Below are 420,847 nucleotides of genomic sequence, written 5' to 3'. Positions count from 1 at the left end.
CTGCCACACCAGGTGGGAGAGTAGGTCGCCGCCTTCCTCAAGGCCCTTCACAAAAGTGAAGGGCCTTTTTTTGTTTTGTTAAACCACACGAGTTACTACAGATTTAACCCTCCTATACTTTTTCAAATAGTTCTCCGAGTAAGATTTTGACTTTTAATGTCAATCGCGTATCGATTTTTATAAAGATACCTGATAACCAATTTGTTTTGAGGTTTGAATAAAGTCTCCCTTACTTTGATTTCCCCGTTCCATTATCATTTTTGTCATATTCTGATAGGCTTCTCTTGTTAAAATGGTCAAGTTTTAACTCAACAAATCTTCTGTAAAAATAGGATTGGACTCTATCTCGGTCAGGAAGGTAATTTTGGCAAGCTCTTCAAAATAGTTCAATGCTTTTGGAGAATTAGAAGCTTCTTTAACGGCCATTTCCACTAGTCCTATAGTTTCTTGGACCGCTTATTTAATCTCTTTTATTTTTTTTCCACATCAAAGAAAGGCCACGATTTTAAAAGGAAAAGTAGATATGATGTTCAAATTAGTTACAGTCAAAAAAGTTAAAATTACCTCCCATAGTAGAGATCAAACCTTCGATAGCACTTCCAGCTGTCCCAATTCTGCCCAAAGAGCTATATAGTATTTCTTTGTAAACGTTACATGCCAGTTTTTGTAAGGCAGCGGCAATATCTTCATCCATTCCGCTAGCATCCATAATAATCAAGGCCTGTGAGGCCAGAGCATATAATTTTACCAAGACCAGGCTGTAAGCAGCAACGATTCCGATGGGCATAGTACCTACTCCCGTAACTGTCAGCATCAGGTTCATTCGGTTGAGTACATCTTCATAGCCATCCATCACATCTTGTAGCGCCTTTAAACTAGCTTCTGTTTCTGCCGCCCCTCCTCCGCTCATGTCCGGCAAAACTCCATAAAGTTCCCCTGTGCGCGGGTCGATTTGCCAAAAGGATTTTTTCTTAGCCAAAGCATCAAAGAATTTTAGAATGGAACCTCCAAAAATACGTTGTCTAAAGTAGGTGTTCTCCTCTCCTAGCGCCTTGGTGTTATAACGCTCATCGTTGCTTGTTTCCCTGTTTAAAGACAGGTTTCTCCCCTTAAGTTGAGAATATGCACTGATGTTGAAAACACGAGCTTCAAGTATGGCCAAGGCCGCCGTTTTCCTTGTTGTTACCTCAAAGGCCGAATTACCATCCCTTGTGATGGTTGTGTAATTGGAGGTTGGTAAAAAATCAAAAGACTGCAAAGAGTTTTCTTGGTATAGGGCTGGTTTAATTTTGAAGAGCCCGATTCGGTGCCCCATGGGATATGTTACCGAAGTGGCCGTGACCAATTTGGGCAGGGGTTGCATCATGCTCAAAAGAATCGGGGGATAATTTAGGGTTCCCTGTTGCAGGGCATCCAATGCTGTGGGAATATCGTCCTCTTGAAGTGCTTCGAACCACTTTCGGTGACTCATCAAGGTCTTTAGGTACTCAGTGAGTTGTAAGGATAGTGTGGGCCCTTCGCGCTCTATGGCCATTATGGCTCCTCCCAAAAGCATTTCGTGAACTTCTTCCGCCATTTCCCTGTTAGGGGATTTATAGCGTTCAACCTCACTGTCCCATCCTGCCAGCACCCTTCTAACGGGAGATCTCGAACCAATTTTAACCTCAAGATAAAGACCGATCATCCTATTCCCCACCATATTCGTGTTCGGCTCAGGAAATCGATAGGTTGCCTTGGTATGAATGGAAGTATCCAGAACATCGACATTTACCTCGTGCTCAACGGCTTCATCAAAGGCGTTGTAGGTAAAGGTATAGGGGGCGAACTCGATGTCCTGAATGTATTTTTGGATCTCCATTATAATTTTGGACTGATCTTTGGCCGGAAGAATGGTTATATCTATATTTTCCTTGATTTTGTTCAGCATATAATCATCATCCTTGACACTTAAATAAATGGTACGCGGCCCAGTGTCGTACACCAATTTGTAGGCGGGATCATAAGTGTCAAAATTGTCGCCATCCGTTGCGTATAGTACAAGATCACTGTTAGATTGCGCCGCTTTTAAATGTGAGGTATAAATGTTGGACCCTGTTTCCTGTAGCTGTATCAGTGCAGTGGGATACTGTTTGTAAATGGCTTCTTTAAGATTTTCCAGAAAGATTTTGATTCCTTCTTTGCGATAGGCTTCTGGCATGCTCAGGGAAGTATCGTACATCAAAAGGATTCGTGGTGCGATTCTATTTTGCTGCAGCCACCCGGTAACCTCTTGGCCATTATCTGTTATCTTGAAGTTTCCTGCTTTGATTCCCTCCACAAGTTTTCCAGAGGCATCCCGTGGGGAAAGGGTCAGTCGAACCTTCGGAAAAGTCTTGGGTTCGGCTTTCATTTCTAAAAATGCTATTTCTTCAGTTTGAACAGGAAGGTCATTTTCAGGATTTTTAAGAAGCTCCAAATTAGTCAAGGGTCGCTCTGCTTCCAAGGTAATGGGCTCGCCCAAAAAGGAACGACTTTCCATATACTCCTTATCCTTAGAAATGGCCTGGAGTGCCAAACAAGGGGTGAAATTACTTATTTGATAAATGGGTTTGGTAGCCTGCTCCGTAAACCCCATATTGTTCAAAAATTGTATTTGAATTTGATTTCCGATGAGTTCCGAGGATTTCCAAGTGCCTTCTACCAGTACGGTACGGTCCCAATTGTTCAATGCGTTTGCGCAATTGACGGTTATTTTGACCTCCTCATCCTTGATGGGATTCAAAGCTTGGGCATCCCGAAATTTTTTTTCGGTATTTGTGGGATGTAAATTTCCGGGAGCAACAACGGGGTCAAAAATATGTGCATATTTCTCCGAACCATTTTCAACGTAGGCTACGGATGGAACTGCAGCTGGGTCAAACCTGAAGTTTACCGGATTGTTCTTTATGTATTTATCATCCAAGAGGCCTAGCAAATGATCGGCAAGCGCAATGGATTCCTCTTCGTTGCCCAGTATTTCCGAAAACGAACCACTTTCTGATGATATCCCCAATTTTTTCTGCCATTCCCTTAATTTTTCATCGGTGACTGGTGGAGCAAAAATCGGAGCCCTGGAATGAAAAACAATTTCCTTGGCTCGCTCCAATGTTATTTCGGTTCGTTCACTGATTACCCGGGCCTCAAACCCTGCCTCGGTGAGCATCTCTTTTAATATCTCGGCCTTTTCCCGTGGAGTGGCCAATCCGCAACGCAAGGCCACCTCTGTTCCGTACATGCTGTGTCTGCCAATGTCATGCAAAAAATCCTGTGTTCTTGGTAAGACTAAAAAACTGTCACGAACAAAAGTTGTCATGGCTGTGACGTCCTTGGAAGCTATCAACAGTTTACGTTGACCCACCAAATTATCGGGACTTTTTTCAAGGGCATCGATGACTTCTTCCCAAACACTGAAGGGAGGACTCCCAGTACCTTTTTTGAGTTTAGGATTGTTGTTTTTGCAGGATTGTAATGATGGCCAAAGGGCCATACCGGCGCTTCCCAACAATAATTGTTGAAAGAATAGTCTTCTTGAAGTTTCACTGCCCATCCTTTACTCGTATCTAGACTAGTTTTTTGATCCCAAGCCCATGAAACCGTTCATGAATTGAAAATCTTTTCGGTGTATGGACATCTCTTTGCTCTCCAAGGATTGTGCAGTAAGGGTAAAGCTGAACTTGTCTTTTTTCTTATTGGTGCAGATCATTTCCATGACCAGACCATCTTTTAACTGGTCAAGCATTCTGGGGTCAAACCCCTTTGGGACACTTTTTTTGTCATCTCCAAAAACCTTGAAAAAACTTACTGGGGCATCTGTTGCATAATACATTGTCATGGCGTAGTCTTCGTTTTCCATTTGGATGCCCTTACAGTTGTAGTTAAGTATCACTTTTGGCGGCAACTCATTAAAGGTATAGTCTCCACCATCAATTTTACCATCTCCTTGTAATACTTCTTCGGGCATGGAGATCATCTGGGCCATATTTTCACCGGTATTGCCGGCTCCCTTGATCATGAACATCGTGGAAATCTCTCGGCCACGGTCGGTTACCACAAACATTTGACCTTGATTCTTTAGCTGTTCATTGCTCATTTCCATTCCATAATATTCCACATCACCATCCATGAACATAAAATCCATATTACTTTCATTGCCCTTGCCGTCCTTAATTATGGTTTTGAACAGCCAGTTGAACTCATAGGATTCGGGAAGCATTTCTGGCTTTAGTTTGGCCGATTTTCCGATTAGCCCCCCTAGTTTGCTTCCAAGACTTTGTGCGTGCGTTGCGGAGAGTACCAGGCAACTGACGATGATCAGAATAGTTTTAGTGTGTCTCATATTCTTAACTTTAGTTTTTATTTGGGTCCAATCCCATTTCGATCAAATTTTGTCCCAGCATCTTTTTTTCAAAGGCAGCAGGAAGTTTTACCTCGCAATCTTTGTAAGTGTATTTAATATACCCTTCGCTGGACCCAAAATTGGGATTGTTCTTCATGTTGATGTTGATTTCTGCCAGACGGTCTTTTTCATCGAACAGAATATAGCTTCCTTCATAGCCTTCGGCAATCACATTGAATTTTGTGCAATTTGCACTTCCACGGCAAGGGGATTTGGACTCTTGGTAATCTCCGTTCCTAAAGTCGTCGGGAGAATACATGAAAGCGAATTCGACCATCATAAAGGCATTTGTCTTTAGGCCTTTATCACGAAACTCCTCGGTTATTTCCATAAAACGGTCCATTGGCAGTTTATAGGCACTTATCATCATGGTGGGAGCCATCATGGACATAGCGCCCAAAGAAAGTAAATTGGATTTTTCATACCGCCCTTCATGCTCATTGTAAGAAATGAAGTAGCCTTCACTGTCATTGAACGCCTGGGCCGGTTTGCCGGTATTTTGGTCTGTCCATGTCATTTTCATGGCCAGTTCATCCGCATCAAAATAGCTAGTTGTAGTCGATTGCTTCTCATCATCATAGGTGTCTACAATCACATCCTCCCTGTAAAAGGCCTGCTTGGCCTCTGAATTGATATTTTTTGATGGATTTTCATATTGTATTTGTTCGGGTTCGGTTCCATCTGGGTTGGTTCCGTTGTTGCCTTTTCCCGTGGCGGCATCAATACCTTTGTTGGTGCCTTTGGACACCTCCTCGTCCGTACGGTTCAAAATGGTGCGTTCCGCAGCCTGTTCCGCCTTCTTTTTCAGTTTTTTGAGAAATTGCGCCTGAGTTGGTGTTGCCAACGATAGCGAGAATAGGATAACCCATGTATACTTGATTTTCATATCCTCCATGTTAAGGGTTTATGGTGAAGGTGCGCATCATCTTTTTGGTGTCTGCTTCAGGAACCTCGGATATGAGGACATAGTTGCCCGGCACAAGATCAACTTCAAAAAAGCCATGTGATCCACCTGGAATGTTGTTCATTCCGCCCAAGAAAGTAAATCCTTTGGGAGCTGGCGTGCTCAACCCTTTTGGCTCCATCCAGTTCATCCATTGTACCAGTGAATCCAATGAAGCTGTGGTGTCATATTGCACAAGGTTAATATCGTGGCCCACAAAATGCTCCCATACCTTTTGGTCCAAAAAGTTGGTACGGATGATTTGTTTTCCTGCCATGAGGCTATCGCGCAGTATTATGCCCCCAGTACTCGATATTTCCACAGTGGCGGTAGGTGCAGGAGGTTGTAGGTCGGTGCGCTCTTCTTTTACGATAATCTCCTTCAACATTCCATGGGAGGTGTGCCATTCCCCATTGAACATTTTTACGTAGCATTCCATCATGTAGCGGCCCGGCACCAGATTAAAAGTGCTTTTTGCAGTATGTTTTGGAGAAACAAGGCCCGTGCCCCCTAAAAATTGTACATCTTGGTACCATTCGGGAATTTTTCCGAATGCTACCATTGCACTGTCCATTTTATTCTCCATGATGTATTTCATTCCGTCGTTAAAAGGTGGTAACAATTCAGCTTTGGTGTCCGCAATGGTTTTGCCCTCGGGGTACAGGTCCATCATAATAAAGTGGACTTCTGGGGATTGATTTTTATACATAAAGGTGTTCCAGCCCGAATAGAGGGTGTCGGCGGTAAAGAATTCCATGCTCTTGGTCAAGACATTTACCTGTCCCATTTTCAAAGAATCGATTTGGGTTGTTGAAGGGTCTTCCGCGGGGTTGGCTTTTTCCTTTTGTTTGCACGAGGTAAGTGCTAAAATCAACAGTGATAATAGAAGGATTGTTCTCATAAGAAAGCACTATTTGTTATATCGGTTTATAATTGATTCGAAAAATCTAGTGGGAGAACTGTATCAAAGCTAAAAATGCCCTTCGTTTTTCCGTGTACATTTTTATAATTGTGATAAATGCGTATGTATTTGAATAACAATATTTTATAATTGGTAAAAACCGGCACATCATACAAAGGGTTTCCAATTGTTGTACAAATACGGCCTACTATGTGTTCAAAGGGACCAGTTATGTGATTGCAGTAGGGGTTGAAGGGTAATTGATTATCTTTAAAAGACTTAACTGCACCAAAAATGATCAAGGCCATTATTGTTGATGATGAATCCAACGCCATCAAGAACCTTCAATGGGAAATAGAAAGGTTCTGCGCCGATGTGAAGGTACTGGATACATTTACCGATCCAGGGGAGGCTATTTCGGCCATCAATTATTTAAAACCGGACTGTGTGTTCCTCGATATTGAAATGCCGGAAATGGATGGTTTTGAAATGCTGAACATGCTCAAGTACCGAAGTTTTGACCTGATCATTACCTCTGCTTATGACAACTATGCCATTAAGGCCTTTCGGCAGCACGCGATTGATTATTTGCTCAAACCCGTAGATTCGGACGATCTTATCGAGGCGCTTGACCGAATTAGGGCCAACAAACAAAAAAATGTTTTGGGTTCGGAGCTCAAGGGTCTGTTCACGGAATGGCGGGAGGAAGGCAAAAAAAGATTGGCCTTGCCCATGGCAGGCAAAACATTATATGTGGATAGAAATGATATTCTCTATTGCAAGTCGGATGGAAATTACACCGAGGTTTTTTTTGAAAATGGGGAAAAAGAAGTGTTCAGCAAACGATTGAAAGATTTGGAGGATATGCTTGGACAAGGTTTCTTTAGGGTGCACAACTCGTATTTGGCTCGATTGAACGCCATTACCGAGTTTGTAAATCAAGATGGACAATACCTTGTTTTATGCGATGGCACCAATGTGCCCGTTTCCCGATCCAAAAAGGGCGAACTATTACAAATGTTAAATGGTTGAAAAGGCATTGGAACAAGGCTATCTCGAGTATTTTTATTTATACCCCTTCCAAAATGGGTTCTTTATTTTTACCCTCGGATTTCTTTTCAGCTTGACCGTTTATCATTTCCTATTGTATTTTCAGCAAAGGGATACGCTCTATCTCTATTACAGCGGTTATACTTTTTTTATCATCATGTCCCAACTGATCCATTTGGATGGTGGGTTTTTATATCATCTTTTATGGCCTGTGCGAGGAGTGGCAAGGTATCCAATGGTATTTGTGGAAATATATTATGCACTCTACACGGTTTTTGCACTAAAGTTTTTGAATATAAAAACAGCGTTGCCAAAATGGAACCGATTTATCATGCGCGCCCTCTACCTATTGATTTTATATTGTGTGGTTTTGATTGTTCTCTATCTCATCACGGGGGATTATGATATTTTGCTCAAAGGTTATTTTGTTTTTACCATTCTTATGATTCTGTTGGGGCTCATCATCTATATTCCTTTTTTTAAGGTCGACAGTCCGCTCAAATACTATATGATTTCCGGTTCATTTTTACTTTTGATATTTTCAGCCGCTTCATTGGCGATTTATACACATTTAAAGATTTTGGATGAACCCGTGGAACGGGCCTATAGTGTATTATATGTTGGCTATATTTTAGAGAACGTACTTTTTTCCCTGGGCTTGGGCTACAAACAAAAATTGATCTTGGACGAACGAAACCGTTCCCAAGAGCGATTGATTGCCCAATTTAAGGAGAACGAAGACCTGCGGCTGAAGGTGCAGGCACAGTTGGAAGAAAATGTAAAGGCCATGGAGGTCAAGGCAGAGGCGGAGCGATTGAAGGGCCTTAAAACACAATACGACAAAGAACTGGCCGAACTGAAGCTTTTGGCGCTCCGAAGTCAAATGAACCCACATTTCATCTTCAATTCGTTGAATTCCATCAAACGGTACATTATAGATAACGATAAGGAAAAGGCGGTTTACTATATGAACAAGTTCGCGAAGTTGATACGCCGTATCCTTGCATCTACCATGGAAAAGGAGTCCAGCTTAAAGGACGAACTCGAGACTATGGAATTATATGTGAACATTGAAAATTTAAGGTTCAACCATAAAATTCATTTTAAGATTCATTGTGATGATGATATCGCTTTGAACGGGTTGAAAATTCCATCTTTGCTGTTGCAGCCTTTTCTGGAAAATGCCATTTGGCACGGTCTTTCTCCCAAGAAAACAGACATGGAACTCCAAGTTTCCTTGTACAAACCAAATGATGCGGAAATCAGGATTGAAATTAGGGATAATGGGATAGGGTTGACAAAATCCCGTAAGATCAAAGAACGGAAAGTACATAAAAATGATTCTGTCGGTATTTCTTTGTCCCGGGAACGATTGGAACATTTTTCAAAAAAATACCAAGGTAATGGAAGTATCACCATAACGGACTTGCAAGAATTGAATCAAGGGGGAACAGGTACGCAAGTTATGATCTCATTGCCCACAAAGCTGAATGAACCTTAGGGATAAAAAAAAGACTCCCCAAACCGAAGCTTGGAGAGCCAGAAAGTTTAGTTGAGATTTATGTGCTAAACTATACTCTTGGAAGGTCACCTTCCCCTTTTAAGGGCAAATCGGATTTTCCCATAAGATATTTGTCCACGTAATGGGCAGCTTGTCTCCCCTCGGAAATGGCCCATACGATCAACGATTGGCCTCTCCTTTGGTCACCGGCAGCAAAAACACCAGGAACGTTGGTTTTGTAATTATCCACAGATGCCTTGATATTGGTCCTGGCATCCATCTCCAGATTTAATTGGTCGGCAACCGTGGTTTCCGAACCAGTGAAGCCAAGGGCCAAAAGCACCAAATCACATTCCCATTCCTTTTCCGTCCCTTCCACTTCCTTCAACATAGGGCGCTGTCCGGGCTGTGTGACCCATTCAACCTCTGTAGTTACCAAGCCGGTCAAATTACCATCTTTATCGGTATTGAACCTTTTGGTCGAAATACTGAACATGCGTTCGGCCCCTTCTTTATGGGAAGAACTGGTGCGCAGTCGCATGGGCCAAAAGGGCCATGGCTGCCCCTCAGGCCTATCTGGCGTTCCTTTGGGCATAATTTCAAAATTGGTGACCGAGATGGCCCCTTGTCTTATGGATGTTCCGATACAATCAGAGCCAGTATCGCCTCCCCCGATTACGATTACTTTTTTGCCTTTGGCCGAAATTTCATCTCCTTGGTACGGTAGGCCATCCACCTTTCTATTATTTTGGGGCAAAAAATCCATGGCCTGCACCACGCCTTTTGCATCGGCGCCTGGAACAGGCAAGTTTCTTCTAACGGTAGCACCTCCACAAAGTACGATGGAATCAAATTCCTTTTGGAGTTCTGCTGCCGTAATATCAACACCAACATGGACTCCTGTTCTAAATTCGATACCTTCTTTTTCCATTACTTCCAGTCTCCTGTCAATAATGTTTTTTTCCATTTTAAAATCAGGTATGCCATATCTTAGGAGGCCTCCGGGCTTTTCATCCCTTTCAAAAACGGTGACGTTGTGCCCGGCACGGTTAAGTTGCTGTGCTGCGGCCAAACCTGCCGGTCCGGAGCCAACGACCGCCACTTTTTTATCGGTTCTCATGGTGGGTATTTCCGGCTGGACCCATCCGTTTTTAAAGGCAGTTTCTACAATGTTTTTTTCAATGTTTTCAATGGAAACGGGATCTTCATTGATTCCAAGAACACATGCTTCCTCACAAGGTGCAGGGCATAACCTGCCCGTAAACTCCGGAAAATTATTGGTGGAATGCAATATCTCTGCGGCTTTCTGCCATTTTCCTTTATAAACGGCATCGTTAAAATCCGGAATCAAATTACCAAGTGGGCAGCCACTATGGCAAAAAGGGATTCCGCAGTCCATACAACGTGCACCTTGATTTTTTAATTCTCCCTCTTTCAGGGGTTTTGTAAACTCCTTATAGTTTTTGATGCGTTCTTTGACAGGGGCGTATGCTTCGTCCTTTCTGTCAAACTCCATAAATCCTGTAATCTTTCCCATGTCTCAAATTATAAGGTTTGCAATTTTTCTTCTTCTAGTCTAATAAGAGCTTGGCGGTATTCTTCCGGGAAGACTTTTATGAACTGAGGAAGACATTTTTCCCAATTTTCAAGAATGCTTTGCGCCAACGGACTCAAGGTCGCATTGTAATGGTTCTCGATCAAGTCTTTCAATTGTTGAATATCGCTGTCCTCATCCACGGGGAGAAGGTTCAGGTGATCTCCATTACATTTTCTCTTAAATGTATTGTCCTTGTCGTAGACATAAGCGATTCCACCGCTCATACCTGCACCAAAATTTCTACCGACATTGCCAAGAATTACGGCCACGCCACCAGTCATGTACTCGCACCCGTGGTCCCCGATTCCCTCGACCACCGCCTTGGCACCAGAATTCCGGACACAGAAACGTTCGCCTGCTTTACCGTTGATGTAAGCTTCGCCCGAGGTTGCACCGTAAAGGGTAACATTACCTGTGATAATGTTCTCCTCTGGTTTTATGGTTGATTTGAACGGCACTTTGATCACCAACTTGGCTCCTGATAATCCTTTTCCAAGATAATCATTGGTGTTTCCGTTGACAACCATGGTAAGTCCCTTCGTTGCAAAAGCTCCGAAACTTTGACCTGCTGAACCTGTGAAGTTTAGCCTAAGCGTGTTTTCCGGAAGCCCATCGGCTCCATAAATTTTGGAGATTTCGTTGCTTATGATGGCCCCCACGGCTCTATCCGTATTATGAATCGGGAAATCCAGAATGGTCTTTTCTTTTCGGAAAAGGGCGGGGTGGGCCTTGTTGATAATCTCAAATTCGATGGATTTACTTATTTCATGAACCTGCTTCTCGGTATTGTAGAATTTGGTTCCTTCGGGGACGTCAACTTGATATAAAATAGGTGTAAGGTCTATTCCTGCTGCCTTGTAATGCTCAATGGCTTTTTTACGATCTAACTTCTGGACCTGTCCCACCATCTCATTCAAAGTCCTAAATCCTAATTTGGCCATGATTTCACGAAGCTCTTGGGCCACAAAATACATGTAGTTGACCACGTGTTCCGGTTTGCCTTCGAACTTTTTACGAAGTTCCGGATTTTGGGTGGCGATTCCCACCGGACAGGTGTTCAGATGGCAGACACGCATCATGATACATCCCGACGCAACCAATGGAGCGGTCGCAAATCCAAATTCCTCAGCACCCAAGAGACATGCAATGGCAACATCCCTACCGGTTTTCAATTGACCGTCACATTCCAGTACCACACGGTTCCTTAAATCGTTGAGCACCAAAGTCTGTTGGGCTTCCGCGATCCCAAGTTCCCATGGGAGACCTGCGTGTTTTAAAGAGGTCAAAGGTGAAGCTCCGGTTCCACCATCAAATCCTGATATTAATATAACATCCGCTTTTGCCTTGGCAACACCAGCGGCCACGGTTCCTACACCAACTTCGGAAACCAATTTCACGTTCACTCTTGCTTCCCTGTTGGCGGATTTGAGGTCATATATCAATTGTGATAGATCCTCGATAGAGTAAATATCGTGATGGGGAGGAGGGGAAATCAGTCCTACATATGGAGTTGAGTTCCTTGTCTTGGCAATGGCAGGGTTCACTTTTGGCCCTGGTAATTGTCCGCCTTCACCGGGTTTTGCACCCTGTGCCATCTTAATCTGTATTTCTTGGGCGTTCGTAAGATAGTTGGATGTTACCCCGAACCTACCTGAAGCTACCTGTTTTATGGCACTGTTCTTCCAGTCCCCGGTCTGACTTCTATAAAAACGAGCCGAATCCTCTCCACCTTCACCCGAGTTGCTCTTTCCTCCAATTCGGTTCATGGCAATCGCAAGGTTCTCGTGGGCTTCCTTGCTGATACTTCCGTAGGACATGGCCCCTGTTTTGAACCTTTTTACAATTTCTGTCCAAGGTTCTACTTCTTCAATAGGAATGGGATCATAGTTCGAAAATTCGAACAGTCCGCGGATGGTCATTAGGTGCTTGGATTGCTCATTGACCAATTTGGAATACTCTTTATAGGTTTCCGGCTCGTTATTGCGCACCGATTTTTGAAGCATGGCTACACTTAATGGATTGAACATGTGCTTTTCGCCATTTCTTCTCCATCGGTACTCACCGCCTACCTCGATTTCGAGATTGGCTGCTATTTCCTTGGAAAGGAAAGCTTTTTTGTGACGTTTGGTCACTTCTTTTTCAATTTCGTACAGCCCGATTCCTTGAATACGGGTGGGTGTGTTGGGGAAGTATTTGTTTACAACTGTGGTGTTAATTCCGATACATTCGAAAAGTTGAGACCCCCGGTAGGAGTTAAGGGTGGATATCCCGATTTTGTTCATTACTTTGAGAATACCTTTTCCTATCGCTTTGTTATAGTTTTTAACGGCTTCCTCAAAGGTGTATTCGGTAATGTTGTTCTCTTCGATTTGTTCCCCGATTATCTCGTTTACCAAATAAGGGTTGATGGCACTTGCACCAAACCCGAACAACAGTGCAAAGTGGTGAACTTCCCTTGGTTCGGCAGATTCTATGATGATGCTCAATTTTGAACGCTTGCCGAGTTTTCTTAGGCCACTGTTTACGTAGGAACATGCCAACAATGCTGGAATCGGGGCCATTTCGGCACTCACCATCCTATCCGATAAAATAATGATGTTGGCTCCTTCGTCAATGGCGCTCGACGCTTTTTGAAGAATGGCATCCAAGCCTTCTTCCAGTCCGTTGTGCCCTTTGTTGATTTCGTACAACATGGATATGGATACAACTTTGTAATCTGGACTGGCGTCGTAGTTCTTTATCTTGTCCAGATCTTCTTTGGAAATCACCGGATTTTGAATTTTCAATTTGCGGCAGTGCAGTTCAGAAAAATCAAAAATATTATGGTCGCTTCCTAAAGTCAAGCTAATATCCGTAATCAATTCTTCGCGAATACCATCCAGTGGTGGATTGGTTACCTGTGCAAAAAGCTGCTTAAAGTAGTTGTATATTAATTGTGGACGCTCGGAAAGTACGGCAATTGGTGTATCGGACCCCATGGAACCGATAGGTTCTTTGCCATTTTCCGCCATCGGCATAATTATGGTATTAATGTCCTCTTGCGTGTATCCAAAGGCAGTTCTTCGCGTCTGTAACGGAAATTCGCCAAAGAAAACTGGGCAATCATTATAGGGAATGTCCCTAAGATGTACCAAATTTTTCTTTAACCATTCTTGGTACGGATGTTTTTTTGCAATACGTTCTTTGATTTCTTCATCGTTCACAATCCTGCCTTCTTCCATGTTCACCAAGAACATTTTGCCGGGTTCCAATCTTCCGTGGAATTCAATATCCTCCGGTTCCAGATCTACAACGCCTGTTTCCGAAGACATGATTACATATCCTTTTTTGGTCACGGAATATCTGGATGGACGCAGTCCGTTTCTATCCAGTACCGCCCCAATATAGTTTCCGTCGGTAAATGGAATGGAAGCGGGCCCGTCCCACGGTTCCATAAGACATGAATTGTATTCGTAAAATGCTCTTTTAGCTTCGGACATGTCAGGGTTTTTCTCCCATGCTTCCGGTACCAGCATCATCATTACTTCTGGCAATGAGCGGCCCGTCATCAACAATAACTCCACTACCATATCCATGCTGGCCGAATCCGATTTGGCTGGCAGCACGATTGGAAGTATTTTTTTAATATCCTCGCCGAACCAATCACTTTCCATAAGTTCCTCGCGCGAGCGCATGCGGGAAACATTCCCTCGGAGCGTATTTATTTCCCCGTTGTGGCACATATACCTAAAAGGTTGGGCCAAATCCCAGTTGGGGAATGTGTTTGTGGAAAATCTCTGGTGAACAAGGGCCAAACGGGTCACTACCCTAGGGTCCAAAAGATCTTCGTAATACCTGCTGATATCTTTTGGCACCAAAAGCCCCTTAAAGATGATGATCTTGGTGGAAAGGCTGGGAAGGTAGAAAAATTCACTTTCGGATAGTTTGCTCTCTATTACGGTATGCTCGGTTATTTTACGTGCTATAAATAGTTTGAGGTTGAACTGAAAATCATCCAATGATTCTCCTTTTGCTATAAAGACCTGCATTACATAGGGCTCCGTTTCCGCGGCAATTCGTCCTGGTACGGAACGGTTCACGGGAACATCTCTCCATCCCAATAGTTGCAGACCTTGTTTTGCTATATTTTCTTCAAGGACTTTGATGCAGAAATCCCGTTGGTTCTGTTTTTGGGGCAGAAATACATTTCCAACTGCATATTCCCCGGCTTCGGGCAGATCAAAAGGGCAGGCATCCACAAAAAAGTTGTGGGGGATATCAATCAATATACCGGCTCCATCACCTGTTTTCCCATCGGAACTTACAGCACCTCGGTGTTCCAATTTGTCAAGAATTTCGAGAGCTTTGTGAATAATGTCGTTGGACTTGATTCCCTTGAGGCTACAAATGAAGCCTGCACCACAGTTATCGTGCTCAAATTCTGGTAAGTATAAACCTTGTTTCTTCAATCCCATCATTAACGTATTTCCTCAAAAATATCAAAATTGATGAATAGATTATAAGGTTTTTGCTGATATTCAGATAAATAATCAACGTAATGTTTGAAGGGTTAAAAAAAATGCATTTTGGGAATATATGGAATGTTAAATTATCATTATCTCAAATCATGAGCTTAAAAACACCGTTTCCCTCGGTAGCAAAGAGTATTGGCTGTTCTTAAGTGCAGTTTTGTTGTGGATGCTTGGCTAAAAATAGGGAGTAAGGTCAATAAACACGGTTTTATAAAAAAGAACCCCTCTTTTTCGGAGGGGTAGTTTGTTATTTAGTCATTGAGGATGCTCCTCGAGATAACAATTTTCTGAATTTCTGAGGTGCCCTCATAAATCTGGGTAATCTTGGCATCCCTCATCAAGCGTTCAACATGGTAATCTTTTACGTACCCATTTCCACCATGGATCTGTACGGCCTCGACCGTGGTTTCCATCGCTACTTCGGACGCATATAATTTGGCCATGGCGCCAGAAAGGGTATAATCTTTACCAGTATCCTTGTCGCAGGCCGCTTGATAGACCAAGTGGCGGGCTGCCTGTATTTTGGTGTGCATGTCCGCCAATTTAAAGGCAATGGCCTGGTGGTTGGATATTTCGGTACCGAATGCCTTTCGTTGTTTGGAGTACGCTAGGGCCATTTCGTAGGCACCAGAGGCAATACCGAGAGCTTGGGCGGCGATTCCGATTCTTCCCCCGGCCAGGGTTTTCATGGCGAACTTGAACCCAAAACCATCTTCTCCAATACGATTTTCCTTCGGAACCTTGACGTCGTTGAACATTAAGGAATGGGTGTCGCTTCCACGAATGCCCAATTTATTTTCTTTGGGGCCTATATCGAAACCGTCCATACTTTTCTCCACGATCAATGCATTTATTCCTTTATGGCCTTTATCGGCATCGGTTTGGGCAATCACCAAATAAACTTCGGCCTTGTTTCCATTGGTAATCCAGTTTTTGGTCCCGTTCAGCAAATAATGGTCGCCCTTGTCGATGGCAGTGGTTTTTTGTGATGTGGCATCGCTGCCGGCCTCTGGCTCGGAAAGGCAGAAGGCGCCTATAATTTCGCCCGTGGACAGGCGGGTGAGGTATTTTTGTTTTTGCTCCTCTGTTCCATAGGTTTCCAGCCCCCAGCAGACCAAAGAGTTGTTTACCGACACCATCACGGAGGCCGATGCATCAATTTTGGAGAGTTCTTCCATAGCCAATACATAAGATAGTGTGCCAAGGCCGCTACCGCCATACTTTTCATTGACCATCATCCCCATAAATCCCAAGTCGCCCATTTTTTTAACGAGCTCATTAGGGAAATTTTGGGCTTCATCCCTCTCTATAACTCCGGGCAAAAGTTCGTTTTGGGCAAAATCTTTGGCCGCTTGTTGTATCATTAACTGCTCTTCGGAAAGTGTAAAATCCATAAAACTGAATAATATTTAAAAACTACCTGCAAATATAGCTTTAGAATGTTAAAATATCACTTATCGGACCAAATAAATGCGAATGATTGAATGAATTTAAAGAATATTGAATTTTATATTTTCCGTTTCAAACATTTTATACCGATAAGATTATGCGGAAAAATTCATTTTGAATATCTTTAGCCGCATAGTTAACTACTCAAAATAATATTATTCCTTAATTAAACCAAACTTAACATGGAGACCCTATTAGTTGTCATTTTTGTAATTGGATATTTGGCAATTACCCTTGAGCATAACCTAAAAATAGATAAGCTTATACCGGCCTTGGCCATGATGGCCATTATGTGGGCCATTATGTCTTTTGGAGTGGATGGCTTTACCAATTGGTTCGACTCGGGCGAGCACAATCTGTTGGAAAATTTTGGATCTTTCGGACATGAGGCAAAAATGGAGCTGCTGGAAGAGACCTTGTTGCATCATTTAGGAAAGACTGCTGAAATATTGGTTTTCCTTTTAGGTGCGATGACCATTGTGGAAATCATTGACTATTTTGACGGTTTTGCCACCATAAAGTCATTTGTAAAAACTAGGAGCAAGAAAAAAATCCTTTGGATATTTTCTTTTTTGGCATTTATACTTTCAGCTATTATAGACAACCTAACGGCAACGATCGTATTGATTTCCATACTACAAAAAATTGTAAAGGACAGGGACGTTCGGCTATGGTATGCAGGTCTTATTATTATTGCAGCCAATGCGGGTGGAGCTTGGTCGCCAATTGGTGATGTTACCACTACCATGTTGTGGATAGGTGATAAAGTGACCACGTCCAACCTTATTGAGCATTTGCTTTTACCTTCATTGTTCTGTATGGTCATTCCTTCTTTTATTGCTTCCTTTTTGCCTGCTTTCAAAGGGGAAATAGATCAGGAAGAAGAAGAACCGCCAAAATCTAAATTTGGCGCAAACATGCTTTACCTAGGTCTGGGTGCCATCATATTCGTGCCAATTTTTAAGACCATAACACACTTGCCACCTTATGTGGGGATGATGCTTTCGTTGGCCGTAGTGGCGACCTTTGCAGAAATATATAGCAACAAGAAAATCGCTATATCTTCCGTAAATCAAGAAAGCGATGAGCACTCCCACCACAGTCCAGTGCATAAGGCGCTCACAAAAATCGAATTGCCCAGTATTCTTTTCTTTTTGGGGATTTTGATGGCGGTTGCCGCTCTGGAATCTTTGGGAATGCTGTTCAATTTTGCAGAAGGCCTAAAACAGGGAATGCCATTGATGGGAACCGAAATGGCCGGCACTCAAGTTTCCGATTTGGTGATATTGTTGCTCGGCGTTGGATCGGCGGTAATCGATAACGTACCATTGGTAGCGGCCAGTTTGGGGATGTTCTCCGAACCAATTAACGATCAGCTTTGGCATTTTATAGCGTACTCTGCCGGTACTGGTGGAAGTATGCTGATCATTGGGTCAGCGGCTGGTGTAGTTGCCATGGGTATGGAGAAAATAGATTTCTTCTGGTATCTTAAAAAAATATCATGGTTGGCCCTTATTGGCTTTGTAGCTGGAGCCATTTGTTTCATGGTGATGCGAAATTTGTTCTAGAAAAATACTTTAGTTCAAAAATCTCCGTTATAATTGCAACTTAAATTGGGGATTTTATATGAATATTTTTCAAGAAGCAACGGAAGGTGCTGAAACAGCAGCCTCTATTTCCGAGGAAAAGACCTTGTCCGTAATCGACCTTATTGTAAATGGGGGAACAGGAAGCGTTATCATTATTTTAGTGCTTTTTATCCTTCTTTTTGTAGCCATGTACATTTATTTTGAACGCATTTTTGCCATTAAGGCAGCGTCCAAGATTGACAAGAACTTTATGAACCAGATTCGTGACCATGTCATGAACGGTAAACTGGAGGCGGCAAAACTACTATGTGCACAAACGGATTCTCCCGTGGCCAGACTTACGGAAAAAGGGGTGGCCAGAATAGGCAAACCTTTGGACGATATTAACACGGCCATTGAGAACGCCGGTACCTTGGAGGTTTACAAATTAGAAAAGAACGTTAGTGTTTTGGCCACAGTTGCCGGAGCAGCGCCCATGATCGGTTTCTTGGGAACGGTCATAGGGATGATTTTAGCTTTCCACGAAATGGCAAGTAGTGGAGGACAGGCCGAAATGGGGTCCTTGGCATCCGGTATATACACAGCTATGACCACAACGGTCGCAGGGCTGGTAGTAGGTATTATCGCTTACATCGGATATAATCACTTAGTGAACCGGACCGATAAGGTTGTACATCAAATGGAGGCCAATGCGGTAGAGTTTTTGGACCTATTGAACGAACCTATTTAATCCTTTGGCCATGAAACTAAAGGGAAGAAATAAGATAAGCCCAGAATTCAGCATGTCATCAATGACGGACATTGTGTTCTTGTTATTGGTGTTTTTTATGCTGACTTCCAACGCTCCGAACGCTCTGGATTTACTCTTGCCCAAGGCAAAAGGCAAATCTACCAATACTCAAAATGTTTCGGTAACCATTAACAAGGACCTACAATATTTTGTGAACAATGAGCAGATTAACAAAGAATACATTGAAATTGAATTAAAAAAGGCACTTGAAGGTCAAGAAAAGCCGACAATCATCCTCAGGGCAGAAGAAAACGTAGCCATTAAAGAAGCGGTCAACGTGATGGACATTGCCAATAGGAACAGTTACAAGGTTATCTTGGCAGTGCGGCCAAAATAATGTCCTTTTTAGATACGAGACACAAGAAAAAATCCTTTACGCTTACAACACTTTTGTTAAGCGCACTCCTCCTATTGCTTTTTTATATAGGGCTGACCTATCTCGACCCTCCGATTGAAAACGGAATTGCGGTCAATTTTGGTACCATGGAATATGGAAGCGGCGAAGTTCAACCCAGAGAACCTGTGCGTTCCGAACCTAGGGAGGTAGAAAGCCTGCCAGAACCGCAAGAGGTGGTCGAGCCTGCGGAACCCCAAGAAACCGTTGTTGAAGAAGCTCCGGTCGAAGAGGTTTTGACAAGCAACGATGAGGAGACCATAAAATTAAAACAACAACAAGAAGCCAAGCGCAAAGCTGAAGAAGAGGCCAAAAAGGCAAAGGCTGAGGCAGAGCGAATTGCCCAGGAAAAACGGGAGGCCGAAGAGCGGAAACGACAGGAACAGGAAGCCAAGAAAAAGAGTGTGGATGCTCTTATTGGCGGTATCGGTAAATCCGATGGTACTACTACGGGCAGTGAAGGTGACGATAACAGGGCCGGAGACAAAGGTCAGCCTGATGGCGACCCTTATGCAACATCGTACTACGGTGCCCCTGGAAGCGGTACTGGCGGTTATGGCCTTAGCGGCAGATCATTGGCCAACAAAGGAAAGGTACAGCAGGAATGTAATGAAGAGGGCAGAGTGGTGGTCAGGATTACTGTTGACAGGTCCGGCAAAGTTGTAAAGGCTGAGCCGGGTGTAAAAGGAACCACCAACAACGCGCCATGTCTTCTGGAACCTGCACGTAAAACCGCAATGCTTCATCAATGGAATTCGGATTCCAATGCTCCCGCCCAGCAAATAGGTTTTGTAGTGGTCAACTTTAAATTGGGCCAATAGTGACCTATAAAGAAACGTTGGACTGGATGTTCGGACAGCTTCCGATGTACCAGCAGAAAGGTGCCGCTGCGCTGAATGCGAAACTGGACAATATCATCCAATTTTGCAATGTGCTGGACAATCCTGAGAAAAAATTTAAAAGTATCCATGTGGCCGGAACCAACGGCAAAGGTTCCAGTAGCCACATGTTGGCCTCCATTCTTCAAGAAGCTGGATACAAGGTTGGGCTCTACACTTCTCCCCATTTGAAGGATTTTAGAGAGCGTATCAAAATCAACGGAAAGGTTGTCGGGAAGGATTTTGTGATAGATTTTATAGAAGGTCACAAGGCATTTTTGGATTACCATAAACTTTCTTTTTTTGAAATGACGGTAGGGATGGCCTTTAGTTATTTTGCAGAGGAAGAAGTTGATATAGCCGTTATTGAGGTGGGTTTGGGCGGACGTTTGGACTCTACCAACATCATCACCCCCGAAGTGTCCCTTATCACCAATATTGGAATGGACCATACCCAGTTTTTGGGAGATACCTTGGAAAAAATTGCTTTGGAAAAAGCGGGCATTATCAAGGCTAGGGTGCCCGTTGTAATCAGTGAGACCCAGGACGAGACTCAAATGATTTTCAAATTGATTGCCCACCAGCTTAAATCGAAAATTGTATTTGCTGATGAAAATCCAATATCGGGCTATCAAACGGATCTGTTGGGGGACTATCAAAAAAAGAATATCAATGGGGTATTGGCCACGATTCATCAACTGAAAAATTTTGATGTCCCCGAAGAAGCAATTTCCAATGGACTTAAAAATGTGGTGAAAAACACGGGACTTTTGGGCAGATGGCAAATTTTACAACATGAGCCATTGGTGGTATGCGATACGGCACATAACAAGGAGGGATTACAATTGGTCATCGAACAGGTGGAAAAACAATCTTTTGATACGCTGCATATGGTGCTTGGATTTGTCAAGGATAAGGATGTGAAGGCGGTATTGCCACTATTTCCGAAAGATGCCCATTATTACTTTGTAAGACCTTCCATTCCGAGGGGTATGGATGAGGTGCAATTACAGGAATTGGCCGTGGAGCAAGGGTTGACAGGAAAAGTATGTAAGTCCGTGCGAGCAGGTTTGAGTGAGGCGCTAAAACATGCCAAAAGCAATGATATGATTTATGTAGGTGGCAGCACATTTGTTGTTGCCGAAGTGGTGTAATTTTTTTTGCTTTTTTGTTTTTTAAATCAAAAACAGTATTATATTTGCACTCCCATTTAAGAAATTGAATGGGCGCTTAGCTCAGTTGGTTCAGAGCACCTCGTTTACACCGAGGGGGTCGGGGGTTCGAATCCCTCAGCGCCCACCAAAGGAAAGCCTTCGATTTCTCGAAGGCTTTTTTGTTTTATAAACTTTTCAAATTCCAGCTTAAGGCTAAACATTGACTTAAGCAACAATCGATTAATTGAAAATACTTACATTTAAGATATTCAACTAATTGATGTGCCACATCCTTTTTAAAACTCCAAATGACAAGCCAACAAGTCGATATAATCATTATTGGAGGTGGACTGGCGGGATTAACTAGCGCCATACATTTGGCAAACCATAATTTTAAGGTGCTGGTTATTGAAAAAAACGATTACCCCAAACACAAGGTCTGTGGCGAATATGTATCGAACGAAGTCTTGCCCTATCTAAAACAATTGGGATTCGACCCTTTTGAATATGGTGCCACGCGCATCACAAATTTTGAACTGACCACGCATAACAACAAAACCATTACAGCCGAACTACCGCTCGGCGGATTTGGAATGAGCCGATATGAAATGGACTTCCAGCTCTACCAATTGGCCTTGGGACAAGGGGCTTCCGTTGTTCAGGATAGTGTGGTCGATGTGGTATTTGCGGATGATTCTTTTCAGGTTCAAACCAAATCAAATCAAAGCTTTGCTTCAAAAATTGTCATCGGTGCCTTTGGGAAACGGTCCAATTTAGATCTGAAGCTCCAGCGACCGTTCATTGCGGAAAAATCACCCTACTTGGGTGTAAAGGTTCATGTGTCGGGCAGTTTTCCAGAAAACAAAGTGGCCCTTCACAATTTTAAAGGGGGGTATTGTGGTGTGTCCAAAGTGGAGAACGGTCATATCAACCTGTGCTACATCACCAACTATAAATCATTTAAGCGTTACAAGGACATTGATGCTTTTCAAAATGAGGTCATGTTCAAAAATCATGCTCTAAAGGGGATTTTTCAAAATGCTAAGATTGAATTTGACGATCCTTTGACCATCAGTCAGATTTCCTTTTCGACCAAAAACCCTGTTGAAAATCATATGGTCATGTGCGGTGATTCGGCAGGAATGATTCATCCGCTGTGCGGGAACGGAATGGCGATGGCCATAAAAAGTGCGCAATTGGCATCAGGGCTTATTGTCGACTATCTCCAAAAGAAAATAAATACAAGAACGGAATTGGAACAACGGTATTCCAAAGCGTGGAAGAAAGCCTTCGGTCTGAGGTTAAAAACAGGCCATGCCATTGCTTATTTATTCAGACAAGATTGGTTGGCACCAAAATTACTTGTAGTTTTAAGAAGTGCGCCCTTTTTGGTTCCATTGATAATTAGAATGACGCATGGGAAACCCATGAAAGTTGAATGAGTTTATTTGTAGATACTACATGCCGAAGCAGTTCCACCGAGCTCATGGATGATTTCTCCATGAAAGGGGAGTTGCTCCGTGACAGCTTGGAAAAACTGGGGACAATCAATAAGTGGTTAGGGGGAAATTCCATCACTTTGGATGGTCTACGTCATTTGTTGGAAGGGCGGCCCAAGGACCAAACCTATACCATTATCGATTTAGGCTGTGGTCATGGCGATATCTTGAGACTGGTTGCAGCTTACGGCAGAAAACACAAGTACACCTTCAACTTGATTGGTATCGATGCCAACCAGGATGCCATCGACTATGCGGTCGAACTTTCAAAAGATTATGAAGAACTATCATTTAAGAACCTGGATGTTTTTTCCGAGGAATTCCAAACCTTGAATTATGACATAGTGCTTTCGACCCTGTTTCTGCATCATCTAAACCAAGACGAGATTGATTCGCTATTGCAAACCTTGGTCTCAAAAGCAAGGTTGGGCATTGTTATCAATGATTTGCATCGAAATAGAACGGCTTACGGATTATTTAAATTATTGGGTCTGGTGATTTCCAACCGTATGATAGTACAAGATGGGTTGACCTCTATTTTAAGGGCATTTAAGCGAAAGGAACTGGAAAATATTTCAAAACAACTGAACCTTGAATCTCAAATTCGTTGGAAATGGGCATTCCGCTACCAATGGCTCATACGGAGTTGATTTAAAAGAGAATTGTCGCGCTGAGCTTGTCGAAGCGTCTCAAAATAGGAAACAAAAAAGATTCCTGCCCATGCAGGAAATTAATATGGCAGTAAGAATAATATCGGTTGCAAAGCAACTTCCAAAATATACCAGGGAAACCAAGGATATTTTACCTTTTGTGGAACTCTGGCTCCAAGGACAAGAGGAACGGTTTAAGCGAAAGGTCCTGAAGATTTTCGAGAATGCCGCTGTGGACAAACGGTATTCCATTATGGATGCCGACGAGGTTTTCTTGAAAACTTCGTTCGAAGAAAAAAATGAAATTTACACGAGGGAAGCCATCAAACTGGCCGAAAAAAGTTTGCTGAAAGCTTTGGATAAGGCACATTTGGTGCCCACCGACTTGGATTATATCATCACCGTGAGCTGCACGGGCATCATGATTCCGTCCTTGGATGCCTATTTGATCAATCGCTTAAAGTTGAAACAGGATATTGTTCGGTTGCCCGTGACCGAAATGGGATGCGCGGCAGGAATTTCTGGTATTTTGTATGCGAAGAACTTTTTAAAGGCCAATCCCAACAAGCGGGCCGCTGTGATTGCCGTTGAGTCGCCTACTGCAACCTTTCAACTGGACGATTATTCGATGGCCAACATCGTAAGTGCGGCCATTTTTGGGGATGGTTGCGCCAGTGTGATCTTATCGTCCCACGAAGATGAGGTTGGTCCTGAAATCAAGGATGAAGCCATGTACCATTTTTATGATGCCGAGCACATGATGGGATTCAAATTAAGGAATACGGGGTTGGAAATGGTGTTGGACCAATCGGTGCCGCAGACCATTGCGGATCACTTCCCAGATATTATCCATCCCTTTTTGGAGAAAAATGGCTTGACCATAGAGGATATTGACCATTTGATTTTTCATCCTGGAGGAAAGAAAATCCTCCAAACAGTGGATGAATTATTTGGGGATTTGGGAAAGAACATCAACGATACCAAGGAAGTTTTAAGGCTTTACGGCAATATGAGCAGCGCCACGGTATTGTATGTTATGGAACGCTTTATGGACAAAAAGTTGCCGAAGGGCGATAAGGGCGTTATGCTAAGTTTTGGACCTGGTTTTTCTGCACAGAGAATACTATTGGAGTGGTAACAAAGTAATTTTTTGTGATGCTGAGCCTGTCAGAGCATTTCAATTTTAATAACTATGAAGAAGGAATTTACAGCTACAAATTACTGGGCCTTGATACTTGGCGGTAGCAGTGGTCTAGGTTTGGCCACAGCTAAAAAATTGGCCAATCATGGCATGCATATTTGTATTGTACACCGTAACCCTCGAATGCAGGAAGAAGCCATTTCAAAAGAATTTAAGGCAATAGAACAAGAAGGTGTTCAATTTAGGGCCTTTAACAGTGATGCTTTTAAGGAGCAGAAGCGAGAAGCCATAGTTCAGGAATTGAAATCCATTTTAGGAGAGAATCAGAAAATCCGAACCATGGTCCATAGTGTGGCCAAAGGGAACCTAAAACCTATGGTTTCCGACCAAAAAACAGAACTGGGGCATGATGATTTCGCTTTGACGATAGAAGCCATGGGCATTAGTTTGTACGACTGGGCCAAATCCATTTTTGAAGCAAAATTGTTCGCAGAAGATGCCAGGATATTAAGTTTTACCAGTGAGGGAAACTCCAAAGCATGGCATGGGTATGCGGCAGTTTCGGCGGCCAAAGCAACGTTGGAAGCCATTACCAGAAATATGGCATTTGAGCTGGCACCCTATGGAATCAAGGCGAATTGTATTCAGGCAGGTGTTACGGATACATCATCATTACGAATGATTCCAGGCAGCGAAAAAATTATTGAACATACATTAAAACGTAACCCCAACAAACGTTTGACCACTCCAGAGGATGTCGCAAACGTAGTCTATTTGTTGTCCAAGGACGAGGCTTCTTGGATAACGGGAACGGTAATTCCCGTAGATGGAGGGGAACACTTGATATAAAATGAAAGCATCCGAAATCATAGCGTTGTTGCCTTACCAGAGGCCTTTTTTGTTTGTGGACGATATCACCACGGTGACTGAAAATGTCATCATAGGCCATTATACATTTGGGGAGGATGAATCCTTTTATGATGGACATTTTAAAAACAATCCAGTAACCCCAGGTGTTATCCTCACCGAATGTATGGCGCAGATCGGATTGGTGTGCTTGGGGATTTATCTAATGAAAGATGAGTTGAAGGATGGTCAAAAACCACAGATTGCCCTGACCTCACATCAGATGGATTTTTATTTGCCTGTCTTTCCAGGTCAAAAAGTCAATGTACATTCAGAAAAAGAGGTGTTCCGATTCAATAAATTAAAATGTAAGGTGAAAATGCTCAACGAAGAAGGTGAACTAGTGGCAAGAGGTTTAATTTCAGGAATGTTGAAAATATGCCATTAAAAATTCTGTTGTCACACTGAGCTTGTCGAAGTGCACAATATTGAGATGAAGTTTTATTACGTATACATATTGCTTTGTTCAGACGATTCTTATTACACGGGCATGACCAATGATTTGGAACGCAGACTGACTCAGCATAACTCAGGACATAAAAAGTTCAATTATACTAGTTCAAGATTGCCCGTGGAACTGAAATGGCGATTGCAATGTACAAATCCATCAGAAGCCATTCAGATTGAAAAACAAATCAAAGGTTGGTCTCGCAGAAAGAAGAAAGCATTGATTGAGGAAAATTGGACTGATTTGGTTGAGTTCTCAAAGAATTATAAAGAACACGGAAACAAAATTAAAGAAGATTAGCCTTCGTGTGATTATATGAATGAAAACAATAGGTCGCACTGAACTTGTCGAGGTGTTTCATAGAAAGAAGATTGGAATTAAAGCCAAAGTCTTCGACAGGCTCAGACTGACAGAAGGGATTTTAATTGTATTTGGAGTAAACACTTAAATTGTAGTTTGTTTATGCATAACAGATTTTCGATAAATGAACAATAGAGTAGTTATTACAGGGATGGGAGTGGTTGCACCGAACGGTGTTGGGGTTCCCCAGTTCACTAAGGCCCTTAAAAGCAGAATCTCGGGAATCTCATTTCATCAAAAATTAAAAGAACTCAACTTTTCGTGCCAAATTGGAGGCGTCCCACACATCACCGAGGAATTGAAATCTGAATATTTTACGGATTTGCAATTAAGAGGATTCAACAGTTCTGGGATAATGTACGGATGCATAGCCGGGATTGATGCTTGGAAAGACGCAGGATTCCAAATGAACTCAAATAGCGATTTGGATTACGATACAGGACTCATTTTTGGAACAGGGACATCAGGTGTTGAAAAATTCAGGGAAGCCATTTACAAACTTGATGATGGAGATGTAAGGCGTTTGGGAAGTACTGTTGTTCTCCAGACAATGGCCAGTGGCATCAGTGCTTATTTGGGCGGGATGCTCGGATTGGGAAATCAAGTCACCACCAATTCATCGGCCTGCACAACGGGCACCGAAGCGGTTTTAATGGGATATGACCGTATTAAGAGTGGAAAGGCCAAGCGCATGTTGGTGGGCAGTTGTAGCGACGATGGGCCGTATGTTTGGGGAGGTTTTGATGCTATGCGCGTTATGACCTACAAACACAATGATGATCCAGAAAAGGGGTCGCGGCCCATGAGTGCCACGGCATCTGGTTTTGTGCCAGGCAGTGGTGCAGGTGCCCTTGTTTTGGAATCTTTAGAATCTGCAAAGGAACGTGGAGCAACCATTTATGCAGAGGTTTTGGGGGGTGAAATCAATTCTGGTGGGCAACGTCAAGGAGGCTCCTTGACCGCGCCAAATCCTGACGCGGTCCAACGATGTATCAAAAACGCCTTGAAGAATTCAAAAATAAGTTCAAGTGAGATAGATGCCATTAATGGCCACCTTACGGCAACCTCCAAAGATGCGCTGGAAATTGAAAATTGGACCAAGGCTTTAGGGAGGGGACACAAGGATTTCCCTTTGATAAATTCCACAAAGTCATTGGTTGGCCATTGTCTGGCCGCTGCGGGATCAATTGAATGCGTTGCCAGCATCATTCAACTTAAGGAGCAATTTGTGGCACCCAATTTAAATTGTGAAGATTTACATGTTGATATAAAGGAACTGATCGATGTTTCAAGCGTACCACAACAGGCTATGGATTGTAATATTCAGGTTGTTGCCAAAGCCAGTTTTGGATTTGGTGATGTCAATGCCTGTGTTTTATTTAAGCGATTTATAGCGTAACTTACCCTAAAAAAACATGACAAAGGAAAAACTGATTACCAAATTGAAACCAATTATAGCACCTTATGTCCAAGATGAAGAGGCTTTCCAAAATTTATCCGAGGACACGGATTTTGTAAAGGACCTAAAGATAAATTCGGCAAATCTTGTGGATATCATACTGGATATTGAAGATGAGTTTGATATTCGATTGGAGAATGAGGATATGGAGCAAATGCTGGACGTAAAGTCTGCCATGGAGATTGTTACTTCAAAACTTGAAAAATAATGGTCGGCAATGACATCGTTGACCTGATGGAAGCTAAGAATGCTTCAAATTGGCAACGGCCAAGGTTTTTGGATAAGCTTTTCACGGAATTGGAGCAGAACTACATCAAAAAGGCCAAAGACCCGTTTCTGATGGTATGGCGGTTATGGAGCATAAAAGAGGCTTCCTACAAACTTTACGTTCAAATCTATCCTTCCCGTTTTTATGATCCCAGGGCATTTGAATGTTCTTTGGATGAAAATTCAGCCATTGTAAAATTTAAGCGTTTTCAATGTCATGTTGAAACCAGGTTGACTCCAGAATTTGTGATTTCTGAAGCAAGGCTCACTAAACAAGAGTTGAGCTCTAAAATCTTAAAATTCAATACTTCCGATCAGAAGGTTCAAAGTGAAGAGCTAAAAAAAAGATTGCTCGATGATGTAGGTGGAGTATATCAGCTGGAAAAGAACGAAATCAATATTCCTACACTGTACAATGGAAAAGAGCACCTGTCCATTAGCTTGACCCATCATGGTAGCTACGGTGCTTTTGCGATGGGTTGATAGTTAAATTAAGGGGTGTTGTTAATTAGAGAAGAGCAGTATTAAAGTGTTGTCCTGTTTTAAGTTCTCAAAAAAAAGCCCCCGAATTTTCGGGGGCTTTTTTGTTTCTATACGTTAATGGATTCTCCAATACCAGGCAGAATCAATTTCTTTCCTTTCTTCTCAAAATATTGAACGGCTTTGGTTTTGTCCAATTTTATAGGCGGAAAAGTATCGTAATGGCAACCGATTACAGTGTTGCATTCGATAAAATCGCTTGCGATGGTAGCATCTTCATAGCCCATAGTAAAATTGTCGCCAATGGGTAAAATAGCCATATCAAGTTTAGGGCAGGTCATGGGAATCAGTTCCATGTCCTTGGTCAGCGCGGTATCTCCTGCAATATAAATACATTTCGATTCATCCCATAGAACAAACCCTCCCGGATTTCCTCCATTGCTCCCATCGGGCAGCATACTGGAATGAATGGCAGTTACGTATTTGGCCGTTCCAAAATCAAAGGTATATTTTCCACCGTGGTTCATCCCGTGTCCGTCAATACCCTTGTTTCCAAACCAGCTTACCACTTCAAAATTAGAAACCAATAAAGCGTCTGGATTGTTCTTGGCTATGGCCTCTACATCCAGAACATGATCTTGATGACCATGGGTCAGAAAAATGTAATCAACATTAAGGTCGTCAATGTTAACATCGGATGCCATTTCGTTGCCGGTGATAAACGGGTCGAACAAAATGTGTTTTCCGTTCATCTCAATCAGGAAACAAGCATGTCCTAAAAAGGTAATTTTCATAGTGTAGTATTTTTTATTTTGTATGTTATTTTGAAGGCTTTTGACCTATTGCATAAAGTTAACAAGAACAAGTTTGAATTTCAATTTGAAATCGAAAGGTTCAAGACCCTTTTGCATATTTTTTTGAATCAATAAAATATGATTGCAGAAAAAGAACTTAACTTTGCAGCATGATTGCCACGATTTGTAGAAAAGCACATTTTAATGCCGCACACAGGCTTCATAACCCAAAATGGAGCAAGGAAAAGAACATTGAAGTGTTCGGAAAGTGCAACAGTCCTAGTTTTCACGGTCATAACTTTGACCTTGAGGTACGGATAAAGGGAGAGGTTGACCCGGATACCGGTTTTGTGATGGACCTTGCAGAACTTGGGGCATTGATAAAAGATGAGGTAGAGGAACGCTTTGATCATAAGAATCTGAACGAGGATTGTCCGGAGTTTAAAAATCTGCTCCCGACAACGGAGTACTTCGTAAAAGTTATTTATGATATCCTAAAACCGAGTCTTAAAAAGGGACAATTATTGCATATTACCTTGCACGAGACATCAAAGAACTCTGCAGAGTATGGAGATTGGGATTAATTTCCGATATTGCACCCCGTTTTCAAAGGGATATTAGCTCAGTTGGTTTAGAGCGCTGCCTTGACAGGGCAGAGGTCACTGGTTCGAATCCAGTATATCCCACTTTTTCTACTCATATTCAGAAATCCTTTTTCTTAGTTTTTGGTTACTGCGCTCCAAGCGATCGTTTTGGTTACGTAAACCGCCCAATACTTTTTGCATGGCCTCTAGGCTTTCTTGTTGTAGGCTGATGATTTGTTCTAGGTCTGATTTGGTGAACCTTTTACTCATAGTTATATTTTTATCTCTAAAAAAACTTTAAAAGTCTATTTATCTCCCAATAAAGCATTTCAAAGTTATGTAAAGATTTTTAAATCTCCTAATAAGGCATATTTTAATACGTATAACATTTATTTTTCTTAATTATTTTTATTGCTCAGTGACAGCAAATACTATGGATAAACCATTCTATAATAGAATCAAAGCGGTTTTGGCCGAAAATGGAAAAACCAATAATTGGTTGGCGGAGGAATTGGATATGAACACAAATACGGTTTCAAAATGGTGCCGGAATGATATGCAGCCAAGGGTTGAAACATTGTTTCAGATTGCCAATGCTTTGGATGTGGATGTACGGGAGCTTTTGGTCTCGACCAAATAACGATTCCAATAGAAGATGATCAAATACATCGATTTTATGCCATTTTTGGGGTATATAGATGTATTTTATATTTATATAAACAAGTTCTACACCATTTGAAAAAAACACTCTACATCTCATTAATCGGATTAGTTCTTGGACTACAATTTTTATTTGCCCAAGTGAAAACCGAATTTGATAGTGAAATTCACGAAAAAATTTATCGAATCAAAGTTTCTAATTATCAATTAGTTGAGTTAATAGAATATAAAAACGGAGAGTTTTTGGGTTCTTTGAATCATAAAGTATATCAAATCAACAGAAAGGAATGGGTTAAAGATAGTTTGATACAAAAAATTACTATTTCAGACCGAATGGCTAAATCAATTGTATATAAATTGAACAAAAACGGATTTGAAAATCTTAAAGATTGCGATGAAATAGAAAATTGCATAACAGGATTAGACGGAACAACCATAGCATTCCAAACCATAAAAAATGAATATGAAAACATAGCATATTTTTGGCAATTAACATCTGATTTCTATTACAAGCAGAATAAAATTGAACTGCCAAGTGAAGTTCTAAAAGCAAGAAAATTATTTGCAATTCTAAATGAATATTTTGATTTAAACGACCAATTTCAAAACTTTTTGAATCGACTTCCAAATGGAAGATATTCATATGGAATTATAATTTTGAAAAAAGGGCGCTGATAAAAACGGTGTAGAACACTGGCTATAATTCATTGTTTCCTCTTGACTTGAACTAAATTCCCTACTTTTAAGAAAATAATTAACCACGGGAATGCTTTCGTACCGCGACTCTGACTCGCTGGAAAATCGCACCGGCCCGCGCCGTCGCTCACCAGCCGCCAGCCACAACGAAATCATAGCCGAGAACCGTTGTATACAATTGAAAAAAAACAGAAATTGAATGTCAAGATTGATTTATCCAAAACAAAACAAGGTAAGCAGATTGCTCAATTGAGAAATCGATTGGAGAAATCAGGGTGGATAATTGTAGAGGAGGTTGAAAGAAAATTCAATGGAAAACCAAGATGGGAATTAAATGATGAAACTCCCAATCTGATTTATTCATGGTCAATTCAGAGAAATCCAATGTATGACCCAATTTGGTTGGACTTTATAGCATGGTGGGATTACATGACTTATGAGACTCATGTTAATGATTGCTCACATTGTCAAATTAGAGGACAAGAAATTCAATTAGACCTTATTAAGGACAAAGGATTAAGAGTTGAAAAGGAGTTACAAGACTGGATAGACAGACTGAATAAATTCCAAGACAATTTAAATAAAATTGAAAAAAACAAAAAAAGTATATAACACTGTATATGAAATCATAGCCGCCTATCGGCAGGCTCCGCTTCATATACTAAACGCTAGCCTACTCAATTAAACGATTAGTCTACAGTAAATCCAACACCCGCTCCAAGGCCATTCCCCGCGAACCTTTAATTAGGAGTGATGCTTTTTCCAAAGGATGCTTTGTCAGATGCTCTTTTAAGGCATCAAACGATTTGAATTTACTCAAAGAAGTCTTGGTTCCATAGAAATTCTCGCCTACCAAATAGATTTCGTCAAAATGAAGGTTTTCTGCAAGGTCGGCAATGGATTGATGCTCTTCTGCCGCGGTACTGCCAAGTTCGAACATATCCCCGATGATCAAAGTTTTTCTTTTGGCCTTCATCAGGCTGAAGTTTTCCAAGGCAGCCCTCATACTCGTAGGGTTTGCGTTGTAGGCATCGAGTATGATGTCGAAACCATTTTTTGAAAGCAACTGCGATCTGTTGTTTTCTGGTCGGTAGCTTTCAATGGCCGATTTTATAGCTGTAATGGGTACATTAAAGTATTTGCCGATTAAAATGGCCGCACAACAATTCGGAAAGTTGTACTTGCCGACCAATTGTGTATGTATTTGATTTCCTTCTACCTCTAAAGAAACGTAAGGGTCGACCCCAAGGAACTTTATTTGATAATATTGATGGTCGCTGGAGCTAAAGCCCATTTTTTTGGTATAGTTTGCCAATTTCTCCTTCTGAATGTCATCGTCGGCATTTAGGAAAACATACTTGTTGTGGCCGATTAAATAATCATAAAGTTCACTTTTCCCTTTGATAACGCCCTCCACACCTCCAAAACCTTCCAAATGTGCCTTTCCAAAATTGGTGATATAACCAAAATCGGGCTGGGCGATGCTGCATAGGAATTCAATTTCCTTTTGATGGTTGGCGCCCATTTCCACAATGGCGATTTCAGTATTCTCTTTTATGGACAATAGGGTCATGGGTACGCCAATATGGTTGTTGAGATTGCCTTGGGTGGCTATGGTCCTGTATTTTTTGGAGATGACAGCATTGATGAGCTCCTTGGTGGTGGTTTTACCATTACTTCCTGTAAGCGAAACAATTTTTGCGCTGGAATACTTTCTGTGGTGTGTTGCCAATTTTTGTAAGGTTCCCAAGACACTATCACACAGAACAAACCTATCCGAAGCTTTAAAGTCTTCTTCGTCAATAATGGCATAGGCAGCACCCTTTTCCAGAGCTTCCTGAGCAAACTCATTACCATTAAAATTGGGACCCTTAAGGGCAAAGAACAGACAGTTTTCGGTGATTTTCCGAGTGTCCGTGCATATTGTGGGATGCTCCAAGAACAGAGCGTGCAACTCTTCCATTGTCATAAATCGAAGATAAAAAAAAGCCCCGACCTTTTGGCCGGGGCTTTTAAAATACTCAAGAAGTTTTTTATCTCGCTTTTTTGTGACGTACCGTTTTCTTGGATTTGGATTTAGATCCAACTCGGGACATGGCACATCTAAAGCCTATATCGTCCGTTGCCATATATTGTGGCAAGTATCTACGTTGTGCAGGATCAAGCCAGTAAGCCCTGTCTCTCCACGAACCACCTTTGTACACACGAACTTCGTTGTTGATCAAAGATGTTCTGTAGTTGGATTCATCATACTGACGTACAAGTTCACCTTCATCATTACGCTCCACTTTATGTTTAGGGGAGTCGTACATTTTTTGATTGTCACCATCTTCTTCGCTAAAGCGGTCAAAGAATCTTGAAGAACCTGGGTCACCATCTCGATAACCCCTGTTGTCGCTCTTGTCAAAGTTTGTCCTCAGATAAGTTTCTTCCTCAGTAACCGCAACTTCTTTGATTTCTCCAGGAAGATTGATAGCTACGATTTTACCATTTGGCAAGGTATCGTATACAATTTCATCCCTCAATATTTCCACTTTTCCATCTTCGCCAATGGCTTTTTTCATGAAAACGTTTCCACGGTAGTAATTGAAATCACTGATTTCATCATCTACAATAGGACGATAAACATCGGCCACCCATTCGTTTACGTTTCCGGCCATATCGTAAAGACCAAAATCGTTGGGTTTGTATGATTTGACCTGACCTGTAATGTCGGCACCATCATCGGACCATCCGGCAATACCGCCATAATCACCTTTACCTTGTTTAAAGTTGGCCAATTGGTCACCTCTACCTACACGTTGGCCGTTACGGGTATAGTCACCTTCCCATGGATATTTTTTTCTACCCCTGTAGTTGTTGTATTCCCTTGTTCCAACAAGTGCTTGTGCGGCATATTCCCATTCTGTTTCAGTAGGAAGCCTGTACTCTGGCATGATGACACCGCTACTTCTTTTTGCAAATGTATTGATGGAATCTTTCTTTTGTTTTCCCTGAAGAGAATCAATTTCCCCTCCATAAACGGATTCTGGATTGTTCAAATAGGCCTCGGTACTAAAAGTACCTTCCAATTCTCCGTTAAGGACTTTGTATTTGGTGTCCTCGGCCAAGTAGCCTTCCCTTTCCAACATCACTTCGTTCACCCTGTCCGTTCTCCATTCGGCATATTGGGTCGCTTGCACCCAGTTTACACCTACAACGGGATATTCGGCATACGCAGGATGTCTCAAATAGTTGTTGGTCATGGTTTCGTTAAAGCCCAAACGGTTTCTCCAAACCAAGGTATCCGGTAGGGCACCTTTATAGATGTTGGCATAATTTGGGTTGTCCGGAGGATAGACTTCCTTCAGGTAATCCAAATACTCTAGGTACATTACGTTGGTCACCTCCGTTTCGTCCATATAAAAGGATTGCACGTGCTGTTGGGTGGGCGTATTGTTCCAATCGTGCATAATATCATCTTGGACCTTACCTTTTGTAAAAGTTCCACCCTCTACAAATACGGTTCCCGGAGGCGTTTCTTGCTCCTTGAAATCCGAGTTGTATTGGAATCCTCCTTCTTTGGCATTAATTTTCCAGCCAGTGGCTCTGGAGACGTTCTTAGACGAGGAAGAGTTCTTACAACTTGAAAAACTCCCCATCACTACGGCGCAAGAAAGTACAACTTTGATTAAGTGTTTTTTCATAATTTGGGCTTGAGTACTTTAAAACTCAGGGCTTTCTACCCTCAGTAACTTCGACTTGTTTTGATTTTTAAAATGCTTCAATGGCATTAAAACGGTGTTTTCACCATTATATTTTGTGCTCATCAAATATTTCTGGCAATGTGATATTTGGCACATGCTACACCTTTGTAACGGAGAACAGGACCAATTAGTATGGGGAGCTATGTTTTTAACGATAAAGAAGTTCAGGAAACCTTGACATTATCTTTGGGGCAACCCAATATCTCAAAAAATAAACCGATAATTACAAGAATTTACAGAAAAGAACGTTTACTTGTAGTAAGATCCAAAAATATTCCTTGGAACCTTAAACTTTACTAAACGCTAAATACTTAGAATGAAAAAGTTACTTGTATTGGTAGTGTTGCTTACCGTAGCCCCTTGGATAAACGCTCAGCAGGAAAGGGCAATAACAACAGCAGTTCCTTTTCTTACCATTGCCGCAGATGCTAGGGCGTCCGGTATGGGGGATATGGGCGTCGCAACATCTTTTGATGCATATTCCCAACAATGGAACCCCGCAAAATATGCCTTTGCGACCCAAAAATCCGGAGTTGGAATCAGTTATACCCCTTATTTGGAAACCATCGTGAACGATGTTTCCCTATTGAACGCCAATTATTACAACAAACTCAATGACCGTAGTGCCTTTGCGTTTGGACTTCGTTATTTTGGATTGGGTGAAATAGAATTGAGGCAGACCTTTGACCAGCAACCGACCTTGGTCAAGCCCAATGAATTTGCGCTGGATGCCTCTTACTCCTTAAAGTTGAGCCCAAGTTTTTCCATGGGAGTGGCCGGACGGTTCATCAGTTCCAATCTAAGGTTTCAGGACAGTTCGCAGGATTCCCAAGCGGCCAATGCCTTTGCGGTTGATGTTGCAGGTTTTTATAGGTCACCGGAAATTGCCTACAGTAATTATGATGGTCGTTGGAGGTTTGGTTTCAATATATCCAATATTGGTGGTTCCTTGCAATATGACGAAGGGGGACAGGAGAATTTCTTGCCGACCAATTTAAAACTGGGCGGAGGGTTCGATTTTATTTTTGACCAGGATAACGTTCTGGCCATCAGTACCGAGTTCAACAAATTATTGGTTCCAACGCCAAGGGATTTCAATGGAGATGGGGAAATTACCGCAGAGGACAATGATGAGTATCAAAATATCAGTTTCTTCAATGGAATTTTTGAATCCTTTGGTGATGCGCCCGATGGATTTAGTGAAGAGTTGAAGGAGGTGACGTGGGCCCTCGGGGCCGAATATAGATTTAGGGAGGCCTTTATGCTCCGCAGCGGTTATTTTAACGAAAGCGAAGAAAAAGGATCCAGGAAGTTCTTTACCTTGGGAGCAGGGTTCAAATTTAAATCCGCTCAGATAGACCTTTCCTATCTATTCTCAACATCACAAGTCAGAAATCCATTGGAAAACACCTTGCGATTCTCCCTTACCTTTAATTTTGGTGAAGAATTTTACAACGATTAGGAAGAATATAAATTAGATAACGTAAAACCTGTCCCTTGGGGCAGGTTTTCTTATTTTTGGGATAGACCCAAAAACATATATGGAAAAAAAGAAAATTGGTTTTGAGCTTCTCGTTTTTGAGGACAGAATGGAGTTGTCACAAAACGATCAAAAATTGTTACAGAAGGCTATAGTGGCTAGGGAAAATGCCTATGCTCCCTACTCCAATTTTAAAGTGGGGGCCGCCTTGTTGCTAGAGAACGGAGAAGTGATTATCGGCAACAACCAAGAGAACGCTTCATATCCGTCCGGCCTATGTGCCGAGCGGGTGGCAGTTTTTCAGGCAGGGGCCAGATATCCAGGGGTTGTGATAAGGTCCATAGCCATTAGCGCCGCTTCCACGGAAAATAAAATAGGTCTTCCGGCCGCCCCTTGTGGCAATTGTAGGCAATCCATTGTTGAATACGAACAGCGGCAAGACTCTCCAATATCCATACTGTTGGGGTCGGAAAAAGGACCAGTTTTCAAATGCGCTTCAGTAACCGATATTTTACCTCTGGCATTCAATAGCTCATTTTTGGGCGATTCTTAATTCAATTCTTTTTCCAAAAGAGATATATATGTATTTTTGCTCTTCCCTACCACTGGGGAAATTCATTTAATACTACTGTAGATGAAAAAAATTACCAAAGAAGTTTACCTCAAATGGTATGAGGATATGTCGTTCTGGAGAAAATTCGAGGACAAATTAGCCGCCGTATATATTCAACAAAAGGTTAGGGGGTTCCTGCACCTTTATAATGGTCAGGAAGCCGTTTTGGCAGGTGCCCTGCACGCTATGGACCTCGAAAAGGACCGTATGATCACCGCTTACCGTAACCACGTACAGCCGATTGGGATGGGTGTGGACCCAAAAAGGGTGATGGCCGAACTTTTTGGAAAGGTAACAGGTACTTCCAAAGGTATGGGAGGCTCCATGCACATCTTTTCCAAAGAACACCGTTTTTATGGTGGGCACGGAATCGTAGGTGGACAGATTCCTTTGGGTGCCGGATTGGCATTTGCCGATAAATATTTTAAAAGAGATTCAGTAACACTTTGTTACATGGGCGATGGTGCCGTAAGACAAGGTTCTCTTCACGAGGCCTTCAACTTGGCCATGTTGTGGCAGCTGCCCGTTGTTTTTGTTTGTGAGAACAATGGCTACGCCATGGGTACTTCCGTAGCACGTACATCACATTCCACCGATATCTGGAAACTTGGGCTTGGTTACGAAATGCCATGTAGCCCTGTGGATGGAATGGACCCTGCAATCGTTGCCAAAGAAATGGACAAGGCCATTGAGCGCGCAAGAACAGGAGGAGGTCCAACATTCTTGGAGATGAAGACGTACAGATACCGTGGACACTCCATGTCCGATGCACAACATTACCGAACAAAAGAAGAAGTAGAAGAATATAAAAAGATAGATCCGATCACACAGGTCAAAGATGTGATTCTAGAGAAAGGATATGCATCCGAGGAAGACCTTAAGAAAATCGATAAAAAGGTGAAGGACTTGGTAAAAGAGTGCGAGAAATTTGCCGAGGAATCGGATTTCCCACCAATAGAACAGTTGTACGACACCGTTTACGAACAAGAAGACTATCCATTTTTACAACATAAATTATAATTAGATGGCAGAAGTAATCAACATGCCTAGATTGAGCGATACCATGGAAGAAGGAACCGTGGCAAAATGGCTCAAGAAAGTAGGGGACAAAGTCGAAGAAGGAGATATATTGGCCGAAATCGAAACGGACAAAGCTACCATGGAATTTGAATCTTTCCATGAAGGGACTTTGCTCCACATTGGAATAGAGGAAGGTGATGGAGCCCCGGTTGATTCACTTTTGGCCATTATCGGTGAGGAAGGAGAGGATATTTCAGGTCTGTTGAATGGCGGATCAGAAAGTTCTTCCGATTCTGAAAAAGAAGAAGCTTCCGAACCTGAAGCAGAGGAAAGTTCCGATGATTCCGATAGCGAACCAGCGGATATTCCCGAGGGAGTGGAGATCATAACCATGCCTCGATTGAGCGATACCATGGAGGAAGGAACCGTTGCCAGTTGGTTGAAAAGTGTTGGCGACACCGTAGAGGAAGGTGATATCTTGGCAGAGATCGAGACGGACAAGGCCACGATGGAATTTGAATCTTTCTACTCAGGAACTTTGCTTCATATCGGTATTCAAGAAGGCGAAGGAGCTCCCGTGGATTCATTGTTGGCCATTATTGGCCCAGAAGGAACCGATGTTGATGCTGTATTGAAGTCACAAGCTTCAGGTGGTTCTTCCAAGAGCGCTTCCAAAAAAGAAGCGAGCAAGGAAACCGCTCCAAAAGAAGAAGCATCTACCAAGACAGAAGAAACGGCGCCTGTTACCCAAGACGGACAGCGCATATTCGCGTCGCCATTGGCCAAAAAGATTGCCGATGAAAAAGGAATCAACCTGGCGGATGTAAAAGGATCTGGGGATAACGGAAGAATCGTCAAAAAAGATATTGAGAACTTTACACCAACAGAAAAAGCAGCGCCCACAGCTGAAAAGACGGAAGCTTCCCCTGCGGTAGCACCGGTTGCACTGCCTGTTGGCGAAGAAAGCGTGGAAGAGGTGAAAAACTCCACCATGCGCAAGGTGATAGCCAAGCGTTTGGGAGAGTCCAAATTCACGGCACCGCATTACTATCTTACCATTGAGGTAGATATGGACAATGCCAAGGCTTCCCGTGTACAAATAAACAATTTGCCCGATACCAAGGTTTCTTTCAACGATATGGTGTTGAAAGCCTGTGCTATGGCACTTAAAAAGCATCCACAGGTAAATACGACTTGGAATGGAGATTCCATGCTGTACAAGCACCACATTCATATGGGAGTAGCCGTTGCGGTGGATGAGGGCCTTGTGGTTCCAGTAATCAAGTTTGCTGACCAAATGAGCTTGACCCAATTGGGAACTGCTGTGAAAGATTTGGCGGGAAGAGCAAGAAACAAGAAAATTAAGCCGGATGAAATGGAAGGAAGCACTTTTACCGTTTCGAATCTGGGAATGTTCGGTATCCAAGAATTTACTTCGATCATCAATCAGCCCAACTCGGCCATTTTATCCGTAGGGGCAATCGTTGATAAACCCGTTGTAAAAAATGGGGAGATAGTAGTTGGAAGCACCATGAAAGTTACTTTGGCCTGTGACCACAGAACGGTCGATGGTGCCACTGGTGCCCAGTTCCTTCAAACGTTGAGGGCTTACTTGGAGAACCCGGTGACCATGTTGGCATAAAATCGTCAATTTGAGCACGATCAAGAATACATAAATTAAAAAGCATCCTTTTCGGGATGCTTTTTTTTATCTTTAAAAAATTCAAAAAACAACAATAATGAGAATACTGTTCTATGTTTTAGCCATACTAATAGTAAGTTGTGGTTCCGCAAAGGTTGTTCAAACAACAAATGTATCGCCAGAAAGTAAAACATCAAGTGAAACATTTACGGATGCAGAGCGCATCGGTGAAATGATGAATTATCTGGCTTCCGATGATATGAAGGGTAGAGAGGCCGGAAGTGAAGGCATTGAAATGGCCGCAAAGTATATCGAAAATTATTTCAAGTCCTATGGGCTCAAACCTTATTTTGAGACATATCGTGATACGCTGTCCAATTTTAAAAAGCCGGCCTTCAATATTGTAGGTGTTGTGGAAGGCAACGACCCGGAACTTAAGGACGAGTTTATTTTAATAGGGGCACACTATGATCACATTGGGACAGTGAAGCCGGAGAACGGAGATTTTATTGCCAACGGAGCCAACGACAATGCATCGGGTACGACATCGGTTTTGGAAATGGCCCGTTATTTTGGGACAAGTAAGACAAACAAGCGCACTCTTATTTTTGCGTTGTTCAGTGCAGAGGAGAAAGGTTTGTTGGGTTCAAAACACTTGGCAAAGAAGTTAAAGGAACAGGATGTGAACCTTTACACCATGCTCAACTTTGAAATGACCGGGGTACCACTGAAAGGGAAGGACTATTTTATGTATATCACGGGATACGACATGTCCAATTTGGCCGAGGTAGGCAATAAGTATGCTAAGGAAAACTTGGTAGGATTCTTACCAACCGCCAAGGAGTTCAATCTGTATCAGAGGTCGGACAATTATCCATTCCATCAAGAATTTGGAGTGCCTTCCCATACCTTTTGTACGTTTGACTTCACCAATTTTAATTACTATCATAAGCCGGGCGATGAACCTGAACTTATGGACTTTGAACATATGGCCACTTTGGTGAACAAGACCATCCCGGTAATCGAAGGTGTCGCCAATGCTCCGGCCTCAGAGATTAAGTTGAACTAGGTTTTAAAAATATTACGTCGAGCGCAGTCGGGGGTAAAAGTTTTATGGATTCCCGATTTCTCGGGAATGACAAATCATTTGTAACATGGCAAAAATTATTATAACAGGTACAAGCAGGGGAATAGGTTTTGAACTGGTAAAACTTTTTGCAAGGGAAGGACATCAGGTTTTGGCCTTGTCCCGAAATGATGAGCCCGTAAAAGCACTCAACTTGTCCAACGTACATTCATTTCAGTTTGATTTGGGCAACTCTGCCGACTTTGAGAAGTTGCATGGTTTTTTGGAACAATGGCATGTGGTGGATGTGCTCATAAACAATGCTGGAAGGTTGTTGAACAAACCATTTGAGGAAACCACGGCTGAAGAATTTGAGAATGTTTACAAAGTAAACGTGTTCGGTGTGGCCGAAATGACCAAGGCCGTGTTGCCCTTGATGGGCCAAGGGGGACATGTAGTGACCGTGAGTTCTATGGGAGGGGTGCAGGGTAGTATGAAGTTTCCTGGACTCTCTGCCTACAGTTCCAGCAAGGGCGCTGTAATCACCTTGACAGAGTTATTGGCGGAAGAGTATAAGGAAACCGGACCAAGTTTTAACGTGTTGGCCTTGGGTGCCGTACAGACCGAAATGTTGGAAGAAGCCTTCCCTGATTATAAAGCTCCGGTTACAGCTTTTGAGATGGCTGGCTATATCAAGGAATTTGCTTTGACAGGACAAAAACTGTACAATGGAAAATTATTGCAGGTTAGCAATAGTACGCCGTAAGAGTAAGGATTGACCTTGTTTTTTCAGCAAATAGGTATCCAGAATTCATTATCCAGTATAAATTCTTTAAATGTCATGGTCTTGGGTCCATCACTTTTTGATTTTACTTCGAACTGGGCCTTTTCCCTGTTCCATTGCATCATAACGGACATAAACTCCAGTTGGGAATAAATATCGTAGGCATTTTTTAATATGTTCAATTTTTCCGAGAGTTCGTCAAAGGATTCGAAATAGTTCCATGAGTCTGGCCCTATCACTCTTTTTTCAATAAATTTTCTGTCGACCATATGAATGCTTTCATATTCTTTTTTTAATAAATATGTCAATGTGCTGTCATCAATGATTTCGTTGGCCATGTATTCTATTTCTTTTAAGTAATGGACCGACGAGTTTTCACTTTCTTGCAAGTAGCTATAGGAAATTACAGAGTCCTTTTGTTCTTGTAAAATCCCAAAGGGAATAAGTCGTAATGTGAATTTGGTGTCAGTTCCTACTCTTGGTATGTCGACATCCAAGAAAAATACCGCGTACTTGGAATTAATATTAAGCTCTTTCTCGGAAAAAGTATGTATACCGAAGTCCTTAGGTAGGATTTTATCCAGATCTTTATTGGATGAAATTGATTTTTCGTACTCGCACAGGAATTCTTCCTTTTGCAAGAGCGTATAATTGCCATTTATATCCTTGTATGCACCAACAGTTGAACTACAAGTGCATCCGCAGGTAGGGTAACTGCCCCAAACACTTAAATATCCATTATTGGAATCATCAATTTTATTGTACTCTAGAATACCATCCTCATCCGGTTCAAATAGTGAATGGCAATTTTGAACCCTTTCCCACAATATCTTTTCAAGATTATGGGGCTTTTGGGAAAAGGATACAAATGATACCGTAAAAATTAGGAAAGAGACAATTGACCTCATGTGTATTTTTTTTAAAATGTAAAAAACGTTTTTAGCATAAGATGTTATTAATTGACGAATGCCTATTTTCGTTTGACGAATAATGGAAACCACCCTTCAAAAATACCTTCCCGAGCTTGCTGTGGCTCCATGTTTTGAGCTTATCAAAACCCATGGGGTACATTTAAAAATTGTAAACCATCGGGTTACCAGACATGGTGATTATAGAAGGTTGCCCAACGGATTGCATCTTATTACAGTAAATGCTTCCCTCAACAAATACCGGTTCCTGATCACGCTCATCCATGAAATTGCGCATTTGGTAGCCTTTGAAACGTACGGTCGTCGAATAAAACCACATGGAGTGGAATGGAAACGTACCTTTCAGCACTTAATGGTTCCTTTTATTCGGCCAGAAGTTTTTCCGACACAGCTCTTACCGATAATTGCCAACCATTTTAAAAATCCAAAGGCAAGCAGCAGCACAGATGCCAGGTTATCCATTGCGCTAAAAGCTTTTGATAAAGAAGAAAGGACAAAAAGTTATGTATACGAATTACCGCAAGGCAGTGTTTTTAGGCTATACAATGGCAGGTTGTTCAAGAAAGGAAACAAAAAAGTAAAACGGTACGAATGTGTGGAGTTATCCACTGGCAGATTATATTTGTTCCAGCCCAATGCGGAGGTTGAGCTGGTTCAAGATGTGCCAAGGTAACTAGCATTTTAATTAGAAGAACAGTAAAATGAACAAGAATTATTACGCAGTTTTAATGGCAGGAGGAGTTGGTTCTCGATTTTGGCCTGTAAGTACATCCTCTAACCCCAAACAGTTCCACGATATGTTGGGAACAGGGAAGACTTTGATCCAGAAAACGTTTGACCGTTTAAATAGGTTCATTCCCACCGAAAATATTTTGATTCTGACCAATGAGCGCTACAACGATTTGGTTTTGGAGCAATTGCCCATGGTGAATCAAGATCAAGTGGTTTTGGAGCCTGCCATGCGCAATACAGCTCCCTGTATTCTATATGCCTCTTTGAAAATTCAGAAAATGAACCCTGATGCCGTAATGATCGTGGCGCCCAGTGATCATTGGATAGAGGACGAAGCAGCTTTTGAAAAGGATGTTAAAGCCTGTTTTGATAAATGCGAAAAAGAAAACGCCTTGTGCACTTTGGGAATAAAGCCAACTTTTCCTAACACAGGTTTTGGATATATCGAATTTGAAAAGGGAAGTAACGAAAGCCTGAAAAAAGTATCACAGTTTAGGGAAAAGCCAGATTATGAAACGGCAAAAGAGTTTTTGGCGCAGGGCAACTTTCTTTGGAATGCCGGCATATTCATGTGGAGTGTACAGACCATAGTCGAAGCATTTAAAGAATATCAGCCCGGTCAATACGAGTTGTTCGGAGAAGGAATTTCGTGCTACAATACGGGAGATGAGAAGGCCTTTATCCAAGAAAATTATGCAAAGGCAGAAAACATATCCATCGATTATGCAATCTTGGAACAATCCAAAGCAATCTATACCTTACCTGCGACCTTTGATTGGAACGACCTGGGCACTTGGGGTGCCCTGTACGATAAATTGGACAAGGACCATGCAAACAATGCGGTGGTCAACGCACAGGTACTATTGGAAGACGCCAAAGGGAATATGATCCGCTCCCCAAAAGGAAAAGTCGTTGTGGTAGATGGTCTGGAAGATTACATTATTGTAGATAAAGAAGACGTACTTTTGATTTATCCGAAGGACAAACAACAGGATATCAAAAACGTATTGAACCAGGTAAAGGAAAAATTTGGGGACAAGTTTGCATAATATATGAGTGAAGATCAAAATAAAGTGGAAACATCTGCCGGACAGGATAGCGGAGATGAGGTAAAAAAGGATTTCAAAGGACTTTTGGGCAGTGTGCGCAAGTTCCTTTCGGATTTATTGGAAATCCGCTCCAACACCGATGCTGCAGCTACAAAGGAATCCATAATCGCGGATATTCCCTTTAAGAACCATACCTCTTGGATTTTGGTCTGTTCCATTTTTATTGCTTCCATCGGATTGAATGCCAACTCTACCGCAGTGGTTATCGGTGCCATGCTTATTTCCCCGCTTATGGGTCCCATTTTGGGGATGGGGATGTCCTTGGCCATTAATGATATTGATACGCTTCGAAGATCACTAAAGAACTTTACCGTAATGGTGGTGTTGAGTGTGATAACCGCATTCCTGTTTTTCTATTTTTTTCCCCTGCGTGATGAGTCATCAGAACTTTTGGCACGTACCAAGCCCGATATCCGAGATGTACTGATTGCATTTTTTGGTGGACTTGCCTTGGTGATTGCCCGGGCAAAAAAGGGTACCATAGCCAGTGTTATTTTTGGTGTGGCCATTGCAACGGCACTTATGCCACCTTTGTGTACCGTAGGTTTTGGTTTGGCCATAGGCAAACCCCTATATGCAGCGGGAGCCATGTACCTATTTATCATTAATACCATTTTTATTGGCTTGGCCACCTTTTTGGTCATTAAGTTTTTGAGGTTTCCCATGGTACGTTACGCCAATTCACAACGGAGAAGACTGATTGCACGTTTGGCATCCATTACCGGAATTTTGGTGATGATTCCTGCTGGATTTACTTTTTACAATGTGTTTCAGGAATCACTTTTTATGAAGCAAGCACAGGAGTTTTTACAAGGTACCGTTGAAGTTTATCAGTTTGATGGTGCTGGACGCTATGTGGACAACCTTACGAAATTGGAATATGTTGATGATGGTACCTCTATGATCGAGGTGGTTTTTATGGGGGATGAACTGGTCCCCGATAACATTATCAACACGTGGAGAACGCAGAAGAACGAATACAACAGGCTTAAGGATGCCGAATTGCATATTATTCAAGGGGGCAGGGATGATTCCGAAGAGAAGTTCAATTATGTAAGCGAACTTTATGAGAAGAACAAGGCCGAATTGCTGAACAAAGATGAGCAGATCAGGTTGCTTGAAGAAGAACTGGCCACTTTGACAAAAAATGCAGGAAAACAAATTCCTTTTCAAAACATAAGCGCGGAAGCCAAGGCCAATTATGAGAATATAGATGCCTTAGGTTTTTCGTATCAAATAAGGACGGATTTCAAGAAACTGGACACAGTTCCCGTTTTTGAGGTGGATTGGAAAAGCGGGGTGAGCCCCAGTCAAAAGGAATCGGATACCAAGAAAATGTTGGCTTGGTTAAAAATTAGGCTACAGGATTCCACTTTGGTAATTAAAGAGGCAGAGTGATTTTTTTAGATGTCCGATTTCTGTATCAATTTCGTTCTTCGATATACATTTGGCGTACTTTTTTGAAAAGTTCAGAAGAGTAAACAAAATCAGTGACAGCCTCATTATCGGTCTTGAAAATTTCCTTGTTGGTTCCTTCCCATTCTTTAAGCCCATTTTTTAGGAAAATGATTTTTTCGCCAATTTCCATTACCGAGTTCATATCGTGGGTATTGATTATCGTGGTAATGTCATATTCTTGCGTAATCTCGTGGATGAGATTGTCTATAAGTATGGCCGTTTTGGGGTCAAGTCCCGAGTTGGGTTCGTCGCAGAACAGATATTTGGGGTTCATCACAATGGCACGTGCTATGGCTACCCTTTTTTGCATTCCCCCTGAAATCTCCGCAGGAAACCTTTTGTGCGCATCCACCAAGTTTACCCGTTTCAGTACAAAATCCACACGGTCCTGTTTCTCCGATTGGGATTGTTTGGTGAACATATCTAACGGGAACATTACATTTCCTTCTACGGTCATGGAGTCAAAAAGTGCGCTGCCCTGAAATACCATGCCCATTTCCTGCCTCAAATCCCTTCTTTCCTTAGCGGACAGTTTGGAATAGAATCTTCCGTTGTAGCAAATGTTGCCTTCGTCCGGTTCAAAAAGTCCTAGCAGGCATTTTAGGAATACGGTTTTTCCCGAGCCACTTTGTCCAATAATTAGGTTGGTCTTGCCTTTCTCAAACTCAGTGGAAATTCCTTTGAGCACATGGTTGTCCCCGAACGATTTGTGTATGTTGTCTACTTCTATCATTAGCCCAGCAGCAGTTGTGTTAAAACATAATTTACGATGATGATGACCACACTGGTCCAAACAAAGGATGTGGTACTGGCCTTACCCACTTCGAGTGCACCACCCGTCATATAAAATCCGTGGTAGGATGGAACCGTAGCGATGATAAAGGCAAACACAATGGATTTGATGAACGCATAGGTTACGTGGAACGAATCAAAATCCATTTGAAGTCCCTTGATGAACTCCCCACTTGGGGCAAACCCCCCGAAAACTGCGGCCACCCAACCTCCCAAAATTCCTACGAACATGGAAACCGCCACGGCAAAAGGATACAGCATAACAGCTGCTATTTTTGGAAAAACCAAGTAGTTCAATGAGTTGACACCCATTACCTCCAGTGCGTCAATCTGCTCTGTAACCCGCATTGTACCTATGCTAGAAGTAATGTAGGAACCCACTTTACCCGCCATGATTATGGAAGTGAACGTAGGTGCAAACTCCAAGATTACCGACTGCCGTGTAGCAAAACCAATAAGGCTCTTTGGCAGTAAGGGACTGGTTAAATTGAGTGCTGTTTGAATGGTGACCACCCCTCCTATGAAAAAGGAGATGAACACGATAATGCCCATTGCTCCGAAAATAAGCTCATCGATTTCCTTGAAGATCAAGATTTTCATGATGCGCCACTTGGTAGGTTTTTTGAATACTTCCCAAATCATGATGAAGTATTTTCCAATCGCTTCTAGGTATTTCATGCGTTTTATGGACTTGAGGTGATAAAAATAAGAATATTGTGCAGCATTTAACCTTCATTTAAATTTTTAAAATAAAGAAATCAATAGTTTTGCTTTTATTTTATTAAATCCTCACCATGAAAAGAACCAACTTATTGCTTTCGATTGTCATTCTGTGTATCATCAATATAACCTATGGGCAACGAAGAAAAAAAACTGAAGATATCATCCAGCCCCAGCAAATTGCACAATCTCCAAAGTTGGTCGTGGGTATAGTAGTGGACCAAATGCGGTACGATTATTTGACACGTTTTTGGAACCAGTATGGCGAAGATGGCTTTAAAAGATTGGTCAACGAAGGATTTAATTGCAAAAACAATCATTTTAACTATGCGCCTACAAGTACGGGGCCTGGGCACACTTCGGTGTATACCGGTACCACCCCTTCCATGCATGGAATTATTGGTAATGATTGGTTTGACAAGGAAACAGGAGAAGACGTCTATTGCGCTGGCGATGATAGCTATACCTCGGTAGGAACGACATCTTCCGCAGGGCAAATGTCGCCCCACAGAATGTTGACGACCACGATTACCGATCAATTGCGTTTGCATACACAACAACGCGGCAAGGTTATCGGGGTGGCCCTAAAGGATAGGGGGGCCATTTTACCTGCGGGACATACGGCCAATGCTGCCTATTGGTTTGAAGGGGGAACAACCGGAAATTGGATCACAAGTTCGTACTACATGGAATCGCTACCGCAATGGGTAGTGGACTTTAACAATTCAACCAAAGTTGAAGATTACAAAAAGGTTTGGAACACTCTAAAGCCAATTGAAACCTATGTGGAAAGTGGTTTGGACAATAACAATTATGAAGGGCTGCGAAAAGGAGAAACAGCAACTACGTTCCCACACGACCTGCCCGCCATTTGGGACCAAAACGGTCAGTTTGATTTGCTCAGGACAAGTCCCTACGGAAACAGCATTACCACGGATTTTGCGTTGGCAGCGTTGGAGGGCGAGGATTTGGGAGCTGATACCATCACCGATTTCTTGGCCATCAGTTTTTCCAGTACCGATTATGTGGGACACTTTTTTGGGGTGAATTCCAAAGAGGTTGAGGATACCTACATTAGGTTGGATCAGGATTTGGCCCGTATTTTCTCTACTTTGGATGAGAAGGTGGGGGAAGGCGAGTATACCGTGTTCCTTACAGCGGACCATGCAGCCATTGATGTTCCTGCTTATTTGATGGATTCCAAGATTCCCGCCGGTTATTTGGATATGAACGGTATAAAAGCAAAGTTTGGAGAGTTTCTTCAATACAAATATGGAACTACGGATGTGGTAAGAGACCTTTCCAACTACCAACTCTTTCTCGACCATAAGATTTTGGAGAATTTGGACATCGACCTAAAAGAAGCCCAAGAAGATATTGCTCTGGAATTATTATCGTACGAAGGCATCGGTCAAGTATATACGGCCCATCAAATGTGGCAAAACGAATATACCGAGGGCATTCCATACATTTTGCAGAACGGATACAGCCAAAAGCGCTCCGGGGACGTGCTCATTGTACCGAATACAGGCTACATCTCATATAGCAAAACAGGTTCTACACATGGTTCAGCACAGATTTATGACACCCATGTACCCTTGCTGCTCTATGGAAAGGGAATTAAACATGGTAGCACGGTAAACCGTACGGAGATTCCGGACATTGCACCTACCATAGCCGCTTTGCTCGGTATTGCGTTCCCTAGTGGAACCACAGGACAGCCCATTGATGAGGTTTTGGATTTTGAATAGATCAAAGTTTGGACAATATCCCCCTCCATCGATAGTTTCGGATGAATTTGCCCTCTTTTTTGGTAACGTATTTGGGTTGCTGTTGGAAGAAAGCTTTGAGGTAGCCCCATATGGTTTGAAGGTACAATCTTGGACTTTTGGCCTGCCAAGCCATTTTTAGCGAGGCAATTTTGGCGAGGAAAATACCATACCTCATTTTATAAAGTGCTTCCCCCTTTGCTTGGTAGTTTTTGGAGCTATACCCATGTCCAGTAGGGCGAAGATGTTTTACCTTGAGTTCTGGGATTGTCAATGCATCAAAATCGTGGTATTTGGCCAAAAGAGTGTCCACAGTGTCCCAGCCTACTCCCGGGCGCAGACCCCCAATTTTATCGAAGCAGGCTTTGTGATAAAGTTTAATGGGACCCCGGATGTGATTTTTGTCCGCAATGTTCTCATAGGTCCACCTATCATCTTTTTTGATATATAAGAGACCTGAACACATGCCCAGTTTCCAATTGGCCTGGAATTGATTTACGATGAGCTCAAAATAATTTTTGGGTAGAATGATGTCAGCATCAAACTTGCCTATAAGGTCATATTCGGAAGTCAACGCCAGTCCAAAATTAAAGGTGTCCACTACTTTTTTGCCAGGGATATGCTCGTTGGTAGAGCTTCGCTGAACAATTTGTATCCAATCGAATTTTTGCGCGTAGCTTTGTGCGATGGTAAAAGTATCGTCGGAAGAGTTGTCATCCACCACAATGACCTCACTGGGCAAATAGGTCTGGGCCACGAAGGAATCCAAACAATCCTTTAGGTACGAAGCCTCATTATGAGCTGGAATTACGATACTGATGCGCATGTGCTAAAATTCCAAAAAACAATCTACAAATCCCAAATTAGTTTGTTGTCATTTCGAACTAATGTGAGAAATCCAAAAAAAAACTAAGGAGAGATTTCTCAATCGCTTTGCTCATTTCGAAATGACGGTTAATGCTCTCTTTCGGCATAGACGATATAATACCTATTGGTAAAATATCTGAGAATGGGGCGTAGTCCAATTTTTTTGGTGGGATTTGTCCATTTGGCGGAGTCCTTAATGGTCCAACCGGCCTTTTCCAAAAGCCAATCAAACTGCCAATCCTCAAATTCATGGTAATGTCGGTCCCATGGATCGGTTTTACTGCGATAGGCAGGCGAAAACCACAATCGCATTGGAATGCTGGCCACTAATTTTTTGGCTTTTATCTCCTTCAAAACGTTGAAAGGGGCCACTAAATGTTCAAAAATCTCAAAAGCTGTCACCACATCCGCATCGGACTGGGCAGCCTTTTGAAAATCGACGTCCAAATCTTCACCAGTCGTGTTTTCCACTTGGTAGCCATTGGATTTCATGATTTCAGAAAAAGGGTTTTTCACTCCAAGGTCCAAAATGGTTTCAGAGGTATCAATGTGTTTCTGAAGGAACGCTAATGTATGTTTATAGCGTTTGTTGGGAAAGTTGTTTTCGTACATGTGCTAAAATTCCAAAAAACAATCCACAAATCCCAAATTAGTTTAAGGTTTTAAGTAGGCAGCAACTAGGGGTAGGTAAGTTGTGATGGGTGGGTTACAATGAAATTGAACTTCACGTTTGAATTTGCTTTTTTGTATCAGCATCTGTAAACGATTGCATTAATATTCATACCGGCACCTACACTTGCAAAAATGACCACATCATCTTTTTTTACTTTATGTTCGGGTAGTCCTCCCTTTAGCACCATATCATATAGGGTAGGGACCGTTGCCACTGAACTGTTGCCCAAATTTTGAATGCTCATGGGCATAATGTCCGCAGGCATGGACCTGCCGTATATTTTATAGAAGCGTTTTACGATGGCCTCGTCCATTTTTTCGTTGGCTTGGTGGATAAATATTTTTTTTACGTCATCAATGTCCACCCCGCTTTTTTCTAAACAAGAAGCCATGGCCTTGGGCACGTTGATACAGGCAAATTCATAAATCTTTCTGCCCTGCATTTTGATGTACCGGGTATCTTTGCAAGCGGCTGAATCATTTGATTTGTCGAAATACAGGTAATAGGCTTCCTCGTTTGCATAGGTCAGGGATGCATGGGACAATATTTCCCCATTAGGCGCATCGGCTTCGAGTACTGCGGCGCCTGCTCCGTCAGAAAAAATCATACTGTCACGGTCGTGCACATCTACGACCCGTGATAAGGTTTCCCCGCCAATGACCAAGCATTTTTTTGCCATTCCACTTTTGATGAACGCGTAGGCCTGGATTATCCCTTCAATCCATCCGGGACATCCAAAAATAAGGTCATAAGCCACGCAATTGGGATTTTGGATACGTAACAAGTGCTTTACGCGGGTTGCCAGACTGGGCAAAGTGTCCCCTTGAATCTTCCCAGGGGTCAAATCTCCAAAATTGTGCGCGAATATGATGTAATCGAGCTTTTCCTTATCCACTTTGGCATTGGAGATGGCCTCCTCGGCCGCCAAAAAACCAATGTCGGATGTTTTGAGGTCCGGTTTGGCATACCTTCGGTTGGCAATGCCCGTAATGGCCTCAAACTTTTCAATGATCACATTGTTTTGTTGTTCAAAGGCGGACCCATCGGTCTCCATAAACTCATGATTCAAAAAATCTTCGTTCTTGGTAATTATGGAAGGTATGTGGCTCCCTGTACCTGTAATGCCAATTTTCATGTCGCGCAGAGGTTTTAGTAGATACAATTTATGATATCGCACCTTTAATATTATGCATGCATAATAAATTATACAATGTTCAAAAGGTAACGTATATATTGGTGGATACGAAAAAAGCCTTGACCCAATTCTGGAATCAAGGCTTTTTATCAACGTTTATCCTGTTTTTTAGGCTTCTATATAATCTTCGATGGGTGCACAGGTGCACATCAAATTACGATCCCCAAACGCTTCATCCGTTCTTCTAATACTAGGCCAAAACTTATTTTCGGCCACATAGGGCAACGGATATGCCGCTTTTTCCCTACTATATGGAAAATCCCAAGAATCTGCGGTCAACATGCCCAAAGTATGTGGGGCATTCTTTAGCACGTTGTTCGGTTCATCAGAAGAAGCTTCGTCTATTTCGGTCCTGATGGACAACATGGCATCACAGAATCGGTCCAGTTCGGCCCGGCTTTCACTCTCTGTTGGCTCGATCATCAAAGTTCCCGCAACCGGAAACGAAACGGTAGGGGCGTGGAATCCATAATCGATAAGGCGCTTGGCAATATCGGTGACTTCAATACCATTGGTTTTGAAAGGTCTGCAGTCAATGATCATTTCGTGGGCTGCACGTCCGCGTTCGCCAGCGTACAATACATCGAACTTACCTTTTAATCGGTCCTTGATATAGTTGGCGTTCAGGATAGCGGCCTTGGTAGCGTTGGTAAGTCCTTCCGACCCCAACATTTTGATATAGCCGTAGGAAATCAAACAGACCAATGAACTTCCCCAAGGTGCAGCGGAAATGGCGGTAATCGCATTTTCTCCACCGGTCGGAATTACGGGGTTTGTGGGCAAGAACGGTTTTAATTGTTCCGCAACACAAATAGGACCTACTCCGGGACCACCGCCACCATGTGGTATGGCAAAGGTCTTGTGCAGGTTTAGGTGACAAACGTCGGCTCCAATGGTCGCAGGGTTGGTCAATCCTACCTGGGCGTTCATGTTGGCACCGTCCATGTAAACCTGTCCTCCATTATCGTGGATAAGTTTTGTAATCTGTTTGATGGATGATTCAAAAACTCCATGCGTGGAAGGGTAGGTGACCATCAGTGCGGCCAAGTTTTCAGCATGCTGTTTTGCCTTTTCTTCCAAGTCATCCATATCGATGTTACCTTTTTCATCGGTCTTGGTCACGACCACCTTCATACCGGCCATTACGGCAGATGCTGGATTGGTTCCGTGAGCCGAAGCCGGAATCAAGCAGATGTTTCGATGTCCTTCGTTCCTTGATTCATGATAGGCACGGATGACCATGAGTCCTGCATATTCGCCTTGTGCTCCAGAGTTGGGCTGAAGGGAAGTGGCAGAAAAACCGGTGATCACGTTCAATTGTTGCTCCAAGGACTTTAAAACTTCTTGATAACCTTCAGCTTGGTCCAATGGGGCAAATGGGTGAATATTCCCCCATTCCGGCCAGCTCAATGGTAGCATTTCCGATGCGGCATTCAATTTCATGGTGCAACTTCCCAAAGAAATCATGGATTGGTTCAGTGCCAAATCCTTGCGCTCCAATTTTTTGATGTAACGCATCAACTCGGTCTCTGAATGATAGGAGTTGAAGACTTCGTGTTCCATGAAAGGGGCTTTTCTTTTTAAAGTTGATGGTATTTTGGAATCGTCAATCTCGTTTTCGATGAACATGTCTTCTTCATGAGCTGTAAATAACGTAAACAATTTAATTAACTTGATCACGTCTTCTTCTGAAGTAGCTTCGTTCAACGAGATGGAAATGGTCTTATCGTCAACATAATTAAAGTTGATGCTGGACGATTCGGCCATATTTTTGATTTTTGCAGCATCTCCCACTTCAATTTTCAACGTATCGAAAAAGGAGGTGTTCAATTGCTTTAGACCCATTTTTTCAACTGCTTGGCCAATCATACAAGCCTGTCGGTGTACTTTATTTGCGATATACTTCAATCCTTCAGGGCCGTGGTACACCGCGTACATTCCGGCCATCACGGCCAATAATACTTGGGCGGTACAAATATTGGAGGTCGCTTTGTCCCTTTTAATGTGTTGCTCCCTTGTTTGAAGGGCCATACGTAGCGCCGGATTCCCATCAGTATCTTTGGTTATCCCGATAATACGACCGGGAATGTTTCGTTTGTAGGCTTCTTTAGTGGCAAAGAATGCGGCATGAGGTCCACCATAGCCCAATGGAATCCCAAAGCGCTGTGTGGTTCCCACTACGGCATCCACGCCCCATTCCCCGGGAGGGGTCAATAATACCAAGCTCAGAATATCTGCGGCAACGGCCACTTTGATTTCATTTTCCTTGGCTTTTTCCACAAAGGAGGCATAATCGTTTACTTGACCGTGCTTTCCGGGATATTGCAATAGGGCCCCATAATATTCTGCTGAAAAATCGAAGGTTTCATGATTGCCGATAACCAGCTCTATACCTAAAGGTATGGCCCGTGTTTCGAGCAAGCTCAATGTTTGTGGCAGTATCTCTTCGGATACAAAAAACTTGACGGCATCTTGCTTTTTCTGTTCACGCGTTCGCAGTTCGAACAGCATGTTCATGGCCTCGGCGGCCGCGGTACTCTCGTCCAAAAGGGATGCGTTGGCAATTTCCATTCCGGTAAGGTCGGCGACCATGGTCTGGAAGTTTAAAAGGGCCTCCAATCTTCCTTGGGCAATCTCCGCTTGGTAGGGTGTATAGGCGGTGTACCATCCCGGATTTTCCAAAATGTTCCTTTTGATTACCGAGGGTGTTAGCGACTCATGGTACCCTAGACCAATATAGGTTTTGAAAACCTTGTTTTTCTTGGCCAGCTCGTGCAAGTGGTTCAGAAAAGCGTGTTCACTGATACCTGCCGGCAGGTCCAACGGTTTTTTTAATTTAATATCATCTGGAATGGTCTCATAAATGAGCTGTTCCATACTTTCCACCCCAATGGTTTCGAGCATGTGGGGCAAGTCTCTTTCGGTGATGCCTATGTGTCTGGCAGCAAAAACCTCTGTGTTCATGTTCAATCCAATAAAGTGCACAAAATTAGGGATTAATTCGATGAAAATGGTCAATTTTGATGTTCTCTGGACCAAAGTTGTTAACCACAAGTTAACCTTTGGGCAAGGATAGAAGATTTAGGCCGATGCGAACCCTAAAAACCCTTTTCAATTTTTACCTTGATGCCAGTATCCATGTGGCCATTTCCGTGATTTCCATGGCGGGCGTTACCTTCCATTTGTTAGGAAGTTCGTCGGACATAGACCTATTGGGCTTTATCTTTTTTAGCGTGATTGTCTGCTATAATTTTATCAAATACGGAGTGGAGGCCTATAAATACCTGATCGTATCCAACGCATACCATAAAATTATTCAGGTTTTCAGTTTTGTTTCTTTTGCTTTTGCGATTTATTTTTTGTTGCGACTGGATGAAGAAATTTGGGTCGCAACGGCTGTTCTAGGCTTTTTGTCCGCCCTTTACGCGGTTCCCATGTTACCGCGGGCAAAAAATTTAAGAAATCTGGCCGGGCTCAAAATTTATATCGTTGCGTTTGTTTGGGCAGGATTTACCGTTTTGTTGCCCGTTTTGGATGCAAAAATGACCTTGGATTGGGATTTTGCGGTAACGTTCATTCAGCGGATGCTGTTGGTGCTGATACTGATTCTTCCTTTTGAAATCAGGGATTTGCAATGGGACGACAAAAGTCTACGGACTTTGCCACAAGTACTCGGGATTCAAAACACGAAAAGGCTGGGATTGGGTTTGATCTTGATTTTTTTCTTGATGACTTTTCTGAAGGATTCAATACATCAAAAGGAAACCGCTTTGCGACTAATTTTGTCGGCCGTACTTGTTTTTATACTGATTTCAAAGAAGCGAATGCAGTCCAAGTATTTTGTGATGTTTTGGGTGGAAGCTATCCCGATTTTCTGGTTTTCGTTGTTCTGGTTTGTCAAAGAGTTTTTTTAAAACTTCTCTCCAAGCTCCCGTTTCATGCGTTTTTTGTCGTCTTCAGACAACATAGTGAGTCCAGCGCGATCGCACAATGAGGTCAATTCGCTGTTCTTTTTGGAGTATCCTTTGCAGACTTTACAATATAGTAGGTGGAAGCGCAGTTTGACAATGTCCCAAAAGCTAGCTTCTTTATACTGGGATTTGTCACAAATACATGATGCCTCTTTACATGAAATCTTCATACCTAAAACCAATTTTCATTTAAACAACCCATCAGCGATGTTCTTGCCCTATGGATCATTACCCACAGATTGGACGGATTAATATCGAGTTCATTACAAATATCTTCGGTGCTCATGCCTTGAATGGTCTTTAGTTTAAATGCCAAGGCCTGTTTTTTGGGGAGTTTGGTGATGCAATCCTGAATCGCCGCGCCCAATTCCTCGTTTTCAAGCACATTGTCTCCATCCCTGCTGAAGGGGTCGGCCACTTGCTGTTCCAGCCAATCCCCCTCGGCCTCCGAATCCGAACTATAATTGATGCGTACTTCGGCCTTGCCTTTTTTGGAATTTATTTTTCGATAATGGTCGATGACCTTTCTTTTTAAAATGGATACCAACCAAGTACGCTCGGCTGCATCTCCCTTAAAGTTTTTGGCAGAGTTGAGTCCCGCAAAAAAGGTTTCCTGTACCAAATCCTTTGCTATTTCAGCATCGCTAACACGCGAGACCGCATAGTTGAAAAGATAGTCCGCATATTGGTCTACCCAGTTTTCCGGTTGAAGTTTGTGCTTGGTCATATTCTTATCGAATTACCAAATGTAAGGGTTTTTTGAACATCCAAAGATGTGACTGAAAACGCATTGGACGTTCAAAAGACGCCAAGCTAACACCGAAACAAGTATTTAATATAAATTTTTGAATTTTTGATCGAAAACACTCTCTAGCCTTCAGGTAATTCGGCCAATATTATGTACGAGTTGGTTGGGAATAAAAAAATGTAAAAAACAAATGTGTTATCGGTTACAGTTTTAAAATGATTTTCTCGATATCTTCGGGTTTTAAAGGTTTTACAAGATAATCCGATATAGCATGGATTCTTTTCGCCTTTTTGATATCCTTTGGATCCATTGAAGAGGACACCATGTACACTTTGATTTCTTTGTTCAATTTAGGAAGCATTTCCACAAACTCGGACATGAATTGGAAACCATCCATTACGGGCATATTGATATCCAAAAAGATGAGGTCGGGAAGTAGATGGTCGTCATTTTGATGGACAACAATATGTTCCAGTGCCTCTGCACCATCACAAAATGTATGTACAGTACCTATCTGAGGAATACTTTTAAGGGCAACTCCAATAGTGAATTGATAGATTTCGTCATCATCAACCACAAAGACATTGAGTGGTTCCATATTTTATCTTTGATTATAAGTTTATAAAAAATGAAGTTCCCTTTCCTACTTCACTGGAAGCCCAAATTTTACCGCCCATGGCATCCACTTGGGCCTTTGTTAAAAACAAACCAACGCCTTTGGCATCTTTATTTCTATGAAAAACCTTGCTGAAACCGAACAGTTTGTGGCCGTTCTTTTTCAGGTCGATTCCCAATCCGTTGTCCCGGAATTCCAATTGTACGATACCGTCATTAATTTTGGATTGCACAAAAATTTTCGGGGCTCTATCCTCGGCCCTGTACTTTAGAGAATTGCTTATCAAATTGAGAAAAATACTTTCAAGATAGATTTTGTTGTACATGGCGCTTGGTATCTCCGAAAAATCGTGCTCTATTGTTGCATTGGTTTTTGAAATCTCCGCAGCCAACATTTCTTTTGTTTTGGATAAAGTTTTCTCAAAATATGTCTTTTCCAAGGACTGTACGGAGCCCTTTTTAATAATCAACGATTCTACCAAAGTGTCCAAGGTCCATGTTAAATGGTTCGCGACGGAATCTATTTTGTCGATGATCATTTCTTTGGTTCCTTCATCGCTTTCCGTTTTATAAATATCCAGCAGTGCTTTTAGATTGCTCACCGGTGATCGTAAATTGTGCGATGTGATCTGATTGAATTCCTCCAATTGTCGATTTTGGGCTTTTAAGCGCGTTGCCGATTCTTTTAAGCTTTTGTTGGTTTCCAATATTCGGTGGGCTGCTTGTTTTTGGGTGGTAATATCCCTTATTGCAATGGAAACAAGTAATCCTTCGGAGGTTTTAAGCGGACTTAGGGTTACTTGAACAGGTATTTGGAATCCAGATTTGTTCTGTATAAAAAAGTCAAGATCAGCTGGGACTTCGGTATGTTTGGGGGATTTGAAAAAGTTGTCGGCATAATACTCCATGGTGTCCCAAAGTCTTCTGGGGACCAATTTGGTCAAATGTTTGTCTTTAAGTTCAGCGGGCATATAGCCAAACATTTTTTCCGCCTGCTTGTTTATTAATTGGATGATGCCCATTTGGTTGACGATTACCATGGTATCCGGAGCCGAATCCAATAGTCCCCTAAACTTTATCTCGGACATTCTATGCTCCGTAATATCCTGGGTGGTTCCGATCATTTTAATTACATCACCATTTTTGTCGGTAATTAATTCGCCAATCAGTTCAACGGTATGGACATTTCCATCTTTATGAATGATTCGGTGCATGAATTTTTGAAATCTTTTCTTCGCTATGATTTCTTCAGCGTTTTCACGAAACATTGCCCTGTCATCGGGATGTATGGATTCGATGACGCGCTCAAAATTGATAGGAGTGCCCAATTCCAAATCGAAAATCCGATATAGGTTATCGGACCACATGATTTCATCTTCAACAATATCCCATTCCCAATATCCAATTTTGGACAGTTGTTCTGCAAGGTTTAACTGTTGATTTTTTTTGGCAAGTTCAATTCCAGTATTTTTTCGTTCGGTAATGTCCTGAAGAAAGCCGACTATTTTAATGCATACGCCATTTACCATATGGGGATACCCCACATTACGGACATAACGAATATTGCCTTTTGCCGTTAAAATTTCGAGATCTAAATCATAAGGGTCGCCATTGTTCAAAGCACGGTACATGGCATCTCTGGCCTTGTCCTTATAATATCCTTCTTTAAAAAAGGACTTGATGTTTTCCATTGTCGGGACAAAGTCTGTTGACACTTGGACAATTTGTTTGGTGACATCGCTCCAATAGACTTCATTGGTGGAAACATCAAGCTCATAGATTCCAATTTTGGCAAGTTTGACGACCTCGTTGAATAAACTCATCGATGCCGAGTCCTCGTTGTCCCAATTCTTCATATGCTTTAGCGGTTAAGTATAAAAAATAAGAAGGTATTGACCATTAAAGGACAGGGTTAAGGTTGATATAAGCCGAAAAGGTACTAAAAATCAGCTTTTGTTTTAGAGATGCTTGAAATTTAATTTCTATTCAAATCGTTTTAAACGAGTCCTGCCCGTTCCAATAAGGCATCAATTTTGGGTTCTGCTCCCCTGAACTTCTTGTATAGGTCCATGGGGTTTTCCGTTCCGCCTTTTGAGAGCACGTGCTCTTTAAATTTGTCCGCAACCATTTTACTGAAAATCCCGTTTTCCTTGAAATAGGCAAAGGCATCGGCATCCAATACTTCCGCCCATTTATAACTGTAGTAACCCGAGGAATAACCTCCTTGGAAAATATGTGAAAAAGAGGTGCTCATGCAAGTCTCCGGAGTTTCCGGGAATAAATCGGTGCTTTCGAACGCTTCGGCCTCATATTCCTTTAAATTTTTTATGTTGGAAGGATCTTTACCGTGCCAAGCCATATCCAACAATCCAAAACTCAATTGGCGAACGGTGGCCATGCCTTCTTGAAAAGTGGCAGATTCCTTGATTTTCTCCACCAATTCCATCGGAATCAATTCACCTGTCTCATAATGATGGGCAAAAAGCTCCAAGGCCTCTTTTTCGTAGCACCAGTTTTCCATTACTTGACTGGGAAGCTCCACAAAATCCCAATACACCGAAGTGCCAGATAGACTAGGGTAGGTGGTATTGGCCAACATACCATGCAAAGCATGTCCAAATTCATGAAAAAGGGTAGTGACCTCGTTAAACGTAAGCAATGATGGTTTGGAACTTGTTGGTCTGGTAAAATTGCAAACATTGGAAATATGTGGTCTGCTATTTTCGCCATTTAAAATATACTGAGGTTTGTAGGATGTCATCCATGCACCGCCCCTTTTTCCAGGTCTCGGGTGGAAATCGGCGTAGAACAAAGAGATAAAATCACCATTTTCGTATACCTCAAAGGTTTTTACTTCTTTGTGGTATTTGTCTACGTTGTCCACCTCTTTAAATGTAAGTCCAAAGAGTTTTTCAGCAACCTTGAATACGCCATTAATTACATTTTCCAGTTTGAAGTACGGTTTCAGTTTTTCGTCATCCAAATTGAACAATTTTTGCTTCAACTTTTCGGAATAGTAAGCACTGTCCCATTTTTCCAAGCGATCAATATTATCCAACTCCTTGGCATAGGCTTCCAATTCGGCAAATTCCCTTTCGGCAGCAGGTTTTGCTTTCTCCAAAAGTTCGTTCAGAAATTCTTTTACTTTTTCGGGGGTCTCCGCCATTCGCTCCTCGAGCACAAAATCCGCATGGGTTTTATAGCCCAAAAGATTGGCTCTTTCGTGGCGAAGGTTTACGATGCGTTTTACGTTTTCTTGGTTGTCCAGTTCATCATTATGGAAACCCTTGCTGCCAAAAGCCATGGAAAGTTCCTTGCGCAACTCCCTGTTCTTGGCATATTTCATAAATGGGATATAGCTTGGGTAGTCCAAAGTGATCAACCAACCTTCCTTGCCTTTGGATTCTGCCAGTTGGGCCGCCGCTTCCTTAGTGCCTTCGGGAAGACCGTCCACATCTTTTTCATCCGTAAGATGCATTTCATATTTATTGGTCTCTGCCAATACGTTTTCACCAAAGGTCAATTTCAACTTGGAGAGTTCTGTGTCTATTTCTCGAAGACGTTTTTTGTTCTCTTCCTTTAAGTTGGCTCCGTTTCGGCTGAAATTCTTGTATTTTTTTTCAAGAAGCGTCTGTTGTTCGGTGCTCAAATCCAGGGAGTCACGTTGTTCATAAACGGTTTTGATTCGAGCAAAAAGCCCTTCGTTCAAAGTGATATCATTACTGAACTCTGACAAAAGCGGGGACACTTCTTGCGCTATTTTTTGAATTTCTTCGTTGGTCTCGGCAGAATTCAAATTGAAAAAGACACTGGAGATACGGTCTAATTGCTGACCAGAAAAATCCAAGGCTTCCAAGGTGTTTTCAAACGTGGGAGGTTCTGGATTGTCCACAATGGCATCGATTTCCTTTTTGGTATCCTCGATGGCCTGAAGAAAAGCAGGCTTAAAATGTTCGTTCTTTATTTTGGAAAACGGAGCTTGATCAAAAGGCTCCAATAATGGGTTGTTCATGTATTTTTAAGTTCTTTTTGGTTTTTAACCTTCAAAAAGGTAATAATTGAGTCAAAAAGTAAATATATAACCGACAATACAAAAGAAAATATTCCTACGGTTAAAAAAGCAAAATTCCTGGCACTATCGTTCGTCACTCTTCTTATTGCCGCTTGTGATTCATGATTAGTTTCTTTCCAATCTACGAATCCATTATGGTTAAGGTCAAAGCTCTCAGCATGCATCTCAATATTGTGCCGACGAATTTCTACATAGGTCAAAACCAAAAAATAAAGCACAAAAAATAGTAGGATGCTTCGCCAGATACTTTTTAAATAGGGTCGGTGATTTTTTTTTCTTGCCCTTAAGGTTATCAGTATACACCCGAGAGCAATCAATAACCCTATGTTGTTCGGACTTAAAATAGTGTTGTACTGTTAGATTCTTATAAAAAATGTTCAATTAAAAGGTTTTCTTTACTTCCTCGGCACCTTTGATTACTTTTTCCTTGAGTCCCTCTTTATAAGCAATAATGTTGTCCATGATTTCTTTGTTGGAACTTCCTATGATTTGCGCAGCCAAGATTCCAGCATTTTTGGCACCGTTCAAGGCCACCGTAGCTACGGGAACACCGCCGGGCATTTGCAAAATCGATAGGACGGAATCCCAACCATCAATGGAATTGCTGCTTTTTACGGGTACTCCGATAACAGGGAGAGGCGATAACGATGCCACCATTCCTGGCAAATGTGCCGCTCCGCCGGCTCCAGCAATAATTACGGAATAGCCATTGGTGTGTGCACTTTTGCTAAAACTGAACAATTTTTCGGGTGTTCTGTGGGCGGAAACAATATCCACGTCCACATCCACTCCCAATTCCTTTAATATATGGATGGCTTCTTGCATAACGGGAAGGTCGCTGGTACTTCCCATGATCACGGCTACTTTGCTCATATCTTATTTGCTTATCACTTTAATGGTTTCTTTTACCTGTTGGGCTACTTCTCGCGCTCTTGCCATATTTTCGTCCACAATGGTCACATGGCCCATTTTACGAAACGGGCGGGTTTGTTTCTTGCCATAGATGTGTGGGGTAACCCCGTCCATCTCCAATATTTTTTCAATGTTCTCATAAACCACCTCTCCGGTATGTCCTTCGGCACCTACCAAGTTAACCATAATTCCTGCTACTTTACTGTCCGTTTTTCCAAGGGGCAAGCCTAAAATGGCACGTATATGCTGCTCAAATTGGTTGGTGTATGCTGCTTCAATACTATAGTGTCCACTATTGTGTGGCCTTGGGGCCGATTCATTCACCAAAATTTGGTCATCCTTGGTCTGGAACATTTCCACCGCCAATAATCCAACGTGTTTCATATGTTCTGAAACCTTCAAGGCTACTTCTTGGGCCTTTTTGGCTACGGCGTCATCAATACGGGCTGGACAAATAACGTATTCCACTTGATTGGCCTCGGGATGGAACTCCATCTCCACCACGGGATATGTTTTTACTTCGCCTTTGGCGTTTCGAGCTACCACAACGGCCAGTTCATTTTTAAAGTTGATCATTTTCTCGGCAATGCACTCCACATTCGGCAGTTCTTTGAGGTCTTCCAACTTTCGTACAACTTTTACCCCTTGCCCGTCATATCCAAATTGCGCGCTTTTCCATACAAACGGCAATGAAAGCCCTCCGTTGCTTATACTGTCCTTTATCTCGGAAGTATATGCAAATCGTGTAAAAGGAGCCGTGGGAATACCATGGTCGGTGTAGAACAATTTTTGGACGGCCTTGTTCTGAATGGTCCTCAATGTTTTGGTAGGAGGATATACGGTTATTCCTTCATGTTCCAACTTTTCGAGGGCATCGACATTCACGTTTTCAATTTCGATGGTAAGCACGTCCACATCTTTCCCAAATGCATATACGGTATCAAAATCCATCAAACTGCCCTGTACAAATTCGTTGCAGGCTATCTTACAGGGAGCTTCATTGGAGGCATCCATCACTTTGGTGTATATATCCCATTTTCTGGTTTCGTAAAGCATCATTTTGCCCAGTTGTCCGCCACCCAGGATTCCTAATTTAAAGTCAGAAGAAAAAAATTGCATTGGTCTGTAAATTGAATGTCAGCAAAAATACATGAAATCCACGAGGCTTTAAAAGATGAAAGGGCTCAGGACCCTTAAAAATATTATCTTTGCCAACCTGACCATAACTTGAATACATTGATAAAGCTCCAAGACAAATTATTTAAGCCTTATATCAAGGAAGAACAAATTCTTGCTGCCATAGATAAAATGGCCAAGGAGATAGCCAACGATTATAAAGATCAGACGCCCTTGTTCGTAGGTGTGCTCAATGGGGCCTTTATGTTTGTGTCCGATTTTCTCAAGGCCTATCCATATCCCTGCGAGGTTTCTTTTGTAAGGTTGAGTTCCTACCAAGGCCTCACTTCCACCGGGATTGTGGAGACCTTGTTGGACGTGCCAGAGGAAGTTGAAGGTAAAAGTGTCATTATTTTGGAGGATGTTGTGGACACGGGACGTACTTTAAAGGAATTGGTGCACCTGTTTTCCAATACCAATGTGAAGGAGTTTAAGATCGGGACACTTTTTTACAAATCCGATGTGTACAATGGGGAATACGCCATCGATTATGTTGGCCTGGAAATCCCGGATAATTTTATTGTGGGCTACGGGCTCGATTATAATGAACTTGGCAGAAATCTCAGAGAAGTTTACCAATTAAATCAAACAGATATGATCAACCTAGTGCTTTTTGGAAAGCCAGGAGCAGGAAAAGGAACCCAAGCAAGTTTCCTAAAGGAAAAGTATAATTTGAAACACATTTCCACAGGGGATGTTTTCCGCTATAACATTAAAAATGGAACCGAGCTTGGTAATTTGGCCAAATCGTATATTGATAAAGGAGATCTGGTGCCGGATGAGGTGACCATTGACATGCTAAAGGCCGAAGTGGAAAAAAGTCCGGATGCGGCAGGTTTTATTTTTGACGGATTTCCCCGTACGGCTGCACAAGCAGAAGCTTTGGACAATTTTTTGGAATCCAAGGACATGAAGGTAAACGCTACCATTGCCCTTGAAGCAGAGGACGATATTTTGGTAGCTCGGTTGTTGGAAAGGGGCAAGAGCAGTGGTCGCTCAGATGATCAGGATGAAAGCAAGATCCGTAACCGTTTTGACGAGTACAATCAAAAAACCGCTCCGCTGAAAGCATACTACGAAGCGCAGGGCAAATTCCATTCTGTGAACGGAATAGGGGAGATCAATGAGATTACCGAGCGTTTGAGCAAGGTAATCGATTCGCTCTAATGGATTCGATTCCCTACAAGGATTTTTTATATAAAAGGATATGACCGAAGGAAATTTTGTTGATTATGTGAAGGTGCACATTTCGTCTGGAAACGGAGGGAAGGGTTCCGCACATTTACGTCGTGAAAAATATGTGGCCAAAGGTGGTCCGGACGGCGGCGATGGTGGTCGGGGAGGTCATGTCATAATCAAGGGGAACAAGAACTTGTGGACGCTGGTCCATTTTAAGTTCCAAAAACACTTTAAGGCCGGCCATGGTGAGCATGGTAGCAAAAGCAGAAGCACGGGTGCCGATGGCGAGGACGTTTATCTGGAAGTGCCCTTGGGTACTGTGGTGCGTGACAGCGAGACCAACGACATACTTTTTGAAATCACCGAGGATGGTGAGCAAAAAGTGGTGCTGGAAGGTGGAATGGGCGGATTGGGAAACTGGCATTTTAAAAGTGCCACCAACCAAACCCCCCGTTATGCGCAACCGGGAATAAAAGGTCAAGAAGGACACCTTACCCTGGAGCTTAAGGTGCTGGCGGATGTCGGCCTTGTTGGATTTCCGAATGCAGGAAAATCTACGCTACTGTCGGTTATGACTTCGGCCAAACCCAAAATCGCCAATTACGAGTTTACCACCCTTAAGCCCAATTTGGGCATAGTGGAATATCGGGATTTTCAAAGTTTTGTGATGGCCGACATCCCAGGAATTATTGAGGGGGCTGCCGAAGGCAAAGGGTTGGGGCACTATTTTTTGCGCCATATAGAACGCAACGCAACGCTTTTGTTTTTAATTCCGGCCGACAGTAAGGACATTAGCCAGGAGTACCAAATACTTTTGGATGAACTTAGGAGGTACAATCCGGAGTTGTTGGATAAAGAAAGATTGGTCGCCATATCCAAATGCGATATGTTGGACCAAGAGCTTATCGATGAAATGAACGAGGACATGAAAGACGATTTCAAGGATGTTCCTTATCTTTTTATATCGTCCGTGAGCGGTCTGGGTATCCAAAAACTGAAGGATAGGCTTTGGCAGTTGTTGAACGAATAATGGTACGTTAGCCACCCTACCAATCCATATATTCATTAATTTTAGGGGAACCCAAACTTCCTGTCATGCGTTATTTTCTTTCCATAATCCTTGTTTCTGCCCTGATGTCCTGTAGTAGCGTTAAAGTAAATTATGACTACGATAAGACGGTAGACTTTTCCAGCTATTCCACCTACAATTATTATGCGGACATGCAAACCGGACTGAGCCAATTGGACGAGAAAAGGTTGCTAAGGGCCTTGGATTCAACATTAAAAAGCAGGGGCTACCGCTTGGCGGAAGAACCTGAACTCTTTATCAATATCCTCAGCGATGAATATAGAAGTGCCCCAAGCAACAATGTAGGTGTTGGTATTGGAGGTGGGGGTAGGAATGTCGGTGGTGGTATATCGGTAGGCTTGCCCTTGGGAAGTCCTGCCCTTCGCAGAAACATTCAGATAGACCTTGTGGATGCCCAAAGGGACGCGCTCATTTGGCAGGCCATTGCGGAAAGTGGCTATAGGGAAAATGCTTCACCCAGCGTGCGCGAGGATAAGCTCCGGGCAGTGGTAAAAAAAGTATTCTCCAAATTTCCGCCCAAGGTCAAATAGGTTCAAATTTCGGTTTTAAAAGAATTTTAGGAGCATCGGTAGCGGTTTACCGTTCGGTCCATAAAAATTACCACTGGTCATAAACTACTTCATCGGGCAGGTTTGGTATGCTACTTTTACCTCGCAAACAAAAACCAAAATCGATTCGTTATGATAGCACTGGCAAAATTGATTATTTCACTTCTAGTTAGCATCATTCTATAAAATTGTTTTAGCGAATACAAAATCATTCACATGAGAAAACTGAGCACAACACAAAAGGTAGTTTTTGCCATGGGCATCCTTGGTGTCGCCATAGGAATATTCGGGAGATTCAATGATTGGGAATATATGGAGTATTTTCCATTTTTCTATTCTGGATCAACAATGATGTGGATTGCCTTTTTGCCCAAGCGCAAATCCTGCAACAATCCCTTTAAGCGCAAACAGGCCCAAGAGGCATAGTCATGGGCCAAATTTGGGAAAATCGTAAGAGTTTAACGTAAATTTGAGCTCCGTGCTCAAAATAATGGAGTTAAGTACTAAAAAAAGAAATATTGCATTTTGGGTTCTTCAATTTCTTGGTTGGGGCTTTATCAATGCCATAGCCGCTTTAATACCCCAAAAAATAAGTCTTGAGATGACCATATTCTCTGTGGTTGTCGGAATTTTTATAGGCGTATTTTCTACCTCCATCTTACGTTGGTACCTTAAGAGAAATGTTCATTTTGATTCCTTTGGTGGAAAAGAGGTCCTGAAAATTATTGTATCCATATTACTGGCTTCCACGATTTTCGGACTTTTAAATGTCTTTTTTGGGTACATCTATATAAAATTTGGCCCAGAAATTACCGAGGCAGAAATGCAGATGTTCGAGGGTTATGACAAAGTCATGGTCCAAGTATTGAATTCGCTCTTTTTGGTCGGGGCCTGGACGATTACGTATTTGGTCATCAAATTACTTTTGAAATTAAATCAGGATCGAATAGAAAGGCTTGAGCTGAATACCACCTTAAAGCAGGCCCAATTAAACACTTTAAAGGGGCAAATAAATCCCCATTTTATGTTCAATAGTTTAAACAATATTCGCGGATTGATGCTGGAAGATGTGGATAAATCGCGGGAAATGCTGACCAAACTCTCCGAAATCATACGATATTCGCTTACCAAAAACAACATCAACGATATTCCCGTTCGTGAAGAATTGGAAGTGGTCGACAACTACATAGACCTTTCAAAAATTCAATTTGAGGACCGATTGGAATTCGTAAAACAGGTGGAGACGAACACGCTGGATCTTCGAATTCCACCCATGATCATTCAATTGTTGATTGAGAATGCGGTAAAGCATGGCATATCCAATCTTAAAAACGGAGGGAGGATTGTGCTGTCTATAATGGAGAAAGACAATGACCTGTTGATCGAAGTGAGAAATACGGGAAAATTGAAAATCACCAAGGATTCCACCCAATTGGGATTGAAAAACATAGAACAACGGTTGAAATTGTTGTATGCTGATCGTGCTTCCTTTAAATTGGAAGAGGTGTCGGATGAGGTGGTGGCACAAATCAAAATTCCTTTAACATGAAGATCAGAGCGGTTATAGTAGAAGATTCCCGGTTGGCCCGAAACGAGCTGAAAGAGTTGATCAAACTGCACGATGACCTAGAAGTTGTTGGAGAGGCTGGGAATGTGGACGATGGCGTAAGTTTAATCGAGTCGGAATCACCCGATCTGCTTTTTTTGGATATCAATATGCCCGAAAAAGATGGTTTTGACCTATTGGAAATGTTGGACGAGGTGCCCATTACCATCTTTACTACAGCTTACGATGAATATGCCATCAAATCATTTGAGTACAATGCATTGGATTATCTATTGAAGCCCGTGAGCAATAAGCGTTTTGACATGGCCATGGACAAGGTGAGGAGTAAAATGGCTTCGAAGGAAGAGAGTCCAACAAACGCTCAAAAATTAACGGACAGTAGTCAAATATTCATAAAGGACGGGGAATCTTGCTGGTTGGTGAAAGTTGGCAACATTTCCATGTTCGAGATTGTGGGCAATTATACCCGGGTATTTTTTGAGGACAAGAAGCCAATGCTCTATAAGTCGCTGAACCAAGTGGAGGAAAAGTTGCCTTCGGATTCTTTTTTTAGGGCCAATCGGCAACAGATTGTCAACACCAATTATATTGAAGACGTGGTTCCTTGGTTCAATGGCAAATTAAAATTGACCATGAAAAATGGCGAAGAAGTAGAGGTTTCCCGAAGGCAATCCTACATTTTTAAGGATAAAATGAGTTTATAAAAAACCTCCAATTCAATTGGAGGTTTTTTTGTTAAGGTCTTAAAATGTCCTTGTACCGGTCTTTATAGCCGACAAGCACAACAATGTTGAGAATCAGTAGTGCTAGAGCAGGGGCAATGGATTCCATCGCCATGGTTAGGTGCAATAGGACGGCACATACCGATACGCTCATCAATATGATTGCCATTAAAGCTCCGTATTTGTTCAAAATGAAGGAAATGCCTGCCAATACCTCTACCAATCCCACTAATATTAGAGTTTTGGACATTGTCAACCCTGTAAAATAGGCCATCATACCTTCTGGCATTTCCTCAGGAGCAGGGAGAAAGGGGTAAAGTTTGTTGGCGCCAAATACAATGACGAACAATCCCAGAAGAATACGGGCTACCATAAAAACTTTTGAATTCATAGGTATAAATTTTATTGGTTATACACTAAAAGTATTCAAAAATTGAATATGTGATAATTTTTTAGGTGAATTTAATTTGTTGGAAGTCAGTTTTTTAAAGCGATTTCAACAAGCCCCCGTCAATAGGGATATTGGTGCCGGTAATAAAAGCCGCTCTGTCCGATGCCAAAAACGCGACCAAATATCCATACTCTTTGGGGTCGCCGATGCGTTTTACAGGGACCTGTTCCTCCATATTGGAGCGAACTTCGTCAGGCGAAATCCCAAGTTTTTCAGCTTTTTTGGAATTTAATTGGGCAATACGGTCCGTGTCAAAATAACCTGTAAGAGTACTGTTCACCGTAATGCCGTCTTTGGCAACATCGAAGGCCAAACTTTTGGCCCAGGTGACCACGGCCGCGCGAATGGTATTGGAGAGCGCCAAATAGTTCAAGGGTTCCTTAACCGAAATTGAGGCAATGTTGATGATACGGCCCCATTTGTTTTTTTGCATATGTTTTAGGGCGAGTTCCGTAGTGTAGACAACGGACTTGAACAGCAGGTCAAAAGCATTTTGGTAGTCAGGTACATTTTTCTCAAGTGCACCACCACCTTCCGGTCCTTGTGTATTATTGACCAATATATCCACGGTATTGGTCTCGAAGTACTCCGAAATTTTCGATTTATATTCATCGAAGTTGGTAAAATCCACGGCCAAATATTGATGTTTTTGTTCATGTGAACTGTCCATTTCGGCAATCAGTTCTTTCATGCGTCCCTCGCTTCGCGCCATAAGGGTCACACTGGCACCGCTTTCGGCCAATTGCCGGGCGATAGCTTCACCGATTCCTTTGCTGCTGCCCCCTACGAGCGCTTTTTTTCCTTTCAGAGATATGTTCATGATTATCGGTATTCTTCTCTTACGGGACTAAAAATGTCCATTAATTTGCAGGGTGTCAATGCTTTTCCACTATGTGGAACATTGGACGGAATCACTACAATATCTCCTGCCGAATATGTTTTGGTTTTGCCGTTCAAGCTAAATTCAAAGGTACCTTCGACCACATGCATGATCTGTTCATGGTCGTGTTGGTGTTCGGGCACTACGGCATTCTCCTCCACATCCCAAAACACCCAGCTCATGCGCTCGCCATGTACCAATTTGCCATGGTACCCTGGAATGATTTCCTTCGATTGGATTTCTGATAGGTTCATTGTTTTCAAATTTGGGAACAAGATAAAGATTAATATAGAGTTGCCGTATTTGTATTCGCAACCACATTGGCTATTTTTGAGCTCTAATTTGAAGCAATGCAGGTACACTTTATAGGTTTGGGCGAGGTCAATATGTTCAATTTGGCCATTGCCTTGCATAAAAAAGGGGAAATTGTTACGGGCAGTGATGAAAACTTTGATGCATCCCTCACGGCCATTATGCAGGAACAGGGATTGGTGTCCAATAAGGTCGGTTGGTTTTCCGATAAAATCAACGACCAGCTTGATGTTGTTGTATTGGGGGCCAACGTAAAAAATGACAATCCGGAACTTGTGAGGGCAAAAGAGCTGGGTTTGAGATTGGTTTCCTTCCCAGAATTCCTTTTTGAACTCACCAAGTATAAAACTCGCGTTGTGGTTGCAGGGAGTGAAAATAGAACCAAGATAATTTCAATGATCTTACATGTGTTGGAGTATAACGAGGTCGAAACAGACTATGTTTCAATGAAACCCAATGGAATCCAATTGACCGAAAAGAACGATTTTATCCTTATGGAAGGAGGCGATGGCCCTTCTTCTGCCATCGATGCCACTCCACAATTCCATATCTATCAGCCAAATATTGCTTTGTTGGGTGATATTACATTTGGAGAAGGCAGTTTTTATAACGACTTCGAAACCTACACGGAACAGTACGGGATTTTTGTTGACAGCATCGTAAAAGGAGGTAGCATTACCTATAATGTTGAGGATTCCGAGGTAAAAAAACGAGTGGAATCATCCGAAAATCCGATCAGGAAGTTTCCTTATACAACCCCGGAATATCAAGAAGAAGATGGTCAAATAGTATTGGACACGCCCGATGGCGAAATGCCATTGGAAATTACAGAGGCCAATGATTTAAGGAACATCGCAGGGGCCAAGTGGATATGTCAGCAAATGGGAGTGGACGAAGTGGAGTTTTATGAAGCGATGGCCACTTACCGGCAGTTATAGGTTGGGCGTCCAAATAAACAGGCAAATGTAGTTTTGTCAGTTCGTAGTTTGTGGAACGGTAATTGACTGATTTTGTGAATGAAACAGTGGGTTCGCAAAATCTTGTTTTACTTGAAACGATTTATATCGGTTTCATTTTTTGCTTTTATGTTGGGGATTTCCAACGTTTTTTTACAAGAAGACCGAATGATAAATGATTCAAGGAAAAAAGTAGAACAACACGAAGTTCAGGATGAAGACGATTCTCTCTGACCATTTTTCCCTATATCAAACATTGAATTGCCTTAAATGATGGTCCAAGTGCTTGTATTGCATTTGTCCCCACTGCTCAGGGGTAAAAGAACCAAATGCGGGGTGAGGTTCCCATTCTTGCTTATTTTTTTCTTGATGGAAATCGTTGATCAGGCCGATTAACACCTTCTTTTCTTCATCAAAATTTTTAGCATCCACCACTTTGAATCCTTTGGCGGTAGGAAGGCCTTGTCGCCATGGTTTATCATCATACAGGCTTTTCTTGAAAAATTTACCCATCAACTTTAGCATAGGGCTTGGCTTGTTGTTGGGATTGTGCTTTCCCAAAGCTATTTTTAAGGGAAACTGACAATGATGTAGCATTTGGCCCACCTCCATTTTGCCCCATTGCCTTTCCGAGGAATCTGAAAGTGTGTTGATTCTGGATAGGATTTCTTCGTGGGCTTCTGGATTGAAAAGCGATTTCATGCTGATGGATTTATATTGAAAATTACATAAAATTATTCTTCTATCTTTAGGCCATGCAAGAAAAATTAGCTTCCTTTTCCATTAAAAATTGGGCGGATGACGACAGGCCAAGGGAAAAATTGGTGCAAAAGGGCAGTTTTGTGCTGTCCGATGCCGAGCTCATAGCCATTTTAATTGGTTCGGGGAGCCGTAATGAAAGTGCCGTGGAACTTTCCAAGCGTATCTTGGCCTCGGTGAACCATAACTTGAACGAGCTTGGGAAACTGTCCGTGAACCAATTGATGAAGTTTAAAGGAATAGGGGAGGCCAAGGCAGTGAGCATTGCGGCCGCCTTGGAAGTGGGCAGGAGAAGACGTTTGGAAGATACTTCAAAAATCATCAAGATCAAAAGTAGCCACGATGCCTATGAACTGCTCTATCCGCTTATCGGGGAGTTGCCGCACGAGGAATTCTGGATTGTTTATTTGAACAATTCCAACAAAGTCATGCATAAATCACAGCTGAGCAAAGGTGGCATTACAGGAACCTTGGTCGATGTGAGATTGGTTTTGAAACAGGCATTGGAACTCGGGGCCGTAGGCATTATCTTGGCCCATAATCACCCATCCGGAACATTGGAGCCAAGCATGGCCGACAAGCAAATAACGCAAAAATTAAAAATGGCCTCGGAAGCATTGGATATCAAAATTCTGGACCATTTGATTTTGTCACAACAGCAGTATCTTAGTTTTGCCGATAAAGGAATACTATAGTCCATTTTAGCCTATGTTATTGATTTTTACCCATAAGGTAACCAACCGATTAACGTATACCGCCAAGCAGATTTTTGAAAAAATTCTTGGCGTGGAAATGGCTTTTACCACAAAAGTGGAGGATTTCATCAAACACAGTGGTCCTAAGATGACCTATTCCAAACAGCCATTGCAGAACGAGTTTTTTGTTCGCAGCAACGACCTTTTGTTTGAGCAGGGCATCAACGATATCGATATCAAGGTCTCGGATTGGGAAGGAGTTCCCTGCTTTTTTTCTTCGGGGGACAAGAGCGCTATCCCTTTCGATATTTTTTCGGCCAGTTTTTTTCTATTGAGTCGATATGAGGAATATTTGCCCCATGTGAAGGATAGTGTAGGCAGGTTTCCGGTAAAGGAAAGCATAGCCTATCAAAACGGGTTTTTGGAACTGCCCGTAGTAGACCTTTGGGCCTACAAGCTATATGATGCATTGAAGAACCGGTTCCCTGATCTGGAGATGGGAGAAAAAGAATATCGGTTCAGCTCTATAATCAACGTAACAACCTCACATGCCTATGCAATGCGGGGATTTGCGCGCACCATTGGGGGATTTTTACTGGACTTTGGAAATTTTAAGTTCCGCAATGTCTGGGAGCGGTTCTCCGTACTCACCAGATTTAAAAAAGACCCTTACGATAATTTTTTTGCCTTGGTGGACATCCATAAAAAGTTTCCCATTAAAACAATGTTCTTTTTCCAGTTCGCCAAACACTCCGCACACGACAAAAACGTATCCACGAACCACAATAGGTTTCGTTACCTGATCAAATCGGTGGCCGATTACAGTATCGTTTCCTTGAGTACCTCCTATGTGTCCTCCTTGGACAAGAATGTACTGCGGGAAGAGAAAAAACAATTGGGAAACCTGATCAACAGGCCCATTAATTATGCTAGGCTGCGATATAACAAGGTGAACGTTCCCGCGACTTACCGTAACTTGGTGGAAACCGAGTTTACCGACGATTTTTCCATGGGCTATACCCACGAAATAGGTTTTAGGGCCGGAACCTGTACCCCTTTTTATTTTTACGATATCAATACCGAGGTTAGGCAGCCCATAAAAATACACCCCTTTGCCATGCACGATTACGCCTTGATAAAATACAAAAACAAGGAAGAGGTCTTTGAGAAAATGGACAAGGTCTATCGGTTGGTGAAACAGGTCAGGGGCGATTTTATCCTTGTATTTTCCAACGAACTGCTGGGTGGTAAGCAGCAGTTGGATTGGATGGAACTCTATCAATCTATTTTAAAGCGCTATTATGTTTGAGGAAAAAATAACGGATATTTTTTTCGACCTTGATCATACCCTCTGGGATTTTGAAAAGAACTCCGCCCTCACTTTTGCAAAGATTTTGGTGGAGCATAAGATAGAAGTAGATCTGGACGGCTTTTTGGAAGTGTATGCCCCCATCAATTTTCAAATGTGGGCCTTGTACCGAGAAAACGGAATAAGCAAGGAAGAGCTCCGCTATCAACGATTAAAACAGACTTTTGACAGGCTGACGGTCGAGGTTCCCGATGAAGTAATCGACAAACTGGCCTATGACTATATCGCCCATTTGTCCTCCTTTACCCATTTGTTGCCCAATACGTTGGAAACTTTGGAGTATCTCTATCCAAAATACAGACTGCACATCATTACCAACGGATTTCAGGAAGTACAGACCAAAAAGTTGAGGGGAAGTGGAATCCATCACTATTTTCAAAAAATAATAGACTCCGAGATGGCAGGTGTCAAAAAACCACATCCGTACATTTTTGAAATGGCCTTGGAAATGGCCCAGGTGGACCCCAGAAACTCTTTGATGATAGGGGATAACATCGAAGCGGACATCTTAGGGGCAAAAGCCATGGGAATGCAAGTTCTGCACTATAATTTTCACAGGGATTCAGATCATGGGGAATGTATCATGATTAACGACCTAATTGAAATAAAAAGCATTTTATAGAGTTATATAAAATGTGGTTTACCCCATTTTTGACACTAGAAATTGCTTTCAGCTATGAAAAGATTGCACTACTGGATATTCTTGCTTACAGGAATTTTGTTTTTGGCCATTTCCTGTACCGAAGAACAGGATTTCAGTCAGTTTGATGACTTACAAGTCACTCCAACATTGGCCTCTGGGCTTTTCTACATGGAATCCGATGAGGCCACGATAAATGAAGCCGGGGCAATCAATTCTTTTTACTCCCAGGAAATCAATTTTGACGCTTTTAACGAACAATATGTGGCAGAACGTCTTCTGGAAGGCGTCATTACCTATGAAATCGACAACACCACGAGCAAAGAATTACGATTGATCATAGAATTTTTGGACGATGCAGGGCAACCGTTGGACAGGGAGGTTTTTACCATTGAGGCAGACCGATCTGAAATGGTGGTACGGGAAGTGCCCTACGGTCCCGGGGGCAAACCCATCGATATTCTAGCCAATACCTCAAGCCTCTGGATAACGGCCAACAATTTAGGGGATGCCACTAGCGTCTCTTCCGCCGAGGACCCAAAAATAATTTTACGCTCCGGGGCACAATTTGTATTTCAGTTGCAATGAGATTATCACAAAGACTTCTTCTGGTTTTCCTATGCGTTTGTTCGGGACTTGCTTCACAAAACAAGGAACTGCTGTATGACTTTTATGAAATTCCACAATCGTTGATGGTAAACCCGGGGGTGAAGACTTCCCAGCGATGGCATGCAGGTATTCCGGTAGTGTCGGGACTGTTTCTGCAGGGCGCAACAAGCGGTGTTACTGTAAACGACCTCTTCGCCAATGACGGCATTGATTTTACGACCAAGGTACAAGAAAGGCTTTTGGACGTTATGGGTAACAAGGACGATTTTAGCACCACCAGCCAGATTGAAGGTTTTACAGTCGGCTTTAGGGGCAAAAATAGGCCGGACGATTACTATTCCTTTGGAATGTATGGCGAAACTGATATTATCACATATTGGCCCAAGGATTTGGCCATTTTGGCTTTTGAAGGAAATGGCGGCGATAATATTGGAAGAAGCTTTGATCTTGGGGATTTGAACCTTCGTGGGGAAATGGTAAACGTATTTCACTTTGGGATCAACAGAAAAATGGGTGCCGACCTTACCTTGGGTGCCAGGGCGAAAATATATTCGAGTATCTTTCAGTTTCAGTCCATCAACAATTCAGGTTCATTTGTTACCACCCAGGGGCAGAACAATGTTTACGAGAGTACCATCAATGCCGATATGCAGTTGCAGACCGCCGGGGTCAAGGGATTCTATGATATCATCGAAGAGGACACGAACAGCACTCAGAAAGATTTGGCCAGCCTGTTCTCCCAACGGGTCTTGTTGGGTGGAAATCTCGGTTTTGGATTGGATTTTGGATTCAGTTACATGCTCAATCCCCAGACGACAATTACCGGAAGTATTCTCGATTTAGGTTTTATCAGTAACACCAAGGATGTTTGGAACTACACCTTTTCCGGAAGCACAACTACGGACGGTATTTCTGTTTTTCTTCCCGAAGACATAGACAATGTGAACAATGATCAATGGGACGAGCTTATTGATGAGATAGACGAAGCTTTGCCGCATGGCGAAAATGAATCGGGCTACATTTCGTGGAGACCCGTTAAAGTGTATGGTTCTATTAGATATGATTTTGGTCAGGGCGGAAATGGTGGAGTTTTCGACAATTGTGGATGTGCGGTCAACGGTGGTGGTGCATCAAGTTCGTCGGATTACTATAGGAACAGCGTTGGCGGACAATTATTTATGATGAAGCGACCAAGGGGTGTGCAGGCAGCCATCACAGGGTTTTATCAACGAAGACTTGGACGGGTCGTTGCCCTGAAAACAACATATACCGTTGACAAATATTCTTTCAGCAACATCGGTCTGGGGGCAAATCTTCAATTGGGACCGGTCAATTTTTATATCTTGGCCGATAATCTGTTGAGTTACGCCAATATTGCCGATAGCCACTATGCTTCTTTACAATTTGGATTTAATATTATATCTTGGAACGATAATTGATTTATCCTTCCATATGAGATTCAAAATACTTTACATATTGCTCTTTACATTAGGGTTTAACAGTGCCGCAAATGCCCAGTTGAACGATTATAAATATATCATTGTTCCCAAAAGGTTTGAGGACTTTAAATCTGTGAACCAGTACCAGACCAGTACGTTGACCAAATATTATTTTAAGGAAAATGGATTTGATGCTGTCTATGATGATGCACTTCCGGTAGATTTGGCCGGCAATAGATGTCTGGGGCTTGTTTCCAATATTATTGACGAATCTTCCATGTTCACCACAAAAGTGATAATCACCCTGAAAGATTGTAATGGAGTGGAGGTTTTTAGGTCCATTGAGGGAACCAGCAAAATAAAGGATTATGACGAATCTTATAGGGAAGCTTTGCAAAATGCCTTTGTTTCCTTTGCTGGAATGAATTATAAGTATGAGCCCAAGCAAGAAGAAATAATAAGAGAAGCCCCCGTTACATTGAGTTTCAAAGATGATGTCAAATCCGTGGAGGATAAATCCAAAGCGCATGTTTTGGAGCAAAAGGCCACAAAGGAAGAACAGGTGTACAAGGCCGTGGAGCCAAAACCAACATCTATTGTTAAGGCTTCCGATACCACAGCGATGGATACAACATCGTGGACAGGTCTGCTGTACGCCCAACCCATTGAAAATGGTTACCAACTAGTGGACAGCACCCCAAAAGTTGTGCTGAAGCTTGAGGAAACCTCAATGGAGAATGTTTTTATGACCAACTTTAATGGTAACAACGCAGTAGTCTTTAAAAAAGATGGACAATGGTGGCTGGAGTATTCCGAGAACGGTAATAAAGTACAGAAAGAGCTCGACATCAAGTTCTAGAAACTATACTTGTCTTTCCACCTTTTCTTTAAAAAATCCTTCATAGAATTTTCACGGGGATTATTACCGGGCCTATAAAACGTAGTTCCGGAAATTTCTTCGGGTAGAAACTCGAAATCCACAAAGTTGTTTTCACGGTCATGAGCGTATTCGTACCCTTTACCGTATCCTAGGTCTTTCATCAATTTGGTGGGTGCGTTCCTTAACGGAACCGGTACGGATAGGTCGCCTGTTTGCCGCACTTTTTGTTGGGCCTCGTTGATTGCCATATAACTGGCGTTGCTTTTTGGCGAGCTTGCCAAGTACGTAGCACATTGGCTCAAAATGATCCTAGCTTCTGGATATCCTATGGTAGTGACCGATTGGAAAGTGGTGTTGGCAAGGACAAGTGCCGTAGGGTTGGCGTTCCCTATGTCTTCCGATGCAAGTATGATCATTCTTCTGGCAATGAACTTTACATCCTCTCCGCCCTCGATCATTCTGGCGAGCCAGTATACCGCTGCATTGGGGTCGCTTCCACGAATACTTTTAATAAAGGCTGAAATGATATCATAATGCTGTTCACCCGTTTTGTCATAAAGCACGGTGTTCTTTTGGACTTTGTTCATTACCAGTTCGTTCGTAACGGTAATTTTGTCACTTCCTTCCGAATTGATGATCAACTCGAAAATGTTCAGCAATTTCCTGCCGTCTCCTCCTGATAATCGTAATAGAGCCTCCGTTTCCTTTAGGTCAATTCGTTTTTTGGAAAGTGCGGAATCGGTTTTGATGGCACGTTCCAAAAGCGCAATAAGGTCTTCTTTGCCAAAAGGGTTCAACGTGTACACTTGACATCTTGACAAAAGTGCGGGTATGACCTCAAAACTGGGGTTTTCGGTAGTGGCCCCGATGAGCGTCACCCAGCCTTTTTCAACGGCACCGAGCAATGAATCTTGCTGCGATTTGCTAAAGCGATGTATCTCATCAATAAAAAGAATGGGATTTTTGGAGGTGAACAGTCCCCCGCTTTGTTTTGCCTTTTCGATTACTTCACGAACATCTTTTACCCCACTGCTGATGGCGCTCAAAGTATAAAATGGCCTTTGGCTTTCCATGGCAATTATATTGGCCAACGTAGTTTTCCCAGTTCCAGGAGGTCCCCAAAAAATCAGCGAGGGAATAACACCCTTTCTAATTTGATTGGTCAAGGCACCTTCCTTGCCCACCAAATGTTGCTGACTGATGTAATCCTCTAAAGTTTTCGGGCGTATGCGTTCTGCCAAAGGTTCGTTCATGATGTAAAAATAAAATAAATTCGACGGTCTTTGGTCCTTGCTTCACAAAGGATTTTTATGGACAACCTGACAATTTGTATAAATTTATGGTTGTGGCGGGATGTTTGATTTTATCGTTTTATGAGTTTAGATGTACTGAAATTTTCAAATACTGTTCTAATAGCTCCTTTGATAGCGGTACTTTCCATTTGGACGGTGTTTTGGGTCGAGGTGCAGTTCAGCGTCAACTTGAACGAGTATGGTGTTTATCCGCGCACAGTGTCAGGATTAAAAGGTATTGTGTTCAGTCCCTTTATCCATGGTTCGGTGTCCCATTTATATAACAATACTATCCCATTGGCCGTTTTGATGGCCTTTCTGTTCTATTTTTATCAAGATGTTGCCTTACGGGTGCTGCTGTTCGGAACTCTGGTTTCGGGATTGCTTACATGGGCCATCGCAAGGCCATCGTACCATATCGGGGCCAGTGGTGTTATCTATTTGCTCGCAAGTTTTATATTTTTCAAGGGGATTTTTGCCAAGAACTACCGTTTGGTGGCGCTTTCGTTGATCGTTGTCTTTATTTATGGCAGTATGGTATGGTATATTTTTCCGGTAAAGGATGGTATCTCGTGGGAAGGTCACCTTTCAGGATTTGCAACGGGACTTGTATTTGCCTTTATTACCAAAGTCCGTGTTCCCGAAGTACGGAAATATGATTGGGAACGGGAGGATTACAGGGAAGAGGACGACCCATTTTTGCAACACTTTGATGAGGATGGCAATTTTATAGAGACTTCATCCGAGGAATCCGAGGAATCCGAGGACCAGATAGAAATTAAATACCATTACAGAAAATCTACTGAGGAGTAGCAATCAGCCTTTACGCTGCCGAACCACTTCATAAAGAAAAACGCCGCAGGCCACGGAAACGTTCAACGAGCCAATTTTTCCCATAAGCGGCAACTTGGCTTGATAATCGATAATTGCTAGGGTAGAGGGGGAGATGCCCTTTTCTTCCGACCCCATGATAATCGCGGTAGGCTTGTTAAAATCCACGCCATAAATTTCATCTTCGGCCTTTTCAGTGGCTCCCGTAACCACAATTCCAGAGGATTGCAGGTAAAAAATGGCATCCTTTAAATGGTCCACTTTGGTTATTGGGACATTAAATGCAGCCCCTGCCGATGTTTTAACGGTGTCGTCGGTGATAGGTGCTGCGCCATTTTTTGGTACGATGATGCCGTGGACACCACAACATTCCGCGGTTCGGATGATGGCCCCAAAATTTCGTACATCGGAAACCCCGTCCAGAAGTAGGAACAAAGGAAGTTCCTCTTTGGCCAGAACTTGCTCCACCAATGTTTCGAACTGTAGAAACTCGACCGGTGAAATCTGTGCTACAACGCCTTGGTGGTTGCTCCGGGAAAGGCGGTTCAGTTTTTCTATGGGAACATAGGATACGCTGATGCCGTTTTTGCGCACCGTGGATTCCAGTTCTTTAAAAAGGTCGCCCTGTAGTCCTTTTTGGATAAAAATTTTATTGATGGGCTGGTTGGCATGTATTGCCTCTATAACGGCTCTTATACCGTAGATTATGTTGTCAGATTTCAATAGGTGTTTTTTGATTAGAGAACAATATTATTGAAAAAAATCAAAACGTCTTGTTCGCTATCCAAATCTAGGTCATTTTTTGAAAGATTTTTTGAATCAAAACCTCCAATGTTTTCCTCGAGAAATTTAAATAGTTTTCTTTTTTTGGAAGGTAATTCCAAAATTCTTTCTGTGGAATTTGTCTTTAAATAATATCCGGTGAAAGGAGTGAACCTGCTTGGAATGGGGTTTACCATTGAGTTTTGTGCTTCTTTTCCTTCAAAGTATTTTACTGTGTACTGCTTGTAAAGGGTAGCGCTATCCGTTTCGGAAAGAATTTTTAGATACCCCCTTTCCAGGTCTCCATCCTCATTATAAAAATCCCTGTAGATATATTTCTCTCCTGTATTGGAGACAATGTAAATATCCTCGTTTTTAATAAGAGCCTGGTACGCTTCTTCCTCTAGTTGCGTTTTTTTTACTTCCAACTCATCGGAAAAGGCATTGTATCTAAAATATACATTATCCAAAAATTCCTCTTCCGTAAAAACTTTGCCCAGAACAAAGTCTTCTTCTTCGTAGGCCGAACCCTTTTCTGGACCAATATAAAATTTTTGGGTAGTACCATTGTTCCTTACCTCCCTCATCAACTGGTCCATTGCCGGATTCCTTCTTTGAAAATAGTTGGAAAGAGGACTTCCTTCAACCATACCACCGTTCCCCAGAGCAGCTTGTACATTGGAGTCACTAGTGTTCAATACCTGGCCAAATGAAAAGGAGACGCAGGTTAATGTTAAGAAAATTGTTGCTTGTAGTTTCATAAGTCATCGATTTTTTGAAATAATTGTTTTAACTCATTTTCACTGTTTAAATCAGTTTTTTCATCTTTTAAAAGTTCTTTTATGGTTTTTCTCTTGTCAGGGTTAAACTGTTTTAAAAATTTACTTTTTCTGTTTTCAATCTCATCTATGCGGTTAACCCCAGTTTTTTGAAAGTAATATTCGGAAAAGTGTGTAAATCTGCTTGGTGTTCCCCGCACCATGGAATTTACGGCGGCTCTTTCTTCGGTATACTTTACTGATAGTTTGTGGTAAAGTTTATAATTTTTGCCTTCCCAAATAGTGGCAAGATAACCGTTTTTTGTCTCACCTTTTTTGTTGACGAAGGTTGAGAATTTCATCATTTTATCACCATAGAGTATTTCAATTTTCTTATCTGGCAAAAAAGATTTGGAAGGTTTTTCATTTTCAAGGCTCTCCTTGATTTCAAATTCACTTCTAAACGCATTGTACCTAACAAAGAAATTGCCGACCAATTCATTATCGTAGTATACTTTACTTCTAACAAAATTATCGGTATAATAAGGGGACCCCAGGATATTCTCCGATTTGACGAAAGCGGAACTTCCTGCATTTCTAATTTCCATCATTACCAGATTAAGTTGGGGGTTGCCCCCTCGGGCATTGGAAAAAAGGCCTTGTTCCCCGGTAGGGGCAGTTGATAACTGTGCAACCGATGTAAAGAAAGATAGCAATAAAAGTGTGGTTATTGAATATTTCATTTGTTAGTGTTTTTTAAAATTCCATTAGATTTTAGTTCGTCTTCTGTGTAGCTGTAACTTCTCCAATAAAAGCCATTTCCAGAAAACTTCCAAACAATTTCCTTATCTCTGGTAACTTCCCAAAGCCCGAAGTCACCTTCTGTAATCAAAATGTTATCGTTTGGCAAAATAACAGCTCCGGAGACTCTTGCGGAGAATAGCTCGGGGTCGGTAAACTCCCATTGAACAATTGGAGGGTTGTACATCCCGTTTATGTCTGTAAACTCTTCTGGTAGTTTTATTTCAAATACTGTGGATTGAAATTTGTCTGTTCCATTGCCGAACACTAATAAGGTTTTGTCGTTTATTAGATTAGGATGATGATTATTATGGAACAATCTGGTTGTTTCTGTATCCTTATATGCTTCCGGATTTCCAAAGCGGTATACCAAATCGCCTCCTTTTCCATATGCACCGCCTTCCGATGAAGCAGCTTCTTGTTTAGTGGTGCTGTGGTCGATTACCCATATTTCGTGGTAAAAGTTTGCACTCAAATAAATTAAATCTTCCGTGGCACTATATGCGAGTCCATTTGCATGGCTTACATCACCACTGTCAAGTTGATTATAGTTAATGTCGATTAACTGATTATTTTCGGATATAATTCCATAATTGGGCAAAGAATCGTCATAGTCCTGAACAATGTGGTCCCACATATGCCATTCCCATACAATTTCGTTACTTGCTGGGTCGACTTCGATTATTGCATCCGGAAAGATATCAATGTCTTTTTTATAACCGTTGGAAACCGCAGTTTCAGCAGCTATTTTTTCCCAAACCATTAGGAGTACGTTTCCATTTGGAAGTCGTTCTGCATCGTGGTGGAGGATATAATCTTCGGAGGAATAAGTGAATTCCCATTCAATATTGCCTTCGGTGTCCAGCAATTCGATTTTGCCTCCATGACCTCCCAATTGAATCATGGGCTCTTCTGACTCCAACATTGCGAGCAATTTGCCGTTACTTTCGATAACACAATCATTGCCGAGGTTACCGTTGTTGATATTCCAATCGAATATAATTTCTCCCTTTTTATTTATAAGGTAGACCAGATTGTTTTCCGCATCGTTGATTAGAATAGGATTGTTGTCAACCAGATTTTCATTAAAAACCTCTACATCTCCAGCAAGATCAAATTGGGGCAATGGTTCTTCTTCATTTTCAGAATCTGATTCTTGGTCATCGTTGTCATCCGATTGTTCTTGGTTTTCTGGTATGATAGGGTTTTGCGGATCTTTTGAGCATGAAAGTGCTATGAAGAGCAAGGTTAAAAGTAAAACTTGGTTTAAAGAACATATTTTCATAGCGGTAGTGTTGGCGTAAAAATAAAGGCCACCTTTATAAAGGTGGCCTTTAAAACAATTAATAATTTATGTTAAAAAGCTTATTCACAAACTTTTAATTCAATACTATATTCGATAGGATCTTGACCATTTGTGTTTGGGAAAGGTCCTTCAGACGCTGCTCTTTGACCATTGGGGTCAATGATGTCAAAAGAGTTCTCATCATCCCAATCTCCACTTGTATAAACGATAGTCAACGATGTGGCTCCTTCCGGAACGGTGAACGAACCAGTGGCTTCCTCACCTGTTTCAACGCTAAAAGGAGAATCTGGAACTTCTACGCCATCCAAGGTTACAGTTATATATCCTCCGTTCCATCCATCACCATAACTATCGACCATGTTGATGGTGTATTCACCAGCATAGGGTCCGTCAGCATTCAACTGCACACACTCAGAGGTTGTAATACTATAGAAATACTCAGTATCGTTTTCATCTGTGGTAACAATTCTTCCATCCGCAGTAACGATTTCATATCTCAACTGAATGTCATCACCTACTGCCATATCTGAAAGTTCTATGTTGTCTCCCAATAACTCGTCCAAGGTGTAACTTAGCATAAGGGTCCTTGCTCCATCTTCAAGGGTCAAGTCAGCAATGGTGTAGCTTTCGAAAAGCGCTTCTTCCTCTGTAAGGTTGACCGCATCTTCACCAATTGTTAAATCTCTAAATGTTCTATAAATATTAAGAGTCTCCAATAAGCTGCCCTCGCTTCCATCGTCTATACTGATAGAGGCTTCATAATCCTCATTTATGCCTCCTTCTGACAAATCGATTTCATCTGATGTCGTTACTTCATAATCAAATGCTATTCCATCGTCTATAGGAAGGGAATATAGGAATGGCGAGCTAAAGAATGAACCACCAGTTACTGTAACAGCGGCGTCACTGGCTTTATAGGATGTACCATCCGTAAAGAAAAGCTCAAGGTTCATTACGATTCTGTCGCCTGGTAGAACTTCCGTAAGAGGAATGTTCAACGTAGACAAAGCCTCTTCCATGGTAAAGGAGAAACTTGTAGAAGGCAATCCCCTTGATCCGATACTAAAAGCGGAGGCAGGTATAGTACTGTATGCAACTCCTGATACGCTGACATCATCTGCTGCGCCATCATCTGTTTTATTGTTGTCAATATAGTCCACTGTTAAATCTACTCTATCAATGAGTGCTCCTTCGGCTTCGTCTTGCTCCTCTACAGTTACCGAGAAGGAATTTTCTGTACGGAACATATCAAATGCCTCGTCCAGTTCATCTGGAGTAGTTTCCAGTGTTCTCAAAACGGCTCCAGAAGTATATTCTTCCAAAACCTGATCCACTACCTTGTCCTCATAGTCGCAAGAATAATTGAGGGCGAGAAGGGATGTGCAAATAAGATATAAATTAATTTTTTTCATCGGTATTTTTTTTAGTTAGCAGGAGGGAATGCTGGTGATGCTGGGTTTGTATCCCAGAATACTTGCACAGTTACTCCTGATTTCTGTTCTATAAACTGATTGTTACTAGCTGCATTCGCAGGATAGAAAAAGGAACGAATAAAAGCTCCAGGATCGGGCTCTAAACTTGGTTCAAGATCATTAGGATAACCTGTCCTTCTATAGAAGTTGTAAGCATCATGACCATTACCTTTCAATGAAACAAATAGTTGGTCTGCCAAAACATTCCATTTATCAGTTCCCTCTGCGTCATCAAACTCAGTTCCTATAATGGCCACAAAGGTTGATTCATCGGTAGGAGTTGGTCCAACGGATAAATCTGCTTCAGTATCCAAGGATCCAAATTCGGTAACCTTATCAATGGATTTTTGAATACCGGAAAGAATAAAAGGTCTAGCAGCAACCGGGTTGCTGGCCATCAATAGTTCAGCTCTCCAGAAATCAACAGTTGATGCCAATAACATTGGAGTAATACCGGCACCGCCACCGCCAGCTCCTAGAGCTACTTCACCGAAGGAACTGTCGTCGTACTTTCCAGCAGCAGGATAAACGCCTGGTGCAGTTTTTAGGAAACCATCTGGGGGAATACCCTCGTCGTTACCATGGTTTCTTCCCCAATAACCATTGGGCAGGGAACAATATGCATAGCCTCCCGTAACGTAATGATCGGGTGGTGTAGTTAATGAACAAGCCAAGGTTTCCTCATTCGGCGCTACACCAGGTGCTCCCGGGGTAGTTTCACTTTGCCTATAGAAGTAATACCTAATTCTAGGATCATCGGTGGTTTGCATCAAGTCCATTAACCATATGGACATATATTGTTCGGTACCTTGATTTGTATACTTCGCATTGTACTCAGGGTGACGTGTATCAGGTTGTACTTCATTAACTCCCCAAGTGAACTGAAAATCTTCATCGTTGGTCTGGATATAATTACCGGAGGAAATGATGCTATTGAAAGCAGCAGTATTACCGGTATTGACATGCAAACGAAGTTTTAAGGTGTTTGCTGCTTTGATCCAAGCTTGTGCATTGCCATTATAATAGAAATCTATATCTGGCAGAGACGATGAGGTTTTCCCAAAATTTGCAATAGCCTCGTCCAAGAGACTAAGGGCAGCGGCATAAATATCCGCCCCACTATCAATATTTGGGTTCAAAATATCCGGAGCTTGAATAGCTTCGGAATAAGGTACGTCCCCAAAATAGTCTACCAACAGGGTAATGGTGTACGCCTCCATTACTTGACCCATACCAATATGATAGTATAATTCGGCTTCTTCAGCCAAAACGTTCATGTCACGTAAGTTCTTAATGGTTTCTTGATATGCACGTTCCCATGCCGTGTCAAAATTTGCTGGGGAATAGGCATTTTGATAGTTACGCGTTCCCATGTTCTCAATTCGAACAACTTCGGCACCGTCTTCACCCAATTCCTGAACGACCTCTGCAAAACGCTGTTGTGCAGCGTTTAGGTAAAAGTCAGGATTTGCTTGACTTGGTGTCAATGCATTTGGGTCGGAAGTGAGATCCAACTCTGTTGATTCACAAGAGTTAAATACTACTCCGGCTACAAGTGCAACAGTAATGTATTTTATTATTTTTTTCATCATCTATTTTTTTAGTTAAAATGTAGCTTTAACACTTAATCCGTATCTTTTGGAACTTGGTCCATTCAAATAATCAAATCCTCGACCGTTACCAACACCGACACCAGCTACGTTGGGGTCAAAATTGGTGCCATCGGGCATATTGATTGCGTCATACCATAAGTTGAACCCTGATAGTGTTAAGCTTAAGGAACCAAAAGGTGTTTTGTCCAAGAATTTGGATGGTAATGAATAGCCAAGGGAAATTTCCTGTAACCTAATTACTGAAGCATCAAAAATACCCAGTTCATCAGGACCAAACACTACATTGTTAAAGTAGAATGTAGAGTTGTTTATTTGTCTTGTGTTTGGAGTTCCATCTTCCAAAACTCCAGGCAAAATAAAAGTATTCAAACGATCTTCTGTATCTGTAGTAAGACCACGACCCAAAAGTGTTGAAACGGTTCTACTGTAAATATCACCTCCGTGCGTATAATTCAATAAGAAATTAAACGAAACGTTTTTGAATTTTAAACCGTTACTAATATTTAATGCCCAATCGGGATTTGGATTACCGATAACGAACGTTCCTTCTTCTTCTACATAATCACCGGCAGCGTTCACTAAAAGTTCACCATCATCATTTCTGGCAATTCTACTACCTACAATAACGCCCAGCTGCTCTCCTACAATCGCTGCGTTTCCGAGGTTGCTAAATCCGGCATAAACAACTATGTCTGTATCCACCCCAAGATCTATAACCTCAGATTTGTTTGTAGTCCAGTTTGCGTTTATGTTCCAATCAAAACCACCTTCTTCTGTTGAGCGAAACAAGGATAAATTAAGATCTGCTTCGATACCGTCAGAATTAATTTCACCAATGTTGGTCTGTGTTGTAGTATAACCTGTGGATGGATCCAATGGTCGATCAATTATCAAATCTGTAGTTGTTCTTGTATAGTAAGAAAAGTCAAGAGATAAACGATTGTTAAAGAATCTTGATTCCATACCTACCTCAATCTCTGATAAAAGCTCAGGTTTCAAGTTCGGATTTCCCAACCTATTGGCACTTGTGTTCGCTACGACATCAACACCAGATGCATCCTGGAAAAACTGAGTGTTCAGGTCCAAAGTGGATGCTATTGGATATTGTGTAGGGAAGTTGGCAGATGTTCCATAACCAGCTCTAAGTTTAAGGTAATTTACTCCGCCAGGACTTTGAAGCCCTTCGATTAATTTGGTTGGAATAATTGACAAACTTGCACTTGGGTAGAAAATTGAATTGTTTTCAGAGGACAAGTTGGACACATAATCGTTTCGGCCGGATAGGGTCAAATATAACATTCTGTCATAATCAAAATCCAATTGTCCGTAGAGACCTACAATGTTTCGCTCAGTAGTAAACTGAATTTCATCTTGCAGTGCAAAGTTAAAATGCCTTAACACGCCGAAAACTTGCTGTCCCGAACTGGAAACACCGGTTTGATTAAAAAATTCTCTACGAGTAGTGGCGCCTGCGTTGAAACTAAAGCCTATTTTCTCTGAAAGTTCATATTGCCCCGTTAAGATTAAGTTGTGGTCCTGAATGGTATTAGAGTTGTTCCAAGTTTCGTAAATACCACTTTGGGTAGCAACACTACCACCTACACCACCTTTGTTTTGGTAATTAACGTTGTTTTCAGAATAGAAATCCAAACCAAAACGATAGGTAAGGTTAAGGTTGTCGTTAATACCGTAAACAAGAGCGGCATTACCAAACACCCTATTTGTTACTTGTTGGGTTTGGGCATTTTTTACAGTCCACAATGGATGTTGAATATCGTTAGTTTGTCTGTAGTAAACGCTACTGCCATCGATAGGGTTTTCAAAAGGAAGTCCTTGAATGTCGATGTTTCTAGGTGTATAGAACAAATTCGCGAAAATCGAGGAACCTGTACCGAACACACTATTACCAGTACTCGCCGCAACAGGAGGAGATACAAAGTTTGTGTTGGAGAAGTTCATGGTACCTGAAACTGTAAATTTATTGGAAAGCTCAGCTCTACCGCCTAAACCTATCGTATACCGTTTCAAATTATTGCCTGGCGTAAATCCTTCGTCATCTAAATGACCAAAATTGGCATTGTATGTTACTGACCCGTCATCAGAGCCACCGTTGAAATTTACGGAATTGGACTTAACCACTCCAGTTCTAAAGAACTTTTCTACACTATTGTAAGGTTTCCACTCGTATCGGGCTCCCTGAAATTCTGGGAAGCCTGCTTGTACAGCGGAAATTGATGTTGAGTATGGATGAGCGACCGTTCCTTGATCATCGATTGCTGACTGGTTAGCCCAACCGGCAATGCCATCCCTTTCAAAGCTTGGCCCCCAGTTACTGAAGAACCATCCAAAAGCCTGGTCAAAACCACCTCCATAGGAGTCTTGATAGTCTGGCAAGGAAGCGATTTCATTGAAAAATACAGAGCTGCTTACTGTAATTTCATTTTTCTTGACACCTCCTGCGCCAGGAGCTCCATTCTTAGTGGTTATTAGGATAACCCCGTTTCGTCCGGCGGTACCATACAAAGTGGCAGCTGCCAAACCTTTAAGTACGTTGACACTCTCAATATTATTAGGGTCCAAATCAAGAAAACGGCTGGAACCATTGTTTCCATCAACAAAGCTTCCACCTTCACCATTTTGTGTTTGTCCATTTGTTCCACTGTCAAAAGGTACTCCGTCAACAATAAACAATGGTTGGTTACTTCCACTAAAGCTACTTAGACCACGAATTACAATGCTCGTACCAGAACCAGAAAGTCCACTTTGTGCGGTAATGTTAACACCAGAAGCTTTACCGGTAAGAATTCTACCGACGTCACCTTCTGCTCGTTGCTCCAATTGTTCGTTGTCTACCTCGGCAACCGCATAACCTAGCGCCTGCTTTTCCTTTTTAATACCTTGAGCGGTAACAACTACCTCCTCTAGGGCTTGGGTGTCTTCCACCATTTGTACATTGATTACACTACTAGCGCCGACAACCTTAGTACTAGGTTTTTGTCCGATATAGGTAAAAAGCAATGTTTGCCCCTCACTTGCGCTGATGGCGTAATTTCCATCAAAATCTGTTTGAGTACCTGTGGTGGTACCTTCAACGACAATGTTGACCCCAGGCAGCGGGAGGCCATCGGCATCCGTAACTGTACCTGTAATCGTCTTGTCTTGTGCATAGGATATATGCACAACAAACGCCAATAATAGCGTTAACAATCCATTAAGTTTTGTTCTCATTGTTAAATTATTTGAATTAGCTAGTCGCTAAAGTCATAATTTCATGTTAATAATCCAAACTAATTTTATAAAATCTTTAAGAGTTACTGTTTAAATGAAATAACCGCAAAATGAACAACATTCATTGTTAAGTATGCAATTTGATGGGGGTAGAATTGTCCTTAATGCAAATAATTGATGGAGGCACCCTATATGAGAAAGGGGTGTGTGGTTTTTACATTTGTTTTTTTAAAAATCGAGGCTGTATTGACGGTATGTCGACAATATGTTAGAGAAATGTTAAGACAAGGATAAAAGGATTTTTCAATCATACCTTAATATATAGCCGCGAAAGAGACTAGAGACTTTTATTGGATTCTCTGCAATATTGGCGGATATTTTGATGTCAAAGAGGAGCATTTTAGACAAGTGTTTATTTTTTTTGAAGTTAAGCTCAAATTTAATTGCACTGGATTTGAATTATTAAGAATAATCATTACATTTGCAGCCCTCAAAATGAGGGTTATTTAGTTTTTAAAAGAAATTTAATGCCAACAATTTCACAATTAGTACGAAAAGGAAGGGCCACAATTACCAAGAAGAGTAAATCGGCTGCTTTGGATTCGTGTCCTCAAAGAAGAGGGGTTTGTACGCGTGTTTATACTACTACACCTAAGAAACCGAACTCTGCAATGCGTAAAGTTGCAAGGGTTAGGTTGACCAATGGTAAAGAGGTGAACGCATACATCCCTGGTGAAGGACACAACCTCCAAGAGCACTCGATAGTATTGGTTAGGGGCGGGAGAGTAAAGGATTTGCCTGGTGTGCGATACCATATCGTTCGTGGTGCATTGGATACCGCAGGTGTTGCGGGTAGAACGCAGCGACGATCAAAGTATGGTGCAAAGCGTCCAAAGAAGTAAACAACTTTAAGAAGAAGCGATGAGAAAAAAGCAGGCAAAGAAAAGACCGTTATTGCCAGACCCAAGATTTAACGATCAACTTGTTACACGTTTTGTGAACATGATGATGTGGGATGGTAAAAAATCAATTGCGTTCAAGATTTTTTATGATGCAATTGATATTGTTGACGAGAAAAATACTGACGAAGAAAAAACTGGATTGGAGCTTTGGAAAGACGCTCTTTCCAACGTAATGCCACATGTGGAGGTTCGTAGTAGACGAGTCGGTGGTGCTACATTCCAAATCCCGATGCAGATTCGTCCGGATAGAAAAATTTCCACTGCCATGAAATGGTTGATCAGCTATTCAAGAAAGCGTAACGAGAAATCGATGGCGCAAAAATTGGCAGCTGAAATTTTGGCCGCGGCCAAAGAAGAAGGTGCGGCAGTGAAGAAAAGAGTAGATACACACAAAATGGCCGAGGCCAATAAAGCGTTCTCACACTTTAGATTCTAATCAATACAATGGGAAGAGATTTAAAATATACAAGAAATATTGGTATTGCTGCTCACATTGATGCAGGAAAGACAACTACTACAGAACGTATTCTTTTCTACACAGGTGTGAGTCACAAAATTGGAGAGGTGCACGATGGTGCAGCTACCATGGACTGGATGGAGCAAGAGCAAGAGCGTGGTATTACCATTACTTCTGCCGCTACCACCTGTACCTGGAAATTTCCAATGGAGAACGCGCAAGCATTACCGGATACAAAAGATTATCACTTTAATATTATCGATACTCCCGGACACGTTGACTTTACGGTTGAAGTAAACCGTTCACTTCGTGTGTTGGACGGATTGGTGTTCTTGTTCAGTGCCGTTGATGGTGTTGAGCCCCAGTCCGAAACCAACTGGAGATTGGCCGACAACTATAAAGTGCCAAGAATCGGGTTTGTGAACAAAATGGATCGTCAAGGATCTAACTTCTTGGCTGTTTGTAAGCAAGTTCGAGAAATGTTGGGTTCCAATGCGGTTCCAATCGTATTGCCAATTGGTGACGAGGCCGATTTTAAAGGTATCGTTGACTTAGCAAAGAACAGAGCTGTTGTATGGCACGAGGATAACTTCGGTTCCACCTTTGATGTCGTTGATATTCCAGCAGAAATGCAGGATGAGGTTAGGGAGCACCGTGCTGCCTTGATCGAAGCTGTGGCGGAATATGATGAGCAATTGATGGAGAAATTCTTTGAGGATGAAAATTCCATCACCGAAGAAGAGGTGCATGCTGCTTTGCGTGCTGCCGTTATGGATAGGGCCATTATCCCAATGATCTGTGGTTCTTCCTTTAAAAATAAAGGAGTTCAGTTCTTGTTGGATGCAGTATGTCGTTATTTGCCTTCTCCTTTGGATAAAGATGATATTATAGGAATCAATCCGGATACGGAGAAAGAAGAAAGAAGAAAGCCAGATCCAAAAGATCCTTTTGCGGCTCTAGCCTTTAAGATTGCTACGGATCCTTTCGTAGGGCGATTGGCATTCTTTAGAGCATATTCAGGAAGATTGGATGCAGGTTCTTATGTACTGAACAACCGTTCAGGAAACAAGGAGCGTATATCTCGAATCTATCAGATGCACTCCAATAAACAAAATGCCATCGATTTTATCGAGGCTGGAGATATTGGTGCTGCTGTTGGATTTAAGGATATCAAAACTGGGGATACGCTTTCAGATGAAAAACATCCGATAGTCCTGGAAAGCATGCAGTTCCCTGAGCCTGTAATCGGTATCGCTGTTGAGCCTAAAACTAAGGCCGATGTTGATAAATTGGGTATGGCTTTGGCTAAATTGGCCGAAGAGGATCCAACATTCCAAGTGAAAACAGATGAAGCATCCGGACAGACCATCATTTCTGGAATGGGAGAGCTTCACTTAGATATTATTTGTGACCGTTTAAAGCGTGAGTTCAAGGTAGATGTTAACCAAGGTCAACCTCAGGTTGAGTATAAGGAGGCAATTACCGGAACTGCCGATCATAGAGAGACTTACAAGAAGCAAACTGGTGGTCGTGGTAAATTTGCGGATATCGTATTTACTATGGAGCCTGCCGAAGAAGGCAAGTCTGGACTTGAGTTTGTAAACGTGATCAAAGGTGGTAACATTCCTAAGGAATTTGTTCCGTCTGTAGAGAAAGGTTTCAGAGAGGCTATGAAAAATGGTCCTTTGGCAGGTTTCGAAATGGATTCTATGAAGATTACCTTGAAAGATGGTTCTTTCCACCCTGTGGATTCCGATCAGTTATCTTTCGAATTGGCTGCAAAAATGGGTTACAAGGTTGCTGCCAAGAAAGCCAAGGCCATCATAATGGAACCGATAATGAAATTGGAGGTTCTTACCCCTGAGGAAAACATGGGTGATATTGTTGGAGATTTGAACCGAAGAAGGGGACAGGTCAACAACATGTCGGATAGGGCAGGTGCCAAGGTTGTAAAAGCTGAAGTGCCGTTATCGGAAATGTTTGGTTACGTTACCGCCTTGAGGACATTGTCTTCAGGTAGGGCGACGTCCACAATGGAATTTTCACACTATGCAGAGACTCCTTCCAACATTGCAGAGGAAGTAATCAAAGCAGCAAAAGGAGTAACCGCTTAATTTTTCAGCAAGATGAGTCAAAAAATTAGAATAAAATTGAAATCTTACGATCACAATTTGGTGGACAAATCTGCTGAAAAGATCGTGAAGACAGTAAAAACAACTGGAGCTGTGGTAACTGGACCAATTCCATTGCCAACACGCAAGAAGATATTTACAGTTTTGCGTTCACCCCACGTGAACAAAAAATCAAGGGAGCAATTCCAATTGAGCTCTTACAAGAGATTGTTGGATATTTACAGCTCTTCATCAAAAACTATCGATGCCCTTATGAAGTTGGAACTTCCAAGTGGTGTTGAAGTTGAGATCAAAGTTTGATAAGGTTCTTGCCGAAGGCAGGAGCGAACATGTCCCGAACGACGGTTCGGGAAAAACGGAGAAAGAAAAAAATCTGGGTCAGAACAGAATATTTTCTTGACCCAATTTTTTTGCCAAGAAATTGGCAGTAAAGTAAAGTTAGAAAAGTAAATAATTGTTAATTAAATAAATATGTCTGGGTTAATAGGTAAAAAAATCGGTATGACCAGCATTTTCGACGAGAATGGAAAGAACGTTCCATGTACCGTTTTGGAAGCTGGGCCATGCGTGGTTACCCAAGTCAGAACCGAAGAGGTAGACGGGTACAAAGCCCTTCAACTAGGTTTCGATGACAAGGCAGAAAAACGTGCTAACAAGGCCGAAACCGGCCACTACAAAAAAGCAGGTACTTCTCCTAAAAAGAAAGTCGTTGAGTTCCAAGGGTTTGAAGGTGAATACAAATTGGGAGACACTGTAGGTGTGGATCTTTTTGTGGAAGGAGAGTTTGTTGATGTAGTAGGTACATCAAAAGGTAAAGGATTCCAAGGTGTTGTAAAGCGTCATGGATTCGGTGGAGTTGGTCAAGCGACCCACGGTCAGCACAATAGATTGAGAGCTCCTGGTTCCATTGGTGCAGCATCTTATCCATCCAAAGTTGTAAAAGGCCTTCGTATGGCCGGAAGAATGGGTGGTGACAGAGTTACTGTGCAAAACTTAAGAGTGTTGAAAGTGGTTCCGGAGAAAAACCTTTTAGTTGTTAAAGGATGTGTGCCTGGCCATAAAAATTCATACGTAACTATTCAAAGGTGGCAATAATGAAGGTAGCAGTTTTAGATATCAAGGGAAAAGAAACAGGTAGGAAAGTAGAGCTTTCCGACGATGTTTTCGGGATAGAGCCTAACGAGCATGCCATTTATTTGGATGTTAAGCAGTACTTGGCCCACCAAAGGCAAGGTACCCACAAGGCCAAAGAAAGAGCTGAGATAGCTGGTAGTACCAGAAAGATCAAAAAGCAAAAAGGTACCGGTACTGCAAGAGCAGGTAGTATCAAATCCCCTGTTTTTAGGGGAGGTGGTAGAATCTTCGGTCCCAGACCAAAGGATTACACCCAAAAGTTGAACAAGAACATGAAGCGATTGGCAAGAAAATCTGCCTTGAGCTTGAAATCCAAAGAACAATCTTTAGTGGTTGTGGAAGACTTCAATTTTGAAGCTCCAAAGACCAAGGATTTCGTTAATTTCTTGTCTTCCTTAGGGATAGAAAAGAAAAAGTCCCTTATTGTGTTGGGCGATACAAATAATAACGTATATTTGTCGTCGCGTAATTTGGAACGCTCCGAAGTTGTAACAGGCTCAGAATTAAATACTTACAAAATTGTTAACGCAACAAGTTTAGTATTGACCGAAAGCGCTTTGGAAGGAATTGAATCGAACCTAAAGAAATAAGAGTATCATGAGTGTGTTGATAAGACCGATAATTACGGAAAAAATGACCGCCGACAGCGAGCTTTTCAATCGCTATGGATTCTTTGTAAACCCAGCTGCTAACAAGTTGGAGATCAAAGAAGCGGTAGAGTCCACTTATGGTGTGTCTGTTGAAAAGGTAAGAACCATGAACTATGGTCCAACCCGTAAGAGTCGTTATACAAAAACCGGTATTCAGCACGGTAAAACAAATGCCATGAAGAAGGCAATTGTGGATGTGGCTGAAGGTGATATTATTGATTTTTACAGTAATCTATAAAGACGAGAAATGTCAGTTAGAAAATTAAAACCGATAACCCCTGGTCAGCGTTTTAGAGTAGTAAACGGATTTGACGCGATTACTACTGATAAGCCGGAGAAAAGCTTGCTTGCTCCGATCAAAAAGACAGGTGGTAGGAACAGTCAAGGTAAAATGACCATGCGCCACAAAGGTGGTGGTCATAAAAGAAGATATCGAATCATCGATTTCAAAAGGGACAAGCAAGGTGTTGAGGCCACAGTGGTTTCAATACAGTATGATCCCAATAGAACTGCATTTATCGCCTTGGTCGAATACAAGGATGGAGAGAAAAGATATGTAGTTGCCCAAAATGGATTGCAGGTAGGACAGACAATACAGTCTGGAACCGGTTCTGCTCCAGAGATAGGAAATGCACTTCCTTTATCGGAGATTCCATTGGGAACCATTGTTTCCTGTATTGAGTTGAGACCCGGACAAGGAGCAATTATGGCACGAAGCGCCGGTACTTTCGCCCAGTTGATGGCAAAGGACGGTAAGTTTGTGACCTTGAAATTGCCTTCTGGGGAGACTAGGATGATCTTGGCCACGTGTTTGGCCACTATCGGGGCAGTATCCAACTCTGACCACCAATTGTTGGTATCCGGTAAAGCGGGTAGAAGCAGATGGTTGGGTAGAAGACCAAGAACTAGACCTGTAGCGATGAACCCTGTAGATCACCCAATGGGAGGTGGTGAAGGTAGAGCTTCAGGAGGTCATCCAAGATCTAGGAACGGTATTCCTGCAAAAGGATACAGAACTCGTTCCAAGACCAAGGACACCAATAGATATATCATAGAACGTAGAAAGAAATAAAAGAAAAGTAAATGGCACGTTCGTTAAAAAAGGGACCATTCGTTCATTATAGTCTGGAGAAAAAAGTCCAGGCCAATATAGAATCAGGTAAGAAATCAGTTATCAAAACGTGGTCTAGAGCCTCTATGATAACGCCAGACTTTGTGGGTCAGACCATCGCAGTGCACAACGGGAGACAATTTGTTCCTGTATTTGTAACTGAGAACATGGTGGGACACAAACTTGGGGAATTTTCACCTACAAGATCTTTTAGGGGTCATGCAGGAGCTAAAAACAAAGGTAAAAAGTAAGTAAGCTATGGGAGTTCGTAAAAGAGAAATGGCCGAGAGGTTAAAAGAAGAGAAAAAGCAACTTGCTATTGCAAAGCTTAACAATTGCCCGACTTCACCAAGAAAAATGCGTTTGGTCGCTGATTTGGTAAGAGGAAAGCAAATTGAAATGGCTTTGGCTACCCTAAGGTTCAACCCTAAAGAAGCATCCAGAAAGTTGGAAAAACTATTGCTTTCCGCAATAGCCAATTGGGAAGCTAAGAATGAGGGCGCGGATATCGAAGCTGCTGATCTTTACATCAAGGAAATCCGTGTAGATGGAGGAACTATGTTGAAGCGTTTAAGACCAGCTCCACAAGGTAGGGCACATAGAATCAGAAAGCGTTCCAATCATGTTACCATGATATTGGAAGCCAATAACAATGTTCAAAGCTAGAAGAATAATATGGGACAGAAGACCAATCCAATAGGAAATCGTTTAGGAATTATCAGGGGATGGGAATCCAACTGGTATGGAGGAAATGATTACGGCGATAAACTGGCTGAGGACGATAAGATCAGAAGATATATCAGTGCTCGTTTGGCCAAGGCCAGCGTGTCAAGGGTAATCATCGAAAGAACTCTTAAGTTGATAACCATTACCATTACCACGGCAAGACCGGGTATCATAATAGGTAAAGGTGGTCAAGAGGTGGATAAACTTAAGGAAGAGCTTAAGAAAATCACCAATAAAGAAGTTCAGATCAATATACATGAGATCAAGAGACCTGAACTTGATGCAAACTTGGTGGCTGCCAGTGTTGCAAGACAGATTGAAAGCAGGATTTCGTACAGAAGAGCCATTAAAATGGCAATTGCAGCAGCAATGCGTATGAATGCCGAAGGTATCAAGATTCAGATTTCCGGACGTTTGAACGGTGCCGAAATGGCACGTTCCGAATCTTACAAAGAAGGAAGGATTCCATTGTCCACTTTCCGTGCCGATGTTGACTATGCCTTGCACGAAGCCCACACTACCTATGGTAGACTAGGGGTAAAGGTATGGATTATGAAGGGCGAGGTTTATGGAAAAAGAGAACTTTCCCCATTGGTAGGATTGAGCAATAGTCAAGGAAAAGGCGGCAAGGATAATAAGAAATCACGCCGTAGAAAGTAATAAGATAAAGTAAGGTAAGATGTTACAGCCAAAAAGAACAAAATTTCGTAAGGCCCAGAAAGGGCGTATGAAGGGGATTTCCCAAAGAGGGCACCAACTTTCCAATGGAATGTTCGGTATCAAGTCCTTGGATTCTCACTTTATTACTTCCCGTCAGATAGAGGCTGCACGTATCGCTGCAACAAGATACATGAAGAGACAAGGTCAGTTGTGGATCAAAATATTCCCGGACAAGCCTATCACCAAAAAACCTCTTGAGGTACGTATGGGTAAAGGTAAAGGTGCTCCAGAATATTGGGTAGCCGTGGTGAAGCCAGGAAGAATCATGTTCGAGATTGCTGGTGTACCAATGGATGTTGCGAAAGAAGCCTTGAGGCTTGCAGCACAGAAACTGCCGGTCAAGACCAAGTTTGTTGTAGCCAGGGATTATTCCGCCTAATTTTTAATTGAGAAGAAAGATGAGACAATCAGAAATAAAAGAACTTTCAATTGAAGAGCTAAAGGAGAAGTTGGCCGAGTTGAAGAAACAACATGCCGACCTTAAAATGGCACACGCTGTTACTCCTTTGGAAAATCCTTTACAGATCAGAAAGACGAGAAGGACGGTAGCAAGACTTGCAACTGAATTAACTAAAAGGGAATTACAATAATCGGTTCTGCCTTATGGAAAACAGAAATTTAAGAAAAGAAAGAATAGGCGTTGTTACCAGCAACAAAATGGAGAAATCGATAGTGGTTTCTGAGGTAAAACGAGTAAAGCACCCTATGTACGGGAAGTTCGTTTTGAAAACCAAGAAGTATGTTGCCCACGACGAGAAGAACGATTGCAACGAAGGTGATACCGTCAAAATAATGGAAACAAGACCATTGAGCAAGACGAAATGCTGGAGGTTGGTAGAAATCCTAGAAAGAGCTAAATAATTATGGTACAGCAAGAATCAAGATTAAGGGTTGCGGACAATACTGGTGCAAAAGAAGTTTTGACCATCCGCGTACTTGGAGGAACAAAAAGAAGATATGCTTCCTTAGGTGACAAAATTGTTGTTACCGTTAAAGAAGCTACTCCAAACGGTACTGTAAAGAAAGGTTCTGTGTCCACCGCGGTCGTTGTCAGAACAAAAAAGGAAGTAAGAAGACCAGATGGTTCTTATATCCGTTTTGACGACAATGCATGTGTGCTTTTGAACCCAACCGGGGAAATGAGAGGTACCCGTGTGTTTGGACCTGTGGCCAGAGAGTTAAGGGACAGGCAATTCATGAAGATTGTTTCATTGGCGCCCGAAGTGCTATAAAAGAAATATCAGAAAGATGAAGTTGAAAATAAAAACAGGGGATACGGTAAAAGTCATTGCGGGAGACCACAAGGGCAGCGAAGGAAAAGTGCTTCGTGTAGACCGTGAAAAGAACAAAGCTATCGTTGAGGGCGTCAATACGGTGTCCAAACACGAAAAGCCAAGTGCTAACAATCCTCAAGGAGGCATAACAAAAAAGGAGGCCCCGATACATATTTCCAATCTTTCCTTGATCGATCCAAAATCCGGTGAAGCAACCAGAATTGGATACGAAGTAAGGGATGGGAAAAAAGTAAGGGTATCCAAAAAATCCAATGAAGTAATTTAGTCATGAGTTACATTCCAAGATTAAAACAAGAGTACAAGGAGCGCGTGATCAAGGCTCTTACTGAAGAATTTGGTTACAAGAACGTAATGCAGGTTCCCAAGTTGCAAAAGATAGTGGTAAGCCGTGGAGTCGGAGCTGCTGTTTCTGATAAGAAGTTGATCGATCATGCTGTGGACGAGTTGACCAATATTACAGGTCAAAAAGCTGTCGCTACCTTATCCAAAAAAGACGTTGCAACCTTTAAATTGAGAAAAGGAATGCCAATCGGTGCAAAAGTGACCCTAAGGGGGGAGCGTATGTACGAGTTTTTGGATAGATTGATCACAAGTGCCCTTCCAAGGGTTCGTGATTTCTCTGGAGTGAAAGCTACTGGTTTTGATGGTAGGGGTAACTACAATTTGGGAGTTGCCGAGCAGATCATCTTTCCAGAAATCAATATAGACAGAATCAACAGAATCAATGGAATGGATATCACATTTGTTACTTCTGCTGAGACTGATAAGGAAGCAAAATCATTGTTAACCGAACTGGGAGTACCCTTTAAAAAGAACTAGTATGGCCAAGGAATCAATGAAAGCCCGTGAAAGAAAAAGGGCTAAAATGGTAGAAAAATACGCCGAGAAAAGAAAGGCTCTAAAAGAAGCGGGAGATTATGAGGCTTTGCAAAAATTGCCAAAGAACGCTTCTCCTGTTCGCATGAGGAACCGTTGTAAACTAACTGGTAGACCTCGTGGTTACATGAGAACCTTTGGTTTATCCAGGGTTATGTTCAGGGAAATGGCCAATAAGGGTTTGATTCCGGGAGTTAAAAAGGCAAGTTGGTAATTTAGATAAAGAAAAGAAATGCTTACAGATCCAATTTCAGATTATTTGACCAGATTGAGAAATGCCAGCAAGGCAGGTCATAGGGTTGTAGATATCCCCGGTTCCAATCTAAAAAGACAGATTACCAAAATATTGTTCGATCAAGGATATATTTTGAGCTATAAGTTCGAGGAAGATAAAGTACAAGGGAACATTAAGATAGCCCTTAAGTACGATAAATTTACCAAGGAGCCTATCATTAAAAAATTGCAGAGGGTAAGTAAGCCCGGTCTGCGAAAGTATTCAAACTCTAATGATTTGCCTAGAGTATTGAACGGTTTGGGAATCGCTATCGTGTCAACTTCCCACGGAGTTATGACGAGCAAGCAGGCCCAACAAGAGAACGTAGGTGGCGAAGTATTGTGCTACGTATATTAATTGAGAAAAGAGAAGAAAAATGTCAAGAATAGGTAACAGTCCAGTTAAAATTCCTGATGGGGTCACTATAGAAGTGAAAGATTCCGTTGTTACTGTAAAAGGTAAATTGGGGGAACTTACCCAAGAGTTTTCAGAAATCGACATCAAGGTCGAGGACGGAAGTGTTGTTTTGGAAAGACCTTCCGATGACAAAGAACACAAAGCAAAACACGGGTTATACAGATCTCTTATCAATAATATGGTAGAAGGTGTATCCAATGGTTGGACCAAGCAACTGGAACTTGTAGGAGTTGGTTACAGAGCCAGCAACCAAGGACAGAAATTGGACCTCGCCCTAGGATTCTCACACAATATCGTTCTGGACATTGCTCCCGAAGTAAAGATCGAGACCATTTCCGAGAAAGGGAAAAACCCTATTGTGAAACTAACATCTCACGACAAACAATTGGTGGGTCAAGTAGCCGCCAAGATCAGATCTTTCCGTAAGCCAGAGCCTTACAAAGGAAAAGGTATCAAGTTTGTTGGTGAGCAATTAAGAAGAAAAGCAGGTAAATCAGCTTAATAATTAAGACTATGGGATTATCTAAGACTGAAAGAAAATTACGCATCCGAAGAAGAATACGCAAAGTATCCTTCGGAACTGAAGCAAGACCAAGGTTGTCTGTGTTCAGAAGCAATAAAGAAATATACGCACAGTTGATTGACGACGATAAAGGTGTAACTTTGGCCTCTGCTTCATCCAGAGATAAGGATGTAGATGCTAAAGGGACCAAATCCGAAGTTGCGACCAACGTGGGTAAGGCCATAGCCGAGAAAGCTCTTAAGCTTGGTGTTGAAGCCGTAGCTTTTGATAGGGGAGGAAACCTATATCACGGAAGAATAAAATCATTGGCTGAAGGAGCTAGGGAAGCAGGACTAAAATTTTAATAAGCTATGTACCAGAATTACAAAAACGTAGAGATAGTAAAGCCAGGTGGACTGGAGTTGAAAGACCGTTTGGTTGGAGTACAAAGGGTTACCAAGGTAACAAAGGGAGGTAGAGCCTTTGGTTTTTCGGCAATAGTTGTTGTTGGTGATGAAAACGGAGTAGTCGGACATGGTTTGGGTAAATCCAAAGAAGTTGCCACGGCAATTGCCAAGGCAATCGAGGATGCTAAAAAGAACTTGGTTCGTATACCTTTGAACAAAGCCACACTTCCACACGAGCAAAAAGGAAAGTTTGGTGGAGCTAGGGTATTCATCAAGCCAGCATCCCACGGTACCGGGGTTATTGCAGGTGGAGCCGTAAGAGCGGTATTGGAAGCTGTTGGGGTACACGATGTACTATCCAAGTCACAAGGTTCTTCCAACCCACACAACGTGGTAAAAGCTACTTTTGATGCATTGTTGCAGTTAAGAAGCGCTGATACCGTTGCAAAGCAGAGAGGTGTTTCTTTGGAAAAAGTCTTTAAAGGATAAATAAAGGATATTATGTCAAAGATTAAGGTTAAGCAAATAAAGAGCGGCATTAAAAAGCCACAGAACCAAAAAAGGACTTTGGAGGCTCTTGGACTGAAAAAAATCGGACAGGTAGTTGAGCATGAAGCAACTCCTAGTATCCTTGGAATGGTAAATAAGGTAAAACACTTGGTTTCCACTGAGGAAGCTTAAAATATAAAGGCACATGGATTTGAATAATCTTAAACCAGCGGACGGCGCTGTGCACAAAGAAGGAAAACGTGTAGGAAGAGGAGAAGGTTCCGGTAAAGGAGGAACATCTACCCGTGGACACAAAGGAGCCAAGTCTAGATCTGGATATTCCAAAAAGATTGGTTTCGAAGGTGGTCAGATGCCATTGCAAAGACGTGTACCCAAGTTCGGGTTCACCAACATCAATAGAAAAGAGTACACCGGGATCAACTTGGGGAGACTTCAGGAATTGGTGGACAAAGGCGCTGTTAAAAACGAGGTGACCTTGGATACGCTGATTCAAAATGGATTGGCCCACAAAAACGATTTGGTAAAGATATTGGGTGATGGCGAATTGAAAGCTTCCCTAAAAATATCTGTACATAAATTTACTGCTTCCGCTAAATCTGCTATCGAAGCAGCAGGAGGTGAGGCAATAAGTTTATAAGAAGCATAGCATGAAGAAATTTATTGAGACCATATCAAATATCTGGAAGATTGATGAACTGAGACAACGTATCATCCTAACCTTGGGAATGTTATTGGTGTACCGTTTTGGTGCCCAAGTTGTCCTTCCTGGTATTGATACCACCCAGTTGGCGGAATTATCCTCTCAAACTGAAAATGGTATCTTGGGTATTCTGAATGCTTTTACGGGTGGTGCTTTTGCGAATGCCTCCGTGTTCGCTTTGGGTATTATGCCCTATATCTCCGCCTCCATTGTAGTACAGTTGATGGGAATTGCGATTCCATATCTTCAAAAATTGCAAAAAGAAGGAGAAAGCGGAAGAAAAACGATCAACCAGATTACCCGTTGGCTAACAATAGGAATCTGTATCGTTCAGGCCCCTGCCTACCTTTATGGTCTTAGTGCATTGGGAGTACCGGACAGCGCATTCGTTCTTGGCAAAGGTTTGAATTTTATCGTACCAGCGGTTATCATATTGGTAACAGGGTGTGTATTTGCCATGTGGTTGGGCGAGAAAATTACCGACAAGGGAATCGGAAACGGTATCTCTTTGTTGATTATGGTTGGAATCATCGCAACAATGCCACAGGCATTTGCGCAAGAATTCGTTTCAAGGACTACCAACAACACGGGAGGAATCATGTTCATGTTGATCGAAGTGATCATTTGGTTCTTGGTAATCTTGGCCAGTGTTTATTTGACCATGGCCGTGAGACAGATTCCGGTGCAGTATGCAAGAAGAACAGCTTCTGGCGGATATGAAAAGAACGTAATGGGAGCACGTCAGTACATTCCTTTAAAATTGAATGCATCTGGAGTAATGCCCATTATCTTTGCACAGGCGATTATGTTCGCACCAAGTTTGATTGGTAGGACATTTAACGATACCGCGGCAGGACAATGGATGGAAGTACAGTTTGCTGATATATTCGGTTTGGCCTACAACATTCTATTTGCGGTATTGATCATCATATTCACTTATTTCTATACAGCGATCACCGTGCCCACGAACAAGATGGCCGATGATCTGAAAAGAAGTGGTGGTTTTATTCCGGGCATACGTCCAGGAAAGGAAACAGGAAATTATTTGGATAAGATAATGTCTTTGATCACACTACCAGGTTCCGTATTTTTGGCGCTATTGGCCGTTTTGCCGGCAGTTGTGGTAAAATTGATGGACGTTCAGGCAGGATGGGCATTGTTTTATGGAGGAACATCGCTATTGATTATGGTTGGCGTAGCGATAGATACGGTACAGCAAGTAAACTCGTATTTGTTGAACAGACATTACGACGGATTGATGAAAACCGGTAAAAACAGAAAAGTAGCATAATAATAGAAGTTAGAAGCTAGAGGTTGGAAGTTAGACTTGGAAGTTTAGTCAAGCTTTAACTGATAACTTAAAACTGAAAACTAATAACTGAATATGGCAAAGCAGCCAGCAATAGAACAAGACGGGACTATTATTGAAGCATTGTCCAATGCAATGTTCAGGGTAGAATTGGAAAATGGGCACGTGGTAACGGCGCACATATCAGGGAAGATGCGTATGCACTATATTAAGCTGCTTCCCGGAGATAAAGTAAAGTTGGAGATGAGTCCATACGATTTAACAAAAGCAAGAATTACTTATAGATACTAGTTACATGAAAGTAAGAGCATCAATAAAGAAGAGAAGTGCCGACTGCAAGATTGTTCGCAGAAAGGGCAGATTGTACGTAATCAACAAAAAGAATCCTAGATTTAAACAAAGACAAGGGTAATTATGGCAAGAATTGCAGGTGTAGACATACCTAAACAAAAGCGTGGCGTTATTTCCCTTACCTATATCTTCGGAGTGGGTAAGAGCAGGGCGCAAGAAATTTTGAAAGCGGCCCAAGTAAGCGAGGACACCAAAGTTTCTGATTGGACTGACGACGAAATCGGAAAGATCAGGGAAGCCGTTTCCGCTTACACGATTGAAGGTGAGCTTCGCTCAGAAACCTCAATGAACATCAAACGTTTGATGGACATCGGTTGTTACCGTGGAATTCGTCACAGAGCAGGATTGCCATTGAGAGGTCAACGTACCAAGAACAACTCTAGGACCAGAAAAGGAAAAAGAAAAACAGTTGCCAACAAGAAAAAAGCAACTAAATAATAGCAGTCATTAGTATTTAGACGTTAGAAGAATCTGTTTGAAATGTAAAAGTCTAGGATTCCAATAACTAAGAGCTAACACTAGAAACTAAAAAATATGGCAAAAACAAGTAAAACTACAACTAAGAAGCGCAAAGTAGTAGTAGATGCTACTGGAGAAGCGCACGTTGTAGCATCTTTCAACAACATCATTATTTCCCTTACCAATAAGAAAGGTGATGTAATTTCATGGTCTTCCGCTGGAAAAATGGGATTCCGAGGCTCAAAAAAGAATACTCCGTATGCAGCACAGGTTGCAGCAGAGGATTGTGCCAAAGTTGCTCATGAGGCAGGATTGAGAAAAGTGAAAGTTTATGTGAAAGGACCAGGTAACGGAAGGGAATCCGCTATCCGATCTATCCATAATGCCGGAATCGAGGTAACCGAGATCGTTGATGTTACCCCGCTACCACACAATGGTTGTAGACCACCAAAAAGAAGAAGAGTTTAATCATTTATAAATAATGGCCCCAAAAGGGTCTTCACCCGAAGGTGCAGTTAGATTATCGAAGGATAAGCCTTAATTCATAATCGCACTTTCAAATTAACAGAAGATGGCAAGATATACAGGACCAAAAACAAAAATCGCTAGAAAGTTTGGAGAAGCGATTTTCGGAGACGACAAGTCATTCGAAAAGAAAAATTACCCTCCAGGACAACACGGTAACAACAGACGTCGTGGAAAAAAGTCTGAATACGCAATCCAGTTGATGGAGAAGCAAAAAGCAAAATACACCTATGGTATTTTGGAGAAGCAATTCCGTAACCTTTTTGGCGAGGCCAAAAGAAAAGAAGGAGTTACCGGTGAGATTTTGCTTCAATTATGCGAATCCCGATTGGACAACGTAGTATTTAGAATGGGAATCTCCCCTTCAAGGCGAGGAGCCCGCCAATTGGTGTCGCACCGTCATATTACCGTAAATGGAGAAGTGGTAAACATACCATCCTATACACTTAAGGCAGGCGATGTTGTTGGTGTTAGGGAAAAATCAAAATCCGTACAATCCATCGTGGAGTCGTTGGCAAACAACAGCAGCGTTTACGAATGGATTACATGGAACTCTGAAAAGAAAGAAGGTACTTACGTTGCCGTTCCAGAAAGACTTCAGATCCCTGAGAATATCAAGGAGCAGCTGATCGTCGAATTATACTCTAAATAAGAATTCAACATTAATCCAATTATGGCATTACTTAATTTTCAGAAGCCCGATAAAGTTATAATGATAGATTCAACAGATTTCGAAGGGAAATTTGAATTTCGCCCTTTGGAACCTGGCTATGGATTAACGGTTGGGAACGCGCTGAGAAGGGTTTTGCTTTCCTCTTTGGAAGGTTTTGCCATCACTTCTGTGCGCATAGATGGAGTTGAACATGAGTTTTCTGTTATACCAGGCGTTGTTGAAGACGTAACAGAAATCATCCTGAACCTAAAACAAGTTAGGTTCAAAAGACAGATTGATGATGTTGAGAGCGAGACTGTATCTATTTCCGTAAGCGGAAAAGAGCAAATGACTGCTGGTGACTTCCAAAAGTTCATTTCGGGATATCAAGTGCTGAACCCAGACTTGGTGATCTGTAACATGGACCCCAAGGTGAGCATCAACATGGAAATCGTTATAGAAAAAGGTCGTGGTTACGTTCCTGCCGAAGAAAACAAGAAATCCAATGCCCCATTGGGAAGCATTGCGGTCGATTCTGTTTACACTCCGGTGAAGAACGTAAAATACAGTATCGAAAACTATAGGGTAGAGCAAAAGACCGATTATGAAAAATTGGTTTTCGAAATCATCACCGATGGTTCCATCCACCCAAAAGATGCCTTGACCGAGGCCGCTAAAGTTTTGATCCACCACTTTATGTTGTTCTCCGATGAGCGTATCACCCTTGAGGCTGATGAAATTGCACAGACCGAGACCTACGATGAGGAATCATTGCACATGCGTCAGTTGTTGAAGACCAAGTTGGTGGACATGGACTTGTCCGTAAGGGCATTGAACTGCCTTAAAGCCGCCGAAGTGGATACTTTGGGAGATTTGGTTTCCTTCAACAAAAATGATTTGATGAAGTTCAGGAACTTTGGTAAAAAATCATTGACCGAATTGGAAGAATTGGTCATCAATAAAGGCCTACAATTTGGTATGGACCTTTCCAAATACAAATTAGATAAAGATTAATAATCATATTTTGCTCTCCTGCACAACAGGATCTGGTAGCAAGATGATAACTTAGAACAATGAGACACGGAAAGAAGTTTAATCACTTAGGAAGAACAGCTGCCCACAGAAAGGCAATGTTGGCCAACATGGGAAGTTCCCTAATTGAGCATAAAAGAATCAACACCACGGTTGCAAAGGCCAAGGCGTTGAAAAAGTTTATCGAGCCCTTGATCACCAAAGCAAAGGTCGAGAACAACCAGACTACCGAAAAAGGTACGCACAACAGAAGGATTGTTTTCAGTAACTTAAGGAGCAAGGAAGCTGTAACAGAATTGTTCAGCACCGTTGCAGAAAAAGTTGGTGACAGACCGGGAGGTTACACAAGAATCATTAAATTGGGTAACCGTTTGGGAGATAACGCCGATATGGCAATGATCGAGTTGGTGGATTTCAACGAGCTTTACAACGCAGGTAAGCCCAAGAAAAAATCGACCAGAAGAAGCCGAAGAGGAAGCGGAGGCGCCAAGAAAGCTGAAACGCCAGCTCCAGCGGCCGAAACTAAAACTGACGATTCTGAAGAATAAGAAGAATGTTATTAATTACTATATTTTAGGAAAAAGGATAAGTGAGAACTTATCCTTTTTTTATGTTTTTTTGTCTTAACTGAAACTAGAGCACAAAATGAAGTACCACACAAAGAAAAAAGCATTGATTTTATTGGCGGATGGAACCATATTTTATGGCAAGGCCGTTGGAGGAAGAGAAGGAACCGCAGTAGGAGAAGTATGTTTCAATACCGGGATGACCGGTTATCAGGAAATTTTTACGGACCCATCGTACTACGGGCAGCTAATGGTGACCACTAATGCACACATTGGAAACTACGGAGCCAACTTGGAAGAAGTGGAGTCCGATTCCGTAAAGATTGCAGGCCTTATTTGTAAAAATTTCAGTTACGATTACTCCAGACCCGATGCTGACATGAGTTTGTTGGAGTTCTTGGACAAGAACAATTTATTGGCCATCTCCGATGTGGACACCCGTGCTTTGGTGAGCTACATTAGGGACAACGGAGCCATGAACGCATTGATCTCCACCAAAGTGGATGATATCGATGCATTGAAAGAAGAATTGAAACAAGTTCCTAGTATGGAAGGTCTGGAACTTTCATCCAAAGTATCCACAAAGGAGCCCTATTTCTATGGGGACCAGAATTCTGAAATTAAAATATCCGCTTTGGATATCGGAATCAAAAAGAACATTTTGAGGAATTTGGCAAAACGAGGAGCCTATATCAAAGTGTTTCCGTACAACACCTCGTACAACGAAATGAAAGAGTGGAACCCGGACGGATACTTTATATCCAATGGACCCGGGGATCCTGAACCATTGACGGACGCCGTTGCGGCCACCAAGGAAATGATAGCCTCCAACAAGCCCTTGTTCGGAATCTGTTTAGGGCACCAAGTACTGGCCTTGGCCAACGGAGTTTCCACCTATAAAATGCACAACGGGCACAGGGGAATCAACCACCCTATCCTAAACCTGATTACGGGAAAAGGAGAAATCACTTCCCAGAACCACGGATTTGCGGTGAACCGGGAAGAAACGGAAGCACATGCCGAGCTGGAAATTACCCATACCCATTTGAACGACCAGACCGTGGCCGGAATCAAAATGAAGAACAAGGATGTGTTTTCTGTACAGTATCACCCAGAAGCAAGTCCGGGCCCGCACGATGCAGATTATCTTTTCGACCAGTTCTTTGATATGATCAAGGCAAGGAAGAACTAAAACGATATAGTTCTGTTTTTAAGCATTTAAGTACGTTTTGTGAGTAATATCATGAAGTTAAAAACAGGACCTTTTGTATCTTTAGCCCAATAATCACAACTATAAAACATTGAATTAAAATGAGCATCATTATCAACATTCATGCAAGACAGATATTGGATTCCCGAGGGAACCCCACAGTAGAAGTAGATGTAACAACCGAAAATGGAATTATGGGAAGGGCAGCAGTACCTTCCGGAGCCTCTACTGGAGAGCATGAAGCCGTTGAGTTACGCGATGGTGGCGATTCCTTTATGGGTAAAGGTGTCGGTAAAGCCGTGAACAACGTAAATACCATTATTGCAGAGGAATTGATCGGGACTTCTGTTTTTGAGCAGAATTATATCGACCAGACGATGATTGAATTGGACGGTACCCCGAACAAATCAAAATTGGGAGCCAATGCCATCTTGGGAGTATCCTTGGCAGTGGCCAAAGCCGCGGCCAATGAGTTGGGCATGCCATTGTACCGCTACGTAGGTGGTGTAAGCGCCAATACCCTTCCAGTTCCAATGATGAACATTATAAACGGAGGTTCGCACTCCGATGCCCCTATTGCATTCCAAGAGTTTATGGTAATGCCCGTTAAGGCAAAAGATTTTAGCCACGCCATGCAAATGGGAACGGAAATCTTCCATAACCTTAAAAAAGTATTGCACGATCGCGGTCTAAGTACTGCTGTAGGTGACGAAGGTGGATTCGCCCCAACTTTGGAAGGTGGTACCGAAGATGCATTGGACACTATAGCAAAGGCCGTTGCGAAGGCAGGATACAAATTGGGTGATGATGTAATGATAGCTTTGGATTGTGCGTCCGCAGAATTTTATGTTGACGGAGCATACGACTATACCAAGTTTGAAGGTAGCAAGGGAGTGGTAAGAACTTCTGAAGAGCAGGCACAATATTTGGCAGACCTTTGTGGTAAATATCCGATTATCTCTATAGAAGACGGTATGGATGAGAACGATTGGGAAGGCTGGAAGCTACTTACTGAGAAAATTGGTGATAAGGTACAATTGGTAGGTGATGACTTGTTCGTGACCAACGTGGAGCGTTTGTCCCGTGGTATCGAAAACGGTATTGCCAATTCCATCTTGATCAAAGTAAATCAAATTGGAACATTGACAGAAACGATCGCAGCCGTAAACATGGCGAAGAACGCAGGTTACACATCCGTAATGTCCCACAGATCTGGTGAGACCGAGGACAACACCATCGCCGATTTGGCCGTTGCATTGAACACAGGTCAGATCAAGACAGGTTCCGCTTCCCGTAGCGACCGTATGGCCAAGTACAACCAATTGTTGAGAATTGAGGAAGAGTTGGGCGCAATTGCCTACTATCCGCAAGAAAAAGCATTTAAAGTTAAATAAGCATAATAATAATTTTGCATACAAAAAGCCTTTCTCTCATGGGAAAGGCTTTTTTTTGTTTCAATAATAAAGTTTGGTTATCTTAAAGGTTCACTAAACTACCTTCAATATTTTTCCCTCATGAATAACTTTCTTTTTGTAGCCGCTGAAAATGATGCCCTGGAAAACTGTAAGGCAGGCGGTATGGGCGATGTGGTCCGTGATGTGCCAAGGCAGATATCCGAACGGGGCGATAAAGTGCACGTCGTGGTGCCCGCATATTCCAGGCTTCACCATGGGGGACTGCCCAGGACCATATTGAACTACACATTGCGCGGTATGAGCTACACCGCCGAACTGTACGAGGTGAAACCTAAAAAGGAATTTCCGAATATCTTCCATTATGTGCTGCACCATCCGGAAATAGAAGCGGGGGATATTGCGCATATTTATCATAACGATCCCGAGGAACCCTTCTTTACCGACGCCATCAAGTATTTTATATTTTGTACCGCCGTGGCCGAGGCCATCAAACAAGGTGCATTTGGTGACGTGAATTTGGTCCACCTGCACGATTGGCATTCCAGTTTGTTGTTGTTCTTGAGAGAATACCATCCCGACTACACTAACCTGAAGGATATCAGGATCGTATATAGCATCCATAATTTGGCCATACAGGGCATAAGGCCGTTTGATGGAAACTATTCTTCCGTAAAACATTGGTTTCCCAACGTTCCTTTGAACTATCAGAAGTTGATGGATTACAGATATCAGGACTGTATCAACCTAATGGCAGTGGGAATACGTTTTGCCGACGCTGTGCATACCGTTTCCCCATCATATAAAGAGGATGTATTGCTGCCCAGTTCGCCACCGGAATTTATTGGAGGGGAAGGACTGGAAAAGGACTTACAGGAGGCCGACCAAGAAGGCCGGTTGTTCGGTATTTTGAACGGTTGCAATTACAAAAATGTCAATAAAGAAAAAAAGGGCAACATTTACAGGAACACCGTAAAGGCACTTTTTAGATGGCTACAGGAAGAGTCCAAGAAGTACAAGGCCGATTTTTTGGCCCATACCGGGGAGAAAATCATGGAATTTGTGGATGAAAGGCCCAAGTTCATCGCATCCAGTGTGGCACGGTTAACAGAACAAAAGTTTTACTTTTTTATGCGTTCGCCCGAGGCATTCGTAGAAATTCTGAAACGTTTGGAGAAAGTGGACGGGATTTTTATGCTATTGGGTACCGGAGCTCCCGAATACGAGGAGCTGTTCCGAAAGTTGAGCTATGAGCACAAGAACTTTATCTTCACCAATGGTCAATCCGAAAAACTTATCGATTCCATGTACCTGGAATCCGATCTTTACTTTATGCCAAGCCTATTTGAACCCTGCGGAATAAGCCAGATGTTGGCCATGAGAAATGGGAATCCCTGCTTGGTCCACCATACCGGGGGGCTAAAGGATACCGTTCACCACATGAAGACCGGATTTGCGTTCGACGGGGACAGTTATGACGAAAAAATAAAAAACATGTTGGAAGCCTTGGACATAGCCTTGGATGTGTTTGAAAATGACAAGCCAACATGGAAAAAAATACAGGCGGCAGCAAAGAAAAAAAGGTTTACTTGGGAGAAGTCCGTGGACGAATACTACCAGTTGCTCTACAAACTGGACTAAGCGCTGTTTACGATTAATATTTTATTGTTAATAACGACACAAATACTTGTTGGAAATTGTTAATGGCTGTGCTTTTTCGTAATTTTCGCATTCTATTTTTACTAATCTATTAAAACATAAAATGTCGGATAAAGCTATACTCGAATATGGGGGAGAAAGATATGAATTCCCTGTGATCAAAGGTACTGAAGATGAATTGGCCATAGATATTAAAACCTTGAGGGCCGAAACAGGAATGGTGACAATAGATCCCGGTTACAAGAATACGGGGTCCTGTGAAAGTGCCATTACATTCCTCGACGGAGAGAAAGGAATTTTGAGGTATCGTGGGTATTCCATTGAAGACTTAGCCGAAAAAGCCGACTTTTTGGAAGTAGCCTATCTTTTGATTTTTGGCGAACTGCCCAACAAGGAGCAGCTGGAAAAATTCCATAACGACATTAAGGAAGAGTCCCAAGTAGATGAGGAAATGAAGAAAATCCTTGATGGTTTTCCAAAGTCCGCACACCCGATGGGAGTACTTTCATCATTGACCAGCGCCTTGGTAGCGTTCAATCCATCCTGTGTGGATGTTTCTTCCGAATCGGCAATGTACAATTCCATCGTACGGATTTTGGCGAAGTTCCCCGTTTTGGTGGCTTGGACCATGCGCAAGAAAAAGGGACTGCCCTTGGATTATGGTGACGACACCCTTGGCTATGTAGAGAACATCCATAAAATGATGTTCAAGAGACCAAACCAAGAATACAAGAGAGATCGTATTGCCATAGATGCCCTTGATAAATTGTTGATTTTGCATGCGGACCACGAGCAAAACTGTTCTACCTCTACGGTGAGGATCGTAGGATCTTCACATGCTGGACTTTTTGCATCACTTTCCGCTGGAATCTCCGCACTTTGGGGTCCATTGCACGGAGGCGCCAACCAAGCCGTTTTGGAAATGTTGGAAGCCATAGAGGCAGATGGCGGCGATACCAAAAAATATATGGCCAAAGCTAAGGACAAGGACGATCCGTTCAGGTTGATGGGCTTTGGGCACAGAGTGTACAAAAACTTTGACCCAAGGGCAAAGATCATTAAAAAGTCTGCAGATGAAGTATTGGGCAACCTTGGAATAGATGATCCAATTTTGGACATCGCCAAAGGTTTGGAAAAAGAAGCTCTGGAAGACAGCTATTTTGTGGACAGAAAACTATACCCGAACGTGGATTTCTATTCAGGCATCATTTATCGGGCATTGGGAATACCCACAGAAATGTTCACTGTAATGTTCGCATTGGGAAGATTGCCCGGATGGATTGCACAGTGGAGGGAAATGAGACTTAGAAAAGAACCGATAGGAAGGCCAAGACAGGTATATATCGGCGAAAACCTTAGATCATTTGTACCTTTGGAAAAACGATAAGGTCGCGATTGACCATAAAAATAAAAGGGGGCAAAATGCCCCCTTTTATTTTTTGATAGCACAGAGGCTCAAAGCCTCGTGATGGTATTGTTTTGATTCAAATACCGGTCCCTATCGTAGCAAATTCGCATAATTTCGCCTTGGTAATGTTTTTGGATATCGGAAATGCTGTCCTCAGCCACAATGTTTTTGGCTTTTTGAAAAGCTTGATGGATAAAGTTGTGCGCATCCACGGTACTCAGATTTTTAACCGTAGAATCAAGCGAATGCCCATATTTTTTAACGGATTCATTCACCTTCAATATATCCCAGTGAGAATCTTGATTGGTAATCTCGTGCGTGTACAAAAGATAACCATCAGGAAAATCATTTTCGGTGATACAGTCATGATATTTGACCGGTTGAACGGAATTCCCCTGCACTGTAGGATTCGATTTGGAAATGAAGTTGAACTCTTCAATAGTATCGAAAGCTTTTATGCTTCCTAGAACAACACATACCGTTGCGAACAAAATCAATGTAAAGACAAATTTTTTCATATGTAGGAAAAATCTTAGGACAAATGTACTAATTAAAACAAAACGATCAACAAAAAAAATCAAGGATTTACTTCAAGTACTCTATTTCAATCGTTTGAAATGCAAAAGGTTATAAAAAATAGATAAATCACGATGATTCCATGGATATTCTTATTTTGAAAACATTTTTTCCCTGATTTATAGATGGGAAATAGGTGGTAAAATATTAGATTTGCCTCATAAATTCTAGGGATTTTCCCTATGGTTTTCATTGGTTATTTTTGACCTACAATAACCCCGAGTATGATTGAATTGAATATTGTTGATGAGACCAGTACGCTTAAGGCCGTGATTTTGGGAACTGCCCAAAGCAGTGGCCCTGTGCCCACGATTCAAGATGCTTATGATCCTAAGTCCATGGAGCACATAAAGGCCGGGACCTACCCCAAAGAGGCGGACATGATCAAGGAGATGGAGGCCTTTGCCAAGGTTTTCGACAAATATGGTGTAGAGGTTTACCGCCCGGAGGTCCTTCAAGATTGCAACCAGATATTCGCACGGGACATCGCCTTTGTAATTGAGGACAAATTGTTCCACGCCAATATTCTGCCCGACCGGGAACGGGAATTTTTGGCCATTCAGCATGTTTTGGACAAGATTGCCCCGGAAAAGATAATACGACCGCCCCACGAAGTCCATATTGAAGGGGGCGATGTAATGCCATGGAACGATCACATTTTTATCGGGACCTACACGGCACCTGATTATGCCAGTTACATTACCGCCAGGACCAATCGGCAGGCCGTGGAATATATTCGCGATATGTTCCCGAACAAAACCGTAAAGTCCTTCGAACTTAGAAAATCCAACACCGACGCCAAGGAAAATGCGCTGCATTTGGATTGCTGTTTCCAGCCTGTAGGGAGGGACAAGGCCATTTTGCACAAAAATGGATTCTTGGTGGAAGAGGAATACCGGTATTTAGTGGACTTTTTTGGGCCCGAAAATATTTTTGAGATAGACAAAGAGGAAATGTACCAAATGTTCAGCAACGTATTTTCCATATCGCCCAGCGTGGTGGTATCGGAAAAGCGCTTTACCCGCTTGAACAATTGGTTAAGGGACCATGGATTTACCGTAGAGGAGATCCCCTATTCCGAAATTGCCAAACAAGAGGGCCTGCTGCGGTGCAGCACCATGCCCTTGATAAGAGGATAAGTTTTTAACCCCGTCCCCTGCTGCCACAGGTGCAACAAACAATCAAAATATTGAAAGAACAGATTACCAACACCATATTAATGGTGCGTCCAGTAAATTTTAGGATGAACGAACAGACTGCGGTCAACAACTATTTTCAGGAAGACCCAGATCTAAAAAATGCCGAGATCAATAAAAAGGCACAACAGGAGTTCGATGAATTTGTAAAAGTGCTCCGCGAGCATGGTGTCCAAGTGATTACCATTAGCGACACCATGGAACGGGACACCCCCGATTCCATTTTTCCGAACAATTGGATATCCTTTCACGATAACGGCACTGTTGGCGTATACCCCATGTTCGCCGAAAACCGCAGAAAGGAACGCAGGGAAGATGTTTTGGAGCTCTTGGAGGATTACGGTTTTTCCATCAGTAACGTTATGGACTACACCTCTGCCGAAGATGAGGGCATGTTCCTGGAGGGAACGGGCAGTATTTTATTGGATAGGGTGAATCAAAAGGCGTATTGTGCCCTTTCCGAGCGGGCCCACGAAGACCTGTTTATTGAGTTTTGTGAGGATTTTGACTGCTTTCCGGTAATCTTCCACGCCAACCAAACTGTGGATGGCAAGCGTTTGCCCATATACCACACCAATGTGATGATGGCGATGGCGGAGACCTTTGTTGTTATCTGCTTGGATGCCATTGATGATAAAAAGGAACGGAAAAGTGTGGTGGAACACATCAAAATGGATGGCCGTGAGGTGATCAGGATCAGCGAGGAACAGATGTACCACTTTGCTGGGAACATGTTGCAGGTAATAGGGGCGAACGAACAGCGCTATATGGTGATGAGCACACAGGCCTATAACAGTCTCTCAAAAGAACAGGTTGCGGCCATAGAAAAGCATTGTGCCATTATTCACAGTCCTTTGGATACCATTGAGACCTGCGGAGGAGGCAGTGCCCGTTGTATGATGGCCGAAGTGTTTTTGCCGAAGGCGTAGGACTCCAATGTCATTTCGAACCGAATCCCGATGGCTATCGGGAGAGTGTGAGAAATCTAAGAATTGAGAGATTTCTCAATCGCTGCTCTGCATCTCATTTCGAAATGACTACTTGCTGGCCTTGTCATCTTAAGCTGCTATCCTGAGCGGAGTCGAAGGGGGGTAGGAACAGTCAAGAATTCTTTATTTTTTATTGGCTTGCCTGTCGCAGGCAGGAATTGCATGAATCTTTCCGAAGTAGCTTTTTTTTGTCATTTCGAACCGACGGCAGGGAGTGTGAGAAATCTAAGAATTGAGAGATTTCTCAATCGCTGCTCTGCATCTCATGTCGAAATGACGCCCCGCCATTCTGAGCGGAGTCGAAGGAGGGTAGGAACAGTCAAGAATTCTTTATTTAGCTTGCTTGTTGTAGGCTGGAACTCCATGAATTTTATCGAAGTAGCTTTTTTTGTCATTTCGAACCGAATCCCGATGGCTATAGGGAGAATGTGAGAAATCTAAGAATTGAGAGATTTCTCAATCGATGCTTTGCATCTCATGTCGAAATGACGCCCACGTCATGCTGTCCCGATAACTCCCGATAGCTATCGGGACGGGATTGTTTTTAGCATTCCATCAAACCATTGATATTCTGTACTTTAGTTCCACTTTGCTCAGCAAGTACACACCATACAACAGGTTTTTCTGCCTATTATGGAAAAGCGTAAGTAATTTCTAACAAAAAAAGTATATTAGTTTTCATAACACAATATTCTATTTTAATCATCAGATAAGCATGTCATACGAATCAATTGTATACAGGATATTGATTGCATCTCCATCAGATGTCCAAGAAGAAAGAGAAGTGGTGTCAAGAATTATTCAGGATTGGAATGATTTAAATTCATTTAATAAAAAAATAGTCTTACTTCCTGTAAGATGGGAAACACATTCTTCTCCTGCATATGGTGTGCGTCCTCAGGAGGCAATCAATAGTCAACTAGTGGATGATTGTGATTTACTAATTGGCTTTTTTTGGACTAAACTTGGAACGCCGACAGGAGTTGAACTTGGAGGAACTATTGAAGAAATAAAAAGAGTTTCTAAGGCAGGTAAACCAGTAATGTTATATTTCTCTAAAAGGGGAAAAGATCCTTCACAGATTAATCTTAAACAGTTAGAAGCATTAAATCAATTTAAAGATGAAGTGTATAGTACTGCTTTGGTTGAAAATTTTAACTCGATTGTTGATTTTAGGGATAAGCTATCCCGGCAATTAGAAATGAAAATAAGGGAGCTTCAAGAGAAGAAAGATATTGGAGAGGAATTAATTAAATTTTCATTTATTGATAAAAAGTCTGGGAAACTACTGAATGATAAACTTGAACTTGATATTGAGAGAATTAAAATCGATATAAAGAAGGAAACAGAGTTGTTAAAAAAGGCTCAGAATAAATCATTGCTTAGACGAAGTTTACATAAATTTCTTGACAGAAGGAATAATATGCCTATTGTCCTTGGTATTAAAAATAATGGTAAGAGAATATTTGGTAATGTAAATATTGTTTTGAAGATGAAGGCATCCAAAGCAGATGTCTTGAATCTAGAAAACCTTAATTCATATGAGAGTATGTCCATACCATATTATCAAATTGAATACTTAATGAGGGAGGAAAATCAAAATGAGATTAGAAAGCTTTTTGATAATAACTATGTTCAAACATCAGGTACGACTTGGGAGTTTAATATAAAACCATTTACATTGCTCCCAGATAAAATTAAAGTTTTGGATAACCTGATGTTTTTGTTCCCAAAAGATTCTATAACACTCGAATTTACTATTACGATGTTTTCAGATAATATTTTACAACCCATTGAGAGTTCATGTGAATTGAAATTTAACTTTAAAGAGCGGGACATCACTCAAAAAGAAATTGAAGAGGTCATCGAAAAATCAATTGAAGAAGAAGATGATGATTTACCATTTTAATAAAATTATTTAACCTATTAAAAGTTGCCTGACCTCAACCCCACCACAATCCCCCTAAGCGCAGCGACCACTTCGTGTATCTCTTTACGGTCAAATGTGTCTTCTTCCAAATAAAACAGCATTTCCAGCGCCAAATCCAACACTTTGGCCAATTCTTCAGGAGAACCGTACCAGTCTTCAATCCAATTTGTTAAAACCTCACTATGCTCCATATCAAACCAAAACTTGCCATATATGGCATTTATACCCGTAAATATAAGCCTTTTCTTGACTTGTCAAATATGGCAAGTATGGAAAGGACGGAAGTTTTAAAGAAAATCGGGGAAAATGTCAAAAAAGCAAGGCTGGAAAAAGGCTATACCCAAGTAGATTTAGTGGGCAAAATTGAAGCTCAAATTGATACAACGAATATTTCAAGAATAGAGAAGGGTAGAACAAATGCCACGATTCATACCTTGTACCGCATAAGCCAAGCTTTGGAAGTCCCTTTATCACAAATTTGTAGTTTGGAAACTCAGAACTCTTAACCCAAAACTCATAACTAATCTTCCTCCTCGGCCGTAAATCCGCGAATGGCCTGGTTGGGCTCCATAATGGTATAGCCTTTCCAGAATTCGGGGTCGTACCGTGGCATATAGGTGGCCCTAACGGTTTTGTCCTCTTTAAAGGACTTGAACTCGTTTTCGGCAATTTCGTTTTGGTTGAATACCACCAACTCCCATTTGGAGGTAATGTTCATCTGGAAGTCAATGTTTAGCTTCAATTCGTTCTGCTTGCGGCGGCCTTTTACGTGTTTGTTCTTTTCCACCACCTTTAACGGTCTGTCCACCCCAAAGAACTTGCCATCGGCCAATTCCATAAACTGGAGGTCGTACTTGCCATTGGGCAGTTTGGCAAACCGCATGGTGCCCTTGTACACGGTTTCGCGATAGGTAATGCCCAATAATCTGAAATTTCTGAGGCGTTGGGTGTTGGTAAAGTCCAATCGCATTACGGCAAAATCCTCAATGTTGATGTAGAGGCGTCCCTTAAAATCGGCGCTGCTTCGCTTGGGCCAAAAATCTACCACATATACCCCGGCATCGCCAATATCGGAATAGCCGGCCAGTTTAAACTCGTACTTCCGGTTTTTGTCCACGAGGTCCAGTTTGGTATCCTCCTTATAGTACAATTGGCCAAGCATTTCCTTGAACTGCCAGCGCTGGCTGTCCGTGAGGCCCGAAACGCTGTCTTTTTTTACCTGTGCCTTCAATTTTTTGGCCTGTTCCATGCGTTCATCGTCCATGGTGTCCAAAATGGAGTCCACTTGTATTTTTTCACTGAAAATCCCTGATTTTATTTTGAGATAGGAGCCGGGTTTTACATTTGCTTTGAAAATATCCTCCATGTGCTCCGCCAATTCTTCAAAGGAACTCACGTCCCGCTTGTCGTAAAGGTCCGCCGCCTTGATGATATTGAGCTTATAGTCCGTATTGTTTTTGTATAGGTCGCCAAAACTCTCGGTATAGTGGGATGCGTTTTTGGGAATGGAATTGGAAATGCTGTCCATGAGTTCCTTGTTCAGTTCCTTGATGGTGGATTCCTCAAATCCAAAATCCACTTTTTGCATATGGGCCAGTTCGGCCTTCCTTAGAAAAAAACGTTGTTTTACCGGAGCTTTGTTCACATTGTTGGGAATGTTTTCTATCATTTTATCGATGATGTCGTCCACATCCAGCTCTTTGTCGAACACATAGACCCCGCTCAGTTCAATGGCTTTCGCATTTAGGGTAACCAAACTGTCCTGCATCTGCTGCAGCGTGAAGCCTTTTTTCCCGTAGCCCATGGAAGTCACGTAGATGGAATCGGGCGGGGTGGTGCCTTCTTCCAGCACAAAACTGAACAATCCTTCCTCGTTGGATATCACTCCCTGGTACTCTCCATACTGTATGGTGGCGTAGGGAATCCCTTTTTTGGTCTCGGCATCCACCAATCGGGAGCTGATGGTCTGGGCGAACATGGAAAATCCCGTAATGCAAGCAAGGCAGGTAATAAAAAAGGTTCTTCTTTTTAACATGGGTTTCTATAAGGTTATATTAGCAAGACACCTTTTTTAGCGATGAGGTTGCCTGTTGTTTAGACGAATTTTTGGGAGTTTTGTGACAAAGTGCGAAGAAAAACGGAATACCCGCTACGGGTTAATAGTATTTTAACAGCTGAGGAGTTAGCGGGAATGTCATTTCGAGCGCAGTCGAGAAATCTTATGCCAAAAAATGATGACCAACAAATGAAAACATCTCGACTGCGCTCGATGTGACAGAGGTTTTTACTTTGAGTATTTACACTTTTGCAATATTCCGGATCATGTTCCCAAAAATAAAGAGGTGGAACGGCAGCACGGAGTACCAGTACAATCTTCCCAATAATCCTTTGGGACGAAAGGTTGCGGTCTGGTACAGCACCCCATCCTTGATCTTAAATTCCAACCAAGCTTCCCCGGGGGTTTTCATTTCGGCAAAGAGCAATAAACGTTTACTCTTCTTGTCGGCCAATAACACCCGCCAAAAGTCCAGTGCATCCCCGGGAAAAATTTTATAGGGATGGGTACGCCCGCGGCGCAGTCCCGGTCCGCCCACTACCTTGTCCATAAATCCGCGGAATTTCCATAGCCAATTCCCGTAGTACCATCCGGTTTCGCCCCCAATACGCCATACATTCTCCAAAACGGCGTCCTCATCTTTTATGGAAATGGATTTTTTGTCCTGTAAAACACCGTATTTGGGAACTTGGATATAATTTTCCAGATCTTCCTTGATCTGTCCACTGGCAATACTGTCCTTCCAACTGCTGATCACCAGATTTTGCTCAATTTTCTTGAATGCCATATCAATGGCTTCTTCGTAGGTGCGAGTTTCTATGCCCAACATTTCTTGCAGGCGATTGTCTTGGGCAATGACTTCCATCTTCATGCTATCCACAAGGTTCATGGCCAATTTATAAGATGTGGATGTTACAAAATAGAGCCAGTAGGAAGATAGTTTTGGGGTCATCACGGGAACGGTGAAAATCCAGTTTTTAAAGCCCCGCACCTTGGCATAGCCGTGGAGCATGTCCTTATAGGTAAGCACATCGGGCCCACCGATATCAAAAGATTGGTCGTAGGTTTCTTCGTTGCCGAGCACTTCGGTAAGGAACTGGATCACATCGCGTATGGCAATGGGCTGTGTTTTGGTGAGCACCCATTTTGGGGTAATCATTACAGGAAGCTTTTCGCAGAGGTCTCGAATAATCTCAAAGGAGGAGCTTCCCGAACCTACAATGATTCCCGCCCGAAGCACGGTAAGGTCAAAAGGTCCTTTGTACAGTATGTCCTCTACATTTTTTCGGGAACTGAGGTGTTTGGATAGTTCCTTGTCGTTTACAATGCCGCTGAGGTAGATGACCTGTTTGCATTGCGTGCCTTCCAAAATGGTATTGAAGTTTTTTGCGGCCTGCGCTTCTTTTTCATCAAAATCCGTCACCGACGAGGTCATGGAATGGATAAGGTAGTAGGCGGCATCGATGTCATTCGGGATTTTTTGGTTTTCAGGATTTTCCAAAAAGTCAATTTCCACAATATCTATTTGGGAACGGGTCTTTGAATCCACGGACAATCTTTTTTCGTCCCTGACCGCACAGACCACATTGTGGCCCATTTCCAAAAGTCTGGGCAACAAACGCATTCCAATGTATCCGTTGGCACCGGTAAGCAATATTTTCATAGGTCTTCAATGTTGGTGGGCAGGTTGTCCGCTCGGTGATCGAGCAATTTTTTAAAGAATTTTTGAATGGCCTTGGTATCCGCCCGTACCTTGATGAAATACTGGTCCATATAAATGGAATAAATGGCGATATCCCCTTTGTACACATTCAATTTATAATAGGGGATGATCAGGCCGTAGGTCTCCAAACGGGCCCTGAACCTAACAATGATCCCGTTGGGCCGTATTTCAATATTGCAGGCGTTGGTGCTATTGTCGAGAATCAACAGGTTGTATATGTCCACACTGGCCTCGGTGATGAGCAATTTTGGGGAGCCAATGCCTCCCATGGCCCATCGTTCTTTCAATGGCATGGGTTTGCCAACAGCTTCATCAATTTTTTTGGAAATATTTTTGTCAGAGTAGGATACGTTCAACAGCATGCTTAAAATTAATCAAATTACGGCGGACCAATCGGGATTAAGTGCGGGAAAAGGCCAAAAAATACGTAGTTTTGCGCCCTGAAAAGCCTTTTTAGATGAGTTTGCAGAACGATTTGACCCAGAATGTGATCGAAGCAGTAAAACAACTGTACCAAGTTGACCTGCCTACCGTGGAATTTCAACCGACCCGAAAGGATTTTGAAGGTGACATTACGGTTGTGGTCTTTCCCATGTTGCGCCATGTAAAGGGAAATCCTGTGCAGATCGGGACCAAGATAGGGGAGTATCTGGTGGAGCATATGGATGCGGTGTCCAAATGTAACGTGGTACAAGGCTTTTTGAACATTGTTATCGAGGACAGCTATTACCTGAACTTCTTCAACAACATTTTGGATGAAACGGATTTTGGCTACGTAAAATCCGCGTCCGATGATGCGGTAATGGTGGAATATTCTTCGCCCAATACTAACAAACCCTTGCACTTGGGCCATATCCGAAACAATCTTTTGGGCTATTCCGTGGCCGAGATTTTGAAAGCTTCGGGCAAAAAGGTGTACAAAACGCAGATCATCAACGATCGGGGCATCCATATTTGCAAAAGTATGTTGGCCTGGCAGAAGTTTGGCGAGGGTGAAACCCCAGAATCTTCTGGTTTAAAGGGAGATCATTTGGTGGGGAAATACTACGTGGCTTTTGATAAGGCATACAAAGAGCAGATTGCTGAATTGACCGAGGCGGGAACCCCGAAGGAAAAAGCAGAGAAAGAGGCGCCAATTTTATTGGAGGCCCAAGAAATGCTCCGTAAGTGGGAGGCCGGTGATGATGAGGTGGTGGCACTTTGGAAAAAAATGAACGGTTGGGTGTACGAGGGTTTTGATATCACCTATAAAAACTTGGGCGTTGACTTTGATACACTTTACTACGAGAGTGATACCTATTTGTTGGGTCGTGATGTGGTTAAGGATGGATTGGAGCGTGGTGTTTTCTTTAAAAAAGAGGATGGCAGTGTTTGGATAGACCTGACCGATGAAGGCTTGGATGAGAAAATCGTACTCCGTTCCGATGGAACAGCAGTGTATATGACCCAGGATATTGGTACGGCTATTCAAAGGGTGACCGACCATCCGGATATCAACGGAATGGTGTACACGGTAGGCAATGAGCAGGATTACCATTTTAAGGTCTTGTTCCTCATTTTAAAAAAATTGGGCTATTCGTGGGCGGAGCAATTATACCACCTAAGCTATGGCATGGTGGACCTGCCCAGCGGCAAAATGAAGAGTAGGGAAGGTACCGTTGTGGATGCGGACGACCTGATACAAAATATGGAAGATACCGCGGCTTCCATTTCCCAAGAATTGGGCAAGTTGGACGGGTACTCCGAGGAAGAGAAAAAACAATTGTACCGAACCATAGGTCTGGGGGCCCTTAAATATTACATTTTAAAAGTAGACCCTAAGAAGCGTATCCTGTTCAATCCTGAAGAATCGGTGGATTTTCAAGGTAACACAGGGCCGTTTGTTCAGTATACCTATGCTAGGATTCAATCTATTTTGCGCAAGGCGGACAATGTTGGGTCGAGTGCAGTCGAGACCTCTTTGGACTTGCACGAGAAGGAAAAGGAGTTATTGAAGCAAATTCAATTGTTCCCAGAAACGGTTCAGTTGGCCGCGGAAAACTTTAGTCCTGCATTGATTGCCAATTATACGTATGACCTGGTAAAGGAGTTCAATTCCTTTTACCAGCAGGTATCCATTTTAGGGGAAACCGATGGGCAGAAGAAAAACTTTAGGGTGCAGTTGTCCCAAAAAGTGGGTGAGGTGATACAATCAGCTTTTAAATTACTGGGTATTGATGTTCCGGAAAGGATGTAGGAACCCTCTCAGTCTCCCTTTTTAAAAGGGAGAAGCCTATGGGTTTTGTTTAAAATGTTCAGTAATTTCCGATAATACGGATTCTAGGTTTTCAAACACCATTTTATTCTCAAACCGTATTACAGTATAACCTAGTTCATTTATAACCTGAGTGCGCTTTGCGTCGTATTCTTGGGCATTGGATGTATTGTGAATGGCTCCATCCAATTCAATCACCAATTTTTCTGAAGCACAATAGAAATCAACAATGTAGTTTTTGATGCTATGCTGACGGTTGAAACGTCTACCTTGTAGTTTTTTGGCTTTGAGGTAACGCCATAAAAAAGCTTCGGCGGGGGTTAGGTTCTTTCGTAACTTTTTTCTGTAGTTTTCTAATTCTTTGCGGTTATGGGTTCTTTTTTTCATCAATCTCTATATAAAAGCTCCCCTCTTGGAAAAAGAGGGGTGATTCAGGCTACTGAATCGGGGAGATTGATTCTATAAATCTACAAAATTTAAAAACTCACCCTAAAACTTACATTGGGCGTGAGGCCCAGCGAAAAGTTCTCGACCGTTTCAATTTCGTCATCCTCGTTGACCCTGTAATATTTATTGAGCGTGTTTTTTCGATTTGTAAAATTAAGAATGGAAAGCCCGGCATTCGCTCGAACATTGTTTCCCAGCCAAAAATCGTAGATGGCCGAGGCATCTGCCCTAAAATATTCAGGCAACCTGCTATTGTTCGGGGATTGGTAATTGATTCTAGGAGGGTTGTAGTCTTCATCCAGGCCTTCCTCTCCTGCTATGGGCTCGGTAAAAGGTTTTCCGGTACGGTAGTTAAGTCCAACGCTCAACTTTAGCTTCTTGTAGGTATAGGTACTCGCAAATGTTATTGTGTGCCTAATGTCCAAATTGTTCGGGAAGGATTGTGGCACAATGGAATCAAAAGTGTAATCATTTTTATTGTAGGCGTAGCTCAACCATGTGCTGTAATTGTCACCTTTTTTGTTGATGAGAAATTCAATTCCCTTAACATCGTAACTTCCTATTTCGCCGGAGAACTGGTATGGGTTTTGGAATCCTTGGGTACTGGTACTTATGCCATCTACATTTTTGTAAAAAGCTTCAATGCCCACATAAAAACTTCGTTTCTCGTAATTAAGCCCAACGGAGCCCTGTTTGCTCGTAGTGACAGGAAGAGAACTGTCGTTGGAGAGAATCCATCGGCGTTTTTCAATGCCCAAAAAGTTTTGTTCCAGATCTATGATCTGGTTGGTAGTCTGGCTTTTGAATTCGCCCAGCACTTCGGCCCTGATATAATTGGCCAGCTTAACGTTAAGGTTGATCCTGGGTTCGATCAAAAGCTTTTTGAAGGTGTCCAGGTTTTCCACAAAGTTAAAGCGGGCACCAATTTTTCCAATGAATTTGTTCTCAAAAGAACTATACCCAAATTCTGTGTATGGGGCATGGATTCGAGCAACGTCTATTACTTTGCTGAAGAAGTCAGGTTGATTGATTTCGGTAAAGTTTTTTATTCCCGTTTCAATATATTGATACCCATTGTCCCAACTCAAATTATCGTTGAAAACGTAATTGGTGTTCAATTTTAGCGCGTTTTCGGTGACTTGGTTGTTTTGGAACAATTGCTGGACTTGGTTCGCAAAAACGTTTTGGGCATCCAGGTTGTATCTGGAGTAGTATATGTTAAGATGAGAAGAGAACTTATCCGTCCAACGGCTCTGTAATTGCCCGCCCACGGAAATATTGTCCTGCTTAAGCAAACTGATGTTGGTCTCGTCCGTTGAAAGATTGGTTTCCTCGAATCTCAAATTATTTTTGATGTGGATACCGCTCAATCGTATTTTGTGATTTTCGTTGAGGTCATAAAGAATCTTTCCTGAAAAATCATAAAAGAAAAAATCCTCGTCCCGGAAAAACTCGTCTTCTACCGTACTATTGTTTTGAAGGGTTATTTCGCTATCCTGAAATGCCCTATTGATAAATTGTTTATAGGTGGGTGTGCTCAAAAAATCCGTGGCTGAGCGTCTTGCGGAAAATTGAATGCCCAGATTGTTGGTTACCGGAATTTCGCCATAAACATCGCCGCTGATCAGGTTGAACCCACCGCCACCTTTGAAGGTTTCTGGAATGTAGTTGCCCGTTTCCATTTGAATGACACTGCTCACGCCGTCCCCAAAATTTGAAGGTGTGCCATTTTTGTAAATGGTCACTTTATCTGTTTGATAGGGGTTAAAAGCGGATATCAACCCAAAAAAATGCCCTGACTGGTACATTTTAATGCCGTTCCAAAGAATCAGGTTTTGGTCGTTGGTGCCCCCACGGACATTGATATCCGATACGGTTTCATCAATACTTTTGATTCCGGGTAGCGCCTGAACGGTCTGTAGTATGTCCGGCTCTATCAACCCGGGCAGGATTCCAAACTCTGCGGTATTCAGGGTGATGCTGGCGTCTTTTTCCTTTATGATTCCAGAGGTAAGGTATTTGTACACAAACACCTCTTCCAATTCTTCATAATGTTGGGCCAGAAGAATTCTTGCGCATCCCTTTTGCTGTAAAAGCGATTCGATTTTTACATATTTGGTGATAAAACCCAAGTATCGGATTTTAAGGGATGCTTCGCGCGGTACATTATCCATGGAAAATGTACCATCGGTGTCCGTAATAATGGCAGTATCAGTTCCCAATACCTCTACCGTTGCCCCAATTACGGTATTCTCGGCAAAATTATCCAGCACAACTCCGCAGATGGATACGTTGCTTTTTTTAGAGAGCGTATAGTACCGATCGTTCAATTTTTGGGTTTCTATACGCAAGACGGTCTCAATGTATCCTAAAATTTGCTCTAAGGTGGTCAGGTTTTGGGGTACATCAACAGTAATTCCTTTCAAATCTTCATCGATATATGAAAATTTGACATCAAACTGGTTTTCCAAAGATTTTATGTAGGGCACAAGGCCAATAGGGGATTCTTGTTTTTCTTGTGCATAGGCGTTACCGAGCACGAAAAATAAAAACCCAAGGACGATGCCTAAATGTTTATTGAGGTGTGTTCCCAGCATAAAAAAGTACATTGTCTCCGTCTATTCTATAACGTGTTTTGGAGGGGGTACTTATACTTTTTAACGCCATTTCTAAGTCAGTGTTGTTAAAAGAACCTGTAAATAACAGATTTGTATCTATATTTTTGGTGGCTACCTTAATATTGAACTGTCTTTCAAGTTCTGCAAAAACATATTTTAAAGGAATGCTTGCAAAGCTACTTTCGTTGTTCATCCAAGAGGGCAGGTTGCCATTTGGTGTTCCTGTTGGAACAATTTCACCATTGATGACCAAGAAAGTATTTCCCGCCGGTAGTTTTATGGAGTCGTTGTTATAGGTTACGCTCACCAGACCTTCGTAGCAGGTGACTTCAAAAAAGCCTTTCCTGTTTTCCACATTAAATTGTGTTCCCAAAACGGCCACAGTTCCTTGATCCGTGGAAACCGTGAATTTTTCTCCTTTGGCCACCTTAAAAAAGGCCTCACCTTTTAAATCGATGTTTCTTTTATTTTCCCAGTTCTTTTCGCTGTAGGATATTTTGGAATCTGCATTCAAAAAGATTTCTGAATTATCCGGGAGCACGACCTCGGAACGTTCTGCAAACTCCGTGGTCACTTTTTCGTTGAGCGTGTTTATATAAAAGTATGAACCGGCAAGAAGAACGGCGATTACGGCAGCCAACCTAAGGAATTTCTTGAAAGGATTCAAGGAAATCACCTTTGGTGCATTTTGGATATGCTCGTTTTTTAAACGCTGCAACGCTTGATCGGCATCAAATTCAGGAGCCACCAATTTACCGGAAGCCTCTTTGAGCTTTTGGTAGGAAGCATACTCTTCGGAACTTTTAAATTCCCGAAGTTCTTCCTCTGAAAGCTCGCCGCTCAGCCATTTTGCCAAATAATTTTCTTGCATGGGTTCTATGCTTTACGTTCTTTAAACAACTTCATTTTTAAATACCCTACCTAAAAATCAAAATAAATTTGAATTTTATATTCCTTCAATATGTTCCCGTAAACTTTTGAGGGCCAAATGCATCCGTTTTTCAATGGCTTTTACGCTTACCCCTTCCATTTCGGCAATTTCGGCGTATTTTTTTCCATCGATCCTGTTGAGCAAAAAAGTGGTCCTTTGATTGTCGGGAAGTGCATTGAGCGCATTGTCCAATTTTTCCTTGTATTCCTTTTCCTCCATCAAAAATTCGGGAGACTCGTTGGTCCTATCCTTTACAAGGCTGTCGGCATGCTTTAACCTTACCTTTTCGGCCTTTATCACATTCAAATAAAGGTTGTTGGCTACCGTGTATACGTAGGACTTTGCTTTATCGGGAGTTACTTTGGCACAGTTCTGCCAGAGTTTTACAAAAGCTTCCTGTACCGCATCATGAGCCTTTTCCTCGTTTCCGAATTTGTAATAAATATAATTAAAGACCGTTTTGGAATGGCTTTTAAAGACTTCGCTGAAAATATGGTCTTCGCATACGTTGCTCATGAATGGGAGTTTGTTTAATAGGTCAAATATATTTGAAAAATTTCAAGGTAAAGTAGGGTTTTTTTTGAGAAGGTTGTTTTAAGGTTGAATTATAACCCCAAAATTCAATTGTTATGAAAAAGTTGATTGACAACATGTTGCGCGCAGCAATCGTTGTGCTTGTTTTAGGTGTGTCATCCTGCCAAGAAGAATACGAAGAGATCGGTGGCGGTAATGAGGAACAGACCATATCTGCCAATTCCAACACCGCCGTATTAATCCAGAAAACATCTTCGAATGATGGCTCGTATGACAATATAGTCGATGGAGCCAGTTGTTTTGCGGTTCAGTTTCCTTATACCGTAAATGTCAACGGAGTGGAAGTAACCATTGATTCCAAAAGCGATTTGGAAGTGATAGAAGAAATTTTTGATGAGTTTGATGATGATGATAACGTCTTGGACATTGTTTTTCCAATTACTATTACCCTTTCCGATTTTAGCGAAATAACCATCGAAAACCAAGATGAACTTCAGTTGATGGCACGTGAATGTCTAGAAGGAGGGGGAGATGACGATATTGAATGTATCGATTTTGTATATCCGATTACACTGTTCACATTCGATCTTCAAAATCAATTGTCAGGAGAGGCGCAAGTTGAGAGCGACAAGGATATGCGGATATTTTTTGCTGAACTTGAAGAAAATCAACTTATAAGCGTTCAATTTCCGATTACCTTAAAAAAGTACGATGGTACCGAAGTCCTTATTGAAAGCAATGAAGCACTTGCAGCAGCATTGGAAATGGCCAAAAACGAATGCGACGAGGACGATGATAACAATTACAATGACGATGATTTTTCAAAAGAAGGCCTGGACGAACTTTTGACATCCTGCCCCTTGGAAGTGAGACAGGTGATTCGCGAAGAACTTGACAATACCACCCAATACTTTGAAAGATTGCTCACCTTCTCCGATGATGGCACCGTCGTAATGTCCAACTACACTACCGCAGATGTTACCGGTACATGGAGTACTGAAATGACAGATAGTGGTGTAATGTTGAGCTTGGAATTTGAAACCCTGATTGACTTTAATTTACAATGGCATGTATATCAATTGGAAGAAGGAGTAATCAAACTGTATGAAGATAACGGCAACAAGGTCGTCCTCAAAAAACGATGTGACATTGTACCAGAAGATGGACTTGACCCAGAAGGGCTTCTTGCCAGGTTGCAAGAATGTACTTGGGTGATTCAGAAAGTGAAGAACCAAGGCGAGGAAATCGATAGGCTTTTAGGATATGAACTCCAGTTTGGGGCCGAAGGCGCGGTTACCTTGAGCAACGGAGTAGATGTTATGGCCGGTACTTGGGAAATTGGTTACAACAGCATAATGATACTTTCCGTATCCATAAATATAGAGACAGAAGCGGGTATTACGTTTGAGTGGCCCATCAATGATCTAAAGGATTCACGCATCAAATTTTTATGGGAACCAGACGGTTACGAAATGGTGTTGAACAAAGTATGTCCCGATGTTACCGATGGCGATGTGACCGAAATAACAAATATAGCATTGTCCGGTCCGTGGAACGTGGCTTTGTACAAAGAAGGAGCAGCGGAAACCACCGCTTCCTATGCCGGAATGGATTTTGATTTTATGTCCATGCACCAAATTGAAGTCTCCACAAGTGTAGATTCCATTATCAATGGTCTCTGGAGGGTGCTTAGGGATTCCGAGGAAGGTCTTAAGTTCTACATCAACTTTGATACGATGGACGAGCTTGCGGAATTGACCGAAGACTGGAAGGTAGTATCCATTACCTCTACAAGAATCGAGCTCACCGATGAAAGTGGCGATGGTACCCTAAAAACATTGGTATTCGAGAAACCATAATAATTTTCCCCAATCTTTTTTTCCAAAAGAAGGACGGCTCACCCCAAAGCCGTCCTTTTTCTTTTATATTATTCTTAAATTTGTCCCTCCTTTAAAACAAAGAACATATGTTCGATAATTTAAGTGAAAAGTTAGATAAGGCACTTCACGTCCTCAAAGGACATGGTCAGATTACGGAAATCAATGTAGCGGAGACCCTGAAAGAAGTTCGACGAGCCTTGTTGGATGCCGATGTAAACTTTAAGATAGCCAAGGAATTTACCAATACCGTCAAAGAAAAGGCATTGGGCCAGAACGTGTTGACTACGCTTCAACCAGGCCAATTGATGGTGAAATTGGTAAAGGACGAACTCACCGAACTTATGGGTGGCGATGCCGAGGGTATCGACCTCTCCGGTAATCCCTCTGTGATTTTAATGTCCGGTCTGCAAGGTTCTGGTAAAACCACATTTTCAGGTAAACTTGCCAATTACCTCAAAAACAAAAAAACAAAAAAGCCACTTTTGGTAGCTTGTGACGTGTACCGTCCAGCGGCAATCGACCAGTTACATGTGGTTGGTGAGCAAATAGGGGTAGAGGTCTATTCCGATCGCGATAACAACGACCCTGTTGCCATCGCCAAGGCAGGTATTGCCCATGCCAAAAGCACAGGATGCAACGTGGTGATCATCGATACCGCAGGTCGTTTGGCCGTGGATCAACAGATGATGACGGAAATCTCCAACATCCACAAGGCAATAGAACCACAGGAAACATTGTTTGTCGTGGATTCCATGACAGGTCAGGATGCCGTAAATACGGCCAAAGCCTTCAACGATGTCCTTAATTTTGACGGGGTAATCCTTACCAAGCTCGATGGTGATACCCGTGGCGGTGCCGCCATTTCCATCAAATCCGTAGTGGATAAGCCCATCAAGTTTATTGGTACCGGTGAAAAAATGGAAGCAATCGATGTCTTCCACCCATCCCGTATGGCCGACCGTATCCTTGGAATGGGTGACGTGGTTTCCTTGGTGGAGCGCGCACAGGAACAATTTGATGAAGAAGAGGCGAGAAAAATCCAAAAGAAAATCGCCAAGAACAAATTTGGGTTTGACGATTTCTTGAGCCAAATACAGCAGATCAAGAAAATGGGGAACATGAAAGATCTAATGGGGATGATTCCCGGAGCTGGAAAAGCCCTCAAGGGATTGGATATTGATGACGATGCATTCAAACATATCGAGGCCATCATCCATTCCATGACACCCGATGAAAGATCTACACCGGCCAAATTGAACGCCAGTCGCAAAAAGCGTATAGCTGCAGGTAGCGGAACCTCCATTCAAGAAGTCAACCAATTATTGAAGCAGTTCGATCAAATGAGCAAAATGATGAAGATGATGCAGGGCGGAGGCGGCAAAAAGATGATGCAGATGATGCAGAACATGAGATAACTTTAGTCAGTATTCAGTAGTAAAACCCACACGATCCATATGGAAATCCTTGACGGAAAAAAAATATCCAATCAAATAAAAGAAGAAATCACCGTTGAGGTGGCACAAATGAAAGAAAGGGGCGAAAAAGTACCCCATTTGGCAGCTGTTTTGGTTGGTAACGATGGTGCCAGTCTCACCTACGTGGGGAGCAAGGTACGTTCCTGCAAAAAAATCGGTTTCGAATCTACATTGATTCATCTTCCCGAAGAAACCACTGAGGAAGAACTTCTGAAACAAGTGGAGGAACTGAACAAGGACACCAATATCGACGGATATATTGTGCAGCTTCCCTTGCCCAAACATATTGATGAAGAAAAAGTATTGATGGCCGTGGACCCGGACAAGGACGTAGATGGATTTCATCCCACCAACTTTGGCAAAATGGCCTTGCATATGGAAACCTTCATATCAGCTACTCCCTTTGGAATTATGGAGTTGTTGAAACGGTACAATGTGGACACTGATGGAAAACATACCGTAGTGATCGGGAGGAGCCATATTGTAGGGCGCCCCATAAGTATTTTGATGAGCCAGAAAGGAAAACCAGGGAATTCTACGGTAACTCTCGCCCATAGTAGAACCAAAAACCTGAAAGAATTGACGCTTCAGGCCGATATTGTGATATCCGCGTTGGGAGTTCCAAAATTTTTAAAGGCCGACATGGTCAAGGAAGGAGTCACTATCATCGATGTTGGAATTACCCGTGTACCCGATGAATCACTTGAAAAGGGGTATTACATTACAGGGGATGTGGATTTCGAAAATGTCAGCAAAAAGGCGGCCTACATTACACCCGTACCGGGAGGAGTAGGCCCTATGACCATAGCTATGCTACTAAAGAATACGCTTTTGGCCAGAGAGCGTCACAATGCTTAATTTACATTTTCCTGTTCCACCTGCAATCCCGTAGGTTGCTCCTCCTCAGGGTTAAGGAACTCCAATTCGGTATCGCTTTCATCATTTGTGCAGCTTGATACTGCCATGGCGGAAAAGATAAGGGTGACCAATAGTAAAATTGTTTTCATAACCGTTTGATTTGGGTTCGGATCAATCGTTAATCCTTGCATTTATAACGATTTACCATCAAGATTCTTGTTTTGATGGAGAAATAATCGATAACTTACCTCTTTCAAAATCAATCAAAATGGCTGGATCGGTCAGAAATAAGTTGGCTTGGATATTTTTTGTTTCTTCGGCAGTTGGAATAAGCTTGTACCCTTTGGCTTATCTTTTCGCTAGTGACGATTTTGGATTGTTGATGGGAAAACCTAGTGAAGTATTGTCCAATATGGTGTGGAAAATCGCTTTTTATGGGCATATCAGTTTTGGCGGTCTGGCCTTGCTGACAGGGTGGTCCCAGTTTATGAAAAAGTTGCGGGCCAAACGTCTTAAAATGCATAGAAACCTTGGGAAAATATATGTCGCGTCCGCATTGATAAGTAGTTTTTGTGGCATATACCTTGGTTTTTTTGCCACCGGAGGAATGATCTCGTCCTTGGGATTTATAAGTTTGGGACTAATTTGGGCGTACACCACATTTAGGGCATACACCGCTATCAGGAATAAGGACTTGTCCCTACATCAAGGGATGATGATATACAGTTATGCCGCTTGCTTCGCCGCAGTTACCCTTCGAGTTTGGTTGCCGTTTTTGACCATTGTTTTAGGAGAGTTCCTAGTGGCATACAAAATAGTGGCTTGGCTCTGCTGGGTGCCAAATATGATATTTGCGCACCTATGGATCCGCAGAAAAGGCCTTAATCTGGCCTGAGCTATTTGGCGAACAATTGTCCCATATCCTTAAACGCCTTAAACTCCAGGGCATTTCCGGCAGGGTCCAAAAAGAACATGGTGGCCTGTTCTCCGGGCTCGCCCTTAAATCGGATATAGGGCTCAATGACAAAATCAATACCCTTTTCGATAAGATCTTTCGAAAATGTTTGAAAAGTATCCCATGGCAAAACAACACCGTAATGTGGAACAGGGACATTTTTCCCGTCAACAGGGTTAGTGTGTGTTTCTTCCTCGGATTTAGGCTTGTAGTGTATCACAAATTGGTGTCCAAAGAAATCAAAATCTACCCATTGTTCAGCACTTCTACCTTCTTTGCATCCTAGTACATCACGATAAAAAGTTCTGCACTCATCTATATTGTGAACGGGGACGGCTACGTGAAAAGGGGTTATTTTTTGCATGGTCTATTTTTTCTGAAAATTAGGACAAGTTTATCAAGCCTCCAAAAATGAAATGATTTGATCGTTCACATCATCTTGGTGCATGGAATGTCCGAGCCCCTCGGTGCTTATCAAGGTGCTGTCCTTCCAGTTTTTGTTCACGGCAACCGAGGCATGGTATGGAGTGATGTTATCGTGCCGATCATGGAACAACAGACCTTTTTTATCAATGTGCCGGACAAATTTGGAGGTTGAAAATTCACGAATGTGGAACCCAAACCTATGATGCACATACGCATCCAAATGACCCATCATCCGGTCATTGAACTTTAATAGGTCCTGAAAGTGCTCCACGATTTCGTGAAACTCCGAAGGGGACCCAATGGTGACGATCTTATCAACATGGTCGCTGGGATTCTTATATTGGTTGTAAATAATGGTCATTCCTCCCACCGAATGGCCAATAAGATGTTTAGGGACATATTTGTTCACCATATGGTTCAATGCCTCCTCGTATAGGGGAACATAAAGGTATTTTCCCGTAGAATATCCATGGGATGGCGCATCAAAAGCAATGATGTTGAAATCTGCCTCACGCAGCTTTTTGATGAGATTGCGCCACCTGAACGTATTGCTTTCCCAGCCATGTACCAGCAAAACAGTGTCTCCCTGCCCCGACCATCGGTAGGATTGCACTTTGTGTCCGGCAACCTCCTCCACGGAAAGCTTTGCTTCTTCCAAATAAGGAGCTTGCTCCGGACGAACCCTTCCCTTTCTAACGGTACAGAAAACATGAAAGGCACTTTCTGCAGCTTTTTTAGGGTCAACTAGGCTGTAGGCGTTAAAATATTGGCCATAGGCCAAAGGCATCATTTTTTTGAGCGCTTTTTTCATTTAGGGGAATTGTTTGGGGATTATTCCCAACCTACCATCAAATATTTGATTTTGGCATCGTCCGGTATCTGTACAGCTTCAATTTCTGAATTCGAAAACCTTAAATTTTCAGGAAGTTCCTCCTTGTCTATGGTAAAATAAAGGTTGCTGGCTTTTGGGAAGATGACGATACTGTTCAGTGTGGTCACGATTTTTTTGATTTCGTAATTTTTCTGAATATCCTTGAACGTGCTTTGTAGTCCAACTCCTTTTTCTGAGAGATATCGTGGATCCATGATCCTTACATTTTCTATCGTAGGGATACTGTCGGCATTTGCTTTTAGCGTTAAGAGATGCTTGCCGCCTTTTTCATAGACTTCAAATTTTTCAGGGGAAACTCCCAAATTGATACGAACGGTGTCCGCTACAATGGAATCCTGGACAAAAGTTGACTCCAGTTCCTTCACGGTGGTGCTCTGTGTCAATGGGCCAACACTGGTTTCTGTAATCAAAAATGTAGTGTTGTTTTGGCAAGAATGCATAAATACGATCCCCGAGATCAGGGACATTACTTTGATTGTCTTTTTCATATAAATTATCGGATCACTTTTTTTAATACGCCCAAAACCCCTCTAATGAACGTGGCACTGGTCAAAACCTTGACTACGGGGTTCATTCGTGTGCTTCTTCTACTGGAGGACCTTCGAGATGTTGATTTTTCTTCTTTCTCGGCCTCTTTTTCTGCTATTTCAATTTTTTCCGTTAGGATTTCGTACGCGCTTTCCCGGTCTATTTCCTCATTGTATTTTTTGATCAATTTAGACCTGTCCAAAACATCTTTGATCTCGGAATCGCTTAAAATATCCATGCGGCTCATGGGGGCACGCATCATCGTAGCCGCCAACGGGGTAGGTCGTCCTTTTTCGTCCAAGGCGGAAATCAACGCTTCTCCGGTTCCCAACGAGGTCAATATTTCCGCGGTATCGTAAAAATCGGAAATAGGATAGTTCTGTGCTGTTAATTTTATGGCTTTTCTATCTTTTGCGGTAAAGGCACGTAGCGCATGTTGAATTTTCAATCCCAACTGCGCCAATACATCATCCGGTACATCCGTAGGGTTCTGGGTCACAAAATAAAGACCGATTCCTTTGGAACGGATCAATTTTACAATACTTTCAATTTGATCTAAAAGCGCTTTGCTAGCATTGTCAAAAATCAAGTGCGCCTCGTCAATGAACAGTACCAGTTCTGGCCTGTCACTATCACCCTGCTCCGGAAAAGTGGAATAAATTTCTGCCAATAGGCTCAACATAAAGGTCGAGAAAAGTTTTGGCCGGTCCTGTATATCCGTCAATCGGATAATGCTCACATAACCACGACCGTTGTCATCGATACGCACCAAATCCTCAACATCGAAGGATTTCTCCCCAAAGAAAAGATCGGCTCCCTGCTGCTCCAGTTCAATGACCTTTCTTAGAATGGTGCCTGTGGAACTCGTGGAAATGCGGCCGTATGCTTTTTGGAACTCGTCCTTGCCTTCCCCGGTGGCATATTGTAGCACCTTTTTAAAATCCTTGAGGTCCAAAAGGGGCAGTTTATTATCATCACAATATTTAAAAACCACGGCAACTATCCCCTCTTGGGTTACGCTGAGGTCCAAAATACGGGAAAGCAGGACTGGGCCAAATTCTGAAACGGTGGCCCGCAAACGCACCCCGGGCTGTTCTGAAAGTGATAGGATTTCCACTGGGAATCCTTTGGCTTCAAAGGGTAGGCCTATTTTTTCGTGTCGTTCATCAATTTTTGGATGCCCCGGACTGGGCTGGGCGATACCACTTAGGTCGCCCTTTAAATCCATGAGCAACACGGGAATGCCCTTGTCGGACAGGTTTTCGGCCAAAATCTGCAAAGTCTTGGTTTTCCCCGTGCCGGTTGCCCCGGCAATCAAACCGTGACGGTTCATGGTTTTTAGGGGGATTTTGATATACGCATTGGTCATTGTCTCACCATCCAGCATACCGGCCCCCATGGTAATGTAATCGCCCTTTGTGGTATACCCTTGCTCTATATGCTCAAAGAATTTTTCTTTGTTGCCCATCACATTCAATTTCCGATAAAAATAGGGTAATTTTAAGCAAAACTAAAAATAGGATTATGAAACCTTTTCACCATCTAATGACCTTCCTTTTGGTCATTGGGGCAATTATGTCCTCCCATGCCCAAAATGGTACGGAGCTTATTTTTCATGAATCGCACGAGGCCAAAAAGAAAAACGCCCCTTTCAGCGATGTGGTGCAGGCCGGTAATATGTTCTTTTTGGCCGGGCAAATTGGCATGGACCATACTACTAGAACGTTGGTGGCCGGTGGTGTCCAAGCGGAAACCGAGCAGGCCATTATGAATATCAAGGACGTTCTGGCCCAGCATGATATGACATTGGACAATGTGGTAAAGTGTACCGTGATTTTAGGAGATATCGGTGATTTTGCCTCTTTTAATGAAGTATATACCCAATACTTTACCAAAAAACCTGCTAGGACCACTTTTGCAGCCAGTGGTCTTGCTGCAAATGCTTCCATAGAAATAGATGTTATTGCCGTAAAGTAGGTGAAACCATAGAAGTGGATTATCTTTGCGCCATGGTAGAAGAAAACGTGATGGATTTGGTGGAAAAGGGATTGATGCTGCCCCTAATGGAAGAATTTTATACCATTCAAGGGGAGGGGTATCATAAAGGAACCGCTGCCTATTTTATTAGGGTAGGAGGTTGCGATGTTGGTTGTCATTGGTGCGATGTCAAGGAAAGCTGGAACGCAGAAACACATCCCCCTACTTCCATAGACAGCATCGTTGCCCATGCGGAGCAATACTCCGACACCATTGTAATTACCGGAGGGGAGCCACTTACTTGGGACATGGGGCCGCTCACCCAAGGCCTTAAGGCCAAGAATATGAAAATCCATATCGAAACCTCTGGTGCTTATCCGTTGACCGGTATTTGGGATTGGATTTGTCTATCACCCAAAAAGAACAAACTTCCTGAGGGAGAGATTTATAAAAAAGCCCATGAACTAAAGGTAATCGTGTACAATAAGCACGACTTTATCTTTGCTGAGGAACAGGCCGCTCAAGTTGGGAAGGATTGTATTCTTTACCTGCAGCCGGAATGGAGCGTCAGGGACAAAATGGTGCCACTGATCGTTGATTATGTGATGAAACATCCAAAATGGAAAATATCACTTCAGACCCATAAGTATCTGAACATTCCTTGATGAGGGACTAACGCCCACCATATTTTTGCAGGTCCAAAATACATTCAGCATCAAAATCTGGAATCGAAGCCAGTCCCTTGGCAGCATTTTTCTGCATTTGCTTTAGCAACGAGGCCCCAAACTGAAGTTCTGCGCGCATCAAACATCCTTCCACATTACAATGGTTATCTGCCTCTGCGTCCTCATGATCGTTTACGGATTCCGTGGCCAAGTTGACCAATCCGAACAAATGTCCAAATTCATGCAAAAGGGTTGCGGTCTCTACTTCGGCAACGGTAACGGCCGTGCTGTTGTTGCCCATTTGTTTTACAGTTGATTCATAAATGACCATGGAGGTGTTGCGGTAAACGGCTCCCAAAGTAACCAATCCTTCGCTTTGCTCGTCACCTTCGGAGGGCGCATCTGCAAAATAAATATGGATGGCCAAGGTGGAACCCGAATTGAATTCGTCCCGGTTTTCTTTTTCCAGTTCAACGACTTCGTCGAGCGTAAGGCTCTCTTCGTTTGGAGAGGATAAGGCGGTATACTTGAACTCAATATTTTCCTTGAAGGTCCTTGCCCTTAGAAATTCCTCAAAGTTGGTGATGGCTTCAGCGGTTGGGGCAAAGCCTGTCACGTAGTCGATCTCTATCAATAGTTTATCAAAATTATCGTTGGACAACAAATCTCTGGCGGATGCTCCGGTCGCTAAACGGTTTCCCGCCTTATTTAAGCTTGCGCTGGAATCTGAAGAGGTAAGGTCAGAATCTTTGGAACAGCTCAGGAACAAGCCAAAGCTGCATAAAACAATAAGGGCAATTTTTTTCATAACAATCTAATATGTAATAGAACGTCCTGGATGGGAATCTATTATTCTTTTAATGTTAGCTTGGCTAAATAGTCGTAATGCTCACCAGAAATTACAAGTTCGCAATTAAAACCATTGGATTCGCAAGCGTTTTGCAAGGTATTAAAATCCACATAGACCCAATCGAAAGGCTCGCTTTTATTTCCTTTGTATTCCATTTGGAAAGATACTTCGCCATAATAGCTTCCATCATTCGGAATCCAATAACCACCGTCATCATCTTGCTCGAACATATAAATTATATCGCTGGAATCCACCAGAACTTGACCATTGGGTCGCAATAATGAAGCCAAATGTTTTAAAAAGCGACTTAAATTGGCAAGTTTGCCTGCAAGGCCTATGCCGTTCATCAATAGCAGTAAAGTATCGTACTTATCTCCGGAGTAATCCAAAATATTGCTTTGTATCACATATTGCAGTCCTCGATCCTTGCCTACCTCAATACATCCTTCGGAGTTGTCCATTGCGGTGACATCCACACCTTTTTTTTGAAGATACAGTGCATGGCTTCCTGCACCGGCACCAATATCCAACACTTTGCCCTGAGCTAGTTGTAAGGCTTTCTGCTCAATTTTGGGCATTTCATTAAACGTTCGGAACAAATAGGGAATGGGAATCACGTCCTCCTCATCCAAAGATGAATAGGTTTTTATGTCTTCCGTGTAGTGGCCATTTTGATAATCTTTTAGGGCCAGTCCAAAAACATCTGCCATAGCTACAATTTGCTTGTGCAAAGATGGGACTTTAATTGCTTGGAAAAGTTTAAAATGGATAAGTTTGTTTTGCATGAAAGATTCCCGTCACCCTGAGCTTGTCTGAGGGTCTCAACGAAGAGTAGTTGGATGATGAGATGCTGAAACTAGTTCAGCATGACGTTTAAAATGGATAAGTTTGTGCTATGGATGAAATACTCAGGGATTTACCACAAAAGGCCAAGGAGAAACATTCCGAGAACAAAAAGTTCTTCGCCAAGCTGAAAAAGCGTCCGCCCAAGGACCTCGACTATACCATGCAAGAACTGCACGATGCCGAGTTTGAACGTACCGATTGCCTTACCTGTGCCAATTGCTGCAAGACTACGGGGCCTTTGTTCACCAATGTGGACATTGAGCGGATAGCCAAACATTTTCGGATGAAACCCTCCCAATTTATTGATGAATTTTTACGTGTTGATGAAGAGAACGATTATGTGCTGCAAAGTGTGCCCTGTACTTTTTTGGGAGCTGATAATTACTGTTCCATTTATGATGTTCGTCCCAAAGCATGCCGAGAGTTTCCACATACGGACCACAAAAAGTTCCAGCAGATTTCCAATCTTACTTTAAAAAACGTGGCGATTTGCCCTGCGGCTTTTAACATTGTGGAGGAGATGAAAAAAGCCATCAAATTTTAATGATTTGCTATATTTGAAGGAATGGAACAGTTGATTTCATATTTTGAGAGCATTCCTTCTTGGCACCGAAGCCTAATTTTGGTCGGAGGAATCACTTTTTTCTGGATTTTGGAAGGAATCGTGCCCCTCTTTAATGTGCCCTATAAAAAATGGAGGCACTCCGTTCCTAATTTCTTTTTTACGTTGACCACCATAATCGTAAATTTTCCGCTAGCGTTTTTGTTGCTGAAATCTTCGGATTGGGCGGTGGAAAACCAATTTGGAATCATTAACTGGCTGCCCGAAATGCCGTTGTGGCTCTACGTGCTTCTTGGTGTAATGTTCTTGGACCTTATCGGGGCCTATGCGGCACATTGGGTGGAGCACAAAGTAAAACCGCTGTGGATGGTTCATTTGGTGCACCATTCCGATCATAATGTGGATACCACTACGGCCAATCGCCACCACCCTTTGGAAAGTTTGATCAGGTATGCATTTACTTTGGCAGGAGTTGTCATTGTTGGGGCGCCCATCGGCATTATCATGCTGTACCAAAGTCTGTCCGTGGTGTTTTCTCAGTTCAACCACGCCAATATTCGTTTGCCCAGAAAAGTGGACAAAGCTATCAGTTGGTTCATTGTAAGTCCCGATATGCACAAAGTGCACCACCACTATCAATTGCCCTATACCGATTCCAACTACGGAAATATCTTCTCCATTTGGGACCGATTGTTCGGTACCTATATGTCCATGGACCCCGAGAATATCGTGTACGGCGTGGATACTTTTCCTGACGAGAAGGAGAACAGTAGTATCAAGGGATTGCTAAAGCAACCTTTCCATAAGTATCGAAGGCCTACGACGGAGGGATAGGGTGCCTTGAAAAAGTAGGGTGTTGGCAGTTCACAATGAACAATTACCAATTGCCAGTAGTTTAGAAATCAGATATAAGATTCAAGAACCAAGACATAAGACGTCGGCAAACAATCAGAAGTCAAAAGTATGAGGTGCGAAGTCGGATGTCAGAAGTCAATGGGCAGTTAACAATTAACATTGAACATACGTCGCTTGTCAGTTCGAGCGCCCGCCTGCGGCAGGCAGGCAGTCGAGAACGCTTTCCTGAAGACCAATAACCCTTTTTCTTCGACTCCACTCAGGGCACGGCGCTCCATTGGTGTAAATTAGTGGAATTCGTGTCAAGATGACTACTGACCATCGAACCATCCAACAATCGAATAATCCATATTCCCCTCCGGCTACCTGCCAGCCTCAGGCGGGCGTGACAAGATGACTACTGACCATTCAAAAATCGAACAATCCAACAACCCTTAACCTTTTACCCTTTATCCAAACCCCATCAACCATTAACCATCAACAAATAACGAATAACGAAATCACCCAATAAATCAATCATAAATCAAATACTTCGCCCTAATTTTTTTGAAGCCTTCCAAATCCTCTTGCCAAGTGGCCTTGATTTCTTCGTTGGAGAGTCCTTCCTCAATCTGTTTTTGCAGCAGGGGAGTGCCTGCATGTTTGGTAAATCCGTCGGTCAAAAAGAATTTGGACTTGTCCAAGGTGTTGTTGTAGGCATCAATGATCCATTGCATGGTCATCTCGTTCATTCTTGGCGTAGCGGACAGGTCACGACCATAACAGGTTTTGCCTTCTTCTTTGGGGTATTTGGACCCGAAATTGGGCTCGGGCACATAACTAAAATCGTAGGCAGTATTGTCCATAAACGATGCGCCGTAGCGCTGAAACTGGAATTCCGTCCCACGCCCCGCATTGACGTTGGTGCCCTCAAACAGTCCCAAACTCGGATACAGTGTAATGGACGTGTCGTTGGGTAAATTGGGAGAAGGCCGTATGGGCAAGTGGTATTCCGACTCGTGGGTGTAGTTCTCCAGTTCAATTACGGTCAAATCGGCTTTGCTGCCATTTTCCAGCCATCCTTCGCCATTCAGCATTTTTGCGTATTCACCCATCGTCATCCCATACACCAAAGGAATCGTGTTCAGACCCAAGTAGCTGGTGTGTTCCTCCATCATGGTGGGGCCATCAACATAATGTCCGTTGGGGTTGGGGCGGTCCAAAACAATGATGGGAACGTCATTTTCGGCACAGGCTTCCATCACCAATTGCAGGGAAGCAATAAACGTGTAGAACCGCACGCCCACATCTTGAATATCAAAAACAACCACATCCAAATCGCTCAGTTGTTCTTTTGATGGTTTCCTGTTTTTGCCATAAAGCGAGATAATGGGCAATCCCGTTTGGGTATCCACACCATCTTTTACGTGTTCCCCTGCATCTGCCGTACCCCGAAATCCGTGCTCAGGGGCAAAAACTTTTAGTACATCAATATTCGAAGAAAGCAAGGAATCCACCAAATGGGTGTATCCTTTATCATTAAAAACAACACTCGTGGGATTGGCGACCACACCTACTTTTTTTCCTTGTAAAAGCGGTAGATAGGCCTCAGTTCGGTTGGCAGCCACTTTTATGGGAGCTTGTACTTCCATTGCGGGCTCAGAGGGCGAAACCGCTTCTTTTTGTTGTCCCTTGCACGAGGAACCTATCAAAAACAACAATAAAACTGTACTTTTGAATCTATATAAAATGGGCATTCGTTGAATTTAGAATTATTTATTGCCAAACGCCTTGTTACAGGGAAGGAACATAAAATTAGTATTTCCGCCCCGATAATAAAAATCGCCATCGCCGCCATTGCGATCGGGGTGGTGATGATGCTCATTGCCATTGCTACGGGCATTGGTCTTAAAAACAAGATTCGTGAAAAGGTCGCCGCCTTTAACGGGCATATCCAGATTTCCAGTTTCGACAATAACAATTCCGAGGTTTCCCTCACACCTGTTTCCATTGATCAGGATTTTTATCCCGAATTCAAAAACGTAACAGGCGTAAGGCATGTGCAAGCGGTGGCCACCAAAGGTGGAATTATCCGAACTGCCGATACCTTCGAAGGAATGTTGGCCAAGGGCGTGGGCTCCGACTACGACTGGAACACATTTGAGGAATATCTGGTCGATGGTCGATTGCCAAATTATAGCGGAGACCTTAATGAAGAGGTGCTCATATCCAGTTTGATGGCAAATAGGTTGCAGTTGAAAGTTGGCGATAGCTTCTTTTCCTTCTTTCTTCGTGATGGCGATGCGTCCAAACCGCCGAACAATCGTAGGTTCGAAATCGTTGGTATTTATGATAGCGGTTTTGAAGAATTTGATGAAACCTACGTTTTTGTGGACATTCGTCATATTCAATTGATGAACCGTTGGGAAGAAGATGAAATCGGGAACTTTGAGGTGTTTTTGGACAATTTTGATCAGATCGATGAAAAGACGAACGAGATTTACAACAATACACTCTCCGTTTTAGATACCCAAAACATCAAAAGCAAATACTTTCGCATTTTTGAATGGATCGGTCTGTTTGATTTTAATATTGCCCTGATTATTGGCATTATGATCATTGTTGGCGGCATCAATATGATCACCGCCTTGCTGGTCCTTATTTTGGAACGCACCCAAATGATCGGGATTTTGAAAGCGTTGGGGTCTGCCAATTGGAGCATACGAAAAGTGTTTTTGTACAATGCGGCCTATTTGATCGCCATCGGACTATTTTGGGGCAACCTGATCGGTCTTGGGGTCATTTTCCTTCAGAACAAATTCCGAATGTTCAAGTTCCCGAATCCCGAGGAATATTATATTGATTATATCCCAGTGCATATGGATGCACCTACCGTTCTATTGCTGAATGTTGGGGTGATGCTGCTTTGTTTATTGATGCTTTTGATTCCATCGTACATCATCACAAGGATTACACCCGTAAAGGCCATCCAGTTCGAGTAGAAGATGTTGCCCGACTTGGTGTTTATCATTCTAAATTGATAACTTGTCCATCAAAATAACCCACCATGAAAATTCAATTTACCTCGACCCTTATTGCATTGCTTTTTGTTGCTTCTCTTTCCGCGCAAAAACTTTCCCGAACAGAAAAAAAGATTGTCTCTACCATAGAAAAGAACAATTCCGAAGCCATAGATTTTTTGGAAAAGGTAGTGAACATTAACAGTGGTACCCTCAATGCCGAAGGTGTGAAAAAAGTGGGCATGGTTTTTAAGGACGCCTTTGACAATATAGGGTTTGAGACCAAATGGATAGAAATGCCCACAGAAATGAACCGTGCAGGGCACCTTTTTGCCGAAACCACGGGAACCAAAGGGAAAAAGCTGTTGCTGATCGGGCATTTGGACACCGTTTTTGAAGAAGACAGCCCGTTTCAAACATTTGAAATGGTAAACGATAGTATTGCCCACGCCCCAGGCGGCAACGATATGAAAGGTGGCGATGTTATTGTACTGTACGCCTTAAAGGCACTGTCCGAGAACGGACTGTTGGAGAATGCACAGATTGTTGTGGCATTTACAGGGGATGAAGAAAGTACGGGCAAACCTTTGTCCATAAGTCGAAAAGACCTGATCGATGCAGCGAAACGAAGCGATATTGCTCTTGGTTTTGAAACCTCCACAGGTTTTAATTATGCTACGGTGGCCAGAAGAGGTGCTTCTGGTTGGGCGGTTGAGGTAGAGGGAAAACGAGCCCATTCCTCTGGTGTTTTTAGTGAAGGCACAGGTGCTGGCGCCATTTTTGAAATGTCACGAATCCTTCATCAATTTTATACCGATGTCAAGGGTGAAGACCTATTGACCTTTAACCCTGGTGTTTTGCTTGGAGGAACCTTTGTCAATTTTGATGAATTGACCAGCAAGGGAGATGCTTTCGGAAAAACCAATGTGGTCGCGCAAAAAGCCGTGGTAAAAGGAGGGCTTCGATTTATTTCCGAAGAGCAAAAGGAGCGTGCTAGGGAAAAAATGAAGGAAATCGTTGCCAATAACCTACCGCAAACCTCGGCCAGCATCAGTTTTACGGATAGTTATCCTGCCATGCAGCCCACGGAAGGCAATCTTGCCTTGCTCGAAACCCTGAACGAGGTGAGTTTAGATTTAAAACAGGGCGAAGTCTTGGCCTACGACCCAGGGAGAAGGGGAGCTGCCGATGTTTCGTTCGTTGCCGAATATGTGGATGGACTGGACGGACTGGGAACTATGGGCAGCAATGCGCATACGCCTCAAGAAACCGTTAACCTGAACACTATTGAAGCCTTGACCAAACGTACGGCTATTCTCATCTACAGATTGATAAACACCAAGTAATGGTTACACTTAGCACAAATAACACTTTCGTAAAGATTGATAAAGGAGAATTGGTGGGCTATGAAGTAAACGGGCACCAATTCATCCACCAAAAGGGGAGTCCTGGATGGGGTAGTGCGGATACCGAAATGTTTCCCATCATCGGTCCCGTTAACGAGGCCGATTTTCGGGTAAAAACCCCTAAAGGCGAAGCGATTCAAGATCAGCATGGGCTTTTACGCCAAATAGATTACGAATTGGAGCGCCAAACAGAAACATCTGCTGTTTTTGTCAAGGGATATGCATCGGGGACGGAGGTTTCCAATTCCAAATTTCCTGAAAAATCCACAGAGGAAGCCCTCTCCTGGCCCTACGATTTTAGGTTTGGGAAATCCTTTTTATTGACGGACGATGGCCTTGAAATTCATTTTAAAGTTACGGGAGAAGAAGGGATGCCGTTTATGTTGGGGTATCATCCTGCGTTTAAATTGCATTCAAAATCGCCAGTAATTTTGGCAAAAGGCAAAGAGATTTCGTTGGATGAGGTATTGGCCGTTGGCAGCCGAGCGTTACAAGTAGCCGACTGCACTTCCATCACACTAAAAGATGAGAAGGAAATCACCATAAAAACCGAAGGTTTTGGCAATTTTATGTGCTGGACGGAGGTACGGAACATGGTGTGTATTGAACCGATTACTTTTTATCCCTATGCCGTGGAACAGTCCAATTTGCATCAAGGCTTTCAAAAGTTGAAGGATTCAGCTGAATTTAAGGTGGTTCTTACACCTAAAGCATAGCTTTTACGAAGCAAGCACTTGACTCTTGCTGTGCTTCAAAAAATATTGGGTAAGAATACTTTCTGTTTCCAAAGTATGTTTCTGCGGGGTGATAAAGGCCTCAATATCGTCAACGGAGGATATTTGAATCTCCGTATCTATAAAACCAAAACCTTTGTAGATGCCGTCCGCAATTAAAACCACGGCACTTTCGTTTTCGGCCCTGCCTTTTTCCTTAATGATTTTGACTTCGGACGACAACATTTTCATGTGGGCTATGGCCTCGTCCACTTTTTGGTTATAATCCTCGGGAGACTCATCGCCCCTACAAATTCCTTCGCAGGTGTTGATTTCATGATGGGAGCAGGCGGAGGTTGTTTGCTGCAAATGGCAATACTTGGGACATAGCGAAAAACTTTTGCATACTTCTTCCAGATATGCTCGACATTCGGTTTGATTATGGAACACTTTTAATGGACTTGGAGCCCCTTTGCTCGTGTTGTAGGCCAAGTGTGTAATGCCATTTCGGTCCTCGTAGGCAAAAATGGCGTATTGCTTGCCTGGTCTTTTTTGTGCACGGTTGTAGGGCGGGAACAACCTTTTTATTTCTGCGGATTCCATCAACAGAGCGACCAGTTCGCTGCCTGCCAGTTTAAAATCGATATTGGCTGTCTCATTGCACATTTGAATCTCCTTGCGGCTCTTGTCATAAAAATGCCCCAACACCCGTTTTTTCAGGTTGATGGCCTTGCCCACATAAATAATTTCCCCTTTTTGGTTCATAAAATAATAGATGCCAGGCTTCTGCGGAATCTTATCAAAAACAGCTTTGGGCAAATGGGGAGGAAGGGTGGCTTCTTGACTTCGGGCATTCAAAAACTTTTTAAAGACCTCTTTCGATTCAGGATTTTCCAAAAGCTTTTCGAACAGTAGAACCGTGGCATGGGCATCTCCACGGGCGCGGTGTCTGTCCACCAAAGGAATGTTCACCGCAGAACACAGTTTGCCCAAACTATAGGAGCGCAGTCCAGGTATCAACTTTCGCGATAAACGTACGGTACAAAGTTTTTTACGGATGAAATCCACCCCGATCTGTCGGAACTCTTCTTTAATGACCCCATAATCAAAATTAACAGAGTGGGCCACAAAAATGCATCCCTCGGTAATGCGTAAAACGTTCTGGGCAATCTCCTTAAATGTTGGTGCATTTTTCACCATGTGATCATCGATTCCCGTAAGTCCTGTAATAAAATAGGGAATGGGACTTTCAGGGTTGACCAAGGACGTAAACTCGTCCACGATCTGTTCGCCATCATATTTAAAAATGGAAATCTCGGTAATCTTGTTGCCTTTGATTCCGTTTCCCGTAGTCTCTATGTCGATGATGGTGTACAAACTGCTAAATCAGAATAAGTATTGAAATTATGGATTATGTTTTCAGCATCCAAGGCCCAACTGCATTTGCTTTAAAATTTATTGCGGTACTGGGTCGGAGTGCAATTTTTAAACGCCCTGAACTTGCGGTTAAAATTGGCAATATTGTTGAACCCACACTGTTCCGCAATAGCGGCAACGGATAGCTCGGGGTTTTTTAAAAGGATTTTGCAAGCGTTCTCAATCCGTATCTCTATCAAAAACTGAAAGAAAGTCTTGTTGGTCCGTTTTTTAAAATACCTGCAGAAGGCATTTTTGCTCATGTTGGCCTTTTCCGCTATTTCATCCAAGGAGATGGGGTCTTGATACTTTTCCATGGCATAGTCGTATACCTGGCTCATTCGTTTGCCCTCATCATCCGTGAACGATTTTCGGTAAACAAAAGCCGAAAGCGCTGTTGTTTTGGACTTGTTGATTTGGTTGATGATCATTAACAACGACGCGATTTGTTCCACTTTATTTTGATGCGCCAGTGCCTTGAACAGTGGGATAATTTTGCTTTTTCGTGATAGGATGCGCATCCCGAATACCGATTTTTTAAAGAAATTTTGGGTTGATGATAGGTCGGTAAGCTGAAAAAAATCCTTTCCAAAGGAATCTTGATCAAAAAAAAGGGTATGCATCAAAGATTCTTCCTTGATCCGAGTGTCGCTACGGAACACGTGGGGAATAAAACTTCCAATGACCAAAATGTCGCCAGCTTTGTAATCGTTGATGCTGTCCCCAACAATAAGCGAACCCGCTCCCTTTTCCACATAGCTGATCTGAATTTCCCCATGCTGGTGCAACTGGTCATAAAACACCTGTTCCCTGTCAATTTGATAAACAAGTGCCTCGTTCTTGGGTTTGGGTATTTTAAAGGGAAGAACTTTCATGAATGAGCCTAAATTATTTCAAAAACCTATATTATGGCTAAATTAGGGTAATATAGTATAATAATAAGCTAATAATGATATAAAAGATAATGTGGTCAGCTTTGTAATTTTAGATAGAAATAATTTAAGAAGACTATGGTAAAATGGGAAGGCGTAATGCCTGCTGTAACTACGAAGTTTACAAGTGATGATACTTTGGACCTGGCCATGTTCGAAAAGAACATCAAGGCGCAGATCGATGCTGGGGTGCACGGAATAATTCTCGGGGGAACCTTGGGAGAAGCGAGCACCTTGGAGCAAGAGGAAAAGGAGATTTTGATAAAAAAGTCCCTAGAATTGGCCGATGGAAAAATTCCAATAATAATGAATGTGGCCGAGCAAAGCACCAAAGGTGCCATTGAGGCGGCCCAAAAAGCCGAAAAAGTGGGCGCACAGGGGTTAATGCTTTTACCGCCGATGCGCTATAAAGCCACAGATTACGAAACCGTTGCTTATTTTAAGGCCGTGGCGAACAGCACTTCGCTGCCCATTATGCTCTACAATAATCCTGTGGACTATAAAATTGAGATTACCTTGGAAATGTTGGAAGAATTGATCGAATGTGAAAACATAGAGGCCATCAAGGAATCCACCAGGGATATAACCAACGTCATCCGAATCCAAAATAAGTTTGGGGATAGGCTTAAAGTTTTCACGGGAGTAGATACCTTGGGCTTGGAAAGCTTGGTGATCGGAGCTGTAGGTTGGGTAGCAGGATTGGTTTGTGCTTATCCTGCCGAAACTGTGGCGATTTACGAATTGGTAAAAGCAGGAAAAATTCAGGAAGCGCTCAAGATATACCGATGGTTCATGCCATTGTTGGAACTGGACATTAGCCCACAATTGGTTCAAAATATAAAGTTGGCCGAGGTGGCAACGGGAATCGGAACCGAATATGTCCGAGCTCCAAGATTGCCCTTGCAAGGGGCGGAAAGAGAACGGGTTTTAAAAGTGATAGAGACCGCAATGAAGAATAGACCCGAACTTCCAGAATATAAAAATATAAATAGTGTAGTATGATTACAGGGAAAAACTGTATTGGAGGACAATTTAAGGCGGATGGATCTGTGGAGTTCAAAACAGTAGATCCAAAAGAGAATGTGGAAAACCCAACGGTTTTCATTGAAGCAACGAAAGATGAAATAGATAGTGCGGCCGAATTGGCCTGGGAGGCTTTTAAAACCTTCCGAAAGATTCCAGGAAAACAAAGGGCAGAATTTTTAAATACCATTGCCGATGAAATCTTGGCTCTGGATCAAGAATTGATCGACACCTTTATGTTGGAATCTGGCCTGCCCGAAGGTAGGGCCATCGGGGAACGTGGAAGAACCATTTTTCAGTTACGCTCCTTTGCAGAGCTGGTTGAGACCGACGATTGGCGCGAAAACACCTTTGATGCCGCGCAACCCGATAGAAAACCACAGCCCAAACCCGATTTAAGAAAAACAATGATACCCTTGGGCCCTGTGGCCGTTTTTGGGGCCAGTAATTTTCCGTTTGCGTATTCCACTGCAGGTGGCGATACCGCAAGTGCGTTTGCTGCGGGATGCCCCGTTGTGGTCAAGGCACACCCTATGCATGCAGGTACCAATGAACTGGTGGCTTCGGCCGTTGTTAGGGCTGCGGATAAAACAGGAATGCCCAAAGGTGTGTTTTCAAGTGTAAACGGAGGCACTCAAACAGGAATCGATCTGGTGAGCCATCCAAAAATAAAGGCAGTTGGTTTTACAGGCAGCATTGGCGGGGGAAGAGCACTTTTTGACTTGGCGGCCAAACGCGAAGAGCCAATACCTGTTTTTGCGGAAATGGGAAGCATCAATCCTGTTATCATGACGGCAGATGCCATTTCCAAAAGGGGAAGTGAACTGGCAAAGACTTATGCAGGTTCCATCACTTTGGGTACAGGACAGTTTTGTACCAATCCAGGACTTTTGTTAACCGTTAAGAGCAAGGATACCAATGCCTTTATTCAGGAATTGGCCAAAGAAACGATAGCCATCGATGCACAGACCATGCTGCATCCTAATATTAAAAAAGGATACGAGTCCAAAGGAGAGGGTGTTATTTCTCAGGATGGGGTCGAGGTCGTGGGCAAATATGACGGAAATCTAAGCGCAAATGAAGCTGCATCGATAATCGCTACAGTTGCAGGGAAGGAGTTTTTGAAAAATCCTAAAATGCATCAGGAAGTTTTTGGCCCGTTTTCCATGGTGGTCCAATGTGAGGATGAAGCAGAACTCCTTCAGATTATCGAAGGTTTGGAAGGACAATTGACAGGCACGTTGATTGCGGAGAAAGGTGACGGCGCCAACTTGGAGGAAATTGTGGAAGCATTGCAAAACAGGGTAGGAAGGATTATTTACAATGGAGTTCCCACGGGTGTGGAAGTATGTGCATCCATGCAGCATGGTGGACCTTATCCCGCATCCACCGATTCAAGATTTACCGCTGTGGGGATTCACTCCATAAAACGTTGGGTGAGGCCTATCAGCTATCAATCTTTTCCAGCAGAACTGTTACCAGACCATCTAAAAAAATAGCGAGTGGCCAGAAAAACATTTTTTTGTGTGGACGCACATACTTGCGGAAACCCTGTGAGGGTCGTAGCAGGAGGAGGCCCTAATTTGATGGGCAAGGATATGAGCGAGAAGCGTCAACATTTTTTAAAAGAGTATGATTGGATCCGAAGGGGATTGATGTTTGAACCCCGAGGGCACGATATGATGAGCGGTAGCATTTTGATGGCCCCGCACAGTCCAGAAAATGATTTTGCCATTCTATTTATAGAAACATCGGGTTGTTTGCCCATGTGTGGACATGGCACCATCGGAACCATTACCGTAGCGATTGAAGAAGGATTGATTGTGCCGAAAACTCCTGGCAAAATCAGAATGGAGGCACCCGCGGGACTGGTGGAAATAGAGTATCAGTTGACGGGAAAAAAGGTGGAATGGGTACAACTGGTGAACGTAAAATCCTATTTGGCGGCCGAAAACCTGACAGTGGAATGTCCAGGGTTGGGAGAAATAGTTTTTGATGTGGCCTACGGTGGAAATTACTATGCCATCGTAGATCCTCAGCAGAACTTTACGGGATTGCAGGATTATACGGCGAGTCAGATCATTCAATATTCACAAACCGTGCGTAGTTTGATCAATGAAAAATATCCGGATATGTTCGTGCATCCCGAGAATCCAACGATTAGGGATGTAAGCCACATGATGTGGACGGGCAATCCTTTGGATGCTTCCTCATCGGGCAGGAACGCCGTTTTTTATGGCGACAAGGCCATAGACCGTTCCCCTTGTGGCACAGGAACCTCGGCGCGTATGGCACAACTACATGCCAAAGGAAAATTAGGTGTTGGAGTTCCTTACGTGCACGAAAGCTTTATCGGCAGCAAATTTGTGGGTAAAGTTGAGAAGGAGACCACTTTGGATGGAAAGCAGGCCATAGTTCCCAGCATTCAAGGTTGGGCACAGGTAATTGGCTATAACAATATTATAATAGATGATGATGACCCCTACGCACATGGTTTTCAAGTGTTGTAGAAAAGTATCAGAAAAATAGGTTTTGGGTGAATTGATGCCTATACTCTTGAGATAATCCGTATGAAACCGATGAAAGCAATCATAGCGACACTGTTGTTGTTCTTTTTCTCCGCAAACTTGATGCAGGCGCAAAGTGGCGAGGAAGATGCGCTTCCCATATTTGATCCAGACACTCCTCAGCTATTCAACAAATACCTGATTAATGTTGCCGATATTGAAGTCGAAACGGAAGTAGGTTCTTTGCCCAGATTGCCCAGATATGTGAAGGCAACCTTTACCGATGGAATCAAAGCGGAAAAAGTAAGAGTGATTTGGCCAGCCCCGAAGGATAACAAAGAAGTTTTGCAAGAAGGCGAATATGTCATCACTGGAAAAGTGAAGGGAACCAAGTTCCAACCTAAGGCCAAAGTGATGGTAAAACCTAAAGCGGTACAAAATGCCCCCGAACGAACATTGGAAGTTTTTCATCTTGACGAGGTAACTTTGAACAGAAACACCAAAGGGGAACCAACAAAATTCATAGAGCATCGGGATAAATTCATCAAAACCCTTGCGACAACCAACCCAGACTCCTTCCTATATATGTTTCGAAATGCCTTTGGGCAAGAACAGCCCGATGGAGCTCAGCCTTTAGGGGTTTGGGACAGTCAAGAGACCAAATTAAGAGGACATGCTACGGGACATTACCTGAGCGCCATTGCCCAAGCCTATGCCAGTACAGGTCACGATGATACTTTGCAGGCAAACTTTGCCGAGAAAATGAATTATATGGTGGAAGTACTCTATGAACTTTCACAACTATCTGGTCGTCCTGCAAAAAACGGAAGTGAGTTTGTAGAAGACCCTACCCAAGTACCTCCTGGGCCTGGAAAATCAACTTACGATTCTGATTTGAGCGAAAATGGCATCCGAACGGATTATTGGAATTGGGGCAAGGGTTTTATCAGCGCTTATCCCCCCGATCAATTTATCATGCTGGAAAAAGGAGCGATCTACGGTACCAAACCTACCCAAGTTTGGGCGCCATACTATACGTTGCACAAAATACTTGCTGGTTTACTGGATGTTTACGAGGTAAGCGGGAATAAAAAAGCACTTCAAATTGCAAAAGGCATGGGCGATTGGGTATATGCAAGGCTGAGCCAATTGCCTACCGATACCCTAATTTCGATGTGGAACACCTATATCGCTGGCGAATTTGGCGGTATGAACGAAGTAATGGCCCGTTTGGACAGAGTTACCGATGAACCCCGCTATTTGGAAGTTGCCCAGCTGTTCGACAATATCAAAATGTTTTTTGGCGATGCCGAACACTCACATGGTTTGGCCAAAAATGTGGACACTTTTCGTGGACTACATGCCAATCAACATATTCCACAAGTTATGGGTGCCCTCGAAATATATCGGGATTCAAAAATACCTGAATACTATCAGGTCGCTGATAATTTTTGGTACAAGGTCAAGAATGATTATATGTACAGCATTGGTGGAGTGGCAGGTGCCAGAAACCCGACCAATCCCGAATGCTTCATAGGGGAGCCTGCCTCCTTGTACGAAAATGGATTTTCATCGGGCGGGCAGAATGAAACCTGTGCTTCCTACAATATGCTGAAGCTGACCAGAAATCTATTTCTCTTTGATCAGCGAACGGAATTTATGGACTATTACGAGCGCGGACTGTACAATCATATATTGGCTTCCGTGGCCAAGGATAGTCCCGCGAACACTTATCATGTACCGTTACGGCCAGCTTCTGTAAAACAGTTTGGCAATCCTGATATGACTGGTTTTACCTGTTGCAACGGCACAGCATTGGAAAGCAGCACAAAGCTTCAAAACTCCATTTATTTTAAAAGCAAGGATGATGGTGAGTTATATGTAAACCTCTTTGTTCCTTCAACTTTAAAATGGACCGATAAAGATATCATCCTACGTCAAGAAACCGATTTTCCCAACGCGGATCATACCCAATTAATTGTGGAAGGCAAGGGTACATTTGACTTGAACATACGGGTGCCACAATGGGCGACCCAAGGCGTTTCTGTAAGAATTAATGGGACAATAGAAAAAGTGGATGCGGTGCCAGGTACCTACATGACGATTGGTCGTCAATGGGAAAACGGAGATGTGGTAGAGTTGAAGCTGCCGTTCCAGTTTCATTTGGACCCTATAATGGATCAGCAAAATATAGCCAGTCTTTTTTACGGCCCCATTTTGTTGGCGGCACAAGAAGATGAAGAACGAAATGATTGGAGAAAAATCAATTTGAATGCGAAGGATTTGGCAAAGACCATTGAAGGTGACCCCGAAACATTGAATTTTACTATAGATGGCATAGCGTTTAAACCGTTTTATGAAACGTATGGGCGTCACTCCGTTTATCTGGATGTTACATTGGAATAATCAATCGCTGCCTTGAGGTAGTATCAAACTAAATAAAAACAACATGGGTTTTAAGCAAGTAACAATCATCATAGTGGCTTTGATGGGCTCGTTGGCGACAGCGCAGACCAGTAAGCTGGCCGATTTGGTAACGGAGTTTGAAGCGGATAACTGGGCTCTCGAGCGAACCTACATCATTGACGAATCCGAGGAGTACTATCAACGGTTCACCAAATTCTATTCGGATTGGGAGAAAAAAATGTCGGAGATTGATTTCTCCTCTTTATCCCAACAGGGCAAGGTGGATTATGTGCTTCTGAAAAGTTTGATGGCCAAAAGGGCCTATTTTTTGGACCAGGATTATGCGGAATTCAAGGAAGTTGCCGAGGTAAGCAACTTTGCTGAGGATATCTTTCCGTTTATAAAAGAGCGCCGAAGAGGTAAAAAGCCAGATGCCAAACAATTGGCACAGACACTTCAGGATGCTGCTACCACAATTGATTCGGAAATGGAGTCATGGAAAAGCAAACCTTTTAAGGATTGGCAGACTGCCGATAAAGCTTCCGAAACTGTTGTTTCGTTCCAAAAAGGATTGGAAGAAGCCTATAATTTTTACTATGGATACGACCCAGATTTTACTTGGTGGGTAGAACAACCGTATAAGAAACTAAATGAAAAACTGACGGCCTACGCCGAGTTCCTAAAGGAAAATTATTCGGAAGGCAGTGTTAAGGACGATGGCAGCGGAATTATTGGAAAGCCCATTGGAGAAGAAGCGCTTAAGGAAAGCTTGGCGCTGGAATTTATTCCCTACACCCCCGACGAACTCATCAAAACGGCAGAAGCACAATTTGAATGGTGCAAAAATGAAATGATCAAAGCTTCTCGGGAATTGGGCTATGGCGATGACTGGAAAAAAGCGTTGGAGCATGTAAAGAACACCTACGTTCCTGCAGGAGAACAGCCGCAGGCCATTATGGACCTCTATTCCCATTCCGTGGATTTTATCGAGGAAAGGGATTTGATCACCTTGCCCGAATTGGCCAAGGAGACCTGGGGCATGAAAATGATGAGCCCAGAACGACAGAAAGTAAGTCCGTTCTTTTTAGGAGGAAGGGATATCATCATCTCTTACCCGACCATGGAAATGGACCACGATGATAAATTGATGAGCATGAGGGGCAATAACCCGAATTTCTCCTTCCCAACGGTACAGCACGAATTGCTTCCTGGGCATAATCTTCAATATTTTATGACCAGTCGTCATAAAAGTTATAGAAGACCTTTTTACAATCCTTTTTGGACCGAGGGTTGGGCGCTATATTGGGAAATCATTCTTTGGAACAAGGATTTTCCGCAGACGCCCGAGCAAAAACTAGGCATGCTTTTCTGGAGGATCCATCGCTGTGCACGGATCATATTCTCGCTCAAGTTCCATTTAGGGGAAATGACTCCTCAAGAATGTATTGATCTTTTGGTGGACGAAGTAGGACACGAATATGCCAATGCAGAAGCAGAAGTTAGGAGGTCTTTTACCACCAGTTACCCGCCGCTGTACCAGCTGGCCTACATGATGGGCGGCTTGCAATTTTATGCACTTAGAAACGAAATGTTGGAAAAAGGCTGGACGGAGAAGCAGTTTCATGACCGTGTAATGTTGGAAGGAAGAATGCCGATAGAAATATTACGGGCCCTGTTGCAGGACTTTCCCTTGGATAAAAACTATAAGACAAAGTGGAAGTTTTCCACCGATTTTAAATAAGGTAGTCCCCCAAAACCAATCAAGAGGAAACAGACAGCGGGTTTATAATTTGAATATAAACCCGTCTTCCTCGACCTTTTTCGCATACTTCTCTTTATCAAAAATATAGAGATAGGCACCTTTTCGGGAAACACTCATGTCCTTTTCATCAGTCTTTACCAGAATGTCCAATGAGTTGACTTTATTGATAAAGTTTCGTTTGTCCAATTTTTTGTCCAAAATCGATTCATAAAGGTTCTGAAGCTGTCGCATCGTGAATTTTTCGGGTAAAAGTTCAAAACCGATGGGTTTGGTCAGGGCTCGTCTTCGTAATCGTGCTATGGCCTTGGTGACCATTTCGTTGTGGTCAAAAATTAAGGGAGGAGCTTTTTTTATGTCAAACCATTGGGCCGAATCTATTTGTATTCCATCAAAATGGTGGCTATCCACGTTGATCAGCGCATAGTACGCAACGGAAATGGTTCGTTGTCCAGGATCTCTATCCACTTTACTATATGTGAAAAGTTGTTCCAAATAAATATCGTTCAAGCCTGTGAGCGTTTCTAAGACGCGAACCGCAGCTTCATCAAGATCTTCATTTTTTTTAAGGAACCCTCCAATCAATGACCACTTTCCTTTCTCCGGCTCAAAGTTTCTTTTGACCAATAATATCTTAAGATTTTTTTTATCGAATCCAAAGATGATACAGTCCACCGCCAGTAAAACCTGATCTTCTTTCTGGTAAAAATTAAGATGCATATTAAGATCTTTCGATATGCTTACGTCTTCCTCCATCCTGTTAAGGGGTCATTGGTTTGGAACAAAAGTATGAACAATTCTTAATAATATCATTCTCGGAGGTTGTTCTCTGGCGATGATTTTTTTTGCTTTAACCAAAAAACTTTCGTTATTTTATAAATGTAAAAAAAACACTTGTAGAAAAGGCCCAATGGGTGTTAATCTATAACATAAAACGTTGGAATGTTGTTGGTTCTGGCGTCAAAATTAGAACAGTATCAAATCTCATGCACATGAAAATTTTTAAGTATGCCGCAATTGCAACCGTCCTTTTATGCACAAAGGCGAGCATTGCGCAAGAAAAAGTCAAAGTGAACGTGGCCGAAGAAGCCGACGCACCCATTGTCAGTAAACATATTTACGGCCATTTTGCAGAGCATCTTGGACGTTGTATTTATGAAGGACTCTACGTTGGGGAAGAAAATAAGATCATTCCCAATACCGAAGGTGTCCGAAACGACATTATCGAGGCCCTAAAGGAGCTGGACATACCCAACCTAAGATGGCCTGGCGGCTGTTTTGCTGATACTTACCATTGGAAGGACGGAGTAGGTCCACAAGAAGATCGGCCTACGATTGTAAACCGTTGGTGGGGCGGGACCACAGAGGATAACAGCTTTGGTACCCATAACTTTTTAAATCTTTGCGAAGTGCTCGAAGCAGAGCCCTATCTCTCGGCCAATGTGGGTAGTGGAACCGTGCAGGAGTTGATCGATTGGGTACAGTATACCAATCATGACGGAATTAGTCCAATGGCCGACTGGCGACGTGAAAATGGAAGGGAAGAACCTTGGAAGGTCAAATATTGGGGCGTGGGCAACGAAACATGGGGTTGTGGCGGAAACATGACCGCGGAGTATTACGCAGATATTTACCGTCAATATGCCACTTTTATGCCCGGTTGGTCCGGAGAGACCGAAGTGTATAGGATTGCATCCGGAGCGTCGGAAGACGATTATCATTGGACCGAAACCTTGATGAAAAATGTACCTCACGAATTGATGGAGGCCGTTGCGCTGCACGATTATGCTGTGTTCGATTGGAACGATAAAGGCCCGTCGGTCAATTTTGATGAAGAGATATATTTTAAAACAATGGAACAGGCGCTGAACATGGAAGAATATGTGACCAATCATATCGAAATCATGGATAAGTACGACCCTGATGGCAAGGTAGACCTTTTTGTCGACGAATGGGGAGGGTGGTACGATGCCGAACCAGAAGTAGCAAACGGGGTGCTTTTCCAACAGAATACCATCCGTGATGTTATGATTGCGGGCACGGTGCTCAATACATTCAATAATCATGCACGAAGGGTCAAAATGGCCAACTTGGCGCAAATGGTCAATGTGCTACAGGCAGTGATACTCACCGATGAAGAGAAAATGATCAAAACGCCTACCTACCATGTCATGCACATGTACAAAGTGCACCATGATGCAAAACTGTTGCCATCCAAAGTCGAAGATAATATGGAGTATAGAGGACTTCCCGTAGTATCCGTATCTGCCTCAAAGGATGACGCAGGGAAAGTTCATATTTCTTTGGTCAACATTGACCCAGAAAAGGATGTTGAGGTAGAGGTGGACATTTCCACATTGGACATCAAAAAGATTGAAGGAAATATTTTAACATCGGAAAAGCTTCAAGATCATAATTCCTTTGACAATCCCGAAAAGGTAACACCGAAAGAATTTAAATATGCCAAATTGAAAAAAGGGAAAATTTCTATCACCATCCCCGCACATTCACTTATAGTCTTGCAGGGAAGTTAAGAGAATATGAAAAAACTTTTATTTACATTAGCAGGTCTTCTTTTGTTGACCATATCCTGCAAGGAAGATTCCAAAAATCAGGCAAGCGATGAAAACATGGCTGGTGAATCACCGGACTATCCCATTGAGTCTGTGAACATACAGAATGTAAAGCTTAACGATGAGTTTTGGTTGCCGATCATACAGCGAGTTCAGGAAAAAACGATAGAATATGCTTTGGCCAAATGCCAGGAAGAAGGTCGTTTTGACAATTTTTTGATTGCAGGGGGAGAAATGGAAGGCGAGGTAAAAGGTGCCATGCCGTTTGATGATACCGATGTCTACAAAATAATTGAGGGAGCTTCCAACTCACTCATCAGTGCTCCCAATCCCAAATTGGAAAAATTGGTCGATTCGTTGGTCTCCATTATAAAGGTAGGGCAGGAAGCGGATGGTTATTTGACCACATGGCGAACCATTGACCCCGCCAAACCGCCCGCCAATTGGGTAAATGTTGACAAAGGGGAACGTTGGGAGTCCCTGGCTGCGAGCCACGAGCTGTATAACGCAGGACATTTGTATGAAGCCGCAGCTGTGCATTACGAAGCAACCGGAAAGCGAAACTTTTTGGACATCGCCATCAAAAATGCCGATTTAATGGTAAAGACCTTTGGCGATGGAGAAGGAAAAATCACTGCTGTCCCCGGACATCAGATTATAGAAACGGGGCTCATCAAACTGTATCAGATTACAGGAAAAGAGGATTATCTAAAACTTTCCAAATACTTTTTGGATAATAGGGGCAATCCAGAAAACCATGAGCTTTTTGGTCCTTATTCCCAAGATCACCTGCCCGTTGTGGCACAGGACGAAGTGGTAGGGCATGCCGTAAGAGCGGTTTATATGTACGCTGCCATGACGGATATTGCCGCTATTCAAAAAGATACCGCCTACTTGGATGCAGTAAATGCACTTTGGGAAAACATGGTCAACAAAAAAATGTACATCACGGGAGGTATTGGGGCCAAACATGATGGCGAGGCATTTGGTGAAAATTATGAGCTGCCCAACCTAACGGCCTACAACGAAACATGTGCATCTATCGGTGATGTATACTGGAACCATAGGTTGCACAACCTCACGGGGGATGTAAAATACTTTGATGTTATTGAAAGAACATTGTACAACGGGTTGATTTCTGGGTTGTCTTTGGATGGACAACAGTTCTTTTATCCCAACGCTCTGGAGTCCGACGGCGTTTACAAATTCAACCAAGGAGCATGCACCCGAAAGGATTGGTTCGATTGCTCTTGCTGTCCTACCAATGTAATCCGTTTTATTCCCGCCATGCCAGGGCTTATCTATTCCAAAACGGGCAATACCCTTTATACGAATCTATACGCGAGCAATGAGGCAAAGGTGGAATTGCAGGATCAAGATATAATGGTCACTCAAGACACGTCGTACCCATGGGACGGGAAAGTTAAATTCACTGTAGAACCAGAGGTGGAAGGAGAATTTACCATAAAGTTCAGGATACCTGGCTGGTCCAGGAATACCGTTTTGCCTGGAGATTTGTATCAATATGTTTCCAAAGATGAAGCAAGCAATAAGCTCAGTTTAAATGGGGAGGAGATTGATGTGGTCGCTGATAATGGCTACTTCACGCTGACCAGAACATGGAAATCTGGGGATCAGGTGGAACTGGAGTTCCCAATGTCCGTAAGAAAAGTGAAGGCCAATCCAGAAGTCGAAGAGGACCTGGGGAAAATGTCCCTTGAGTATGGTCCTATCGTTTATGCGGTAGAGGAAATTGACAATAAAAGCACTTTTGATGATATCCGACTCACTGCCAATGAAGAATTCAAGGTGGAAATGCAGCCCGAATTATTGGGAGGCGTCAAAACCATATCAAACGAAAGATTAACCGCCATACCCTATTACGCATGGTCCAATCGAGGTATTGGTAAAATGAAGGTGTGGTTGCCTGCAGAGGAAAATTAATAAATGTACAAACTGAACAACATAAAAATGCAGACAAGAACATCGCTTTTGGCATTCCTTGCGGTTACGGGTTTTTACAGCTGTAAGAACCAAGAGGAAACCAAAGTTGATGACATAGAAGCTGAAACGGACAGAGAATTGGTGGTGAACCTGGAAGATACGGGCATAAAAATTCAGCCTACCATGTACGGAATCTTTTTTGAAGACATCAATTTTGCAGCAGATGGAGGATTGTATGCCGAAATGATCAAGAACCGTTCATTTGAGTTCACTTTGCCCAAAACAGGTTGGATGGAACCCAATAGTGACAGACATTCCTATAATAATGAGTCGGGATTCCTTTCCGTCATCAAATATGCCGAAGAAGGGGCCAACCACAATTTTGCCCGTGTAGAGGTCAAGAATGACGAAGGCTATGTTTTGATCAATGAAGGCTTCCGAGGCATGGGGGTTAAAGAAGGAGCTCAATATGATTTCTCGATAGAAGCCGCTAAACGTTCTGGTAATATCCAAAAAATTAAACTTCAAGTGATTGATTCCCTTGATAATGTTTTGGGAGAGACTTCAATTAGTCCGGATAGCGATTCTTGGAAAACTTACGAGTCTACTTTTACCGCAAGTGCATCAGAAATGAAAGCCAAGGTCAAAATTACTTTCGAAGGAGAAGGTGAAATTGATTTGGACATGATTTCCCTTTTCCCACAAGATACCTGGAAAGGCCGAAAAAAGGGACTTCGCAAAGACTTAGTTCAACTGTTGGATGATCTCAATCCTGGATTCCTTCGTTTTCCTGGTGGATGCATTGTAGAAGGCAGAACCTTGGCCAGAAGATACCAATGGAAAAAAACCGTTGGCGATATAGCGGATAGGGAAATTTTGGTAAACCGTTGGAATACCGAGTTTGCCCACCGACCAACACCAGATTACTATCAAAGTTTTGGATTGGGATTCTTTGAATATTTTCAATTGTCCGAGGATATGGGAGCAGAGCCCCTTCCCATTTTGGGATGTGGTATCGCTTGCCAGTTTAATACAGGGGAATTGGTGCCCATGGACGAATTGGACCCTTATGTGCAAGATGCCTTGGATTTGATTGAATTTGCGAATGGAAATGCCGATACCGCTTGGGGTCGGGTACGTGTCGATATGGGTCACCCAGAGCCTTTCAATATGAAATATATCGGAATAGGAAATGAACAATGGGGACCAGCTTACATCGAAAGGTATAAAGTGTTCGAGGAAGCCATCAAGTCCAAATATCCGGAAATCATCATAGTTTCAGGTAGCGGACCTTTCCCAGAAGGTGATTATTTTGAATACGGTTGGGAGCAGCTTAAGCAAGTGAACGCCGAAATTGTTGACGAGCACTACTACAAGCCGCCAAAATGGTTCCGCGAAAATGCGGACCGTTATGACAGTTATGATAGAAACGGACCCAAAGTGTTCGCAGGGGAGTACGCAGCCCAAACCGTAGCCACAGCGAGCCCCGATAACAAGAACAACTGGAATGCAGCATTATCCGAAGCAGCATTTATGACGGGCTTGGAGAGAAATGCCGAAGTGGTTCATTTAACATCGTATGCCCCTTTGATGGCCCATGCAGATGGTTGGCAATGGACACCGGATATGATCTGGTTCAATAATTTGGAATCCTTCGGGACACCCAACTATCAAGTACAAAAAATGTATTCCACTAATCCCGGAACCGACCTTTTGAAGATTGCGGAGAATGGAGAAAAAATTATTGGAAAAGGTGGACTTTATGCCACAGCAGCAAAAGATGCGAATACAAACGAATTGATTATAAAGGTGGTCAATACATCAGAAGTGGGACAAAACCTTTCCATCATAATGGAAGGTGGTACTACTCAAGAAAGTGTTGAGGTGCTGACCATGGCCATGGACGATTTGGAGGCTGAAAATTCGTTTAAAGACCCCTTTAAAATCAGTCCAAAAACAGGTACGGCATCTGTTGAGGGCAATATGTTGAAAGCTTCCATACCTGCACAAGCCTTCAATATATATAAGGTAAAGCTTTAGTTAAACACAGTGTTTCGAATACGAAAAGAAAATAAAACGAAGATAGAGAAGGATTAATGAAAAAATATGTAATAGGATTCGATTATGGTTCCGACTCGGTAAGAGCGGTAATGATCGATTCCCAAAACGGAGCGGAACTGGCCTCCGAAGTATTCTGGTATCCTAGATGGAAAGCACAAAAATACTGTGACCCCGCCATCAACCAGTTTAGACAACACCCCTTAGATCATATAGAGGGATTGGAGCATACCATAACCTCCGTGATGAAGCAAAGCGAGGTGTCCCCAGAAACCGTAAAAGGAATCTGTATCGATACCACAGGTTCCTCGCCAATGCCAGTGACCCAAGACGGAACTGCATTGGCCTGCACGGAAGGTTTTGAGGAAAATCCGAACGCCATGATGGTGCTTTGGAAAGACCATACTGCAGTAAAGGAAGCAAACGAGATCAATGAATTGGCCAGAACCTGGGGCGGGGAAGATTTTACCAAATATGAAGGAGGAATCTATTCTTCCGAGTGGTTCTGGGCCAAAATTCTTCATGTGGCCAGAGAGGATAAAAGCGTAATTAATGCTACCCATACATGGATGGAACATTGCGATTTCATCACCTATCTGTTGGCAGATGAAAAAGATTTGAAAAAATTCAAAAGAAGTAGATGCGCGGCAGGACACAAAGCCATGTGGCACGAAAGCTGGGGCGGACTTCCCGATAAAGCATTTTTATCAAAATTGGATCCGTATTTGGCATCACTTCGTGATAACTTGTACGAAGAGACATTTACATCCAACGAAATTGCAGGCCATCTGAACAAAGAGTGGGCGGACAAATTAGGTCTTACTACAGATACTGTAATCGCTGTGGGTACTTTTGATGCCCATGCAGGTGCCGTTGGCGCCAAAGTAGACCACCACGCACTGGTCCGAGTCATGGGAACGTCCACTTGTGACATCATGGTCTCATCCAACGAAGCAGTTGGCGACAAAACGGTTAAAGGCATCTGTGGACAGGTCGATGGTTCCGTAATCCCTGGCATGGTCGGTCTGGAAGCAGGTCAATCCGCTTTTGGTGATGTATTGGCATGGTTCAAGGATGTATTGCAATGGCCGATAGATAACTTGGTTTTAAACTCCGAGGTATTGTCGGAGGAACAAAAAGCCGAGCTCAAAGCTGAGGTAGAATCAAAATTTATTCGGTCTTTGGCGGAACAGGCCGAGGCAATTGCTTTGTCCGAAGTCGTCCCAGTTGCATTGGACTGGGTAAATGGCAGGAGAACTCCAGATGCCAATCAAGAATTGAAAAGTGCCATTTCTGGAATATCGCTGGGTACGAAGGCCCCCCATATTTTTAAATCCTTGGTCAATGCCATTTGCTTTGGTGCCAAAATGATAGTGGATCGTTTTGAAGAAGAAGGTGTCAAAATCGAGACCGTCATAGGTATTGGTGGCGTGGCCAGAAAATCGCCTTTCATTATGCAGACTTTGGCCAATGTACTGAATATGCCCATTAAAATTGCGGAATCCGATCAGGCGCCCGCCTTGGGTGCGGCAATTTATGCTGCCGTTGCTGCTGGAATCTACGAAAATGTAATCGACGCCAGTAAGGTAATGGGAAGTGACTTTGAAGCAGAATATTTTCCGCAAGCGTCCCAAGTGGAGGTATATGCCCAGTTGTTGGAAGCGTATAAACAGCTTGGAAACTTTGTGGAAGAACAAACGAACAAAAACACATAAGATGAGCTCTAAATACAAATCGCTTAAAGAAGAATGCTACGAAGCGAACATGGAACTCAATGCCTTGGGTTTGGTCATATATACCTTTGGTAATGTGAGTGCTGTGGACAGGGAAAACGCTGTTTTTGCGATAAAACCCAGTGGTGTGCCCTATGAGACCTTGAAGCCTGAGGATATCGTCATCATGGATTACGACAACAATGTTGTCGAGGGCAGTTTAAGACCGTCATCGGATACCAAAACACATAGCTATCTCTATAAAAATTGGGAGAATATCGGAGGAGTGGCGCATACGCATGCCATGTATTCCGTTTCGTGGGCACAGGCACAAAGGGACATCCCGATTTTCGGTACCACTCATGCCGACCATCTTACGCAAGATATTCCCTGTGCACCGCCAATGGCCGACGAACTTATCGAAGGCAATTATGAGCATAATACGGGAATCCAGATTTTGGACTGCTTCAAGGAAAGAAATTTGGATTACAACGAGGTCGAGATGGTACTGATTGGAAACCATGGGCCGTTTGCCTGGGGCAAAAATGCGGCCAAAGCCGTTTACAATACAAAAGTATTGGAAACCGTGGCCCAAATGGCCTATTTGACTTTGCAGATCAATTCACAGGCACCAAGATTAAAAGACTCCCTAATAAAAAAACACTACGAACGTAAGCATGGCAAGAATGCCTATTACGGTCAATAAATAAACTACAGTAAATGAAAATATCTCAAAAGGAAATCTGGTTTGTAACAGGAAGCCAACATTTGTACGGACCGGAGACTTTAAAACAAGTGGCCAGCAATTCCAAAGCAATAGTAGATGGATTGAATGCAACTGGAAAATTACCGGTTAACTTGGTTTTTAAACCCATTGTAACCACACCGGACGAAATAACAGCGGTCTGCAGAGAAGCAAGCAATGAACCTTCCTGTATCGGAATAATTACATGGATGCACACTTTTTCACCTGCAAAAATGTGGATCGCAGGTCTCAAGATTTTGAGCAAACCGTTATGTCATTTGCATACACAGTTCAATGCTGAAATCCCTTGGGGCAGCATTGATATGGATTTTATGAACTTGAACCAATCGGCACATGGCGACCGTGAATTTGGTTTTATGATGTCACGGATGCGTAAAAACCGAAAAGTAGTTGTAGGGCATTGGAAAGATGACCGAGTGCAAAGCAAACTTTCCGTCTGGGCACGTGTTGCCCTTGGGGTGGATGAACTCAAGCATATGAAAGTGGCTCGTTTAGGTGACAATATGCGCGAGGTTGCCGTTACCGAAGGGGATAAAGTTGCGGCCCAATTGCGTTTTGGCGTAGCGGTCAACGGCTACGATTCATCGGAGATTACTGATATTATCGGCGGATTGGAACAGAACGCGGTGAATCAATTGATGGAGGAGTACGAAGCGAGTTACCGATTATCGGAATCTCTCCAAAAAAATGGGGCAAAACGTCAATCTTTGATAGAAGCGGCCAAAATTGAACTCGCACTCAGAACCTTTTTGGACAAAGGCGGGTTCAAGGCCTTTACCGATACTTTTGAGAATCTGGGGGTTCTAAAACAGTTGCCAGGTCTTGCCGTCCAGCGTTTAATGGCCGATGGTTATGGTTTTGGAGCGGAGGGCGATTGGAAAACCGCAGCCTTGACCCGAGCCATGAAAGTGATGGCCGAAGGCTTAGAAGGTGGAACATCCTTTATGGAGGATTATACCTATCACTTTACACCTCAAAAAGATTATGTTTTGGGGTCGCACATGTTGGAAATATGTCCTTCCATTGCCAGCGCAAAGCCATCCTGCGAGGTACATCCGTTGGGTATTGGCGGCAAGGAAGACCCCGTTAGGTTGGTTTTTGACTCTCCCGCGGGTGATGCATTGAATGCTTCATTGATAGATATGGGCAACAGGTTCCGTTTGATCGTGAACGAAGTGGAAGCAGTAGCTCCCATGGCCGATTTGCCAAAATTACCAGTGGCACGGGTACTTTGGGACCCAAAGCCCAACTTGGATATTGCCGCAACCGCTTGGATTCATGCGGGAGGAGCGCACCATACGGTATATACCCAAGCATTGACTACAGAATATATGGAAGATTTTGCCGATATTTTCGGAATAGAACTTTTGGTAATAGATTCGGATACGAAACTAAGAGCATTTAAAGATCAACTCCATGCAAACGAAGCATACTACCAGTTGTTTCAACATGGAATGTAGTAACTAATATAAATTTGTAATCATGAGGATAACCAAGCCTGTTATAGTTTACGGCATTTTACTTATGAGCCTTATCAATATGGGCTGTAAGCAAAACAAAAAAGAAAACCAATCAGAAATGGAGATTGAAACGACAGCAAACCAACCGAACCCAATCGAGGAAACCACCTTTGGTACAATGCCCGATGGTACGGAAATAAAGAAATTCACCTTGAAAAATGAAGCGGGAACAGAAGTGGATGTCATTACCTACGGGGGTATCATCACCCGTTGGACAGCTCCCGATAGAAATGGATTTTATGATGATGTTGTATTGGGTTTTGACAACCTAGATCAATATCTGGAAGGAAACCCATATTTTGGGGCGCTCATTGGTAGGTATGGTAACCGTATCGCTGAAGGGAAATTTTCTTTGGACGGGGAAACCTATACCTTGGCAACCAACGATGGGGACAACCATCTTCACGGTGGAGAAAAAGGTTTTGATAAAGTGGTATGGAACGCCGAGCCCAAAGCTACCGACGAAGGAGCAACCTTGGAGCTTACCTATACCAGTGAAGATGGAGAAGAAGGCTATCCTGGAAAATTGGATGTAAAAGTTACCTATACCCTTACGGATGACAACGCCCTTGACATTCAATATGAGGCCGTTACCGATAAGCCAACTGTGGTAAACTTAACGCAGCACAGTTATTTTAATCTTTCAGGACAACTTTCCAAACCAGTTTTGGACCATAAGATTTATTTGAATGCCGATACTTATCTGCCCGTCGATGGAGGTTTGATTCCGACAGGAGAATTAAGGGAAGTAGCGGGAACGCCTTTCGATTTCACAGAACCCAAACTCATTGGTAAGGAGATAGAGGCCGAAAACGAGCAATTGGAACTTGGTCTAGGTTATGATCACTGTTGGGTGCTTAATGAGGGTAAGGACAACTTTCGTTTGGCCGCCTCGGCATATCACGAAAAAACGGGACGTTTTATGGAAGTATTCACCAACGAGCCCGCGATTCAGTTTTACAGCGGAAACTTTTTGGATGGAACCTTGCCTGCAAAAGGAGGGGGTGCCTATGTCAAGCGTTCAGGCTTCTGTTTGGAAACACAACACTATCCAGATAGTCCCAACCAGTCAGATTTTCCATCGGTTAGGCTGAATCCTGGTGAAAAATATACTTCGAGGACCATGTATAAATTATCAACCAAATAAAATAACTGCCATGCAGACATTGGATACTTTTGATTGGGTAGCCATATCCATATACTTTTTGATTCTTCTGGGAATTGCACTATGGGTAATTCGGAAAAAGGAGAACAATACCGAAGACTATTTTTTGGCTGGTAGAAATGTAGGATGGTTCGTTGTGGGAGCGTCTATTTTTGCCTCGAACATAGGGTCGGAACACGTTGTGGGATTGGCAGGCGCTGGTGCTGGGGACCGTTTGCCCATGCTGATTTATGAAATACAAGCTTGGGTAGTTTTGATTTTGGGCTGGGTATTTCTGCCCTTTTATGCAAGAGCTGGAGTTTTCACCATGCCCGAGTTCCTTGAAAAACGTTTTGATGCCAGGTCAAGATGGATTCTTTCCGTATTCTCCATCGTGGCCTACGTGCTCACCAAAATTTCCGTTACCATTTATGCGGGCGGAATTGTGGTTTCCGCACTCTTGGGCATCGATTTTTGGACAGGTGCGATTGCAACAGTCGTACTGACTGGAATCTACACAGTGCTGGGAGGTATGAGAGCGGTCGTTTATACCGAGACCCTGCAAGCCGTTATTTTGGTGATCGGGGCCGCTGCACTTACCATTATTGGTCTTGATCATGTCGGAGGATGGGAAAGTATGAAGGAAACCGTAACCCCAGAATATTTGAATATGTGGAGAGCAGCCTCGGATCCAGATTTTCCATGGCCGCCACTTCTGATCGCCAGTACCATTACGGGTATCTGGTATTGGTGTACCGATCAATATATCGTACAACGGGCATTGACCGCAAAGAATATTAAAGAGGGTAGGAGAGGGACTATTTTTGGAGCCTTGCTAAAACTGTTGCCCGTATTTTTGTTTTTGATTCCAGGCGTTATCGCTTTAACGCTTAAAATGCGTGGAGAATTGCAATGGGACAGTCCCGATGAAGCTTTCCCCGTTTTAATGAGCAACTTATTGCCATCGGGGCTTCGCGGACTTGTGGCTGCTGGTCTTTTGGCTGCATTAATGAGTTCTTTGGCCTCCGTATTCAATTCATGTTCTACCTTATTTACGGTGGATATCTATAAAAAATTGAGACCCAACACACCTGAAAAGAAGTTGGTGAGGACAGGTCAGATAGCAACCGTGATCGTGGTGATCATCGGTATCATATGGATTCCCATCATGGCCAATATTTCTGGGGTGCTCTACGAATATTTGCAGAGTGTACAATCCTATATAGCTCCGCCTATTACCGCAGTATTCCTGTTAGGGATTTTCCATAAGAGGATCAATGCCCAAGGTGCATTTGTAACCATGGTAGTTGGGTTTATTGTGGGAGCTTTGAGAATTGTATTGGAGTTGGTCAAAGATTCCTTGAACCCGGATAGCTTTTGGTTCCTCTTGGGTGATATGAACTTTTTATCCTTTGCCTCTTGGTTCTTCCTTTTCTGTATCATTTTGATAGTGGTCGTGAGCTACGCTACAGCACCGCCTTCTGAGGAGAAACTTAAAAACCTCACCTATGCTACCATTTCGGAGGAAGAGAAAAAGCATAACAAGAACAGTTATAACTGGAAGGATATTCTTATTTCCTTGATCATCATTGCCATAGTGATCTATGTGATGATTTGGTTCAACGGAAAATAAAAACTTGATATGAATTCTTGAATAAAAAAGGGGGGCATTTACGGCGCCCCTTTTTAAATTTGAAGGTTTCCGGCCAATTGCTTCAAAATAATTTCTGAAACCTTGGCCTGATATTTTGCATTGCTGTTTCTTACCCTGGCATTGATATAGTTTAATTGGGCCGTGCGGAACTCAATAGTGGGGATGATTCCGATTCTATACTTTTCTACCGTAATATCAAGGTTTTCCTTGGCAATGGACTCGTTTCTTTCTTCCAGTTCCATCAAACTGATGTTGGTCAAGTAGGTTTGATACGTGGTGTTCACCATTGATGTCAATGCCTGCTCCTGCTCTGCTATGGCAATTTCAGCATTTTCCAGAGCTATCTTTCCAATTTTCTCGTTCCTGTTTTGATTAAAGCCATCAAATAAGTTGAGGGATGCCCCAAAACCATAATTGAAACCACTTGACCGCGAACTGGTGTTGAATCCCAGTTCAGATTCGGACCGTCCAATGTTATATCCTGTGGTCACATAAACTGAAGGGTATCGGGCCGCTTTGATTTGCCTAAGCTCAAGCTCGCTTATTCTTTTGTTGATTTTTTCCGCCTGTAACTGTGGATTTTCTTTGATCACCTCATTTTCAAGCTCTTCCAGATTCAAGCCTTGATCCACTAGAATTTCGGGGATGACCTTAAAATCGATTTTCAGGTCACGTGCCAGTTGTTCGTTCAAAAGAATTTTGGTGTTCTTGTGCAGTTCTTGTTGACGCTGCATTTCCGTTTTATCGGTATTCAGGTCTACTTGGGCGTTCAATACCTCCAGTTTTGAAGCCTTACCTATGGTAAAACGGTTCTGCGCCAGTTCTACCCGTTGCTCCGAAATCAGTAAAGTGCTGTCCAGAGCCGATAACTGCTGCTGTTGTTGTACCAAATCATAATAGGTGGTCATAACTTCGCCGACCTTGCCCAAAATGGCCTGTTTTAGTTCAGCTTCTCCAAGTTTTTGGGTCTCTTGAAGCTGTTCGTGATTGGCAAACATCCGCAATCCATCAAAAATGGTCCATTCCATGGCCACCCCATAGTTTAAACTATTGTTCTTGGCATTGTCCCGTTCTACCTCGGTGCCATCAACCCGTACCTGGGAGAGATTCTGTCTACTGTTGTTGTCCACGACACTGGCCGTTACCTGTGGCAGCATGCCCGCTTGCCCAGCACTAACACCCATTTCGTCCATTCGCAGATCGTTCTTGGCCGTTTTGATCTGATAATTGTTTTCCAGGGCTATTTTGACCGCTTCCTCCACAGTAAGCACCTCTTGCGCGTTACCGATTACCAAACTACCAATGAACAATAAAAATAAGCTGAGTTGTTTTTTTAGGAACATACTAGGAAAGCTCAAGGGTTTTGAATTCTGGTCGTTGTACTTTTTTTCTGGACCACATCAGGTAAAGCGCCGGGATTACGAACAGGGTAAGCACCAAGGAGAACATGGTGCCACCGATAATCACAATGCCCATACCGGTTCTGCTAGTGGATGCAGCCCCTAAGGAAAGGGCAATGGGGAGCGCCCCCAGTGCCACAGTGAGACTGGTCATAAGTATAGGACGCAACCTTGATACCGAGGCCTTCATTATGGCGTCCATTTTGCTCATATGCTCATCGTCTTCCTGCAATTGATTGGCAAACTCCACGATAAGAATACCGTTTTTTGTTACAAGCCCTATCAACATGATGGTTCCTATCTGACTGAAAATGTTCCAGGTTTCACCAAAAAGCCATAGCGAGAACATGGCGCCGGCCACGGCCAATGGAACCGTCAAAATGATGATGAAAGGATCTATGAAACTTTCAAACTGGGCCGCTAGGATCAAAAATATCAATACAAAAGCAAGACCGAACGCAAATGCGGTGTTGGAACTACTTTCCACAAAATCCCTGGACTCTCCGCCAAGGTCGGTGGTAAAAGTATCGTCCAGAACCTTTTCTTTTATGGCATTCATCGCTTCGATGCCATCTCCCATACTTTTGCCGGGGGCCAAACTAGCGGATACCGTTGCGGACATGTACCTGTTGTTGTGAAAAAGTTGGGGAGGGCTGCTGTGCTCTTCAGTGGTTACAAGGTTGTCCAGTTGTATGAGCTGGCCTTCATTATTTTTTACAAATATGGAGGTAAGGTCCATGGGTTCGTCGCGATCCTGTTTATCGAACTGGCCAATGACCTGATACTGTTTGCCGTTCATCAAAAAGTAGCCAAAACGCTGTCCGCTCAACGATAATTGCAAAGTTTGCGCTACGTCCCTTACCGATACCCCAAGACTTTCCGCCTTTTCACGATCAATGGAAACATAAAGTTCCGGTTTGTTGAATTTTAGGTTTACATCCACAAAGGAAAAAGTAGGGTCCTTTTCAGCTTCGGCCATAAATACCGGGATTCTTTCTTCGAGCTTTTCAAAATTCTTTGCCTGGATGATGAATTGCAAGGGCGCGCCACCGCGTTTGTTTACCGAGATGGTCGGTCGTTGGAAAACACTTGCCCTACCGCCCACGTAGCTTTTTGCCCACTGTCCAAAATCCTGGGCTATTTCTGCTTGGGTGCGTTCCCGTTCGCTTGGGTCGGATAAAATTATACTGGCCCTCCCGCTGTTCACCGAAGAAACCCCAAAACCGGGAGATGTTATGATAAGGCCAACCTTTGTCTCTGGAATGGAATCCAGTACCAGACCTGTGATTTCTTCCATGTACCGTTCCATGTATTCGTAGGACGAGCCTTCGGGCGCATTTACCACAAGGCGGACATAGCTTCGATCATCGTAGGGAGCGGTCTCCTTTTGGAGCAGAACATAGAACAGCACGATAACTCCGATACAACCAAACAAAATAGGAATGCTGAGCCATTTTCTAGCAACAAACCTTTGCAGTGTTTTTTCGTAGGCCCGATTCATGTTTACAAAGAACTTCTCCGTAACATGATAAAACTTGGATTGCTTTTGTTTTCCAGGTTTGATCAAATAAGCGTTCAACATGGGAGTGAGGGACAACGATACGAAGGCGGACACCAATACCGCAGCACTCAGGACCACACCAAATTCCCTAAACAACCGCCCAACAAATCCTTCTAAAAAGATAATGGGCAGAAATACCGCGGCCAAGGTCACGGAAATGGAGATTACGGCAAAAAAGATTTCTTTGGATCCCTTGATGGCCGCTTCGATTGGACTCATGCCTTCCTCTACTTTCTTATAAATATTTTCAGTGACCACAATACCATCGTCCACTACAAGACCTGTGGCAAGTACAATGGCCAAAAGGGTAAGTACGTTTATGGAAAATCCGAACAACCACATAATAAAGAATGTGGCGATCAAGGAGACCGGAATATCAATGAGAGGTCTCAGGGCCATGGACCAGTTTCTGAAAAAGAGATAAATGACCAGGATTACGAGGATAATCGATATCAAAAGTGTTTCTGCTACTTCGGTAATGGCTTTTCGAACAAATACCGTGTCGTCCACCACAATGTTGAGCCTGAACCCCCCTGGCAAGTCTTTTTTGAGCTGCTCGTACTCTTTGTAAAACGCGTCCGCGATTTCCAGATAGTTGGTGCCGGGTTGCGGAATTATTGCAGTGGCCACCATGGGCTGTCCAAGATTGGTCATCTTGGTCTCCATATTTTCCGCTTCCAAAGATGCCGTCCCGATATCGCTCAAATGCACCAACTTTTCACCATCGGCCATGATTACGATATTGTTGAATTCTTCTTCGGTGTTCAGGTTGCCAATGGTTTTGACGGTAAGTTCTGTGTTGTCCCCCGTCAATTTGCCGGAAGGCAATTCAATGTTTTGGGCCAACAAGGCACTGCGCACATCAGCAACGGTAAGTCCGTAGGATGCAAGTCGGATAGGGTCTATCCACAACCGCATGGCATACCTGCGCTGTCCCCAAATTTGGATGCTGCTTACACCAGGTATGGTTTCAAGGCGCTGCGCAATCACATTTTCGGCGTAGTCGGACAGCTCTAAGATGTTTTTGTTGTCACTTTCAATGGTCATGGACAAAATACGTTCCGCATTGGAATCCGACTTGGAAACAACGGGAGGAGCATCAAGGTCTTCGGGAAGACTTCTAACGGCTTGGGAAACCTTGTCCCTTACATCGTTTGCCGCTTCCTCAAGGTTTTTGTCCAAATTAAATTCAATGCTAATGGAACTTGACCCTTGGACACTGGAGGAACTAATATTTCGTATACCATCTATGGAGTTGATGGCTTTTTCCAATGGTTCTGTAATCTGGGACTCAATAATATCGGCATTGGCACCGGAGTAGTTGGTACGTACCGAAACTTGGGCAGGGTCTATGGAAGGATATTCACGTATTCCCAAAAAAGTGTACCCAATAGCCCCGAACAGAACTATGGCAATGTTCATTACGATTGCAAGTACGGGCCTTTTTATGCTTAAGGTAGATAGGTTCATTATTCTGCTGTAAGCGTTCTGTTGGTTTTGACTTCTTCCAGTTCTACCTTGATGGGATTGCCATTTTGAACGGCCATTACCCCATAGGTGATTATGGTATCCCCAGCTTTTAGGCCGGAGACCACCCTTACGGAGCTTCCGGTGCGCGCACCCGTTTCAACATCTACTTCCTTCGCCTTTCCATTTTCGGAAATAAACACTCTTTTTCCATTTTGAACGGGTATCAAGGATTCCGTGGGGACCAATAACGCATCGTTGACCGTTTCCAAGGGCAATATCACATTGGCAAATCCACCGGGATATAAATTTTCATCGCGATTGTCCATTACGGCACGTACCCTAAGTGTTCTGGTGGTGACCTCTATTTCTGGGTCTATGGCATAAATGGTGGCCTCGTACTCCTTTTTGGAATTTGACGCAGTAAAGTTCAATACCGTGCCCACATGTACCTGTGATGCATATTTTTCCGGGACCGAGAACGTAATCTTCAAATCATCCGTGTTCACGAGCTTCGCAATTACGGTGGATGGCGTCACGTAGGTTCCTTTGGAAATGGAACGCAGTCCAATAGTACCGGAAAACGGAGCTTTCAGAGTTGTCTTTGACAACTGGGAACTGATAAGCTCCGCTTCGGCACTTGCTGACTGGTAATCAGCACTTGCAATATCATATTCTTCTTGACTTATGGCTTGTTTTTCCAAAAGGAGCTTGGCCCTTCTTTCGTTTTCGGCGGCCAATTTTCGAGCGGTCAATGCTTTGGAAAGCTGGGCCTGGAGTTCTACATCGTTGACTTTGACCAGCACTTGTCCCTCGGAAACTTTTCGTCCTTCCTTAAAATTGATGCTTTCCACTATTCCGGATACTTCGCTCCTGATCTCTATCTGTTCATCGGGCTCCAATGTCCCTGAAATTGAAATATTGTCCTCAAAAACCTGGGGCCGTAGAACCATGCCCGATACCGTGGCAATTCTTGGTCCTGTTGGTCCTGAATTGCCGACCTGGGAGTTGGATTTGATTCTGTAGGCAATTAGGGCACCTGCTCCAACAACTAATAGGGTGTAGACTATATATTTTACTTTCATCTTGGCTTGGTGGTTGGTGGTGCTGTTTTTAATTAAAAACAGACTGCATTCAAAGATAGCGCTAGTGCAATATTCATTGAAAGTGAGTATCAAGAATTTAACATAGCAATCCCCTAAACACCCATATGCTTCGGGTTAACGACAAGAAATCGGGTGCAAAACTCTTGCTATAAAGGCTTAAGTTGTTAAATTTTTGAGGTATAGGGGATTGACGAATATCATTTTCTGCAAAAATCCAGACCTATATCTTTGGAAAAAGCCCGAGTGTCATGAAAACCATATTGATTCCGACCGATTTTTCACAAAACGCGCTGCATGCCCTGCAATATGCACAGCAGCTGTTCAAATGTGAGCGTGCTTGCTTTTTTGTACTACATGCTTATGGTGAAGAAGTTTATGGGGAATTTAGGACAGTGGCCAAAGAGGATATTGCGCATCTCAAAAAAGAAAAGGAACAGGAAACAAAGAAAAAATTGGATGAGTTGGTCAATGCAGTTATCGGTGAACCGCCCAACCCGTTGCATAATTTTGAGACCATTGCAAGTTTTGACAACCTGATTGATGGAATAAACGATTTTGTGGATGAGATGAACATAGATGTAGTGGTGATGGGAACCAAAGGGGAGACCAGCGACCACAAGACCACATTTGGCAGTTTTACGGTGGAAATATTTAAATATGTCAAGTGCCCTGTTTTGGCCATCCCGGAAGATTTTGAATACAGACAGCCCAAGGCAATTCTTTTTCCTACCGACTATTTGCTGCCCTACAAGCGCAGAGAGCTTAAACTTTTGGGAGATCTTGCGAGAAAGTTCAAGTCCAGGATCCATTGTTTGTACATAACCGATTTTGACGAACTGAGCCCAAGACAGGAAGATAACCGTTTGTTTTTGGAAGGGGCCCTGACCAAGTCTTATTTGCACTTTGAAACGACCCCCATAAAGAACAAAGCCGAGGTAATTCTGGAACACATCGATAAGATTGAGGCTGTAATGTTGGTAATGATGAATTCCCGTCATTCCTTTTTTGAGGATATGCTGTACAGGTCCACGGTAGATCTGCTCGGACTAAAAATCAAAATACCCTTTTTGGTAATGCAGAACATAAACCGGTGAAGCGTTGAGAAAAAAAAGAATCATATTGCCAACAGATTTCTCCAAAAATGCATGGAATGCGATTGCCTATACCTTGATTATGTTCAAGAATGTCCCCTGTGATTTTTTCGTCATCAATGCTTATCAAGTTGGGGCTTCAGGTCTTTCTACCAAAATGGCAGGGGCAAACGATACCCGTTTGTACAATTTGATGAAGGAGCAATCGGAACGTGATTTACATCGAGAGCTGGAAAAGATCAAGAGTTTTGACCTAAACCCGGATCATGGTTTCAAAGCCCTATCCATAGCGGATACTTTAGTGAACGCCATAGGAAAAACGGTTTATAAAGAGGGAATCGATTACATTATTTTGGGAACCAAAGGTGCATCCGGACTTAAGGAGGTGTTTATGGGCAGCAATGCTTACAAGGTGGTCAAGGAGATAGACTTTTGTCCCGTTTTGGTTGTCCCGGACGATTATAGAACGGTCGGAACGATACAGAATATTCTATTGGCGACGGGCTATGAGCATCTGTTTGAAAATTATGAGCTCAAACCATTGCTGAACATCATAGAGCAGTTCAATGCCAAATTATGGATTGCCCATGTGGGAAATTTAGATGGGCTCACTACAGAGCAGATACAATCTAAAAATACACTTAAGAAAAGGCTAAAAACAATCGATTTTGAGTTTGTTGAGGTCGAAAAGGACGTTTCTATCAACCATACCGTTCAAAAATTGGTCGATAGTGACAAGGCCATAGATATGGTCGCAATGATCAACCAAGATCATTCCTTTTTTGAAAAATTGACCAGAGAACCCGTCATCAAAAAGGTCACTTTTAATTCCAAAGTACCATTTTTGGTAATCCATCTCTTTGAATAGACCTACAAAAATGACTTCGCCAACTGCACTATTTCATTTTTTTGGAGCACGCCGGATTTTCTCCAAAGCTGTTTTCCGTTTTTAAAGAAAATCATCGTGGGCACGCCCTTTACTTGATAGGTGTTGGCAAGGCCCTGGTTTTTGTCCACGTCTATTTTTACTATTTTCAAAGAATCGCCCATCTCGTCCTTGACCTGTTTTAAAATGGGTGCCAACATCTTACAAGGGCCGCACCATTCTGCGGAAAAATCGATAAGGGTAAGTTGGTCGCTATTGATAAGAGCTGCAAAATTTCCTTTCATCGTTAGTGGTATTATGTGCGGCAAGTTATAAAATCCAATGCTTAGCCAAAGTGACCTTGGTCACATTATCCGGACTTTTTGATGTGTGCCAATAGTATTTAAACCATCTAAGGTCGGATACTTTTTCTATCTTTAAACACTGCACAAAAAAACAAATACAACTAAGCATGCACACAAGAATCACGACCCTACTTTTTGCACTAATGATTTTGGTTTCCTGCCAAGGCGAGAAAAAGAAAGAAGAAACGTCCAATGCTTGGCGCACCAAAAAGGCGGCCGAGGAAAATGCCAGTCACAATGAATTGTTGGAAGTGGAAAAAGAACAAGGTTGGGAACTGCTTTTTGATGGTAAGAGCCTGGAAGGATGGCACTTGTACAACGACTCAGGGGCCAAGTCCGTATGGGAGGTTGTTGATGGGGAGCTGCACAGCAATGCAAACGACGAGTCCTTGGCCGCGGGCGATTTGGTGACGGACAAATCCTATTCCAATTACGAACTGTCCTTGGAGTGGAAAATTGCAGGCAACGGAAATAGTGGGGTTTTCATCAATGTACAGGAACTGCCCAATGTTCCCACTGCATGGCAAAGCGGCCCTGAATATCAGATTTTGGGAGCGGACCACATGGATTATGATGTTACGGAGAAGAGCCCAGGTTGCCTGTATGCTTTTCTGCCCCAGCAGAACAAGGTAGAGATCAGGCAGGGTGATTGGAACAAGACCACGATCAGGCAGGAGGACGGTAAAATTGCATTCTATCTAAACGGTGTGTTGACCGCCGAGCAGGATTTGAATTCACCAGAGTGGGAGGAAATGATTGCCGAGTCCCATTTTTCCAAATATCCAGAGTTCGGAAAATATACAAATGGCAAGATTTCACTTCAATATTGGTATTTTGAAACATGGTTTCGGGATATAAAGATCAGGGAGCTCTAGGTCGAATCCACGGTATTCAAGTATGCAGCTTAATTTATGGTTTGAAGCAGACCGTTCAGGATTTCATCTTTTTCGTCCAATAAATGATCTTGGATTCTGATGTCGGGAACCACTCCTTCCTTTTTGGTGCTGCCGTTCACGCGTATGGTATACCCTTTGGAAACATTAACGGTGATTTTCGTGTTTGGAAGTGCATATTGAAATTGTGAAGCGTACAGCGTAGGATATTCACCCGTTTCTTCCCCAACAATGGTCCCAAAGTGGTAATCCTGAATTTGGGCCGCCGTTACCGCAGCTTGCGAATGGGATTGCCGGTTGACCAGAACATAAAGATTTCCCACAAATCTTTTGGATGGTGGTTGAGGTTCGCGGGGTTCAAAATCATAATCAAACGCCTCACCGTTTTTATGGTTGAGAATACTTTGCCAAAATGTACTCGTCGTATCATACTTTTTTCGCACATGCTCCTTTAAAAACTTACTGGTCTTTAGTTTAAAGCTGGAATGCCATTTGAACGGTCTGTTCGCAACATAGGAGACCAGATAATCGCTATAAGAATCGTCGCCACCGCCATTGTTCCTAAGGTCCACAATAAGATTTTTGCTCTTTCTCTCTATTATTTGACCAAATGCCGAATCGATAAATTGGCGATATTCTTCTTCATTTCCGCTAAAATTTCCAGGTTTGAGGTAGGCGGATTTTCCAATGAACTCCAATTTTCTGTCGGAATCGATCAATTCGTTCCTTTTCATTTCATAACCTTCAATCAAGGCTATGGCATCCACTAAATAGGTCTTTGTAACTCCGTTAGATCTGATGGTAACCTCAAAACGGTCCTGTTTTCCATAAGCCTGCCAGTACAACCTTGGAAACGAATACAATTCTATTTTGGCATTTTTAAAATAGGGGCGTTCAGCAGACAGCAATGGATTTATTTTGGATAAAATCTCGGACATGGCTGTTCCATTGATGCTTAGGATTTCAGCACCAATTTTGATATCGGTATTGCTGGACCAGTTTTTTCGGATGAGGGATTTGCCGTTCTCGAAGGCAATTTCCAGAGGAAACAGCGTACCGCCGGAATTGGCATATTGTCCGTAGGAAGTACCTGGGAAATTAATTTCAGTATGGCCATTGTTCGCTTTTGAAATTACCTTTTGAAAGATTGACGTAGCTTCCAACAGGCTAAAACTATCTTTTTGTATTCCTTGTTTGATGAGGTTGTAATTCTTGTCAAACTGCGATTTTGGCGTATAGGCATATAAATTATAGTGTGCTTCTGCCAAAGACTCCTTCAGAAATACCAAGTCTTCCAAAATTTCTTCTTTTGAAAAATGGTTTTGTGCAAAGATGTTTGTCCAACATAACACGTTCAATGTAAGGAAGATTTTATACAAAGAAGCGGTGGGTAAAAAAATGGCTTTCATCAATTTTAAATTTTCTGCAAAACTAGACGGGTAGGTAAAACGAAGCGACCGACTGCTTCCTTTCGGACTACTTTTTTTGTTGATTGATGTATTGGCTGGGCGTTTTACCCGTAATTTTTTTAAAGGCATCGTTAAAAGTGGATTTTGATTTAAATCCGCACTCGAAAGCAATACCAAGAAGGGTCATTTTTTGATATTCTGGATCGGTTGATAATTTTTTGAACGTCTCCACACGATAGCTGTTCACATATTCATAAAAGTTTTTGGAAAAGCTACGGTTTATGGTATGGGAAACCTGTTTGGGATTCAAGTTTACAAGTTCGGCCAACTTGGTCAGATCAAGTTCAGGGTCAAGGTAAGGTTTTTTGCTTTCCATGATATCCGTGATCTTATCTGCCCATGCCGGGTTATGTACACTTTCATCGGCTATTTTTTTTCGTGATAAATACCCCGAAGTATCCGTTTTGGCTTTTACATATCCCTTGAACCCAATCCAATAGGTTACAATGGCAAGACCAACAAACGTGGGCAGGAAATAGAATTTCCGCAAACCTCCATCAAACAGATAGCGGTCAATTTCGGTAAGAACCATCCAGCCTATCCAAAATACGGAGTAAACAATCACAGGTAATTTTAACCAATCCAGTGACCGGTTTTCCAGATTGGAATAGTTCTGTTTGAGCCAATTTTGATATTGGTACAAAACCCGAATAGAAACGATGGTATAAACCGTAATGGACAAAATGCCCAACCACTGTTCTGCCAGATAAATTTTGGTGTAGGGATGGGCAGGGGTCTCGTATATGCCGTCGGCTCCCAATCTGTAAAATGGGGTGCGGTAAAAAATAAATTCCAAGAGCACTGGAACAAAGTGCACAAGGTCTTTTTTGGTGAACCTAAACTGCTGGTCGGTAACACTTTTGGTGTAAAAATATAACGACGGGCCAATACCAAAGAGAAGCTCAAGCTGAACATACCTGAACACAGGAAACATGTTGTAGCTATGGAGTACGTTTACCAACGCAATGTTGAATGCCATGAGGGCAAAAAACACAATGAGCAGCGAAAGGAAGATGTTCGGTTCTCGTCTCGGCCTTTTAACGAAGAGCATAATGCCCAAGACCATCGCTTGTAGGGCAAACACAAAAATTATGGTTGTTAAGATGGGATTCGGCGAACTCATATTGGGGCTAATTTAGCCAATGTTGACTTCGGAAAAAATTGCCTAGGACTATTACTTTGCAATTATGTTCTGGCCGAAGATTTGTTCCGGGCATTAATGAAGGTGTTTTATGGATAGTTTCTTCATTAAAACGAGCCTGGAAAATCTTGTTTAAACTCCTCATCTGAACGGTTGGATAATTTTGAAGGGTTTCCTTCAAAATGTATTGAAATTGTTCCAAAAATCTTGAAGAAATCCAATCATATTTCCCAAGAATATAGTAGTTTGCTTGGTCTAGTAATCAATGTTTAACAAAACAGCTAAAATGAAAAAAATAGTAACATTTGGAGAGATTATGCTTCGATTGGCGCCCAAAGAAAACCTTCGGTTTTCGCAGGCATCGGAGTTTAATGTGATCTACGGCGGTGGCGAGTCCAATGTAGCGGTGTCCTTGGCCAATTACGGCCTGCCAGTGGAGTTCGTGACCCGTTTACCAAAGAATGACATTGGGGAATGTGCGCTCATGGAAATGCGAAAACGTAATGTTGGAACCAATCACATTGTTTTTGGTGGTGACAGGTTGGGGATTTACTTTTTGGAAACCGGTGCCGTAAGCAGGGGAAGCAAGGTGGTTTATGACAGGGCACATTCTGCAATGGCGGAGATTGAACCAGGCACCATTGATTGGAAATCGGTGTTCAAGGATGCCCATTGGTTCCATTGGACCGGAATAACTCCGGCCATTTCCCAAGGAGCTGCGGATACGTGTTTGGAAGCGGTGAAAGTGGCAAGTGAGATGGGACTTACCATTTCCACAGATTTGAATTATAGGGCAAAGTTGTGGAAATATGGTGTGGAGCCCGAGACCATCATGACGCCCTTGGTTTCCTACTGCGATGTGATTCTTGGAAATGAGGAAGATGCCCATAAACACTTTGGAATCCATCCTCAAGGACTCGATGTGCATAAAGATGGAAAGGATGTTACCGCGGAAGCGTTCCTATCCGTTTGCGAGCAAATGATGGAAAAATTTCCAAGGGCCAAAAAAGTAATCACCACTTTACGAGGTTCCATCAGCGCCTCGCACAATACGTGGGCAGGTGTAATGTACGATGGAGAAAAAATGTACAAATCCCCAACATATCAAATCACCCATATTGTGGATAGAGTGGGAGGGGGAGATAGTTTTATGGGAGGCCTTATTTATGGTCTGAACACTTACGAAGATGACCAAAAAGCATTGGATTTTGCCGTAGCAGCTTCCTGTTTGAAGCATACTATATATGGCGATGCGAATTTGGCAACCATTGCAGAAGTGGAGAAGTTAATGGAAGGCGATGCATCCGGACGGGTGGCCCGATAACTTTTTTATTTCTTTGGTTTTGCAATCGATTGTGATTCAAAAACCAACCTTATGGAAATCAAATGTCAATAAATATAAAAAGCCCCATTTTTATGGGGCTTTTTTCTGATTGATTTTTATTTGTTTCAACCCGTAAAATAGGATAGAATTCCAATGACGATGACGACCAAAAGTACGGACAGTACCACATCTATCTTACTGTAACTTCCCTTGGAAGCAATACGGTCCTCGGGGGACAAGGTACCAAAGGATAAACCTTTGATCCTCGCGTAGTCCGGAGGTGAAGTTGCTAAGGTTACCGCAATACAGAGGGCCACCGAAAACAAAAACATGAAAATCGCCATATGGGAAAAATTCACCGTGGCGAATTGGAAAAGGATACCGGAAACCTCGGTTCCTGCCGATATCTCCGGTTGATAGTAAATCTCGGAACCCAACCTTAAAACCAAAAGCACCAAGCCGGCCAATAATGTAGTAATGGCTGCTTTGGAGTTTACACGCTTCCAAATAATTCCCAGTAAAAAAACTGTGGTCACGGGTGGAGCTACGTAGGATTGCACATTTTGAAGGTATTGGTACATGACCCCACCTCCAATTTTGTCCATAATGGGAATCCATATAATACCAAGGACTACGATGATTCCTGTTGCGACCTTACCAATGGTCAACAGTTCACGCTCACTTTTTTGAGGGTGCAACTTTTTGTAGATATCAATGGTAAAAATGGTGGAACAGGAGTTGAACACGGATGCCAACGAGCTCATCAAGGCTGCCATCAGACCACCGGCGACCAAACCTTTCAATCCAACCGGGAGCAGGGTTTTCACCAGCATGGGGAAAGCCCTATCGGCACGATCTACTGCAAACACCTCCGGGTTTTGTATGGTCAAAGCAAATGCAATGATACCAGGAATCAAAAATATCAAAATAGGCATCAGTTTAAGGTATGCCCCAAAAATGGCACCCCGTCTTCCTATTTTAATATTATTGGCCGCAAGTGTCCGCTGAACAATATATTGATCGGTACACCAGTACCAAACCCCTACGATGGTTCCCCCGAACAAAAGTCCTGTCCAAGGAAAATCGGGGTCGCTCATCGGTCTCCACATATTAAAATGTTCTGGACTGACGGTTGTAACGGTTTCGTGCAACTGTCCCCAACCACCTACTTCTTTAAGTCCCAAGTACGTGATGATCAAGGAACCCAATATCAGGATTACCGTTTGTAAGGTTTCGGTATAGATTACGGCCTTCATTCCACCGATAACCGTGTATATTCCCGTGAATACCACTACTCCGATGGCCCCGTACCAAAAAGGAATCCCCAAAAGTTCGGAAACTACGATTCCACCGGCATAAATGGTTACCGAAACCTTGGTCAATACATAGGCAACCAAAGAAAAAATGGACAAAAACCAGCGTGACTTGCTATCGAAACGTTTTTCCAAAAACTCGGGCATGGTAAACGCCCCGCTTCGGATATAGAAGGGCAGGAACAACCATCCCAATAGCAGTACGATCCACGCATGCAGCTCGTAATGGGCCATCGGGGTACCCGATTCAAACCCGGTACCGGCAAGTCCCACCACGTGCTCGGAGCCAATGTTGGAGGCAAAAATGGAGGCGCCTATAACGAACCACCCCACATTTCTACCGGCCAAAAAGTAGTCTTCCGTGTTCTTGTTTTTTTGGGATACCACCCAAACGGCCACTCCTATCAAGGCCAAAAAATAGATGCCTAGTACGATCCAATCCGGCCTTTCTAAAACTGATTCCATTTTAACTATTGGTTTGCTTGATCAAAATCGGCAATTAAATATGTTGGTTGATGATGTTCTCAAACAATTCCTGTTTACCACTACGCTTTTTGATGTCCTGGTTAGCAGATGCATGTTTGTGAAGATCTTCCAAACTAAGTTTGCCATCTTCAAATGACTTTCCGGAACCGGAGTCAAAAGATGCGTAGCGCTCTTTGCGCATTTGGCTATATTTTGAATTTTCAAGAATATCGCTCGCTGCCATCAAAGCTCTGGCAAAAGCATCCATACCACCAATGTGCGCGTGGAAGATATCTTCCAGATCGGTAGAATTCCTTCTGATTTTCGCATCAAAGTTTACACCGCCCCCTTGGAATCCGCCAGCTTCCAAAATAATCAACATGGACTGGGTAAGTTCATAAACATCCACAGGAAACTGATCGGTATCCCATCCGTTTTGGTAATCGCCCCTATTGGCATCGATACTGCCCAGCATGTTGTTGTCGGCTGCAACTTGCAGTTCATGCTCAAAGGTATGTTGGGCCAATGTTGCATGGTTTACCTCAATGTTGAGTTTGAAATCATCTTGGAGACCGTATTTGTTCAAAAAGCCCAGTACGGTAGCTGAATCGAAATCATACTGATGTTTTGTAGGCTCCATAGGTTTTGGCTCAATAAAGAAGGTTCCTTTGAAACCTTGTGCACGAGCATAGTCCTTGGCCATGTGAAGGAACCTGGCCATATGATCTTGTTCACGGCCCATATCGGTGTTGAGCAGCGACATGTATCCTTCGCGTCCTCCCCAGAAAACGTAGTTTTCACCTCCTAATTTTATAGTGGCGTCAATGGCATTCTTCACTTGGGCACCGGCGTAGGCCACCACATCAAAATCTGGATTGGTCGCAGCACCGTTCATGTATCTTGGATTACTGAAGCAATTTGCCGTTCCCCATAACAGTTTTACTCCGGAGGCGGACATTTTCTCTTTGGCATAATCGGTAATGATTTCCAATCTTTTTTCGGATTCCGCCAATGTTTTTCCTTCATCTATCAAATCGAAATCATGGAAGCAGTAGTAGGGAGCCCCAATCTTTGTGATGAACTCGAATGCCGCATCCATTTTGTCCTTGGCCTGTTGTATAGGATCTGTGTTGGTCAACCAAGGGAAATTTTGGGTAGGTGCCCCGAAAGGGTCGCCACCGGTTCCGGTAAAGGTATGCCAGTAGGCAATGGCAAATTTAAAATGCTCTTTCATTGTTTTACCGGCGACTACTTTGTTTTCGTCGTAATATTTAAAGGATAGCGGATTGTCCGATTTCTTTCCTTCAAATGAAATTTTACCTATTCCCTTAAAAAATTCCTTATCTCCTGTCGTAATCATAATATTTAAAATTCAATTGTGTATGTATTCGTTTAGATTATTTTTCCATGCTTGATAGGCTTCTTTGTATCTGTCCGCGGAAGCATCAGGTTCGTATGTCTGCTGAACTTTATCGGTGGCCGTTGCTTCACCAATGCTGTTGAAGTCACCTGAAGCATAGGCAGCAGCCCTAGCGGCCCCAACTGCGCCAGTGGTTTCAACAATATCGATTTTGCTGTTGGAAAGGGTGGCTATTGTTTTTGAAAAAACACCTGCCCTAAAAAGATTGTCGTTCCCCGCTTTTATGGATGTGATGTCAACACCATCATTTTTTAAAATTTCCATTCCGTATACAAACGAAAAAGCAATCCCTTCCAATGCAGCCCTATATATGTGGGATGCCTTGTGAACGTTGAAATTGATGTTCAACATACGAGATCCTTTATTGATATTGTTCAGCATGCGTTCCGCCCCGTTTCCAAAAGGCAGGATATGAAGTCCGTCCGAACCTATCGGAACCGACTCGGCTTGCTGGTTCATGATATCATAACCGATGCCTTGGCTCAGTTCGGAGCGAACCCAACTGTATTGGATTCCGGTACCGTTGATGCATAAAAGTTTACCGATCCTTGTATCTTCTTTTGAATGGTTTACGTGGGCAAAACTGTTGATGCGGGTATGCTCCTGTGTTTTTTTCTGTCCCGATATGGCATACACCACGCCCGATGTTCCGCCGGTTGCAGCAATTTCGCCCGGTTCCATCACGTTGAGCGCCAACGCGTTGTTTGGTTGGTCACCGGCCCGGTACATTACAGGAATACCCTCGGGCAGCCCAGATTCTAATGCACCTTGTTTGTTTACAATGCCCTGCTCGGAAAAGGAGGGACGAATTTCGGGAACTGAAACTGGGTCTATTCCAGCATCCTCCAACAACCAGGAAGCCACTTTGTTTTCTTTGAAATCCCACATGATTCCCTCCGAAAGTCCAGAGGGGGTGGTGACACAGGTACCGGTAAGTTTCATCGCCAAGAAATCGCCGGGCAGCATAAACTTATCTATTTTGGCAAAGGTGTCAGGTTCGTTGTCTTTTACCCATTTGAGTTTGGAAAGGGTAAAATTGCCAGGGGAATTCAATAAATGCTCTACGCATTTGGATTTTCCTGAATTTTGGAACAATTGTTCACCTATGTCCACGGCCCTACTATCACACCAAATTATGGAGGGCCTAAGTACATTTTGGGACTTGTCCACCACGACCAATCCGTGCATTTGGTAAGATATTCCAATGCCTTTGATCGTATTTTTATCAATAGAGTTCTTTGAAATGATTTGCTGGGTCGCCAAGCAAGCATATTTCCACCACATCTCAGGGTTTTGTTCGCCCCAACCTATGTTTACGGAATCGATCGGCATTTCTTTTTTGGGTTCCTGCACAATGTCCTTTACCTTGCCATTCCCGGCTTCCACCAGTGCAACTTTTATCGAGGAACTACCAATATCATAACCTATCCAATACATTGATCAAAAATTACGTATTTTTTTATATATTTTTTCAAATATAGTTAACGGAACCGATTGCGTAAATTAAAATTCCATTTTCTTTTTGGGAAGTGCACTTTATAAAGGGTGCAGCGCCTTTTTACCATATTGTAAATGTCTCGGAAAGAGGCGATTTTAAAAAATCGATTTTAAAAAATTATTGTATAAGGAAACTAAAAGTTAAATTAGTCACCAATAGTTCAAGTCAAATAGCATTCCTCGACTTGAATAATCTAATTGCAATTTGAACAATGAAGATTAAAAAAGAGGTTACCATATACGATCTTGCTAAAGAGTTGAACTATTCTCCCTCAACCATTTCCAGGGCGCTGAACAACCATAAGAGCATCAGCAAAAAAACGGCAAAATTGATCAAGGAGGCCGCTGAAGAAATGGGATATCGACCCAATAACTTGGCAGCCGGATTAAGAAATAACAAGAGCAATACCATTGGAGTGCTCATTTCCAGGATAAACAGGCCATTTGTATCCTCATTGATCAGTGGAATCGAAAAAACGGCACGAAAGGCTGGATATAATGTTTTGATAAGCCAATCCAACGATAAATACCAAAGCGAGATCAACAATAGCAATGCGCTTTATGATAGTAGGATCAGCGGTCTGATTGTTTCCTTGTCCATGGAAACGAAAGATATGGAGCATTTCAAAAAATTCGTGGAAAATGGAATCCCGATCGTGTTCGTTGATCGTGTTCCAAGCAATTTCAATTCGTACAAAGTGGTTATCGATAACTATACCGCAGGGTATTCGGCCACAAAACATTTGATAGATCAGGGCTGTAAAAGAATTGCACATTTTGCTGGTGCAAAGCACCGAAACGTATACTTGGAAAGGAGAAAAGGCTATTTGGATGCACTTCGCGAACATGGATTGCCTATAGAGGACAAACTTGTTGTTAATTTTAAGACCTTGAGTTTTGATGAGGGAACCAAAGCCACCGAAAAGTTACTGAAGATGTCCAACCCTCCGGACGGTATCTTCGCCGCGAACGATACTACGGGTGTGAGCGCCATTATGTGCGCAAAAAAAATGGGGGTGAAGGTTCCGGATGAATTGGCCGTTATCGGTTTTAACGACGACCCAATTTCATCAATAGTACAACCATCTTTATCAACTGTGTCGCACCCTGCGAGCAAAATGGGAGCTATTTCGGCCAAAAGAATCCTTGAGCATTCGGCACAAAGTTATGATACCGATCTTTCTGAAATCACCGTATTGGGGACCGAAATCATTGCCCGTGGTTCTTCTTTAAAAAAGGTGCAATCCTAAAACCCGAAGAGGCTTGGAAGCCAAAGGCTCAACTCTGGAAAAACACTTACCAATATAAGCGCCAGGATCATGGCCAAAAACAATGGCAACAATGGGCGGATGACTTTTTGAATCGTTGTTTTACCAACCCCTACACCTATAAAAAGTACCGAACCTACTGGTGGTGTGCATAGGCCTATACAAAGATTCAATACCATGATGATCCCAAAATGTACCGGGTCTATACCGATTGCAGTGACCACTGGCAAAAATATGGGGGTAAAGATCAATACAGCAGGTGTCATGTCCATAAAAATGCCAACAACAAGTAAGATGATGTTGATCAAGATAATCACCATTATTTTGTTATCGCTCAACCCTAATAATACCTCGGTTACCGCTTGGGGAATGTTCTCGTAAGAAAGTACCCATGACATGGCAATGGACACGGCAATAAGCAGCATCACAATGGCAATGGTGGATGAGGATTCCACCAAAATAGGACGAATGTCCTTGAAGGATATTTCCTTATAGGCCATAGCCAAAACCAAGCAATAGATAACTGCTACCGATGATGCTTCCGTTGCTGTAAATATTCCCGCTACAATACCACCGATGACCACAATCAACAAAAACAAACTTGGAAGTGCATTCAAAAAAGTTTTGAAAATGGTCTTTAAAGAACTGCGGTCCGCCGTGGGATATCCTTTTCGTTTGGCCCAAATGTAGGCCACGATCATTAACAGGAGCCCGGTGATAAGTCCTGGTAGATAACCAGCCAAAAACAATGCTCCAATGCTAACGCCCCCACTTGCCACCGAATATATGATGAAAATATTGCTGGGAGGTATTACAAGTCCCGTAGTGGCCGAGGTTACGTTAACCGCAACCCCAAACCCTTTATCGTAACCAGATTCTTCCATTTTGTCGGACATAAAGCCGCCAATAGCTGCAGCAGCTGCACCAGCCGATCCTGCTATGGCCCCGAACAACATGGCCGCCACAATATTGACGTGTGCCAATCCACCGGGCAATGCGCCCACCAAACTTTTTGCAAAGGCTATCAAGCGTTCTGCAATACCCCCCTTGTTCATAATGTGACCTGCTAAAATAAAAAATGGAATGGCGAGGATAGAAAAGCTGTCCAAGCCTGTTACCAATCGTTGAGCAATGGTGGTAAGGGCGGGAAATGTGTCAACACTGACCAACAAGGTTAAAATGGATGAAACCCCCAGGCTCCAGGCAACAGGTACCCGAAGGGAAATCAATATAAGAAAGCTTAGGATAAGAATACTAATTTCCATTCTTCATGTTTTTTAGTAATGCAAAAAGTTCTGAAAGCTTGTAGTAAAGAATAAAAACCCCTGATATGGGCAAAACCATATTTACAAATCCGATAGGTAGCTGCAGCGCTGGCGAGGTTTGTCCCAACTCAAAGGAAATATAAACGTATCGCAACCCTCCAATCAAAAAAACCGATACGACGAAGAGCAACACCACAAGATGAACGATGAAGTTCAGGTAATTTTGTTTTTTTGGATCAAGGTTCTGTGGCCAAAGATCGATTGCGATATGAAGTTTTTTGCCCGACGCATAGGCAGCTCCCAAAATACTGAGCCAAACCAATAAAAAGCGGGCAAGTTCATCGGTCCAGGAACTTTGACTTTCCAACAAATACCTGGTGATCACTCCCCAAACAACATCGAGCACCATTGCAGCCAATAGTACGACCAACACCCACTCCAGAAATGTATCAATATGCTGTTTCACTTTCATTATTGTACTTTTTTAATTTCTTCCACCAGTTCATACAAATGGCTGTCTTTTTCTCTTAAGGACTGTAGCATTGGTTCAGCTTTTTCTTCAAAAAGCGATTTATCGGGATGTATCACTTGTACGCCTGCCTTTTTTATTTCATCCAAGGCTTCGCGTTCGGCTTTTTCCCAAAGTTCCCTTTGCAAAACCGTAGCTTCTTCAACCGCTTCCATAACCCATTCCTTTTCTTGTTGATTCAATTTGTTCCAAGTGATTGTTCCGATCACCAAAATATCCGGTATGGAGCTGTGTTCATTAAGGGAAAAATATTTGCAGACCTCGTAATGTTTGGATGAGTAAAAGCTTGGAAGATTGTTCTCTGCTCCGTCCACGACACCCTGCTGAAGGGAGGTATAAAGCTCGGCCCAGGAAATCGGGGTGGGGGAGCCGCCAAATTGTTTGACCATTTCAATGGCTGTAGGACTTTGCATGACACGAATTTTTAGCCCCTGAAGATCTTTTGGTTTTTCGATGGGAGTGTCCTTGGTATAAAAGGATCGGTTCCCGGCATCAAAATATGTCAGTCCTTTGAGCCAATATTGCTCGGAACCCGAAAGCAGTTTTTTTCCGATTTCACCATCATATATTTTAAATCGATGTGCATTGTCACGGAAAATATAAGGGTAGCCCAACACTTTAAGGTCGGGTGAAAAGTTTTCCATAACTGCGGCAGATACCTTCGTCATGCCCAAACTGCCAATTTGCAGTAGCTCCAAGCATTGTTTTTCGGAACCCAATTGACTACTCGGGTAAATTTCAATTTTAAGCTTGCCCTCCGATTTTTTTTCAACCAAGTCGGCCATGTACACCATTGCCTCGTGTACTGGATGGTTTACACTGAGACTGTGGGCCAATTTTATGGAATTGACATCCTTGTTCTCCGGTCGGCACGAAAGAAGAAAGACAAAAATTACGGGGAACCACCAGGATTTCATACTTTTTTGATCTCTTGTATGATGGCTAGTACTTCTTTTACCTGTTGAGTGATGAGGTTAAAATTCCCTGCTACCAATGCTTGTTTATCAATGAGTTTGGAGCCCATGCCAACACAGGTCGCGCCAGCTTCGAACCAACTGGTCAAATTTTCCTTGGTGGTATCTACGCCTCCAGTGGGCATAATGTTGGTCCAAGGTTGGGGTCCTTTGACCGCTTTGATGAACTGAGGGCCATAAACCTCGGCAGGGAAAAGCTTTACCACTTCGCATCCCAATTCCTCTGCTCTTGTAATTTCGGTAAGGGTGCCACAACCCGGGGACCAGAAAATCTTTTTTCTGTTACAGATAATGGCAATATCTTCCCGCAAAACAGGGGTTACTATAAATGAGGCTCCCATATTGATAAAATTGGACGCTGTGGCTGCGTCGGTAACGGAGCCTACCCCTAAGATCATATCCGGGCATTCCTTATTGCAGAAATCCACTAGTTGGGAAAATACCCGCTCTGCATTTTCACCGCGATGGGTAAATTCAAATAATCTCGCGCCACCATCATAACAGGCTTTCACCACCTGTTGCACCATTTCGGGGTCGGAATTGTAGTAAAGCGGAACGAATCCTGTTTCGCCCATCGTTGTAAATACCTCGTTTCGGGTGTATTTTTTCATGTATTATAGGTTTGTTTAGTCAAAAAAAATTATGTTGGATTTAGGGTTTTAAACTAAGTTTTTTACCATACTGGGGAACTGAAAAAAGGTTTTGGCATTGTTGTAGGTAATGTCCTCGACGATTTTTCCGATCCATTCGATATCATTGGGAAGAAGTCCCTCGTTAATATCGTTGCCCAGCATGTTACAGAGTACTCTTCTGTAATATTCATGTCTTGGAAAAGATAGAAAGCTTCGGCTATCGGTGAGCATTCCTACAGAGCAGCTGAGCAGTCCTATATTGGACAAGGTGTTCAACTGGTCTTCAATGCCTTGTTTTTGATCCAAAAACCACCAAGCGGCACCAAATTGAACCTTTGATTTGATTCCCTCTCCTGTAAAGTTTCCGGCCATGGTTGCAAAAACCGCATTATCCGATGGATTGGAATTGTACAAAATAGTCTTGGGAAGACAATCCTTCATGTTTAACTGGTCAAGCAAACTGGCCAATTGTTCGGCATGTTGATAATCGCCAATGCTGTCGACCCCTGCGTTGATACCTACTTTCTTCAGAATTGCTTTGTTGGTATCCCTGATAGGTCCAAGATGCAACTGCATCACCCAATTTTTCTCATGGTACAACTCACCAAGAATATTTAAAATGGCTGTTTTGTATATGGCCGCCTCCTTCTCGGTAATTGATTTTTCCCCTAACCGAAGGGACAAGATGTTATTTACTTGATGTTCGGTATATTCCACTCCATAGGCATGGGACAAACCGTGATCGGAGAGTCTGCACCCATTTTCATGAAAATAATCAACTCTTTTTCGAGCTGCCTCTTTCAAGGAGTCAAAATCGGTGATTTCGATCCCTGTAATTTTGGACATGGTGCTTAGATAGTCCTTGAAGTCAGCTTTTTCAATGTTGATCAATCCATCTGGCCTAAAGGTCGGTAGTACTTTTACAGGATAGTCCGATTCCGCCAGCTGGGAATGAAAACGTAAATCGTCCAGAGGGTCGTCCGTTGTACAGACCGCCTCAACGTTCATGTTTCTAATTAGATTTTGCGGTGAAAAATCAGCTTTTTCAAGTTGTTTGTTGCAGTCACGGTAAATATCGGAAGCACTTTTCGTATCCAACAGTTGGTCAATGCCAAAATACCTGCTCAATTCGAGATGTGTCCAGTGATACAACGGGTTTCTAAGCGAATAGGGTACCGTTTGGGCCCATTTGTGGAATTTTTCCTCGTCGGTTGCATTGCCCGTAATGTATTTTTCTTCGATACCCAAGGCGCGCATGGCTCTCCATTTATAATGATCACCCTCGATCCAAATCTTGGTCAAGTTTGCAAAGTTTTTGTTTTCTGCAATTTCATTGACCGGAAGATGGCAGTGGAAGTCTATTATGGGTTGATTTTTTGCGAAGTTGTGATATAACTCCTTTGCGTAATCCGTCCGGAGCAAAAAATCGTCCTGTATAAATTTTTTCATGCTTTGATCTCTAAATAGGTTTAGTTAAGGGTGATGGTTCCTGTGCTCATTTTTGGTGCTCCCAGTTCAAAGCTTCGTTGCATGGGACTGCTACCGCCAACATACACCTTAAAATCTCCAGGTTCAAAAACCCTCTCGCCTTCATTGTTCACCATCTGGAATACTGTGGGCTCCAAAGTGAAGGTAATATTTTTAGAGGTTTTAGGTTCTAGGGTGACCCTTTTCACCCCGAACAATTGAAAATTTGGAACGGCAACGGAAGCCTCAATATCGGAAATGTAAAGTTGTACTACTTCATCTGCTGCCACATCGCCCTCATTGGAAATATCAATGGATATGGATACTTTCTCATCGTTTTTTATGGATGTTTTTGAAATGCCAAGGTCGCCATAAGAGAATTCTCCGTAGCTGAGGCCATAACCGAAAGGATAGAGCGGTTCTTGATCCATATACTTATAGGTTCGTCCTTGCATGGAATAATCTTCGTAATCGGGAAGCTGGTCCAAGGATTTTGGAAAGGTTATGGGCAATCTTCCGGAAGGGGAAACTTCGCCAAAAATAATATCGGCTATGGCGTTACCGCCCTCTTCACCCGGATACCAAACTAATAGTACGGCATCGGCAAGTTCGTGTACCTCCGCCAGGTTCATGGGACTGCCCCCGGTAACAACGGCAATTATTGGTCGGTCTCCCGCAGCTTCCCGCAGCTTTTTTAAATAGGTAATCTGGTTCTGTGGAAGGTTGTAATCCAATCGATCCCCCGCAGTGGACGATGCCAGAGCAGCTCCTTCTTCACCTTCCAACAGATTGGAAATACCCAACACAGCAATGGTGGCATCGCTGGTCCCAGCATTTGGGGAAGCCCAATCCTGCGGATTTAGGGATTCTCTATCCAACAAGGCACCTTTTCTATACTGTAATTGGCTCCCTGGATCAATGGCCCCGGCCACTCCTTCCAAAACGGTTACCATTTTTGGGTTTACTCCATAATAGTTGCCCAAAAGTACCTCGGTATCGGTGGCATTCGGACCGGTCACAAAATATCTTGAAAGATCTTTTTTTAATGGAAGTACACCATTGTTTTTTAGCATGACTATACTTTTCTGTGCCACCTCCCGTGCCAGACCTCGGTGCTCGTCGCTGTCGATTACATCGGTCGGAATATCATCGTAGGGATTGCTTCCTTTTGGGTCAAACAGTCCCAACTTAAAACGGGTACGTAGCAAAATGGCAAGTTGTGCATCGATCTCTTGCTCGGTAATGAGTCCTTGTTTAACGGCTTCCGGTAGCCCTTCCAAATAAGTGCTACCACAATTAAGGCTCACACCGCTTTTTACGGCAAGGGCCGCCGCCTCGGCAGGGGTATTCACGACTCCGTGTCCACCATCCTCCGGAGAATTATAGAAATCTTCCAATGCCCAGCAATCGCTCAGCACATGACCTTCAAAATTCCAAGTGTCGCGGAGCACGTCCGTTATCAAATAAGTATTGGAACAGCAAGGCTCTCCGTTGGTGCTGTTATACGCGCACATTACTGCCTCTACATCGGCATCCACCAAGGATTTAAAGGCTGGCAGATAAGTTTCCCAAAGATCTTTTGGACTTGCCGTGGCGTTGAACTCGTGACGTAGTTTTTCAGGTCCACTGTGCACAGCATAATGTTTGGCACATGCAGCGGTCTTTAAATAATTGGGATTGTCTCCTTGAAGCCCTTTAACGAATGAGGTGCCCAAAATGGACGTAAGGAAAGGATCCTCGCCATAGGTTTCCTGCCCTCGGCCCCAACGTGGGTCTCTAAAGATATTGATGTTCGGAGTCCAAAACGTGAGTCCACCATACCTTAAATGATAGCCCTTGTCCTTTGCCGCATTGTGCATGGCTCGGGCCTCATCAGAAATGGCGGAGCTCACCCTAAATGCAAGGTCACTGTCAAAAGTAGCTCCTAATCCTATGGCCTGCGGAAAAACAGTGGCCGTACCTGAGCGCCCTACCCCGTGCAATGCCTCGTTCCACCAACCATATGGGGGAATTCCCAAGCGTTCAATTGCAGAGGTATTGTGCATCATCTGGTCTGCTTTTTCTTCCAACGATAGTCGCGAAATCAAATCGGACACACGATCATCAATAGATAATGCAGTGTCATAAAATGGGAATTCATAGGGTACATTTCCCTTATTGTCTTCCTCAGTATTGGTTGTCGAGGTATCGGTTTTTTGATTACATGATAAACATAATAGAGGGACAACGGCACAGAAGAGAAGTATCTTAAAATGTTTCATGGGGTTGGCCTTTTTAATATTTTTCTTCAAATAGATTTCAAATTTCGTAAAAAAATCGATTTTTGCAACCGATTGCACTTTACATTTTGTTAATCTATGAATTTTTTAGTTATTTTACTCAACGCAATTGATTGATTTAATAATAAATCAATTTTTTTTTGTGCATTTCTTAAATCATGAGACATACCCCTAAAATATCAAAGTTATTCCTTTTTTGTTCTTTTATTCTACTGAGTACCAAGGTATTTTCCATTTCCAATGGATATGATCTATGGCTCAAATACGATAAAATTTCTGATGTTGAACTACTCGAAAACTACCGAAAAAGCCTGGAAAGTGTTTATTTGGAAGATGGAAGCGAGACTTTGGGCATCATTCGTAAAGAGCTGGCAATGGGCCTTGGAGGTTTATTGGACGGGGAGGTCATGTTCAACACTTTTAGCCCCGTAAAAAATCAACTGATTGTTTCCAAGTCTGGAAACCTACCGGAAGCTTTCAGGAATGCCATTAAAACCGACCTTTTGAAAAAGGATGGATACATTGTCAAAACAGTGAAACAGGGTGGTCAATCTTATGTGTTGGTCACAGCGAATACCGATATTGGGCTGCTTTATGGAACTTTTCATTTTCTCCGTACCCTGCAAATGCATAAATCCTTGGATGGGATAAATATTGAAGAGTCTCCCAAGGTGGATGTACGAATGTTGAACCATTGGGACAATTTAGACAGGACCATCGAAAGGGGCTATGCTGGATTTTCCATTTGGAATTGGCAAACCCTGCCCGATTATATTGATCAACGATATATTGATTACGCCCGAGCAAACGCATCCATTGGAATCAATGGCACCGCCTTGACCAATGTGAATGCGAACGCCCTTATTTTAACACCTCAATATATTGAAAAGGTTAAGGCCTTGGCAGATGTGTTTAGGCCATATGGTATAAAAGTATACCTCACGGCCAGGTTTTCCGCTCCCATGGAAATAGGTGGGCTGGATACGGCAGATCCTCTTGATCCTGAGGTGATTCAATGGTGGAAGGACAAGGCAAAGGAGATATATAAGAGTATTCCCGATTTTGGAGGTTTCTTGGTAAAGGCCAACTCTGAAGGCCAGCCAGGACCACAAAACTATGGTCGGACCCATTTGGATGGAGCCAATCTTTTGGCCGACGCCGTAGCACCTTTCAATGGTTTGGTCATGTGGCGGGCTTTCGTTTATTCGGAGCACGATGCAACGGATAGGGCCAAGCAGGCTTACACTGAATTTGTTCCAGATGATGGAAAATATAGGGATAATGTATTGATTCAGGTCAAAAATGGCCCCATAGATTTTCAACCGAGGGAACCCTTTCATCCCTTATTCGGAGCCATGCCCAATACGCCGCTCATGATGGAGTTTCAAATAACAAAGGAATATTTGGGTTTTGCCACGCATTTGGTATATCTACCCAAAATGTTTGAGGAAGTCCTGCAAAGCGATACCTACCAAAAAGGCAAAGGTTCACTGGTGGCGAAGGTGGTAGATGGTTCCCTGAACAACAAGAAACTTACGGGAATGGCAGGCGTAGCCAATATTGGAACCGATATCAATTGGACGGGACATCCGTTCGCACAGGCAGATTGGTACGGATTCGGAAGGTTGGCATGGAACCCCTATATGGATTCCAAAGAGATAGCCGATGAATGGTTGCGCTGCACTTTTGGAAATGAAGACGAGTTTTTGGAACCCATCAAAAAAATGATGATGGAATCAAGGGAAGCGGTGGTCAATTATATGAACCCGCTCGGTTTGCACCATATTTTCGATACTGGTCACCATTATGGCCCCGGCCCATGGGTAGGCAATCTATCACGTCCGGAATGGAATCCCGTATATTACCATAAAGCAGATGAGGAGGGCATTGGTTTTGACAGAACCAAAACGGGTAGTGATGCCTTGTCGCAATACGCTCCAGAGCTGGAAAAAAAGTATTCCGATCTAGATACCTGCCCTGAAGAATATCTGCTGTGGTTTCACCATTTGCCATGGGACTACGAACTCAAAAGCGGAAGAACCTTGTGGGATGGTCTTGGAATAAAGTATCAACAGGGAGTGGACCAAGTTCGCGATATGATCAAAACATGGGATACTATGAAACCCTATGTGGACAGTGATACCCACCTTCAGGTAAGCATGCTGTTGGAGATACAACACAAGGAAGCGAAATGGTGGCGGGATGCCTGCATGTTATATTTTCAGACATTTTCGAAAATGGATTTTCCAGAGGAAATGGAAGCCCCGGAAAATACCTTGGAATATTATAAATCTTTAAAATTCCCCTACGCGCCGGGCATACGTCTGCGCTGGGATTAAATTTTAGCACTACATAATGGATAAAAAAACAGCGATAGTAACTGGGGGCAACTCTGGACTAGGATATGCAACGGCAAAGAAATTTTGTGACCAAGGTATTACAACCTATGTGATCGGCCGTACCAAGGAACGTACGGAAGAGGCCTGCTCAGAAATGGGCCCCAATGCAGTCCCATTGATCTTTGATTTGACAAAACTCGATGAGATTCCCGAAGTTATTCAAAAAATTTATGACAATGAGGGACATATTGATATACTCGTAAACAATGCGGGCATCAATATGAAAAAACCATTTACCGAGGTAACCGATGAAGAATTTGCGCAAATAGTGCACACCAATCTTTTTAGCGTTTTCGCCATCAGCAGGGAAGTGGTCAAAAAAATGAAGGAGACGGGTGGCGGATGCATCGTCAATATTAGTTCTATGGCCGCACAGTATGGTCTGCCCAAGGTTATCGCATACTCATCCAGCAAAACGGCCATTGAGGGCATGACGCGCGCCATGGCAGTGGAACTTGCCGAGTTCGGCATTAGGGTGAACTGCATAGCACCAGGTTTCATCAAAACAAAAATGACGGCCAAGGCCTTGGATGCCGATGCAGAACGTAAAAACAAGGTGTTCTCAAGGACGCCGATGGGTAAGATGGGACTTCCCGAAGATATTGCTGACGCCGTTTACTTTATGTGCTCGGATGAGTCCAAGTTCGTAACAGGAACCGTTTTGCCGATCGATGGTGGAAACAGTATTGGTTTTTAAGGTATGGGAGGGAAACAGATGATCACCATGCAACAGAATATGCGTTGGTATGGTCCCCATGATGGTGTCCGTCTTCGCGATATCAGACAAAGCGGAGTAACAGGAATAGTCACCGCATTGCACCAAATCCCTGTTGGGGAAGTTTGGAGTGTGGAAGATATTCAGGAAAGGCAACGTATCATCGCTGAAGAGGGCATGGAGTGGACCGTAGTGGAAAGCTTGCCTGTCCATGAGGACATCAAAAGAAAAGGAGGCGATTACCAGCAATATATTTCCAACTACAAAAAAAGCCTTGAAAATTTGGCCCAATGCGGCCTAAAGGTAGTAGCATACAATTTTATGCCCATTTTGGATTGGGTACGTACCGATCACGCCTATGTTAATCCCGATGGCACCAAAGCGCTACTTTTTGATGAGATAGCTTTTATCTTTTTTGATGTTTTTTTACTGAAAAGACCATATGCGGAAAACGATTATTCCCAAGAGAAAGTGGAAGAAGCGCTGGAGTACGGTAAGACTTTGAGCCAGCCTGAAAAGGATCGACTGTTTAAGAATGTGCTGTTGGGTTTGCCTGGAAGCGATGAAAGTTTTACCCCCGAAAAGATTTTGGAACTGCTTGATGCTTACAAGGGAATCGATGACCAAACGTTACGGAGCAATTTGATCCATTTTCTTTCGGAAGTTGCACCCGTTGCAGATAGCGTGGGCATAAAGTTGGCGATACACCCCGACGACCCTCCTTTTTCTGTTTTGGGCCTGCCACGGGTAGTATCCACAGAAAAGGATATAGCGGATATTTTATCGGGAGTTCCCGTAAACGCCAACGGACTTTGTTACTGCACAGGTTCTTTGGGTGCACATCCCAAGAACAACCTTTTACGGATTATAGATGCGCACGGTGACCGTATTCATTTTTTGCATTTAAGGAATGTCAAAAGGGAAGATGGGAGACGATTTAGGGAGTCCGAGCACCTTTATGGTGACAATCCCATGGAAGGAATTATTGAGAAGATACTCTTGTTAATGGACAGGAACGGAGCTGCTCTTCCCATGAGGCCCGACCATGGTTTCCTGCATTCCTTTGAAGGTAGTGAAAAGTACCCTGGATATTCTTTGATAGGAAGACTTAAAGGACTTGCGGAAATAAGAGGAGTTGAGCTGGGATTGGCCCATAAACTAAAAGGATAGGGCAGGTCTGTATCTCGGTTTATATGTAAAGCATTGGTTGCTTTAGGAATACATCAAGCTACGCGAAAACCTATTGTGTTCCGATAAGTAGGCATTTACGATGATTTCTTATTATTTTGAAAGCTCTTTTTGCCCAAAAAATAATTACAGGGTATGAAAATTCTTGGTATTTCGGCTTACTATCACGATTCCGCAGCGGCCATAATAGTCGACGGTAAGGTGTTGTTCGCCGCCCAAGAAGAGAGATTCACGAGAATAAAGAACGATGCCTCCTTCCCCGAAAATGCCATACAGTTCTGCCTTTCCGAATCTGGATTTACCTATGAGGATATTGATGCCATCGCGTTTTATGATAAACCGTTCCTGAAATTTGAACGACTACTGGAAACCTACTACGCCTTTGCGCCAAAAGGTTTCAAATCTTTTGCCAAGGCAATGCCCTTATGGTTAAAGGAAAAACTCTTTATCAAACAGTTCATCAGAAAAAAGCTAAGACAACTAGGAGCTCAAAATTCGGGAAATATCACTATCAATTTTCCAGAACACCACTTGTCACATATTGCCAGTGCATTTTACACCTCACCATACAGCCAATGTGCATTTTTAACGGTGGACGGGGTAGGGGAATGGACGACCACTTCGTATGGTGTTGCCAGTGGAAAGAATGGGATTCAGGTCTTGGGAGAACTTCATTTTCCCGATTCGTTGGGTTTGTTTTACTCCTCATTCACTTATTTTCTGGGGTTCGAGGTCAACTCGGGAGAATATAAAATGATGGGATTGGCTTCCTATGGCAATGCGGCTTCCCAACAGGTTGCGAATTTCAAGGGCCTTATCAAAAAACATCTTGTTGATATTAAACCTGATGGCTCCATAAAACTCGATATGGATTTTTTCGAATATCCGTACGGGCTAAGAATGGTCCATCCAAAAAAATGGGAACAGCTCTTCGGAATTAAAAAGCGTCAACCAGGAGAAAAACTGGAACAAAAACATGCCGATTTGGCCTTCGCTGCCCAAAAGGTTCTAGAGGAAGTTTTGTTGAGTTTAATAGGATTCATCAAAAAGGAGACAGGAGAAAAATTCCTGTGTTTTGCAGGCGGGGTGGCCTTGAACTGTGTTGCAAATTCGGTACTTTTTAACCAAAAGATTTTTGACGATATTTTTGTGCAGCCTGCAGCAGGAGATGCTGGAGGCAGTTTGGGAGCTGCTTTGGCCGTTGCGCATATTCAACAGAAACATAATTTTGAAGGATCCGAAAAACCTTTTGATGTGTACCTGGGCCCCCGATTTTCAAATCTGGAAGTTGAACGGGTATTGCGCAAGCACAAGTCCAGTTATCGGTATTTTGAAAACAAAAAGGGGCTGATTACCGCCGTAGCTGGATATTTGGCAGAAAATAAAGTAGTGGGGTGGTTTCAGGGAAGAACTGAATTTGGCCCTAGGGCTTTGGGGAACCGCAGTATATTGGCCAGTGCCTCGGACCCAGAAATGCAGCATACCCTCAATATGAAAATAAAGTTCAGGGAAGGTTTTAGACCTTTTGCACCTGCCGTATGCGTTGAGGATTATGACGATTATTTTGAAGAAGGAAAGCAATCCCCCTACATGTTGTTTACGAGCAAAGTGAAGAAAAAACTTAGAAAGGAGCTTCCCCCTGACTTTGAAAATTTGGATCTGGATGAAAAACGCAAGGTTCCGAAGTCGGACTTGCCCGCCATTACCCATATCGACCATTCTGCTAGAGTTCAGGTAGTGGACAAACAAATGAACCCGCTTTTTTGGGATTTGATACAGGAACATAAAAAAATATCGGGCGTCGGGGTAATTATCAATACGAGTTTTAATCTTAAGGATGAGCCCATCGTCAATAGCCCAGAGGATGCATATATTTGTTTTATGAAATCCGAAATGGATATTTTGGCCTTGGAGAATTATTTAATCGTGAAGTAAATGGAATTTATCAGTGAATTCTTTCTGTTTTTAAAAGAACGAAAAAAGTGGTGGTTGATACCCTTGATCATCATCTTCATTATTTTCGGGGTACTGATATTTTTGACCAGTAGTTCGGCTTTGGCCCCTTTCATTTATACAATATTTTAAAGATGACTAGGGAAAAAGGACTGGAAACCATATTGGTATTGGTATTGGTATCGCTAATTTTGTTCTTAAAATTTGATACAAAATGGCTGCTTTACCTGAGTATGGTCCTTTTGGTGGTATCGGTGATTTCTACGAAGGCAACAATCTTCGTCGGCAAAATATGGTTTTCGTTCTCCCATTATTTGGGAATGGTGATGAATGCGCTGATCATGTTCCTGATTTTTTATATCATCCTGACTCCATTGTCGTTTTTTCAGAAATTGGCCCGAAAGAATAAAATACTTCAAAAGCCCGATGGAGAAACGTATTTCCACCAGCGTAATCATATATATACCACGAAGGACATCGAAAAACCTTGGTAATTACTCCGATATCGTATCTTTTTCTTTTTGCAGCTCCTGCTGGATTTCATCAAAACTCCTTACATCGAGTCCATTTTTCTTGACACTGGAGAGCAAGTCTTGGGCAAGCTTGGTTTTGCCCAGCATCATGTAGGCCTTGGCCAGACCTTCGGTAGTTGTGCTGTTTTTGTCCAAATAATTTGATTTGGAAAAGTAGTATTCCGCTTTTTCAAACTCTTCCAATTCTAGGCACATATTTCCTGCCATTTGGTACACCCTACCTTGTTCTGGGTATTCAAAAATCAGGGTTTCGGCAACTGTCAGGGCGCTTTGGTAATTTTTGTCAGCCTTATAAGTATTGAAAGCTATGGCCATGGCATTGTCCCATGTTATCTTTTTATCATGAATATCTTGGGCCAAATTCTCTTCAAATGATGATCCTTGGCTATTGGTTGGAGCTGGCCGCTTGCCTGACATGTCCATATCGTATGGCCATGATTTCTTTAGTTCGTCTACAACCAGTTTACCTTGAATGGAGTCAATTTGGGTGGTTGGGATATTAACAAAAGCTTCTACATAATCAATGTAATTTTCCCAATTGTCCATAATACCCAGCTCTCTCATCTTGTTATAAAAGGCGTCTGCCATTAAAAACTGTCCTTTGATGTTCGGGTGCACATGTTCGGTCATTAACTCATCCCCAACTATGTTGTGGACAGATTGGGACATATAAACCTGGCTCATATCCACTAGTGCAGTATTGTATTTTTTGGAAAGATTCGTAATAATATCGTTGATTTCCTCAGGAGCCCTAAACCTCAGAAAGTCCAGTTCTTTGGCCAGTTTAAGGTATCTTTTGGCTGAATCTTGGTTTTTTCCTAGATAATGGCGTCCCAACATAAATGCGGCCATAGCATTTTTACTTGCTATGATACCCGCTTCTGGACTGTTTTTCTCCATGGCCGCTTGAAAGCTATCCTTATTTTCAATGGGGTCACTGATAAAAGGCTCAATATCTTTTTCATTGCTCACCACCGTGGATAATATTACTGGAATATCATGTTTCTGATAACTGGCCAAGATTTTGTCCAGATTGCCTTTAAATTGCTCCAGACCATCACGGTACACCTCCGAATCAAAAGGTATCCGTTGCTCTTTCACCATTACCTCCATTAGTGTAGTGCTTCGCTCCGAAGGCTTTTGGGAAGAAGGTTCTTTTGCGTCGGACGCAAAAAGCTTGTAATAGGTGTTCTCAAACAATTGGAATGAGCGCAGCTTTTTTAAGCTCAGGTAAGTCCTGATCAAAAAGGGATGGGATCCATAGGAAATGGATGATCCTGCCCCAAGGGCACCATAGTATTCGTTATGGCCCGCATAAATGATGACCAAATCAGGTTTTTGCTCAATAATATCGTCCGTCATGTCCCAAAGGGTATAGGAATTCACGGCCGTAATCCCTGTATTTATAACCTCTATATTTTTGTCGGGGAACGTTAGTGAAAGCCTGTGCTTGAGCATTCTGGGAAACGATCCGCCCCTGTAAAAAGGAAAACCCACAACGGTAGAGGCTCCCTGAACAACGACCCTGAAGGTGCTATCCGTCTTGGTTTTCAAAAATAAATCAGCTTGATTGTCGGACCGCAGGCCATTGTCCTTAAAATACTTGCCTGCGATACGTTTGTTCATCACAAGATAATCAGGCTTGTTTTCAATGGGCACTTTGTGGAAAAGTTGGTAATCCTCGCCATATCCCGCTACCCGTAAAACAATCTCCAAAAGCAATAAAAACAGCAATGGAAGGCAAACGGCAACTATCTTGAATACAATTTTCTTCATACTAAGCAAATAGGTTAATAGCCACTTTGGTCAGATATACTATGTGGCATTTAGGTGTTAAAACTTTATATGGATTACATAGAAAATAGTTTACGCAACCGATTTAGCATTTAAAATTAATAAATTCGAATATTAAATAAGCAATTGGCAACAAAGATGTGATTTTCGATGCGGGCAAATCTCATTTAATAGCCCTCTAAACGCACCGTCAAGTCATAACAAACCTGTGCAGAAACAAACTAAAAACAGAATTAAATTTTTAAAATGTCCCACTCTTTCAGAAAATCCGTTCAGGTAGTTATTGGCGCCCTCCTTGTTTTGCAGTTTTCGGCCTGTACAGATTTGAGGAAAAGTGAACCTAAACCTACCGTGGCCTTCAACATTCCGAGCAGGACAGCTGGTGAGGCCGATGCTCAAACCGTTGAGATGATAGGTCGTGTGCAAGAGGCGGTTGGCAAAATTGATATTACCAATGTTCCCTACGTGCTGAACAGCAAAAAAGTGGCTTTCTATGAGGAACAGTTAGAAAGTTTAACGGGCAAAAGTCGAATAAACGTGTTGTTCAATTATGCGTTGGAGCTGCTCAACACGGGCAGGACGGACGAATCCATTGATGCGATTCAAGAAGTCCTGACAGCAGCAACTTCCAATTCGGCCAACGTACGGCCCCAAATCATCTTTATGATCAAAAAACAACTGGCCATCGCTTACATGAGAAAAGCAGAGCAGGATAATTGCATCATAAACCATAATGCTGAATCGTGCATTATTCCATTGAGCCCCAAAGCACAACACATTTTGACGGAAGGCTCCGAGAAAGCCATTGCGATTCTCAACGAATTGCTTCAACAAAACCCCAACGATTTGGAATGCCAATATTTGCTGAATATCGCACATATGACCTTGGGCACCTACCCACAAGAAGTCCCTGAGCAGTTTCAACTGCCAGAGTCACATTTCACCAATTCTTCAGCGTTTCCGCATTTTACCGATATTGCTATGAATTTGGGGGTCGATGAAAAGGAAATGGCGGGCGGTACCTGTATCGATGATTTTAATGGGGATGGATATCTTGATATTTTGGCATCCTCATGGGGGTTCGATGATCAAATCAAATATTTTGAAAATGATAAGGACGGAGGGTTTATGGACAAGACTTTTGAAGCTGGATTAAAAGGAGTCACTGGGGGGCTAAACCTACGACATGCCGATTATAATAATGACGGGCATTTGGATTTTGTGATTTTGAGAGGCGCCTGGTTGTCCATAAACGGTGGCATTCCCAATTCCCTGATGCGTAATAATGGCGACGGTACCTTTACCGATGTTACTTTGGAAGCTGGCGTATATTCTCTGAACCCGACCCAAACTGCAGTTTGGATAGATGTTGATCTTGACGGATGGCTGGATCTATTTATCGCCAACGAATGGAATGAAAGAAACCAGAGCTATTGTGAGTTGTACCTGAACCAGCAAGATGGCACCTTTAAAAATATAGCCAAGGAAGCTGGTATTACCGCAAAAGGATTTTTTAAGGGGGTAGCCAGTGGAGACCTGAACAATGATCTATATCCAGATTTATATCTTTCCAATTATTTGGGGTTGAACACGTTGTACATGAACACCACCAAAGAGAAAGGCCTCCCTTCGTTTGAAAAAAAGGAGGAATATGCTGGAGTTTCCAATCCCGTGGAGAGTTTTCCAACCTGGATCTTTGATTATGACAATGATGGGTTCGAGGATATTTTTGTCTCTGGATACTCGTCCGCGGAAATTCTTCCTACGGAAATGATGCTTCGCAACTTAAGGAGCAACTCAACCGATTACAGACCCTTGCTCTATAAAAATAATGGTGATAATACCTTTACCGAGGTGTCCCTTGATGTCAATTTAAACGAACCAATCGCGACCATGGGATGCAATTTTGGAGACCTGGACAACGATGGCTTCCTTGATTTTTATCTGGCCACGGGAGATCCCAGTTACTTTTCCATCGTACCCAACAGGATGTTCCGTAATGTACGAGGGGAAAAATTTGAGGATGTGACCTACAGTGCGGGGTTTGGCCATATTCAAAAAGGACATGCCATTGGTTTTGGGGATTTGGACATGGATGGAGACCAGGATATTTACGCGGTAATGGGCGGAGCATTGGAGGGAGATACTTTTGGAAATCTACTGTTTGAAAATCCGATGGGTAACGAAAACAATTGGATCAACATTATGTTGGAAGGCACCCAAAGCAATCGCTCCGCTATCGGGGCCAAGATCATCATTACCATTGTTGAAAATGGCAAGGAACGGAAGATTTACCATTCGGTGGGTACCGACTCCAGTTTTGGGGGCAACAGTCTAATGGAAGAAATCGGACTTGGCGAGGCCAAGAAAATTCAGAAACTTGAGGTCAAGTGGCCTCATCGTTCGCAAAACACTGCTATTTTTACCGATATTTCCGTAAATCAGGTCATAAAGATTGTTGAAGGCGGAACCGTTGAACCTATCGACCTGCCCGAAATTACTTTTGATAAAAAGGAGGGAATGCACCACCATCACGATATGGAATAAGTGTGCTATTCCATTTTAAAAATGGTCAAAGGTCTATTGTTGTTCGCTATAAAAAGATGTGGCTTTTGGTTTAAGTTTACCAGTTTCATTTGTTTGGCATTCAGTCCATTGTAAAAACTGACATCCTTGTAGCTTTTCAATCCACCTTCCGAATCACCCAATAGAACGTACCCTATATTGGAGTCATATTTTACCGTCTCCACTTCGGATTCATGAATGGCCCCAGAGCCGATAACGTCCAAATGCCCATCTTTGTTGACATCAGCAAAAACAAATGACATGGTAGGCCCAAGTTGGGCGCTGGTTGGCAAATGTTTGATGGTAAACGATCCGTTGCCCATGTTCTCCAAATAGATGGATTCAAATTCAGTGACTTTTTTGTGAAAGGAGTTTTCGATTTCTTCCTCACCGTAGATATCGATAAGGCTGGAGTTCGCAAATTCTTCGTAGCTTTTTATTTTTTGACTTACAAAAGCGTTTTGGCTTGTGGAGCACTCTTTTCCACGAACAGGAACCAACTTTCCTTTGTAGATTTTGCTCAATATCATATCATAATGTCCATCACTATCAAAATTGTTCCCGTATACGTGCAAAGGCTTTTCTGGTGAAGGATGAAATTTGTTGTTGGCACCCAAATTGCCCACGAAATAGTCCATATCGCCATCATTGTCAAAGTCTATTTCGGAGATGGTGTTCCACCAACCTTCGGTTTCCGTCAATACTTCAATGTCCTGCTTTTGGAAAAGCCCATCCTGAATACCAAAAATGGTAATCGGCATCCATTCGCCCACGATGATCATATCTTTTTGATTGTCGCCGTCATAATCCGATAGCAAAATATCGTTCACAAGCCCTATTTCTCGAAAATCGGGCGCTACATCTTGCGTGACGTCAACAAAATTTCCCTTGGTGTTCCTAAGAACATAGGACCTGGGCGATAATGGATATTTGCCTGGTATAACGCGACCACCAACAATCAAATCCAAATCACCATCATTATCATAGTCGTGTGAGGCAACGGCCTTGGTGCTGGTCAGCATTTTTGGCAAATTATTGGATCGATAAAAATTAGCTTTTCCATCGTTCAGGTACAATCTATCCTGCAACAGCGGACTGTTCTCGTCCAGTTCGTAACCGCCACTGGCAACGTAGAGGTCCATATCCCCATCTTCGTCGGCATCAAAGAAATGTGCCCCGTTATCCTCAAAATCCTTATCCAAATTGAAGGTTTCCTGCACTGCCTCGGTATATTTTCCATCTTTTGTTTGAAGGTAGATGTGTCCTGCTTGACCAGGGCCGCCTCCCAAAAACATATCGGCAAGACCGTCATTGTTGATATCTGCAACGGCAAAAGCAGGGCCTTGCTGAGATTGTTTCTGGGGCAACAGTACTTGTTTTGAGAAATCATTAAAGGAATTTTCATCATGTGAGTACGTAATGCCCAGGACCTCTGGATTTATGGGGGTAAAGTTTTTGGGTCTTTTGTACAGGGTTTCGGAAGCAGCTTCCGCTTCGCCCTTGTCAAAAGTCAGGGTCTGGTTTGGTTTGATGTTTTCTTTCACTGAAATATTGCCATCGGCCCAGACCACCTCAACTTTTTTGATGGTTTCTTCGTTGCCCACACCAAAATTCAATAGCGGTGAAACGGATGATTGATAGCCTCTGGACAAAAAGAGTTCTTGAAATTGTTGGATGCTATCGGTATACACCTTCACTTTGGAACCGATTGCATTAATGTTTTTGCTATCCCCAACGAGTTTTACGTTCAAAAAATTGGCCGTGGAGTTGTTTTCATAAACAAAGGCTTCGTCCTCAAGATTGTTCACCACCAGGTCCAAATCGCCATCATTGTCCAGATCGCCATATGCTGCTCCATTGGAATTGACGGCTTTTTCGAGTCCCCAATCTTCGATAACTTTCTGAAAGGATAGGTCTTTTTTGTTCTTAAAAGCGTAGTTCTGGAGTTTATCGGAGGGCATTTGGCTCAATATGTCCTCAATGGGCATAGCCTGTAACGAATCCTGATGGGCATCCAGATAATTACCAAAATCCTGATTGGCTATTTCACGTTTAATACCATTGGTAATGAAGATATCCTTGAAACCGTCACCGTCAAAGTCGGCGATCAGGGGCGCCCAGCTCCAATCGGTCTTGGAAACGCCAGAGACCTGGGCAATATCGGTAAAATACCCATTGCCGTTGTTCAGGTTCAACACGTTGGACATGTAGGGGTAATGAAACCCAGACTCCACGATATACCAAAACCCTTCGGTGTTCATGCTGGCCATGTTTTGCTTGCCTCGGCTGTGATCTTCGGCGGACATGTCCAGCACCAGCAGGTCGGGCAGAAAATCGTTGTTGATATCCGCAAAATCGGAGCCCATACTGCTGTAGGATATATGCTTCATTTGGGTGTTCACATGATTGGTAAACGTTCCATTTTTATTGTTGAGGTATAACTTATCGGGAGTGATGAAGTCGTTGGCAACAAAGACATCGAGCCATCCGTCGTTATTAAAATCACCTATGGATGCACTCAAACTAAACTCTTTATTGACCAATCCACTTTGGCGGGTAACATCGGTAAATTTTGACCCATCATTTCGGTAGAGGTGATCGGAGGTCTGGGGATAGTACATTTGGTCCTCTAAAATTGCTTTTAGGTTTACCGAATTCAAAAAATCGTTCCTGTGGTTGATCAAATACATATCCAGATCGCCATCCTTATCGTAGTCGAAGAAGTAGGATTGTATGGAAAAGCCATCATCATCAATACCCCATTTACGGGCCTCCTCTTTAAAAGTACCGTCCTTTTGGTTGACGAACAATTTGTTTCTTCTTTGGGCATTATTCTCCAAAGAAGCTGATTTGCAGACGTAGATATCCATCCATCCGTCATTGTTGATGTCTATCATGGTGACTCCAGTGGTCCAACCTTCAGAGTCCTGAACCTTGGCTGTCTCCGTAATGTCTTCGAACACAAAATCACCTTTATTGAGGTAGAGCTTGTTCGATTGTTGATTGGAGGTGAAATAAATATCATCCAGCCCGTCGTTGTTGATATCAGCAAGGGCTACCCCGCCTCCATTGTACATGTCGTAGTAGTTGAGAATATTGAATTCCGCGGTTTCTGTAACGGAGTTTTTAAAATGAATATTGGTCTGATCATTGGGGACCAGCGAAAAAAGTGTATCGGCGGTAGTTTGTTTTTTTTCAATCTTTTTAGGTCCACAGGATATGGTCAGTATCAAAAGAAAAGCAATACCGGCAAATTTTGACAAATGCATGGATGTATGTTTCAAAATAAGGAATTTCATAATTTACGCAACCGTTTGTTTCAAATTTAGAAAAAGATAAAGTGTTTATTGCAATAAATTGAATTTTTAAAATAATTCTATGCTTTACAGCCGGTTATATTTCAATTCTTAAAGCAAAGTCTGGTGGTCTAAATGGCAAAAAACCTATATTTGATTTCCCAAAAAATCCAAAATGAAGGGCAAAAAGGAAGTTACCATCTACGATATTGCGAAAAAACTAAATTTAGCAACATCGACCATTTCAAGAGGCCTCAAGGAACATCCTACCATCAGTAAAAAAACAGTTGAAAAAATAAAGAAGACAGCGGCGGAAATGGGCTACCGACCCAATAATTTAGCCGCCAGTCTCCGGGGCAATAAGATGAAAACCATTGGAGTGCTGCTGCCCACAATAACGCAGCCTTTCCTTTCTTCATTGATCAGCGGTATAGAAGAAGTGGCCCAAAAGGCCGGCTACACGGTACTCATCATGCAGTCCCATGATTCCTATGAAGAAGAAGTTGAACTGACCCGGTCACTGTACGACAATAGGGTCAGCGGGGTTATCTGTTCCTTGGCGATGGAAACGAAGAATACCGATCACTTTAAAAGGTTCATCGAAAACGATACGGCTCTGGTTTTTGTGGATAGGGTCCCCAAGAGTTTTGATACGTATCATGTGGTGATAGATAATTTTAATGCGGGATACAAGGCCACCAAACACTTAATTTCACAAGGGTGCAAACGTATCGCCCATATCACCGCCGGGCTGGAGTTCAGTATTTATTATGAAAGAAAGCAGGGATACTTGGCAGCCTTGGAAGAGCATGGCCTGCCCATAGATGATGAGCTGATTGTGCGGGTGGACAAGATTACCTACGAAGAAGCGAAAAAGGCGACTTTAAAATTACTTCGACTGCAAAAACCGCCCGATGGTATTTTTGCACCGGGGGATATTTTAGGCGTAAGTGCCATACAGGTAGCAGAGAAACAAGGGGTCAAGGTACCCGAAGAATTGGCAATTATTGGATTTAACAACGACCCCATTTCCAGCATTGTGGACCCCAATCTATCTACCGTTTCACATCCAGCCTTTAAAATGGGGCAAACTTCTGCAGAAATCGTATTCAAGCGGTTACGGAATTCCAAGCACAAGAGCGATATCGTAAAGCAAATCGCGTTCTTGAATACGGAGGTCCTGGTTAGGGAATCTTCCAAAAAAGTATGACTTCTTTTCGGTCTTTATTTAATCTTCAATGGCAATCCTGAAAGGCGAAGCCGGCAAACCTTCTTTGTTGTATAAATTTGGATTGTCCGGATTGTCGGCCCATGCATAACGTAGGTATTTTGGGTCGGATATTTCATCGCTCCATACGATAACTTGATCACCTTCAATTTTGGCTTTTGCCCAAACAAACTTTTTATCTTCCCCGGCCACGGCAAATTCACTTAATGGCTCCCCATCATTGGTGGTAAGGCCACTGCCCACATGGTCAAAAGAGAGCATTATTTTATTGTCCTCGACCTTATGGTTTTTATAGAGTGGGCCGGAATATACAATATCTTGATCATAGGCCAATTTTAAGCCTGCCAATGCCATGCGCTCCCCAACATCTTTTTTATTATCGGGGTGAATATCGTTCCATTCCCCCAATTCTATATTCACCGTCATTGCTGTGTTTGGAATTGATAGTGATTCTAATTGCGCCTCTCTCAATTCGGCCCAATTGCTTTCGGTGGGCAGATAGGTTACATCCATAAAATTGGGAAGCTGGGCGTATATGAACGGAAGTTCCGGATCGTCAAAAACGTTTCGTAAACCGGCAACCAAAGCGTGCATGTACCCTTCATATTTTTGGGGCTCTCCGGCATTGCTTTCCCCTTGGTACCAGAGCACTCCCTTTACTGGATAATCTTTGTATGGAGCAACCATGGCGTTGTACAGGGAAGTGGGCTCGTTTTGTGGATTTATTCTCCGAGGTCTTGGGGAATCCGAATCGTTGTTTGCAAATGCAGAAAAATCAAAGGGTTTGTAGACTTCCCCAACTTTATATTCCCAATAACCTTTGAGGTCAACGGTATCTTTTTCGGTAAAAATGTAGTATGGTTTGTCCGGCACAAAACCGCCTTTGCCACGTGTATTGGTGACACGGACGACAAAAGTGTTTTTCCCTGCCTTTAAAAGGGTATCGGGCACGCTGTACCTTCGTTGAGGGTATTGGTAAGTTTTATTTCCGACCAATACACCGTTGATGTAGAGTTCGTCCGCATCCACGATTCTTCCTAAAAATACCCGGGCCTTTTTGCCCACCATGGATTTTGGAATATCAATTTCCCTGCGGTACCACACAACCCCGTTCAGGTCTCGTGCACCTTGGTCTTCCCAGTATCCAGGGATATTTATTCTTCTCCAGTTTTTTGGTTCAAAATCTACCTCGTACCATTTGACAGCCCCAATAAGCCCCTTGTCCTTGACTTTTTCGGGTTCCCGATTAAAATTGGGCTGGTTTCTTCGGAGGCTGTTCACATACGCGGTGTCCTTGTTTTCTTCGATGATCTTTAGGATTTCGGGAAAATCCGAATACCCTTCTTCGGGAATCCAAGCCTCAATTGGGGTTCCACCAACACTGGCATTGATCAGACCAATGGGAATACCGTATTTCTCATAGATTTTTTTGGCGAAAAAGTAGGCTACCGCTGAGAACGGACGCACTTCTTCCCCCACGGCTTTTTGCCAGGAACCACCTTCCAAATCTTCTTTTGGGCCTGAGATGCTTGTCGTTGTTGGTATTTTGAAGTGTCGGATTTTAGGGTTATTGGCCGTAGCAATTTCATCGGCATAAAGCACATCATGAATGTCCAGTTGGTGTACCATATTGGATTGGCCGGTACACAGCCACACATCCCCGATCAAAATATCGTTGATTGTAATCATGTTTTTTCCGGAAACCTTCATGGTAAAGGGGCCGCCAGCTTTCATTTTTGGTAGGGTAATTTGCCATTTACCAGCGGATGAAGTAATTGCAGTATATGTTTTCCCGTTGAAGGAAACCGTAACTTTTTCGTTGGCATCTGCCCACCCCCAAACAGGTATTTCTGCATTCCGTTGCATAACCAGACCGTCACTGATCAATTGGGGCAATTTGATATTGGCGTTTACCGCTACGCTGCAAGAAAAAAGGAATACGGAAAAAATAAGGACTTGAAGTTTGTTCATCTTTTATTGATACATTTTTACGCTATAAAGTTAAGCAATATCATTTTTACACAATCGGTTGTAATTAATCGTTTTTTATTATCTTCACAATTTTTAGAGGTATAAATTCATAGATTTTCATTTAAAGAGTCAAAGCATGCGTATTTCGGATTGTTACTGTGGGTGCTTAAGGCATCACAAGTGCGTGGGCTTCAGAACTTGTTGATTATTGGTTAATCGTATGGATTTTGAACATAAAACAAAGCATGTAATCACAATTTCTTCAAACTAAACACAATGCGTAAACGGTAGATTATAAGAAAACCATCAGTCAAAAAATCAATTACAAAGCCTATCTCAGTTATACACCTATGATCTTTTCAAAGAAAATTATAAACACGACCTTAATAATTATATCGCTTTTATGTATGGCCAATGGCCTCTACGCCCAAATTACTGATGGGTATGTTGTAACCGCCGCTACTCAGAAAACATTCCCGTTGGCCTCCCAAGGCAAAGTGGCCCCTATTTTGGTGAGCGGTAACGATTTTGCGGGTGTAAAGCGTGTGGTGGGTCACCTTCAAAAGGATATTCTGAATGTAACCGATATAAACCCGGAAGTTTTGATGGATTCCGCTTCTATGGAGGGCAATGTCATCATCATCGGCACCTTGGGCCAAAGTCCTATTGTGGATGAATTGGCTAAAAGCGGCAAGATAAACGCAAAGCAGCTTGAGGGCAAATGGGAAAAATTCACGACCCAAATTGTAGAAAACCCGATGCCCGGTGTTAAAAAGGCATTGGTGATTGCCGGTTCGGACAAAAGGGGGACTATTTATGGTATCTACGACCTTTCCAATGAAATAGGGGTGCATCCATGGCATTTTTGGGCCGATGTGCCTGCCGAGAAACAATCCGAATTGCATGTTTTGCCCGGAGTGCACACCAAAGGTGAGCCCAAAGTTAAATACCGGGGAATTTTTATTAATGACGAAGCTCCGGCCTTAACGGGATGGGTAGGCGAGAATTATGGAAAGTTCAATTCGGAATTTTATGATAAGGTCTTTGAACTCATATTAAGGATGAAGGGCAATTACATTTGGCCATCCATGTGGCAACCACGAATGTTCTATGAGGACGATCCCAAGAACGGTGAGCTTGCGGATGAATATGGAATTGTGATGGGGACATCCCACCATGAACCATTGACACGCTCCCATGCGGAATGGTCCCATTTTGGAGGTGAGGAATGGAATTTCGAAACCAATGCGGATCAATTAAAAGAATTCTGGAGGGGAGGCATTGAGCGAATGGGGGACAAGGAAACCCTTGTTACCATTGGAATGCGAGGAGACGGTGATGAATCCATGAGCGAGGGGACCGCTATTGAGCTCTTGGAAGATGTGGTGGAGACCCAACGGGAAATCATAGAAGACGTAACGGGTAAGCCTGCAGAAGAAACACCTCAAATTTGGGCACTTTACAAGGAAGTACAGGATTATTATGACAAGGGAATGGAAGTTCCCGAAGACGTGACCCTTTTACTGTGTGACGATAACTGGGGAAATATTCGAAAACTTCCAAGTTTGGACGCGGAACCGCGTAAGGGAGGATATGGCATTTACTATCATTTTGATTATGTGGGAGGTCCCAGGAATTATAAATGGTTGAATACCAATCAAATTGAACGCACTTGGGAACAAATGCATCTCGCTTACGAACATGGGGTTAACAAGGTTTGGATCGTAAATGTAGGGGATATCAAGCCTATGGAGTTTCCTGTGGAATTCTTTTTGGACTATGCGTGGGATCCAGATGCATGGAATGCCGATAATCTAGATGGCTATTATACCCATTGGGCAAATGAGGTATTTAATGGTATCGAGACCAAAGCCATTGCCGATATCATGAAAAAATATACAAAGTACAATGCCCGAAGAAAGCATGAACTGATAGATCCTTCCACTTTTAGCCTTATGAATTATCATGAAGCCGATGAGGTAGTGAACACGTATAATGCGCTTGCCGAAAAAGCACAAAGTATATATGATGGACTCCCAGAAATGTACAAGGATGCCTATTACCAGTTGGTGCTCTTCCCAGTTTTGGCCAGTGCCAATTTAAACGAGCTTTACGTTAGCGCTGCAAAAAACAATTTTTATGCAAAACAGGGCAGGGCCTCGGCAAATGCTTATGCAGACAAGGTAAGAGAGCTGTTTATGAAAGACAGGGAACTTACGGAGTATTACCATACCGAAATGGCCGATGGCAAATGGAACCATATGATGTCACAAAACCACATTGGTTATATGAGTTGGCAAGAGCCTAGGTTCAACCGAATGCCCGAAACATTTAAAATTGATATTGCGGATGACGCCGAAATTGGGGTTACGATCCAAAATTCGGAGGAATGGTGGTCCGGTGATAACAACGATGCGCTGCTTCCTACCTTTGATCCTGTAAATGACCAAAAATATACAATTGAAATCTTCAATCGGGGCAAGCAAAGTTTTGATTATTCCATTCAGAGCAAGGCGGACTGGATTCAACTTTCAGAAGCAGAAGGTACGGTCGACGAAGAAAAAACTGTGTCAGTTTCCATTGACTGGAGCAAAGCACCTTCGGGTAAAAATCAATCTGCCATCGTAATCTCGGGAGTAGGTAAAAACATTCCTGTTCAAATCAAGATAGAAAATTACAATACAGGTAAGGTGGAAGGTTTTGTTGAAAACAATGGCTTTATCGCTATTGATGCCGCCAATTTCTCTAAGTCATACGAACCTAAATCTTTTGAATGGAAGGTGGTGGACAATCTCGGCAAAACAGGGTCCTCTGTAATCTCGTTGCCCATACAACAAGGTCGGGTGGAGCTATCAAAAAAATCTCCAAGGCTTTCCTACAACGTGAATTTTCAAAATACGGGAGAGGTGAAAGTGCACATGTATTTTTCCCCGACCATCAATTATGCCACTAGAGAGGGAATGTACTATGGATTGTCTTTCGACAATCAAGCGCCTATTAAGGTAAATTACGACTCAGACCCAAACATTTTTAACTACAATGGCAAGGTTCCGGAAAATTGGCACAACAATGTGGGCGACAATATAAAAGTGATAACAACCTCATTTGAAATTAATCAACCCGGAAACCACACCTTGAATTATTATCGCGTGGATGAAGGTCTTGTTCTTCAAAGAATTATTATCGAAACGGAAAACAGTAAGTTGAAGGACACCTATTTAGGGCCACCAGAGAGTACAAAGGTAGCCCAATGATGGAGGTAAATAAACAAAGATTGATATTCAAAATATTAAACTGAAAATTCATTTTTTGAACGAGCAAACAGAATAAACCAATTATAAGACACATGAAAACACTAAAACTATTTTTATCCACCGTCGTTCTTGGAAGCTTGGCCGTAGGCTGTACACAAGTGGCGGAGAAGCCTTCGGATCCTAAAACACTGAGGCAGGCATATCAAGATGCTTTTTACATTGGAACGGCGCTGAACAGATTTCAAATTGAGGAATCGGATTCCGTAATGGCAGGTATCGTGGGCAAAGAATTTAGCAGCATTACTGCTGAAAACATGATGAAATCCATGCACATTCACCCGAAGCGGGACACTTTTAATTTTGACATGGCGGACAAATTTGTGGCCTTGGGTGAAAAATACGATATGTTCGTTCATGGGCATACACTGGTATGGCATAGTCAGTTGTCCCCATGGTTCAGCGAGATTGAAGACAGCCTGGAGTTTGCGGCCGCGACCGAAAAACACATAAAGGATATTGCGACTAGGTACAAGGGCAAGATTGATTCTTGGGATGTGGTCAACGAAGCGCTGAATGAAGATGGTACGTTGAGAAACTCCATCTTTCTTCAAAAAATGGGCGAGGACTATTTGGCCTCTGCATTCAAATGGACCGCCGAGGTGGACAACGGAGCCGATCTTTATTACAACGATTACAATATGACAAATCCTGAAAAACGGCAGGGAGCCATCACTATGGTAAAGAATATATTGGATCAAGGTATAAAAGTGGATGGAATAGGTATGCAGGGACATTGGCACTTGAATTCGCCATCGTTGGAGGAGATTGAACAAAGCATACTTGATTATTCCGCGCTTGGGGTCAAGGTGGCTATCACTGAATTGGATATCAGTGTTCTTCCAAACCCTTGGGACCTGGAAGGAGCAGAAATCAGTCAAAACTTTGAGAACAGTGAGGGCATGAACCCTTACAAAGATGGTCTCCCAGATTCAATTCAGGTGAAATTGGCAAACCGATACAAGGATATTTTCAATCTATTTTTAAAACACAAGGATAAGATCAGCAGAGTTACATTTTGGGGAGTAAGCGATGGACAATCGTGGCTGAACGGTTTCCCTATTCGGGGCAGGACCAACTACCCGCTATTGTTTGATAGGGATTTAAAGCCAAAAGCGGCTTATGATAGTATAATGGCCCTAAAAGAACGTTTTGATGAACAGCAACTTGCTAATTGATCTTAGATGAATCCGGATTCACAAAAATTATCCGTAAAGGAAAAAATTGGTTACAGTCTAGGAGATCTGGCTGCCAATTTGGTGTTTCAAACACTGGTTACCTACTTAGCATACTTTTACACCGATATTTATGGGCTCAAGGCCAATGATGCCTCTGCAGTAACGTTGGTAGTGGGGCTGATCGCAGCCTTTGCCTTTAACCCCTTGATGGGAGTGATCGCCGATAGGACGGTGAGTAGATGGGGAAAGTTTAGGCCCTGGATTTTATGGACCGCCGTTCCTTTAGGGGTAGCGGCCATGTTGGCCTTTAGTACACCGGACTTTTCATATAAAGGGAAGGTAATCTATGCAGCGGTCACCTATACGCTTCTTCTTTTGTTGTATGCGGCGAATAATTTGCCGTATTCAGCTCTGAGTGGCGTGATCACGGGTAATATGAAAGAGCGTAATAGTCTTTCGGCCTATCGTTTTATCGCCGTGATGGGAGCTCAGTTTTTTGTACAGGTGTTTATGTACGACCTGATCTTAAAGGCCGGTGATGGAAACAAAGCCGCTGGAATGGAAACGGTAATGACCTGGCTGGCCGTCATAGGTACCATTATGCTGCTTATCACATTTTTTACAACCAAAGAGCGCGTGGTTCCAAAACCGGAACAGAAGTCAAGCATCAAAGAGGATTTGGCGGATTTGTTTCAGAACAAGCCTTGGATAATCATGTTGTCCCTCACCACCTTGGTGTTCATTACTTTGGCCATGAAGGGCGGGTCTTATGTGTATTATTTTGAAAACTACGTGGACCAAAGCAGCTTGAATGCGTTTTTGAATCCATTGAAACCCTTTTTGCCAACCTTTGAGAACGATACTTCGTTGGGATTGGGCGTTTTTAATGGCGGGGGCATTCTTATTGGCCTGATCGGGATAGGTCTGTCCAAAACTCTGGCGGACAAATACGGTAAGCGAAATGTTTTTGGAGCCTCCCTGTTTATTTCTACCCTTTTCATTCTTTCGTTTTACTTTTTTCCACCAAAAGCAGTAGGAATCATTTTTGGGGCTCAGATATTACATATGTTCTTCTATGGTATCAGCACGCCCATTTTGTGGACCATGATCGCCGATGTTGCCGATTATTCGGAATGGAAAACGCACCGCAGGGCCACCGCTATTATTTTTTCTGCTATGATGGTGGGTCTAAAAGGGGGCTTGAGTATAGGCAGTGCATTGGTGGCCTGGATACTGGGCCTCTACGATTACATTACAAAAGAAGCTGCTGTGGCCGGTGTGGAAACGGTTCAGCCTGAGAGTGCCGTAGAAGGAACCAGGTTATTGGTAAGCGTTTATCCCGCAATACCATTTTTAATTGGCGTAGGACTATTGTTTTTCTATGAAATCAATAAAAAAATGGAGTTGCAGATTGAAAACGACTTAAAAGAAAGAAGATAATTTAAAGTACAGAAGATGCCAGAAGATAATATTGATCATATTGACTTTGACCTTTTAAACGAGAAAGCTATTTCCAAACCGATTGTATCCCATATTTACACGGCAGACCCGTCTGCCCATTATTTTAACGGGAAAATTTACATCTACCCTTCCCATGATATTGATGGGGGCGAAGCCTTTGATGATCTTGGAAGCCATTTTGCCATGGAAGATTATCACGTAATATCCATGGAAAGTGTTGATAGTGAAGGTGTAGATCATGGTGTTGCGTTGCATGTGGACGATGTGCCATGGGCGGCAAAACAAATGTGGGCACCGGACGCTGCGCACAAGAACGGAAAGTACTATTTATATTTTCCGGCAAAAGGCCATGATGATATTTTTAGGATAGGCGTGGCCGTGAGCGATTCCCCAGTGGGTCCTTTTACCCCCCGACCAGAAGCCATTAAAGGAAGTTTTTCCATTGACCCAGCTGTTTTTGAAGACGAGGATGGAAGCTATTACATGTATTTTGGAGGTCTATGGGGTGGTCAGTTACAACGTTGGAGAACCGGAACATATGACGCTTCACAACCCGAAAGCCCCACGGCTCATTTGCCAAAAGACGATGAAACGGCCCTGATGCCCAAAATCGCAAAAATGACGGATGATCTTTTGGAATTCGCCGAAGAACCCAAAGATGTTTTGCTCATCGATGAGAACGGTGACCCATTGTTGGCAGGGGACAATGATAGAAGGTTTTTTGAAGCGGCCTGGCTCCACAAACATAACGGCAAGTACTATTTTTCATATTCCACAGGGGACACGCATTTTATTTGTTATGGAATTGGGGATAGCCCATATGGACCATTTACGTACAAGGGAAAAATTTTGGAGCCCGTGGTAGGATGGACATCCCACCATTCTGTTTGCAAAGTGGAAGATAAATGGTATTTGTTCTATCATGATTCCAGTTTATCAAAAGGAGTAACCCATCTAAGGTCCGTTAAGGTAAGCGAGATTGTACATGATGAAAATGGACTAATAAAAACAATAAAGCCATATAAGCTATAAACAAGTAATTTTTTTTGGAAACTGCTGTTGTTCGAACACCGTTGGTGAACTTGTGCTAACCCCCTGACTTTAACACAATTTAGACATTATTAAGTTTTTTTTAAAAATATGCACAATCGGTTGTTTTTTATAAATGTATTTTCTACATTTGTTAATATAGAACATAATTATGGTAATATAACATATGTTGATTCCATATTTAATTGACCTTTTGAGTCCGGTATTGATAGCCGCCAGATAAGCTAAAAGTCTGATTTTAAAAAGGTTTGTTCAGCAGGAGATTAGATATATTTTTTCAAGCTTGGGATGTTCCAAGAACTTTATTAAACATTTGATATGATAACTCAATCTTTAAACTAAATTTTATGACAAACTTTTTATTAACTCAAGGAAGAAACTTAAGGTGGCTTGGATTCATTCTCCTTACAGTGCTGTTCTGCTCTGGAATGAATGCCCAGACTACCGTTTCGGGTACTGTTTCTGATGGAGGAGGTCCAATCCCAGGGGTAAATGTTATCCTAAAAGGAACTACAAACGGTACTGCAACCGATTTCGATGGAAATTACACCATCAATGTACCGTCCAATGGCACGTTAGTGTTCAGCTACATCGGTTTTAAAACCCAGGAAGTGCCGGTCAATGGAAGGTCACAAATCAATGTTACCATGGAAGACGACTTGCAGTCGTTAAGTGAAGTTGTAATTATTGGTTACGGTACACAGAACAAAGAGGCGGTAACCGGGTCCGTAGTTTCCATTAAAGGGGACGAACTGGCGGAGGTTCAGGCAGCGAACTTTCAGGAAGCGCTACAGGGACGAGCTCCTGGTGTAAACATTTCAACGACCAGTACAAGACCTGGGGCCAACAATACCGAAATTAGAATTCGGGGTGTGCGTTCGTTGACAGGGAGTAACAGCCCGTTGATTGTTTTGAACGGCATTCCCTTTTCAGGTGGGTTGAACGACATCAATTTGAATGATATAGAAAGCTTGGAGATATTGAAGGATGCCTCTGCAACCGCAATTTACGGTTCTAGAGGTGCCAACGGTGTTATTTTGATTACGACCAAAACTGGTAAAAAAGGTCAAAAGGCACAATTCACCTATAACACCTATTATGCTACCAAAGAGGTTTTTGCCAAGTTTCCCATGATGAATTCGGAACAGTTCAACGCTTTGAGAGAGGCGACCGGACTATTCAATGATGGTAATCCACTATACGCTACAGGGGTTGATGAAGACCCTTCGGTAAACACGGATTGGCAAGATTTGATTTATGGCTCAGGCCTTCAAACTTCTCATGATATCGGGGTTAGCGGTGGAAGTGAGACAGGAACCTATAGTATTGGTATCGGATATTTTAAAGAAACTTCGGTGCTACCAGTTGAATCTTTCCAAAGATACTCTTTGCGAGCTCAGGTGGATCAGCAGATAGGAGCCTTCCGATTCGGTTTGAATTCTGTAATGAACTACAGTTTGACCAATGCGGCTGGCCAAGGTCTATATGGAAGCCTTAGCGCCACGCCAATTCTGGATCCATACAACGAGGACGGTAGTTTAAAAAGAGTGGTGAGCATGCCCTTGGATGACTTTTGGGTGACCACAAGAAGTACCCTTGCCGATATCGGTTATGGGCGAGTAAATCTTCAAAAGGATTTTGGTACCTATAACAACCTTTACGGAGAAGTTGCGATTCCAGGAGTGGAGGGTCTAAAATATCGTTTGAACATTGGTCTTAACCTGAGAATGAGCAGAGATGGTAACTTCACCGGTGAAGGTGTTGCCAACGTAAACCCATTAGCTCCAAATGGTGCTGGTGTAAGCAGTAGCCTTACCACGGATTATGTTATTGAGAACTTGTTGACCTATGATAGAACTTTTGCGGACAAGCATCAGGTGAACGTGGTCGGGCTGTTCTCTTCCCAGAACACAAAGTATGATGATACCAATTTAAGTGTACAGAATCTTCCCAATGAGCAATTCTTGTTTTATAATTTAGGACCTGCTCTCGTCGAAGATATTACAGGCTACGGAGGTCAGTATCAAGAAAACAGTTTGTTGTCCTATATGGGTAGGGCCATGTACCAATATGACAATCGATATTTGATTACTGCCACGGTAAGGGCGGATGGCTCTTCAAGATTGGCACCCGGTAACAAATGGGTGACCTACCCTGCGGTTTCTGTAGGTTGGAATCTTGGTAACGAGCCATTTATGGACAGTGTCGAGTGGGTGAACCTTCTTAAATTCCGTGCGGGTTATGGTGAAACATCCAATCAGGCCGTAAACAATTATGCTACTTTAGGTAACTTGGGAGTAAGAAACTATAACTTCGGAGAAACCTTTGCAACGGGTTACTTTGTACAGGAACTTCCTAACAATACATTGGGTTGGGAGTTCTCCGAAACCTATAACTATGGTATCGATTTTGGACTTTTCAATAATAGATTGTCCGGTTCCGTGGAATATTACACCACCGATACCAACGATATCTTGTATCGTGTAGGGCTGCCATCATCCTCTGGTGTTGGTTCCTTTGTAGGAAACATTGGATCCACTACGAACAAAGGTGTGGAGGTTGCGTTGAATGCCACTATTTTGGACAATCCTGATGGACTAACTTGGGATTTTGGTGTCAACTTGTACACAAACCGAAACGAAATTACTTCCTTGGCCAGTGGCGAGGAACAGAATGTTGGTCAATTATGGTTTGTCGGGTCTCCGATCAACGTAATATTTGACTACAATAAAATTGGATTGTGGAATGAGACCGATCCGGACTACCAATACCTTCAGACCTTGGAGCCAGGAGGTAACGTAGGTATGATCAAGGTAGAGTACACAGGTGAATACAATCCAGATGGCTCTCCTGTGAGGCAGATCAATGCAGATGATAGACAAGTGATTGATCCAACCCCTGATTTTCAAGGTGGTTTCAATACACGATTGGCATATAAAAATTTCGATTTTAATGTTGTGGGTGTATTTAAGAGTGGAGGTATAGCGGTAAGTACATTGTACTCTTCCAATGGTTACCTTAACTTGTTGACCGGTAGGAGAAACAATATCAATGTAGATTACTGGACACCGGAAAATACGGATGCCAAATACCCTGCTCCAGGAGGAATTCAGGCAGGTGATGGGCCAAAGTATGGAACCACTATGGGATACTTCGATGGATCCTATCTAAAAATAAGGGCGATGACCTTGGGATATAATTTTGACCAAGACCTAGTAAGCGGATTTGGAATGTCAAATCTAAGGTTATACGCAACCGTTCAAAATCCATTTGTACTGTTTTCACCCTTCCACAGGGAATCCGGTATGGATCCTGAAACAAACTCGGGAGTGGATAACAATGGTAATGCACAGAACTCTGCCACCGGTACCAGCGGATTTATTTCAAGAGGTATCGCCACAATCGGAGCAAACGTTCCTACCACACGTAATTTCATGCTTGGATTAAACTTAACATTTTAAAAAAAAGGGATTATGAAAAAACTTAAATTAATAATGATGTTTGCGGCTACTCTGGCTGTAACGTTATTTATAGGTTCTTGTACTGATGACATCCTTGAAGAAGAGCCTAGGAGTGTCTTTACTCCTGATTTCTTCCAGACAGAAACAGGGGTGGAAGGTGGAATTACCTCCTTGTATGTGCATCTTAGATTTCTCTATGGGGCATGGAACTATTACAACTCAACCGAAACTGGTACGGACGAATATACTTGGGCCCAAAGTGCCGATGGGAACTTTAGGGACATGGATTTGTCCGGAGTGGGGTCCATCATATCCACAAGTGCACCTCCAGCAGGACCTTGGTTCAGCTGTTTTGAGGCGATAAACACAGCAAGTGGTATCATTGAAAATGCCGAAGCTGTTGGAATAGATGAATCACTAGTATCTGAAGCAAGGTTCTTCCGTGCATTCGATTACTTTCTATTGGTTCAGACCTACGGTGGGGTACCCCTGGATTTGGGAGCAGGAGAACTAAAGTTTAACACTTCCACAAACAGAGGTTCTGTACGTAATACAGTTCCCGAAGTGTATACCAAGGCAATTTTTCCAGATTTGTTGACAGCGATTGATAACCTTCCCGAATTTCCACGTTTAACAGGTACGGTTACTAAAAATGTGGCTCGTTTGTATTTGTCGAAGGCCTATTTGACCTATGCATGGTGGTTGGAAAATCCAAACAACATACCTACATATCCAGAGGCTCCTAGAACCGACCCAGATGGACGTGATGCTGCTTGGTATTATCAGCAAGCATATAACATTGCCGCTACGGCAATCGATAATCCTGGTCCATACAGATTATTGGATTATTTCTACGATGTACATTGGGCACCTAACGATCGCCACGATGAAATGATGCTCTACGCCGATCACACTCAAGAAAGTGCAATATATAATGGAGCTGACTTAAACTGGGGTATTTCCGGTGGACAGGACAACGCATCCGTTTGGATGGCCACTTGGAACTATACGGTAATCAGAAGTTCAGGTGCAAGTACCGTTCAGCGTGAAGCAGCCCAGAGCTATGGACGTCCATGGACTAGGATGGCACCACCAGTAGATGTTTTCGAGGAAACTTTCGAAGAAAAAGACTTGGATTCCAGGTATGATGGTACTTTCGTTACCAGCTACCGAGGTAACTGGGACAAAGGTGGGGATGCAACAGAGAGTTACCCTAATGCCAACGGTTTGCCAGTGGAACCAGGGGATGCTATTTTGACTTTCTTGGATGAAAACAATCCAAATGTAGTGTATCCAGACGGACAAGGAGAAAGTAACGTAGGTGCTGGAGTACTTCCGGGCCGTGCAGATTTTGTTATCGAACCTGGAGCCATTAGCAGGGTAGTATATCCTGGTCTATGGAAACTCGGAACATATAGAACAGATAACAACGGAGGTCTTGGTGCTCCAAACGCTGGATTAACACGTCCTTTCCCGATAGCTAAATTCTCAGAGTTTTACTTTATTGCTGCAGAAGCCGCCGTTCAAGGAGCAGTTCCACAAGGCGGTAAAACTGCAAGGGATCTGATAAACGTTATTCGTGCCAGAGCTGGTATGTGGCGTTTTGACAATGGCGAACAAATGGAAAGAATCGAGGACAACAGTGCGGCGCTGGTCGCTGAAACCCCTGCTGTAATCGATATTGATTACATATTGGCAGAACGTTCAAGAGAATATTTTGGAGAAGGTTATAGATGGTATGATTTGGTCCGTACCCAAAAATGGGAAGAAATTGCGGGCACCTATCGTATTGCCGGGGTCAATTATGGCGATCATACACCGGATACGTTTGAACGTACTATAGAAGATTATCATTACCTACGTCCAATACCACAGGGTCAGTTGGACGCAATGGAAGCCACTGAGGCTGAGAAAGATGCATATCAAAACCCTGGTTATTAAAAATAATAGATAGTTATTGAGTTAGTTAGTTTTACCAAACACTGCTTAAGTCTTCTAAAAAAGGCTTAAGCAGTGTTTTTTTTAAAATCAACAAGGTTTGTTTGTCGAGTCATAAACCTTAGTTGTAGTTTTTACAGCATAACACCAATAAGTTTAGCCCATATAAAATTCGAAGAACATGAAAAGACTACTATATTTCATTGGCTTCCTTTTACCTTACCTCACTTATGGGCAACAAACTGGTGATTTAAAACTTTGGTACGATGAACCTTCCGGGGATACATGGGAAAATGCATTGCCCTTGGGAAACGGTCGTATCGGTGCGATGGTTTACGGGAATGTAGAAAAGGACATTTTTCAACTCAACGAGCACACGGTTTGGAGCGGATGCCCTAACCGCAACGATAATCCCAGTGCGTTGGAAGCCCTTCCAAAAATTCGTGAACTTATATTCAATGGAAAATATAAAGAAGCAGAACAGCTAGCGAACGAAAAAATTATTACGAAAAAGTCCCATGGACAAATGTTTCAGCCCGTCGGGAACTTGGAATTATCCTTTCCTGATCACGGGGAATACAAAGACTATTATCGTGAGCTGGATATCAGCAATGCCATCAGTACAACTTCCTATAAATTAGGAGGAGTAACATTTACAAGGGAAGCTTTTGTTTCCTTGGCCGATAGGTTATTGGTTATTAAAATAACTTCGGACCGTCCTGGACAAGTTTCCTTTACTACGAATCTAACTTCCCCTCATACCAATGCCAAAATTGAAGCACAGGGTAACGACCGGATTTCACTCTGGGGGAAAACCAGTGACCACGAAGGCGTTGAGGGCAAAGTAGAATTCAACGCCTTGGCCCGCTTAAAGACGGTTAATGGAAAAATCACGCGAACGGGTACATCCATTAAAGTGGAAAATGCGGATCAAGCCATTATTATGGTGTCCATAGCTTCCAACTTCAACTCTTACAAAGATTTGTCCGGTGATGAAACGCAGCGTGCCACATCTTTTTTAAATAGTGGATTTGATAAGGAGTATGAGAACTTGAAGTACGCCCATATAAAAAAGTATCAAGAATTTTTTAATAGAGTTGTCCTGGACTTTGGTAGCACAGAAGCATCCAATTTACCTACCGACGAACGATTGGCAAATTTCCGAAATACCCAGGACCCTTCTTTTGTCGCATTATATTTTCAATTTGGAAGGTATTTGTTGATTTCTTCTTCCCAACCGGGAGGGCAGCCTGCAAATTTGCAGGGTATTTGGAACGGTAGCATGCAACCGGCATGGGACAGTAAGTATACCATCAATATCAATGCAGAGATGAATTATTGGCCTGCGGAACGAACCAATCTTTCCGAGCTCCATGAGCCTTTTCTTCAGATGGTCAAGGAACTGTCGGAGACGGGCAAAGAAACCGCTGAGGTCATGTACGGAGCCAAAGGATGGATGGCGCATCACAATACCGATATTTGGCGGATAACCGGTCCTATAGATGGGGCATTTTGGGGTATCTGGAACGGTGGTGGTGCCTGGACGAGCCAACATCTTTGGGAGCATTATCTCTATACTGGGGATATCAATTTTTTAAAATCGATTATGCCTGTTCTAAAAGGTGCCGCCCAGTTTTATGCGGACTTTCTGGTGAAGCATCCCAAATATCCGTATCTGGTAATTGCGCCGGGCAATTCCCCGGAAAACGCCCCACAAGAGCATCAAGGTTCTTCCATTACCGCAGGGTCCACTATGGACAACCAATTGGTCTTTGATGTCTTCACTACGTATATCCAAGCATCCAAAGTTTTGGGGAACAACAACGATTTTATCGATTCGCTCAAAACGCTCAGAAGTAAACTGCCTCCCATGCAAATTGGGAAACATAATCAATTGCAGGAATGGTTGGATGATGTTGATTCACCGGAAGATCGTCATCGTCACATATCCCATTTGTACGGACTGTTTCCGTCCAATCAGATTTCACCCTACCGTACACCTAAGCTTTTTGCAGCTTCCAAAAATACGCTGTTACAACGTGGCGATGTTTCCACGGGCTGGAGCATGGGCTGGAAAGTCAATTGGTGGGCCAAAATGCAAGATGGAGACCATGCTTATAAATTGATAAAAGATCAACTGACCCCCGTAGGTGTAAATCAAGGAGGTGGTGGCACCTACAACAATCTATTTGATGCGCACCCGCCATTCCAAATCGATGGAAATTTTGGATGTACCTCAGGAATCGCTGAAATGTTGTTACAAAGTTCGGATGGAGCGGTTCATTTGCTCCCTGCCGTTCCCGATGCCCTTGATTCTGGCTATGTTGGTGGTTTAAAAGCACGGGGCGGTTTTGAAATAATAGCCATGGATTGGAAAAATAAAAACCTTACGGTAGCCACCATAAAATCCAATTTGGGAGGTAACCTACGCCTCAGGGTTCCGAACGAAATCGAACTCTTGGGAGCGGGTGATTTGGTAAAAGCAGAAGGGAAAAACCCTAACAGCTTCTTTTTTACCGGGGAAACCATGACACCTATCATTTCAGAAAAGGCTACGATTGAAGAACTTACATTGCCCAAAACCTTTCTTTATGATATTGTGACGGAGAAAGGAAAGGCCTACACCTTTAAAATAAAGAATTGAAGATGAAAAAAGTCCACCTTTTTGTTCAAATAACGGTATTGCTATTTTTTGGTTTTGCAGGCCAGTCCCAACAGGAAGGGGCAACAAACCCCATTATTTTTGCCGATGTACCGGATGCTTCAATGGTACGCGTGGGCGACAATTACTACATGAGCAGTACAACGATGCACATGAGTCCGGGAGTACCTATTATGAAATCAACAGATCTTGTCAATTGGAACATTGTCAATTATGCCTATGATCGTTTGGGTGAAGTGGATGACCTTAACTTGGAAAATGGAAAAAATGCCTACGGCAGGGGTTCTTGGGCCAGTTGTATACGTTATCACGAGGGTACATTCTACGTATTTACATTTGCCGCGACCACGGGAAAAACATATGTATATTCCACAAAGGATATTGAAAATGGACCCTGGAAGGTACAGACCTTCGAGCCATCGTATCATGATTTGACCGTATTTTTTGATGACGACGGAAAGATTTACATAATCTGGGGCAATGGCAAACTGATGATGGCCGAACTAAAAGCAGATTTTTCAGGTATCAAGGAAGAAACAAAACGGGTGTTATTGGAAAATGCCAGTGCCCCGGCAGGAGACAACATCATGTTGGGGGCAGAAGGATCACAACTTTTTAAGGTCAACGGCAAATACTACCTTTTTAATATCACTTGGCCCCGAGGAGGAATGCGAACGGTACTTGTTTACCGCTCCGATAAGATCACTGGACCTTACGAGGGTAAAGTTGCCCTCCAGGATAGGGGCATTGCCCAAGGTGGACTCATTGACACGCCGGATGGAAGATGGTTCTCCTATTTGTTCAGGGATTATGGGTCTGTCGGAAGAATTCCCTATCTACTCCCCGTTACATGGGAAGATGGCTGGCCCGTTTTAGGAGTTGATGGTAAAGTGCCCGATACGTTGGATCTACCATCTGGTAAAGGTTGGATTCCTGGAATCGTAAACTCCGACGAATTCAAAAGAAAAAAGAAAGAAAGAGAGCTGCCATTGGTCTGGCAGTGGAACCACAATCCCGTGGACAGTCTCTGGTCACTCTCCGACCGTAAAGGATTTTTGAGGTTGACAACAGGACGAACGGACAAATCATTGGTAGAAACCAGAAATACCCTTACACAACGAACCATTGGCCCAGTATGCGAAGGAACTATCTCCATGGATATTTCCAATATGAAGGAGGGTGATAACGCTGGTTTGGCACTTTTGCAAAAGAATTATGGATGGGCAGGGGTAACCAATCAAAATGGGAACAAAAAAATTGTGATGGTTCTAGGAAATGATGAAGGTGAAACAATCATGGAGGAATTGCCCATAAATCAAAAAACAGTCTACGTTAAGGCCACTTGTGATTTTAAGGACCGAAAGGATGTGGCTTCATTCTATTATAGTCTGGACAATAAGACGTGGAAAAAAATAGGATCGGAATTGAAAATGTCCTACACCCTACCGCATTTTATGGGCTATCGTTTTGGTCTGTTCAATTATGCGACCAAAAACCCAGGGGGCTATGTAGATTTTGATTTTTTCAGAATAAAAGATGAACTAACAGTAGGTTTGGACTAGGTCAAGAATCTAATGAAACCAAGTGAAAACCACTACATAAAATAACATGAAAATGAAACAAATTATAATCACAATGATATTGGCATCGATAGTTTTTGCCTGTAGTGAGAAAAAGAAAGAGGACACCCCAGGGGTTGTTACTACCAAGTACGGGAAGGTACAGGGAACCGTTGAAGATGGATTGACAATTTTCAAGGGCATACCCTTTACCACACCTCCTGTTGGCGATTTAAGATGGAAGGCACCACAGCCACCAACCTCTTGGGAGGGTATAAAGGAAACCACAAAGTTTGCTCCCGCTCCCATTCAGGGGAATGATCAAGAGGGCAAGAGCGAAGACTGCCTTTACCTCAATATTTGGACGCCAGCTACCTCCTCAGAGGATAAGATCCCTGTTTTGGTCTGGATATATGGCGGAGGTTTCAGTTTTGGGGCTACGTCAGAACCTGTTTATGACGGCGCCGCCTTGGCCAAAAAAGGAGTTGTTTTGGTCAGTATTGCCTATCGTGTGGGGCAGCTTGGCTTTTTGGCACATCCCGAACTCAGTGAGGAGAGCCCAAACAATGTATCGGGAAACTATGGTATCCAGGACCAGATTGCGGGTTTGGAATGGGTCAAAGAAAATATTGCGGCCTTTGGTGGGGACCCCGATAAGGTCACCATTTTCGGAGAATCGGCAGGAGGTATCTCTGTAAGTATGCTCTGTGCTTCGCCCTTGGCCAAAGACCTCTTTCAGGGAGCGATTTCACAAAGTGGCGGTTCTTTTGGACCTTCACGACCCGTAACATTTCCCGGGGAGAACATGAAAACGCTTTCCGTGGCCGAAAAAGAAGGGGTTGCCTATACTCAAAATGCAGGAGCATCATCTTTGGAGGAACTTAGGAAGTTGCCTGTGGACAAGTTGCCCATAGGGATGGGCATGGGTGGGGCTTGGCCCATTATCGATGGCTATGTCATCCCCGATGACCAGTTCAAACTGTATGAAAAAGGGGACTATAACGACGTTCCCGTGCTAATAGGGTACAATTCTGATGAAGGAGCCAGTTTTACTTGGGAAAAAGACGTTCCAAGTTTCGTTTCAAATGTTGAGAAGCGTTATGGAAAATATGCAAAGGACTTATTGGAAGCCTATCCCGTTGGGGAAAACACCATTCCAAAAACCGCAAGGGATTTGGCTCGCGATGCCGCCTTTGGATGGCATACGTGGAGTTGGGCAAGGCTACAGTCAAGAACGGGGGAGTCAAAGGTATACTTATATTATTTTGACCAACATCCCGAGTACCCAGAGGATTCTCCCAAATATGGATACGGTTCCCCGCATGCACAAGAAGTACCTTATGTTTTTCAAAATCTGGACACCGATAACCCAGAGGTTTCCAAATCTGATGTTTCCATTTCTGAAGCTATGGGAACTTATTGGACAAATTTTGCAAAATATGGAAATCCGAATGGGGAAAATGTTCCCGAGTGGCCTGCATTTTCAGAAGAAACCCCACAAGTGATGTATTTTGAACAAATCCCGCATCTGGGGCCAGTCCCCAGTGAGGCATCATTAAACGTCCTTGATAATTATTTTGAATGGCGAAGAAGTCCCGAAGGTGAAGAGTGGGTAAATGAGATGGAGTGAGAAGTTTGATGGACAATGCAAAACAAAAGCAATGAGTAAAATGATGAAAATCCTTGTATTTCTGACTTGCCTGATTTTTGGATTACAATTTGGACAAGCCCAAGAAAAATTGTACCCCAATGAGTTTTCACTTGGCGACGTTGAACTGCTTGATGGTCCGTTCAAAGATGCCCGAGATTTGAACATTGAAGTACTCCTTAAATATGATCCAGACCGCTTGTTGGCGCCATACCGAAAAGAGGCGGGTCTAAAGCCAAAGGCACCTGCCTATCCGAACTGGGAAGGACTTGATGGTCACGTTGGGGGGCATTATTTGTCCGCAATGGCCATGAACTACGCGGCAACAGGGAACTTGGAGTGTAAACAGCGCATGGATTATATGGTGTCCCAATTGAAAGAATGTCAAGATGCCAATGCCAAGAACAATCCAGAATGGGGAAAAGGCTATGCAGGAGGATTCCCGAACAGTGCAAAGCTTTGGTCATCCTTTAAAAATGGGGATTTCAAAGTGTATTTTTCTTCTTGGGCACCTTGGTATAACCTACATAAAATGTATGCGGGCCTACGGGACGCCTATATATATGGGGACAATGAAATGGCCAGGGATATTTTCCTAAAATTTTGTGATTGGGGAATAGAACTGACCGCTGGACTCACGGACGAACAGATGCAACGCATGTTGGATATGGAGCATGGCGGCATTAATGAGAGTTATGCGGATGCCTATCAAATCTCTGGAGATGAGAAATATTTGTTGGCGGCCAAACGGTTTTCCCACAGGCAGGTGTTGGACCCTCTTTCGAAAGGAATAGACAACCTCAACAACAAGCATGCAAATACCCAAATTCCCAAATTCATTGGTTTTGACCGAATCGCAGAATTGGACGATGCCGATAAGTACAGTTCCGCCAGCTCCTATTTTTGGGAAACCGTGGTGAACAATAGGAGTTTGGCCTTTGGGGGCAACAGCAGAAAGGAACACTTCCCGAGCGTGGCATCCAGCATAGACTATGTGACCGAGGATGATGGACCTGAATCCTGCAACTCTTACAACATGCTCAAGTTGACCGAAGGATTGTTCCGTAAGTTTCCCAACGCAAAATATGCGGATTATTACGAAAAAACGCTGTACAACCATATTTTATCAACGCAACATCCAGAGCATGGGGGTTACGTGTATTTCACCTCCGCCCGACCAAGACATTACCGAGTTTATTCAGCTCCTAACGAAGCCATGTGGTGCTGTGTGGGCACAGGTATGGAAAACCACGGCAAATACAACCAGTTTATTTATTCCCGCAATCAAGATGCGCTATACATCAATTTGTTTATTGCATCTGAATTGGATTGGAAGGAAAAAGGAATCAAGCTAAAGCAGGAAACGGATTTTCCAAACGGTGAGACCACGAGATTGACTTTTACCGAAGGTGATGGAAACTTCCAACTGTTGATTCGCTATCCAGGCTGGGTAGAGAAACAAGCTTTCAAAATAAAAATCAATGGAGAGGTTTATGAGCATGCCGCCATACCATCTTCCTATATTCCGATAGAAAGAGAATGGAAAAAGGGCGATGTGGTCGAAATTTCGCTTCCGATGAAAAACCATATCGAACGCTTGCCCAATATTCCGCAATATGTGGCATTTTTTCATGGACCCATTTTATTGGGTGCCAAAACAGGAACCGAAGATTTAAAGGGTCTTATTGCAGATGATAGCCGTTTTGGACAGTATGCGGGAGGAAAACGCCTGCCTTTGGACCAAGCTCCCATATTGATTGCCGAAGATGTTGAATCCGTAGGAAAAAAACTTGAGCCCATTTCGGGCAAGCCCCTGCAATTTAAATTGAATGTGAAAATGATCAACCCTGCAAAATTGGAACTGGAGCCCTTCTATAAAATCCACGACTCCCGCTATATGATGTACTGGTTGACACTTTCCGAAGATGGGTACAAATCTTATTTGGATTCATTGTCCAATATCGAGAAGAAAAAACTTGAATTGGAACGAAGGACGGTAGATCATGTGGCCACAGGGGAACAGCAGCCCGAATCTGACCATTACATGGAAGAAGCCAAATCGAATTCAGGGAATTCCCATGATGATTTTTGGCGCGAGGCAAGGGACGAAGGATACTTTAGTTATAAAATGGCCACGGGTTCACAGTCCAACCTGAATCTGTTGGTACGATACTGGGGGTTTGAATGGGGCCAACGCAAGTTTGATATCTATGTAGAGGATGAAAAGTTGGTCACGGTGGACAATACCAAAAAATACAATATCAGTCAATTCAAGCAAGAGACGTATCCCATCCCGGAACCACTCTTAAAAGGAAAGGAATTCGTCCGAGTAAAGTTTGTGGCTCACCCCAACAGTGCGGTCAGCGCAGTGTACGACGTACGATTGGTAAGTCCAGATTAAATAGAAACAACATGAAATTAAATCAACATCTTCTAAACCAAAGAACCAGTTTTGTACTGTTATTCATTCTTATTTGTATTTGGGGTACCGGGTTGGAAGCTCAAATTCCGAGCGGTGGTAAAAAAATAAGTGATGAATTGTTGGGTCTCTTTTTTGAGGATATCAACTATGCCGCAGATGGCGGAATATATGCCGAAATGGTTCAAAATAGGTCCTTTGAATATGATCCCACCGAACAACAAGGATGGAATCCGTTTTCATTTTGGGAATATATGGAACCGGGGTATTCCTACGGGAGAATCAGTGTGGAGACCTCAAACCCCGTCCATAAAAACAACCCACATTATATAGTGGTTGATGCCGAATTTATCGGTAATTACGAAGAACACGAAGGAAAATCAGGAGTGGGACTCAAAAATTTGGGCTTCGATGGAATGGTGGTCGAGGCTGGTGATACCTATAATTTTTCTGTGTTTTTGAAACAATTGAGCAATGCCCCCGTAACCTTGGATATTAGTTTGCAAGGCACAGACGGCACCGTTTTGGCCGAAAATAAAATAAAGAGTACCGCCCAGAATTGGAAAAAATACACCACAACTTTGGTTCCTTCCCAAAGCAGGGACACCACCCACTTGGTCATCTTGGCCACGACCAAAGGCAAGTTTGCCATGGATGTAGTATCGCTTTTCCCTGAAAAAACCTTCAAAAATCGTCCCAACGGATTACGGGCAGATATGGCCCAGCTTTTAGCGGATATGGAACCCAAGTTTGTCAGGTTTCCGGGCGGGTGTCTGGTACATGGCGATGGGCTGCATAACATGTATCGATGGAAAAACACCATTGGACCCATTGAACAGCGTGTGGAACAGCGCAATATCTGGGGGTACCATCAAACCGCCGGTTTAGGATATTTTGAATATTTCCAGTTCTGTGAGGACATCGGTGCCAAACCTGTACCTGTGGTTCCTGCAGCTGTGAGTTGCCAAAATTCCGGAGGTACATGGAGAATTGGAGGAAAAGGGCAACGGGCTCTTCCTATGGATGAGATGGACGAATACATTCAGGAAGTATTGGATTTGATTGAATGGGCCAACGGGCCCGCCACATCCGAATGGGGCAGCAAACGGGCAGCTGCAGGCCACCCGGAACCTTTCAATCTGGAATATGTGGGCATTGGAAATGAAGACAAGATGACTCCTGAATTTGAGGAGCGTTTTACCATGCTCTATGAAGCTGTAAATGAGAAATATCCGGAAATTACTGTTATTGGGACCGTAGGGCCATTTTTGGAAGGTGAGGATTTTGAAAAGGGATGGGAAATAAGCAACAAATTGCAGCTTCCCATGGTGGATGAACACTATTATATTGAGCCGGATTGGTATTTGGGCAATCAAGAACGCTATGACACCTATGATAGGAAGAAAGCCCAAGTGTATTTAGGGGAATATGCCTCATGGGGCAACAAACTCTATAATGCCATAGCGGAAGCGGTCCATCTAACCGCCATTGAAAGAAATGGGGATGTGGTCAAAATGGCCTCTTATGCACCCTTGTTGGCCAAAAAAGGACATACCCAATGGTCAACCGATATGGTGTTTTTTGATAATACCGAGTTGTGCCCGACCCCCAATTTTTATGTGCAAAAGCTTTTCATGAAAAATAGTGGTGATTACTACTATGATAATGTCATCAACTTTTCAAATAAGGACACCACATTGGCCGCTTCTACCGTAATGGATAGCAAGACAGGAGATGTGATTCTAAAAATGGTCAATGCGGGAAAGGTGCCGAAAAACATGGAGGTGAACCTTTCCAAATTTAAAAATAGGGCTTCCAATGCAAAATTGACTGTAATTACAGGAAATCCTGAAGCTGAAAACACTTTCGACAATCCAGACAATGTTGTGCCGGTCACAGAGGAGTATCGTGTGGACAAAAAATTCATGTATTCTGCACCTGCAATGTCATTGAGCGTCATCAGAATAAAGACAAAAACATAAATTTAAGAAGCAAAAACTCAACAAAAGCAATACTAAATCAGCATGAAAAAAATCAAACAAATTCTTAAAAGATTCTCGGCCATTTTGGTATTGGTCGCAATAGCGGGATTGTACTCCTTTTCGGTAAGGGAAGAAATTAAAGGTTCAAAACCCATCAAAGCAAGCAATAAACCTTTGTTCACCAAGGTGGTATACGAAGGCAATGACCAAATTTACTTGGATAACCCTTTGCAGGACAACGAATTCTACACCCCAATTTTACAGGGGTGTTATCCAGACCCTGCCATTACCAGAAAAGGGGATGACTACTACCTGGTGTGTTCTTCCTTTGCTATGTTCCCAGGGGTACCGATTTTCCATTCCAATGATTTGGTTAATTGGACACAGTTGGGGCATGTTCTCGATAGAACCTCCCAATTGGACGTTCATGATACGGGTATAAGCCAGGGCGTTTATGCCCCAGGAATCACTTATAATCCCCATAACGATACGTTTTATATGATCGTTACCGCCTTTGCAGGTGGACTGGGCAATATCGTGGTGAAGTCGAAAGATCCAAAACAAGGGTGGAGCGACCCGATTAAACTGGATTTTGGTGGAATTGATCCATCCATATTTTTTGATGAAGACGGCAAAGGGTACATTGTGCACAATGATGCTCCCGATAAGGGCAAGGAACTCTACAACGGGCATAGGGTCATCAAAATTTGGGAGTATGATGTTGAAAATGACAAGGTGATCCCTGGAACCGACAAAATAATCGTGGATGGAGGCGTTGATATTACCGAAAAACCCATTTGGATAGAAGCCCCGCACATTTATAAAAAGAACGGTAGCTACTATCTTATGTGTGCCGAAGGCGGTACAGGGGGATGGCACAGCGAGGTGATATTTAAGAGCGATAGCCCAAAAGGCCCTTATATTCCTGCACCGAGCAATCCTATATTGACACAGCGTTATTTTCCCAGGGATAGAGAGAACAAAGTGGATTGGGCAGGCCATGCCGACCTTGTACAAGGACCCGATAATGAATATTACGGGGTGTTCTTGGCGGTACGACCCAACGAGGAAAATAGGGTGAATACGGGTCGTGAAACCTTTATTTTACCAGTGGATTGGTCTGGCGAGTATCCTGTTTTTGAAAACGGTCTGGTTCCGTTGGAACCAAAACTTGAAATGCCCGAGGGTGTGACCAACAAAACGGGAAAGGACGGATATCTGCCCAATGGAAATTTCACCTACACCGAAGATTTTAGCAGTGAAAATTTGGACTACCGATGGATTGGACTTCGTGGTCCTCGGGAAGCTTTTATGGAACGGACCAAAAAAGGTGTTCAAATTATCCCCTTCCCAACCAATATCAAGGAAGTAAAGCCCACATCGACTCTGTTCTACAGACAACAGCACAATAGTTTTTCTTTCACTACCGCGATGGAATACAAGCCCAAATCGGAAAAGGATTTGGCGGGTGTGGTTGCCCTCCAGAACGAAGGTTCCAATTATGTTTTTGGAATCACCAAAAAAGGCAAGGACCATTACGTGGTTTTGCAAAAGAACAAATGGCCCAACAGAAGAGGAGAAATCGTTTCCGAAGTATTGGCCAGTGAAAAACTAGATTATGATGGCGCCTTGGAACTTCAAATAAAGGCCAATGGTGATAAGTACGAATTTGCCTATTCCAAGGATGGTTCCAATTTTAAAACAGTGGGAGGAGTGGTCTCTGGCGATATCCTATCCACCGATGTGGCTGGTGGTTTTACAGGATGTCTTTTGGGACTATATGCTACCGCTGCCAACGATATCGTTCCAGAATAAAAAAACATCTTTATATACCATCTGCAAGAGATAAAAAGAAAGAAAAATGAGAAAAACAATTGGTCTTTTGGTATGGTCCATCATACTATTGATAAGTGGTAATACATTTGCTCAGGATGACAATTTCCATATCTATCTATGTTTTGGACAATCCAATATGCAAGGTGCGACCAGGGCGGAACCCATGGATACAGTTCCCGTAGCTGGATTTCAAATGATGAGCCCCATGGACTGTCCCGACTTAAATCGTAAAATGGGCGAGTGGTATCCTGCCACACCACCTTTGGCCAGTTGTAATGCAGGGCTGTCACCCGCCGATTATTTTGGACGCACCATGGCCAAAAATGCGGAAGAGGGTGTGAAGATCGGGGTGATCAATGTCGCCGTCGGGGGCTGTAAAATAGAACTGTATGACAAGGATAATTATCAAAGTTATGTGGAGACCGCCCCGGACTGGATGTTGAATTGGATCAACGAATACGGGGGCAATCCATATGGCAGACTTGTGGAATTGGGAAAAAAAGCCCAGAAAGATGGTGTTATTAAAGGAATTTTACTGCATCAAGGCGAGTCGAACACGGGAGATACCTTATGGCCCAAAAAAGTTAAGGAAGTCTACCATAATCTTTTGAAAGATTTGGATTTGGACCCGGCCCGTACACCTCTGCTTGCTGGAGAACTTTTGAGCGAGGATGAAAATGGGGCCTGTGCTAGTATGAATAGCATCATAAATACATTGCCGCAGGTTATTCCAAACGCATACGTGGTACCTTCCGATGGTTGTCAAGGAACTCCAGACAGACTTCATTTTTCTGCTGCTGGATATCGCAAATTGGGAAAACGCTACGCCGATTGCATGTTACAGGTTTTGGGGCAGGAAGGAAAGGATGTGGAATTGGTTGCCAAAGGGCCCGATAATATGCTCCAGGTTACGGTTGGTACCGAAAACGGCACGCCTTTTTATAGTGTGAGTTACGATGACAAGCCTGTGGTGGTCAACGCCCCTTTAGGGTTGGACACCAACTTGGGGGATTTCACCAAAAACCTTGTTCTTAAAGATAGTTTGATGGTCAACCCAGTGAGCGAAACCTATTCCATGGACAAAACAAAAAAGGGAAAGGTTGAGTATGAGGCCAATCAAGCGGTTTTTTCATTTTTAAAAGATGGGTTAAATGCCTTTGACCTTATTTTCAGTATAGGAAACAATGATATTGCTTTCAGATATAAGATGTATCCCCAGAACGAACGTCTAAGCGCTGTGGTCAAATCCGAGGCAACGGGTTTCAGATTTCCTGAAGAAACCAAGAGTTTTTTATCCCCAATGATGACCCCGATGACTGGATTTGCACGAACTGCACCCAGTTATGAAAGCGGTTATGAAGTGGAAAAGCCCATGGAGGAGAACAAGGCACGTGAAGGATATGTTTTCCCAGGACTCTTTCGCACAGAAAATGGATTTTGGATTTTGGTTTCAGAGACTGGCGTTCATGGTCAGTACCCCGCTTCCCATTTAAGAAATTTGAACAAGGGCGTTTATAAATTGGATTTCCCGAATCCTCGTCAAAATAACGGGTTCGGGAGCAGTGCTGCCCAAATAGGGTTGCCAGGTCTATCCCCTTGGAGAACCATTACGGTAGGGCAGACCCTTGAACCAATTGTGGAGACCACAGTTGCTTTTGATGTGGTGCACCCATTATATGAGCCGTCCAAGCAATATGAATATGGACGAGGTACATGGAGCTGGATCATTTGGCAGGATGGTAGCATGAACTACGATGATCAAGTGAAATATATTGACCTTGCTGCAGAACTGGGATATGAATTTATTTTGATTGATGCCTGGTGGGACGGCCGAATCGGATATGAACGCATGGAGGAGCTCATCAATTATGCAAAAGGTAAGGGAGTGGACGTGTTTTTGTGGTACAATTCCAATGGAAGTTGGAACGATGCCTTTCAGACCCCTATCAACAAAATGAGTACACCCATTTCCCGGAAAAAAGAAATGGAATGGTTGAAAGAAGTGGGCGTAAAAGGAATAAAGGTCGATTTTTTTGGTGGTGACAAGCAAACCACAATGCAATTATATGAGGATATACTATCAGATGCCAATGATTTTGGTTTAATGGTAGTTTTCCATGGAGCGACCCTGCCCCGGGGATGGGAACGCATGTTTCCCAACTTTGTGGGAAGCGAAGCGGTTTTGGCTTCGGAAATGTTGGTTTTCTCCCAAGATGTGCGTGAAAAAGAAGCCCTTTACGCTACCCTTCATCCATTTATCAGAAACACAGTGGCCAGCATGGAGTTCGGCGGTACGGTACTGAACAAGTTTTTTAACAAAGGCAATAAGGATGGACAAAAACGATTGACAAGTGATGTTTTTCAACTGGCAACATCGATACTTTATCAAAATCCCGTTCAGTTTTTTGCCCTTACCCCAAATAACTTAACGGATGCCCCAGAGTGGGCCTTGGATTTCATGAAAAGTGTGCCCACTACTTGGGATGAAACTGTTTTTCTGGACGGATATCCGGGTAAATATGTGGTTCTGGCAAGGAGACACAGTGATGATTGGTACATTGCAGGGGTAAATGCGCAGCAGGAAACCCTTAAAATTGAGTTGAAACTGTCCATGTTGGATGACGGAGAAAAATTGAAGGTTTACAAGGATGATAAGAAGCTTATGGGCAGTGTAGATAACATGAAATTGAAAAAAGGCAAACAAGTTTCCATTGAGATTCCAAGTAGAGGAGGAATTCTCATAAAAAATGAATGATTACTTTTCTACAAAATGAAAGCATCAGATAAAAATAGGATCTGGTCATGCAGCGACAAAACCAAGGTTTGCGTTGCTTTAATATACGACAGCAGGTGTCTATATCAAGAATTGTTAGGATAAATACTAATTGGCATAAAGAGAATTAAAAAATTTATTTAAAAATGAAAGTGACGAGTAAACTGAGTCTTTTAGGCCTTGTAATTTGCTCTTTTATCCTTTTTGGTTGTAAGGGAGATAAGGCGCAAAAAGAGGCAATGGAGATGAAACAATCAGAAGCCGAGCAACCTTTGGGTGCAGACAATATTGCCCATCAATGGAGCGAAATGGCCATTTTGGCAACCGCTCACGATACTGAAAAGTTCAAACCAAGGCCAACGATAACCTCGCGGTTTTTGGGATTGACTTTCGTGGCCATTTTTGATGCTTGGAGTCGCTATGACGATAAAGCGATACCGGTTTATTTGGATGGTGTTGACAGAAGACCACAAAATGAGCGTACACTGGAAAATAAGCAAATAGCCGTTAGTTATGCAGCTTATAGGGCCTTGAACGAATATTATTATACAGACAAGAAACTCTTCAGCGCATTTATGGAAGAACTCGGTCTGGATCCAAACAACGAATCCATGGATCCAAATACTCCTGAAGGAATCGGAAATTTGGCGGCAAAAGCGGTCATAGAGGCTAGAAAAGGGGATGGAGCCAATCAATATGGAGAAGAAGAAGGCTCTAACGGTGAACCATATTTCAATTACACAGGATACGAGCCGGTAAACTCTGCCGATACCAATGTTGACCCGAATCGCTGGCAGCCAAAATACTTTTCAGATGGCAAAGGAGGAAAATTCGCCCCTGCCTGCCTTACCCCTTTTTGGGATAGGGTAGAACCGGTTGCCCTTACGTCTGGAGACCAATTTCGTCCAGGGCCACCTCCAAAAATTGGTTCGGAGCAATTGGAAAAAGAGGTTCAGGAAGTTGTGGAGCTTCAGGCAAATCTTACGGATTACCAAAAAGCTCTGGTAGAGTTCATGAGGGATGGCCCTCAATCTGTCCAGCAGGCTGGTCACTGGTTGAATTTTGCCCAGGAAGTATCCAAACGGGACAATCACACTTTGGATCAAGATGTAAAAATGTTCTTCTACAATCAAGTTGTTGCCATGGATGCATTCATAGCGTCATGGGACAGTAAAATGTACTACGACTTTGCCAGGCCGTTCGCTTTGGTCCATGAATATTACTCTGGCAAAACCATAAAAGGTTGGGGCGGAGTAGGAAAAGGTATCATTGAAATGGATGGTGGACAATGGAGGCCCTATTCCCCGGATACTTTTTTGTGTCCTCCTTTTCCTAGCTATACTTCCGGCCACAGTACCATAAGTGGGGGATGCGCCGAAGCCCTAAAGCTTTGGACCGGTAGCGATGAGTTCGGTTACGAGACCCAACTGGTTGCCGGGGCAATGACGGAGCCCGATAATTTAGGAGACACCATAACCCTAAAGTTTCCCACATTTACGGAAACGGCCAATATGGCGGGTATTTCCCGTGTTTTGGGCGGCTACCATATCCAATCCGAGAACATTGCCGGATTGGAACTGGGCAGGGATGTAGCAAGGGAAGCATGGACCTTTTATAAAAAACATATCGGTGAGGAGTAACTCCGATATTTCAGAGGAGTTTAATGGTGATGGTTAAATGAAGGAATTTTCAGAACACGCGTTTTTATTAAGAGTAATGAAATTTGTCAATGAAATGTCCGTAATCACCAAAAATAGGGTTAACCCTAGTAATTAAATAAGTTCGATGCTTTAATAAATTAGTGGAAGGTGGGGTTGTGTAATCAATCAAGATTTGTGCTTTATCATCCTAATAATCATATAGTTAATTTTATTTTCGATGTATGCCAACCCAGCCAAATCCTAGAGTTCGCACTTTTCTATTTTTAGTTTTCTTAAGCTTATTGGAATGTACAAATCCACTTACACCAGAATATGAGTTCGTGGAGGGTATGATATACATTGATGGATTTGTGGGCACCACCGAGGGTTCTTCTTATGTCAATATCACAGAATCGGATGTGGCTCTTTACTACAGGAATATTTTTGTGAGCGGAGCCAATGTCTCTTTTGTGAATGAAGTCACAGGTGAGAGAGTAGCATTGTTTGAAGAGGATTATAAATATATCCCGGAGGATTTTAACTTCAAGGGAGCGGTTGGGGAAAGATGGTATTTGGAAGCGAGTCTACCCAATGGGAGAATCTACCTTTCCGAGGTTGAGACCATCAACCCTTCAGTGCCGATCAAAGATTTAGGTTTTTCATTTGATGATAAAATGGAGTTCAGTGAAGATTATGAGGACTATATTCCAGGCCATGAGATTTTGATAAGCTTTGATGATCCAGAAAATCAGGATAACTACTATTACTGGCGCCATAAAACCTACGACCAGCCAAGCATTTGTGAAGTCTGTGTGCAAGGTAGGTTAAGAGACGGAAGCTGCATCCCCTATGATGGAGTGGATTATTATACTTATTGGTGCGAATCTGACTGCTGGCAAATAGAATATGGGAACGACATTAATATCTTTTCAGATGATTTTTCCAATGGAACCACTACCTCTTCACTGCCAATAGCCCAGGTCCCATTGACCAGAAAAACCAAGGTTCTCGTTGAAATCCAACAATTTTCTTTAACACCGAAGGCTTATGAGTATTACAGGGCCATCAAGGATCTGGTGGATAACAACGGGGGGTTCAATGCACCATTGCCTGCGGCACTTATAGGGAACATTTATAATCCAGAAGACCCGGATGAGTACGTTTTAGGAAGGTTCACGGCATCTTCGGCCTTTACAAGATCCATTATGATCGATCGCACCACGGTTGAAGCGTCTCCCATAGAGAATCAGATAAAACCTAACCCAGAGCCACCACCTGTCGGACCAGGCCCCCATTATTTGTATGCTCCTTGTAATGAAAGCAGGTACAGAACATCAATACAACCTGAGGGATGGATAGACTAATAAAGGGACAGATGAAAAAAGGACGTGCTTTGTTGGTAACCCTTATCCTATGGGCCTGTGCCATAAACCTTACCTCGGCACAAGAACATACGCTATCCTTTCAAATACTGGACGATTTTACAAATAAACCCATAGAAAATGTTCAGATTAGTTTAAGACCGTGTTCCTGTGGAGGTGTTACCGATGTTAATGGAGAATTTGAGATAACATTGCCCCAAGATACCTATAGGGCCCTAGTGTCCTACATCGGTTTTAAAACTTTGGAAAGGGAAATTTTTCTGAATCAAAACCAAACCTTTGTATTGAGACTCAGCGAAGAGCAGCAACAACTTTCGGAAGTTGTACTCAGTGCCAAACGCGTTAGTGACCGATTGGAAACATCGCAGATGGGAGCGGTGAAATTGGCTCCTGCCGAACTAAAAAAAATGCCCGCCGTTCTGGGAGAGGTCGACGTTTTAAGGAGCATGACCCTATTGCCCGGTATCAACAATGCCGGAGAGGTAAGCAATGGACTTTCGGTTCGAGGTGGTTCCTTGGATCAAAACTTGTTGTTGTACGATTACGCCCCTGTTTTCAACCCTACGCATTTATTTGGTTTGTTCTCTGTGTTTACGCCCGAGGCCATTGCTTCCATAGATCTGTATCGTGCCAATATTCCTGCACGTTACGGAGGTAGAACAACTTCGGTACTGGACGTAAAAGTTAGAAATCCTTATGTGAACAAGTTGAAGCTGAGTGGGGGTATAGGATTGGTTTCCAGTCGACTTTCCTTGGAAACACCCATTATTAAGGACAAACTGTTTTTATATGCGGGCACCAGGGCAGGATTTACCGATTTTTTGCTGCCTATCTTTTCCAAACGTTTGGAAAAAACAAAAGCCAGGTTTTATGACCATACCATCAAATTACTCTATCTCCCTACCGATAGGGACCAAATTTCGTTCACGAATTTCTACAGTAAGGATTTTTACCAACTTGATCTAATTGCCCAAATTGAAAACGTGAACGCCGAAAGCAATCAGTATGATTTCAAAACCTTCAACAATACACTCAACTGGACGCATTCGTTTACTGACGAATCCAGTTTGAGAACTGTTTTTCTGCTCAGCAACTATACTCCAAAAACATTGTTTCCAGAAAGGGATAGCAACAATGTTATAGCATATGAATCTCAAATCAATTTTGCCAGTATCTTCTCGGAATATGAGAAAAAAGTAAACGAACGGCTCAGTTATTATGCTGGGATACAGGGAAATCTTTATAAAATAAAGCCTGGAAAGCTCGACCCGGGCACTTCCGAAGGCATTCTCTCCGTGTCTTTGGACGAGGAAACCAGTTATGAACTATCTGCCTACACGAATGTTAATTGGAAACCTATCGAGCCACTAACATTGTCCGGAGGCTTACGGTTTACCAACTTTATATTTGTAGGTCCCTATACCGCTGCCACGTTTGATGACAACACGGGTGGGATCACTAGCACTGTAGAATTTGACAAGGGAGAAACGGTGAAAAGTTACAACGCTTTGGAACCTCGCTTGGGCCTCAATTTGAAATTGGGAGAGAACACGTCGGTAAAAGCCAGTTATGCACGATTAAATCAGTATTTACAGAATATCTACAATTCCACCACCCCGCTACCCACCTCTAGATGGAAAACCTCGGATGCGAATATAGCACCTCAGACCAGTAACAGCTATAGCATTGGACTATATCAGGATTTTCTGAACAGCAGTTTAGAACTTGGTTTGGAGACCTATTATAGAAACAGTGAAAACAATTTGACCTATAAGCCGGGGGCCGATTTCTTTTTAGAGGAATTTATAGAACGCGATGTGGTACAGGCCAAAGGAGAAGCCTACGGAGTAGAATTCAGTTTAAGAAAGCCAGGGGGAAAAATCAATGGATGGGTCAATTATACATGGTCCAGAAGCTTTCTAAAAACAGAAAGCGAGAAGTTGGCGGATCGGGTCAATAATAACGAATGGTACCCCTCGGATTTTGACAGGCCACATGTTTTTAATGGCACCGTTAATTTAGAGGGGGACAAATACAATACCTTGAGCTTTAACTTCACGGCGCAAACCGGACGTCCCTATTCCACGGCCAACGGCTATTTTGATATTGAGGATATAGAGGTGCCCATATTTTTGGAACGCAATAATGTCCGTTTAAAAACCTACCATCGCCTTGATCTTTCATGGAAGGTTAAGTATAGCAAGAAATTGAACCGACGCTGGGTAGGGGATTGGACCTTTACCATTTACAATCTCTACGCCAGAAAAAACCAGTACAACGTATATTATACACAACGTAGCGGCGATGCCAATGACAATATATTTCGTGGAAGCCCATTGGGATCATACGAGCTTACAATTATGAACAGCCCTATATTCTCACTGACCTACAATTTTGTATTTGATTGATTTTTGATGCTGTAAAATCGAGGCTGCCCTGTGATGAAAACTATGTGTCGAGATTGGCCCGAAAAAGCTTGATTTTTTCTCAGTTCTTTATTAGCTGTTGGTTTTATTATTTTCTTTGATTGTTCTAGTTGTTTGAATTCCTTTTTCAATTTCCTTTTCAACTTGCTCTTTTGTGCGGTAATCTAAGGGTAAAGGCATGTATGTCGGCAATTGAAACATTCTTATTTCCAAGTTTCTTGTTTTATCAAGATTTTTAAATTCAGATATATTATTTAAATATGGATTTTGAATATTTGAATCCATTGTTAAAACGTAGCCATAGGGAGGAAAGGCAATTTCAGAACATTTGATAGTACTTCCGGTCAGAAAGTTTCCCTGAATAACATGATGCATATATCTCACATTTTCCGCACGTGTTAAGTAGCAAAAAATTTTGTAACGTTCAGGCAGTTCATTCGAGTCTTTAGAAGCAACGAAATTTGACAATTCAGGATAAGATTCCAAAAACCATTCTCCATTTATTGCCAAAAACATTGATACAATTTGTTTTAGTATTTTTTGAGGTTGAACATTTTTTATGGTATAAGTATGTAGTTCAAATTCTTTATTCTGCAGAATATGAAAACCACAGTCTACCCATAGTTTATATGCAGGAACGTATTCCGTACCTAAAAAGCTATTGCATTTTTCACAAAAGGAATTATATCCAATTCCTCCTTGTTTTATTTTCCCTTTTGGTGGAGTTTTTAAGGGATTTTCTGTTTTTATATAATCCTCAAATTCTATGGACGAATACTTAGTGTTTTTATTAAATGTAGTTCTAGGTGGGACATGTTCAAAAGACAGCAATGTATTTTGGCCACAAAGGCGACAAATTCCAGAAGTCATTTTGTGTCGTCCCATTTTTTAAATTTTTCAACTAACGTTGATATATAAGATTAGTCGCGTGATTAAGCACCTAAGTTAGAAAATACAAACCGAATTGAAAATCCGTGATGATTTTCGCGAGCAAGCTCGAACTAGCAATTAATTTTATACGGTGTAAGGCAACGTATTTATTCGTTATTGCCTAAGCGCTCTATCTTCATTTTGGCATGTTCATTATTAGGATTTAGCTCAAGTGACTTTTTATAATTTTCTATTGCTTTTTTATTATCTCCCAGAGATTCATAAGTTTCTCCTAAGCTATCAAAAGCATTGGATGAATTGGGAAAGTTTTCTGTATTTAAGGTGAAGAAGTCCAGGGCTTTAGATTTTTCACTTTCGTTTCTACTCCGTAACATGGTGTAACCTATTTGGTTAACAAGAGATTCCGGTGGACTAAAATTCCAAGATAGTCGCTGAGAAAGAGACTTGAAATGTTGAGTTAGCTGCTCTTTGCTTTCCACATCTCGATAGGAAATTCCATAACCTTCAAAAATGCTTGAAATTCCGTTATAAAAAGCTATTGGAGGAACAGAACCGTGGTTTTCATTTTCAAAGTATTCCAATTTTGCAGGAAACTTACCGTCACATTTACTGTTCAATGCCTCGTATAACCTAACATGACGGTCACGATTTCTGATATTTCTTTTGCCCCAATTTGCAGTGGCTATGTAGATGAATCTTTCGAATGATCGCTCGGTCACGGCATCTAATTTTTTATCCATGGTTTCTTCGTCCCATGTGCCAAAGCTTGGGTCGACCGCAATGAATGCGTTGAAAAGAGTCTCTTCTTTCATGTAGGCATGGGCAGCTAGTAATCCACCTAAAGAATGCCCAAAAAGAATTCGATAAGGCTCTGTTCTATACTTTTTATCCAATTCGGGAATAAGTTCATCTTCCAAAAAGCTTAGAAAAGCTTCTCCTCCGCCTGTATTATTCTCTCTTACCGTAACAATTTTGTCAGGTGTGTAGTCTCGTCTTCGATCAATATTTTGAATACCGACTATAATCATCTCTGGAATTTTCCAGCTTCTGTATGAATCGGAACTCATATAGCTCACCATGCCTGATATAGGCTTAAAATGCACATTTCCATCAAGTATGATAAGAATGGGATACTTTTTGTAGGATGCTTCTGCCTTGCTGTAAGATTCAGGGAGGTTCACCCAGTATTCTCTGTCTTCATCCAAAATATTGGAATGGAGTATATGTTTTGTGCCGATTGATATCTGTTCGACATCTTGTGATTTTACTTGATTAATTCCAATTAGTAAAAATAGTACTGCAATAATATTTTTAGTCATTCTAATGATATGTATGGTTGGTAACGGTCTCGGTTATGAGTGGTTGCGTGGTTTAGCACTTAACCTTCCTGCCGGCAGGCAGGCTTTGCAAGTACACACCAAACTGAAAATCTGCGAGTATTTTCAGAGGCCTGTCCTGAGTTTGTCGAAGGGTAGGCGAGAACAAGCAATTACTTATAGCCATTGTTGTGCTTAGTTTTTTATTTTAATGTTTTTTTAATATGTTCGACATCATTGTCGTTTAATTCAAACCATTCTCCTCTTAATCTTTTCTCAGAATAAGTACTGTGCAAAGCCTTTTCAATACTTTCAGCAATTTTTCTGATTGGGAATTTCTTTGAGGTAATCATTTCAATTGTCGGCTTTTCACTTTGTAAAGTTCTTTCTCTGTATTTTGGATTGTTTGAAATTCCAATTTTATAATAGCCGTTACTCGTATCGTGCATTAGATAAACAAAGCAAAAGTCCGTTATTGTTTCTTTTTCGGATTCAGTTTGTTTTAATTCAGTTGGTTCATAATTTGGGATTGTGTTTTTAACCAAATCAATATATTCTGATGCAAATTTTTTGATTACAATTTGAATATTGTTTTTTGTGGGATAAAAGTCATCTCCTCCAATTTCTCCTCCCAAAATTTCTCTTTTATCACTTACCAACGATATTTTCCACTTCTTGAAGTTAGAATTGGCGAATAATTCGAGTTCCGTTTTGGTAATTAAACCTTTGTATTCTAAAATTTTCTCGTTTAGACGGTTTTTTGATGAAACTGGATTTTCAGTTAGTTCAAATTGAATTTGTTCTCCGTTTTCAAATAAGAAAAATACTTTGTCGAATTGTTTTGGTTTTATTTGTTTTGGGTCAAAGTGAAAAACAATTTGGTCATTATTATCTATGTAGTTAAAACTGAAAAGGAAATCTGTGATGAAATTGTCTGATTTTGTTTTAATTCCTTCACTTATTTGAAATCTTGAACTTACTTTTTCCCACTGGATAATAGTTGAATTGGTAAACTCGTCTTTAATTACATTGGGCTTGTTTATGAAGCGTTCGTTTACCCTTTTTTCGTCATTATCTCTAATAATGTACATAAGTTCGTTGTCGTCTAAATGAACAACTTTTCGAGGGTCGATTTGATGAATAAAACCTGCCTTTTTCGAATGATTTATATGTTTTTGATATTTAGAATCGTTGAATTGAAAGATTGTGTCTCCAACTTTTACAAACGAACCATCTTCAATTAACCATTTGTCGAAAGAGTGTTTAAAGTCCGAACCTTTGAAGTATTCTTTAAATTCAAAGTTTTCTATTGAATTTTCGTTTTTATATTCTCCTTTTTGATGAAGTTTGTAAAAAATAGCACCATTTGAAATCAAATCTCCTTTTGTCAAAGTGTGTTCTAAAATTCCTGATTCGGAAGCCATAATACTTGCCGATTTAAAGGTAAACCCACTCATTTCTCCGATACGAATTTTACAAATTGGCTCATCAATTTCAATCCACTCGCCATCAGGTTTATGGTATTCTTGGAAGTAAAATGATTTATTCCTGTCTTGTTCAGGAAAATCATTTAAATCAAATTCGCCAAGTCCATATTCACTTGATTTCTCAGTTTCATTAGGCGGAATTTTTCCCTCATCCCTTTTGTTTGATTTGAATATGTTTTTTAAAAAAGTCATTCAGTTTTATGATAGTTCTGGCGTTTTTTCAAAATTAAGCACAACGGTTTGCATATGGCTTGTGGCGGTTTCGAAGCGAAAGCCTTGCTGTAAGCCGTTCACCCGCCATAAGCTATATGCTGTGTTGTGTGTAGTTTTTTATTTAATTCCGTTTTCATCGAGTAATTTTTTCAATTCCGTATTATTTTTCCAACCGCCACATTCATTCATTGAAATCAATAGGTGTTTTTTAGCGTCTTCTAAATTCTGAACTACTCCTTTTACAGTTGCATTTTCCCAAGGTTTTTTATCATCAGTCAATAGATATTCAAAGTAATATTCGTGTCCAAGTGCATTTATGATTACATACCATTCAGAATCCCATCTATCTTCAGTCTGCAATACAAGTCGAGAATGAGAAGTCAACCCCCAAATTTTCGTTTCTTTAAAAATTTCATTTATCATTTCGATAAACGTGAGCATATTTTTTCCAATTTCAGCCCAGACAGGATTGCTTTTATCTTCGGACAATTCCAAATAATAATCTTCTATTCTTTTCCCTTTATTTTGTTTTGAGTTCGCAAAAAGTGGCATTGTTCTTTTCGTTTTTCAAATTACACACAACTAGTTTATATGCGGAACTTTCTTGGGCATATTCCACCAATTCAGTTTGTTATGCACAAGTTTTTGAAAATTTTCATTCAAGTTATTTCTCGTTGCATAGTAATTGTACACGTACAAGATAAAGATTTATAGGGTATTGGCGTTTTTTTGTTTTAACGCTATTATTTGAGATCCAACGCAACTAAATAAAATAAAAAAAAACCTGTAAATCAGTAATTTACAGGTTTAATGCATTGTTTGGATGGTGTTTTGGTGGAGCCGGAAGCTCTAAACCCCCAAATAAGCAAAGGGTTTTGGTCTTTCGGGAATACTTGCCCATCGAATCGGTGCCTTTTTGTAAAGGAGGAGCTGTTTGCTTATGAACATGCTTAAATCTGGCTTGTTTGATTCCATTTGCCCTTTTCTCCCCTTATAGAATTTCTTTTTTCTTCCTTTTATAAATTTGCACCACCCGAAATTTGGATCTCTATCAATGTACCGGTCCGGACAAGCCCTATTTCCCAAGGTACAGATTGCTTCCCAAGGTTGATATAGGGAACCAGCAAGCTGTTTATCCTTTCATTCCATCTCGATGAGCTGAGGTATGCTAAGCCTTCTTTTTTTTCCGGTCAGATAGGATTTGAGGTGAACGTACCGTTCACTTTTCTCATGATACCCAACGGATTGTCGTTTTGTAATTCGGCTGGTAGCATGGATTGTGGCCAATTTTGGAAACAGACAGGGCGAACCCATCGAATTATGGCCGATGTCCCCACCGAAGTGAACCTACTATCCGTGGTCGCCGGAAAGGGGCCACCATGAAACATGGACGGACATACCTCGACACCAGTGGGAACACTGTTGAAAATTATTCGCCCCACCTTACTTTTTAAGGCATCTACTACCTTTTCATATTTTTTTATCTCCGGTTCATCACCCAATATGGTTCCGGTAAGTTGACCTTCCAAACTATGAAGGATATTGGTGAGCTCCTCCTCATCGGCACATTGTACAACCAGGGACAACGGTCCAAAGACCTCTTGGTGCATTACGGGGTTCTCCAAAAAATCCTTTCCGCTCACCGTAAGTAATTGCTGCCTGCCATAATTTGGTGGCAATTCTTTATCAAATTCCGCCACAACGGATACTTTTTCATGACTGGAGATTTCCTTTCGTCCCTTTTCATAGTTTTCATGGATGTTCGGATGCAACATGCTCGATGGATCCAAAAGCGACAGTTGTTCGCCCAATATGGAAACAAAATTGTCCAAAGCCTTTCCTTTAAGCCCGATCAACAGGCCGGGATTGGTGCAGAATTGGCCAGACCCCAATGTAATGGAGCCGGCATATTGGGAGGCCCAATGATCCTTTTTGTCTTCCAAGGCAGAGGGAAGCACAATAACAGGGTTCACACTCCCCATTTCTGTGAAAACGGGTATGGGTTCCTCCCGTTGTGTACCCAAATTATAAAGTGCCGTTCCTCCACGGATACTTCCCGTAAAACCTACGCCCTTTACTTTTGGGTGGGTGACCAATCTTTCTCCGACTTCGATCCCACTGCTGTTCAAGTTTGAAAAAACCCCATCGGGCATTCCTGTTCTTTTTGCGGCCTTTATAATGGCCGACGCAACAAGTTCGCCGGTTCCCGCATGCATGGGATGGCTCTTTACAATGACAGGGCACCCCGCTGCCAGGGCACTTGCCGTATCACCGCCGGCAGTGGAAAAGGCGAAAGGAAAATTACTGGACCCAAAAACCACTATAGGGCCGATCGGGACCAACATCTTTCGTATGTCTTCTTTGGGTATAGGTGTGCGTTCGGGAATTGCGGTATCTATGGTCGCATCGGTCCACGAACCTTCTTCCAGCAATGTGGCAAATGCATTGAGCTGTCCCATGGTACGGCCTCGTTCTCCCAAGGCACGACCTTCGGGAAGCCCGGATTCCTGCGTATAGGTCTTGATCAACTCATCGCCCAAATTCTCAATTTCTTTGGCTATGGCCCTTAGAAAACCTGCTTTTTTAACACCGGAAAATTGTTTGTACACCTGAAATGCCTGCTCGGCCAGATCAACTGCTTCGTCAATTTCTGTAGAGGAGGCTTCATAAAAGGTCCAAGCCGTATTTTGGTTGCTTTTTGGATCAAAGGTATGGAAGGTTCTTTCGCCATTCGCCGATACTTTTGAACCGATATAGTTTTTACCTGATATCATTTTTTTAATTTTTTTCTCTTATTGATTAGTAAAGGGTATTTCAACATACGTTGCATTAGTTCTTTTTTTGTAACCGTTTTAAGGAGTAGTCCACAAAAGCATTGATTCCGAAATTCCAATTGGGAATTTTATCTGCCGAGTTGACCCAATTCACCAGCATTCCCAGTTTAGGCGATTCAATAATCACCCTGTCCTGTGGTTTATGGGTGAATCCCATATCTTTTTCATTTCTATCCAACGTTGGAGCGAACATGGTTCCACAAAACAGAATGAACCCATCGGGATATTGATGGTTTTCATTGATCACTTGTTTTACCAATTCTTCAGGTGACCTGCTTATTTCTCCCATGTCACTTGCATCCTTTAACTCAAAACCATCGGTACCGGTAATCGTTAAGGATACCTTGGCACTTTTTACATCGTCCAACGAAAAAGAGTCATCGAACATTCTGAACAAGGGACCAACGGCACAAGATCCATTTTGATCCTTTGCTTCTCCCAATAATAAGGCACTTCTGCCCTCATAATCCCGTAAATTAACATCATTGCCTAAAGTGGCCCCTACGATTTTGCCAGAATTGGTGACCACTAACACTATTTCAGGTTCTGGGTTGTTCCATTTGGAATCGCTGAGTACCCCTACCTCCGCACCAAACCCCACCGATGAAAAAGGTTGGCTTTTAGTGAACACTTCTGCATTGGGCCCAATACCAACTTCCAAGTACTGGGACCAAATCCCCCTTTTCTTTAATTCCTCTTTTAAACTAACGGCCTGCGGCGATCCCGGTACTATATTGTTCAAGCTTTCGCCGATGATGGAGGTAATCTCGTCCCTTAGTTGTATGGCCAATTGAGGTTCTCCTTTTGCCCGCTCCTCAATTACTCTTTCCAATAAGCTTTTTATAAAAGTTACCCCGCATGCCTTTACGGCTTGGGTGTCGTTAGGGGAGAGGAAAAATGGCTTGGCATGATTTTTCTGATAATAAAATGAATTTTCCAAAATTTCTTCAAGAGTTCCCACTTTTGTAATATTTGGATCTTTTACATTCAATATTTCTTTGTAGTTGCCTGAATTGATGAGCTCTCCCGTAGATTTGAAATAATACGATAGATCATATACCAATTCTTTATGTACCCAAATTACATGGGGCCCTTCAATATTGTTATAGGCTCTTTCAGGTGGTATCTGGCATCTCCCTATCCAAATGCCTTCGTTTGTAATGGTACGGTTCATCAATAGGTCTTTCATGGTAAAATTTTGATTTTAATTACATCCACTTATAAGTTTTGTCTCTTCGGTTTGAGCAACTACAATAGTACTCGAGTGCGAAAATGGCAATATGGCCTTTTTTATTTGTAATTTTCATATTTTTTTGCACAAATAACAACAAATTGATAAATTGCTATTGTTTAAAGTGTAAAAAATACAATTAATTGTAAGGTATTCAAATTTCTTTTTTCTACCATGACCATTAGGCTTTTTTAAACAAGTTCAATATTAATTACAGAAATGATAAACACTAAAATTTTGGAAGAAATGTTTCTTGAGCATTACCAAGAATGGTGTTTGTTGGCTTATAGCTATGTGCAAGATTTGGATGATGCCAAAGATGTGGTACAAACAGTTTTTACTAAACTATTACAGAAAAAGGAATATAGAACCATTGAAAATTTTAAGCCCTACATCAATACGGCTGTACGGAATGAAAGTCTAAAAAAAATCAAAAGTAAGCAAAGGGCTTTTACCATATCCCATTCCACTACCCATGTTCCTTCTTATGAAAATGAGTTGATCCAAACAGAAATTTCCGAAACAATTTTTAGGCAGCTGGAATCTTTACCAGCACAAAACAGGAAGGTATTCGAGCTTTGTGTTATGGAAGGAATCAAGTATGAAGGTGCTGCAGAAATCATGGGAATTACAGTCAATACCGTAAAGTACCACTTGAAAAAATCCTTCAAAATCCTTCGCCTGAATTTAAGAAATATACATTTGTGGATATTCTAAAATGATATATTCATAAAAAAACACATAAAAATTTAGGATTTCCACTACCCGTTTTTATTTTTTTCTGGTCTTATAAATAGATGATACGTTATCATCGATATAAAAAGAGACTGAATTGATCCTAGAAATTATCCTTAAAAAGTTAAAAGGCCCCATAAGCAAGGAAGAAGAAATTCTATTTGAAAAATGGTTGTCTGAAGATGATGAAAATTTTTCCACCTTTCAAAGGCTCAAAAATTTAAAGGGCAAATCAAGGGAATTGAAGGATATACATCAGCTTGACCCCCAAAAAGCTTGGGAAAGAATCTACAACGAACACCACACCCATAAATCCAATAAGCGTTTAACCACTAAGTTTATGCGCTACGCGGCTGTTTTTATCGGTATTGTTGGACTGGGTGTATACTATACAGTATTCAATTCCAAAGAGACAGATGCAATGGTGGAGACAGATCCAACCGCTATCATCCTGGAACTGGGGAACGGTGAGACCCGGATTCTGTCCCAATCGGGTTCTACCGCGATTGTAACAAAGGATGGAAATGTGCTCGGCACTAAAGCCGAAAATGTGGTGGACTATTCACAAAGTGATATCGACGCAGTTGACAACGAGTTGGTATACAATACGCTACATATCCCAAATGGAAAGACATTCAAAATTGTTTTGTCTGATGGAACCACTGTTAATCTTAATGCAGGCTCCACCTTAACATATCCTATAAAATTTATTCCGGGACAGCAGAGAAAAGTAACATTGATCGGAGAAGCATTCTTCCATGTGAAGAAAAATGAAGAAAACCCTTTTATCGTTACCTCCCAATCACTGGACATACGAGTTTTAGGAACCCAATTCAATGTCACTTCCTACCCCGAAGATACCAACCAAAAGACGGTACTGGTTGAAGGATCCGTAAGACTTTATGAATCGGGTACGAGCTATAGTGAGGACGATTCAACATTGCTTACGCCAGGAGATATGGCTTCCTGGGAATCTGCTTATAAAAAAATGAGCGTGAAAAAGGTCGATACCGAATTGTACACCAGTTGGATGAACGGGAAATTGGTTCTTAAGGGGTTAAAATTCAAGGATATAATAAAAAAATTGGAAAGGCACTACGGGGTGTCCATACAGAACAAGAACATGGACTTGGAAGATCGGGTTTTCACTGCAACTTTTGACGTGGAAACCATTGAAGAAGTGCTGAACACTTTCGTGTCCGAAACATACTTTGATTACCTAATTGAAGATGATCAGATAACCATTTTAAAATAAACAACCAAAATCAACCACTCGCCTATGAAATAACATGAAAAAAAAAATCGGGAAATGCTGCAACATCTTCCCGATTGTGATTATTAACTCAAAAAATAAGTTAACTAATAAACTTTTACAAAGGTATGAAAAATTACATCAAGAGCACTCTGCCTTGTTTAACAAACAACTTGTGGCTAACAGTGAAACTAACGGCACTTTTTTTTATAGTTTCCTTTTTTTCGACACATGCCAATTCCTATTCACAAAACACCAAACTTAGTTTGGACATGGATAATGTAGAAATCGTGCAAGTGTTCGAACGGATTGAATCTGTCTCAGAGTTCAAGTTCTTTTACGACAACAAAAAAGTAAATGCTCACAGAAAGGTCTCTATCAATGTAGACCAAAAATTGATCACTGAAATACTGGATCAACTTTTCCAGGGGACCAATATTTCCTATGTTTTTAACAAAAAACAAATTGTTTTAAAGACCAAGAACGAAATCGATGTCGTTCCTGTCAACAGCGGTCTTTCCTCGAGTCCCAAAAAGGACTTTCAAACCTCAATTTCTGGTACGATCACGGATTCCAAAGGTATGCCCATACCCGGAGCTTCAGTAATAGAAAAAGGCACCACTAACGGCGTTGCTGCCAACTTCGATGGAATTTACCAAATAACGGTACAAGACCCCAATGCAATTTTGATAGTCAGTTCTATAGGATTTGCAAGAAAGGAAGTTCCGGTTGGAGGATCGACGACACTCGATATAGTATTGCAGGAAGATACCCAGAACCTGAACGAAGTAGTGGTCACGGCACTGGGTATTAAGCAAGAAACCAAGAAGTTGGGATATTCCATTGCGCAGGTAGATGCTGACGAGGTCAATGTGAACAGGTCTTCCAACTTTATGAACACCCTCCAGGGCAAGGTAGCTGGGGTAAATATTTCCTCATTGAGTTCAGGGCCTGGTGGATCATCAAAAGTTAGGATTAGAGGTCAATCCTCAATTTCGGGTACCAATAATCCCCTAATAGTGGTAAACGGTGTGCCGATAGACAATACTTCCTTTGGTACAAGTCCGGGGAGTACCAGTACAGAAGTGGGCACCAATAGTGATGGGGTCTATTCTGATGGTGGTGATGGTTTTTCCAGTATCAATCCAGACGATATAGAAAGTATGACCATATTAAAGGGAGCCACTGGTGCAGCGCTGTATGGATCTAGGGCAAAGGATGGTGTTATCATGATTACAACGAAGTCCCGTGGCCGTCAACAAGGAATAGGGGTTACCTACAATATTAATATTACTGACCATACTCCTTTGGATTTTACAGACTATCAGTATGAGTACGGACAAGGGGAGAACGGCGTGAGGCCTACATCGGCCAATCCAACCTCTGGACAATGGTCTTTTGGGGAACGTTTTGAACCGGGAATGACACAGATTCTTTTTGATGGTGTTGAAGTTCCTTATGTTCCAGTTTACGACAGAATTAAGAAGTTTTACAGAAATGGTCTCGACATCACCAATTCCGTATCCATTTCAAGCGGATCCGAAAAAGGAGGGTTCAACCTTTCACTTTCCAATCTGGGCAGTAAAGGTATCACTCCCAATAACGAGTTCAACAGGAAAACGGTAAACTTTGGGGCAAATTATGATCTATCCGACAGGCTTAGCGTTGAGGCACACGTCAACTATTCCTATGAGAAGAACATAAACCCGCCCAACGTTGGCCAGCAGGACAATACGATTCCCGTGGCCCTTTATAATATGGCCAATTCCATGCCTTTGGATCTATTGGAAGAGAAAAAAATCAATGAGAACGGGAACGAATTTGTATACAGCAGGTTCAGAAACCGTACCAATCCATATTTTACGCTTTCCGAACAGTTCAACGAAATACGGAGAGATAGAATATTCGGTAACGTTTCAGCACGCTATAAGATTCTTTCGTGGCTTACAGGACAGATAAGGGTAGGTCAGGACTATTGGTCGCGTTCCCAACAGTTCAATGGGTATCCGACCGGACAAGCCTCTAGGCCTGCAGCACCGGAACCCTTCTTCAATGGAACCTTTACCCAAACAGCAAGAAGCTACCGGGAAACCAACGTCGACTTCCTGTTTTCAGGAAATGTTGATGTAAGTGAAGATTTTGGGGTCTCGTACAATTTGGGAGGCAACCAGATGAGAAGAAGACAAGATTTAAATAGGGTTGATGTGACCGATTTTGTGATCCGTGATCTGTACACTGTACAAAACGGTAGGGTGAAGGATCCAACCTATTCCATGTCCGAGAGAGGCATCAACTCCTTGTATGGAGCAGTTGATCTCTCTTATCAAGACACCTATTTTTTAAGTGGTACTGCCCGTAACGATTGGTTTTCAACACTTTCTGAGGCAAATAGAAGTATCCTTTATCCATCTGTTTCCGGTAGTGTCCTCTTTTCAAACTGGGTCGGTGATGACGCAGAATGGTTGACGCTTGGTAAGTTCAGGGCCGCCTATGCCGAAGTGGGCAGCGATACGGACGTAAATCCTTATTCTGACGCACTATTTTATGATATCAACGCCAACTTCTTCCCAGGACCGGATGGATCACCCAAGCCAGTTGCTGGAGCCAATACATCCATATTGCCCAATCCCAATCTTCGCCCAATGAGGGTGAAGGAAACAGAACTAGGTGTCGATCTAAGAATGTTCGATAACCGGGTCGGATTGGATTTGGCCGTATACCGTAAGACCACAATAGATCAGATCATACCCGCTCAGATTTCCAATTCTTCAGGATTTATAAGTCAGTTGATCAACAGTGGTGAAAGTAGAAGTGACGGTATTGAAATGTTATTGAATTTGACACCCATTCGTAATGATGACCTAAGATGGGATTTTAATTTCAATGCGTCCTACAATAAAACCAAAGTAATCAGCCTGCTTAGCGATGAGGAGGGAGAGAGTATTTTGGTAGGTAACCACGTATTTAACGGTTATCTCTACCAAGTGGTAGGTAAGGAAATCGGTCAATTGGCCGGTTTTGGGTACAAGTTCGACGAGCAAGGAAGACAAGTATTTGCAAACGATGGAAGACCTTTAAGGTCGGATGACATCAAATTTTTTGGTAGTGCACTGCCCAGATGGGTCGGGGGTATTACAAATACCGTACGTTACAAGGATTTCAACCTCTCCTTTTTGATCGATTTCAAATTGGGCGGTAAGATGATTTCCGGTACCAACTTCAATGCCGTTAGACATGGTCTCCATAAAATGACTCTTCCTGGCAGGGATACCGGGGTTATCGGAGAAGGTGTAAACCAAGCGGGAGAACCCAATACTGTTGCAACAGAATCCCAAACTTATTGGGAAGTTGTGCGCTCACAGCAATTGATAGAGCCCATTGTGTACAATTCCGGATTCTGGAAATTGAGGCAGATTACCGTAGGGTATGATTTCCAAAAGCTCATTCCAGAGGACTCCTTTGTACAAGGGGTTACCCTGAGCTTGGTCGCAAACAATGTGGCGATACTTAAAAAATGGGTCCCCAATATTGATCCCGACTCCTTTGCGTATAGTTCGGACAACGTTTCTGGACTGGAATCCACAGGTGTACCGACCACGAGAAGTATCGGATTTAACCTAAACGTCAAATTCTAAATAAGACATCATGAAAAATATAGGGAATAGAATCATAATCTTTGTAATCCTCATAGGTCTATTGGGATGCGAAGAAAATTTTGATGAACTCAATACCAACACTGTAGACCCAACAAGTGAAAGCATAGACCCAGTATTCTTATTGAACAATGCAATAGTCGGGCTTTCCTTTCCCAGTGGTACCAATATCTACTACGATGAAGCGATCGTACAGCAAATTGTTACACCGAACTCGGGATTTGTGGCCGGGGCCAATTACAATCAGGATAACCGGAACAATACCGGTAACCAATGGGATGCATATTATCAAAATGTCATAAAACATACCAGTGACGTTATTTTTCAGCTCAACACCGAAGAATCGGATCGTTCCAATTTATTACAGATGGCCCGTATCTTGGAAGCCTATGCTTTCATGGTATTGACTGATGAATACGGGGAAATCCCCTATTTTGAAGCAGGTAAGGGCCTGTCCGAGCAGGTGGTACTGCCAAGTTATGATCCCCAGGAACAGATATATCCGGATTTGATCAATGAATTGACAGAGGCAAGGGACGCGTTGAGCGATTCAGCTCCTGCCGAAAGTGGAGAAGCCATGTATGCAGGAGATTTGGACCAGTGGAGAAAATTGGCCAATTCTCTCTTGGTCAGGATGGGTATGCGACTTTCAAATGTAGATCCCACCTTGGCAGAACAGACTGTTCAAAGTGGTTTTAACGGTGGGGTTATGGAGTCCAATGAAGACAACTTTGTGGTCAGGCACGATAACAATTTCACCAACCCATACAGTTTTACCTTTAATGGAACAGAAGCCAATAACTTCTATTTGACAGATGTATTCGTGGATTACTTGTATAATAACGATGATCCAAGGTTGGCCTCGTTGGCAATCAGATATGTGGGTGCTGCATCGGGACCGGACCAAGTAGTGGCAATTGCCTCAAAGGATCCTGATGATCAAATAGGTATGCCCATGGGGTATGACAACAGTACCATTGGCACTGTTGCGACCAATGAAGGACTTGCCAGTTTCTATGACTTTTCACAAGTAGATAGGTTTACTTACGGTGCCCAGTCGTCGCCAATGTTTCTCTGTACTTATGGACAGACTCAATTGTTGTTGGCAGAAGCGGCCATAAATGGTTGGGTAACGGGCGACCCGTCCGAGTATTACGAAAATGGAATACGCGGGCATATGGAGCAGGTAGCGGCCTATGGTGAAAGTGTGGCCATTGCTGGAACTGATATTGATTCTTATATAGCTGCCAACCCCTTGAATCTGGCCAATGCCGTTGAGGAGATCAATACACAATATTGGGTGGCTTCCTTTTTGAACGGACCTGAGTTGTTCGCCAATTTTAGAAGGTCAGGGTATCCAGATTTGACGCCCAACCCATATCCTGCCCAGGACATCACTGGTGATTTCATTAATAGGTTGACTTATCCTCCTGCCGAGATAGCGGTAAATCAGGCTAACCTTCAAGAAGCGGTTTCCAGAATGGGACCCGATAACTTGGATACGAAGGTTTGGTGGGATGTGGATTAATTAGAAACCGATATTATCAAAAAGACATAAAAGAATGAGATCAGTATTAAAACAAATCATTGCTAAGAACAAGCAAGAAGAAAGAGACCTTAGGTTGGCGAGGCAGGCAGAAATTGAGAACCCAAAAACCGCGGATGACAGAAGGAGCTTTCTGAAAAAAACCGCATTGGGGGGCATTGCAATGACCGGTATGATGGGACTGGGCATCGAAGATACCATAGCACAGACCACATCCAAGGTCAGCCGTATGTCCGCCCCTTCGGAACTCAAAATTACCGATATGCGGTATGCCCTCACAAATGTGATGGGCGGTACGGCCATAATCAAGATAGAGACCAATCAAGGAATCTATGGTCTTGGTGAGGTAAGGGACGCCGCAGACGTACGTTATGCACTATTCCTTAAAAGTAGGATTTTGGGTAAAAATCCCTGTAATGTCGAAAAGATATTCAAGAGTATAAAACAATTTGGGGGACCTGCCCGGCAAGCTGGTGGGGTCTGTGCGGTTGAAATGGCGCTCTGGGATATTTGCGGCAAAGCCTACAATGTACCCGCTTGGCAGTTGTTGGGGGGAAGATACAGGGACAAGGTAAGGCTCTATGCCGATACCCCTGAAGCTTCATCTCCCGAAGAGCAAAAGCGATTGATAGATTTCAGGGTAAATGAACAGGGATACACTTGGCTCAAAATGGATGTTTCCATTGGAGAACTCAGGGGCAAGCCTGGAACAGTGGTAAACGGAAAGTTCTGGGAAAACGATAAGGGCGTCTTGGCCCAATGGGGCGATCGCCGTAATATGATGTCCTACGGAAATACCATGCATCCTTTTACCCAAATACAGATTACGGAAAAAGGACTTGAAGTATTGCAGCAAGTAGTGGAAGATGTTCGGAACATGGTAGGTTATGAAATTCCCATTTCCACGGATCACTATGGACACTTTGACCTCAACAACGGAATACGTCTGGCAAAGGCCCTTGATAAATACAGGTTGGCCTGGTTCGAGGATATGGTGCCATGGCAGTACAATGAGCAATGGAAAATCATTACCGAGGCCATTGAGACACCCACGACCACGGGCGAGGATATTTATCTGCTAAAGGACTTTATGCCCCTTATTCAGAATAGGGCGGTAGATATTGTACATCCGGATTTGGCCTCTTCGGGAGGTCTGTTGGAGACAAAAAGGATCGGAGATTATGCCGAGGAATTTGGTATAGCCATGGCCATGCACCAAGCAGGCACCCCTGTTTCCTTTATGGCCAATGTGCATTGTGCGGCTGCGACCCAAAACTTTTTGGCTCTGGAGCATCACTCGGTGGATGTGCCATGGTGGGAAAGTCTGGTAAAAACGGTTGGAGGTTTTAAGATGATTGATAAAGGTTTTGCCACCGTTCCACTTACCGCACCAGGTTTGGGGATAGAGTTGGATGAAGAAGTGGTGAAGGCGCATTTGCATCCATCGGATAAAACATTCTTTAAATCTACCGAGGAATGGAACGAGCTTCGTTCCCACGATAGAACTTATAGTTAAAAGGTGGTAACATTCTGCTGAATAAGGATGTACCAATAGATTATCATTGACCCTGTACGTAGGGACAAGTTTTGAGTTAGTTTAAGTTAGTTTGAGTTTAATTTAGTTTGAGTTTGATGGGAGAACTCCCGTATTAACGGGGGTTTCCTGTCCAACTTAACACAGTGGGGACTTAGTGAAGAACAATCCCTTTTTAAAGGAAAATTAAAAAATATAGAAAATGAGAAATTTAAGGATGGTATTGGGGCTAAGTTGCTTTCTTACTTTTTTTTATGCCAAACCGCAAGGAGTTACAGCTTCACCAGAATACATTATAGAACTGACCTCCAACTGGACCGGAGAGCGTTTTGAGGACGGGAGGCCAAAAGTTTCCGATGCCTTACTGCAAAGAATGAAAAATATTCAAATAGAAGAGGCCTGGGGCTTTTTAAGAAGAAAGGGATATAACAACCAATATGAAGGTGAATGGGAAATAATCCATCCAGAGAGAGCCATGACCGGTAGGGTGGTAACGGCACAATATATGCCACTTAGACCGGACTATCAGCAATTGGTGAAACTTAAAGGTGCACAGGAGAAACGGGATACCATTGGAGGAAGCAATTCATGGCCCATTCAACAATTAGTACCTGGAGATGTCTACGTGGCAGATGGCTATGGAAGAATTATCGATGGCACCCTGATCGGGTCCAATTTAGGAAATGCCATTTATACCAATTCCAAAAACGGGGTAATTTTTGACGGTGGCGTAAGGGATGTCGCAGGCCTTTTGGATATTGAGGGATTCAATGGCTGGCACAAAGGCGCGGATCCTTCTTATCTGCAGGAGGAAATGTTGACCAGTATTAATATGCCCATCCGAATTGGTAGGGCAACCGTATTACCGGGCGATGTGGTTTTGGCGAACCAACATGGCACCGTTTTTATTCCTTCTCATTTGGCTTCGGAATTGGTACTGTCTTCTGAAATAGTAGGCCTGCGCGATCTTTTTGGATTCCAAAGATTACGGGAAAAAAAATACACCGCAGGACAAATAGACACAAGATGGACGGAAGAGATCAATGCAGATTTCGAAAACTGGCTAAAGGAATATCCAGATAGCAAATTGCCCATGACCAGAAAAGAACTTAATGATTATATGGCATCTAAAAAACAATAGATACCTCCCCGCATAAAACCAATAGAATGAAAAAACACCTTATTGAATTTTCAACCATAACAAAACACTGTTTTTTAGGAATACTTCTTTGTTTCTCCACCACTTTAGTGGCCCAAAAGAATACTGCTCAAATCAAAAAAATCGATGATGCCGTAAGTCAACTTTACGAAGCCATGGTGGATAGAAACAAAGATAAACTGGAAGAATTGGCCATGGAAAGTCTAACCTACGGCCACTCAAGCGGTAAGATAGAGAACAAAAAGGAATACGTGGACGGCGTTTTAAATGGTGGATTCCAATTTTCTTCGATAACGCCAGAAAATCAATCCATAACAACTTCCGGTAAAACAGGTATAGTGCGTCATATTTTTAAAGGAGAAGGAACCAATAATGGTGTGCCGGCAACAGTCAACATAGGTTGCCTGCTGGTTTTTCAAAAAGAAGGCAAGCAATGGAGATTGCTGGCAAGACAGGCATATAAACTTTAAAACCTTCTATTTTGAAAAATATAACCATATATTCTATAGCACTAGGATTGGCAGCTTTGCTGTTCCTGATCATAATTGGGATGGCCATAACAGGCCATATTGATCAAGCCGGACTCTTTATTCTTGGATTTTTTGCATTGTTGGCCTTCGGGTTTAACGGATACGAAAGAATGAAGGGGTTGATATTCACCACAATGATTTTTTCAGGTGTTGCGGCGGCACTATATTACCCGGGTTACTTTACCAATATTGGTGATTTTAAGTTCACTGTGCTAATTATTCCCTTGATACAGATTATCATGTTCGGTATGGGAACAACGATGAGCCTCAAAGATTTTGCTGCTGTATTTCAATCACCAAAAGGGGTAATGATCGGAGTTTCGGCACAATTGATGGTAATGCCCCTAATAGGCTATTTTTTGGCACAGATCAGTAATTTTCCACCAGAAATTGCAGCAGGAATAGTGCTCATAGGTTGTTCTCCCAGCGGCGTGGCCTCTAACGTAATGGCTTTTTTGGCCAATGCAAATGTCGCACTTTCGATAACCATTACTTCCATTGCTACACTTTTGGCACCATTCCTTACGCCTTTAATGATGAAATTGTTCGCCGGGGAGTTCATTGAAATTGATGTGTTCGCCATGATGTGGAGCATCGTAAAGATGATTATCATTCCTATCGGGGCGGGATTGCTCTTTAATAAAATATTTGGGAATCGTGTTCAATGGTTAAGCAGGGCATTGCCTTTAATATCCATGTTGGCCATAGGCCTGATAATTACCATCATTACCGCAGCAGGTAGGGACAGCCTTTTGGAAATTGGCGGAATGTTGATGTTGCTCGTGTTGGGACACAATGTTTTCGGGTATTTTCTAGGGTATTGGTACGCTAGGCTTCTTAAAATGTCCGAAAAGGATGCTAGAACCATTGCCATTGAAGTGGGAATGCAAAATGGTGGATTGGCCTCAGGGATCGCCAACAGTCTGGGGAAAATTGCAACCATGGGACTGGCACCGGCCGTATTTGGTCCATTGATGAATGTAACGGGATCAATTTTAGCTTCTTACTGGCATGGAAACCCTACCGATGAAAAGCCAGAAACTGTAATGACCGATTAAAAATTATAATAATTATCTCTTAAGTCAAAAGTAACCAAGTATGAAAAATTCAAGAAGATCTTTTATATCCAAATCAATCATGGCCAGTGCAGGATTGGGAATGGTGTCATCAGCAACATATGGTTCAGAATATCAAAAAGCAATAGATAAAAATCCAAAATTATCCGCACCATCGGATTTAAAAATCACGGATGTTAAATGCGGATACATTAGACGAGGAAGCGGGTTGTTTGTTAAAATACACACCAATCAGGGAATTTATGGTTGCGGAGAGGGCGTGGATGCCGTACCCGGCACCTACCATCTGGTCAAAAGGATGGGATTTTTTCTAAGAGACCAAAGTCCGTTCAATGTCCATAAAATATTTGAAGACATTCGTCGTGCAGGTCATTTCGGTGGCGGTCAGTCCGGTGCATATGTAGCCGTTCTTTCTGCCATAGAGACCGCTTTATGGGATTTGGCCGGTAAGGCACTTGATCTGCCCGTTTATCAATTGTTGGGAGGTAAGTTCCGTGATAAAGTAAGGGTATATTGTGATACCGCTTTGTATCGTGTTCGGTTCCCTTCTCCTGATGATTTTGCTACTGCTGCCAAGGACGCTATAAAAAATTGGGGGTTCAATGCATTAAAATTCGACTTGGATTATGCCAGTGACCCTGATAAATACGATCGCTATAACTGGACCGCCAGTCCAGGTGAAATCATAAGAATGTATGATCAACTTGCTGCAGTCAGGGAAGCGGTAGGACCAAAAATTGATCTATGTGTGGATATGCATGGACGATATGATCATGTGACCGCCCAGACCATTGCCAAAAAAGTAGAAGATTTGAATCTGACTTGGTTGGAAGAACCTATTCCAGCAGAAAATTTTGATGCTTTCAAAACGCTGGCAGAGGAAACCAGTACGCCCATTTCAGCAGGTGAAAATGTGTATCTGGGTCACGGATTTAAACAATTGTTGGATAACGGCGTGGACATTATTATGCCAGACCTGCAAAAGTGTGGAGGACTGGGAGAAGGACAAAGAATCGCCAATCTTGCGAATCTCTATTATGTGCCTTTTTCACCGCATATGGTAGCCTCTTTCCTAGGGGCCATGGCGTGTGCACATGTTTGCGCCTCTGTACCTAATTTCCATTTAATGGAGTGGCAATCCTATTTCCACACCGATCCTATGTTTAAGGAAATTGTGACTTATGACGAAGGGGATTGGGTTAAGGACAGTTTTGTAAAGGTTTCGGATAAACCAGGTATTGGAGTAGACATCAATGAAGAGGCCATGAGGAAATATGCGCCCGAGGGAATACCATTTTTTGAATAATCAATAACTCATTAAAAAGATACTATTATGTTGCGAAAAAAGTATATGATCCTAATGGTTCTTGTTGGTCTGGCAACCCAATTGATGGGTCAACAGATCAGTAAGGAAGAACTTATTTTTTTAACTCCGGAATGGAAAGGAGAACGCTTTGATGATGGAAGGCCAAAAGTTTCGGATGCTTTATTGGAAAGGATAAAATCCGTTAGTGTGGAAGAGGCTTGGGCCGTAATGAAGAATGAGGGCTATCGCTATCAAATCGCAGAGGACTGGAAAATGATCAATCCGGATAGTGTTTTGGTCGGGCGTGCGGTTACGGCAACCTTTATGCCTGGTCGCCCCGATGTTTGGAAAGCTATCGATGACCGCGGGAAAGCACAAGGCAAAAGGGGACAAAATACTTGGCCCGTGGATATTTTGGTAAAGGGTGATGTGTATGTGGCCGACCAATTTGGTGCAGATAAGGATGGCCCAACAATTGGCGACAATGTGGGCAATGCCATTTACGCCAAAACAGGCAATGGTATAGTTTATGATGGCGCTCTAAGAGATGTTGAGGGACTTATGGAAATTGGCGGTTTTACTTCCTATTATACAAGTTACGACGCTTCTCACCATAACCCTCCGGGAGATTTGAACACGATGCTCATCGGAATCAATCAACCTACTCGAATCAGGACCGTAACCGTAATGCCCGGTGATGTTGTTTTGGGCAAAATGGGCGTGGTCACTTTTATACCCGCACATTTGGCAGAAAAAGTGGCTACCGTTTCCGAAGTTGTCCGTTTACGTGATATGTTCGGGCATCAACGTATCAAAGAAGGAACCTATACTGCCGGACAGATTGATACGCGTTGGTCCGATGAAATCGAAAAGGATTTTAGCAAGTGGCTCAACGAACATATTGATGAGCTTCCTGTTTCCAGAGAGCAGATTCAAGAAATTTTGAAGAAAAGAACTTGGTAAATCCATCAAATTTTGACAAATGCCATTTGCCCTGCCGAGTGTATGAAAACTTGGTATAATGGGCTTTTTAACGATAACAATGTCAACAACTAAACTATCTTCTACGTCGTGGCCCATCTTGACCATGCTGATAATTTTGGCTACTATATTGGGATGTCAGACCCATACAAATGAAGTTGCCGAGCACACAACGTGGTCGCACTATGGAGGTAGTCCAGACCAATCCAAGTTTTTTGAGTCGCCCAGTATCACCAAGTCCAACGTTGCACAAATGCAACTGTTGTGGAGCTATCCATCAGGAGATGATCGTTTTTATTTTTTCAGCCCGATCATTGCCGACAGCACCATGTACGTTCTCGGGAAAAATAGTTCCCTAATAGCCATAAATGCCAAAACGGGTAAAGAACTCTGGATTCATACAGATTTGCCGGGAATTACCAGAAGAGGTATCAATTATTGGGAAAGTGAAGACAAAAAAAACAAGAGATTACTGTTCACGCTGAACAATTCCATTCAGGCGATTGATGCCGTTACTGGGAAATCTGTTATGGACTTTGGCAATAATGGCTATGTGGACCTTCGAGAAGGTTTAGATCGGGACCCAACTTCCATAACGAGGATACAGCCGATGATGCCGGGTGTTATCTATGATGATCTTTTGATACTCGGCTCTGCACCAGGGGAGGCCTATTTTTCCCCACCTGGTCACGTAAGAGCTTATAATGTGGTTACTGGTAAACTGGAATGGACCTTTCATACGATACCCCATCCCGGGGAATATGGTTATGAAACTTGGCCCAAGGATGCTTATAAATATGTAGGAGGTGTTAACGTATGGAGCGAAATATCGGTGGATACGGAACGTGGAATTGCCTATTTGCCCATCGGTTCGCCAACCTATGATTATTATGGCGCTGATCGGTTGGGCAGTAACCTTTTCGCCAACTCCCTGGTGGCCCTTGATGCCAAAACGGGCGAAAGACTCTGGCATTATCAGACAGTGCACCATGATCTCTGGGACTATGACCTGTCACCGGCCCCTCAACTGCTCACGGTTGAAAAGGACGGTAAAAAGATAGATGCAGTGGCCATTGCCACTAAGCACGGTTTTGTTTTTGTATTTGATAGGGTAACTGGGAAATCACTATTTCCCATTGAGGAAAAACCATTTCCCAAAAGCGAAATGCCAGGGGAGGAATCTTGGCCGACACAACCCATCACTTCGCTTCCGAGTTTTACGAGACATGAGGTGACAAAAGAAAATTTGAACCCCTACTTTTCGGATAGTCTTCGACAAGATTGGCTCAAAAGATTGGATTCTGCAAAAACTGGATTATACGTACCACCTTCCGATAAATATGAAACCATTATGATGCCCGGAGCTTTGGGCGGTTCCAATTATGGAAACACAGCCGCCGATCCCCGCAATGGAATGATGTACATAATGACCCAGGAATATGCATCCACTTACAGATTGAACAAGGTGGAACCACCAAAAAAAGAACTCACAAAAAACGATATTGATAGGGTACAATCACTTTATGGCTCTTCATGTATTGCCTGTCATGGCCCAAATATGGAGGGTGGGGCAGGACCTTCCTTGAAGAATCTTGGGCATCATATGTTCTATGAAGAGTTTAGAAATACAGTGATCAATGGAAAAGGTGTAATGCCCGGTCTGGTGCATGTGGATGAAGCTTCCTTGAAAGCCTTGTTCCAATATATTGGGGGTGATCCTGATCGCAGAAGTTTTAGACGGGGCAATCAACAGGCAGAACCAGTAGATGGCCCTGTGGTGGCTTCTGGTGGGGTAACTATACATCCAGATGCACAGCGAGGAGCCCCAATGCAGGATTACCCTGAAGGCGTGGAACATCCAGAAGACAGATATACTACCGATTACGGTCTGGATTGGCCTGGTTTGATAGACCCACCTTGGTCCTCTATTGTGGCCTATGACCTAAATGAAGGAACCATTAAGTGGCGCCGACCCATAGGTGTGGACTCGCTTTATGCGCAAGGAGACGAAACCAAAGGAGCTCCCAATGGCACCCAGCGAAAGGGCATGGTCATTACATCTACAGGTATTGTGTTTGCCACGGCAAAAGGGGGCAAGGTTTATGCGCTTGATGCCGAAAATGGCGATGTACTCTGGGAAACTACGCTAAGCCATGAGACCAATGCGCAACCCAGTATGTTTACCTTGGATGGTAAGCAATATTTGGTAATCAATGCCACTTCTGATTTTAGAAATGACAGTTACGACCACTCGAAAAAACCGGGAGCAATTGCAAAAGGCTATGTGGTGTATGGGATACCGGACAAAAAGTAGCCTATTGCATAGAGGCAGCTAACTCTATAAACCTAAAATTGAAACAATACAAATACAATGTTATGAAACCAATACTCAGTTTTTTGTTCTGTTTGATGGGCAGTATCTGCATCGCCCAAAACCTTAATGAAAGAGTGGTTCACAATGATCCTTCGACGTATAGGGAATTATCCAGTGTACATGCCGGTGCCGGTAAAATGGGTTTTACCCAATTGATTGGCCGAAATGATCTGGCCACCAATTTCCTGTACCTACATTCTGGGGTCATCCAACCTAAATCGGGTATTGGTCACCACTTTCACCATTCCATTGAAGAAATGTATGTCATTTTGGATGGAGAAGCTGAATTCACCATCAATGGTAGAACGTCCAAAATAAAAGGGCCAGCTTTGGTTCCTTGTAAGCTTGGGGATTCCCATGGAATTTATAATGCTTCAAGCAAACCTTTAAAATGGCTCAATTTTGCGGTCAGCGAGGTAAAGGCACAGGGAGGTGCGTTTGATTTGGGGGATAATCTTGCCGAAACAAAAAAAGATGATGTCCCTGTATTTGTGTCCTCCCAATTGGACACAGGTAAACTGAAACAGGACAATGAGGTTTATAAGGGAAAAGGAGTTTTATATAGACGGATTTTTAATCCAGAAATATTCCGAACAGATTGGAATCATGTTGACCATGTAGTGGTTCCCTCAGGGAGTACAACGGAAAAACGCCAATTGGAAGGGGTTGAGGAAGTATACTATATAATGAATGGGAGTGGATCGGTATCGGTCGGTTCCGCAACGGCCAAAATTCAAAAGGATGATTCGTTCCATGCTGGTTTGGGAGAAGAAATAGTTTGGTCAAGCAGTGGGGATGATGATCTTGAAATACTTGTAATTGGCATTGCACCTTCAAAAGATAGTGGACTGACGATTGCCAAACCTTTGGAAACACCCAAGGCCATGGTCCTACAAATGGATTTTGTGGTGGATAGGGAAAATGCCGAAGCCTTTGAAAAAATGTACTATTCCATCTACGTGCCTGCCATGGTTGTTCAAGACGGGTATCTCAGCTCGAAATTACTTCGACTTTTTCCAGATGATTTGGCCAAGGAAATACAGGCAGAGCCTACTACGTATAACTATCAGATTCAAATCTCCTTTGATACGGAGGAAAACAGGAGAAATTGGGTTGCCAGTGATCAACACCAAATCGCTTGGCCGGCAGCATCAGGACTTGCCAAGGAATTCAAATGGCGCGGATATGATGTTATGGGCGACGATGTACAGAATTAGATATTATCATTGACACTTTTAAAGATAATTGACATACCCTTTTCTATTGGTGTGAATCTTATACACCTTATCATAACTGACAATGTAGAGTGTTTTCATATCCTCATCCCCAAACCCTAAACTTACTGGAAATGAAGGTAGATTGATCATACCGACAAAGGAGCCTTTGGAATCAAAAATCTGGACCCCAAAATAAGTGGCCACATAAATATTTCCCATGGTGTCAATGGCCATCCCGTCCGCGCTGGAGGATTTTCCTTTACGGTCTAGCACATTTCCGGTCAAACGCAGTTCTGCAAATTTCCGACCGTTTGAAATGGTACCGTCCTTGTTCACATCATAGGCCCAGACAAAATTATCCTTTGAACTGTCTACGGGATACCAAGATTCGTCATCATAACAATTATTAATGTAGAGCGTTTTTCCGTCAGGAGTCAATAAAATTCCATTGGGCATGGCAAATTCATTGGGCTCCACCAAGCGGGTCATTTCTTTTTCAGGGGAAATATAGTAAACCGCTCTTCCGGGCTGAAATTTTTCTGCTTCCATCGTAAATTGGGGGTCCGTAAAATAGATGCCACCCTTGGTATCAGTGATAATATCGTTGGGTCCGTCTATGGGCTTGCCATTATAGGTATCCGCAATAACTTGGACCACTTGTCCGGATGTGGTCATTTCCACCACCCGGTGCCCAATCATGTCACAGACCAATAAATTGCCATTTTTATAGGGATACAATCCGTTCGCCTGCATTTTGCCTTCATTGATGTTTTGGTATGTCCCATCAGGGTCCAGTGCCACAATGGAACTCTTTTTTGGGTCGGCGTTCCAGTTTTGGTCGAAGTACATGTTGGAAAAATAGAGTTTCCCATCCATCCATTTGGGACCTTCGCTAAAAATCAGTTTAGGTTCAGTCTTAGAACCATCTATGATCAATTCTGGCTCTGCATTCTTTGGTATGATTTCATGATATCTTTCAAGTGATGCTTGTTGCTTGGCCAGATAATCTTCCCGAACGGGCCAAAAAATATCAAGTGCATCAAAACCTAATTCGCCAGCAGCGCCGGAATGGACCACATTTCCTGGAACAAGGACTATATCCTGAGGTTCCAACTCCATCTCATGATCCAAGACGGTTTCCTTGAGGGTTCCCCTTAATAGAACCGTAATCTGCTCTTCTGGATGAATGTGTGCCGGAGATTTGGAATTTGGGTCTGCCGAGACAAAACTTAGCTGCATGTCGCCTCCAGAAACCAATCTTGCATACACCCCTTCGGTAAGTTTGGTAAACTGAATATCGAAAAGGTCATAAACCTTATTGGGTACAATGGTCGGTTCATTGTTGGAAACCCTTCCCTGATTTTCCGAAGGAAGTTCATCAACCCCCATTTTTTCTAGATAATCAAACCTTATAGGGCTATAAACCTCCATCACTTTGGCCCCAGTATCTCCAGCGACAATTTCGCTTTCGCTTCCTTTTTCTTGATAAATAAAATCAATTCTCGGTGTACCGCTATGAGTACCATCCGGTTCTTCCCGTTCCCTTGTCATCATTTTATACGTAGTATTCCCATCTCCAATGAAATCGATGGAACCCTCTGTTACAATCAAAAATCTATCCGCAGGCAAGTTCTCTTTTGGTACGGTCGAGTTGGGTTCCAGTTCCAATGAACTGACCAAATTTCCATTTCCCCAGAAAATTTTGGCCGTTACCCCGGGATACAACTGCAAACTGTCCAAATCTTGGAAATTTATGGATGTTCCCACTTCCAAATTGGTAGCCACGGTAGTGGAAGGAAGGTCGGGCAGTTCCCTTACGGTGAGCCCATATTCCTCAATCAATTCCCTATTTCGCTTTTCCCATTTTGGTTTGACCGAAGAGTCACAGCTACAGTTTAAAATTAAAATAATGCTCAGTAAACTAGGAAGGGCTTTCATTAAATGGGAAGTACGTAACATATACAATAATTATCCTTGAAACTTTGGTTTCAATGTGATTTAATACATATTAAATATACGGTAAAAAGGCTTGTGTCTTCCCCTTATTTTCCTTTAAAAGAGGATGTTTATTTTGTCCATAGATTACTTTTTTACGGTTATACCTTGAACATGGAAAAAGTATGGACTACACATGGATTTACAATTAACCAATAAAAAAGTATTCATCCTGGAGGCACTAGAACCCACCTTTGGAAACCTCAATAAACAAATGCTTTTCAGCCTTTAGAAAATTTATGCTCACCGAATAGATGACTTTTATAAATGAAGGGAATGTTTACTTAGAAGAGTACTTAACTCTAAACCTATTTGATTCGATTTAGCCTTTCTTCAATTAGAGTATTGAATTTCTTTTTTTGTTCTTCCTTTAAAAAGCTTCCATCAATTAAAGAAGGCCATTTTTTTACTCCCGCTACCATTCTGCCCCAAAGGTTTTCCATTGCCTTTTGAGGAACGCGAGCTTTGGCCATTGCCATATCGAAATCTTCTTTTGAGATTTTCCTTTTTTTACCGTTCAAGGTCAAGGCCAACTCCTCAGGATCATCAGGTATCAATAATTGGGCTGAAATCATATCATAAGCAGGAGCCAAGGAGTAAGATTTTCCATTCTTTGCAATAAGAGAGAAGTTTTTAAGATGCATGTCATTATTTCCAATCAAGAATGATACAATGACCTGTTCATAAAATCGGACTACATCGAATAATGGGTTTTGTGAGTAGGCCATTATGGCTTTGGCAATCTGTTCGTAAGAACCTCTGTATTTATGTTCAGTGAGGCGTTCTGTTAACTGGCAAGCATCTTCCATGGCAAATTTGTTGCCTTTTGCATCCCGATCTATTCTTCTGGTCAGATAGGCCAAATGCCCATCTTTTAGTGGAATCAACAAAAAAGGTACCGTGTCAATGCCACATGCCTGTGCCAACAACATCGATAATGCTTCCGTCTCAGGCATTTGAGGATATTCGGAAAAGGGTGGTTTTAAAATGTATCTTCCGCTCAAAGCACCGACAATGGTCAGCCTGGAATTGTTTTCTTGGGTAAAGCCCAATGAAAGTTTGGGTTGAACCCCAGATACAATGACGCGTTGGGCCACATTTACTTTGGCCAGTTCCTCAATTTGTGAAAGTTCATAATCCAATGCAAGTACGGGCGTGTCTTTTTGCCAAAAGGACTTTAGGCAATCTGGGTGATATAGTTTCTCTTCAGAGGAAAGGTGTTTTTGACAGGCTAGACAGTTGCTCATTTTTCCAATACACTTATGTTGCCGATACAATCTTTACAGGTGGCCAATAATAGCCCCATACGGTCCCGTGGATTTAGTTTCCAATTCTTTTGTGCTATGTTCAATAGCCACCCTTCGGGAATCAATCCATCAAAAAAAGAAAACAAAAAATCTGAATGAAATGGTTTCTCTTGCAAGGGCAATGTCAGGGAAACAGCAAAGGGATTTTCTGATTTCAGATATTCATGGGAATAGGCAAAGTGATACCCTTCCTCATCTTCCATTAGGATTCCTGCCAAATTATTGTTCACCCAAATTTCTCCTTGTCGCATCACTTATAGGTGTAGGGGTTAATTCATGTCCAAAGAATAAAAGTACCTGATTGATCTTATCCGTCATCAAGTTGGGTTTTCCTTGCTCCAATTCACGGACAAATCGTAGCCCAACTCCAGTGGTATCTGAAAGCTCAACTTGGGTCAAGTTAAGTGCTTTACGTCTTTTCCTGATAAATTGAGCTATGGGATTATTTCTATTCCAATCATCCATAATTATACCTTAACGGGTGCAATATATATAAAATAATTCAAATTATACCTTTTAGGGTATAAAATATGTTTTTTTTATAATAGTTATACCTTAAAGGGTATAAAAATAAGAATGTGTCAAATGAAACCAAACGAAATAAAAAAAACTGCAAATCACTAATTTACAGGTTTAATGTGTTGTTTTGATGGTGTTCTAGTGGAGCCGGAGACGACCGAGCGTTAAGAAAAGGTCTTGCAGACCTTTTTAGTAAAGGGGCGTGCTGGTAGCGTTGGCCTTCGAATCCCGTAGGGAGAACGAAAAAAACCACCCTAAGGTGGCTTTTTGAAGTGGAGCCGGAGGGATTCGAACCCTCGTCCAAACAAGCAATAACCATGCTTTCTACATGCTTAGTATCTGTTTAGTTTTCGATGCACACCTGACCAAATACCGCCTAATGTACACTTATCTTCTTTAGGTTTTAGAGGTGTCGCCAAAGCGAGCGGACACCCTTGTGTTGACTTTTTTGGTGCTCCTAAACGAATCGCCGTCAACAAGGGCTATTCAGGAACATCTCGCTTCCCTACCTTGTAGGGACGAGGCAAATCCTACTATAATTCAGATTATGCGGCAAGAGCGTAATTATTATCGCCAATTAAAAGTGTGAAACATGAGATTAACGAGCTGTATCCCAGCGCTCGGCATGCTTACATCGCCATTGGTCTTGCTGTCAAAACCGGTCGGCCCCATAATGAGATGTCATTCCTGCGAAGGCAGGAATCTCTCACTTTTTTTTCAAAGAACTTGCCTGCACTGAGCGCAGTCGAAGTGTGGGCGTTACCAAAACGTCGCTTCGCAACATTTCGGTCGGGCTATCGGCTGTACATGCCTGCCTGCCGCAGGCAGGGTACCTGCCTCTATCCCTAACGCGGTCGGCAAAGGTAACGCATATCCATCAAACAATAAAAAGTTTGCTTACCCTGTCTTTTCCCCTTATTTTGGTCAACAATTATACCAAAATATCATATGAAGTTCGGAATCATCAGAGAACGTAAAAATCCGCCAGACCGCAGAGTAGTGCTATCACCAGCGGCGTGTCAAAATGTCCTTTCCAAATATCCAAAAGCCGAAATTTTGGTGGAATCGTCGCCCATTCGCGTATTTGCCGATAAGGAATATGCAGATAAGGGTTTGCCTGTGGTTGATAGCTTGGAAACCTGTGAGGTACTTCTCGGCGTCAAAGAGGTTCCCATCGATGCATTGATTCCCAACAAGAAGTACTTTTTCTTTTCCCATACCATAAAAAAACAGCCCTACAATCGGGAACTGCTCCGAGCAATTTTGGACAAAAACATCGAACTATACGATCACGAAGTTATTACCAACGCAAAAGGGGCCCGTTTGGTTGCCTTTGGCCGCTACGCAGGTATCGTTGGTGCCTACAATGGGTTCAGGGCGTATGGATTAAAGTTCAATTTGTACCAATTGCCAAAAGCCGAGTCCTTATTGGATCAACAGGCTCTCATTGCCGAACTCAAAAAAATACAACTGCCCAATATCAAAATATTGCTCACGGGAAAGGGAAGGGTGGGCAATGGAGCCAAGGAAATGTTGGACGCCATGGGGTTGACGCACGTTTCGCCCAGTGAATATATGTCCAAAACCTTCAACGAGCCGGTATATTGCCAAATAGACGTGTCACAGTACGTAAAAAGAAAGGACGGCAACAAAGGTAGTAAAGCTGACTTTTTCCAGAACCCAGAGGCCTACAAGTCCGATTTTTTCCGCTTTGCCAAAGTAACCGACTTTTATATCGCTGGACATTTTTATGGAGACGGGGCGCCTTACTTGTTCACCCGTGAGGATGCCAAACAACCGGAATTCAAGATTAAGGTCGTGGCCGATATCAGTTGCGATATCGATGGTCCTGTAGCTTCCACCATTCGGGCCTCGACCATTGCAGACCCCATTTATGGTTATAATCCCAAATCCGAAACAGAAACCGATTTTATGGCTGAAAATGCCATTGCCGTAATGGCCGTGGACAACCTACCGTGCGAGTTGCCCAGGGATGCAAGCGTTGGTTTTGGAGAAGCATTCTCCAAACATGTGATTCCGGCATTCTTCAACGACGATAAAGACGGTTTGCTCGAAAGGGCACGCATGACCCAAAATGGAAAGTTGACAACACGTTACGCCTATCTTCAGGACTACGTGGACGGCAAAGAATAACTGTTGAACCAAAAACCATGGTCAAACGTCGGTAATGGGTTGTTTTTTAGTATCTTGTTTGTCCTAATTCTCAAAAAAGTGAAGTTCAATTGGGTATTTTCTGGAGATGACAATCCAGCAATGCAACGCCTCTGTATAGATATGGAATACAGCCTCCGACCAAGGATTATGAGGTTCTTGCTATCAAAATTGGACATGGATGCAGATTTCTCCCTATTTCATTTTGATGTCAATGTCGATAAAAAATGGGTGTCCATCTCGGAAAAGACCCCAAAGGAATATATCCGCAAAATATTGCCGGACTTTGACCGGACCATCAACGGCACTCCATTTACTTCCGTGGCCTAAGCCTAATTTTCCAACCTTATGTTCCAAGTAACGACAGGGTGTTCCTTGGGTGCCACGTAGGCACCCAACGCCTTTAGCTTGATGGTTAGGTCCGATATTTTTTCAAGGGTTTTGATCTGTAGTGTTTTGGTGCCCCCTGCAGGTATGGTAAAAACCGGAGAGCTGGAATAAAAGGTATATGGCATTTGATTTTCAAAGATTAGATCGCTGCTGGTCACGTTTTTCAAGGTAACCTCCAATATTGTGGTATTGTCAATATACTTGGCTTTTTCAAATTTGATGGAGGCATTCAACAGTGGAACCAAATTTTCTTCTTTCCCCACCAATAATGAATTAAAAACAGCAACGGTCCTTCCTTCAAATAACGCTTCCTTCATCGATTCAATACTCCTTTCTTTGGCAAAAACAAGCGTTATGGGCCGGGTATGTCCCTTTTCCACATAATCCCAATCAATCAGTCCATGGATATCGCTGGTGCCCATAATGGTCAGATTGTTTTCAAGGGCAAGTGTTAAGGATTCTTCGGAGTAATCTCCTGTATTGATGACCTCGATACCGTGCAGCTCTCCTTTTTTGATCCGCTCTATTTGAAAATCGCTCAAAATAGGGTTTCCTTTTGGTGACTGCGCATACCATGCCGGATGGTTCCAAAACACAAATGCACCTTGTTTTTTGGCTTCACCGAACGATTGCTCGGCATCTTCCAAGAGCAGTTTATTGGCGTCTGTAATAAATATGGCATTGTTGTGCCCGATCGGGGCTTGTCTTGTAATTTCTGAACCATGGACCAGAATAAGTTCGTGGTCCTCGGCCTCTTTTAGGGCAATTTCGTAAGATCGGTTCCTGTTAGGGTGGGGAATATCCTCCTTGTGGGGCTGGTATTCGATATGTTCGGTCAATGAAATCACATCCAAGTTGTCCCGTAATGCCTCCATTACCCGGATATTGGGCCACACATTGCCATCGGAAAAAACAGTGTGTTGGTGAAGGTCGGTTTTCAAGGTGATGTATCCAGGGATATTTGGAAATTCCAGTGCTCTGGAACTTTGATGAGAATGTTCTTGGGCAAGAAGGGATGAAACAGCTAGGAAAGCAATAAAAATAGGTTGGATTTTCATATCATCGGTTTTATCAAAACTATGAAACCTTTGATGATGTATCAATCGCCGACAAAACATTTTACAAACTGTTAACCTGAGGGTAAAGTAGTTAAGTCCTATAGCTGTGAAATTGGATTTGGGAGAAATCACAATTAATAAATATTTAAGGAGGAACACAGTAGGTATGCGCAAATTCCTTGGTAGCTTTGCAAGCTTAAGCCTTGACACCTTGCACATCGATTTGATCATAGCGGCATTATGGAGCCTTTCACCTTTTGGAGAGGCCAAAGTGGGCATACCTTACGGCATGTACCAAGGTGTGAACGAGTACCTTGTTTTCGTTGTTTGCTTCGGTGCCAACGTGTTGGTGTTTCCCATGATGATGTTCTTTTTGGAGTATGTTAACCGTCATTTGATCAAATGGCGTTTCTATAAAAAGTCCGCAGTCTTTGTTGGACAAAGGGCCAAAAGAGGATCGGGAAAAAAAATTCAGCGCTTCGGTTTTTTGGGCATCGTACTTTTTGTGATGATTCCATTACCGGGAACAGGAGTGTATGCCGGTAGTATTGCCGCTTACCTCTTTAAAATGAAAAAACGTGAAGCTTTCGCGGCCAACACCATAGGTATTTTCTTTTCTTCAGTAATAATTTGGGTGGCCACTTTAATGTCCATGGAAGGTATTTGAGACAATAGTTTATTGGATTTTTACCTATCATACGTCCAGATTTATTTATTTTGGCAACTTCATTATAACCATTAAACTGATAGTATGGCATCTGGCTTTTTTGCTGTTTTGGATGATATTTCTGCGCTTATGGATGATGTAGCTACCATGAGCAAGGTGGCTACCAAAAAGACAGCAGGTATTTTGGGGGACGATCTGGCAGTAAATGCCGAAAAGGCTACGGGCTTTTTGTCCAGCCGGGAAATCCCTGTGCTTTGGGCGATAACTAAAGGTTCTTTTTTGAACAAGTTGATCATTCTGCCCATTGCATTTTTGTTGAGTGCCTATCTACCTGTTGCGATTACCGTTATTTTGATTTTGGGAGGCGTCTATTTGGCCTACGAGGGAGCCGAGAAAGTGTATGAGTATATTTTTCACCGTGGAGAGGAAGGCCATAAACCCGACCCTACCGAAATACCAAAGGAAGACTTACCGGAACTGGAAAAACAAAAGATAAAACAGGCCATCATCACGGATTTCATCCTTTCCATTGAGATTGTCATTATTGCATTGAGTACCGTGGTCAATGAACCATTGACCATTCGTATTGCCACTGTGTCGGTCGTAGCGCTACTGGCCACTGTTGGGGTGTATGGCATCGTCGCATTAATTGTGAGAATGGACGATTATGGTTATCGACTCATAAACCTGAATGAGGAAACAGATAGCTTTTCCGATAAGGTGGGCAAAGTTTTGGTAAAGGCGCTTCCAAAAATCATCAAAGGCTTGTCAATTGTCGGAACCTTGGCCTTGTTGCTGGTATCTGGGGGCATTTTCACCCATAATATTGAATTTTTCCATCATTTGTTACCCAACTTGCCATCCATGCTCAAGGATTTTATTTTTGGCTTGGTCATAGGTTTTGTTGCACTACTATTATTGAAGTTGGTGAAAAAGATATTCAAGCGTACATAACAAGTAAGCTGTTTATATGAACCCGGCAGAAGAGTATATCATCAACCAGGCAGAACCTTACAGAAGCATTTTATTGCATCTAAAAGCTGTGATCGAGTCTGTTGTTCCTGATGTGGACATGAAATATAAATGGAGCATCCCTTGTTTTTATGCGGGCAAACAGCCCATCTGCTATTTAAACGTGTCCCAAAAAAAGAAGTATGTGGACATTGCCTTTTGGAATTCGGCCCATTTGACATTGCATCTGGATAAAATGGTCAATGAAAACCGAAAGGTGGTCAAATCCCTTCGCTATTTTTCGTTGGAAGAGATTGATCAAGAGGTGTTGGTGGAAGTTTTACAGGAGTGCCACTCCCTTAAGCACAAGGGTTTTTATAAGAGATAGATTTTTTAAACTGCCTTACTTGCGACTTTCCCTGTTTCTTTCTTGCCTAATTTGAAGAAAGCGACCCAAAGGGACACAATCCCCAGAATCAGCCAAAGCAAATCCACCAATAGAATGTGCTGGTATCCGTTTTTATAGGCGACCCACATCCAATTGCCCGATGCAATTCCATTGGCAATCGGAACCAGCAAGCCCAAAATACCACCAGAAATCAACGTCCATTTGTTGGTAAAGGCAATATCCTTTTTAAGGATAAAGAACACGGTGGCCACCAACCAAATCGGAAAATACGTTTGGTACAAGAACCCCATGTTCACTGTTGGTGCAAACTTCACGATAATAAATTCCAAAGCGGTAACGGGAAGCAGGGTAAGGCAAATGGCCATATACCAGTTGGCCACGTTTTGGTTAAACTTTCGGCGTTTTTCTGGAATGTTCTTTTTATCACGTGCCACAAGCCAGATCATTATTCCCGATAGAATCACAAAACAGGAAACCAATCCAAGGATAAAAGAAACCACCCGTAGCCCATAGCCTGCGTAATCGCCAAAATGGAGTCGGAACATCATATTTTTTACACCATCCAAATAGGAAGTCGGGGCAATCGGTACTTTTTCTTGTGCTATAGAACCATCGGCTATTTTGTAAATGCGGTAGCCCAGTCCGTTCAATTTGGTGTCGTACCCAAGATATCCACTAATGGCGGCGTGCATGTTCTGGTCTCCGAAATTGAAAATGTGCGTCTCCGTGACCCGAAAATCGCCCCATTCTTCTTTCATCTCCACAATGTATTGATCCAGATTGATGGTCTTTTCCAATTTTTCATTCTGGAATTCATAAACAGGATGGTTGTATTCCAAATCTTCGTACAGTTTGTTTTGATCGCCATCATACAGTCCCATCACCATCGGAAGCACCAAAATTCCTTTGAGTAAAAAGAAGGCTCCCGTTACGGCATACACAAACTGAAATGGAAACCCTATCACACCCAGTGCCGTATGGGCATCCGTCCACATGGTTTTGAGTTTGGCCCATGGCCTGAAGGTGTAAAAGTTGGAAACGATCTTGTTCCAATGCACCAAGATTCCAGTTAGGATGGCAAACAGAAAAAAGAAAGCCACTAACCCCGCCAAGGTCCTGCCGTAAGGGTAGGGGATTTGATCCAAGAAGTGGAGGCGGTACAAGAACTCCCCCAAATGGTAATTACTTGCATAGCTATCGGTCTTGGTCTTGGACTCAGGGTCCAAATAGAAAAACACGGGTGTTTTGTCATTCTCCGAAGCCAAGGAATCTTTAGTAGCGCCCAAGTTGACGGAAATACTCCGTTCATTATAATAATGCCTCAATTCCACATCCCTTCCAAATAAGTTATAATCTTTGGAAAGGTGATCAAGATGTCCATCCACACTACCTGGCAAGGCATCTTCTTGACTAACGGAATGCCCACGCTGCCAATTGGCGATTTCATCCCTAAAAAAAGAAAAAGATCCCGTGAAAAAAATGACGTAGAGCGCGACGCTGATTACGATGCCGCTTACGGTATGGGTATGGAACAATATATTGTAGATGCGGTTTCCCATGGTTTTAAACAAGTGGGTTGGTTTGGTTTCCAAAATAGAATATGACAAAGAGTGCCAAGCTCGCCAAAAGGTAAATGCCCCACACTTTCCAGCCGTTCTTGCCCAAAAAGGCAACAACCATCAAAATGGCCCAAAGGATAAAGGCCGAAAAGGTACTGGTAATGATCACCGCTACGTGATTGAACCAACTTGCCAAGGCCATATGAAACATCACGGCCACGATAAGACCGCCCAAAATGGCTGCAGTTATTTTGGCAAATCGTTGTGAGGGCGATGGGGTCAAATATTTTTTGTTGGCTGGCATGCTTAAAACAATAAGGTTTCAAAAAGGATGGAGCACAAAAAAAGAGTGCCCAAAAAACGGTAATTCAACAATCGTAAGGGGGCCAATAGGATCACTAAACTGGCAACGGTCATCAAGAGAATCAAAAAAGTAAACGTGCCCGAACCAAGTCCCCAATAAAAGCAGCTAAGCCCCAATGATAAAATCATTAGGGCCAAACCAACATATGTTGATGCCTTTCTATGCTCAGCGATAGATGGCTCAAAACCAAGATTTCCCACTGCCGACATTTTTTTGGATGTACCGTACAGCAAATAAAAAGCTATAAACGTGAGAAGGGAAATTCCTGTGGCCATGCTTATGGTGTTATGCAATAGGTGGCGCAATGCCAAATAAATTCATAATCCTCACCATGGTAGGTACCAGGGATTTCTTCCTTATTGGTCGTCTCCACAATGTACTTGGTCTTCCAAGGAAGGGCAAAGGAAACCACTCCATTATCATCGGTGTAGAGGGTTTTGGACCATAGGTCGGAAACATAGACCTTAAGCTCGTTTTGGGCGATGGGTTCACCCTTGTACAATACTTGAAGTCTGATTTCGTCTCCATCCGTTTCCAATTGCTTTACCACAATTCCATCAGGATTTGCGGTTATCGTGTCGCCATCGGTTCCCACTTGAACTTTAGCAGTAGAATGATAGTGCGTCTTGAAAATCCCGAAATCGTATTGCGTATAATCGATCACATCGATTTCATTGTTGTTCAGAGCAATGGTGTACACGCCCTTCTGAGATGGGGTAAAGCTTGCCAAGTAATGGTCTTCCATAGCTTCAGTGCTCAACTCGGTCTTGGTGCCATCGGGAGCAATTACCCAAAGGGTGAACTTGGAAACCGATGGGAAGGCTTCTCCCTCCACTTTTTCGATTACTCCATAAGTGTACTCTCCATAGTGCACACGTACTTTCTGTGCTTGACCCAAGGCCCCTTTTCCGTTGGTCTCTATCCACAAATAGTGAGCGGAGGCCGATAGTACGGGCAAGGTAATGAGCAATAAGGTTGTAATGAGTTTTTTCATTTTTGTTTTCTTAGAATTTATAGGTGAAATTGGCAGAAAGACTTCTCAAGTTTTGAGGGCTGATGGTAGACCAACCTTTGTAGTAGTCTTTGTTCGCAATGTTGTCCAGCTTCAAAGTGATTCTGAAGTCTCTTGCATCATAAAAAGTAGATGCATTCAGAATGGTGTACTCATCAATAGTGAACGTACCGTTAGATCTATTGAAGATTTTGTTCTCGCTGGCGTAGTTACCTCCAAATCCAAGTCCAAAATTTTCCAAGGCACCTTGAGTGAATCGATAGCTTGCCCAAACATTGGCCAAGTTCATTGGACCTGCACTTTCAGGTCTGAACCCTGTAAAGCTGGCGTCACCTTCGACCAATTGGCTATCGTTGTAGCTGTATCCTGCAATAATGTTCAACCCGTCGATTGGAGAGGCGATCATGCTCGCTTCAAAACCTTTACTGGTCTGTTCGCCATCTTGGGTGTAGAAGTAATTGTCAGCATCCGTATCGATTCGTTGTGCCATATCGCTCACAGTAATGTCGTAGTAGCTCAAAGTGGCGGAAAGTTTATCGTTGAACAAGTTCAATTTGGTACCGACCTCAAACTGGTTGGCATGTTCTGGGTTCAATGCCCTTACCGATGTGTTTCCGTTCGTTACTTCCGTTACGGGTGCCACGTTGCTGAAACCGTTCATGTAGTTGGCGAATACGGACACTGTGTTCAAAATAGGTTGGTACACCACCCCAAATTTTGGCGAGAACGCAGTTTGATTGTACCCGTCGTTGGAGAAGCGATCCACGCGCACACTGGCCATTGCAGACAATTCTGGCAACAGGTTGATGACGTTCGAGGCGTAGGCACTGAAAATCTCTTGCTCGGCCTCACTGAATTGTGCTCCTGGATTGGCCAAGGTGGCGATTCCCGCATCGGCGCCTGCCTGTGTCAAAACACCCGAGTCGTATAAACCAGTTCCCATTGGGGTTCCAAAATAATCGTGTAGGGCAGGGGCAACCGCTTGGAATTCGTCAGGGTTTTCCCCAACATAAATAAATCCTTGGTTTCCGTAGCCTGTACTATTGTTTATGGTCCTGGTTTTAAGGTAATCCAAACCAACTACCATACGATTGCGCATGTTTCCAATATTGAAATCCCCGATAAAATTCTGTTGGATATCGGTCCCCAAGGTTTCGGAGTTTTGGTTGCTGGTGTAGCGGGCCAAGATGATACCGTCTTCGAGCGGAGTTCCCGAAAGCCCTTCTACCGTTGAGGTTATCTCATACAGATAAGAGTAGTATCCATCAGACTTGGCGTTGGATCTTGAAACAACGGTCTGTGATGTCCAAGAATCGTTCAAAATGTAGTTCATCTGACCTTGAAGACTGTATGTTGGTGTATCTATATACAAATCGTTGCTAGTGTAGGAACGTTTGTAATCGTAGCCCAATTCATCCAAATTGGTCACGCGAAGCGGAGAGCCACGGTCTACGAACAACATGGTCTGGTTTGTACTTCTACCATTGTAAAATTCTGTATTAATGTTGAACGAAAGCCTATCGCTTGCCTGGAATGCCAATGATGGAGCAAAGAAGAACGATTTTCTAAATCCTGCATCTTGGTAGCTATTCTGAGTTTGGTAAGCCGTATTTACACGAAGTGCAATATTGTTCTGGTCTCCCAAAGTGGTATTCACATCCGCGCTTACCCGGTTCAATCCGTAGCTGCCGGAAGTGTAGGAAATGTTCCCGCCAAAGCCATAATATGGTTTTTTGGTGTTGATATTGATCAAACCACCGTAAGAAATTAAACTGCTACCATACAAAGTTCCCGATGGGCCTTTGATGACTTCGATGGACTCAATATTGGCAGGGTCGGGACTTCCGTTGGTCAGACCGGGCAATCCGTTGATCATTGTAGGCTGTACTGGAAAACCGCGAAGGGAGAAATACCCTGCGCCGTCGTTTCCTCTTCCTGTGGATTCCCAGAGTTTATCGATTCCAGGGGCGTTTTTAAGGGCGTCATCAAAATTGGTGACCACTTGGTCCTGCAACAGCTCCGTGGAGATGGAGTTGTACACCTGAGGATTTTCAATATCCTTCAAGGGCATTTTTGAAACATAAACACTAGCCTTTCGGGTGAACTTGTTCACTTGGTTTCCTTCGACCACAACTTCGTTAAGCTGCTCTTGGCGCTCCACAAGTGTAATAGTTTGTACGTTCGTTGTTTGGTTGGCGTACACGGTCACGGTTTTGTTCTGGGTGCCAAAACCAACCATCGAAAAAGTCAAGGTGTAGGATCCAGGAGCAAGATTGGATATTTCATATTCCCCTGAATTGTTTGTGTTGGTTCCTAAACTGGTGTTGGAAACAGCTATGTTTACATTGCCGAGCGGGTTGTTGTTTTGATCAGTTACTTTCCCTTTTAGGTTTCCTGTTTGTGCTTGAGAAGTGAAAAAAGCGGCCAAACTAAGAATAAGTAATATATGCTTCATTTTATTTGTAATTGGTCTAAATAAGTTTCGTTTGCAAATGTATATTGCAATCAAATTTCTTGCAAAGAATATTTAGACTAATTATAAATAAATTTAAAAATAATATGTAATCATTTAAAAATCAATACATTGATTTTGTTAAAACCCAGATTGTGCTGGTTTTTCTATAGGGAATTGATAGTTCTTCGGATGGCGGTCAAATCCGTCAATAATTTTTCCAATAAACTTAAATCCAGCATGTTGGCGCCATCACTTTTGGCATTAGCAGGGTCAAAATGCGTTTCCATAAAAAGTCCGTCAACACCTGCGGCGATCCCTGCACGGGACATGGTTCCGATCAAGGCAGGTCTTCCCCCAGTGACACCGGAAGATTGGTTGGGCTGTTGCAGTGAGTGGGTAACATCCAGCACCACGGGTGCATATTGCTTCATGGTGGGAATACCACGAAAGTCCACGATCATATCTTGATAACCGAACATGGTGCCACGATCGGTTATAATTGCTTGTTCGTTACCTGTTTCCGTTACTTTGGTCACTGCATGTTTCATACTTTCCGGACTCATGAATTGACCCTTTTTTAGGTTGACCACCTTTCCCGTTTCGGCAGCGGCCACGACCAAGTCGGTCTGTCTAACCAAAAAGGCGGGAATCTGAAGTATGTCCACATATTCGGCGGCCATGGCAGCATCAGAAATTTCATGTATATCGGTAATCGTCGGAACTTTGAAAGTATCCGAGACCTTCTTCAAGATTTTAAGGGCCTTTTCATCACCAATACCGGTAAAGGAATCGATACGGCTACGGTTTGCTTTTTTAAAACTTCCCTTAAAAACATAAGGTATTTCAAGCTTCTCGGTAATGGCAACTACCTTCTCCGCAATGCGCATGGCCATATCTTCGCCCTCAATGGCGCAGGGGCCTGCCAACAAGAAAAAATTATTGCTGTCCGTGTGTTTTATCTGTGGGATTTTGGTGATGTCCATTTCTTAAAGTTTGCACAAATATAGTATTTAACGATGGTATCCTTTTTAGATTTATCAAACTAAACCATCAACCATGAAGTATAGGATTCTTTTGATCGCTCTTGGTCTGTTGCCCATAATTTCCAATGCCCAATGGCAGGAACGGGGCGGAACGTTTGATTTGGCTCATCTGGAGCGCCATCAGTTTAAGTTGAATTTGTTGAGCCCTGGGATTAGCTACGAATTGGGGCTATTTAAAAACGTGAGTGTCTCGGGTGGCTTAGGACTGGGGTATGCCACCTACGAAGAAGGTTATGCCATTGGCCTTACCTTACACACTCGGATGCGCTATTATCATAATTTCAATAGAAGAATCCGTATGGATAAAAATGTGTCCGGTAATTCCGGAAACTACATTGCGGCCGCACGTAGTATATTTTTTTCCCAATTGCGGTTGGATACGAACATCGAAGGACCAGATGATTTTAATTTAGGAGTATATGGGGTTACTTATGGGATACAGAGAACTTATAAAAACGGGTTCAATTTTAATGCGGAACTAGGTGCCGGGTATTATCGGGGAGATGGGGTTCCCAATGGATATGGGCCCATAGTTAACTTTACTTTTGGCTGGGTGGCCACCAAAAGAAAGAAGAAAGACCCTTATCTTGATTAAATAAGGTCATCCAAACATACTATTTTGATGAAGTTTGGGTTATACTAATACCAAATTAACCTACAATGCGCCGCTTACTACTTTTGGCATTCCTATCCGCAGGATTTTTTGTGCATGCCCAATACGGGACAAATTGCGAGATCCGTCAGTTTAAGCTTAATGCCATCAATCCAGGTGTTGAGTACGAAATGGCGTTGGGTGTAAACAGTACATTGGATATTCGGGTGGCGTATCAAGCGGCTTTGGAACCTGCTAGTTCCCAACCATTGGAGGATTTCGATTTTTTTCCGGCCATTACTGTTCAAAACAGATATTATCACAACCTGAATAGTCGGGAAAGACGCAGAAGGTCCATTTATGGAAATTCTGGCAACTACATTGCGCCTTCCGTAGCTATTTTTTCTCCAGGCAGTCGAGTGGTCGAAGGTCGTTTGGTCGATGGCGTTCACGGCTACGGCGGATTGGTCTACGGTATTCAGCGCAGCTTCGATTCAGGTTTTAGTTTCTCCATTGATGCGGGCGCTGGCTATTATGTGGGGCCGTTCAAGGGTACAATTCAGCCCGTGGTCAACCTAAGTATTGGTTGGATTATCAGCGAAAAGCGCTGGTGCGTTGGTCTGTGACCATTTTTCTGGTACAATATTTGAGCCTTCTTGAGGAAATTCAAACTAACCATTTATGAAAACTATTTCCTCATTACTTTTATTTTTATCCATTGGAGTTGTTGGAATTGCACAATCTGTGAAGAAGGTTGAAGACTATCAACTCACCTTAAATGTACTACTTCCCGGCATCATCTATGAAAAGGGACTTTCCCAAAATTCAACTATAACGGCAGAGGCTACCATGGGTTTCGGGTACAGGGAATCCGACTTTGTGGAAAGTGGATTTGGGATATACCCTATTGGAAGGCTACAGTATCGATACTACTACAACTTTGACCGACGGCTGGCAAAAGGAAAAAACATTACAGGCAATACGGGTAACTATATTGCTCCCACAATCGCCATTCAAGGAGGTAAGGCAATAATTGGGGATTTGGATTATGTTTCTGATTATTTTGGGGGTATCGGCGCCGTTTATGGTCTCCAACGGACGAGCCAAAAAGGATTGCAATTTCGATTCGAGGTTGGGCCCGGTTATTTCTTTGATGAATTTGAAAGTAACTTCGGTATTTTTATTGCCTTGAAGCTTGGGTGGGTGGTCGGTAGAAAGTGAAATAATGGAACTCCCACAAAATCAATAAGATAAAAATAACATTAAGGTGTGTTGCACAAGAAAAAATAGCAGTATCTTTGCGGGCTTAAAATTTAGGTTATGTCCAAAATTAAAAACATTGCAATTATTGCACACGTAGACCACGGTAAGACTACCTTGGTCGATAAAATTATGTATCACTGCCAGTTGTTCCGCGAAAACGAGAACAAGGGCGACCTTATTTTGGACAACAATGACCTGGAAAGGGAGCGTGGAATCACCATTGTTTCCAAAAACGTTTCCGTTGTTTACAAAGACACAAAAATCAATATTATAGATACCCCTGGTCACGCCGATTTCGGTGGTGAGGTAGAGCGTGTTCTAAACATGGCCGATGGGGTTTTGTTGTTGGTGGATGCTTTTGAAGGCCCAATGCCACAGACGCGTTTTGTGCTTCAAAAGGCGATAGACCTTGGTTTGAAGCCCTGCGTGGTCATCAACAAAGTGGATAAAGAAAACTGTACTCCGGAAGAAGTACACGAAAAAGTGTTCGACCTAATGTTTGAATTGGGTGCGGAAGAATGGCAGCTTGATTTTCCAACCGTTTACGGTTCTGCTAAGAACAACTGGATGGGAGAGGACTGGAAGACTCCGACCGATAACATTGAACCATTATTGGATATGGTCATTGAACACGTTCCAGAATTTAAACCTCAAGAAGGTACCATCCAAATGTTGATCACTTCCTTGGATTTCTCTTCGTTTACGGGAAGAATTGCCATTGGTAGATTGCAACGTGGTACGCTTCGCGAAGGACAACAAGTTTCTTTGGTAAAAAGAGATGGTTCCGTTGTCAAAACCAGAATCAAGGAGCTTTATACGTTTGAAGGTTTGGGGCGTTTACGGGTTGAGTCAGTAGCTGCAGGAGATATTTGTGCCATTGTTGGTATGGAAGGTTTTGAGATTGGGGATACTGTCGCCGACCTCGAAAATCCAGAAAAATTGAAGACCATCGCTATTGATGAGCCTACCATGAGTATGCTCTTCACCATTAACGATAGCCCGTTTTTTGGCAAGGATGGAAAGTTTGTTACTTCCCGTCACATCAAGGAACGTTTGGAAAAAGAATTGGAGAAAAACTTGGCGCTTCGTGTACAACAAACCGATAGTGCGGATAAATTCTTGGTGTACGGCCGTGGTGTATTGCACCTTTCCGTACTGATTGAAACCATGCGTAGAGAAGGGTACGAGCTCCAAATTGGACAGCCACAGGTAATCATCAAGGAGATTGATGGCGTAAAATGTGAGCCTGTTGAAAACTTGACCATTGACTTGCCAGAAGAAGTTTCTGGAAAAGCGGTTGAGATGGTATCCATCCGAAAAGGGGAGATGACCAGTATGGAGGCAAGAGGATCCCGAATGGTATGTGAATTCATCATTCCATCAAGGGGAATCATTGGTCTTAGAAACCAATTATTGACCGCTACCGCGGGTGAAGCCATTATGGCGCACAGATTTTTTGAATATCAGCCATTGAAAGGGGACATCGCGCAGCGATTGAACGGGTCTTTGGTGTCCATGGAAAATGGAACAGCTATTCCTTATTCCATTGATAAGCTTCAGGAAAGAGGCAAGTTTTTTATCGACCCGGGAGAGAGTATCTACGAAGGTCAGGTAATTGGGGAAAACTCACGTCAAGACGATATGACGGTGAATGTAACCAAGACCAAAAAGCTATCAAACGTTCGTTCCTCTGGAGCAGATGAAAAGGCCAAGATCGTGCCTGCAATCAAGTTTTCGTTGGAAGAAGCCTTGGAATACATCCAAAAGGATGAATATGTAGAGGTGACACCAAACCACTTGAGGATACGAAAAATCTATCTAAAAGAAGTGGACAGAAAAAGGAACAAAGTCGTTTAATCATACCGACATTTATCAAATAAAAAAAGCGAGTGGAGTGTAAAACTTCATTCGCTTTCCTTTTTTTTTTTAAGGGAATAATCTTGGCTCTTCATTCTGCCAAGTCCTGAACCCCAAAAATTAGTGCAGATGTCCGTGGTGCTGTTCCCGTAAACATGCTACGGCAGCTCCAATAATACCGGCGTGGTTCATAAGCTCCGCCTTGATCACATCGGTTTCAATATTAATACGGTGGCTAAATTCTTCCCAATCTTTTGAGGTGCCCCCTCCTACAATAATGAGGTCCGGGCATACAATCAATTCCACCAATTTGAGGAATTTATTAAAACGCTTGCCCCATTTTTTATAGCTTAGGTTCTCTCTTTCCTTGGCAGAGGCAGCCGCCCACTTTTCAATTTTCTTGTACTTTTTATAGGGAATCTGTCCCAATTCAAAATTTGGGATAAGCACACCGTTGTAGAAAGCTCCGCTCCCAAGTCCGGTTCCAATGGTGATCATGATGACCAGACCATTCTTACCTTTTCCTATACCGTAGTTCATTGCTGCATATCCGGCGGCATCCGCATCGTTGAGCACTGTGAATTCCTGTCCGGTATGTTCAGTGAATAATTCGTCGATATTTACGCCGACCCAGCTTGGGTCTAGGTTTCCAGGGGATTTGCAAACTCCGTTTTTGACGATGGAAGGGAATCCGCAGCCAACAGGGCCGGTATAGTTAAAATGTTCCACGATCTCGGCCACTACCTTGGCCATATCGTCGGGTTTTTTCGATTTCGGGGTTGGGATTCGGAAACGTTCTGTCAACATTTCTCCAGTTTCGGCGTTCACAAGAGCACCTTTGATGCCCGAACCACCTATATCAATACCAAGAATTTCCATATACAGGAATCAATATTAGTTTAAGCAAAGTAACAAAAACTTTTGCTGACCAAGGAATTGTTACGAAAATGAATGGGAGTATGGGGCAAAAGGGGGTAATCAGATCGCCTTCTGAATCACTTCGAAAACCTTACTGCCATCACATTTTAAGGTCTTATGGGGGTATTTTAAGATAAGGGCATAATCGTGGGTGGCCATAATAATGGTCCTGCCATTTTGATTAATGTCCTGTAGCACCTTCATTACTTCGACGCTGGTTTGGGGATCTAAATTTCCGGTAGGTTCATCGGCCAAGATAAGTTCAGGGTCGTTCAGCAGGGCACGCGCTATGGCAATTCGCTGTTGTTCGCCCCCGGAAAGTTCGTGCGGGAATTTAAAACCCTTCGTCTTCATACCGACTTTGTTCAATACCTCCTCGATTTTATCGTCCATTTTCTTGGGGTCGGTCCATCCGGTGGCTTTAAGGACGAACTTAAGGTTGTTGTTTACATTGCGATCGGGCAACAATTTAAAATCTTGAAAAACGATGCCCAATTTTCTGCGTAAGTAAGGAATGTCTTTTTCTCGGAGCGTTTTTAGGTTGAAATCCACAACTTCTCCCGAACCTTGTTTCAAGGGAAGGTCAGCGTACAAAGTCTTCATGAAGCTACTTTTTCCACTTCCTGTTTTGCCTATCACATAAACGAATTCCCCTTTTTTTACTTCGAGGTCCACGTGGTTGAGCACCAAGTTCTCGTCTTGGAATACGGCTACATCTTTTAAATTGACAATGGTTTCGGGCATAATTTTATTTCAACAGCTTACACAAAAGTATTTGAAAATATACTAAGCGGCATCAAAATAAAAGGTTAATCCCAAATTTATTTTGAAACTTTCATCGGTTCGTTCTTCCAGATTCTTGTATTCAGGTTTAAATCTTCCACAATGCCAATGGCGGCATGAATATCCTCATAAACTTTCTCAAAAACATCTGATTTTAATAAACTCTCTTTTTTGTTTAAGCAAAGGAAACCATATGGATGCTGTATCCCCAAATACAATTTGTTTTTGTTGAATGAGAGCATGATGGGTTTATCGATCTTTCTTTTTAAACGGGTTATTCTTTCCATTAGAGAAGTGGATAGGATATACCGTGCCTCGACCTGATCGGTACTGTATACCATAAAATCATTTTCAAACTCCGTATCTTCTAGCACTACAAGTTCACCTCTTGCAGCATTCAAATTTTGTAGGTTTTTAGCAAGATATCCCACTCTTTTTTCCATGGCATCGGGTAAAACAATGGTATGTCCATTGAACTTTTTATTAAAATCGACCACGGCAAACATTCCAACGAAACTACTTCCCATATTCTCGTTAGAATGGTGTTTGGAAAACCAAGGTCTGATATAGTTATAGGCGAAGTTGAGGTAGGGGAACAAAGGAATGTACATTAAAAAGGAACTGTAGAGCCCTTGGTTGATGATATTGACATCGCCCATGGCAATCTGGGTGTCGCCCACTTTTCCGGATAAAGTTCCAAAGTGAAGATTATAACTACTCTGTTTATTCTTTTTCACTTGTGCGTAGGAAGGGAGTAGTTTACTTTCTTCAATTAGTTTGGGAGAAATCTGTTTTTTGAAGTCAAATTTGAATTCGGGTACCATTTTATCCAAGGCCATCTTCAATATTTCTCTTTCGATTGTCCTGTACTTATTTTTGGTGGTATAGGAGGCAACCATAGTAATGAAAAAGAGCACCCAATATACTATCGCTATTAGTTGAAAAGGGTTCCATGAGCTTCCTTGGGTAACATTGGCAATCCATTTACTAAAACCGACATTGTTAAAGTAGGTGACCATAGGCAAAAGCAAAAAACCAAAAATCATTAGTGACATTAAAACTGAAAACATCTTTTGATAAAAAAGATGTTTCCTTCGGATGTGTTCTGCTTTAATTAGGAGCGGATATACCTCATCCCTGATTTTGTTTAAATCGACCATTTGTGGTTAGTTGAATGAAATTTTTGGGACACTTCTTTCCTCTTCCTTAATGGTGAACAAGGGTCTTTTGGAGTAGTGCATCATTTTTCCCATTAGGTTCGATGGGAACATTTCAATGGCATCGTTGAACGAATTTACGGCGGCGTTGTAGGCTCTTCGGGCTGCGGATAGTTGTTCTTCGACTTCATTGAGGCTGGATTGCAGCAAAAGAAAGTTTTGGTTCGCCTTTAGATCTGGGTAGGCTTCGGCACGAACTTGCAATTTCCCCAACATAATCCCCAATTGACTTTCCAATTGGAACCGTTCCTCGGGTCGGGTGTCCTTTGCCAATATTTTTTCCCTTAGCTGGGTAAGTTCCATCAAGGTTTCCCGTTCGTGCTGTATGGAGCCTTTAACGGTATTGATGAGTTGTGGAATTAGGTCGGTTCTCTTTTTTAGCATTACATCGATACTGCTATAAGATTCTTCTACCTTGTTTTTTTTGCTGATTAAGTTATTGTACAGGAAAACACAGAACAATAAGATCAGAATGGAAATAATAATTAAGTAAGACATCTCAACATTCAATTAATTAAACAATGGGACTAAGCCGCAGGGCAGTCCTTTCTTGAGTTCTAAAGCCAAAAAAGGCCTTTATGTTGAGGTTTTGGAATCAAAGCTGCCGATGAGGTTTTTCGGCACAGGGGTAAAATTAACATTTAGTACCTATAAATCAAGCATAGCTTCGTAAATTTCGGCAAATGACATTTTAAAATATACTTTGGCCCTAATTTTGACGTTATGGATAATGTCAATCGAGAACAGCGTAGAACACTATGAATCGAAAACTCTTCTTTTATATTCCCATGGTTTTGGGAACTTTTTTTGTGGCTTCAGCCCAAGAAACCAAAATTTATACCCACGAAAACAAGGCTTATCAAGATGCCCTGGCGCTCTATAACAATGAGCAATACCAGGCGGCCCAGAACATTTTTGAATCTGTAAAAGCAAGCACCAAGGACTACGAGACCGAGGCCAATAGTGCCTATTATGCTGCCAATGCTGCCATTCGTTTAAATCAGCGCGGAGCAGATAAAATGATGGAGGATTTTGTGGAACGTTACCCCACTTCCACCAAAAGGAACTCTGCTTTTTTGGACGTTGCCGACTACTATTTTGAAACAGGAAAATATCCATATGCCTTAAAATGGTACAAAAAAGTGGATGAAAATTCGATGCCCTACTCGGAGCGCGACCGTTTTAACTTTAATAACGGTTATGCTTTGTACGCGTCCAAGCGTCCGCAAGAGGCCGAACGCTATCTGAACAAGGTCACCACCTCCCAGAAATACGGCTCGCAGGCCAAATATTATTTGGGATATATTGCCTATGAGCAGGACGATTACAATTCTGCAAGTGCTCGGTTCGACCAAATCCGCGATCCAGAGCTGCTCGATGAAAAGTTGACGTATTATCAAGCTGACCTCAATTTTAAGCTGGGTAAGTTCCAAGAGGCCATTGAACTGGCCAAAAAACAATTGCCCAAGTCCAATCGAGAGGAAGTTTCCGAATTGAACAAGATCATTGGTGAGAGCTATTTCAATTTGGAACAATATGCAGAGGCCATTCCTTATTTGGAAGAATACAGGGGCAAACGTGGAAAATGGAACAACACCGATTATTATTTGTTGGGATATAGCTATTACAAATTGGGCGATTACCAAAAAGCCATTCAACAGTTCAATAAAATTATTGGGGGAAGTAATGCCGTTTCCCAAAATGCTTACTACCATTTGGCCGAATGCTATTTAAAGTTGGACAAAAAATCAGAAGCCCTGAATGCGTTCCGAAATGCTTCACAGATGGAGTTCAGTCCAGAGATTCAAAAAGATGCCTGGTTGAACTATGCCCGTTTGAGCTATGAAATCGGCAATGCCTACGAGCCCGTTCCTCAGGTGTTGACCACCTATTTGGAAAAGTATCCAAAGGATGAGCATCAAATGGAAATCCAAGAACTTTTGGTGGACTCTTACATTACCTCTCGAAATTTTGAAGGGGCGATGGAACTTTTGGAGGCAAATCAAAACTACGCCAGCAAGGAAACCTACCAAAAAGTAGCGTATTACCGTGGGGTGGAACTTTTTATTGATGGCGATTACGAAGGCGCGTGGGAACGATTCGATAAATCCTTAAAAAGTGCTGCGAATCCTACTTTTGAGGCCCGTGCACTGTATTGGAAAGCGGAATCGGCCTATAGGTTGAACCGTTTTGAAGAAGCCCTGGTCGATTTTGTGAGGTTCCAGAACGCTCCGGCGGCCAAGTCGCTTCCGGAATATGAACAACTGGATTATAATTTAGGGTACTCCTACTTTAAACTGAAAGACTACAACAATGCCATATCCTATTTTCAGAATGTGGTAAGCTCCAATGCCATTGATGACCAAAGAAATAATGATGGTTACTTGCGCTTGGGCGATAGCTATTTTGTAAACAGCAACTATCAATTGGCGAAGAAGGCCTATGAGACTTCATCAAAGATGAACGGTCCCGAGCGCGACTATGCGGCTTTCCAAAAAACGCTTTGTGATGGTTTTCTGGGAAACAATTCGGCAAAAATCGATGGATTAAACGAATTTTTGACCATGTTCCCAACATCATCATTACGGGACGATGCCCTTTTTGAACTTGGAAATTCCTATATCAACAATAACCAGGAAAGTTTGGGCCTTCAGACCTACGATCGTATAGTGGATGAGTACTCTGGTAGTAAATACGCCCCGCGTGGATTGCTGCGTTCAGGCTTGGTGTACTATAATTCCAGTCGAAACCAACAAGCTTTGGAGAAGTTAAAAGAGGTGGTTCAAAAATATCCGAACACCCAAGAGGCCAAACAAGCGGTTGCCACGGCCAAATTGGTCTACGTGGACGAAGGTCGGGTGAGCGAATACGCCGCTTGGGCCAGAAATTTGGATTTTGTAGAGGTGACCGACTCCGAATTGGACAATGCCAGTTTTGAATCCGCTGAGAGAAAACAAATCGAGGGCAAAACGCCAGCGGCCATACGCGGATATGAAGATTACTTGAAGCAATTCCCTAATGGATTGCACGCCCAGAATGCGAATTTCGCCCTGGCACAATTGTATTTTGCCAATGGGGAAAAAGATAAGGCCTTGCCAAAATACAAGGCGGTGGCCGATGGAGGAAACGGTGAATACACTGAACAGGCCCTGACCCGTGTTTGCGAGATTTATCTAGAAAAGCAAGACTATAAAAATGCCATTCCCTATTTGAAGCGATTGGAAAGTACGGCCGATATTTCTGAAAACAAAACCTTTGCCCAGTCCAACCTGATGAAAGGCTATTACGGACAAAAGGATTACTCGCAGACCATTGCCTATGCCGAAAAAGTGTTGAACGCTCCCAAAATCGATGACCGTATCAAAAGTGATGCGCAGATTATGATTGCACGTTCGGCCATCGCTACGAACAATGAGAACTTAGCTAAAACTGCTTACCAAGATGTAAAACAAATTGCCTCTGGAGAATTGGCGGCAGAAGCTTGGTACTACGATGCCTATTTTAAGAACAAGGAACAGGATTTTGAAGCCTCCAACGAGTCCGTTCAAAAATTGGCCAAGGACTATGCGGCCTACAAGGAATGGGCAGGAAAAGGCTTGGTGATCATGGCCAAAAACTTCTACAATCTGGGAGACGCCTTTCAGGCTACCTATATTTTGGAAAGTGTCATTTCCAATTTCGCCGAATTTGAGGAAATCGTTTCGGATGCCAAAAGTGAGCTGGCCACCATCAAGGCCAAGGAAGCTGAGAGCAATTCATCCGTAGACCCCAACGAAAACTAAACGAGACACAAAATGCAAAAGAGAACCTATATATTTTCATTACTTTTTTTGAGCCTTTGCGGAATGGTTATCGCCCAGGAAGAGGATAACATTGGTACGGAAACGGTAACGGTGGTAAAACCGTATTCCCCGACCGTTTCGGATGCCTTTAAGATAAAATCGTCTCCCAGTTTGAACGATTCCATTGTCCTTCAAAAAAAGAAAATCAATTACAGCATATTCTCGGTGCCCGTGGCATCCACCTTTACCCCGGCAAAGGGAAAAGCTTCGGGAGTGGAAAAAACTCCACCACCCACCTTGTACAATTCCTATGCATCAATCGGGTTGGGCAATTACAACAATGCTTTGGTTGATTTTTACACAAGCCGAGAATTCAATAGGGGAGAGGACCTGTTGGATTTTGGTCTGACCCATAACTCGTCCCGTGGGGATTTGGACTCTACACCTTTGGAAACCGATTTCTATGATACCAAGTTGAATGCTTCCTATGCCAAAAAGGACCGTTATATGGATTGGGGCGCGGCAATAGGCTTGCAGCACCAGCTTTATAATTGGTACGGCATCCAAAATGAGTTGTTCAGTGAGGATGAGATCAATGCCATGGATGAAACGCAAAACTATTTCAACGCGGAGGCCAAGGCCCATTTTAATACGGAAGATTCCCCTTTTAAAAGTGGAACCCTTTTGTTGAGGCGTTTTTGGGATGCGGTCGAATCTGCCGAGAACCGTGCGGTGATTAATCCAACTTTTGAACTGCCCATTACCGAGGAATTGATTACGATTTCCGCTAAGGTCGATTATGTGGGCGGTAGTTTTCAAAATGGATCTCTCACGGAAGGGGCCAATGAAGGAGAGAAAAATTACAGTAATCTACAGGCAGGGGTAACGCCAAGCCTGTTGATCTTACGCGATGATCTTACATTGAACTTGGGCGCCAATATCGTTTACGGATTGGATATGGAAAACAGCGAGAACAACTTTTATATCTATCCCGCTGTAACGGCGTCGTACCGTGTGATGGACGAAAATGTAATCGCCTACGGTGGAATAGAAGGGGAGTTGAAGCAAAATTCGTATCACGATTTTGTGGGTGACAACCCATACGTTTCGCCTACTTTGGACATTGTTCCGACCGACCAACAATACGAAGGATATCTGGGACTAAAAGGTCAGTTGACTTCCAATGTGGGATATAACATCAAAGGTTCGTATATGGCGGAAAACAGGAAGCCCTTGTTTTTCCATAATCCCATCAATACATCCAGAGATGACGAAAAGAGCTATTACTACGGCAATTCCTTTCAAGTATTTTATGATGACGTAAAGACATTGGGCGTTTTTGGAGAGATAAACGTAGATGTGAACCGTAATTTCTCGCTTGGTGTCAATGCGGAATTCTATGATTATGATACCGAAACCGACAATCCTGCATGGAACTTGCCATCTATCAAAGGTTCCTTGTTTATGGATTATCAGATTTCCGATCAATGGTACATGGGAGCTAATTTGTTCTACGTAGGAGAAAGGGATGATTTGTTGTCCCAAGTCGACCCGCTTGATTCCGAACTGCAATTCCAGCAGGTAACGTTGGATGGGTTTTTGGATGCGAATGCACATTTGGGATATCGATTTAACGAGCAACTCTCCATTTTCGTGAAAGCCTCCAATATTGCCAGCAACAATTACCAACGTTGGGCCAATTTTCGGGTACAAGGATTTCAGGCCTTGGCAGGGGTATCCTATAAGTTTGATTTTTAGGGGATAAGTGCTCTGGCAATAAATTGTTAAAAATACCGTTCATTATTTTCAGTCAACTCATTGATGTTCCAATAGTTGGCTGTTCCCGTTTTGATGGAAATAATGCGGTACAGAACAAAACATACCATATTTGTTCATCTTTTTTTGATGATTTTCTCCTTTGGGTTTGGGCAAAACTTGGTCCAGAACGGAGGCTTTGAAGAATTTGTTTCCTGTCCCGTCAAAATGAGTAACCTTAACAAGGATGCCAAATACTGGAGCGCTCCGACCTTGGGCACTACTGATTATTTTAACGAATGCAGCCGAACCAAGCTCGGTGTCCCCATGAACTTTAAGGGGAAGCAAGAACCTTATGAAGGTGCAGGCTATGCCGGTTTATATTTGTTTGCGCCCCGTGATTATCGAGAATATATCCAAGTTCCTTTAAAGGAGACCTTGCAAAAAGGCAGTCGATACCGGTTGACCTTGTTTTTGAGCCTTTCCGAAAAATCCGATGGAGCGGTAATGGACATGGCCGCACTTTTCTCCGAAAAGCCGCTTTCTGTTTACACCAAAAGGGAACTTTCGCACGGCGATCTCTCGACCATGGCGTCCCGGACTACCCATATCAAACAATTTCCCGTTTCCGGATATTATCAGGATAAGCAAAATTGGATGGAGCTCACTTTTGATATGGTTGCCAAGGGCTTTGAGAACCATTTGATTCTTGGCAACTTCAAAAGCAATTCAGGTTCAGCTTACCTGAGCTTCGACAAGACAACAAAAGGCGAGGAAGGCTATTCCTATTATTATGTTGATGATATTTCGCTGACTTACCTGGGACCCGAGTACAAAACCAACGAGGTTTATGTTCTGGACCATGTCAATTTTAACTTTGACCGATTCGATCTTCAGCCAAAAGCAGAGCAGAGCCTTCGTGATGTTTACGAGCATTTAAAACGAAATCCCAATTTAAAGGTTTCCATAAACGGACATACCGATGACCTTGGTTCTGAAGCCTACAACGATGTGCTTTCGCGAGAACGTGCCCGTACCGTGGCCCAATATCTTATAGGCTTGGGATTGGATAAAAGTAGGATCAGTTCAAAAGGTTTTGGCGACAGCAGGCCCTTAGATACCACACTTACCGAAGAAGCCCGAAGAAAAAACAGAAGGGTGGAATTTGTGATGACAGAGTTTGAGGACGAAAACCCCTAAACATTTCACTGCTTTTTCTATTTTTGATGGAAACCATCAGAAATGAAAAAGTTCCTATTGCTTACCATTGGCCTTCTAGCCCTTTCGTGCACCACTAAAGAAGAAGTTGACCTTATCGTAACCAATGCAAACATCTATACGGTAGACGATGATTTTTCCAAGGCTTCAAGTATAGCCATCAAAGATGGGAAATTTGTTGCCATTGGCGATTCCGATGAAATTTCAAAAAAATATAATGCACCGGAGCAGTTCGATGCCGAAGGCAAGACCATCGTTCCAGGTCTTATCGATGCCCATTGCCATTTTTATGGATTGGGACAGAACCAGCAAGTGGTGGATTTGGTAGGTACCCAAAGTTTTGATGAAGTTGTGGAAAGGGTAGTGGCTTTTCAAAAAGAACGACCATCAACCTTTATTTTGGGAAGGGGATGGGACCAGAACGATTGGGAAGTGAAAGAGTTCCCTACCAAGGACAAACTGGATGAATTGTTCCCCGATACCCCTGTGGCATTGGAGCGTATTGATGGTCATGCCTATCTGGTTAACCAAGCGGCACTTAATTTAGCTGGAATTACGGAGTATACATTTGTTGAAGGAGGTGAAATTGTATTAGATGAAGACACCAATATTACCGGAGTATTGGTAGATGGCCCAATGAGATTGATTGATGATGTGATTCCGAAACCAAGTCTTGCACAAAAAATACAATCATTAAAGGACGCGGAGCGCATTTCCCTCGATTATGGTTTGACCACAGTGAACGATGCTGGTTTGTCAAGGGATATCATAGAGTTGATAGATAGTCTGCAACAGGCTGGTGAAATGTCCATTCGGGTGTATGCTATGGTATCCAACTATCCAGAAAATCTGGACTACTTTTTGGAGAAGGGCATCATCAAAACAGATGGACTTAACGTGCGCTCGGTAAAGGTCTATGGTGATGGTGCCTTGGGTTCAAGGGGGGCTGCTTTACGAGAGCCATATTCTGATAAGCCTGGCCATTTTGGGGCCATGGTAACGCCAGTGGACCAGATTGAGGCCTTGGCACAACGTATTGCGGCCACCGATTACCAAATGAACACCCACGCTATTGGGGATTCCGCGAACATTGTAGTGCTTCGGGCCTATGAAAAAGCGTTGGAGGGCAAAACGGACCGTAGATGGAAAGTGGAGCACGCACAGGTAATTTCGCAATCCGATTTCGATTATTTTGAGAATGGCATTATCCCATCCGTTCAGCCCACCCATGCTACTAGCGATATGTACTGGGCAGGGGATAGATTGGGCACGGAACGAGTAAAAGGTGCGTATGCCTATAAAGATTTATTGGAGAAAGCAGGGTTGGTGGCGTTGGGCACCGACTTCCCCGTGGAGCAGGTAAATCCGTTTTTGACCTTCTACGCGGCCGTGGCACGCCAAGACCTTGAACAATATCCTGAAGGTGGTTTTCAAATGGAGAATGCCTTGAGCAGGGAAGAAACCTTGAAGGGAATGACTATCTGGGCCGCATATTCCAATTTTGAGGAAGATGAAAAAGGCAGTATTGAGCCCGGTAAATTCGCGGACTTTGTGATACTAAGCAATGACATTATGACGATACCTTCCGAAGAGCTTCCCAACGTAACCGCAGAGCACGTTTTCTTGGGCGGCGTCCAAAAGAAATAGTAATGTTCTTTCGTCATTCTGAAAAAGTGAGGAATCTCTCAAAAAACTTATGTGTTACCTTTTCTTTTATTGTAAACTTTCTTGTTATTGCTAGTTGTAATCAAGAACAGCAGCCAAAATATGAAGATTTTAATAAGAAGGATTTTGTTTTAGTGCCTGGAATAGTAACTAAAATTACTAGAACACCGATTTATGCACGTGGAAGATCGAACAAATACAACATTTATTATGCATACAATCTCGAATCAGATACCATTTTGTTGGGAAAGGAAATGGATGTCGATTTAGCACTAAAGGAAGGTGATGGATTTTACGTTTTAGTTCATAAGAAAGATAAGGACATTAATTTCATTTCTGGCCCCCGACTTCTACCAAAGGACCAAAGAATTCTTGAAAGCTATTTGAGAAAATCAAAAGAAAGTGGAGTAAAATATTTTGGAGTTGATGAAAAATAAAAAAAGCCCCAAAAAGGGGCTTTCCTATTTTAAAACTAAAATTTTCTAGTAACTGATAGGCAAAGTGGCCCTAGTGGTTCCCCACCCCATGACCAAGTTTCCATCATCGTCAAAAGCCATTCCAAAAGCTTCCAATTCATCGCTATCGGTAGAAGCTTTGGCGATAGCACGAACCACGTCAGCGTCGCTGTCGTAGGAATAGGCTCCCCATTGGTGAAGATTGTTGTTCAAGATTACAGTCCATTCATCTTCACCTGGAATAGTAAATAAAGAGTAAGAACCAGCTTTAATGGTTTTTCCACCAACTGTAGCATCCTTATAAAATGTAATTTCTGTAGCTTCGTTGGCACCTGTTCTCCAAACCTTACCTACAGGAGCCAATTCGGCCAAGCTACGTCCTTTTAATTGTGGACGGCTATAAATAACGCGGGCTGCTTTGGCGGTTTCCTTAGAACTGGCTGGATAATAAGCAATGTCCGCAGGGCTCTTGTCAAGCCCACTGAATTTTTGGGCCGTAGCTTCCGTGGTGAATGCCAAACTGGTACAAAGCACTAATAGTAATACTGTTAATTTCTTCATGATTGTGATTTAAGTTCTTTTCAAAACTAGTTAATTAATAATTGTCTAATATACAGACGGAAAAATTAAATAACCTTACAAAGCGTGCAAGGTATCGGTATAATTTTAAAATTGAATTACAGTTCAGTGTTTATTTTAAATTTAAAGTTACGTATTGTTATCTTTTAAACAAAAAGACTTTTATTTATAAATACTAAAATCCATTTTTGTTTCAAAATTGTTATTAAATATATTTTTATGTGTGGTATTGTATGCGCATTTGATGTGAAAGAAAGTACCGAGGTACTTAGGCCCCAATTGTTGGAGATGTCGAAAAAGGTAAGGCACCGCGGGCCGGATTGGAGTGGTATTTATTCCGATGAAAAGGCGATCATGGCTCATGAAAGATTGGCGATCGTGGATCCCGCTTCGGGAAAACAACCCTTGTTCAGTGCAGATGGTAAATTGGTATTGGCCGCCAACGGTGAAATTTATAATCATCAAAAACTAAGAAAACAGTTTGAAGGAAAATATACGTTCAAGACGCAGTCCGATTGTGAGGTTATATTGGCACTTTATCAGGAGAAGGGCGTCGACTTTATTGATGAAATGAACGGAATATTTGGTTTTGCCCTGTATGATTCCGAAAAGGACGAGTATTTCATCGCCCGTGACCATATGGGGATTATTCCCTTATATATTGGCTGGGACAAGAACGGAACCTTTTATGTTGCTTCGGAATTGAAAGCCTTGGAGGGAACCTGTTCCAAAATCCAACTGTTTCCTCCGGGACATTACATGCATAGTTCCGATGGTGAATTTGTAAGATGGTACAAGCGTGATTGGATGGAATATGATGCGGTAAAGGAAAATGAGACCAGTATTAAAAAAATAAAGGATGCCTTAGAGGCGGCGGTTCACCGTCAGTTGATGTCCGATGTGCCCTATGGCGTATTGCTGTCTGGTGGATTGGATTCTTCGGTAACTTCTGCCATAGCCAAAAAATATTCCCAAAAACGGATTGAATCCGGTGATACCGCCGATGCTTGGTGGCCACAGTTGCATTCGTTCTCCGTAGGATTGGAGGGTTCCCCCGATTTGGCAGCCGCCCAAAAAGTGGCAGATCATATCGGAACAGTACACCACGAAATAAAATTTACCATCCAAGAAGGTCTGGATGCCATAAAAGATGTTGTATATAATCTAGAAACTTACGATATTACAACCATAAGAGCCTCAACTCCTATGTATTTAATGGCAAGGGTAATCAAATCGATGGGAATCAAGATGGTCCTTTCGGGAGAGGGTGCCGATGAATTGTTCGGAGGATACCTGTATTTCCACAAAGCGCCGAGTCCAAAGGATTTTCATGAGGAGACCGTCAGAAAACTGGACAAACTACACATGTACGATTGTCTTAGGGCCAACAAATCATTGGCAGCTTGGGGTATCGAAGGAAGAGTACCTTTCCTGGACAAAGAGTTTATGGATGTGGCAATGAGCATCAACCCAAAAGATAAAATGATCAATGGAGAGCGTATGGAGAAGTGGGTGGTGCGCAAAGCGTTCGAAGATTATTTGCCGGAAAGCGTAGCCTGGAGACAGAAAGAACAATTTTCGGATGGCGTTGGATATAGTTGGATAGATACCTTGAAGGCCTTGGTTGCCGAGGAAATTACTGATGAGCAATTGAAAAATGCGCACTTCAAGTTTCCAATCCAGACACCGACCTCTAAAGAAGAATATTATTATCGTTCAATTTTTGAAAGTCATTTTCCATCAGATGCCGCAGCGCTAAGTGTTCCCCAAGAACCTTCCGTGGCATGCAGCACCAAGATTGCGCTGGAATGGGACGAGGCCTTCAAGAATATGAACGACCCATCGGGAAGGGCAGTGGCCAAGGTCCATACCGATGCATATGTGAAATAACCCCCAGTTTAAACCAACCAAACGTAATGAAGCAGTAAATTAAATGTTTCATTTTTTAATTAGTCCGAAAAGCCCCTTATCCAAGGGGCTTTTTAGTGCTACGTTCTGGAGGTGGAGCAATCTAGAAATGTAGGGCAAAACCAATGCGAAATTCCAATATCCCCTCGTCCGTATAATCTTCGTTAAGACTTAGATTATAGCGTAGGCCGGGTTCAATACTTATTTGCTCTCCCACGAATATTGCATATCCGCCCTGTAGCCCTAACCAAAGCGGGTTTACGGAAGAATCTTGGACGCTAGAACCTGTAATGTCGACCTGAAAAGGAATGGTGCTGTCCACATAGTACTTTCCGCCAATTTTATAGGTAAAAACAGAGGTTCCGTCAAAATCGGAATAGCCCAGTCCCAATTTGGCGGCAAAGTTGTCCGCAAAAAAATAGCCTCCTTCGCCGCCGATGCCCCAAATAGTGGTATCTCCAATAGAAGTAAGCCTTACACTGGTATTGGCCGTATGGGCCAAACCGGTTTCGCCACCACCAAAACCTGTGTTGGCTTCAACGAGCCAACTTCCTTTGTCCGTTTGTGTTCCGTCTTGAGCAATACCGGCAAAAACAAAGCCGATGATAGCTACGAGCATTAATGAGATTTTTTTCATGATATATAGTTTGTGTTTAAATTCTGACAAACATAAGATTAATTGAAAAAATCTGAAATATTTTATCCAAAAATCAGTAAATCAATATTTAATGAAACTTTAATTTGATAATCATATAAATATATTTTGATTGTAAAAATAGGATTTGATAAAAATCTTACTCAAAAACATCACGAATGGGATGCACACGGATTGCGTGCAAAGGGAGGTCATTTTTCCACAGTTTTTGTTGATAACTTAAGACCTTCAAGAGGTGCTTTACAGCTATTTGACAGGGGTATTCATTATATTTGTAGGATTTGAAAATTTGAGGCAAATACTGAAAATATATGAGCGAAGAAGCTAATAAGAAACAATACTCGGCGGATAGTATCCAGGCCCTTGAGGGAATGGAGCACGTACGTATGAGACCTTCCATGTATATTGGGGATGTAGGGGTCAGAGGATTGCACCATTTGGTGTACGAAGTTGTGGATAACTCGATTGACGAGGCGATGGCCGGTTATTGTGATACGATCGATGTCATCATCAACGAGGATAATTCCATAACCACCCAGGACAACGGTAGGGGGATTCCAGTAGATCTTCATAAAAAAGAAGGAGTTTCGGCCCTTCAGGTGGTAATGACCAAGATTGGTGCAGGTGGTAAGTTCGACAAGGATTCCTATAAGGTTTCCGGGGGTCTTCACGGTGTGGGGGTGTCCTGTGTCAACGCGCTGTCATCAAAATTAAAAGCGACCGTTTACCGAGATGGGAAAATTTGGGAGCAAGAATATGAAAGGGGAAAAGCACTTTATCCTGTAAAAAGTGTGGGCGAAAGTTCGGAAACAGGTACCATCGTAACCTTTATTCCGGATGATACCATTTTCACCCAAACCACCGAATTCAGTTATGAGACCCTTTCCAATAGAATGCGTGAGCTTTCTTATTTGAACAAGGGAATCACAATAACCCTTACTGATAAAAGGCACAAGGATAAAGATGGTGAGTTCATTTCCGAAGTTTTTCATTCGGAAGAAGGTCTGAAAGAATTTATCAAATTCTTGGATGGAAACAGAGAGCCTTTGATTCAGAATGTAGTTTCGATGGAAGGTGAGAAAAACGGCATTCCTGTGGAAGTGGCCATGGTCTACAACACAGGATATTCCGAAAACCTTCATTCCTACGTGAACAATATCAATACGCACGAAGGGGGTACGCATCTTTCTGGTTTTAGAAGAGGTTTGACCACTACTTTGAAAAAGTATGCCGACAATTCCGGAATGTTGGACAAATTGAAGTTCGAAATTTCCGGGGATGACTTCCGTGAAGGATTGACGGCTATTGTTTCCGTGAAAGTAGCTGAACCACAGTTCGAAGGGCAGACCAAGACCAAACTGGGTAACCGTGAGGTCACCAGTGCAGTAAGTCAGGCTGTTTCCGAAATGTTGACGGATTATTTGGAGGAAAATCCAGATGATGCCAAGCAAATTGTGGAAAAAGTGAAGCTGGCCGCTCAAGCTAGACACGCCGCTGCAAAGGCGCGTGAAATGGTTCAGCGTAAAAACCCGATGAGCGTTGGCGGATTGCCCGGAAAACTTTCCGATTGCTCCGAACAAGACCCTACCAAATGCGAAGTGTTCTTGGTCGAGGGAGATTCCGCAGGTGGAACGGCAAAACAGGGAAGAGATAGGAATTTCCAGGCAATTCTTCCACTACGGGGTAAAATTCTGAACGTGGAAAAAGCCATGCAGCATAAGGTTTTTGAAAATGAGGAAATCAAGAACATTTATACGGCACTTGGGGTTACCATTGGTACGGAAGAGGACAGTAAGGCACTGAACCTTGAAAAACTGCGATACCATAAAGTAGTGATCATGTGTGATGCGGATGTTGATGGTAGCCACATTGAAACGTTGATTTTGACCTTCTTTTTCCGATACATGAGGGAACTTATAGAAGGTGGGCACGTATATATAGCAACCCCGCCATTATATTTGGTGAAAAAAGGCGCCAAAAAACGCTATGCATGGAACGATAAGGAACGAGATGCCATCAATGCGGAAATGGGCGGTGGAGCAGGTATCCAACGTTATAAGGGTCTTGGTGAGATGAATGCCGAGCAGCTTTGGGACACCACTATGAATCCAGATTTTAGAAAATTGCGTCAGGTGCAGATTGACAATGCAACGGAATCCGACCGAATATTCTCTATGTTGATGGGGGATGAAGTGCCTCCAAGACGTGAATTTATAGAGAAAAATGCGGTCTATGCGAATATAGATGCATAGATAATGGACATTTCACAACAAAAACTCGCCCCTCAAAGGCGAGTTTTTTAGTTTTGGTAAAAACTTCAACATTATGAAAAAAGTAATTTTTGCCCTAGCCTTGGTTTTTGTTTCCGCGGCGAAGGCACAAGATTTGAACGACATATTTGTTTCGGGCGTGGCGGATGCCGAAAGATTTGCCAACGCCTATCTCGCTCCGGTATCGGAAGCATCTATTTATAGTATATCCAATGGTTGGTACAACAGTGCAGATGCAAAACCTTTGGGAGGCTTTGAGATCTCCATTATAGGGAACATGACGGGTTTTAAGAACAAGGACGATAAAAAGGCATTTTTGCTAGACCCGGCAGACTATGAAAATCTTGATTTCGTGAACAATCCTGGTCAAGCTAGGCCCGTGGCCACTGGTTTGGGTGATATTGAGGGCATCGAAGTATTTGTGGAGGATGAAAGTGGGGTGTTCCGAGAGGAATTTGAACTTCCTTCCGGTCTGGCTTCCGCGAACCTTAATTTTATTCCGTCCGGATACGTACAGGCAGCTGTGGGTCTGGTCAAGGGATTGGAGGTGAAGGCACGCTTTCTGCCAAAAATCAAGTTTGATGACGACGCTAAGATCGGACTTTTTGGGGCAGGTCTGCAGTATGACTTCACAAAAATGTTGCCAGCGGACAAAGTATTGCCCGTGGCTATTTCTGCGGTGATCGGGTACACTAATTTGAACGGTGAGTACGATTTTACAGATTCTGATTTTATTAGTGGTAGTGATCAACGAATCGATGCAAACTTCAAAACCTGGAATTTTAGCGCAGTCGTTTCAACTAAGAACATTCCAGTGATCAATTTCTATGGTGGTCTCGGCTATATTACCGGTAAATCGGATATAGACGTTTTGGGTACTTATCAGGCCAATGGTCCTTTCTTTTCTGAGACGGTTGTAGATCCATTCTCTGTTTCAAAAAAGGCCAACGGGGTTTCCGCAAATCTGGGTACCAAATTAAAACTTGGTTTCTTCAGGCTCAATGCCGAATACAATTTTTCCGAATTCAGCACCTTCACCTTTGGTGTGAACTTTGGCTTCAGGTAAAAAAGCAAATTTTTATAGCAATAAAGAAGGCCCCGTTTCCGGGGCCTACTATTTTCATATATGTAGTCTTCACGCTATTCCCTGGTGGCGAAGACCGAGCCATTCTCCAGGGCTAAAACTTCAGGTTCGTTGGCTTTTATCAAACTCACGGTAATATCCGTAACATTGGGGTCACCATAAGTAATGGAGTAGGCCCCACTATCTTTGGACCATCTAAAATCAGTGTAAAAAATCAATTCGGAGTCGGAATACCTTTGGTATCTGCCCAGGTAAACATCGTTGAAAATCCATTCTTCGCGAACGGTGCCATTGCTTTTTCCTTCAGTGGTGGAAGATTCCGTTTTTGCCCAGATTCCCAAAATAGGATCATGGTTCTCTGGTACTCGGGTACAGTTGCTTATGGCAATAATGCCTATAATGGACAACAATGAAAAGAGCTTTTTCATGGGTCAGTAGGTTAAATTGATTTTGGGACTATTATAACGTCGGTTTGTAGGAATCTATTGCACAAAAAATATAAAAAGTAGGTTTTCCATTGGCTTTTTTGATGGAGGCAAAGGTTCGCAACGGTTTCATAAAATCGGTCAGTTGGTAAAATCTGAACGCATTGGGCCTCTAAAACTGGTGAAAGTCAGCTTTATTCTGAGGCAAATGCCTTATTTTTGAAGACTAAAATTTAAATCTATACAAATGAAAGTTACCGTAGTTGGAGCAGGCGCAGTTGGAGCAAGCTGTGCTGAGTACATAGCAATGAAAAATTTTGCAGCCGAAGTAGTTTTATTGGACATCAAAGAAGGATATGCCGAAGGAAAGGCCATGGATCTGATGCAAACGGCCTCTTTGAACGGATTTGATACCAAAATCACCGGAAGCACCAACGATTATAGTAAAACCGCCGGTAGTGATATCGCCGTGATCACTTCGGGAATCCCGCGTAAACCTGGTATGACACGCGAAGAACTTATAGGAATCAATGCCGGAATCGTAAAAACAGTGGCATCCAGTTTATTGGAGCACTCTCCAAATGTGACCATAATCGTGGTGAGCAACCCAATGGATACCATGACCTATTTGGTGCACAAAACAACAGGTTTGCCAAAGAACAAGATCATAGGTATGGGCGGTGCATTGGACAGCGCACGATTCAAGTATAGATTGGCCGAAGCTTTGGGCGCACCGATTTCCGATGTCGACGGTATGGTGATCGGCGGACACAGTGATACAGGAATGGTTCCGTTGATCGGTCACGCCACAAGGAATAGTGTCAAGGTTTCCGAATTTTTGCCACAGGATAAAATGGACTGGGTCGTGGAAGAGACTAAAGTAGGAGGGGCCACATTGACCAAGTTGTTGGGGACAAGCGCATGGTACGCTCCAGGAGCTGCCGTATCCGGATTGGTACAGGCCATTGCATGCGACCAAAAGAAAATGTTCCCATGCTCCACGCTATTGGAAGGAGAATATGGATTGGACGATATCTGTATTGGAGTACCCGTGATTTTGGGTAAAAACGGAATCGAGGAAATCGTGGAAATAGAATTGTCCGATGCCGAAAAAGCAAAAATGCAGGAAAGTGCGGCCGGTGTTAAAAAGACCAACGGACTTTTGGAGTTTTAAAATAAAAGATACCAATCGACTGAATTGTCATTTTGGATGCGGCACAAGGAAACGACCCTGTATTTTCGGGAGGATTTTCGGGCTTATCTGGAATGACAATTTTGTTTTAATACCGCAACCGTCAACTGGAATTGCAATTACATCAATTTCTATTGTCAAATCTTAACGGAAATGATATATTTGCACGCTGTTTAAGAAAACTTCTAAAAAATTAACAATCAATGCAGAATAAAGGACTTATAAGGCTTTTCGCAATCCTTTTTGGCTTGGTGAGCATCTATCAGTTGTCTTTTACCTTCATCACAAATAAGTTGGAGAAAGATGCTGAAGCATACGCAGTTAGCCAAATTTCGGAAGCTGAGGAAGATTATGTTGCAAAGCGTGAAGCTTTAGAGGCATCGTATTTGGATTCCATCAGTGACAACACTGTTCTGGGTTTTACGAGCTATGAAGATGCCAAGACAAAGGAACTGAACAAAGGATTGGACCTTAAGGGAGGTATCAACGTTACCTTGCAGATTTCCGTAAAGGATATTTTAAAGGGATTGGCCAACAATACAAAGAACCCTGTGTTCAACAAGGCCTTGGCCGATGCCGATGAAGCATCAAAAAATAGTGACAATACCTATTTGGAACTATTTTTCGAAGCATTTGATAATATCAAAGGAGATACCAAATTGGCATCGCCCGATATTTTTGCCAATAAGGGCCTTAGCGATGAGATCAACTTTCAAATGACCGATGATCAGGTAAAACCTGTTATCCGAAGAAAGATTGATGAATCCATCGTCTCTGCATTTGAAGTACTTCGTGAGCGTATCGATGGTTTCGGGGTTACCCAACCAAACATCCAAAGGGAAGGAAACTCCGGTAGGATCTTGGTTGAGCTTCCAGGAGCAAGGGATATTGCCCGCGCCCAGGAATTGTTGTCCAGTACGGCACAATTGGAGTTCTGGGAAACCTATCCACAGAGCAACCAAAGTATTGGGAACTTCTTAGTGAACGCGAACGAACGTCTAAAAGAAATATTGAAGCCCGAGGCGAAGCAGGAGGACGAAGTGGCAAAACCGGAATCGGAGATAGACTCTTTGCTATCTGATGTCGCTCAGGATTCTTTGGATATGACCAATGATGTCAATCCGATTTTGGGAAAACTCATTCCCGCCAACCCAGGTTCCCATGCCATAGCCCGTGCCATGGTTTCCGATACTGCCGAAATAGGGGAGTATTTAAGGATGCCTGAAATTAGAAGATTATTGCCCAATGATATTCAGTTCACCAAATTTTTGTGGGAACGCCCATCCATGGATGCCGAGGTCGTTGACCTGTACGCATTAAAATCCAACAGAGAAGGTACCCCAAGAATCAGTGGTGATGTGGTTTCAGATGCACAGGATACTTTTGATCAGTTCAATAAGCCTGCGGTGAGCATGACGATGAACACCCGTGGTGCGAAGGAATGGGAAGAGTTGACAGGCGACGCCTATAACAATCAAACAGGAATTGCCATTGTGCTTGACAATAAAGTGTACACGGCACCTGGTGTTTCTTCTGGACCAATATCCGGTGGACGTTCAGAAATTACAGGTACCTTCACGGTAAACGAAACAAAGGATATCGCCAACGTATTGCGTGCAGGTAAACTTCCTGCTTCTGCAGATATCATCCAATCGGAAGTCGTTGGACCATCCTTGGGACAAGAAGCTATCGACAGTGGATTTATGTCCTTTGTCATCGCTATGATCTTTGTGCTGGTATGGATGATTTTCTACTATGGTAGAGCAGGAGTATTTGCAGATATCGCATTGGTATTCAACATTCTATTGATTTTTGGAGTATTGACCAGTCTTGGAGCTGTTTTGACATTGCCAGGTATCGCAGGTATTGTATTGACCATTGGTATGTCGGTGGATGCCAACGTACTTATCTTTGAAAGGGTAAAAGAGGAACTGGCCCGTGGTAAAGGAAAGGCACAAGCCATTGCCGATGGTTTTGGAAATGCCTTGTCTTCTATTTTGGATGCCAACATTACTACTGGATTAACGGCAATTATCCTTTTCATCTTTGGGTCAGGACCTATCAAAGGTTTTGCCACTACATTGATGATAGGTATTGTTACCTCCCTGTTCACGGCCATATTTGTGACTAGATTGATGATTGAGGCCTACACCAGTAAAAAAGGTAGACGATTAGATTTCAGTACAGGGATTACCAAGAACCTTTTTACCAAGATGAGCATCGATTTCTTGTCCAAGCGTAAGATTGCTTACATTGTTTCTGGAATCTTGGTGGCAGTAAGTGTATTCTCGTTATTTACTAAAGGGCTAAACCAAGGGGTTGATTTTATCGGTGGACGTTCTTATCAAATCCGTTTTGAAAAAGCGGTAAGTCCTTCGGAAATTGCTTCTGAACTAAATACGGTATTTGGTAGTGGAACCATGGTGAAGACTTTTGGTGATGCGAACCAAATAAAGGTGACAACTCCATATAAAGTGGACCAAGAAGGGGTTGAAGTGGATAACGAGATCCAGAATAAGCTATATACCACTTTACAAAAATACTTGCCGGATGGAACTTCTTTTGAAGATTTCACCATTGGTGCCTCCGAAAAATCGATAGGTATCCTACAATCTGTAAAAGTAGGACCCACGATTGCCGATGACATCAAGAAAAATGCCTTTTTGGCCATTATTGGTTCCTTGGCGGTAGTTTTCCTATACATTCTATTGCGATTTAGAAAATGGCAATTCTCATTGGGTGCCGTAGTTGCGGTATTCCACGATGTAATGATCGTGTTGGGTATTTTCTCGCTAACGGGAAGTATTATGCCCTTTAACATGGAAATAGACCAAGCTTTTATTGCTGCCATTCTTACCGTAATCGGTTATTCCCTGAACGATACGGTGGTAGTATTCGACCGTATCCGTGAGATTACGGTCCTAAAAGGATTCAATGATGGGGTAAACATCAATGATGCATTGAACAGCACTTTGAGTAGAACGTTGAACACCTCGCTTACCACGTTGATCGTGTTGTTGGCCATCTTTATTTTTGGAGGGGAAAGCCTAAGAGGATTTATGTTCGCGATGATCGTTGGTGTGATCGTTGGTACTTACTCTTCCGTATTTATCGCAACACCTGTGATGTTCGACTCATTAAAGAAGAAAATTGCTGCTGCTACAGGAGCATAGTTTTTCGTTTTTTTACATTACACTTTATAATAAAGGCCCTCAATTTGAGGGCCTTTGTTTATTTATTTATGCTTGTACCCTATTGTTCGATAAGACTTCCAGCCAAGACAATAATTGACTGAACAGTGTGAAGTTCTGGATGACCCGTAATTGACCATTAAAACCCCATTTGTCACGTTCTTTGGGATGGTTGAGCATATAGGCCAATGTTTTTGCCAGACTATCGATGTCCGTGGGGTCTGGATTTATTTGCCCAGTTTTGTTATGAATCACCTGATATTTTAAACCTGCGGCATTGGAGACCAAAACCGGTTTTCTTTTCCACATGGCCTCGGTGGCGGTTAGGCCAAAACCTTCCTGTATGGAATTCTGTACAATAATACTGGATGAACGTTGGAGGGCATTTACAATCAAGGCGTTTTCCTTGGGGTTGTCCAAGGGCAGCAATAGTATCGCAATATCGTTTTGCATGCTTTTGTCAATTTTCTTGTAGGTTTCCGTGAGTTCTTTCAGCACCTCTTTGCCTTCGGGATCATCCGATACAAATGCGGGGTCTGGACCGCCCATCACTAAAAGTGTCATTTCAATGCGTTTGTATTCCAAGCTTTTTGGGTCTCCATGTTTTCGGTTGTCCAGCTTCATTTTGATGAAGGCCTCCATCAATTCTTTAAAACCCTTCAACCTGTCCCAACGGGAGATTTCAGTAACTATGGGCCTATAAATTAAATCCAGATTTTGACCTGCCTCCAATTCATCAAAAGAACCATCGGGCATTACCTTTCGTACGAGATGCTTGTACCGATGGTACAAAATGGCCTTGTGGTCGTCCAAAATCCCGGACTGATATAGAATACCGATGCATTTGTGCAATTGTAGTTCCCTGTTTTTATGGCTCAGTGGATCAATGGCCGGGGGAATAATGGAAGCTTTCTTTTGTAAAGGCTTGGGCACATAGGCGGGAAGACTAAAAACAAAATGGTCGTAATCGTTTGTGTACGGTTCCAAAAATTTCCAAACGGCGTCCGTGACCTCCGTATCTTCCGCCAGACCGATATGACATCGCCAAAGTATGGAAACGTTCTTTTCTTTTTTGATCATTGCCGCCAAGGGCATAGGCTGCGGGTCATGTACCACAACAATGTCACCATCGTTTATAAGCTCTAGGGCCTTTGGGAGATTGTTCCGGTTCACGGTTTCATAAATGGTCCTGTCCTTTACTGTGAAAATACCGATTCCGCTCCCATGAATGGCATTATGGATGCGTTTGGTCAAATCGAAGAAAGCGTCTTCTTTGGCCTCGATTACCAGCCATTGGATGGAAACGCCCAGTTCGCGCAATATCCTCATCTGGCTCGGCAGCATTTCTGCGACGCCTCCGCCTATTGCTGTGGAATTGATCATCCAAATAGTTCGCCCTTTTAAGGATTCGATAGGGTCTTTGGATTGTTCCAGAAAATCTAGAACGGACGTATAAAGAGAACCGTACGCCTTGTAGTCCACAATCTTGGCGCCTGGCTTCACATTGATTTTTTGCATGTAATGGAAGAGTTTTAGAAACTGAATTCCCTATAAGATAGCAAAAAAAACCATGGATTGTATAACTGTTTGAATATGAAGGAACTATGCTTTTAGAGCTTTACCTATGGAACCTTTTTCTGATGGATGCAGCTCAAAAATCTGTTCAGGGTCCAAGTGGGGCTCTTTTCGATGGGACACAAAAATGATGGCAGAATCACTTTCCTTCGCGATTTTGTTCACCAAAGCGACAAATAGAGTGGCGCTGGAATCGTCCAAACCCGCTGTGGGCTCGTCCAGAATAAGTAAAGGAGGATGTTTTACCATGGCCCGGGCCATCATTACGAGCCGCTTATCTCCTGGGGAGAGTTCCCTAAAGTGATCACTTTTTCGATCGTTCAAATCTAGGAGGCGCAACCACTGTTTGGCCACTTGCCGTTCACTGTCCGTTGGTTGCACATACAGGCCAATGGAATCGTGGAGTCCGGATATGATCATATTTTCCAGGCTGTGATATCCCCGAAATTTATGTGTAATGGCTGGGGTGTAGTAACCAATTTTTTGTTTAAGGTCCCAAACACTTTCACCGCTTCCTTTTTTATGGCCAAAAATGGTCAAATCTTGACCGTATCCTTTATGGTTGTCGCCCGTAATCATGGAAAGTAGGGTGGATTTTCCACTTCCATTGGGTCCTATCAGTTGCCAAAACTCCCCTTTTTTGATGGTCCAATCAATTTGGTGCAATACTTTTCGACCATCAAAACTTACGGATACCTTCTTAAAGCGGACCAATTCATTTAGGTCAACATCAACAGGGGATAGGGGTGGGGGTATGGTCCCGTTAAAACCGATGGATTCGGTTTTGTTTTCTTTCCAAAAGGTATCTGGAGATCCGTAAGGATGCAAGTTATCTCCGTCCAGTTTAAAAAAGAGGGTCGTGTTGGGTAAAATATCATCTAACCTGCTTACCACCTGTACCAAAATTTTGTGGGAAGCAATATCAGAAAGCTGCTCTTTGAGTTTGGTCTGGGTGGCAACATCCAAATTGTCAAAAGGATTTACTAAGACCATAAAATCGGGATTCTGTTGCAGTATATGGCTGAGCAATGCTTTTTTTTGCTCTCCGCTGCTCATGGTTTTTAAAGCTTGATCGTTGCCCTTTGTCAAAACTTTGATATCATGGCGTTCTTCTTCGTCCATGTACCGATTGATCTCCGAACGTGAAAAAAGAAGGCCGTTCAAGGGCTGTAGCTCTTGCAGTCCCTCAACAATTTTGTTCCGAAGCAATTGTTGCACCAATCGGTCCGTATTGGAATTGTTCTGCGTGAGGATAGCGTAGCTTTTGGATAGCTTCATCAGGTGTTAAAGTATGGCTTTAAAATTACGATTATCCTCGGTTTACCCGAAAAATATGGACAGGATTGTTCTTGTAGGCAGTGGTTTTGTCCAAATGCATGCCATTTTTTTGAGCCACTTTTTGGGAAGGTACATTATCCACATGTATGATGGAGATCAAGGTATCTGCAAAGTTATTTTCAAATGCAAATTCCTTGCATTCTTGTGCTGCTTCAAACGCATAGCCCTGCAACCAAAATTTTGGAAGTATGGAATAGCCGATTTCCAGTTCCTGTATGTCATCAACTGTTTGAACCAAGAGTCCACAAATTCCGACCAATGCCCCGGTTTCTTTTGAAATAAGGGCGTTCATTCCGCCCAAGTCGTTTTCATATCGCTCAAAAACTCTATCAAATTGGGTTCGGCAAGCTTCAATGGGGTCTGTGGGAAGACCTTCCCAATATTGGGTGGATTTTGGATTGTGATAAAAGGGCAACCAATCCTCAAAGTCCGATGCTTCGAGTTTGCGAAAGATCAGTCGCTCTGTGGCCTGATTTTCTAGAAGATATTTGGACATTTAATTGCGGTAGAATGAGATGCTATCCCCTACTTGTAGCCCCAACTGGTCCGAAAGCCCTGCATTGATTTCCAGAACATATTTGGCCGGAGCGTTGGAAGGTAGGCTCGTTTCGTTGAACGGCTCTGCATTTTTTTGAAAGCTCACAATCTTCATTCCGGAATTTATGTAGATAATATCCAAAGGCATTTCCGTGTTCTTCATATAGAAGTATTGTAAGGACTCCGAGGGCTGAATGAACAGCATTCCTCGATTTTGCTTCATGGATTTTCGGTACATAAGCCCAGTTTGGGTCTCGTACTCCGTTTCTGCGATCTCTATATCGAAATTGGCCTTGATGGAATCTGTTTCCGTTGATAGTACGTCAAGTTCTCCTTCTTTGGTAAAGGAAACGGAATCGGTCTTGATAGCCTGCTTTGAGTCGGTCTTACAAGAAGCCAATACCAGTAAAAGTACAAATAGGACTATTTTTTTAAGGTAGGTCATGCTTTTATATTTCTACCGGTGCCGGTCTGATCATAAAATAAAACCCGATCAATATCATCGGAAGACTGAGCCATTGTCCTGTGGAAAGCATTCCCAAGGTATCTTCAAATCCGCCCTGACTCTTTTTATAGAACTCCGCAAAAAAGCGCACAACGAACAAAAGAATCATAAACAAACCGAAAAGAAAACCAGGTTTCTCCTTCCAATCTGTTTTCCAATACATAAGATAGAGCACTATGAAAACAAAAATATAGGAAACGGCTTCATACAGTTGCGCTGGATGACGGTGAGGGATGGCCCTTAAAACCTCGGAAAATTCCGGATTGTGCTGTATGGCTTTATAGGCTGCGTTCGGGGTTGACTCCTTGGTGATAGCCATGGCCTTGTAAGCGGGCATATCGTCCGAATCACGAATAAAACGTGTGGCCAAGAAATAGGATTCTTCCACTTTTTTACCATTGATCTCGGAGTTGAAAAAGTTGCCGAATCGTACAAATGCCGCTCCGATAGCCGATGGGATCACCAATCTATCCAGCAACCAAAGCATTTTAATGTCTTTCCATTTTAGCGTGTACAGCCAGATTCCGATAATGGCCGCGATAGTTGCACCGTGACTGGCCAGTCCTGTGAATCCTGTGAATTCATACCCGTTGATGATACCGAAAAGCGAACTGTTGGCATTTTCATGTATGGGCAACAGGATTTCTGCCAAATGGTCTTTGTAGTAGTCCCAATCATAAAAGAACACATGACCCAAACGCGCTCCCAACATGATGGAAACCACCGTGTAGATGAACAGGGAATCCAGCTTTTCCATGGATTTCTTTTCGCTCAGGAATATTTTTTTCATGATGAACCAACCTAGAACAAAGGCAGCGATCCACAACAAATTGTAGTATTTTATTTGTATGAAACCCAATTTAAAAAGGGTTCCTTCGGGGTTCCAGTCAAATCCGAGAAAATACATTTATCAAAATTTTGGACTAATATAACTACTTTGAACGGTTGTGCGGTGTTAATTAAAGTTCAATTTTCAAGGAACGGGATCATAACCGCTTCCGCCCCAGGGATTACAACTGGCGATACGCTTCATGGAAAGCCAGCCCCCTTTAAAAAGTCCGTGTTTTTTTAAAGCTTCCAAGGTATATTGTGAGCAAGTAGGGGAATAGCGACATGTGGAGGGGAGCATGGGCGAGATAAAAAGTTGGTAAAACCGTACCAACATTACAAATGGCGCTATTAAAATTTTTTTCATAGTAGAAAAACTTAGCTCGGACAACAAAAATGGTGGTAAACCTATTTAGTTTACGCTGAAAGTGGTCCCGTCCTTACCATCTTTTATTTGAATGCCCAATTCAACTAATTGGTCCCTGATTTTATCTGAAGTGGTAAAATCTTTTTTGGCACGCGCCTCGTTTCTAATGTCGATCAACAGTTCCATCACGCCATTGAGGGTATTGGAATCATCTTTGCCTATGGATTGATTTTCAATACCAAGTACATCGTAAACAAAGGCTTTGAACGAACTTGCCAGAAAATCTTTGTCCTCTTCGGAAATACTTTCCTTGTCTTCCTTGATTAAGTTGATGTGCTTTACGGCCTCGAACAACTGCGCGATTAAAATCGGGGTGTTGAAGTCGTCGTTCATGGCATCGTAGCATTTCTGCTTCCAAGCGGCCACATCAAAATCCGACTTTTCACCGGTTTTTAATTTATCGATGCTATCCAGGGCATCCATCAAACGGCCATATCCTTTTTCAGATGCTTGCAAAGCTTCGTCACTAAGGTCCAAAATACTGGTGTAGTGTGCCTGCATCATAAAAAAGCGAACTACAGCTGGCGAGTAGGGCTTGCTCAAAATATTGTTGTTCCCACTAAAAATCTCTGAGGGATAAATATTGTTGTCCGTGGATTTGGACATTTTTTTACCGTTCAGGGTCAACATATTGGCATGCATCCAGTAGTTTACGGGAGATTTTCCTGTACTGGCCTCTGCTTGTGCAATCTCGCACTCATGATGGGGGAATTTAAGGTCCATTCCTCCGCCGTGAATATCAAAGGTTTCGCCTAAATATTTGGTGCTCATCGCGGTACACTCCAAGTGCCATCCTGGGAAACCATCGCCCCAAGGAGATGGCCAGCGCATAATGTGCTGGGGTTCCGCTTTTTTCCAAAGGGCAAAATCCTGCGGATTTCTTTTTTCGTCCTGTGCGGTAAGCTCGCGGGTATTGGTGATCATATCCTCCAACTTTCTTCCGCTCAATTTACCGTAGTCATGGTCTTCATTGAATTTGACCACATCAAAATAAACGGAACCGTTAGCTTCGTAGGCCAATCCTTTTTCAAGGATTTCTTTGATGATCTCTATCTGCTCAATGATGTGACCTGTGGCCGTAGGTTCAATACTCGGGGGCAGTAAATTTAATTGTTGTATAGTGTTGTGGAAGTCCACCGTGTAGCGTTGCACTACCTCCATGGGTTCGATCTGCTCTAATTTGGCCTTCTTTGCAATTTTGTCCTCACCTTCATCCGCATCGTTTTCCAAGTGGCCAGCGTCCGTAATATTGCGGACATAGCGCACCTTGTACCCCAAGTGTTTGAAGTACCGAAAAATCATATCAAAAGACATGAATGTGCGGCAGTTGCCCAAATGCACATTACTGTAAACTGTTGGACCACAAACATACATGCCCACATGGCCTTCGTTTATAGGTTCGAATACGTCTTTCTTTCCAGTAAGTGAATTATGGATTCTTAAGGTTTGGTCTTTGTACAATTGCATTTAAATGGTCGGTGTTTAAAATTCGGTTTCCAGGTTGATGTAATCCAAAAACTCCCTTCTAGTGGCCTCTTCTTTAAACTTTCCACCGTATTCGGCGGTCACCGTACTACTATCAATATCCCGTATGCCCCTAGAGTTTACACAAAGGTGCTTGGCATCGATAACACAAGCTACATCTTCAGTACCCAAAACTTTTTGAAGTTCTTTTACAATTTGGATATTCATGCGTTCCTGGACTTGTGGGCGCTTCGCAAAATAATCCACAATGCGGTTCATTTTGGAAAGACCTACCACGGTTCCGCTCGAAATGTATGCGATGTGTGCCCGCCCAACAATGGGCAATAGGTGGTGCTCACATGTGGAGTAGACCACAATGTTTTTTTCCACCAACATTTCACCGTACTTGTACTTATTGTCAAAAGTTGAGGATTTGGGCTTTCTATCAGGATGCAGTCCACCAAAGATTTCCTGTACGTACATCTTTGCCACGCGTTTGGGTGTTCCCTTCAAACTGTCATCATCCAAATCAAGGCCGAGGGTAAGCATAATTTCCCTTACGCTTTTTTGTATTCTTTCGATTTTTTCTTCGTCACTCAATACAAAAGCATCATCCCTTAACGGGGTGTCCGATGAGGAGCCTACGTGGTCGTTTCCTCTTTCTTCATATTGTTCTTCCAATGCCTGCTCTAGTTTCATAGCTGCTGCTTAAAGACAGCAAAGATATACATTAATGACCGATTTAACATCCGGTAACCGACGTTTGACAACATAAATTATTGTTAAGCCATTTGCCGAGGTACTTTTATAATGCGCAAACCTACAGTCTTTTATGATCAAACCTCTTTCGTGCACCTTTCTTTTGTTGTTTTTTTGGCAGGCTGCAAATGCACAGGTTGCCCAAGATTGCGTGGACGCCATCCCCATTTGTAGCAATACGCCCATAAATGGCGGAACCAATGGTTTTGGTGCCGATGACTTCAATGGCGCTACCTCCAGCGGGTGCTTGGAACGGACGGCAACGGGTGCCATAGAATCCAATTCGGCCTGGTATCGTTTTAGGACGGCCGAGGCAGGTCAATTGGGATTTAATATTGGACACAACAGCAACGAAGATTGGGATTTTGCACTTTATCGGGCGACCGATTGCAGCAATTTGGGCGAACCTATCCGATGCAATTTTTTTGACAATAGTGAGAACACCAGTTTTATTGGAGTAGGGGAAGATCCTACCGGCAATACGGACTCCGTCCATTATGAGGATTGGATTCAAGTGGAAGCTGGGGAGGACTATTATCTTTTCATCAATAATTTTAGTAATATCAATTCTGGTTTTTCCATCCAGTTCACGGGAAATATTTGGGTGGATTATCCCAACAGCGCATTGGATTGTTCCATAGTGAGCAATTTGTTGGGGCCGCCAATCGCCGCTTGTGAAGGTGATGATGTGGTTTTGGATGCCACGACTTCGGGTGCTCTTAATTATGAATGGTATGTTGATACCGGGAACGGATATCAATTGATGGCCGGGGTCAATGGAGCCGCCTACAATGTTCAAAATTCCGGACAATATCGTGTGGTGGTCAATACATCCGCTGAAAGTATCATAAGCGACGTGCAAGTTGCTTTTAATCAAGTGCCCGTGACGGGTTCACTGACCGATGAAGTGTTTTGTTATCAAACGGATACCACTATTGATTTGAGCAGTAAGGATGCAGAGGCAATGGGTGCCATGGATCCCTCATTGTTTATGGTAAGTTACCACAGCTCTCAAAATGATGCAGAAATGGGTGCAAACCCTCTGGAAAAACAATATGTTGTCCTTGGAGGGACGGAAACTATTTATGTGCGGACCACTTCTTTGGCAAATTCCGAATGTTATGATGCTACCCAAAGTTTTACTTTGGAATCGATAGAGAATCCTATTCTGGATTTTGAAGAACAAGTTGTCATCTGCGAAACAATTGGAAATGTGGAAATCGGCGAAACACAACCGGACCCAAACTATTCTTATCAATGGAGCACGGGGGAGCAAACCTCTTCCATTTTAGTTTCGGAAGCCGGAGAGTATACTTTAACGGTCACCAACCAATCCAACGGAGCTATTTGTGAAGCAATCAGAAAGGTAACGGTTGCCATTTCCAGTATGCCACAGATTTCGAGCATTGATATTGAGGACATGAGCACGAACAATATCGTTACCATCAACACGGAAAGTACCGGTGCATATGAATTCAGTCTGGATGGTAGTGATTACCAAAGCAGTCATGTTTTTGAAGGGGTGGCACCCGGGGTGCACACAGTGAGTATGCGAGACCCGTATGGCTGTGGAGTAGTGGAAGAGGATATTGTTGTAGTTGGGTTCTTGCCCATATTTTCTCCAAACGGGGACGTTCTCAACGAAACTTGGCAAGTCGAGGGACTTTCGACATTAAATTCACCGATTGTTACCATTTACGACCGTTATGGCAAGCTCATCAAGCAAATGAGCGAGTTTGATGCGGGCTGGGACGGGAGTTTTAATGGAAAACCTTTGCCGTCCACGGATTATTGGTTCAAACTATCCTATGTGGACGATTCTGGTAACCGTACCTATGCCAAATATCTGCAAAGTCATTTTTCCCTGAGGAGATAGCAAACAGGCCATTCATCGATTAACGGCAAATTTCTTCGACAACAACATACTAAAAGCTTGGCTTATGGAGTTATACAGGTTATAAGTAGCATAACCATTAGCCCCAAAATTCTATGAGAGCCCTATTCAGCGCTATCTGTTGCTTGCTTTTAACTTTCGCGGCCCGCGCACAAAACTCCCCGGATTGTAGAACGGCAATACCTGTATGTGCGGATGCACCTATTATGGGCAGTACGGATGGCAGTGGCGATATAGACGATTTTGATCCTGAAGTTATCACCCAAACGGGATGCTTGGAAAAAGGAAGCGTAAGTTCTGCAAATATCGAAAACAACACCGCCTGGTTTGTGTTCAGGGCAGGAACTGATGGACAGATAGGTTTTGATATTGAAGCTTTGCCGGTAAACCTTGGCGGTCCGATTACAGCGGAGTGGGATTTTGCACTTTATGGCCCATTTGATGAGACTTCCAATGAGAATTTCTGCACGATTATTGGCGATGGCAGTGCGCAGCCTATCCGTTGCAACTATGAATACAACGATACCGGCTTTACCGGAATTGGGGTAAACCCTGGGGATCTAAGAGAAGGTGCCCCATTTGTAAAAGGAAGTCAAAACACCTATGATGAATGGTTGAATGTAAGGCAAGGGGAGGTATATTACCTCTACATCAATAACTACAACACCAATTTTGATGAAGAGCCAGAGTCTTTTATGTTGACTTTTACCGGTTCTTCCGTGGATGAAGATCAGGACAATGCCCTGGATTGTACTTTGCGGGATGAATTTTTAGGGTTTGATATTGTGGCCTGTGAGGGCGATCCGGATATTGTTCTCTCCGCTTTAAATTCCCCTGTTGGCCCGAGCATAGCAGATATTACTTGGGAATTGGATGCTGATGATGATGGTGTGTACGAAACAATTTTGGCAACCGGAGCGGGCGCTACCGAGTTAACGGTTTCAAGCCCCAATTCAGGCCGCTATCGCGTTACTATCGAATCTACTTTTGGAACAACGGTCACCGACGATATTTTGATCACATTTTATGGAACTCCAGCTTTGGAGGAAGTCCGTGTGATCGATGATTTTGTCAATAGTGACCAGACCGACCCTTACAATGTGGAGATAGTTCCGGTGGGGTACGGTAATTATGAATATGCCATCAACGGAGGTGAATTTCAGGACGATCCAGTTTTTCTGGATGTGCCCCCAGGGACCAATACCGTTGTGATCAATGATAAAAATGGATGTGGAACCACAGAGCCGATAGAGTTTTTGGTGGTGGGATATCCAAAATTCTTTACGCCTAACAGTGATGGCGTCCATGACAATTGGAATGTTTACGGCGTTGAAGAGCTAATAAATCCTGTGGTGTTCATTTTTGATAGGTACGGTAAGCTATTAAAACAGATAGATGTGAACATTGGCTGGGACGGTACCTTCAATGGCAGGGATATGCCTTCTTCCGATTACTGGTTCCGATTGGATTATGATCGTGATGACGAGGGAACAATAGTTGCAACATCGGTTCGTAGGCACTTCTCCCTGGTGAGATAACAACAGAAAAAAGGCCGGAATCTCTTCCAGCCTTCATAATATTTTTTTAATCTTTCTTGGTTAGAATTTCAAGGTGTACCCTAAGGATACATTCGTGTTGATTCTGTTTACCAATGCAGCGCTATCTATTCCACCGTCAAAGAAATAAGAATTGATATCCTGTTCGGTCCTGCTATAGGCCAAGTCCAGTCGGCTCGCGCCAAAGTTGTATCCGATTCCCGCAGAAAAACCATTTAAATCGCTCATTAGGTTGCTGTCTTCATAAGGGCTTCCCTCAAAACGATATCCGGCCCTAAGGCTCACTTGTTCTATACGGTATTCCCCACCCAATCGGTATGAGTTAACGGCGACCAGGGTGTTGCTGATAAAATCGTTCTCTGCTGCAAAACTGGGGTCCGAGGTAGGCCTTAATTCAGCTTTGGACATATCTTGGTAGGAATAATCCAAACTTATAAGCCCATCTTTCCCAAAGACCAATGCCGCACTTCCGGTAAATTTTTCCGGGGTTTTGATTCGGTACTCGTCATACAGGTTTACAATGCCAAAGTTGATAAAGTTGATGTCCGATACGGCCAGATCCGAATTGATACGTTGCGACGTATCGTCCGTTAGGGTGTACCACGTTGGTGATTGGTAGCTACCGCCCAATCGAATGGTTTCGTTCACTTTGGCAATGGCTCCCAAACTGAAGGAGAAACCATAGCCTTCGGTATGTAAAAGATTATCGAAGGTCGTAAACTGAATCGGTGATTCGGCATCATACCCATCTTCATCAAAATATGTGATCCTATCATAAACAACATTATGGAAATTTACGGATGCACCTAGGTAAAGGTCTTCTTTGTATTGACTTCCAAAGTTCAGGGTGAACTTACTGTTGTACCCGGATGTGTTCTGTATGTATTGCTGGTTAACGCTGCTATACTGCGCGTTGGGAAAATAGTTGGTGTTCTGGTCGTCGTCGTCCACAGGTTCTATAATCCCGGCCTGAAAACCAAGAAATGCCTGCTGTGCGGAATAACCTAGGTTTGCCCCGATATCCAAATAGGCATCCTCGATAAACTCGCCCTGTTGTGTTCTCCAGGGGCCCAATGGTTCTCCCTGTGCAAAATTCAGAAAATAATTATCGATACCCACGGGTGTGCTTCCGGAAGCGACAAACTCGTTATCGTAATTTTTGATCAAATCATAATTGAACGCCAATGCGATTTTTCTCCATGGACTGTCCGTGGAAGAATTAAAGACAAAAACACCGCCGACCTGATTAAAATCCAAGGAATTGGATGTGGTGTTCCTGAGTGTTCCTCCGTATAGCGCATCGTTGTTGGTGTGGTAGTTGGAGCCGGTGATGCCGATTTCACTGAAGTTAAATACGGCCGAACCTGCTGGGTTCACATTAAGAGCGGACAAATCGCCGCCCAAAGCTCCAAACGCTCCGCCCATAGCCTGAAACCTTGGGGTCCCCAGGATGTTTTCGGTGCTATATCGTACTACATCATCAATGGTCTGTGCGCTTGCAAAAGTGCATGCCAATACCATTATGAAAGTTGAGATTCTTTTCATTTATTCTGATTTAGATTATTCAATATAACTGTGTGAAATTATGGTCTACCACCACCTCGACCGCCTCTGCTGCCTCCTGAAGATCTAGATCCTCCACCCGAAGATCTACTAACCCCGGATGATCTGGAAGATCCTGAAGATCTACTTACGCCAGAACTTCTGGAGCTACTTCCTGAACTTCGGTAGCCGGAACTGGACCTGCTACTTGAAGAGCCGCTGCTGCGATAGCTTGAACCGGACCTGCTGGAACTTGAGGAGCGGCTAAAGTTGCTTCTGCTGGGCGTATAGCTTCTAGAGCTCCTGTTGCCGGAACTTCTATAACTGCTCGATGGCGAACTGCTCCTATTGTAACTTCCACTGCTTCTGGTCGAAGGTGATGTTCCGTAGGAACGGTAGGTTCTTGAGCTACCATTATAATTGGGCGAAGTTCTAGTGCTTCTGCTGGATCTATAGTTTTGGTTACGGGCGACCGCGTCGGCGCTGATTGTCCTTCTAACGTTGGACCTATTACTATATCCGTTGGAACTTCTGTTTGCCAAATTATTGCTTCTGGATACCGTGGCATTGGAACGCCCGCTGTTGTTTCTCAACCTGCTGGTATATCCATTTGACCTGGATGACAATGTTGTACCGGGAATTCGCGAGGAGTATCCTCTACGGCCTGACATGTATGCGTAGTTTCTACCGTAATATCCTCTGTTGTTGTATGGACGGTTCCAGTAACGGCCACCATAGTAGCCTCCCCAGCCATAATATCCGTTCCAGCCGTAGTAACCGGCCCAACCCCATCCGTTGTATGGGTAGCCCCATCCCCAGCCGAAGTTGCCTCCCCAGCCCCAACGGTTAAATCTCCATGGGTTGTTCCATCCCCAACCGTAGTAAGGATAGTTCCAGCCCCATCCGCCGTTCCATAACCATGGGTCGTTCCAGCCATAATAGCCGCCCCAGCCCCAACTGTTGTCGTAAACGTTTATGGATATGCTTGTAGGGTTGTCGCCCCAACCTGGGCTACCGTTATAATTGTTATTGTATGCGAAATAATCCGTTTGTTCGCCATATGGAATGGTATCGTTCCGCATTTGGCTGGAATAGCTGTCAATGTCGGTAAAAACTTCACTGTCCAAAATTTCACCGTATTCATTCGCCTTGTCGCCGAAATAGTCTCCGTAGATATTGTTCTCCTGATCTTCGATTCGCACCGCCTCCGCATTCCTTTTTTCAACACCTACAACGCGGTTGTTGCTGGAATAGATTCCATCATTATAATAAGAAGCTTGTTGATATGACCCACATGAAGCCATAAAGAGGGCACTGACCATCAATATGGAAGGGGTTTGTAATTTTTTATGGAGTAAAGACTTTAACATGGCGCAATTTTTATTGTTGAACATACTAAAAATAATTAGTTTTACCAATCATTTCATGATTAAAGACACAAGTTTTGTGCCAAACTACGATACATGGGTAAAAATTTAACGAGCAGAGCGGAAGATTATTCCAAATGGTATAACGAACTAGTAGTGAAGTCGGATTTGGCTGAAAACTCGGGCGTTAGGGGTTGCATGGTAATAAAACCCTATGGGTATGCCATCTGGGAAAAAATGCAAGCACAGTTGGATAAAATGTTCAAGGAGACAGGGCATGAGAATGCTTATTTTCCCTTGTTCATTCCAAAATCCTATTTGAGCAAGGAGGCCAGCCATGTGGAAGGTTTTGCGAAGGAATGTGCGGTGGTCACCCATTATCGTTTAAAGAATGCGGAGGATGGCAGCGGTATTGTTGTGGACGAGGATGCCAAATTGGAGGAGGAGCTTATCGTTCGGCCTACATCCGAGACGATTATTTGGGATACCTACCGACGATGGATTCAATCATACCGGGATTTACCCTTAAAAATCAACCAATGGGCCAATGTGGTGCGTTGGGAAATGAGAACCCGGCTCTTTCTAAGAACGGCCGAATTTTTATGGCAAGAGGGGCATACCGCCCATGCCACCCGTGAGGAGGCTTTGGAAGAAGCAGAGCTTATGATGAACGTGTACGCCGAATTTGTTGAAAGTTATATGGCCGTTCCCGTGATCAAAGGGACCAAAACAGAGAGTGAGCGTTTTGCCGGTGCGGAAGAAACGTATTGTATAGAGGCGTTGATGCAAGATGGCAAGGCCCTTCAAGCTGGGACATCCCACTTTTTGGGACAGAATTTTGCCAAGGCCTTTGATGTGAAGTTCGCGAACAAAGAAGGTACTCAGGACTATGTTTGGGCCACCTCCTGGGGTGTTTCCACTAGGCTGATGGGAGCCCTTGTGATGACGCACAGCGATGACAATGGTTTGGTATTGCCGCCAAAATTGGCACCGATACAAGTCGTTATTGTTCCTATTTATAAAGGATTGGATCAATTGGATGCGATTTCCGAAAAGGTTGATGCGCTGGTACAGGAATTACGGGACAGGGGCGTTACGGTAAAATATGATACCCGAGACACCCATAAACCGGGTTTTAAGTTCAATGAATATGAACTCAAGGGAGTTCCGGTGCGCATAGCTGTGGGTCAGCGCGATCTGGCCAATGGTACTTTTGAAGTGGCACGGAGGGACACCCTGACGAAGGAAATCGTGAAAGCCGAAGAGGTGGTGGAAAAGGTAGTTTCCTTGATGGACGATATCCAGGAAAACATCTTCAAAAAAGCATTGGATTATAGAAAGAACCATATTACCGAGGTGGATTCCTATGACGAGTTCAAAAAAATAATCGAGGAAAAAGGAGGTTTTGTCTCCGCTCATTGGGATGGAACCCCTGAAACAGAGGACAGGATAAAAGAGGAGACGAAGGCAACAATACGTTGTATCCCATTGCATTCCGAAAAAGAAGAAGGCAAATGTATGGTAACGGGAAAAACATCCGCTCAAAGGGTGTTGTTCGCAAAGGCCTACTAGACAGGGTGCAAAAAATAAAAAATACTGTTGCAAGACTTAAAAATAGTTGTATTTTTGCATCCGCAATTATGCAACCATACGGCCCGTTCGTCTAGGGGTTAGGACGCCAGGTTTTCATCCTGGTAACAGGGGTTCGATTCCCCTACGGGCTACGAAGAAGAGTTTTAAGCTAAAGAGCTGCTTATTTTTTAACTTTGTAGCTTAAAATTTTGAAATTGAAATAATGGCCCGTTCGTCTAGGGGTTAGGACGCCAGGTTTTCATCCTGGTAACAGGGGTTCGATTCCCCTACGGGCTACAACAATAGGATTTAGAAAGAATTAAATTTAAGCAATGGCAAACCATAAGTCAGCATTAAAAAGAATCAGAAGAAACGAAGCAGTACGTTTGCGTAACAGGTACCAGCACAAGACCGTGCGTAATGCCATCAAAAGATTGCGTAACGAAGAGGACAAGAAAACTGCTGAAGCCTTGTTGCCCACTGTAGTCGGTATGATCGATAAATTGGCCAAGAAAAACATCATTCACAACAATAAGGCAGCAAACCTTAAGAGCAAGTTGATGACCAAAGTTGCTGGATTGTAGTCTTTGACCATTTAAAATATTTTAGACGCCTCCAATTTGGGGGCGTTTTTTTGTTTGGAGAGATTTTATCTAAAGGCTTTTCTTTTGTGAACCATGACCCCGACCATAAAGGAGCCGTACATAAACAGGATAAAAATCCAAAGAATGCCCCTGAGGTTATAGTCCACCCAAATTTTGGGTGCCTCGTACCCAATTATGATCAGAAAAGGAAAAAATAAGTGGAAAACCGCCAAGCCCATACTGGTCCAAAACATCAAATTATGTTTCTGAGGATACGGACTGAACTCGATTTTCTTCTCTTTATAGTACAACCAAATAATGGATAACAGTACCATGGATGCAACAAGGTCCGCATAATAAAGATTGGAATAGAATGGGTCTTGGAAGAATAGGCTGATGATATAGCTCATAAGGCTTAAACCAGCACCGATAACAACCCATTTTTTATGTTTGGCTTGCTGTAATACCTGCGAGTAAATGTAGTAGAAAAACATGAAGGCAATCACGGAGTAAATGTTATATATGATAACATTGTACCAGTTGTACCGATTGTCATTGACTACTTGGAATTCTTCATGGAACTTTATAAAATACCCTAATAACTCTGTTAAAAAGGTGTACATAAGGTACATGGGGTAGTATTTTAATGGAGTATCAAAATAGGTGCGGTAGCAAGCCATGGACACCAACCAAACAATAAGATAGAAAGGGATAATGTAATGTTCGGTAATAAAGGTTAAAATGGCATCCATTATTCTATGTAACCGTCTTACAGACAGTATCGTGTTTTTGTGTGGTCGGTTCGCAAAAATAACAAAAAAGCCTCCTTCAAAGGAGGCTTTGTTTCCTTGATCTTAAATGATTATCTGAATGCTCTTCTTTTACCTATAAGGAGCCCTAGAATCATCAATCCGTACATTAAGGCTATCGATGTAAGCAATAATGGTCTAAAATAAATCTGTATGCCTATATTAAGATCGAGCAAGTAGATTATTGATATTATCGGGAACAACGTATAAAAAATCATCAGCCCTGAACTTATCCAAAACAATAGATTGTACACAAGCGACTGCCCGGATTCCTCCAAGTATTTCTCCCTGAAATACATGGCCACTATATAAATCATGATGATGGAACCTATAATGTGGGCATGCGTCATTTGGTTGTGTAAAGGGTTGTAAACTAAGGCATTGATAAGGTAGGCAATCATGCAAAAAATAATTAAATATTTAATTTGCTTTTTTAAGCCTTGCTTATTGGTAACCTTCTTATAGATTTCAAAAAAGAAAATAAAAAACACAATCTGGTACACATTATAAATAATCACATTATGCCAGGCATACCTTGAATCCGAAAAGAACTGGTAATCGTTGTTGTACTTAATGAAGTAACCCAAAACCTCTGTAAAAAAGGTGTAGATAATAAGCATGGGAAGGTACTTCAAAGGAGTGTCAAAAAAACTTTTGTACTTGACAACGGATACAATCCACGTAATTAAATACAAAGGAATGTAGAAATGGTCTTTAAGAATTTTGATAAGATCTTCTGGCATGGTACCCACAAATTAAAAATCGGTATATGGCGGTGGTCCGGAAGATCCATGGTTGAGGTTCAAACTTTTGTCCCCACTCTGAAAAAGATTGGGAAAAAAGCTCGCTTCAGAAGTGTTGGGTTCTGTTTTTTCTCCTGTTTCCGAACTGCCCACAACACCTTTTATCGGCATTGCTTTTCCATCACTGCCTATGTAAAAACCGAGTTCCTTTCCATCGATCATAGTAGTTGGCACTATAAAAATCGAATTCTGTCTGGGGTGAACCACTTTTTTCCCATCGGGAAAATCAGGTTTGTCCGGATAATTGGCAAAATAAAGGCGTAGTGAAGAGACCTTGACACCCGCCTCTTGGGCTTCCTGTTCTACGTAGGCCATATATTGTTTCATATCGGCGTAAGAAAAAGAGGTAAAGCGTGCTGGTACAAATCTTCTGGCAGAATCACGCTCCAATTCAAAAGCCTGTATCATATCCACTCTGTTTTTTGTGTAGTTATCGTACAGGGATTTGGATTCTTCAAGGGATATAATGCCTTCCGGGGGTGATACTTTTTCGGTAGGTTCTTCCTTTTTTGGTCCTTGCTGACATGCAACCATCAATAGTAGGGAGGCGCCAAAAAGCACGATCAAGTTTTTTCTGTTGTTTTTCATAGTTGAGTATTTAAAGTTCAGTTTTGGGGAAACCGAAATAAAGATATGCCTTTTCTGTAAAATGACTTAACAAAAAAGCCCTTCAAAAGAATTGAAGGGCTCCTAACCTTTATGGTGTTAAACCTTATAAGCTCTTACTCGTTCATAGTGAGCAAAAACTCCTCGTTGTTCTTGGTCTGTTTTATACGCTGTTCCATAAACTCCATGGCTTCAACGGGATTCATGTCCGCCAAATATTTGCGCATGATCCACATACGTTGAATGGTGTTTTCGTCCAACAATAGATCATCTCTTCGTGTAGATGAAGAAATAAGGTCGATGGCAGGGAAAATTCTTCTGTTGGAAATTCTTCTATCCAACTGAAGCTCCATGTTACCTGTACCCTTGAATTCCTCAAAGATAACCTCGTCCATTTTGGAACCTGTTTCTGTCAATGCCGTAGCAATGATGGAAAGCGACCCACCGTTTTCAATATTACGTGCAGCCCCAAAGAAACGTTTGGGCTTGTGCAATGCGTTGGCATCCACACCACCACTCAATACCTTACCGGAAGCTGGCTGTACCGTGTTGTAGGCTCTTGCCAAACGGGTGATGGAATCCAATAGGATTACCACGTCGTGTCCGCATTCCACCAATCTTTTAGCTTTGTCCAAAACAATGTTGGCCACTCTTACGTGTTCGGTAGCTTCTTTGTCAAAAGTAGAAGCGACCACTTCGCCACGTACATTACGTTGCATATCGGTAACCTCTTCCGGACGCTCATCGATCAACAGGATGATTTGATAAACCTCTGGATGGTTGGCAGCAATAGCGTTTGCAATATCCTTCAACAGCATGGTTTTACCCGTTTTGGGCTGGGATACGATCATACCCCTTTGCCCTTTTCCGATCGGGGAGAACAAATCCATGATTCTTGTGGAGATGGTACTTTGTTTTTCCGCTAGTTTGAACTTTTCCTTTGGAAATAATGGTGTAAGGTGCTCAAAAGCCACCCTGTCACGAACCACTTGTGGGTCCAATCCGTTGATTTTGTTTACTTTGATCAACGGGAAATATTTTTCACCTTCTTTTGGAGGCCTAATGTTGCCCAAAACAGTGTCACCGGATTTAAGCCCGAACAATCTAATTTGGGATTGGGACACGTAAATATCGTCGGGGGAAGAAAGATAGTTGTAATCCGAAGATCTTAGGAATCCGTAACCATCCTGCATAATGTCCAAAACCCCTTCACTTTCAATAATGCTGTCGAACTCAAACTCAGGTTCCTTGTACCTGTTTTTCAAGTCTTTGTCAAAATTGCTGTTCTTTTTATCGTGATGGGTTTTATTGCTTGGATTGTTTCTCCTGTTGTTATTTTGGTTCTTTTGGGAGTTGTTGTTATTGTTGTTTTGGGGCTTGTTGTCCTTTTTTGGGGGCTGTCCCTGTCCTTTGGAGTCTTTGGAGTCGTCTTTTTGGTTCCTTGGCTCTCTTTTTTGAGGTGCTTTTTCCGCAGTGTTGGCTTTCGCGTCTTTGGTTTCGGTAGCTTTAGGACGTGGAGTCCTGGCTTTTCTGGGTTTCGGAGCGGGCTTTTCCTCTGTGGTCGCGGAAACAGTTTCTGCAACAGCTTTTGGGTTTGAAGCCTGAACGTCCAATATTTGATAAACCAGGTCCAGTTTTTTCATTGATTTGAATTTGGGAACATTAAGATCCTTTGCAATCTCTTGCAACTCAGGAAGCTTTTTAGCTTTTAGATCTGAAATCTCGAACATTAAGTAAAGAAATAAGTTAAACTTGTGTGATTCTTATTATGAAGTAAGGTTATTTTGGATGCTACTGGAGAAAAGAATTCCGAGGTAGGTGCTTGATAATAACAAGACAATATTACAAATAATTTTTCAAGAATAAAGCCTAATTTCTCAAAAAGACGTCTATTTTTGCCTTTTGAAATCGATTTGCACAATGATTCAACGGATACAAACGTTTTTTTTACTGGTAGTGGCCCTAATTTCCGGGGTACTTCCTTTTTTTCTGAATCTGTGGGTAGAAGTGGGCGGCAAGGAAGTTTTTGCGCAAGATGAAGTATTGGTAAGCTTTGCTTTTTATGCAGTGTCCGTTTTGGCCGTAGTATCGATCGTGTTGTACAAGAAAAGACAAAATCAATTTGTGGTAAACAGATTGAATATGATATTGAACCTTTTTTTACTAGGATTTTTCGTTTATCGATCGCTAAGCTTATCCGGAGAAACTGTGGTTTCTGAGAAGGGTATTGGGATGCTGATTCCTGTATTTTCTATCGTTTTTCTGGTCCTGGCCAACAGGGCTATCAAAAAGGATGAAGATCTTGTAAAATCTGTTGATCGCTTACGTTGAACCTAACATCTTAGTAGTATTAGTGCGAAAAAACCCTGGCTTCGGCCGGGGTTTTTATGTTTGTACTATCTTTTTCCAAGTTCAATGACTTCCAAATCGGAGATTTTGTCTCCATCGATCATAAACCTAAGCATGGTGCGCACTTGATGAAAACCATGTTTTCCGCAAGCGCCTGGGTTCATGTGCAAGACCCCAAGTTTTTTGTCGTGCATAACTTTTAGAATATGGGAGTGCCCACAAATAAAAAGTTTTGGAGGGTTGTTTCGGATTTCGTCACGCACCCGGACATCGTATCTGTTTGGGTAGCCGCCAATGTGCGTAATCCAGACATCGACCCCTTCGCACATAAACCTGTTGTTTTCCGGGAATTCCTTTTGGATGATGTGGTCATCAATATTCCCGTGCACGCCGCGAACCGGTTTCAGGGCTTCAAGTTGGTCTGTAACCGTTAGGCTTCCAATATCGCCCGCGTGCCATATTTCATCAGCCTGGGCCGCGTACTTTAATATGGTATTGTCCATGTGGCCGTGGGTATCGGAAAGCAATAAAATTTTCGTCATTTCGCTAAAAATATACTAAAAATCGAGGGTCGAACTTATGTTGGAAAGGATTCAATTATCTTTATGGGCTTAAAAGTAAAGGATCCCATTGAGATATTTTATCCAATTTTCTTATTTCGGAAAGGCATACCACGGTTGGCAAAACCAGCCCAATGCCATCACGGTGCAGGAAGTTTTGGAAAACGCCCTGTCCACTCTTTTGCGGGAGAAGGTCGAAGTGGTGGGAGCGGGAAGAACGGATGCAGGCGTACACGCAAGGCAAATGTTCTGTCATTTGGATTTGGAGCCCATTGCCGATTTGGATGAGCTGGTCTATCGATTGAACGCTTTTTTGCCCGATGATATCGCGGTACAGGGAATTTTTCCGGTTACAGAAAATGCCCATGCCCGGTTTGACGCCGTGGAGCGTACCTACGAATATTGGTTGGTCAGGGAAAAAAGCCCTTTTCTTTTTGACCATGCGCATTTGGTAAGGCATCCTTTGGACTTGGAGGCTATGAACACGGCTGGCAAAGTTTTACTGGACTATACCGACTTTGAATGCTTTTCCAAATCAAATACTGATGTAAAAACGTTCAATTGTGATGTACGTGAGGCTTTTTGGGCAATGGATAAAGAAAAATGGGTATTTACCATTACGGCCGACCGATTTTTGCGGAATATGGTACGGGCCGTTGTAGGCACACTATTGGATGTAGGAATGGGTAAAATGTCCGCGGAAGAAATCCATGACATTATAGCAAGTAAAGATAGGGGAGCGGCAGGTGTCTCCGTCCCTGCAAAAGGATTATATTTGACCAAGGTTTTATACCCAAAAGAAATTTTTGATGAACAAAAAGGAGGAATTAGGAAAAGCGTTTGATTTTAGATTGTTCAAGCGTGTTTTTTCACGGACCAGGCCCTACCGGGGCATCTTTTGGTTGGTGGCCATTGTGGCGGTCTTGTCCGCAGCCTTTGCCATTGGTGTGCCACTGTTGGTAAAAACAATTATCAACCAATCCCTGGAAAGTAAAGATTCCGAACAATTGCTCTACAATGTCCTGCTCATGTTGGCCTTTTTGTTGGGGCAGGTAATTACGCAATTGCTGTTCAATTATTACGCAAACCTTTTGGGCGAGTCGGTGATCCGGGATATCCGGATCAATCTTTTTGAAAAGATGACCAGTTTTAAAATGACCTATTTTGATAATTCGTCCATTGGGGTGCTCGTTACAAGGGCGGTTGCGGATATGCAGCGTATCGGAGAAATTTTCAGCCAAGGATTTTTTATGATCGTGGCCGATGCCCTAAAAATGTTGTCCGCCGCAATCATTATGGTGGTGATCAATTGGAAACTGGCCTTGATCGTTTTTGCGATTCTACCTGTTATCCTGATCGCCACGCGACTTTTTCAACAGGCTATGAAGGTGGCTTTTATTGAGGTAAGGGCGCAGGTGTCCAATCTCAATTCCTTTGTGCAGGAGCGTATTGCCGGTATGAAAATCGTTCAGCTCTTTAACCGTGAGGAAATTGAAAAGGAGAAATTCCGTGTCATCAACGAAAAGCATCAAAATGCATGGTTAAAGACGGTTTGGTACAACTCCATATTTTTCCCGATTGCTGAAATTTCCAATTCCATAGGTGTTGGTCTCGTCGTTTATTTCGGCGTCATTCAAAATATAGAAAATGTGGGGATGGACAACAAAGGGGCCATTTTGGCTTTCTTTTTCTTGATGGATCTATTGTTCCGTCCACTACGTCAGATCGCAGATAAGTTCAATACCCTGCAAATGGGAATGGTGGCCGCCAACCGCGTATTCAAGATTTTGGATACCGATAGCCATATAGATGATAACGGGAGTGTTGAGAAAGATGTGGTGAAAGGCGATATCCGGTTTAAGGATGTGCACTTTGGGTATGTTCCCGACGAGGAAGTGCTGCATGGTATCTCTTTTGATGTAAAAGCAGGGGAGACGGTGGCCATTGTTGGTGCCACAGGCGCAGGAAAATCCACTATCATTAATTTGCTCAATCGATTCTACGAGATCAATTCAGGTAAAATTTTGGTGGACGATGTGAGTCTGGAGGACTATACATTAAAATCGCTCCGTTCCCATATCGCCATAGTATTGCAGGATGTTTTCTTGTTTGCCGATACCATTGCCAACAATATATCGCTACGTGATAAATCCATAACCACCAAACAGATTGAGGCAGCGGCCAAACAAATCGGTGTGCACGAGTTTATTTCAAGTCTGCCGGGAGGATACCAATATAATGTAAAGGAGCGTGGAACTATGCTGTCCAGTGGCCAGCGTCAATTGATAGCTTTCTTGCGTGCCTACGTGAGCAACCCAAGTATCCTGATTTTGGATGAGGCGACCTCTTCTGTGGACACGTATTCCGAACAATTGATCCAACAAGCAACGGACAAGATTACCGAGGGCAGGACTTCCATTATTATTGCGCACCGCTTGGCTACCATTAAAAAGGCCGACAAGATCATAGTGATGGATGCCGGTAAAATCATTGAGGTCGGAACCCACAAGGAACTTTTGGAAAAAGGTGGCTACTACAACGACCTTTATCAGGCACAGTTCTTGGCAGAGGAGGTGGCTTGATTATTTTGGAGGAGCTGGTATTAAATCTTGTGGGCTGATTTTTTATAAGCCTAAAATTTGTAAATAACCTTTATGATAGTGGCTAGTGAAAAAAAGGAATTCAATCATTGTTTACAAAAATTAATGCTCAAAAATTTGCTTTAATTGATAAAAAAGGCGCTCAATTAACCTTAAATCTTCGGTGATAATCTCGGCCGTTCCAGTCATCTCTTGCTTGAATTCAATTTTTTTATCAAAAGAAGTAACGAGAATGGGGGAAAGAGTTACATCTACTGTATAAAATCCGTTTTGATCAGGTGTTAAAGAAATATTATTGATCTTTCCATTTAACATCCCATATTCCGTATAGGGATAATTATCTAATTTAATATTCACTATTTGACCAATTTTTATTTTACCTGAGTTTTGAATAGGCGATTTTAATTTTGCCATATAAGAAGAACTCTTATCGGGTATAATTGTAAATATCAAATCCCCTTGATTAACAGATTGATTAGTATTCCATATATCTAAAAAAGAAACTTTTCCATTAATTTTAGACTGTAAAACATAGTTGTATTCCCACTCATTAATCGCCCTTTTTAACTGATTAAAAGACTGTATCACATTTTTGAGCAACATCATTTCTTCTTTGACTTGATTGATTTTAGTCCCTTTTGAAGTTTTTCGCGTGTTGCTTATGGCCTCACGTATTTGTGAGATTGATGCCTCGAAGTTCTTATAATTGCGTTCAGCTTGAGCATATTCGACTTGCTTATTCTCATAATCTTGTGCAGATATAACACCTTTGTCAAATAACGATTTATTTCTGTTTAAATCTCTTTGCCTAAATTCTAATTCTGTTTTGTTAATCTCCTTTTGAGATTGCAGACTTTGCAAACGTCGATGTAATTCAGTTATAGAATACTTGTTTGCAATGACTTCATTGGTGAAAGGTTTTAGCTCTTTGTTTAATTGATATTGGATATAATTGTTTTCAAATATTGCGTATTGTGGCTCAATATCCCCCAAAAAGAAAATTGGCAAATTATCAATGGGATAAAAAAAAGCATCATTGTTAACCGAAATAGTATCAACAATGGATTTTAATTTGAATACATCCTGATAACTAGCTGTGTTTTCAATTATGGCCAGAGGCTGATTTTCACTTACAAAATCATTATTTTTCACAAAAAGGGCACTTAATTCACCACTTGTTTTTGCATATTCCTTTTGAGGTGGAATTTGTGTAGTTATGATTACTTGGGATTGAACAATATCAGGATACTTAATAAACCATGTAGTTAAAAACATCAAAACAATAACACAACAAATTGCTGTTATCCCCCATCTTAAAAAAACATTTGGCTGTTTTTCAAGGATTTCCCTTATTTGTTCGCTGTTCACATCTATTTCATCAATCTTCATAGTTAACTGCCCAATTCCAATTGGTCTTTTACCAATTTATAATAGACCCCCCTATTTTTCACTAATTCTTGATGCTTGCCTTCTTCTATGATTTTGCCTTTTTCCAATACAATTATATTATTGGCCTTTTTCACAGTGCTCAATCTATGGGCTACTATTACAACTGTTTTATTTTCAAAAAACTCATGTAGCTTATTCATTATTTGACTTTCATTGGTTGAGTCCAAAGCACTTGTAGCCTCATCAAAAAATAAATAATCAGGATTCTTATATACAGCCCTGGCAATCAATATTCTTTGCTTTTGACCACCACTAATTCCCATTCCACTTGCTCCAATCCTCGTATTATACCCCATGGGCAATGACTCTATGAAAGATTCCATATTGGCTATCCTAACAGCTCTTAAAAGTTTTTCTTTATCAATTAAGCCTTCTGAGTCAGATTCAGTTATGTTGCGAGCAATTGTATCTGAAAAAATATACCCTTCTTGCATAACGGAGCCACATTTTGATCTCCAAAATGAAACGCTTAAGTTATTGAGCATGGTATTGCCAATTTTAATTAAACCTTTATTGGGATTTACAATTTTAAGTAGATGTTTTACAAGAGTTGTTTTACCACTTCCACTCGCACCTACTATTGCGGTTATCTTACCTTGTGGGATTTTAAAATTTAAATTTTCCAAAACCAAGGGTGAATGCTTGCTACCATATCTGAAACTCAGATTATGAACATAGATAGATTTATCTTTTGGTAATTGTCTTATACTTTCCTCTATCTTATTCTCCTCATCATCTTGTAGGTGTACATCAGATATTCTTGCTAAGCTCAATTGAGTATCTTGGGCAGATTGAATAAAAGTAATAAGGTTGTTGACAGGAATATTCAGTTGCCCAAGTATATATTGAATAGACAACATAGCTCCTAATGTAATTTGACCATCAATTACACTTTTAGCTGCTAAAAAAGTTATTATGATATTTTTTACTTGATCTATAAATGAACCTCCGATATTTTGTGTCTGTTGCAGTGCCAAACCCTTAATGGAAACTCTATAAAGTCTGGACTGAATGGTTTCCCACTCCCATCTTCTTTTTCTTTCTGACCCATTCAATTTGATTTCTTGCATTCCATTTAAAAGCTGGACAATACTGCTCTGATTTCCTGATGCTAAATCAAACCTTCTATAATCAAGCTCTTTTCTTTTCTTTAGGAAAAGAACTGTCCATCCTAAATATAATAATGTTCCCAATGTGAAAATTGAAAAAATGAACAGATTGTAATAAGCCAGCACCAAAGAAAAAATAACAATATGTACAAAAGAAAACAATGCGCCTAAAGTTGATGATGACAGAAAATTTTGAATTCTAGTATGGTCCTGAATACGCTGTAATAAATCCCCAATATTTTTTCTGTCAAAAAACAGAATAGGCAACTTCATCAACTTCATTAGAAAGTCAGACAATAGTCTTATGTTAATACGACTTGTCATGTGTAACATCAACCAATCCCTAATTATTTGAATCGATGTGCTACTTACAAAGAAAACTAATTGAGCTATTAGTATTAAGTAGACAAAGCTTAGATTTTGATAATTTATGCCATAATCTACAACAGCCTGGGTTAAAAATGGCATGGCCAACTGCAACAAGGTTATTATAAAAAGACCCAGAAATATTTGTATTAAAACTCTATTGTATTCTTTGAAGTAGGGAAGTAAAAACTTGAACCCAAATTTTTTCTTTAAAGAATCATCTTCAATTCTATAGAACTCTGGAGTTGGCTCCAATAATAGAACCGAACCCTCATGATAATACTTCTTTTGTTTATTGGGAATCCAACCATCTATAAATTCATCTTTAGAATATTTGATAAGGCCATGTGCAGGGTCGGAAACATAAACTTTTTCTTTTTTAATTTTATAAACAACAATGAAATGTCTTTGTCTCCAATGCACGATACAAGGTAATGGAGCTTGTTCCGAAAGTGTTTCGTAAGTTAAATTGGCCCCGAGGGAACGCATTCCAATAATTTCTGCAGCCTCTGCAACACCTCCATAAGAAGAACCTTGCTGTGTAATGTGTGATTTTTCCCTTAAATAATCAATACTGTATATTTTCCCATAAAACTTTGCGATTATCTTTAAACAAGTTGGCCCACAATCTTTCATGTCCAACTGTTTATAAAAAGGAAACTGCTTTGGCATTAATTCATACAGTTTTGGAGTATGTGTTGGTCCACCTGTTGTATATATATCTCATGGAACAATTCTACATATGGATCAGAAGATTTATACCCTTTACTGACCAAGGAATGTGCTTTGTCCAGATTTATGCAGCCTGATTCATTATTTCCCAACTTTAATTGAGACAGACCAATAAAATAATAAGCTTCGGAACATTTATCATTGTTGCTAATTGCTTGATTAAATGCAGTAATTGCATCAGCATATCTTTCTAAATAAAATAAACTTATTCCTTTGTTTAGAAAAACTTGGTAATTAACCCAATTATCATCATTTTCAGTCGATGTGTTTTCTATTGAAGTGATAAACTCATTTAAAGCCAATTCGTATTGCCCCATTTCCTTATGCGCAAGACCTTTGAGGTAGTGGATGCATTCACCCATAGGCCAATCGGAAAAGTCTGGAGTTGAATCATCAAATTCATTTAGCACTTGCAGTGCTTGCTCATAATCGTGGTAATGATAGAGCAGCACCCATCCGTAATAGGCACCAGCATCTCTAGGGTTTATCTCATATGACTTTTTTAATGCTTCTATCGCGATGTCATAATTCCCATTTTTTGTGTTTTGGACAGAAAGTGCATGATATATTTCAGCATCGGGTTTTTTCATTTTGGATATAGCATAGTTCATAATTTTATTGCCTGTTTTATTGTTGCCTGCATATACTTCTGAATATCCATATTGGAATAAAAGCATGAATAAAAATTGATTGAAAAATATTCCTAAAACAATGGTCAAAGCTATAATGGATGAAAAAAACAGCCATACACCTTTTAAACCTCTCTTCTTATGTATCATTTGGGCAAAATATCTTTAAGCTTCCCATCAACTAATTTGAATGCAAAAAACTTATGGCTATCTATATTTTCGCCCATATCATTCGTTGCAGGAATCCATTCTTTTAAACCTTTTGTTAGCAAAAGCAATTGCTTTGTAATTTTATCTGAAAGTCTTGTATTCGTATAATTTAGGTTGTAGGATTGAATTTTATAGTTGCCTGTTTCTCCATGGCAATTGACTTGAAATTGAATACGGATTATACCTGTATCCTTTTCTCCATATGTCGGTTTATAATTTTCATAGAAGTGTTTTTTTATTTCGTAAAAACCGCCTTTATATTCCAAGCTAGGGTAATAATATGGGTGTACACTTCCTGAACATAAATTAAATTCCTTATCATCTTGTTTACAACAAATTAAAAGAATTATAAAAAAAAGGTTAATTAGTAATTTCATTTAAAGGGTTTAGCTCTAAAAATTTGGAAAAAGTGAAATTATATGGTTGATTTGAGAAATCATAATCTTTAAAAGTATCTCGTTCCATGTCCAATAATCCAAGCAGGGATTTTTTCATTTCGAGATATATCTCAAGACCTTGTTTTGTAAATATATTCATGGCTCGCTCGTTGGACTCAACAGTTTTGTCAATAAGCAAAATATCATTAAAAAACTTTCTCAAATAGAAATGGATTCTTCCTATAAGCTCATGTTTATCTAATCTTTTAAAAAGATTTTCATTCAAACACTTGAACAAAGAAAGTAAAGTCACATGATAAGTATACAAAGCATGAAAAAGAATATTTAGGTCTCTGGTCTCTATAACATCGTCGATTAAAAAGGTTGATAAAGGGGTGGCTGGATCAACCTTAAAAAATAGTTTGGTATCCCATAAAACATTGTAGAAAATACAATGGCCTGACTGGTGCACTATATCATCAATAAAAAAAATTTCCTTATAATCGTCTTGATATGAGTTGAGAAAAATAGTTCCTAATGCTTTCATAGTTGCAAATGAGTTTCTTAATGTTGTGTCAACATTAAAAATTACTGCCTTTTTAACCGTTTGATCGATTATTTCGAACTGAAGGGGCATTAGTTCTTTAATGGTTTTGAATGCGTTTGTTAAATGAACCTTTTTTAATCGGGTTATTTCTTCAATCTCGACGGTAATTAATCTCCCATGTATATCGTAATAGCATTGGTTCAAAAGTGAAATCGGATACTTTAGTAGTTCAATATTGGTTCCATCGATAAACTCAATAGTTTCAAAAATGAAATCAATTTTTTTATTTCCTAAGAATAAATTGAAATCATTTCGACTATCTCTCTCCAATGTTATTATTACACTCGGGTGTTCTGTTATAAACCAACCAATATTGGAGATATAGAACCTACCACTCGAATCGGATGATATTTTTAACCGTTTTGGACGTAGGTCTTCTTTAATATATCCATAAATTAATGTTTGCAAATCTATAAAGGCTCTGTTTGGACTATTGAAATAGGCATAAAATAAAGGGTCTTGATAAATATTGTCATTCTCAAAATCAATTAAGTCAAAAATATTCTCGTCTTCTTTAAATAAGAGGACTTTAATATTATTGACTAATTCTTTCTTTCCAACAAGTGTCAAAGATTGTATTAATTCCTCCATGTTGTCTTTAACTGAACTAAAAAAAGGGAGGTTTTCTCCCTTAATACTTTTTAATAATTATAATAAAAGGCTATTCCCATATACTATCCCATGCCTCTTTGAGGGTTAAGTATACTTTGTGATTAGCAGATACTGCGCCATGACATTCAGAGGCATCACCTCCTTTGATTTTTTCAAGTACCTCATTAGTGTTTACATTTTTCGCTTTTTGTTTAAAAGCATCAAGACTTAATCTTGCATTAGTCATAATAATGTATTTAAAGTTTACCTACTCTATTAGCTTTTCGGCTTCCGCTATAAAAATTTCTAAAAAAGGACGATAATACAACTTAACCGAGGAATGGCTGGTTCCTAATTGATGAACGCCTCATCTGAGTTCACCAATGCCCATTTTCAATTGATAGATGACAATCTTGAGGGAATTGAAAGAAAAAGATTGCAATGAGCTATGAGATTTTGCTGCAATACAAGTATAATGGCTTGCTCAGTAGAGTGTAAAGGCGCGGTAACGTACCAAGAGACCCTAAAAGAATGAAGTAATTATACGGCCCAGTTCTTGGCAGAGGAGGTGGCTTGATCAGTTTTGCGGGGGCACAAAATCTTGTAGGGTGATCTCACCTGTCAATAACATAATTACGGGTATTAGTATTGAAGTGAACAAATAAAGAATTCCAAAAATCGTATAAAATAGGAACAACCGAGCTACAAGGGCTATACCTTTTGACCCTGAGATTCTGATAATAATATAGGAGGAATACACTATCATGCTCAAAGAAGCAATCAAAGAAAATGTTAAATAGTGCTCTGGAATAAGAAGAAGCAATAATAATGAAGGAATAAAGCTAAAAAGGCTAAAATGGGCAAGAGCGTACATAAATATTATCATCCGCTCTGCAAAATTGTATTTCTTTTCATCAAAACATAACCAGCCCGATATGGCCATCAAAGGGATGTAAATCAGGAAAATAAGGGCATTATAATCTAAGATAAAGCCCATAAGTTTTTCTTGATAGACAGTTGAAGCCCCTGTTTCAAAAGCATCGAATTGCATAAAATCAATGGATCTGGCCATCAGAAATACAATAATTCCAGAAAGTGTCAATGCTATTCCAATATAGCTGATGGGGTTCAGGTATTTTCTGCGAAGTCCCTGCAAGTATCCCTCAATGACGACTTCGGGCTTGGTGAACAAATGGACAAAGGTTCTAATGAAAGTGTTGTCAAGATTAAAATATCTTTCCAAGAAATCAACCCACAGATTCTTCACGGTAATCCTATTGCGAATTACCTTGCCACCGCAAGCTGGACAATAAAGGAAATCTGTTCGCAGTCTTGCGTCACAATTTTTACAGGTCATTGCTCCAAGTCCTTTTTAATACGCTTTACCAATTCTTCCTTATTTTTAAAAGGGATAAAATCTCCATTCTTGATGTAGGATATGGATCCGGTTTCTTCACTGACCACCAAGCAGAGCGAATCGGTTTTTTCCGTGATTCCCACTGCTGCCCTGTGTCGCAATCCAAAACGGAGCGGAATATTGCGATCGTTGGAAACGGGTAAAATCACCCTGGTGGCCGTAATATAGTTGTCTTGTATCACAATGGCGCCGTCGTGCAACGGGCTGTTTTTAAAGAAGATACTTTCCAAAATAGGTTGTGTCACCTTAATGTTCATGGAATCTCCGGTAGATTTTACAAAATCCAGGGAATTATTGCGCTCTATTACGATCAGGGCCCCTGTTTTTGAGGTTCCCATACGCTCGCACGCCCCAATGATGGACTCCACATCGGTACTGGTGGAAATGGCTTCCTGCCGTAAAAATTTGAAATGCCTGAGGACATTGCGTTTGGAGGCAAAGTTGGTAGACCCTATCATCAGTAAAAACTTTCGGATTTCCTGTTGGAACACGATGATCAGGGCAATCAGTCCAATATTCATGAAACCACCGACCATGCTGCTGATCATTTTCATTTGGAGCAGTTCGGTAAGTTTCCACAGGGCCCAAACGATTACTATCCCGATAAAAATGTTGATGGCCACCGTGCCTTTGACCAATTTATAAATGTAATAGAGGAGCGCGGCCACGAGGACTATGTCGATGATATCCGTAATCTTGAACTCGATAAAATTTAAAAAATCCAACCGCTGCGTTTTTGTAAAATTAGCAAAAATAGGAGAACCTCAAATTAGAGGGCGTTCTCTTTTAAGGCCGTTACAAGTTTAACACATTCCACGGCTTCTTTTACATCGTGGGCCCTAATAATATTGGCACCTTTTAAAAGTGCCACGGTATGCAGCGCCGTGGTTCCGTTTAGCGCTTCTTGCGGTGATGATTCCAACACTTTATAGATCATGGATTTTCTGCTCAGGCCTATCAAAATGGGCAAACCAAAGTTTTGGAACATGTCCAAATGGTTCAGTAGCGTGTAGTTCTGCCCTGTTGTCTTGGCAAAACCAAAGCCTGGGTCAATGATGATGTCGTTTATTTTTTTTGATGTAGTTTTTTTGATTTTCTCTGAAAAATAATACCTGAGATCGTTGATCAAGTTGTCGTAGGTTGCTTCCTTTTGCATGGATTGCGGAGTGCCTTTCATGTGCATCATAATGTACGGAACTTGATGGTTGGCGACCGTATCGAACATTGCTTCATCCAGATTTCCAGCCGAAATATCGTTGATCATGGCCGCACCGTGTTCTATACTTTCAGCTGCTACCTTGCTCCGAAAGGTATCCACCGAAATCAAAGTATCGGGAAATTTATTTAGGATAAGATAGATAACAGGAATCATCCGTTTTAGCTCCTCGTCTTCCGGAACGTGCTCTGCACCCGGTCTGGAACTGTAGGCGCCCATATCTATAAAAGTTGCACCATGGTTGAGCATGTATTCCACTTGGTTAAGGATGGATGCTTCGTCCTTGTACTTTCCGCCATCAAAAAAGGAATCTGGAGTAAGGTTGAGAATACCCATGACTTTGGGCGTTTTTAGGTCTACAAGCTCACCTTTACAGTTTATGGTCATAAAAAATATCTGCTTTGTCGGGTTTCATTATCTTTGGCAAAGTGCTCACGGGCACGGATAAGTTGGACGAAATTTACGCAAATTAGCAACAATACATGCAGCAGACTTCCCAACAATACGATGCGGTGATACAAACCTGTCGCGAATTGTTTTCAAAAAAGGCCAAGGACTATGGTACCGCTTGGCGAATCCTTAGGTTACCCTCATTGACAGACCAGATTTTTATTAAGGCACAACGTATTCGTGGTCTTCAACAGAACGATGTGCGCAAGGTGGACGAAGACGAGCGTTCCGAGTTTATCGGGATCATTAACTATTCCATTATGGCACTCATTCAGATTAAAAAGGGAGTGGTAGAGCAGCCAGATTTGACCGCCGAGGAGGCCATTGCACTTTATGATGAGCAAGTTGCTATTACCAAGAAGCTGATGGAAGACAAAAACCACGATTACGGGGAGGCTTGGCGCGATATGCGGGTAAGTTCCCTTACCGATTTGATCTTGCAAAAGTTGCTGCGTGTAAAACAGATTGAGAACAATCAAGGAGCCACCTTGGTCAGCGAAGGCGTGGATGCCAACTATCAGGATATGGTTAATTATGCAGTTTTTGCACTCATTCATTTGGGTGTAAATACCAAATGATAAAATCCAAATAACAAAAATTTGCTTTGAATAACAAGTATGATTTAGAAGATAGAACATTCAATTTTGCAAAGAATTGTAGAAAGTATGTCAAATCATTGAAAACCTCCGTCATAAACATTGAAGATGGAAAACAATTGATTCGTTCTTCTGGTTCTGTTGGAGCCAATTATATTGAGGCGAATGAAAAACTGGGGGATAAGGATTTTAAGTTTAGATTGAAAATAGCAAGAAAAGAAGCAAAGGAATCGGGGTATTGGTTACGTTTGCTGAAGGATTCGAATCCTGATAGTGATTTAGCGCAGAATTTGATTGAGGAATCTATCGAGTTAAGAAAGATATTATCATCAATTTTAAAAAAGGCTTAATCGAGAGGAAATTGGGTTTTGTTTTTTTAGGATTGGAAATTTATTTTAGAAAAATATGAAGTATTTGGTCTGGATATCAAGAATTATAGTAGGAGTGCTGTTCATTATCAGCGGGCTGATAAAGTTGAACGACCCCATGGGTTTTTCATTCAAACTGGAAGAGTATTTCAGTCCAGGGGTATTGGACCTGCCATTTTTGACGCCTTTGGCATTGGCCATCTCCATTTTTGTGGTTATTGTTGAGGTGATTTTGGGCATTTTACTATTGATTGGATTTAAACCCAAATTCACGGTTTGGAGCCTACTGCTCATGATCGTGTTCTTCACTTTCTTGACGTTTTATTCAGCATATTTCAATAAAGTGACGGATTGCGGATGCTTTGGCGATGCAATAAAACTCACCCCATGGGAATCCTTTACCAAAGATGTGATTCTTCTGGTCTTCATTTTAATATTGTTCTTCGGAAGAAAATATATTACACCATTGTTCAGTCCCAAAGTCAATTGGATAGTTGGGGGAGTGTCGTTGCTGGCTTGTGCCCTGTTTGCAAATCATGTATTGGCCCATTTGCCATCGGTAGATTTCAGACCTTATAAAATCGGGGTCAATATTCAAGAGGGAATGTCCGTTCCCGAAGATGCTCCCCAACCGATCTACGAATATGCATGGCGTTTTAAGGTAGATGGAGAAGAAAAAATTTATGTGACCGAAGGTGACTATCCCACGGTAGATGGAGAGTTCATTGACGTGGAAACTACTCAGATACAAGCAGGGTACGAACCGCCAATACACGATTTCACCATTGAGCAGGAAGGGCAGAACTACGCATCTGAACTGCTAGAAGAGGATAAACTGGTAATGGTGATTGCCTATGATATGACAAAAAGCAACCTTGAGGCCTTTGAGGATGTTGCCGACGTAACGGCAAAGGCAAAACAAAAGGGCTACAAAGTCATAGGAATGTCCGCTTCTAGTAGAGACATGGCCGAGAAGATTATAGAGACCTACGGACTGGGCTTTGAATTTTATTTTACGGATGAGACCACGTTGAAGACCATTGTGCGCTCCAATCCGGCAATTTTGGTGCTCAGCAAGGGAACCATTCAGCAAAAGGTACATTACAACGATTTTGATGAACTGGAGTTTTAATGTTTGTTGTTTTTCAGTTTAAATGTTTTGATGTAAGATGGGTAGGATAGATAGGTTCGAAGATTTGGAAGTCTGGAAAATTTCCAGGGAACTGTGTCAACTAGTAGAGCACCTTTTTCAAACAACTGAGTTGGGGAACAATTATGCGTTGCGCAACCAAATGGAGCGAAGTTCAGGTTCAATTATGGATAATATAGCAGAAGGCTTTGGAAGAGGTGGAAATAAAGAGTTCCATAATTTTTTGAGTTTTTCAAAAGGTTCGTGTACAGAGTTGAAATCTCAATTTTATCGTTCTTTCGACAAGAAGCTAATCACTGATGAGGATTGCATGAAAGCTCTGGAGATGACAGAACACTGTAACAACAAAATTGGGGCGTTCATGTATTACCTTCGAAACACTAAAATAAGAGGACAAAAATTCAACAATAGAGAAAAAGAATAATTTTTTACACCAAACACCAAACACCAAACACCAAAACAGTATAACATAACAACAAATAACATGAGAACAAAGATTGTGGCAGGAAATTGGAAAATGAACAAGAACCTTCAGGAAACGGAGGAACTTTTGGCCGAGCTTTCCGCCAAACTACCAGATACCGATGCCGATGTGATAGTGGCACCTACATTTGTAAACCTTCAAGCTGCCAAAGAAGCACTTCAGGATTCCAAGGTGCAGGTCGCTGCACAGAACATGCACTTTGCCGAAAGCGGGGCATATACAGGAGAAATCTCAGCGGATATGTTGCTTAGTCTGGAAGTGGACGTGGTAATTCTCGGACACTCCGAAAGACGTGCTTATTTTGGTGAGGATGATGAATTATTGGCGAAAAAAGTAAAAACCGCCATTGAAAAAGGCTTGAAAGTCATTTTCTGCTTTGGTGAAGAATTGGAGGACAGAAAATCCGATAATCACTTTGCCGTAGTGGAAAGCCAGTTGAAAAACGCCCTGTTTGACCTTGATGCCAGCGCTTGGAGCAAGATAGTACTTGCATACGAGCCTGTGTGGGCCATTGGTACAGGAGAAACCGCCAGTCCGGAACAAGCACAGGAAATGCACGCGTTCATCAGAAAAACCATAGCAGATGGATTCAATGCATCCATTGCCGAGGATGTCTCCATTTTGTATGGCGGGAGCGTTAAGCCTGCCAACGCGGCCGAGATTTTTTCCAAACCTGATGTGGACGGTGGTTTGATCGGGGGAGCTTCTTTGGTAGCCTCTGATTTTACAGACATCATCAAGGCGATTTAAAACATGTCCTTGGTATATATAGAATACGATTTTAAAATTAGCCCGCTCCAACCCGCAACCGATATTTTGATTGCGGAGTTGGGGGAATTGGGTTTTGAGAGTTTTGTGGAAAACGAAGAGGGGGTTCTCGCCTATATCCTAAAATCGGAATGGAAAGAAACCAATTTCACTGATTTGTTTGCATTCCAAAACCCGGACTTTGAAATAAGCTGGACAAGCAAGGAAATGGAACAGCAGAACTGGAACGCGGAGTGGGAGAAAAACTTTCATCCTATAAAAGTAGGCGATCGTTGTATGGTACGTGCCCCATTTCACGAAGCTGTGGAGGTGGAATACGATATTGTGATAGAACCTAAAATGAGTTTTGGCACAGGCCACCACGAAACCACCCATATGATGTTGCAACATATTCTGGATCATGATTTTGAGGGAAAGTCCGTTTTGGATATGGGCTGCGGAACAGGCGTCTTGGCAATTTTGGCCAAAAAACGGGGAGCTGCCGATACGGAAGCCATCGATATTGATGAATGGTGCTTTTTGAACAGCCAGGAAAGTGTGGAGAGAAATAACTGTGCGGACATCAAGGTGTTCCAAGGAGATAGTAGTTTGTTGAACGGTAGAACATACGATGTTATTTTGGCCAACATCAACAGAAATATACTACTGGATGATATTCCCATTTATGCGGATTGTCTCAAAAAAGGAGGGTGGTTATTTTTAAGTGGCTTTTATTTGGAGGATTTGGATGCAATTTCTTCAAAATGTAGTGCCCATGGTTTGGAATTTGAAAAAAATCTGGAGAAGAACAACTGGATTTCAGCAAAATATGTAAATTAGGAAGTAGTAAACTTCATAGGTTATGGGTACTAAAGAAAAAGAGTTGGAAGATGTCCTTCTGGAGGAAGAGACGATAAATGAACATGAAATAATTCTTTTTAATGATGACGTAAACACTTTTGATTATGTTATCGAAACCCTTATCAATGTATGTGAGCACACACCCGAACAGGCCGAACAGTGCTCTTTAATTGTCCATTACAAAGGCAAGTGCACCGTAAAAACCGGTGAGTATTCTTTTCTTAAGCCTAAATGCAGCAAGCTGTTACAGGCTGGCTTGAGCGCGGAAATAGTGTAAGGTTTTATCCATACTGTTTCACTGTATGAATACGAGTTCTCTAATGAATACTGCCGATTAAAATTCATGTTTTCTTTACTGTATCCAGATTGACCATTGCTCCCAATTCTTTACATTTAGCCTCGAGAACCAACGACCAACCCACTAACCACGCATTCTGAAAAATGAGTGAATTTTTTAAGGCCGAACTAAAGGACCGTTTTTTGGAATATGCATTGGAGCGCAGCGACTATTTTGAGATTCAGACGCTCTATGATGAATTTCTTAGACCCAACTACAGTCTGGAATATGTACAAAAACTGGTAAAAGAGATTCAGTCCTATGACTCCACTTTATTGGATGTAATGAGCGGGAATGGGATGGATATGTTTCTTTTGGCCTCAACTTCGACCACGCAGGACTTTTTGGATGAGGGAGGGTTTATGAATCTTTATGTGAAGGAAGAGGAGAAATGGGATACATTTCTGGGACAGCTCTCCGGTACTCCAAAATTGACCAAAGAGGAAAAAAGGCAATTAAAAAGGAACACACCAGATTTAAAGAGGGAGAAAATAATGCTCATAGGTTTGATAGTGGCCGTTGCGGTAAGCTTTTTGTTCACCCTGGTCAGTATTTTAAAAGAAACCCTGCTGGAGCCGGAATATGTGCCGGCGGATGAATTTGAGCGTAAAATGAACCAGTTGCAGGAAAAGTATATTTTGGAGAACGAAAAACTCGAAATGGAACTGAAAGAAGCCCAACGCGTATTGGATTCCCTTCAAAAATAGAAAAGGCGATAACACTTCGATCACCGCCTTTTATCCTTCTTTTCAATAATCTTTATTGTTTCATACCAGGTTGTACTATCTGGTAATTGGCTTCGGTCTTGGCTTGCTTCACGATGTTTTTCACATCCTCTAACAGTTTCTTGGCATCATAGATTATCCCGTCCTTAATGGTATATTTTACGCCTCCGACCCTCTTAATGGTGTTGTCCTCCTGCAATTGAATGGCGCCCGTACCATAAAGAGCCTTCAAATTTTCTAATGGGTTCTCTTCAACGATTACAAAATCGGCCAATTTGCCAACCTTGATGGTGCCTATTTCGTCTTCCAGTCCAAGTGCCTCGGCCCCGTTCAATGTGGCCGCTTTTATAACTTCCAGAGGATGAAAACCGGCTTCCCGCAGGAGCTCCATTTCCCTGGGATAAGCAAAACCGTACAACTGGTAGATAAATCCTGCATCCGTTCCCACGGTCACCCTACCGCCCCTGTTTTTATATTCATTCAAAAAGGTCATCCAGAGCTTGTAATTTTCTTTCCAATCAATTTCTTGTTCCGTGCCCCAATAGTGCCAGTAAGATCCATGCGATTGTCTGCTCGGTGCATAAAACTCCCATAGAGAGGGGAGGGTATATTGCTCATGCCATTCCGCACGTCTGGCTCTCTGCAGATCTCGGTTGGCCTCGTAAATGACCATCGTAGGCGAAAGTGAAAAATCCAATGAAATGAGCTCGTCCATCACCGCGTTCCATTTTTCGGAATAAGGCTTGGCTGCTTGTTTCCAAAGTTGTCCGGCTTCACCAAAACGATCTTGTTCGTTTTGGTAGTTATAATCGAGCGAGTAATCCTGTACGGTCCTATCCTCGAACATGGCTTCTGGCAATCCATACCAATGCTCCATGGAGGTTAGCCCGGCCCTTGCGCTGTTGAGTACGTTCCATCGGCCCACATACAATTGGGCATGGTGGGTTTTTGATCGTAGTCCCATCTTTTTGTTCTCGTCCAATGCGGCCGTCATTACTTCGGGAAGACCACCACCGAACTTTATGCCATCGGCACCTTTTTTGGCATTCGCCCTGACCCATTCCCTAGCAGCTTCAGGGGTAGTGATGTCCGCTCGTCCCCTTTCCCCGTTCAAATTGTTTCCAAACCAATTGTACGCTTGTATCCGTGGTGCCGTAATCTCGTTTTTAGCACTTTTTGCCTTCTGGTCCAAGACCCAATCAATCCCGTTCCCGGACCCAGGATCACAAATGGTGGTAATACCGTGTCCCAACCATAACTTAAACACATATTCGGCAGGAGTACCCTGTGATGAGCCCCCGATATGCGCATGGGTATCCACAAAGCCCGGTAGTAAATACATGCCCTCGGCATTGAGTTCTTTGCCACCTTCTTTAAGTTTGGGCCTTCTGTCGGGATTGATTTCCATTCCGGGAAACCCGACAATCTGGACCGACGCGATCCTATTGTTTTCCACAACAATGTCCACTGGACCAATAGGGGGTGAGAGGGTCCCGTCGATTACAGTTGCCCCCCGAATGATCAATTGCGACCAAGGTCCGTCACCTTCAGCCCTCGGCGGAGCTTTTTCTATTTGTGCGTTGCAGAAGATCCCTATAAAAAGGCAAACAAATAACAATGCTTTGTAATTCAGTGTTTTCATATAATTGGTTTAGTTGGTTTTTGAAATCAAACAAGTATTATTGGTAATCCATTATTTTATTTAATGAAAATCTAATGATTTTGGAATTTTAGTAAAAAAAATGAACATTAAGTCGTCTAATTTAAACAATCAATCGATTTTTTATTAAATTGTTGGAAGCTAATTCAACAAACCATTGACACTTTTTACTAAACCTCATCCTTTTTGCAAAAAGGTAAGTGTTGTCGCTATATTTTTATCAAAAAAACGATAGGTTATCGAACACGGTGATTTAGGAGGATTGTGGAAATATTCCTCTTCCTACATTTTATCTGGATGAGGTTTCGGCAACCGCAAAAAGCTTTTATTGGTTCGGGCGGAAAGCCAATTAGTATGTATAGGACGATTGTTGTGAGAGATGACGAACAATAATTGTACTTTTAGAGCACAATTTTTAGCTCACTAATACCAATCTCTATGAAACTTTTCCGAAATATTTTTCTTTTGGGACTTCTATCTATTTTGACCGTACCGACCGTATTTGGGCAGGATACGTTGAATGCGGAAATAGTATCAAATTTACAAGAGACCAAAAAATATGCCTTTGGAGTGAGTGAGGAACGTCATTTTAGGGGAGTTTTGAGCATGTATGACAAACTCGTGGCCAGCGGGGTAGAGGTTACGGAATATGAAATCGTTACCAAAGGAAAGTTGGTAACACAACTGGTAAAAGGGTCGGATCTGGAAACACTCTATCAAAAATATAAGAATAAAGTGCGAGTGAGTGTTTGTAGCGTGGCCATGGAAAAGTTGGGTGTTACAGCGGACCAATTGATTCCTGGTATGGAGCCTGTTGCCACGTGGTCCCTAAGGATACTGCATTTGCAGGCCAAAGGATATAACACCCTGATGTATTAGGTACATCATTTTGATCACACCATGTGAAAATAAAAAAACCTTGCAACCATGGTTGCAAGGTTTTTCTTTTCTTTGGCATTGCTGCCCAGTGAACTCGACAGGACAGAGTTCAAACTTTTTGAAGGAAGATATTGAAATCATTATCAATAAATCATTTCATATTAAAAATATTTGATTTTAATTCATTAAGAAGTTATATGATAAAATAAGTAGAAACGATTGTTTTGAAAGTATTTTTCCTATAAAGGTTTTCTGATTACAAGTTCTATCACACCCTTTATTTTATGATGGGTAGAGCCTATTTTACTAAAAAAATGTGAATGGTACCATGTACGGTTATTCTGTGATAAAAACACAGAATAAATGAGAGGGTAAGAATTTTTTAAAAATGGAACAATCACCAAAATCGATTTAATTGTATTTTTTGAGGCTCGATTTCCATGATAAAACCAAAGAAAAAACGGGTCTGCAAATTAAACTCTGTCTGAAAGTAATTAAGTATTAATTTTTAGAGGTCAGTAGTTAGTTACTTATCCAAGATTTCACTTGGTGTATCATTGTACATTATAATGATGAACATCGATTCAAATCTAACAAAAAGGTCGCCAAGGACCGCCATGGGATAGCATTTTAGATGTCGATAAAGCTCAACAACCGGAACACGGCCAGCATATCACAGCGTGTGGTCTGGGTTAAAGCCATCTACCAATTTTTTATGCTCGTAATCGGCCACCATAAGCTCCTCATAATCAGTTTTTGTTCCCTTGGTAAACTTATGTACCAATTTTTCCATTAAATTGTATATTACCGGTACTATTATCAAGGTCAAGAAAAGCGAACTTATCAATCCCCCGATGATAACCCAGGCAAGACCATTTTTCCATCCCGATCCCGGGCCTGAGGCCAACGCAATGGGAAGCATCCCGAAAACCATGGCAATGGTGGTCATTAGAATTGGGCGGAGACGTGCGTGGTTGGCCTGTATCAAGGCGTTCCTGACCGTTTCCCCTGACCGGACCCTTTCGTTGGCAAAGTCAACCAGGATAATGGCGTTTTTACACACTAGCCCGATCAACATAATTATACCAAGAATGGTAAAGATGTTCAGGGAATTGTTCGTTAACGCCAATGCCAGCAAAGCTCCGATGAACGATAAGGGAATGGAAAAAAGAACTACGAACGGGTGCACAAAACTGTCGTACAGGGAAACCATTACCAAATAGACCAATATAATAGCTGCCAACATAGCAATTCCCAGTGTTCCGAACCCTTCCGACTGCCTTTCTTTATCCCCACCCCATACGTAATCGACCCCCGTGGGCCGTTCGACATCCTGGAAGGCAGCTTCCCATTCATCCGCGACCGTACCAGCTGGTCTGCCAACGGACTGCCCTTTTACGGTAACCGACGCGGTCTTATCCCGGCGTTCCAATTGGCTCGGGCCCAACGTTTCGGTGATGTCGGCGAACTGTGAGAGTTTTACCTCTTGCCCTTGGTCATTAGTAAGGATCAAATCCCCTACATCGACAATGCTTTTTCTATCAAAACTATTGTAGCGAATGTTAATATCATATTCATATTCCCCTGCCCTGAATTTGCCATCGGTATTCCCGTTAAATGCTGTTTGCATTGTCAACCCCACCGTTTGTAACGATAATCCCAGGGAGGCCATTTTATCCCGATCTACTTGAACATTGATTTCAGGATTTCCCGTTTCTACGGACAATTCAATTTCCGTGGCCCCAGGAATCTTATGCAGTTCCGCCTCCGCCTTTCTGGCAAAGACCATGGCACTATCCAAACTAGGTCCGGTCACTACCAAGGCCAACGGGGCTTCCTCCGCCACTCCCAAAAGACTTATAGGGACGGTTTTCACCTTGGCTCCGACCAAAATTTTCTCTAAACGACGTTTTGTTTTGGCGGCAAATACATAAGAATCGTCCTGCCTTTCATTTTCATCAACCATTTGGACGTTTATTTCCGCCTTGTAAGCTGTAGCCTGTGAAGCTCCTAAGCCTTCGCTGGTCTGGCCTACAGTGGTGATAAGGCTCTTGACTTCTTCCTGTGTATTCAAAAAGGCCTCTGCTTTTTGGGCCATAAAATTACTTTCTTCCAATGAGGCATCTTTTGGTAGTTCTATCTGCACCAAAAACTCGCCCCTATCCGATGTGGCAAAGAATTCGCCTCCAATAAATCCTGCCGCTACCAAGGCGATCGAAGCAAAGAAGATAACCAAAACGATGGACAGCGTGGTTTTATAATGATCCAGGCACCAGGTCAATAAGCCGGAGATCCAATTCGTGAAACGTTTTAACTGTGTTTCGAATTTGATGATAAGCCTACCGAACAGGTTTTTACCTGTGATATGCTCCAATTTTCCGAAACGGGACGATAACCAAGGAATAATGGTAAACGATGCCAATAGGGACAACAAGGTCGAAATAATTATGGTCACACAAAATTGGGTAATGATTTTGGACACCAGACCGCTGCTCATGGCAATGGGAAAAAAGACGACCACGATTACCAGCGTTATGGATGTTACCGTGCCCCCGATTTCAGCGGTACCGTCATAGGCCGCACGGACACGGTTTTTGCCCATTTCCATATGCCGGTAAATGTTTTCGAGTACAACGATGGCATCGTCCACCAAGATGCCTACGACCAAAGACAATCCTAATAAACTCATTAAGTTCAAGGTATAATCCAACAACAAAAAGCCTATAAATGTCGCAACCAACGATGCGGGTATGGACACCATTACAATTAGCGAGTTTCTTACACTGTGCAAGAAGAACAGCATTACGATCGCCACCAATAACACGGCGATCAATAGGTCATGGATTACGGAATCGGCCGCCTCTAGGGTAAAAACACTACTGTCATTGGCGACATTGAGACTGAGGTCTATGGTTTTATAATCGGTCTCGAGCTGTGCTATCCGTTTTAATATATCTTCACTTACAGCTACGGCATTGGCATCGGACTGCTTGATCACCTGCAGTAGGATGGCACTTTTTTGCTTTACCCGTGCAATTTTTTCAGGTATTTTTTGACTGTCCTGAACATCCGCAATATCACTGAGCCTCACTTGGATGCCATCTTTATCAGCGACTACCAGATTGCGCAGCTCTTCAACATTTTTATATTTTCCGGCCAACCGGATCAATATTTTTTGCTGCCTGGTCTGAATATTTCCTGTGGGGAAATCCAAATTCGAGGCCAGGATGGTCTGTTGGACCTGGGGTATGGAAAGGTTATATCCATGAAGTCGGTCGGCGTCTAAATTTACCTGGATTTCCCTTTCTTGCCCCCCGATCAAATTTATCTGTGCCACACCATTGACCCGGGAAAGCAAAGGGGCAATTTTTTTATCAATCAGGTCATAAAACTTAATTTCATCCATAGTGCCATTAGCACCAATTGTCATAATCGGAAGGTCGCTCAATGAAAATTTGCTTAAGGAGGGTGTTTTGGCATCATCGGGCAGATCACTGATAATGGCATTGATTTTCCGTTGTGCATCGTTTAGGGAAATATCAACATTGGCATCATCCGTCAAGGTAATCGCAACCGTGGAAAGGCTTTCATAAGAACGGGATTCTATTTTTTTGATGTTCTCCAGAGAGGCAACCGCATCCTCTATTTTTTTTGTCACGGTATTTTCGATCTCGCTGGGCGAGGCACCGGGGTAGATAGTGGCGACGGTTATGACATTTCGGTCGAATTTGGGTATCAATTCATACCCCAGTTGGTTATAACTGAACAGGCCCCCAAGGGTAAGTATGGTGAATAGCACAATGACCAATGAAGGCCTTTTTATGGAAATTTCCGCTAATTTCATAGTATGGAATAAAATGTTTCAGGTTATTGTCCGGTTCTAGTCGATGATGTCTATCTTGGAACCGTTCTGTAGATTGATCTGCCCGGTAACTATTACGAGTTCATTGCTGTCCAGACCATCTAATATTTCGACCTTATCACCGAATATTCTTCCAGCCGTTACACCGGTCAGTTTTGCAACTCCATCCTCAGCGACAAAAACCTGGTTACTGCTTACACTTCCCAGGAACGCATTTCTAGGGGCCACCAGTATCTTTTCGCTTTCCCGGTCTGACGAGGTGAAGGATGCCGTCCCGTACATGCCCGCCTTCAAGGCGTTGTCCGGATTGTTCGATATCTCGATTTCCACAGGAAAATTCAAACTGCTATCCGATTTCGGTGCTATAAACGTGATTTTCCCTGCAAATGTCCTGTCTGGTAAGACACTGGCTTTTACATTTACCGGGGCACCCGTTTTTAAACTGGCCACTTGGGACTCGTTGACCGTAACCCTAAGTTTAAGTTTGGAGACATCGACAATTTCGAACATTGGTGTTGCTGTTGCCAGAACAGAACCTGGTTCGATAAAACGCTTATTTACAACTCCTTTTATCGTAGCTTTTATGCTGACATCACTCGCATTTACCCTCGCTTGTTCCAGTCTCGATTGTGCAGTAACCAAGGTCAACTTGGCCTGATCCATTTGTTGTTCGGTCACTCCACCGGTTTTTAAGGCATTTTCAAAACGGTTGAAATTTTTGGACGCATTCTGATAGGCCGCTTCGGCCGCGTGCAGTTCTGCCGATACCTGCTCACTTCTCACAACTGCCAAAGTCTTGCCCACTCTGACATGATCACCTTCTTCTACCAATACCCTAACGACTCTACCTGGCTTTTCCGCAGAAAAATCCAGTTCTTTAAAGGGCTCGAAGTTTCCATTGGCGGTAAAATTGAGGGGAATAGTTTCCATCTTTACCGTATCAACCTTTACAGTGACACTAGCATTTTTCTGTGCAACTATATCCGTTTTTGCTTGATTTTCTTGTTTGTTGTTCATTAAGATGAAGGCAATCAGGGCCAATACCACTAAAATTGTAAGTATGTATATTATGTTCTTTTTCATCGTGCTTATTAGTTTGTTAGTGACTTTAATTCCCCTTTAGACTTCAACAACAGGATTTCTGCCAGTTTGTATTGTAAAATTGCGGAGTTAAAGTTGTTCCTAGCCTCGGTCAAGGCGTTTTCCGCATCCAATAGATCCGTTAGCGGAGCCAAACCTTGGACGTAATTGTTTCTGGTATTGTCCAAAACTGCCTGTGCCAACCTGACATTTTCGTTTTGATTGTTGACGGTCGCAATACTATTGTTTATTTGGGTTCGGGCATTTTCGTAATCAAGATCTAAGGCCAATTCGGTATCCTTGATATCCTCTTGTAAGATCCGCAGATCTATATCGGCCTGCATTACTTTGGAACGTGTACCAAAACCTGCGAAAATGGGAATTTTCAAATTCAATCCTATCGATGAAAAATCGGACCAATATACCTTGTCCTCAGGCTTTTTGAACCAGGGAAGGTCCGGGCCTTGGCCAAGATAGTTGTACCCAACTGTTAGGGAAAGCGTTGGATAATATTCCGCCTTGACCGCCATTTTCTGGTAAGTCAACAATTGTTCCTGCTTTTTGAGAAGCAGATACTCCGATCGATTCTCGGTATCCGGGGATGAAACTACCTCGCTTGGTCTGAATTCGAACTCGATTTCCGGAATTTCGATTTGGGCGGTTATGGGCATTCCCATAAAAAATTTCAGGGTATTTTCTTGAAGTTGTAGCGCATTGTTTATCTGGAGCCGTTGGGTCTCTAGATTTGAAATTTTAACAATAATCCTGTCCAAATCGATTTTCTTCGCTAGCCCATTTTGAAACTGGCCCTCAATGATATTTTTCGCCTTGATCGTATTTGCCAACGTACTATCAAGTACCTGAAGGTTTAAACGCTGTAGATATACTTGATAGTAACTATTGGCTACCTTTTCTATTACCTGCTCTTGAGTTAATCGATTATTGATCTGATAAAACTCACGGGTAGTTTTTGCTGCTTTTAAACCTGTGTAAACCGATTGGTCAAATAAGTTCTGGTTCAACGAAACACCAAAGACCGAATTCCATTTTTGCCCCAAAGTTGCCTGTATAACGGTGCCCGGTTGCCCAAAGGAACTTCCATCGATCACATTGGTCTGTAGGATGGGATTATAGACCAAACTACCATTTCCTGTGATCTGTGGCAATGCTCGCGAACGAACTTCCTGGATTTGGTACTCACTATTTTCAATGGCCAGCTTCGATTTTTGTGCATCGGCCTTGTATTCAAGAGCATAGGAAACGGCATCCTTTAGGCTAAGCTGCTTTATTTCCTGGGCATTGGCTACGCAAACAAGGCATAAAAGGGAAATGCTTAAAATTTTTTTGATCATAAACGGATACGTATTTAATGGGGGAGAAATTTTAGGATGTCCTATAGGGTTTTTTAAGATCCTCTTGTTTTATGCATAATTCTTTATTACCTAAAGTTTAGGAGCCGTTTCTATGGATGCTATATATACATCTTGCCAAAGCCACTAAATCATTTTGTCCACTTTGGAAAAGTTCCACGTCCACCACGTTGATGGATTTACCACTTTTAACAATCTTTGCCTTGGCCAAAATATCCCCTTCAACGGTAGGATGGAGATAATCGATCCGCATATCCAAGGTATTTATCCTGTCCTGTAAGGAATCGAGGGTCGTCGCTCCGGCAGCTCCTCCAGCCGTATCGGCCATAGCGGCCAAAATTCCTCCATGCCATCGTTTTTGCAGATAGTCGCCTATGAATTCTTTCTTAAAAGGGACTTTGATGCACACGTACCCAAGTCTGATTTCCATAATTTCTAACCCGAATATTTTATTGGCCGGCATCATGTTTTCAATAGCATGCTTTAAAAACAAATAGTCGTCTTGCCCTATTTCCTGCATTGGTCAGATTTTAAAAATTAAAAGATTTTTTTTTTGCTAAAATAAATATTATTTTAGACTTTCTAACTAAAAAAGTCAAATGTTCAATATTGAAAGTACCGATAATTTTTCGTTAATACTTGATTCCGCCAAAAAAAGATTTTGCCGTTATGGCCTTAAAAAAACAACAATGACGGAGATTGCCGGGGATATAGGTCTATCAAAAGCATCCCTATACTACTACTTCTCCACTAAAGAAGAACTTTTCAAGGAAGTAGTAAAGCAAGAACATAAAACATTTTTAAACGAGATTGAAGGTCTTCTTTCTTCGGTTGTCCCTGCAGAAGAGTTATTCCATATTTACCTAGAAAGGCGACTGATCTACTTTCGCGATTTTGCACACCTCAGTTCTTTGAGCCTGGAATCTATAAACAGTTTAAAACCCGTTTACGCCCGCCTATTCGAAAACCTTCGCAAAGAAGAAATACGACTTGTGAGTAAAATATTGGAAAAAGGTATTGCCGCCCAAGATTTTGAAAATCTTGATATTGCTTATTATTCGCAATTGTTCATTGCCATTTTCCAAGGGTTGCGGCACAATGTACTTATTAAAAAAGACACAATAAATATCACGGAAATTGAGTATTCTCTATTGCAGAGACAATATGAAAGCGCATTAAAAATGTTCGTGAAAGGAATCAAAAAATAAATCGTAGGCCTTTAGAAAAAAGGAAACTAATTATTTGTTGCCTGCGCCATTATAATTTTTTTGTAATGAAAAACAAGATGCTGCCCAAGATTAGATATTTGCCTTTTTATGCCATCTCGACCCTGCCGATGCCTGTTCTGTACCTGTTATCGGACATATTGTTTGTAGTGGTCTATTACCTCATGAAGTATAGAAGGAACTTAGTCTCGGACAATATCAAAAAATCCTTTCCTCAAAAACCACAAATTACACTGAGAAAAATTGAAAAGAACTTCTATCGGCATTTCAGTGATATACTTGTCGAATCGATTAAGACATTGACCATCAGTAAAAGGTCGGCAATGAAACGTTTGCGTATAGAGAATCCGGATTTGGTAGAACATTATTTAAGCGAGAATAAAAATATTTTGCTTTACACTGCCCATCAGGGAAATTGGGAATGGTTGATATTCCTACCACTTTTTTTCCTTACCGATCAGACACTTTATACAAACCAATTAAAAACCACTATTTCAATAGCCTATTTAAAATTATAGAGAACGATTTGGTGTCCATTGCATTGAATCCACCAAGGGATATAGGACCATTATCGACCTTGAACGAAAGAATGTCATTATGTTGAACTGCATCATCGGCGATCAAAGCCCTGTCAGAATCAGTACCAAACATTGCTGCCATTTTTTGAACAGGGAAACAGCTTTTTTCTAGGGGCCGAAAAGCTTGCCAAAAAAACCAGTGAAGTTGTTTTGTTCCCTTCTTACAAAAAAATAAAAAGAGGGTACTATGGACTACATTTTTAGTTTGATAACGGAAAGTCCCGTTTCCGTGAGAATCAATGGGATTATAGAAGACTATGCAGAGGCATTGGAAAACGTGATCTTTAAATCGCCGGAACTTTGGCTATGGAGCCAAAGAAGATGGAAGTTAAGTGCCTCAATTTGGGATTTTAAAGTACCCGGCATTATTTGGTCTATCCAAAATGCTATTGAAATTTAAGACCAGTTATATTTGACTAGAAAGAACCGAAACAAAAGGTTTAACGACCTAATATTATTTATCATTTTGGTGATCTTTATCATATTTCGCTATCGTTATAAATACGTAACTTTATGTTGCCTTAATAATTTAACCCAATGATCTGTAAATCCGAACTTGTTGCATGCTCCGCCTTAAACTTCGCTCAATTTGGGAGTAAACGGTTCACACTCGATGAGTTGGCAAATCAGCTTGGCATATCAAAGAAGACCATCTACCATTATTTTAGGAAAAAAGAAGAATTGGTTCAAGAGAGTACGGTCTATCTACTGCAAAGATATTCAAGGGAGATCCAAGAATCGGAGATTGCTTTCTGTAAAGATCCTCTGGAAAAGATAATACTGATATACAAAAAGGGTTTCGAACATTTAAAATTTTTCAGTCCCACGTTCCTTTTCGGACTAAAGAAATATTACCCTAAGGCCTATGATCTCTATTATAGCTTTCGAAATGATTTGGTAAATAAAACTATTTACGAACTCTTTGTCGATGCACAAAAATTGGGCTTTATTCAAAATGAGGTGAACTTGAGATTGGTTTGTGAACTGTACTTTTTGAATTTGAACACTATCGCTTTTGGTAAAACCAGTCTGTTTGATAAATATACCCAGCACGAGATTCTACAACATCTCATAATCAACACCATAAAAGGTATTGTAACCGAAGATTACACCAACAGGTTTATCCAAAAATAGACTGACAACCGTCATGTATTATAATTGCCCCCATCCTTAGGACAGGGACAGGGACAATTACAAACAAAAACTTGACGAGCTAGCCCATAAACTCGCCTAGCGATCAGATAAAGTGCATTGGTCATTTTTGCGCCTCTTCCTTTCCTTACGCACCGCTCTTCAACTAGACTAGGATGGCATTGATAATTTCAGAAATCGGGGCTGTCGGTGGAAAACCACTTTGGGAAAGAAAAATCTGCGGAACTATCTCCATTTCAATAGTATCTTTATCGTGTACTTTGTGCATGGACTATGGAATTTAAGTATGGTAACACTGATCTCAGAAGTCTGTAAGGTTCCCTGAAAAACGAAGCGTTGGAAATTAGAGTTCAACGTTTAAATTTGAGGCAATGAAAAAAAGCAGATTCACCGAGACACAGATCATCAAGGTCCTAACGGCACAAGAAAAGGGAAAGACCGTTGCCGAGATATGCCGCGAGCACGGTATCAGCCAACCGACCTTTTACAACTGGAAGGCAAAATAAGGGGGGCATGGGAGTAGACCAACTCAAGAAGATGAAGGAGATGGAGTCGGAACTTGCCGAGTTCAAGCGCATGTAAGCCGATCTTGCCTTTGAGAACAACGCCCTGAAGAACCTTATCGAAAAAAGCTAAGCCCGCCGAGAAGCGAGAAGCTGTCGGATACCTGGCCAAAGAGGTAGGGTTGAGTATCAGGCGGCCTGTGTGGCGGTGAGCCTTAGGCTGTCGGTCTATTATTACCGTTTCAAGAGGAAGCCCGAAGACGAAGTGATTATGGATTCTTTGGAAAAGCTGGCCGAAGGTCACCCGACCTACGGGTTCAGAAAGATGTTCCATATGCTCAGGGCAATGGGCCACGGCTGGAACCATAAAAAAGTCTACAGGATCTATGTGTTGATGGGGCTGAACATTCGAAGAAAGCGAAAGAGAAGGTTGCCCGAAAGGGTAAAGAGCCCACATATACACCCCGTGGACTGTAACATCACATGGAGTGCCGATTTCATGCAGGATACCTTGACCAACGGAAAATCGTTCAGGGTCTTCAACGTAATCGACGACCTAAACAGGGAACCCCTGGTGTCCACCGTCGACACTTCGCTCAGTGCGAGGAGGATAACAAGAGAACTGGACAGGCTCATCGAATGGAGGGGTTCACCGGAGACCATCCGCGTGGACAATGGCCCTGAGTTCACTTCGGCCATTTTCAATACATGGGCCACAAAGAACGGTGTCGAGATCCGGTATTTCCAACCGGGAAAACCGACCCAGAACACTTTGGTCGAGAGGTTCAACGGCATCTACCGTAAAGAGGTTTTGGATGCTTATCTGTTCACGGAGCTTGATCTGGTCAGGGACCAGACCCAGAGATGGTTCCGGGAATACAACAATGTCCGACCACATGAATCATTGGGCAACAGGCCACCGAAAAAATTTTGGAAAGCCGAGGGAAATCCAGCTTTCCCTAATTGCTAATGGACAGCCATTTCACAAAAGAAAGTATATTTATGGACGCTTTGCTTTAGGGGAACCTTACACTATCTCTCGTCCAAAAAAAGTTTAAATCACTTCATATGCAAAATAACCTACTGAAGCAAGGTCGTGTTTATGACTTATATTGAAAAATGGTTATTCCAAAACTTATCAAATTTTCTCAATAAACCTCAAATGTAATATTTCATGTTTTAAAGTAACGCCAAAGACAACAGGCACTGCCAGTAATTACCTTCTTTAGAAAAGCAGAAACGAAACACAAAACACCATAAATTCGTTACATAATTAGGCATTAGAAGCAAATGCAAAACCATGTTTTGATAATATGTAGATTGTTGTTTAAAGGCTTTGGTCTATTTGTATTAAAAAATAATACTTAACGGTTTCGCCCGGTTTCAATGTGACGAGGTGTGACTTTTTTTCAATATCTTTTGGAGAATCCTCAAAATCATGATGTGAGGCCATAGGCTCAATGCACACAAACGGATATCCTGGAGGGCTCCAAATATTGACATTCGGAAAATTACCCAGAATCAAACTTATGTATGATTTTTGGCCAGATTTGGCCAGACCAATTTTAGTGATAACTGAATCTTTGATGAAAATCCCAGTATTAGGTATCCTGTCATCATCAAATCCAAGAGTTGTCTCATTTTGTAAAAAGGGGGCTACCGAATCTTTCAGAAGACTATTTTTAATTAGTTCTCTTTGGGCAGAAAGGGATTTATAAAAAAACAACTCATGCTTTTTTCTATCATTTGGTTGACCAAGTGACAGATTAAACCCAGGATGCCCCCCAAGTGCAAAATACATGCTATGGGTATCGTCATTTCTGATGACGTATTCGTTCAAGATGGTATTATCGGTCAATTTATATCGAACTGAAATTTTGAACAAAAAGGGATAGTTTTCATGCAATATTTCTTTGTTGGGAACAAAACTTAATGTAACCTCATCATTTGATTTATGTTTTACTGTCATAAAGCGCTCTTTTAAAATTCCCATTTTCGGCATATCGTATTTGACGTTCCGAAAATAAAATTCGTTGTCCCTGAATCTGACATTTACTGGAAACATTATGGGAGCCCTGTCCGCCCAATATTCACCATTGCCCTGCCATAGGTACTCAAACTCACTGATTTTGCCTTTTATGCTTTGAAGTTCAGCCCCTTTTTTGCTTATTGATACCCTAATGGAATCATTTTCGAGCCAAAGTAACTCAGAACCTTGGCCATGGACTGTAAAGAAAAATGTCAAAAAAATAAATAAAAAAGCCAATACTTTCAGGTGTGGCATTTTACAATCCCACTTAAAAGTCTTTTTCGAATCTGTTGGTTTCACGGTGTGAATGTATTAGTTCATAATAAGAAAATCAGCATAAGGACAGGAACTGGAAGCAAAAGTAAAAAAGCGCAGACAAGCTGCGCTCCCTTAAAAAAACTAACTCAAAATCAACCTATCATATTACTTTTCACCATGTAGGTAGGCGGACATAGTCGGAAATACCTCACCGATGAGTTGCTCACTGACCTTGTCACTATGTTTGCCGGTGTACCAGCAGGTGCTATGTGGTATTTTTTCCTCTTTCAACAATGTAGAGAAATAAACTGAACCTTCGAGCAATCCGGGAGTTTCGTCCTGATAGCCACAACTCAATGCAATTTTTTTGTACTGGGTTAAATTGTTCTTGTAATTTTTCACTTTTTCTTCCAAATTCCCAAAACCAGCTACCCATTTCTCTAGGACTTCTTCTTTCTTGGAAAAGGTGCCATCGGCATTCATCGTAAACGGGAATGCAATCTTTAAGGGTTGTGAAAGATCGGGAGAGAATGCAGATCCAAAGGCAAGAATACCAAATATGCTCGTTATCTTTAGGTCATACGATTTTAATTCTTGTTGCAAGGTTTCAGAAAAATCCTCATCCCTCACATTTACCATTTTTTCGGATAAATTCTGAACCTGCACCAAGGTCGAATCGTTCTTAAACATACCATTCAATAAATTATCATTTGCCAAAACGGCAGGACTCATGGCATAGGCCACAGAAAATACCTCGGGATGCCTTAAGCTGATATTGATTGTTCCACCTCCGCCCATTGAATGTCCACTTATTCCACGAGATTCCCGTTTCGCCAAAGTTTTGTAATGGCTGTCAACATAAGTAATGACATCTCTTACGATAAAATCTTCCCAATTTCCCGAAACAGGTGAATTGGCATACATCGACCCTTCAAACAGATTATGGCCGTTGAGTTCTATTAAGATGAACTCGTGTTCTTTATTATTCTTCATATAACTATCAAAAGCCTCCGTTTTGGGATATTCGCCAGCCTCAACAGTATACCCGTTCAGAAAATAGACCACCGGAAACAGTTCGTCCGAACCTGAATAAGAAGGCGGTAAATAGACACCAATCTTTTGAACATCGTTCGTCCCTATTAAATTATCCTTAAGTGACGGAGCGGGGATTTCCACAAGTGAATAACCACTTTCTTGGTTCTGGGCAACAATGCTAAAGCTTAATAGCAGTAACATAATAACCAAACTTTGAATTTGATATTGTTTTTTCATATATCTTGATAATGAACTCAGTTTAAATTTCAATGGCAATTCAAAGGTCAACCCCTGTCTTTCAACTGATCTTCCCCTTTGACCAAATTTGAATTATGTTCTTTTACCAAAGCTTTGATTTGCTCAATGATCTCTGGGTTATTTTCAGCAACATTATACTTTTCAGATGGGTCCACTTCGAGGTTGTAGAGAATTGGGGGGTCATGTTCTTCACGCATCGGTGGGCCATAGGCGCCTTCAGTAATGAAATGTGCTTTGAAGGCACCTAATCTAACCGCATAAAGCTCATCTCCCCTGTAATAAAACACTTCTTTTCTTTCGCTGGGCTTTTTCTCGAAGAGTGTTGGGCCTAGGTCTTTTCCATCCATTTGTCGATCATCGGGCAAAGGCACGTTTGCCAATTTGCTAAAGGTGGTAAACAAATCCATGGTAGTACCTATTTGCTTCACCAAACCAGGTTGTATTCGGCCAGGTCCCCAAAAAATACAGGGTTCACGCATACCCCCCTCCCATGTTGACCCTTTTCCTTCGCGCAAAAGTCCTGCACTTCCACCTTCTTGTTTCATGATGAGCCAAGGGCCATTGTCAGAGGTGAATACCACAATTGTATTTTCATCGAGACCGTTATTTTTCAGTTCGGCCAATATCTGCCCTACCCCGTGGTCAATCTCTTCAACGACATCCCCATAGACACCCCTGTCACTGGTGCCCAAAAAATCTTTAGAGGCAAAAAGGGGCACATGTGGAAGGTTATGGGCCAAATAGAGAAAAAATGGTTTTTCCTTGTTTTGTTGAATGAACTTAACAGCCTCTTCATTATAACGTTTTGTCAATGTATTCTGATCAGCTGGCCGTTCCACTATCTCCGTATTGCGCATTAGTGGAACATTGAAAGTATTTATATCTTTCCTCTCTTCCGATTTCCAAAAATCAATATACCCTTGAGTTGACCTGAATGGAATAATGTTGTCCATGTCATTGCTGTAAGGAATACCAAAATAATAGTCGAACCCTTGGCTCGTTGGCAAATACTCCTCTTTATGTCCCAAATGCCATTTGCCAATACAAGCCGTCACATAATCGACTTTTTTTAATTGTTCGGCCAAGGTTATCTCACTTTGCGGCAATCCTTTATGGGAATCGGGAAAAAGAACACGGTTCACCTTACTGGTCATTCCATTTCTGATGGGCAACCTCCCGGTCAGCAATGCTGCCCTACTGGGCGTGCATACACTTGACCCAACATAGAAGTTCGTCCATTTTTGGCCTTCGACCGCCATTTGGTCCAGGTTTTTGGTATGTATCGTGGGGTGCCCATATGAGCTTAAATCACCATACCCAAGGTCATCGGCAAAAATGACAACAAAGTTCGGAGGTACGTCTTCTCTCTGTGTAACTTGGTCGACATTGGCTTGTTGTCCCGTGCAGGTGCCAACCCATGACAAGAAGGCAAGTGTCAAAAACAGCTTTATGTTCATGAATCTAATTGTATTTACTTTCATCTAAATTTAATTTTTAATATCCAGGATTTTGTTCCAAATTTGAATTGGCATCCAGTTCTCTTTGGGGAATCGGATAGAGCACATGAAAATCCTGGGCATTTTTCCCCCTTGCTTGGGCCCTAGAAATCATGACCCCGTGTCTTATTTGGTCTTCCCTCGCATTTCCTTCAAAGTAAAATTCCCACTCCCTTTCACTCAATATGGCATCTCTTAAGGAATCTTTGCCAAAACTTCCCAGATTCAAGGGGGTGGCACCGGCCCGGTTCCTGACCTCGTTGATCAGGTCGATGGCCTCTTGGGTGGGACCATTGAGTTCATTGAGTGCTTCTGCCCTTGTCAACAATATGTCCGCATACCTGATGACAATAATATCATTGCCAGCTGACGCTCCCACGGCATTTGGGTCAAAAGGTAATTTATAGGGGTGTGATTGATCGTTGCCCAACCCCATTACCAGTTCACCGGTTGCCGTACTCTGCCATTCGGTTATTATACGGCTGGTTCTAGTATCTGTCGCCTCGAAGGAGTTTACAAAATCATCAAATAAGTAAGTGCGTGCAGCAAATACAGAATTGTTCGGGAAAGGTCTTGGATAATCCGGTGGGAAAATCAGCGCATTCATGAACTGGCCCGCCCCAGCAGCATCTTTGGGAAGTGCCCAAATGACCTCGGCATTGCCCTCGTTCGATATTTCAAACACGTCTGAGTAATTGGGCAAAAGACTGTACAGTCCCAAATCCATGACGCCCGAGGACATGTCGGCCGCTTTTTGCCATTGCTTGGTGTTCAGGTAAAACTTTGCCAAGACCGACATGGCCACGCCTTTGGATGCTTTTCCAAAGGCCGGAGGTTGGTTGGGTAAAGTGGCTATTGCCCCCAACAGTTCCTGCTCTATAAAGGCCTGAGTCTCTTCGTCAGTTGATCGGGGCAGCAAAGGATCATCAGTAGAAGACCGATAAATCGGCACCCTACCAAAAAGCTTGTAAAGCTCCGAATAGGCCCATCCCCTTATAAAATGGGCCTCGGCTTCCGTTCTCTGCTTAAAATCATTCGAAAAAGAATCATTGTCCAGGTTGTCCAGGACCAGATTCGCATCACGAATGGAACTAAAGTACACTATCCATACAGGAATCAATTGGCCATGGTTGCTGTCCCAATTGTAATCGATCAATGATTGCCATACACTTTCAATCGACCCACCAGCGCCCCATACCTCACCGGCTGGCATGGTTCCCAAATAATAAGGGGACCAGGATTCATCATCCCCAGCCCTATGCGAATAGGCATAAGCTGCATTCAATAAGGAGCTGAGACCTTGCTCAGAGGTAAAAAGTGTTGAGGGCGAGAGCTCAGAGAACACCTCTTCCTCCAAACGTTCTTCACAGCCCAGCAGGCCAGACAGCATTATAGTGAGAGCTATTCTATAATAATAAGTTTTCATAATTATGATTTTTTAATTGTTTGACCTAAAAATTGGCAGTAAGACCCAACATATAGGTTGTTGCCAGGGGATAACTACTATAATCGATCCTAACGTTACTTCTACCGAATGAATTAGCCTCAGGATCAAATCCCACATAATCAGTAATTGTAAACAGGTTCTGGCCGGTCACATAGACTTGAAGTGAGTTCAAAAAATCAATATTTTGAACTGGAACGTTGTACGATAGCCTGACATTTTTCAAACGCAGGTAAGATGCATCTTGAATGGTCAGGGTATTCACTTTTCCTGCACCATAGGCATTGGGGTTTACCCCTGATGGCCATTTAGCACCTGTATTTTGGGGCGTCCATCGATCTAATATTTGGTGCGCAAGTCGGTTTCTTCTGAAGTTTGCAGGATAGAGAGACTCTATCAGGTTGATATTCAATAGGTCGACACCTGCCTGACCTTGAAAAAAGAAGTCCAACGTCAAATTCTTGTAGGAAATTGAATTTTGTATACCATAGGTAAAATCAGGATATGGGGTGCCTATAATGGTCTGGTCGGTAGGCGTAATGGCCCCATCTCCATTTCTATCTTCAAAAATTGGAAAGCCTGGCTGGGCTGTGGGCTGTGGTGAATTGGCTATATCGTCACCTTCCTGAAAAATGCCGGTGACAACATATCCATAATAGGAGGCCAGGGGATCACCTTCTTGAATGATCGCCGTGTTGCCCACTGCTTGTACACTTCCCGTCACAATACTTTCAATTCGTCCCAAATCCACCACTTCATTCTTAATGGCGGAAAAATTCAATGAAGTATCCCATTTAAAATCATCGGTCACTATGTTGGTCGAGTTAAAAAGAAACTCAACCCCACTGTTCTTAACTTCGCCTACATTTGTCAATATTGATGAATAACCGGAAGCAAATGGCAATGGAAGGTCAAACAACAAATCCTTCGATTCTTTTGAAAAATAATCTAAACTACCACTGAATCTGCCCCCTGAAATACCGAAATCAAGACCGATGTTGAGTTGTTCGGTGGTTTCCCACTTAAGGTCTGAATTTGCAATACGCTGGGGGGTGACACTGCCTGAAATGGTGCCACCAAACACTACGTTGGGTCCTGTTCCAAAGGTCAGTTGCGATGCATAGTTGCCAATTTCCTGGTTACCTGTCTGACCCCAACTCGCCCGTAGCTTGAACTGGCTGAAACTATCGGGAATAAATTCTTCTTGGTCAAGTTTATAGCCCAAGGCAAAGGATGGAAAATAACCCCATTTGTTGTTCTCTCCAAACCTTGATGACCCATCCGCCCTTATTGAGGCGGTAAATAAAAATTTGTCAAAAAGGTTATAGTTCACCCTGCCTAGATATGACAACAAGGTATTTTCTTCCTTGCCACTAGAGAGTACATCCGTATTGGTGTCGCCCAGTGCCAAATTGTTAGTTTTGATATCATCTGTCGGAAAACCGCTGATATTACCGGAAAAGAACCGCGAACTGAACTTTTGAAAGGTGATACCGCCCAATACCGTAAGTGCATGGTCTTCGTTAAAAGCTTTGTTATAGGTCATCGTGTACTCGAACAGATAGTTGGAGCGTTCCAATACGTTGATGTTCGCGATACCGCCAGCGGCACCGCCACGAATGGTCTGGGTGGTATTGTAAATGTCACGTCTCGATGTTTGTCTGTCGGTCCCGAAATTGAACTTGCCTGAAAGATCTTCAGTGAAATCGTAGTTCAAAAAAGCACTTCCGAATGTTCTATTGGTCTCGCTCTCGCTAATGATGGCATTTATCAAGGTAACTGGATTGTTGACAGTCAGATTCGCCGACTGGCTAAAAGTACCATCGTCATTAAATATGGTCTCCGTAGGATCATATAACAATGAAGAATAAATAGGCCCTGCTTGCTCATTGGTATTGACGCCATCGACATTGTTGTTGTCCTTGACCAAACTTGTGTTGAAGTTTAGGCCTATCTGGGTCTTGTTCCCAATTTTTGTCTCAAGGTTTATTCTTCCGGTATATCTTTTTATCCCCGTATTTTTTACAACACCTTCTTGATCAAAATAGTTGAATGAGGCATAATAGTTTGTGTTTTCGCTGCCCCCGCTCACAGCCAGGTTGTGATTGGTCAAAGGAGCCGAGCGAAAGACTTCATCTTGCCAATCGGTCCCCCTGCCGATTCTTGAAATATCCTCATTGTTGAAAACCACTGCGTTTCCTTGTGCAATTGACAAGTCGTTTATGGCATCTATGTATTGTGAGGTGGAAAGCACATCGATTTTTTCAGCGACCGATTGGATACCTGCATATACATCATACGTGACATTTACCTTGCCTTTGCTTCCCTTCTTGGTAGTGATCAAAATTACCCCATTTGCCCCTCTTGAACCGTAAATTGCCGTTGCTGAGGCATCCTTTAAAATCTCTATCGATTCCACATCAGCTGGATTCAGGGAATTCAAGGGATTCCTAGGGCTCAGGTTTTGACCTACTTCGGCCACCCCGCCAGAACCAAGGTTGGGGCTGTTGTCAATCGGGAACCCATCTATTACATACAAAGGCTCGTTACTGGCATTCAAAGAGTTGGAGCCCCTGATCCTAATTGCCAACCCACCTCCAGGGGCTGAACTGGCTTGGTTTATCTGTACCCCAGCAGCCCTACCTAGCATCATTTGGTCCACGGATACGTTCGCCCCCGGGTTCATGTCGTCTTGACCCAATGACGCCACGGACCCAGTTAAGTCACTTTTCTTCTGCGTTCCATAGCCGACAACCACGATTTCATCAAGGACGGCAGTACTTTCCTGCAAGACAATGTTCAAAACCGATTGTCCGTTGACAGGGATTTCTTTCGTAGTGAACCCGATATAGGATACGGTCAATATGACATCACCGTCAGTTACCTTGATCGAAAAATTTCCATCAAAATCGGTTTGGGTGCCGTTCGTGGTTCCCTTTTCGATGATATTTGCTCCTGCCAAAGGAACTCCTGAATCATCCAAAACCGTTCCGCTGACCGTAAAATCTTGAAAAAAAACGGCGTCGGTGTTTGGTATATGATAGGTTTGATCTTTAAAGACTGTTACTTGTCTGCCAATAATATTGTAACCTAGACCGTACGATTCTAATAAAGAGTCAAGAACGTTAGGTAAGGTTATATTGTTTTTCTTGAGAGTAATTGAATTATCATTGGGCAAAATACCATCTTTGTAAAAAAAGATGTACTCGCTTTCATCCTGTAACTGGTTGAATAGTGTCTCTAAACTTACATTTTTAAGGTCAAGATTAAACTTGGTCTGTGAGTAAGAGTGGTTTGCATAGAGAGCGGTTAACCCCAATAATATGTAACAAAGAAAGGACCTCATTATTTTTATTGAAATGGATTGACCATTTAATTTGCCTAGAACATGGGCAATACTTAAGTAATTATTCATAATTTTAGAGTTCAGTTTAGTTATTACTTCGGTAATACATTTTACCGGCAGATGCGCCAACATCTGTCGGTTTTCATTTCATTCTGTATATTTTATTTCATAGGCACTGTATCTTTTAAATTTAACTTGGTGGAGGCCAGTATGATTTTGTCGGTTTGATATTCCGCAAAAAAGTTAGATGCTTCTCCTATAGTTTGTATGACTTGCCCCAGATTTTCCTTTAAGTCAAGTTTTCCAGAAAATGTTTCTGTTTTTAAATGATTTTCCTTTATGAAAATTTCCACACCATAATATCTCGACAATTTTGTGGTGATATATTCCAAATCACGGTTTTTCAGATTTAGGAAGCCTTCTCTCCACCCAAAATATTCATCAATGTTCACATCGTGCATTTCTATTTCTTTGGTTTTGGTATTATAGCCAGCCATTGTGCCCGGGGCCATCTTAAAAGACTTTTCGTCATCATGGTCATAGGTCACCAAAACACTGCCGCTCTTAAGAACTGTACTAGCCATTTCATCATCGGGATAAGTGCTGACATTGAAAACGGTTCCCAATACATTGATCTCCTGATTGGTCGAGATCACCCGAAAGGGTTTTGATGGGTTATGTGCAACTTCGAATATGGCCTCACCTTCGAGAAAGACCTCCCGCTCCTTATCCCTGAAAAACGCAGGGTAGATAAGCCTAGACCCTGAATTTATCCATATTTTCGTTCCATCAGAAAGGGTCACGTCGGTACGTTTTCCAAAGGGCACCAGTATCGTGTTGAATACAGGTTTTTTTTCATCTTCTATAGTTTGTCTATACTTTTCACCTGTTCCCACGTGCAGATCTTTTCCCGTTGACGAGTACCTTAATGTGTTGTTCTTTTCATTTAGTTGAATTTTTTCTCTCTCTCCGAGCACCACGATTACTTGGCTGCTACTGCCAAAGTCAACAATTGATTTATTTTCATCAATATAATCCTGCAATGACTGTTCGCTAGATTTGTCAAAAACGGTAAAAACAGCAAACAACAGCGCTATCGATGCCGCCGCACCGTACAACAACGTTGCCCTTCGTTGCCTTTTTGCATTTTTTCTTAGAAGTTTGGCCGATCTTATAATACGGCTCTTAAGCTTTGTCCGCTCTAAGTCGGAAAGTGGTTCGTTCTCGCTAAAGTTCATACTTTATTTGTAATTATGGGGTAAATGGAACTTACCGTCCATATATAAGAGGGCAGTTTTTGATATTTATAGACAAAAAAAAACGCTTTTTTAAAAGAACAATGTTAAGGCGGTGTCGCGGATCGTTTTTAACGTTCTGTAAACCAGTGTTCTGGCAGAAGCAACAGAAAGTCCCAAATCTCCGGCGATCTGTTGATATGTCTTTTCTTGGGCGAAACGAAGTCGAAGTATCTTTCGTTGATGATCCGTTAAATTGACCATTATTTTTTTTAGCCTCTTTGACAGTTCATTTTCTTTTTCATCTTCGATCATTTCTTCCTCATGTGAAATAACCGTCAGGCCTGCAGTAGAGTAACTATTGTTAAAGGTTTCCAATTCGCTCTCCAAACTCTTGATCTTATGGTCGCTTTGCTTAATGAGTTTTCTTTTAAGGGACATTATCAAATAGGCCTCTATGTTTTTGACATCCGATAATTTCTTGTGGTATCTATAAAGGTCTAGAAAAAGATTGTGGATTTCATCTTGAACTTTAGCTCTATCTCCACTGATTTTGTACCCATAGGCAAAAAGTTTGTCAACGTAAAGGTCATATAGAGACCCCAAAGATGCCAAACAGCCTTTCTTCAGATCTTTCCAGAGCAGTTTCTCTATAGAGTCTAGTACTTGGTCTATTTTTTTTTCTCTTCCCATTGATACCGTAATCCAAATGGTATGGCAAATTTGCCAATTGACAAAATCATAATTAGTAAATGGAATATTATCATGTCCCATTATTGAAATTATCGCAACTAATGTATAAAAAAAATAAAGAATTGATAACAATGATAAATTTTTTTACAAATTAACTTTTTAATGATATGAGAAGTTGGGTGCCCAGCTCAAAAGGGCTAAGAGTGTCAAGAAAACAAAAAATGATGTCTATAAAAAAGGGGTTTTCATCTCTTACTAAAAATGGGCGACCAACAAGTTAAAACTCTGCAGACATGAAAAGTCATCTTAAAAAAATAGGTCAAGGAACGACTAGGTTGTTGCTTATGGTTGCCATCTTATTGGTTTTTCTTATGTGTAAGGTGATGTTTTCTCAGCAAAGCCCGAATATAGTTTGGATAGTATGCGAGGATATTTCCCCTTTTTTGGAAGTATATGGCGATTCAATTGCGAAAACCCCTAACATAAATGCTCTGGCTCAAGATGCGGTTGTTTTTACAAAAGCATATACCACGTCCGGGGTATGCGCACCTAGTAGATCATCCATTATTACCGGCATGCATGCAATTTCTATAGGCACACAACACATGCGCACCCTTTCTAACTCAACAATTTTTATGCCGGAAGGCCTGCCAAGCTATTCAGCCGTTTTGCCGGACAATGTAAAGGCTTTTCCTGAATATCTAAGGGCACGGGGCTATTATACGACAAACAACTATAAAGAAGATTATCAGTTTGAAGTGCCGGTTACAGTTTGGGATGACAGTAGCCCAGCGGCTTCTTATGAATATAGGCCTAAAAACGTTCCGTTCTTCAGTGTGTTCAACTTGGCTGTCACACACGAATCAAAGTTGATGGCGTCGCCAGACAGCATTTTTTTCGACCCCAATGACATGAAGTTGCCTCCATATTACGTCGATACCGAAACTGTGCGCAAAGATATGGCAGTTCTCTATACCCGTATCGAACAAATGGATCAGGCTGTGGGCGAGATTGTTGACAAGTTAAAAAAAGATCAAGTCTATGATGACTCTTATGTGATATTTTTTAGCGATCATGGTGGATGCATGCCTTGGACCAAGCGGGAAATTCTTGAAAGGGGGACGCATATACCTTTAATCACTAAATTTCCCAAAAACCGTTTTTCCGGCACCAAAGACGATAGGTTGATCAGTGCAGTGGACTTGGCACCAACAATGCTTTCCATAGCGGGTATCAAGCCTCCCGACCATCTTCAGGGAACCGCTTTTCTGGGGGCATACAAATCTTCGGAAGGAAGAAAGTATGTCTTTGCGGCGAGAGACCGTATGGCAAATAAATATGATAGGGTACGGTCTGTGAGCGACGGTGACTTCAGGTATGTGTACAACTTTATGCCAGAACTCCCCAAATACCAAGACCTGCAATACAGAAAGGGCATACCCACGATGAAAGAAATATTGGAACTCTATAAAGAGGGAAATTTAGATAACCCCTATCTGTTGGACTGGTTTGCCGGAAATAAACCTTCCGAAGAACTCTATCACACGAAAATGGATCCCAATGAGTTGTTAAATATTGCGGAAGAGCCCCAATATGCGGCAAAAAAGAAAGAACTTAAAGAAACTCTTTTTGATTGGATAACAAAAGTGGGCGACCTATCCTCGGTCGGCGAAAAAGAGATGGTATTCAACAATTGGTGGAAAAACACAAAGGAACCTCCTAAAACATCTCCCCCGAAAATAATAGGTAACAAAAATGGGGTTACTATAGAATGTGCTACTAAAGGAGCTTCGATCGGTTATCGCATAGTTGACCAAGGTGACCTCCTTGACGCGAAATCAAGGCGTAGGGCCAAAAGTTGGGATTTTGGTTTTACAATCGACCAAGAAAAGACCATTGAACTTGTTGATGTGCACAAGCCATGGAAGATCTACCTAGGAGAAACCATTAGTTTGGAAAAGGGACAGACACTTATCATCAATGCTCATAGAATCGGGTATTTGCCCAATGAAGTGACCTTTACATATTAGAATTTTAACAAAAATTATATAAATCATTTTAACTATGAAGAAAACCAATCGCTTATTTTTTGGAACGGCATTTTTGTCATTGCTATTGTTCGCCTCCTGCTCGGACACATCTTTTGAGGAAGAAAATCTGAATGCTTCCATTAATCTAACCGAGTCGGATAAAGTATCGCTGTTCGGCAACATGTCCGAAGACATTCAATTTGATGGTTACTACGTAGGGGCGGACACCTTACTTTTTGATTATCGGACCACCAGTATTCTGGATGTGCCCCCAGTATACCCAGAAACAATCACAAACGACGAACCCATATGGTTTGTCAACGGTGCCGGCACTGATGTGGCCAAGCAATATAAAAATATGCTTGAAATTGCAGAATTTACAGGTCGACCCGTTGTAGGCATACATAATGGTACCAAAGAAGGAATTGCTGATGTGATTGAAATCATTTTGCCCACCAACGAGGTCGTGGAGGCCGCTATTGAAAAGAGTGTGCTCGAAATCATTGATACAGAGACCAGGGTACTTTTGTTGGGACACAGTCAGGGGGCCTTTCACTTGGCCAGATCACTACGTTCGCTGGAAAACCAGCTTTCGAACAGCCAATTGGCCCAACTCATGGTAGAAACCATTGGCGGTGCTGGCATGTGGTTCCCCCGAGGCCCTCAATATGTCCATTATGCCAATGAGGGTGACAATGTTCCGAAAGTTCACGGGGTGCTCACGCCAGGAGCATTGACGGGTAACCGGAGTGTTATTTTCACTTTTGATGACGAATGGTATGATATCCCACCTGAGATTGACACCCCTTTTATAAGGGTGCACGCCCAAATAGTTTATTTGCGGAATCGACTGACTTTTGCCGAGGCTCGGACCTATGCCCCTTTGTTCGGCAGCAAAAAGATCAACTTGGATAATCTATAAAAAACAAAAAATGAAAAAATCAAGAAGTTCTATGCTTCATACCGCTGTTGTTATAACCTTTTTAAGCTCTATGTTTTGTATAGGGCAAGGAAAAGTTTTGGAAGGACAGTCGGTAAAGAGCACCATTTTGGGCAAAGAGGTTGATTATACCGTTTATTTGCCAACCGGTTATGATGACTCTACAAGAAGCTACCCTGTAATCTATCTTTTGCACGGTTATGGGGGGGATGAAAATGTTTGGGTACAATATGGGCTTATAGACCATTTCATGGATTCTGCCATTGAGAAGGCACAAATCCCTCCTTCAATTGTAATAATGCCTGATGGAGGGCAGTATTTTTACATCAATGATTTCCAAGGCAATTTAAGGTTTGAAGATATGTTCTTTCAAGAATTTATACCAATGGTCGAAAAAACCTATAGAATTAAAAAGACAAAGGAACACCGGGCCGTTGTAGGCAATTCAATGGGTGGCTATGGCGCCTTTTTGTATGGGGTCAAACACCATGATATGTTCGGAACCTGTGTACCACTCAGTGCGGCCATTATTTCAATGGATGATCCAATGACTAAAAACCCCATGTGGAAAGGACTGGCTAAAAACCTTTATGGGATGGATGTAGATTCTCAAAATCCCGATAAAACTCATTGGGATGCCAACAACCCCATGAAATTGATTCAAGGGGTACCTAAAGATAAACTAAAAACCAGGTTTTACTTTGACATTGGCGATGATGATTTTCTCTATTCTGGCAATGCCAAAGCCCATGTCGAACTACGGAACATGAAAGTAGACCATGAGTTTCGCATCAAAGACGGTGGGCATGATTGGACATTTTGGCGATCCTCTATCCCGGGGTTTTTAAAATACATAGGACAGGGCTTTATGAGAAAATAAAGCTATAATAGATAGAGAATCAAGTCCCAATTGAGCAGGCAAGATTGCGTAATCTTCTTTTTTCCATCGTATTGGAAAAATAATGCGCTCCTTTGGGACTTGATTCTTTGTCTCTTTCATGGTGGTCGACCTGATTAAAAATAATTTAGGTTAAGGGTAATACCCTCAATCTTAGAAATACACCCGCTAAATTATTATATACATTCCTCCGAAGACCCTAAAAGGATTGGCTCATATACTATTTAATTAAGTCGCAGTAAAGTTCTCCAAGGTACTTTGCAATCAATTGCCAAAAACACACTGCTATTATTAGTTCATATGTGTATTTAAGTTAGTTGTTGTGCTTTCAAGTATGGGGTTGATTTGATGAAAATATGTCAATATGAAACGAGAAAAATATACCGAATCATTATATGACAAAGACCTTCTGTCTTTAATGAAGAAGGGGAATCGATTGGCATTCAAACAAGTATATGATAAGTATTGGGAAGGGTTATATTCAGCGACCATAAATATACTTAAGGATAAAGGGCTAACGGAAGATGTCATTCATGACGTTTTTGTGTACCTATGGGTAAAGAGAGAAACAACAAAAATCCAAAATTTAAAAAGTTATCTTTTTCAGGCGGTAAGAAATAATGCCCTATTAAAAATTCGAAATCAAAAATTTACCAAATTACATGAAGAAAAGATTCATGGTTTGGCGGATGTTCCCGTTGCTGAACAAAATTTGAATTTAAAAGATCTGGAGCTGAAAATAGAAAAAGCAGCTAACTCGCTTCCTGCTCGTTGCAAGACCATATTTTATATGAGCCGTTTTGAAAACTACACCATTACTGAAATAGCTAATCATTTTGGTATTTCGCACCGAACAGTTGAAAATCAATTGTATCTTGCTCTGAAGCACCTGCGCATCTTTTTAACAAAAAAGGCCAAATCATTCAATTGGCTGATTTTTTTGTCATTTTTCAATTAAACTTAAAGAGGGGTTCGCGTGTCCAGTCGGTTAAATTCTCTCTTTTACTTATCATTTCATTAACCCGCACTATTTCTGGTTTCCTTTTGCCACAATAATTTATACTGAAAATATTGCACTAGGACAATTTGAACATGAGGGAATATTTAGCGTTTGGTATAAAACAATTTTCTTGCTTTTTGGATATTTTCTGTGTGAGTTGGTCGCTCTTTTTGCATCATACTATTATAAAGTCAACTATGGACAAAAAAACTTTTTTTGATTTACTAATAAAATTTGAAAGAGGAGAATGTTCAAAAAAGGAAAAAAATCTGCTCTTTGCTTTTTACCAAGCTTTTCAAGCTGAAAATATTATGGAATCTTGGAACATAACTGAAAAAGAAAAGGTAAAGATTCAGCTGTTCGAGCAAATTAATCAAAGTATCGAATTTGAAGAAACTAATCAAAAACGAAAACTTAAAACAACCCAACTTTTACGTATCGCTGCGATTTTTATTGGAATTTTCAGTACGGGATACTTTTTCCTGCTGATTTCCAATCAATCTAATTATATCGGTACCTCAGCCAATGCGATTACTCTAGAACTTGAAGATGGGAGTATTGAAATCATACAAGAGGACCGAACTATGAGCATTTTTGACAAAAAGGGAAATAAGGTGGGGGAACAAAACAAAAATCAATTGCTTTATACGAAAAAGGATTCTCATAAAGAATTGGTATTCAATACGCTGACAGTTCCATACGGAAAAACCTTCGAACTACAATTATCAGATGGTACCATAGCTTATCTCAATGCCGGCTCATCTCTTAAATATCCTGTACAATTCGTAGAAGACATGGAGCGAAAGGTCTTCCTTTCCGGTGAAGTTTTTATGGATGTCAAAAAGGATTCCGCCCATCCTTTTATCGTCAATTTAAACAATTTAAGCGTCAGGGTATTGGGCACACGATTTAATATTAATGCCTACAAAGAAGACGAAGTTGCAGAGATTGTGCTAGTTGAAGGTTCGGTTGGGCTATATGCTGATACTGAAGAATTCGATGAAGAGACAAGTAAACGCCTGGCACCGGGGTATAAAGCCAGCTTCGATAAAAAAAATGGGACAATAGCCACGGAATCGGTAACAACGGATATCTACACCTCCTGGATCAAGGGAGAGTTGGTTTTCAGGAATATGTCTTTTGACAACATTTTAAAAAAGCTCGAAAGACATTATAATGTAAAAATTATCAATAAAAACAAAGATCTGTCGACAGAAAAATTCAATGCCAGTTTTGGCACTGCTCCCCTAATCAGAGAAATCCTGATGGAGCTGAGAACAATATACGATATATCCTACACTGTAAAGGATAACGTGATAACCATCTATTAGTGATTTGACTGACAAAGGCAGTTGACCAATAACTATGAAAAAAAACATATAGCTAACTGAAAAAAACAATCCAAAAAAAAAATAACCACAACATTCACTCTATAAACATGAAAAATTTGATTGAATCGACAAACAGGCACCACATTGTTAACCTTGACTTTAAACATACGCTGAGCTTTTTATTTGCATTTATAGCTTTGTCAGTTCTACACGCTAACGAAACCTATTCCCAACAAAAAATGGTCACACTTGATTTAACCAATGTTTCTGTTGGTCAATTCTTGGACGAAATTGAAAGTGCCACTGAATTTCGTTTCATTTATAAGGTAAGAGATGTAGATATAGATCGAAAGGTAACCGTAAACGTTAAAAAAGAACAGATAGACAAAGTCTTAAATCGGGTTTTTAGAAATACAAAAACCGGGTACAATATTATTAAGAATAGAATTTACCTTAAGGAACAGGCTATTGAACCTATTAACACAATCTTGGGGTATAAAAGTTTGCCGGCAACACCCCAGTTTATGATTACTGGGACGGTAGTCGATGGCACTGGGAAACCTTTACCGGGAGCGAGTATTGTTGAAAAAGGCACAAACAATGGAACTCAAACCGATTTTGATGGGAACTTCACTCTTGAAGTTTCCAGTGATAATGTGGTCCTGACAGTTTCCTACATTGGCTTTATAGCCCAAGAATTGCCTATTGATGGCCAAACAGCCTTTACAATTAAGCTAAAAGAAGATACCGCAAAACTGGACGAAGTTGTTGTGATAGGATACGGAACAGTAAGGAAGAGTGATTTGACCGGGGCGGTAAGCTCTATAAGAGGCGATGAATTAAACACGGACTCCCAGGCTTCTGTAGATCAAATCATTCAAGGAAGAATTCCCGGTGTACAGGTTACACAATCGAGTGCTCGGCCAGGCGGTGGTTTTTCAATTAGAATTCGTGGAACAAATTCCATAACGGCCGGAAACGAACCTCTGTATGTGATTGATGGGCTTCCGGGTGAAAATCCGGGAAACTCCTTAAACCCTTCCGACATTCAATCGATTGAGGTATTGAAAGATGCCTCTGCAACGGCAATTTATGGTGCCAGAGGCTCAAATGGTGTGGTTTTGATCACCACCAAGCAAGGACGTAAAGGTGCCCGGTTGGAAATTAATTACAATACATCAATAGGTTTCCAAGTGGCAGCAAAGAAACTCGATTTGATGAACGCACAAGAGTATACGTCCTTTTACAATGACCTACAAATAGACAGGGGAAATGCCCCCCTATTTGATCAAGAAACCATTAATGCCATAGGCCAAGGCACTAATTGGCAAGATGAAATATTGCGCTCAGCACTTATTCAGGAGCATCGCCTTTCATTTTCAGGAGGGTCTGAGGATACTCAATACTATTTATCACTTAATTATTTTGACCAAGATGGAATAGTCATTAATTCAGGCTTTGAGAGATTGTCCGGAAGGATAAACCTTACCCATTCGATTGGTGAAAAAACTACGGTAGGAATCAACTTCAACAATAGTGTTCAAAAAGAAAACAAAGTCCCTTTGGGGCTCGGGGTCAACAGAGAGGCTGGGGTAATCGCTGCAGCCCTACAGTTGCCCCCTACATTGCCAGTCTTTAACAGTGATGGAAGTTATTCAATAAGCCTTCAGGATTTAAGCAATCCTGTTGCCCAGGCAGAAACCATTGATGAATTTGCCAAGATTACCCGCATTTTCGGAAATGCTTTCTTGGAGTCCGAAATATCTGAAGGGCTGAAAGCCAAGATCAATCTAGGGTATAATCAAACAATTTTACGGGAGGATCTGTTCCTAGACACCCAAACCCAAAAAGGAATCTTGGATGAAGGCCGAGCTCAAAAAGTTCTCAGCGAATTCAATAATAATTTGTTAGAAATTACACTAGATTATAAAACAGAGTTTAGCTCCAAAAACAAATTTAATTTTCTTGCAGGATATTCCTATCAAAAATTCGAGAATTCATCATTTGGTGCATCGGCACAAAACTTTCCAACTACTTCGTTCGGAGCTGATAATTTGGGTGCAGGAGACCCTACAAAATTTGATGTCGAATCTTTTCGTGGAGAAAATACCATTATTTCCGGGTTTGGTAGAATAAACTATAATCTGAACGACAGATACTTATTGTCTGGCACATTCAGGGCAGATGGATCATCAAGGTTTGGTGAAAACAATAAATTCTCATACTTCCCATCTGGGGCTTTGGCTTGGAATATTTCAAATGAATCCTTTTACCCTGAAGAGGGAATTGTTTCCAATTTAAAATTGAGGACAAGTTATGGTTTAAGTGGAAATCAGGAAATAAGTAATGGAAGATCCTTAGTTCTCCTGGGGTCGGGACCAATTGCAGTCTTGGACGGTGTCGAGTTACAGTCCATAGCACCAATTCAATTGGCAAACCCCGACTTGAAGTGGGAAACAACAGAGTCATTCAACGCAGGCATAGATTTTGGTTTCCTCAATGGGCGTATTACAGGGTCAGTTGAGTATTTCTTAAACAACACAAGAGATCTGTTGTTACTATTGCCAATTCCATCAACAACAGGTTTTGATAGTTCATTGCAAAATGTTGGAGATACAAGAAACAGCGGCTTTGAATTTAATGTTTCATCTCGGAACTATCAAGGTGATGATTTTTTGTGGACAACGGATTTGAACCTTGCGACGGTCAAGAATGAAGTCACAAACCTTGGCGAATTGCCAAGGATACTTCAGGGTGATCAAAGGTTTGTGCAAGAATATACCTTGATTGAAGTTGGCAAACCCATCAATTCTTATTTTGGGTATCTATTTGATGGTGTGTTTCAGTCGCAACAAGAAGTTGACAATTCCCCAACTCAAGTGAATGCTGAGCCTGGTGGCAGAAAGTTTAAGGATGTAAACAATGATGGTGTAATTGATGATGAGGACCGGGTAGTTTTGGGCAACCCTTTTCCTGATTTTACATTAGGATTAAATAATTCTTTCAACTATAAAGGGTTTTCATTGGATGTTTTTTTTGAAGGCAAATTTGGCTTTGAGCTTGCTAATTTCACCAATTTGGATTCAGAAAACCCCATCGATGATTTAAGGAATAGGCAAACCTATGTTTTAGATCGTTGGACACCCACAAACCCTACGAACGAACATCCATCATTTGTAAACCCTTCCCGTACTTTTGATTTTAACAGTAGAGTTGTTGAAGATGCTACATTTTTAAGATTGAGGAGCGCAAGGTTGGCATATTCCTTCCCCAATTTAGAATTAAAGGGTATTTCATCACTATTGTTTTATATATCAGGTCAGAACCTATTCACTCTTACCGATTATAGAGGTTTTAACCCTGATGTCAACTCCTTGGGCAATTCGAATGTAAGGATTGATTATAGTGCATACCCACTTTCAAGGATTTATTCATTTGGAATTAATGTAAAATTTTGAGCATGAAAAATATAAAAACATCTTTTAAACTTTTGGTCATAATAAGCATTGCCTTTACATTTTTTGTGGCCTGTGAAAGCTCGCTTGATGAGAAAACCTTTACTACATTGAGCCCAAACGATTTTTTTCAAACCGCCGAAGATGTCGAGGTGGTGCTTAATTCGGTATACGGTGAATTGAGATATAGCGATATTAAACGTGATGCAGTAACCCTACAAGAGGTAAATACCGATATACATTTTGAGCGCAGCGGTGGTATTTTTGCCCTTAACCAGCCCATTGAAGAGTTTGCTTGGACATCTTCGCACGGTTGGCTAAAGAATTGGTGGGAACGTCGGTATCGTGGTATTTTCAAAGCCAATACGGTAATTGACAATATCTCCTTGGTGGATATCGAAGAAGGAAGGAGGCAAGAAATATTGGCAGAAGCGAGGTTCTTAAGAGCCTTCAATTATTATCTGCTATTTGATTTTTTTGGGCCTGTACCTCTGGTGACCACCAGCCAAACAGATGTGAAGGACCGACCATCCCGTGCAACCGAGGTAGAAATGGTTTCATTTATTGAGACCGAGTTCATTGAAGCAAGTGAAATTCTTCCCGTAAAACCTCCAAAAGACCAGTACGGCCGTCCTACAAAGGGAGCAGCACTAAGCGCATTGGCAAAATTTTATATGTTGAACAAGAAATGGCAAGAAGCTTCCACAACCACCCAAGAAGTCATGGATCTTGGAGTGTACGACTTGTTCACAGAAGGTAATAGGGCCGAATTGTTCAGTCCTGAAAATCAACGTGATAACGAGTTTATATTTGTTTCAGTGATGTCAGATACACCAGATGATGATACCGGCGATGGTTGGTTAAGCCACGTGGTGCCAAGAGGGTATCAATGGCAATACCCACCACGGCAAATATTTGCTGCTGAATATAAGATAAGGTCGGAATTTTTAGAGCTTTTTGACCCAGAAGATGAACGATTAGACGCGTTCTTGTTCGAATTTGTCAATGTAGATGGAGATACTATTGTATTGGGCGAGGACAATGTAAGAAGCTTAAAGTTTCCTGAGTATCCAAATCAAGAAATCAGTAGATCATCTGATGATTTTCCTTATATAAGGTATGCCGACATACTTTTATCACGTGCTGAAGCATTGAATGAAACGAATGGCCTTAACCAAGAATCCATTGACTTGCTCAATATGGTCAGGGAGGCTGCTGGCGTTAATACATTTGCGGTTGGCGAATTTAGCAATGCCGAAGAATTCAAGAATCTATTACTTGACGAAAGAGGAAGGGAATTCCATATTGAAGCATTAAGAAGGCAAGATTTGATAAGGCATGGTAAATTTGTGGAGATGGCGATAGAGCGCGGTAAGCCGGCAATGGACTACCATGTTAGGTACCCGATACCACAAACAGAGATTGAACGTAATAGGAACCTAACACAGAATGAGGGGTATTAACAAACAACATATCGTCAAAACAGAAATTTTCTTTGTCTAATAAAACCTGTGAGAATCCAACACTCAAATCATAATTTCTAAAGGTTCACTCTACTTTAGAAATTAAAATACTATCCATTCTACATCAGACATCAGTAATAAATATACTACTAACATAAACGGAAATATGATACCAAAAAAAAACAAAAGTATAAGGATTTATGTTTTCCTTTATTATTTCTTTTTTGTCTTCTCATTCTATGCAAAAGCACAGTTGCCAGAACCTCCAAAGGAAAAGGAAAATAGAAATGTGATTTTTATTTTAACAGATGACCATCGTTATGATTACATGGGTTTTACCGGTAAGGTACCGTGGCTAGAAACCCCTAGTATGGACAGATTGGCCGCTGAAGGTGCTTATCTGCCCAATACTTTTGTAACTACCTCGCTATGTTCTCCAAGTAGAGCCTCAATCTTAACTGGGCAATATTCACACTCCCATACCATTGTTGACAACCAAGCTCCTGATCCTGGCAATCTAACCTTTTTCACAACCTATCTTCAAAAAGCTGGGTATCAAACAGGCTTTTTTGGAAAATGGCATATGGGCAGCCATACTGATGAGCCCAGGCCCGGTTTTGACCATTGGGAAAGTTTTCACGGGCAAGGCGTGTATTTTAATCCCCAACTTAATATAAATGGGGAACGGAAACAGTATAATGATTCGACCTACATTACAGACTTATTGACTGAACATGCCATTGATTGGTTAAAGGCCCGAGATAAAGAGAAACCTTTCTTTATGTTTTTGTCACATAAAGCTGTACATTCAGAGTTTATGCCCGCAAAACGGCACAAAGGAAAATATAAGGGCAAAAAGATCGATTTGCCTTCAACCTATGACCAAACCAAAACAGGTGAATGGAGCGATTTGAAATGGCCAAAATGGGTTGCCGAGCAAAGAGTAAGTTGGCATGGCGTAGATTATATGTACCATAGTAATATAGATATCCATAAATTGGTACAGGCTTATTGTGAAACTCTATTGGGTGTGGATGAAAGTATTGATTCGGTCATGGAGTATTTGAAATTAGAGGAAATTGACGATTCAACGTTGATTATCTACATGGGTGATAATGGGTTCAGCTGGGGTGAACACGGGTTGATTGATAAGCGTCATTTTTATGAAGAATCGGTCAAGGTCCCCCTTTTGGTAAGATGCCCCGAACTTTTTCAGGGAGGAATTCAACCAAAGGCCATGGTCCAGAATATAGATATTGCTCCCACCATTTTAGACGTGGCCGGGATAAACAAACCCGAGTATATGCCGGGGGTCTCTTTTTTGCCCGTCCTTAAGGGTGAAAATGCGCATGGATATCGAAAAGAAATTTTTTACGAATACTATTGGGAAAAAGACTTTCCCATGACCCCGACCATGTTCGGTATGCGCACCGACAAGTATAAATACATACGCTATCAAGGAATTTGGGACAGAAATGAGTTTTATAATCTACAAAGCGATCCGCATGAAATGTATAACTTGATTGGCGATCCCTCCAAACAAGACATCATTAAAAAAATGCTTCAATCCCTTTATGGCTGGTTGGAAGAAACAGATGGAATGAAAATTCCACTGAAATCGATGAACAGACCTGCTTGGGGAGATTACAAGCATTCAGGAGAGTATTGAAAATCACGTTCTTAATTAACAATATATGATTCTGGAATTCAGACCTGATTTATATTTCTTACTTCTCTTCTTTATGCTTGGTTGTGAGTCCAAGCAAAAAAACATATGGGATGAATTAACCTTAGTTGAACCTGAAGAAGTTTCAGTTGTTAGTTTTAATAAAGTTCCGCCAATAACTGCTCCCGAAGGAATGGTATGGGTACCCAGCGGAAAATTCAATCAGGGTGCAATCGACAGTGACCAAATGGCGAGGAGTAATGAGCGCCCAGCACATGAAGTTTTTGTGGATGGATTTTTTATGGATGTTCATGAAGTGACCAATGCGCAATTTGCAAAATTTGTTGAAGATACAGGCTACGTAACTATGGCCGAAAGGGAAATAGACTGGGAGGAAATGAAAAAGCAGCTTCCGAAAGGAACTCTAAAACCCCACGATTCTATTTTAAAACCCGGATCGCTTGTCTTCAAAAAAACAAAAACCAGTATTCCGAATCTTTATGATTATTCCCAATGGTGGGAATGGAGAATTGGAGCCAACTGGAAACACCCCGATGGCCCTGATAGCGATATTGTCGGAAAAGAGGACCACCCAGTGGTGCATATTGCATTTGAAGATGCCATGTCGTATTGCTCTTGGGCTGGAAAAAGACTTCCAACAGAAGCGGAATGGGAATACGCGGCGCGTGGTGGGTGTGAACAAACCATCTTTTTTTGGGGCAACGATTTGGGCCAACTGAGCTCTTTTGTTAATTCATGGGAAGGTGAATTCCCACTTAATAACTCTAGAACAGATGGATATGAAAAAAGGGCGCCTGTGATGAGCTATCCCAAAAACGGGTTTGGATTGTACGATATGGCGGGAAATGTTTGGGAATGGACTCAGGATTGGTACGACACTGATTACTATAGCAAATTACAAGAAAAGCAAGAAATAATTAAAAATCCAAATGGGGCATCTCAACCTTTCAATGCCTCCAATCCCTTGGCAAAAGAAAAAGTAATCAAAGGAGGATCTTTTTTATGTAGTGATTCATACTGTGCGAGCTATCGAATATCAGCTCGGATGGCGAGCAGCCCTGATTCAAGTATGGAGCATTTAGGGTTTAGGACCGTTTTGTCCTCTGATAAAAAAAATAAAAGATAATACCGCATGAATTTATTGCAATCGTAAGTTTCTGGTTGCATATGAAGCACCCATTTAACAAAAATAATAATAATGTATCTTTTTAAGACAGAATTTGACATTCCGTAGAATTTACCATGGAGGTGGTACTTTGGTGGATAGGGTGATTAATATATACCATTTGCGATGGGTCAGAGAGAAAGGTAAACAAAGTGCCAAAAATCGATTCATTTTGTTATTCAAGCTAACGTTTAGTTTCAGTTTTTTCTCCGATGGTCTAGTACCAAGCCCCTATGGGCAATTGGGAAGCTATTATTGTTGACCACTTTCCTTCCAAGTCCTCTATAATCCCCATCAGTGAATACCTAAATTTATATTCCAGAATAGAGAGAGAGAATGCATAAATCTTGTTTTTCAAGCTTGGCTATACACTCTAGGGGTGGACCTTCGGCCTTCAATGTCTTGAACAGGGTAAAGAGATTGGAAGTATTGAAGTACATTATCTTATGGCCCAAGCAACAGATTTCGCTGAACTGCCATTTGCTATTGTGCTCCAAGCGGTTTCCACCCATTTTCTTTGCAAGGAGGGCCCCCTCAATGTTAAGTTTGCTCATTTATTTTGGTATACCTTTGTTAGGTAAACTCCTTGAAATTCTTAAAAATTGATATAGCATTGCAGGAAGCTCTAATCGAAGAATTCGGCTTACTTCTAGAGACGAATTTAGAATTGTCTCCCTTAACCGCCAGCATTTATGCACTTTTGGTGGTTTCTGGTAGTGATGGTGTCACTTTTGACAATATCAAACATTCGGTAAAGGCCAGTAAAAGTTCTGTCTCTACAAGCATTAAAATGTTGTTGCAATTAAACCATATTGAATTTCACACAAAAATTGGAGATAGAAAAAGGTATTTTAAGCCTTCTAGAAGTTATCTCCAAGAGAAGAAAAAAAGCAGATGAGACTGCTTGAGGCTGAGGTGTTAATTTTGAACAAGTTCAATTCTTTTAATAAAATCAATCACCCTTAAAAATTTAAAAAACAGAGAAGTATAGGTGAAGTCCATGTTTAACATCTTAAGGAACTTGAGGTGGCCAAAGCACAACAAGAACAATCTCTGCTTTTCTTTAAGGAAACCCTGTTGGTCGCAGGCAGGGAAGTATCCGATGCGCTAAGTGATTATAGGGCCGAGACACTAAAATTGGAAGCTTATTCGATTGCTGAAGCTTATTCTGAAGAATTATTGAACAATGGTCTTCCAACTATTTGGAAGTGCTGACAGCAAGGCAGAATGCCCTTAATTCAGAACTAAGCTATATAGATTCTCAATATGGTCAATTAAGCGCAATCGTGGAACTTTACAGGGCACTGGGAGGGGGTTGGAGATAATATTTGTAATATGGACAACCTAAAAACGAGACATATTAATTCAAGCCATTGAGAGCTTTACCAAGTTTGGGAGCAAAAGGTTCTCAATGGATGAATTGGCTCAAAGTATCGGAATCTCAAAAAAACCTCTATAAGCATTTTAGCAGTAAAGAAGATTTGGTAATCGAAAGTTGGAGGCACTACTTGGATAAAATACGAGTAAATGTTGACTATTATATTCAGGAAGAACACAATGAACAATAACCTTTGTTAACTGTAATTTACATTTATAAGCAAGGGTTAATAGCTTTTCAGGTAATTAACCCTACATTTCTTAACGGTTTGGCAAAATATTTTCCAAAAGCATATCAAGTATATACCGATTTCAAGAAGGACATTGTTTGGAACATTGTATGTCCCCTATTGATAAAATCGCAGAAGCTCGGACATGTACAGGCAAGTGTGAAAGTAGAACTTGTTTGCATGCTTTTTCTATCGAGAATAGAAGACTTGATCTATTCGAAGGCCAATTTATTTGACGACTATAGCATGCAAGAGTTATTGGAGTACATCATAATTAACAATTTAAGGGGAATTCTGACATTGGAGTAACTCCAAACCAGTTCTCTTTAATAAAATACCACATTGTAGGTTTTTTAAAGAAACCTCCAATTCCAAGGATTGTGTTTTAAATGGGTTCAATAAATTAGAGCTTGTTTTCCGGTGTTGAAAGAAGTTTGTGGATTTACCGTACTGACTACATTAACGAGAAATCAAAACAGGAAAGCACCAAGGAGCCCCCTAACGGGCGCACATATTCTTTAGGAAAGCTAAAATAAGCCTGTTGGGCCACAATTACCTGGTATAGGGAAAATAATACATTTCAGAAATGACCAGTTTGTATGCAAGATAAAACAGGAGGAACATCAGTGAGCGGCTTTTAGATAGGATAGTAGGTACGGTCACTACTTAATTTTGACGCTTAACGGAATTTTAAAAAGTTTATCATCGATTTGAGACAAGTGAGCCCATAAATATACATGATAATCTTTAGAGTGATACCCAAATCTATCAAATGCGAGATCGCTTTCCAACGGCAATAGATCATTTGGACGCTGGTCCGATAGCGTCTGGTTATATTCAATTTGATAGCCTATTTGAGTATTGCTTTCTCTTTGCTGGTGAATATTGTACAATCCATCAAACGCAATGAAATTGGCCGTGCCTCCTAATTGACAACCGGCATCAGGAGCAATGTAGTAGCGAATCGGTTGCGGTTGCCCATTATAGAATTGGGCATCTTGTATGAACGAATGATTTGATAAATCGATTGTTTTAAAAATTAGCCCATTTTCAGCCAAATGTTCGTTAAATGCCGGTAAAGCGGGATTAATTTCTAGAAACGGTTGCCCTTCTTTAAAGGTAGTCCAGTTTTGTATACAACCCGTTTCGCTGGAAAAAGTGCAAAGTAGTATATTTTCCACCATACACCTTTATATTAACCGATATTGGCATATACGAAATTCATTCCGCCCAGTGAAGCTGTTATCAAGCGCCCTCTCAATGTAGAATCGTTGTCAAAAACATCCCTGAGCAAAAGCCCCAACAAATATGAGCCATGGGAATGGCCTGCAAGAATAATTTTGTTCCCGTTGCTGTAATTTTCAGATAATATAAAAAAGCGGTTTTTACATCGGCATAAGAAACGCCTATTACATCTGTTTGCAATTCTTTTGTGGTTAAAGGATTGTAAGCAAGAGCTGTTGATTGTTGATAACGTGGTGCAAAAAACCCATCGTACTTCGCCAACAAACCTCCTTGGGCAATAATGGTTGCTGCAATTAGGGCTTTGTTTTGATTTTCTATTGGAACTGTAGTGGCCGAAAATAAGCACGGGAAAGAGGGAATTTTGTTAGCCTGTACCGAAATGATTTTTATCAACTTTCATGTTTCACTGAACCTACCACATTCGGACTATTAAGATGATAAAGTGTTTATATCGTTTGGGGTTGGGTTTGTTCAATCAAAATGGGGTTTGACAACAAGCAGTTCATTAAATACCGTCATACAGATACCGAACACCAGCATATTCATATCATAGCGAGCAAAGTCAGATATTCGGGAAAATTGACAAGTGATTGTAACATTAAAAGAAGAAATCAGAAAGCACTCAATGATTTTATAAAAAAATATGGACTGACCCAAATTTTGAGAAGAACCAAAACCAAGAGTCATTTACCTAAAAGAAAATTAACAAAACACTAAGGACAGGTACTGCCCTGATCAAGCTTATCCTACAGGATAATATCGGGTCTATTATCCATATAGCAAAGGAGGCGGCGAAATTTATCAAGCTTCTCAAAGCGTAAAATATACTTCCAAAATTCCATGTCAGCAAGTGTATTTCAATTGATTCTACTCAATAGTAAAGAGGAAAGAGGACCATAACAACTAGTAAGTCGTTAATCTATGGACCGCTTTAGTTTTCCTCTTTGCTTTATTCAAGGTTTAATTGAAAGTAAAGGAGACCATTGGGAACAATGTGAAAATATATAGTTTTTTTGTAACAAATAAACAGCATGGATCGTCTAAACAAATAAATCGAAGAAAATAATAAAGATGAAAACAAAAATATTATTGGCATTACTACTTGTTGCTTGTGGTAAAAATTCAGTTGCTCCACCTGAACGGTTACAGCCCAAACTACTTATGGGTATTTCTCTTCAACAACATAAAAATTCAAGTTCGGGGCTTGAAGGATATACTGAAGGATTGGATTTGGCATTAGAAAACGGAATTAACATTTTTGGCATGAGTCCTGAGTGGAGTATCTTGGAACCCAATCCAAATATTTACTCATTGCAAGACAATCTAACGAATCCATTGACTTTACTCGACCCTGATGAAACTAAGCTCAATAGTTACATTCTTGTCTTAAAAATGATTGACACTAACCTGAAGTTAGTTCCTGATGATCTAGCAAATCTTGATTTTGATAGTTCGGAAATTATAATGCGTTTTTCATCATTATTAGATAAGATATTTACTGAAGTTCCTTCTATTGGAAGAGTTTCCCATATTTTAATAGGAAATGAAATAGATGGTTATTTAAGTACTAATCCTGACCAACTACAACGATTCAAAGTATTTTATCTGGCGGCTCTTCAAAAAATACATTCATTAAATCCAAAAGTAAAAGTAGGCACAATTATTACCTTTAATGCAGCCAAAAATAATGCTGTTTTATTTGACATATTTAAGAGTGCAGGTGATTTTATATGCTATACCTATTATCCAACGAACGAACAAGATAGCATTCCCTGGCAAATGCGGCCACCGAATCAAATACAAAACGACGTTGAGTGGATGGTACAAAATGCAAACGATAAACCAATTGCATTTACAGAAATTGGATATGCGTCTTCAAGTGCTAATTCTTCATCAGAAATTCAACAGGCAGAATTTGTGCAGGCAATGTTTAATTCATTAAAACAATATATAGCCAACAGAAAAATAGAGTTTGTTTACTACCATGGAATGTATGATTATCCTAAAGGATTCTGTAAGCAATATGCTTCACAACAAGGTGTAGATTCAACTTATCTATGTGGCTTTATGAATAATTTAGGCCTAAGCAGCTGGGAAACGGGACAACCAAAGCCAGCTTGGAGTACTTTTGTGGGTAATTTAAAAGAAATAAATGAATAATACATTGCCCAACAACGAACTCCCATGAACTAAAAAGCAACTTTCAAGCCAGAGTATACCTTTATAATTTTAATCATACATAATGGGCCCTGACCTCGCCATAACTTAAGGGAACAATTTCCCAAAGAAATCCCAAAGTCCTGCTTTGGGCTTTTGTAGTAAGGGGAAAGAGAGAAACGATTGATAACTACCTCTGTTTGTTGCTTTCAATAAAATGAAATCGCCTTGACTTTAAATCAAAAAGTGAACGAATCCCTTTTGTTGACCTGTAGAGAACCAATTATTATTGTCGTATTCAAGATCCCGTTAGTCTTTATCAAAATTAATGTAGCCATATAATAGAACATGGGCCACAATTAGTTTGGACAAAACTGATACGCTACCCAATAATTATTTTTCTGGGTTAAGGATATAAAAAGAACAAAGAATACCAAATCAAAACCTACCTGCTCAAAATCTTTTTGGTGACAAACTCACTGAAAAAGAAATCCCTGAAAATATTTCCAATTGGGATTTCATTTTCGCCAAGATATACCGTAATGTTGTCCACAGATTCAATATGTTTAGCATTGACAACGTAGGATTTGCTCACGCTGACGAAACTATTCTTTGGCAGTTGGTCATGGATGGTCTTGATATTCATGGCGGTGATCAGCTTTTGGTTTTCGGTGTGTACCACCACGTAATCCTTTAGGCCTTCGATAAAAAGGATATCGTCAAAATATATCTTGAATATTCTACAATCGGCCTTGACAAAAAAATAATTTTCGGCAACACTTCCGATATTGTTCCCGGTGAAGTCTGCCTGTAGCAGTTTGGCATAGGTCCGTGCCTTGTCCACTCCCTTTTGGAACCGCTCCAGTTTTACCGGTTCTATCAGATAATCGATGGCGTCTACTTCATAGCTATCGGTGGCAAATTCAGAAAATGCCGTAGTAAATATAACAAACGTTTCCTTCGGAATGGTCCTGGCAAAATCTATTCCATTGGTCCCTGACATCTGTATGTCAAGAAATATGAGGTCAACCACTTACGCAGCTGAGGAATAATGACAAAAATAGGCTGACACTCCTCGGAATACCCCAGGTTTTACTTCTCCCCAATTTGGTTTATCCCTTACAGTTTCAAAACTCCTTAAACTCCAATAAAATTGTTGGTGCCCTGCAGGCAGAACTACATTCTTCTTATGAAAAGCGCACCCAGCAGGGTGCGCTTTTTGTGGAAAGGGAGAAAGAAGAAAAAGTATGATATTTGTAAGGATTCCGCTATGCTTTTTGAAATGCCATATAATTTCAATCACCCAATATTGAAGATTTATGTAGTCATCGTTCGGCACCATCTGTTCTGGAAAGAACCTCTTGGACCCATTCCTGCACGGAAGAAAGTGTTTTGATACCATACAGTTTTGCCGTTGCTGCCATGCTGAAATCATATCCCAGAAAGTGGGAGTCAACCTTTTATTTAAAATCTTCCGAATGGGAGTTTACACTTTTCATGATTAAATTATACTTCTATCATATTAACCTATTTTAAGAAAAGACGGACACATATAATTATACGATCATACATATGTACAGTCAAATGAATGATCACGTACAATGGTATGCTAAGGGAACGGCACTTTCCTCCATTAAGGCTTTGGTTCGTAACGTCATTAAAATCGATATTGCAAAACAAATTTTGGAGAGGCATAAAATTTTGGACCTAAGAGACTGGTTCAATTGATTGGAGAGCAAAACTTTTTAAGCCCTTCCGAATTGGTTCGGTCAACGTGCATAATCCAAATCAGGGTCTGCGCTTTCGATTATGGCCAATGTCCAAGGTATCTCTCCTTTGGTAGGCTTAAAGTGAATGTACGGTACAATGGACCAAATGTTTCAAGGACAAGGCGGGTGGGTGACCATCGGCCATTTTTTCTCCCTTTCCATAGAAACCCACCTCTGTGATTTCGTCCAATTCCTTATTTCCAACACTGGATAAATTTACCGTACATATAACCCATGTACGGCAAAACCCTGACAAACACTCCATACATTATAGGTTTGCCATATTGTTGATCAGAGGTCACGGAGCAAGTTGTGTTTTTGTAAACAAAAACTGCGCACTTCGTTTACAAGTGACCTTTTGAACAATACCAAAACCATAAAAAATGGCAAGACCTAAAAAGGACATATCAAAACAAAGGACGATTGTCATCGCCTTTAGGGTTTCACAAAATGAATACGTGATCATTACCAATAATGCAGAGACCATTGGGCTGTCCGTTGCCGAGTATATCCGAAGAAAATGTACGGGAAAATCCCTGCCAAAGAAAAGGGTGGATCCGTTGGACCGGAAACTGTTTATCGAACTGAGCAGGGTGGGAAACAACCTAAACCAACTTGTCAGGGTCTCGAACTCAGGTATCCGTGACCCGTTCAGTATTCATAAACAATTGGAGGAGGTAAAAATGTTGTTGCAACAGCTCAAATCAAATATCTCGAACGATGATAGGTAAGATAACCATAGGAAAGGATTTTTACGGAATTCTGGCCTATAATGAAAAAAAGGTGAGCGAAGGTGTAGGATATGTGATCGATTCCAATATCGGGCATTCCACAGCGGTAAACATGACACAGGAATTCAATTTGATCAGGCAATTGCGTCCGGGACTTGGCAAGGCCGTCTTCCATGTTTCCTTGAACCTGCCATACTCAGATCGATTGAACGATAAGGAGTTTGCGGCATTGGGATGTGACTATTTGATGAAAATGGGTTTCGATAACAACCAGTTCATTATGTACCGTCATACGGACACAAAGCACGAACATATCCATATAGTGGCCAACAGGGTCAGGTATTCGAGCAGATTGGTAAGTGACAGCAACATCAAAAGAAGGAGTCGAGAGGTGATCAATGATCTGGAAAAGAAATATGGGCTGACCCAAATTTCGGGAAAGAACAGTCTCAAAAAACCACTTACCCGGAAAGAGATCGAGAAAACCCTGAGAACGGGTAATCTGCCCATCAAACTGATACTTCAGGACAGGGTCGGTTCGGCAATTTCAAGGGCAACGGACACGACGGAATTTATCAAGTTGCTACAAGAGCAAAATATCTCGCCCAAATTCAATGTAAGCAAGACCACGGGCAGGGTCTCGGGCATATCGTTCAACCATCAGGGCATAGTGTACAAAGGCAGTACGCTCGGCAAAAAATATTCATGGAACAGTATCGTAAAACAAATCGATCATGGGCAAGACAGAGACCGTACAGTTATACTATCGACTAATGGAAAAGAACGGGGAACTGATAGAGCTGGCAAGGGAAACCTTGGAACGACAATCAAACCTGAGCCAAGAAGTGAGGGAGTTGCAAAAGGCACTGAAGATCCTACTCAACAATCAAAAGGTCATGTGGGAGAAATTGAGGGAAATGGAATGACCGGGCCTTTGGCAAATGAAACGGATTGGACTCCCTTTAAACTGGAACTCAATGACCATGGTGCGAGGAAAAAGTCCAAAAGAAAGAAGAAAAGGAAAGGGCTGGGCCTGTAGAACATGTACTTATGAAAGATAACAACAAGCAGGAACATTCAGGATTGTCCCCTTCCGAGATCCAGGTATTGGAGATGGTACGCAGCAAAAGGTTCCTGTCCATCAAAGTGATCATCAAGAACGGGGAGGTCGATGCCATTGAAGGTCTGGAACGATTGGACACAGGGGAGCGTATCATCGATATGTTGAAACAACATGATTTTCAAAATCTGGAGATCAAACAAAGCAATGGTAAGATCGTCTGTGTGAACAGGATCTTTAGAAAAAAGATCGACCCTGTCGCAAAAACCAAAAGTTGTTGACCGACAACTCAAAAGTATGGAATAAAACAATGATCATACAAGGGATCAGATCGATTAAAAAAGGTAAATTAAAGCCTGCTTTACAAATACGGTAGTGACCTTCAAGATTCAGGAGCTATTGCTATTTATAGGAAATGTCAAACCCAATAATCGAGCTAAAGCGGAAAAACAGAACATTCAACAGTACATGGCTCAAGACTTATAAAGGTTTTGAAGATTATACGGAGGAAGATGCGGAAAAGATTGTGGAACAACTCCGGGAACTCGCCGACATAGTTTGCCGCCATGTCCAAAAAGGGAACACATGAACTTAGAGGTATTCAGTCAATTTGCGAAAAAGGAAAAGGGAAGGATCATAGGAAAGAACAACACGGCGGTCATCTACACCCGTGTTTCCAGTAAGGAGCAATTTGACAACAATGCCAGCCTGACGACCCAACTCAAATATTGCCAAGAATATGCAATTCGAAAGGAATTGGAAGTATTGGAATATTTCGGGGGAACCTATGAATCCGCAAAGAGTGATGAGCGTAGGGAGTTCCAAAGAATGCTCAGCTATGTCAAAAGGAGAAAGAACATCGGCTATATCATCGTCTATTCCTATGATAGGTTTTCCAGAACGGGTGCGAACGGTGCCTACATCAGCGAACAGTTAAAAAAGCAGGGGGTGGCCGTTATATCGGCCACCCAAGAAATCGATGTGACCACAAGTGCGGGTACGTTCCAGGAAAACTTGTACCATATGTTTTCCCACTTTGACAATCAAGTTCGTAGGGACAAATCCATTACGGGAATGCGGGAAAAGTTACGAAGGGGCCATTGGACGGGTGCCTATCCATTTGGATATACCAATACGAATCCCGGGAAAGGGAAGATCCCGAATTTTGTGATCTCGGAGGAAGGAAGATTGCTCAAACAGGCTTTTTTGTGGAAGGCCAATTCCAATATGTCACATGTCGAGATTGCAGAACGACTTAAAGACAAGGGCCTGGACATACATGCAAAAAGATTGACGGACCTTTTCAGGAACCCGTTCTATTGTGGACTTATCGTGAACAGCCTTATTCCCGGTGAAGTAATTCAGGGGAAACACGAAGCCCTGATATCAAAAGAAATGTTTCTCAAGATCCACAATCTGCTCCATGCAGGTGAACCACCGAAGAAATATTCGTTCGATGACGAAAACCTGCCGTTGAAGATGTTTGTCAGATCTTCGGTCTGTGGAACACCCTACACTGGATATATAGTCAAGAAAAAGGGCCTTTACTATTACAAGAACAGACGTAAGGGCAGCAAGGAGAACAGAAGTGCCAATAAGCTCCATAAAGAGTTCCTGAACGTATTGGGCAGGTTTGCACTGGCCGACAAAAAGTATATCGAGCCTTTGACCGATATCATACACGATACCTTGATCGATAAAAACCAAGAGGCACTTGAAGACCAAAAGCGGTTGGGCAAAGAACTCGGCCAACTCAAAGAACGGATGGACACATTGGAGAGAAGATTCGTTGTACTGAACGAGATCACAAAGTCCCAGTACGACCTTTTCATGCCGGAACTGAAAGCCGAACAAAGGGAACTGGAGATGAAAATGGAGAATAGCGGGATAAATAGTTCGAACCTCAAAAAGTCCGTAAAAATGGCACTTGATTACGCCTGTAACCTTCCTGCATTGTGGAAGTTAGGGGATTTGGAAACCAAAAGGGCCATACAATATATGGTATTCCCCGACGGGATTGGGTACGACTTCAAAAACAAGCAAGTTCGAACTTTTCGGGTCAATGAGATTTTTGGCGCAATCTCTTTGTTTACAGGGGATTTGAAGGGCAAAGGAAAAGGGGACTTCCACTCGATTTGCAGAAAATCCCCTTTAGTGACCGCGGCAGGATTCAAACCTGCAACCTTCTGAGCCGTAATCAGATGCGCTATTCAGTTGCGCCACGCGGCCTTGTTTTAAGGGCTGCAAATATATTTCTTTTTAACTTTATCACAAAACCCTAGCATACAAAAATAATGGATTTTGCAACTTACATTCGTGATATTGAGAACTTCCCTAAGCCAGGTGTTGTTTTTAAGGATATTACACCCTTGCTAAAAGACCCGCAAGCCTTTCAAAAAGCCGGAGCGGCCCTATTGGGGCTCACCGCAAATCTTAAGATCGATAAAGTGGTTGGGGTGGACAGCAGGGGATTCATTTTTGCCCCATTGATGGCGGAAAAAATGGGCGCCGGCTTTGTTCCGGTAAGAAAATCGGGAAAACTTCCCTACAAAACGGTCTCCGAATCGTATGATCTCGAATACGGAACGGACACTTTGCAGATCCATGCGGATGCCATAGATGTTGGTGACAAGGTTTTGGTCCACGATGATGTTTTGGCAACAGGAGGAACAGCAGAAGCAGTCTGTAAACTAGTCGAAAGACTTGGTGGGGAAGTGGTGCAGTGTAACTTTTTGATTGAACTTACTTTTTTGAAAGGCGCCGACAAAATTAAAAACTATCCCAAGGCCGCCTTGTTGCAATATTAGTCCAGTGCATTCTTGGTAACGTAATAGCGCCATCCAATTATGGCCAACTGTAACTTGGAAGCCTTGGCCAGGTCCAAACCTTTTTTGGTGTAGGAGGGAAGTATTGCCTTGTTGATTTTTGCCAATATCTTGTAAAACATATTGCTAGATTGCTTCTTACAAATATAGGGAAAGCTGTTCACAAGCAATCAGGTTCAATAGCAATGTGGCAACCCTTAACGGTTTTAGATAAATATAAGCGTTAAGAGTTGCACAAGAAGTGTGATGAAAAACTTTACAATTGCTATCATTTTTTGATTGATTTTAGGTTTGAAAAAACAGTTATTTTATTGTTGTTTCTTCGAATATATAATGATAGATATCATGATTCCAAGTGATTAGGCAATAAATAATGTAATTGCATACGAGATTGTATTCTTAAAAACGAGATGGCCCTACAACTGAAAGAAGTTTTCTTACTAAAAGTTATAAAATGTAAGGTTAAAATATATTTAGTATTAAAAAATGTTAGAATTGTAGGGGTGTTTTGAGGGCTTTTTTAAAAACCTAGGGAGGATTCGTTTAAAAAACGCATGATTTCGGCCTTTTCGTTTTGGGGAACAAAAAAGAACCGCCTAAAAAGACGGTTCCTCGGAATTTTCAAAAAATGATTATTTGAAGATCATTTACTTTTCTTGGTAGTTATCTCAATAACCCCATTCTTGGCTTTTTTTCCGTACTTCTCAATGGCCATATCCCCTTTTAACACTTTCATACTTTCAATGTTGCTTGGGGACATCTCACGTATGTCCGTCGATTTCGCTTTTTTACCATCGATATAATATAAAGGTTCATCTTTACCATCATTGTCGATAAAAAAATAGCTCGAGTCATTCTCCTTGCTGATTACTTCGATATCCTCATCGTCATCAGAATCCCTGATGACCATAACATGGTTCCCTTTTCCCTTTTTTTCTATTTTTCGGATGCTCACATGTTTCTTGTCCTCTTTGTCATCGTCTGTGGTCACATATATGGAGGAACCTTCCTCAATGTCTAATTTTTCGACCTCTTGGTCGCTCAATTGCTTTCCATCCACGATTACTATATTTTTATCGCTTGCTTTCCTAATTACGATTTGGGTGCTGTCATCGGTACTGATAGTGCCTGTTCCTTTAATTTTATGGATTTTTACGTTTTTCTTTCTTGCATTCCAAAAAGAAACTGCGTTGCTCTCATCATCAAACAATACCGTTATGGGATCGATAGCGTCATCGGAATTACTACTATAATTGCCGCTAAACGTTTTCCCCTTGGAGTTTTTACCGCTCATTTGTAGGGAAATATCAATAATTTCCTTGTTATCGTTTCTAACGGTCGTGTAGCTAAAATCGATACCGTCTTTGGCCAGATCTTTTTTGATTTTGTCCAACTCTGCATCAGTGGTGTTTTTGTCAATGGTCAACTCCACCGTTTTATCTTTTGGGGCCGTTTCGTTGCCGATAACACTATCTATGCTGTCCAGGTCCTTATAGAGGAACTTTTCCTCAATATTGAAGCTGACCAACAGCAACCCTAATAATGGTGCGACCATTAAAGTTTTGAGCACATTGATTTTTTTTGATTGATTTTGATTTAACATGACTATTCGTTTTTTGATTAATGAATTATAAAATGAATTTGCTAAAATGTATTCTTGGGTATCCACCGCCTGTTTTAGCATCAGGTATTGGTAGGATTTTTTGTCCTCTGCGTTTGCAATGGCAAAATGGTCCGCCAAATATTCCAGGTTTTGTTTTACGGCACTTTTGTACATCCATAAAATCGGATTGAACCAGAAAAGGATTTTCAATAGTTCCAAAAGCAATATGTCCAGAGTGTGGAACTGCCGTGCATGTACTTTTTCGTGCTCCAGGACCGAGTGAAGTTCTTTGGGTTCAAAAAGGTTTGGATTGTAAAAAAGGTAATTGAAAAACGAGAAAGGTGAAATTTTCTTTTCTGTTTCCACATGCATAAAAGGTGTTTCCCTTCTTTTATGGGCGTTTTCGGCCAGTTTTTTTAACGATATCAATTTGATGATGAACCTCGTCAGTAGAAAAGCGGAGACCAAAATGTACAAGGCAATAAGAATATTTTCCAAGGTATACCAACCGTTATCGGTGGCCAGCGTGGACATTTGCGTCAATTGTTCCCCCGTTTGCACCAGTGAAGGTCGGGATACGACCACGGTTTTCTGTATCTTGATCAAAGGGAATGTAAAGGCGAGTACCAATCCCGATAGTAGGAACAAACGGTTCTCCTTAAAAAGCGTATCCCGTTTTAAGAAGATATGGTATACCCCCAAAAATCCTCCGGATATAAGGGCAGATTGCAAAAAGTAGCTGAGTATAGGTTCCATTATTTCTTCTTTTCTATGAGGTCAATGATTTCTTTGAGTTCCGAAATGGAGATTTTCTCCTCCTGTGCAAAGTGGGAGACCAAACTTTTAAAGGAATCGTTATAATAGTCCGCAATGGCGGCATTCACATATTTCTTTCGGTATTCTTCCTTGCTCACGATGGGGAAGTACCTATGTGTGTTGCCAAAGGCCTCATGATCTACAAACCCTTTTTCTTGAAGGTTCCTTACAATGGTGGACAAGGTGTTGTAGTGCGGTTTTTCACCCTCGATTTCCTCTAGGATTTCCTTTACAAAAGCTTTTTTGAGGTCCCAAAGGATTTTCATGATTTCCTCTTCTTTGTTGGTCAATTTTTGCATGATGTCGTAATTATCTAGTTCAAACGTAATACTAATATTTTAGTTAAGCAACTATTTTTATAGTTTATTAACTATTTTTATAGTTTTTATTTTTGAAACAAGTCGCACTCAAGTATAGATCATCCGTTATCTTTGTATAAAAATTTACTTTTTGGGGAATCTATTATTTATTGTATTGGGTTTGGTATTGTTGATCGCCGGAGGAAATTGGCTTTTAAAATCTGCAGTGGCCCTGTCCCTTCGGTTGAACATCCCCAAAATTGTAATAGGCATGACGGTGGTTTCCTTTGCAACTTCGGCACCGGAACTTATTGTAAGCGTAAAAGCAGCGTTGGATGGCTTTCCCGATTTAGCATTGGGCAATGTGGTAGGTTCCAATATTGCCAATTTGGGACTCGTTTTGGCCATTACCGTAATCATGGGCAGTATAGATGTTAGGAAAAGTTTTTATTCTACCGACTGGCCCGTTATGATGGTAGCATCCCTGATGTTTTGTGGATTTATCTTTTTTGATGGAAAGCTTGAACAATACGAAGGCATAATTTTAGTTTCCTTTCTGTTTGTTTTTTTGGTGTTCCTGTTGCGATTCCAAAAAACGGCGGTAGTGGACGAAATGCCAGAAGACGATATGCCTCTGCCCCTTTATAAAATTGTACTTTTCCTAGGTATAGGGGGTACGGCGCTTTGGGGTGGTTCGGAATTGCTTATCGATGGAGCAGTGGGCCTCGCGTCCAATTTTGGGGTAAGTGATAGGATCATTGGGGTTACGGTAGTTTCTGTAGGTACAAGCATTCCGGAATTGGCCGCTTCCGTGATTGCTGTGCTTAAAAAGGAAAAGGCCATTTCCCTTGGAAACTTGATAGGTTCAAACATTTTTAACCTGTTGGCGGTTTTGGGCATTACATCCATAATAACCCCGATTACGGTCATGGACAATGGTCTGTTGTCCAACGATATTTTCTGGATGCTCGGGATTTCCTTCCTTATCTTGCCCCTGGTGTTCATTCCTAAAGGATTGCGACTGGGCTGGAGAGATGGACTGGTACTTTTGGTGTGTTATGCCGCGTTCGTATATATTACGGTAAAATAAAAACCGCCCCAATTTCTCGGGACGGTTTTCATCTATAATCAACAACTAATTTATATACGCATTTATACTTTCGCGGATTTCACCGTTTTAATGATTCTAGCAGCAACCTTGTATGGATCCGCATTGGAAGCAGGTCTTCTATCTTCCAACCAACCTTTCCAGCCTCTTTCAACTGTCAAAATTGGAATCCTGATGGAAGCCCCTCTATCGGAAACACCATAGCTAAAATCTTTGATGGAAGCAGTTTCGTGCTTACCGGTCAAACGTTGGTCATTGTACTCACCGTAAACGGCGATGTGTTCTGCTGTAACCGGACGGAAAGCTTCGCAGATTTTCTCATAAACCTCCTTGGAACCAGCGGTACGCAAAGTACTGTTGGAGAAGTTGGCGTGCATTCCAGAACCATTCCAGTCACCTTTGATAGGTTTTGGGTGGTACTCGATGTAGTAACCATAGCTCTCGGTCAATCTTTGTAGCAAATAACGGGCTACCCAGATTTCATCACCGGCCTTTTGTGCGCCCTTTGCGAACAATTGGAATTCCCACTGACCGGCAGCAACTTCTTGGTTGATACCCTCAAACTGGAGTCCTGCGTCCAAACAAAGGTCGGCATGCTCCTCAACAAGATCTCTTCCCCAAGTGTTTCTTCCGCCAACGGAGCAGTAGTAAAGCCCTTGTGGCCCTGGGTAACCACCAACAGGGAAACCTAAAGGTAGCTGGGTAGCGGTATCCATAATGAAATATTCCTGCTCAAATCCAAACCAGAAGTCATCATCCGCATCGTCAATGGTGGCTCTGGAGTTACTTTCGTGTGGAGTTCCATCAGGGTTCAAAACTTCCGTCATTACCAAATACCCATTTCTTCTTGCGGGATCGGGATAAATGGCAACAGGCTTCAATAGGCAGTCAGAGGAACCGCCCTCGGCTTGTTTTGTAGATGAACCGTCAAAAGACCACATGGGGCAGTCTTCCAATTTGCCACTAAAATCTTCTTCTATTCTAGTTTTGCTTCTAATGTTGGCTGTAGGCTCGTAGCCATCCAACCATAGATACTCTAATTTAGATTTGCTCATAATTCTGGTAGTTAATCGTTCTCAATTTTATGATTAACAAAAATAGTTTTTTCATTTAATTATCAATGTTTTATGGGGGTAAAATCACAAACTTGTCTTTATTATTTATATTACCCCTGTTTTAGGAAGGGTTGAATGAAAAAAAAGTAATTTTTGCACTATTTATTATTAAATTGTTAATCGTAGATTTGAAAATTAAATATTTCTGAAAATGCCAAAAACAAGATTCCAAGCCTTGGTCGAAAGCCGCAATAGGGAACATGCCACTATTCTGGAAACCGGTAAAAGGTCTGAACTGTTCGGAAAGAATGTTTTCAATGAGGAAAAGATGCTTCAGTTTCTCACTTCCGAAGCGTATGACAAGGTAAAATCAGCCATTTTTCAAGGGGCCAAGATCGATCGTAAAATTGCGGACCAAGTCGCAGAAGGCATGAAGGCATGGGCACTTTCCATGGGAGCAACGCATTACACGCACTGGTTTCAGCCACTCACGGGTGCAACGGCGGAAAAGCACGACGCTTTTTTTGACCTTCTTCCCAATGGCAGGGCCATGGAGAAGTTTGGTGGCGGGCAATTGGTGCAACAGGAACCCGATGCATCAAGTTTTCCCAGTGGCGGTATCCGAAACACCTTTGAGGCACGCGGATATACCGCATGGGACCCTACATCCCCGGCCTTTATTTATAAAACCACACTCTGTATACCTACCATATTTGTGGCCTACACAGGGGAAGCCCTGGACAATAAGGCACCTTTGCTACGCGCCTTGCAGGCCGTGGACCAAGCAGCAACCGGAGTAGCACAGTATTTTGATAAAAATGTGAGAAAAGTGCATGCCACCCTTGGTTGGGAGCAGGAGTACTTTTTAATAGATAAATCCCTTGTTAATTCCCGTTTGGACCTTTCGGTGACGGGCAGGACCTTGGTGGGAAGTTTTTCGGCCAAGGGACAACAGTTGGACGACCACTATTTTGGGGTCATACCACCACGGGTTTTAGGGTTTATGAGCGAACTTGAAAAAGAGTGTACCAAATTGGGGATTCCCGTTAAGACCCGTCATAATGAAGTAGCGCCCAACCAGTTTGAGTTGGCACCCGTTTTTGAGGAAGCCAATCTGTCCGTAGATCATAACTTATTGCTTATGGACGTAATGGAAGAGATTGCAGATAAATATAATTTCTCCGTTCTGTTCCACGAAAAGCCTTTTGCCGGCATCAATGGTTCCGGAAAGCATAATAATTGGTCCTTGGCAACGGATACCGGTGTAAACCTATTGAGTCCCGGTACCACCCCGATGAAAAACCTTCAGTTCCTGACATTTTTTGTGAACACCATTAAGGCCGTGGACACATACGAAGAGCTGTTGAGAGCTTCCATTGCCTCTGCGAGCAACGATCACCGGTTGGGAGCCAATGAGGCACCGCCACCGATCATCTCCATATTTATAGGTCAACAATTGAGCGATGTGCTGGACGAACTGGAAGGCGTTTCCAAGGGAAAATTATCCCCTCAGGAGAAAACAGAGCTCAAGCTCAATGTAGTTGGTAAAATTCCAGAAATATTATTGGACAATACCGATAGGAACCGAACATCGCCATTTGCCTTCACCGGGAACAAGTTTGAGATGCGAGGGGTAGGGGCCAAGATGAACTGTGCCAAACCCATGACCATGCTCAATACGATTGTGGCCAAGCAGTTGACCGACTTCAAAAAAGAGGTGGATACCTTGATCGATAAGAAGAATCTGAAGAAGGACGAAGCTGTCTTCAATGTGCTTCGGGAATACATCAAAACCTCCAAGCGCATTCGGTTTGAAGGGGATGGATATGGTATAGAATGGCAAGAAGAAGCAAGAAGACGAAAACTGAGCTTCAATAAAAACACCCCGGAAGCACTCCAGGTCATTACATCAAAGGAAAGCTACGAACTTTTCAAACAAATGGATGTGATGAACGAAACGGAGCTCAAGGCCCACAAGGAAGTGGAACTGGGAGCGTATATCTTCCATATCCAGATAGAAGGCCGTGTTTTGGGGGAAATGGTGTACAACCATATTATTCCCGCCGCGGTCAAGTATCAGAACCTGTTGCTGGAGAATATCAGTGGGTTAAAGGAAGTGTATGGGGCCGCCCATAAAAAAGTGGCGGAGGGCCAATTGAACATTTTGGAGCAAATTGGGGAGCATATCGTAGCCATTAAAATGCTTACCGATGAAATGGCAGATGCACGCAAACGCGCCAATGGAATGTCCGTTGTGGATAAAAAAGCTCAGGCCTATTGCAATAATGTCCGACCCTATTTTGATAAGATCCGGGAACACTCCGATAAATTGGAGAAACTCATTGCGGACGAATTTTGGCCGTTTACCAAATATCGCGAAATGTTGTTCTCCAAATAGAACATGTCCTAAAGGAAAAGACGGAAAGCATATCAATAAATTGATGGCTTTCCGTTATTTTTGCCCAAACCATTCTTATGTCATCCGATACCAGTAAAAGATACGCTCAACGAGGTGTTTCGGCTTCCAAAGAAGATGTGCACAATGCCATCAAGAACATTGATAAAGGGCTCTTCCCAAAAGCGTTCTGCAAAATTGTACCCGACTATTTGACCGGTAGCAAAGAGCATTGTTTGGTAATGCACGCCGATGGTGCCGGGACCAAATCTTCTTTGGCCTATATGTACTGGAAGGAAACCGGGGATATCTCGGTATGGAAAGGTATTGCCCAAGATGCACTTATTATGAACGTGGATGACTTGATTTGCGTGGGCGCCACCGATAATATTATGCTGTCCTCCACTATTGGGCGGAACAAAAACTTGATTCCAGGTGAAGTAATTTCGGCCATCATCAATGGGACCGAGGAATTGATTTCCGATTTGGACAAACATGGCATCACCATCCGTTCCACGGGAGGTGAAACTGCAGATGTTGGCGATTTGGTGCGTACTATAATAGTTGATTCCACCGTAACGGCCAGAATGGAACGAAAAAAAGTCATTGATAACGCCAATATCAAGGCTGGAGATGTAATTGTTGGGTTGGCCTCCTTCGGAAAGGCGAGCTACGAAACCGAATATAACGGCGGAATGGGCAGTAATGGTCTTACCTCGGCCCGCCATGATGTGTTTTCCAAATATCTGGCCAACAAATACCCGGAAAGCTTTGATGCATCCGTACCAGACGAATTGGTGTATTCAGGTAATACAAAATTAACGGATAAAGTGCCCGGCTCACCACTGGATGCCGGGAAACTGGTGCTGTCACCAACAAGGACCTACGCACCCATCATCAAAAAAATATTGGAAAAATATACCTCGAAGGACATACACGGTATGGTACATTGCAGTGGAGGGGCACAGACCAAGATTCTTCACTTTGTCGAAAATCTTCACATTCTCAAGGACAATCTGTTTCCAGTCCCACCTTTGTTCCAACTGATCCAAGAGCAATCTGGAACGGATTGGAAGGAAATGTACCAGGTCTTTAACTGTGGCCACCGAATGGAACTGTATGTGAATGAGAAGATTGCGGAAGAAATCATTGCCGTTTCCAATGGTTTTGATGTAGAAGCACAGATCATTGGTCGAGTAGAGTCATCAGGAACCAAAAAAATGACCATCCAGAGCCAGTACGGCAAGTTTGAATACTAGCATACTATTTGTAGGTAAATAGCGTTATAAATTATAAACCTTACGCTATGGAAAGAAAAGAGTTTTTAAGGACTTTGGGAGCTGGTGCAGCATTTGCTCTTACATTTCCTTGCCTGCAAGGCTGTTCCAAAGATGAGGTGGACGGAGATATTGTTGAAGAACCTACGGGGGTCGATTTTACGGTTGACCTAACTTCCCAAGAAGCCCAGGCACTAGTGCCCAATGGAGGTTACATTTTAAAAAATTTGGTGGTCGTAGCCAAAAACCTGCAAGGAGAATACGTTGCCGCCAGTCAGGTTTGCAGCCATCAGTCGTATGACCAAGTTCGATTTGTAGATCAGAACGGAGGCATTTTTTATTGTGATGTGCACGGGTCCCGGTTTGATCAAGATGGAACCCCGTTGAACAAGGTGGACAATGCTCCTGCAAAAGCGCTAAAGGTGTACAATACCGAGCTCAACGGCTCGATTTTGCGGGTTTTTGAATAATTTTTTTGTCCCAAATCTTATGAAAAAGTTGATCTACATAATAATTCTAGCCTGCACTGGAATGCTTCAGGCCCAAGAGTGGCAGGATAATTTTGACGATGCCCTATCAAAGGCGTCCAAGGAGGACAAACCCATTATTTTGGTCTTTTCCGGTTCCGATTGGTGCGCTCCCTGCATCCGGTTGAAAAGAAACATATTTGATAGTAATGAATTTGCTTCCTATGCATCGGAACACTATGTAATGTACGATGCCGATTTTCCCAGAAAGAAACAGAACCAATTACCGCCCGAAAAATTAAACCAAAACAAGGCATTGGCCGAAAAATATAACCCAAAGGGTTATTTTCCGTTGGTCGTGGTAATGGATAAGAACCAAAACGTTTTGGGTACAACAGGTTTTGTGGCCCGGACCAGTCCAGCAAAATATATCAAGACGTTAAACAATTTCCTAAAATGAGAACCTTCGTTGCCTTGGTATGTTGCTTTTGTTTTCTGCTGTCCTCTGGACAGTCCAGAACAACGGATGTTATGGTAAAAAGGACACTGAAGCTAATGGGTACACGGTTCGAGATTACCGTGGTGGCACCAAACGAGGAAATTGGATATATTAATATTGATGAGGCCGTTTCGGAAATTGAGCGCATTGAAAGAATCATTTCTTCTTGGAAAGAGGATTCCGAAACCTCTTTGATCAATAAAAATGCAGGAATCAAACCTGTAAAAGTAAGCAGGGAACTTATGGACCTGATAGAACGGTCCATCAAGATTTCAGAAATAACTGACGGGGCTTTTGATATTACCTATGCTTCCATGGACGAAATTTGGAAGTTTGATGGCAGTATGGACAAAATCCCTACCAAGGAAGAAATCAAGGCTTCCGTCTCCAAGGTAGGTTATCAAAAAATTCGCTTGGATTCGGAAAACCAAACCGTGTTCCTTCCCGAAAAAGGAATGTGCATAGGTTTTGGGGCCATAGGCAAGGGGTATGCCGCCGACAGGGCCAAGGACCTGTTGGTATCCAAGGACGTTAAAGGAGGAATAATCAATGCCTCGGGCGATCTTACGACCTGGGGAACAAAGGTGACCGGTGAAAAGTGGTTGGTGGGCATTGCCAATCCGCTGAGCAAGGACAAGGTGTTCAGTTGGTTGCCCATTGTGGAGTCCTCCGTAGCCACTTCCGGCAATTACGAGAAATATATCATGCTCAATGGGGAAAAATATTCACACATTATTGACCCGAGAACGGGATACCCTACGAAAGGCATCAACAGTGTTTCCATTTTTGCCAAACAAGCGGAGTTGTGCGATGCTTTGGCCACCGCAGTTTTTACCATGGGCCGCGATGTAGGTTTGCATATGATCAATCAAATCGATGGCGTTGAGGCCGTGGTGGTGGATTCGGAAAACAAAATCCATAGAAGTACCGGGATAATGTTCGATTCTAATTAGTACTTTTAGTTCATGGGAAAACCTCTTTTATTTTTGTTCATTCTTGTTTTTTCAAGTTCCTGTGTTGCCGTTCGCGAATATGATAAGGTTTATTTGAATGATGAGGAGATGCAACTGAGCGCAAGACCTTGTGAACGTTTCGAGACCAATTTTCATATTTACAGGGAAGCCTCTTCTGGAGCCAATGGTGGCAAAACGGGGGGTGGCTGCGGATGTAATTAGATGCTAGCTTAATCAACCTAAAACCTCATGACGCAGTTGTCCAGATCAGTAAAATCCGTTTTCGTAATCCTTTTCTTTTTGATAACATTCATCGGCTGGTCGCAACAAGCGGACACTTCGTACAAGAGAAGGGTTTTGGAGACAAGTGAAATCGACTTATTGTTCAGTTATTATAATCAGGATGGGCAAAATGCAGCAGTAACTGGTGGGGAAGGTACCGAAGAGTTAACGGATGCCACTTCGAGCATAGTTCTTAGAATGCCCATGAACGAAGACGATATTTTAACGGTGGATGTTGGTCTGTCCGCCTATACCTCTGCCTCTTCCAGTAACGTGAATCCTTTGGACGGTGGACTCAATGTTACTCCGTTTGACGCTTCTTCGGGAGAATCACGAAAGGATATGTTGGTCTATATCAACCCATCATACCAACATAGTTCAGATGACCGAAACACCATTTGGAGTGCCAACGCCTATTTTTCATCGGAATACGATTATTCTTCGATAGGGTTTGGTGGCAGCTTCACTAAATTGTTCAACGAAAAAAATACAGAACTTACCCTGAGCGGTCGCGTGTTTTTGGATAAATGGAATTCACAGTATCCCATAGAACTACGCGAAGGTTTTTTTGATGATCGTATCTCGGGGAACGGGACTTACAGCCCTATTTTTACGGAATTTGATGATGAGAACAGGAACTCCTATTCACTTTCCCTGAGCTTTTCCCAGATTTTGAGCCAAAAATTGCAGGGAGCGATTTTTATGGATGTGGTTTCCCAGAACGGATTGTTGAGCACGCCCTTCCAGCGGGTCTACTTTTCGGATTTCGAGGATTTTTATATCGATGAGTTCCAATTGGCGGACAATGTGGAGCAATTGCCAGATAGTCGTTTTAAACTACCTGTTGGTGGTCGTTTGAATTATTATTTGAACGATTTGGTCATCCTGCGTTCCTATTACCGATTTTATTGGGATGATTGGGGCATCAGTTCGCACACGGCCAGTCTGGAAGCTCCATTTAAACTTACGGATAAGTTTACTTTGTTTCCCACATATCGCTACTATACCCAAACAGCGGCGGATTACTTTTACCCGAAAGAACAGGCGCTGTCCACCAATGATTTCTACACCTCCGACTACGACCTTTCCCAATACAATGCCCACCAGTATGGGATAGGGGTACAGTACAAGGATATTTTTGCCAGTGCACGAGTACTAGACTTTGGATTAAAGACCATTAACCTAAGATTTAGCCAGTACGACAGGAGCGATGGCCTCAATGCGTTCATTGTTACCTTGGGGACTACTTTTGTTGGAAACTGACCTCATTTAGTTGCAAAATTATCCAACTAAAAAATCGTAAATTCGCATTCCACTAGGAGGATTGATTTATGCTAGACAAACTCAATATTGTAAAACAACGTTTTGATGAGGTATCGGACCTGATCATACAGCCTGATATTATTGCGGACCAAAAAAGGTACGTTAAGCTGAACAAAGAGTATAAAGATTTAAAGTTGCTCAGCGACAAGCGCGATGAATACATAACCCTTACCAACAATATTCAGGAAGCCGAAGAGATCATTGCCGATGGCAGCGATCCAGAAATGGTGGAAATGGCCAAAATGCAGTTGGATGAGGCGAAAAGTGCCATGCCAAAATTGGAAGAGGAAATCAAATTCCTTTTGATTCCAAAAGACCCGGAAGATGCTAAGAACGTAGTAATGGAAATCCGTGCGGGTACCGGTGGTGACGAAGCCAGTATTTTTGCCGGAGACCTGTTCCGTATGTATACCAAATACTGCGAATCCAAAGGTTGGAAGACGAATGTGATCGATTTGAGCGAAGGAACCAGTGGAGGATACAAGGAAATCCATTTTGAAGTAAATGGCGAGGACGTATACGGAACGCTTAAGTTCGAGGCAGGGGTGCACCGTGTACAACGTGTGCCACAGACCGAGACCCAAGGTAGGGTGCACACCAGTGCCGCTACCGTAATGGTAATCCCTGAAGCTGAGGAGTTCGATGTTCAAATTGACCCCAAAGATGTTCGTATCGATTACTTCTGTTCCTCTGGACCTGGAGGTCAGTCAGTGAACACCACATATTCTGCGGTACGCTTAACGCACGAACCCACGGGTATCGTAGCGCAGTGTCAGGATGAGAAGTCACAACACAAGAACAAGGACAAGGCGTTCAAGGTACTTCGTGCCCGATTGTACGATATGGAATTGGCCAAAAAACAGGCTGAAGATGCTGCTAAACGTAACTCTCAGGTAAGCAGTGGTGACCGTTCGGCAAAAATACGTACCTACAATTATCCGCAGGGAAGGGTGACCGATCACCGAATTGGGTTGACGCTTTACGATTTGCAGAACATCATCAATGGGGATGTGCAAAAAATCATCGATGAGTTGATGTTGGTGGAAAATACCGAGAAACTCAAAGAAGCTTCAGAAATATTTTAATCTTTTGAAACCAAGTTCCAGCCCGGTCGAGAAACCATCAAAATGAAGATAGAAGATTTAATTGCCCAGATACGTCAAAAAAAATCGTTCCTATGCGTTGGTCTCGACACTGATTTGGATAAAATCCCTGATCACCTTCTAAAAGAAGAAGACCCCATTTTTGCATTCAATAAGGCTATTATAGACGCTACACATCCTTTTTGTGTGGCCTATAAGCCAAATATCGCCTTTTATGAAGCCTATGGCCTGCAAGGATGGAAGTCTTTGGAGCGGACCATGGAGTATCTAAATGCGAATCACCCAGAAATATTCACCATAGCAGATGCCAAACGCGGGGATATTGGAAATACATCTACCCGATATGCAAAGGCTTTTTTTGAGACCATGGATTTTGATTCCATTACCATCGCACCCTACATGGGCAAAGATTCGGTGGAGCCTTTTCTGGAATTTAAAGACAGGCATACTATTTTATTGGCATTGACTTCTAATCAAGGTGCTTTTGATTTTCAGACCAAAAATGTGGATGGGCAGGAATTGTACAAAGAAGTATTGTCGGTTTCCAAAACGTACAAAGGTTCACAAAGATTAATGTATGTGGTCGGTGCTACAAAGGCCTCTTATTTGGAGGATATTCGAAAGATTGTACCGGAGAGCTTTTTATTGGTGCCCGGTGTGGGGGCACAAGGAGGTAGTTTGCAAGAAGTATGCAAGTATGGAATCACCAAAAATGTAGGCTTATTGGTGAATTCGTCGAGAGGTATTATTTATGCATCCACAGGCAATGACTTTGCCGAAGTAGCTGCGAAAAAGGCATACGACATCCAGCAAGAAATGCAAATTGAACTGAGTAAAATCAAATAGGCCATATCAATGCCGATTATAGGCTTTCTAAAATCTTTTTGATACTCTGGGCCTTTCTTTTGAAAAACTCGTCCAATTGATTCTCTTTTGCGGCAACACTTGCTGCTTTTTCCATAAAGTCGTTGTGCATAATTTCCAAAACCGATGCAGCTTGACTAACGCTGGTTATTGGCGTAACGGCCCCAACTTTACAATATTGATTATTCATAGCTCTCAAGATTTGTTATAACAAAGATACGTTCAAAACGGTCTGGCAGACTACGCCGAATTAGGGTATACGTCTATAAATCAGGTTTTTTATCTAAAATTTAACGTAGGCCACTAAATTTGGCGATTTCGCTAACAATAGTTTTGGGTATTGTTAACGTATCCTTATTGTAGTCGCAATTTGGTTCAAACTTTGCGACTATTATGATTTTATCCGTTTTAAGCTTAACTCAAAAGCAAGACTGAAATAGTTACCGATGGATTTTGTTTTAGTTGTTCGAAATTGAAATTAAAGTTTGGGATTTTCTGTGTCAAAGGAATATTTTGGAAAGAAAAAAACCGGTGAGGAACACCGGTTTTTAAACTAACTAACTCAAAAAAATGCTAACTCAGATAACTTGTACAAAATTGAAGTTAAACCTTGAGGCCAAGGTTAATTTAACTTTAGGATTTTGTTATAATTATACTTAATTGTTGAGTTTATAACGTGTTTGTTTTTAGGTTATTGCGTTTTTATCAAAAAATTATGATTAATCCTGAAGAGCGAATACCTTTTTTAACAATTCTGTTGTTCTTGACGAAACTTTTGTCCTAATTTCCTTTTCTTCTACGGCTATCATGGTATAAACACCTTCCAGGGCTTCGTTGGTGGTATAGTCGGTCAAGTCCGGGTTTACATCATTGGTCAAGGGCAAGCTGTTGTATTTGGTGATGATGTTGCTCCAAATTTTGTCCGCACCTACTTTTTGAAAAGAATTTTTGATGATCGGATTGAATTTGTTGTACAACTGCGTCTTCGTGGCACGCTGCAAATATTGAGTGGCTGCGTTGTCGTTCCCCAAAAGTATTTGTCTGGCATCGTTAAAAGTAATTCCCTTTACCGCATCCACAAAAATGGGGGTAGCCTCCCCAACGGCGTCTTCCGCAGCCCGATTGATAATCCTGAGTCCCTCGTCCGCCAGACTGGATAAACCGATATCCCGCAAAGTTTTGTCCACCTTCTGAAGCTCTTCGGGCAGTAGGATTTTGACAAGTTCGTTCCTGTAGAATCCATTTTCGCTGGTCAGCTTGTTTACTTGTTTTTCTATGCCCATGTTCAGGGCCTCGCGCAGTCCTTGGGCTATTTGATCATTTCCGATTCCTGTACCCTGGGGCAATTGGTTGACCACTTGTTGCAGTTCAGCACAGCCCACCAGTTGGAAAACCAAAACGCATAGCAATAATCTTTTCATGGTTAAATTTTTAAGTTCATATGAAAATAGCTCGAATCAACTTAAAACTGATTGATTTTATCAATTTTTAGCTGAAATCACCTCGATCCAAAAATTATTTCGTTCTTTTCTTTGATGGATTAAGCGGATAATGTGAGTGGTTTTTCGTTGACGACGATTTCTAGGGGTTCGCCACCGTCAATCTCAAAATCAGCACCATTTTGGCTCACCGTGACTTTTATAACTCTTTCCCTAAAATTGATTTTGAAGGAATACATTTCCCATTGCTCGGGGATTTTAGGTGCAAAGCAAAGCTTGCCGTCTCTAATCCTCATACCGCCAAAACCTTCTACAATGCTCATCCAAGTTCCCGCCATGGAGGTAATGTGCAATCCTTCTTCCACTTCCTTGTTGTAGTCGTCCAAGTCCAATCTCGATGTGCGCAAATAGAAGGTGTAAGCCTGTTCCATTCGATTCAGTTTTGCAGCTTGAACGGAGTGTACGCAAGGTGACAGGGAAGATTCATGAACGGTAAACGGCTCATAAAAGTCAAAATGCTTTTCTAGTTCCTCTGTGGTAAAATGGTCCTCGAAGAAATAAAAACCTTGAAGTGTGTCCGCTTGTTTGATGTATGGTGAACGCAGGATTCTATCCCAGCTCCAATGCTGATTGATGGGGCGTTCTTTTTTGTCCAAGTCGGCCACCCTGACCAAATCTTTGTCCAAGAACCCATCCTGTTGTAGGTAAACGCCATGTTCTTCGGACAGGGGGAGGTACATATGAGCCGCCACTTTTTTCCAAAGTCCGGTTTCATCGTTGGTCAATTGCGTTTTTTCCAGTATCCGCTTATAATCGGTAGTATATTGTTGCCGCACAAGCTCCAATTGCTCCAGTGCATATTCCAAGCACCACTTGGCCAAATAGTTGGTGTACCAGTTGTTGTTTACGTTGTTTTCATACTCGTTGGGTCCTGTTACGCCAAGCATTACATATTTATTTCGGTTTTCGGACCAGTTGACGCGCTGTTGCCAAAAACGTGCTATACCGATCAGAACCTCCAATCCCATTTCTGGAATATAGCTGTAATCTTCAGTATATCGGGTGTAGTTAAAAATGGCGTAGGCAATTGCACCGTTTCTATGGATTTCCTCAAAAGTGATTTCCCACTCGTTATGGCACTCTTCACCATTCATGGTGACCATCGGATAAAGTGCGGCACCGTTTTTAAAACCAAGCTTTTCGGCATTTTCAATAGCTTTTTCCAAATGATTGTACCGGTATTTGAGTAATTTCCGAGCTACTTCTTGATTTTTTGTGGCCATATAAAATGGAAGACAGTAAGCTTCGGTATCCCAATACGTGCTGCCGCCATATTTTTCGCCCGTAAAGCCTTTGGGGCCAATATTCAATCGGGAATCCGTTCCCGTGTAGGTCTGATTCAATTGAAAAATATTGAAGCGGATGCCTTGTTGCGCTTTTATGTCACCTTCAATCGTAATGTCGCTCATGTCCCAAATCTGGGCCCAAGCCTTTTTCTGTTCTTCCAAAAGTCCATCAAACCCGAGTGAGGAAACTTCGTTGAGTACAGTATCGGCTGCCTCCATCAATTTATCGGCTTTGTGGTTGCGGTCCACCGTATACCCGCCGAATTTGATCAAACTTACTTTTTCTCCTTTTTTTACACTTTGAGCAAATTCAAAACCAATAGAAAGCTCTTCTTTGTTCTCGGAATCAGGAGTGGTTTTTAAGGTGTCGCCATAAACCAAATGCGCCTGCATAAAAGTACACACGTTAAAATGCGTCTTCATGGTGTGCGATTTGATGAAAGCTCTGTTTTTATTGGATTCAATATGGGTGGTGTTCCAAAACTTATCGTCCCAGTTGCTGTCTTCATTGGTAATGCTCGCATCGATATAGGGCTTAAAAACAATCGAAGCATCAGAATTGAGCGGAGTAATCTCAAACTTGATGGCTCCTACTTCGTCATGCGATAAACTCAAAAAACGAGTCGCAACCAACTCAATTTCTATATTATTTGGTGTGGTGGCCACGAAACTTCTCTGGTACCAACCCTCTTTCATGTTCAGCTCTCGCTTAAAATTTTTTACGTTGGAGCAGGTGGCCAAATCCAATGGAATTCCTTCTATTTCAACATCGATCCCGATCCAATTGGGAGCGTTCAAAACCTTGGCAAAGTATTCAGGATATCCATTTTTCCACCATCCCACCCGGGTTTTGTCGGGATAGTACACTCCTCCGATATAGCTGCCTTGAAAAGTGGCCCCAGAGTAATGTTCTTCAAAATTGGCGCGTTGCCCCATGGCACCATTGCCTATACTGAAAAGGCTTTCGGAAGATTTTATCCGATCTTTATCGAAACCTTCCTCAATAATACTCCATGGATTCGGTTGTATATAATCTTGATGCATTTTAGGCTATTGATTGAATTGTTTGTTTATTACTCGTTGATTATAAGATACTTAATCTTTGATTATGAAAAAATCACGGTCTTGTTATTATAGACCATCGTTTTACGCGCTACGTGAAGTTGAACCGCCCGCGAAAATACAATACGCTCCAAATCCCTCCCCTTGGCTATAAAATCCTTAACCGAATGGGTATGCGAAACGGTAGTAACATCTTGTTCAATGATAGGCCCTGCATCCAAGTCTTCTGTTACGTAGTGGCTGGTGGCACCAATGATTTTCACGCCTCTTTCAAAAGCAGCATGGTAGGGTTTAGCACCTGCAAAGGCAGGTAAGAACGAATGGTGGATATTGATAATTTTCTGTGGGAATACATCTATCACCTTTGGTGATACGATCTGCATATACCTCGCCAAAACAATAAAATCCACCCCATATTGCTCCAAAAGTTCCAACTGTTTGTCCTCGGCCTCGTCCTTGGTCGCTTTGGTCACGGGAATATGAAAATAAGGGATGTTGAACTGCTCCGCAACATATTTCAAATCCGTGTGATTGCTCAATATAAATGGTATGTCTACCAATAGTTCCCCAGAATTGTAACGGCTCAGCAAATCGTAGAGGCAGTGATTGTATTTGGAAACGAAAATGGCCATTTTGGGTTTGTAATCGTCGGTGTATGCATCCCATTCCATGTTGAACTCATTGGCCAACTCTTTTTCAAAATCCGTTTTGAAGGAGGATAGGTCAATCTCCTGTTCAAACTCGCTTTTAAGGCGCATAAAAAACACACCGGCCTGTTTGTCCACGTGTTGGTCCAGATATACCACGTTTCCCTTTTGCTGGTGGACAAAAGTGGTAACGGAACGAATGATTCCTGATTGGTCAGGGCAGTTGATAAGAATGGTCAGTTTCATGGGACACATTTGAGCGGATAAAATTATGGTATTCAAAAAAGGAAGCCCAAACTTATATTATTTTTTATACAATCTTAATCAAAACCAATTTTCAATTGCATTTTCTGTAAATTGCAGTGCAAAATCAGACCTTTTATTGCAGATGGAACAAATAAAACCCTACAACCCTAAAAATAAAATCAGAATTGTTACCGCGGCCTCGCTTTTTGATGGTCATGATGCGGCCATCAATATTATGAGAAGAATAATCCAAGCCACTGGGGTAGAGGTGATTCATTTGGGGCACGATAGGAGTGTTGCCGAAGTGGTGGATTGTGCCATTCAGGAGGATGCCAATGCCATTGCCATGACATCTTACCAAGGCGGGCACAACGAATACTTTAGGTATATGTTCGATTTGTTGAAGGAAAGGGGGGCAGGTCACATCAAAATATTTGGCGGCGGCGGCGGTGTTATCCTTCCAGAAGAGATAAAAGAGCTGATGGATTACGGTATAGAACGTATTTATTCCCCTGATGATGGCAGGGAAATGGGTCTCCAGGGGATGATCAATGATTTGGTGGAACGATGTGATACAGTCGTTCCCGATTTACATCTTCCCAAAGGGAAAACTTTGGAGAACCAGTTGGAAGAGAAGCATCCGAACACTTTGGCACGTTTGATTTCTTTGGCAGAGAACCGTCATGAGGAATTTGAGAAGTATCAAACCACTATTGAAAAATCAGAAAACAGCGTTCCCGTTTTGGGAATCACAGGAACGGGGGGTGCAGGTAAATCCAGTTTGGTGGATGAATTGGTACGTCGATTTTTGATGGATTTTCCCGATAAACACATCGGAATTGTTTCCGTAGACCCATCCAAGCGTAAAACAGGCGGTGCTCTTTTGGGCGATAGAATCCGTATGAATGCCATCAACAGCGAT

At 42.2% G+C, this 420,847-nt stretch carries 370 protein-coding genes, 5 tRNA genes, 1 other RNA gene and 3 pseudogenes (1 of these 379 only partly in view); 226 read left to right on the top strand and 153 right to left on the bottom strand.

Translation table 11 applies throughout. The features are described from left to right. Positions 1–303: 303 nt before the first annotated feature. From SD449_RS16340 to SD449_RS16320, 5 genes are all read right to left on the bottom strand, one after another. Entirely contained in the window at positions 304–426 is a 123-nt protein-coding gene (locus tag SD449_RS16340; protein WP_318312104.1) for a hypothetical protein, read from the bottom strand. Positions 427–535: 109 nt separating this feature from the next. Further along, the gene (locus SD449_RS16335; protein WP_318312103.1) at positions 536–3,565 is read right to left on the bottom strand and encodes a hypothetical protein; all 3,030 of its coding nucleotides are present in this window, start codon (positions 3,563–3,565) and stop codon (positions 536–538) included. Positions 3,566–3,583: 18 nt separating this feature from the next. Next, complete coding sequence (locus tag SD449_RS16330) at positions 3,584–4,354, bottom strand: hypothetical protein (protein ID WP_318312102.1); 771 nt, start codon at positions 4,352–4,354, stop codon at positions 3,584–3,586. A 10-nt stretch (positions 4,355–4,364) separates the two neighbouring features. Continuing rightward, complete coding sequence (locus tag SD449_RS16325; RefSeq protein ID WP_318312101.1) at positions 4,365–5,300, bottom strand: hypothetical protein; 936 nt, start codon at positions 5,298–5,300, stop codon at positions 4,365–4,367. Between the two features lie 10 nt (positions 5,301–5,310). After that, positions 5,311–6,258, bottom strand: a complete 948-nt coding sequence (locus tag SD449_RS16320; RefSeq protein ID WP_318312100.1) for a hypothetical protein — start codon at positions 6,256–6,258, stop codon at positions 5,311–5,313. A gap of 294 nt (positions 6,259–6,552) precedes the next feature. On the opposite strand from SD449_RS16320, the gene SD449_RS16315 reads away from it, so the two are divergent. Together SD449_RS16315 and SD449_RS16310 are read left to right on the top strand one after the other, a co-directional pair. Beyond that, on the top strand, positions 6,553–7,290 hold the full coding sequence (locus tag SD449_RS16315; RefSeq protein ID WP_318312099.1) for a LytR/AlgR family response regulator transcription factor: 738 nt from the start codon (positions 6,553–6,555) through the stop codon (positions 7,288–7,290). After that, the gene (locus tag SD449_RS16310; RefSeq protein WP_318312098.1) at positions 7,283–8,809 is read left to right on the top strand and encodes a sensor histidine kinase; all 1,527 of its coding nucleotides are present in this window, start codon (positions 7,283–7,285) and stop codon (positions 8,807–8,809) included. Before SD449_RS16315 ends, SD449_RS16310 begins: the two co-directional genes overlap by 8 nt. 70 nt (positions 8,810–8,879) lie before the next feature. Here the strand turns inward: SD449_RS16310 and SD449_RS16305 are convergent, their stop codons facing one another. The 3 genes from SD449_RS16305 to SD449_RS16295 all read right to left on the bottom strand — a co-directional run bounded on the left by SD449_RS16305 (position 8,880) and on the right by SD449_RS16295 (position 16,311). Then, positions 8,880–10,346 carry a glutamate synthase subunit beta gene (locus tag SD449_RS16305; protein ID WP_318312096.1) on the bottom strand — a complete coding sequence of 489 codons (1,467 nt, stop codon included), beginning with the start codon at positions 10,344–10,346 and terminating at the stop codon, positions 8,880–8,882. Between the two features lie 8 nt (positions 10,347–10,354). Continuing rightward, positions 10,355–14,860, bottom strand: a complete 4,506-nt coding sequence (gltB, locus tag SD449_RS16300; RefSeq protein ID WP_318312113.1) for a glutamate synthase large subunit — start codon at positions 14,858–14,860, stop codon at positions 10,355–10,357. A gap of 308 nt (positions 14,861–15,168) precedes the next feature. Continuing rightward, positions 15,169–16,311, bottom strand: coding sequence for an acyl-CoA dehydrogenase (locus SD449_RS16295; protein ID WP_318312095.1), 1,143 nt, complete (start codon positions 16,309–16,311; stop codon positions 15,169–15,171). A 237-nt stretch (positions 16,312–16,548) separates the two neighbouring features. Between SD449_RS16295 and nhaD the strand changes: the two genes are divergently transcribed. The 15 genes from nhaD to SD449_RS16220 all read left to right on the top strand — a co-directional run bounded on the left by nhaD (position 16,549) and on the right by SD449_RS16220 (position 28,384). Further along, positions 16,549–17,934, top strand: a complete 1,386-nt coding sequence (gene nhaD / locus SD449_RS16290) for a sodium:proton antiporter NhaD (protein ID WP_318312093.1) — start codon at positions 16,549–16,551, stop codon at positions 17,932–17,934. A gap of 58 nt (positions 17,935–17,992) precedes the next feature. After that, positions 17,993–18,685 carry a MotA/TolQ/ExbB proton channel family protein gene (locus tag SD449_RS16285; RefSeq protein WP_318312091.1) on the top strand — a complete coding sequence of 231 codons (693 nt, stop codon included), beginning with the start codon at positions 17,993–17,995 and terminating at the stop codon, positions 18,683–18,685. Positions 18,686–18,695: 10 nt separating this feature from the next. Continuing rightward, on the top strand, positions 18,696–19,082 hold the full coding sequence (locus tag SD449_RS16280) for an ExbD/TolR family protein (RefSeq protein ID WP_127140660.1): 387 nt from the start codon (positions 18,696–18,698) through the stop codon (positions 19,080–19,082). Beyond that, complete coding sequence (locus SD449_RS16275; RefSeq protein ID WP_318312090.1) at positions 19,082–19,960, top strand: energy transducer TonB; 879 nt, start codon at positions 19,082–19,084, stop codon at positions 19,958–19,960. Before SD449_RS16280 ends, SD449_RS16275 begins: the two co-directional genes overlap by 1 nt. Continuing rightward, on the top strand, positions 19,960–21,171 hold the full coding sequence (locus SD449_RS16270; RefSeq protein ID WP_318312089.1) for a bifunctional folylpolyglutamate synthase/dihydrofolate synthase: 1,212 nt from the start codon (positions 19,960–19,962) through the stop codon (positions 21,169–21,171). The genes SD449_RS16275 and SD449_RS16270 overlap by 1 nt, the downstream gene beginning before the upstream one ends. 70 nt (positions 21,172–21,241) lie before the next feature. Continuing rightward, positions 21,242–21,319, top strand: a tRNA-Val gene (locus SD449_RS16265). 160 nt (positions 21,320–21,479) lie between these two features. Further along, on the top strand, positions 21,480–22,613 hold the full coding sequence (locus SD449_RS16260) for an NAD(P)/FAD-dependent oxidoreductase (protein WP_318312087.1): 1,134 nt from the start codon (positions 21,480–21,482) through the stop codon (positions 22,611–22,613). Further along, positions 22,610–23,320, top strand: a complete 711-nt coding sequence (locus SD449_RS16255; RefSeq protein ID WP_318312085.1) for a methyltransferase domain-containing protein — start codon at positions 22,610–22,612, stop codon at positions 23,318–23,320. Before SD449_RS16260 ends, SD449_RS16255 begins: the two co-directional genes overlap by 4 nt. An 85-nt stretch (positions 23,321–23,405) precedes the next feature. After that, positions 23,406–24,458, top strand: coding sequence for a type III polyketide synthase (locus tag SD449_RS16250; RefSeq protein ID WP_318312084.1), 1,053 nt, complete (start codon positions 23,406–23,408; stop codon positions 24,456–24,458). A 54-nt stretch (positions 24,459–24,512) separates the two neighbouring features. After that, on the top strand, positions 24,513–25,310 hold the full coding sequence (locus SD449_RS16245) for an enoyl-ACP reductase FabI (protein WP_318312082.1): 798 nt from the start codon (positions 24,513–24,515) through the stop codon (positions 25,308–25,310). Position 25,311: 1 nt separating this feature from the next. After that, on the top strand, positions 25,312–25,755 hold the full coding sequence (locus tag SD449_RS16240; protein ID WP_318312081.1) for a 3-hydroxyacyl-ACP dehydratase FabZ family protein: 444 nt from the start codon (positions 25,312–25,314) through the stop codon (positions 25,753–25,755). Positions 25,756–25,800: 45 nt separating this feature from the next. Next, positions 25,801–26,115 (top strand): GIY-YIG nuclease family protein, encoded by a 315-nt coding sequence (locus SD449_RS16235; protein WP_318312079.1) that lies wholly within the window; start codon positions 25,801–25,803, stop codon positions 26,113–26,115. 184 nt (positions 26,116–26,299) lie between these two features. Beyond that, positions 26,300–27,574, top strand: a complete 1,275-nt coding sequence (locus SD449_RS16230) for a beta-ketoacyl-[acyl-carrier-protein] synthase family protein (RefSeq protein ID WP_318312078.1) — start codon at positions 26,300–26,302, stop codon at positions 27,572–27,574. A gap of 16 nt (positions 27,575–27,590) precedes the next feature. Beyond that, positions 27,591–27,842: an acyl carrier protein gene (locus SD449_RS16225; protein WP_318312076.1), complete on the top strand. Its 252-nt coding sequence runs from the start codon at positions 27,591–27,593 to the stop codon at positions 27,840–27,842. Next, a complete protein-coding gene (locus SD449_RS16220; RefSeq protein ID WP_318312074.1) occupies positions 27,842–28,384 on the top strand; it encodes a 4'-phosphopantetheinyl transferase family protein in 543 nt (180 codons plus the stop codon). Before SD449_RS16225 ends, SD449_RS16220 begins: the two co-directional genes overlap by 1 nt. Before the next feature lie 107 nt (positions 28,385–28,491). Here SD449_RS16220 and SD449_RS16215 read toward each other — a convergent pair whose 3' ends face one another. Next, positions 28,492–29,175 (bottom strand): metal-dependent hydrolase, encoded by a 684-nt coding sequence (locus tag SD449_RS16215; protein WP_318312072.1) that lies wholly within the window; start codon positions 29,173–29,175, stop codon positions 28,492–28,494. A 170-nt stretch (positions 29,176–29,345) separates the two neighbouring features. Here SD449_RS16215 and SD449_RS16210 point away from each other — a divergent pair, with 170 nt between their 5' ends. Together SD449_RS16210 and SD449_RS16205 are read left to right on the top strand one after the other, a co-directional pair. Next, the gene (locus SD449_RS16210) at positions 29,346–29,759 is read left to right on the top strand and encodes a 6-carboxytetrahydropterin synthase (protein WP_207035126.1); all 414 of its coding nucleotides are present in this window, start codon (positions 29,346–29,348) and stop codon (positions 29,757–29,759) included. 27 nt (positions 29,760–29,786) lie between these two features. After that, a tRNA-Val gene (locus SD449_RS16205) sits at positions 29,787–29,861 on the top strand. A 6-nt stretch (positions 29,862–29,867) separates the two neighbouring features. Here SD449_RS16205 and SD449_RS16200 read toward each other — a convergent pair. Next, positions 29,868–30,029, bottom strand: a complete 162-nt coding sequence (locus SD449_RS16200) for a hypothetical protein (RefSeq protein WP_207035124.1) — start codon at positions 30,027–30,029, stop codon at positions 29,868–29,870. Between the two features lie 163 nt (positions 30,030–30,192). Between SD449_RS16200 and SD449_RS16195 the strand changes: the two genes are divergently transcribed. From SD449_RS16195 to SD449_RS16185, 3 genes are all read left to right on the top strand, one after another. Beyond that, a complete protein-coding gene (locus SD449_RS16195) occupies positions 30,193–30,399 on the top strand; it encodes a helix-turn-helix transcriptional regulator (RefSeq protein ID WP_318312070.1) in 207 nt (68 codons plus the stop codon). A gap of 95 nt (positions 30,400–30,494) precedes the next feature. Beyond that, the gene (locus SD449_RS16190) at positions 30,495–31,094 is read left to right on the top strand and encodes a hypothetical protein (protein WP_318312069.1); all 600 of its coding nucleotides are present in this window, start codon (positions 30,495–30,497) and stop codon (positions 31,092–31,094) included. Between the two features lie 216 nt (positions 31,095–31,310). Beyond that, the gene (locus tag SD449_RS16185; protein WP_318312068.1) at positions 31,311–31,727 is read left to right on the top strand and encodes a hypothetical protein; all 417 of its coding nucleotides are present in this window, start codon (positions 31,311–31,313) and stop codon (positions 31,725–31,727) included. Positions 31,728–31,809: 82 nt separating this feature from the next. Here the strand turns inward: SD449_RS16185 and SD449_RS16180 are convergent, their stop codons facing one another. After that, complete coding sequence (locus tag SD449_RS16180; RefSeq protein WP_318312066.1) at positions 31,810–33,084, bottom strand: UDP-N-acetylmuramoyl-tripeptide--D-alanyl-D-alanine ligase; 1,275 nt, start codon at positions 33,082–33,084, stop codon at positions 31,810–31,812. A 64-nt stretch (positions 33,085–33,148) separates the two neighbouring features. Continuing rightward, positions 33,149–34,801, bottom strand: coding sequence for a gliding motility lipoprotein GldJ (gene gldJ, locus SD449_RS16175; RefSeq protein WP_318312064.1), 1,653 nt, complete (start codon positions 34,799–34,801; stop codon positions 33,149–33,151). Between the two features lie 376 nt (positions 34,802–35,177). Here gldJ and porV point away from each other — a divergent pair, with 376 nt between their 5' ends. From porV to SD449_RS16145, 6 genes are all read left to right on the top strand, one after another. Beyond that, positions 35,178–36,323 carry a type IX secretion system outer membrane channel protein PorV gene (gene porV / locus SD449_RS16170; RefSeq protein ID WP_318312063.1) on the top strand — a complete coding sequence of 382 codons (1,146 nt, stop codon included), beginning with the start codon at positions 35,178–35,180 and terminating at the stop codon, positions 36,321–36,323. Between the two features lie 79 nt (positions 36,324–36,402). Then, the gene (cdd, locus tag SD449_RS16165; RefSeq protein ID WP_318312061.1) at positions 36,403–36,894 is read left to right on the top strand and encodes a cytidine deaminase; all 492 of its coding nucleotides are present in this window, start codon (positions 36,403–36,405) and stop codon (positions 36,892–36,894) included. Between the two features lie 81 nt (positions 36,895–36,975). Further along, positions 36,976–37,974 carry a pyruvate dehydrogenase (acetyl-transferring) E1 component subunit alpha gene (pdhA, locus tag SD449_RS16160; RefSeq protein WP_318312059.1) on the top strand — a complete coding sequence of 333 codons (999 nt, stop codon included), beginning with the start codon at positions 36,976–36,978 and terminating at the stop codon, positions 37,972–37,974. A gap of 4 nt (positions 37,975–37,978) precedes the next feature. Beyond that, positions 37,979–39,616 (top strand): pyruvate dehydrogenase complex dihydrolipoamide acetyltransferase, encoded by a 1,638-nt coding sequence (locus SD449_RS16155; protein ID WP_318312057.1) that lies wholly within the window; start codon positions 37,979–37,981, stop codon positions 39,614–39,616. A 97-nt stretch (positions 39,617–39,713) separates the two neighbouring features. Next, entirely contained in the window at positions 39,714–40,685 is a 972-nt protein-coding gene (locus tag SD449_RS16150; RefSeq protein WP_318312056.1) for a M28 family metallopeptidase, read from the top strand. Between the two features lie 85 nt (positions 40,686–40,770). Next, positions 40,771–41,448: an SDR family NAD(P)-dependent oxidoreductase gene (locus SD449_RS16145; protein WP_318312054.1), complete on the top strand. Its 678-nt coding sequence runs from the start codon at positions 40,771–40,773 to the stop codon at positions 41,446–41,448. Between the two features lie 23 nt (positions 41,449–41,471). Here the strand turns inward: SD449_RS16145 and SD449_RS16140 are convergent, their stop codons facing one another. Next, positions 41,472–42,374: a hypothetical protein gene (locus tag SD449_RS16140; protein WP_318312052.1), complete on the bottom strand. Its 903-nt coding sequence runs from the start codon at positions 42,372–42,374 to the stop codon at positions 41,472–41,474. An 82-nt stretch (positions 42,375–42,456) separates the two neighbouring features. Here SD449_RS16140 and SD449_RS16135 point away from each other — a divergent pair, with 82 nt between their 5' ends. From SD449_RS16135 to SD449_RS16125, 3 genes are read left to right on the top strand one after another with little or no spacing between them, the layout of a single operon-like run. After that, positions 42,457–43,068 (top strand): SprT-like domain-containing protein, encoded by a 612-nt coding sequence (locus SD449_RS16135; RefSeq protein WP_318312050.1) that lies wholly within the window; start codon positions 42,457–42,459, stop codon positions 43,066–43,068. A 28-nt stretch (positions 43,069–43,096) separates the two neighbouring features. Beyond that, positions 43,097–44,176, top strand: coding sequence for a mannose-1-phosphate guanylyltransferase (locus SD449_RS16130; protein ID WP_318312048.1), 1,080 nt, complete (start codon positions 43,097–43,099; stop codon positions 44,174–44,176). Between the two features lie 3 nt (positions 44,177–44,179). Beyond that, entirely contained in the window at positions 44,180–45,634 is a 1,455-nt protein-coding gene (locus SD449_RS16125; protein WP_318312047.1) for a DUF389 domain-containing protein, read from the top strand. A gap of 25 nt (positions 45,635–45,659) precedes the next feature. Here the strand turns inward: SD449_RS16125 and SD449_RS16120 are convergent, their stop codons facing one another. Continuing rightward, positions 45,660–46,427, bottom strand: a complete 768-nt coding sequence (locus tag SD449_RS16120; RefSeq protein ID WP_318312045.1) for an ABC transporter ATP-binding protein — start codon at positions 46,425–46,427, stop codon at positions 45,660–45,662. Next, positions 46,427–47,164 (bottom strand): MlaE family ABC transporter permease, encoded by a 738-nt coding sequence (locus SD449_RS16115; RefSeq protein ID WP_318312043.1) that lies wholly within the window; start codon positions 47,162–47,164, stop codon positions 46,427–46,429. The genes SD449_RS16120 and SD449_RS16115 overlap by 1 nt, the downstream gene beginning before the upstream one ends. Positions 47,165–47,280: 116 nt before the next feature. Between SD449_RS16115 and pafA the strand changes: the two genes are divergently transcribed. Then, positions 47,281–48,957, top strand: a complete 1,677-nt coding sequence (gene pafA / locus SD449_RS16110; RefSeq protein ID WP_318312041.1) for an alkaline phosphatase PafA — start codon at positions 47,281–47,283, stop codon at positions 48,955–48,957. 1 nt (position 48,958) lies between these two features. Here pafA and SD449_RS16105 read toward each other — a convergent pair whose 3' ends face one another. The 4 genes from SD449_RS16105 to gcvP all read right to left on the bottom strand — a co-directional run bounded on the left by SD449_RS16105 (position 48,959) and on the right by gcvP (position 54,674). Then, the gene (locus SD449_RS16105) at positions 48,959–49,801 is read right to left on the bottom strand and encodes a glycosyltransferase family 2 protein (RefSeq protein ID WP_318312039.1); all 843 of its coding nucleotides are present in this window, start codon (positions 49,799–49,801) and stop codon (positions 48,959–48,961) included. 128 nt (positions 49,802–49,929) lie between these two features. Further along, complete coding sequence (locus SD449_RS16100) at positions 49,930–50,454, bottom strand: methyltransferase domain-containing protein (RefSeq protein WP_318312037.1); 525 nt, start codon at positions 50,452–50,454, stop codon at positions 49,930–49,932. A 137-nt stretch (positions 50,455–50,591) separates the two neighbouring features. Next, complete coding sequence (locus SD449_RS16095) at positions 50,592–51,650, bottom strand: 3-oxoacyl-ACP synthase III family protein (RefSeq protein WP_318312035.1); 1,059 nt, start codon at positions 51,648–51,650, stop codon at positions 50,592–50,594. Positions 51,651–51,818: 168 nt separating this feature from the next. Further along, positions 51,819–54,674 (bottom strand): aminomethyl-transferring glycine dehydrogenase, encoded by a 2,856-nt coding sequence (gene gcvP / locus SD449_RS16090; protein WP_318312112.1) that lies wholly within the window; start codon positions 54,672–54,674, stop codon positions 51,819–51,821. Positions 54,675–54,799: 125 nt separating this feature from the next. Between gcvP and SD449_RS16085 the strand changes: the two genes are divergently transcribed. After that, positions 54,800–55,624 (top strand): UbiA prenyltransferase family protein, encoded by an 825-nt coding sequence (locus tag SD449_RS16085; RefSeq protein ID WP_318312033.1) that lies wholly within the window; start codon positions 54,800–54,802, stop codon positions 55,622–55,624. Positions 55,625–55,853: 229 nt separating this feature from the next. Here SD449_RS16085 and SD449_RS16080 read toward each other — a convergent pair whose 3' ends face one another. The 7 genes from SD449_RS16080 to SD449_RS16050 all read right to left on the bottom strand — a co-directional run bounded on the left by SD449_RS16080 (position 55,854) and on the right by SD449_RS16050 (position 63,147). Next, positions 55,854–56,408, bottom strand: coding sequence for a sigma-70 family RNA polymerase sigma factor (locus SD449_RS16080; RefSeq protein WP_318312031.1), 555 nt, complete (start codon positions 56,406–56,408; stop codon positions 55,854–55,856). 223 nt (positions 56,409–56,631) lie between these two features. Next, positions 56,632–57,027, bottom strand: a complete 396-nt coding sequence (locus SD449_RS16075) for a response regulator (RefSeq protein WP_318312029.1) — start codon at positions 57,025–57,027, stop codon at positions 56,632–56,634. A 13-nt stretch (positions 57,028–57,040) separates the two neighbouring features. Continuing rightward, complete coding sequence (locus tag SD449_RS16070; protein ID WP_318312028.1) at positions 57,041–58,900, bottom strand: PAS domain-containing sensor histidine kinase; 1,860 nt, start codon at positions 58,898–58,900, stop codon at positions 57,041–57,043. Positions 58,901–59,040: 140 nt separating this feature from the next. Further along, positions 59,041–61,056: a M3 family metallopeptidase gene (locus SD449_RS16065; protein WP_318312027.1), complete on the bottom strand. Its 2,016-nt coding sequence runs from the start codon at positions 61,054–61,056 to the stop codon at positions 59,041–59,043. Then, complete coding sequence (locus SD449_RS16060; RefSeq protein WP_318312026.1) at positions 61,053–61,316, bottom strand: hypothetical protein; 264 nt, start codon at positions 61,314–61,316, stop codon at positions 61,053–61,055. Before SD449_RS16060 ends, SD449_RS16065 begins: the two co-directional genes overlap by 4 nt. Before the next feature lie 181 nt (positions 61,317–61,497). Then, the gene (purE, locus tag SD449_RS16055) at positions 61,498–61,989 is read right to left on the bottom strand and encodes a 5-(carboxyamino)imidazole ribonucleotide mutase (protein WP_318312025.1); all 492 of its coding nucleotides are present in this window, start codon (positions 61,987–61,989) and stop codon (positions 61,498–61,500) included. 3 nt (positions 61,990–61,992) lie between these two features. After that, complete coding sequence (locus SD449_RS16050; protein ID WP_318312023.1) at positions 61,993–63,147, bottom strand: 5-(carboxyamino)imidazole ribonucleotide synthase; 1,155 nt, start codon at positions 63,145–63,147, stop codon at positions 61,993–61,995. Positions 63,148–63,264: 117 nt separating this feature from the next. Between SD449_RS16050 and SD449_RS16045 the strand changes: the two genes are divergently transcribed. The 6 genes from SD449_RS16045 (at position 63,265) to SD449_RS16020 (ending at position 68,292) form a co-directional block, all read left to right on the top strand. After that, entirely contained in the window at positions 63,265–64,371 is a 1,107-nt protein-coding gene (locus SD449_RS16045; protein ID WP_318312111.1) for an adenylate kinase, read from the top strand. Between the two features lie 40 nt (positions 64,372–64,411). After that, complete coding sequence (obgE, locus tag SD449_RS16040; RefSeq protein WP_318312021.1) at positions 64,412–65,413, top strand: GTPase ObgE; 1,002 nt, start codon at positions 64,412–64,414, stop codon at positions 65,411–65,413. Positions 65,414–65,478: 65 nt separating this feature from the next. Then, positions 65,479–66,003, top strand: coding sequence for a DUF4136 domain-containing protein (locus tag SD449_RS16035; RefSeq protein ID WP_318312019.1), 525 nt, complete (start codon positions 65,479–65,481; stop codon positions 66,001–66,003). A 234-nt stretch (positions 66,004–66,237) separates the two neighbouring features. After that, complete coding sequence (locus tag SD449_RS16030) at positions 66,238–66,447, top strand: hypothetical protein (protein WP_318312017.1); 210 nt, start codon at positions 66,238–66,240, stop codon at positions 66,445–66,447. 64 nt (positions 66,448–66,511) lie between these two features. Beyond that, positions 66,512–67,570, top strand: a complete 1,059-nt coding sequence (locus SD449_RS16025) for a sensor histidine kinase (protein ID WP_318312015.1) — start codon at positions 66,512–66,514, stop codon at positions 67,568–67,570. Continuing rightward, positions 67,567–68,292, top strand: coding sequence for a LytR/AlgR family response regulator transcription factor (locus tag SD449_RS16020; RefSeq protein ID WP_318312013.1), 726 nt, complete (start codon positions 67,567–67,569; stop codon positions 68,290–68,292). Before SD449_RS16025 ends, SD449_RS16020 begins: the two co-directional genes overlap by 4 nt. Before the next feature lie 31 nt (positions 68,293–68,323). Here SD449_RS16020 and SD449_RS16015 read toward each other — a convergent pair whose 3' ends face one another. The 3 genes from SD449_RS16015 to SD449_RS16005 all read right to left on the bottom strand — a co-directional run bounded on the left by SD449_RS16015 (position 68,324) and on the right by SD449_RS16005 (position 69,895). Further along, on the bottom strand, positions 68,324–68,701 hold the full coding sequence (locus SD449_RS16015; protein ID WP_318312011.1) for a DoxX family membrane protein: 378 nt from the start codon (positions 68,699–68,701) through the stop codon (positions 68,324–68,326). Between the two features lie 94 nt (positions 68,702–68,795). Further along, positions 68,796–69,581: an SDR family oxidoreductase gene (locus tag SD449_RS16010; RefSeq protein WP_318312009.1), complete on the bottom strand. Its 786-nt coding sequence runs from the start codon at positions 69,579–69,581 to the stop codon at positions 68,796–68,798. A 2-nt stretch (positions 69,582–69,583) separates the two neighbouring features. Further along, positions 69,584–69,895, bottom strand: a complete 312-nt coding sequence (locus SD449_RS16005; RefSeq protein ID WP_318312007.1) for a cupin domain-containing protein — start codon at positions 69,893–69,895, stop codon at positions 69,584–69,586. 96 nt (positions 69,896–69,991) lie between these two features. Here SD449_RS16005 and SD449_RS16000 point away from each other — a divergent pair, with 96 nt between their 5' ends. Continuing rightward, a complete protein-coding gene (locus tag SD449_RS16000) occupies positions 69,992–70,891 on the top strand; it encodes a Mur ligase domain-containing protein (RefSeq protein ID WP_318312005.1) in 900 nt (299 codons plus the stop codon). A 267-nt stretch (positions 70,892–71,158) separates the two neighbouring features. Here SD449_RS16000 and SD449_RS15995 read toward each other — a convergent pair whose 3' ends face one another. Next, a complete protein-coding gene (locus tag SD449_RS15995) occupies positions 71,159–71,611 on the bottom strand; it encodes a DUF1569 domain-containing protein (protein ID WP_318312003.1) in 453 nt (150 codons plus the stop codon). 53 nt (positions 71,612–71,664) lie between these two features. Between SD449_RS15995 and radC the strand changes: the two genes are divergently transcribed. From radC to SD449_RS15965, 6 genes are read left to right on the top strand one after another with little or no spacing between them, the layout of a single operon-like run. Then, positions 71,665–72,363 (top strand): RadC family protein, encoded by a 699-nt coding sequence (gene radC, locus SD449_RS15990; RefSeq protein ID WP_318312001.1) that lies wholly within the window; start codon positions 71,665–71,667, stop codon positions 72,361–72,363. Positions 72,364–72,376: 13 nt separating this feature from the next. Further along, a complete protein-coding gene (locus tag SD449_RS15985; RefSeq protein WP_318311999.1) occupies positions 72,377–73,672 on the top strand; it encodes a polysaccharide deacetylase family protein in 1,296 nt (431 codons plus the stop codon). Then, positions 73,665–74,354, top strand: coding sequence for a YjjG family noncanonical pyrimidine nucleotidase (locus SD449_RS15980; RefSeq protein WP_318311997.1), 690 nt, complete (start codon positions 73,665–73,667; stop codon positions 74,352–74,354). The genes SD449_RS15985 and SD449_RS15980 overlap by 8 nt, the downstream gene beginning before the upstream one ends. A gap of 54 nt (positions 74,355–74,408) precedes the next feature. Further along, on the top strand, positions 74,409–74,960 hold the full coding sequence (locus tag SD449_RS15975; protein WP_318311995.1) for a hypothetical protein: 552 nt from the start codon (positions 74,409–74,411) through the stop codon (positions 74,958–74,960). After that, positions 74,957–76,420 (top strand): DUF5723 family protein, encoded by a 1,464-nt coding sequence (locus tag SD449_RS15970; protein ID WP_318311994.1) that lies wholly within the window; start codon positions 74,957–74,959, stop codon positions 76,418–76,420. The genes SD449_RS15975 and SD449_RS15970 overlap by 4 nt, the downstream gene beginning before the upstream one ends. Before the next feature lie 13 nt (positions 76,421–76,433). Then, a complete protein-coding gene (locus SD449_RS15965) occupies positions 76,434–77,279 on the top strand; it encodes a hypothetical protein (protein ID WP_318311992.1) in 846 nt (281 codons plus the stop codon). On the opposite strand, the gene SD449_RS15960 is transcribed toward SD449_RS15965, so the two are convergent. Next, a complete protein-coding gene (locus SD449_RS15960) occupies positions 77,276–78,553 on the bottom strand; it encodes a replication-associated recombination protein A (protein WP_318311990.1) in 1,278 nt (425 codons plus the stop codon). The genes SD449_RS15965 and SD449_RS15960 overlap by 4 nt on opposite strands. A 120-nt stretch (positions 78,554–78,673) precedes the next feature. Here SD449_RS15960 and SD449_RS15955 point away from each other — a divergent pair, with 120 nt between their 5' ends. Further along, a complete protein-coding gene (locus SD449_RS15955) occupies positions 78,674–79,405 on the top strand; it encodes a rhomboid family intramembrane serine protease (protein ID WP_318311988.1) in 732 nt (243 codons plus the stop codon). A 3-nt stretch (positions 79,406–79,408) separates the two neighbouring features. On the opposite strand, the gene rlmB is transcribed toward SD449_RS15955, so the two are convergent. From rlmB to SD449_RS15920, 7 genes are all read right to left on the bottom strand, one after another. Further along, positions 79,409–80,146 carry a 23S rRNA (guanosine(2251)-2'-O)-methyltransferase RlmB gene (rlmB, locus tag SD449_RS15950; protein WP_318311986.1) on the bottom strand — a complete coding sequence of 246 codons (738 nt, stop codon included), beginning with the start codon at positions 80,144–80,146 and terminating at the stop codon, positions 79,409–79,411. Between the two features lie 14 nt (positions 80,147–80,160). Then, complete coding sequence (locus SD449_RS15945; protein ID WP_318311985.1) at positions 80,161–80,946, bottom strand: hypothetical protein; 786 nt, start codon at positions 80,944–80,946, stop codon at positions 80,161–80,163. Then, positions 80,943–81,686 carry a hypothetical protein gene (locus SD449_RS15940; protein ID WP_318311984.1) on the bottom strand — a complete coding sequence of 248 codons (744 nt, stop codon included), beginning with the start codon at positions 81,684–81,686 and terminating at the stop codon, positions 80,943–80,945. The genes SD449_RS15945 and SD449_RS15940 overlap by 4 nt, the downstream gene beginning before the upstream one ends. After that, positions 81,683–83,029, bottom strand: coding sequence for an aryl-sulfate sulfotransferase (locus SD449_RS15935; RefSeq protein WP_318311983.1), 1,347 nt, complete (start codon positions 83,027–83,029; stop codon positions 81,683–81,685). The genes SD449_RS15940 and SD449_RS15935 overlap by 4 nt, the downstream gene beginning before the upstream one ends. 80 nt (positions 83,030–83,109) lie before the next feature. Continuing rightward, a complete protein-coding gene (locus SD449_RS15930; protein ID WP_318311981.1) occupies positions 83,110–84,462 on the bottom strand; it encodes a hypothetical protein in 1,353 nt (450 codons plus the stop codon). A gap of 11 nt (positions 84,463–84,473) precedes the next feature. Further along, positions 84,474–86,114: a SusD/RagB family nutrient-binding outer membrane lipoprotein gene (locus tag SD449_RS15925; protein WP_318311979.1), complete on the bottom strand. Its 1,641-nt coding sequence runs from the start codon at positions 86,112–86,114 to the stop codon at positions 84,474–84,476. Positions 86,115–86,126: 12 nt separating this feature from the next. Then, positions 86,127–89,363 carry a SusC/RagA family TonB-linked outer membrane protein gene (locus SD449_RS15920; protein WP_318311977.1) on the bottom strand — a complete coding sequence of 1,079 codons (3,237 nt, stop codon included), beginning with the start codon at positions 89,361–89,363 and terminating at the stop codon, positions 86,127–86,129. Between the two features lie 527 nt (positions 89,364–89,890). Here SD449_RS15920 and rpsL point away from each other — a divergent pair. From rpsL to SD449_RS15740, 36 genes are all read left to right on the top strand, one after another. Continuing rightward, a complete protein-coding gene (rpsL, locus tag SD449_RS15915) occupies positions 89,891–90,265 on the top strand; it encodes a 30S ribosomal protein S12 (protein WP_013305196.1) in 375 nt (124 codons plus the stop codon). A 19-nt stretch (positions 90,266–90,284) separates the two neighbouring features. Then, positions 90,285–90,761, top strand: a complete 477-nt coding sequence (gene rpsG / locus SD449_RS15910) for a 30S ribosomal protein S7 (protein WP_318311960.1) — start codon at positions 90,285–90,287, stop codon at positions 90,759–90,761. An 8-nt stretch (positions 90,762–90,769) separates the two neighbouring features. After that, positions 90,770–92,896 carry an elongation factor G gene (fusA, locus tag SD449_RS15905; protein ID WP_318311958.1) on the top strand — a complete coding sequence of 709 codons (2,127 nt, stop codon included), beginning with the start codon at positions 90,770–90,772 and terminating at the stop codon, positions 92,894–92,896. A gap of 12 nt (positions 92,897–92,908) precedes the next feature. After that, positions 92,909–93,214, top strand: coding sequence for a 30S ribosomal protein S10 (rpsJ, locus tag SD449_RS15900; protein ID WP_014032013.1), 306 nt, complete (start codon positions 92,909–92,911; stop codon positions 93,212–93,214). A 171-nt stretch (positions 93,215–93,385) separates the two neighbouring features. Beyond that, the gene (rplC, locus tag SD449_RS15895; RefSeq protein WP_207030343.1) at positions 93,386–94,009 is read left to right on the top strand and encodes a 50S ribosomal protein L3; all 624 of its coding nucleotides are present in this window, start codon (positions 93,386–93,388) and stop codon (positions 94,007–94,009) included. Continuing rightward, on the top strand, positions 94,009–94,638 hold the full coding sequence (rplD, locus tag SD449_RS15890; RefSeq protein ID WP_318311953.1) for a 50S ribosomal protein L4: 630 nt from the start codon (positions 94,009–94,011) through the stop codon (positions 94,636–94,638). Before rplC ends, rplD begins: the two co-directional genes overlap by 1 nt. 7 nt (positions 94,639–94,645) lie before the next feature. After that, positions 94,646–94,936, top strand: a complete 291-nt coding sequence (rplW, locus tag SD449_RS15885) for a 50S ribosomal protein L23 (protein WP_318311951.1) — start codon at positions 94,646–94,648, stop codon at positions 94,934–94,936. A 9-nt stretch (positions 94,937–94,945) separates the two neighbouring features. Further along, positions 94,946–95,770 (top strand): 50S ribosomal protein L2, encoded by an 825-nt coding sequence (gene rplB / locus SD449_RS15880; protein WP_318311949.1) that lies wholly within the window; start codon positions 94,946–94,948, stop codon positions 95,768–95,770. An 11-nt stretch (positions 95,771–95,781) separates the two neighbouring features. Beyond that, the gene (rpsS, locus tag SD449_RS15875; protein ID WP_318311947.1) at positions 95,782–96,060 is read left to right on the top strand and encodes a 30S ribosomal protein S19; all 279 of its coding nucleotides are present in this window, start codon (positions 95,782–95,784) and stop codon (positions 96,058–96,060) included. 7 nt (positions 96,061–96,067) lie between these two features. After that, positions 96,068–96,475: a 50S ribosomal protein L22 gene (rplV, locus tag SD449_RS15870; RefSeq protein WP_163626142.1), complete on the top strand. Its 408-nt coding sequence runs from the start codon at positions 96,068–96,070 to the stop codon at positions 96,473–96,475. 9 nt (positions 96,476–96,484) lie between these two features. Further along, positions 96,485–97,195, top strand: coding sequence for a 30S ribosomal protein S3 (gene rpsC / locus SD449_RS15865; protein WP_318311945.1), 711 nt, complete (start codon positions 96,485–96,487; stop codon positions 97,193–97,195). Positions 97,196–97,214: 19 nt separating this feature from the next. Beyond that, positions 97,215–97,634 carry a 50S ribosomal protein L16 gene (rplP, locus tag SD449_RS15860; RefSeq protein ID WP_318311943.1) on the top strand — a complete coding sequence of 140 codons (420 nt, stop codon included), beginning with the start codon at positions 97,215–97,217 and terminating at the stop codon, positions 97,632–97,634. 19 nt (positions 97,635–97,653) lie between these two features. After that, on the top strand, positions 97,654–97,845 hold the full coding sequence (rpmC, locus tag SD449_RS15855) for a 50S ribosomal protein L29 (RefSeq protein WP_090293759.1): 192 nt from the start codon (positions 97,654–97,656) through the stop codon (positions 97,843–97,845). Between the two features lie 13 nt (positions 97,846–97,858). Continuing rightward, positions 97,859–98,116 carry a 30S ribosomal protein S17 gene (gene rpsQ / locus SD449_RS15850; RefSeq protein WP_014032003.1) on the top strand — a complete coding sequence of 86 codons (258 nt, stop codon included), beginning with the start codon at positions 97,859–97,861 and terminating at the stop codon, positions 98,114–98,116. Between the two features lie 2 nt (positions 98,117–98,118). Then, on the top strand, positions 98,119–98,487 hold the full coding sequence (gene rplN, locus SD449_RS15845; protein ID WP_014032002.1) for a 50S ribosomal protein L14: 369 nt from the start codon (positions 98,119–98,121) through the stop codon (positions 98,485–98,487). 16 nt (positions 98,488–98,503) lie between these two features. Beyond that, complete coding sequence (rplX, locus tag SD449_RS15840) at positions 98,504–98,815, top strand: 50S ribosomal protein L24 (protein WP_318311934.1); 312 nt, start codon at positions 98,504–98,506, stop codon at positions 98,813–98,815. A gap of 2 nt (positions 98,816–98,817) precedes the next feature. After that, entirely contained in the window at positions 98,818–99,369 is a 552-nt protein-coding gene (gene rplE, locus SD449_RS15835; RefSeq protein ID WP_318311932.1) for a 50S ribosomal protein L5, read from the top strand. A 1-nt stretch (position 99,370) separates the two neighbouring features. After that, the gene (rpsN, locus tag SD449_RS15830) at positions 99,371–99,640 is read left to right on the top strand and encodes a 30S ribosomal protein S14 (protein ID WP_014031999.1); all 270 of its coding nucleotides are present in this window, start codon (positions 99,371–99,373) and stop codon (positions 99,638–99,640) included. Positions 99,641–99,658: 18 nt separating this feature from the next. Continuing rightward, positions 99,659–100,057 (top strand): 30S ribosomal protein S8, encoded by a 399-nt coding sequence (gene rpsH / locus SD449_RS15825; protein ID WP_163626140.1) that lies wholly within the window; start codon positions 99,659–99,661, stop codon positions 100,055–100,057. Positions 100,058–100,076: 19 nt separating this feature from the next. Then, complete coding sequence (rplF, locus tag SD449_RS15820; RefSeq protein ID WP_318311926.1) at positions 100,077–100,619, top strand: 50S ribosomal protein L6; 543 nt, start codon at positions 100,077–100,079, stop codon at positions 100,617–100,619. Positions 100,620–100,630: 11 nt separating this feature from the next. After that, positions 100,631–100,984, top strand: a complete 354-nt coding sequence (rplR, locus tag SD449_RS15815) for a 50S ribosomal protein L18 (protein ID WP_318311924.1) — start codon at positions 100,631–100,633, stop codon at positions 100,982–100,984. Between the two features lie 6 nt (positions 100,985–100,990). Further along, positions 100,991–101,515 (top strand): 30S ribosomal protein S5, encoded by a 525-nt coding sequence (gene rpsE / locus SD449_RS15810; RefSeq protein WP_318311922.1) that lies wholly within the window; start codon positions 100,991–100,993, stop codon positions 101,513–101,515. A gap of 12 nt (positions 101,516–101,527) precedes the next feature. Further along, positions 101,528–101,707, top strand: a complete 180-nt coding sequence (gene rpmD, locus SD449_RS15805; protein WP_108246825.1) for a 50S ribosomal protein L30 — start codon at positions 101,528–101,530, stop codon at positions 101,705–101,707. A gap of 13 nt (positions 101,708–101,720) precedes the next feature. Then, positions 101,721–102,173, top strand: a complete 453-nt coding sequence (gene rplO / locus SD449_RS15800; RefSeq protein ID WP_318311919.1) for a 50S ribosomal protein L15 — start codon at positions 101,721–101,723, stop codon at positions 102,171–102,173. Positions 102,174–102,183: 10 nt separating this feature from the next. Then, a complete protein-coding gene (gene secY, locus SD449_RS15795) occupies positions 102,184–103,527 on the top strand; it encodes a preprotein translocase subunit SecY (protein WP_318311917.1) in 1,344 nt (447 codons plus the stop codon). 93 nt (positions 103,528–103,620) lie between these two features. Continuing rightward, positions 103,621–103,836: a translation initiation factor IF-1 gene (gene infA / locus SD449_RS15790; protein WP_014031991.1), complete on the top strand. Its 216-nt coding sequence runs from the start codon at positions 103,621–103,623 to the stop codon at positions 103,834–103,836. A gap of 4 nt (positions 103,837–103,840) precedes the next feature. Further along, positions 103,841–103,957, top strand: a complete 117-nt coding sequence (gene ykgO, locus SD449_RS15785) for a type B 50S ribosomal protein L36 (RefSeq protein ID WP_010519235.1) — start codon at positions 103,841–103,843, stop codon at positions 103,955–103,957. Positions 103,958–103,959: 2 nt separating this feature from the next. Beyond that, entirely contained in the window at positions 103,960–104,334 is a 375-nt protein-coding gene (gene rpsM / locus SD449_RS15780) for a 30S ribosomal protein S13 (protein ID WP_318311893.1), read from the top strand. A 96-nt stretch (positions 104,335–104,430) separates the two neighbouring features. Further along, entirely contained in the window at positions 104,431–104,823 is a 393-nt protein-coding gene (gene rpsK / locus SD449_RS15775; RefSeq protein WP_318311892.1) for a 30S ribosomal protein S11, read from the top strand. Between the two features lie 103 nt (positions 104,824–104,926). Continuing rightward, positions 104,927–105,532 carry a 30S ribosomal protein S4 gene (gene rpsD, locus SD449_RS15770; protein WP_318311890.1) on the top strand — a complete coding sequence of 202 codons (606 nt, stop codon included), beginning with the start codon at positions 104,927–104,929 and terminating at the stop codon, positions 105,530–105,532. A gap of 21 nt (positions 105,533–105,553) precedes the next feature. Further along, positions 105,554–106,546: a DNA-directed RNA polymerase subunit alpha gene (locus SD449_RS15765; protein ID WP_127023976.1), complete on the top strand. Its 993-nt coding sequence runs from the start codon at positions 105,554–105,556 to the stop codon at positions 106,544–106,546. 59 nt (positions 106,547–106,605) lie between these two features. Continuing rightward, the gene (gene rplQ / locus SD449_RS15760; RefSeq protein WP_318311888.1) at positions 106,606–107,112 is read left to right on the top strand and encodes a 50S ribosomal protein L17; all 507 of its coding nucleotides are present in this window, start codon (positions 106,606–106,608) and stop codon (positions 107,110–107,112) included. A 97-nt stretch (positions 107,113–107,209) separates the two neighbouring features. Then, on the top strand, positions 107,210–108,322 hold the full coding sequence (gene carA / locus SD449_RS15755; RefSeq protein WP_318311887.1) for a glutamine-hydrolyzing carbamoyl-phosphate synthase small subunit: 1,113 nt from the start codon (positions 107,210–107,212) through the stop codon (positions 108,320–108,322). 119 nt (positions 108,323–108,441) lie between these two features. Beyond that, the gene (gene eno, locus SD449_RS15750) at positions 108,442–109,734 is read left to right on the top strand and encodes a phosphopyruvate hydratase (RefSeq protein WP_318311886.1); all 1,293 of its coding nucleotides are present in this window, start codon (positions 108,442–108,444) and stop codon (positions 109,732–109,734) included. A gap of 120 nt (positions 109,735–109,854) precedes the next feature. Further along, on the top strand, positions 109,855–111,393 hold the full coding sequence (locus SD449_RS15745) for a glycogen synthase (RefSeq protein WP_318311884.1): 1,539 nt from the start codon (positions 109,855–109,857) through the stop codon (positions 111,391–111,393). A 121-nt stretch (positions 111,394–111,514) separates the two neighbouring features. After that, positions 111,515–112,798: a citrate synthase gene (locus SD449_RS15740; protein ID WP_318311882.1), complete on the top strand. Its 1,284-nt coding sequence runs from the start codon at positions 111,515–111,517 to the stop codon at positions 112,796–112,798. A gap of 68 nt (positions 112,799–112,866) precedes the next feature. Here SD449_RS15740 and SD449_RS15735 read toward each other — a convergent pair whose 3' ends face one another. Then, the gene (locus SD449_RS15735) at positions 112,867–113,337 is read right to left on the bottom strand and encodes a hypothetical protein (RefSeq protein WP_318311881.1); all 471 of its coding nucleotides are present in this window, start codon (positions 113,335–113,337) and stop codon (positions 112,867–112,869) included. Between the two features lie 282 nt (positions 113,338–113,619). Here SD449_RS15735 and SD449_RS15730 point away from each other — a divergent pair, with 282 nt between their 5' ends. The 3 genes from SD449_RS15730 (at position 113,620) to SD449_RS15720 (ending at position 117,489) form a co-directional block, all read left to right on the top strand. Then, positions 113,620–114,534, top strand: a complete 915-nt coding sequence (locus SD449_RS15730; RefSeq protein WP_318311880.1) for a dimethylarginine dimethylaminohydrolase family protein — start codon at positions 113,620–113,622, stop codon at positions 114,532–114,534. 80 nt (positions 114,535–114,614) lie between these two features. Then, positions 114,615–115,520 (top strand): citrulline utilization hydrolase CtlX, encoded by a 906-nt coding sequence (gene ctlX, locus SD449_RS15725; protein ID WP_404828071.1) that lies wholly within the window; start codon positions 114,615–114,617, stop codon positions 115,518–115,520. Positions 115,521–116,295: 775 nt separating this feature from the next. Further along, positions 116,296–117,489 (top strand): hypothetical protein, encoded by a 1,194-nt coding sequence (locus SD449_RS15720; protein WP_318311879.1) that lies wholly within the window; start codon positions 116,296–116,298, stop codon positions 117,487–117,489. Between the two features lie 17 nt (positions 117,490–117,506). On the opposite strand, the gene SD449_RS15715 is transcribed toward SD449_RS15720, so the two are convergent. Then, positions 117,507–117,701, bottom strand: coding sequence for a hypothetical protein (locus tag SD449_RS15715; RefSeq protein WP_318311878.1), 195 nt, complete (start codon positions 117,699–117,701; stop codon positions 117,507–117,509). Between the two features lie 69 nt (positions 117,702–117,770). On the opposite strand from SD449_RS15715, the gene SD449_RS15710 reads away from it, so the two are divergent. Then, positions 117,771–118,016: a helix-turn-helix domain-containing protein gene (locus tag SD449_RS15710; RefSeq protein WP_318311877.1), complete on the top strand. Its 246-nt coding sequence runs from the start codon at positions 117,771–117,773 to the stop codon at positions 118,014–118,016. 14 nt (positions 118,017–118,030) lie between these two features. On the opposite strand, the gene SD449_RS15705 is transcribed toward SD449_RS15710, so the two are convergent. The 3 genes from SD449_RS15705 to SD449_RS15695 form a co-directional block, all read right to left on the bottom strand. Continuing rightward, the gene (locus tag SD449_RS15705) at positions 118,031–119,545 is read right to left on the bottom strand and encodes a carboxypeptidase-like regulatory domain-containing protein (RefSeq protein WP_318311876.1); all 1,515 of its coding nucleotides are present in this window, start codon (positions 119,543–119,545) and stop codon (positions 118,031–118,033) included. A 262-nt stretch (positions 119,546–119,807) separates the two neighbouring features. Continuing rightward, the gene (locus SD449_RS15700) at positions 119,808–121,229 is read right to left on the bottom strand and encodes an SDR family oxidoreductase (protein WP_318311875.1); all 1,422 of its coding nucleotides are present in this window, start codon (positions 121,227–121,229) and stop codon (positions 119,808–119,810) included. Further along, complete coding sequence (locus tag SD449_RS15695; protein WP_318311873.1) at positions 121,226–121,651, bottom strand: hypothetical protein; 426 nt, start codon at positions 121,649–121,651, stop codon at positions 121,226–121,228. Before SD449_RS15695 ends, SD449_RS15700 begins: the two co-directional genes overlap by 4 nt. A 95-nt stretch (positions 121,652–121,746) precedes the next feature. On the opposite strand from SD449_RS15695, the gene argS reads away from it, so the two are divergent. Next, on the top strand, positions 121,747–123,525 hold the full coding sequence (argS, locus tag SD449_RS15690) for an arginine--tRNA ligase (protein ID WP_318311871.1): 1,779 nt from the start codon (positions 121,747–121,749) through the stop codon (positions 123,523–123,525). A gap of 36 nt (positions 123,526–123,561) precedes the next feature. On the opposite strand, the gene SD449_RS15685 is transcribed toward argS, so the two are convergent. From SD449_RS15685 to SD449_RS15670, 4 genes are all read right to left on the bottom strand, one after another. Further along, entirely contained in the window at positions 123,562–123,930 is a 369-nt protein-coding gene (locus tag SD449_RS15685; protein WP_318311870.1) for an endonuclease domain-containing protein, read from the bottom strand. 89 nt (positions 123,931–124,019) lie between these two features. After that, positions 124,020–126,587, bottom strand: a complete 2,568-nt coding sequence (locus tag SD449_RS15680) for a TonB-dependent receptor (protein WP_318311868.1) — start codon at positions 126,585–126,587, stop codon at positions 124,020–124,022. Then, entirely contained in the window at positions 126,565–127,479 is a 915-nt protein-coding gene (locus SD449_RS15675; RefSeq protein WP_318311867.1) for a FecR family protein, read from the bottom strand. The genes SD449_RS15680 and SD449_RS15675 overlap by 23 nt, the downstream gene beginning before the upstream one ends. A 75-nt stretch (positions 127,480–127,554) precedes the next feature. Continuing rightward, positions 127,555–128,055: an RNA polymerase sigma factor gene (locus SD449_RS15670; RefSeq protein WP_318311866.1), complete on the bottom strand. Its 501-nt coding sequence runs from the start codon at positions 128,053–128,055 to the stop codon at positions 127,555–127,557. 113 nt (positions 128,056–128,168) lie between these two features. Between SD449_RS15670 and SD449_RS15665 the strand changes: the two genes are divergently transcribed. The 3 genes from SD449_RS15665 to folD all read left to right on the top strand — a co-directional run bounded on the left by SD449_RS15665 (position 128,169) and on the right by folD (position 132,286). Then, complete coding sequence (locus SD449_RS15665; protein ID WP_318311865.1) at positions 128,169–129,932, top strand: hypothetical protein; 1,764 nt, start codon at positions 128,169–128,171, stop codon at positions 129,930–129,932. A 107-nt stretch (positions 129,933–130,039) separates the two neighbouring features. Beyond that, complete coding sequence (gene ffh, locus SD449_RS15660; protein ID WP_318311864.1) at positions 130,040–131,368, top strand: signal recognition particle protein; 1,329 nt, start codon at positions 130,040–130,042, stop codon at positions 131,366–131,368. A 39-nt stretch (positions 131,369–131,407) separates the two neighbouring features. Then, positions 131,408–132,286: a bifunctional methylenetetrahydrofolate dehydrogenase/methenyltetrahydrofolate cyclohydrolase FolD gene (folD, locus tag SD449_RS15655; protein ID WP_318311862.1), complete on the top strand. Its 879-nt coding sequence runs from the start codon at positions 131,408–131,410 to the stop codon at positions 132,284–132,286. Here the strand turns inward: folD and SD449_RS15650 are convergent. Further along, entirely contained in the window at positions 132,283–132,435 is a 153-nt protein-coding gene (locus SD449_RS15650; RefSeq protein ID WP_318311861.1) for a hypothetical protein, read from the bottom strand. The two genes, folD and SD449_RS15650, sit on opposite strands and share 4 nt — an antisense overlap. Positions 132,436–132,554: 119 nt before the next feature. Here SD449_RS15650 and SD449_RS15645 point away from each other — a divergent pair, with 119 nt between their 5' ends. Further along, positions 132,555–133,181, top strand: coding sequence for a DUF2306 domain-containing protein (locus tag SD449_RS15645; RefSeq protein ID WP_318311859.1), 627 nt, complete (start codon positions 132,555–132,557; stop codon positions 133,179–133,181). A 1-nt stretch (position 133,182) separates the two neighbouring features. Here the strand turns inward: SD449_RS15645 and SD449_RS15640 are convergent, their stop codons facing one another. From SD449_RS15640 to SD449_RS15625, 4 genes are read right to left on the bottom strand one after another with little or no spacing between them, the layout of a single operon-like run. Next, the gene (locus tag SD449_RS15640) at positions 133,183–133,605 is read right to left on the bottom strand and encodes a VOC family protein (RefSeq protein WP_318311857.1); all 423 of its coding nucleotides are present in this window, start codon (positions 133,603–133,605) and stop codon (positions 133,183–133,185) included. A gap of 33 nt (positions 133,606–133,638) precedes the next feature. Continuing rightward, positions 133,639–134,478 carry an alpha/beta fold hydrolase gene (locus SD449_RS15635; protein WP_318311856.1) on the bottom strand — a complete coding sequence of 280 codons (840 nt, stop codon included), beginning with the start codon at positions 134,476–134,478 and terminating at the stop codon, positions 133,639–133,641. Positions 134,479–134,498: 20 nt separating this feature from the next. Then, positions 134,499–135,047, bottom strand: a complete 549-nt coding sequence (locus tag SD449_RS15630; RefSeq protein WP_318311855.1) for a hypothetical protein — start codon at positions 135,045–135,047, stop codon at positions 134,499–134,501. A gap of 5 nt (positions 135,048–135,052) precedes the next feature. Continuing rightward, a complete protein-coding gene (locus tag SD449_RS15625; RefSeq protein ID WP_318311853.1) occupies positions 135,053–136,555 on the bottom strand; it encodes a helicase HerA-like domain-containing protein in 1,503 nt (500 codons plus the stop codon). Between the two features lie 56 nt (positions 136,556–136,611). Here SD449_RS15625 and SD449_RS15620 point away from each other — a divergent pair, with 56 nt between their 5' ends. Together SD449_RS15620 and SD449_RS15615 are read left to right on the top strand one after the other, a co-directional pair. Then, positions 136,612–137,064 (top strand): Rid family detoxifying hydrolase, encoded by a 453-nt coding sequence (locus SD449_RS15620; protein WP_318311852.1) that lies wholly within the window; start codon positions 136,612–136,614, stop codon positions 137,062–137,064. Between the two features lie 32 nt (positions 137,065–137,096). Further along, positions 137,097–137,729: a 7-carboxy-7-deazaguanine synthase QueE gene (locus tag SD449_RS15615; RefSeq protein WP_318312109.1), complete on the top strand. Its 633-nt coding sequence runs from the start codon at positions 137,097–137,099 to the stop codon at positions 137,727–137,729. A 7-nt stretch (positions 137,730–137,736) separates the two neighbouring features. On the opposite strand, the gene SD449_RS15610 is transcribed toward SD449_RS15615, so the two are convergent. Both SD449_RS15610 and SD449_RS15605 read right to left on the bottom strand, forming a co-directional pair. Further along, a complete protein-coding gene (locus SD449_RS15610) occupies positions 137,737–138,537 on the bottom strand; it encodes a hypothetical protein (RefSeq protein ID WP_318311851.1) in 801 nt (266 codons plus the stop codon). Positions 138,538–138,578: 41 nt separating this feature from the next. Then, complete coding sequence (locus SD449_RS15605; RefSeq protein WP_318311850.1) at positions 138,579–139,289, bottom strand: class I SAM-dependent methyltransferase; 711 nt, start codon at positions 139,287–139,289, stop codon at positions 138,579–138,581. Between the two features lie 185 nt (positions 139,290–139,474). On the opposite strand from SD449_RS15605, the gene SD449_RS15600 reads away from it, so the two are divergent. Further along, a complete protein-coding gene (locus SD449_RS15600; protein ID WP_318311848.1) occupies positions 139,475–139,969 on the top strand; it encodes a YkgJ family cysteine cluster protein in 495 nt (164 codons plus the stop codon). Between the two features lie 21 nt (positions 139,970–139,990). Then, positions 139,991–140,821, top strand: coding sequence for a sterol desaturase family protein (locus tag SD449_RS15595; protein WP_318311847.1), 831 nt, complete (start codon positions 139,991–139,993; stop codon positions 140,819–140,821). A 533-nt stretch (positions 140,822–141,354) separates the two neighbouring features. Here SD449_RS15595 and SD449_RS15590 read toward each other — a convergent pair. Next, positions 141,355–142,578, bottom strand: a complete 1,224-nt coding sequence (locus SD449_RS15590) for an exo-beta-N-acetylmuramidase NamZ family protein (RefSeq protein ID WP_318311846.1) — start codon at positions 142,576–142,578, stop codon at positions 141,355–141,357. A 3-nt stretch (positions 142,579–142,581) separates the two neighbouring features. On the opposite strand from SD449_RS15590, the gene SD449_RS15585 reads away from it, so the two are divergent. From SD449_RS15585 to SD449_RS15575, 3 genes are all read left to right on the top strand, one after another. Further along, entirely contained in the window at positions 142,582–143,823 is a 1,242-nt protein-coding gene (locus SD449_RS15585) for an ABC transporter permease (protein ID WP_318311844.1), read from the top strand. A 65-nt stretch (positions 143,824–143,888) separates the two neighbouring features. After that, positions 143,889–145,187: a M20/M25/M40 family metallo-hydrolase gene (locus tag SD449_RS15580; RefSeq protein WP_318311843.1), complete on the top strand. Its 1,299-nt coding sequence runs from the start codon at positions 143,889–143,891 to the stop codon at positions 145,185–145,187. Beyond that, positions 145,187–145,963: an aldose epimerase family protein gene (locus SD449_RS15575; protein ID WP_318311841.1), complete on the top strand. Its 777-nt coding sequence runs from the start codon at positions 145,187–145,189 to the stop codon at positions 145,961–145,963. Before SD449_RS15580 ends, SD449_RS15575 begins: the two co-directional genes overlap by 1 nt. 3 nt (positions 145,964–145,966) lie before the next feature. Here SD449_RS15575 and SD449_RS15570 read toward each other — a convergent pair whose 3' ends face one another. Together SD449_RS15570 and SD449_RS15565 are read right to left on the bottom strand one after the other, a co-directional pair. After that, positions 145,967–147,337, bottom strand: coding sequence for an exonuclease domain-containing protein (locus SD449_RS15570; RefSeq protein WP_318311840.1), 1,371 nt, complete (start codon positions 147,335–147,337; stop codon positions 145,967–145,969). 71 nt (positions 147,338–147,408) lie between these two features. Further along, complete coding sequence (locus tag SD449_RS15565) at positions 147,409–148,251, bottom strand: AraC family transcriptional regulator (protein ID WP_318311839.1); 843 nt, start codon at positions 148,249–148,251, stop codon at positions 147,409–147,411. A gap of 135 nt (positions 148,252–148,386) precedes the next feature. Between SD449_RS15565 and SD449_RS15560 the strand changes: the two genes are divergently transcribed. The 5 genes from SD449_RS15560 to SD449_RS15540 all read left to right on the top strand — a co-directional run bounded on the left by SD449_RS15560 (position 148,387) and on the right by SD449_RS15540 (position 155,985). Beyond that, positions 148,387–149,310, top strand: a complete 924-nt coding sequence (locus SD449_RS15560) for a dihydrodipicolinate synthase family protein (RefSeq protein ID WP_318311837.1) — start codon at positions 148,387–148,389, stop codon at positions 149,308–149,310. Further along, a complete protein-coding gene (locus SD449_RS15555) occupies positions 149,307–150,830 on the top strand; it encodes an aldehyde dehydrogenase (NADP(+)) (RefSeq protein ID WP_318311836.1) in 1,524 nt (507 codons plus the stop codon). The genes SD449_RS15560 and SD449_RS15555 overlap by 4 nt, the downstream gene beginning before the upstream one ends. 3 nt (positions 150,831–150,833) lie before the next feature. Then, complete coding sequence (locus SD449_RS15550; protein WP_318311835.1) at positions 150,834–151,841, top strand: 4-hydroxyproline epimerase; 1,008 nt, start codon at positions 150,834–150,836, stop codon at positions 151,839–151,841. Between the two features lie 69 nt (positions 151,842–151,910). Further along, entirely contained in the window at positions 151,911–154,244 is a 2,334-nt protein-coding gene (locus tag SD449_RS15545; RefSeq protein WP_318311834.1) for a beta-L-arabinofuranosidase domain-containing protein, read from the top strand. 43 nt (positions 154,245–154,287) lie between these two features. After that, positions 154,288–155,985 (top strand): DUF885 family protein, encoded by a 1,698-nt coding sequence (locus SD449_RS15540; protein ID WP_318311833.1) that lies wholly within the window; start codon positions 154,288–154,290, stop codon positions 155,983–155,985. A gap of 42 nt (positions 155,986–156,027) precedes the next feature. Here SD449_RS15540 and SD449_RS15535 read toward each other — a convergent pair whose 3' ends face one another. Continuing rightward, complete coding sequence (locus tag SD449_RS15535; RefSeq protein WP_318311832.1) at positions 156,028–156,723, bottom strand: NUDIX hydrolase; 696 nt, start codon at positions 156,721–156,723, stop codon at positions 156,028–156,030. A 266-nt stretch (positions 156,724–156,989) separates the two neighbouring features. On the opposite strand from SD449_RS15535, the gene SD449_RS15530 reads away from it, so the two are divergent. From SD449_RS15530 to SD449_RS15495, 8 genes are read left to right on the top strand one after another with little or no spacing between them, the layout of a single operon-like run. Further along, entirely contained in the window at positions 156,990–158,537 is a 1,548-nt protein-coding gene (locus tag SD449_RS15530; protein WP_404828064.1) for an alpha-N-arabinofuranosidase, read from the top strand. 6 nt (positions 158,538–158,543) lie between these two features. Continuing rightward, positions 158,544–160,520 carry a glycoside hydrolase family 127 protein gene (locus SD449_RS15525; protein WP_318311829.1) on the top strand — a complete coding sequence of 659 codons (1,977 nt, stop codon included), beginning with the start codon at positions 158,544–158,546 and terminating at the stop codon, positions 160,518–160,520. Positions 160,521–160,547: 27 nt separating this feature from the next. Further along, positions 160,548–162,560, top strand: coding sequence for an alpha-L-arabinofuranosidase C-terminal domain-containing protein (locus tag SD449_RS15520; RefSeq protein WP_318311827.1), 2,013 nt, complete (start codon positions 160,548–160,550; stop codon positions 162,558–162,560). Between the two features lie 56 nt (positions 162,561–162,616). After that, the gene (locus tag SD449_RS15515; RefSeq protein WP_318311826.1) at positions 162,617–164,293 is read left to right on the top strand and encodes a ribulokinase; all 1,677 of its coding nucleotides are present in this window, start codon (positions 162,617–162,619) and stop codon (positions 164,291–164,293) included. A 1-nt stretch (position 164,294) separates the two neighbouring features. Beyond that, positions 164,295–164,996, top strand: a complete 702-nt coding sequence (locus tag SD449_RS15510) for an L-ribulose-5-phosphate 4-epimerase (RefSeq protein WP_318311825.1) — start codon at positions 164,295–164,297, stop codon at positions 164,994–164,996. Between the two features lie 14 nt (positions 164,997–165,010). Continuing rightward, positions 165,011–166,516 carry an L-arabinose isomerase gene (gene araA, locus SD449_RS15505; protein ID WP_318311824.1) on the top strand — a complete coding sequence of 502 codons (1,506 nt, stop codon included), beginning with the start codon at positions 165,011–165,013 and terminating at the stop codon, positions 166,514–166,516. Positions 166,517–166,538: 22 nt separating this feature from the next. Next, positions 166,539–167,723 (top strand): aldose epimerase family protein, encoded by a 1,185-nt coding sequence (locus SD449_RS15500; protein WP_318311822.1) that lies wholly within the window; start codon positions 166,539–166,541, stop codon positions 167,721–167,723. A 10-nt stretch (positions 167,724–167,733) separates the two neighbouring features. Continuing rightward, positions 167,734–169,353, top strand: coding sequence for a sodium:solute symporter (locus tag SD449_RS15495; RefSeq protein WP_318311820.1), 1,620 nt, complete (start codon positions 167,734–167,736; stop codon positions 169,351–169,353). A gap of 53 nt (positions 169,354–169,406) precedes the next feature. On the opposite strand, the gene SD449_RS15490 is transcribed toward SD449_RS15495, so the two are convergent. From SD449_RS15490 to SD449_RS15480, 3 genes are read right to left on the bottom strand one after another with little or no spacing between them, the layout of a single operon-like run. Beyond that, entirely contained in the window at positions 169,407–170,717 is a 1,311-nt protein-coding gene (locus SD449_RS15490; RefSeq protein WP_404828070.1) for a TolC family protein, read from the bottom strand. Position 170,718: 1 nt separating this feature from the next. After that, positions 170,719–173,805 carry an efflux RND transporter permease subunit gene (locus SD449_RS15485; RefSeq protein WP_318311816.1) on the bottom strand — a complete coding sequence of 1,029 codons (3,087 nt, stop codon included), beginning with the start codon at positions 173,803–173,805 and terminating at the stop codon, positions 170,719–170,721. Then, the gene (locus SD449_RS15480; protein WP_318311814.1) at positions 173,805–174,887 is read right to left on the bottom strand and encodes an efflux RND transporter periplasmic adaptor subunit; all 1,083 of its coding nucleotides are present in this window, start codon (positions 174,885–174,887) and stop codon (positions 173,805–173,807) included. Before SD449_RS15480 ends, SD449_RS15485 begins: the two co-directional genes overlap by 1 nt. Positions 174,888–175,156: 269 nt before the next feature. Here SD449_RS15480 and SD449_RS15475 point away from each other — a divergent pair, with 269 nt between their 5' ends. Then, positions 175,157–176,002 (top strand): universal stress protein, encoded by an 846-nt coding sequence (locus SD449_RS15475; protein ID WP_318311812.1) that lies wholly within the window; start codon positions 175,157–175,159, stop codon positions 176,000–176,002. Positions 176,003–176,006: 4 nt separating this feature from the next. Next, on the top strand, positions 176,007–176,867 hold the full coding sequence (locus SD449_RS15470; RefSeq protein WP_318311811.1) for a universal stress protein: 861 nt from the start codon (positions 176,007–176,009) through the stop codon (positions 176,865–176,867). 2 nt (positions 176,868–176,869) lie between these two features. Here the strand turns inward: SD449_RS15470 and trxA are convergent, their stop codons facing one another. After that, a complete protein-coding gene (gene trxA / locus SD449_RS15465; RefSeq protein WP_318311810.1) occupies positions 176,870–177,169 on the bottom strand; it encodes a thioredoxin in 300 nt (99 codons plus the stop codon). Between the two features lie 167 nt (positions 177,170–177,336). Here trxA and SD449_RS15460 point away from each other — a divergent pair, with 167 nt between their 5' ends. Next, a complete protein-coding gene (locus tag SD449_RS15460) occupies positions 177,337–178,104 on the top strand; it encodes a 3-keto-disaccharide hydrolase (protein ID WP_318311809.1) in 768 nt (255 codons plus the stop codon). Positions 178,105–178,133: 29 nt separating this feature from the next. Here SD449_RS15460 and SD449_RS15455 read toward each other — a convergent pair whose 3' ends face one another. After that, positions 178,134–179,531 carry a S41 family peptidase gene (locus SD449_RS15455; protein ID WP_318311808.1) on the bottom strand — a complete coding sequence of 466 codons (1,398 nt, stop codon included), beginning with the start codon at positions 179,529–179,531 and terminating at the stop codon, positions 178,134–178,136. A 67-nt stretch (positions 179,532–179,598) separates the two neighbouring features. Beyond that, positions 179,599–180,714: a helix-turn-helix domain-containing protein gene (locus SD449_RS15450; protein ID WP_318311807.1), complete on the bottom strand. Its 1,116-nt coding sequence runs from the start codon at positions 180,712–180,714 to the stop codon at positions 179,599–179,601. A gap of 304 nt (positions 180,715–181,018) precedes the next feature. Between SD449_RS15450 and SD449_RS15445 the strand changes: the two genes are divergently transcribed. After that, positions 181,019–182,056 (top strand): sugar kinase, encoded by a 1,038-nt coding sequence (locus SD449_RS15445; RefSeq protein ID WP_318311806.1) that lies wholly within the window; start codon positions 181,019–181,021, stop codon positions 182,054–182,056. 125 nt (positions 182,057–182,181) lie between these two features. Here SD449_RS15445 and SD449_RS15440 read toward each other — a convergent pair whose 3' ends face one another. From SD449_RS15440 to SD449_RS15430, 3 genes are read right to left on the bottom strand one after another with little or no spacing between them, the layout of a single operon-like run. Continuing rightward, on the bottom strand, positions 182,182–183,834 hold the full coding sequence (locus SD449_RS15440) for a sodium:solute symporter (protein ID WP_318311804.1): 1,653 nt from the start codon (positions 183,832–183,834) through the stop codon (positions 182,182–182,184). Positions 183,835–183,868: 34 nt separating this feature from the next. Then, on the bottom strand, positions 183,869–185,194 hold the full coding sequence (gene xylA / locus SD449_RS15435) for a xylose isomerase (protein WP_318311803.1): 1,326 nt from the start codon (positions 185,192–185,194) through the stop codon (positions 183,869–183,871). Between the two features lie 12 nt (positions 185,195–185,206). Next, positions 185,207–186,691 (bottom strand): xylulokinase, encoded by a 1,485-nt coding sequence (locus SD449_RS15430; RefSeq protein ID WP_318311802.1) that lies wholly within the window; start codon positions 186,689–186,691, stop codon positions 185,207–185,209. Positions 186,692–186,963: 272 nt separating this feature from the next. On the opposite strand from SD449_RS15430, the gene SD449_RS15425 reads away from it, so the two are divergent. Further along, the gene (locus tag SD449_RS15425) at positions 186,964–188,001 is read left to right on the top strand and encodes a LacI family DNA-binding transcriptional regulator (RefSeq protein WP_318311800.1); all 1,038 of its coding nucleotides are present in this window, start codon (positions 186,964–186,966) and stop codon (positions 187,999–188,001) included. On the opposite strand, the gene SD449_RS15420 is transcribed toward SD449_RS15425, so the two are convergent. The 6 genes from SD449_RS15420 to SD449_RS15395 are packed head-to-tail and all read right to left on the bottom strand — an operon-like array spanning position 187,998 to position 195,147. Next, positions 187,998–189,284 (bottom strand): TRAP transporter large permease, encoded by a 1,287-nt coding sequence (locus SD449_RS15420; protein WP_318311798.1) that lies wholly within the window; start codon positions 189,282–189,284, stop codon positions 187,998–188,000. The genes SD449_RS15425 and SD449_RS15420 overlap by 4 nt on opposite strands. Further along, positions 189,274–189,756, bottom strand: coding sequence for a TRAP transporter small permease (locus tag SD449_RS15415; RefSeq protein WP_318311796.1), 483 nt, complete (start codon positions 189,754–189,756; stop codon positions 189,274–189,276). Before SD449_RS15415 ends, SD449_RS15420 begins: the two co-directional genes overlap by 11 nt. Beyond that, on the bottom strand, positions 189,756–190,730 hold the full coding sequence (locus SD449_RS15410) for a TRAP transporter substrate-binding protein (RefSeq protein ID WP_318311795.1): 975 nt from the start codon (positions 190,728–190,730) through the stop codon (positions 189,756–189,758). The genes SD449_RS15415 and SD449_RS15410 overlap by 1 nt, the downstream gene beginning before the upstream one ends. Then, positions 190,727–191,398, bottom strand: a complete 672-nt coding sequence (locus SD449_RS15405) for a bifunctional 4-hydroxy-2-oxoglutarate aldolase/2-dehydro-3-deoxy-phosphogluconate aldolase (protein WP_318311794.1) — start codon at positions 191,396–191,398, stop codon at positions 190,727–190,729. Before SD449_RS15405 ends, SD449_RS15410 begins: the two co-directional genes overlap by 4 nt. A 48-nt stretch (positions 191,399–191,446) precedes the next feature. Next, the gene (uxaC, locus tag SD449_RS15400) at positions 191,447–192,868 is read right to left on the bottom strand and encodes a glucuronate isomerase (protein WP_318311793.1); all 1,422 of its coding nucleotides are present in this window, start codon (positions 192,866–192,868) and stop codon (positions 191,447–191,449) included. Between the two features lie 20 nt (positions 192,869–192,888). Beyond that, positions 192,889–195,147 carry a glycoside hydrolase family 3 C-terminal domain-containing protein gene (locus SD449_RS15395; protein WP_318311792.1) on the bottom strand — a complete coding sequence of 753 codons (2,259 nt, stop codon included), beginning with the start codon at positions 195,145–195,147 and terminating at the stop codon, positions 192,889–192,891. Between the two features lie 176 nt (positions 195,148–195,323). Between SD449_RS15395 and SD449_RS15390 the strand changes: the two genes are divergently transcribed. The 6 genes from SD449_RS15390 (at position 195,324) to SD449_RS15365 (ending at position 201,914) form a co-directional block, all read left to right on the top strand. Next, a complete protein-coding gene (locus tag SD449_RS15390) occupies positions 195,324–197,504 on the top strand; it encodes an alpha-glucuronidase family glycosyl hydrolase (RefSeq protein WP_318311791.1) in 2,181 nt (726 codons plus the stop codon). Positions 197,505–197,520: 16 nt separating this feature from the next. Next, positions 197,521–198,261 carry an SDR family NAD(P)-dependent oxidoreductase gene (locus SD449_RS15385; protein WP_318311790.1) on the top strand — a complete coding sequence of 247 codons (741 nt, stop codon included), beginning with the start codon at positions 197,521–197,523 and terminating at the stop codon, positions 198,259–198,261. 27 nt (positions 198,262–198,288) lie between these two features. Beyond that, complete coding sequence (gene uxuA / locus SD449_RS15380) at positions 198,289–199,449, top strand: mannonate dehydratase (protein WP_318311789.1); 1,161 nt, start codon at positions 198,289–198,291, stop codon at positions 199,447–199,449. Between the two features lie 153 nt (positions 199,450–199,602). Then, positions 199,603–201,402 (top strand): carbamoyltransferase family protein, encoded by a 1,800-nt coding sequence (locus SD449_RS15375; RefSeq protein WP_318311788.1) that lies wholly within the window; start codon positions 199,603–199,605, stop codon positions 201,400–201,402. Then, positions 201,403–201,552 carry a DUF5989 family protein gene (locus tag SD449_RS15370; protein ID WP_220123541.1) on the top strand — a complete coding sequence of 50 codons (150 nt, stop codon included), beginning with the start codon at positions 201,403–201,405 and terminating at the stop codon, positions 201,550–201,552. Between the two features lie 2 nt (positions 201,553–201,554). Then, positions 201,555–201,914, top strand: a complete 360-nt coding sequence (locus SD449_RS15365; RefSeq protein WP_318311786.1) for a hypothetical protein — start codon at positions 201,555–201,557, stop codon at positions 201,912–201,914. Here the strand turns inward: SD449_RS15365 and SD449_RS15360 are convergent, their stop codons facing one another. After that, complete coding sequence (locus tag SD449_RS15360) at positions 201,915–203,729, bottom strand: hypothetical protein (protein WP_318311784.1); 1,815 nt, start codon at positions 203,727–203,729, stop codon at positions 201,915–201,917. It abuts the gene before it with no gap. A 264-nt stretch (positions 203,730–203,993) separates the two neighbouring features. On the opposite strand from SD449_RS15360, the gene SD449_RS15355 reads away from it, so the two are divergent. Next, the gene (locus tag SD449_RS15355) at positions 203,994–206,294 is read left to right on the top strand and encodes a CRTAC1 family protein (RefSeq protein ID WP_318311783.1); all 2,301 of its coding nucleotides are present in this window, start codon (positions 203,994–203,996) and stop codon (positions 206,292–206,294) included. Between the two features lie 5 nt (positions 206,295–206,299). Here the strand turns inward: SD449_RS15355 and SD449_RS15350 are convergent, their stop codons facing one another. Beyond that, positions 206,300–209,611: a VCBS repeat-containing protein gene (locus tag SD449_RS15350; protein ID WP_318311782.1), complete on the bottom strand. Its 3,312-nt coding sequence runs from the start codon at positions 209,609–209,611 to the stop codon at positions 206,300–206,302. A gap of 172 nt (positions 209,612–209,783) precedes the next feature. Here SD449_RS15350 and SD449_RS15345 point away from each other — a divergent pair, with 172 nt between their 5' ends. Then, positions 209,784–210,818 carry a LacI family DNA-binding transcriptional regulator gene (locus SD449_RS15345; RefSeq protein WP_318311781.1) on the top strand — a complete coding sequence of 345 codons (1,035 nt, stop codon included), beginning with the start codon at positions 209,784–209,786 and terminating at the stop codon, positions 210,816–210,818. An 18-nt stretch (positions 210,819–210,836) separates the two neighbouring features. On the opposite strand, the gene SD449_RS15340 is transcribed toward SD449_RS15345, so the two are convergent. Beyond that, positions 210,837–212,807 (bottom strand): sialate O-acetylesterase, encoded by a 1,971-nt coding sequence (locus SD449_RS15340; protein WP_318311780.1) that lies wholly within the window; start codon positions 212,805–212,807, stop codon positions 210,837–210,839. A gap of 407 nt (positions 212,808–213,214) precedes the next feature. Here SD449_RS15340 and SD449_RS15335 point away from each other — a divergent pair, with 407 nt between their 5' ends. The 16 genes from SD449_RS15335 to SD449_RS15260 all read left to right on the top strand — a co-directional run bounded on the left by SD449_RS15335 (position 213,215) and on the right by SD449_RS15260 (position 245,515). Then, positions 213,215–216,061 carry a glycosyl hydrolase 115 family protein gene (locus SD449_RS15335; RefSeq protein WP_318311778.1) on the top strand — a complete coding sequence of 949 codons (2,847 nt, stop codon included), beginning with the start codon at positions 213,215–213,217 and terminating at the stop codon, positions 216,059–216,061. Positions 216,062–216,153: 92 nt separating this feature from the next. Then, positions 216,154–217,296: an endo-1,4-beta-xylanase gene (locus tag SD449_RS15330; RefSeq protein ID WP_318311777.1), complete on the top strand. Its 1,143-nt coding sequence runs from the start codon at positions 216,154–216,156 to the stop codon at positions 217,294–217,296. Between the two features lie 6 nt (positions 217,297–217,302). Continuing rightward, the gene (locus tag SD449_RS15325) at positions 217,303–218,736 is read left to right on the top strand and encodes an MFS transporter (RefSeq protein ID WP_318311775.1); all 1,434 of its coding nucleotides are present in this window, start codon (positions 217,303–217,305) and stop codon (positions 218,734–218,736) included. A 15-nt stretch (positions 218,737–218,751) separates the two neighbouring features. Beyond that, a complete protein-coding gene (locus SD449_RS15320) occupies positions 218,752–219,789 on the top strand; it encodes a glycoside hydrolase family 43 protein (RefSeq protein ID WP_318311773.1) in 1,038 nt (345 codons plus the stop codon). 365 nt (positions 219,790–220,154) lie between these two features. Beyond that, entirely contained in the window at positions 220,155–223,268 is a 3,114-nt protein-coding gene (locus SD449_RS15315) for a SusC/RagA family TonB-linked outer membrane protein (protein WP_318311771.1), read from the top strand. Positions 223,269–223,280: 12 nt separating this feature from the next. Next, entirely contained in the window at positions 223,281–225,209 is a 1,929-nt protein-coding gene (locus SD449_RS15310; protein WP_318311770.1) for a RagB/SusD family nutrient uptake outer membrane protein, read from the top strand. 178 nt (positions 225,210–225,387) lie between these two features. Next, positions 225,388–227,850 carry a glycoside hydrolase family 95 protein gene (locus SD449_RS15305; RefSeq protein ID WP_318311768.1) on the top strand — a complete coding sequence of 821 codons (2,463 nt, stop codon included), beginning with the start codon at positions 225,388–225,390 and terminating at the stop codon, positions 227,848–227,850. A gap of 2 nt (positions 227,851–227,852) precedes the next feature. Then, on the top strand, positions 227,853–229,430 hold the full coding sequence (locus SD449_RS15300) for a glycoside hydrolase family 43 protein (protein ID WP_318311767.1): 1,578 nt from the start codon (positions 227,853–227,855) through the stop codon (positions 229,428–229,430). Positions 229,431–229,482: 52 nt separating this feature from the next. Further along, positions 229,483–231,057 (top strand): carboxylesterase/lipase family protein, encoded by a 1,575-nt coding sequence (locus SD449_RS15295; protein ID WP_318311765.1) that lies wholly within the window; start codon positions 229,483–229,485, stop codon positions 231,055–231,057. 31 nt (positions 231,058–231,088) lie between these two features. Then, positions 231,089–233,476 (top strand): glycoside hydrolase family 127 protein, encoded by a 2,388-nt coding sequence (locus SD449_RS15290; protein ID WP_318311764.1) that lies wholly within the window; start codon positions 231,089–231,091, stop codon positions 233,474–233,476. A gap of 11 nt (positions 233,477–233,487) precedes the next feature. After that, entirely contained in the window at positions 233,488–235,476 is a 1,989-nt protein-coding gene (locus SD449_RS15285; RefSeq protein WP_318311762.1) for an alpha-L-arabinofuranosidase C-terminal domain-containing protein, read from the top strand. A gap of 42 nt (positions 235,477–235,518) precedes the next feature. Next, positions 235,519–237,291, top strand: coding sequence for a glycoside hydrolase family 43 protein (locus SD449_RS15280; RefSeq protein WP_318311761.1), 1,773 nt, complete (start codon positions 235,519–235,521; stop codon positions 237,289–237,291). 46 nt (positions 237,292–237,337) lie between these two features. Continuing rightward, positions 237,338–240,067, top strand: coding sequence for a glycoside hydrolase family 97 catalytic domain-containing protein (locus SD449_RS15275; protein ID WP_318311760.1), 2,730 nt, complete (start codon positions 237,338–237,340; stop codon positions 240,065–240,067). A 164-nt stretch (positions 240,068–240,231) separates the two neighbouring features. Continuing rightward, complete coding sequence (locus tag SD449_RS15270) at positions 240,232–241,725, top strand: vanadium-dependent haloperoxidase (protein WP_318311758.1); 1,494 nt, start codon at positions 240,232–240,234, stop codon at positions 241,723–241,725. Between the two features lie 242 nt (positions 241,726–241,967). Next, entirely contained in the window at positions 241,968–243,089 is a 1,122-nt protein-coding gene (locus tag SD449_RS15265; protein WP_318311756.1) for a DUF4249 domain-containing protein, read from the top strand. Then, a complete protein-coding gene (locus tag SD449_RS15260) occupies positions 243,077–245,515 on the top strand; it encodes a TonB-dependent receptor (RefSeq protein ID WP_318311755.1) in 2,439 nt (812 codons plus the stop codon). The genes SD449_RS15265 and SD449_RS15260 overlap by 13 nt, the downstream gene beginning before the upstream one ends. A gap of 90 nt (positions 245,516–245,605) precedes the next feature. Here the strand turns inward: SD449_RS15260 and SD449_RS15255 are convergent, their stop codons facing one another. From SD449_RS15255 to SD449_RS15230, 6 genes are all read right to left on the bottom strand, one after another. Continuing rightward, entirely contained in the window at positions 245,606–246,418 is an 813-nt protein-coding gene (locus SD449_RS15255; RefSeq protein WP_318311754.1) for a hypothetical protein, read from the bottom strand. A 152-nt stretch (positions 246,419–246,570) separates the two neighbouring features. Continuing rightward, positions 246,571–247,743 carry an alpha/beta hydrolase-fold protein gene (locus tag SD449_RS15250; protein WP_318311753.1) on the bottom strand — a complete coding sequence of 391 codons (1,173 nt, stop codon included), beginning with the start codon at positions 247,741–247,743 and terminating at the stop codon, positions 246,571–246,573. 200 nt (positions 247,744–247,943) lie between these two features. Continuing rightward, a complete protein-coding gene (locus SD449_RS15245; RefSeq protein ID WP_318311751.1) occupies positions 247,944–249,419 on the bottom strand; it encodes a GIY-YIG nuclease family protein in 1,476 nt (491 codons plus the stop codon). 138 nt (positions 249,420–249,557) lie between these two features. After that, positions 249,558–249,992: a hypothetical protein gene (locus SD449_RS15240; RefSeq protein WP_318311749.1), complete on the bottom strand. Its 435-nt coding sequence runs from the start codon at positions 249,990–249,992 to the stop codon at positions 249,558–249,560. A gap of 638 nt (positions 249,993–250,630) precedes the next feature. After that, on the bottom strand, positions 250,631–252,214 hold the full coding sequence (locus SD449_RS15235; RefSeq protein WP_318311748.1) for an aldehyde dehydrogenase (NADP(+)): 1,584 nt from the start codon (positions 252,212–252,214) through the stop codon (positions 250,631–250,633). Positions 252,215–252,269: 55 nt separating this feature from the next. Continuing rightward, complete coding sequence (locus SD449_RS15230) at positions 252,270–253,463, bottom strand: fumarylacetoacetate hydrolase family protein (RefSeq protein ID WP_318311747.1); 1,194 nt, start codon at positions 253,461–253,463, stop codon at positions 252,270–252,272. A gap of 261 nt (positions 253,464–253,724) precedes the next feature. Between SD449_RS15230 and SD449_RS15225 the strand changes: the two genes are divergently transcribed. The 12 genes from SD449_RS15225 to SD449_RS15170 all read left to right on the top strand — a co-directional run bounded on the left by SD449_RS15225 (position 253,725) and on the right by SD449_RS15170 (position 270,868). Next, positions 253,725–254,222, top strand: coding sequence for an RNA polymerase sigma factor (locus tag SD449_RS15225; RefSeq protein WP_318311746.1), 498 nt, complete (start codon positions 253,725–253,727; stop codon positions 254,220–254,222). A 115-nt stretch (positions 254,223–254,337) separates the two neighbouring features. Beyond that, a complete protein-coding gene (locus SD449_RS15220) occupies positions 254,338–255,495 on the top strand; it encodes a FecR family protein (protein ID WP_318311745.1) in 1,158 nt (385 codons plus the stop codon). Between the two features lie 269 nt (positions 255,496–255,764). Continuing rightward, positions 255,765–259,127 (top strand): SusC/RagA family TonB-linked outer membrane protein, encoded by a 3,363-nt coding sequence (locus SD449_RS15215; RefSeq protein ID WP_318311743.1) that lies wholly within the window; start codon positions 255,765–255,767, stop codon positions 259,125–259,127. 10 nt (positions 259,128–259,137) lie between these two features. Continuing rightward, positions 259,138–260,673: a SusD/RagB family nutrient-binding outer membrane lipoprotein gene (locus tag SD449_RS15210; protein ID WP_318311742.1), complete on the top strand. Its 1,536-nt coding sequence runs from the start codon at positions 259,138–259,140 to the stop codon at positions 260,671–260,673. A gap of 34 nt (positions 260,674–260,707) precedes the next feature. After that, positions 260,708–262,207: a mandelate racemase/muconate lactonizing enzyme family protein gene (locus SD449_RS15205; protein ID WP_318311740.1), complete on the top strand. Its 1,500-nt coding sequence runs from the start codon at positions 260,708–260,710 to the stop codon at positions 262,205–262,207. Between the two features lie 220 nt (positions 262,208–262,427). Continuing rightward, positions 262,428–263,366, top strand: coding sequence for an RraA family protein (locus SD449_RS15200; RefSeq protein ID WP_237688929.1), 939 nt, complete (start codon positions 262,428–262,430; stop codon positions 263,364–263,366). A 26-nt stretch (positions 263,367–263,392) separates the two neighbouring features. Continuing rightward, on the top strand, positions 263,393–263,854 hold the full coding sequence (locus tag SD449_RS15195) for a nuclear transport factor 2 family protein (protein WP_318311738.1): 462 nt from the start codon (positions 263,393–263,395) through the stop codon (positions 263,852–263,854). Positions 263,855–263,865: 11 nt separating this feature from the next. Beyond that, positions 263,866–264,972: a bile acid:sodium symporter family protein gene (locus SD449_RS15190; RefSeq protein WP_318311736.1), complete on the top strand. Its 1,107-nt coding sequence runs from the start codon at positions 263,866–263,868 to the stop codon at positions 264,970–264,972. Between the two features lie 40 nt (positions 264,973–265,012). After that, on the top strand, positions 265,013–266,296 hold the full coding sequence (locus SD449_RS15185) for a mandelate racemase/muconate lactonizing enzyme family protein (RefSeq protein WP_318311734.1): 1,284 nt from the start codon (positions 265,013–265,015) through the stop codon (positions 266,294–266,296). Between the two features lie 27 nt (positions 266,297–266,323). Next, positions 266,324–267,259, top strand: a complete 936-nt coding sequence (locus SD449_RS15180) for an RraA family protein (RefSeq protein ID WP_318311733.1) — start codon at positions 266,324–266,326, stop codon at positions 267,257–267,259. 79 nt (positions 267,260–267,338) lie between these two features. Continuing rightward, a complete protein-coding gene (locus tag SD449_RS15175) occupies positions 267,339–269,591 on the top strand; it encodes an outer membrane protein assembly factor BamB family protein (RefSeq protein WP_318311732.1) in 2,253 nt (750 codons plus the stop codon). A 62-nt stretch (positions 269,592–269,653) separates the two neighbouring features. Next, entirely contained in the window at positions 269,654–270,868 is a 1,215-nt protein-coding gene (locus SD449_RS15170) for a cupin domain-containing protein (RefSeq protein WP_318311730.1), read from the top strand. A gap of 18 nt (positions 270,869–270,886) precedes the next feature. On the opposite strand, the gene SD449_RS15165 is transcribed toward SD449_RS15170, so the two are convergent. The 5 genes from SD449_RS15165 to ssrA form a co-directional block, all read right to left on the bottom strand. Further along, positions 270,887–272,827 (bottom strand): SMP-30/gluconolactonase/LRE family protein, encoded by a 1,941-nt coding sequence (locus SD449_RS15165; RefSeq protein WP_318311728.1) that lies wholly within the window; start codon positions 272,825–272,827, stop codon positions 270,887–270,889. A gap of 344 nt (positions 272,828–273,171) precedes the next feature. Then, on the bottom strand, positions 273,172–274,110 hold the full coding sequence (locus tag SD449_RS15160; RefSeq protein WP_318311727.1) for a HipA domain-containing protein: 939 nt from the start codon (positions 274,108–274,110) through the stop codon (positions 273,172–273,174). After that, entirely contained in the window at positions 274,107–274,421 is a 315-nt protein-coding gene (locus SD449_RS15155) for a HipA N-terminal domain-containing protein (protein WP_318311726.1), read from the bottom strand. Before SD449_RS15155 ends, SD449_RS15160 begins: the two co-directional genes overlap by 4 nt. Further along, positions 274,390–274,635: a helix-turn-helix transcriptional regulator gene (locus tag SD449_RS15150; RefSeq protein WP_318311724.1), complete on the bottom strand. Its 246-nt coding sequence runs from the start codon at positions 274,633–274,635 to the stop codon at positions 274,390–274,392. The genes SD449_RS15155 and SD449_RS15150 overlap by 32 nt, the downstream gene beginning before the upstream one ends. A gap of 324 nt (positions 274,636–274,959) precedes the next feature. Further along, positions 274,960–275,359: a transfer-messenger RNA gene (gene ssrA / locus SD449_RS15145) on the bottom strand. Positions 275,360–275,637: 278 nt separating this feature from the next. Between ssrA and SD449_RS15140 the strand changes: the two genes are divergently transcribed. Next, positions 275,638–276,843 (top strand): NAD(P)-dependent oxidoreductase, encoded by a 1,206-nt coding sequence (locus tag SD449_RS15140; protein WP_318311723.1) that lies wholly within the window; start codon positions 275,638–275,640, stop codon positions 276,841–276,843. A gap of 78 nt (positions 276,844–276,921) precedes the next feature. Then, positions 276,922–277,191 (top strand): hypothetical protein, encoded by a 270-nt coding sequence (locus SD449_RS15135; protein ID WP_318311722.1) that lies wholly within the window; start codon positions 276,922–276,924, stop codon positions 277,189–277,191. Positions 277,192–277,193: 2 nt separating this feature from the next. Here SD449_RS15135 and SD449_RS15130 read toward each other — a convergent pair whose 3' ends face one another. Further along, positions 277,194–278,309: an Sb-PDE family phosphodiesterase gene (locus tag SD449_RS15130; RefSeq protein ID WP_318311721.1), complete on the bottom strand. Its 1,116-nt coding sequence runs from the start codon at positions 278,307–278,309 to the stop codon at positions 277,194–277,196. Between the two features lie 166 nt (positions 278,310–278,475). Between SD449_RS15130 and SD449_RS15125 the strand changes: the two genes are divergently transcribed. The 3 genes from SD449_RS15125 (at position 278,476) to SD449_RS15115 (ending at position 280,315) form a co-directional block, all read left to right on the top strand. Further along, positions 278,476–278,976 (top strand): COG2426 family protein, encoded by a 501-nt coding sequence (locus SD449_RS15125; protein ID WP_404828061.1) that lies wholly within the window; start codon positions 278,476–278,478, stop codon positions 278,974–278,976. Positions 278,977–279,060: 84 nt separating this feature from the next. Next, positions 279,061–279,930: a DUF808 domain-containing protein gene (locus tag SD449_RS15120; protein WP_318311720.1), complete on the top strand. Its 870-nt coding sequence runs from the start codon at positions 279,061–279,063 to the stop codon at positions 279,928–279,930. Between the two features lie 16 nt (positions 279,931–279,946). Then, positions 279,947–280,315, top strand: coding sequence for a DUF1801 domain-containing protein (locus SD449_RS15115; RefSeq protein ID WP_318311719.1), 369 nt, complete (start codon positions 279,947–279,949; stop codon positions 280,313–280,315). A gap of 5 nt (positions 280,316–280,320) precedes the next feature. Here the strand turns inward: SD449_RS15115 and SD449_RS15110 are convergent, their stop codons facing one another. The 6 genes from SD449_RS15110 to kdsA form a co-directional block, all read right to left on the bottom strand. Next, complete coding sequence (locus SD449_RS15110) at positions 280,321–281,895, bottom strand: PepSY-associated TM helix domain-containing protein (protein ID WP_318311718.1); 1,575 nt, start codon at positions 281,893–281,895, stop codon at positions 280,321–280,323. A gap of 4 nt (positions 281,896–281,899) precedes the next feature. Further along, a complete protein-coding gene (locus SD449_RS15105) occupies positions 281,900–282,199 on the bottom strand; it encodes a hypothetical protein (RefSeq protein ID WP_318311717.1) in 300 nt (99 codons plus the stop codon). A gap of 2 nt (positions 282,200–282,201) precedes the next feature. Further along, on the bottom strand, positions 282,202–282,534 hold the full coding sequence (locus SD449_RS15100) for a hypothetical protein (protein ID WP_318311716.1): 333 nt from the start codon (positions 282,532–282,534) through the stop codon (positions 282,202–282,204). Between the two features lie 2 nt (positions 282,535–282,536). Continuing rightward, on the bottom strand, positions 282,537–283,253 hold the full coding sequence (locus tag SD449_RS15095; protein ID WP_318311714.1) for a DUF4198 domain-containing protein: 717 nt from the start codon (positions 283,251–283,253) through the stop codon (positions 282,537–282,539). Between the two features lie 10 nt (positions 283,254–283,263). Further along, positions 283,264–285,726 carry a TonB-dependent receptor gene (locus SD449_RS15090; RefSeq protein WP_318311713.1) on the bottom strand — a complete coding sequence of 821 codons (2,463 nt, stop codon included), beginning with the start codon at positions 285,724–285,726 and terminating at the stop codon, positions 283,264–283,266. Positions 285,727–285,890: 164 nt separating this feature from the next. Further along, entirely contained in the window at positions 285,891–286,709 is an 819-nt protein-coding gene (gene kdsA, locus SD449_RS15085; protein ID WP_318311712.1) for a 3-deoxy-8-phosphooctulonate synthase, read from the bottom strand. Between the two features lie 73 nt (positions 286,710–286,782). Here kdsA and SD449_RS15080 point away from each other — a divergent pair, with 73 nt between their 5' ends. From SD449_RS15080 to typA, 4 genes are all read left to right on the top strand, one after another. Further along, entirely contained in the window at positions 286,783–287,364 is a 582-nt protein-coding gene (locus SD449_RS15080; protein ID WP_318311711.1) for a hypothetical protein, read from the top strand. Between the two features lie 65 nt (positions 287,365–287,429). Then, the gene (locus SD449_RS15075) at positions 287,430–287,987 is read left to right on the top strand and encodes a hypothetical protein (protein ID WP_318311710.1); all 558 of its coding nucleotides are present in this window, start codon (positions 287,430–287,432) and stop codon (positions 287,985–287,987) included. Positions 287,988–288,042: 55 nt separating this feature from the next. Further along, positions 288,043–288,582, top strand: coding sequence for a hypothetical protein (locus SD449_RS15070; protein ID WP_318311709.1), 540 nt, complete (start codon positions 288,043–288,045; stop codon positions 288,580–288,582). Between the two features lie 99 nt (positions 288,583–288,681). After that, entirely contained in the window at positions 288,682–290,481 is a 1,800-nt protein-coding gene (gene typA, locus SD449_RS15065; RefSeq protein WP_318311708.1) for a translational GTPase TypA, read from the top strand. 120 nt (positions 290,482–290,601) lie between these two features. Here typA and ppgK read toward each other — a convergent pair whose 3' ends face one another. The 4 genes from ppgK to SD449_RS15045 form a co-directional block, all read right to left on the bottom strand. Continuing rightward, a complete protein-coding gene (ppgK, locus tag SD449_RS15060; protein ID WP_318311707.1) occupies positions 290,602–291,360 on the bottom strand; it encodes a polyphosphate--glucose phosphotransferase in 759 nt (252 codons plus the stop codon). A 99-nt stretch (positions 291,361–291,459) separates the two neighbouring features. Further along, the gene (locus SD449_RS15055; protein ID WP_318311705.1) at positions 291,460–292,143 is read right to left on the bottom strand and encodes a cell division ATP-binding protein FtsE; all 684 of its coding nucleotides are present in this window, start codon (positions 292,141–292,143) and stop codon (positions 291,460–291,462) included. A gap of 77 nt (positions 292,144–292,220) precedes the next feature. Further along, on the bottom strand, positions 292,221–293,342 hold the full coding sequence (locus tag SD449_RS15050) for a DUF3137 domain-containing protein (RefSeq protein WP_318311703.1): 1,122 nt from the start codon (positions 293,340–293,342) through the stop codon (positions 292,221–292,223). Between the two features lie 6 nt (positions 293,343–293,348). Continuing rightward, the gene (locus SD449_RS15045; RefSeq protein ID WP_318311701.1) at positions 293,349–293,897 is read right to left on the bottom strand and encodes a LemA family protein; all 549 of its coding nucleotides are present in this window, start codon (positions 293,895–293,897) and stop codon (positions 293,349–293,351) included. Between the two features lie 260 nt (positions 293,898–294,157). On the opposite strand from SD449_RS15045, the gene SD449_RS15040 reads away from it, so the two are divergent. The 5 genes from SD449_RS15040 to SD449_RS15020 all read left to right on the top strand — a co-directional run bounded on the left by SD449_RS15040 (position 294,158) and on the right by SD449_RS15020 (position 302,256). Then, a complete protein-coding gene (locus SD449_RS15040) occupies positions 294,158–297,181 on the top strand; it encodes a tetratricopeptide repeat protein (RefSeq protein ID WP_318311700.1) in 3,024 nt (1,007 codons plus the stop codon). Between the two features lie 12 nt (positions 297,182–297,193). Continuing rightward, complete coding sequence (locus tag SD449_RS15035) at positions 297,194–298,939, top strand: TonB-dependent receptor (RefSeq protein ID WP_318311698.1); 1,746 nt, start codon at positions 297,194–297,196, stop codon at positions 298,937–298,939. 102 nt (positions 298,940–299,041) lie between these two features. After that, on the top strand, positions 299,042–300,136 hold the full coding sequence (locus SD449_RS15030) for an OmpA family protein (protein WP_318311697.1): 1,095 nt from the start codon (positions 299,042–299,044) through the stop codon (positions 300,134–300,136). Positions 300,137–300,178: 42 nt separating this feature from the next. Next, on the top strand, positions 300,179–301,801 hold the full coding sequence (locus SD449_RS15025) for an amidohydrolase (protein ID WP_318311696.1): 1,623 nt from the start codon (positions 300,179–300,181) through the stop codon (positions 301,799–301,801). A gap of 26 nt (positions 301,802–301,827) precedes the next feature. After that, positions 301,828–302,256 carry a hypothetical protein gene (locus SD449_RS15020; RefSeq protein WP_318311695.1) on the top strand — a complete coding sequence of 143 codons (429 nt, stop codon included), beginning with the start codon at positions 301,828–301,830 and terminating at the stop codon, positions 302,254–302,256. 45 nt (positions 302,257–302,301) lie between these two features. On the opposite strand, the gene SD449_RS15015 is transcribed toward SD449_RS15020, so the two are convergent. Then, the gene (locus SD449_RS15015; RefSeq protein WP_318311694.1) at positions 302,302–302,835 is read right to left on the bottom strand and encodes a DUF2911 domain-containing protein; all 534 of its coding nucleotides are present in this window, start codon (positions 302,833–302,835) and stop codon (positions 302,302–302,304) included. Positions 302,836–303,072: 237 nt separating this feature from the next. Here SD449_RS15015 and asnB point away from each other — a divergent pair, with 237 nt between their 5' ends. After that, a complete protein-coding gene (gene asnB / locus SD449_RS15010; RefSeq protein ID WP_318311693.1) occupies positions 303,073–304,743 on the top strand; it encodes an asparagine synthase B in 1,671 nt (556 codons plus the stop codon). A 121-nt stretch (positions 304,744–304,864) separates the two neighbouring features. Here asnB and SD449_RS15005 read toward each other — a convergent pair whose 3' ends face one another. Further along, on the bottom strand, positions 304,865–305,398 hold the full coding sequence (locus tag SD449_RS15005) for a hypothetical protein (protein WP_318311692.1): 534 nt from the start codon (positions 305,396–305,398) through the stop codon (positions 304,865–304,867). A gap of 329 nt (positions 305,399–305,727) precedes the next feature. Here SD449_RS15005 and gyrB point away from each other — a divergent pair, with 329 nt between their 5' ends. Together gyrB and SD449_RS14995 are read left to right on the top strand one after the other, a co-directional pair. Next, entirely contained in the window at positions 305,728–307,668 is a 1,941-nt protein-coding gene (gene gyrB, locus SD449_RS15000; protein WP_318311691.1) for a DNA topoisomerase (ATP-hydrolyzing) subunit B, read from the top strand. Between the two features lie 73 nt (positions 307,669–307,741). Then, positions 307,742–308,752 (top strand): DUF6588 family protein, encoded by a 1,011-nt coding sequence (locus SD449_RS14995; RefSeq protein ID WP_318311689.1) that lies wholly within the window; start codon positions 307,742–307,744, stop codon positions 308,750–308,752. Positions 308,753–308,826: 74 nt separating this feature from the next. Here SD449_RS14995 and SD449_RS14990 read toward each other — a convergent pair whose 3' ends face one another. Continuing rightward, on the bottom strand, positions 308,827–309,198 hold the full coding sequence (locus tag SD449_RS14990) for a hypothetical protein (RefSeq protein ID WP_318311688.1): 372 nt from the start codon (positions 309,196–309,198) through the stop codon (positions 308,827–308,829). A gap of 244 nt (positions 309,199–309,442) precedes the next feature. Here SD449_RS14990 and mdh point away from each other — a divergent pair, with 244 nt between their 5' ends. Together mdh and secDF are read left to right on the top strand one after the other, a co-directional pair. Further along, complete coding sequence (mdh, locus tag SD449_RS14985) at positions 309,443–310,369, top strand: malate dehydrogenase (RefSeq protein WP_318311687.1); 927 nt, start codon at positions 309,443–309,445, stop codon at positions 310,367–310,369. Between the two features lie 221 nt (positions 310,370–310,590). Next, entirely contained in the window at positions 310,591–313,560 is a 2,970-nt protein-coding gene (gene secDF, locus SD449_RS14980; protein WP_318311686.1) for a protein translocase subunit SecDF, read from the top strand. Positions 313,561–313,626: 66 nt separating this feature from the next. On the opposite strand, the gene SD449_RS14975 is transcribed toward secDF, so the two are convergent. From SD449_RS14975 to folE, 8 genes are all read right to left on the bottom strand, one after another. Then, positions 313,627–315,096 carry a glycosyltransferase gene (locus SD449_RS14975; RefSeq protein WP_318311684.1) on the bottom strand — a complete coding sequence of 490 codons (1,470 nt, stop codon included), beginning with the start codon at positions 315,094–315,096 and terminating at the stop codon, positions 313,627–313,629. 84 nt (positions 315,097–315,180) lie between these two features. Then, positions 315,181–316,431, bottom strand: a complete 1,251-nt coding sequence (locus SD449_RS14970) for an ATP-binding cassette domain-containing protein (RefSeq protein WP_318311682.1) — start codon at positions 316,429–316,431, stop codon at positions 315,181–315,183. Between the two features lie 31 nt (positions 316,432–316,462). Further along, positions 316,463–316,987 (bottom strand): GNAT family N-acetyltransferase, encoded by a 525-nt coding sequence (locus SD449_RS14965; protein ID WP_318311680.1) that lies wholly within the window; start codon positions 316,985–316,987, stop codon positions 316,463–316,465. Next, positions 316,988–317,473, bottom strand: coding sequence for a DUF192 domain-containing protein (locus SD449_RS14960; RefSeq protein WP_318311679.1), 486 nt, complete (start codon positions 317,471–317,473; stop codon positions 316,988–316,990). A 4-nt stretch (positions 317,474–317,477) separates the two neighbouring features. Continuing rightward, positions 317,478–318,440: a prolipoprotein diacylglyceryl transferase gene (gene lgt, locus SD449_RS14955; protein WP_318311678.1), complete on the bottom strand. Its 963-nt coding sequence runs from the start codon at positions 318,438–318,440 to the stop codon at positions 317,478–317,480. Positions 318,441–318,506: 66 nt separating this feature from the next. Next, entirely contained in the window at positions 318,507–318,728 is a 222-nt protein-coding gene (gene yidD / locus SD449_RS14950; protein ID WP_318311677.1) for a membrane protein insertion efficiency factor YidD, read from the bottom strand. A gap of 45 nt (positions 318,729–318,773) precedes the next feature. Then, the gene (cysS, locus tag SD449_RS14945) at positions 318,774–320,255 is read right to left on the bottom strand and encodes a cysteine--tRNA ligase (protein ID WP_318311675.1); all 1,482 of its coding nucleotides are present in this window, start codon (positions 320,253–320,255) and stop codon (positions 318,774–318,776) included. A gap of 15 nt (positions 320,256–320,270) precedes the next feature. Then, positions 320,271–320,951, bottom strand: coding sequence for a GTP cyclohydrolase I FolE (gene folE, locus SD449_RS14940; protein WP_318311674.1), 681 nt, complete (start codon positions 320,949–320,951; stop codon positions 320,271–320,273). 133 nt (positions 320,952–321,084) lie between these two features. On the opposite strand from folE, the gene SD449_RS14935 reads away from it, so the two are divergent. Both SD449_RS14935 and SD449_RS14930 read left to right on the top strand, forming a co-directional pair. Beyond that, positions 321,085–322,887, top strand: a complete 1,803-nt coding sequence (locus tag SD449_RS14935; RefSeq protein WP_318311673.1) for a T9SS type B sorting domain-containing protein — start codon at positions 321,085–321,087, stop codon at positions 322,885–322,887. 113 nt (positions 322,888–323,000) lie between these two features. Beyond that, positions 323,001–324,443 carry a T9SS type B sorting domain-containing protein gene (locus SD449_RS14930; RefSeq protein WP_318311671.1) on the top strand — a complete coding sequence of 481 codons (1,443 nt, stop codon included), beginning with the start codon at positions 323,001–323,003 and terminating at the stop codon, positions 324,441–324,443. Between the two features lie 60 nt (positions 324,444–324,503). Here the strand turns inward: SD449_RS14930 and SD449_RS14925 are convergent, their stop codons facing one another. Together SD449_RS14925 and SD449_RS14920 are read right to left on the bottom strand one after the other, a co-directional pair. Further along, positions 324,504–326,006 (bottom strand): OmpP1/FadL family transporter, encoded by a 1,503-nt coding sequence (locus SD449_RS14925; protein ID WP_318311669.1) that lies wholly within the window; start codon positions 326,004–326,006, stop codon positions 324,504–324,506. A gap of 38 nt (positions 326,007–326,044) precedes the next feature. Continuing rightward, positions 326,045–327,373 carry a hypothetical protein gene (locus SD449_RS14920; protein ID WP_318311667.1) on the bottom strand — a complete coding sequence of 443 codons (1,329 nt, stop codon included), beginning with the start codon at positions 327,371–327,373 and terminating at the stop codon, positions 326,045–326,047. A gap of 93 nt (positions 327,374–327,466) precedes the next feature. On the opposite strand from SD449_RS14920, the gene proS reads away from it, so the two are divergent. The 4 genes from proS (at position 327,467) to rpsT (ending at position 329,526) form a co-directional block, all read left to right on the top strand. Next, on the top strand, positions 327,467–328,942 hold the full coding sequence (proS, locus tag SD449_RS14915; protein ID WP_318311665.1) for a proline--tRNA ligase: 1,476 nt from the start codon (positions 327,467–327,469) through the stop codon (positions 328,940–328,942). Positions 328,943–329,022: 80 nt separating this feature from the next. Continuing rightward, a tRNA-Glu gene (locus SD449_RS14910) sits at positions 329,023–329,094 on the top strand. Between the two features lie 73 nt (positions 329,095–329,167). Next, positions 329,168–329,239, top strand: a tRNA-Glu gene (locus tag SD449_RS14905). 35 nt (positions 329,240–329,274) lie between these two features. Next, positions 329,275–329,526 (top strand): 30S ribosomal protein S20, encoded by a 252-nt coding sequence (rpsT, locus tag SD449_RS14900; protein WP_318311663.1) that lies wholly within the window; start codon positions 329,275–329,277, stop codon positions 329,524–329,526. 65 nt (positions 329,527–329,591) lie between these two features. Here rpsT and SD449_RS14895 read toward each other — a convergent pair whose 3' ends face one another. From SD449_RS14895 to rho, 4 genes are all read right to left on the bottom strand, one after another. Next, positions 329,592–330,278 (bottom strand): hypothetical protein, encoded by a 687-nt coding sequence (locus SD449_RS14895; protein ID WP_318311661.1) that lies wholly within the window; start codon positions 330,276–330,278, stop codon positions 329,592–329,594. A 110-nt stretch (positions 330,279–330,388) separates the two neighbouring features. Then, on the bottom strand, positions 330,389–331,078 hold the full coding sequence (locus tag SD449_RS14890; RefSeq protein ID WP_318311660.1) for a hypothetical protein: 690 nt from the start codon (positions 331,076–331,078) through the stop codon (positions 330,389–330,391). 12 nt (positions 331,079–331,090) lie between these two features. Next, positions 331,091–331,726 (bottom strand): hypothetical protein, encoded by a 636-nt coding sequence (locus SD449_RS14885; protein ID WP_318311659.1) that lies wholly within the window; start codon positions 331,724–331,726, stop codon positions 331,091–331,093. A 134-nt stretch (positions 331,727–331,860) separates the two neighbouring features. After that, positions 331,861–333,474: a transcription termination factor Rho gene (gene rho, locus SD449_RS14880; protein WP_318311658.1), complete on the bottom strand. Its 1,614-nt coding sequence runs from the start codon at positions 333,472–333,474 to the stop codon at positions 331,861–331,863. 190 nt (positions 333,475–333,664) lie between these two features. Between rho and SD449_RS14875 the strand changes: the two genes are divergently transcribed. Beyond that, the gene (locus SD449_RS14875; RefSeq protein WP_318311656.1) at positions 333,665–334,075 is read left to right on the top strand and encodes a DUF4293 domain-containing protein; all 411 of its coding nucleotides are present in this window, start codon (positions 333,665–333,667) and stop codon (positions 334,073–334,075) included. Positions 334,076–334,140: 65 nt separating this feature from the next. On the opposite strand, the gene SD449_RS14870 is transcribed toward SD449_RS14875, so the two are convergent. After that, positions 334,141–334,635 (bottom strand): metallophosphoesterase family protein, encoded by a 495-nt coding sequence (locus SD449_RS14870; RefSeq protein ID WP_318311654.1) that lies wholly within the window; start codon positions 334,633–334,635, stop codon positions 334,141–334,143. An 88-nt stretch (positions 334,636–334,723) separates the two neighbouring features. Between SD449_RS14870 and truA the strand changes: the two genes are divergently transcribed. Both truA and SD449_RS14860 read left to right on the top strand, forming a co-directional pair. After that, the gene (gene truA / locus SD449_RS14865; RefSeq protein WP_318311652.1) at positions 334,724–335,497 is read left to right on the top strand and encodes a tRNA pseudouridine(38-40) synthase TruA; all 774 of its coding nucleotides are present in this window, start codon (positions 334,724–334,726) and stop codon (positions 335,495–335,497) included. Then, a complete protein-coding gene (locus tag SD449_RS14860) occupies positions 335,463–337,235 on the top strand; it encodes an ABC transporter ATP-binding protein (protein WP_318311650.1) in 1,773 nt (590 codons plus the stop codon). Before truA ends, SD449_RS14860 begins: the two co-directional genes overlap by 35 nt. Before the next feature lie 120 nt (positions 337,236–337,355). Here SD449_RS14860 and SD449_RS14855 read toward each other — a convergent pair whose 3' ends face one another. The 9 genes from SD449_RS14855 to folP all read right to left on the bottom strand — a co-directional run bounded on the left by SD449_RS14855 (position 337,356) and on the right by folP (position 346,343). Continuing rightward, positions 337,356–338,642 (bottom strand): HlyD family secretion protein, encoded by a 1,287-nt coding sequence (locus tag SD449_RS14855; protein WP_318311648.1) that lies wholly within the window; start codon positions 338,640–338,642, stop codon positions 337,356–337,358. A gap of 2 nt (positions 338,643–338,644) precedes the next feature. Then, positions 338,645–340,849, bottom strand: coding sequence for a peptidase domain-containing ABC transporter (locus SD449_RS14850; protein ID WP_318311647.1), 2,205 nt, complete (start codon positions 340,847–340,849; stop codon positions 338,645–338,647). After that, on the bottom strand, positions 340,849–341,688 hold the full coding sequence (locus SD449_RS14845) for a tetratricopeptide repeat protein (RefSeq protein ID WP_318311646.1): 840 nt from the start codon (positions 341,686–341,688) through the stop codon (positions 340,849–340,851). The genes SD449_RS14850 and SD449_RS14845 overlap by 1 nt, the downstream gene beginning before the upstream one ends. Continuing rightward, positions 341,685–342,125, bottom strand: a complete 441-nt coding sequence (locus tag SD449_RS14840) for a hypothetical protein (RefSeq protein WP_318311644.1) — start codon at positions 342,123–342,125, stop codon at positions 341,685–341,687. The genes SD449_RS14845 and SD449_RS14840 overlap by 4 nt, the downstream gene beginning before the upstream one ends. Beyond that, positions 342,109–343,323 carry a hypothetical protein gene (locus tag SD449_RS14835; protein ID WP_318311642.1) on the bottom strand — a complete coding sequence of 405 codons (1,215 nt, stop codon included), beginning with the start codon at positions 343,321–343,323 and terminating at the stop codon, positions 342,109–342,111. Before SD449_RS14835 ends, SD449_RS14840 begins: the two co-directional genes overlap by 17 nt. Before the next feature lie 70 nt (positions 343,324–343,393). Continuing rightward, on the bottom strand, positions 343,394–343,570 hold the full coding sequence (locus tag SD449_RS14830; protein ID WP_318311641.1) for a hypothetical protein: 177 nt from the start codon (positions 343,568–343,570) through the stop codon (positions 343,394–343,396). 330 nt (positions 343,571–343,900) lie between these two features. Beyond that, complete coding sequence (locus SD449_RS14825; RefSeq protein WP_318311640.1) at positions 343,901–344,590, bottom strand: DUF3667 domain-containing protein; 690 nt, start codon at positions 344,588–344,590, stop codon at positions 343,901–343,903. Between the two features lie 86 nt (positions 344,591–344,676). Beyond that, a complete protein-coding gene (cdaA, locus tag SD449_RS14820; protein ID WP_318311639.1) occupies positions 344,677–345,465 on the bottom strand; it encodes a diadenylate cyclase CdaA in 789 nt (262 codons plus the stop codon). A gap of 44 nt (positions 345,466–345,509) precedes the next feature. Continuing rightward, positions 345,510–346,343 carry a dihydropteroate synthase gene (gene folP, locus SD449_RS14815; protein ID WP_318311638.1) on the bottom strand — a complete coding sequence of 278 codons (834 nt, stop codon included), beginning with the start codon at positions 346,341–346,343 and terminating at the stop codon, positions 345,510–345,512. Between the two features lie 95 nt (positions 346,344–346,438). Between folP and SD449_RS14810 the strand changes: the two genes are divergently transcribed. The 8 genes from SD449_RS14810 to SD449_RS14775 all read left to right on the top strand — a co-directional run bounded on the left by SD449_RS14810 (position 346,439) and on the right by SD449_RS14775 (position 351,656). Continuing rightward, the gene (locus tag SD449_RS14810) at positions 346,439–346,984 is read left to right on the top strand and encodes a DUF1599 domain-containing protein (protein WP_318311636.1); all 546 of its coding nucleotides are present in this window, start codon (positions 346,439–346,441) and stop codon (positions 346,982–346,984) included. Positions 346,985–347,010: 26 nt separating this feature from the next. Further along, positions 347,011–347,352, top strand: a complete 342-nt coding sequence (locus SD449_RS14805; protein ID WP_220114031.1) for a four helix bundle protein — start codon at positions 347,011–347,013, stop codon at positions 347,350–347,352. 55 nt (positions 347,353–347,407) lie between these two features. Further along, a complete protein-coding gene (locus tag SD449_RS14800; protein WP_318311634.1) occupies positions 347,408–348,502 on the top strand; it encodes a BT_3928 family protein in 1,095 nt (364 codons plus the stop codon). Positions 348,503–348,539: 37 nt separating this feature from the next. After that, positions 348,540–348,944, top strand: a complete 405-nt coding sequence (locus SD449_RS14795; RefSeq protein WP_318311632.1) for a four helix bundle protein — start codon at positions 348,540–348,542, stop codon at positions 348,942–348,944. A gap of 60 nt (positions 348,945–349,004) precedes the next feature. Then, positions 349,005–349,754, top strand: coding sequence for a triose-phosphate isomerase (gene tpiA / locus SD449_RS14790; RefSeq protein WP_318311630.1), 750 nt, complete (start codon positions 349,005–349,007; stop codon positions 349,752–349,754). Between the two features lie 3 nt (positions 349,755–349,757). Continuing rightward, positions 349,758–350,591: a 50S ribosomal protein L11 methyltransferase gene (prmA, locus tag SD449_RS14785; RefSeq protein ID WP_318311629.1), complete on the top strand. Its 834-nt coding sequence runs from the start codon at positions 349,758–349,760 to the stop codon at positions 350,589–350,591. Positions 350,592–350,613: 22 nt separating this feature from the next. Then, positions 350,614–350,889: an ATP-dependent Clp protease adaptor ClpS gene (locus tag SD449_RS14780; RefSeq protein WP_318311628.1), complete on the top strand. Its 276-nt coding sequence runs from the start codon at positions 350,614–350,616 to the stop codon at positions 350,887–350,889. Positions 350,890–351,053: 164 nt separating this feature from the next. Next, a complete protein-coding gene (locus SD449_RS14775; protein ID WP_318311626.1) occupies positions 351,054–351,656 on the top strand; it encodes a hypothetical protein in 603 nt (200 codons plus the stop codon). Positions 351,657–351,708: 52 nt separating this feature from the next. Here the strand turns inward: SD449_RS14775 and SD449_RS14770 are convergent, their stop codons facing one another. Next, on the bottom strand, positions 351,709–353,316 hold the full coding sequence (locus tag SD449_RS14770) for an amidohydrolase family protein (RefSeq protein WP_318311624.1): 1,608 nt from the start codon (positions 353,314–353,316) through the stop codon (positions 351,709–351,711). 456 nt (positions 353,317–353,772) lie between these two features. Here SD449_RS14770 and SD449_RS14765 point away from each other — a divergent pair, with 456 nt between their 5' ends. Further along, the gene (locus SD449_RS14765; protein WP_318311622.1) at positions 353,773–354,213 is read left to right on the top strand and encodes a DsrE family protein; all 441 of its coding nucleotides are present in this window, start codon (positions 353,773–353,775) and stop codon (positions 354,211–354,213) included. A 673-nt stretch (positions 354,214–354,886) separates the two neighbouring features. Here the strand turns inward: SD449_RS14765 and SD449_RS14760 are convergent. From SD449_RS14760 to SD449_RS14745, 4 genes are all read right to left on the bottom strand, one after another. After that, positions 354,887–358,057 carry an efflux RND transporter permease subunit gene (locus SD449_RS14760; RefSeq protein ID WP_036379400.1) on the bottom strand — a complete coding sequence of 1,057 codons (3,171 nt, stop codon included), beginning with the start codon at positions 358,055–358,057 and terminating at the stop codon, positions 354,887–354,889. Positions 358,058–358,093: 36 nt separating this feature from the next. After that, positions 358,094–359,158, bottom strand: a complete 1,065-nt coding sequence (locus SD449_RS14755) for an efflux RND transporter periplasmic adaptor subunit (protein WP_036379401.1) — start codon at positions 359,156–359,158, stop codon at positions 358,094–358,096. Positions 359,159–359,166: 8 nt separating this feature from the next. Next, positions 359,167–360,504: a TolC family protein gene (locus SD449_RS14750; protein ID WP_036386003.1), complete on the bottom strand. Its 1,338-nt coding sequence runs from the start codon at positions 360,502–360,504 to the stop codon at positions 359,167–359,169. Between the two features lie 100 nt (positions 360,505–360,604). Beyond that, positions 360,605–361,045 (bottom strand): PaaI family thioesterase, encoded by a 441-nt coding sequence (locus SD449_RS14745; protein ID WP_318311620.1) that lies wholly within the window; start codon positions 361,043–361,045, stop codon positions 360,605–360,607. A 79-nt stretch (positions 361,046–361,124) separates the two neighbouring features. On the opposite strand from SD449_RS14745, the gene SD449_RS14740 reads away from it, so the two are divergent. Beyond that, on the top strand, positions 361,125–361,733 hold the full coding sequence (locus SD449_RS14740; protein WP_051947139.1) for a TetR/AcrR family transcriptional regulator: 609 nt from the start codon (positions 361,125–361,127) through the stop codon (positions 361,731–361,733). Between the two features lie 65 nt (positions 361,734–361,798). Further along, positions 361,799–362,269 carry a lysophospholipid acyltransferase family protein gene (locus tag SD449_RS14735; protein ID WP_318311619.1) on the top strand — a complete coding sequence of 157 codons (471 nt, stop codon included), beginning with the start codon at positions 361,799–361,801 and terminating at the stop codon, positions 362,267–362,269. Here SD449_RS14735 and SD449_RS14730 read toward each other — a convergent pair. Next, the gene (locus SD449_RS14730; protein ID WP_318311618.1) at positions 362,241–362,411 is read right to left on the bottom strand and encodes a hypothetical protein; all 171 of its coding nucleotides are present in this window, start codon (positions 362,409–362,411) and stop codon (positions 362,241–362,243) included. The genes SD449_RS14735 and SD449_RS14730 overlap by 29 nt on opposite strands. Positions 362,412–362,516: 105 nt before the next feature. Here SD449_RS14730 and SD449_RS14725 point away from each other — a divergent pair, with 105 nt between their 5' ends. Together SD449_RS14725 and SD449_RS14720 are read left to right on the top strand one after the other, a co-directional pair. Next, positions 362,517–362,729 carry a lysophospholipid acyltransferase family protein gene (locus tag SD449_RS14725; RefSeq protein ID WP_036379405.1) on the top strand — a complete coding sequence of 71 codons (213 nt, stop codon included), beginning with the start codon at positions 362,517–362,519 and terminating at the stop codon, positions 362,727–362,729. 137 nt (positions 362,730–362,866) lie between these two features. Next, positions 362,867–363,463 carry a TetR/AcrR family transcriptional regulator gene (locus SD449_RS14720; RefSeq protein ID WP_318311617.1) on the top strand — a complete coding sequence of 199 codons (597 nt, stop codon included), beginning with the start codon at positions 362,867–362,869 and terminating at the stop codon, positions 363,461–363,463. A gap of 163 nt (positions 363,464–363,626) precedes the next feature. Here SD449_RS14720 and SD449_RS14715 read toward each other — a convergent pair whose 3' ends face one another. Next, a complete protein-coding gene (locus tag SD449_RS14715; protein ID WP_255307434.1) occupies positions 363,627–363,749 on the bottom strand; it encodes a hypothetical protein in 123 nt (40 codons plus the stop codon). A gap of 103 nt (positions 363,750–363,852) precedes the next feature. Between SD449_RS14715 and SD449_RS14710 the strand changes: the two are divergent. After that, a pseudogene (locus SD449_RS14710) lies at positions 363,853–364,954 on the top strand (IS3 family transposase). Between the two features lie 357 nt (positions 364,955–365,311). Here the strand turns inward: SD449_RS14710 and SD449_RS14705 are convergent. The 7 genes from SD449_RS14705 to SD449_RS14675 all read right to left on the bottom strand — a co-directional run bounded on the left by SD449_RS14705 (position 365,312) and on the right by SD449_RS14675 (position 375,778). Further along, a complete protein-coding gene (locus tag SD449_RS14705; protein WP_318311614.1) occupies positions 365,312–366,268 on the bottom strand; it encodes an aldose epimerase family protein in 957 nt (318 codons plus the stop codon). 168 nt (positions 366,269–366,436) lie between these two features. After that, positions 366,437–367,507, bottom strand: coding sequence for an alpha/beta hydrolase (locus SD449_RS14700; protein WP_318311613.1), 1,071 nt, complete (start codon positions 367,505–367,507; stop codon positions 366,437–366,439). An 83-nt stretch (positions 367,508–367,590) separates the two neighbouring features. Then, on the bottom strand, positions 367,591–369,045 hold the full coding sequence (locus SD449_RS14695; protein WP_318311612.1) for a sulfatase family protein: 1,455 nt from the start codon (positions 369,043–369,045) through the stop codon (positions 367,591–367,593). Between the two features lie 13 nt (positions 369,046–369,058). After that, positions 369,059–370,486, bottom strand: coding sequence for a RagB/SusD family nutrient uptake outer membrane protein (locus SD449_RS14690; RefSeq protein ID WP_318311610.1), 1,428 nt, complete (start codon positions 370,484–370,486; stop codon positions 369,059–369,061). 25 nt (positions 370,487–370,511) lie between these two features. Next, positions 370,512–373,850, bottom strand: a complete 3,339-nt coding sequence (locus SD449_RS14685) for a TonB-dependent receptor (protein WP_318311608.1) — start codon at positions 373,848–373,850, stop codon at positions 370,512–370,514. Positions 373,851–374,011: 161 nt separating this feature from the next. After that, on the bottom strand, positions 374,012–375,088 hold the full coding sequence (locus SD449_RS14680; protein ID WP_036379419.1) for a FecR family protein: 1,077 nt from the start codon (positions 375,086–375,088) through the stop codon (positions 374,012–374,014). A 90-nt stretch (positions 375,089–375,178) separates the two neighbouring features. Then, on the bottom strand, positions 375,179–375,778 hold the full coding sequence (locus SD449_RS14675) for an RNA polymerase sigma factor (protein WP_163634980.1): 600 nt from the start codon (positions 375,776–375,778) through the stop codon (positions 375,179–375,181). Between the two features lie 293 nt (positions 375,779–376,071). Between SD449_RS14675 and SD449_RS14670 the strand changes: the two genes are divergently transcribed. The 9 genes from SD449_RS14670 (at position 376,072) to SD449_RS14630 (ending at position 389,708) form a co-directional block, all read left to right on the top strand. After that, positions 376,072–377,808: a sulfatase family protein gene (locus SD449_RS14670; RefSeq protein ID WP_318311607.1), complete on the top strand. Its 1,737-nt coding sequence runs from the start codon at positions 376,072–376,074 to the stop codon at positions 377,806–377,808. A 34-nt stretch (positions 377,809–377,842) separates the two neighbouring features. Next, entirely contained in the window at positions 377,843–378,730 is an 888-nt protein-coding gene (locus SD449_RS14665; RefSeq protein ID WP_318311606.1) for a hypothetical protein, read from the top strand. 10 nt (positions 378,731–378,740) lie between these two features. After that, a complete protein-coding gene (locus SD449_RS14660; protein ID WP_318311605.1) occupies positions 378,741–379,628 on the top strand; it encodes an alpha/beta hydrolase in 888 nt (295 codons plus the stop codon). A gap of 382 nt (positions 379,629–380,010) precedes the next feature. Next, a complete protein-coding gene (locus SD449_RS14655; RefSeq protein ID WP_318311603.1) occupies positions 380,011–380,604 on the top strand; it encodes an RNA polymerase sigma-70 factor in 594 nt (197 codons plus the stop codon). Between the two features lie 239 nt (positions 380,605–380,843). Continuing rightward, the gene (locus SD449_RS14650) at positions 380,844–381,977 is read left to right on the top strand and encodes a FecR family protein (protein ID WP_318311602.1); all 1,134 of its coding nucleotides are present in this window, start codon (positions 380,844–380,846) and stop codon (positions 381,975–381,977) included. Between the two features lie 239 nt (positions 381,978–382,216). Continuing rightward, a complete protein-coding gene (locus tag SD449_RS14645) occupies positions 382,217–385,435 on the top strand; it encodes a TonB-dependent receptor (protein ID WP_318311601.1) in 3,219 nt (1,072 codons plus the stop codon). A gap of 2 nt (positions 385,436–385,437) precedes the next feature. Further along, the gene (locus SD449_RS14640; RefSeq protein ID WP_318311600.1) at positions 385,438–386,895 is read left to right on the top strand and encodes a RagB/SusD family nutrient uptake outer membrane protein; all 1,458 of its coding nucleotides are present in this window, start codon (positions 385,438–385,440) and stop codon (positions 386,893–386,895) included. 166 nt (positions 386,896–387,061) lie between these two features. After that, positions 387,062–388,564, top strand: a complete 1,503-nt coding sequence (locus SD449_RS14635) for a sulfatase family protein (protein ID WP_318311598.1) — start codon at positions 387,062–387,064, stop codon at positions 388,562–388,564. Between the two features lie 190 nt (positions 388,565–388,754). Further along, complete coding sequence (locus SD449_RS14630; RefSeq protein ID WP_318311597.1) at positions 388,755–389,708, top strand: formylglycine-generating enzyme family protein; 954 nt, start codon at positions 388,755–388,757, stop codon at positions 389,706–389,708. A 350-nt stretch (positions 389,709–390,058) separates the two neighbouring features. Here the strand turns inward: SD449_RS14630 and SD449_RS14625 are convergent, their stop codons facing one another. Then, positions 390,059–390,301 carry a hypothetical protein gene (locus tag SD449_RS14625; RefSeq protein ID WP_318311596.1) on the bottom strand — a complete coding sequence of 81 codons (243 nt, stop codon included), beginning with the start codon at positions 390,299–390,301 and terminating at the stop codon, positions 390,059–390,061. Positions 390,302–390,333: 32 nt separating this feature from the next. On the opposite strand from SD449_RS14625, the gene SD449_RS14620 reads away from it, so the two are divergent. From SD449_RS14620 to SD449_RS14610, 3 genes and pseudogenes are all read left to right on the top strand, one after another. Then, positions 390,334–390,645 (top strand): hypothetical protein, encoded by a 312-nt coding sequence (locus SD449_RS14620; RefSeq protein ID WP_318311595.1) that lies wholly within the window; start codon positions 390,334–390,336, stop codon positions 390,643–390,645. A 119-nt stretch (positions 390,646–390,764) separates the two neighbouring features. Further along, a pseudogene (locus SD449_RS14615) lies at positions 390,765–391,072 on the top strand (TolC family protein); the annotation flags it as partial. A 321-nt stretch (positions 391,073–391,393) separates the two neighbouring features. Beyond that, the gene (locus tag SD449_RS14610; RefSeq protein WP_318311594.1) at positions 391,394–391,663 is read left to right on the top strand and encodes a hypothetical protein; all 270 of its coding nucleotides are present in this window, start codon (positions 391,394–391,396) and stop codon (positions 391,661–391,663) included. A gap of 353 nt (positions 391,664–392,016) precedes the next feature. Here the strand turns inward: SD449_RS14610 and SD449_RS14605 are convergent, their stop codons facing one another. Both SD449_RS14605 and SD449_RS14600 read right to left on the bottom strand, forming a co-directional pair. Continuing rightward, a complete protein-coding gene (locus SD449_RS14605; RefSeq protein ID WP_318311592.1) occupies positions 392,017–392,538 on the bottom strand; it encodes a hypothetical protein in 522 nt (173 codons plus the stop codon). A gap of 11 nt (positions 392,539–392,549) precedes the next feature. Then, positions 392,550–392,860: pseudogene (locus tag SD449_RS14600) on the bottom strand (DUF3089 domain-containing protein). 219 nt (positions 392,861–393,079) lie between these two features. On the opposite strand from SD449_RS14600, the gene SD449_RS19205 reads away from it, so the two are divergent. Both SD449_RS19205 and SD449_RS14595 read left to right on the top strand, forming a co-directional pair. Continuing rightward, positions 393,080–393,316 carry a relaxase/mobilization nuclease domain-containing protein gene (locus SD449_RS19205; protein ID WP_404828058.1) on the top strand — a complete coding sequence of 79 codons (237 nt, stop codon included), beginning with the start codon at positions 393,080–393,082 and terminating at the stop codon, positions 393,314–393,316. A gap of 354 nt (positions 393,317–393,670) precedes the next feature. Further along, a complete protein-coding gene (locus SD449_RS14595) occupies positions 393,671–394,759 on the top strand; it encodes a hypothetical protein (protein ID WP_318311588.1) in 1,089 nt (362 codons plus the stop codon). A 442-nt stretch (positions 394,760–395,201) separates the two neighbouring features. Here the strand turns inward: SD449_RS14595 and SD449_RS14590 are convergent, their stop codons facing one another. Together SD449_RS14590 and SD449_RS14585 are read right to left on the bottom strand one after the other, a co-directional pair. Next, entirely contained in the window at positions 395,202–395,789 is a 588-nt protein-coding gene (locus SD449_RS14590; RefSeq protein ID WP_318311587.1) for a LytR/AlgR family response regulator transcription factor, read from the bottom strand. A gap of 812 nt (positions 395,790–396,601) precedes the next feature. Continuing rightward, positions 396,602–396,790: a hypothetical protein gene (locus SD449_RS14585; RefSeq protein ID WP_318311585.1), complete on the bottom strand. Its 189-nt coding sequence runs from the start codon at positions 396,788–396,790 to the stop codon at positions 396,602–396,604. 118 nt (positions 396,791–396,908) lie between these two features. Here SD449_RS14585 and SD449_RS14580 point away from each other — a divergent pair, with 118 nt between their 5' ends. The 5 genes from SD449_RS14580 to SD449_RS14560 all read left to right on the top strand — a co-directional run bounded on the left by SD449_RS14580 (position 396,909) and on the right by SD449_RS14560 (position 400,506). Then, the gene (locus SD449_RS14580) at positions 396,909–397,256 is read left to right on the top strand and encodes a plasmid mobilization protein (RefSeq protein ID WP_318311584.1); all 348 of its coding nucleotides are present in this window, start codon (positions 396,909–396,911) and stop codon (positions 397,254–397,256) included. Then, on the top strand, positions 397,246–398,295 hold the full coding sequence (locus SD449_RS14575) for a relaxase/mobilization nuclease domain-containing protein (RefSeq protein WP_318311583.1): 1,050 nt from the start codon (positions 397,246–397,248) through the stop codon (positions 398,293–398,295). Before SD449_RS14580 ends, SD449_RS14575 begins: the two co-directional genes overlap by 11 nt. 11 nt (positions 398,296–398,306) lie before the next feature. Then, positions 398,307–398,597 (top strand): hypothetical protein, encoded by a 291-nt coding sequence (locus SD449_RS14570; protein WP_036379391.1) that lies wholly within the window; start codon positions 398,307–398,309, stop codon positions 398,595–398,597. A 134-nt stretch (positions 398,598–398,731) separates the two neighbouring features. Continuing rightward, positions 398,732–398,905 (top strand): hypothetical protein, encoded by a 174-nt coding sequence (locus SD449_RS14565; protein ID WP_318311582.1) that lies wholly within the window; start codon positions 398,732–398,734, stop codon positions 398,903–398,905. Further along, entirely contained in the window at positions 398,902–400,506 is a 1,605-nt protein-coding gene (locus SD449_RS14560; protein ID WP_318311581.1) for a recombinase family protein, read from the top strand. The genes SD449_RS14565 and SD449_RS14560 overlap by 4 nt, the downstream gene beginning before the upstream one ends. On the opposite strand, the gene SD449_RS14555 is transcribed toward SD449_RS14560, so the two are convergent. Continuing rightward, a tRNA-Arg gene (locus SD449_RS14555) sits at positions 400,472–400,545 on the bottom strand. The genes SD449_RS14560 and SD449_RS14555 overlap by 35 nt on opposite strands. Before the next feature lie 65 nt (positions 400,546–400,610). On the opposite strand from SD449_RS14555, the gene SD449_RS14550 reads away from it, so the two are divergent. Beyond that, positions 400,611–401,123 carry an adenine phosphoribosyltransferase gene (locus SD449_RS14550; RefSeq protein WP_318311580.1) on the top strand — a complete coding sequence of 171 codons (513 nt, stop codon included), beginning with the start codon at positions 400,611–400,613 and terminating at the stop codon, positions 401,121–401,123. Here SD449_RS14550 and SD449_RS14545 read toward each other — a convergent pair. From SD449_RS14545 to SD449_RS14535, 3 genes are all read right to left on the bottom strand, one after another. After that, on the bottom strand, positions 401,120–401,263 hold the full coding sequence (locus SD449_RS14545) for an SsrA-binding protein (RefSeq protein ID WP_207032577.1): 144 nt from the start codon (positions 401,261–401,263) through the stop codon (positions 401,120–401,122). The genes SD449_RS14550 and SD449_RS14545 overlap by 4 nt on opposite strands. Positions 401,264–401,784: 521 nt before the next feature. Beyond that, positions 401,785–403,500, bottom strand: a complete 1,716-nt coding sequence (locus SD449_RS14540) for a M56 family metallopeptidase (protein WP_318311578.1) — start codon at positions 403,498–403,500, stop codon at positions 401,785–401,787. Continuing rightward, positions 403,500–403,859, bottom strand: coding sequence for a BlaI/MecI/CopY family transcriptional regulator (locus SD449_RS14535; protein WP_318311576.1), 360 nt, complete (start codon positions 403,857–403,859; stop codon positions 403,500–403,502). The genes SD449_RS14540 and SD449_RS14535 overlap by 1 nt, the downstream gene beginning before the upstream one ends. A 151-nt stretch (positions 403,860–404,010) precedes the next feature. Here SD449_RS14535 and SD449_RS14530 point away from each other — a divergent pair, with 151 nt between their 5' ends. Continuing rightward, positions 404,011–404,949, top strand: a complete 939-nt coding sequence (locus SD449_RS14530; protein ID WP_318311574.1) for a calcium/sodium antiporter — start codon at positions 404,011–404,013, stop codon at positions 404,947–404,949. Positions 404,950–405,011: 62 nt separating this feature from the next. Here SD449_RS14530 and SD449_RS14525 read toward each other — a convergent pair whose 3' ends face one another. Next, the gene (locus SD449_RS14525) at positions 405,012–406,022 is read right to left on the bottom strand and encodes a glutamine synthetase beta-grasp domain-containing protein (RefSeq protein WP_318311572.1); all 1,011 of its coding nucleotides are present in this window, start codon (positions 406,020–406,022) and stop codon (positions 405,012–405,014) included. Between the two features lie 211 nt (positions 406,023–406,233). Between SD449_RS14525 and SD449_RS14520 the strand changes: the two genes are divergently transcribed. The 9 genes from SD449_RS14520 to pyrF all read left to right on the top strand — a co-directional run bounded on the left by SD449_RS14520 (position 406,234) and on the right by pyrF (position 415,167). After that, entirely contained in the window at positions 406,234–408,420 is a 2,187-nt protein-coding gene (locus tag SD449_RS14520) for a glutamine synthetase III family protein (RefSeq protein ID WP_318311571.1), read from the top strand. A 77-nt stretch (positions 408,421–408,497) separates the two neighbouring features. Further along, the gene (locus tag SD449_RS14515; protein WP_318311569.1) at positions 408,498–409,676 is read left to right on the top strand and encodes an AIR synthase related protein; all 1,179 of its coding nucleotides are present in this window, start codon (positions 408,498–408,500) and stop codon (positions 409,674–409,676) included. A 47-nt stretch (positions 409,677–409,723) separates the two neighbouring features. Next, positions 409,724–410,164 (top strand): QcrA and Rieske domain-containing protein, encoded by a 441-nt coding sequence (locus SD449_RS14510; RefSeq protein WP_318311567.1) that lies wholly within the window; start codon positions 409,724–409,726, stop codon positions 410,162–410,164. Between the two features lie 19 nt (positions 410,165–410,183). Next, positions 410,184–410,621 (top strand): thioredoxin family protein, encoded by a 438-nt coding sequence (locus SD449_RS14505; RefSeq protein ID WP_318311566.1) that lies wholly within the window; start codon positions 410,184–410,186, stop codon positions 410,619–410,621. Continuing rightward, entirely contained in the window at positions 410,618–411,613 is a 996-nt protein-coding gene (locus SD449_RS14500) for an FAD:protein FMN transferase (RefSeq protein ID WP_318311564.1), read from the top strand. Before SD449_RS14505 ends, SD449_RS14500 begins: the two co-directional genes overlap by 4 nt. Before the next feature lie 12 nt (positions 411,614–411,625). Further along, the gene (locus SD449_RS14495; RefSeq protein ID WP_318311563.1) at positions 411,626–411,835 is read left to right on the top strand and encodes a DUF4266 domain-containing protein; all 210 of its coding nucleotides are present in this window, start codon (positions 411,626–411,628) and stop codon (positions 411,833–411,835) included. A gap of 27 nt (positions 411,836–411,862) precedes the next feature. Next, positions 411,863–413,158, top strand: coding sequence for a DUF3570 domain-containing protein (locus tag SD449_RS14490; RefSeq protein ID WP_318311561.1), 1,296 nt, complete (start codon positions 411,863–411,865; stop codon positions 413,156–413,158). 68 nt (positions 413,159–413,226) lie between these two features. Next, positions 413,227–414,303, top strand: coding sequence for a peptide chain release factor 1 (gene prfA / locus SD449_RS14485; RefSeq protein ID WP_318311560.1), 1,077 nt, complete (start codon positions 413,227–413,229; stop codon positions 414,301–414,303). A gap of 42 nt (positions 414,304–414,345) precedes the next feature. Further along, positions 414,346–415,167, top strand: a complete 822-nt coding sequence (pyrF, locus tag SD449_RS14480; protein WP_318311558.1) for an orotidine-5'-phosphate decarboxylase — start codon at positions 414,346–414,348, stop codon at positions 415,165–415,167. 16 nt (positions 415,168–415,183) lie between these two features. On the opposite strand, the gene SD449_RS14475 is transcribed toward pyrF, so the two are convergent. The 4 genes from SD449_RS14475 to purU form a co-directional block, all read right to left on the bottom strand. Continuing rightward, complete coding sequence (locus SD449_RS14475; RefSeq protein WP_318311557.1) at positions 415,184–415,375, bottom strand: hypothetical protein; 192 nt, start codon at positions 415,373–415,375, stop codon at positions 415,184–415,186. Positions 415,376–415,904: 529 nt separating this feature from the next. Further along, a complete protein-coding gene (locus tag SD449_RS14470; RefSeq protein ID WP_207032549.1) occupies positions 415,905–416,606 on the bottom strand; it encodes a DUF4197 domain-containing protein in 702 nt (233 codons plus the stop codon). 119 nt (positions 416,607–416,725) lie between these two features. Beyond that, positions 416,726–419,014, bottom strand: a complete 2,289-nt coding sequence (locus tag SD449_RS14465) for a glycoside hydrolase family 65 protein (protein ID WP_318311554.1) — start codon at positions 419,012–419,014, stop codon at positions 416,726–416,728. A gap of 62 nt (positions 419,015–419,076) precedes the next feature. Beyond that, a complete protein-coding gene (gene purU / locus SD449_RS14460; protein WP_318311553.1) occupies positions 419,077–419,925 on the bottom strand; it encodes a formyltetrahydrofolate deformylase in 849 nt (282 codons plus the stop codon). A gap of 142 nt (positions 419,926–420,067) precedes the next feature. Here purU and SD449_RS14455 point away from each other — a divergent pair, with 142 nt between their 5' ends. Further along, positions 420,068–420,847 carry the beginning of a methylmalonyl-CoA mutase family protein gene (locus SD449_RS14455; RefSeq protein WP_318311551.1) on the top strand. It continues 2,679 nt past the right edge of the window, so 780 of the gene's 3,459 nt are visible here — the first part of the coding sequence; the start codon lies at positions 420,068–420,070; its stop codon lies beyond the right edge, outside the window.

The sequence above is a fragment of the Flagellimonas crocea genome (genome assembly GCF_033441595.1).
Classification (GTDB): Bacteria; Bacteroidota; Bacteroidia; order Flavobacteriales; family Flavobacteriaceae; genus Flagellimonas; species Flagellimonas crocea.
This window is presented reverse-complemented; position numbering and strand designations above follow the sequence as displayed.

Excerpts from the sequence above, each read along its gene's own strand:
- SD449_RS16340 (WP_318312104.1), bottom strand. The coding sequence starts at position 426 with ATGGCCGTTAAAGAAGCTTCTAATTCTCCAAAAGCATTGAACTATTTT.
- SD449_RS16335 (WP_318312103.1), bottom strand. The coding sequence starts at position 3,565 with ATGGGCAGTGAAACTTCAAGAAGACTATTCTTTCAACAATTATTGTTG.
- SD449_RS16330 (WP_318312102.1), bottom strand. The coding sequence starts at position 4,354 with ATGAGACACACTAAAACTATTCTGATCATCGTCAGTTGCCTGGTACTC.
- SD449_RS16325 (WP_318312101.1), bottom strand. The coding sequence starts at position 5,300 with ATGAAAATCAAGTATACATGGGTTATCCTATTCTCGCTATCGTTGGCA.
- SD449_RS16320 (WP_318312100.1), bottom strand. The coding sequence starts at position 6,258 with ATGAGAACAATCCTTCTATTATCACTGTTGATTTTAGCACTTACCTCG.
- SD449_RS16315 (WP_318312099.1), top strand. The coding sequence starts at position 6,553 with ATGATCAAGGCCATTATTGTTGATGATGAATCCAACGCCATCAAGAAC.
- SD449_RS16310 (WP_318312098.1), top strand. The coding sequence starts at position 7,283 with ATGGTTGAAAAGGCATTGGAACAAGGCTATCTCGAGTATTTTTATTTA.
- SD449_RS16305 (WP_318312096.1), bottom strand. The coding sequence starts at position 10,346 with ATGGGAAAGATTACAGGATTTATGGAGTTTGACAGAAAGGACGAAGCA.
- gltB (WP_318312113.1), bottom strand. The coding sequence starts at position 14,860 with ATGGGATTGAAGAAACAAGGTTTATACTTACCAGAATTTGAGCACGAT.
- SD449_RS16295 (WP_318312095.1), bottom strand. The coding sequence starts at position 16,311 with ATGGATTTTACACTTTCCGAAGAGCAGTTAATGATACAACAAGCGGCC.
- nhaD (WP_318312093.1), top strand. The coding sequence starts at position 16,549 with ATGGAGACCCTATTAGTTGTCATTTTTGTAATTGGATATTTGGCAATT.
- SD449_RS16285 (WP_318312091.1), top strand. The coding sequence starts at position 17,993 with ATGAATATTTTTCAAGAAGCAACGGAAGGTGCTGAAACAGCAGCCTCT.
- SD449_RS16280 (WP_127140660.1), top strand. The coding sequence starts at position 18,696 with ATGAAACTAAAGGGAAGAAATAAGATAAGCCCAGAATTCAGCATGTCA.
- SD449_RS16275 (WP_318312090.1), top strand. The coding sequence starts at position 19,082 with ATGTCCTTTTTAGATACGAGACACAAGAAAAAATCCTTTACGCTTACA.
- SD449_RS16260 (WP_318312087.1), top strand. The coding sequence starts at position 21,480 with ATGACAAGCCAACAAGTCGATATAATCATTATTGGAGGTGGACTGGCG.
- SD449_RS16255 (WP_318312085.1), top strand. The coding sequence starts at position 22,610 with ATGAGTTTATTTGTAGATACTACATGCCGAAGCAGTTCCACCGAGCTC.
- SD449_RS16250 (WP_318312084.1), top strand. The coding sequence starts at position 23,406 with ATGGCAGTAAGAATAATATCGGTTGCAAAGCAACTTCCAAAATATACC.
- SD449_RS16245 (WP_318312082.1), top strand. The coding sequence starts at position 24,513 with ATGAAGAAGGAATTTACAGCTACAAATTACTGGGCCTTGATACTTGGC.
- SD449_RS16240 (WP_318312081.1), top strand. The coding sequence starts at position 25,312 with ATGAAAGCATCCGAAATCATAGCGTTGTTGCCTTACCAGAGGCCTTTT.
- SD449_RS16235 (WP_318312079.1), top strand. The coding sequence starts at position 25,801 with ATGAAGTTTTATTACGTATACATATTGCTTTGTTCAGACGATTCTTAT.
- SD449_RS16230 (WP_318312078.1), top strand. The coding sequence starts at position 26,300 with ATGAACAATAGAGTAGTTATTACAGGGATGGGAGTGGTTGCACCGAAC.
- SD449_RS16225 (WP_318312076.1), top strand. The coding sequence starts at position 27,591 with ATGACAAAGGAAAAACTGATTACCAAATTGAAACCAATTATAGCACCT.
- SD449_RS16220 (WP_318312074.1), top strand. The coding sequence starts at position 27,842 with ATGGTCGGCAATGACATCGTTGACCTGATGGAAGCTAAGAATGCTTCA.
- SD449_RS16215 (WP_318312072.1), bottom strand. The coding sequence starts at position 29,175 with ATGAAAATTACCTTTTTAGGACATGCTTGTTTCCTGATTGAGATGAAC.
- SD449_RS16210 (WP_207035126.1), top strand. The coding sequence starts at position 29,346 with ATGATTGCCACGATTTGTAGAAAAGCACATTTTAATGCCGCACACAGG.
- SD449_RS16200 (WP_207035124.1), bottom strand. The coding sequence starts at position 30,029 with ATGAGTAAAAGGTTCACCAAATCAGACCTAGAACAAATCATCAGCCTA.
- SD449_RS16195 (WP_318312070.1), top strand. The coding sequence starts at position 30,193 with ATGGATAAACCATTCTATAATAGAATCAAAGCGGTTTTGGCCGAAAAT.
- SD449_RS16180 (WP_318312066.1), bottom strand. The coding sequence starts at position 33,084 with ATGACAATGGAAGAGTTGCACGCTCTGTTCTTGGAGCATCCCACAATA.
- gldJ (WP_318312064.1), bottom strand. The coding sequence starts at position 34,801 with ATGAAAAAACACTTAATCAAAGTTGTACTTTCTTGCGCCGTAGTGATG.
- porV (WP_318312063.1), top strand. The coding sequence starts at position 35,178 with ATGAAAAAGTTACTTGTATTGGTAGTGTTGCTTACCGTAGCCCCTTGG.
- cdd (WP_318312061.1), top strand. The coding sequence starts at position 36,403 with ATGGAAAAAAAGAAAATTGGTTTTGAGCTTCTCGTTTTTGAGGACAGA.
- pdhA (WP_318312059.1), top strand. The coding sequence starts at position 36,976 with ATGAAAAAAATTACCAAAGAAGTTTACCTCAAATGGTATGAGGATATG.
- SD449_RS16155 (WP_318312057.1), top strand. The coding sequence starts at position 37,979 with ATGGCAGAAGTAATCAACATGCCTAGATTGAGCGATACCATGGAAGAA.
- SD449_RS16150 (WP_318312056.1), top strand. The coding sequence starts at position 39,714 with ATGAGAATACTGTTCTATGTTTTAGCCATACTAATAGTAAGTTGTGGT.
- SD449_RS16145 (WP_318312054.1), top strand. The coding sequence starts at position 40,771 with ATGGCAAAAATTATTATAACAGGTACAAGCAGGGGAATAGGTTTTGAA.
- SD449_RS16140 (WP_318312052.1), bottom strand. The coding sequence starts at position 42,374 with ATGAGGTCAATTGTCTCTTTCCTAATTTTTACGGTATCATTTGTATCC.
- SD449_RS16135 (WP_318312050.1), top strand. The coding sequence starts at position 42,457 with ATGGAAACCACCCTTCAAAAATACCTTCCCGAGCTTGCTGTGGCTCCA.
- SD449_RS16130 (WP_318312048.1), top strand. The coding sequence starts at position 43,097 with ATGAACAAGAATTATTACGCAGTTTTAATGGCAGGAGGAGTTGGTTCT.
- SD449_RS16125 (WP_318312047.1), top strand. The coding sequence starts at position 44,180 with ATGAGTGAAGATCAAAATAAAGTGGAAACATCTGCCGGACAGGATAGC.
- SD449_RS16120 (WP_318312045.1), bottom strand. The coding sequence starts at position 46,427 with ATGATAGAAGTAGACAACATACACAAATCGTTCGGGGACAACCATGTG.
- SD449_RS16115 (WP_318312043.1), bottom strand. The coding sequence starts at position 47,164 with ATGAAATACCTAGAAGCGATTGGAAAATACTTCATCATGATTTGGGAA.
- pafA (WP_318312041.1), top strand. The coding sequence starts at position 47,281 with ATGAAAAGAACCAACTTATTGCTTTCGATTGTCATTCTGTGTATCATC.
- SD449_RS16105 (WP_318312039.1), bottom strand. The coding sequence starts at position 49,801 with ATGCGCATCAGTATCGTAATTCCAGCTCATAATGAGGCTTCGTACCTA.
- SD449_RS16100 (WP_318312037.1), bottom strand. The coding sequence starts at position 50,454 with ATGTACGAAAACAACTTTCCCAACAAACGCTATAAACATACATTAGCG.
- SD449_RS16095 (WP_318312035.1), bottom strand. The coding sequence starts at position 51,650 with ATGAAAATTGGCATTACAGGTACAGGGAGCCACATACCTTCCATAATT.
- gcvP (WP_318312112.1), bottom strand. The coding sequence starts at position 54,674 with ATGAACACAGAGGTTTTTGCTGCCAGACACATAGGCATCACCGAAAGA.
- SD449_RS16085 (WP_318312033.1), top strand. The coding sequence starts at position 54,800 with ATGCGAACCCTAAAAACCCTTTTCAATTTTTACCTTGATGCCAGTATC.
- SD449_RS16080 (WP_318312031.1), bottom strand. The coding sequence starts at position 56,408 with ATGACCAAGCACAAACTTCAACCGGAAAACTGGGTAGACCAATATGCG.
- SD449_RS16075 (WP_318312029.1), bottom strand. The coding sequence starts at position 57,027 with ATGGAACCACTCAATGTCTTTGTGGTTGATGATGACGAAATCTATCAA.
- SD449_RS16070 (WP_318312028.1), bottom strand. The coding sequence starts at position 58,900 with ATGAAGAATTGGGACAACGAGGACTCGGCATCGATGAGTTTATTCAAC.
- SD449_RS16065 (WP_318312027.1), bottom strand. The coding sequence starts at position 61,056 with ATGAACAACCCATTATTGGAGCCTTTTGATCAAGCTCCGTTTTCCAAA.
- purE (WP_318312025.1), bottom strand. The coding sequence starts at position 61,989 with ATGAGCAAAGTAGCCGTGATCATGGGAAGTACCAGCGACCTTCCCGTT.
- SD449_RS16050 (WP_318312023.1), bottom strand. The coding sequence starts at position 63,147 with ATGCAATTTTTTTCTTCTGACTTTAAATTAGGAATCCTGGGTGGCGGA.
- obgE (WP_318312021.1), top strand. The coding sequence starts at position 64,412 with ATGACCGAAGGAAATTTTGTTGATTATGTGAAGGTGCACATTTCGTCT.
- SD449_RS16035 (WP_318312019.1), top strand. The coding sequence starts at position 65,479 with ATGCGTTATTTTCTTTCCATAATCCTTGTTTCTGCCCTGATGTCCTGT.
- SD449_RS16030 (WP_318312017.1), top strand. The coding sequence starts at position 66,238 with ATGAGAAAACTGAGCACAACACAAAAGGTAGTTTTTGCCATGGGCATC.
- SD449_RS16025 (WP_318312015.1), top strand. The coding sequence starts at position 66,512 with ATGGAGTTAAGTACTAAAAAAAGAAATATTGCATTTTGGGTTCTTCAA.
- SD449_RS16020 (WP_318312013.1), top strand. The coding sequence starts at position 67,567 with ATGAAGATCAGAGCGGTTATAGTAGAAGATTCCCGGTTGGCCCGAAAC.
- SD449_RS16015 (WP_318312011.1), bottom strand. The coding sequence starts at position 68,701 with ATGAATTCAAAAGTTTTTATGGTAGCCCGTATTCTTCTGGGATTGTTC.
- SD449_RS16010 (WP_318312009.1), bottom strand. The coding sequence starts at position 69,581 with ATGAACATATCTCTGAAAGGAAAAAAAGCGCTCGTAGGGGGCAGCAGC.
- SD449_RS16005 (WP_318312007.1), bottom strand. The coding sequence starts at position 69,895 with ATGAACCTATCAGAAATCCAATCGAAGGAAATCATTCCAGGGTACCAT.
- SD449_RS16000 (WP_318312005.1), top strand. The coding sequence starts at position 69,992 with ATGCAGGTACACTTTATAGGTTTGGGCGAGGTCAATATGTTCAATTTG.
- SD449_RS15995 (WP_318312003.1), bottom strand. The coding sequence starts at position 71,611 with ATGAAATCGCTTTTCAATCCAGAAGCCCACGAAGAAATCCTATCCAGA.
- radC (WP_318312001.1), top strand. The coding sequence starts at position 71,665 with ATGCAAGAAAAATTAGCTTCCTTTTCCATTAAAAATTGGGCGGATGAC.
- SD449_RS15985 (WP_318311999.1), top strand. The coding sequence starts at position 72,377 with ATGTTATTGATTTTTACCCATAAGGTAACCAACCGATTAACGTATACC.
- SD449_RS15980 (WP_318311997.1), top strand. The coding sequence starts at position 73,665 with ATGTTTGAGGAAAAAATAACGGATATTTTTTTCGACCTTGATCATACC.
- SD449_RS15975 (WP_318311995.1), top strand. The coding sequence starts at position 74,409 with ATGAAAAGATTGCACTACTGGATATTCTTGCTTACAGGAATTTTGTTT.
- SD449_RS15970 (WP_318311994.1), top strand. The coding sequence starts at position 74,957 with ATGAGATTATCACAAAGACTTCTTCTGGTTTTCCTATGCGTTTGTTCG.
- SD449_RS15965 (WP_318311992.1), top strand. The coding sequence starts at position 76,434 with ATGAGATTCAAAATACTTTACATATTGCTCTTTACATTAGGGTTTAAC.
- SD449_RS15960 (WP_318311990.1), bottom strand. The coding sequence starts at position 78,553 with ATGAACGAACCTTTGGCAGAACGCATACGCCCGAAAACTTTAGAGGAT.
- SD449_RS15955 (WP_318311988.1), top strand. The coding sequence starts at position 78,674 with ATGAGTTTAGATGTACTGAAATTTTCAAATACTGTTCTAATAGCTCCT.
- SD449_RS15945 (WP_318311985.1), bottom strand. The coding sequence starts at position 80,946 with ATGAAACTACAAGCAACAATTTTCTTAACATTAACCTGCGTCTCCTTT.
- SD449_RS15940 (WP_318311984.1), bottom strand. The coding sequence starts at position 81,686 with ATGAAATATTCAATAACCACACTTTTATTGCTATCTTTCTTTACATCG.
- SD449_RS15935 (WP_318311983.1), bottom strand. The coding sequence starts at position 83,029 with ATGAAAATATGTTCTTTAAACCAAGTTTTACTTTTAACCTTGCTCTTC.
- SD449_RS15930 (WP_318311981.1), bottom strand. The coding sequence starts at position 84,462 with ATGAAAAAAATTAATTTATATCTTATTTGCACATCCCTTCTCGCCCTC.
- SD449_RS15925 (WP_318311979.1), bottom strand. The coding sequence starts at position 86,114 with ATGATGAAAAAAATAATAAAATACATTACTGTTGCACTTGTAGCCGGA.
- SD449_RS15920 (WP_318311977.1), bottom strand. The coding sequence starts at position 89,363 with ATGAGAACAAAACTTAATGGATTGTTAACGCTATTATTGGCGTTTGTT.
- rpsL (WP_013305196.1), top strand. The coding sequence starts at position 89,891 with ATGCCAACAATTTCACAATTAGTACGAAAAGGAAGGGCCACAATTACC.
- rpsG (WP_318311960.1), top strand. The coding sequence starts at position 90,285 with ATGAGAAAAAAGCAGGCAAAGAAAAGACCGTTATTGCCAGACCCAAGA.
- fusA (WP_318311958.1), top strand. The coding sequence starts at position 90,770 with ATGGGAAGAGATTTAAAATATACAAGAAATATTGGTATTGCTGCTCAC.
- rpsJ (WP_014032013.1), top strand. The coding sequence starts at position 92,909 with ATGAGTCAAAAAATTAGAATAAAATTGAAATCTTACGATCACAATTTG.
- rplC (WP_207030343.1), top strand. The coding sequence starts at position 93,386 with ATGTCTGGGTTAATAGGTAAAAAAATCGGTATGACCAGCATTTTCGAC.
- rplD (WP_318311953.1), top strand. The coding sequence starts at position 94,009 with ATGAAGGTAGCAGTTTTAGATATCAAGGGAAAAGAAACAGGTAGGAAA.
- rplW (WP_318311951.1), top strand. The coding sequence starts at position 94,646 with ATGAGTGTGTTGATAAGACCGATAATTACGGAAAAAATGACCGCCGAC.
- rplB (WP_318311949.1), top strand. The coding sequence starts at position 94,946 with ATGTCAGTTAGAAAATTAAAACCGATAACCCCTGGTCAGCGTTTTAGA.
- rpsS (WP_318311947.1), top strand. The coding sequence starts at position 95,782 with ATGGCACGTTCGTTAAAAAAGGGACCATTCGTTCATTATAGTCTGGAG.
- rplV (WP_163626142.1), top strand. The coding sequence starts at position 96,068 with ATGGGAGTTCGTAAAAGAGAAATGGCCGAGAGGTTAAAAGAAGAGAAA.
- rpsC (WP_318311945.1), top strand. The coding sequence starts at position 96,485 with ATGGGACAGAAGACCAATCCAATAGGAAATCGTTTAGGAATTATCAGG.
- rplP (WP_318311943.1), top strand. The coding sequence starts at position 97,215 with ATGTTACAGCCAAAAAGAACAAAATTTCGTAAGGCCCAGAAAGGGCGT.
- rpmC (WP_090293759.1), top strand. The coding sequence starts at position 97,654 with ATGAGACAATCAGAAATAAAAGAACTTTCAATTGAAGAGCTAAAGGAG.
- rpsQ (WP_014032003.1), top strand. The coding sequence starts at position 97,859 with ATGGAAAACAGAAATTTAAGAAAAGAAAGAATAGGCGTTGTTACCAGC.
- rplN (WP_014032002.1), top strand. The coding sequence starts at position 98,119 with ATGGTACAGCAAGAATCAAGATTAAGGGTTGCGGACAATACTGGTGCA.
- rplX (WP_318311934.1), top strand. The coding sequence starts at position 98,504 with ATGAAGTTGAAAATAAAAACAGGGGATACGGTAAAAGTCATTGCGGGA.
- rplE (WP_318311932.1), top strand. The coding sequence starts at position 98,818 with ATGAGTTACATTCCAAGATTAAAACAAGAGTACAAGGAGCGCGTGATC.
- rpsN (WP_014031999.1), top strand. The coding sequence starts at position 99,371 with ATGGCCAAGGAATCAATGAAAGCCCGTGAAAGAAAAAGGGCTAAAATG.
- rpsH (WP_163626140.1), top strand. The coding sequence starts at position 99,659 with ATGCTTACAGATCCAATTTCAGATTATTTGACCAGATTGAGAAATGCC.
- rplF (WP_318311926.1), top strand. The coding sequence starts at position 100,077 with ATGTCAAGAATAGGTAACAGTCCAGTTAAAATTCCTGATGGGGTCACT.
- rplR (WP_318311924.1), top strand. The coding sequence starts at position 100,631 with ATGGGATTATCTAAGACTGAAAGAAAATTACGCATCCGAAGAAGAATA.
- rpsE (WP_318311922.1), top strand. The coding sequence starts at position 100,991 with ATGTACCAGAATTACAAAAACGTAGAGATAGTAAAGCCAGGTGGACTG.
- rpmD (WP_108246825.1), top strand. The coding sequence starts at position 101,528 with ATGTCAAAGATTAAGGTTAAGCAAATAAAGAGCGGCATTAAAAAGCCA.
- rplO (WP_318311919.1), top strand. The coding sequence starts at position 101,721 with ATGGATTTGAATAATCTTAAACCAGCGGACGGCGCTGTGCACAAAGAA.
- secY (WP_318311917.1), top strand. The coding sequence starts at position 102,184 with ATGAAGAAATTTATTGAGACCATATCAAATATCTGGAAGATTGATGAA.
- infA (WP_014031991.1), top strand. The coding sequence starts at position 103,621 with ATGGCAAAGCAGCCAGCAATAGAACAAGACGGGACTATTATTGAAGCA.
- ykgO (WP_010519235.1), top strand. The coding sequence starts at position 103,841 with ATGAAAGTAAGAGCATCAATAAAGAAGAGAAGTGCCGACTGCAAGATT.
- rpsM (WP_318311893.1), top strand. The coding sequence starts at position 103,960 with ATGGCAAGAATTGCAGGTGTAGACATACCTAAACAAAAGCGTGGCGTT.
- rpsK (WP_318311892.1), top strand. The coding sequence starts at position 104,431 with ATGGCAAAAACAAGTAAAACTACAACTAAGAAGCGCAAAGTAGTAGTA.
- rpsD (WP_318311890.1), top strand. The coding sequence starts at position 104,927 with ATGGCAAGATATACAGGACCAAAAACAAAAATCGCTAGAAAGTTTGGA.
- SD449_RS15765 (WP_127023976.1), top strand. The coding sequence starts at position 105,554 with ATGGCATTACTTAATTTTCAGAAGCCCGATAAAGTTATAATGATAGAT.
- rplQ (WP_318311888.1), top strand. The coding sequence starts at position 106,606 with ATGAGACACGGAAAGAAGTTTAATCACTTAGGAAGAACAGCTGCCCAC.
- carA (WP_318311887.1), top strand. The coding sequence starts at position 107,210 with ATGAAGTACCACACAAAGAAAAAAGCATTGATTTTATTGGCGGATGGA.
- eno (WP_318311886.1), top strand. The coding sequence starts at position 108,442 with ATGAGCATCATTATCAACATTCATGCAAGACAGATATTGGATTCCCGA.
- SD449_RS15745 (WP_318311884.1), top strand. The coding sequence starts at position 109,855 with ATGAATAACTTTCTTTTTGTAGCCGCTGAAAATGATGCCCTGGAAAAC.
- SD449_RS15740 (WP_318311882.1), top strand. The coding sequence starts at position 111,515 with ATGTCGGATAAAGCTATACTCGAATATGGGGGAGAAAGATATGAATTC.
- SD449_RS15735 (WP_318311881.1), bottom strand. The coding sequence starts at position 113,337 with ATGAAAAAATTTGTCTTTACATTGATTTTGTTCGCAACGGTATGTGTT.
- SD449_RS15730 (WP_318311880.1), top strand. The coding sequence starts at position 113,620 with ATGATTGAATTGAATATTGTTGATGAGACCAGTACGCTTAAGGCCGTG.
- ctlX (WP_404828071.1), top strand. The coding sequence starts at position 114,615 with ATGGTGCGTCCAGTAAATTTTAGGATGAACGAACAGACTGCGGTCAAC.
- SD449_RS15720 (WP_318311879.1), top strand. The coding sequence starts at position 116,296 with ATGTCATACGAATCAATTGTATACAGGATATTGATTGCATCTCCATCA.
- SD449_RS15715 (WP_318311878.1), bottom strand. The coding sequence starts at position 117,701 with ATGGAGCATAGTGAGGTTTTAACAAATTGGATTGAAGACTGGTACGGT.
- SD449_RS15710 (WP_318311877.1), top strand. The coding sequence starts at position 117,771 with ATGGCAAGTATGGAAAGGACGGAAGTTTTAAAGAAAATCGGGGAAAAT.
- SD449_RS15705 (WP_318311876.1), bottom strand. The coding sequence starts at position 119,545 with ATGTTAAAAAGAAGAACCTTTTTTATTACCTGCCTTGCTTGCATTACG.
- SD449_RS15700 (WP_318311875.1), bottom strand. The coding sequence starts at position 121,229 with ATGAAAATATTGCTTACCGGTGCCAACGGATACATTGGAATGCGTTTG.
- SD449_RS15695 (WP_318311873.1), bottom strand. The coding sequence starts at position 121,651 with ATGCTGTTGAACGTATCCTACTCTGACAAAAATATTTCCAAAAAAATT.
- argS (WP_318311871.1), top strand. The coding sequence starts at position 121,747 with ATGAGTTTGCAGAACGATTTGACCCAGAATGTGATCGAAGCAGTAAAA.
- SD449_RS15685 (WP_318311870.1), bottom strand. The coding sequence starts at position 123,930 with ATGAAAAAAAGAACCCATAACCGCAAAGAATTAGAAAACTACAGAAAA.
- SD449_RS15680 (WP_318311868.1), bottom strand. The coding sequence starts at position 126,587 with ATGCTGGGAACACACCTCAATAAACATTTAGGCATCGTCCTTGGGTTT.
- SD449_RS15675 (WP_318311867.1), bottom strand. The coding sequence starts at position 127,479 with ATGCAAGAAAATTATTTGGCAAAATGGCTGAGCGGCGAGCTTTCAGAG.
- SD449_RS15670 (WP_318311866.1), bottom strand. The coding sequence starts at position 128,055 with ATGAGCAACGTATGCGAAGACCATATTTTCAGCGAAGTCTTTAAAAGC.
- SD449_RS15665 (WP_318311865.1), top strand. The coding sequence starts at position 128,169 with ATGAAAAAGTTGATTGACAACATGTTGCGCGCAGCAATCGTTGTGCTT.
- ffh (WP_318311864.1), top strand. The coding sequence starts at position 130,040 with ATGTTCGATAATTTAAGTGAAAAGTTAGATAAGGCACTTCACGTCCTC.
- folD (WP_318311862.1), top strand. The coding sequence starts at position 131,408 with ATGGAAATCCTTGACGGAAAAAAAATATCCAATCAAATAAAAGAAGAA.
- SD449_RS15650 (WP_318311861.1), bottom strand. The coding sequence starts at position 132,435 with ATGAAAACAATTTTACTATTGGTCACCCTTATCTTTTCCGCCATGGCA.
- SD449_RS15645 (WP_318311859.1), top strand. The coding sequence starts at position 132,555 with ATGGCTGGATCGGTCAGAAATAAGTTGGCTTGGATATTTTTTGTTTCT.
- SD449_RS15640 (WP_318311857.1), bottom strand. The coding sequence starts at position 133,605 with ATGCAAAAAATAACCCCTTTTCACGTAGCCGTCCCCGTTCACAATATA.
- SD449_RS15635 (WP_318311856.1), bottom strand. The coding sequence starts at position 134,478 with ATGAAAAAAGCGCTCAAAAAAATGATGCCTTTGGCCTATGGCCAATAT.
- SD449_RS15630 (WP_318311855.1), bottom strand. The coding sequence starts at position 135,047 with ATGAAAAAGACAATCAAAGTAATGTCCCTGATCTCGGGGATCGTATTT.
- SD449_RS15625 (WP_318311853.1), bottom strand. The coding sequence starts at position 136,555 with ATGGGCAACAAAGAAAAATTCTTTGAGCATATAGAGCAAGGGTATACC.
- SD449_RS15620 (WP_318311852.1), top strand. The coding sequence starts at position 136,612 with ATGAAACCTTTTCACCATCTAATGACCTTCCTTTTGGTCATTGGGGCA.
- SD449_RS15615 (WP_318312109.1), top strand. The coding sequence starts at position 137,097 with ATGGTAGAAGAAAACGTGATGGATTTGGTGGAAAAGGGATTGATGCTG.
- SD449_RS15610 (WP_318311851.1), bottom strand. The coding sequence starts at position 138,537 with ATGAAAAAAATTGCCCTTATTGTTTTATGCAGCTTTGGCTTGTTCCTG.
- SD449_RS15605 (WP_318311850.1), bottom strand. The coding sequence starts at position 139,289 with ATGGCAGATGTTTTTGGACTGGCCCTAAAAGATTATCAAAATGGCCAC.
- SD449_RS15600 (WP_318311848.1), top strand. The coding sequence starts at position 139,475 with ATGGATGAAATACTCAGGGATTTACCACAAAAGGCCAAGGAGAAACAT.
- SD449_RS15595 (WP_318311847.1), top strand. The coding sequence starts at position 139,991 with ATGGAACAGTTGATTTCATATTTTGAGAGCATTCCTTCTTGGCACCGA.
- SD449_RS15590 (WP_318311846.1), bottom strand. The coding sequence starts at position 142,578 with ATGCCCATTTTATATAGATTCAAAAGTACAGTTTTATTGTTGTTTTTG.
- SD449_RS15580 (WP_318311843.1), top strand. The coding sequence starts at position 143,889 with ATGAAAATTCAATTTACCTCGACCCTTATTGCATTGCTTTTTGTTGCT.
- SD449_RS15575 (WP_318311841.1), top strand. The coding sequence starts at position 145,187 with ATGGTTACACTTAGCACAAATAACACTTTCGTAAAGATTGATAAAGGA.
- SD449_RS15565 (WP_318311839.1), bottom strand. The coding sequence starts at position 148,251 with ATGAAAGTTCTTCCCTTTAAAATACCCAAACCCAAGAACGAGGCACTT.
- SD449_RS15560 (WP_318311837.1), top strand. The coding sequence starts at position 148,387 with ATGGTAAAATGGGAAGGCGTAATGCCTGCTGTAACTACGAAGTTTACA.
- SD449_RS15555 (WP_318311836.1), top strand. The coding sequence starts at position 149,307 with ATGATTACAGGGAAAAACTGTATTGGAGGACAATTTAAGGCGGATGGA.
- SD449_RS15545 (WP_318311834.1), top strand. The coding sequence starts at position 151,911 with ATGAAAGCAATCATAGCGACACTGTTGTTGTTCTTTTTCTCCGCAAAC.
- SD449_RS15540 (WP_318311833.1), top strand. The coding sequence starts at position 154,288 with ATGGGTTTTAAGCAAGTAACAATCATCATAGTGGCTTTGATGGGCTCG.
- SD449_RS15535 (WP_318311832.1), bottom strand. The coding sequence starts at position 156,723 with ATGCATCTTAATTTTTACCAGAAAGAAGATCAGGTTTTACTGGCGGTG.
- SD449_RS15530 (WP_404828064.1), top strand. The coding sequence starts at position 156,990 with ATGCACATGAAAATTTTTAAGTATGCCGCAATTGCAACCGTCCTTTTA.
- SD449_RS15525 (WP_318311829.1), top strand. The coding sequence starts at position 158,544 with ATGAAAAAACTTTTATTTACATTAGCAGGTCTTCTTTTGTTGACCATA.
- SD449_RS15520 (WP_318311827.1), top strand. The coding sequence starts at position 160,548 with ATGCAGACAAGAACATCGCTTTTGGCATTCCTTGCGGTTACGGGTTTT.
- SD449_RS15515 (WP_318311826.1), top strand. The coding sequence starts at position 162,617 with ATGAAAAAATATGTAATAGGATTCGATTATGGTTCCGACTCGGTAAGA.
- SD449_RS15510 (WP_318311825.1), top strand. The coding sequence starts at position 164,295 with ATGAGCTCTAAATACAAATCGCTTAAAGAAGAATGCTACGAAGCGAAC.
- araA (WP_318311824.1), top strand. The coding sequence starts at position 165,011 with ATGAAAATATCTCAAAAGGAAATCTGGTTTGTAACAGGAAGCCAACAT.
- SD449_RS15500 (WP_318311822.1), top strand. The coding sequence starts at position 166,539 with ATGAGGATAACCAAGCCTGTTATAGTTTACGGCATTTTACTTATGAGC.
- SD449_RS15495 (WP_318311820.1), top strand. The coding sequence starts at position 167,734 with ATGCAGACATTGGATACTTTTGATTGGGTAGCCATATCCATATACTTT.
- SD449_RS15490 (WP_404828070.1), bottom strand. The coding sequence starts at position 170,717 with ATGTTCCTAAAAAAACAACTCAGCTTATTTTTATTGTTCATTGGTAGT.
- SD449_RS15485 (WP_318311816.1), bottom strand. The coding sequence starts at position 173,805 with ATGAACCTATCTACCTTAAGCATAAAAAGGCCCGTACTTGCAATCGTA.
- SD449_RS15480 (WP_318311814.1), bottom strand. The coding sequence starts at position 174,887 with ATGAAAGTAAAATATATAGTCTACACCCTATTAGTTGTTGGAGCAGGT.
- SD449_RS15475 (WP_318311812.1), top strand. The coding sequence starts at position 175,157 with ATGAAAACCATATTGATTCCGACCGATTTTTCACAAAACGCGCTGCAT.
- trxA (WP_318311810.1), bottom strand. The coding sequence starts at position 177,169 with ATGAAAGGAAATTTTGCAGCTCTTATCAATAGCGACCAACTTACCCTT.
- SD449_RS15460 (WP_318311809.1), top strand. The coding sequence starts at position 177,337 with ATGCACACAAGAATCACGACCCTACTTTTTGCACTAATGATTTTGGTT.
- SD449_RS15455 (WP_318311808.1), bottom strand. The coding sequence starts at position 179,531 with ATGAAAGCCATTTTTTTACCCACCGCTTCTTTGTATAAAATCTTCCTT.
- SD449_RS15450 (WP_318311807.1), bottom strand. The coding sequence starts at position 180,714 with ATGAGTTCGCCGAATCCCATCTTAACAACCATAATTTTTGTGTTTGCC.
- SD449_RS15445 (WP_318311806.1), top strand. The coding sequence starts at position 181,019 with ATGAAAAAAATAGTAACATTTGGAGAGATTATGCTTCGATTGGCGCCC.
- SD449_RS15440 (WP_318311804.1), bottom strand. The coding sequence starts at position 183,834 with ATGGAATCAGTTTTAGAAAGGCCGGATTGGATCGTACTAGGCATCTAT.
- xylA (WP_318311803.1), bottom strand. The coding sequence starts at position 185,194 with ATGATTACGACAGGAGATAAGGAATTTTTTAAGGGAATAGGTAAAATT.
- SD449_RS15430 (WP_318311802.1), bottom strand. The coding sequence starts at position 186,691 with ATGTATTGGATAGGTTATGATATTGGTAGTTCCTCGATAAAAGTTGCA.
- SD449_RS15425 (WP_318311800.1), top strand. The coding sequence starts at position 186,964 with ATGAAGATTAAAAAAGAGGTTACCATATACGATCTTGCTAAAGAGTTG.
- SD449_RS15420 (WP_318311798.1), bottom strand. The coding sequence starts at position 189,284 with ATGGAAATTAGTATTCTTATCCTAAGCTTTCTTATATTGATTTCCCTT.
- SD449_RS15415 (WP_318311796.1), bottom strand. The coding sequence starts at position 189,756 with ATGAAAGTGAAACAGCATATTGATACATTTCTGGAGTGGGTGTTGGTC.
- SD449_RS15410 (WP_318311795.1), bottom strand. The coding sequence starts at position 190,730 with ATGAAATCCTGGTGGTTCCCCGTAATTTTTGTCTTTCTTCTTTCGTGC.
- SD449_RS15405 (WP_318311794.1), bottom strand. The coding sequence starts at position 191,398 with ATGAAAAAATACACCCGAAACGAGGTATTTACAACGATGGGCGAAACA.
- uxaC (WP_318311793.1), bottom strand. The coding sequence starts at position 192,868 with ATGAAAAAATTTATACAGGACGATTTTTTGCTCCGGACGGATTACGCA.
- SD449_RS15395 (WP_318311792.1), bottom strand. The coding sequence starts at position 195,147 with ATGAAACATTTTAAGATACTTCTCTTCTGTGCCGTTGTCCCTCTATTA.
- SD449_RS15390 (WP_318311791.1), top strand. The coding sequence starts at position 195,324 with ATGAGACATACCCCTAAAATATCAAAGTTATTCCTTTTTTGTTCTTTT.
- SD449_RS15385 (WP_318311790.1), top strand. The coding sequence starts at position 197,521 with ATGGATAAAAAAACAGCGATAGTAACTGGGGGCAACTCTGGACTAGGA.
- uxuA (WP_318311789.1), top strand. The coding sequence starts at position 198,289 with ATGCAACAGAATATGCGTTGGTATGGTCCCCATGATGGTGTCCGTCTT.
- SD449_RS15375 (WP_318311788.1), top strand. The coding sequence starts at position 199,603 with ATGAAAATTCTTGGTATTTCGGCTTACTATCACGATTCCGCAGCGGCC.
- SD449_RS15370 (WP_220123541.1), top strand. The coding sequence starts at position 201,403 with ATGGAATTTATCAGTGAATTCTTTCTGTTTTTAAAAGAACGAAAAAAG.
- SD449_RS15365 (WP_318311786.1), top strand. The coding sequence starts at position 201,555 with ATGACTAGGGAAAAAGGACTGGAAACCATATTGGTATTGGTATTGGTA.
- SD449_RS15360 (WP_318311784.1), bottom strand. The coding sequence starts at position 203,729 with ATGAAGAAAATTGTATTCAAGATAGTTGCCGTTTGCCTTCCATTGCTG.
- SD449_RS15355 (WP_318311783.1), top strand. The coding sequence starts at position 203,994 with ATGTCCCACTCTTTCAGAAAATCCGTTCAGGTAGTTATTGGCGCCCTC.
- SD449_RS15350 (WP_318311782.1), bottom strand. The coding sequence starts at position 209,611 with ATGAAATTCCTTATTTTGAAACATACATCCATGCATTTGTCAAAATTT.
- SD449_RS15345 (WP_318311781.1), top strand. The coding sequence starts at position 209,784 with ATGAAGGGCAAAAAGGAAGTTACCATCTACGATATTGCGAAAAAACTA.
- SD449_RS15340 (WP_318311780.1), bottom strand. The coding sequence starts at position 212,807 with ATGAACAAACTTCAAGTCCTTATTTTTTCCGTATTCCTTTTTTCTTGC.
- SD449_RS15335 (WP_318311778.1), top strand. The coding sequence starts at position 213,215 with ATGGCCAATGGCCTCTACGCCCAAATTACTGATGGGTATGTTGTAACC.
- SD449_RS15330 (WP_318311777.1), top strand. The coding sequence starts at position 216,154 with ATGAAAACACTAAAACTATTTTTATCCACCGTCGTTCTTGGAAGCTTG.
- SD449_RS15325 (WP_318311775.1), top strand. The coding sequence starts at position 217,303 with ATGAATCCGGATTCACAAAAATTATCCGTAAAGGAAAAAATTGGTTAC.
- SD449_RS15320 (WP_318311773.1), top strand. The coding sequence starts at position 218,752 with ATGCCAGAAGATAATATTGATCATATTGACTTTGACCTTTTAAACGAG.
- SD449_RS15315 (WP_318311771.1), top strand. The coding sequence starts at position 220,155 with ATGACAAACTTTTTATTAACTCAAGGAAGAAACTTAAGGTGGCTTGGA.
- SD449_RS15310 (WP_318311770.1), top strand. The coding sequence starts at position 223,281 with ATGAAAAAACTTAAATTAATAATGATGTTTGCGGCTACTCTGGCTGTA.
- SD449_RS15305 (WP_318311768.1), top strand. The coding sequence starts at position 225,388 with ATGAAAAGACTACTATATTTCATTGGCTTCCTTTTACCTTACCTCACT.
- SD449_RS15300 (WP_318311767.1), top strand. The coding sequence starts at position 227,853 with ATGAAAAAAGTCCACCTTTTTGTTCAAATAACGGTATTGCTATTTTTT.
- SD449_RS15295 (WP_318311765.1), top strand. The coding sequence starts at position 229,483 with ATGAAACAAATTATAATCACAATGATATTGGCATCGATAGTTTTTGCC.
- SD449_RS15290 (WP_318311764.1), top strand. The coding sequence starts at position 231,089 with ATGAGTAAAATGATGAAAATCCTTGTATTTCTGACTTGCCTGATTTTT.
- SD449_RS15285 (WP_318311762.1), top strand. The coding sequence starts at position 233,488 with ATGAAATTAAATCAACATCTTCTAAACCAAAGAACCAGTTTTGTACTG.
- SD449_RS15280 (WP_318311761.1), top strand. The coding sequence starts at position 235,519 with ATGAAAAAAATCAAACAAATTCTTAAAAGATTCTCGGCCATTTTGGTA.
- SD449_RS15275 (WP_318311760.1), top strand. The coding sequence starts at position 237,338 with ATGAGAAAAACAATTGGTCTTTTGGTATGGTCCATCATACTATTGATA.
- SD449_RS15270 (WP_318311758.1), top strand. The coding sequence starts at position 240,232 with ATGAAAGTGACGAGTAAACTGAGTCTTTTAGGCCTTGTAATTTGCTCT.
- SD449_RS15265 (WP_318311756.1), top strand. The coding sequence starts at position 241,968 with ATGCCAACCCAGCCAAATCCTAGAGTTCGCACTTTTCTATTTTTAGTT.
- SD449_RS15260 (WP_318311755.1), top strand. The coding sequence starts at position 243,077 with ATGGATAGACTAATAAAGGGACAGATGAAAAAAGGACGTGCTTTGTTG.
- SD449_RS15255 (WP_318311754.1), bottom strand. The coding sequence starts at position 246,418 with ATGGGACGACACAAAATGACTTCTGGAATTTGTCGCCTTTGTGGCCAA.
- SD449_RS15250 (WP_318311753.1), bottom strand. The coding sequence starts at position 247,743 with ATGACTAAAAATATTATTGCAGTACTATTTTTACTAATTGGAATTAAT.
- SD449_RS15245 (WP_318311751.1), bottom strand. The coding sequence starts at position 249,419 with ATGACTTTTTTAAAAAACATATTCAAATCAAACAAAAGGGATGAGGGA.
- SD449_RS15240 (WP_318311749.1), bottom strand. The coding sequence starts at position 249,992 with ATGCCACTTTTTGCGAACTCAAAACAAAATAAAGGGAAAAGAATAGAA.
- SD449_RS15235 (WP_318311748.1), bottom strand. The coding sequence starts at position 252,214 with ATGATATCAGGTAAAAACTATATCGGTTCAAAAGTATCGGCGAATGGC.
- SD449_RS15230 (WP_318311747.1), bottom strand. The coding sequence starts at position 253,463 with ATGAAAGACCTATTGATGAACCGTACCATTACAAACGAAGGCATTTGG.
- SD449_RS15225 (WP_318311746.1), top strand. The coding sequence starts at position 253,725 with ATGATAAACACTAAAATTTTGGAAGAAATGTTTCTTGAGCATTACCAA.
- SD449_RS15215 (WP_318311743.1), top strand. The coding sequence starts at position 255,765 with ATGGATAATGTAGAAATCGTGCAAGTGTTCGAACGGATTGAATCTGTC.
- SD449_RS15210 (WP_318311742.1), top strand. The coding sequence starts at position 259,138 with ATGAAAAATATAGGGAATAGAATCATAATCTTTGTAATCCTCATAGGT.
- SD449_RS15205 (WP_318311740.1), top strand. The coding sequence starts at position 260,708 with ATGAGATCAGTATTAAAACAAATCATTGCTAAGAACAAGCAAGAAGAA.
- SD449_RS15200 (WP_237688929.1), top strand. The coding sequence starts at position 262,428 with ATGAGAAATTTAAGGATGGTATTGGGGCTAAGTTGCTTTCTTACTTTT.
- SD449_RS15195 (WP_318311738.1), top strand. The coding sequence starts at position 263,393 with ATGAAAAAACACCTTATTGAATTTTCAACCATAACAAAACACTGTTTT.
- SD449_RS15185 (WP_318311734.1), top strand. The coding sequence starts at position 265,013 with ATGAAAAATTCAAGAAGATCTTTTATATCCAAATCAATCATGGCCAGT.
- SD449_RS15180 (WP_318311733.1), top strand. The coding sequence starts at position 266,324 with ATGTTGCGAAAAAAGTATATGATCCTAATGGTTCTTGTTGGTCTGGCA.
- SD449_RS15175 (WP_318311732.1), top strand. The coding sequence starts at position 267,339 with ATGTCAACAACTAAACTATCTTCTACGTCGTGGCCCATCTTGACCATG.
- SD449_RS15170 (WP_318311730.1), top strand. The coding sequence starts at position 269,654 with ATGAAACCAATACTCAGTTTTTTGTTCTGTTTGATGGGCAGTATCTGC.
- SD449_RS15165 (WP_318311728.1), bottom strand. The coding sequence starts at position 272,827 with ATGTTACGTACTTCCCATTTAATGAAAGCCCTTCCTAGTTTACTGAGC.
- SD449_RS15160 (WP_318311727.1), bottom strand. The coding sequence starts at position 274,110 with ATGAGCAACTGTCTAGCCTGTCAAAAACACCTTTCCTCTGAAGAGAAA.
- SD449_RS15155 (WP_318311726.1), bottom strand. The coding sequence starts at position 274,421 with ATGCGACAAGGAGAAATTTGGGTGAACAATAATTTGGCAGGAATCCTA.
- SD449_RS15150 (WP_318311724.1), bottom strand. The coding sequence starts at position 274,635 with ATGGATGATTGGAATAGAAATAATCCCATAGCTCAATTTATCAGGAAA.
- SD449_RS15140 (WP_318311723.1), top strand. The coding sequence starts at position 275,638 with ATGAAGTTCGGAATCATCAGAGAACGTAAAAATCCGCCAGACCGCAGA.
- SD449_RS15130 (WP_318311721.1), bottom strand. The coding sequence starts at position 278,309 with ATGAAAATCCAACCTATTTTTATTGCTTTCCTAGCTGTTTCATCCCTT.
- SD449_RS15125 (WP_404828061.1), top strand. The coding sequence starts at position 278,476 with ATGCGCAAATTCCTTGGTAGCTTTGCAAGCTTAAGCCTTGACACCTTG.
- SD449_RS15120 (WP_318311720.1), top strand. The coding sequence starts at position 279,061 with ATGGCATCTGGCTTTTTTGCTGTTTTGGATGATATTTCTGCGCTTATG.
- SD449_RS15115 (WP_318311719.1), top strand. The coding sequence starts at position 279,947 with ATGAACCCGGCAGAAGAGTATATCATCAACCAGGCAGAACCTTACAGA.
- SD449_RS15110 (WP_318311718.1), bottom strand. The coding sequence starts at position 281,895 with ATGGGAAACCGCATCTACAATATATTGTTCCATACCCATACCGTAAGC.
- SD449_RS15105 (WP_318311717.1), bottom strand. The coding sequence starts at position 282,199 with ATGCCAGCCAACAAAAAATATTTGACCCCATCGCCCTCACAACGATTT.
- SD449_RS15100 (WP_318311716.1), bottom strand. The coding sequence starts at position 282,534 with ATGGCCACAGGAATTTCCCTTCTCACGTTTATAGCTTTTTATTTGCTG.
- SD449_RS15095 (WP_318311714.1), bottom strand. The coding sequence starts at position 283,253 with ATGAAAAAACTCATTACAACCTTATTGCTCATTACCTTGCCCGTACTA.
- SD449_RS15090 (WP_318311713.1), bottom strand. The coding sequence starts at position 285,726 with ATGAAGCATATATTACTTATTCTTAGTTTGGCCGCTTTTTTCACTTCT.
- kdsA (WP_318311712.1), bottom strand. The coding sequence starts at position 286,709 with ATGGACATCACCAAAATCCCACAGATAAAACACACGGACAGCAATAAT.
- SD449_RS15080 (WP_318311711.1), top strand. The coding sequence starts at position 286,783 with ATGAAGTATAGGATTCTTTTGATCGCTCTTGGTCTGTTGCCCATAATT.
- SD449_RS15075 (WP_318311710.1), top strand. The coding sequence starts at position 287,430 with ATGCGCCGCTTACTACTTTTGGCATTCCTATCCGCAGGATTTTTTGTG.
- SD449_RS15070 (WP_318311709.1), top strand. The coding sequence starts at position 288,043 with ATGAAAACTATTTCCTCATTACTTTTATTTTTATCCATTGGAGTTGTT.
- typA (WP_318311708.1), top strand. The coding sequence starts at position 288,682 with ATGTCCAAAATTAAAAACATTGCAATTATTGCACACGTAGACCACGGT.
- ppgK (WP_318311707.1), bottom strand. The coding sequence starts at position 291,360 with ATGGAAATTCTTGGTATTGATATAGGTGGTTCGGGCATCAAAGGTGCT.
- SD449_RS15055 (WP_318311705.1), bottom strand. The coding sequence starts at position 292,143 with ATGCCCGAAACCATTGTCAATTTAAAAGATGTAGCCGTATTCCAAGAC.
- SD449_RS15050 (WP_318311703.1), bottom strand. The coding sequence starts at position 293,342 with ATGGTCGATTTAAACAAAATCAGGGATGAGGTATATCCGCTCCTAATT.
- SD449_RS15045 (WP_318311701.1), bottom strand. The coding sequence starts at position 293,897 with ATGTCTTACTTAATTATTATTTCCATTCTGATCTTATTGTTCTGTGTT.
- SD449_RS15040 (WP_318311700.1), top strand. The coding sequence starts at position 294,158 with ATGAATCGAAAACTCTTCTTTTATATTCCCATGGTTTTGGGAACTTTT.
- SD449_RS15035 (WP_318311698.1), top strand. The coding sequence starts at position 297,194 with ATGCAAAAGAGAACCTATATATTTTCATTACTTTTTTTGAGCCTTTGC.
- SD449_RS15030 (WP_318311697.1), top strand. The coding sequence starts at position 299,042 with ATGCGGTACAGAACAAAACATACCATATTTGTTCATCTTTTTTTGATG.
- SD449_RS15025 (WP_318311696.1), top strand. The coding sequence starts at position 300,179 with ATGAAAAAGTTCCTATTGCTTACCATTGGCCTTCTAGCCCTTTCGTGC.
- SD449_RS15015 (WP_318311694.1), bottom strand. The coding sequence starts at position 302,835 with ATGAAGAAATTAACAGTATTACTATTAGTGCTTTGTACCAGTTTGGCA.
- asnB (WP_318311693.1), top strand. The coding sequence starts at position 303,073 with ATGTGTGGTATTGTATGCGCATTTGATGTGAAAGAAAGTACCGAGGTA.
- SD449_RS15005 (WP_318311692.1), bottom strand. The coding sequence starts at position 305,398 with ATGAAAAAAATCTCATTAATGCTCGTAGCTATCATCGGCTTTGTTTTT.
- gyrB (WP_318311691.1), top strand. The coding sequence starts at position 305,728 with ATGAGCGAAGAAGCTAATAAGAAACAATACTCGGCGGATAGTATCCAG.
- SD449_RS14995 (WP_318311689.1), top strand. The coding sequence starts at position 307,742 with ATGAAAAAAGTAATTTTTGCCCTAGCCTTGGTTTTTGTTTCCGCGGCG.
- SD449_RS14990 (WP_318311688.1), bottom strand. The coding sequence starts at position 309,198 with ATGAAAAAGCTCTTTTCATTGTTGTCCATTATAGGCATTATTGCCATA.
- mdh (WP_318311687.1), top strand. The coding sequence starts at position 309,443 with ATGAAAGTTACCGTAGTTGGAGCAGGCGCAGTTGGAGCAAGCTGTGCT.
- secDF (WP_318311686.1), top strand. The coding sequence starts at position 310,591 with ATGCAGAATAAAGGACTTATAAGGCTTTTCGCAATCCTTTTTGGCTTG.
- SD449_RS14975 (WP_318311684.1), bottom strand. The coding sequence starts at position 315,096 with ATGCAAAAAATCAATGTGAAGCCAGGCGCCAAGATTGTGGACTACAAG.
- SD449_RS14970 (WP_318311682.1), bottom strand. The coding sequence starts at position 316,431 with ATGAAGCTATCCAAAAGCTACGCTATCCTCACGCAGAACAATTCCAAT.
- SD449_RS14965 (WP_318311680.1), bottom strand. The coding sequence starts at position 316,987 with ATGTCCAAATATCTTCTAGAAAATCAGGCCACAGAGCGACTGATCTTT.
- SD449_RS14960 (WP_318311679.1), bottom strand. The coding sequence starts at position 317,473 with ATGACCTACCTTAAAAAAATAGTCCTATTTGTACTTTTACTGGTATTG.
- lgt (WP_318311678.1), bottom strand. The coding sequence starts at position 318,440 with ATGTATTTTCTCGGATTTGACTGGAACCCCGAAGGAACCCTTTTTAAA.
- yidD (WP_318311677.1), bottom strand. The coding sequence starts at position 318,728 with ATGAAAAAAATTTTAATAGCGCCATTTGTAATGTTGGTACGGTTTTAC.
- cysS (WP_318311675.1), bottom strand. The coding sequence starts at position 320,255 with ATGCAATTGTACAAAGACCAAACCTTAAGAATCCATAATTCACTTACT.
- folE (WP_318311674.1), bottom strand. The coding sequence starts at position 320,951 with ATGAAACTAGAGCAGGCATTGGAAGAACAATATGAAGAAAGAGGAAAC.
- SD449_RS14935 (WP_318311673.1), top strand. The coding sequence starts at position 321,085 with ATGATCAAACCTCTTTCGTGCACCTTTCTTTTGTTGTTTTTTTGGCAG.
- SD449_RS14930 (WP_318311671.1), top strand. The coding sequence starts at position 323,001 with ATGAGAGCCCTATTCAGCGCTATCTGTTGCTTGCTTTTAACTTTCGCG.
- SD449_RS14925 (WP_318311669.1), bottom strand. The coding sequence starts at position 326,006 with ATGAAAAGAATCTCAACTTTCATAATGGTATTGGCATGCACTTTTGCA.
- SD449_RS14920 (WP_318311667.1), bottom strand. The coding sequence starts at position 327,373 with ATGTTAAAGTCTTTACTCCATAAAAAATTACAAACCCCTTCCATATTG.
- proS (WP_318311665.1), top strand. The coding sequence starts at position 327,467 with ATGGGTAAAAATTTAACGAGCAGAGCGGAAGATTATTCCAAATGGTAT.
- rpsT (WP_318311663.1), top strand. The coding sequence starts at position 329,275 with ATGGCAAACCATAAGTCAGCATTAAAAAGAATCAGAAGAAACGAAGCA.
- SD449_RS14895 (WP_318311661.1), bottom strand. The coding sequence starts at position 330,278 with ATGGATGCCATTTTAACCTTTATTACCGAACATTACATTATCCCTTTC.
- SD449_RS14890 (WP_318311660.1), bottom strand. The coding sequence starts at position 331,078 with ATGCCAGAAGATCTTATCAAAATTCTTAAAGACCATTTCTACATTCCT.
- SD449_RS14885 (WP_318311659.1), bottom strand. The coding sequence starts at position 331,726 with ATGAAAAACAACAGAAAAAACTTGATCGTGCTTTTTGGCGCCTCCCTA.
- rho (WP_318311658.1), bottom strand. The coding sequence starts at position 333,474 with ATGTTCGAGATTTCAGATCTAAAAGCTAAAAAGCTTCCTGAGTTGCAA.
- SD449_RS14875 (WP_318311656.1), top strand. The coding sequence starts at position 333,665 with ATGATTCAACGGATACAAACGTTTTTTTTACTGGTAGTGGCCCTAATT.
- SD449_RS14870 (WP_318311654.1), bottom strand. The coding sequence starts at position 334,635 with ATGACGAAAATTTTATTGCTTTCCGATACCCACGGCCACATGGACAAT.
- SD449_RS14860 (WP_318311650.1), top strand. The coding sequence starts at position 335,463 with ATGAACAAAAAGGAGGAATTAGGAAAAGCGTTTGATTTTAGATTGTTC.
- SD449_RS14855 (WP_318311648.1), bottom strand. The coding sequence starts at position 338,642 with ATGAAGATTGATGAAATAGATGTGAACAGCGAACAAATAAGGGAAATC.
- SD449_RS14850 (WP_318311647.1), bottom strand. The coding sequence starts at position 340,849 with ATGCCAAAGCAGTTTCCTTTTTATAAACAGTTGGACATGAAAGATTGT.
- SD449_RS14845 (WP_318311646.1), bottom strand. The coding sequence starts at position 341,688 with ATGATACATAAGAAGAGAGGTTTAAAAGGTGTATGGCTGTTTTTTTCA.
- SD449_RS14840 (WP_318311644.1), bottom strand. The coding sequence starts at position 342,125 with ATGAAATTACTAATTAACCTTTTTTTTATAATTCTTTTAATTTGTTGT.
- SD449_RS14835 (WP_318311642.1), bottom strand. The coding sequence starts at position 343,323 with ATGGAGGAATTAATACAATCTTTGACACTTGTTGGAAAGAAAGAATTA.
- SD449_RS14830 (WP_318311641.1), bottom strand. The coding sequence starts at position 343,570 with ATGACTAATGCAAGATTAAGTCTTGATGCTTTTAAACAAAAAGCGAAA.
- folP (WP_318311638.1), bottom strand. The coding sequence starts at position 346,343 with ATGACCATAAACTGTAAAGGTGAGCTTGTAGACCTAAAAACGCCCAAA.
- SD449_RS14810 (WP_318311636.1), top strand. The coding sequence starts at position 346,439 with ATGCAGCAGACTTCCCAACAATACGATGCGGTGATACAAACCTGTCGC.
- SD449_RS14800 (WP_318311634.1), top strand. The coding sequence starts at position 347,408 with ATGAAGTATTTGGTCTGGATATCAAGAATTATAGTAGGAGTGCTGTTC.
- SD449_RS14795 (WP_318311632.1), top strand. The coding sequence starts at position 348,540 with ATGGGTAGGATAGATAGGTTCGAAGATTTGGAAGTCTGGAAAATTTCC.
- tpiA (WP_318311630.1), top strand. The coding sequence starts at position 349,005 with ATGAGAACAAAGATTGTGGCAGGAAATTGGAAAATGAACAAGAACCTT.
- prmA (WP_318311629.1), top strand. The coding sequence starts at position 349,758 with ATGTCCTTGGTATATATAGAATACGATTTTAAAATTAGCCCGCTCCAA.
- SD449_RS14780 (WP_318311628.1), top strand. The coding sequence starts at position 350,614 with ATGGGTACTAAAGAAAAAGAGTTGGAAGATGTCCTTCTGGAGGAAGAG.
- SD449_RS14775 (WP_318311626.1), top strand. The coding sequence starts at position 351,054 with ATGAGTGAATTTTTTAAGGCCGAACTAAAGGACCGTTTTTTGGAATAT.
- SD449_RS14770 (WP_318311624.1), bottom strand. The coding sequence starts at position 353,316 with ATGAAAACACTGAATTACAAAGCATTGTTATTTGTTTGCCTTTTTATA.
- SD449_RS14765 (WP_318311622.1), top strand. The coding sequence starts at position 353,773 with ATGAAACTTTTCCGAAATATTTTTCTTTTGGGACTTCTATCTATTTTG.
- SD449_RS14760 (WP_036379400.1), bottom strand. The coding sequence starts at position 358,057 with ATGAAATTAGCGGAAATTTCCATAAAAAGGCCTTCATTGGTCATTGTG.
- SD449_RS14755 (WP_036379401.1), bottom strand. The coding sequence starts at position 359,158 with ATGAAAAAGAACATAATATACATACTTACAATTTTAGTGGTATTGGCC.
- SD449_RS14745 (WP_318311620.1), bottom strand. The coding sequence starts at position 361,045 with ATGCAGGAAATAGGGCAAGACGACTATTTGTTTTTAAAGCATGCTATT.
- SD449_RS14740 (WP_051947139.1), top strand. The coding sequence starts at position 361,125 with ATGTTCAATATTGAAAGTACCGATAATTTTTCGTTAATACTTGATTCC.
- SD449_RS14735 (WP_318311619.1), top strand. The coding sequence starts at position 361,799 with ATGAAAAACAAGATGCTGCCCAAGATTAGATATTTGCCTTTTTATGCC.
- SD449_RS14730 (WP_318311618.1), bottom strand. The coding sequence starts at position 362,411 with ATGGCAGCAATGTTTGGTACTGATTCTGACAGGGCTTTGATCGCCGAT.
- SD449_RS14725 (WP_036379405.1), top strand. The coding sequence starts at position 362,517 with ATGGACTACATTTTTAGTTTGATAACGGAAAGTCCCGTTTCCGTGAGA.
- SD449_RS14720 (WP_318311617.1), top strand. The coding sequence starts at position 362,867 with ATGATCTGTAAATCCGAACTTGTTGCATGCTCCGCCTTAAACTTCGCT.
- SD449_RS14715 (WP_255307434.1), bottom strand. The coding sequence starts at position 363,749 with ATGCACAAAGTACACGATAAAGATACTATTGAAATGGAGATAGTTCCG.
- SD449_RS14705 (WP_318311614.1), bottom strand. The coding sequence starts at position 366,268 with ATGCCACACCTGAAAGTATTGGCTTTTTTATTTATTTTTTTGACATTT.
- SD449_RS14700 (WP_318311613.1), bottom strand. The coding sequence starts at position 367,507 with ATGTTACTGCTATTAAGCTTTAGCATTGTTGCCCAGAACCAAGAAAGT.
- SD449_RS14695 (WP_318311612.1), bottom strand. The coding sequence starts at position 369,045 with ATGAAAGTAAATACAATTAGATTCATGAACATAAAGCTGTTTTTGACA.
- SD449_RS14690 (WP_318311610.1), bottom strand. The coding sequence starts at position 370,486 with ATGAAAACTTATTATTATAGAATAGCTCTCACTATAATGCTGTCTGGC.
- SD449_RS14685 (WP_318311608.1), bottom strand. The coding sequence starts at position 373,850 with ATGAGGTCCTTTCTTTGTTACATATTATTGGGGTTAACCGCTCTCTAT.
- SD449_RS14680 (WP_036379419.1), bottom strand. The coding sequence starts at position 375,088 with ATGAACTTTAGCGAGAACGAACCACTTTCCGACTTAGAGCGGACAAAG.
- SD449_RS14675 (WP_163634980.1), bottom strand. The coding sequence starts at position 375,778 with ATGGGAAGAGAAAAAAAAATAGACCAAGTACTAGACTCTATAGAGAAA.
- SD449_RS14670 (WP_318311607.1), top strand. The coding sequence starts at position 376,072 with ATGAAAAGTCATCTTAAAAAAATAGGTCAAGGAACGACTAGGTTGTTG.
- SD449_RS14665 (WP_318311606.1), top strand. The coding sequence starts at position 377,843 with ATGAAGAAAACCAATCGCTTATTTTTTGGAACGGCATTTTTGTCATTG.
- SD449_RS14660 (WP_318311605.1), top strand. The coding sequence starts at position 378,741 with ATGAAAAAATCAAGAAGTTCTATGCTTCATACCGCTGTTGTTATAACC.
- SD449_RS14655 (WP_318311603.1), top strand. The coding sequence starts at position 380,011 with ATGAAACGAGAAAAATATACCGAATCATTATATGACAAAGACCTTCTG.
- SD449_RS14650 (WP_318311602.1), top strand. The coding sequence starts at position 380,844 with ATGGACAAAAAAACTTTTTTTGATTTACTAATAAAATTTGAAAGAGGA.
- SD449_RS14645 (WP_318311601.1), top strand. The coding sequence starts at position 382,217 with ATGGTCACACTTGATTTAACCAATGTTTCTGTTGGTCAATTCTTGGAC.
- SD449_RS14640 (WP_318311600.1), top strand. The coding sequence starts at position 385,438 with ATGAAAAATATAAAAACATCTTTTAAACTTTTGGTCATAATAAGCATT.
- SD449_RS14635 (WP_318311598.1), top strand. The coding sequence starts at position 387,062 with ATGATACCAAAAAAAAACAAAAGTATAAGGATTTATGTTTTCCTTTAT.
- SD449_RS14630 (WP_318311597.1), top strand. The coding sequence starts at position 388,755 with ATGGTATGGGTACCCAGCGGAAAATTCAATCAGGGTGCAATCGACAGT.
- SD449_RS14625 (WP_318311596.1), bottom strand. The coding sequence starts at position 390,301 with ATGAGCAAACTTAACATTGAGGGGGCCCTCCTTGCAAAGAAAATGGGT.
- SD449_RS14605 (WP_318311592.1), bottom strand. The coding sequence starts at position 392,538 with ATGGTGGAAAATATACTACTTTGCACTTTTTCCAGCGAAACGGGTTGT.
- SD449_RS19205 (WP_404828058.1), top strand. The coding sequence starts at position 393,080 with ATGGGGTTTGACAACAAGCAGTTCATTAAATACCGTCATACAGATACC.
- SD449_RS14595 (WP_318311588.1), top strand. The coding sequence starts at position 393,671 with ATGAAAACAAAAATATTATTGGCATTACTACTTGTTGCTTGTGGTAAA.
- SD449_RS14585 (WP_318311585.1), bottom strand. The coding sequence starts at position 396,790 with ATGGAGTGTTTGTCAGGGTTTTGCCGTACATGGGTTATATGTACGGTA.
- SD449_RS14580 (WP_318311584.1), top strand. The coding sequence starts at position 396,909 with ATGGCAAGACCTAAAAAGGACATATCAAAACAAAGGACGATTGTCATC.
- SD449_RS14575 (WP_318311583.1), top strand. The coding sequence starts at position 397,246 with ATGATAGGTAAGATAACCATAGGAAAGGATTTTTACGGAATTCTGGCC.
- SD449_RS14570 (WP_036379391.1), top strand. The coding sequence starts at position 398,307 with ATGAAAGATAACAACAAGCAGGAACATTCAGGATTGTCCCCTTCCGAG.
- SD449_RS14565 (WP_318311582.1), top strand. The coding sequence starts at position 398,732 with ATGTCAAACCCAATAATCGAGCTAAAGCGGAAAAACAGAACATTCAAC.
- SD449_RS14560 (WP_318311581.1), top strand. The coding sequence starts at position 398,902 with ATGAACTTAGAGGTATTCAGTCAATTTGCGAAAAAGGAAAAGGGAAGG.
- SD449_RS14550 (WP_318311580.1), top strand. The coding sequence starts at position 400,611 with ATGGATTTTGCAACTTACATTCGTGATATTGAGAACTTCCCTAAGCCA.
- SD449_RS14545 (WP_207032577.1), bottom strand. The coding sequence starts at position 401,263 with ATGTTTTACAAGATATTGGCAAAAATCAACAAGGCAATACTTCCCTCC.
- SD449_RS14540 (WP_318311578.1), bottom strand. The coding sequence starts at position 403,500 with ATGGAACCTATACTCAGCTACTTTTTGCAATCTGCCCTTATATCCGGA.
- SD449_RS14535 (WP_318311576.1), bottom strand. The coding sequence starts at position 403,859 with ATGCAAAAATTGACCAACAAAGAAGAGGAAATCATGAAAATCCTTTGG.
- SD449_RS14525 (WP_318311572.1), bottom strand. The coding sequence starts at position 406,022 with ATGAGCAAATCTAAATTAGAGTATCTATGGTTGGATGGCTACGAGCCT.
- SD449_RS14520 (WP_318311571.1), top strand. The coding sequence starts at position 406,234 with ATGCCAAAAACAAGATTCCAAGCCTTGGTCGAAAGCCGCAATAGGGAA.
- SD449_RS14515 (WP_318311569.1), top strand. The coding sequence starts at position 408,498 with ATGTCATCCGATACCAGTAAAAGATACGCTCAACGAGGTGTTTCGGCT.
- SD449_RS14510 (WP_318311567.1), top strand. The coding sequence starts at position 409,724 with ATGGAAAGAAAAGAGTTTTTAAGGACTTTGGGAGCTGGTGCAGCATTT.
- SD449_RS14505 (WP_318311566.1), top strand. The coding sequence starts at position 410,184 with ATGAAAAAGTTGATCTACATAATAATTCTAGCCTGCACTGGAATGCTT.
- SD449_RS14500 (WP_318311564.1), top strand. The coding sequence starts at position 410,618 with ATGAGAACCTTCGTTGCCTTGGTATGTTGCTTTTGTTTTCTGCTGTCC.
- SD449_RS14495 (WP_318311563.1), top strand. The coding sequence starts at position 411,626 with ATGGGAAAACCTCTTTTATTTTTGTTCATTCTTGTTTTTTCAAGTTCC.
- SD449_RS14490 (WP_318311561.1), top strand. The coding sequence starts at position 411,863 with ATGACGCAGTTGTCCAGATCAGTAAAATCCGTTTTCGTAATCCTTTTC.
- prfA (WP_318311560.1), top strand. The coding sequence starts at position 413,227 with ATGCTAGACAAACTCAATATTGTAAAACAACGTTTTGATGAGGTATCG.
- pyrF (WP_318311558.1), top strand. The coding sequence starts at position 414,346 with ATGAAGATAGAAGATTTAATTGCCCAGATACGTCAAAAAAAATCGTTC.
- SD449_RS14475 (WP_318311557.1), bottom strand. The coding sequence starts at position 415,375 with ATGAATAATCAATATTGTAAAGTTGGGGCCGTTACGCCAATAACCAGC.
- SD449_RS14470 (WP_207032549.1), bottom strand. The coding sequence starts at position 416,606 with ATGAAAAGATTATTGCTATGCGTTTTGGTTTTCCAACTGGTGGGCTGT.
- SD449_RS14465 (WP_318311554.1), bottom strand. The coding sequence starts at position 419,014 with ATGCATCAAGATTATATACAACCGAATCCATGGAGTATTATTGAGGAA.
- purU (WP_318311553.1), bottom strand. The coding sequence starts at position 419,925 with ATGAAACTGACCATTCTTATCAACTGCCCTGACCAATCAGGAATCATT.